Source organism: Chryseobacterium mulctrae (assembly GCF_006175945.1).
Taxonomy (GTDB): Bacteria; Bacteroidota; Bacteroidia; order Flavobacteriales; family Weeksellaceae; genus Chryseobacterium; species Chryseobacterium mulctrae.
This window is the reverse complement of sequence record NZ_VAJL01000001.1, coordinates 115,343-576,715: the sequence shown is the minus strand read 5'-3', so window position 1 is coordinate 576,715 and position 461,373 is coordinate 115,343. Positions and strand designations below refer to the sequence as shown.

Here is a 461,373-nt window from a genome sequence, read left to right as displayed (position 1 = left end):
GAAAAAATACGATTTCGAAACTGAAGAATTACATGAAAGAAAATAATTTTTCTTTTAAAAATAATTAGAACAAATGGTTTGTCATTCTGATGAAGGAAGAATCTCATGATTAAATTGAGATTCTGTATTTGATTATATTTCATACAGAATGAAAAACTTAAACGATACAATCAACCCTAAATTTTAAAACAATGAATAACAATATTTTCCCATGTCTTTGGTATGATGGTGATGCAAAAGAATCAGCTGACTTTTACTGTAAAATATTCGATGGAAAAATTACAGCAGATACGCCGATGGTTTTAAATATCGAACTTTTCGGACAAAAATTAATGCTTTTAAATGGAGGTCCACATTTTGAAAAAAATGCTTCCGTTTCGTTGATGGTGATGTGCGAAACTGAGGAAGAGGTTCAGAAATATTGGGATCAATTAGAAGACGGAGGGATTGTTTTGATGGCATTAGATTCTTATCCTTGGAGTAAAAAATACGGCTGGATTAGAGATAAATTTGGCGTAACATGGCAATTGTATTTAGGTGAAAAGAAAAGCGAGCAAAGAATTATTCCGACTTTAATGTTTATCCATCAAAATAACGGAAAAGCAATGGAAGCTATGAAATTGTATACAGAAGTTTTTCCTAATTCAAAAATAGAAGGCGTTCTGAAATATGGTGACGGAGTAGGAGATGAAAACCATGAAGTTCCAGAAAATGTACAGCACGCGCATTTCGAAATTAATGGTTATTCTTTATTCTGTATGGATAATTCTTACGATCACAAATTTGATTTTAATGAGGGAATTTCAATGGTTATTATGACAGAAAATCAGGAAGAAACAGATCATCTTTGGAATTCGTTAACTGCAGATGGAGGAAGAGAAAGTATGTGTGGCTGGCTGAAAGATAAATTTGGAATGAGTTGGCAAATTGTACCGAAAAGATTAATCGAACTGATGAATGATTCTGATCAGCTGAAAGCTCAAAAAGTAGTACAGGCAATGATGAAAATGCAGAAAATTGTGATAAAAGATTTAGAAGAAGCTTATGTTTCTTAGTTGGGTGATGGATGCTCGATGTTAGAAGTTATTTTGAGTCGTTAAAAACTTCCGGCTTCCAACATCAAACTTCCAGCTTTCGTTATTCGGCTTGCTGTTTGATGATATTCATAAAAAGATTTGCTTATGAAGACACAGAACAAGTCAAAATCACTTTCCAAAGTACCTAAAGATGGTTTGTATCCTGAGATTATCAGACAAAATTATTTGGGAAGTAAAAAACTACTTAATAAAAAAGCAATTATCTCAGGTGGCGACAGCGGAATAGGACAAGCTGTAGCAGTGCATTTTGCAAGAGAAGGAGCCGATGTTGCTGTCATTTATAAAGAAAGTGTAAAAGATGCTAAAGAAACCAAGAAACTGGTTGAAAAAGAAGGACAGAAATGTATTCTTCTAAAAGGGGATATTTCTAAAAAAACATTTAGAAAAAATACTTTAGAAAAGATTGCTAAAGAATGGAAAACCATTGATATTTTGGTTAATAATGCCGGAATTCAGTTCCCCAAAAGCGATGTTGAAAAAATTTCAGATGATCAGATTAATGAAACATTCAATGTCAATATCATTTCTATGATTTCATTTACAAGAGATTGTTTGAAATTAATGAATAAAGGCGGGCGAATAATTTGTACCACTTCGGTAACTGCTTATCGTGGCAGCGATCATCTCATAGATTATTCGTCAACAAAAGGCGCAATTGCAACATTCGTTCGTTCTCTGGCGACAAATCTTGCCGAGCAGAAAATTTTGGTTAACGGTATTGCTCCAGGTCCGATCTGGACTCCTTTAGTGAAAGAAACTTTTGAAGATATTGCTTCTTTCGGAAAAGATACACCTTTAAAAAGAGCCGGCCAACCTTCGGAAGTCGCACCTGCTTATGTTTTTCTGGCTTCGGAAGATTCCAGTTTTATTACGGGTGAAATCATTCACATCAATGGCGGAGATTTTGTCGGTGGATAAATAATTTTACCTAAACCTAAACCTAAACCTATACATTAAATTATGGAAATTTTAAAATTTGAAATAAAAATCAACGCAAGTCCCGAAAAAGTATGGACCGTTCTTTGGGACGATATGCATTACAGACAATGGACTTCAGCGTTTACAAAAGGTTCTTTTTATGTAGGAACTTGGGATGAAGGCAGCATCATTAAATTTTTTGATCCTAATAACAATGGAATGTACAGCCGGGTTTTAAAAAATGATCCCAATAAAGAGATGGTCTTTTTGCATTTGGGTGAAATATATGACGGTATAGAAACTCCACAAGATTGGGGTGATGCCACAGAATCTTATGTTTTGGAAGAAACTGAAGAGGAGACAATATTAAAAGCAACCATCAAATCTTCACCAGAATTTAAAGATTTTTTTGAAGAAAAATTTCCTGCAGCACTTCAGAATGTGAAGAATCTGGCTGAAAATCAGCTTTGATTTATTAGAAAGATACCATTTTACCAAAATTACATACAAAAATCATTATTATGGAAAATTTATCGTACGACATTATTATTAATGCTCCAAAACAAAAAATATGGGACGTTTTGTGGACTCCCGAAACGTACAGTGAATGGACAAAATTTTTTAATCCTAAATCAATTTCATTGATGAAATCGGATTGGAAAGTTGGCGGAAAAACCTACTTCACCAATTCAGATGGTGAGGGAATGGTTTCTACGATCGACAGTCTCGAAAAACCTGATCAGATTGTTTTCAAACATTTGGGAATGGTTGATAAAGACGGAAACGAAGATACTCAAAGCAAAGAAGTGATGGAGTGGAACGGTTCTTTCGAAAAATATTTCCTGATTTCGCTTGATAATGGAACAGTAAAACTTCAGGCAGAAGTTCAGGCTGAAAGCGAATGGAAAGACCACATGAATGAAGGTTTTACAAAAGGTTTACAGATTGTAAAGGATCTTGCAGAATCCAATTAATAAGATTTGAATAATTTATATCAAGAGGTTTTTACACGAAACCTCTTTTTTTATTTACCTTTAAACAAATATTCTCAATCATGTGTGTAAATCTGTGAGATTTGTGGGAATTTAGTATGAATTAGTTTTTAATCAAGCAACATGAAATTATTAACAATACTTTTTGTAACCTTTGCATTAGCTTTAATCGGCACAAAAATTTTCCAGGGAAATTGGAATCTTGTATTTTCAGGAAACCTCGGAATGGCAGTTTTTATGCTATTCACAGGCTTTGCTCATTTTAAATTCCAGAAAGGAATGGCTTTAATGATTCCTGAGTTTATTCCGGCAAAAATGTTTTGGGTATATTTTACAGGCTTAATCGAAATTGCCGCAGCAATTGGCTTAATGATTCCTTCAATTCGTGAGATTACTTCAATCTTGTTAATTATCTTTTTTGTGTTAATATTTATAGCAAATATCGATTCGTCAAGAAAAAAAGTCAATATTTTTAAAGCAAATTATTCAGGTCCCGGAATGGCTTATTTGTATAAAGAAAGAATTCCCATGCAGATTATTTTAATAGCTTGGACTTGGTTTTTTGGAATTTATCTGAACTGAAAATGAGTTTTAAATCGGTTAAAATAACTTTGATGTAAACAAAATTTAAAACCAACATCACAATTTTTCTCTCTCACCGAAAATCCTTATTTTTGCATATCTAAAAAGTAAAAGTAAAGAAATGAATTCCTACAAAAATCCATTGGAAGAGCGCTACTCCAGTGAAGAAATGTTATTTAACTTTTCTCATAACAACAAATTCCAGAATTGGAGAAAGCTTTGGATCGCCCTTGCTGAAATCGAAAAAGACCTTGGACTTGACATTACAGACGAGCAAATCGCTGAGTTAAAAGCCAATGCAGAAAACATCGATTATGAAGTAGCTGCAGCTTACGAGAAAAAATTCCGTCATGATGTAATGGCTCATGTTCACGCGTATGGTGACGTTGCGCCTTCTGCAAAAGGAATTATTCACTTGGGGGCAACTTCGGCGTTTGTAGGAGATAATACAGATTTAATTCAAATCCGTGACGGACTTTTAATTTTAAAGAAAAAGTTGGTTAACGTAATGAAAAATCTTTCTGATTTTGCTATTCAGTATAAAGATTTACCGACTTTAGGATTTACACACTTCCAACCGGCTCAGTTAACAACTGTTGGAAAAAGAGCAACACTTTGGTTACAAAGTTTGGTTCTAGACATCGAAGAGCTTGATTTCTTCCTAGAAACACTACGTTTTAGAGGGGTTAAAGGAACAACTGGAACTGCAGCAAGTTTCCTAGAGCTTTTCAACGGTGATTATTCTAAAGTAAAACATTTAGATAAAGAATTATCAAAAAGATTCGGTTTCGAAAAAGTTTTCGGAGTTTCAGGTCAGACTTACGATAGAAAAATCGATGCTAAAGTAGTGGCTTTATTAGGGAATATTGCTCAATCTGCACATAAATTCACCAACGATCTACGTCTTCTTCAAAATTTGAAAGAAATTGAAGAACCATTCGAGAAAAACCAAATCGGTTCATCTGCAATGGCTTACAAGCGTAATCCAATGAGAAGCGAAAGAATCGGAGCGTTGGCAAAATACGTTATGTCTTTAACGACAAGTTCTGCAATGGTGGCTTCAACACAATGGTTTGAAAGAACTTTAGATGATTCCGCAAACAAGAGATTAACAATTCCTCAGGCATTTTTGGCGGTTGATGCGATTCTATTGATTTGGAATAACATCATGAACGGAATCGTTGTTTATCCAAACAGAATCAATAAGCATATTATGGAAGAACTTCCTTTCATGGCGACAGAATACATCATCATGGAAGAAGTGAAAGCTGGTGGAGATCGTCAGGAAATCCACGAAGTGATTAGAGTTCATTCGATGGAAGCGTCTAAGAAAGTAAAAGAAGAAGGTAAAGAAAACGACCTTATTGAAAGAATCTTAAATGACGATTCATTAAAGCTAGACAAATCAAAATTAAAAGAAGTTCTTGATCCTAAAAATTTCATTGGTTTTGCACCAATTCAGACGGAAGAATTCATTACCAATGAAGTTCAGCCGATAATTGACGCAAACAAAGATCTGATAGGATTAGAAGCTGACCTTAAAGTATAAATGATATGCAGTCTTTTCGGCTGCATATTTTTTTGAATGGTTACTAAATTGAAAAACAAATTTTCATATAAGCTGTTTATAATAATTTACTCAGTAACTTTTATAATAGTTTTCGGAGAACTTTTGTACGCCTTAATCTCAGATGAAAATTCAGATTTTAAAAATGTTTTTTTTGAAAGCTTGGGCTTTATCATTGCACCGATTGTTTTTTTAGTACCATTAATACGATTCAGTAATGAGCTTGTTGTTTATATAATTTCAATATTATTAACTACATTTTTATATACTTCAATAATATATATAATTTTTAGTTTTTTGAAAGAAATCAAATCAAATAGCTCTACTATAAATAAGTCTAATAATATTTAAATATCTGACATCTAATGTCTAATAACAAAAGAATTTTCGTAGAAAAAAGAGGTATTTTCGATGTAGAAAGTCCAAAAATTTTTGATGAAGTAAAAGCGGTTGTTCCGTCTATCCAAAGCGTAAAAGTGTATAACGTATACGATATTTTTGGATTAAACGATGGTGAATTCGAAAAAGTGGTAAACAGCACTTTCGTAGATCCGGTTACTGATATTTTAATCGAAGAAAATCCTGCACAGGGAACTCATTTCGCATTAGAATTTTTACCGGGACAATACGATCAGCGTGCTGATTCTGCACAACAGTGTATTGCTTTATTGACTGAAAATGAAAAGTCTAAAGTAAGAAGCGGTAAACTTATCGAGTTCGAAGGAGTTTCTGAATCTGATTTGGTGAAAATCAAAGACCTTTTAATCAATAAAGTAGAATCTCAGGAGAAAGATCTATCAACTTTAAATATTCCTGCGGAAGAAACGCCGTCAAAAGTAATTGTTCACGAAGGTTTTATCAATTTTGATGATGCTCAGCTTGAAGAATTCTTTAACAATCACGGTTTTGCTTTAGGATTGGATGATTTGAAATTCATTCAGGAATATTTTAAAACAGAACAGAGAAATCCTACAGAAACGGAACTTAAAGTTTTAGACACATATTGGAGCGACCACTGTCGTCACACAACGTTTGAGACGGAATTGTCAAATATTGAGTTCGAAGGACAGTTTAAACATACATTGGAAACTATTTTCAATGATTATATCGACAAAAGAAAATTCTTAGGACGCGAATTGAAACCAATCTCTTTAATGGACTTGGCGACTGTTTGCGGAAGATATTTTAGCAAAACCGGAAAGCTTGATAACTTGGTGGTTTCAGACGAGATCAACGCTTGTACCATTCAAATCGAAGCTGAATACGATGGTAAAAAAGAACCTTGGTATTTATTATTCAAAAACGAAACACACAATCACCCAACAGAAATCGAACCTTTCGGAGGTGCTTCAACGTGTTTAGGTGGCGCAATCAGAGACCCTTTATCTGGACGTTCTTTTGTTTTCCAGGCAATGAGATTGACGGGTGCAGCTGATGTGTTGGAATCTGTTGATAAAACTTTACCAGGAAAATTACCTCAAAAAACTATTACAAAACAGGCTGCAAACGGATATTCTTCTTACGGTAACCAAATCGGTTTGGCAACTACAATGGTTTCTGAAATCTACGATGAAGGCTACAAAGCAAAAAGAATGGAAGTTGGTTTCGTTGCCGGAGCAGTCCCTGTGGATTGGGTAAGACGTGAAAAGCCTGAAGCTGGTGATTCTATCATCATTTTAGGTGGTGCAACGGGTCGTGACGGAGTTGGTGGAGCAAGCGGAAGTTCAAAAGAACAGGACGAAACTTCTATCCACACGATGAGTTCTGAAGTTCAGAAAGGAAATGCGGTTGAAGAACGTAAAATCCAGAGATTATTCAGAAATCCAGAAGTGACGAGATTGATTAAAAAATCAAATGATTTCGGAGCGGGTGGAGTTTCTGTAGCAATCGGTGAAATCGCTGATTCTTTGGAAGTTAACTTGGGTGTTTTACCATTAAAATACGAAGGTTTGAACGGAACCGAGCTTGCTATTTCTGAATCTCAGGAAAGAATGGCGGTTGTGGTTGAACCAAAAGATAAAGAGCAGTTCATCAAATTCTGTGAAGCTGAAAACATTGTGGCTGTTGAAGTTGCAAAAGTGACAGATTCAGGAAGAATGCAGATGTTCTGGAAAGGTGATAAGATTGTTGACCTATCAAGAGAGTTTTTGGATACAAACGGTTGTTCTAAAAGCCAAGAAGTTAAGATTACACATCTTAATGAATTGAAAGAAGAAGCACAGACTTTTAATGAAGAGAATTTCTTAAAAATATTAAGCGATAAAAATGTTGCTTCTCAAAAAGGTTTGTTGGAAATGTTCGATTCATCGATTGGTGCGACTACGGTTGCAATGCCTTTAGGTGGAAAATATCAGCAGACTTTGATGGAAGGAAGTGTTCAGACGTTACCAATTTTAGGAGCGAAAGACATCGAAACGGTTTCTTTGGCGAGTTGGGGATTTGATGCTGAAATTTCAAAGCAAAACTCATTGTTAGGGGCTTCTTATGCGGTCGTAGAAAGTGTTGCGAAAATCGTTGCGATGGGTGGCGGTTATAAAAATATCAGATTTAGTTTCCAGGAATATTTTGAAAAATTAGGACAAAATCCAGAAAAATGGGGGAAACCTTTGGCTTCACTTTTAGGAGCTTATGATGCTCAAATCAATTTCGGTTTAGCTGCGATTGGAGGTAAAGATTCAATGAGTGGAACATATCAGGATTTGAATGTTCCGCCAACGTTGATTTCTTTCGCTTGTGCTAATGGAGAAAAGAAAAATATCATCTCTCCGGAATTTAAACAGGCAGGAAATAAACTGTATTTCTTCAATCATATTCCACAGGAAAACGGACTTCCAAACTATGATAAATTGAAAGATGTTTACGAACTTATTTTCGAAAATATCAAGGCTGGAAAAGTGGTTTCTGTGAAGACAATCAAAGAAGGCGGAGTTGCAGTTGCTTTAGCAAAAATGAGTTTCGGAAACAGATTGGGAGCTGAGATAAATGTTGCTGATGAGAACGTTTTATTAGCTAAAAATATTGGAAGTTTAATCATCGAAGCAACAGAGGGATTAAGCTGTGTTGAACTTCAATTAATAGGTGAAGTTAAAAATTCAAATATTTTGAAAATCAGTAATTTGAGTTTTGAAATCGAAAAATTACTTGAAGCAAATACGAAAACTTTTGAAAACCTTTTCTCAACGGTTGAAAAAGAAAAAATCGTGGTTGAATTAGATTCAAAACTAAACTCAATCAACCCAAGAAATATTATCATTAAAAAACACGGAATCGCTCAACCAAGAGTTTTTGCACCGGTTTTCCCGGGGACAAATTGCGAGTACGATACACTAAATGCATTCCAAAAAGAAGGTGCAGTTGTAAGTAGTTTACCTTTAATAAATATCAATCATCAGTTGCTTGACGAAAGCATCGATGCGTGGGTGGAAGAAATTAAACAGTCACAAATTTTAGCATTCTCCGGAGGGTTTTCTGCGGGTGATGAACCGGACGGTTCTGCTAAGTTTATCGTGAATGTTTTGAAGAACGGAAAGATGAAAAATGCCGTTCACGAATTGCTTGACAGAGACGGAATGATCATCGGAATTTGCAACGGTTTCCAAGCATTGGTTAAGTCAGGATTGTTGCCTTATGGAAGAATAAAAGATTTGGATGAGAATTCTCCGACGTTAGCTCATAATGCGATCAGAAGACACATTTCTCAAATGGTCAATGTGAAAGTATTAAATGATGAATCGCCTTGGTTAAAAGGAATGAAAGATCAGGTTTTCACCATTCCAATTTCTCACGGTGAAGGTCGTTTTATGGCTTCGGAAGAAGAAATTCAGAAATTGTATGAGAACGGACAAATTGCTACTCAATATTTAGATTTAGATGGAAACATCGCTCACGGAATGCCGTTCAATCCAAATAACTCATTATTCGGAATTGAAGGGATCACAAGTCCGTGTGGTAAAATCTACGGTAGAATGGGGCATCCTGAACGTTTCGCAGAAGGATTAATGAAAAACATTCCAACAGCGAATTATCACAATATCTTTAAAAACGGAGTGGAATACTTTAAATAGATTATTGAGGCTCATTAAAGGCTAAAATATTTTTAAATAAATAACAAAAAAATGACTGTCATTAATGGCAGTCATTTTTTATTTGAAAACTTTCGATGTTTTTTAAATAAAATCGAAAAAAAATAAAATAAATTGCAACATTCACGATGTGATTGCGTCTATTAGATAGAAACGATAAACGACTAATAATTTTTGAAAACAAAAACAGTAAATATCAGTGACAGGGAATTGTTGGAGCTATGCGGTTCCGGAAACAATTCCGGATATTCTCTGCTTTATCAGCGCTATTCTAAGGCTGCTTTCAATTCAATATTTCGTATTGTAAATGATAGGGAAGATGCAGAAGACATTCTTCAGGAAGTTTTTGTAAAAGTATTTTCGGAGATAAGATCTTTAAAAAATACAGACAGTTTCGGAGGGTGGGTTAAGCGAATTGCAATCAATCATTCACTTAATTTCCTTAGAAAAAAGAAAGTCTATTTTTCTGAAATTGAAGACGATAAAATGTTGGATGATAAAGATGATGAACTGGAAGAGAAACTGGCTTTAGAATTCCGTATAGAAGAGCTTCAGAATGCTATTGCAGAGCTTCCGGTGCAAATCAGAACCATTGTGAATCTTCTTCTGTTTGAAGACATGCCACAGGAAGAAATAGCAAAAAGTTTAAATATTCCGGCAGGTACGGTAAGAAGCTATTATCACCGTGCTAAAAAGAAAATTTTTGAAAAACTAACTCAAAAAAGTCAAAATGAAAGATTCGCTTAAAAAATATATTCAAGACCACCGTGAGGAGTTTGATACGCTCGAAGTTCCGGAAGATACGTTTGATAAAATAATGTTAAGATTAAATGAGACAGCAGTTTCCGAAGAAAAAATCGTTCCCTTATTTTCGTGGAAAAAGTGGAGTGCCGCTGCTTCTGTAGCTATAATTTTTAGTGTTGGACTTTATGCTTTTTGGAATCAAAACGAAGGTGAAAGAACAAGGATCGCAGTTCATGAAAAACTTAAGGAAAATGGAAGTAAAGTTGATGTTTTAAATCAAAAAAATGATTTGGAAACTGTAAAAATAGAAACTGTAATACAACAAAATACAGGCAAAGCTTTCACAAAAAATAATGCAAATCATTCACAGAAAATAGTAGAAACTAAAAGTCTTGCTCAGAATGATGATCTTGAGAGTGAAAATAATTTTGACGAGCTGAAAGCTTTAGAATTGATAAATGATCAACATTCAGCAAGTTCAAGGCTACGAGGAATAGATCTGCTGAAGAATTTTTCAGCTTCTGATGAAAAAATTATCAATATTTTATCTGAAAAAGCACTTTCGGATGAAAATACAAATGTAAGATTGGCTGCTGTTGAAGCTTTATCTGTACATATTGAAAATACAGAGGTTAGTAAAAATATTCGACAGATCTTTCTCAATCAAGATGATCCTATCGTGCAAAAAGAACTTATTGCGATTTTAACTGAGAAAGATCCATCCCAACTTAACAGAGAAGTTAATGCAAAGTTGAAGGAACTTACTCTGGATCCTACAACGGCCGTATTCGTAAAAGACGAAGCATATGCGGTTTTAATGAGATATTAAAAGCTTTTATATATAAACAAGTAAATTATTTAACAAATTAAACATTATGAAATCGCCATTATTAGAAATTATAAACACGTGTGATGGTACAGCGATAACATATGACAATTAAAAAAAACAATAAAAATCTACATATGATAAAGATATATTTAATCTTATTTGCTTTGATGACACTTTCTGTGCATGCGCAAAATGATGCTGAGCAACCCAACGCTACACAAGAAAGTTCTAAAACGTATAAGATCAAAAAAAGTAAAGGCAAACTACTCCTTAATTTAGGTCAAGTAACTGTGGAAGGTTACAAGGGGAGCGAGATCATTTTTTCGGTGAAAGGCGAAGATCAGGATGAAGATAAACGTGCCGAAGGGCTGCAAATCGTTAATTCTTTAGGACTTGTAGATAATACAGGACTTGGAATTAATGTCAATGAAAAAGACGGCATATTGGAGGTTAATTCTTTGAAAAAAATGTCTTTTCCGGACGTGAAAATTTTAGTTCCTGAAAACGTTATTATTTCATTTAAACACCAGTCGCAATATGGAGGAGATATCGTTTTCAAAAATATTCAGAATGAAATTGAAATTGCGACCACTTATAACAATATCAAGCTGGAAAATATTACGGGTCCGGCAACGGTAAAATCTATTTACGGAAAAGTAGAAGCGGTTTTTAATCAAAATACAAAAGGACCTTTGTCGATTATTTCCGTATATGGTCTTGCTGATGTTACGCTTCCTAAATCGGTAAAAGCTGATTTGAAAACAACAACTTCTTATGGTGAGATCTACATGTCTCCGGATTTTAAAATTGATGTTGAGAAGAAAGATGGCTTGGTACGTCATGGCGATGAGCTGATTGGAAAAGTGAACGGCGGCGGTACTAATATTGAAGTTCGTTCCGATTACAGTAAAGTTTATTTAAGAGCGAAATGAGAACGTTACTAACTCTTGCAGTGAGTTTGGTTTTCGGTCTTACTGCAGCACAAACAACGATTAATAAAAGTTTTTCTACAGATAAAAATCAAAAAATATCGTTGAAGTTTGATTATCCCGAATTAATCAAGATTAGCACTTGGGATAAGCCTGAGGTTCAAATCTTGGGAACGGTTAATATTAATGAGAATGAAAGTAATGAAGCTTTTCAGATAAAAGAATCTAAAGAAGGAAATTCTCTGATTATTGAAGGTAAAATAGCTGAAATGAAAAGTATTCCTCGTCGGATAAAGGTTGAAAAAGATAATAAAAAACTGATTTTTAAAACCCTTGAAGAGTATCAAAAGTATTGTAAAGAAAACAATGTAACGTTTAATTCGATGAACAATGGCGTTGATGTGGATATCAAATTAGAAATAAAAGTTCCGAAAGCTTTAATGACTCAGATAGAATCTCAATATGGTTTGGTTGAAGTGAAAGATTTTGGCGGAACAATCAATGTGAATGCGATATATGGTGGAATTGATGCTACGGTTTTGGATAAAAATGTTGGAAAACTTTCTGCGGAAACCCATTTTGGACAAATTTATTCAAATTTAGATACCAAATTCACAGGAAAAGATTCGGATGATTTTCGTACTTTAGTTACGGCAACATTTGGAAACGGACCACAATATAATCTGGAATCCAAATACGGAAATATTTATCTAAGAAAATAATATTGGTAGTATTCAATGAAAAACGAAATTCATCATAAGAAAATGACTGTCATTAATGGCGGTCATTTTTCAGATTTAGAAGGCTTTTACGAAGAAATTTCTCAACTTTTTATGAAAGATGAAGATTGGAAAGTCGGAACTCTGGATGGTTTTGATGATATTCTGTACGGAGTTGAAACAGATATTGTTTGGAAGGATTCCCAAAAATCAAAAGAAGATTTAGGTTTTGATCTAACTAAAGAATTTTATGAAAATAAAATCAAACAAGGGAAACCTTTCAATGTACAATTGATTCAACAAAAATTGGATGAACTGATTGCCGGAAAAGGACAGACTTTATTTGAAATTTTAATTGAGATCATAGAATCGCATCAAAAAATAGAATTGATTTTAGATTGATTTTTAAACACAAATTACACGAATGTTTTTCGCAAATAACACAAGATATCTGTGAAATCTGAGTAATCTGTGGTGGTATTTTACATTAGATTTGTCATTCAGAGCGAAACAAAGTGGAGCGTGGAATCGAAGATATTTTATAAAAATATTTGCTGAGGTTGCTTCGTCGCTCTGCTCCTCGCAATGACGGTTTAGTTAAAGATATATTTCCAGTAAACTGAAATCCCCACAATTACCGAAAGTATCGCCATCAAAGTAACGGCTCCCGCAGAAACATCTTTTATAAAGCCAATTCTTTTATCAAATTCAGGTTGAATGATATCGCAAATTTTCTCGATTGCTGTATTGAAAATTTCAGCTGCTAAAACTCCAAAACAAACGATAAGGATGAGAATTGTATCAAAACTTGATAGTTTTAGATAAAAAATCAGAAAAATATTGATGAAAAAGGCGAAAACTTCAAGCTGAAAATTTCTTTCAGATCTAAGCATAAAGAAAATACCTCGAAAAGCATTCAGAAAACTTTTATAAATAGGAGGTTTGCGCATAGTTTTTGATTTTTAACAAAGATAAATTTATTTTGATGGTTGTTAATAACTCTCAGGATTATTCTTTTCTATCTGTTTTCTATTTATTATATTTGTAGAAACTTATTTTTAAATCTATGAAATTTATTATTTCAAGTGGTGAACTGCAGAAGGCTTTGCAAACTGTAAGTGGCGTAATATCAAGTTCTCAGTCGAGACCGATTTTAGAAAACTATCTTTTTGAACTAAACGAAAACAACGTTACCATTACTGCATCTGATGGCGAAACGACACTCATTACTTCTTTGGAGGTAAAGTCTGACGATTCTGGTAAGTTTGCGGTTCCAGCTAAGATTTTTCAAGATTTTATTAAAACCTATGGCGAACAGCCTCTTACTTTGGTAGTGAAAGACAATGCTGAAGGTACAGGAAGTTTGCTTGAAATTTTGGATGAAAAAGATAATTTTGCTGTGGCTTTAGATAATGCAGACGATTATCCTGAAATTCCTGAATTTGATGCTTCTCAAAGTGTCACAATGCCTGCAGGAGTTTTGTCTGAAGCTTTAACCAACACCCTTTTTGCAACAAGCAACGATTCTCTTCGTCCGGTAATGACAGGAGTTTTGTTCCAGTTTGGAGAAAACGAAACCAATTTTGTTTCTACAGATTCTCACAGATTGGTGGTGTACAAAAGAACAGATTTGATGAATGCCGAGCCAATGGAATTCATCATGCCTAAAAAGCCTTTGAATATTTTCAAAAATATTTTAGCAAGCTCAAACGAAGACATTAAAATCGACTTCAACGAGAATATGGCTAAATTTACTTTTGGTAAACATATTTGGATCTGTAGATTAATCGACGGAAAATATCCTAACTATACAGCGGTAATTCCTAAAGAGAACCCGAATGTTTTGACGATCAACAGAAACCTTTTATTAGGTGCAATTAAGAGAGCGTCGATCATGTCTAATAAATCAACCAATCAGGTAAGATTTAAATTATCTGCTAATATTCTTCACCTTCACGCAGAAGATACAGAATATGCAAACAAAGCAGATATGCAGATTCCTTGCGATTATAACGGTGAAGATATCAACATCGGTTTCAGTTCTAAGTTTTTAACAGAAATGTTGGGTATTTTAGGAGCGGACGATATTACAATGAAAATGTCTCAGCCAAACAGACCGGGAATCATTGAACCGCTTGATGGTCTTGAAGAAAACGAAAATATCTTAATGCTTTCAATGCCGGTAATCGGATTGTAAGATTAAAAAAAAATATAAGTGAAAAGGATCTCAATTTTTGAGATCCTTTTTTATTTAATGTAAAAAAAATATTAAAGCAGAGTAAGTTTTCGTTTTTTTGATGAAGTTTTATAGTGCATAAAATGTTGTATAACAGTCAACTCTATAAGTTTCTATTTTTAAGCTATATTCATCTATATTTTTGGATTCATTGATTATTTTATAAACCCGCCCATTATCTTTATCTAAAATATAAGAAGGTCTAATTCCTTTTTCTCTGTCTTCCAATATTTGTTTGTATAATTTGCTTGTTCTTTCAAGACAATCATTTCCTTCTTCGTCTTTATATTTCAATTTTCTAGGTGTAAATAATACAAAATCTTCGAAGATTTGAGGTTTCTTCTCCAGCATGTCCTCTGTATTTAAAATACTTGTAATTAATTGAATGAAAATTTGTTGTTTCTCCTTTGCGTTAAGATTTAGCTTAATGGCGGAATTTTTGAGTTCATTTTCAAAAGTTGTGTTGGTATTTGGGAATAGACTTTTTTCGGTTTCATTTCTAAAATCCCAAAAATCATAATACATATTTGAAAAAAAGGGAATTGCATAAAAACTATTTCCTTTTTGAAATACTAAAACGTCATCATAATTTATTTTGTCTGCATTTCGGTATAAGGAAATTGCTAAAGAATCAAATTCAAGTCTTTTTATTTTCTCTAATTTTTTGTCTATAAATGGAAACCTTTTAAGAACATTATTTATGCTTTTTTGCTCACTGTCAAAAGCTGTTTTAGGCTTTTCTTCTTTACATGAACAAGCAAAAATTAGAAATAAAATTAATATTATTCTGATTGATAATTTCATAATATAGTTTTAGAAAATAATTAAACAAAGTTCTTTGTTTTTGTGATTGTTAATGAAATTGTAACTAAGCTTTGTTTAATTGAATTAAAGCGAAATTATGAAATTTGCAGATACTTTCATTACTTAATATTGGATTGCACACTAAGAGCTCTATTGTAATGTTAAATTATTTTTTTTTTCCAGTTTCTCAAGCAAACTCCTTTTCACGAGAGTAAAAGTATAATCCTTCGCTTCTGCAAACGAGATCTCGTATTTTCTATCAATATTCCTCAACTCTTCAGGGAATTGAGATAAAAGATGGTCGTAATATTCATCAAGGAAATCTTTTGAAGGCATTTTGTAATTTATTTTTAACTGAAAACGTCTGATAATGGCGGTGTCAATAATTTCAGCGTGATTGGTAGCACACAATAAAAGCGCATTTTCGGGATAATAATCGATCAGCTGAATTAAGGTGTTGACCAATCGTCTCATTTCACCAACATCTTTATCATCACTTCCACGGGCTTTTCCGATTTGATCGAGTTCGTCGAGAAAAAGAACCGATCTTTCTCTTGCAGCTTTGTCGAAAATCATTTTTATGTTTTGGGAAGTTTCCCCGATTCTTGATGAAACAATATTGCTCAGATTTAAAATAATAATACTTTTTCCTAAAGCATTGGCAATTGCTTTTGCAGTCATTGTTTTTCCGCAACCTGAACTTCCTTCCAGAAGGATTTTATTATTGACGGGAAGCCCATATTCCTGAAGTTCTTTGATGTAAGTATGTTCTTTGATGAGCTGTACAAATTGTTCCTTATTTTGAGGCTCAAGATAAACTTCATCCAGCGTTACAGCTTCTTTATCCTGAATAATGAGATTGTACAGATTCATATTTCTTGAACATTTATATTAATCTGCAAAGATAATTGATTTAAAATTTTGAATCCTATTTAAATGAGTCTGAAAAACAATTTCTTCTTTTTATTTTTCAAATTCTTGCAAATTAAATTCATCTATTGTAAAGCATTTTAAATCTGCTCAATCCGTAAAATCTGCGAGAGAAAATTGTAATTTTTACTGAGCTTCAGATCTTAAAATAGATTCAAACTTCTCAATATAATTTTCATCAGCAAAATCTATAAAAAACTGATTCTGCCAGTTTTGAGTCTTTGTTGCCTGTTTATTTTGTGGAATATCCCAGTTCGGATAGACCCTGAAACCTCGTTTTCCGTCTTTTAAATTTGTACTGAGAATTTGATTTTTAATTAAAACATCTTTCGTAAAAAGGAAAAACCCGAAATTCTCAGATGTTTCAGTTAGAATTAAATACAAATCGGAAGTGTCTTCAGAAGTAAAAGGTTCTGTTTCTTTAGAAATAGGATTTCTTTTCCATAAAGTGACGAACTGACCAACTTTTGTGGGTGTTACTTTAGCTTTTCTGAATTTAATTTGAAAGGAATTGAGCTGAAAGTTGCATCCAAAATATTCTTTGGATTCCTGCTCTTGATGTAGATTGGAAATGACTAAACCGGGATTTGAAAAAAGTAATGTTTGAAGTTTCTCGAGTAGGGTAGTCATTGTTTTATGTTTTCGGCTCTTTTACTCCGGTTGAGTAAAAGAGCGGCAGTTTAGAACTGCAAACATAAAAAAATATTAATTGAAATTTGTTAAATAAAAGAACGTGTTTATTAAAAACTAGTTTCTTTCTTTTCTAGCTGTTACAAAATAAGAAGTAACAATAACTGCACATGTAGCGATACCAATATAAGCGATCATAATTTTTGAATTTTTAAATTATTTATTTATTATTGCGAATTTTATAATTGCAATATTACAACTTTCAAATGAAGTGTCAAATTGAATTGCTATGATGTATATCAGTGTTTAACGAGTGTGTAGGTGTGTTTTTGGATGAATTTAGTATTAATGAATTGATTGCTTTAGGTGTAAAATGTTTTTATTTTTAATTATTTAATTCATAAAAAATTAAGAATATGTTAATGTTTCTTTATTTGTTGTTTTCAGGTTGACAATACCAAGTAAATGAAATGCAAAGCATATTAAATGTTCGAAACATCAACAACTGACATCTTTGCATTAGAATTTTTATGTCATTTTGTTCTCGGTTTTCCAAAAGGATTGTAAGAAAGTCCTACATTGAAATAAAAAGAAGGCTTCGCATTTGATTTAAAAATATAATCTTTCTCAGATCCTTTCTTTTTAAAACTCTTGAACTTGGCGTTGTGAAATCCCTTTGGGTGAAGTCTACAGATCTGATTTTTTTTGCTGCTTATTCCGGAGGTTCACTGAATTTGGAGGTCTAAATTTTCAAAAAGAGTTTAATCTACAATGTTCTATTTTTTCTTTCCTAAAAATCGGATGACCGAACCTGTACCATTGTGAAAAATCCCTTCATTAAGTTCTATTTTTGTTTCCTCCAATTCAATAATTTCATATTCCGGAAAATCAGATTTCATTTCATCAATTGAGAATAGAGACTCAATATCTTTCGGGCCTCCAACTTTTTCGTTTTTTAACACAAGATCTAAATGCTTCTTGCTGAATGCTTCAAAAATAATATAACCTCCTTTACACAAATAGGTATCTAACATTTTATGGATTGAAGATTTAATACCCGCAGGAAAATGAGCATAAATTAAAGCAATGACATCAAACTGTTCTTTCTGGAAGTTCAAATTTTCCAATTCACCAACCTGATAATCAATTTCTACACTGTTGTTTTCTGCAAGTTGCAGCGCTTTATTTTTCCCTTCAGCACTGATGTCAAATGCAGAAACATTCCATCCTAGTTGAGCAGCAAAAACGGCATTTCGTCCTTCACCTTCTGCAGGAAAAAGAACAGAGCCTGTTTCCAGTTTTTGCAGTTGATCTTTTAAATAATTGTTGGGTTGTGTTCCGTAAGCAAATTCATCATTGCTATATCTTTCGTTCCATCTTTCAAGCCATTTGTTGTCGGTCATTTCATGTAATTAAGGTTTTATAAATTTAGAATATTTTTTGCTCTTAAAAACATGATTTTTAATACAATTTCTGATCGTTTTTGCAGAAGAAACTTGTACGTTTTCCTTTTCCTGTGTCTTTTTTAATTACCTCTTCACCACATTTTGGGCAGTTTTTCTGATGATAAATCTGAAAATGTTTACTCAAAACATTCGCTTTTTTCCATTTTTTGAAATCGAAACTATAATTTCTTGCTTCTGAAATGATTTCCTTTAATTTTTTCGGAGGTAAATTTCCAATCAGACTTTCCGGATGAATTCCAACTCTGAATAAAGCTTCATTCTTAATAATATTTCCAACTCCTGAAAAAATATCCTGATTCATCAACGCATCACAAATCATCATTTTAGGATTTTCTTTTAAAACTTTTTCAGTTTTTTCCGTACTCCATTTGTCGCTCATCACATCAGCTTCCCAATCTATTTTCTTAAGAAAACTTTCATCTACAGTTTTTACCGAACACGTATAAAAATACATTCCGCCATCTTTGAAAGTCAGTCCTAATCGGAGCGTATCGATATCTTTTCTTTTGTATAAACTGTAAGAACCAAACATCAATAAATGGATCTTGAAAATAATTGTATCAAAGATCAAATAAGTTTGTTTTCCAAAAGTTTTTATTTCACGCAGAATTTCTCCTTTTACTTCGGGAGTTTCAGGAATTTCGCTTCCATCAGCTTCAATTACCTTTTCACCTACAAATTTTTGTAGATCTTCTTTCATAAGAACAATTGTGGGACCTTCAGGCATAAGTTGGTTTTTAAAGAAAAACTCAAATATTATTCCTTTAAAAGTAAAATTTGAATTAATTTTGAAAAATGATGAATTTGAACCAAATTTTTACCAGTCAGCGTACCGGTAACAATCCAAATACTACTGCTTCAAGAACAGATTTTCAGAGAGATTTTGATAGAATTATCTTTTCTTCGGCTTTCAGAAGATTACAAAATAAAACGCAGGTTTTTCCACTTCCGGGAAGTGTTTTTGTGCATAATCGATTAACGCATTCATTAGAAGTTTCTTCTGTCGGAAGAAGTTTGGGAAGCGTGATCGGAGAGTTTATAGCTGAAAATTTTAAAAGTGATCTTACAGAAGAATCAAAGAATTTTTACAACCATAATTTAGGAAATGTAATTGCTGCAGCCTGTCTTTGTCATGATGTTGGAAATCCTGCTTTCGGACATTCAGGGGAAGATGCAATTGCCAGTTATTTTGACCGAAATGAAAATGATCTGAAACCTAAATTCAACAAAAAAGAATGGGCTGATCTGGTAAATTTTGAAGGAAATGCCAATGCAATTCGGGTTTTAGCACAACAGCAAAACGGAAAAGATGCAGGAGGAACTCAATTAACATTTGCAACTTTAGCAAGTATTGCAAAATATCCCTGTGAAGCCATTGCCAAGAAAAAAGGCATTATCCACAGAAAAAAATTCGGATTTTTTCAAAATGAAAAAGATATTTTCCTTGAAATTGCAAAAGGAACAAATTTAATCTCAGAAAGCGAAGAACCCTATATTTTCAAAAGGCATCCTTTTGTATGGTTGGTAGAAGCTGCCGATGATATTTGCTACAATATCATCGATATGGAAGATGCACACAGATTGGGTATCGTTTCAACGGCCGATTGTACAAACTTGTTTTTTGAGCTGGTAAAATCAGAAACTGATGATGTAGACCGAGTAAAAAGAAAGCTCGATTCTATAGGAAATGACAACGAAAAGATTTCCTATTTAAGAGCAAAGGTTATTAATGCTTTGATTAATAAATCGATTTCGATGTACAAGCAAAACTTTGATAAAATTCTTGAAGGAAACCTTGACAAAGCCTTGCTTGATATTTATAAAAGTGAAAATAAAGCTTTGCAGGATATCGAAAGCTTTTCAGTCGAAAAAATTTACAATCATAAAGCTGTCGTAGAAATTGAAAATGCAGGGTACAACGTAATGTACGAATTGCTTGATCATTTTATTCCGTCAATTTTAAAGTCTGAAGATAAAATTAAATCTTACGACACTAAAGCTTTAAAATTAATTCCAAAACAGTTTATTTACGAAGAAGGAAGCGATTACCAGAAAGTTCTTGGTGTGATTGATTTTGTTTCGGGAATGACTGATAATTATGCAACTGATCTTTATCGAAAAATAAAAGGAATCGATATCGGTATGACGATGTAGCAGCTTGTTTGATTGGTATGTAACTTTTTCGTATCTTCTCGACATATCAATTAAAATAAAACAAATATGGTGTATGTAGGTATTTTGGTCTTTTTTGGACTTGTCACATTATTCGCTTCTTTCTTTACAGTAAAGCAGGAATCTGCGGCTGTTGTAGAAAGATTAGGAAAATTTTTGAAAGTGAGCCACGCTGGTTTACATTTGAAAATTCCGTTTCTGGATCAGATTTCAAAGCGTCTGAACCTTAGAATTCAACAATTGGATGTTATTATTGATACTAAAACGTTAGATAATGTTTTTATCAAAATGAAAGTTTCTGTACAATATCAGGTCATTAGAGAAAATGTAAAAGATGCATATTATCGTTTAGAAAATCCTGAAAATCAGATTACATCTTACGTTTTTGACGTAGTTCGTGCAGAAGTTCCAAAAACGAAATTAGACGATGTTTTCGTAAGAAAAGATGATATTGCAATTGCTGTAAAAAGTGAATTACAGGAAGCGATGCAAAGTTATGGTTATGATATTATCAAAGCTTTGGTAACCGATATCGATCCGGATGAGCAGGTAAAACACGCGATGAACAGAATCAACGCTGCAGAACGTGAAAAAACCGCCGCAGAATACGAATCTGAAGCACAAAGAATCAGAATTGTTGCCGTAGCAAAAGCTGAAGCAGAATCTAAAAAACTTCAGGGACAAGGTATTGCAGACCAAAGAAGAGAAATCGCAAAAGGTCTGGAAGAATCTGTAAAAATGCTGAATGCAGCCAATATCAATGCACAGGAAGCTTCTGCATTAATCGTTGTTACTCAGCATTACGATACTTTACAGTCGATTGGTGCGAATAATAGAAGTAATTTAGTTTTACTGCCTAATTCTCCTACAGCTGCAAGTTCTATGCTGAATGATTTGGTCGTCTCTATGGCGGCAACCCAAAAAATGGAAGAATATTCTAAAGCTCAATTGCCCAATCCTCCTCAAAATAGAGGACATCAGGAATAAAATAGTTTAAAAAAATAAAAATCCCTTTCAAATTATTTTTGAAAGAGATTTTTTGTTATTTCTTGGTTTTAGAAACCTGCTTTATTAAAGTATATTTAATTGAAGAAGCATCCATTGGTGGATTTTCAATTTTCTCTGTTTTTACTTTTAAAACATATTCATATCCAGGTTCGTAAGTGAAACCTTCAATGTTGGTGTAGAAATTTTGCCAGCTATCAGATGCTTTTTCTTTTACCTGAAGACATTTCATAGGAGCTACTCCTGTGCAATCTGCTGTTTCGGGACCTACAATAAATGTTTTTTCATTGTCTGCAGTTGAGTTGGGCATCGGCTTACATTGTGATAAAACAAATAAAGACGATACTAGTAATGTTCCTTTTAGGAAGAGTTTCGCATTTTTCATAACTTCATATAATTTGGGGGTTGGTTTACAAGTTTTGTGCCAAAGAAAATTCAAGCCTGTTTTCCATTAAATTTCTGTTTCCCTATTAAAAGCTCAAAGAACAGCTTAAAATCAGACATTAAAGACCAAAGCGGATATTTGAAAGTGGCAGGTTTGTTTCTTTCAATAAAAGCGTGACTGAGCCAGGCAAAACCATATCCGAATATCGGAATATACCATAAGAACCTTTCTTTACCAGTATATATTACAAAACCGATGACGAGAAATACAAATAAAATTCCAAGAAAATGAAAAATTCTGGTTCCTAATTTTTTATGTTCCCCGAGGTAAAACTCATAGAACTCATCGTATGTTTTGATTCTTTCAGACATGGCATTATAGTTTAAAGTTCCTAAAGAACCTTAGCAATAATTTCGCCAATTATTTATTGCAATATAATGCTTGCTTTTGTATAGATGAATTATTCAATTTTTTTAAATCAAATGCCTTTATCTTTCATTGCGATAATTAAACATAAAGTTATACAAATGGTTGATTAGTATTGTTTTAAGTTAATGTATACAAAGTCGTTTCACTTATTTTCGAAAAACAAGGATTGAATTATCATGTCAATAGTTTAAAGTTCCAATCATAAAAGTTTTTGATGCATTCAAAGCTTGTGATGTTTGCGTTAATTCTTTTACGACTCCTTTGTTTTTGATGTAATTAGAATGAATAAAATACGTGTCTTTGTTTTCTCTTGTAATAAATCCTGTGTGAAAATCTAAGCCGACAATATATATCTGATTTTTATTTTTACTTAAAATATACTTATCTAAATCTTGTCTTTTACTGAAATATTTAATGTCTTTGCAAAGCTTTTTTATCATCACTGACGAAGCCTGTTGCGCTAAATAAGTTCTGTTAATATCAAAGCCAAAATCAGTCAGCGTGTTGGTTACAAAATATCCGCAAGCAATTGTTTCTTTCTTTGGCTCCCTCGATGTTCCGTTAAATGACCATGGAGTAGAAGCCCAATAATTTGGAACATCATAGTTGATAAATTGAAACAGATAATTCTTCTTTTCTTCTTTAGATTTTTTGTTGATTGAAATTAAAAACTCTTTGTAAGGAATTTTATTTTCTCCCGAATTTTCACTAATTGAATGATTATCAGATTCAACTTTAGTTTTGTTGCATCCGATAATGACTAAAAATAGTAAACAGAAAAGATATTTCATCAATCAATTACGCTTCTTTTCTCAGCTTACTGTTTTTATATCCGTAGCAGAAATAAATAATCAAACCAATGGCAAACCATATTCCGAAATAAAACCAGTTTTCATGGCTCATTCCGGTAAGAAGATATAAGCAAGAGCTTAAACCAATCAATGGAATTAGAGATAGATTTTTTATAAATGTCAAGACACAAAGCCCAAGATTGATTAAGATAAAAAAGAAAATAGAAGCTTTAAATTCACCTTCTTTAGGATCAGACCATTCCATTAAATGATCAAAAAAATCAGGCTGGAAATAATGGAATCCTACCAATGAACCAATGAAAATAACAGGGAAAATAATTTTTCCGTTAATATAAGGAAGGTGAAAACGTCCTTTAAGTTTTTCTTTTGGCGGAAGCATCAAAACTCCTGCACAAACCAATACAAATGCGAAAATAGTTCCGATACTTGTAAAATCTAAGATGAAACTTTTGTCGGTAAAAATAATTGGAACCCCCACTACAATACCTGTAACGATCGTTGCAAACGAAGGTGTCTTATATTTTGGGTGCACATCCTGAAACTTTTTCGGCATCAATCCGTCACGGCTCATTGCGTACCAGATTCTCGGCTGTCCCATCTGGAAAACCAATAAAACAGTAGTAATTGCCACAATCGCTACGAAAGAAACTGTTAATTCCATCCATGCAACATTGGCATTCGTTTTTTCAAATATAAATGATAGTGGATCTCCGATGCCATCAAATTTTCTGTAATCTACCATTCCGGTTAAGACTAAAGTCAGAGCAATATAAATTACAGTGCAAAGAACCAAGGAAATAATCATCCCTTTTGGTAAGGTTTTTTGTGGGTCTTTTGTTTCTTCAGAAAGTACGCTCAATGCGTCAAATCCTATGTAAGCAAAGAAAACTCCTGAAACGGCACTCATTACTCCGGCAAAACCATTTGGCATAAAAGAAGGAGTTCCTTCTATACTTACAGGTGTCCAGTTTTCAGTATTGATGTAAGAAAAACCAACCAAAATAACCAAAACGATTACAGCAAGTTTTAATATAACTAAAGAATTGTTGAAGTTCTTACTTTCTTTCACTCCGCGGTAACATAACCATGTAATCAACCCGTTAATAACCAATGCAGGAATATCGACGATGAATTTTAAACTTCCCAATAAAGGAGCATTTACCCATGCGTTAATCAGTTCTTTATTTTCAGAACCGTTTGTAAAAGCTTTTTTAGCTTCGGTATAACTGCAAGTCAGATAATCAGGAATGTGCATTCCAAGACGTTCTAGAAAACTGGTGAAATAATCTGACCAGGAAAAGGCAACATAAATATTTCCGAAAGAATATTCCATAATCAAAGCCCAACCGATCACCCATGCAATCAATTCACCAAAACTGGCGTAAGCATAGGTATAAGCAGAACCCGCAGTTGGAATTCTACTTGCAAATTCAGCGTAGCATAAAGCAGTAAAACCACAGGCAAAACCACAAATTAAATAAAGAAGAATCACACCGGGACCGCCTCTGAAAACAGCTTCGCCCAAACTACTGAAACTTCCTGCTCCAATAATAGCTGCAATACCAAAAAAAACAATGTCCCAAGTTCCTAGAACTCTTAAAAGATTAGTGGATGTGTCTGTCTCTGAATAGGTTTTCCTTCTGAAAAGTTGATTCATTCAATGTTTATATAAAGTTGAAAAAAACAAATGTAATTATTTCTGTGAAATAATTAAGATTTTCTTAATGTTTCTTATGTAAAAGTTAATAAGTGCTAAAAAAGAATTGAGATACTAACAATGTGCAAAAAGACTTGTTTATACAATATCTTTTCGATATTTTCGTTGATGGATTGTGGATAACTCTTATCTGAAAATTAAAATATTTGGTCTTGTTTTTGAAGGCTTATCCAATTTAAAATTTGATATTAATGAAATCAAAAAAAATACTTTTAGCGGCTGCTGTTTTCTATTTCGGAGTTTCCGAAGCGCAACAGTCTCAATATTTTACCCAAAAGGAAAACTACAGGTTTAACTTAGCTCAGAATCTTTATCAGACAAAAATATACAACGCTTCTCAATACGAATATGCACGCCAGTATTTCTATAATCAGAATCTGGAGCAGTCGAAAAAAGAAGCTGCGCAGTTTTTTGATAACGTCATTGGAGTTATTCTTCAGAAAAATCATGCGGAAGACGGTTTGACGGCTTTCATGAAAGAATACCCGAATTCTGCCTATTTTGCACAGGCAAATTTACCTTTGGCGGATTATTATTTAGCTAAAAAAGATTTTAAAGAGGCTTTAAAAACTTTAAAGAAAGTTAATCAATATCAATTAACCAAAGAAGAAAATACACAGTATATTCTGAAATTGGGGTATGCTAAATTTATGATGGGCGATTCTAAAGGTGCGATTGATGCATTGGAAGAAGCTCACAAAACAGCTGATGAATCTCAGAAAGGCGATATCGCTTATATGTTGGGACATTTGTATTATTCTAAAAGACAGAATGATCAGGCATTTCAGTATTTTGATTCGGTAAAAGATCAACCTAAATATTCAAAATTGGTGCGTCCGTATTATGTACAGATGTATTATAATGATAAAGATTATGATAAAGCAATTTCGGAAGGAAATGCTTTGTTGAATGAAGATATTTCAGCTTCTTATAAAGCGGAAGTTCACAAAATCATTGGTGAATCTTATTTCATGAAAAATGATTACAATTCTGCGTATCCACATTTGAAAGATTATTTAAATGTTCAGCAAAACCCTTCTGAAAACGATTTGTATGAAATGGGATTTGTTGCAGCGCAGCTTAAAAAATATGACGAAGCGGTTTCTTATTACAATCAGTTGTTAAACAGCAATTCGGCTCTGGCTCAGAATGCTTATTATCAATTAGGAAATTCTTATTTGGCGGTTGAGAAAAAGCAGGAAGCGCTTTCTGCATTCCGTTCGTCTTATCAGATGGATTATGATGCAAGTGTAAAAAAACTGGCGCACGAACAATATGCAAAACTGAGTTACGATATTGGTAACCCTTTTGAAAGCCCTACAACGGTTATTCAGAATTATATTACCATTAATAATACCGATGCGAAAACTGCAGAAATGAGATCACTTTTGGTGAAATCTTATCTGTATTCCGGGAACTTTAAAGAAACGTTGAATGCGATTGACAAATTGCCAAACTCAACTCCTGAAACCGATAAAGTAGATCAGGAAGTTTCTTATCTTTTGGGAACGGAAGAATTCAATAAAGGGAATTTCGACGAAGCCGAAAAATATTTTCTTAGAAGTTTAGAATTCGATTTAAATAAAGAATTCCACAGCAGAGCTTTGTATTGGTTGGGTCAGGTTTATTATCAGAAAGGAAATTATCCTTCTGCCATCGTTCGTTACGAAAAATTAACCAACGAAACTTTCCCTGAAAAACAACAGCTTTCTTACGATTTGGGTTATGCTTATTTTAAATCTAAAAAATTCGATCAGGCGGAACAATATTTTACGCAATATTTAAAAAATCCGAAACCTGAATTTAAAAATGATGCAGAACTTCGTTTAGCAGATATTAATTACGCCAACAACGATTTAGATCGTGCGATTGCGATTTATGATAAAAACGAAGACGCAACAGACTATACTTTTTACCAAAAAGCTTTGGCTTTAGGATTTAAAGACGACAATGTTGCTAAAATCACGAACCTAAAATCTTTAATTTCAAAATATCCTGCTTCAGAATATATTGATGATGCACAATATGAAATTGGAGTAGCTTATGCCGCTCAGAATGATTTTGCCAATTCAAATGATTTCTTCGGAAAAGTAATTAAATCTTCTTCAGATAAAGATCTGATAGCGAATGCATCAATTTACAGAGCGCAGAATTATATTGACCAAAACCAAAATGATAAAGCGTTATCTGAATTAAAATCTTTGGGTGAACAATATAAAAATACAGCTTACGCACAGAAAATTGTTCAGGCTGCGAAACCGATTTTTACTAAAAATGGGGATGTTTCAGGTTATGCTGATTTCGCAAGAAATATAGGCGTAAATATCGATGCATCTGAAATTGATGAAATCAACTTATCGACTGGAAAACAGTATTTCACAAAGAAAGATTATAAAAATGCAATCTCTTATTACGAGAAATATTTAACTCAAAATCCCACAGGAGAAGGTCTTTATCAGGCTAAATACGAGTTGGGTGAAAGTTATTATCAGACCAATAATCCAACGAAATCATTATTGGTTCTTCAGGAAGTTGCAAATGTTCAGAACGATTATCAGGATGATGCAGCAACTCGAGTTTCTCAAATTTATCTTGCTCAAGGAAATTCTGCTGAAGCTAAAAAGTATTTAGAAAATATTAAAAATTCATCCAATGTCAACGTTAAAAATTATGCTAATGTTGAGTTGATGAAAATGTATGCTGAAGAAAAGAATTTCTCGGAAGCTGAAAAATTAGCCAACGCTGTAATTGCCAACAATAAAAACTCTGCTGCAGTTATTGAAACAGCAAAAGTAATTAAGGCAAGAAGCTTAATGAATTCAGGAAAAGATAAAGACGCACAAACGGCTTATACAGCTCTTGAAAAATCTTCAAACACGGAAGTTGCAGCTGAAGCTTTCTATGCAAAAGCATTTTATCAAAACAAAGCGAAAGCTTATAAATCTTCCAATGAAACGATCTTTAAAATTGCTAATAATTACGCATCAGAAGATTATTGGGGAGCAAAAGCACTGGTATTAATGGCGAAAAACTATATAGGTCTGAAAGATAATTATCAGGCGAGTTATACTTGCGACCAGATCATCTCAAACTATGCAGATTTCCCTGAAATTGTTGCAGAAGCGAAGGAAGTTAAAAAGCAGATTAAAAAATAAAATGTACTGTCGTATTCATGTAAAATGTATTCATGTGATTTAATCATTAGTACTTTTTACTTTATACATTAATACAATATATATGAACAAGAAAATTCAAATACTATCTATATTATTTCTGGGAATCTCGTCTGTGGCGTTTTCTCAGATCAGAGAAGAAAAACTGATTCTTAACAAGAAAAGAGAACCGGAAGTAAAGAAAATTGAGAAGAAGAAAACTTCTGTAGCAATAGAGAAAAATTATCCGCCTGAAGAGAAGTCGGCAAATCCTGTAAAATATACGATTACTGATGTTCCGGCGGTTTCAGATTTTAAAACTTCTACCATTCAGGGTGAAGATGTTACTCCTAAATTTGACGGAACGGCTCAAAACAACTATTTCCAACTTGGAATGGGGAATTATGGGAAGATTTTAGCCGATGCTAATATTTCTACAACAGTTGAAAATAAGCTGGAAGTTGGGGCAGATGTTCATGTTTTATCCACAAACGGACTGAAAAAAGTCTATCCTTGGGATTCTAAACAAAGTTCTGCCACATTGGGAGCTTTTTTAAATTCTTATGGTGAAAAAGGAAAAATCAATGTGAACGCAGAATATGGCTTAAATAACTATAATTATTATGGAATTTATGCTGTAAATCCTTCTGCAGATGTAGATTTACAACAAAAAGTAAATCAGTTTAAGGTAAATGGTTACTATGATTTTTATTCTAATGAAATTCTGAATGATGTAAGAGTAAAATCTTCATTTTTGAGCGATCATTTTGATGCAAAAGAAAATCAGGCTTCCATTTTAGCCAACTTTTCAAAGCATGCTGTAAAGCTGTCAGAAAACGGAATTGTAATGAATGCTGACTTAGGATTAGGCTTGGAAACGGTAAAGACAGATTTTGCTTTATTAAACAAAAATTCTTCAACGTTTTTCAATGCAGATATTGCTCCAAAAGTAACCTTTGCTAAAGGTGAATCTTATTTAATGTTAGGTTCTTCATTTAACTTTTTAAATGCAAGAAATTCTAATTTGATTTTAGCAGAAGAACTTAAAAATAATAAAACATATTGGTTTCCACAGGCTGAATTTCAGGTGGCAGCTTCTAAAGAATTTAAATTCTATGGCGGAGTTGACGGTGGTTTAAAACTAAATACGTACGCTGAATTATTACAGGAAAATCCGTTTTTGGTTTCAGATCAAATGTTGAGACCTACAGAAACACAGTATCATTTTTATGCAGGTTTGAGAGGTGACATTGACGAAACTTTTAAATATGATGTTTCTGCAGGATTCGGGAAAATGAAAAATATTATGTTCTTCGGAGCAAATGATCTTTTCACTAATGAGTTTACTTTAGACAGACCCGGTTACGATTTTACCAATACTTTTTCTACAATTTATGATGACGGAAATGTGAGCGACATTAAAGGTAGCTTGCAATATTTCCCGTTAGAAAACCTGATTGTAGATGCTGATGTAAGATTTTTAAAGTACGATTTAAAAAATTACGAAAATATCTATAATGTACCTTTAGTTACAGGAAGCATCGGTGCAAAATATACAATGTTTGAGAAAAAATTGTCTTTAGGTTTCAAAGGAATTTTTGCAACAGATAGAACGACAAACTCGTATATGCTTGAAGGAGTGGGAAGTCCGTCGATGATTTTCCAGTCAACTCAAGATACCAATGATAAAGTTGGTGGCTATGCTGATCTAAACTTATCTGCAGAGTACAAAATTCACAAAAATTTCAGTATTTTCGCACTCGGAAACAATCTTCTAAGCTCAAAATACCAAACGTACAAAGGCTATAAAGTTCTTGGTGCGCAGGTTGTAGGAGGAGTGAAGATAACATTCTAAAATAATAATTGGTAAATGATAATTGATGAATGATTACAATATCACTTATAAATTATCATTTATCAATGATATAAAAACCGGCTTCGTAGTTCAACTGGATAGAATATCGGATTTCGGCTCCGAGGGTTGGGGGTTCGAACCCCTCCGAAGTCACTTGGCGGGAAAAATCACTTTTAGGAGTGATTTTTCCTTTTTTTTTCCTTTGTAATTGATTGTTAATAAGCAAGATAGAAGATAGAGCAGAATTGATCTGGGGTGTTCGAAAAGTTGTTTCGTAAAATTCGAGTTTTTCGGCAAAAATCGAACACATTACCGTTTTTTTAGTCTCAGAATCCCCTGTAGTATAGAGTTGCGAGAGATTCGGTAATACTTTTAGCACTTGATCAAGTTTTGTTCTAATATCGGTATTTTTACCAGTCAGCTTTTGATTCTGTAGTTCCATTTCTAATGCATCAATTTTCTTTTTACTTTCATTTTTTATCAATTGATAATCTTCAAAATCCAATTTGTCTTCTAAATATTTTTCTCTGGCACTATTTAGACGATTGTTTAAGTTGATAATTTTTGAAGAGATTTCTTTTCTCTTCACGTCAAGACCTTGATGAATATTTTTAAAATTGATTAAAAGTATTTCCTTAATAAGTTGACTAAATCCAATATGACACTCATATTTTTTTAACTCTTTTATAAATGCGTCATTAACCATTTCAGAGCCATATCTGTATCCACATCTGGATTTGCAGTGATAATAATAGTAGACATTCTTTTTACCTTTCGATCCGCTACCGCTAATATGACCTCCGCATTTTGGACATTTTAAAAAACCTCTTAATGGAAAATGATTATGAGCAATTATTTTTCCTTGTGGTCTTTCTTCCCAAGTTTTTCCACTTATTACTTTCTGTACTTTATTAAACAATGATTCCGAAATCAAACTTTCATGGGTAGCCTCAACAAGACAGGCTTCTTCGTCTTTATAAGCTTTAATAAATATTTTACCACAGTACATAGGATTTTTGATTGCCCGGTAGAATGATGTACTGCTAATGTTTGCACCCTCCATAGCATTCATCTTCAGCCTTATTTGATTGATGGCGTATTTGCCTTTAGCAATCTCATTAAATGCCCAGAGCATATTTGAAGCTTCCGGCTCTTTAAGACCAACATATTTTCTACCATCTTCGGTGCACTTATTAACATAACCATACGATGCTGTTCCCATGAGCCTGCCTTCTTTCTGAGCTCTTCTCATTCCATAAAAAGTATTCAAGGCTCTGCGATCATTTTCAACTTCCGGAGCTGCCAAATAGATTGCCAGCATCATCTTATTTTCAGGAATAGACATATCAAGAGGCTGCTCAATTGCTTGAGGGGAAATGTTGTTACCTAGCAGCAATTTAATCATCTGATAAGCGTCACCAGCGTTTCTGCTAAAGCGATCCCACTTTGTAAATAGAACTAAATTGGATTTTAGACTTCTTTTTTTAATATGATTGATATATTTTGTCCACTCCGGTCTATTGAAGTTTTTTGCAGAGTGGTCTTCAAAGATCACCTGACCGATCGTGATCTGGTTTTGATTACAATATCTTTCTAATCTTTCATGCTGATCCCTCTGTGAATAACCTTTGTCAGCTTGTTCATCTGTAGAAACTCTAATATATAAATCTGCTATTAGCATAGTGGTAGGTTTGATGTTAACATTGTGGCTATCAGGCTAATGTAGTAAAATTTATTTTAAAATATAGTTTTTAATTATAAGATCTGCCAACTGATGTGCAAAATCCATTATACTCCTGACTTCGTCATCTGTTGGATTTAACCCAGATTCCGTGAGAATCTTTTTAGATCTTTCGAAAGAAACTTTTTTTAAAGTATTCTGCGAAAAGTCTATAATTCTATCCTGCGATTCATTTTTCCGATCGCTTTTTTGTGAAGAAATCTTTTTCATAAGCACTCATCATATTTAATTTCTTGTCGTTGATTTAAATTAAATTATGATTGGCAATTATGAGGGAAGTAAGTTCGACGTATGTTCGTATTATTTGTCTTTTAATGTCTTTTTATTTTGAATCAGTTGCTGCACCAATGTTCATAAAAGCAAAAATTCTGTCGGTTATTTTAGTGAAAAATAATAGTTAACTATGTACATTTTTTTAAAACTAAATCATTTTTTTATGTAACATAAGCCATTTTATTAAGAGTGCATTTGAGGAAGAACTAAACTTTATGTTTAAAACTTTTCTTTCATCGTCCTCTATAAAATCTTCCATCTCTGAAGTGGGAGATATAGGTCATCAACATCATTCAATTAAAAAATTTGAATGATCAATGGTCAGTTCAATTTCCTCAAATATCTTTAAATTTGTTATAAATTTTTAATAATGGACAGTCTTCTTTTTTCCTCTGAATTCAGTTCTTCTCCTGATTTAAAGGATAAACTTTACCAGAATGGTATACTGAAAACCTATCACGAAGGCGATATCATTCTGGATGAAAATGCTTCTATACGTTCGATTCCGATTGTGATGAAAGGATTGTTAAAAGTCATCAGGACGGAAGAAGACGGCAGAGAGATTTTACTCTATTATATCAAAGCTGGTGAAAGCTGCATTATGTCGTTTTTGGGAGGTATGCACAATGAGAAAAGCATTGTAAAAGCCGAAGTGGAAGAGGATTCCGAAATCCTTTTTTTACCAATAGATAAGGTCACACTATTCATCAAAGAATATCCTGAATGGCTGGATTATATTTTCAGGCTTTATCACAAACGTTTTGAAGAATTGCTCGATATTATCAATGCAATCGCCTTCAAAAAAGTAGATGAAAGACTACTCAATCTGCTCCATAAAAAATATGAAATTTCCCGATCTAAAACCATTATCATTACCCACGAACAGCTTGCCAATGAGCTAGGAACGGCTAGAGTAGTGGTGTCAAGACTTCTGAAACAGCTGGAGGATTCCGGAAAATTGATGTTAGGAAGAAACAAAATTATCCTTTCAGATTCTATTTAAATTCCCTTGTGTAACAAAAGTAGCGGTGCAGCTTCAGAGATATTTCCATTTTTGCCTTATAAAGTTAAAGAATGGAAATTTACGGTTATATCGCATCGGTTTTTATAGGAGTTTCTTTAGGGTTAATAGGTGGTGGTGGAAGTATTCTTACCTTACCTGTCCTTGTTTATCTCTTTGGTGTAGATGCTTTTCTGGCAACAGAATATTCGCTTTTCATTGTCGGTGTAAGCAGTATGGTTGGCTCGGCTTCTTATTTCAAAAAAGGATTGGTCAATTTTAAAACGGCTTTTGTCTTTGGTCTTCCCTCCATCGTTTCTATTTTTCTGACCCGTAAATACCTTTTGCCATTGATTCCTGATGATATTTTCAGTCTTGGAAACCTCATAGTCACCAAGAATCTATTTCTGCTGTTGATTTTTGCAGGCCTAATGATCATTGCCTCTTATAAAATGATTCAAAAACAAGTTGAAATTACAACTGAAATCAATCATTCAGAAAACCACAAAACGCTTTTGGCCGCAGGAGAAGGTTCAATAGTCGGAGTTTTCACCGGTTTAGTTGGCGCAGGCGGCGGATTCATGATCATTCCGGCACTGGTCAACCTTCTGAAAATACCTATGAAAGTTGCGATAGGAACTTCTTTAGTGATCATTTCTTTTAATTCTCTGATCGGATTTTTTTCAACATTCAATGCAATGAAAATTCAATGGAATTTATTGGGAACCATCTCTGCCATTGCGATTGGAGGAATTCTCATCGGTACCCAATTATCAAAGAAGATTGACGGTAAAAAACTAAAGCCTGCTTTCGGATGGTTCATTTTGGTAATGGGGATTTACATCATCATCAAAGAACTTTTCCTTTAAAAATTCTTGTGTAACAAAAGTAGCTGTACAACAAAATTCAAACCCGGAAATTTATATCAAATTAAAATTTAAAAACAATATTAAAATGCAAATAGAACAGATCTATACAGGATGTCTCGCTCAGGGAGCTTATTACATTGTTTCAAACGGTGAAGCAGTGATCATTGATCCTTTAAGAGAAACCCAGCCATACATCGACAGATTGGAAAAAGACAATGTAAAACTCAAATACATTTTTGAAACGCATTTTCACGCAGATTTTGTGAGTGGCCACGTTGATCTGAGTAAGAAGACAAATGCACCAATCATATACGGACCAACTGCAAAGCCCGAGTTTGAAGCCATCATTGCTGAGGACGGGCAGATCTTTGAAATCGGGAAAATCAAAATCAAAGTTCTGCATACTCCGGGACACACAATGGAAAGCTCTTCTTTTTTATTAATTGATGAAAACGGAGAGGAAAAAGCACTTTTCAGTGGAGACACTTTGTTTCTTGGCGATGTAGGTCGCCCGGATCTGGCTCAGAAAGCGGCGAATATGACCCAGGAAGAATTGGCAGGACTTCTTTACGAAAGTTTATACAAAAAAATTCTGCCTCTGGACGATGAAATCATCGTTTATCCTGCGCACGGAGCGGGTTCTGCCTGCGGAAAAAATATGCAGAAAGAAACCGTTGATACGTTGGGTAATCAAAAGAAAACCAATTATGCGCTCAATCAAAAAGACAAAGAAAGCTTTATAAAAGCTGTTACAGACGGACTTCTTCCACCGCCTGCCTATTTTGGGATGAATGTAGCGATGAATAAAAAAGGCTACGACAGTTTTGATGAGGTTTTGTCTAAAGGTCTCCACGCTCTCTCTCCTGAAGAATTTGAGGAAATGGCAGAACATTCAGGAGCTTTGATTCTGGATGTAAGGAATAATGAAGATTTTGCAAAAGGTTTTGTTCCCCAATCAATTAATATTGGATTAGACGGAGATTTTGCACCTTGGGTCGGCGCTTTGATCGTAGATGTGAAGCAACCGATTCTTCTCATTACCAATGATAATGAAGAGCAGGAAACGGTCACAAGATTGAGCAGGGTAGGTTTTGATAATGTTATAGGTTTTCTGAAAGGTGGTTTTGCAGCCTGGAAAAACAGCGGAAAAGAAATTGACAAAGTTCATCGAATTTCTGCTACAGATTTTGAAAAGGAAATTGAAAATAAAGAGGTGAAAATTATTGATGTACGAAAAGAAAGTGAGTACGAAGCAGAACACGTCGATGAAGCCTATAACAAACCATTGGCTTACATCAATGAGTGGGTTAACCATCTTGAACCGACCGAACATTTTTATCTTCACTGTGCAGGCGGGTACCGAAGTATGATGGCGGCAAGTATCCTTCAGGCAAGAGGTTACAGAAATTTTACCGAAATTGAAGGTGGATTTAAAGCCATCGCACAAACTGATGTTCCCAAAAGCGATTTTGTATGTCAAAGTAAAGTTTTGAAGTAATTTTGAATTAAATAAGTAAATTAATGTTAGATATTATAAAAGAACCCTGGCCGTGGTATATTGCAGGTCCGCTAATTGGTCTTACTGTTCCAGCTTTGCTGATTTTAGGCAATAAATCTTTCGGAATCAGTTCATCATTGCGACATATTTGCGCAGCCTGTATTCCGGCAAACGTGAGTTTTTTCAAATACGACTGGAAAAAAGAATCCTGGAATTTGTTTTTTGTACTAGGAATTTTCTTCGGAGGAATGATCGCTGCTCATTTGCTGATGATTCCCGGAGAAATTACAGTCAATCCAAACCTTAAAGCAGAATTGGCAACCTATGGGATCACAGATTATAGCAATCTTGTCCCGACACAACTGATGAATTTTGAAAGTTTATTGACGTTAAAAGGATTCATTCTGATGGTTGTCGGTGGATTTTTGGTTGGCTTCGGAACGCGATATGCAGGAGGCTGCACCAGCGGACACGCGATAATGGGGCTTTCCAATCTGCAATGGCCGTCTTTAGTAGCAACGATTTGCTTTATGGTCGGCGGTTTTTTAATGGCCAATGTCATTCTTCCAATTATTTTATCTCTATAATATTATCAACTATGAAAAAAGAAACAGATATACGTCACCAGGACACCATTTGTACCAACGAAAGCCATCTTCAACACAAATGGTACCACGATTTGAAATATTTAATAGTTGGTGTTTTATTCGGGATCGTGTTTGTAAAAGCTGAGATCATCAGCTGGTTCAGAATCCAGGAAATGTTCCGTTTGCAGTCATTTCATATGTACGGCGTGATTGGAAGCGCAGTTGTGACTGGGATGATTTCCGTTTGGATCATCAAAAAATTCAAAATGAAAACCATTTATGGAGAAAAAATCTCCATCGCTCCTAAAACTTTTAACAAAGGACAAATTTACGGAGGTTTGATCTTCGGGTTTGGCTGGGCAATTACAGGAGCTTGTCCCGGACCTTTATTCGCACAGATTGGAACAGGATCTTTTGCGGTTATTATTACGTTGGTGAGTGCTGTTCTCGGAACTTGGGTCTATGGATATTTTAGAAATAATCTGCCCCATTGATTATGAGACCGTCACTCCAAAATAGTGTCCTACGACTGCAGTGATTCCCATGGCGACAGTTCCCCAGAAACATATCCTTAAAACAGCCACTCCTATTTTGGAACCTCCGGTCTTTGCAGAGATTGCTCCCAACACCATCAGAAAAACAATAGAAAATCCATACTGGAAATACACCATTTCTTTGATAGGTGCTAACATTGAAACTGCAAAAGGTAATAAAGCGCCCAAGGCAAATGAACCAAACGAAGCAAAAGCAGCCTGGAAAGGTTTGGCCTGAGTGATCTCATTTATTCCCAGCTCATCGTGTGCGTGAGCAGCCAAAGCATCGTGCTCTGAAAGTTCCGTTGCTACCCGTAAGGCAGTGTCTTTGCTGACGCCTCGTCTTTCATAGATCTTTGCCAATTCCTTCAGTTCAACTTCCGGCATTTCTTCGAGTTCTCTCTTTTCACGAAGCAGATCAGCCTTTTCAGTATCCTCCTGTGAACTGACCGAAACATATTCTCCGGCAGCCATAGACATAGCCCCGGCGATCATTCCTGCCAGTGCTGCAAGTACGATAGTGTGACGGTCCGGCTGTGCTGCAGCAACGCCGATCACGATACTTGTAGTGGACAACAATCCGTCATTGGCACCTAAAACCGAGGCACGGAGCCAACCCATTCTGTTGACATAATGTTTTTCTAATAGATGATGCATATCAAAAGTTTAAGACCAATCCTGCTCCAAGACTTTTAGGTTCTAGTACGGGATAGATCATTGTTATGGTATTGGATTCTTTTTTATTGAACAGCTTGTTTACGGTAGGAAAAAGCCAATAGGCCAGCTCAGTACTTAAAATACCAAATCCGGCTCCTGCGACCACATCGCCTACCCAGTGCTTATTATTGAGGGTTCTGTATACTCCCGTAAAAATGGCAATGGGGTAGCCTGAAATGGCGAGCCAGATGTTCTCATCCTGATATTCCCTGAACAGAAAATGTGCCGAAGAAAAAGCGGTCGTGGTATGTCCTGAAGGAAAAGAAAGATGATTGGTGCCATCCGGACGTTCCTCTTTTACCAGATGCTTTAAAGGCAAAACAATCGCAGCAGAAATCAGTTGTGAGGTTCCGTATATAATGGTCCGCTCCTTTAAATTATGCTTTCCTTTTATGCCTGTAAGATTATATCCGTAGACCATTGCTGCAGGCAAATATTGAGTATAGTTGTCCAGTTTGATGTGTTTAGGTTGATGTTCTCCGATCTCATACTTTGTGGAACTGTTCAGATTTTTGAGCGCATCAGAACTTAAACTGACCACTCCGAAGCCAATAAACACAGTCGGAATAATGAGTTTTTTGTAGCTTGGATGATATACTTTATCACCATAAGTCTCTATATCTTGTTTTTTCAGTTCGGCTGAATCAGATTTAACCTGTCCAAAACAAATATTGGAACAGGTTAAAACAATGATTGTTACTATTTTCATGGCTAGTTACTTAAACCTTAAATTTAAGGAAATAATATCTGATTTCATCCCTATTGATTTGGTATAATGTCCGTACCTTATCTCCAGCATATTGAGTCTTTCTATCCCGAACAGTCCATTTTTAGGATTGATGCGTATGCCCGCCCCGTAAAAGTTGCTGCTGAATTTTGAAAGGTCATAATTGCTGGTATAGAAATCATCAAACGCCGTGTGCTGCTGATAAGGTGAAAAATATTTGGCACCCGTCTGAGAATAATACCTGTAAAAAGGACTCACCGAAACAAAAGGTGATATCTTCACAGGCGTTTCCAGACTGATCGTATTGGATCTCAATCCCCAGTCATCGGTATAATAGCGGTAATAGGCTCTCAGGATCACCTTATCTCCGAAGAAATAATTTGCTCTAAGTCCCAAAGGAAGTTTGAATCTCTTATCCGGCAAAGCCTCCTGATGCACAGATCCATCCGTAAAATAAACCCTGTGGAAAGGTAAACTGAGATAACCTGTCTGCTGAACGGCATCTGTCATCAATTCCAATTGAAAATTCTTATTGATGATCTGAGAATAAGATAAGGAAAGCGCATAGGTATTTCTCCCGCTGGTTCCATAACCTTCGTGTTCTCCTCCGCCTGTAATTCCAGTCCGAAGTTCGATCGGAGCAATAAGCTTTACCTGATCCATAAAAGCCTGAAACTTGGCCGTGAATTCTCCCATTCTGTTGGGTGTTTTCTGTGAAAATCCAATATTGGCTCCGATAGACTGGTAATCAAACTCTCCCGAATAGGAAACGCCGGCCATTATCGTGCTCCCTTTGGCTTCGTTTTCACGGCTCCATCCCAAAGAAGGATAAATCCTTGTATCTGCGTGTGAAGCCGATGAGTTGGCCTTGAGATCGATCATATCTGATGAGGCTGACGTATAATGGTCTATCCCGACATCCAAAGTATATTTGTTCTTTCTTAGTTTCTTGTCATAATTCACAAGGACAACGTCTATGGAATTAGAAATATCGTTGAGTTTTTCTGATCCTACACCGCCCGTTACCGCAGAATTATTTCCGTCTTGTTTATAATAACTCGATACAAGATTGATCTCATCCAGACTTAATTTTTTGGAGGCTTCAGTATTGGTGTTTTCCTGTGCCTGAGCATTGAAGAATCCAAAAAGGGCGATAATGCTTATAATTACTTTTTTCATTTTAATTCATTTTAGGTTTTAGTAATTATTATGTTAATTACATCCGCATCCACCACCCACTTTACCGGCGTTAGCTCCTGAAGAGCCTTCGCGATAAGACTGGAAACTGAGTTCTGTCTTTTCAATTGTCCGGTTGCCAAGAACCATCTCAGCATCGTTGAGCTTGCTTTTTTCGTATTCTTTTACTGTTGTGCAGGAATGAACTGATGAAAGGGCAAAGAATATAAAAATGCCCATCATTATTTTTATTACACTATTTTTCATTAGGATTTTTTTACTTGTTTAATGTCAAAGATTCTCAAAGACATTATTTGAAATTGATGTTTTTTGATGAATGAATATTGTTTTGATCATCGATAATAATACACTCTAAGTGGTTGATCTGATCCACGAGACCAATTGCAGCCTCTATTCCCATAATCGTTACTGGCGTTGCCATGGCATCCGCAATCTCGGCGTTCGGACAGATCATCGTCACACTTTTGATTCCCGAAACCGGCATTCCCGTTTTGGGATTGATGGTATGGGAATATTTTTTACCGTCTATCGTTACGAATTTCTCGTAATTGCCGGAAGTTGCTACGGAAGTATTGGTGATGTTCATATAAGAAAACGGAAGCGCAGCATTGTCGGGATCTGCAATACCGATCGTCCACGGTTTTCCGTCTGCCTGTAATCCCCAAGTCGTAAGGTCTCCGGAAGCATTAACGACTCCGGAAGCAACCTCTCTTTGTTGGAGAATTCTTTTCGCCATTTCGGCAGCGTAACCTTTGCCAATACCGCCGAAACCGATCCGCATTCCTTTTTCTTTTAAAAAAACCGTTTGGCTTTCCCCATCTAAAAGAATATTTTTGTAATTGACGAGTTTCAGATGCTCTTTTACCAATTCGGGATCAGGAAGCTGCTTCATTTCACGGTCAAAATTCCAGAAGGTTTTATCGATTCCGCCATAAGAAATATCAAAATATCCATCTGTAATATGGCTGATCCTTAAGCTTCTTTCAATCAGCTGAAAAACTTCTGCATCTACTTTTACAGGTTGGATACCGGCATTTTTGTTGATAAGACTGGTCTGGCTGTCATCGCTGTAAGTCGTGAGCAATTTCTCGATCCTCTGGATTTCTGAAATTGCAGCTTCGATATGGTCAAAAGCAATTGCTTCACTGTCATCCACAACAGTGATCTCGAAGATATTTCCCATTAGTTTTTGGGATTTTCGAAACTCTTTCAGCATCATTTACTTCTTTTGATAAAAACTTTTTATTTCATTGCTAAAAGAAACTGCACTTTCCGACGGAAGACCTTCCCAGGTTTTCAGAATTTTTCCTTCAGAATTGAGCAAAAGGGTGAACGGAAAAAGACCTTTAGAATTGTATCGCTCGGCCAGAGAAGCATTTTCTTTTTTAATCTCTGCGGAAGGTTGATTTTTTTTACTTCTTGGAAAATCTGCATTGACATACTCCAAAATATGATCGGTTGTCAGCTGTTTGAATGTCTCGGTTTCAATAATATTCTTATGCAGCTTGATACACGGAATACACCAGTCTGAGCCGGAAAAGTTAAGAAGAATCAATTCGTTTTGTTCAGAAGCTGTTTTCTTTGCTTTTTCAAAACGTGTTTGTGCAATTGCTAGTACAGAGAATAGCGCCAAAAAGATGGCTGTAAATATTGTTTTCATAATGTGTATAAATTAGATTGTAGAACCAATTGTGTCTGAATGATGTTAAATTCATTCAGATCCAATATTTTGTAAAGTATTTTAAGACAGTCTTGGCGGCTGCCAGATAGAGTGCAAATAACCTTTAAAGAAAAAATCATTATCTGATGATGCTATTTTTTCACGTGTAATATTTCCAAAAAAAATATTTCTTTCTTCAAGTTTAAAGACCTGATTTATTGTAAAAATAAGATTTAGTGGGGTAGAATGTATTACAAACGGCAGTTTTCTGTCTGTTTTGTAATCTGCATCTTTTACCGGATTATCATAGTGGGTTTTAAGAAAAGCTTCAAATGTCATTTCTGAATTCAGCTTTTTGTGTTCCATAAAATGCTCGACAAGAATCGGAACTTTCAACAGCTGATAAAGTTCAGTTGTTGAAAATAGAAACAGTGCGAGTAAAACTACGGAAACCCATTTTTTCATATATCAAAATTATGTAATGTTTCGTTAAGAATGATTTTAAATAGTATGTAATCAGTTATTTCACTTCCTTTTTTATTTCATTGATCCACTTTTCTATTTCAGCCTGATCAGAAGCAGATAATTTTGCATCCTGATGAATAACCGTGTAAGAGGCAAGCGGCATTTCGCCTTCTTTGACGGTTTCTACGATCTCATCGAGTTTCTCAAGCTTTTTTTCACGGCTGTAAGAATTGAATTCATCAAAGTTCAAATGTCTTTTACCCGAATTGACGTGATCTGCCAACCACCATTTCACAGGCTGCAACTTGCTGTAAGAAGGATAAATAGTATTGTTGGAATGGCAGTCATAACAACTGGTTTTCAAAATAGATTTTACTTTTGGAGGTACATTATAATAATTTTCGATAGCATTGGCAGATTGATCTTCGCTGATATTTTTCTGGACATCAATAAACTGAATACCGATAAACAGCAACAACAGTACAGTTAAAATATTTTTTAAATTTAAAATTGACTTATTCATAATTTTTTATTTTTTTTTGGATTAATATTTATTTGAGTGGAATTATTCCTCTTCACTTGCCGTATTTTTTAGCTTCATCAAAAGCGTGTACGCATTCTTGGTAACGATTTTTCTGTTCTTAAAATCTTCAAAATTTTTGATTTGAATGAAACCGTTTTCAGCTTCTCCCAGCGTTACCGGAATCATTTTATAAGTTTGTTTTTTCCCCTCAACAAAAACATAATCTTTACCTTCAAAATTGACAATGCTTTCCTCTGGTAGCGCGTTGGAAAAGGATGTTTCAGTCTCGATCTCAGCGTTCATATACATCCCTGGAGTCAGATTGTGATCGTACTGCTCAAAATGGCAATGCACATCTGCCGTTCCGTCTGCATTGATATCTTTGCTGATCAGGATAATTTCGCCACCGTATTTTTTATCCGGCTGCGTATTGGTATTGGCGGTAAATCTTTGTCCTATTTTCAGCATTTGGAGGTCTTTTTCATACACTTTTAGGTTCAGGTGAATGTCATTGGGATTGATGAGTTCAAACAAAACATCAGAAGGATTCACAAATTTTCCGATATTCACATTCACTTTGCTCACAAAACCGTTGATCGTGCTGTAAACCGGAACACTTTTTCTGATATTTCCCGAAGTGAGACTGCCCGCGTTGATGTTCACGAGCTGAAGCTGCTCTGCCAAAGTATTCATCATAATTCTCTGGCTGTTCATCTCAGACTGCGCCATCTGCGTCACTTTATCACTACTTGCCTGGCTTTGGTTCAGTTTTTTTTGTCTATTATAGTCCAGTTCTGCGAAATGAAGTTTCGATTTTGCCATCAAATAATCCTGCTGAAGCTGTATAAACTGAGGATTTTCTATCACGGCGATCACCTGTCCTTTGCTTACTTTCATTCCCGGAAGCAGGTTGGTGTTTTTCAGGTAACCGCCCAACGGAACGCTTACGGAAACCAGATTCTGTGGCGGAACATCTATTTTTCCATTGATTCTGAGCACTGTAGAAATATTCTTCACAGAAAGCGACATTGTTTCGATAGTCGTATTTTTAAGCTGAGCATCGGTCAATGTAACCGTAGTTTCATCTTTAGGAGCTGTTGGCTTTGCAATAGTTTTTTCTTTTTGATTACACTGAACCGCAAAAAAGAGGACAAGCATTAATAAAACCGAATATTTATTTTGAATTGATTTTGACATAATTTATTGATTTAAAGTGATATATTCCAGCTCAACATTGCTTTCATTGAGATTCCACACGGCATCTGTATAATTATTTTTGATGCTGATCGCCTGATTGCCAAGCATTACAAATTCCAAGTAATTAATTTCTCCGTTGATGAACTGTTTTTGAGCGGTTTCCAGAATCGTATCGGCATTTTTCAGTTCATATTTCTCGTACTGAAAAACTATCTCCAGGTTTTTTTGCTGAATTTCTGATAGTTTTTTATACTGATTTTTTAATGTAAACTCCCCATTCTGAAAGTCATTTTCGCTGACAGATTCTGCAATTTTGAAAGCTTGAATCCTTGCTTTCTGTCCGCCAGAAAATATAGGAACCGAAACGCCAACCTGAACCGAATGAAACTGTGGTGAAGCATTGTACACTTTGTCATCTGCACCCATTCCACGGAAACTGTTAAGATTATAAGCTAATTGTAAACCGGGCAGTAATTTAGATTTTTCCAAAGCCGTTTGTTGTGCTGCAATGTTTTTTTGCTGTTCTAATATTTTTAATGAAGGATTACCGGAAACATCATTTTGAAGATGAGAAAGAGAAAAAATACGTTCTCCATCAGGAATTAATTCTGTTTCTGAATTAACAAGCCATTGCAATTGCAGCTGCAAAGTTCTGAGTTCCTGTTTTACCTGTTTGATCTGGATTTCAATAGCTGATTTTTGATTGGCAGCAGTTGCTTTTTCCAGAATATTGCTTTCACCGCTTTTTAATCTTAAAGTCGCCTTATCCAGAAATTGAGAATAAAAATCTAACGATTCATTCAGAAGTTTTTCCTTTTCCTGCCAATACAGAATATTGTAGAATGTAAGGGTTACTCCTTTTTTCAGCTGATATTCTTTCATTGAAATACTGAGTTGGCTTTTTTTCCATTCTTCAGTATATAAATTTTTCTGTCTTTTGTAAACCGTGGGAAATGCAATGTTTTGGGAAATCACGAATTTCATATCACGATACGCGCTGTTAATCTGTCCGTAATCCGCAGAAATTCCTGTCTGAGGAATGTCTGAAGAAGATTTGATCAGTGCTTTGGCATATTCTGATTTTAATTTTTCACTTTTCAGGCCTCTGTTATTTTTCAAAGCTATATCAACAGCTTCATTTAAAGTGACTTTGGTTTGAGATTTCATAACACTTCCTGTCAATACAAAAAAGATGATAAGAACGGGTGTTATTCTATTTTTGCGATTATTTTTCATTTTAAATCCTTTTTCAATAGTTACATAAAGCAGCGGAAGCACAAAAAGTGTGAGTAATGTGGCAATTAAAAGTCCGCCGATGACAACGGTTGCCAATGGTCTTTGGACTTCAGCTCCTGCACCGTTACTGAGTGCCATTGGAATAAATCCTAATGAAGCCACAAAAGCAGTCATCAACACAGGTCTTAATCTGGCTTCTCCACCGTCTACCACAATTCTGACAATATTTTGGATTCCACCTTTATACAGTCTGTTGAATTCTGAAATCAATACGATTCCATTAAGGACAGCCACACCGAAAAGCGCAATAAATCCTACACCAGCACTGATGCTGAAAGGCATTCCTCTTGCAGCCAGTAAGAATACACCTCCAATAATAGAAAGCGGAATCGCAGTATAAATTAAAAGACTTTCTTTCACCGAATTAAACGCGAGAAATAACAGCACAAAAATCAAAACCAAAGCAATTGGCACTGCAATCATCAGTCTGTTTTTTGCATTTTTAAGGTTTTCAAAAGAACCTCCGTATGTGACGTAATATCCTGTAGGAAGCTTCAATTGTTGGTCAACTTTAGCCTGAAGTTCTTCTACAATCCCCTGAACATCGCGGTTTTTGATATTAAAACCTACCACAATTCTGCGTTGTCCGTTCTCACGCTGGATTTGGTTCGGACCATCTTTAATCTCAACATTGGCAAGCTGAGAAAGCGGAATCTGATTACCAGACGGCGTGGGAATTAATAAATTCCTGACATCATCCAGATTCTTTCGGTCATTACTGTTTAATCTGACGACCATATCAAAACGTTTTTCGCCCTCGAAAACCAGACCTGTGCTTTGCCCTGCAAAAGCGGTATTGATCACTCTGTTGATGTCTCCGATAGACAAATGATATTGTGCAATCACCGGTCTGTTGTATTGGATAATCACCTGCGGAAGACCAGAAACAGGCTCGATATATAGATTTTGAGTTCCCTTTACGGTATTGATTATTTTACCAAGCTGATTGGCATTTTTCGCCAATATTTCCAGATCTTCTCCGAATATTTTCAAAACAACATCCTGTCTTGCGCCGGTCATCAATTCATTAAAACGCATCTGCACAGGATACTGAAAACCAACGGTAATTCCGGGAACATCTTCCAACGCTTTGCTCATTTTGTCTGAAAGCTCCGGAAAGGTTTTGGCGGAAGTCCATTCGCTTTTATCTTTCAGGATTACCATCATATCCGAAGCATCCATCGGCATCGGGTCGGTGGGAACTTCTCCGCTTCCTATTTTGGTAACTACTTTCTGAACTTCCGGAAAGCGGGTTTTCAGAATATGAGCTGCTTTCTGCGTACTTTCAATTGTGGTTTTGAGGTTGCTTCCGGGCAAAACTCTGGTATCAACAGCAAAATCTCCTTCTTCCAGGGATGGTATAAATTCGCCTCCCATTCTGCTTAGAACCACTACTGAAAGGACAAAAAGTACAATCACAATACTGAAAATGGTTTTCGGTATTCTTAAAACTTTTAGTAATGTTTTTCGGTAAAGATTTTCAGCCTTCGCCATTAACCGGTCTGAAAAGTTCATTTTGTGGCTTATTTTTTTGCTTAAAATAATAGAACTCATCATCGGAATGTAAGTCAGCGAAAGCAGAAACGCACCCAATAAAGCGAAGGCAACAGTTTGTGCCATTGGTTTAAACATTTTACCTTCAATCCCTTGCAGTGTTAAAATAGGCAGATACACAATGAGGATGATGATTTGCCCGAAAACCGCACTGTTCATCATCTTTCCAGCAGAATCTATGACAATAGTGTCCATTTCCTGTTTTGAAACTGATAGCGCCTTCCGGAATTTTGAATTGTGGGTAAACTGATGCATTACAGATTCTACAATAATCACGGCACCATCTATAATCAGCCCAAAATCCAGCGCACCAAGGCTCATCAGATTTCCGCTGACGCCGAAGAGATTCATCATACAAACCGCAAAAAGCATTGCCAATGGAATAACAGAAGCGACCAATAGACCTGCACGGAAATTCCCTAAAAATAAAACCAGTACAAAAACGACAATCAATGCGCCTTCCATCAGGTTTTTTTCAACAGTACCAATGGCGTTGTTCACCATTTTGGTTCGGTCTAAGAATGGCTCAATCACAACTCCTTCCGGCAAGGTTTTTTGAATCTGTGCGATTTTGGCTTTTACATTTTTGATCACCTCGCTGCTGTTTTCACCTTTCAGCATCATCACGATCGCACCGGAAACTTCGCCATTGTCATTATAAGTCATTGCCCCAAATCTTGTCGCATAACCGTAACGCACCTCTGCAATATCTCTTATAAACAGAGGAACATCATTGTTTTTGTTGGCGATCGCAATGTTTTTGATATCATACAGATTTCCGACCAATCCTTCGCTTCGTATGTATAGGACAGTAGGTCCTTTTTCTATATAAGAACCGCCTGTATTCTGGTTATTGGTTTTCAACGCATCGAAAACATCGGTAATGGTGATTCCGTAAGCATTGAGTTTATCCGGATTGACGGAAATTTCATATTGTTTCAGTTTACCACCAAAACTGCTGACTTCTGCAACGCCTTTTACACCAAGCAATTGTCTTCTGACAATCCAATCCTGAAGCGTTCTGAGTTCCGTAATATCGTATTTGCTTTCGTATCCTTTTTTCGGACGGACAACGTATTGATAGATTTCACCAAGTCCCGTAGAAATAGGTCCTAAAGAAGGTGTTCCGACGTCTTGCGGAATTTGATTTTGAACTTGTTGCAGTCTCTCTGCAACTTGTTGTCTTGCCCAATAAATATCAACATTGTCATCAAAAACAATGGTCACTAATGAAAGCCCGAACCTTGAAAAACTCCGGATCTCTTTCATCCCCGAAATATTACTGTTGGCTTGTTCTATTGGGAAAGTGACCAATCTTTCGATATCTGTCGCCCCAAATGATGGAGCAGTTGTGATCACCTGAACCTGATTATTGGTTATGTCAGGCACTGCATCTATTGGTAGTTGCGTGACCTGATAAGCACCTACGCCTATCAACCCGAATACCAATAATGCTATAATGAGTTTATTCTTTACAGAAAACTCAATGATTTTTGTTAGCATAAATAATTCTGTTAAATCTTAATTTTAAATAGATAGTTTTTGCTCCCTATTCCTGTCAATGATGTTCTACAAAATCGCTGTGCTTACCAGTAAGTACAGACCTGATTTTTCTTTTGTTGATGAATAATAGAAGCAGGGGAGAGCTCAACACAAGACGTGTTGTAACATAAAAATAAAAAGGCTGATTAACAGTTTTTTGGCGGCTGCCAGATAGAATTTACCGCGTCTTTATGATAGAAAACCGGGCTGTAAGAAAAAGTTACCTTCGGGTGATCACAGGGTATTTGCTTTTTTATTTCTACACTGAAATCAGGATTCACCGTAAAAACGAGAGCGAGTGGAAAAGAGTGATCTGCAAAAGGCAATTTTTGGTCTGTCTTATAATCCGAATCTTTAACAGGATGGTCGTAATGTATTTTCAGAAATTCAGTAAAGGTCATTTCCGGATTGAGCCCTTTATGCTCAATATAATGCTCTACAAGAATAGGCAGCTTCAATAACTGATTAAGCTCAGTTGTTGAAACCAGATATAAGGAAAGCAATAATATGGAAACCCACTTTTTCACAGATCAAAATTATGCAATGTTTCGTTAAGAATGATTTTAAATTAATGATAAGCACTTCATCTTTATAAATAGTAAAATGCTACCACATAGATTAAATTCTAATCAGACTGAATTTTTTAAATTTTCGTTGATAAACTGAGGAGGAGATCAAGAGTGACAGATCTATTCTGCTGTCACATTTACTTTTACAGTCACAGCATCGCCGGTTTTGATTCCCAAAAATCCAGGGCGTTACATTCCAAATTCTGAAAGTTTAATGGTCTCCGTGCCCTCAATCGTGTACGAACTTCCTTTTTTTACAATTGAGACGGGGAAGGAAACATTTTTAGAAGTTCCTGCTATGGTCAACTTTCCTGTAGCATTGCTTTTTCCAACCTTTAGAGAAGTTGCCGTAAAAGTTACATTTGGTGCTTTATCAGGTTTCAATGCTGCATAGGCTTTCTTTTCCATTGTTTTTCCTTTTTCTGCCTTGAGGCTTTTTACAGGAACCGTTAAAGTAACGTTGTTGATCACATTGCCTGCTGCAGTCCCGGAGAAGGTGGCTGTGGAACCTGTCATTTCCCAATCGTGCATCGGAGATGTTCCGGTGATTGTTACATCGACAGATTTCTGAATTAACTTTTGAGCGTTTGAGAATTGAGGTAATAAAATGGCACCGTATAATAAACCGATGCTGATCAATTGTTTTGTTGTTTTCATTTTTTTAAAATTTTAATTTTTTGGGATTCTTTATTGATAAGAATAAATTTTTGTAATAAAAAAGGATAGAGCTTCAATGCATCTATCCCTTACTCTCAACCTTTTGAAAATATATCAAATACTTTCTGATGGTTTAATTGGAAAAATGATTGATTTATAAGACGTGGATGACATCGCAAATAGAATGAATTACTACGAGCCAAAGGTGGTCATTTGTTAAATGACTGATGTTGTATTCTGATCATGAAAGTTTGCATCCTTCACAGATTAACATTTCATCGACTTACAGCAGACTAATGCCAATTAGCAGTCATTCGCAATCATCCATCCTTATTGGATCGGGAGAAGTAGGTAATTGATCCCATCGAATGTCAATAAGACACAGTGAAAAAAAGTATCCATATTTTTTGCAGAATGGAACAATTCTAAATTTCGTCTTATTCACTTTTAGTGTTGGGTGGTAGTAGTTTAATTGATGTACCTTACCCTTCACTTATTTCCGGATCAAGCCGTTTTTTAAAGGATCATTTTTAAAATTTGAATGATCGATTTGGAGACTATTGATGATTATTTTTTGAAACGAAGGTTAGATTAAGAAGCGATGACATCCGCCGATCCCAGTTTTAATATTACTCACTACAATATATTACACTTAGTTATGAAAAAATTATTCAATGGCAGATTTTCAACACTCTTTGGTGTTTTAAGTTTATATGTTTTTTTATCATTTGTGGTAAGGATCATATTGCTGATCTGGTCTGTAAATGATTTGGATCTCAACATTAGGCATATCCTGAGGGCTTTTTTCACAGGATTTGTCTTCGATCTTACAATGGGTTCGTTATTTTTGGCTTTGTATACCGTTTATCTATTGCTGATTCCAAGAAAATGGATCGGATCATTATTCGATAAGTGCTTTACCTATTTCTATTTAAGTTTACTATTATTCATTATTTACTTCAGTCTTTTGGCAGAAATTCCCTTTTGGGAAGAGTTCGGCGTGAGATTTAATTTTATTGCCATCGACTATCTGATCTACACCTATGAAGTCTTTGAAAACATCGATCAGTCTTATCCTTTACCTTTGATTGGAGCTGTTTTGATAGGATTGATTATCCTGACATTTTTTTTATTCAAAAAACTTGACATTTTCAAAAATACTTTTTCCGTTAAAAATCCCATACGACACCGTTTGATTTATGCAGTTCCGGTTTTGACGATTGCTGTGGTTTTAGGATTGGTGATGAAAAATAAACAGGCAGATTTCACTGACAATCTTGTGGTGAATGAGCTTGGAAAAAACGGGGCTTTTTCTTTTGTTTCTGCGTATCAGTCAAACGAACTGGATTATGAAATATTTTACCCGACACTTCCGGAAAAAGAAGCTTATTCGGTTTTGAAACAAGATCTTTTACAGGATAATCAAAAATATTTTACTGAAACAAATGATGGTATTTCAAGGGTAACACAAGGGAATAATGAGCATAGACCGAATATTATTTTAATCACCATAGAAAGTTTCAGTGGGGAATTTCTAAAAGCATTCGGCAATAAGGATAATATCACCCCTAATTACGACAGGCTTGCCGATCAGAGTATCTTTTTCACAAACCTTTATGCGACAGGCACAAGGACTGTCCGGGGAATGGAGGCTTTAATGCTTTCCGTGCCGCCAACTCCAGGAAACAGCATTGTAAGAAGACCGGATAATCAGGAGTTATTTTCCGTTTCCGCGATTGTGAAAGCAAAGAACTATCAGCCTTATTTTATTTATGGCGGGGATGGTTATTTTGATAATATGAATACTTTTTTCGGAGGTCAGGGCTTTGATATTGTCGACAGAGACAGAGGAAATCCTTTGCCAGACAACATTAAAACCGACAGATTTCAAATTAAAGACAACGAGGTCACTTTTGAAAATGCCTGGGGCATCTGTGACGAAGATCTTTATAAACAATCGATAAAATACGCCGACAAAAGCACTAAAGCAAATCAGCCGTTTTTTCAGTTTGTTATGACGACTTCCAACCATAAGCCTTTTACTTTTCCCAAAGGTAAAATCGATCTTCCGCAAGGTGACCGAAATGCTGCTGTAAAATATACAGATTATGCTTTAGGGAAATTTTTGGCTGATGCAAAAACAAAATCGTGGTTCAAGAATACAGTCTTTGTGATCGTTGCTGATCATTGTGCCAATAGTGCAGGGAGATGGGAAATCAACATTGCCAATCATCATATTCCTGCCATCATCTATAATCTTCCTCTGCAAAAAACTGAAAAGATCAATCGTCTGACATCACAGATCGATCTGATGCCGACATTATTCGGATATCTCGGCTGGTCTTACACGACATCTCTGTACGGAAAAGATATCAATCAAACCAAAGTGGGGGACGAACGTGCATTCCTGGGAAATTACAGGACATTAGGGATGTTGAAGGGCACTATATTCACTCAAATAGATGACAGAAGAAGAGTAGAACAGTTCATCGTTTCCGGGGCCAGCCAGTCCCTATCTGAAGTAAAATCAAAGAATGATACACTCATTTCACGGACTATTTCCTATTATCAAACCGCCAGTGAGAGATTCAAAAATGGAAAAATGAAAGAAAAATAGATTCTGTAAAAAGAATGAAATTCTAAATTTCTTCAAACTGGGATCTCAACTTTGAAGAAAAAATGATGAAAGTACTTAACAAGTAGCATCGGTAACCATCCTTTTTGGCTGATGAAAATTGTGGCAACTACTTTAGGGAAAACTTTGGGCGATTTTATTTCCATGACACTCAACCTCGGTTACACCGTGGGAATTGCGATTACGGTGTTACTTTTTCTAATCAGCATTTCCGTTCAGTTGAATGTAAAAAGGTATATTCCTTTTATTTACTGGATTGTTATCATTGCTACGACAACATTGGGAACTGAGATCTCGGATTATATAGACAGAACATTGAAGGCAGGTTATCTGTTGGGCAGCTTGATTTTGGGAGGCGGTCTAATAATGACCCTTCTTTTATGGTATAAAAAGTATAAAAATCTCGAAGTATATCCTGTTTTCGAAATCAATAAAGAAATCTATTATTGGGTTGCTATTCTTTTCTCCAACAGTTTGGGAACAGCTTTTGGAGATTTTATCAGTGATAATTTAGGTTTTAGTTATTGGGTCGGGGCTGTTATCACAGGAGCTGTCGTACTTATGGTAGTCCTTCTTCACTATTTCGCAAAGATCAACCGTATTGTATTATTTTGGATTGCATTTATTTTTACAAGACCATTCGGAGCAACTTTCGGTGATTTTCTGACAAAATCCATATCTAAGGGTGGTTTAAACCTCGGTACCTTTAATGCAAGCTTGGTATCTTTAATTCTGATGGTAATAATGATCATTATTTCACATCGAAATCAAAATAAAAATTAAAGTTTTAAATACAGAATTTAATATTTGCTAAACGTCGAAATGAAATCTCTTTGAAATTTGATGAAGTTGATTTTATTGTATCGATAGGGGAGTGAGTGTATAAACTATTATATTTGCCATTCAATTTAATTTTTATCATTACGTTATGAAAGAACTTATCGAAAAGATCAATGCAGAGTTTGAAGCATTTTCAAATGAAGCCAGCCAGCAATCTGAAAAAGGAAACAAGGCAGCGGGAACAAGAGCAAGGAAATCAGCTTTAGAGTTAAGCAAACTGTTCAAGGATTTCAGAAAAGTTTCTGTTGAAGAATCAAAGAAATAAATTCTGTTAAAGTTTAAACCCTGCATTTAGTGCAGGGTTTATTATTTAGAGTGTCTTCAAATTCTATCGTTTCAAAAGTACTGATTTTTGTCAACGCAAAACTAAAACAGTTAAGAACCTGACTCTATCAATTAAAAATGGCAAGATACATTTATATAAATGTTTTCATAGTTGGATCATAAACCAAAGTTCACAAACAAACTGAATCTTGATCTCGCTTCAATATCTCCACTTGCCAGATTGGTATAAGCGGGCAACATCAATTCGCTTCCCAAACTGAATTTCTTGTAGGACGCCTCAAATCCCAGCTTCCCGTATAGTGCACTTCCGGCCGTTCGAGGCATAACCTCTCCAAATTGTTTGTTCCAGTCATAGACCTCACCCTGTAGCCCCAGTTTTCCTGAAATATTGCTGTTTTCATTTTTCCAGATCCTGTGGAATCCTGTGACCACATAATTCCACTGGTTTCCGAACTGATAATGCTTCTTGTTCTCTGTTTTAAGGGTATAATCTGTATTGACCAGTAACGCAAACAGGCTTTTCTGATATTTGTAGCTTAAAGCCATCTGATAATCCCAACTTCCTGTTCCCAGCTGAAAACTTGGATTGACGCCTGTGATCCCTTTTTCATCAAATTTACCTAATGGGATCTTTACACCGATCCCACCATTGAGCTGATGGAAAGTGTTTTTTGATTTCATCAGTTCATAGATTCCCATTAAGCTGGCATCACCGATGCCACTTACTTTGATATCACCTTGAAGGGTTTTCTTCTCGTGGAAATTAAATGGGAGGCTCGCATATACGCTCAATTTATTGGTAACCGGAATTTTCCCCCAGATCTGGATCGTATTAAAATACTGGTCCTGGGTCAGATCATTCGTGAAAAGGTTTTCTTTCGCTTTATAATGCTGTGCAAAATATTTGATGCCGATGAACTGAGGATTCAATAAAGATTCAAAACCTGAAGATCCGTTTCCGGCAGCACATCCGCAAGCGTCACAGAAGAATTCCTGAGTTTTTAAAGAGGTGTAAGCCTGAGATTCATATCTTGGAATGTAAAGACTGTCTTTTTCAGCCGCTAAAATGGAAATATTAATAACTGAAAATATAATTAAAATGAATTTCTTCATTATTCTGCAAATTTTTTATTGGTTATAAAATTCTGGTCGCTCAAGGTTTTAAGGAAAGCGCTGATATTTTGTTTTTCCAAGCTGGTCATTGAGATTCCGACGTGCCCGTTTTGTTTTAAAAGTGGATCAAGATTCGGCTGGTCTTCGACATTGTCCGAATAGAAATTAAGAACCGCTTCCAACGTGTAAAAACGTCCGTCGTGCATATAGGGTGCTGTATGTTCTACATTTCTGAGACTCGGAACCCTGAATTTCATATTGTCGTTCCAGTCCAGTGTCACACGGTACCTTCCCCGGTCATCGTACTGAGCGTTGTAATACATTCCTGTATTCCTGTAACTTTCGTCTGTAAAGAGTTCTCCGCTGTGGCAACTTGAGCATTTATTCTGAAAAAGTGCCATTCCCTGAGATTCCTCGCTGGTGAAACTGGCTGTTCCTTTTTTGTGACGGTCATATTTGGAATCTGCGGAGATCATCGTTCTCATAAACTGAGAGATTGCTTTCAGCACACGTTCCCCGGTAATATTGTCGTCACCGTAAGCTGCCTTGAACATCTTTTTGTAGTTGGCATCTGCATTCAGTTTTCCTACCACTTCCGGTAAAGAGCTATCCATCTCGAAATCTGTCGTAATTGGAACGAGCGACCTCTCGTCCAGATTATGGCTTACTCCGTCCCAAGAAAAATTTTTGAGAAAAACCATATTCTGAATGGCCGGTGCATTTATGATCCCCAGTTTATCATCGATCCCGTGGCTCACAGGATGTCCGTGATGGGTGAAAGCATATTCCTGGATGTGGCAGAATCCACAGGATATAGTATTGTTTCGGGATAGTTTCCCTTCATAGAATAATTTCTTTCCTAAAGCAACGCCGTTTACAGTAATTGGATTTCCGGTGATGTCAAAGGTCATTTCAGGAAAACCGCTGGGTTTTTCCAGATCATACGCTTCGTCTTTATCAATGGGAATTCCTTCGTATTCATCTGAACAGGAATTTAGAATTGCCAATAGCAAAAAAAGAAAAATCAAAAGAGAGCCTGTTTGCTCTCTTTTGGATTGATAACAATGTTTAATCATTGTGAACGTGGTCTACTTTAAACATTTTTGTCAGGTTGTTGGTTACATTAACCAAATGCTGGTTAGAACCCATCGCCATATTATTGGTATTATCTAAAGTCAATGCTGTCTGTCCGCTTAAATATTGATTTAAGTCAGCAAGGATATGGATCGAAGGCGTAATGTCCTTGCTTACTCTTGCAGTGGTCGGAAGATCCAAGGTCACCTCCCTGTAAAGGTCAGCAGTCCCATTGGCCGTTGTATCACCCATATTTCCACAGTGGTTCATAAATTCCGTATCAGCTTTTAAAGATCCGTATTTACCTTCCAACTTCGTAAAGATATAGCCTGCAGCTCAAGACCACGCCATACCAGCTGTCTTGGCTTTTTGCCAGAAAATTCCCTGTCCGTCCTGTCCGATCAGATAAGCGTTTTGACTGATGCCCAATCCAATTCTGATTTTTTTGTAATTGTTCTTTGGAATTTCGGTAAGGTTGATGTAGTTGATCCCTGCAAGTGCCTCGGCCTGATCGATGATAAATGCCAATTTGTCAGGATTGTTGTAGTTGTATTTGAACTCACCGCCGTTCTCATCGATCAATACGATGTTGCTGATCACGTATTTAAGTGTAGAAAACTGGTGTTTTTGTCCGTTTGAAGAGGTCTGTGTCGTCTGATTAATAACAATGCCACCCAGATTGTTGAACCCATTTTCGAACTTTACCTGTAGTTTTCCAGGCGTTGAGTCCTGAACTTCGTCATCATCATTGTTTCTACAAGATGAAACAGTCAGTAAGGTCATTACAAAAAAGGCCATTGATAAGAATTTGTAAATTTTCTTTGTTTTATAGATTAAGATTTTAAATTATTTATTGTGATAAAGAGGGGAGCGGTGCATCGGACTTTTTGGAAACACATGATGTGACCGTCCATCCTCAGTTTTTTAGGAAAAGATATGGCTTGACAAAAAGATCTTGGAAAAAGGCTGTTACTAATCTGGAAAAACAAGTTGCATTTTTCCTGTAAAAGCTTCAGACAAAATAAAAGACAGTTTGATATAATAATTTTCTGTCATAACATTACAAGAACTATCTCTTCTCCAGAAACAGGTAAGATCTTTCCCATAGAAATATCATTTCCTTTGTTTAAAAAGAAAACGCTATTTTAAATATTTTTCCGGATTTTGTTTGAACCTGTCTTTGCAATGCGAGCTGCAGAATCCGTAGATCCTTTTCCTGTAAAGCGCCGTATCGGAAATCTGATCCTCGCTTTTCATTTTGCATACCGGATCATAAGTATTGATAACCTTTACTTTTCGGAGATCCGCTTTTTTTGAGATTTGCTTCTGGTCTCTACCAGTCTGCTGTGCATACACAAGACTTGCAAACATCACAAAAAAGGATGCTGCTGTTGATTTTAATTTCATTGCTTGATGACTAATTAATAGGTTTTATCTTCTTAAGAGGAAGTATCAATTAAGCCAGGGGCGGATGAAATATGTTTGTATAAAGTATGGAGTTGTAAAAATCGGTACAGAACGTACTGATAGAATGAGAATGAGCGAAACTAATGTCTGAGACAAAAAATTTAAATTCTTCTGTCGTCAGGAAGACATCGATTGTCGGAGCAGTAATCTTTTGAGAGTTTTGGGTCGACTGTTCCTGATTGGATCTTGCAAGTTGTTTGGAAACATAACATTTACCATTACACATTATTTCCGGCTTTGCTTTAATTAACCAACGGCAATATCGGTCGTATTGCAATCGTGAAAATAATAAATATGGAAATAAGATATTTCAAAATCTAATCTTCGCAAATATACAATTTGAAAATTAGTAATGAACTGATATTAATCACTTGAAGTAAATGGGTATAAAGGATCAGTTCATCTTGGTTCTCGGCAATCCTATCTCGAATTCCTGCGGATAAGGTTTACGGGAGGTCATACTCACGTCTTCCCTAAGGCTCCTTTCAATTGCCTGAGATTTTTCCTCATCCATGGAATATCGGGGGTCGGCAATGATCGGCATCTTTGCCATCTTGGTAATGGTGACCGTAGGAAAATGGTAATCGACCTCAACCGTTCCGAGCAACAAATAAATTCCCCCTTCTTTGAAAGGAAATTTTCTAAGACTATCCGGAAAATGAGCTGTGTCAAAATACTGACCATCAGCATCGATCCAGGTCCCGAAGTACATGTCGTCTTTCTTGCCGGGATGATCTTTCTTTTTGATAGGCACATGCTTTCTTGATATCAGATACGCCAGCATCTTGACTTGTCTTTTATGATATTTTAAAAGATCCTTTACTAAAACGTGACCCCTGTATCTTGTTTTCAGCAGATCAAATATAGAAAAGGAGACGGGAAAGCCCAATATCTCAATTTCATCAAAAGCATCTTCAAACCGGTCTCTCTGAATAACCGGTAACATATAATCCTTTTGAGGCTCGTCAAATAAAGAAATAATTTTAGTTCTGTACTGACCTTTAGAGAACAGGAATCTGGCCTCGATCAGCAGTTCATGTTTTTGTTTTCCTGTGAATCTGAAAGCTCCGATGAAAATAAGAGTCTGTAATGTTTCGATGCCTATAGAAACTCTTTTCACAAAATCTTCAAGCGACTTATAGTCTCGATTGTTTTTTCTTTCTTCAGGAATGAACTGCTTGACCGTAGCCTCTAATTTTTCGATGTGCATCAGGCCTAGGTATACTTCTGTTCCATAGACCGTCGTCTGGAATTCACTGAGGTTGACACAAGGATTATGAATGGTCGCTCCTGCCATTTTAGCTTCGTGCACATAAACTTCCGTTCTATAAAATCCACCGCCGTTGTTGATGGCAGAAACCATAAATTCAATAGGGTAGTAGGCTTTCAGATAAAGACTCTGATAACTTTCCACCGCATAGGAAGCCGAGTGGGCTTTACAGAATGAGTATCCTGCAAAGGATTCGATCTGGCGATACACTTCTTGGGACAATTTTTCAGGATGACCCTTTTTCTTGCACGATTCAAAAAAATCATCTTTTAATTTTTGCAGGGCGGATAATGAACGGCCCTTGCCGCTCATGGCTCTTCTTAGTACATCCCCATTTTCCGCAGAAACACCCCCAAAATGAAGTGCGATTTTTATCACGTCCTCCTGATACACCATAATACCATAGGTTTCACCCAATTCTTTTTCAAAGACCTCGTGAAAATATTCAAATTGATCAGGATGGTTATGCCGGAATATATATTCCCGCATCATACCACTCTGTGCTACACCGGGTCGGATGATAGATGAGGCGGCTACCAGGACTTTATAATTATCACATTTCAGTCTTCTCAATAAACCCCGCATCGCTGGGGATTCTATGTAAAAGCATCCGATGGTCTTTCCAATGCTCAGGAATTCATTGCACTTGGTCTCACCTTTGGAAATCCTTGTATCTTCAATGTCAACAATAATCCCTCTTTTTTCTTCGATCAGTTTGACCGTATCTTTGATGGTTCCCAATCCTCTCTGAGACAGAATGTCAAACTTTTCCAGTCCGATATCTTCAGCCGTATGCATATCGAACTGCACGATAGGGAATTCCTTTGGAGGAAACTCCAAAGCAGAGTAATTGGTGATCGGATCCTCGGATATAAGGATGCCGCAGGAATGCATGCTTCTCTGATTGGGAAAGCCGACCAATAGTTTTTCATATTTATAAATTTCCTGAACGATGGAATTCTGATCGTGCTGGTCTTTTGGTTTTTTGGAAAGTAAATCCAGTTCTTCTTTGGGCAGCCCGAAAACTTTCCCCAATTCCCTGAATCTCGATCTGCTTTTAAATTCAACATTGGTCCCGCAAAAGGCTACATGGTTTTTTCCATATTTTTTAAAGATATATTCCAAAATAGTATCCCTATTCTTCCAACTCCAATCCAGATCAAAGTCCGGAGGTGTCTTCCTGTTAAGATTTAAAAACCTTTCAAAATAAAGGTCAAGTTCCAATGGGCATATGTCCGTGATCCCGATGCAGTAGCTCACAATGGAATTGGCACCGCTGCCACGACCAACATGCATAAAGTCCATCCGGTTGCTGTACTGGACAATATCCCAGGTGATCAAAAAATAGCCACAGAAATTAAGTTGATCGATCACTGCCAGTTCTTTATCCACTCTTGCCTTTGCCTGTACGTTATCATCAGGATATCTTTTGTCTAGGCCCTCATAAGCCAGTTTTTTCAATAATTTAAAATCATTTTCCTTATTTTCGGTATAATATTTTTTGTTTTTGGGTGTTTTAAAGTCAAAGTCAAAACTGCATTCATCAACAATATATTTTGTGTTTTCAATGATCTCCGGATATTGGGAATACTTCTCTAACAGTCCTCTTTTACCGATAAAGTTCTCATTGCTTTTACAATAATCATCCTCTGTGAGTTTAGTGAATAAAGTGTTGCCTGCTATTGCCCTCAGAACCTTATGCAATTCATATTCTTCATCCGTCTTAAAGGTTACCGGATGGAGGATAACCATTTTATGGGTTAAAGCTTTCAATTCAGGATCGAACAACCGATTGAGCTCATCCTGCCTGATCCCGATAAATTCATGTTCCAGCAGTTTTTCAGGAATATTTGTTAAGGGATAGATTACAAAACTATCTTTCAGTTCTGGATTAGCTTTAGCGATCTCGATTCCTTCATAATTGTAATTGGTTAAAAGCCTGTTGACCTCTGCGATGCCTTTTGGGTTTTTGGCAAGACAGATGTAGTATTGTTCATTTTCAACCCTGATATCCATCCCGACAATCGGTTTGATTCCTTTTTCCTGACAAAGTTTGTAAAACTGATAGATACCGGTCACGGTATTGATATCCGTCAATGCCAACACTTTTAGTTGATAATCAACAGCCAGCTGAACCAGGTCTTCAACAGAGATGGTTCCATAACGTAAACTGTGATAAGTATGGCAATTAAGAAACATAAATAAAAATTTATTTTAAAAACCCCGATGCCCTTCCTACACTTGAGCTTCCAAACCTGTTCTTGATATGATCCATTGTCTGATACAGGGAGATCATTTCTTCCGTGTCTTCGAAAAGATCCATTTGATGAAGCCCATGCACCAGCCCGGTAAATCTGACACCGATCAATCGGATCCTCATTCTTCTGGTATAGACCTTCTTGAACAATTCAAGGACATATCTGAGAAGGGTATGGTCCGCAGAAGTATAGGGTATCCTGCATTGTTTGGTCTCCGTATCGAAATTGGAATATCTGATCTTCACGGAAACGGTTGAGGTCAGCCACTTTTCCTGCCTCAGCTGATAAGCCAGTTTTTCCACCATACCCGATAGAATGCTTCTGATCTTCAGTATATCGATCGTATCCTGAGCAAATGTATCCTCCGTGGAGATCGACTTTCTTTCAGAGTAGGGGATTACAGGGGTTTCATCGATGCCATGGGCTTTCTTCCAAAGTACCATTCCATTCTTTCCGACCAGTTCTTGTAGTACGTCAATGGGCATTTCAGAAAGGGTCTTTATGGTCTTGACACCCAGTCGTGAAAACAGGTTGAATGTTTCAGGTCCGACCATCGGAATCTTTTTGATGGACAGCGGATTTAAAAAATTTTGGATATTGGCCTCTTTCACTTCAAATCTTCCGGTGGGTTTGGATTCTCCGGTTCCGATCTTGGAGACCGTCTTATTCGTAGATAAAGCAAAACTGATCGGCAAACCGGTATTTTTTGTTACGGCGTCGACGATCTCATTGGTCCACTGAAAGCAGCCGAAGAACTTGTCCATTCCTGAAAGGTCAAGATAAAATTCATCGATACTGGCCTTCTCCAACACCGGTACTTTTTCCTGAATGACCTCTGTCACCAGATGCGACATATTTGAATAGTGTTCCATATCGCCCTTGATCACTTTTGCTTTAGGACATAACCTCAAAGCCATCTTAATGGGCATTGCCGAACGAACCCCGAAATACCTTGCTTCGTAGGAGCAGGATGCCACCACACCACGATCCCCACCTCCGATGATCACAGGCTGTTTCTCCAATACAGAGTTTTTCAGCCGCTCACAGGAGACAAAAAAGGTGTCAAGGTCCATATGTGCAATTGCTCTTTCCATTTGACAAAATTAGATACATTATGTATCTTTTTTATTATATTTGCAGATACAAATTGTATCAATGTCAATATTTTCAGAAAACATCAGGCTTCTAAGGCATAAGAAAAATTTATCTCAACAGAGCTTTGCAGAAAGTCTAGGGATGAGTAGAGTGCGGTATTCAAAATACGAGGACGGGCGTTCAGAGGCACCTTACGAGATCCTGATCCGGATCTCCAAATTCTTCAATGTGAGCATCGATCTGCTGCTGACTTTGGATATCAGCAAATACCCGGTGGACAATATGATGAAGCTACCGGAGAACAGGGTGGTATTGCCGATCACCGTAGATTCTGAGGGGGAGAATTTTATCGAGATTGTACCACAGAAAGCATCGATGGGTTATCTGAAAGGTTTCAGCGATGCAGATTATATTGATAAGCTTTCCCGAATGAAACTTCCCTTTTTGAAGAATGGAAAATACAGGGCTTTTCTGGCGGATGGTGATTCGATGCCTCCTTTTGCAGACGGCTCCTATATTATAGGCGAATACATAGAACAATTGACCGACCTGAAACCCGGCAAGGAATATATTTTCGTCACTTCAGAAGGCATCACTTACAAGACATTGGTCAAGCAGACGAAAAAGTCGGTTGTCGTCTCGGCCGATAATACATTTTATGAGCCTTACGAGATCCCTCTTGAAAATGTTTTTGAGGTATGGAAATATGTGCGTGGGATCCTTCCGGAAAATTATAAACCTGGAAAGACCAACGAGACCTACATCAATACCGTGTTGCAGGAACTTAAAACCAGTATCAAAGAACTGGATGACAAAGTCTCTTCCATTAAATAATTTTTATCAATCAATATTCCGATGCAGCTAAGTTTATTTGACACAGAAGAATTTTACGAATTTCCAAAAGATCTTTTGGAATACAAAGAAAATTTCCTGAGCACTGAAGAGGCAGATCGGTTAAAAGATCATCTGCTTCAAACAGCACCATGGGAACAGCGTACTCAGAAGATGTATGATAAGACCGTCATAACACCACGACTGACCGCCTGGTATGGTGATGACAAAAAATCTTACCAATCGGCTGATAATAATACATCAGATACCAATCCCTGGACTTCGGAGTTGCTGGCATTAAAAGAAAGAATTGAAAAAGAATTCGGTTATAGGTTCAATGGGGTTCTATTAAATCTCTATCGGGACAACAATGATTCAGTAGCCTGGCACAGGGATAAGGAAAGCAGGTATGGAAAGCGTCCTGTTATTGCGTCCATTAGCCTTGGGCAGACCAGAAACTTTGATTTCAGAAAAAAAGACCATCATCAGAGCAAATACAGCCTACCACTCCCAAACGGTTCACTGCTCATTATGAAGGGTGACCTTCAGGAAAACTGGGAACACCGGATCGCTAAATCTACAATACCCATGAAGGAACGAATTAATTTGACCTTCCGATTGATCAATGAACTATAATATCAAAAAAAAATAAAATACTAGTTATGTCTATTTCTTACTACGATTTTAAAAATCTGCCCATGCGATCTCAATACGAATTGGCCTTGGCCGAAGGAAGGGTCATCAGTGAAACCTCTAAGGATGGACTAAAGTTTGTATTGTATGAACTGTAAAGTTTTTCAGTTGAGATCGTACATAAGACCATCAATAACAAGATAGAAGGTCTTAGCGTCTTTCAAAATAAAGGAACTCTGTGACACATAAAATAATTTTTATTTGTCTTCGTCTCAAAAAAGTGTGATTTGGATCACATTAAAATAGTGACTTAGATCCTGTGTTCAAAACACAGATAAATTCCAACTTTGTAGTAATACATTAAATAGATATAAATGAGCAAAAAAGTTTTATTCGTGCTTACGAGTCACGATGAATTAGGAAATACAGGTCAGAAGACCGGATTCTGGACTGAGGAATTAGCAGCGCCATATTATGCATTGTCTGATAAAGGGGTTGAAATTACATTGGCCTCTCCAAAAGGGGGTCAACCACCAATTGATCCGAAAAGTGAAGACCCTTCATCTCAAACGGATGCAACACGTAGAATGGATAATGATGAGGTTTTAAAGGAAAAATTAAAAAACACCCACAAATTATCCGAAGTCAAAAGTGAAGACTTTGATGCGGTATTCTATCCTGGTGGTCACGGTCCTTTATGGGATCTGGCTGAAGACAAGGTTTCACAAGACCTTATAGTTGATTTTTATACCAACGGTAAGCCTGTAGCATTTGTATGCCACGCTCCCGGGGTTTTGAAGGATGTGAAAATAGATGGTGAGTATCTGGTAAAGGATAAAAATGTTACCGGATTCACCAATACCGAAGAAGAGGCAGTACAGTTAACGGATGTTGTTCCGTTTCTGGTTGAAGATATGCTGAAACAGAATGGCGGATCATATAGTAAAATTGAAGATTGGGCTCCTTACGCTGTGGTTGACGGAAGACTGATCACAGGACAAAATCCTGCATCTTCAGAAAAGGTGGCTGAGGAACTTTTGAAGCTGATTTAGTTTTTTTCAAAGGATCAGACCTTGATGTTCGACTGTAAAATAATTTCATTCTTTTTAGGAAACATTAAGATAATCAGGTCTTTTTTAAAATACAATTAACACCAATGAAGATTTTAAAATGTATTTAGTTTACATAATTTTGCAAAGGAAATACTTGTAAAAAGGTTTTCATGGTTATTAGTTTTTATCCCCATATTATTTGGGGATTTTTTTATTTCTAAAGCAACTAAAATGTTGTAATAGTTGAAGCCAAAAGTTAGAAAGCGACATACGTTCTATATTCTTTTAAAGTATAGGTAATTGTTGCATTCAATTTAAAAGCTCACCTTTTCAGGATATGTAAACACGGCTATTTTATTTAAGTTCAATTAGCAATACCTTTGCTTATCAAGCTTTTTTAAAACGACAGTCAATCACATGGACGATCAAGATGTCACATATCCGGTCTATTCACCAGCCTCAGTCATTGGGATCTTCAGCAATGCCCTGAAGCTCAATGCCACGGTCAATCTGATCTATCTTAAAGGCAGATATGCTTTTGGTGGCGGTAAATCATATGGAAACTATTATTATGACCTTCTGTTCTCAGAAGGTGATCACACTTCGATAGGGATTCGTATTTCTTCATTACTCAGGAGTAAAATCACGAATAATGAGATCTACACACTCAGGGGGTTCATTGAGAAAAACATTAAAAATTCTTCGATAGAGCTTCGTTTTGTGGTTGATGAGATCATTCAGCAGGAAGAAAAATCCATCTCCGAAGAAGAGCTGGAAAGGTATGGGCTGATCCAGAAAAAACTGGAGACAGGATCAAAAGACCTTGAGACCTTGATCAGGGATAAGATGCTCAAAGATGAAAAGGTCAGGGTCGCTAACATTTATGGAAATAATGCGATTGTCCAGAAGGATTTTTTCGAAGGACTGGATGTTTCAAGAAAGTATTTTGATATTTCAGATCACAGCTGTAATATCACTTCCTCCACCGCGATCATTTCCAAACTGAAAGAAATTTCAGCTTTGGATTATGACATTGTTGCCTTGGTCAGGGGAGGAGGTGACCGACAGAGTATGGAAACCTTCAATGACCTGAACTTATCCGAATTATTCATCACAATGAAACCGGTTACTGTGACGGCCATCGGCCATACGGTAGATGAGACCTTATTGGATAAGCTGGCTGACAAGCGTTTTCATTTGCCCCACGATTATGGTGCTGGATTGCATGCCATTGCTGAAAAATTATCCCATGAACGATCCAATTCAAGGGCTCTTCTCATAGATGAGGTCAAAAAAGATGTCACCAAGCAGTTTTCGGAACAGGTAGAAACTTTAGAAAAACAGCTGAAGAAGAAAAATGACGAGTTCACTGAAGCCCAAAAAACATACAAAGAACAGAGTGAGGCACATAATAAGACCTTTTCAGATCAGCTTAAGGTGAGGAATGAAGAGTTTCAGAAACTTCAGTCTACTTCAACTAAACAGTTGGAAGATCTTCAGAAGAATTTCCAGGAGCAGCAGAAACAGCGCCAGGCTGAAATGGAGAGCTACAAAAGGGAAATCGCTGTTCTGCACGAAAAGAACATCCAGTCTGCCATCAATGAAAGTACAGCTTCTTTAAAGGTTAATCTGGAAACTCTTAAGCAGGAAAATGTCAGGCTTAATCAGGAAGTCCAAAGTAGTAAAACCGATCATACGAAGATTATCATTGCATTTCTAGTGGCTTTGGTTATAGGATTTATTCTTGCAAAATTTATATAGCATAAAAGAGCAGGTTTTAACCTGTTCTGCGGATTAATATATGAGACTCTATTTAATACGTCTCATTGGGAAGTAACGCCGTTCTTCCTTTCCATTCCTAAGTCCTGAAATCTCAGCCTTCAAAGAGTCTTCACTAATCTTTTTGTAAGAGATGACCTGTGGGAAATCGTGCATTTTATTTTCAAACACCAAATGGGTTTCAGAAAATCTCTTTCCCTCGAAACGGATTGGAGTACCTTCATTCTGATCCTTAACAGCCGGAATATAAAAAAGTTTGCCTTGCTCGTGAACCAATCGTATGCTCTCAAATAAGATAGTATCCTTATTCTTGATCACATAACTTTTACCGACAAGTTCATTTCCATCGCCTTTTTTCCAGGTTTCATAAATATTACCTTTCGAAGTTTTATGTTCCCAGGTTCCGACCAGCCATTCTATTTTTTTGATATTGCTTGGATTTTTTACGGTACAGGTACAAAGCGTTAGCAGTGCAGCAACCATAGAAAAAAATATTCTTTTTGTCATCGTTTTTGTTTTATTGATGGCGTTTACTACAATTCTCTTTGCCTTGTCATCAGATCACGATGCGAAGTTGCAATATCCCCTGTAAACAAAATTGTAAAAACGCGACACGATCAATCTCCGATAAAAAAAGAGGTCATTTTCAGATTCTTTCCGTAGAATTCTTTTGGGGTAATGCCAACAAGTTCTTTGAAATCTTTGATGAAGTGAGCCTGATCATAATAATTATTCTCATGGGCCAGAGCCGTAAGGTTAGCAGATTCCTTCGTCAACAGCATCTTAAGTGCAGACTGCAGACGAATGGTCTTCGACAGTTGTTTTGGGCTTAAACCTACGGCCAAATAAAATTTACGCTCCAATTGCCTGCGGTTGATGTGGATCTGGCTGGAAAGTTCATTAATGGAAAGTTGTCCGTTACCCGTTAAAATGGTCTCAACAGTCGATCTCACAATATGATCTATAGTTTCTAAGCGTCTCAGACTGTTCAGTAAAAATATTTCGACCAAATTGATCCTTTCCTGCACCGAATTCGTATTTAATATTTTCTCCTCCAGATCTTTCCCATTCTGTCCGAAGAGTTTTTCCAATGAAATGGCTGTGTTTTCCATTTCCTTGATGGATAGGAAAGCAAAAGGTAAAAAACCATAGGGATGAAAGCGGACAGAGAAAATACCCGTCCTTTCGGTAGGTTCTATTTCAAGTGGTCTTGTCAGCTGACCGATGACAAAGCATCTGGGTTGGATCATACTTTTTCCTCTGCCGATGTACTGCTTATAAAGATCACCATAATGAAAGATCATCTCCATACATCCATCTGGAACAACGGATTGCTTTTCCCGTTGTTCATCTACTGAACTTTCCAGTGTCCAATAGCATTTGACAAGTACCTCCAATTCCTGATCAGGCTCAAATGTCTGGTAATTCATTGGTTTTTAATTTTCAATAAAAATAAAAAAAATCATCTAAACAAGATTTAAAGATATCGAATAAAAGCCCCATAACCATTATATTTGCCGTCCAATTAATTTTAAATTATCACAGTATGAAAGAACTAATCGAAAAGATCAACGCAGAATTTGAAGCATTTTCTGCTGAAGCAAATCAGCAATCTGAAAAAGGGAACAAGGCTGCCGGGACAAGAGCAAGAAAATCTGCGCTTGAACTCAGCAAATTATTTAAAGACTTCAGAAAAGTTTCTGTTGAGGAATCAAAGAAATAAGAATGTTACGATACTGATCCCTGCAAATTTTGCGGGGATCTTTTATTGAACCTTATTTTTAGGAATTTCAAGACGTTAACAAATTTATTGTTGTAAACTAAATCATTCCATTAACCAGAACACATAGATGTACAAATTCTAATGAGATACTACAATTTATTAAGATGCTGTTCCGCACAATCATGTAGAATTTTATCAATCTCGATATCAATCTCATTTGAAATATCACTCGTCCTACTGAATCCAATTCTGCCTGTCCCGCTTTGTCCAAATGTGATTATATAGGAATCATTCAGATCAATATTTTGTTCAGAAAGAAAGTCTTTATACTTCTCATTGAGTTCCGCAATTCTAATTTCAACACATTCTGTAAATTTCTCAGCAGCACTTCCAAAAAGCTGTTCTGTCAATCCCATCTTATTTTTATTTTATAGTAAATATCGATCTTTTACCAAAAATATTCATTTCAAAAACTTAAAATCTTTTCGGTACTACGAAAAGGTAGTGATTTTATGTGATGTGCAATTTCCAACTTTACCCCAATAAAAAGTTGATCAACTGTTCAAATCATTATTAACATCAAAAAATCACCGTTATGAATACCGAAAGAACAGAATTTATCGCATGGATGGAAAGAATCATGGAGCGATTTGACATCCTTAAAGAACAAGTTTCATCCAGCCAATCCCGGTTTATAGAGATCGACGGCGAGGTGCTTCTTGACAATCAGGACGTATTGCAACTCTTAAAGATCAGTTCAAGATCACTGCAACGCTACCGCACCGATAAGAAACTGCCATACTATACCATCAGTGGTAAGCTTTATTACAAACTGTCGGACGTCCATCAGCTCATCAGAGAATGTCTAAGTGCATAATGAAGTAAGACAGAAGCTGCCAAAGAAGTAGACAAAGGTCCAAATCAAAACAGTCACCACTAACCCCTCTATCTTCATCGCACAAAATATCTGCTATGGAAAAGAAGGTACAGAATGCAACCAATGAAACGAATAAAATCAAGCCAGTGTCCGATACATTGCTTGTCCTGAACATCAACACCAATGCTGTCGAGATGGTCAAAGGCATAGACGAGGAAGGAAACCTTCAAAAGATCCCTCCTGATGAGAAAAAGGACAATGACCAGTTGATCAGGGTCGACAAGCACGGTGATCTCTTCTCCAACTTCTTTTCCAATTTCTACCGGCAGCTTAAAAACCCTTCGCATTTCAATTTCTTCAAGGTCTCGGAATACGATGCGGTCAACATAGCAAAAGACCTACAGCAGTATGTGGATCAGGCATCGCCTGAAGAAAAGGAAAAGCTTAAGGAATATGAAATTTTACCAAAGAATACTAACCCATTAAAAAATCAGAATACAATGGAAAACAACACAGACAATCAGGAATACCGTTTTCAGCCGGAACAGATCGACTGGAAGACGATGGAGAAATTCGGGCTGAACCAGGAAAAGCTTGAAAAGATGAATGCTATGGATCCTCTGCTCAGAGGTTTCAAGACCAATAATTTAATTCCTATTACCATCAATCTGGGAACAGCGGTCAGCAAGATGGATGTCCGTCTATCACTCCAGACCGCAGACAACGGAGAGGTTGCCGTGAATCTGCACGGCATTCGCAAAGAGCCTAACTACAATCTTAAGTTCCTCGGTCACGAGTTCACCGACGAAGACAAGAAAAACCTGAAAGAAAGCGGAAACATGGGCAGGGTCGTCGATCTTGTCAACCCCAAGACCGATGAGATCATCTCATCAGTCATCAGCCGTGACCGACTGACCAATGAATTGGTTGCGTACAGGGCAGAGTATATGAAGATCCCGGATGAGATCAAGGGCATCAAGCTGGATGATCACCAGAAGCAGACCTTACTCGAAGGTAAGCCGCTTTATCTGGAAGGAATGACCTCCAAAAAAGGAGAACTGTTTGATGCTACTGTACAGTTCAACGCTGACAAACGCTATGTTGAATTTATATTCAACAACAACCAAAACCAGCAGCAAGGACAACGACAGAACCCATCCAATCAGCAAGCTCAAAACAAAGATGGGGAAGCACCAAGAGTTTTCCGAGGAAAAGAACTGGATGATGCGCAATACGACAAATTCAAAGCAGGGCAGACGGTCTATGTTGATGGATTGGTGGACGGCAAAGGAAAAGCATACCAAGGCTATATCACTTTCAATCAAGACACCTCGAAAACCGAGTTTTCCTTTATCAACCCCAATAAGCTCAAAGAAAAAGCCCAGCCTTCAGAAGACCATAAGACCCAAAAGGCGGTCAATTCCGATGGCAAGACGAATGAGGCCACCAAGAACATCAAAGAACCGTTGGAGTCTAAACAGCAGCAGCCTGCCAATAAAAAGCAGGAAGCCCAGCAGAAGAAACCGGTCAGATCCAAAGGACGCAAGATGTAATGAATCACTGACAATTACAATCACAAATACAATTTTAATCACAATAAATCCAATCCTATGAAAGCCATCATCGCAGAAAAGCCAAGTGTTGCACGAGAGATCGCACAATTGTTAAATGCCAACGAAAGAAAAGACGGTTACCTGGAAGGTAACGCGTACTGCGTGACCTGGGCATTAGGACATCTGGTGTCTTTGGGAATGCCGGAAGATCATGGTATAAGAGGTTTTGACAAAGCCTCTTTGCCTATCTTTCCCGATCCATTCCTAGTGGTCCCAAGAACCATAAAGAAGCAGAACCAAAAAGGCTATCAGCCTGATCCTTCTGCACTCAAACAATTAAAGATCATACAAAATGTCATCAAACGATGCGACAGTATCATCGTTGCTACCGATGCAGGAAGGGAAGGTGAGTTGATCTTCCGATACATCTACCACTACCTCCAATGTAACAAACCGTTTGAAAGATTGTGGATCAGTTCTCTTACTGAAAAGGCCATCCAGGACGGCTTCAAAAAACTCCAGTCAGGCTCAGCCTTCGACGGTTTGTACGATGCTGCAAAGGCCAGAAGCGAAGCCGACTGGCTGGTCGGGATCAATGCCACTCAGGCATTGAGCATTGCTGCTAACCAGGATGTATATTCCTTAGGCAGGGTACAGACCCCGACACTGGCTTTGATCTGCAAAAGATTTGAAGACCATCAAAATTTCAAACAGAGGAAATACTTCCAGATCCAGTTAAAGCACCGAAAAGAATACCTGGATTTCACCAGCCAATCCACCGAACAGTGGGAAGACAAGAAGCAGACAGAACAGATCCTAAGATCCATAGAGCGAGAGGGCAGGGCTACTGTTGAGGATGTCACTGTCAATACTGTAAAAGAACAATCGCCCTTACTTTATGACCTGACCGAACTTCAAAAGGAAGCCAACCGAAAATTAGGTCTGTCGGCCGATGAGGTCTTGCAGACCGCACAGTCACTTTACGAAAAGAGATTCATCACGTATCCACGAACCGGAAGCAAATACATTCCTGAAGACCTCTGGGCGGAAATCCCAGAGCTGGTAAGAATCTTAAACACAACCGATCAATTCAAACCCGCCATTTCAACCCTCAAATTCGGCAACTTCAACAAGCGAATGGTGAATGATCTCAAGGTGACCGACCATCACGGACTGTTGTTCACTACAAAAATACCATCCGCAATCACCGCAACAGAGAAGGCCATCTACGATATGATCGCCTACCGTTTAATGGAATCCCTTTCAGAGCATTGCTCCAAGCAGGTCAGTCATATCACGATCAAAGTTCATCACTATGACTTCAGCATCAAAGGATCAAAAATACTGACCAAAGGCTGGCGAGCCATCAAAGGGGTTCTTTCAGACCACAACAATAATGTCGAAGAAATGCTCATAGATCTCCCAGAACTGAAGATCGGGGACGAACTCAAAATTTCACAAACTGATCTGAAAGAAAAAACGACCCAACCGCCCAAACTGTACAGTGAGGCAGATTTGTTGTCAGCGATGGAAAATGCAGGAAGATCGATCAAAGATAAAGAACAACAGAAAGCCATTTCAAATATCGGGATCGGTACACCCGCAACCAGAGCCTCCATCATTGAAACTCTGCTCAGCAGAAACTACATCATCCGAAAAAGCAAGGCTCTAGTACCCACCGAAAAAGGACTAAAGGTTTACGGTCTAGTCAAAAACCAAAAGATAGCCAATGTGCAAATGACCGCAGAGTGGGAGATGGCATTGGACAAGATCGAGAAAGGCGAGCTCAATTCAAAACAATTCATCACCGACATCAAAGACTACACAAGAGAGATCACCAAAGAACTATTGTCACTATCCATCCTGCAAGAAAATATCCCCCAGCTCAAATGCCCAAAATGCCAGCAGCACAACCTCATCATCAAAGATAAAATTGTAAAATGTCCTGATGAACAATGCAACTGGATACAGTTCCGGAATGTTTGCGGCGTGCAGCTCAGCTTACAGCAGATCATTTCGCTCATCAACAACAGAAAAACCCCGCTTATCAAAAATATGAAGGCCAAGAACGGCAAAAAGTTCAGCGCCTATCTAGTTTTGAAAGATGACCACAAAACCATATTTGAATTCCCAGACCAATGAATTTATCCTTAAAATTAGTATCTTAGAAATAAAAAACTATGAAAGTGTTTTTATGTTATAAACATTCATCAGTAGAGATCAAATGGGATCTCCCATTCCTTCCCCGTATCGGAGAATATATTTCAATTACTGAACTTTTATCGGAGAAAGAATCCAAAAAGCTGGGAGCCAAAAATGATTATCTAAAAATCATTAACATCTCTTGGTTTCTGAATAAAAATAGCAGAAAGTCTTCTGTAGAAATTCTGCTTGAGTAATTCTTAAATATGGCTAATTATGACTTTAAATCCAATCGATTAATTATTTACTTATCACTTTATTGAAGATTTTTCTGTCTTGCAGCTTCAATTTTATCAATTAATTTATTAAGTTCATTATATGTTTCTGTGTAAGACGTGATAATTACTGCGTTAACTATAGCTACCTCTCTGTTTTTTTCAACATCTTCGTACTCGATTATCGTCTGTCTGCTTGGATAGTAAAGCATTAATTCTCCGTGTGTATATTTATTTCTATCCATAATAAAATTATAAAATGTTTTTGTAAGCGATTTAATATCGTATTCATCAGAAATATCTTTTATCCAATCTATTTTATTTGATTGTAGAATGTCACTAAATAGGTTTCGATGTCCCATAAAATCTAGTTTTTTGTACCTTTCCTCATATTTGTCAAAAATACCTTTAAGTTCTGCAATGTTTTTTAATTGTAGATGAAGTGCTTTTAATTTTGAAAATAAATTTTCAGCAAGCTGAGAACACGATCCCATTTGTATCTTAACTTGACTAATAGCAGCAACACTTTCTTTTCCAAAGAGTGCCTGTCCATCGATTGGCAGCTTAAAACGTCCATCTTCGCTTTTCTCCGACATTAAAATTAGTACGGCATGATTAACAGGCATTTCAATACCTAATTTGTTTTCAGTATACATTTGATGAGAGATTTTTGCCGTCATATCTTCTTTTTCAAATTTAATTACATGAGGACTTAGTAATGATAGAACTTTCATTTTTTAATTTTAAGATTATTGAATAGTTTTTATTGTTCTTGAAATCTTATTTCAAAATTTTTATATATAGCTTTAAATTTTTTATTAGATAATATGTCTTCACCTATTTCAAAAGCAAATAAGTTACCGAGGTCTTTTATTCGACGCTGGCTGTTGCTAAGCGTATCGGTTACAAATAGGATCTTATAATATTCTTTAGCTATCTGTGCCTTCTCTATTTCTTTTCTCGTTATTTCAAAACTTTCAAAACTGTCAGATTTCCCCTTCACTTCAACATAAAACTTATTTCCATCGTCATCCAAATATTCTATATCGTATCCCAATCCATCCTGACCTTCAGGATTATAACCATGATGCGTCTTATAGATCTTACTTGCAAATTTGGAAACCCAATTAACTGTTTTATATAAACTTTTTAGTTTATCATACACCACCATTTCAGCAACTAAGCCTATGGTTATTTTAATTTGGTCGTTTATACTTCCATCAAAACGATTTCCAGATGTGTTACCGTTTTTTCCAGCGTTGATTTGATTATCAATTTCTGAGGTCGAAATTGATTCAATGTGCAAACCGTCTGGATTACAGAAACTTTTTAAATAATCTTCTAATTCCGAGTCATTTTTTGACTCATCATTCTCATTTACTCTCAACCAATCTTTAAAAAGGCTAATAAGTTTTTGTGTCTTAGTAAAATATAATAAGCTTCTTTTGCTGTTGTCTGAAAGAAATAAGTCTAAATTTTTTGTGTTTAATCCTGTAGATATTATCTCATTTTCTAAAATGATAAAATTATTTTTATATATAAACGCAGAATCGAAGGTGGAACTGTAGTTTTTTAAATTATCTACTGTAATTTCAATATAAGAAAATTTGTTTTTTATAAACTCAATAAAATATACTTCGACATCTAAACTTAATATATTTAAAGAAATACAAAAGTCGCTTATATCCTTATATGAATCCAGTAGGTTTTGGTATTTTTCCTGATCATCATCGCTCTTAACAAGCAAATATGTATACAAAATTTCATTAAACGAATTTTCAAATTTATTTTTAATACCTATTAATCTTTTTGAATAAAATTCTCTAAAGTCAATCTTTGGAAATAAAAATTTGTTAAGATCTACCAATTTGATTTTTAATTGTATTAGCAATTTGGTCAGTAATTCAATATTTAAGGGATTGCTTGTAAAACTAAAGTTGAAATTATTATTAAAACTTATTATATTTTTTTCATCAACACCCAGTATATTACTAATCTCAGATACGTCGATTTCTTGACAAATAAAAATACCCTCCCTATTCTCTCTACCGGTTGCAGAAAGAATTGCGTCCCAAAATTTTTGAATTTTAGTGAATTCGATAGTATTCAGCTTGTCTCTTATTTCGGAAATTCTCTCAGGTAGTATATCATAGTCCTTTAAATAATCCATTTTATCAAGTGCGTTAAGATATCGAAGTAAATCAGAACTATATTTGCGGGTATCTCTTCCTAACATATTCAAAAAGACTTCAGTGATTGCTTCAGCCATCTGCTTGTTGGTATTTATATCGCTAGATTTTGAGAGATAAATACTATAATCCTTTTCCGTATCAACATAATGGTTGACAATTATTACCACAGGCTCAGAATCAGCAACCGAAACCTTAACTGAGACTAAACTTTTTTCAAATACTTTTATTGATTTAACCTCTTCGATATAATCATTCATTAAAGTATCTAGTGTGCATTCTAAAATTGCTATTGCCTCTGGTAAATATTTGAAATAGTTAACTAATAGAGCAGAATTGATATCGTCACCATTTATTAATTCTTTTTGAATTGAATTTGAAAATCTCTTTCCAATTTTTGCTGCAATTTTTCCAAACGTATTCCTATCCCTATTTGTAAATTGTGGTTGTATTTTCTTCTTTATTGTAGAGGGAAGAATTTCGTAATTTGGTTTATTGTCAAGGTAGTATATCCTTGACGCTCTTTCCCATAAGCTTTCTTTCGTGATCTCATCTACACCTAAAAAATATTGATTTTTAAGGCTCTTTATTTCGTCGAACTGATTATTGATATAATAAAAATCAACTATTTTTCCAAGAATTCTATTATAGAAATCTGTAAATTCCTTTTCTTGTGGGGTCTCTCTTTCATATTTAATATAAATATAGTGTAATAAATCATTAAAATTTTGAAGATCATCCGCATCAAGATGGATCAATCCTAAAGCCTGTATAAAGTTCTTTTTTACATCGAAACTTATAGGTAAAAGTTTTAAGTATTTAGAAATTACCTGATTATGAGGCTGTGTAAAATCTAAATATTTAATTCCAATCAACTCATTGATGGAATATGGGATGTCTTCACCTTGAAAATATATCCAGGCATCAGTACTCAGGGATTCAGTAAATGAGGTGATTGGAAGGATTTTATCTTTAGATGCATTTCTGTAATAACTGTTCCCATTATGATACTGTAAACTTGGGAATAATTCATTTTTTATAAATTCTTCGTATAACGTCCAGTTTTCTATGACAGAATTACTAAACCAATGATTATATTTGATAGGAATGTCCAGAACCCTGTCGTTTTTTGTATAAAATGGTCTGCTGGTCAATCCGCATTGATCTTCGATTTTTTTATCGCGTAATTCACTTGTTGCGACAGTCAAATTTTTTTCAGAAATATAAACAGCAGGAATATCCCAGATGCCAAATATTTTTGAAAAATCATTTACTTCAATATTTTCGGACTCATCACCAAGCCACTGAAAAATACTCAAGTCTGCGAAGTTTCCCGAAGGATACAGTTCCCGAAGCTTTTCATTATCAAAATAAATGGGATTATATATTGGAGAAAGCCATTTTCTGCTTCCTTGAATTGGAAATAAAATCTTTTCCCTAACATCTAATTGAGATTTTACATCAAAAGGATATAAGTTGTAAAGAGTGTTTAATATATCTGATTTAGGAACATTTGATGTGTCAAAAAGCTTTAAAATTCTCCTTATTAGTTCGTAGGTATTAAATTCCGTGATACCAGTTCTACTTCGCCCTTCTCTAAAATCTTTTATCTTGATGCTTTTATGTATAAAATGTATGTGTTTTTTTATGCTTGCTGGTAACTCAATTCTATTTCTTCCGCCACCATAAAATACATCTTCATTACTTGATACTAATCTCCAGCTATCTGTCAACAAAACATTTTTACCAGTTAAATCTAATTCAGAATGTTCACCCACATAATTATAAAGATTTTGAAAAAATTTGATTTTCCGCTCCTTAGCTTGTTTTCTGCATTCATTTTCAATTTTCTCTTCAATATCTTTATAACTCAAATATGGTACGTCAAATTCTGTTCTAAGCCAGCTAATCGTATCTTCATCGTCACTAAAAATGAGTTGCTTTCCAGCAAATTTTCGATCAGGAAAAAGACCTTTGTCGAAGCCATCTGTAACCATTACCTCAGATGGTAAATAGTACTTTTTCGCAATGCTGTCATAGATGAATTTTTGATTTTTTAATCCGTCTACAACTGTATTATATAATAAATCGATTTTTGCATCTTTATTTCTTTTAAAACACAATATTTTATTAGTATTACTCCTACTATTTTTTAAGCTACTAAGCATTTCACTTACTATGAAATTACCTATTTCTGTCAGAAGAAAATTATTTACAGCAGAATCTCTAAGCGAAGTTCTTTCCGGATTTACAATAAAGTAGCTGTGTATTATAAATCTAAAACCAGAGCTGATCTCTAATGGGTAAAATAGGAATAATTTAGCGTCCCTAACAATGGTGATTTGTCCCAAACGATTAACTTCTAAAACTATATTAATATCAAGTCCTGATCTTTTACCGAAAACATCTTTTTCTTTACCATCTAAGGTTTCTAAAACATCTTCGGGAATATAAATTGGCTTTGAAGGGGTAAAATATTTATATTTAAAATTTAAAGAATCATTAGTCTGAATCTCAATCAGATTTTTCGAGGGATTTTTTTGTATTGAATAACTTATGTCTCTACTATTAGACAGAAATTTTAGATATTTTATATGACCTAAAAGTATCAGCTGTTGTGGCTGTATCTCAACAAATGCGTCAGCGATATCAGTCTCAGTAATATTTTCTTTCAAAGGAAGGTGAATTCTTGTGACAATACCTTGAGATTTTTCTTGATTAGATACCTTTTCGGAATCATAATGTGGGAAGTAGAATAGAGGCGTTTTATTTAGGGTTAGTTTTTTGTCGGTATATCTATTAAGTGTTGTTATCTTGTCAAAATAAACTGTACCATGATGCGTTATGATTCTTGGCTTCTCCGTAACTTCCTGAATGGACTTGAAACCAATTCCTTTAAAACCAATATAATCCTGGCTTTCTTTGGTGCTTTGTCCTATTGTTGTAATTCCCTCGATTCCTTTAGCGCTAAATTCAGCACCAGTGTTTGATATCGACAAGATATTATTGGCTAATTCTATCAATATCTCCCCATCTTGATCAATCTCTTTGTTGGCATCTCTGACGTTTTGTATTAGTTCAAAAAAATAGCGTCCTTCATATGCTTGTTGTAAATACTTTTCTGCTTCTGCTATTGCTCCTAAGCCTCTTAGAGGTGTTCGTTCGCTATCATTATATAGTTCCTCAACAATATTTTTTAAATCCATTTAGTTTTGTTATTATCAGTTTTTTAGAGAAATTACTCTATTTAGAACATTAACTTTAATCATTTAAATTTTAAGGCACTGAATATTTGTTTAAAATCCTCATCATAAAAATTTATTTTAAAAGAAGTTCGTTCATTTTTATTATTTTTATCTAACATAAATTGGGTTGCTTCAATGTATTTAGATTCGATCCCTTCAATTTTTCTGTTGTAAAATTGATCACCGAATACTTTATTTTCACAATTAAATATTAACAAATTGGTGATTTTCATGTAGCACAACTCTGGGTTTTCTTCAATGAAGAATTCATCAAAATAATCTTTAACTTTGACTTCATCAATCTTTTCATAACCCATCATTAAAATATTTCCTTGTTGATATGGAAAAATACTAATAAACATTTCGGTATATCGATCTAATTTTCTTCCTAATTCTGCTTCAGCTTTGTCAGTTTCTTCTGTAGTATCATACGTAAAGAATGTAGAAACACATAAAGCAATTCGTGGAATATCCCTTTTTTTAAAAACGAAATGTTCAGTATTTTGCTCTAAATCCAGTATTATTTTTTGTTCTATTCTTTTCAGATCCGAAATGGCCAATTTTCCATCTTCAATATCTCTTATTAAATCCTCTTTGTCAAATAAATCAGAATTCGTATCTAAAATTAACTCACGAGTTTCTACAAACAGCATTTTCTTATAAATCTCATCGTATAAAACTCTGAGTGTGAATAGAAGCATTGTTCTGTATTTCGTAAAATCAATGTCAGTCGTTTCTATTTCTTTAAAAAGTTCAGTATCATGATGATTACAAAAACAATTAAACGCAAATGCCTTTTTTAAGCCAAGTCTTTTAAATTCTAATTCATCTTTTTGATGATTATTACGAAAAGTCCACAGATGGCTATCAGTAGATATTTTGTCTAAAATACCTTTTCGTTGAAGAATGTGCGAATTAATTGATTTCTCATTGCAACCTGGATAAAAGCATTTTTTAATTTTCTTCTTAGCAGCAGTCCTAGAATTTACGATGATTCTTAATTTCTGAAAATTTAGTTTTGCGTTCATATATAAGCAAAAAAAAGCATTAAACAGGTTGTTCAATTTCAATTTCTTCATCAGCAAACCAGCCTAAATTTGATATTTTGGACTTTAAAGTTTCTGGCTCATTGGTGTATGCAACAATAGCCAGACTTTTTTTGGCTCTACTACATGCAACATAGAAAAGTCTTGAAGTTTTCTCTATGCCTGTCTCTTTCCCTGCAGATACATTATCATTGTCATTTTTTGTTAAAGCCTTTATTCCAAATAGTTTATCATAGCTAAATGTATTACCTCTTGCCTCAACATCATCAATTATGACCATAACCCTTTCGAATTCCAAACCTTTAACTCCTTGATGAGTACCAAATGGGGAGTTCTCTGAGATATAGTCCTGATATTTCACAATTTCGGCAAAACTAGCTTTCAATGCAGAATCCCATGCGAGTAAAAGTTTATCATCATCTTCGTCTGAACCATTGTTACTTAAAGAAGAACGTTCTAAGGCTAATTTTAACTCTGGTGGAATATTGAAAATTTTTGTATTGTGTACCTCTTCAAGAATTTCAATTAAACTTGGAATTTTATTGTTTTCCCATAGGTTTAGGAGTTTATCAATGTTTGTTTTTGATTGTTGCATCACTTTAAGTTGATCGCTTTCACTAATGATATTTTTTCTATCAAATAATGGAGAGTATTCTTTTACAATATTTGCAACTTCAAATTTATTGTTCGATGTCTGTGCTACGGAAAGAGGCAGAATTATATTTGTGAAAAAGTTAACCGAGGAGGAACTTCCTTCAAGAATGCTTGTTTTCAATTTATCTACATTATATAAAGGATTAAAAAAATTTTCAAACCCCATTCGCGTAGCAGCCATATGATGTTCTAACGTAAGTGTTTTCACAGAGATATCTGATTTATTTTTAACCACGTTTTTATCTGTCCATTTAATGTCGTCCGTTAAAAGCGACATTTTTTCTTTAATAGATTGCTCGTTTTTTAATTTGTCAGCATCTCTGGATACTATAAAAAATCTAACTAAACCACCAGTATTTTCGATTCTTGCTAATTGCGTTTGACCATCAATTTCTTTTCTAATTTCGTTGTTTAGCTTAATAATTCTTAATTCGGAACGATGATTCATTGATTTCGTAGGCTTTAACCAATCTTCAGGCAAATCTTTGCCTAACTTCTCTTTACCATCACTATAAATTCGTTGCATTGTATCGCCAAATAAACCTAATGAGAATTTTGTCTTATTTTTTACTTGAAGTGAAAATAAGGCTTCTATTAGATCTTTTTTTGTATCCTGACTTTCATCAATTAAAACTATTGGAAACTTATTAATCAATATTTGTTTAAATAAATCTTTTGATGCTATAAAATAAGATGCTATAGCAATTACTTCACTATGATTTAAGGAAGCTCTCGTTACATTATCTCCATTTGGATTATAGACAAATTTTGCAATAGTGTTTAATGAGTCCAGCCTTTTTGTTTTAGATTCTTTCTTCCTTTGGTTGGAAACGGCTGTTTTATTATTGGGATCTCTAGCTTTCGAAAGCTTTTCGTCTAATTCTACTATAGAATCATTTAGATCTACCCTTAACCAATTCTTTATATCAGTAGTGAAATTTTTAATTAATTCCCAACAAAAACTATGTATTGTGCTGACTGCGAAAATTGAATCAAAATCCGATCTGTGATTAATTTCGTCAGCAGCTGCATTGGTATACGTTATGACTGCAATTTTTTTATTTCTCAATCTAAAATCATTGCCATATTTTTCTTTGAATTTTTGCAATACATTCACTAAAGTTCCCGTTTTTCCAGAACCTGCACCTGCGAAAAGAAAAAAGCTTTTAAGATTTAAAGGATTGAGACATTCAAAAATTTCATCATCGATGTGCTTATCAATATCATTGTTTTCTGCGGTCATAATGCTTCTGTTTCAGATTTTACGATATGATTTTGAGGATGTAAAATATTACTTAACCAATTTAATCCTTCCTCAATGTACGTAGGAGTCTTCAGACATTTTGGATCCTCAAAATATAATACATCAAGCGCAAATTCAGCCTTTTTTGCTCCTTCACTATTGATTGCTAAATATGCTTGTTCTGCGGAAACATTTACGTTACTTTCGTTAGCTGCTTGAACCATTTTTTTTAATAATCCCGCTGTAGCGGATATTGTTTTGAATGTTTCAATATTTTCCAAAACTAATGCATCTTCAAATGTGTAGGGATAAACTTTAGCTCCGGATAAATCAAGCTCTGTTTGGTAAGCTATTCTTATTGGATTATGAGTTAAGAGCTTATTCTCAAAAGGTAATTCTAATAATTTGTCTATTTCTTCTAGTTTCGGATTCCAATTTTTTAAAGTATCATTATTTGTAATTTGGCTCACTCCCTTTTTAGGCTGACATTTTTTGTACTTATCCTTAGGTGGATTTTGGGATATATCAGAATATATTTCTTGAGAATCTAAATCAGTAATGATTAATGTAGTAATACCTAATTTTTCTATTAGTGGTTTTAATCGGTGAGCGTGGCTGCCACCAATTTCTAAAATAGTTATATAACAGCTATCAAGTATTGAGTGATGATTTTTAATAAAATGAGGAATCAATATTCTTTCTGCCGGTCCTTCCACTAGTATTGCCGCATCTGCAAAAAATAAATCATTGTGCGTTGTATTGAGATATCTTATAACAAATTTTTCAGTTTCTTTCTCAGCAGGTTTCGTTGAGTCAAAAACAGATTTTAAACTAATTACCTCAGAAATAGGAATTACTAATGTATTTCTTTTAAAATACCTTAAGCTTTCAAATTTCTGATGAGCGATATAGCTAGAGTGGGTACTGATCACCAATTGAGTAGTAAAGTCAGGCTTAACTCCTAACTCATCATGTTTTCTTAATATATCATAAGCTTTCTTAATAAAAACCTGTTGTACCTGAGCATGAAGATGCGCCTCAGGTTCTTCAACTAGGACTAAGTGTATAGGCTCGATTATATCGTCATTTTCAGTAGTTTTCTTTCCTGTCTTCATCCAATTTTCGCGATAAGTAATTAATTTGAAAACTATTGAAATTAAATTTTGATATCCTAATCCATTATACTTTTCTGGTAAGGTTAATCCTTTATCAATTTGATATCTAACTGCAGAATCGTGCGTTAAACCATCTTCCTCTTTAATAAGAGATGATAATGTTATGGTAGGATTGCCAAATCCAGGATAATTTAATTCTTGCAACTCATCTAATGATTTTTTAAATCGAGTATGTAAATTATTATCAAATACAGTCTGTGCTTTACTCAACGACTCTAATGCATCTAAATCATCTATAGTGGGATCGACAGATGGATTTAAATGCTTTTCATAGTAAGAACGCAACTGAGAAGATAAATTTTTAGTATTTTGCGATTCCGGAGCATCAGAGTTCGGGTCACTAAAACCCCGTTGAGCATTTATTGTATCTACTTTAATAAGACCTTTTAGTGGATTGCCTTCCAGTGCAGGATTACTTTCTGTAATCGTTTGATCTTCGTCAAATTTTTCAGGATCGAGAATATAAGTTTTAATTTCGAAATAAGTATTCAGCTTCTTTTCACAGAATTGCCAAAAATCTGTTGGCCAAAGATTTACAGATTTACCAGAGTCACTATTTAGTTTAATAACCTTTTGTCTGACAATTGTGTATTCCTCAATTAAAGCTTCTATTTTTTTAGGTTGTAGTATTAGCCTAATTCCCAAAAGACCACCAACCCAATCAAGAGTTGGAATTAGATGGCTTACATATCGTAGTTCTGAAATGTTAACATCAATCCATAGATCTAATGATGGTAAATATGGCTCTAATAACCTTAGGCTTTTATCCTCTTCAGCTAGATCGACTTTAGTTACCCAAACTTCTGCAATTTTATTTAGTTCATTCCAATTTGTTATAGTAAAATCTTGCGTTTTAAATTCTTTTTTTTCTAAGAAACTTATTAAGGCATCCATAGCGGTTGTCTTGCCACTATTGTTAGCCCCAACAAATATCGTTTCTTTATCGGAAAACTCTATTTTGCAATTGTGAAGCTTTCTAAAATTTTTAATTTTAACAAAGTCAATTCTCATGGGGTTAGTTTTTGATTATTTGAATGTTTTGCAATATTTAGTCTATTTTGTTTGCTTATAGAAGTTGCAAATGTGAATATACTAATTTGGTGAAATAGATATTTACGGTTTTCCATAAACAACAAAAATAAAAATGATTAAAGAATATTAACTCAGTATTTTTACTGAACTCTGTATTCAATATTTAGTCTAAGTTGTAGAGGAGATAACTTAAATAATATATATATACCTGTTGTGCATTTAGGAATTAAACAATAAAAGATTGTTCATTTGGTTCAAAAACCGTATATTTATTTGACTACCAATCATTTAAATACATGAACAATCTTATTCAAAACTACAAAATTATTTTAGAAGAATTGATAAATACTTGCAGTCATATTAAGACTAAACCTCAGATCAGAGTTCCAAAACTTTCTGATTTAGAACTTGTAGCTTTAAATATTACAGCAGAATATATGTCGATAAACTCTGAATTACAACTGTTTAGATACATTTCAAAAACAGAATTAGAACAAAAAATAGAAAGAAGCGTTTATAACAGAAGAAAGCGAAAATTGTTTTTCTACTTAGAAGAAATACGCAGAGTTTTGAGTGCAAAGTTTTCTGATTTTACAAACGTTTTTATTGTTGATTCAACACCATTGGAGATATGTAAAATAAGTAGGGCAAATCGCAGTGGAATTTGTTCCACAGAAAATATTCGTCCGGAATTTGGATATTGTGCTGCACAAAAAACACGATATTTCGGCTATAAATTACATGCTGTCTGCGACAAAAACGGTGTTTTTCATTCCTTCGATTTTTCTCCGGCAAACGTTCATGACATAAATTATCTGAAGGATATAAAAGAAAACTTCAAAAACTGTTTACTGATAGGCGACAGAGGATATATTAGCGAAAAATTAAGGGTTGATCTGTTCAATTACTCAAACATTAAACTTTCTGTTCCAATGAGAAAAAATCAACATGAATTTGTATCGTTTTCGAAAGTAAAATCTAAAATTAGAAAACGGATTGAAACAGCTATATCACAACTGAGCGGACAATTTTTACTACACATCAATTTAGCAAAAACTTTTGAAGGGTTGGCAACCAGAATTACCTCTAAAATCACTTCTTTTACAATGATACAATATCTTAATTTCTTTATATTTAAAAGAAGTTTAAACAAAATAAAAATTAATTTATCCTAAATGCACAACAGGTTATATATATGTAGATTGATAATCTTTTGAAGTTATTTAGGTTATATTGCAAATTTAATGGTATGTCACTAAATAATGATTTAAAAATCATTAGCTATTTCTTCTTCATATTCTATTTGATAGCTGAGGTCTTCCGCAGCATTTTTTAGTCCTGAACATATTAAATTAATTTCATCTCTTAACGAGATGAAAATTTCTAAACTTTTAAAAATGTTAGATTTTGAAATTGATTTTGCTTTATTTTCTATGGCTTCTATTCTTGAAAATTTTTTGTTCTTCCAAGTAGACTTATAATTTTCTTCAAGTATTTTTCTTTTTCTTTTTTTGTCACTAACATCTTTGATTTCATCTAAATCCCTAAGTTTTTCTGCGTATAGAGTTTTGAAATAATAATGGTAAATATATTCGTTAAATCCCCATTCTTTTGCGGAAGGGAAGTAGTCGCAGTATTCATTTTTTAAAAACTCGTAGTCTTCACGAGCAACAGTCATCCTATCTAGAATAAATTTCCCTAATATTAATTATATTTTAAAAACTTTTCTCCCCGTCCTAACGAATTTATCATAGGTTTCAATAACCTTGCTTTTACCAATTTGTAAAATTTCAACTGAGGCTATATATTTATCCGGATGCTTTTCTCTCCATTCTCGTGGTACCGATTGAAAACTGTTTCCTTCTGGAAATGTGTGTGTAGAAAGATCTCTAGTAAAACTTTCTACATTAAAAACTAATAACCTTTTGATTTCTTCTAATTCAGAATTGAAAAATTCGAAATTTGGATTTTCTGCAATTTTCTCTCTGAAATCAAAAAATGCAAATGCATATTTCTGTTCAAATCCGTGATCAAAGCTTTGTCCACGTAACCATTCAATCTCGTCATCGGCAGAAAGCAGTTCATAGCGGATCATATTGAACAAAACAATATCTAAACTTCTATTTTCATGTGTGTAAGTTAAATTAGAAGGATTGTAGCCTAAATTCTTAATAGATATAACATCGAAAGAACTGACTTGAATTTCAGGCTTCTTTCTTAATTTTCTAATTATTAAAATAATAACAATTAGAATTGCACACGCAAGAATTATTTTCCATAACTCAAATTTACTATCCCGAAAAGATTTGAATGTTTGTAAAAAAGTTTCATTATTTAATTTTGAAAAAATGTAATTATAGCCAATAACTATGATTCCTATTATTCCCGCAGAGATAACTTTACTTAAGACAGGATCCTTCCAAATTTGAATTAATCTTTGCTTCATTGTAATTTGGTAAAAATTATAATTTGAAAGTTAAAGTTGTATCTAAACATACCTTCGAAGGGTATTAACAATTAATGTTTTTTTATGAGATATTAAGTTTATCAAAAAGAACCTTATTTCTCTCCTTTGCATTTTTAATCACTTTTTTAAAAGGAATAACTTCAATATAAGCCTTGTATTTTAATTCGTCTGATGTATAAAATCTAAAATAACCAATGCCATCAGGCATTTTCGTAAACATTTCTTCTCGAAGAATATATTCTAAGGAGGTAGTGATATCAGCAACAATATAACAGTAAAAAGGCGAGCTTTTATTAGCTTCAATGTTTCGACCATCGCTTTTGATTTTATTATCAATTATTTCATTGATATATTTTCTCACCTGCCTTACTGGGTCTTTTTTTGGATCTCCCAATACATAGTCATTTCTGTAAGGTTTTTTAAACTCTACTATTGTGAATGATTCATAAGGGAATTTATCCTCAGAAAAGAGGGTAGCCTTATCAAATATTTCTTCCTGTCTAATTATCAAATCAACACGGTCAGCGGAATTAGATTCAATATCTTTGATCTGATTAAAGGTTTTATCAGAAGCCAAAAGATTATTGAATGTTAATCTCTCATCTAATAACCAAAGATTTTGTTTTTCATGAACTACAGTTCCTTTTTCTTCCTTTATAGGAAAAAATAAACTGTGAAGTATGTCTTCGTTATAAAATTTTTGGTCAGAATCCCACTTAATAAGCTTGTCTAACATATCAATTACAGAACGTCTATGAATAACATATCTTGCTAAATCCGTTTTCCCAACTTCATTAAATTCTGACCAAAATCTATCATATAACTTTTTATAATCTTCCAAAGCTGTGATGTCTTTTTTTTCATCCAAAAGCTTTATACCTTCCATTTTTACTTCTAGCTTCCATTCACTTTCAATTTCATACAGTTTGACATCAAGTTCCATAGGTGTCAACCCAGCAGGAATCTTTTCAACTTTCTCTCTGTTAAATTCTATAACACTTGCATAGTTTGGAAATTCACTTTGGATAATAGGAATATATTGTTCAACTTTTTCCTTCCGCATTTTACTTAAGAATTCACTAAGTAACTCTTCGACTTTAATTAAAGTTCCTCTTCTTATTTTAGCAAGAGTTATCTCGTCATCGTCATTATCTCCATTCGCATCGTCTTCATCAGAAAAATGAAAATTGGTTCTTTCTTCGTTAACGTTTTGATCTAACAATTTACTAAGTACAAAAACTTGATAGTGGTAAGCTGACGTAGAGTCATCATCTTTGATTATATGTCGTAGATCTTCAATATACTTGGACAAACCTTCATCTTTTACAGTTCTTTCGTGAGCGCAGTATAAAATTTTATGACTTTGCGAATTAAATGATTTAGTTACGTATACTTTGAATTCGTATTCACCAATTGTAAATGTATCATCTAAAATTTCTGATTCAAATTCTGTTTTGAAAAGGTTTAAAAGATTTTTCTCTTCACCATTTTGGTTTCTAACGATAATTTCAGGAACAATTTTTTCTATAAAGTATAGTTGAAAATGTGTTATTATTTGTCTGGCAATATCTAAAAGATCTTTAGGCGCTTTCTTTTGATATTCTGATTCAAAATTCTCGAGAAGTACTTTTGTACCTGTAGATGATTTTGTAGATTCTATATTTTTATATTTATCAAAGCCTTCTTTTATATTTTTTCTATATTCAAAATTTCGCACATAGTAACTACCTTGCTCTGCATAAGTGCTTTCCACAACCATTTTAGAAAATAACTTCAGACATACTAATCTACCAATACCTTTACCTCCTATTTTAGCCTTTTTTTCAGAATCAAATTCTGTAAAAGAAATAAAATTTTCGTTGTTCAAACCGATTCCATCATCAATTATTTCTATTGATTTAACTGGGTATTTATCAATATATTCTAATTCTTTTAAAGCTGAATCACCCCCGTTTCGAATCAGATTTATAATAATTTTACCTTTAAAATTCTTCTCTAATTCCTTCCTTTCAAAAATAGCATGAATACTATTGCTTATGATCTCAAATAGTGGTAATAGGGATTTGGTTTTTGGGATATACAACTTATTTACTCTGCTACGTAGATTTGTTACATTTGATACAAGAAGAGAATTAATATTTTCAGTAATCATATTATTCAGTTTTTAGCAAGATAATAATTTGATTGCTTTCATAAAAAGAATTATTATAAAAATGTTTTTAAAAATTTCAACTTAACTTATCTGCACACATTACTCATCATAAGTTGATATTTATTTAATAATTCCATCCATAGAAAATATAAATCTTGAAACTTTTTATTTAAAAAATAAATTATTATTTTTGAATACTAAAATTAGCAAGACAGTGTCGTATGGAGGTTACAGAAAAAATAAATGTTTTTAATTCGGATTCTTTGGATTTATATGATGACTGGTTGAAACCAACGGTTATTATTTCTGATGGTCCATATGGTATTGGTGGTTTTCCTGGAGATCCAAATACGGCAGATGTATTAAGAGAATGGTATAAACCCCACATCAAAAAGTGGTCAAAAAACTCTACACCAAATACAACTTTGTGGTTTTGGAATACTGAATTAGGCTGGGCTAACGTTCATCCAGAACTGGTTGCAAATGATTGGGTATTTGTTAATTGTCATATATGGGATAAGGGAAAGGAGCATATTGCTGGAAATGTCAATACAAAAACAATAAGACATTTCCCTGTGGTAACAGAAGTTTGTGTTCAATACGTAAAAAAAGCAACTTTCGATGTCAATTCCAAAAAAATGACACTACAAGAATGGTTAAGATATGAATGGCAGAGAAGTGGACTTCCATTATCAAAAACTAATGAAGCTTGTGGAGTGGTCAATGCTGCTTCCAGAAAATATTTTACAAATTGTCATCTATGGTATTTTCCACCAGCTGATGCATTTGAAAAATTTAGCGAATATGCTAATGAACATGGAAAAGATGAGGGTAAACCATATTTTTCAATGGACGGAGAAAAAGTCATATCCAAAAAAGAGTGGGAAGGAATGAGGGCTAAATTCAAATGTGAGTTTGGTATTAACAATGTTTGGCGTGAACCTCCTCTTAAAGGAAAAGAACGGTTAAAGAATGGATCAAAATCAGTGCATTTAAATCAGAAACCATTAAAGTTTATGGCGAGAATAATAGAATCCTCTTCTGATATTGGTGACGTTATTTGGGAACCTTTTGGAGGCCTTTTTTCAGGTATGATTGCCACTAATAATTTAGAACGAATAGGTTTCGCTGCTGAAATATCTGAAGATGTTTTTGATATTGGAATAAAGAGAATAGAAAGTCAAATTTCAGTTCTACAAAATGTCATCTAACAAATCTGTAATGTTTGTAGTTTTATCATCAAGAATTTTAGACCATTCTCTTATGGTATGGCCATGAATACTTGTTTTAAGAATTTTAGCCTTAAATTCTTCTAATTCTACATGTTTGATTCTATCTATTTTAGCAAAATTGGTATCCAGTCGGTATGGGAAAGTACCTAACAATTGTTTAATTTTTTGTTGATATTCTAAGGAATGAAAATATTTACCCTTTTCATAATCCCAGCTATCGACAATCAATTGTGCTTCTTTTAAAAGTTCTTTTAAACCTTGAAATTTATATCCATTAACATTTGTTTGTTGCAAATTTACTGTCCTGCTTGTTGTATCTTCGGGTTCAAAAACTAAATAATCTGGTGGGTTATGATAGTGCTTGTCTCTTGCCAAAGCTAAGCTTTGAGCAGTTCCTATCCAAACGCCTAAAATTTTAGGTTTTCCATAAATAATAAATTCTGGAAGCCAGGCAACCAATGCTACATTGGTTTGGTTATGCTCAAAAAAATTGATGGAATCTTTAAACCGCGCTGTTATTTCCGTAGCAAGTGGAAACCATGTCTTAATTTCTATTCCAGGAATAGGGTAAACATCCCCTTTAAAAATAGTGTCTGGAAATCCTGGATCTTGTCTAATCCATTCTCCTTGATTGTTCCAATCCAGTTTATTTAATTCTGAACATACATAGAATTCAATCATATTTCCCACAAGTGGAGAGAGTTTGGAAACTACTTTAGCTAAATGATTAGCATATTCTAAATTATCAGGCTTAGCAACTTCGAGTACTGGAATACTTCTATTTTCTAATGATATCAGATGATTACTTGCTATTTGTAAAATTTCATTATAATCCATTAAATAATTCACTAATTTTTACTTCTAACGCGTTAGTTATTTTTTCAATATTTAGAAGTGTTATATTCTTTTCGCCTCTTTCAATCATACCAATATAAGTTCGATGTACATTGGCTTTAAATGCTAATTCTTCTTGAGAATATCCTTTTTCCAAGCGGTATTCTCTCACTTTATCACCAAAATAATTTAAAATTTCTTTCGACATGAATTGCTAACTATAATATGCTAATATAGATTTGTTATTATTTACTTGCAACATACTATAGTTAGCATGGCAAAATTTGTATTTTCTATTATTAATCATCACATTATCCATATTCCTTTAGTAAATCAATCCAAGACTCAGTAATTCTGAAAAGAATATAAAACAAGAAGAAACAGAATTGCAACAGAAAAAGAAACATTTAAATGAAACAGAAGAATTTCTCCAACAATGCTCTGACCCTTACTAAAAGGAAATTGAAAAGTAAAATAAAAATCCTAACTGAAAAGAGTTAGGATTTTCTTCTATTATGATTTTTAAATTCTTTTTGTAATTCTTTAATTTCAATTTGAAGTTTTTCATATTCAATGTCAGTCAACTTAGTAAATAAAATCAATATGTCAATTTTGAAAAAATTACAAAATTTGACGATACTTTCTATTGTTGGATTAGTTTCTGCTCTTTCAATTCTACCAACTTGATTACTTGAAAGATTAATCTCATTGCCAAGTTGTAATTGCGAAAGTTTACCTTTCAATCTATGAAATTGAAATATTTTTCCAAGTTGAAATTTTAATTCCTCTACTTCCCATATATACATTTAGTAAATTTTAGGATTTCTTTAATTTTTCATAAACACATATATGTGTTGTATTTAATTTTTTATTATATTTGTAAAATAAGTTACTGAATTGTAACTTTGCGATACTTCAAAGAATATTAGAAGCTATTGCTTAGAATCTTGTATTAGAAAACTGGTAATTTTAGAATGCACAAGACGATAAGCAGAAAGCTCACGACCTAGGCGTGGGCTCTCTTATCTTGTGCAAAGGTATACCAGTACCCCTAATACGGATAATGTAGAGTTCCACGCCGTCTTTTGTCAATGCTGTTCGCCTTACCTCTACATTAAAATCTAAGCCCGCTTCCTAAAATACAGTATCAGACTACACGATACAATAGGAGGGTACAACCTATTGCGGCTTTAAATAGCTCACACGGGACACAGATTTCATTCATATTAAATTCTTTCCGGTGCCTTGCGGTCACTGCTTACAGAACCTCACCAGTCCTTTTTCATACCAAAGGGCACTAGGAAAGTTTTATCCATCGATGAATCCATCACATTAATTACAAAAAATAAAAAAACAAAAAAGCCCCTTCCCATACAGTTTGACGACATAGGGAAAGAGCAAGTCAGTAATTAATTTAACGATTAAAAACCTTTTACAAATCTATGAAAAATTCCTATTACAAGATAGGAGGTATTTTCTTTGGCCTTATGCTGACCGCAGTCAGCACCAACATAAAAGCCCAAACACGCACCATTTCCGGTACCGTTACCGCATCCAATAAACCCCTTTCAAGAGTGATCATCTCCCAAGAAGGAAGTGATCAGGTAACGACCACCAGCGAAAACGGAACCTACCTATTGGAGGTGACGGCAGAAAATCCCATCCTATTGTTCAGACATCCTGATTATGCTGAAGAACGAATCACAGCCACCAATCAGACCGTCGTCAATATCAGCTTAGAACAAAAAGTAAAGGGAATCGAAGAAGTTATTCTCAACGCTGGCTACTACAAGGTCAAAGACAAAGAAAGAACCGGTAGCATCGCCAAAGTTTCAGCAAAAGACATAGAAAATCAACCCGTGACCAATGTACTTGCCAGTGCGCAGGGTAGAATGGCAGGAGTAAGCATTACCCAAAACTCAGGAACTCCCGGAGCAGGTTTTGATATTCAGATTCGTGGGCGAAACAGTCTCCGCACCCGTTTGAATTCGGATACCGACGGAAACCAACCCCTGTATATAGTGGATGGTGTTCCTATCGGAGGGAGCGTTACTTCAAGATACGGAGCCGGAATTTTACCGAATGCCGATATCAATCCTTTAAATGCAATCAGCCCCAACGATATTGAAAGTTTTGAAATTCTCAAGGATGCCGATGCCACTGCCATCTACGGTTCGCGGGGAGCAAATGGAGTAGTACTCATTACCACCAAAAGAGGAAAGAGAGGAAATGTTAAACTTTCCCTGAATTCTTCTTATGCTCTGAGTCAGACTTTATCTAACCTTAAGATGATGAACACAGAACAGTATATTGCCATGAGAAAACAAGCTTTTGCCAATGACAATATTTCTTTGTATCCTGTCAATGCCTACGATGTGAACGGTGTTTGGGACAGCAACCGTTACACGGACTGGAGAAAAGAACTGATCGGGAATTTTGCCACTTTGTCCAACACACAGCTTTCATTAAGCGGAGGAAGTGAAACCACCAGTTTTCTGGTAAGTCTGGGACATATGGAACAGACCATGGTATTCGGGCAGGATTTCAGGTATAGAACGAATACGATTTCCGGAAATATCAGCCACCGCTCTCAGGACAGGAAATTCAGTTTTAACTCATCCAGTTTATTTTCATCATTAGATAATAATCTGATCAATTCTGATATCACAAGGAATGCGTACAGTCTTTCTCCTAATGCACCCGCTTTATATGATGCTAACGGAAATCTGAATTGGGAAAATAATACGTTTACCAATCCTGTTGCCGCTTATGAGAATTCATATTCCAACGATAATCTTCAGTTCATGAATAATATGAGTGCAGAATATGAAGCATTTGAGAATTTCAGAATTAAGGTTAACGGAGGATTTAACTATAATACCCTTGAAGAATGGTCTTTACGCCCAAGTACAGCTTTTAATCCTTCCACCGGAGCAACTTCACTTAATTCACAGTCTTCCAAAAGTAATATGAACCGTTTTTCTATGGTCGTCGAACCACAGATCACCTGGCTGTTTAAAAAAGGAAAACATCAGCTGGATATTTTGGTGGGAGGAACTTATCAGAGAGATACCAACGGATCAGGTGCTATTCAGGGAACCGGTTATGAAAGCAATGCCTTTATTAATAATATCGGAGCGGCACAGACCAAGGTCATTCTGGATCATATCACCACAGAATACCGATATGCAGCATTTTTCGGAAGGGTTAATTATCAGTTTGATAAAAAATATATTGTCAACATTACCGGTAGACGGGATGGAAGCAGCAGATTCGGAAGCAATAACAAGTTTGCCAATTTCGGTGCGGTAGGAGCAGCATGGCTGTTTTCGGAAGAGAATTTCCTGAAAGATAGTTCATGGTTGAGTTTCGGAAAACTGCGAGGAAGTTTTGGTTCCTCAGGTAGTGATAATATCGGAGATTATCAGTATCTGAATACATTCGCAACATCAACGCTGATTTATAATGGGACATCAGGACTCAGCCCAACCAAATTATTCAATCCTGATTTCAGTTGGGAAAGAACAGTGAAAATGGAGGCGGCTCTTGAACTGGGATTGTTCAAAAACAGACTGAACATGACGGCAGCATATTACAGAAACCGCTCCGGAAATCAGTTGGTAGGCTACCAGCTTCCAGCAGTAACAGGGTTCAGTTCGGTTTTAGCGAACTTGGATGCAGTTATTAAGAATACAGGCTTTGAATTTGAATTGAGAGCAGATGTTCTGAAATCTGAAAACTTCTCATGGAACAGTTCTTTTAATATAACATTTCCTCAGAACAAACTGATTTCATTTCCGGGTCTTGAAGGTTCTACCTATGCGAACAACTATATTGTTGGAGAACCCATTTCAATCATTAAACTGTATCAGTTAACGGGCGTAAATCCCGCTACCGGATTATACAGCTTTACGGATTTCAACGGTGACGGAAGAATCTCATCACCGGACGACCGCCAGATTGTGGAAAATATAGGGCAACGGTTTTTTGGAGGATTAAGCAATGAGCTGAGATACAAAAACTGGAACTTATCTTTCCTTTTACAGTTTGTAAAACAACAGAGCCGAAATTACAACTCAATTATAACCTCACCGGGCATTATGACCAATCTTCCGGTGGAAGCGCTCAATGTCTGGTCTCCTCAAAATCCAAACGGACTTTATATGCCGTACCGATCTGTGAATTCATCTTCTAACAGTCTTTTTCAGACCAGTACAGCCAGTGTGTCTGACGGATCGTTTATACGCTTGAAAAATGTTCAGATCAATTATACCATTCCGATGCGCTCATCAGTATTTCGGGAAGCTAAAGTCTACTTTCAGGGACAGAATCTTCTGACATGGACGAAATATTTCGGAATTGATCCTGAATTTACATCTGTAGGTTTCTTACCCCCTTTACGGACTTACTCATTGGGAGTACAGCTGACCCTTTAATTAAATGATTTTGATTTTGAATTATTAAAACAAAAAGAAAATGGCAACAAATATTAATAAAATAACAGCAATAGCAGTGCTTTGTATTCTGACTACACTGATATCGTGCGAAAAAATGCTGGAAGTAGATCTTCCGGAAAATCAGATGCTGTCTGAAACAGTGTTTCAGGATGCCCAAACTGCTAATTCGGTACTTTCGGGTTTATACGCCGGACTTTGGGAAGCTTCGCCGATTGCAGGAGATCAGAGTGGCAGAATACTGAGTCTTTACACCGATGATTTGACGTACTACGCAGTCAACGCTACCAACGGGCTTCCCGAGATTTCCAATAATACTTTGATAGACACCAATCAATTTGTAAGTTCAGTATGGTCTGCAGCCTATCAGAAAATATATGTCAGCAATTCAATAATTGAAGGACTGAATAGCTCAAGTTCTATATCAGCTGCTGAAAAAAACAGAATGACAGGGGAAGCTTTGACCATTCGTTCTTTGCTCTTTTTTTATCTGCAGCAAATCTATGGTGATATCCCGTATCCAGTTACAACTAATTATCAGATCAATCAATCCATTACCAAGACAAATTCTGAGGAGGTTTTACAGCGCATTGAATCAGATCTTACAGAGGCAGTAGAACTATTACCGGATCAATACCGTTCTGCAGAAAGGATTTTTATTAACAAAAAAACGGCTCAACTGATGCTGGCAAAAGTTCAGATGCAAAGATCAAAATATGCTGAAGCTGAAAGTACTTTAAAAGCCGTCATTCAAAGTCCTCTGTACCAATTTCAGAATGATATTACAAAAGTTTTTCTAAAATCAGGAACGCATATTATCTGGCAACTTAAACCAAAGAACAGTGGTGATCCTGTCAGAGAAGCTACCCTCTATTATTTCGCCAATGTAGCACCTTATTCTATGTCCCTGTCTCCGGCTCTTGTCAGTTCATTCCAGACCGGTGATCTCCGTAAACAGCATTGGATGGCGGCTGTTACCGTAGCAGGAACGACCTGGTACCGTGCAGAAAAATATAAAGCAAGATCTGCTAATACAATGGAAAACTCTATCGTTTTCCGACTGGAAGAGGCTTATCTTCTTTTAGCTGAATCTTTGGCTAAACAAAATAAGACTGCGGAAGCGCTTCCTTACATCAATCCTATAAGACAGAGGGCAGCTGAACCCCTTTTGGCAAGTTCAGTTTCACAGAACACTCTTTTGGATGAAATTCTGAAAGAAAATAGAAAAGAGTTTTTTACGGAAATGGGTCACCGCTTTATAGATCTGAAAAGAGCAGGGCAGTTGAATACCTTACAAACGACTAAGACAAATTGGAAGGATTTTCATAAAGTTTGGCCTCTGCCGCAGAAGGAACTGTTAATGAACCCCAATATGAACCCTCAAAATTCAGGATACTAATGAAAACCGTTTGTCTTTTATTATGGCTTTGCTCAGGTATCCTGATTAAAGCACAGAAAACTGATGCCGAAATGGATCAATGGATGTCTCGTTTTTCAACAGCAATAGGTGGCTTGCAGGTAACGGATGATCAACGGTTTGCCTTAGTAACGAAATATTACAGGAAGAATTCAGATACAATTTTGATTTTTGATACAAAATCAGAGAACATAATTTTAGATACTTTGCTAAAAAAAAATAAAGTTGCATTCCTGAATAACAATCTCGCATTTGCCGTAGGTAATGGTACAGCAGAACTGATCGATCTGCCGTCAAAAAAGAGAAAGAAGTTTGATCAAATAATTAGTGGAGAAATTCTGTCAGTGTCAAAACAGGTGGTTCTCCTTGATCATGCTAAGAATATCAATATCTATGACTATAAAGGGAAACTTCTGCATTCTTCAAAAGGAGTGCAGGATTTTATTTCGGATGGGGACGGCAGAGTATATCTGGTTTATAAAAATGGTAGCACCTCTGAAATTGCTGTATGGAATGGTAAAACTGTAAAAACGATACATACAACGAGCAATGGTATTAAATCAATAAAGTACCTGCCATCAAAAAATTTCATTTCATTGACAGAAGAATATCAGAAAGCAGATGATTTAGAATTAAGTGTTTTTTTAATCAGAACATCAGATAATTATTTATATAAGAATAAGGAAATCAGTTCTAGTGGATTTGAATCCGTTAAAATATCTGAGATTCATGATTCCGATACTTTCCTGATTGATTTTCAGCATATCCAGCAACCACAGAAAGATAAAATGGTAGAGGTATGGTATAGTGGAGATAAACGCCTGCGGGACAAAAAAGACGGAACAAAGCATCATCGGTACCTACACTGGAACATTTCAAAAGATGAGATCATAGAAATACCGACAGGTCATTTTTCTGATTTTATCGGGATGAATGATGCCCACTATCTTTGGGCATATCATACAGACGAAGAATTCAATTATACTGGCTATCGCAGTTTTAATGTATTCAGATATGATACTTATACCGATAAGGCTGAACGTATCTTTGAAAATGTCGAAGAATTGGTCATGAGTGAGAATCGCAGATTTACACTTGCGTACCGTATTGATAAAAAAATGTGGATCTTATATGACCATTTTCTCAACAAGATAAAAGATATTGTGACTACCGAAAAGCTTACCAATCCAGTAATGATGTCTGATCAGACAGCCTTATTTGAATGTGCAGATGGTTTGTTCAGATATGATCTGATAAAAGGTAGCTCAAAAAAAATTATTGTTGCAAACAATTCAAAAGTGACCTTTCATAACTTACTCGGAAACCTGATCCATCATATAAGTAATTTTAAATTTGTCGAAAGAAGTGCCGATGCAAAGAAACCTCTAGTATTAAATGTAAAAAGAACAGATTATAATGATAACGGCTATTTTACATTTTTGAACGGAGAGATACGAAATCTAATTCCTTATACTCCCAACAAAATAAAAGACTTTAAATACGACAAAAAGAAAAACATAATATTTACTGTAGAGGAAAATTTTAATGTAGCCGCCAGTTTGTATTTAACTGAAAAAGGTGATGCCGAAAAGAAATTATTATACCATTCAAATTTGCATGATCAGAAATCAAAGTTTATGAAACAGGATATTCTGTCCTATAAAAACAGTGTGGGGACCGCTTTAAAAGGAGTTCTTACCTATCCTGTAGATTTTGATTCCTCGAAAAAATATCCCGTGGTGGTTCAGGTCTACAGTTTACTTTCCGGCAGTGCAGACAAGTACCTTTACCCTGACTGGGGTAATACTGGCTTTAACAAACGTACGCTTATAGAGAATGGTTATTTTGTTTTCCAACCGGATATACTATTCGATAAGAGAGGAACAGGTCTTTCCGCTTTGGATTGCGTGAACAGCGGTTTGGATGTAATTGTAAATCATCCGAATATTGATGCATCTCGGTTGGGATTGATTGGTCATTCTTTAGGAGGATACGAAACCAATTTCATCTCTACTCATTCCAAACGCTTTGCAGCATACGTTACAGGTGGATCATTAGGTGATATTCCTCACTTTTATTTTTCGTTCAGCGATCTTTTTAATGTTGCCAATTATATGCGGTTTGAAAACGGTCAGTTTGAGATGGGAGAACCATACTCTGATAATAAAGACGTGTATTTTCGTAATAATCCAATCAATTATGTGGAAAATGTGAGTGCACCGGTCTTGATATGGGCAGGAAAAAAAGATACTAATACTCCTTTGGATCAGCCTATGAGTTTCTTTATGGGATTGCTGCGAAATGATAAGAAGGCTGTGGCTTTACTGTATGACAAGCAGGAGCACTCTTTAAAGGATGATTCTGAGGAAATCAAAGACCTTAATAATAAGGTAATGGATTGGTGGAATTATTTTTTAAAAAAAGAGGAAAATATTGACTGGATTAATCAGGAAATGAAAAGGGACGCTCAATAGCGTCCCTCATCTTTCTATAATGGAATTTGAAAAAGTTCGCTTCCACACATGGTTCCTGAGCCTTCATCATGAAGATCGGTAGTGCCGTCAACTTCCCATTTACAGACAATACCATTATTAACATCACTACACTGTTGCTCAGCATTTTGACATTGGAACTGTCCTCCTCCTACGCTCACAATTCTGTAAGCAGGTACTAAAGCTTTGTTACTCTTTTTTGCTACGTTGGTAGCAAGTGCTGACCCTGTGCCCACTAATACTAGGACAACAGGAAAAAGAAATTTTTTCATAATAAAGAAATTTGATTGTGCCTACTCTTGGATACGGTTTTCGGCTACCCCGTTTTTAAAATATTTTGTCAAAGAATTTGTCAAACGGTACTGAATGAGCTGATTTCCTGCAATGACGTACAAGTGCTTATCGGTAACTATAAAATCTGACATCTCAGAATCTTTGTAATGATCAATGTAAATACTTCCGATATATTCCTGCTTATTGATATTGTAAACATCAATTGTTCTGCTTTCCTTCCATCTTTTGACGGGTTCATGCTGGCCTCTTAAGTAGGCAGGATTAAATAAAAGTCCGTTGAAAATTTTTGCATTCCCATTGACAAGCAATGCTGGTTTAGACATTTTAAATCTTCCGTCGGATAGGGAAGTTACCTTGATCTGGGCAATAGTTGTTGTATCAATAGTTGATAACCTCCGTTGAAGTTTCATTGTTGAATCCATCACAATAAACTGATTACGGTAAGCATGAATGTAAGTTACTTTTGATGATTTAGGATCTGAAGACAGATTACCGTCCGAATCAAATACCCCATCAGATTGTTTTTCCAGAAGTTGCGGAAATAACTGGACTTTATTTTTTCCATTTTTTCCATTTTTTTCAATCGTTAATAAACCAAGTGTAAGATTTTTAGTTGTTGATGACAGTGCTCTAATGGCCATTCTATTACTGTTGATAATTTCTATCTGACTGAAAAAAGCATCCTTGTAACTGATGACCTCCGTTTCAGGACGGCTTAACTGCCCTCTAGATATTACAGGCACTGTACCGTCGTAGATAAAATAATTGTTACCATAGACTTTAACCTCAATCTTTCTATATGGATATTTTTTAAGATGCAGATCCATTTTTAAATTGGGTCGTTTTTGAAGCAATGAGTCGACAGTCAGTAGATTTTGTGGCATGGTCCTGTTTCCAAGATATACCTTTTGATTATCAGATCCTGCAAAATAGTACGTGTTGTTTTCGAGAGCAATACTTTTTGTTTTTAGAACAGGATGCATTAAAAACCTTCGTGTAAAATTATTTTCCTGCTTAATCACATAGTCTGATCTTAAAAATAAAAAAAGAATAATGATCGCACTTAGAATATTGGAAATGACGAGTGATAGAATAACAGTTTTGCGTGGATATTCGTTCTTTGAATATAAAAAGACAGCTACAATTCCCAGCACTACACTTGTGATATTGAAAATCAAATGTTCTGTCCATCCCATCTTCTCCAGGATCCCTCCGCATGAACATGGTACGAAATCACTATAATTTAAAATTAAATAGATGTAGACCGTAAACGCTGTCATCATTGCAGTTGATGAATATAATCCCAAGAGAAATGTTTTTGGAAAAATCAGCATCAGTACGATGAGCAGTTCTGCAATAATTACTGCATATGATACAAATCCTGCATAAGCACTTAACAAAGGTGATTGCCCAATCTGAACCTGAAAGTTTTCAAAATCCAGTATTTTGCTGATTGCAGCATAGCAAAAAAGCAGTATAAAAAAGTAGGTGATCACTTTAACAATTATAGAATATGTCTTTCTCATGGTAAATACTTGTAAATTTTAACAGGCTATAATTAATTTCCATTTGATCTTCCTTCCACAATAGTCCGGCATTCTCTCACCTTTAAATAAAGTGACTGTCGTTCTGAAATTCCCCATACTTTCCCAGATGCCGCTTTCCGGACATGGTAAGCCTGTGACAACTGATATGGAGGTATGGGGAATCATAGGTCATAAGGTGTGATTACTTTTTTGGGACAGACCGCCAATTATCGCCATCTCTTACCGGCGGATCGGGATCTACAATTTCTCCTGACGATCTGGTCGAATCTCCACGCATCATGAACTCTGGTTGTGTGTCATTTGATCGACTATGATCTGCACTGACATCTTCATCTCGATCGGTACAGTTTTGCAATAAAACTGACGCTATCGCTATACTAAAAATTGGGATAAGCTTTTTCATTTTAATTTTTTTAATTGGGTTATCCCGGCCGGATTAAGATAGAATTCTAAGCCAAAGGTATCGGTCAAAAAGCCTCAAAAAAAGTGTTGTTCGGCGTGATTTTAAAATTAATACGTCACAATTTTAAAATTGATCCCATTGATTTTAGTGACTATGTAGTTGTTTATCAATAAAATAAAGCCTCCTATGCTTTTTGATAGTATGAAATCTATGTGATCTCATAATTTCACTAAAAAAAATGTCTAAATTTGATATGGTGAGTTTCTAAAATAAGTGATATGGAAAGGGTTGCATACTTTCTTGTATTCATTTCTGTTTTTTCACAGCTCCTGTTTTCACAGGGTCATCAGACAACATTCAGTGAGATAAGAAGTTCATATGAGAAAAAAGACATTGACGACAGCAGTGCCATGCCTCAGGTACGACGATACATCCAGAAAGCAAAATCAGAGTCCAGTTTTAATAAGCTAATTCAAGGATACCGCGACGGACGTCAGTTTGACTATGCCCATAAAATGCAGTACGCGGACAGTGCAATATTGGCAAGTCGTCAGTACGGAACGAGTGATGATCTGAGCAGGGATCATCTCAGCAAGGGCATTATCTACTATTTCTATCAAAAAAATTACAGGCAGGCACTTAATCAATATGTTCTTGCCTACAACTATTCTAAAGGTTCCGATGACCAATACCAAAAATATAAAGTGGTCTATCATCTCGGTATCGTCAAAGGTCATTTGGGGTATTATGAAGATGCGTTGTCCCATTTTGAGAAATGCATACGATTTTACGGTCAGCATATCACCGAAGATCTTCACAACAATGAGACCTATAATTACAAAAAGGCCTATTTCAACAGTCTTCACCAGCTGACGGTCATCAACCGCTATCTTAAGAATTTTAAAAAAAGCGACAGTTTGAGCTTATTAGGGGATAAGCTTACCCGTAATAACAAAGACTTTGTTCTGGAGAACAGTTATTTTCTGAAGTGCATAGCTATATCAAAATACAACGACGGAGCGTATACGTCAGCAAGCGCTTATCTTAAAAGGTCGTTGCCTGCCATTGTTAAGCGAAATGATTTCGCATGGGCCTCTGTGGTCTATTTTTATTTGGGCAGAATTGATATTGCACAAAGGAAACCTGAGCAGGGTATAATGTATTTCTACAAGGTCGATTCGATCTTTAACAAACAAGGATTTGTCATTCCCGAAGTTTCACCCAGCTATAATTTTCTGATCGGTTTCTACAGGTCGAAAAAAAATATTAAAAGACAACTGTATTACACCAATCAGTTGCTTAAAGCCGACAGTCTGATCAGCAATGACTATCCTTATCTGTCATCGAAGCTTCACAGGGATTATGACCGGAGCAGTTTACTTGATGAGAAGCAACGCCTTGAGAAAGCCAGCAGAAAGAAAATAATGATAGGACAGATTTTAATTGCATCCGGATCAATGCTACTCGGATTTTTTATCTACCGTTACTACAGGGAACGCAAGATCAGAAAGCAGTATGAGCTACTGCAGAAAAAATTAGAAAACCAGCCCAACGTCATTGCTGACGTTGATGGCGAGATGTCCCCAAAAGGTCCTTCGAGAAAGACCAGCCTTACTGCAGCAATGACCGAAGAAATCAGGCAGAAACTTAATAAATTCGAGAAAGAGCTGATGTTCACCAAGAAAGGCCTGACCGAAAAAAGTGTTGCTGTCAAATTGGGAACAAATTCACATTACCTCTCGGTGTACATCAACGAAAACAAGGGAATGAACTTCAACAAATATATGGCCGAGCTGCGGATCAACCATATCACGCACCTTCTGAATACCGATACGAAATATCTTAATTACAGCATCACAGCATTGGCAGAAGAATGCGGTATTGCAGCAAGGCAAAATTTTTCCAGCCTATTCTTCGAGATCAATGGAATCCGACCTACAGACTACATCAAGAATCGAAAAAAGGACCTTGGGATCAGTTGATTGTCGCATGAATACACGAATTTTTGTAAATTTCTGAAAAAAGGACATGGTAACAAAAGCAATTTTTAGAAAGATCACAAAATTACATGACGATTTAGAGCTGAAGATCAATGAAGTATATGACGACGATGACGATATTGTGAAAGTCGCAGAGAAATCCTTACTGCTGATCGATGAATCCATCAGAAAGTTAAAAGAAATGATCTCAGCGCACGATTTTGAGAATATCGCTGAAGAGGTTTACTTTTTCAAGAAACTAAAACCACAATTTATCTCAAAGTTTATCTATTTATCTGCAATTTTAGAACTGGAATCCCATAAACCGAATGCAGGGAACAAGGCAATGAAAAAATACTACGAGGCAGAACAGGAAAAACTCAAAAGTTTTTACATGGAACATGCGGAATTTTATGGCTATCATCGAAGAGAGGCTACCTATCTCGACCATAAAGTCTTTATCAGAAATTCATACGACCTGAAAATGAAATTATCGTCAGGCTTCTACAATTTTGACAGCAGCTTTACCACTTCTCACGATCATCTGGTAGCCAGATTCATTGCCAGCCAACAAATGGACAAATACCTCAAAAAGCAGCTCGAGAAATTAAGTAATAATGACAACACTAAAACCTTGTCACCCCTGGTATGGTCTGCCTCCAAGGTTGGTTTGATCGAACTCATCTATGCTCTTTATCAGATGCGTTGTTTCAACGGAGGCAACATCGAGCTCAGTGAGGTCATTAAATTTGCAGAAAAATCCTTGGACACAGATTTAGGCAACTTCCACAAAACGATATTTGAGATCCGAAACCGAAAACAAGGTCCAACGAAGTTTTTGCATCTGGTCTGTGAACATCTCGATCAGCACTTCAAGAATTCAGAAGGAGAATAATTCTCCTGCGAAAACCTCGAATGGTTTAAAATTTCCATTTAAGGTTTGCTTTAGTTTTTATTAATGAGGTGCTGCAGATCGGGGTCATTTGAAATCCGTTCCATTTCATTACCGATGATCATCACGATATCTGCTTTGACACTTTTATAGTTTGATGTAATTTCTGCCTGCATGCTGTCTTTTCCCTGCTCGTCGACAAATGAGCGGATCTGAGGTATGGGTTGGTAATTCTTTTCCAGTTCAGAAAGTTTAACGGTGTCAACGACGATTTCTGAATGGAATATTTTCTGTTCGATCCTTTCATCGAAATTATCTGAGACGGCACCGACAAAAAATCCCTGTGTCAAAGTCGAGATCTTAGAGGCCGGGATCAGGCTGTCCAATTGTGTTGAAATGGATGTTGAAGTATCATTTCTATTGATGGAGATGCTTTGCCTTTTCTGCAAAACCTTGCCAAATCTCTCTGACAGGGCTTTTGCAGTTTCTCCAACCACCTGTCCGCTGAAAATATTCCCAACGGTGTTTTGGATCACTTTGCTTTCCTTATCGCCGTAATCCCTGGTCAACTGTGAAAAATCCTGAAATCCCAGACAAACAGAAACCTTGTTGCTTCTGGCGGTTGCGATCAGATTATCCAATCCTCTGAAATAAATCGTAGGGAGCTCATCAATTATGACCGAGCTTTTTAGCTGTCCTTTCTTATTGATCAGTTTGACAATCCTTGAGTTGTAAAGTCCCAGAGCTGCTGAATATATATTCTGCCGGTCAGGATTATTTCCTACACACAAAATCTTCGGTTCCTTCGGATTATTGATATCCAACGCAAAGTCATCCCCTGTCATTACCCAATAGAGTTGCGGAGAGATCATCCGCGACAAAGGGATTTTTGCCGAAGCGATCTGCCCCTGCAACTGATCCTGTGCACCGCCCTGCCAGGCATCCATAAAAGGGGAGAGGTAGTTCTCCAATTCGGAGTAAGAAGTGAGAATCGTAAAGACATCCTCGTATTTTTTGTTCAGCAATTCAATGGCGTGTGGAAACGTACAGTATATCCCACCTTTGTAGATTTTCAGAAACCAAATGATCGCAGCTAAAAGGATAATAGGGCTTTCCACGAAAAAGTCGCCCTGCTTTTGTATCCAGCTTCTGTTGAGATTCAGCATAATGGTATAGGCTGCTTCATAAGCATCAGAAATATCCGTCATAAAGTTCGGGTTTAGGGGATTGCAACGATGGCTTTTTCTAGGATCGTCAAAGTTGATGATATAGAATTTAGGTTTTACCGAATATCCCTCTGAATGATTTAACAGATGGTTGTAAGCAATGGTAGAAAGGTCATCGAACTTAAAATCATAGATATACATGGAAAATCCTTTTTCAATATGCTGTTTTATATAGTTGTTGACTACAGCGAATGATTTTCCCGATCCAGGCGTACCCAGAACAATGGTAGCGCGAAAAGGATTCACTACATTGATCCAACCAGGATGCCATTTCCCTTGATAATAAAACTTAGTTGGTAGATTGACAGAGTATTCGTTATAAAGAAGTTTTATTTCCTGTTGGAAGCTTTCATTTTCGCTGTTGAATACATCATCCATTAGATGATGTTTCAGAAGTCTGCTCATCCACACACCAGCCATCATCAAGAAAATATAACCCGAACCAGTTGACAGCATATATAAGGGAACCACAAAGTCCGATGACAGTTTTAAAAGGGGTATGCTAAAAAAGAATAATAATACACCCAAACCCAAAGCAACATATATTTTGTTCCAGGTGATCTTTTCATTTTTCACCCCTTTGGTGCCAAGGCAACTCAGGCTCAACAAAAGCACTGCAAAAAGTTTTGAATACAGTGGTTTGCTAAATAATCCTGCTGCCCGATCAAAGTTTTGAAGGATCTTATTGACAAGATTTAAAGTCCAGCCGCGTTCTTCAAAAAAGCCATAGCAATACCAATACAAATGCATCACAACCAAAATAACACTGACCGTTCTCATAAATGCCATTATTTTGGCAAGTCCTCTTAAATCATCTTCTCCCTGCATAACTGTAAAGTTTAATTTTAGACAATCAATGTATTGTGCCTTGATCAGGTACCGGAAATGTGGCAGCCTGTGGCATTGTATGCATACATTTGGCGTTGAGTAACAGGTAATGTTATTTCAAATTTCTATCTTTAAAAATTGTTATAAAATAAAGGCTGATCAATGATAAACGGTATTTCTTCACATATTTTAGAAAAGTGGCTTCGCGCCTGGACCTTGTCACGTCAATTGCCACTACCAACAAAATTTAAATCAGGTTTTAAAGTTGATGTCGGTTATGAGAAGCAAAAGACGCGGTATATATTTGCAGAGCTTAATGACGATTTTATACAACTTACAAAAACTATAAAAGAAACCTGGGTGTTCCTCAAAGTCTGCGCTGCTCCTGAGGATCTTATAAATGTAATCTCTGATCAATGGGTGATTCAACCACAAGGGTACATGATGAACTGTTCTTCACCAATGAATATTCAAAAAATTACCCTGCCTGCTAACTACAAGGCTGATGTTAAAAATTATAATTCAACTACCCTAATAAAAGTGCTGACGAAAGAAGGGGAATTGGCATCGATAGGTCGTATTACAATAGTAGAGGATTTAGCTATATACGATAGAATTTCTACTGAAGAAAATCACAAGCGAAAAGGTCTGGCAACGTATTTGATTGCGGAGCTTGAGAAAATTGCGGTATCACAAAATGTTCATGAAAATTTTTTGGTAGCAACAGAGCAAGGCAGATCACTTTACCAATCGTTAGGGTGGAAAGTTTGTAGTCTATATACATCAATTGTCATCCCATCTTAGAAATACTCATATTATTTGCTCAACGTGATCTGTTTTTCTTTCTTTTTTTCTTCAATTGGTTTGCAAAATCCTGTTCTTCATAATCTTCGCCTTGTGTTTCTGGAAGTAAACCACCTAATGCTTCAAATATGCTATCTCCGTGTTTTTCAGTATGTAAGAAGTCAAATAAATGATGCGTTTCTTCAGCAGGCAAATTCTCCTTATTGTTGGACTGTGAAGCTTTTGGTGACTGGTCATCTTTTGTAAGGTCGGCTTTGATGTTATCGTTCCAATAATCATTAAAGGTGTTAGCAGAAAACTCTTTGCCTAAGCGTGACCCGTTCCAAACGCTTTTAGAATGATGATCGATAAAAGTTATTCCATAGATCCTGCCGTTGTCATTTTTACGGACAACAGTATCAATTCCCTCTTTTTTCAATTTCTTTTTAAATGCTTGCTCATCTTTCGAAGAATGATGTGCTTCAATAATCGATCTTTTCAAATTTTGTTTGAGCGGTTGATTATTGCTTTTGTTTTTACAAGCAGTGAAGTGTTTTTCGAGAGCATCGATTCCTGCATTTTTCCCGAACAAAGATGCTTTAAAAGGATTTCCTGCTTTTTTTCCTTGGTCATCTAAAGGAAAATAAAGCAATCCTCTTTTTAATTGGCCTTGTAATTCTCCCTCCACTTTCTCCACAGTAATATTAAATAGTGAAAGCAGCGCATTAAATTCCCCTAACGATTGAAATTGGTAGTAGGAGGATAGGTGTCGTATTACCGATGCAATCTGGCTTTTGATATCTCCAGATTTAAAATTAATCGGTCGAAAGATCTTTTGATTTTCCTGAGACTGTTTCTCAACTGCGGATATCAGACCGAATTTTTTTTCCAGTTCCCGGCAGACTTTCATCGAACGGATCTTTTCAAATTGATCGGATATCTTTTTTCCATCTTCATCAACGCAAACTGAAACAATATGGATGTGGCTGCGGTCGATATCGGTATGCTTGAACACGATGAAAGGCTGATCGCCATAACCCATTTCATTCATATACTGCTCAGCTATTTCTCGAAATTTTTCATCAGAGACCTTGTCTTTAGGATCAGGATTAAGGGAAATATGCAGCGTATGTTTTTCGGTATTTCGGTTTGCCAGTAGGTAAGGTTCAAATGATCTCGCTAATTGAGCAACAGAATACTTCCCGTCAGCTGTTTCAATCATTTTATTGGTCATCAGAATTTCTCCCTTATCCTGTTCAATTTTTGAATTATTATACGACAATGTGCCAAAAAGATTACTGCTTCTTCCAATTTTTGCGATCATCTTATTCTAGATTTTTCAAATGTTTTTGATCAAATTCTTCTATCAACTGCATCACTTTTTTGAAAATCTCCACCATTTCTATAGTTTGTTTCTCCAATTTATAAAGAAGAGCGGCTGCTTTTTTCTCTGAAAAATTAGTGTATAACAGTTTAACCATCTGATTATAATTGACTCCAACAGCCCGAAATTGACTGTGAAACGAGGTCAATCGCATATAGAAATCAGTTGTTCCTTTGTCGACTTTCACGGTCTTGATCGTCTTTTCAAAAATGCACGAAGTGATAAAATGCGCTTTTACGTTCATTCCTGACTGGTCAAAAAGTTCAAGAAAGCGGGAATGTTCCACCTCATTAAATGAGATCGTATATCGAATCTTGGCGGGATCTGCCTTCGGATGGCGTCCTGTCTTTTTCTTTGGTTTACCATTATGTTCACTCATCATTTATCCAATTAAATTTAAAAAACATCGACTTCGGAGATTGTTTCTGCTCCCTGCAAGGGCAAGTTGTTTTGCGCATCCGAAAACGTTTCGAGATGCTCAAAACACAACTTGCCCCTTTCGGGTGAAAGGCTAGACCCACAATACAATAGATTTAATCCAGTAGTACAGACTCTTCTTCTGTTTAAAGGTTGATAGCTTTAAACCAGTCAACTAAGCTTTGACAAAGTAAACGACAATACTTCACAGACTCTCTGAAGTTCATAAGGCCAAACAAATCCATTGCGAGTCAAAGACAACCACTTAGAAGCTGAGTGCAGCCGGATGTTATTTATTTGTACCAGAATGTCGGCAGGACTGATGTATGGCAAAATCGTTTGAGTTCTTGAAGGCAGGCATACCAACTTTCCAGACGTTAGTCAGGATATCCGGAAAGCAATAGCACAAGATAAAGATCAGTCAGGCATTCCAACCTGACGGAAGTACAGGATCCTTTCAAGAAAGACCCACTGACTGATTGAATTCTGATCCTACAGTTGGAAGTCAGATATGCTTTCAATTGCCTAAGATTGCAGGAAAGCCGGATATGATTTGAGCCAGCCAGCTATCACTCTAGAAGTATCGTTAACTAATGTTAACTATAAAATCAAAAAAAATGGAAACAAAAAAACAACCAGTCATTATCGCCTTTTCCACTCAAAAGGGAGGAGTGGGAAAAAGTACCTTCACGGCACTGTTGGCAAGTATCCTTCATTACCGATTAGGATATCAAGTCGCTGTGTTCGACTGTGACTTCCCACAGTACAGTTTAATACAGATGAGGGAGAGGGACCTTAAAACAGTGATGCAGAATGAGATACTAAAAAAAATGGCTCATAAGCAATTTACAACCATCAATAAAAAAGCCTATCCTGTTTTCCAGAGCAAGACCGATACGGTTTTGCAAGAGTTTGAAGCGTATGTTGATAATTCCGAAGTTGTGCCGGATATCGTTTTTCTGGATCTACCCGGAACAGTCAATACGGCTGGCATTTTGAGTACACTCGCCAATGTCCACTATATCTTTTCACCCATAACCGCGGATAGGGTTGTCCTTGAAAGTACCCTTAGTTTTACTGATGTCCTGACCAATATCCTGATGAAGAAAAAGCACACTGAGATCAAAAGCATACAGCTGTTCTGGAATCAGGTCGATGGTAGGGAGAAAACACCGCTGTATGAAAATTACAATAATGTGATCAAAGATCTGGGACTTCAATTGATGGAAACATCGATCACAGACAGTAAGAGATTTCGCAAAGAAGGGGAGACGGTCGCCAAAACCGTTTTCCGTTCGACATTACTGCCAGCAGATCCTAAGTTGATGATATTATGCAGGCTAGACCAATTTATGGAGGAGTTTTTAAGAATTGTAAAATTGTGAAAAGATGGACAGTGATAAAAAGAACAATGAAGACAACAATATCGATGAACAATATCTGATGTCCATCATGGCGGGCAACACAAAGAATGAATCGCAGAGCCAGGAACTTGATTCCTTAAAGGAGAAGCCGGCGACGAAGCAAAAAATAAAAAGCAAAAAAAGTCTTGAAATCACCTACGCTGAGCAGTTTCTCACGCATCACACGATGACCAAGCGTGGTGATAAAAGTATTTATATTCGACCTGAATATCATGAAAGACTTTCACGGATCATCCAGATCATTGCCGAAGATCAGATCCCTTTATATGCTTATCTCGATAATATTTTGGCGTACCATTTTGAAACGTTTGAAAAAGAGATCACTGATGATTTCAACAACAAATACCGTCCAATCTTTTAATCTATCATCTTATGGAACAATTAATCATCATAGGGCTATTATTAGTTATCATCCTACTACTTTGTGATAGGAAATTTACAAATCAGCATCCAAAGGAAAAAAGTGCCGAAGCTCACCTAACTGTGCCCTCTATTATGGGAAAAACAAAGATAGAAGAAAGAAAGTTACAGCCATCTGATGCTGATCAAGGACAAGGCGAATCTAGTGTCATTAATGTAAATAATTTTGATTCAGAAACCAAGGAGGAGGTATTTGAAAATACGGCTTCAAAGAAAGAACTTGACGAGATACTAGTCAAAAATAATGATTGGGAATACGAGGAAGAAGACTGGCAGTACCAGGATGATTCTAAAATAGAAAGCGGGTTTGCTACAGGGGTTACCTTTCAGGAATTGAGTACTGCGGGACAGTTGCTTCAGCAAGAGGTGCTGGAGACTGACTTAGAAAAGCAAGCGGTCAACATCATTCAAAAAATTCAGGAAACCGAGCTTTTTGATCTTTTAGAAAATTCATTGGGTGATGCATCAAAGCGAATTGCCGCTTTGCTTAGCCAGAGTATTTCGAATAAAGTTGAGGACATTTCTGTCAAGAAGCGTCAAGATAATGCAGAGGGTTTCGACATTGGGGAGTTTGTTTAGGCAAATTCCCCTTATGTCTTTAAAAGCTCAGTTAAATTAGTCGTACCATAGTATTTTTTCTTAAGCCATAGACTTACTTTCACAAACAGTGTAAGTGCCAGGACTTCAACCAATGGACCAACGAAACAAAAAACATCTCACTGCTATTTTATCTGTACTAAAATATCTTTAGAAAAACTTAAGAGTACGCTAAGAAAATTCAAATACTACTTTTATAATCTTTGTTCAAAAGTATATTATGATTAGTTCAACACATTTACATGCTATGGTCATCCATTTTCCCATTGCATTACTTCTTATTGGCTTTTTTAGTGATTTAATTGGTATTATATTTAAGAAAATATTTTTTAAGCATACTGCCTTTTACTTATTAATTTTGGGTACATTTGGTACAATAATTTCTTATTTTTCGGGTGATTCTGCAGGTGAAGGTATGGAAAGTGGCATATTAGGCAAAGCAATTGAAATGCACGCAGAAGCAGCACTTTTAACATTATGGCTTGCTATTACCACAGCTATTTTATATACTGCTGTTGATGTATTCAGATTTACTAACAAATGGATAAAACTCATCCGTTTTCTAGTATTTGCCATTTTAATTGGATCTGTTTGTCGTACCGCTTATTTAGGAGGACAGCTAGTTTACAATCACGGTGCAGGCGTAGAACTGGCATTACCTAATTTTAATGAAAATGAGAGCAATTCTAATCCAGAATAATTATTTAAAATTATGAGAATTTTACTAGTGGAAGATGAACCTTCAATCTCTGGCTTTTTAAAAGAAGGACTAGAAGAAGAAGGTTTTGCAGTAGATGTTGCTGATAACGGAAGAGTGGGTTTAGAATTAGCCCTAGATTTGGTAAATGAATATGATATTCTATTGCTAGATTGGATGCTTCCTGGTATAAGTGGAATAGAAATTTGTAGGAATGTTAGAAAAGTAAACAAGCGAGTGCCCATTATTTTTTTGACCGCAAAGGATACTGTAGATGATACTGTTTTTGGTTTAGAAACAGGTGCTAATGATTATTTGAAAAAGCCTTTTGCTTTTGAAGAATTACTTGCAAGAATAAGGGTATTGATGCGAAATAGTACAGGTGAACAATCCCAATTTACATTTCGAGATATTGCGATGGATATTGATGCACATCAAGTAACTAAAGACGGAAAAGAAGTTATACTCACCCAAAAAGAATTTGGGTTATTAGAATTATTGCTGCGTAACAAGGGAAAAGTATGCCGCCGCTCCAGGATTATGGAAAAAATATGGGACATTCATTTTGATAAAGACACTGCAGTTATCGATGTTTTCATCAATGGATTACGAAAAAAATTGGATACTGATGGTAAAGAATCTATCATTCAAACTATTAGAGGGGTTGGATATAGAATTAATGACAACGAATGAGGTTAAGTTTCAAAAAAAGAATAGCGACTTATAATTTGATCGCAATTGCTGTCTTGACCGCGATTGCTTTTGTCGTTATTTATGGTGTAGTATATTATACTTCTTACAAGCATTTAGATGAGGATATTATTATAGAAAAAAACGAAATTTTTGCTAATTTAGATTGGGACGATGACCAAATCATCATGAATAAAATGCCAGAATGGGAAGAAGCAGAACACAGTCAAATCGAAGTAAACCCTACATTTATACAAATAGTGGATTTGAAAGGGAACACTATTTTCAAATCTATCAATTTACAAGACAGTCACTTTCTTTTTAATCCAAAAAATAAATCAACGGTCTTTTATAACGAAACAATTAATAATCAAAAAATAAGACAAGGTCAATTTCCTGTATTTAATAATAATCATAAAATAATAGGACAATTAACAATTGGCGTTTCGCAGCAGGAATCCTACAATGTTTTACATAACTTATTGATAGTTTTAATTTTAACGTATTGTGCTATTCTATCCATTTTATATTTCATTATGTCTTTTGTGGCTTCAAAAGCTATTGCACCCATACATCAATTGATTGATTCAGCTTCACAAATTGCTTATACCAATATTAATTCCCGATTGCCATTACCCGAAAATCAAGATGAAATACACCAATTAGCAACTACCATAAATCAACTTTTGAACAGGTTAGAAAATAGTTTTTACCAGCAAAAACAATTTACATCAGATGCTTCTCACGAGATGCAAACCCCTTTGGCTGCAATAAAAGGAATTATAGAAGTACTTCTAAGAAAGCCACGAACTGCCGAACACTATGAAGTAAAAATGCAAGAAGTACTGCATCAAACCAATAGGTTATCACAATTACACAATCAATTGTTGCAACTTGCCCGTTTAGAATCCAGCGTTCTTATTGCGAATAAAGAACCTGTAATTCTACATACAGCCATTGGAAAAAGCATCGAAAATAACGAATCACTCCTCACAAAAAATAGCATACATATCCATAATAATCTTCCGCAAGAAGCTATCGTTTCTGCAGATATTCTTTTATTGGAAATGATTCTTGATAACCTCATTTCTAATGCCATAAAATACAACAAAACAGATGGGAATATTTACATTTCCTATAATTCTTCTGATCAAATTTTGTGCGTAGAAGATGATGGTATTGGAATAGAAGCGGATAAATTACCCTTACTATTCAATAGATTTTATAGAGTTGATGACTCCAGAAATTCTCAAATACCTGGAAACGGAATAGGTCTTTCCATTGTAAAAAGATTGTGTGAAGTACAAAACATCATACTTACCGTAAACAGCGTCAAAGATCAGGGCACCTCATTCTGTTTACAATTTATTTCCTAAAAAACTTTAGTTGATTTTAAGAATTCACTTAGAAAAGTAAAAGATAGCCAGTGTTACCTTTGCTTTATAAATAATCTTAAAATCAATTAAATTATGAAAGCGCAAACAATCACCCTTGCATTACTTCTTGTAACATTAAGTTTTTTTTCTTGTAAAAAAAATGAAAAATTAGAGTCAGAAGCATCTAGTACAAAAGTAGATACCACTAAACATTTCCAAAATACAAGAGCTGCAACTTCTGAAAAAGAAGGGAACGAAACTTACGAAAAAAAAGAAACCGGCGAAGTCAGCGAAAGAAAAGAAAATAGTGAAGCAGGTGAAAAAAATGAAGCTAACGAAAAAAATGAGAACAAGTAAACTGATCAATGATAAAAAAATATGAAAACTATTATTTTTAAAACTCAAAAAGGTAGATCTATTATTATAAATAATAAATTTGCTATCCTAGCAAGTCTTGTTCTAGTTGCCTCTCTTTTTTTGAATTCTTGTAAAAAATCAAATGAGAATAGCAACGAAATGAAACCTCCAGCTGAAGCAGGTACCACAAATAAAGAATCCTCAGAGCAAAAAGCAATTTCTGTAGAACGGGCAAAGGTAAAAACAGTCGCCAATATGCAAGAAGCATTTAATGGTGAATCAAATGCAACCGCTCGATATGCTGCTTTTTCTAAAAAAGCGGAAGAAGAAGGATTTAAAGAAATTGCATTACTATTCAAAGCAGCATCTTTGGCTGAAAAAATACACGCTAACAATCACAAAGCGGTATTAGAAGAGATGGGAGTTGTAGTAAAAACACCAACTATTGACGTAAAGGTACAATCTACCAAAGAAAACTTAGAATTTGCCATAAAAGGAGAAGCTTATGAAGCAGCGACGATGTACCCCACATTTCTTAAAGAAGCAAATGCAGCGGGAAATCAATTGGCTTTAATGAGCTTGAATTATGCTTATAAAACCGAGAAAAAACATAAAGAACTTTATGTACTTGCATTGGCTGCACTAAACGGCAATAAAACAAACACTTTGGCTTCTACTTATTTTGTTTGCCCTACTTGTGGTAATACGTATGAAACAACAGCACCAAAACGCTGCGGAATTTCTATGACAAGTGGCGAGAAATTTATTAAAATCAATTCACTTTAAAACGTAGAAATAATGGATCAAGCACACATACATTTGCTCATTACTCATCTGCCTATATTTGGTTCGCTTTTGGGAACTTTAGTTTTAGGATATGGTATCTGGAAAAAAAGCAATACAACGAAAACGGCAGCACATTATATCTTTATTATTTCTGCTTTAGGGGCTGTCATTGCCTACATAACAGGAGAAGGTGCAGAAGAAACGGTAGAAAATATACGGGGTGTTTCAGAAAATATAATAGAACAGCACGCTGATTTTGCAGCGTATGCACTTACAGCATTTATCTCTGTAGGAGTTGCATCGCTCATTACAATATATCTTGAATTTATTAAAAATTCGTTGGCAAAATCATTAACATTGGTAACTCTTTTTTTAGCAATAATCAGTTTTGCTTTAGTGGCTCGAACTGGCTATCTTGGAGGTCAAATAAGACATACCGAAATTTCATCAAGCACCACTATTCAAAACGGTAATGAAAAGAACAATGAACAAGGTGAAAAACAAGATGATGACTAAAAATACATTATTTATCGCAAGGAAATCTATTTAAATATCAGAGCGATTCAAAAAGAATCGTTCTTTTTTTATTAAAATTGATCAACATTATCTCCACTCTTTATTTTGTAATTATATTTACTAATCACAACAATCCGAAAAACTCAAAAAATGATAACAATCGACAACTATTTAGATAATCATTACATTCACCGAAGCAATTGGCTGCGAGCAGCTGTTTTGGGAGCAAATGACGGAATAATCTCCATTTCCAGCCTTGCAATAGGTGTTGCAGCAGCAAGTTCCACAAGAGAGCCAATCCTTTTAGCCACAATTGCCGGTTTAGTTGCAGGAGCTTTGTCTATGGCAGCAGGAGAATACGTTTCGGTAAGTTCACAAACCGACACAGAAAAAGCTGATATTGAAAGAGAAATTATAGAGCTAAAAGAAATGCCCGAACAAGAATTGCAAATATTGGCTCAAATTTATGAAAAGCGAGGTCTTAAAAAAGAAACCGCATTGCAAGTAGCAATAGAACTTACAGAAAAAGATGCATTAGCAGCACACATTAGAGATGAATTGGGCATTAATGAAATCAGCCAGGCAAATCCTATTCAGGCTGCGTTAGCATCGGGTGCAGCTTTTACAGTGGGCGGTGTTTTGCCGCTTTTGATCATACTTTTTGCTCCTGTAAAGGGAATGGAATATTGGCTTTATGGTTCTACCATAATTTTCCTTGTTATTTTAGGGACAATGGCAGCAAAAACAGGTGGTTCTAATATTCCAAAAGCTATTTTAAGAATTACCATTTGGGGAACTATTGCAATGGTTTTATCAGCTTTAGTGGGTTATATCTTTGGTGTTAAAGTATAATTAAAAATTAATAGTCAAGTTTAATTAACAAGATTAAAGAATGATAAAAACTGAAAAGCAAGGTTTATTGCAATTGCTGAAAATTTCATCTCCGTTTATTGTAATCACTACAATTTATACAATATTGGTACTTGGACTTGAAGAATATTTTGGTGATCATATTTATAAAATATCAGGACAAATCGGTTCTGTATTTGGACTTGCGGTTGCATTTTTCTTGGGTTTTAGAATGAATTCTGCCTACGACAGATGGTGGGAAGCAAGAAAAATATTTGGTGAACTTACAAACAATACAAGAAGTTTTGTAACAAAAATATATGCTTACTATGGAAATAAAGAGAATTTCAAGGGATCTGGGGAATCAGATGTAAAAATAGAAGCTCAAAAATTAATAGAGTTGAGTATTTTATACATTCGCCAGCTTAAAAATGAAATGCATAACAACTTTAAGCCAAAATTTAATGAAGAAGAAACACAACTATTAAAACGCTTTAAAGTAAATAGCAGCAATAAAATTTCAAATGAAATTTTATTAGCACTCGCAGAAAGCTTTGAAACAGATTTTGCATCAAAAGCTAATTTTGAAAAAAATGACTTAATGCAGCATATTAATCGTTTCTACGACATTCAAGGTAAAGCAGAAAGAATAAAGAATACTCCTTTTTTAATGATTTACAGTGCTTTTACAAAAATTATTGTGAGTTTCTACGTCATTCTTATTCCATTATTTATTGGCGATATTGATTTGGGCGGAGAAGAAAGCCGTTTTGAGTTATTAGCAATTCCAATTATGGTTATCATTAGTTCTTCTTTTTTAACCATCAATAAATTGGCAAATTTATTCGGAGAACCATTTTCTGAAAATAAAACATCTGTAACAATTAATGAAATCTGTATTACGATTGAACAAAATTGTAACGAAGTAAAAAATAAACTTTTATAAATTATTTCAATTAAGTTTATTTTAGATTAAAAACGGAATTAAATGTCCGTTTTCAGTCAGAATACTCAAAATCAGCACTCTTTTGTCATTCCGTAGGAGTCTAAACGGTTTTATTTCAGTGTGTTTAAATTCTTTCAGAATGACAAAAATAATACTTAGACTAAATTCTTATTGATTTTGGACATTCAAAAAACGGATATCTATAGTAAGAGGCAGTCTACGAAAAAGTAAAATTTCGTACGTTAATGATAAGATCTATTAATATTTGCAATTTAAATAGATTGACTAAATGATTAAAACTTTTCTTAACAATCTAAACTTCTCTTTTTTTAAGCTTATTACGATCTTCTCAGACATAGTCTAAGGTAAATTGAATATGCTTACCATCTTAATGGAGAAAGATGCTTAAGTAATTCTTATAAAGCTCTTGCCGAGGCATTATTAGCTTCCCCCTTATTAAGTTCCGAAGTAACTCTCCATCTAAGTTCCGTACTCATTCTCCAGTCGAGCATAAGATTCTTTCAATTTTATCCAATTCCCATAATGCTACAACAAGTCCGTTTTTGCCTTGGATAACTTCCAATCTTTTTGGCAATCAGTGAAGCTGTAACAGTTTCATTTTTTATAGAAGCTGCAAACCTTCATATTTAGGCCTAGTTTTCAATAATCTTTTTGCTTTTGATTGTTCCTCCTATATGTTCTGATAACGCAAAATACCCCGTAGATACTAAAATAATAAATAGCTTCTTATCATTCAAATCTCTGATTTTTTGGGCAAATTTGAACCCCACTAACTACATCCAAAGCAAGTACCTGATCGGTAAACTCCGAAGTATCAGTATAATATTCTTCTACTGTAAATGAGAGTTATGATAGAGAAGCCCATCTAAAAACATAGGTTGCATCTCTTACTGCTACGTTGATAGCCCTTGTATTAAATCAGTGAAAGAACAAAAGCAGGCTTGGACGAAGCACGGAAAAGAGGTAAGAAAATAGGTGGCAGGAAAGCATTAAGTAAGGAAGCAGCAAAAAGCTATTATTGCAGAAAGTTATTATATGAGGGGGATAAAAAGCTTCAACGAAATTGCCACTGACTTGAAGATTTCGAAAATGACATTGTATAAGTATTCTAGAGAATGAAATGTAGAAAGTACAGCTTACAATTGGAAGTAATTTATTTGATCTATAAAAAACGAATTATTTAATAGATTATAGCCTAAGCGAGTTATATTTTCCGTTTCGTCGACTGACCCCTGACTTGATCGTTTTTACTGGATAAAGTTAAAAAACTTTTAAAGTAATTTTCCTAAAAGTGTTGAAACTTATTAAAAGTTAACACTCTAATCGATGATTTCATTCTTTAAAATTCCCCACAAATTTGCAAGTAATTATAAACGATTGCCGGAAAGTTTAGCGCTGTTCAACTGCCAAAAGATTCCCTAAAGCGCCACACAGTTAAAATAATTCCTAAGCTCAGTCATCTTTGTCCCATAGTTCCGCAAAGTGCGGCACACCATCACAACTTAAAATGTTTGTAAAATGGAAAAACAAGGAAAAAAACTACTGCTATTAGGTTTAATCCTGATGGCACTACAAGGTGCCTTTGCCCAAGGCAACGGTACCGCAGGAATCAACGAGGCGACCCAGATGGTTACCTCCTATTTTGAACCGGCTACCCAGCTGATCTATGCGATCGGAGCAGTCGTTGGGCTGATAGGTGGGGTCAAGGTCTACAACAAGTTCAGCAGTGGTGACCCCGACACCAGCAAGACCGCTGCCAGCTGGTTCGGCGCGTGTATATTTCTGATCGTGGCGGCAACGATCCTTCGTTCATTCTTCCTTTAAAATGATGATTATGAATACCTATCATATCAACAAAGGCATCGGAAGGACGGTAGAGTTCAAAGGGCTAAAAGCCCAATACCTGTTTATTTTTGCAGGAGGATCATTGGGGATACTCGTATGCGTGATGGTCATGTACATGGCTGGCGTCAATACCTATCTCTGCCTTACGATTGGCGGAGCAAGTAGTGCCATACTAATCTGGCAGACCTTCTCGCTGAATGGAAAATACGGCGAGCACGGCTTGATGAAATTAGGCGCTAAAAAAAAGCATCCCAAATACATCATCAGTCGAAAATGCATCTATCGCTACCTGAAAATTAATCGTCAAAAAGCTACAGCATGAGAAATACCTCCAAAGTCGCAACGCTGGAGAGTAAATTTCCACTGCTTGCGATAGAAAACGACTGTATTATTTCCAAAGATGCAGATGTCACGGTTTGTTTTAAGGTCAGGCTACCTGAATTGTTTACGGTAGCATCGGCAGAATATGAAGCGATCCATTCAGCCTGGTTCAAGGCCATCAAGACCCTGCCAGATTTTACGGTTGTGCATAAGCAAGATTGGTTTATCAAAGAAAACTATAGCCCGGATCTGTCCAGAGAAAACCAGAGCTTTCTTTCAAAATCTTTTGAAAGACATTTCAATGAGAGACCATTCTTAAACCACTATTGCTATCTGTTCATTACGAAAACCAGTAAGGAGAGAATGCGGATGCAGAGCAACTTTTCCTCGCTGTGCAAAGGCAAACTGATCCCAAAGGAGATCAAAGACAAAGAGGTAATCAGTCGCTTTATGGAAGCTGTCGACCAGTTTGAAAGGATCATGAATGACAGCGGTTATATTCATCTGGAAAGAATGACCGAAGATGAGATCTCAGGAACCGAAAGCCAGTCAGGAATATTGGAGCAGTACCTGACCCTGTCGAGAGAAACCAATCCTTCTTTGCAGGATATCAAACTCGGATCAGAAGAAATGCGCATCGGCAACAACCGGATCAGTATGCATACTTTATCCGATACCGATGACCTGCCCGGGATGGTCTCATCACATAGTCGATATGAAAAGTTAAGTACCGACAGGAGTGGCTGCCTATTGTCTTTCGCATCTCCGGTAGGACTTTTATTAAGCTGCAATCACATTTATAACCAATATCTGTTCATTGACAACAGCGATGAAAACCTGAACAAATTCGAAAAGTCTGCCAGAAACATGCATTCATTGGCAAGATACAGCAGGGCGAATCAGATCAACAAGGAATGGATAGATAAATACCTCAATGAAGCTCATTCATATGGTCTCCAATCCATCCGGGCACATTTCAACGTGATGTCTTGGTCTGATAATCCTTCAGAATTGAAACAACTGAAAAATGACACCGGAAGTGCATTGGCACTGATGGAATGCAAGCCCCGTCACAATACGACAGACACGGCAACCTTGTACTGGGCAGGTATTCCCGGAAACGCTGGTGATTTCCCAAGCGAAGAAAGCTTTTACACGTTCATTGAACCATCCTTGTGCTTTTTCACCGAAGAAACCAATTATCAGGATTCACCCTCAGCGTTCGGGATCAAGATGGCTGACCGTCTGACAGGAAAGCCTATTCATCTGGATATATCAGACCTACCCATGAAGCAGGGCATTATTACCAACCGGAACAAGTTTATTTTGGGACCTTCAGGAAGCGGTAAATCCTTTTTCACCAACCATATGGTCAGACAGTATTATGAACAAGGAGCTCACGTATTACTGGTCGATACCGGAAATTCTTACCAAGGCTTGTGCGAGCTGATCAAGGGCAAGACAAAAGGGGAGGACGGCGTATATTTTACCTATACAGAAGACAATCCGATTGCTTTCAATCCATTCTATACCGATGACGGCGTTTTTGATATTGAAAAAAGAGAAAGCATCAAAACCTTGATCCTCACACTATGGAAAAGGGATGATGAACCACCCACCCGTTCAGAAGAGGTTGCTTTGTCCAATGCTGTTAGCGGATACATTGAACAGATCAGGAGCAAAAATTCCCATCCCTCATTCAATGGATTCTACGAGTATGTGAAAGATGACTACCAGAAAGTTCTGGAACAAAAGAAGGTCAGGGAAAAGGACTTTGATATCGCCAACTTTCTCAACGTGTTGGAGCCTTATTACAAAGGCGGTGAATACGATTACCTGTTGAATTCAGAAAAACAACTTGATCTCTTGTCCAAGCGATTCATCGTTTTTGAGATCGATGCGATCAAAGACCACAAGATCCTGTTCCCGATCGTGACCATCATCATTATGGAGGTCTTCATCAACAAGATGCGAAGGCTCAAGGGGATCAGAAAACTCATCCTCATTGAAGAAGCCTGGAAAGCGATTGCCAAAGAAGGGATGGCGGAGTACATCAAATACCTTTTCAAAACGGTCAGGAAATTTTTCGGAGAAGCCATTGTGGTGACCCAGGAAGTGGATGACATCATCCAGTCACCGATCGTCAAGGAGAGTATTATCAATAATTCAGACTGCAAGATCCTATTGGATCAGCGCAAGTATATGAACAAGTTCGATGATATCCAGGCAATGTTGGGATTGACTGACAAAGAAAAATCTCAGGTACTCTCTATCAATATGAACAACGATCCGACAAGACTCTACAAAGAAGTCTGGATCGGACTGGGCGGAACCCATTCTGCCGTCTATGCCACCGAAGTCTCTACCGAGGAATATCTGGCTTATACTACTGAAGAAACTGAAAAAATGGAAGTCATGAATCTGGCCTCTGAACTTGATGGCAATGTTGAACATGCCATCAAGAGGATCTCTCTCAGGAGGATCAAATCGAACAAAGACAAATAATTCAAACCTATAAAATTTTAAAACAATGAAAAATCTAATTATTAAAACAGCAATGGTAGCCATTCTTGCTACAACTACATTCTCCAAAGCACAATTCGTCGTGACCGATCCGGCTAATCTGGCATCAGGCATTCTGAATTCTGCCAATGAGATCGTGCAGACCTCATCAACGGTTTCCAATGTCGTTAAAAATTTCAACGAAGTAAAGAAGGTCTATGAACAGGGAAAGGAATATTATGACAAACTGAAAGCCATCAATAATCTGGTCAAAGATGCCCGAAAGGTTCAGCAGACCGTGCTGATGGTCGGCGACGTATCAGAAATATACGTTACCAATTTCAGCAAGATGCTCAACGATCCCAACTTCAATGCGCAGGAGCTGACGGCCATTGCAAACGGCTATTCGGCGTTGCTTACGGAAAGTACAGAACTGCTGAAAGAACTGAAGGAGATCATCACAGCCAATGGGCTTTCGCTCAATGATAAAGAAAGAATGGATGTGATCGACCGTGTATATAAGGAGGTCAAAGAGTACCATAATCTGGTGCGATACTATACCAACAAGAATATTTCTGTCAGCTATCTGAGAGCCAAAAAGCAGAACAATACAAAAAGGGTTCTAGATCTTTATGGTACTTCAAATCAAAAATACTGGTAAGATGGAACCTACTAATCTACACGAAGTACTTCGTTCGGTCTATGATGAGATGATGCCATTGTGTGCCGATATGGCTGCGGTAGCAAAAGGGGTTGCCGGATTGGGCGCACTGTTCTATGTAGCCATCAAGGTATGGCAATCGCTCAGCCGCGCTGAACCGATCAACCTGTTTCCGATGCTGAGACCCTTTGCCATCGGCATCTGTATTATGTTCTTCTCGACATTGGTGCTTGGCAGTATCAATGGCGTTTTAAGTCCGATCGTTCAGGGTAGCCATTCAATGCTCGAAGATCAAGTCCTGGATCTTAATGAACTGCAACAGCAAAAAGATCTTCTGGAACGGGAAGCGATGCTTAGAAATCCCGAAATGGCCTATCTGATCTCGGATGAAGAATTTGACAAGAAGCTTGATGAGCTCGGATGGTCTCCGTCCGATCTGGTGACGATGTCCGGAATGTATATTGAAAGGGAGATGTTTGACATCAAGAAGCAGATCCGGGATGGATTCCGGGAGTTTCTGGAAATTCTCTTCCAATCTGCTGCCTTAGTGATTGATACGATTAGAACTTTCTTTCTCATCGTTCTTTCCATATTGGGACCGATCGCATTTGCCATCTCCGTGTGGGATGGTTTTCAGACCACACTGACCCAATGGCTGACGAGATACATCAGTGTCTATCTGTGGCTGCCGGTTGCTGATATTTTCAGTGCCATACTCGCCAAGATCCAAATACTCATCATTGAAAAAGATATTGAAATGCTGGCAGACCCGAACTTCATTCCTGATACTTCCAATACCGTATACATCATCTATATGGTCATCGGGATCGTCGGATACTTTACAGTGCCAACGGTTACAGGATGGATCATTCAGGCAGGAGGTGCCGGAAACTTTATGCGAAACGTCAACCAGACCGCCGCGAAATCAGGAAATATTGCAGGAGCTGCAGCAGGCTCGGCAACAGGAAATATTTCAGGCAGACTATTAAAATAAAAATACGATCCAATGGAATTTAAAACTTTAAGAAATATAGAAAGCAGCTTCAAGCAGATCCGTTTATTCACCTTTGTTTTTGCGGTGCTTTGTTTTGCTGTAGTGGGCATTGTCGTTTTCAAGTCCTATCAATTTGCAGAAGAACAGCGTCAGAAGATCTATGTATTGGATAACGGCAAGTCGCTGATGGTAGCACTCTCGCAGGATATGTCGATCAACAGGCCTGTAGAAGCCAGGGAACATGTTAGGCGTTTTCACGAATTGTTCTTTACGGTGGCACCTGATAAGAATGCGATCGAAAGCAATGTTAAAAGAGCTTTCAATCTGGCAGACCAGTCTGCATTCGATTATTATAAAGACCTTCAGGAGAAGGGCTATTATAATAGGATCATCTCAGGGAACATCCAGCAGAGAGTCGAGGTTGACAGTGTGGTGGCTGATTTTAACAATTATCCATATTCGGTCAAGACGTATGCAAGACAGTTCATTATCAGGTCCAGTAATCTGACGATACGAAGTCTGATCACCAACTGTTCATTAGTGAACTCCGTGCGGTCAGACAGCAATCCCCAGGGATTTACCATTGAAAAATTCAACGTCCTTGAAAATAAAGATGTTGAAACCGTTGAACGTTAAAGATCAGAACAATGAAAAAAATTAGAGATAAAATAGAGCAGCATATTTTGCTTGCAGACAGAAAATGGAAAGAGCTCCCGGCGAAACGCCAGAGAGTTTTCACCAAGCTGTTTTTTGCAGGTTATGCTGTTCTTACAGTACTGGTGCTTATCAGTATAGGTATGTCAACCGGAAATAAAACCAATACGATGTCGATCAGTCATATTACGACCATTTCAGATCATACAGCTGTGAAAAGATCGGCACAGGATCACAAAGTGGATTCAACCATTAAAAAATAGAGCGATGAGAGATTCAAATAAAATCACGATCACTGAAAGTGATTCACCCCACTTGGAACCGGAATCACAAGGCCTTCAAAATTTACGATGGGAGAGAATAAAGAAACCGCTGATCTATTTTTTGATGGCGGCGGTATGTGCAGGCTGTTTCTACCTCATCTTCAAGCCCACGGACAATAAAATTGTTGATGAATCAGGTTTTAATGCGGGAATACCACAGGCAAAGGACGATCAGCTGCAATCTGACAAACAGAAGGCTTATGAGCAGCAGCTGCTGGAACAAAAAAATGAAGAGAAAAGAAATGCGATGACCACCTTATCTGATTACTGGACTGACCAAAACAACCTAAACCAAAATTCTGATCAGACGGCATTGACAGCTCATCCGAATAGTTTGTCGCCATCTAATCCGAGTGCAGTTAACAGCTATCGCAATGCGCAGCAGACATTAGGTTCCTTCTACAGCAGGGATGATCAGGAAGTGAATAATCTTAGGAAAGAAATATCCAGATTAAAGAATGAAGCTGTGCAGAACAATGCTGTTCCTGCAGGTCTTGGGGTCAATGACCAATTGGAGCTGATGGAAAGATCCTACCAAATGGCTGCGAAATACCTTCCCCAAAGTAATAAGCAGGAAGATCCTGTATCAAGAGAAGAGGATGGGAAGCAGCCTTCTGGAAGTAAAGTACAGCTCACATCAGTAAAATCAGCTCACTTAAATATTGTCTCTTCATTATACAGAGAGCCATCAGACAGCGCCTTTCTGGCTGGTCTGAATGATAATAGATTGTTCGGAACTCAGACTGAAACCAATGATTCAAAACAATCAAAGAATGCGATCAAAGGTCTTGTACAAGAGTCAATGACGATGACCAATGAAAGTACATTATCGATCAGACTTTCTGAAAATATGATTCTAGGACATACAGAAATTCCCGCCGGAATATTGCTCAAAGCCACAGGTAAATTTCAGGGTGGGAGACTGCAATTGAAAATTTCGTCGATAGAATATCGGGGCAGCATTTATCCTGTAGAGATCAATGTTCATGACAATGATGGTCAGCTCGGCTTATATGTTCCTTATTCACCGGAGCAAAATGCTGTGACCGACATTGTGGGCAGTATGGGGCAAACTTCTGGTACCAATATTATGATGACGCAGTCGGCAGGTCAGCAGATCGCGGCGGATTTAAGCAGAGGAGTGGTGCAGGGGTTGTCAGGATATTTCCAGAAACGGGTCAGACAACAAAAAGTAAAGGTAAAAGCGGGCCATCAGGTTTTGCTTGTGCCAAAAAAATAACCAATTAAAAAACAATAAAATGAATAAAATAAAAAGCCATTATCTATTGATGATCGTGTTTCTGTTCTTTTCAGGCAGATCACTGGCTCAGGATTCCGTTGCTTCCTATCTTTCACTGGAGGAAGCTAAGTTGGAACCTTTCAAAATGCAGGTCACCTACAATAAAACCTCGCATCTGCTTTTTCCTTCTCCAATCCGATATGTCGACTTGGGGAGTGATCTGCTAATTGCGAACAAAGCAGAACCTATCGGAAATGTTCTTCGGATCAAATCGGCAGTCAGGGACTTCGAAGAAGAAACCAATTTTTCGGTGATCACCGAAGACGGAAAGTTCTACAGCTTCGATGTTTTTTACAGTTCATATCCTGATGCACTCAGCTATGACCTTTTAAAGATGCGGAGAAGCAATGAGCACCAGTATATTGCGGATGTCCTGTTTGAAGATCTCAGGGGAAGTTCGTCCTCTCTGACGGAATTGATTATGGAAAACCTTTATAAAAAAAATAACAGAACCATCAAACACATCGCTTCCAGAAGTTATGGGATCCAGTTTTCAGTCCGGGCACTGCACGTCAATGACAGCAAATTCTTTTTCACCTTAGAGGTTAAAAACAGCAGCAATGTGGCGTATGACATTGATCTGGTCAATTTCAAAATTATCGATAAGAAGAATTTGAAAAGAACGGTCGTTCAGGATAAACTCTTAGAGCCGGTTCGGATCCATTTTCCGGTGATGACCGCAATTCATCATTCTGACATTTTAGGAATTTACTTGTTAGATCAATTTACCCTTTTAAAGGATCAGGTCTTGGAAATTGAAATTCTGGAAAAGAATGGCGGAAGGCATCAGAAGGTTCAGCTTGAAAATACCGATTTGATCCATGCCAGGCTGATCAGCAGTTTAAACGTAAAAATAAAATAAGATGAATAGAATATTTTTAACAACCGCATTACTACTTACAATAAATATTCAATCATTTGCTCAGCAAATGATCCCTAATCAAAAAGGATTCGAAATTTCATATTCAGTATTTCCACAATCTCCTGAAAAGCAAAATTACGTTTTAGGTGCAGGTGTTATTTCTTATACCAAAAACGGTTATTACCTCTTCGGATTGGCCGAATACAGCAGAAAGTATTACGAGTATGCCCATTACGATATCCCGATTGATACTTTCCTTTTCAATGGGGGTTACAGTCTCTATGTGTGGGGAGATCTGATGCGGAATGTCAACATCAATCTGGGTTTAGGAGGGCTTGTAGGTTATGAGCAGATCAATAGGGGAACTGAAATGATCTATGATGGCTCTATTATTAATGCAACCGAGAATTTCATCTATGGTGCAAATGGAAAACTGTCTATCGAAAGTTATCTGACAGACCACTGTGTTTTTTTGGTCAATGGGCAGCTGCGCTATTTGCAGAACAGTCAGCTCGGTGAGTTTCACGCTTTGTTTGGTTTTGGAATACGGTACAATTTTTAAAAAAGCTTGTAAAATGAAAAATGTAATCAACAAAAAGATCTTGCAACTATATAAGTATTCAATGGCAATTTTCTTAATTAGTTTTGTTTTTAATTCCTGTCAGGACAACGATCTGGAAATTCAACAGGACTTTCCTTTTGAAGTCCAAATAATGCCTGTTCCTGGTAAAATAGCTGAGAATGAAACGGTAGAAATTCGCATTTCACTATTGACTTCTTCGAACTTTAATGGAACAATGTACAGTGTTAGGTATTTTCAATATGAAGGAGCTGGTCAACTTCAATATTACAGCGACCCACCATATCTACCGAATGACGAGTATCCATTGAAGCAAAAACAATTCAGACTTTACTATACATCTAAAGCTTCCGAATCCCATCAGTTCAGTATTTGGATCAAAGATAGTTTTGGAAATGAAAGAAGGGTAGATTATGAATTTGACAATGAATCTTAAAATTTTTCATTGACTTCCAGCGGCTTGGTTTTACACCAGGCCGTTTTTTGATGAGGAGACTAACTTAATATTAAAATTCTAGTGTCAATTAATTGCTCTTTTTCAAGAGATCAATTAATAATTATGGGTTGCTATCAATTAATTTCTCCAGTTCTTCACGGTGATCCTCACCCCATTGAGCAGTAGATTTAATTGTTGGAATTAATGATTTACCCAATTCGGTCAGTTCATATTCAACTTTTAGAGGACGTTCGTTATAGTTTATTTTAGTTAAGATTCCGTGATCCATCAACTGTTTTAATTGTGTATCTAATACGCGTCTGGATGCTTTCGGCATCTTACGCTGCAGTTGACCAGGACGCTTTATACCAGAATAGACACACCATATCAGACTGATCTTCCATTTTCCATTCATGATCTCCATAAAAAGGTGCAGTCCGCAATCCAGTGAAACCGGTATTTTTTTCTTGTACATTATCTATTAATATGATTCAAATGTAGGTAATAAAAAAATATTTCTGATATAGGTAAATTCAGCCGTACTTGTGTGTTATATCTGCTGCATTTAATTTTGTACAGTAATAATTAACAATATGAAATATAATTTATTTGGAACAAAAACGGGATTGTATGCAAGCGAAATTATCTTGGGCGCTGCCAGTTTTGGAACAAGAAGCGGGTATGGAACCGAGCCAGAAAATGCTAAAGAAATATTAACTGCATATGCAGATGCTGGAGGTAATTTTATAGACACATCCGATGCTTATCAATTGGGTCAATCAGAAGAGATCATAGGAGAATTTATAAAGGATCAACGCAGCAACTTTATTATTTGTACAAAATATACGCGAAGCAGTGAGGCCAATGCTTCTATCAGTAACTTTGGCAATCATCGCAAGGCAATGAGACACGGGATAGAATCCAGTCTCAAAAGATTGAAAACCGATTATATTGATATTTATATGCCACATTACGATGATGGCATCACACCGATTGATGAAATCACAAGAGGTCTGGAAGATCTTGTAAGCAGTGGGAAAGTTTTATATACAGGACTGACAAATTTTCCAGCCTGGAAAGCTTCTGCGATTGCATCTTCTATAAAATTATCCGCCATACAAATTGAATATAATTTGCTACAACGCACTGCAGATAGAGAGTTTATTGCGATGGCAAAACATTTTGGTCTCGGCACAATGATGTACTCTCCCTTAGCAGGAGGACAGCTTACAGGTAAATACAGAAAAGGAGAGACAGGCAGAATAAATCGCAATTCGAATGAAGATTATCAGGAAAATGAAACTGTAGAAAAAATTATTAACGAACTTTTTGTAATTGCAGCAGAACTGGAAGTTACACCAGGACAAGTGGCTTTAGCATGGGTATCATCAAAGGGTGGTTTCCCTTTGATCGGAGCTCGTAGTATTGATCATTTTAATGATGCTTTAAAGTCAACCACTATAAAATTGTCTGATGATCATATACAAAAATTGAATAGGCTAGGTGCAATTTCTTTAGGCTATCCTCACGACCTTCTTAAGAATGTTAGAGGATTTTAATCTTCACGTAAAATCATTGTCTTGGAGTGTTGACGAAGCTTTTATGATCAGGTATTATATCACTTAGCAAATGTTTCGTCAAATTTTTTAGTACCAGGAAAATGTGTTAACAGTTACTAAATAGATTGATCATTTAATAAAACATTAAATCTACACAGGCTCACAACTTTTATGAAGCAGGGAGGTTTTGTGAGGCATAACATAAGAGTTGTATCCCTACTTTTTGCGAAAAGACGTTTCCGACCACCGGAAGGAATTGTCTTTTCGCCCAATTTTGAAAATACACGACAATATTTGAAATGTCGTGTATTTTGTTTAATAATATACCTGTTGTGCATTTAGGATAAATTAATTTTTATTTTGTTTAAACTTCTTTTAAATATAAAGAAATTAAGATATTGTATCATTGTAAAAGAAGTGATTTTAGAGGTAATTCTGGTTGCCAACCCTTCAAAAGTTTTTGCTAAATTGATGTGTAGTAAAAATTGTCCGCTCAGTTGTGATATAGCTGTTTCAATCCGTTTTCTAATTTTAGATTTTACTTTCGAAAACGATACAAATTCATGTTGATTTTTTCTCATTGGAACAGAAAGTTTAATGTTTGAGTAATTGAACAGATCAACCCTTAATTTTTCGCTAATATATCCTCTGTCGCCTATCAGTAAACAGTTTTTGAAGTTTTCTTTTATATCCTTCAGATAATTTATGTCATGAACGTTTGCCGGAGAAAAATCGAAGGAATGAAAAACACCGTTTTTGTCGCAGACAGCATGTAATTTATAGCCGAAATATCGTGTTTTTTGTGCAGCACAATATCCAAATTCCGGACGAATATTTTCTGTGGAACAAATTCCACTGCGATTTGCCCTACTTATTTTACATATCTCCAATGGTGTTGAATCAACAATAAAAACGTTTGTAAAATCAGAAAACTTTGCACTCAAAACTCTGCGTATTTCTTCTAAGTAGAAAAACAATTTTCGCTTTCTTCTGTTATAAACGCTTCTTTCTATTTTTTGTTCTAATTCTGTTTTTGAAATGTATCTAAACAGTTGTAATTCAGAGTTTATCGACATATATTCTGCTGTAATATTTAAAGCTACAAGTTCTAAATCAGAAAGTTTTGGAACTCTGATCTGAGGTTTAGTCTTAATATGACTGCAAGTATTTATCAATTCTTCTAAAATAATTTTGTAGTTTTGAATAAGATTGTTCATGTATTTAAATGATTGGTAGTCAAATAAATATACGGTTTTTGAACCAAATGAACAATCTTTTATTGTTTAATTCCTAAATGCACAACAGGTTAATAATATGAATTCATTTATAAATGACCTTCGTCGGCAAATGATAAATGATCAGTTGATGTCAGAATGAAATGATCCAGTAATTTAAGGTTTAAAAATTCAGATGCACTTTTGATACTCTGCGTAATTTTCAGATCTTCGACAGAAGGTTTCAAATTTCCGGAAGGATGATTATGTGCCAGTATAACAACGGAGGCATTACAAAGGAGTGCCGCCTGCATGATGATACGAACATCGACAACCGTAGAAGAAATTCCCGATTCAGAAATTTTTCTTATCCCTAAAACTTTGTGAGCCTGATTTAAATATAGAGCAAAAAATGATTCTCGGTAATCTATTTCATCGTGGTCAAAGTGCTGACGGAATACATTCACTGCGTCCCGCGAACTACTAACTACTTTTTCAGAATTTCCTTTTCTGGAATAACTTAATTTTATCTCGTTGACAATATTAAATTTCATAGGGGTTGCTCTTGTACGGCAGAGGCTTAAATTTCCCGTACTTAAATATTAAAATTTATAGTTAATTCATGATTAAAGTTTCTGCGCCAAAACGGGCAAAACTTTCGCATAGATCAAAAGCCTTTTGAGATTTCAATTGTGCAGTTCCACCCAAAACGATGGACTGTAGTTTGGCTTCATCATCTTTGTATGTTTTGACATTCTGATAATATCCTGTCACTGCGTTATATGCTCCGAACAACGTCCCTTTGGTTGTATCCATTTGCTGGCTTTCGCTGATCATTGCGTAGGCAAATGCATCATCAACTGTGTTTTTAAAAACTGTTGAAACGTCATCGAAATTTCCTTTCTGCAAATGGTTTAAAGTTTCTTTGTTGGGGCAGAGTGCCAACTGTATCAGTTTTTTCATTTCATCATCACCGACCGTTATTTTTGCCCAATGATTAAATGTGTTTTCCAATTCATTACTTAATTTATTGGCTAGTCCCATAACTTTGTGGGCATCTTCCAAGCGTTATTTTGCTCCTGCGGTATGTCTGATCCGCACCACATTGCTCATATTTTTTAGTGAAGCGTTTAAAGTATTTTGACAGACAATGCGAACAGGGGTAAATGCGGCGGTGATGCTTCCGCTCCCATCGTGGGAGGTGGTTAGGAAAATATATTTTTCTGTAATATCGTCACCGTTGCCAACACGGATATAATCGGGTAATTTAGCCGTGATAAAAATGCGTTCTCCATTTCCCAACGCTCCTGCAGTCTCGTATAAGATTCCATCTCCACCGCCTACAATAGCATCAAAAAATGAAAAGGCTTCACGGTTTTGTACGATATGGTAATCTTTTCCCACGACACCTAAAACGGTGTTGTTATCCGTTCGGATATTGGCAAAATAGTTCGGGACTTCCAATTCTGAATCGATCATTTCTATTCCGTTGGTACTTTCGATAATTCCTGCACCTTTTGTAAATAGGGGAGACTTTTCGACCTCGTAGTCAAGTCCTGCAAATTTGATGGCTTCTTCACTTGTCGGGTATTCCTCTACGACCTGCCCCAAGTTGTGCCATGCTTTTTCCTTTACGCTGAAAAATGAATATTTTCCTGTTCTGTTGTTGAAATTTAAATTATGTGCCATGATGTTAATATTTAATTGTTAGAGAATCTTGTTTGGTAGTTTTAAAATGGGAGATCATCATCCTTATCACTGTCGTTGGATTTGGAATTAGAAATTTCCTTCTTAGCTGTTTTATTCGGATCAGTATACTTGTTTTCAGTTCGCTTATTACTGCTGTGAACCTTGATCTGCGAGGTGTGGAAATTCAATCCTGCATGAGGTTCTCCGTCTTTTCCCAACCATGCAGAGGTGTAGGCTCTTCAGCTTAATTCAACCAAAGTGCCTTTAGTTAAAAAGTCAACTACTTTTGGAGAGATCCAATAGGCGCATTCGAAATACGTGGTCTGTTCGATCCGTTCGCCTTGCTTGTTGCGATAGTTGTCGTTTGTAGCAATTGAAAAATTAACTACCTTTTTTTCATTTGGCAAGTTGCGCACTTCCGCATCCCTTGTCAGTCTTTCGATAATGTTCATAACCGTAGGTTTTTAAGATTGTACATTTTAATTTATTTTCAATCTCTTCTCTGTCCTTTCTCTGAAAGCCCCTTGGGCTTCGCTGAATATTTTTCAAAAGAAAAACCGGAAAAAAGAAAGCAGATAATCTTATCGGGCAATGGGAAAAGCCAAAAGGAAACGGAATAATTGGAGGGTACCTTCAGGGAGGAAACCGTTTATGCCGTAGTCTTTTGGCTGGATACAGAAAGGGATGACCGATATACCTTAGCTGCCTTTTTACCGGTTTATTATGAGAAATATGACTTCTCTTTAAATTATTGTAGTACTACTTTACGTGATCGATAATATTTTTCAATTTGTATTTATAGGGTAAAAAAACTATATTTACATTATTCATTTAAATCTTGAGTTCCTATGCAGATCAGTGCTTTTAACGAATATTACGATAAGCTGACCACCGTTGAGAAGAAAAACAGTCCCAAAGAGTTATTTTACAAAGGGGACTTTTCGTTATTGGAAAATGGAAGAAGGGTAGCGGTTGTTGGTTCTAGGAAGGTTTCTGAATTGGGTGTACGAAGAGCGAGGAAGATCGCAAAGCTGTTGGTGCAAAATGATATCACTGTCGTTAGCGGTTTGGCTGAAGGTGTCGATTCGATCGCACACAGAACTGCCATTGAATTTGATGGTCGCACCATTGGAGTTATCGGAACACCTCTTGATAAATATTTCCCTGCTGAAAATAAAGACCTTCAGGATTTCATTGCTGAAAATCATCTACTGATTTCGCAGTTCCCAGAAAACTATCCTGTAACACCAAAAAGTTTCCCTATCAGAAACCGAACAATGGCATTGATAAGCGATGCTACGATTATTATTGAAGCTAGTGAGAAAAGCGGAACAAAACATCAGGGTTGGGAGGCATTAAGATTAGGAAGACAGTTGTTCATTATGGAAAATGTCGTTAACGATAAAATTTCATGGGCAGAAGAAATGCTAAGTTATGGTGCACAGGTACTGACCAATGATAACTTTGAATTTCTGATCGAAAGCATTCCCTATTTAACAACAAAGAAAGAGTATGTCTTTTGAGTTTCTTACTTTTCTGGCCTATTCTCCGAGAGGCAAGTCCGAGATAGAAATTTCTTCAAGAACAGTTGCCGGATCCTGTAAAAACGGAGATGTAAGCTTCAGTACGAGATTAAGCCAGAGAATAAAAGAAGCAGATCTATCAGATTTTTTTGCAAATTCAGCTTTAGTTCCGGTACCAAGAAGTACACCTTTAGTAGATGGAGCTGTTTTTCCGGCGAAGATCATCTGTGAGACGCTTGCCAGCAATGGAGTGGGTGAGAGTGTAGCTGATTGTCTGATGCGCAAGTATGCAATTCCCAAATCTAGTGGACAATTTCACGCAGACACCAGAAATACGGTGCAACAACATCAGGAAAGTCTACAAGTAACCCCGATATTGATTACAGAACCAACCATTATTGTGGTTGACGATATTCTGACATTAGGTAGAACATCCATGGCCTCGGCACTAGAACTTCAGAAAGTTTATCCTGATAAGGAGATTAAAATATTCTGTGCTATTCGAACCAGAAGTTGGAAAGATCTGGACACGATAATTGATGTCAGTAGAGGAATTATGCATCCTGCCGGTAACGGTGGCGTTCAGCTACCAGATTAACAACGAAATCATAAATTAATTTTTATCTTGAGTCTTAACAATTGATCAATCTATGAACTGATTTACCAAGTTAATACTGAGCGTAAACCCATTGTTTATTATTGAAAAATAGCCCGGATTTTAATATACATTATAGATTTAAATATGACTGATAAAGAATATTTGGACTCTACCTCAACGGTGGCTATCTATGCAGAAATACTTTTAGGAATTTTAAGATATGTATCTGTTAAAAATTTTTCTGATGAGGTTGAATATCAAAATAAATTAACAAAAGTGCTGAAATTTGAGAAGAATTATGATCCCGACTTATTCAGAGCTTGTATAGATTTACTAGAGGATTCACAATATGCGATCGAAGAAGTTTTTAAAAATGGATTAATTACTGAATCAAATTCCCACGGTGAACAGTATTTAAGACTTTACGGAGTATTGAATGCTTACTATCTTCAGTTAGGAGCTATTACTGATCTGGTAAGATTATTTAATCTTGATGGACAAAAGCAAATTAGAGCTGATCTGAAATCTGCAAAAATTATCGAACTTAGAAATAAACTAGGGTCACATACAACCAGCTATATACACGCTGGAGAAGGCGAAGAACCTGATTTTTATAGATTAGCAATGACAAGCATTGATAAATGGGGTAGTCATTTAAGTCTAATAGGAAGAAAAAGAGAAATTGAAGAAGTAAACCTTATTGCTATAATGGGACAGTTTACAAAACAAGTTGAAGCAGTTCTTGATAAAATTGTAGGCAAGGAGTTGGACCGAAGACAATTTAAGAAGGAACATTTTGAATGGCTGAAATTAAGATATGATTATCTTCAGGAAAGGATCAAATAAATCAATTTAATCTGACCTATAAGATTAAGTAGCGTAAGTTTTGTCAAATCTTCGATAAAAGTGTTCGATATTTCTATATTTTCATCATTTTAGGAGATAATTATTATAGGTTGTCTCTTTTTTTTGTTCTGATAAGAATCTGCTATTTAGACTTTTATTTTACAAATATTGATAGTTCGATTTTAAAATTTAAATCAATTACTTTCTAAGTTATTAGTAAATACTTAATCTGACATAAAAAAAATGCTAATTTCGTAAATATAAGGTTATGCATTAATAGACATGGCTGAGTAGTGTAGGACTCTTTCTTAAAGTCACCTCAATACACTATGAAGGGGTGAATTATGGATTTCCGTAATTAATTAGGTATTTGTTTCTGATATATTTGTGTAATGAAAAAACCCAAGTATAATTACACTAAATGTCTGCTATATCTGCTTTATTGTGTTATATATCCCACGTTATATATTCGCTACATTATATTATCAACGCTTGAAAATGATTTGTTTAAGGTTGATAGGGTGAAAAAGATTTATATGTATTAGATCTTCGTAGAGAGAATATTGCTTTGAGAGGGTTTCTGGAAGAGAGTGACATAAGGAATTAATTTATATCTTAGGGATCATATAAAATATACTAATACTATAACCGTGTACTTATCTAATTTAAAACTGTGGAATTTTAGAAAATTTGGTTCGCAAGGGGATATAAATCCTGAAATTCCAAATCTGGATTTAAATCTTACCAAGGGTTTAAATGTTATTATAGGTGAAAATGACAGTGGTAAAACGGCCATTATTGATGCCATAAAACTTGTACTTAAAACGCATAGTTATGACTATATACGAGTTGAGGATAAGGACTTTTATAATGGCACAAACCATTTTAGAATAGAATTGACTTTCGAAAGTTTAATACCCGAGGAAGCTAAAAATTTCACAGAGTGGCTGGGCTGGGTAGGCAGTGGAGAAGGTTCTACGCCCTTTTTAAGATTAAGCTATGATGTTACACTGCAAGATGGAAAAATATTGCCCGCCGATATAAGGGCTGGTGTTGATGATGATGGTTATCTGCTAACGGCAGAAGCAAGAGAATATCTAAAAACAACTTATTTAAAGCCATTGAGGGATGCAGAAAATGAATTGGTTGCCAAACGTAATTCAAGATTGTCACAAATTCTTTTAGGTGATGAAGCATTTAAAGGGAGAGAAAATACAAATGAGCTCGTACATATTTTTTCCAGTTTGAAGACAAACTTAGAAGATTATTTTAAGGGTGAGTTTGAAGTAAAAATTACAAATGGGTCGGGCGAAGAACAAATTAACAAGCCACAGGATGGAAAGCAAATAAAGGATAAGATAGACACCTATATTAAAGGCTTTTATGGTGATAATTTTGAAGCAGCGTTTAACGCTACCTCTAATGATATTAAAAGCATACTCGAAAAATTGACCTTATTTTTGAAAGATGAACTCAATCCAGGTTTGGGTACACTGAATCGATTATTTATGGCAGCGGAATTACTTCATTTGAACAAATCAAATTGGAGTGGCTTACGTTTAGGATTAGTAGAGGAATTGGAAGCACACCTCCATCCACAAGCCCAGATGCAAGTGATAGAAGCATTTCAAAAACAAGAGGCGATTCAATTAATTCTAACAACGCATAGTCCAAATTTGGCATCCAAACTAAAACTAGAAAATCTCATCATTTGTAACAATGGTAATGCCTTTCCGATGGGTGATACTTATACCAGATTAGGTGGAGACAACTACAAGTTTTTAGAAAAATTCCTTGATACAACAAAGGCAAATTTATTTTTCGCAAAGGGGGTTATTTTAGTAGAGGGTTGGGCGGAAGAAATTCTCTTACCAAGTATAGCAAAAGCAATTGGAATTAATTTGACAGAAAAGGGTGTTTCGATTGTAAACATTGGACATATAGGTTTTGAACACTATTCGAAAATTTATCTTCGTAATGTAGAACCATTTATGATAATTCCTGTGGCCGTAATTACTGATTCTGATGTAAACGAATATGAAAAAGTGGGAGATGATTACATCAAGAGGGATGCTGATACTTTTCAAGAGGAAACACAACAAAAAATATCAAGTATAATCGAACAAGCAGAACAAAATGTAAAATATTTTGTAGCTCCAAACTGGACATTAGAATATTCGTTATATAAATCTATAAGTTTAACAACAATGCTTCAAACAGCGGTTAAAGCAATTCATACTCGTACTGATTGGACAGATTTTGAAAAAGCCCTTGCAAAAAAATTGATAAATAAAGGTTTGAAAAAGACCGAAATTGCTTATCAGATTGCAAATGCTATTGATAAAGATTTGATTAAGCCCGAAAGCGAAATTCAAATTGGAGAAATTGATGCCATAAACTATGTTGTTAAAGCCATTGAGTATGCTGCAGGGAATTGATATAACCGACGATGATATTCAATATGCTGAAAGAGTACTTCTGCCGCATGGTAAAGTATTTGATGATGAGCGAAAGGCGTTTATCAGAAATCTTACTACCATTGATTTGCAAGCCGTTCCAGGTAGCGGAAAAACAACAGCACTTTTAGCGAAATTACTTATTATAGAACGAAAGCTTCCTTTTTCTGATGGCTCAGGAATTCTTGTAATATCTCATACAAACGCGGCCATAGATGAGATAAAAGAAAAAGTACAAAAACATTGTCCTAAACTTTTTTCTTATCCAAATTTTATTGGAACAATTCAAAGTTTTGTAGATACCTTTTTAGCAATACCAATGTTTGTTCAATGGAAAGGTAAAAAGCCTATCAGAATTGATTCTGAAATATTTTGGGAAAGCCTGTATAAAAAACTGCCCTATGGCAGCAGATCAGCATTAGAAAAAAGGCTTGGAAACAAATTCAAACAATTTATGGAGGAATTATCCATTGGCCCCAATTATAAACTCTTTCATTTCGATTCATTTGAGGAAATTAATATTCCTAAAATAGGTAGCCATACAAATACTTATAAGAATTTGTATACCGTCAAAAAGCGATTATTAAATAAAGGTATCTTAAACTATAATGATGCTTATACCTTTGCAAATATTTACTTAAATAATCACAATTCAATAAAAGGGCTATTACAAAAACGCTTTTCTTTCGTGTTTGTAGATGAAATGCAAGACATGGATACACACCAATATAATTTGTTAGAAAAAGTGTTCTATGATGGTGGAAATAGCATTTCAATAATTCAACGAATTGGAGATAAAAATCAAGCTATATATAATTCGGTTAAAGAAATTGATGTTTGGGAAGACAGGACTGACGTTTTACGATTAAACGGTAGCCAAAGACTTAGTAAACCAATTGCCGATGTCGTGAAAAGATTTGCCCTGTACAATGATGCTAACTTTAATATTGTTGGTATGAATGAGTGTGTTATAAAGCCTCATATCTTGAAATTTGAAAATGAAACAATTGGTAATCTTATACCTCAATTTGCACAAATAGTAAAGGCGTACAAAGAGCAGGGCAGTTTTACGAATCCTGAAAAGCCTGTTAAGGTTGTTTGTTGGAATACCGATTGGAAAGAGGATGATACAAGTCGACAAAATGATGCCAAGTTGAGATTAGAAGATTATCATAAAGGGTTTAGAAAAGAAAAGAGCAAGCCTAAACAAGATTATGATTGCTTGAAAAGCTACTTACTTTTTTATGATAAGAGTAGGCAGACTTTAGAACCTTTAAGAAAGAATATTTTGAATTCTTTTCTCAAAATTTTACGTTTGGAAAATATAAATACTTCAGATGGACGCCATTACACAAAGAAAAAACTAATTGACTTTATTAGAGTAAAAGATCGTCAAAAATATGAAGAGTTAAATCTAAATATTTATAACTGGTCAATTGGCATAATTAAAGGAAATGCAAATGATGTATTTGAAGGGATTAGAACATACATCCCAAATTTTTTTGCAATATTTTCTGAAGTTGCACTTTCAACAAGTATATCGTTTATCAATAATGATACTACCAGATTATTTGAAATTAATGTAGAGACATTAGAAATTTCGAATCATTACAAAGAAGATGGGCTTGAAATTGAAATTACAAGTGTTCATGCTGTAAAGGGGCAAACACATTGTGCCACTTTATATTTAGAGTCGTATTTTCAAGGGAACTATGAATCTGAAAGACTTATAAATCAATTCTTGGGGAATGTCTTTGATGATAAGAGAGTACATCATAAGAGCTCTACAAAAATGGCGTATGTTGGATTTTCACGACCAACAGATCTACTATGTATTGCTGTTCACAAAGATAGATTTGATAAATATCTCGCGGGTATTAATAAAGAAGAATGGGAGATAATAAATATACAAAATGACAGATAACAGTTATGATTAATTTTTTAAAAAAAGATAACAGGCTGATTTTGTGTTACACTCCTTAATACGCAGGTTCTGTAAATTGGCACGACTGCGCGATTTATGCAACGTTTACAAAACTCTTTGGTATCAATCTTTTTTAGATCCAAATTCACTATAGATCTTTTTTATACTGAATTAATTTTTTATCTTGAGACTTCTCAGAAAACAAACTATGTATACGATTGATAATGATAAAATAATAATGGAACTTACGGTTCAAATTAAAGATGCAAAAACAAAAAACGCTGTAGGAAGCGGAGTTTTAATTAATCAAAATACTTCAGATCACACGATTTATCTTTTGACTGCATCACATTGCCTTTTTGAAGATGGTGAAAGTTTTCAAGTAATGAGAAGCAGTTTTACGGCTGAAATATATAACCCCAAATTAAAGACCAATATAACATTGGATTTGGTTCCTGATGAAAAATTACTTTTTAAGGATATTGATAAAGATGTTGGTCTCATCGTCTTGAGTAAATCAATGTTTGACTTTGATATTCCTGCAGTTAAAATAATTAAAGAAAGACAATCATATACCGATTTCATAATTAAAGGTTTTCCCTTGGCAACTCAAGGTAAAGAAATTGCTACTATTTATCCTACCTGGAATCAGGCAGCGCCCACAAAGAAAATTTTTAATCTGCAGTTATTTGAAGATTACAGCAGTTACAATACAACAGGGTTTTCTGGAAGTGGTGTTTTTTTGAAAACACCTCAAGAAATTTATTTGATGGGTATTTTTACCAGATACAGATCTGAAGAAAAAGGGAAAATTATTTATTGCCAGCACATCGATTTGCTGGATGAATTATTGCAGAGGAATTTTCGACCTACCTTAACTTATTCATACATCGGGAATAATGGTATGACCTCTGATTTTTTCAAAAGGAATGTAGAAAAATCAATCAAAAACTTAGGGGAGAGATATAATGACAAATTAAATTTCAGACTTCCAATAGCACATCGTTTCAATGAGCTTTCAAAGGATAATCTGTTTAAAAAAAGACTTTTGAAGATTCTTGACAAATGGCTTACAGATAGAGCTATAGGGAGCACAGCAAAACTGAAGAAAATTAGTGCTGTTGAGGAAAGATTGGATAAACTAAGGATCGATCTTGTTAATTGGGAAAAGGATAATCCTTTTAATGTCCTTCATAAAATTGATTTAGATTGGTTTTTGGACGAATTAAGAATTTTTGATAAGCATCTTGATAATACCATTTCCGAACTTTTTCATGAAGCATATGAACTCAGTGTACATACTTCAGGACTTGATTCACGAGGCATCCGTGAAAACGACGAGGTTGTTTTCAATATACAGAAAGGAGAAAGAGGTTTAAGCGCTATCAACGTTAAACTGGCATAATCTGAGCAATATAGTAATTTATTGTTAGTTATATTACCGGCCTCCCGCATATTGCGAGAGGCTTTTATCTTTTTCATCAATACATCTTTTAGCATTCAATTAATAATCAAAAACATCATGCAGATCATCAATAATTTCGAAGAATATAAGTTACTGGAAGGAATCCTTGTAGGAAGTTCACCCTGGCACACCATCGATCAGAAGCAGATCGACCGATTTGCCAAAGCTACTCTGGACCACCAGTGGATACACGTTGACGAGGAAAGGGCAGCCAATGAAAGTCCTTACGGATCAACCATTGCCCACGGATATCTGACGCTTTCATTGATTCCTTATTTGTGGAAGCAAATAGCATCGGTGCAAAATGTCAGCCTTGAGGTCAACTATGGGATCGAAGACCTGAAATTCGGAGTAGCTGTCAGAGTAAATTCCAGAGTATCATTACAGGCAACGATCAGATCGGTCAAAGATCTGCGAGGAATGGTCAAAGTAGTTGTCGGTGCCAAACTTGTCGTTGAGAATGAATCAAGGCCTGCCTACACGGGTGATGTTGTATTTCTGTATCAATTCAAATAGATATTTTACATTATTAAGGAATTTAGATTGACCATTATTTTTATGAAACAAATTAAATATTTGCATTACTGGACGATTGTCGTACCGATTTTATCCTGGCTCTTCTATTTTGGTAGTTTCTTCTTTTCGTCAGGCTATTATTCGGTACTGCTTACGGCCCTGCTGCGGGGAAGCGTGATCACTGCCGTCTACCATTCTGAAGTATTGGCCCACCGGTTGGGAGAGCCTTTCGGAACGCTGCTTCTCGCCTTTGCGATCACTGTCATAGAGGTGGGATTGATCAGTTCCATTATGCTCGGTGCCAAAGGTCTCGAAACCATTACCCTGGCAAGGGATACGGTGCTTGCGGCTGTAATGCTCATACTCAATGGCATTATCGGGATTTGCATCGTCATAGGATCACTGCGATACAGGGAGCAGGCATTTACCTTAAAAGGTGTGAGCACGGCTTTAATTACATTGACTGCGGTGGTAGTGTTTGTCTTGATCCTGCCCAATTACACCGTGAGTCACGGCGGTGGAGAATATACCTCATTTCAGCTGCTGTTTATTGCAGTAATCTGTCTCTTTTTATATCTGGGATTTACCATGGTACAGACGATCAGGCATCGGAGTTTTTTCCGGTCTCCACAGAAAGAAGATACTGTTCAGAAAAATGATGCTCAAATTAAAGTTAGCAACAAAAGAAGCTACATTAGTGTTTTAATGCTTATTGTAAGCTTGGGAATAGTTGTGATGATGGCCAAGCTGCTTTCGAAAGATGTCGAATATATTGTGACGGCAGTCGGCGCTCCGAAATCTGTGGTCGGAATTATTATCGCAGGAATTGTTTTACTGCCAGAAGCAATTGCGGCCGTAAGAGCAGCCGGAAATGATGAGATACAGACTTCTCTTATCTGGCATTCGGCTCTGCTCTGGCCAGTATCGGACTTAGCATTCCTGCCATCGCGATTATCTCGGTCATCAGCGATATCAGGATGACCTTGGGTATTGATATTAAGTCGACAGTATTGCTGGGCCTTTCCCTCTTTATCATTACGGTTTCCCTGGCTACAGGAAAAACCAACATCATGCAGGGTGCTGTACTGGTCGGAATCTTTCTGATTTACCTTTTCACATCGATTGTCCCCTAAAAGCTAAAATCCTGTAAACTTGACACCAATGAGACGAATTCTCATCCTTCGGGTATAAACTTTCCTGAAAAGTTCCAGAATATATTTAAGCAACGTATGATCAGCTGAGGTATAAGGTACTTTACATTGTTTGGTTTCCGTATCAAAATTAGCATATCTTATTCTTACAGAAACGGTTGAGGTCAACCATTTCTCATGTCTCAGCTGGTAGCATAGCTGTTCCACCATTCCGGAAAGTATGCTTCTGATATTCTGAACGTGGATAAGGTATGGTACAGGAGCAGTAATTAGCCCTTCCAGCAAAATTAATGATGGAACTTTTGAAATTGTTATTTTCAAGCCAATCCCGGCAAAAGTACTTTTGCACTTAACACTTTCTTCGTTTCTTGGAAATTTGGAAAATTCACTGTATGTTGATATAATTAAAACTACTGAAGCAGTGATAAAAACTGATTCACCTCAATATTTTCAGACTGACGGACAGATTTTGGACAGAACCAGTGAAGTTAGTATAAGCATTATAAAAAAGGCTGTCACTATCATTGTTCCATAAAAAAAGGTTGCTCGAAAAAGCAACCTTTTTTTATACAAAGCAGATAGCCATTATTTATTATCGTCAACCTCTTCAAATTCAACATCAGTAGCTTCTTCTACATCATTTGAATTATTAGCCTGTATTCCATTACTATTGGCCGAACTTCCGCCCGAAGCAGCTTGTTGAGCCTGATATATTTCTTGTGAAGCCCTTTGCCACGTTTTGTTTAACTCATCCATTGCTGCTTCAACGGCTGGAACATCCTGTTTGCCGTACGCTTCTTTTAAACGGCCCAATGCCCCTTCAATTGCGCTTTTGTTTCCGGCAGAAATTTTATCGCCATATTCTTTGAGCTGCTTCTCGGTCTGGAAAATAAGAGAGTCAGCCTGATTTAGTTTATCAACTTTTTCTCTGGCCTGCTTATCAGATTCGGCATTTGCCTCTGCCTCCTGTTTCATCCTTTTAATTTCTTCTTCGGTTAATCCGGATGAAGCTTCAATTCTGATTTTTTGTTCTTTACCGGAAGTTTTATCCTTAGCACTTACGTTTAATATTCCATTGGCATCAATATCGAATGTTACTTCAATTTGAGGAATTCCTCTGGGTGCAGGCGCTATTCCATCTAAATGGAAACGGCCAATTGTTTTGTTATCTTTTGCCATGGGCCGTTCCCCTTGCAAAACATGAACTTCTACTGACGGCTGATTATCAGCTGCTGTTGAAAATATTTCAGATTTTTTGGCCGGAATTGTAGTATTGGCTTCAATCAATTTGGTAAACACTCCTCCCATAGTTTCAATTCCAAAAGAAAGTGGGGTTACATCAAGCAACAACACATCGTTAACTTCACCAGTCAGTACACCTCCCTGAATTGCTGCGCCAAGGGCTACCACTTCATCAGGATTTACACCTTTTGATGGTTTTTTACCAAAGAATTTCTCAACCTCTTCCTGTATTTTTGGAATTCGGGTTGACCCCACCGACTAAAATCACTTCATCTATATCAGAAGTTGAGAGCCCTGCATCTTTTAGGGCAGCTTTCACGTGTTTCATAGCCCTTTTTATTAACTCGTCAGCAAGTTGTTCAAATTTTGCTCGCGTTAATTTCTTAACAAGATGCTTTGGTACACCATCAACCGGCATAATGTACGGTAAATTAATATCTGTTTCCGAAGAACTGGAAAGCTCTATCTTCGCTTTTTCAGCTGCCTCTTTTAATCGTTGAAGCGCCATTGGATCTTTTTTCAAATCCATGCCTTCATCTTTCTGAAACTCTTCAGCCAGCCAATTGATAATCACATCATCAAAATTATCTCCTCCCGAATGCACATCCCCGTTGGTTGATTTTACCTCAAATACACCATCGCCAAGTTCAAGAATGGAATATCAAATGTACCTCCACCAAGGTCGTACACAGCAACTTTCACATCTTTGTTTTTCTTATCAAGGCCATAGGCCAGTGCAGCAGCAGTAGGCTCATTGATAATTCTTTTTACCTCAAGCCCTGCTGTTTGTCCAGCTTCCTTTGTTGCCTGACGTTCAGCATCGTTAAAATAGGCCGGTACAGTAATTACTGCTTCTTTAACTTCCGGTCCCAGATAATCTTCGGCGGTTGATTTCATTTTTTGCAAAATAATAGCCGATATTTCCTGTGGGGTATATTTCTTCTTGCCAATTTTAATTCTTACGGTTTCATTATCACCTGAAACCACTTCGTAAGAAATGTTTTTTAATTCTTCCCCCACATCGCCATATTTTTTACCCATAAAACGCTTTATTGAGCTTATGGTGTTTTGGGGGTTGGTTACAGCCTGACGTTTGGCAGGGTCGCCTACTTTTCTTTCTCCATTCTCCATGAAAGCCACAATAGATGGGGTGGTTCTTTTACCCTCACTGTTTTGAATTACAACAGGTTCATTACCCTCCATAACAGCTACACAGGAGTTGGTTGTTCCTAAGTCAATACCTATAATTTTTCCCATATCTTGTAATATTTTATTTGTTAATACCCAGTTTTATCACTTAATTTATAATGAACTTAAGTGCTACAGCAACAATGATATCATTATGACATTTTTATTTGGTAGAAAAATGCCATATTGACGGTTTAGGGGCTGACAATATCAATTATCCGAAAAATCCATAAGTTCATTTGTTTTAAGAATAAGTTTTTCAAAGGATTGAACATCCATATCTTGCTTTACCTTATTATCTAAAATATCGTTTCTTATTTCAACCGAAACCATTGACATTTCATCTAACAAATCATCCAGGTCTTTTTCAGAAATCTTTTCATTTTTCGCCAGCTTAACAAACCGGATAACAAACTTATTGAACGCAACCAAAACATTTTCACCAGCAATAAAAATCATTCGTTGGCTTAAAAGCCTTAATTCTATTATATCCTCGTGGGTAATCTTTTCTTTACGCACAATATCTTCCAATTGCCTTATAAGTTCCTGGTAAATGGTCGTTTTTAAAGTTAAATAACGAATACGTACCTCTTTGTTAAGCTCATTTTCGGTTTGTTTCCCCAGCAACGACCAGGTTGTTAGGGCAGTTATTGTGAAACCTATAATGGCTGCAAATATCTCGTATGTAAAAGGTTCTGTCTTTTCACTATTTAAAACCATACGCAAAATCAAATACCCAAAAAAGAGTATAAGAGCTATTATTATCAGTTTTTTAAATGTGTTCATTTAATTTGGTTGTTTTTTTTCCGCATTAATACCCTTGACGGTTTTTTGAAAGAAAGTATTATTTGGTACGTTAAAGATTCCATCATCATCTTCTAATTCAGTAAACATCAGATTTATATTTACTACTGTCGCTTGTACTTCAGGGTCATACAGCTTTATTTTCGAACCTATTTTGAAAGGGTTGATTATAAAAATAAATATTCCTGAAATAATATTGCTTAAAATACTCCATACAGCAAACAACCCAATAGCTACAACAGAGAGAAAACCACCAAGATATACCCAAATATTATTTAGGTTTACCCCCCCCCAAATGATAAACGTTAAAAAAATCAAAGCAATCCAAAAAGCTATAGCAATCGTTTTTCTTACCAGAAATAGACGATGTGGTTCATATGAATAAATTGCAGAAAGCTTAATAAGTCGTTTTTTACTTAACGCTTTCAGAAGGAATACAACTATTACCAAAATAATGGTTAATCCCATCTTTATGAAATTTGAGTATATGGAATTGAAAAAGTCTGGGTTTAAATGGAATCCATTTACATCAGATAATTTATTTATGAGATAATTTAGGGAGCTTATAAATGAAATTTTGTATTATCTCTATCCAAACAGAAGTTATCATCATGGTAGCAGTTATTACAGCTAAGGTCATTTGATAACTATAATCGCCTATTACCCCCAGGGAAACAGCCGTACTAACAAGAACAAAACTAAATTCGCCAATCTGAGATAACAAAGCTCCGGCATATATACTATCATGCCACGTACTGCCCATTCCTTTAAATATCATGGCATTTATTAAACTATTAATAACCATAACTGCAAGGGTGATTAACGATATAACACCAATGTTTTGGTATGCGAAGTGTAGGTTAAGTTGCAAACCAACTGCTAAAAAGAAAAAGGCTAAAAAGAAAACACGAAAAGGGACCAGGGCATGGTCTAACCATTGGGTGGACTTATCCTGTCCGACCAATATACCTGCCAAAAGCGCCCCCAAAGCAGCCGATAACCCAAACCAATGACTTACCTGTGCCATTCCAAAACACAAAACAAAACCCAAAAATACTTGCAAGTCGTGGTCTCGTATCAAATCATGCCTGAATGGAATTTTTATTAGTTTTTTGCGAATGGCGACATGCATAAAAATCAATATGGCCAGACCGCCAAATACTGTTCTTGCTAACTCAATGGTCTCCAATTTACCTTTGGCCATAAAGTTTAAGGTAAGCATCATTGGTACGATGAGTATATCTTGCATGATTAATACTCCGGATGTTAACAGCCCTATTTTACTTTTAATTTGCCCAGTGTTTGATAAATATTGAAAAATAATGGCAGAACTACTTAAACTGATGACAAAACTCAAAAGTATAATTACCTGCCAGGACCAATTTAAAATTTGACCTGTTATAACCATGAAAGCAAAACTGAGTAGCAATTGCGATAATGTACCCAGTAACGGTTTTTTAAAACTTTTAGAAAAGTCGGGCAGGTTAATTTCTGCTCCGATAAAAAACATGAGTAATATTACACCAAGTTCTCCAATTTCGTTAATCGTTGATGAATTTGAAATAACCCCGAACACCTCAGACCCCAGAATGATTCCCGCTATGATATAGGCAATAAAATAAGGTTGTTTCGCTCTTTTTAATAAAAGTGCTAAAAATAATATCGTAAGCGATACTATAAACAGTCCGTTTAACAATCCATGATTCATCTCAAATAAAAGTTAAAGTTACCAAAGTTTTGTTTTTGCACCATTTTCTGATGTTTTTTTTAATTTAAAACCCAAAAAGAAATAAGTCATTGCCGATAGAAACGCATTAATTCCAAGCAACCAACCCGAAGCCAACAATACATCTTCAGGTTGGGTTATAAACATCCAGAGGATGATAGCGCCCAATATAACTGAGAATAATCCGCTAAATATCATCCACAATTCTCCTTTGATTTCTTTGCGAAGCCGAAAGGCTGTTATTATTTCTGATATGCCAACGAATATTGACCAAAAACTAATGCTGGCCCATAAAAAGCTGGCAATTGCAACAGTGGCAATAAGTGGAGAAACAATAACAGCAATACCTGCCAGTATACTTATAATAGCGCTAAAAATAAGCCATCCCCACCGCTTTCCCTTCCTGATTTTCCGAACCGATGCAATAATGCCAAAAATACCATCAGCTAAGGCAAATGCACCAAAAACAATTGCCAGGGCAAGTATGGCTGTAACGGGCATAATAAAAGCCAACACAGAGAATATTAGCGCAAGGAAGCCTTTAATGATGAAAGCCCACCAGTTTGAGGAAATACTTTTTATTCCCTTTTGTTCGTCTTGAAATTCATTACTAATTGTTGTCATTTTTATTGTTTTTTAGTTTAAAAGTTTGAAACTATTTATTCCCTCGAATATATTTTTAATTAGACATCTGCTTTTTAAACACTTATAATCGTCAAAATTGACTTTAGCACTTCTATTTCCGTGGAACCCTCTTGTTTATTGCCTTTGGCGAGCTCGCAAGCTCGGTTCATGTCCTTGTTGTGGACGGCAGTGCATAAGGGTTTCATTAAGAAATAAATCAGACCATTTTTTTTAACAACTCCCATTGAAAACGGCCAACTAAAGGATTGTCTGGGTTGCCATTAATCATGGTTAGGAAATACGCCGTTTTAGACATTTGCCAGTCAATCTTTAAGGTATGCGAATCGCTGTTAGAAACGTACCTTTTGCGGAAGTGCTGCGCAAGCGGAAACCCTAAATTCCTGCAAATAGCCATTGCCCGTTTAATAGCCATCCCCAACTCCTTATCTGATTCGAAAAATTGTTCCATGGATGCAGCATTGAAGTGCATTTCCAATTGTTCTATGGCTTCAATAAAAGCCCCAATATGCAATGGCACATTTTGGTTGTACAGAACTATTGTTTCTATCTTTTTCATACATTTTTATTTTTTAGTTTTGATACAATACTGAATGAGATATAATCAATGATATTTTCGACAGCTTCAATTTGCATATGCATCGATTTAGCAATCTCATTAGCAGTCATTTCATGTAGCCAGAACAGTTCAAAAGCCCGTTTAGCATTTTCATCAACATTAGCCAAAACCTCGTTTACAACGGGTTCTATTTCAATATCGGCAGGGAGTTCAATTAGCGCATCGTTGTTGAGAATCTCATTGCCTAATTTTGTGTTCTTGTAAGAAATATCATCCAAATCTTCCTGCATGATAAGTTCTCCGTCTGCATCAGCGGTAAATTTTTCTTCCATGCTTAAAAGTTCTTCTTCAGCCAGCTTATCGAACGAAATATGTGCGTTTTTTGTGTAATGCTTTTCCATAAAACTTTCCAAAGTTTCGCGGGCAATTTGAAAACTCCATGGGGAGAACTCTTTGTCATTTTTAGGCCGTTCTTCAAATCTTTCATAAAGAGCAAGGTATATCTCATCCACCAAATCATCAATTGTAAACCCGCTGGGAACTTTTGTTTTGCTATACGAAAGATACCTGGCTACAAACCCGCGGATAGCAGGCAAAAGTTGTTTTATAAGGAAGTTAAAGTGTTCTTTATCCTCTTCGTTTCTTAGCTTATTAAGTTGGGATAAATGCTTGCTTGCTATGTTAAGTCTTGTTTTTTTTTGTGAAGCTATAAATTGCCTTAAAAACCTGGATTTAAGCCGGGTCATTATCTGTTCAGCTAAGATCGCCGGTTCAGTGCCTTCAGCTTCTGCAAAAACCTGGTTAGCTCCTTGTTTTAAATAAAAAGTTGCTTTTATCCCCTTATTGGTTTCTGTTAAATAAGCATCCAGTTTATTGGAATTAAGAAGAACATCCATGCGGTCAAAAAATTTATTATGATTTTTTATGACCTCTCTAAACTGACTTGCCAAGTTGCTATCTGTCAATAAATGTTTGTTATGAATTGTTGTTTTCATCTTATTTCATTTTAAGGCACCGGTTTTTTTTGAAATATAAGCGGCATAACGTAGTGCTTTATATGTGCAATCAGAAAAATCGGTAGGCACAATTATTGTTTTCATTTTAATTGGCTATGAATTTTGATTCTTATATAATTAAACTTTTTTCATATTTAATTTGGTCATTTTCAATCAACGATTTGTTTTCTGAACACTGTCTCTCAATTTCATAACCAGTTCTTTTTGTTCCGGGGTCAATTTATCCGGTAGCTTCACCTGAATTTTAACATATAAGTCACCATACGAAGATTTACCATATACAGGCATACCCTTTCCTTTAAGCCTGAACTGTTTGTCGTTTTGAGTACCTTCAGGAATTTTCATGTTTATTCTGCCTGACAGGGTTTGGATTTCCATTTCGCCACCAAGTAGTGCTGTAAACAAATCCACAGGCATGTTCATATGCAAGTCGTTTCCTTTGCGCTCATAAACCGGGTGAGGGGACACGTTGATGGTGATGTACAGGTTGCCTCCCTTTCCTCCCCGGGCTTTCTCTCCTTTTCCTTTTGCGCGGAGTTTTAATCCGGAGTAAGCTCCAGGTTTTATTTTCAGCTTAATCTTTTCACCCCCCAGGTCAATAATGCGTTCGGTACCTGTGTAGGCTTCTTGTAAAGAAATAGTTATTTCTCCTGCCAGGTCGTTACCGGGTATATCTGCACCGAACCCGGAAAACCCGCCGGTTCCAGAGAATCCTTTCCCCTGTCTGGTTCCTCTTCCAAAGAGAGACTCAAAAAAGTCGGAAAAACCACTGCTACCATCTCCAAAAAACTCAGAAGGGTCGCCTTCAAACTCATGATAATATTGCCCCCCGGGTGCACCCTGTGAATATCTTGCTCTTCCACCAGCGGTTGATGGGTCATAGCCAGCATCCCGGTATTGCTTCCAATTGGAGCCCAGTTGGTCGTATAGTTTTCTTTTTTCCGGGTCACTCAATACTTCATTAGCCTCACCAATTTCCTTAAATTTTTCTTCTGCTTCCTTGTTCCCGGGATTTTTGTCCGGATGGTATTTTACCGCCAGTTTGCGATATGCCTTCTTTATTTCATCCTGAGAGGCTTTCTTATCAACACCCAGTATTTTATAGTAATCTTTGTATTCCATATTCTTAAATAGCTATTATTCATCACTATGTCCAAGCAAAGCAAAGAAATAATAGAGTAAAGTAGCAAGCAAAGACAAAGCAGCAATTATATTAGTTTAAGCTGCCGAACGCAATGCTTTTTCAGCCTTTGAGTGTGAATAATAATCGGTTATTCCGGTACGTTGAATCCATGCTAATGCCCTGCTGCTTGCATCAAATTCAACTGGTAGTTTAATAAATGCAAAAAGGGTAAAAAATCCATAACATGCAACAATTATTAAAGGTGCCGTTTGCATGGAGAATAAACTTCCGAGTAAAAACAAGCCGAAAAACATTCCAATAAAAATCATATTTAAAATAGTTGCGCTGATATTTTGTAAAGGCACAAGCGCTGAACGCAGGCCTAACCAAGCATAGGCATTAGCATGTTGCGCGGCATGGCCTGCTTCGTGAGCGCCAACGGCAGCTGCCGCTACATTTGTACCATAATAAACATCTTGGCTAAGATTTACAGTTTTGGTTTGCGGATTGTACTGGTCGGTTAAAGTTCCTTGAACCGGCGTAATATTAACATCATAACAACCATGGTCGTAGAGCATTTTTCGGGCAACTTCGGCTCCGATCATGCCGTTGGCAGTAGGAATTGCTGTATATTCCCTGAATTTGGATTTTAGTCTGCTTCCCGCAATCAAAATTAAAATAAAAAATATCCCGAATATCAACCAAAGCATCATAATGTTAAAGATTTTAAGATTAAACAACTACTTTTTTCTACACAATCTGCAATTATGAAAATGTAACATTTCTATACGCTTCTTTTCACTATATTTTAATACAATTTTGTACCTTTCAGATGGTTCTTTTTACCTGATGTCATGAAACGGACATTTCTAGGCAATTTCGTCTTTTAAGGGGCAGCCGAATATTAAACCCAAAATACTATATTTGTCAATATCATCCATTTTCTCAAGAATTACAGTTATTTGATGTTTATAATCTGTAACCCTATTTACTCAGGAATACCGATTTATAGTGAAATAATGTTATTCATTCTTTTCTTTCTCAGGAAATTGTTCCATGGAAAACTTGTTTTTGATAGAGTCCATTTCCCAAAATAGTCTTTCCATTTGTTGCATATTATTCATAAAACGTTCGTGAAAAAAGTCGTTTTTGTAAAAATCATACTTCAACAAGCTGTCTTCGAAAAACAAATCATTGAAATATGGCGTTGTTGAGAAAGAATAATTGTCTTCAAACATATTCCGGAAATTATTAAAAATACTGTCGGCAGCAATTTCATCTCCTTCAATATTTGAATAGTAATAGGTATAAGTAGAACCATAACGGATTAAATTTCCATTCTCATCGTACTCTTTATTTACCTTAATATCTTCTTTAGGTTGGTTACCCAATATTAAAGTAGTATCAGACTCATTATTATTCTTTTCCTTTTTTTATTTCCTGTCCATTGCATGACGAAAAGGTTATTTAAAAAGCAATGAACAAGGCTATGTAATTTGCTTTCATGTTTGCACTTTTTTTGAATTATTAATCAACATTTTTAAACTTTCGAAATATTATTCCGGCTTTTATTGCCTAAAGGGGTTGTATGTTATTTAATATTTTACAGCCCCGGTTAATTTAATCTAAAAGTTAAGAATAAAAATTGTTATGAAGCTATTCTTTTCTTAAAATCAGCAAGTTTTGTTTTAAATTTCTCAAACAATGCCTGAGAATCACCATCATCTTTCACTGATTTTTTCAATTCTTTAATGGTTTTGTTTATTTCTTCATATTCACGGTCGCGTTCGCCATAACCAAGCTCTTCGGCCATAATTAACTGGTATTCTGCATTGTCAAGAAGTTCGAGTACCTCTTTCTTTTTGTCTTCATTGGAAGCATCATCGGTTATGGCCTGAGCGATAAGCGCCTGTGCCCTCAGTATAGGCAAAGGAATGCGTTCTTCGCTTATAACTAATGTGTTAAGAGCTGTGTATAGAACTACTTTGGCTTCATCAGTTTTCCCTTTGTCAATTAAAGCCGCTGCTGATTTCATGGCTTCGGGAAAAGTTGCTAAAGGTAATTCAACTTTAGTAACCTGCAATTCACTGGCCAGTTTTGCTAACTCATGGCGCAACACCTGGAAATAGTCCTCTTTTAAGGCCTTTCTTGCTGCTCTTTTTATATGCCTGATTGTTTCAAGGTCGGCCACCAGGTCAACGGTTTTAACCGATACGTCAATAGGTACCAGTGCCAAATCGGGTTTACGGGCCAGTAAAATATTTAACTTGCCGGTTGATTTTTCAAGCGCTACCAGAGCTCCTTTGGTATCCTTTGCTTCGAGGGCGTCAAGCGCCACGTAAACTTGTCCGAGAGCTTCTGAGGCTTCTGCCACTATTTGGTCACTCAATGATTCAACAGCATCAATTGCCTGCTCCTGAACCTTACCTGCAAGTGAATCGGCATTCATACCCAATTCAATCGGTTTTTCCATTCGGATTTCTTCCGTTTGCGCGACACTTTCTTCTTCGCTTTTGTTTTGGCTTTTATCTCCGCAACTTGTTAGTAAAACTATTGCCAGAAAACTATAAAGAATTTTATTTAATATTTTCATGATTATTTAATTCTGTGGTTACTATTTAATTTCTATTGCCTTTTTGTTTTCTTCTTTACCCTTTATTTTACCAACTTTTATTTTCAATACCCCGTTTTTCATAGAAGCATCTATATATTCAGGGTCGGCATTCTCGGGTAATTGAAACATTCGTTGGAACGAGGCATAACCATATTCACGGCGCATCCAGTTGCCTTCGTTTTCTTCTTTTTCGTATTGTTTTTCAGAAGAAACAACTAAGCAATTGTCCTTAACTTCAAGTTTAATGTCTTTTTTATCCATTCCCGGCACGGCTAAAGAAACCTCAAAGGTGTTGCCTTTATCGTTTATGTTCACTGCGGGTACGCTGGCGATTTCTTCCGAACCCGAAGCCTGGTCGTCAATTTTTTTACCAAAAAATTTCTCAATAACATTTGGAAATTTTGGTTTAATGTTTTTTGTCCATTTAATTAAGTCCATATCAGCTAATTTTTTAAAGTTTTACAATTAAATTCAATATCAGGTCATCGCAAAAATTGCGATGACCTGTTATAATAAATTACGAAATTTCAATGCTTTTTGGCGGTTTAGGCTTAGCTTCTTCCTTTTTTGGAATAGTAACGGTTAAAATACCATCGTTGTAAGAAGCGCTGACTTTATCAGCATCGGCGCTATTGGGCAGGGTAAAGGAACGGGTGAAAGCCTGGTAGGCAAATTCTCTCCTGGTGTATTTTTCACCTTCGCCCTCTTTTTGTTCTTCCTGCTTTTGCGAAGAAATTGTAAGCAGGCTGTTATCAACATTAATTTTAAAATCGCCTTTTTTCATACCCGGCGCAGCCATTTCAACTACAAACCCATTTTCGTCTTCCTTAATGTTTACTTTAGGAAGTGTGGTGTTGGTAGCCGAAAAGTTTTGGTTTCTCCAATCGGCCAATTCGGTGCCAAAGAAATCATCAAAAAGATTTCCGAATAGTGGATAATTTGTTTTTACTAGTGCCATAATTTTTAATTTTTAAGGTTAAAAACGAATAATTGAAAATAATTCTAGTCAAAGTTATGTATTTTAGAAATGCTTTTCCTTGATTCAAATCAAGACACTGAAAAAATTTGTTCAATCGTTCATATTTGATATTTTAAATAATTTGTCTTTTCTTAAAAGTTCAATCATTCCGTTTATAGATTTAATAAGTCCGGATTCCTGAAACCTGGTTAAATACCTGCTAAGCGTTTCAGGGCTAATGTTTATTATTTTAGCCAAATCTTTTTTAGGTAAACGAATCAGGCTGTCATCATGCACAGGGCTATTTTCAGATGCCTGTTCGAGATCTAATAATAAAGTAGCCAACCGTGAATCAATTTTCTTTGAATGCAGGTTCACAATTTTTTTTTCACTGCTCCTTATCTCATTACACAACATTTGAATAATTGACCTGGTAAAATCATAGTTCTCATGTATAAGTGTGAGGAATACATTTCGGGGAAAAAAGTATAGCTCGCAATATTCTAATGCCTGGGCATTGTCAGGGTATGGTGTATCTTTTACTAAAGATACATAACCAATAAATTCGTTATGCCCAAGCATCCGCAATATAACCTCATCACCTTCATTGCCACCCCTAAATATTTTAACCCACCCATATTTCATAAAATACACACCTTTAGGCTTATTACCTTTTCTGTATATAAATTCTCTTTTTTTAAAAGTCCTTATCTCAAAGGAGCTATTTATTTCATTGCTGAAACGGTTGCGAAGCTCTGCAAAAAGTTTGTTCGATATGTTTCTTTTTTCACTCATTTTTGTTTCCTTGTTTACAACACTTTCATTGAACAGACTATTACAGAGGCGAAATTTCAAGAAAGCATTAAAATTGATAGATGCAATTTACGTATTATTATTGGCAATAATTTAAGTGTTTTCCCGCAGTAATTCTTCCAATAATAAATCAAGGTTTACCGATGCAAAAGACGATGCATAGTCACTCATGGCATAGGGGATGATGAGTTCATTGTTGTGGACGATTGCCCCGCATGTGTAAACTACATTTGGGACATAACCGGAACGTTCATTTTCGTCGGGTAATAAAGTGGTTCTTTAAATCTTCCTATAACTTTTGTAGGATCTTTCAAATTGGAATTGCAACTTAAAATAGGAGACTTTTTTATGCTGCCAATCTTTCTTTATCCAGCAGCATCTCTTCGATCTGCTTGGGGGTTTTACACCCCAGTGCAGAATGTGTTCTTTTGGTATTATAAAATCCCTCAATATATCCAAAAACCTCTAATTTAGCCGCCTGCTGATCCATGAATTTCCTCTGATAAACCATTTCCGCCTTTAACGTCTTGAAAAAGCTCTCAGCCACTGCATTGTCCCAACAATTCGCCTTCCTGCTAATGCTTTGAAGTATCTTGTTTTCTACAATTACCTCGCTGAATTCATCGCAGGCATATTGGATCCCTCTATCCGAATGGAAAATAAGCCCACCTTTGACACCCCGGTTTACAATACCCATTTTGATGGCTTCTACAGAAGTGTTTTTAGCAGTCATATCGGTACTCAAAGACCATCCGATGACTTTTCTGTCCTCAAGATCGATGACTGTTGTTAGATAGAGCCAACCTTTGCCAGTATGGATGTAAGTGATGTCTCCAACCCATTTTTGCGAGAGGGAATCCGCTGAAAAATCTCTTTGGAGGAGATTTTCAGCTATCCCATAACTATGGCTATACCAATACGGTAGCCCGTGAAGTTGCCAGCTCTGGTGTTACGGTTAATGCGATCTGTCCTGGAATCGTAGGGACAGGTATGTGGAGAGGTGAAGACGGAAGGGCAAACAGAACCAAACTGGAAGGCGAAACTGAAGAGCAATCTTGGGAAAGAAACAAAAAGTTTTACATACCTCAAGGCGTAGAGCAAACACCTGAAGACATTGCCGATGGTGTACTATATCTTGCAGGTGCCAAACATTTAACAGGACAGGCACTTGCTGTTGACGGTGGTACAACCTTATAGATTTCAATAACTTAAACAGGCAATAGGAATATTCAACGATATCCCTATTGTTTTTGGTCATCAAAAAATGAGAATAGCCATAATAAGTGAATTATTATGCATAATTTAATAAAAATTACAGTTAATTATACATTTTTAGCAGTTACCTGAGCAATCTATTGTCCAATCATCCGCATCATTTTCATGTACTGCAATTTTACTGATGATCTCGTCTGCTTCGGTGTCCGTGTAGGTCCCGTAACCATTCACAAATACACCTTTAGCCCCATCACTCTTATTGTGCATAGCGTAAAGGATGGCTTCATCATCCGGATCGTTCTGCCCGGTAAAACGGTAGATCTTATCAATGACCAGATCATTGATGTTGATGCAATGTTTGTCCGGCGTATAGGATGCGGAAACCTCCAATAGGTTGAAGTCTTCGGTATAGCCCCGCTGTCTGAGGATCTCCATAACTTCCGATAAAGTTTTCTCTGTTGTGATCATATCTGTTCGTTTTAAATTATTTGCGTTTTTTCAGCTATTCTTTTGACCGTTTTTAACGGCAGCAATTCTTTTACCTGTGCCAACCCCTTATCAACGATAAGTGCACAGTGTTCGCTTTCCACATCTTCCAAGGGTAGATAGATGATCCCAATTTTATTATCAGTTGCCATATTCTGCCTGCTTTAATTTACAATACAAAATTGGCTATAATTAGTTTTAACAAACAGTGTGGTCATAAAGTATTTAGTAACAAATTCGGGATTTCTTAATTAGTTTAACCATTTTATAAAATGGTTAAACTATACAAATATAATTAACTAGATAATACATCTGTTCACAGTTCAATCGGTTAAACTTTTTTTACCACAAACTAGACGGTGAGTATACAGTACTGGGCGGACAAGTAATTTGATGAAAAATGGTGAAGAAAATAGAACAAATCCATTATTATTTGCAGTATATCTTCAACAAAAAAATAGCTGTAAAAACTATTCCACACATTATTGCGAATGAAGCTCCGAGCCAACAGATGGTTAGCCTATAGATGTCTCAAACTTATTTGGGAATTGGTACAGTAATGGTATTAAGAGGGGATTTCTTAAATAACAAAATGAGTTATACTAACAAATATTCGCATGCGTTCGAAGTCGTTAGCAGCATCCTGAATTTGGAGTGCATGAATTGGATTGATTTGCTGTTAATTTGTAAAGGTTTTTGTTTTGTTTTTCAGAAGGAATTCCGCAAGTATCCTGAGCCAAGCAAGCAGTCGCTTTATTTTTCAGTACAAATGTATTTCCATTGAAATCCAAATCGTATTTACCAATAGTATCGCTTTGATATTCCACTTCTATCTCCGCATCTTCAATTCCTAATTTATTTTCTGAAAGTTTAATTATACTTAATAGTTTTCCTGGTTTCAACCTGTGCTCATAATCATTGGCATTCCACAATTGAAAGTTGACTACTTTTTCCTTACGGATTACTCCGCCACAATCAATAAAATTTTTGATTATTTGTATTTAAAGGTAACTAAACTTCAAAATTGATACATTAGCATTATTAGTAATTATTGTTCGATAATTTGATTTTACAAAAGGCTTTAAAAAAAAGTATCTGCTAGTATTTGTTTTTTAATATTTATTAAGTGATGATACTTGAGCAAGTTTATTCAAATCTTCTATAAATGTGTTCGAAAAATGAACCTCCGGGGTCACAAATTGTTTTTTTCAATGCCAAAGCATACCAGATAACTACAAAGTATCTGGTATTTTTATTTAGTGAAATAGTAGATTCTAATGTGTTTGTTTTAGTCAAAAATTTGACAATTTAAAAACTCACGGATTTCTTATCCAGCCTGAAAAAGAATGCAAACATCCGGTTATTATTTTCAACAGAGATGGGAATCGAGAATTTGGAGCAATAAGTATTGATATGATGACTCAATTTTTATCAAAAATATTCATCAGATAAATTGATTAACTTTTAAAACTTAGATGAAAATCAAACAAAATCAACGATTCGAAAAATGGTAATTTTTTTAAAACCAATTATAGGAAATAAAGATTATTACCTGTAAGCTTTAAAGAGTATAGGTTGCGTTTTACTTTGGTGAAAACTAAACTCATGATAAAAATAAAAAGAGCCTCTAGATGTAGAGGCTCTTATATGATAGAGACAATTAATCTCCTGTATTTACAGTCACTTTCATTCCTGCTCCTCCAGATTTGTCATCTTCATCCAGATTCACTTTTGCGGGTTGAGATTTGAAATCGTGGACGTTATTTTTAGTATTACGATCGATAAGCTTGGCGTAAGGATCAATTCCTGCTTCCAAAGGTTCTTCGTTTATAAAGAACGTGAAAGTTTTTTCGGGCTTGTCCATTTTTACTTTTTTGAAAATAAGTTCTTTTCCTTCCGGAAATTGTTTAGATTTTGCACCTAAAACAGCAATATCAATGTAATCAGCAACAGGAACTTTTTTAGATTTTCCTTTTCCGTCAACTCGGTATTTGGCACTTCCTACGGTAAGTTTAACTTCATATTTGGCTCCAATTTTTTTGTAGGAAAGTTTTTTCACGTAGTTTTCATACAATATAATGTTTTCAAACATATCTTTTACCAAATACTGCAGACTGTCTGGTGTTTCTTTTTTCAGGAGATTTACAAATTCTACAGAATTGGTGTATGGTGGTTCCTGAAATTTAGTTTGATTTAAATATTTTTTCAAAATAGAATTCAGCTTTGCCTCTCCCAAATAATCTTTGAGTGCATACATCACAACACTTCCTTTATTATAATGAATGTAGTTTTGATTTTCAACTAACATCAAAGGCATTTCGCTTTTGCTTTCCTGGCTTCTTCCTTTTAGATATTTATCAAGCTCATAACTCAGAAATTTTCTCATAGCTTGAGCGCCGTATTCGTGCTCCATCACCATCAAAGCAGAATATTGTGAAAATGTTTCAGACATCATCGCACTTCCCTGAACATTTCCACCGGCTACCTGATGTCCCCACCATTGATGCGCCACTTCGTGAGCCGTTACATAGAAAGGAAGGTCTATTTTTTCAGGTTTATTAGGCTCAACTTTCGTCAGGAATCCAATTTCTTCAGAGTATGGAATCGTGTTAGGAAAAGATTGTGCAAATGAAGCATAACGTGGAAACTCAATAATTCGGACTTGCTTGTGCTGATAAGGCCCAAAGTTTTTGGTATAATAGCTTAAACTGTTTTGAATAGATGAAATCATTCTACCAACATTATATTCGTGACCTTTTTGATAATAAATTTCAATGTTTACATTATTCCATTTTGATTTTTTCACCTGATAATCTGCGGAAAGGAATGCATAGAAATTGAGAATAGGAGAATCCATTTTATACGTAAAATATCTTCTGCCATTTGCTTTCCATTCTTTTTGAAGATAGCCCGGTGCAATCGCAATCTGATTCTCATCTGTAGAGATCTGCGTTTTAAATCTTATCCAATCGGCATCATTTGAAATGAAATTATTCATTCTCGCTTTTTGGTCATTCACTTTTGCCAATCTCGGTTTTGGTTTCAAACCATATTTTTTGCGGGCATCATTTTCAGAAAGTTCTGTATCTGAATCATATCCTAATCCTGGCAAATTATGAGAATTGAAGAATGAGCCATTTCCAACCACATCAGTTTCTGTCTCGGAGTTGGCAAAACCTTTCGGTTGAAATTTATATTGAAAATTAAAAGCAACAGAATCTCCCGGCTGAAGTGGCTTATTGAGCTTTACAAGTTTTAAACCAACTTTTTCATCATTAAAAATTTCTTTTCCAGAAGCTGATAATTGTATTTTCTGGTAAGAATAATGCCCATCGAGGTTGTTAGGATATTTAATAATAATACTGTCAATGGGTTTCTGCTGTTTATTTTTTAAGTAATAAATTCCAACTACACTCCAGCCAGATGTTTTAGGATAAATATCAATATTCAAATCTGAAGAAACAATTCTCGGCTGGCTGATTTTTTCTAAATATTTATATTTTTTTTCATAATCAACACGCATTTTTTCTATTTCAACTTCGGTGTAGGTTTTGTTCAGAATATGGGTATTGTAATAAATATATCCACCAAGCCCAACAGTTAAAAACAGGAATATAAACAGTAAAGCTTTATGTTTTAATTTGAATGATGCTTTTGAAAGAAGATATTTTTTAGATAATCCTTTTTCCTTACCTCTTGGGAAAGCGATAAGTGCAATGAATAATAAGAACAACATCATCAAAATCCAGTAAGATTTCACAATAAAATAGCTGTAAAGTACTTGCCCAAAACCATTTAAAGCGGAATAGGGAAGTTGCGAACCATTAGAGTTGAAGCTGTACAGAATGCCATCAATTTCGAGATAATTATACAAAATCGGAAGAAAGACAACAGGGAAAATGGCTAAGAAAAACCCAAAATATTTGTTGTTAACAATTAATTGAACAAACAAACTGAAACCTATTAAAACCAAATAATAAGGTAGGTTGTATAAATTAAATTTCAAATAGATTAATGGTTCTACATCATAAAACCCTTTGTAAAACTGAATTCCAATACAGATTAAATTTGAAAAAATCTGCATAATGACAACCATCCAAACCATTCCCAAAAATTTGGAAAACATCAGGTTGAAATTGGAAACTGTACTTACGCCAATCAACTCATCGATTTTATTTTCACGTTCTCTCCAAACGATATTTCCTGAGAACAAAACAATCAACAAAAGCAGGAAAAAAGAAAGACCTTCTTCAGCCAATTCTGCCAACAGAAACGTAACAGGAATGGCTTCTGCATCATACATCGATTTCATAAAATTGGAAAGCACAATTAACATTACACCGAAGATGAAGCTGATAATTCCAAAAAATGGCGTGTAAACAATCCTTTTCACTTCGAAAAAAGAAAGGTAGAACAGCTCTTTCAGTTTGGCAATCCATCCAAAATCTTTTTGAACAGTAAGAATTTCCTGCAATGATTTCCCAGAATTGGAATAAATGACTTCTGCTGAGTTTGATTTCTTCTTTTTGAAAAGAGAAAAAGGCTGTAGAAACTGGTTAAAATCAAATTTAAAATAAGTAAATCCTACACATAAACACGCAATGCCCAACCAAAGTAAGCGATTCCAAAGCAAAATACCCGAGAATGGAACTGCATTTTCATTTTGTTCGAAAGGCGTCCAATATTCGGTGGTCTGTCTCAATGCAAAACTTCCGAACGGATCGATAAGTGATGCCAAATTTTTATTTTGAATATCCGATAAAATACTGTCGCTTAAAATCGAAAGTAAAAGCAAAATAATGCAGAAAAGATAAGAAGACAAAGTACTTCTTGTAAAGGTGGTCAATGCGAAAAAAACAGAACCGATAATCAAAGTATTAACGACTGTGAAAATCAAAAAAGGCAATAGATAATTGAAGATATCAATCGGGCCTAACTGCGGAGTACCGAGTCCGTACAAAGTTCCAAAGAAGTAGCCGATGAGCGTTCCTGAAAAAACATAAACCGATATCAGAAAATTAGCTAAAAATCTTCCAAAAAAATAACCTGACTTTGTAATGGGAGTCGTGTACAACAAGCCGTGAAAATTATAGGCATAATCTTTCTGAATGGCAGTTGCCATTATACTGATCATCATAACACCATTGATGAGAACCATAATGTTCCCGCTCATCCCAACAATCAGTTTTGCAATTGCAAGAGAAGAATTTTTGATAAGAATGGAATCTGAAGTAGAAGTATCAAATGCACCGGTAGTCCCCAATCCTACAAGAACACCCAATGTGAGAAAAACTAAAAAATAAATCTGTGTACTCCATTTTTTGAAACCGTTTCTGAGCTCAAATGAGAATAATTCTTTAAACATTAGCCGTCATTTTTTTGGTGATACTTGAGAAATATACGTCTTCCAAATTAGATTCAACTGGAATGAAACCTGCATCTGGCTGATTTTCTGCATAAACACGAATCTCAACTTTCCCTTCAGAAATGTGGGTTGAAATAACCTGATATTCTTCTTTCGCAGCCTCAACTTCTGATTTCTCTACAAGTTTTTTCCAGATTTTCCCTTGAAAATCTTCAAATACCAAAGATCGGCTTCTAAAAACCAAAATTAAATAATGTATAAACATCTGTTTAAAGACTTAAAATAAGTCTTTAGAGGCTTTGTTGTCTTATTTAAACAGAGACAATTTTAATAACCATGAAACTTGTCTGACTATAAAAAAAACTTTTAACATAAAAACTTTTAACCAAAAATGAAACGTAGCAAAGAATTAGTAGAGAAGAGAAAAAATTTTGTAATTGATTATGTAAAACGCAATCAAAATAAGCAGATGAAAGTGATTGTAACCGAATTGACAGAAATGCTGTTTTTATCTGAAAGAACAATATATAACATTATCCTGGAGAGTTAGTTTGTAAATAATATTACAAAATTCAGTCTTATATATTCTAAAAAGAGAAAATGATTTAAAGTCATTCTGTAGGCTTTAATAACTAACCCATCAACCATGAATTAAAAGAGTTGCCACAACTTCTTTCTCAAATGTAAACTTGTAGATAAAAGTATAAGGAAAAAAACGGTTTTAGTTTTTTAGTTCTATTGTTTTTAGGCGAAATAAGAGACTGAAAAGAAACCGTTTTGACCTTGTATTTCTAGAGAAATCAACTTTCAAAATATTAAAAAAAACAACCAACCATTTAATCAACTTTAGAAACCATGAAAAAGAAAGAAAAGAAAAAGAATAAAAAAAATAAAGAAAGTAAGGAAAAATTGAAAAAACCTAAAAGAGACATCAATGATCTTATCGACGAATTAGCCTATGTAAATGAAAAAGGAAATATCCGAAAAAGCAAAAGATTTTTAGATGATATGTACATACTTGATGAGGAATAGTTTAACATCTGAGATTCGTAAAAAAACAAAATTTTTAATAAATAATATATAAGAAAAAATGAATCTGGATAGTATACAAGCTCTGTTAATCGGAACTGCAATTGCATTTTCAGGAGGATTGCTAAGAGTATTAATCTCTATACAAAATAAAGAAAAAAAACAGCCATGGGAACACTTTATCACATTGTTGATTGTGGTAATTGTCGGTTTTACTATGAGTTATTTAATGAACAGAGCAGAGCTACACGACAAATGGTACTCTACGGGAGTATTGTTTGTTCTTGGCTATGGCTATGATAAGTTTCTAAAAATGATCACTACAAATCTGCCCAACTGGATTGACACAGCAGTGAATCTTTTTATCGAAAATCGATACGGTGTAAAAACAGATAGACACTTTGAGGAGGAGGAAGAAAAAAAGGATGAAATTATTTAAAAGAGAAATCAAATAATAAAAATAAACTCATATAATACCTGCATCATTTAGATAGAAAAGATTCTTAAAAAAAGCTTACTGCAACTACAGAATCTATCATTCAGAAATCAGGTAATTCTCATGAAAAAGAGTGAATTTTGAAATTAAGAATTTGAAAAATTGAATACTTAGAAAAGTACGAAAATAATACTGGAGGTGACTCAGCATACCCGTTTCTCATCCCAAAGCTGAGAGCTTAAATTCTTAAAAATTCACCATACACGGTCTGATTCCTCAGATCAACAGGTATATAAAGCGCAATCACATCAATTGCGTTTTATATGCCTTCTAACTCAATATGAAATTAAAAAACTAAGTCAATGAAAACAGCAAAACCTGTAGAAAAAGACAATAAAGTCCAACAAAGCCAGATTAAAAATCAACGGCAAAAAGAGCCATCGGTTATACCTTTATCTGAGGTAGAAGTAGGAGGTATACAAACCCAAAAATCTGACGAATTGAAAGCTAAGTCCGGATCAGGAAGCCTCAATGGTAATATTGTACCCGTTCACAGTTCGCAAACTATTTACGATCAGGGTTCAGAAATAACCTATGAAAAACTTCAGGAAAGTTTGGCACAAACCGGTGATGTCAATCATCCCGATACCAAAGAAACTGAAAAAGATTATATGACAACCCTGAATATTGATCAGGTACGTGATTATAACGATCTTAAATCGGGAACTTATTTACCAAAGACGGTACAAGAACAAGCTGCAAATCATCAAGAGATCAAAAAAGACAAGGAAGTTAAGCCGAAACAAAAAGCAAAATCAGTGAGCAAGAGCAAAACCGATACTTCTTTGGCTGACTTGTCAAGTTCTCCGGCTACGCAATTAGTTAGTGATTTTAATGCGGTACAAAATAGCAGTACTGCACTTTTAAATAGCCAAACCGAGAAAGCAAAAGGAGGACTTCCAAAAGTGAATGCAAAAATAGGGAGTGCTTTTTCCGGATCTAAAGGAAAAAGTAAAGCTGGCAAAGATAAAACCGTAGCAAAATCAAGCAAAAAAACTGTTAAATCTACAGCTCAAAAACCTAAGTCAAAAGAAGTCTCTTTCCCGCAAAGCGAGCCATTGAAAAAAGTAAGCTATTCTTTTAATTCAGCAGGTGCTAAAAACGGAACTTTTGAAAGACAGGCTCATGATCAGCTTAGAGGAATTCAGCTGAATACTTCTGCAATTCCTACAAAAATGCAGCAAAGTGCAAATTTAGATCTTAGTGGAGAAGCAGATACAGAACATTTGTCAATTGAGCAAAATGATGCTGCACAAGATATGGGTATCAAAAAAAATCAGGCTGCAAAAGACATTCATAAAGATTATGGTGAAAACAGCATTATCAAAAAACCAAACGATGAGACCCTTAAATCCTCTCGCAAAATAACTTCCAAAGCTGTTAAAAAACAACCTTTTGATGCTTTGAAACTGGATGGTATTGATGAAGCTAGTATCAATGCTCAATTCGAACCTATTATTCAATCAAAAATAGGAGCCGAAACGGAGAAATATCAAACGGCAGAATTAGAGCATAATCAAAAAGTAATTGAACAGGAAAAATCTTCTGAAAATCAAATAAATGAAGAAAAAAACAAGTCACAGGAAAAACAGCTGAAATCTGTAAAAGATGCTCAGGCAGATGTTAACCAATCAAGAACTGAATGGCAAAATGAACTCAATAAAACAGAATCTGATTTTGCGAAAAAATCTAGTAACCAGGCTAAAACAACTCTCGGAAATATAAAAACGGAGAAAAACAGAGGTGAAACAGCAGCTCAGGGTCATATTGATTACGCTAATAAAGAAGCGCTTAAGAAAAAAGAAGTCGCAGATAAAGATGCTAAAGCAAAAAAGGCTGAAGAGGATAAAAAGAGCGGAGGCTTCTTTGGTTGGGTTGCCGATAAAGCTACAGCATTTATTAACGCCCTAAAAGATGCACTGAATTTTATTTTTACCAAACTCAGAGAAGCGGTAAAAGTTCTTTTTGAAGCAGCCAAAAAATTAGTTTTAGCAGCATTAGAAATAGCAAGAAAAGCAATTGTAGGCTTTATCAAAGGTTTTGCTTCATTGTTAAAAGGTTTCTTAGACTTTGCTTTGGCGGCGTTCCCTGGTATCAGAGACCGACTAAAAGCCAAAATAGACAAATACGTTGCGGTTGCCGAAAAATTCGTAAACGAAACATTTGAAGTCTTCAAAAAAGCAGTTGTTGCTATTATTGATTTCTTGGCAGAAGCAGTAGATACACTTATTGGCGCACTGCAGGATTTTTACAACCTGATTCTTGATGCGGTTAATTTTATTGTAGCCGGAATTATAAAAATAATGGAAGGTTTATACAACTTGACAAGTTCGGCTATGGTAATGCCGGATAACTTTATGGGACAAATTTCTGAAGAGTTTTTGGGAATGGATGTAACAAAACCGTTACCATTTGAAAAAACAGCAATGACTAAGGCTGCAAGCTCAGGTTCAGATTCAGAATATGATGATTTGTTAGGTAGAAATTCTTATAACGAAAGTGATTTCCATGTTGATCCTGTAACGAATGATATGGAATTGAGCCCAGAACTTCTTTCTCAATTACAAGACAGTAATGGTGAAATTAATTTCGGAGCCAATAACAATACGCTTGATATGTTTAAACAATCTGCTGCCGGATCACAAGAAATGGAAGGTGATGCAACCGCAGCCGAAAAACAAGACATTCCAGCCGATCCATACGCTCAAGCTGATTGGTTTATTGATTATCAAAACAAACAATCACCGCCTAGTACAGATACAGGAAGTGCTTCTGGTAAACAGGCTGCAACAGAAAGCTCAATGCCTGAAGAAATGAAATTGGTAGGTCCTTGGACTCCTTTGGTTCGTATGTATTACCTAAAAGAGCAGATGTGGTCAGGAATTAAGAAAAACTGGGAAGAAAACAAATGGAAGTATATTGGTATCGGAGCTGCAATTGTTCTCGGAATAACCGCATTGGCGATTCTTACAGCAGGAGCTATTTTTGCATTGATTCCGCCTGCACTCGAAATCTTTGCTGCTATAATGATGGCACAAGCTGTTGCAAAAGCGAGTGGTTTCTTCAAAACATTTATGACTGATGGTTGGCTAGGAAAGACAGCTACCGCAGGAAAAGCTTTAGCAAGAGCAATCGGGATTATTTTAGTTGAATTAATTTTCATACTTTTATTCGATTCTGCCGCATTGTTTAAAGTATTAAAAACAGCAGCTAAAGGTGGCGTGAAAGGAGTGGTTAATTTAGCCAAAGCGGGAGCGAAAAGCACTCTGAAAGCCGGCAAAAATGCTCTTGTTGCTACCGGAAAAGGATTTGTAAAACAGGCTGGTAAAGCGAAGTTCTTTGTCCAGGGAATAGGTAAAGGAATAGCTAAAGGCGCTAAAAATTTAGACGAGTTAGGTGAAAAATTAGCGAAACGTTTTAAATTCAAAGGATTTAAAATTGTTGTAAAAGGATTTAAATTTTATCTTTACGGAAGTGTTAATCCTTGGGTTTTACTGGCGAGTGGAAAGTTGGAATTTGTAGATGATCCAAAATTAGGAAAAGTTGGTGATAAGGTAAAAGTTGGTACAGAGGAAGCGTTTATTGTTGGAAGCCATAGTTCTAAAGGAGCTAAGAGTGCTAAAGAAGCCGTAGAAAAAGGAGGGGTTAGTAAGTTTGTGGATGAGCTGGTTGAAATTTCTGATGATGTTGATGCACTAAAAGCTAAATTTGACGAACTGAATGTGGCTCCAAATGCAAACAATATAATTAATAAGGGAAGTAAGGACCCCGCTTGGTTCGGTAATCCAAACATTTCTCAAGCAGCCAAAGATGCTGCTAAAAACAGATCTCAGCTTAGAAAGAATCTGAAAACCGTTGCTGGTGAAGAGGCACATCATGCTCTTTCTATTTCAAACATAGGTAGAAGTAAAGTTTATCAAGATGCTATAGATGCAGGATTTGAAGTTAATACTATTGTAAATGGTATAAATCTTAAAAAGTATAGTAAATCATTAGGGTTAACTGATGGGGTACACGCAAGTCATCCTTTTTATGATGATGCAGTTTATAACTTATTAGAAAAATTTCGTTTACAATTTGCACATTTACCAAACTATAATAAATCAATGGCAAAAAGCTTTACGGAAGAATTATCTACGAGAATGTTAAAAGAGTTAGATGTATTATCTAAGCAAAAAGGAATAAAAGTAGACGATTTATTTAGGCAAGGAGAAAACATGGGTAATTTAAATTCGAAAGTTATATACGACGAGGTATTAGAAAGTTTTTTAAAAAATATTAAATAAATGAGAAAGATAGTTTATTATACAATGAAGTTATCGACGGAAAGCGAAATTGTAGGAACATGGCCACAATTGGATGTCCCAAAGAATTACTTTAAGGTTGCTAACAATTTTGAAATATTACAATTCAGAGAGTTTCCTTCCGTCGAACCAAATCTTGATAATTTTATTTTTAAAAGAGCGGCAAAGCTAACTGATATATTAAGTTCTTATTTACCTGCTACTTCTATAGGTATTTTTGTAAATCAAAAATTTAAAGACTTAATAGCAAATTTTTATGTAAAGAATTTCCGGTTTTACAATTGTTCAATAATTACAGCCGACAAAGATTTTACTAAGAAATTGGCTGAAAATCCTTATTTTTTTCTTCATCTAATATATGTCAATGAGATAGTTGACTTTAGTCTATCGGTATTTAAAGATTTAAAAACGAGTGAAATAATTACTGGTAATAATGAAAATCAGCTACCTATGTTTTCAAGCCCCAAAAAATTAGTATTAAAAGAAACTCCCGATTTATTTCGTTCTCCTTTTGATGTTGATCTTTTAGTTTCACAATCGCTTAAAAAAGCCATAGAAGAAGCTAATATTTCCGGCGTATGGTTTGAGGAATTTACAGGGAATGAATTTTATACAGAAGAATAAAGTATCAATCAAAAAAATGAATTAAACCGAAACTTTTAGGGTTTCGGTTTTTTATTTAAAGGTTAACGAATTAAAACTTTTTGAGATAAATTTATCTATTTGCCAACTTGCAGTAAATCTATGGCAAAAAATTGATATTTTGTAACAAAAATCGTTCTAAAATAGAAGGTAATATTGCAAAAAAAAAATTAAATAAAAAAAAATGGACGAAAAATGATTTGAGACAGAAGAATTCTTCAGTGCCTCATTGGTAGAAGAAATTATGAAAGAATTTGTATGGACGGTTCCCCCGCTGCGCAAAGTCTCCTGACTTTGAGCAATATCAAGCCTAAACAAACTTTCTTAAATTTATCCCGTTTCTGAGAGTCTCCCTACTTTGAGCAAAAAAACAATACTAAATGAAAGAAGGCTATATAAAAAATTCACGAGCAAAAATATTTTAGATGCAGTACAAACAGAACCTGAAAGTAGAAGAGAGTGGATGCTTGATTTATTTAAAAAAGCTACAGAAACCCATAGTAGAAATAAGAACTATCAGTTTTGGAAATATGGAAATCATGCAGAAGAAATATACCCACATTGCCATACAAATCCTTTCGTGTGGCTTTTCATTTTCACCTTCTCAAAAAAATTATCTATATAAAACATAATTGATGAGTCATAAATATAAGTTCCACAATTCTAAAAGATTATATTTAATAAGTTTTGCTATTGTAAACTGTATTCAATAAAACTCATTATCTTTATACATGATATCAAGGATTTAAATACACCTTATTAAATTTAAAAACCATGAAAAAAACACTATTCATTTGTTCACTTTTGTTCAGTCTTTCCATTGTAAATGCGCAAACTATAGAATCGGGAAGTCGCAGTACTACAGGTTATATCAAAAGTGGTGGTACGATTGAAAACAGCAGCCATTCTACTGTTGGTTACATTAAAAATGACGGCACAATTGAAAATAAAAGCCGAAGTACGATCGGTTATATCAAAGGCGATGGTATCATCGAAAACAAAAGCCGTTCTACGGTAGGTTACGTTAAAAAAGATGGAACAGTAGAAAACAGCAGTCGCTCAACAATAGGTTATATCAAAGATGATGGAACGGTAGAAAACAGCAGTCACAGTACGATTGGCTATGCAAGAGGAATTAAAAAAGAATGGGCAGCGGTGACTTTTTTCTTCTTTAAATTAGATTAAAAATAATATTATCCCATTTGAGGATATCTATTAAAAAAATTAAGGCTCGGATTTTATAATCTGAGCCTTAATTTTTTATAAACATGAATGACTAAATATAATATTCTAATTTGAGATAGATATCTTCATTTCTATAAGTTTTCTAAGGTACTGCAACTACTAATTTTACAGGGTGAAAAACTTGCGCAAAAATAAAAAAAACATGAATTTTTCAGTGTTGGAATTTGTGTGGGTAATTGTTTGATTATTAAATAAATAGGAGTTACTGCAACTACAGGATAGCGAGGGCGAAAAACTTTCATAAGAATAGAAAAAAGATGAATTTTGAACTTTAAATCATAAAGAAAATTAGCTCCGGAAAACAAGCATATTAAAAACATAAATCATAAAAAAACTTAAAATGTCATGGGAGAAAAAAATAAATTCACGCAAAGAGAGGAGCTGAAAACCTATTTTGAAACAGGTAAATATCCCACACAAACTCAATTTAGCAGATTCATCGATAATTATGTGCACTTAAATGAATTTAATTTCGGATTGGATGTAAAAGCGTCGGGAAATAGTAAGAAAAAATTCTATCATTTCTATATATCTGAAGATATCGAAAAATCAGGCAGAGGACATATAAACATCGAAGATCTAGAAGAAAAAGAACCAAAACAAATAGATAAATATGTACATGTTTTAAGTAGAAATGTTGTTTATAAATGTTTAAACGTAAAATTATTAACTGAATTAGATCTAGATAAATATCAACCTAAGATTATCATAAAACGTTACAAACAACAAAAAACACTTAAAAGCGGTTATGAAAAAAGCGCAGGATTCTATCAGGAGCTTCCTTTGGATGCAGAATCTTGGGGCAGACAATCTGAATATCCTGTAACGTCTAATGAAATGGTTATAGACCTTAATCCTATTAATTATTTCAAACCAAATGCAGATTACAAAGAGTTTTCTCCATCAGGAACATTTACCAGATCTGGTTCGTTTAAATATTCATCACATCATAGAAAACCATTTTCTCTTATTCAGATGCTTTTAGAAATTGATGTTAATGGAACAAAATTGAGATCGCAACCCGTTGATATAAAAATTATTCTGGGACGAGACGAGAATGATTCAATCAATTATATCATTAATTCATAAAAAAATATAATCTCAATCGCATAAGATTTTCAAAACAAATGTTTTGGCATTTTAGGTAAGAGTCTGGAATGTGAAATACTTTTCAAGTGAAGTTTATTTTTATTCACAAATCAAAGAAGAGTAAATTTTGTTTATCAAAAATAAAAACAAAAAACCAATGAAAAATGAGATGTTACAAAAGTTATTTTTATTAATAGGTGGGCAACTTTTCGGTTGAGGTTTATTGAAGAAAACCACAAATAATGTGGAAACATCAATAAAAATACCTCAATTAAGTAAGATGCTCTATAAAGGGAAGCCTTTTGCTCTTGAAATATTGGAATTTTCTGATGCACGATCACCAGAATTTCATCCAGGAGGCAGAATAATGGATTTGGTTTTAAGATCTGTTATTTTCTTTCAAGAGTAAAGAATGATTTCGTGAAAACGGAAGATTTATTCTTTAAAAAGTAGGAATTCCAGTAAGTGAAAGACTTTCTAAAAAGACTGCTTCGGCAGTTTAGGTAAGACTTTCTAATATGAATTGCATTTACTTTTAGTGGCTAATTAGTAAATGTTTTTAAAAATTAAAAAGGTCAAAATAGGATTAATCAACAAATTAAAAGAGCTAAGATAAAGAATTTATTTAAAGAGATGAAGAAGAGTAAATTTTGAATTTTAAAAAATTAAAAAGACTAAAAAACCAATGAAACCAGAACAAATACAAAAATTATTTATTCATTTAGAAGAGGTTATTACATGGCGTATCAACAATGCTTCAGAAGATTTTAATACCGGAGCTCCCGAATTTAAAGCTAACGACCATGAAGGCTTTCAATTAGGAGATTATATTTCAGCGAAAGCGCTTACACACCAGGAAGTTGTGATTCTTTTAATGGCTTTATTACCACGATTAGATCCGTCATTGCTGAAACGCATATTTTTAGAATTTCCAAATAGTACGCTGTTTGATTATTGTTCGAGCAGTGATAATGGCAGACTTTTTAATCCTACCATTCAGGCTGTTCAATATATTTTGGGGGGAGAAAATATTTCAGAACGATTGAAAGTGCTGGATTATTTCAGTCCAAAATCGGTTTTAATTAAAGAAGAACTTATTGCATTTTCAAGTTCAGCTCATGAGCATGCACCAATGAATAGCCAGTTAAGTGTTCATCAGGAAGCTTTTAATACTTTAATATTCGGAGTAGAATTATTGCCAAAAATGAGCAACGATTTCCCGGCAGAATTATTACACACCGATAGATCATGGAATGATTTAATACTTCCTCAAATCACGTTAAACGAACTTCAAACTATTGAAGACTGGTACAACAGCAGCCAAATCTTGATGGAAGATTGGAACATGCAGAAAAAACTCAAACCGGGTTTCAGAGTGTTATTTTACGGAGAACCGGGAACCGGAAAAACTCTTGCAGCGAGCCTTTTAGGAAAATATACGGAGCGTCCTGTTTTCAGGGTTGATGTTTCTATGTTGGTCTCAAAATATATCGGAGAAACTGAAAAACAATTGGCTAAATTATTCGATAAAGCAGAAAATAAAAACTGGATACTGTTTTTTGATGAAGCAGATGCTATTTTCGGAAAACGAACTTCTGTAAAAGATGCTCATGATAAATATGCGAACCAGGAGGTTTCTTATTTGTTACAGCGAATAGAAACGTTTTCAGGGCTTATTATTTTGGCATCCAACTTTAAAAATAATATGGATAAAGCTTTTACGCGACGTTTTCATAGCTGTATTAAATTTAATAATCCAAAACATGAAGAGCGTTTGCGTATCTGGCAACAAAATTTACCACAACAGTTACAGCTTGAAGAGATCAATTTGAACCAAATTGCTAAACGGTACGAACTTACCGGTTCTAATATTATGAACATCATACAAGATGTGAGTTTAAAAACGATCGCATCCAAAGCTCCTGATTACAAAGTAAGCGTAGAGATGCTTTTAGAAAGTATCAAAAAAGAATACGTTAAAGAAGATAAAATATTTACGTAAAATAAGCTGGAAGCTGGAAGATCGAGGTTGGATGGTTTTAGTCTATAATTTGCAGAGATTTTAATAAATTGAATGAAGTCATTATTCTTAAAAAAATAAAAAGCAGGGAAAATTTGTTTTTTATAAACACAATAAGTCCTCTCTTCTAGCTTCCTGATCTAATAATTTCAAAAAAATAAAGCTTATGAAAGCAAAAATTCTGCTGCTGATTTTATTCAGTGGCCTCATATTGTGTTGCCGAAGTAAACATAAAATGACAACGACTTATCAAACAAACAAAAAAGAAACGGAACAAGTAAAAGTAGATTCTGTTAATGTAAAAAATATACAATCCGCTCAAAATACCTCTGTTGATGCATTGTTAAAAGAAAAGAAAAACGAAACATCCGGGGAAATATTGATTACAGGAAAATCTGATCTATCCAATCCTTTTGTTTTTCATAATGTAGTTGGAAAAGACACCATTCAAAGCATTTCGATCATTGGAAATGCAGAATACTCGATCAACAATCATTATACAAAGGTTGACAATAAAAAATCGGAGGTCAGAAAAGAAAAATTTACCAATATTATTCAGGATTTGGCTCATAATACTGTTTCAAAGGAAAAAACAAAAGAAGCTGATTCTGCAGTTTTTGAAGAAACAAAAACAATAAAAGCGAATGGTCCTCAAGCCGGAACCTGGATTGTCATTACAATCGTTATCTTTTTTTTAATCTTCATCTTTTTCATCTATAAATATTTTAAAAAATGACAGCATTCGAACTATCAAAAAAATACAAATCGTTGTTGGATAAAAAAGGAATTAATACTCCGATTAGACTTGCTCACTTTTTTGCTCAATTAGATCATGAATCTAACTTGATTCCTAAAAGAGAAAGTCTTTATTACACAACTATTGAAAATGCAAGAGCAACATTTAAAACGCCATTCAAAGGAAAGACAGATGTATTTGTGAATTCATATCTGAAGAATTCCATTAAGATGGCAAATTATGTTTATGCTAACCGAATGGGAAATGGTAATGAAGCAAGCGGTGATGGATATAAAAATAGAGGTGGAGGATATATGCAACATACTGGGGCAGATGAAATGAAAACCTTAAAAGCCAGAACAGGAATAGATTTCGTTTCAAATCCAGATTTACTAAAAGAAGAGGCAAACGCAATGATAGCTGCGATCGATTTTTGGAATCGTAGAGGTTTAAGTAATTTTGCTGACAAAGATGATCTAGATGGAATAAGTGACCTTATAAATATTGGTAGACTTACAGTAACTTATGGAGATGGTAATGGATTTAAGAAACGTAAAGAAAAATTGAATTATTACAAAACTGTTTTTGCATATAAGTAAATGAATTAAAAGCTAATTACTCTTTATTTCAATAATGTATTTTTGAAAAAAAAAATGATCAGCAAGGGGTAAAAACGCTTCAAAAAACAAAAATTAGCAATAGCCATGTAACACACATGGCTATTGTTGAGTTCTGCTAAGTCAGAATTTACAGGAAAACCGTTTTTTAATTTATTTTCAATACGGGATTCGAATAAACTGGCTGAAAACAGGGATGTTGTACAATGATATTTTTTTCACATCTTTGTCTTTTGTATGGATAGAATCCAAAAGAGCAAAACAATGAAGAAAACCATTTTAATTTTTCTATCCTTCGCAGTGATCACTTCCTGTAAAGATAAGGCACAGGACGCACCAAAAAAATCATTACAGCATCAGAAGGAAGTTCAATCCGATAACAAACCAGCAGATCAGGAACTGAATCCGACTGAAGAAACCACTGAACATGTTAAAATTCTTTTACCTAAAGAATACCGCGGTCTGGGAAAGGAAAATGAAGTAAATGAACTCACTAATAATTGGCTGGATTTGTACCAGAAAAACGGGAAATATTATGTAGGTAAAGCTGATTATGCCATTACAAGAGGATATTCCGAATGTTCAGGAGATTCTACCAGGATTATTAATTCTAAAAACAATACCATTGTACTGATTGGGAATTCACGATTGACAATGGGTGAAGTAAAAACTGTTAAGATTGAGAAAAATAAAATCTGGCCAAAAGAAAAATTAAAATTTCACTTTGGAAATGAAGAGTACACATTGCGTGCGGAAGGAAAAGTACTTTCATCCGAAAAAGTACACACGGATGAAGGGGAGGAACTCTATCAGAATGTAAAAGATTATAAGCTTTACCTGTCAGCCAATGATGCTCCGGAAAACTTATTTTTAGAAGAAGAATCCTTTAATGATACTTTTGTAGAACTTCTTTTCATAGGAGATATTGACCGGGATGGAAAACCTGACTTTATTTTTGGTGCCAACAGAGATTATGAAGAAGACCGGGTGATCTTATACCTTTCTTCTCAGGCAAAAAAAGGAAAGCTCATTAAAAAAGCAGCTGAAATTGCCATTCAGTTTGATTGCTAAAACCACGATTATATCTCAATTTCATAGGATTTGAGACCTCATTTTTTAAAATAAGATCTGTAATGCGCGTGCATACTTTTCCCTGTTGCACTTATTATTTCGAAACTATAATAACACAAATTAGCTGAAAGCAGGGATTTTCTGCGATTGCGATTTTGCAGATCTTTGTTTCAGTCATTTCAGTACAAAAAACACAATGATGCAAATTATGATCAAAGCTGTTCTGTATGGCTTTTGTATCTGCTTAAATCTTTAAACACATGAAAAAATTATTTACGTCAGCGGTTTTCGCCCTGATCATAAGCATCCACGTAAATGCACAGGAAAAAATTTATTTTGATGAGAACTGGGAAAAAACCACTCAGGCTAAAATGGAATTTTACCGTGAAACGGAAAACAAAGGCAAGCTTACTTTAATCAGAGACTTTTATAAAAACGGAACCCTTCAGATGGAAGGTCTTGTTTCGGATGCTACGCCGGGCAGTGAGGTGTATGAAGGTAAAATTACCTGGTACAATGCAGAAGGTAAAGTCTTGAGTACAGGAACCTACTCCGCGGGGAAGCAAATTGGACCCGCTAAAACTTTTGATGAGCAGGGAAGACCTCTGGAAGATGTGGTGTATAGAGCGGACGGTACTTTTACAGGCAAAATACACACCTATAAAAATCCGGATGAAATGTCTTATCATAATAGTATAACAACGTATGAAACTCCTGAAAGCTTCAAATCGGTGGTGTATGATGAAGATATCAAAGGAATTCGCTATGAGATCGTAAGTGATGGTAATGAACTGTATGAGACTAAATATTATGGCGAAAAAGGAAAATATATCGGCACGAATCGCTCCGGCGATTCCAGCGATAAGATGACCGTAGAGTATTATCAGGATCCGATGAAGGTCTCCAAAATAGAAAAGCAAAATAAAGACGGAAAGGTCACAGAAAGCACCATCTATACTCCGGAAGGAGGAATTTTGCAGGAAGAAAAGAAAAATAAAAAAGGCGGCTATCAGAAAACATATGACAAAACAGGTAAGCAGATTGGCAGTCTTACCTACGTCTATAATAAAGAAATAGACTATTACATGCCGCAGGACGGGGAAGAGTATCAGTTTAATTATGAGTTTTCCGCATTCACGGCTGTGAATGTTTATCAAAACGGTTCAGCGGTCCTGAATAAATATTTCGATGAAAATGGGAAATTATCTTCCGAGCAGGTGTTAAAAGATGAGCTGACCCAGGAGATCAGATACTATTATCCGGACGGAAAATCCAAAGGAACCGTGACGTATAAAGATGATATGCCTTATAACGGTACGCTGTACGAAGGATTGATTGAACAGCATTATAAAGACGGCGTTTTAGTATATTCTAAGTCGTTAAGACTGGACGAAACATTAAAAACGGAAACAAAAATCAATGCAGATCAAACGGTATACAATTCTACTATTTATGATGAGAAGGGAGCTGTTGCGTATACCTACACCCATCCGGTAGAGCAGCAGGGTGATGGTTTCACTGCACAGATCATACAGTATGCTAAAGGAAAACCCGCCAATAAAGCGGTTGTAAAAGACGGCTTCCTTGAAAGCGGAAAACTTAAATGCAAATCCGAATCCGGGGTAAAAGAACTGGAGCGAAGTGGAAAATGGGTTATCGTAAAAATGTATGATACGGAAGGAAAGCTGATTCAGGATTCTAAAATACTTGCAGAAACGCAGGAGCCGGATGCTTACAATGCAGTCAATAGACAGATTACAGAAGCTGATCTTCAGTACGAATTTTATGAATCGATATAAATATCTTATTGATAACTAATTGTAAAAAACAGAGTTATCCATAAATTCTGTAATTTTTGAAGTCATGTCCGAACTCTTCTCACCATGATAAATAAGAAATCTTTAATCTTATCTCTTTTAAGGGTATTGAAAGAATATGATTATACTTGGTGGATTGGGTGTTCGGTCATTGGACAGTGTAGCAGGATGACCATTTTAATTCAGTTGATATTATTGGTCTGATGTTATTCTAGAAAGTCTCAAGTTATAGCTACAAGAAGAAGCTATAAGAAAAGAAAGTTAACAAGGATAAATCCATAATTTCGGTTTGTAATATAAATTCATTTTTATTTAGAGAATTCCTAAAAGTAAAGTAATAAAAAACTTTAGCTTATATAAACTATTTTTCTATTTTTGCTAAGTGAAACTTTTAAGATTTATATTGACAATTTATTTCATTGCACTGCTGATTATGCCGTGCAGTGATGTCAAAGCTAAATCTGTAAAAGATAATCATACCCAAATTTCACTCAATACTGAGAATTCTCATTCTCATAATATAGATGATGGCTGTTCTCCTTTCTGCTTTTGCAGCTGTTGCCAGATTACAGTAACTGCATTTAAAATGGAACCTTTTTTAGACGTTCCTTTACAGGTAAAAGCCTATTTTTCAAAGAAAATTCTTTTTCATAGAAACAACATTGCCTATCAGGTTTATGACCATATTTGGCAACCTCCCAAAATTTAATTTTTAACGATCAGATGAAAGAATTCTTTCATCAAAACCTTTAGGAAAACTTTGTAATATGATTGCAGGGTATTCTTAGTCATTTTTGCATTTCAGGAATGCATCAATTATTTGATGCAAGAAAGAGATTGCAGATCAATAAAAATTAAATAAAATTCTATGTTAGATAAAATCATAAAATTTAGCATCAAAAACAAGATTGTCGTTGGGATAATGACTTTGTTGTTGATAATTTGGGGCGTGTGGAGCGCAACCAGATTACCGATTGATGCTGTACCCGATATTACCAATAATCAGGTGCAAATAATCACGGTTTGTCCTACGCTTGCAGGTCAGGAAGTAGAGCAGCTGGTTACTTTACCCATTGAACAAAGCATTGCCAACATTCCGGATATCGAGGAAACGAGAAGTATTTCCAGATTTGGATTATCTGTAATAACCGTTGTTTTCAAAGAAGATGTTGATGTGTATTTTGCGCGACAACTTATCAGTGAAAAATTAAAAGAAGCTGCAGAAGAAATTCCAAAAGGCATCGAAACTCCTGAATTGGCTCCTGTAAGTACCGGTTTGGGTGAGGTTTACCAATATATTCTGCATCCTAAAAAGGGAAGTGAAAACAAATATTCTTCTCAAGAACTGCGAACAATGCAGGACTGGATTGTAAGAAGACAGCTTAATGGCACACCGGGAATTGCAGAAGTCAATAGTTTTGGCGGTGAGTTGAAGCAATATGAAGTAGCTATTGACCCTAACCGACTGAAAGCGATGGGCGTAAGTGTGACTGATATTTTCACTTCATTAGAGAAAAACAATCAGAATACAGGAGGAGCTTATATCGATAAAAAACCGAATGCCTATTTCATCCGTGGAATTGGGGTTGTAACTTCTTTGGAAGATATAAAAAACATTGCGGTAAAGAACAACACAGGGAGTGTTCCGATTTTTATAAAAGATGTTGCCGATGTAAGATTGGGAAGCGCAGTACGTTATGGAGCAATGACGTTCGACGGAAAAGTTGACGCAGTAGGCGGTATTGTAATGATGCTTAAAGGAGCCAACAGTAATGAAGTGGTGAATTTGGTAAAAGAAAAAATTCCGACAATTCAAAAATCTTTACCCAAAGATGTCGTTATCGAACCATTTTTAGACAGAACAGATTTGGTGGGAAGAGCCATCAATACTGTCGAAAAAAACCTGATAGAAGGTGCATTGATTGTCATTTTTGTTCTTGTGCTATTTCTTGGAAATTTCAGAGCCGGATTAATCGTTGCTTCTGCAATTCCATTAGCATTGCTTTTTGCATTGGTAATGATGAATGTTTTTGGCGTAAGTGCAAACCTGATGAGCCTTGGAGCTATCGACTTTGGGCTGATTGTAGACGGTGCAGTCATCATTGTAGAAGCTACCCTTCATCATTTAGGACTCAGAAAATCGACTCAGAAATTAACGCAAGCTGAAATGGATGAAGAAGTTTTTCTTTCTGCTTCAAAAATCAGAAACAGCGCAGCGTTTGGTGAAATCATTATTCTCATCGTTTATATTCCTATCTTAACTTTGGTTGGAGTAGAAGGTAAAATGTTTACACCGATGGCTAAAACAGTAGGTTTTGCAATTTTAGGAGCTTTGATTTTATCATTGACTTACATCCCGATGATGAGTGCCTTATTTTTATCTAAAAAACCTTCCACAAAAGACAATTTTTCAGATAAGATGATGCGCAGGTTGCAGAATATTTATCAGCCTTTATTACAGAAAGCACTTCGTTTAAAATATGTTTTAGTTTCGGCTACAGTCGCATTATTTGCGGTCAGTATTTTGATATTCAGCAGAATGGGAGGTGAGTTTATCCCACAATTGCAGGAAGGAGATTTTGCATTTCACTGTATTTTGCCACAGGGAAGTTCGCTTACGCAAAGTGTAGAAACATCGATGCAGGCATCAAGAATTATAAAGCAGTTTGATGAAGTGAAAATGGTTGTAGGAAAAACAGGTTCCGCCGAAGTTCCTACCGACCCGATGCCGCCGGAAGCAACGGATATGATTATTGTTTTGAAACCACAAAAAGAATGGAAAACAAAAAAATCTTATGATGAATTGGCAGACGAAATCTCTGAAAAACTGGAAAATATTCCCGGTGTTTTCTTTGAGAAAAATCAACCGATACAAATGCGTTTCAATGAATTGATGACCGGAATTCGTCAGGATGTTGCGGTGAAAATTTTTGGTGAAAACCTAGATTCTCTTGCGATTTATGCGAATAAGGTCAATAATGTAATTCAATCGGTGGATGGTGTCACACAACCACAGATTGAACGCGTTAGTGGACTTCCACAAATCAACGTAGAATACGACAGAACAAGAATGGCGAACTACGGATTGAATATTGAAGACGTGAATAACACATTAAGTACGGCTTTTGCTGGTAAAAGCGCAGGTCTGGTTTTTGAAAATGAAAGACGTTTTGATTTAGTTGTTCGTTTAGACAGCCTTCACAGAACCAATATTGATGATGTGAATAATCTGATGATTTCCACCAATTCAGGAAATCAGATTCCGCTTTCGCAGGTTGCTAATATCAGTTACAAACTCGGTCCTGCGCAGATAAGTCGTGAAGAAGGAAAACGTAGAATTGTAATCGGTTTTAATGTGAAAAACCGAGATGTGGAAAGTGTGGTGAAAGATATTCAGGCAAAACTGGATGATAAAGTAAAGCTTCCTTCGGGGTATTACTTTACTTATGGCGGACAATTCGAAAATTTGCAGGCTGCAAGTAAACGATTAATGATTGCTGTTCCGGTTTCTCTTTTATTAATTTTTATGCTGCTTTATTTTACATTTAAATCTTTAAAGCAAGCCGCCCTGATTTTTACAGCGATTCCGATGAGTGCGATTGGTGGCGTTTTCGCATTGATTATTCGGGATATGCCGTTCAGTATCAGTGCAGGAATTGGTTTTATTGCTTTGTTTGGAGTTGCTGTTTTAAACGGAATTGTTTTGATTGGAACTTTCAATCAATTAGAAAAAGATGGCGAAACCGATATTATGAAGCGTGTTTTTGAAGGAACTAAAACAAGGCTTCGTCCGGTTTTGATGACGGCAGCAGTTGCGTCTTTAGGATTTCTTCCGATGGCGATTTCCACAGGAGCAGGAGCAGAAGTTCAGAAACCTTTAGCAACCGTTGTGATTGGCGGATTGATAACGGCAACTTTCCTTACTTTATTCGTTTTACCAATGCTTTACATTATTTTCAGTACAAAATTCAAAATAAAGAATATCAAAATAAAGCCTTTAACGACGGTTATTATTTTAGGTTTTTTATTATTTGGACAAACAATGACCGCTCAAACGACAAAAACTCTGTCAGTAGAAGAGGCAACAGAAATAGCGCTGAATAATAACTATTCAATAAAATCTAAAGACTTAGATGTTAAAGTTTCTGAAAGCCTGAAACCAACGGCAAATGAACTTCCGAAAATGAGCTTCAATGCACAATTGGGGCAATACAACAGTCCGAAATTTGACCAGTCGTTTTCCATTTCGCAAAGTATTCCTTTTCCTACTTTATTTAAAGCGAGAAAAGAACTCATTGCACAGGAAATAAAAGGAAAACAAATCAATAAAGAAATTACGGTTAATGAATTGGCGAAACAAGTAAGAACGTATTTTTATCAAATTGAATATCTGCATTATAATCAAAATAAACTGTTGAAACTGGATAGTCTTTATCAGGATTTTATCAGGATTGCAACCGTAAGATTTAATGCAGGTGACATCAAAAAAATAGAAATAAGTACAGCTGAAACCCAGAAAGGGGAAATCAATTTATTATTAAATCAGAATAAAATCTATCTTAATAATGCCTACAAAAACCTGAAAACCCTTCTGAATACAGATGATGATATTCAGATTTCTTTCAATAAAAATTATGAACCTTTGAAAGCAGAATATGTTCTGGACAGCACAGCTATTGCCAATCATCCGACTGTAAAAGCTTTTTATCAGGAAATGGAAATTGCCGATAAGAATAAAAATGTTGAAAAGTCACAAGGTTTGCCTGAATTTACTTTAGGCTATACCAATCAGTCGATTATAGGTTTTCATACGTTGAATGGTCAGGAAAAATATTATGATGCAGGAAACCGCTTCAGTGTTGCAAGTATCGGAGTTGCAATTCCGTTGACTTTTGGAGCGACCAAAGCACGAATTCAGTCTTTGGAATATCAAAAACAAATAGCAGAATCGAATGCCAAACAACAGCAAAAACAATTGACCGCTCAGTTGGAAAATGCATTAAACCAATATCAGCAAGACATTCAGCAATATCAATATTACGTTGACCAGGCTTTACCCAATGCCGAAAAAATCGTTAAGGCAGGAAAACTTGGTTATAAAACCGGAGAAATCTCTTATGTTGAATATTTATTTGCTTTGCAAACCGCCACTAATATTCAGCTGAAATATCTGGAGTCTATACAACAGGTCAATCAGTCTGTAATCATCATTAATTCTTTAATCAACAAATAAAATGAAACGAAATATCATCTATATCATCCTTACTTTTATTTTCCTCGTAAGCTGCGGAAAAAAAGAAACAACTGCAGAACCTGAAGGAGAAATTAAGACGGAACAAACCGAAGAACACGGCGAAGAAGCTCCTCAAACGATTGCAAGTCTTACCGATGAGCAAATAAAAAGCGTGGGTGTTACTTTAGGGAAAATTGAATTAAAAGAATTGACTTCCAAGATTAAAGCAAATGGAACATTACGGGTTCCAAACAATAATAAGGCGACCATCACTTCGATGTATGGCGGAATTATAAAGACTTTGAATGTTCAGATTGGGGATTTTGTAAAAAAAGGGCAGGTCATCGCATCGATAAGTAATCCTGAATATATCCAGCTGCAAGAACAGTATCTCACGGTAAAAAGCAGAATTGCGTTTGCTGAACAGGAATACAGAAGACAAAAAGAACTGTTTGATAATGATGCCGGTGCAAAGAAAAACCTGCAAAGTTCTGATGCTGAGCTGAAAACTTTAAGAACTCAAAAATCATCTTTACAAAGACAGCTTCAGATTATGGGAATCAACCCTGCAAATGTGAATAATGGTAATTTACGTTCAGGTTTGGTCATCACATCACCAATTAGCGGAACGGTGAGTAATATTTCTGCGCAGATAGGAAGTTACGTTGATATCTCATCACCTGTTGCTGATGTGATTGATAATGGTTCTCTGCATCTCGATTTACAGGTTTTTGAAAAAGATTTACCAAAAATGAAAGTCGGGCAAATTGTTCATTTCAAACTGACTAATAATCCGGAAACAGAGTACGATGCAAAAATATTCAGCATCGGTTCATCTTTTGAAAACGAAAGCAAAACCATTTCTGTACACTGTTCTGTCACAGGAAACAAAGCCGGATTAATCGACGGAATGAATATCACCGGAATTGTAAGTCTTGATAAAAGTACGACACCGGCAGTTCCTAATGAAGCCATTGTAGAAGCAGACAGCAAATATTATATTTTTATTAAAACAAATAAAAAACCTGAAGAACACGCTGAAGAAAAAGGTGAACACGCACACGAAAAGAAAGCAAACCAAAAAGAATCTAAAACAGTCAATTTCGAAAAAATAGAAGTTGTAAAAGGTTCTTCCGATATGGGATATACGGCAATTACTACCGTTAACGAAATTCCTGCAGATGCATCTGTGGTTACAAAAGGTGCCTTTTTTGTGAATGCTAAATTATCAAATTCTGGCGATCACGGACATTGATTTTTGTTCAAAAATTTAATTTAAATAAAACACCGTCTGCAAATTCCACAGACGGTGTTTTTAATTATGATTCTTGAACCTATATTTCATTCATCAATTCCTGAAATTTTTCAGCAAATGATCCGATATGAAAACCATCCATCAATCCGTGATGGGCATGAATAGAGACAGACATCAATTTTTTACCATTATTTTCGGTTACTTTACCAAATGAGATTTTTGGACAACTGTCGGGAAATGTAAAACTTCTTGCATGGGAAAGTGAAGTGAAATCAAACCACGGCACCGCAGAAAAATGAATGATATTTTCTCCCGAACCTGCAGGAATCAAGCCTTTAGATTGCTGTACTCTTGCAATTTCTTCTTTTGCATTTTGGTTAAATAATTCTTCATTTTTATCATAATCCATATAAGAAAAACCAAAGGTTTCATCGGGTCTGTTGATGGTTGCAGAAGCATTGATCTGATCAAACAGATACACTTCTTTATCAATAATTCTATAACGGAAGTTTTCTATTGCATTTGCTGCTTTTAAAGACCTGTACAGATAATAAAGAAAAAAAGAGTTTCCTTTTGCCTTCGCTTGTTGATACGCTAAAGTACAGTCAATCGTAATGGTTACTCCAAAAAAAGGTTCTTCAAATTTTGAAAAAAATAAAAAATGTTCCTTTCTTTTCCAGTCCTCTTGCTTAATAAGCTGTTTCATATTTTATTAAATTTTATATTAAAAATTGATGAGAATCACTAATTTTATTTCTCAGCAGTATTGTGTATTTTTCTGCCGCAAATTTCAACCTATATAAAAAATCCCGAAAGGACATTTGTCCCGAATAAACATATGTTACGCACAAACCAGACTTTTTTAGATTTTATTACAAAACTTTACGAGAAACAGGAGCGAAAAGAAGATGTGATCTTGAAACAGTTTGCAAAAGGAGAAAGACTTTTGATGCAGAATGACAAATCATCCAAAGTGATGCTGATGAAAGAGGGGATCGTAAAATGCTATTTCAGTGAAGAAAACGATAAAGAATTTATTCTTGAGTTTTTAGGAAAAGGCGAAATTCTTGGTGAGATAGAATGTATTAGAAATATTCCCTGTTTATGCAATATCGAGGCAATGACCGATGTTTCGGTGTATGCGTTGTCGGTTCCTTATTTTCGCGAACTTTTAAAAAATAATTTAGAACTCAATGCTTTGCTTGTCGATGCTTTTGCAGAACGCATTGTGAATACTTCAAAGCGGGCTTCTTTTCAGCAATTATATACAGTTGAACACAGTTTGCGGAAACTTTTTGAGCTTCAGTCAAAACAGGATATTCAGCTTTCCAAAGAAGATTTAGCAGCATATTTAGGGATTTCTGTTAGAAGTTTAAATAGAAGTTTGAAAAATTTAGCTGATTGATGTAAATTTTTTTACTTTCAAAATTGCTTAAACTTTTTAAAATCTGCGTGATTAGCTTAATCAGCGAGAAAATTATTTTTTTAAATCATAATATTGGTTTCCTGTATATCAAATTTCTTTCAAATTCTCCACATGAAAGAGCAGGATGCTGTAAAGTCTCGGAATGTATATTTTTATGAAAATGAAATGAAAGAATAATTTTCTTTCTAATTATTTGTAATATGTCATTATTCAAATGCCTTTGTACTCTTTGCTGAGTGAAACGCCTTTGCGAACTTTAAAAGCAGTTAGTTGTAAAAAAATCTTTGCGAACTTTGCGTTAAATAAAGTATTGGGATAATCTACAGATAATCAATTTGAAAATTATTTTACTGATTTTTGTGTTTTTTAAACAGCTATTCACAAGAATCAAATCATACAGCAATATAAATACATTATGAAATTTCCAAATACATCCAAATTGATTGGGTCTCTCTTGATTCTCGCTTTATGCTCAACCGGACTAAAAAGTCAGGACAAATTCCCCGACGGAACTGTAATTCCGAAATGGTTTAAAGAAAACAAGTCTACTGACATCAATAAATTAGGAAAGAAATACATCATCACAGATTTTGGAGTGAAGAATGACAGTACAATTCTTCAGACAAAACAGGTTCAAAATATTATCGATGAAGCTTCAAAAAACGGAGGAGTAATTATCATACCGAAAGGAACATTTCTCATCAGTTCACTTTTCTTTAAACAAGGAACGCATTTACATTTGGAAAACGGAGCAAAATTAAAAGGAAGCGATGATATCAATGATTTTCCGGTGGTGACAACGAGAATGGAAGGGCAAACTGTAAAATATTTTCCAGCTTTAATCAACGCAGACGGATTGGATGGTTTTACCATTTCAGGAAAAGGAACTTTGGATGGAAACGGACTTCGATACTGGAAATCATTCTGGAAAAGACGCGAATGGAATCCTAAATGCACCAATATGGATGAAATGAGACCAAGAATTATCTACGTTTCCAATTCAAAAAATGTTCAGGTTGAAGGAATTACCATTAAAAACTCACCATTTTGGAGCACCCATTATTATAAATCACATTTTGTTAAATTATTAAATCTAACAATTCTTGCTCCGAAAGAACCTGTAAAAGCACCCAGTACAGATGCGGTTGATATTGATGCGTGCACGAATTTCTTGATTAAAAATTGCTATATGTCAGTCAACGATGATGCGATTGCATTAAAAGGAGGAAAAGGTCCGAAAGCCGATAAAGACCCTAATAATGGAGAAAACAGAAATATTCTTATTGAAGACAATACTTTTGGCTTCTGTCATTCTGTTTTGACTTGCGGAAGCGAATCGATTCACAATTACAACGTGATTCTTCGTAATTCTAAAGTGAAAAATGCTTCAAGGTTATTACACTTAAAAATGCGTCCCGACACGCCTCAACATTACGAATATCTGACGGTTGACAACATTAAAGGAAATGTAAAAACCTTTATTTATGTAAAAGGCTGGAACCAGTTTTTTGATTTGAAAGGCGAAGAAAGACCGAGAAAAGGATTGGCTAATAATATTACCATCAAAAACATCGATTTAAGTTGCGAAACAGCATTCTCAATTGAAAAATCAGATTTGTTTGATTTGAAAGATTTTACTTTTGAAAATTTCAAAATCAAAGCCTTAAAACCTGAAATGCAAAACCTGAATAATATTCAAAACTTAAAACAAAAAAATATTAAGGTGGAGCAAGTTGCTTCTCTTACGCAATCTTACGATAAAAAAGACGATTCCGATATTGCTGCAAAATGAGTTGTTTTTCCAAAATATTCGTTCTTTTATGTTTATGCTCTCAATTATTGCATTCTCAATCTAAGGAAATTCAATTCCTGAGCGGGAAAGATTCTGAGCATACCAAAGAATGGGATTTTTGGATAAACGGTGGACGAAAATCAGGAAGCTGGGATAAAATTCAGGTTCCTTCTCAATGGGAACAGCAAGGTTTTGGTTCATACAATTACGGACGAGATTATGTAACCTACGGCAAAAATTTTAAATTCAATGATGAAATAGGTTTGTACAAACACCAATTTTCGATTCCAAATTCCTGGAAAGGAAAAACCATCAACATTGTTTTCGAAGGCTCAATGACCGATACCGAAGTGAAGATCAACGGGAAATCAGCCGGAGCTATTCATCAAGGCGCATTTTATGAATTTAAATATGATATTTCCGATAAATTAAATTTCGGCAAAGAAAATATTTTGGAAGTCAAAGTTTCCAAAATGTCCGCTGATAAATCGGTCAACAACGCGGAACGTCTTGCTGATTATTGGGTTTTAGGCGGGATTTTCAGACCTGTTTATTTAGAAGCCACTTCAAAAGAACATATTTCCTGGACAGCGATTGATGCAAAAGCAGACGGAACTTTTCGTTCAAATATTCATTTAAAAGGAATCAATTCTGCGAACAATTTACAAGTTAAATTATTTGATGTTAAAAATAATTTGGTTGCAGAATCTCAGGTTCAAATAAAAAAAGGAGACACTTTAAAACAAATTCAATTTTCCATTAAAAATCCAAAATTGTGGACGGCTGAAACACCGAATTTATACAAAGCAAAATTCACTTTAAATAAAAACAGAAAAACAATCTTTCAGTCCGAAGAAAAATTCGGTTTCAGAACCATAGAAGTCCGAAAAGGCGACGGAATTTTTATCAACGGAACGAAGATTAAAATGAAAGGCATCAACCGTCACGTTTGGTGGCCTGAAACGGGTAGAGCAGTCAATGAAAATATCGATTTAATGGATGTTCAGCTCATCAAAGAAATGAATATGAATGCCGTTCGTTGCGCTCATTATCCGCCGAACAAATCGTTTTTAAAAATTTGCGATTCTCTCGGTCTATATGTTTTGGATGAATTAGCAGGTTGGCAAAAAAAATACAGCACAGAAGTTGGAAAAAAGCTGGTGAAAGAAATGGTTATAAGAGACGCAAACCATCCTTCCATTATTTTCTGGAGCAACGGAAATGAAGGTGGACATAATTTTGATTTGGATACCGAATTTGCAAAATATGACTTGTCAAACCGTCCTGTAATTCACGCGCATCACAAACCTGGAAACGCTTTCAACGGAATCGACTGCAACCATTACGAAGATTATTACAGCACACAAAAAATTCTTGAAGGTGAAAATATTTATATGCCGACTGAGTTTTTGCACGCTCAAGACGACGGCGGTGGCGGAACTTCTTTAGCCGATTATTGGGAACTTCACTGGAATTCAAAAAAAGGAGCGGGTGGTTTTCTTTGGGCTTTTGCGGATGAAGGTTTGGTACGAACCGATTTTAACAATCAGATTGATGTGAACGCCATCAACGCTCCCGACGGAGTTGTGGGACCTCATCGTGAAAAAGAGGGAAGTTTTTATGCGATTCGAGAAATTTACAGTCCGGTGAAAATTGATTTGAAAACACTTCCGAATGATTTTAATGGAATTATTCCTATCGAAAACCGTTACCATTTTACGAATTTAAATGAATGTCAGTTTGAGTGGAAATTAGTTAAGTTTAAAACACCATTTTCTTTAGAATCAGGATTTGATTTGGTTAAAATTGGAAAAGCAGAATCTCCGAATATTAAACCAACAGCAAAAGGAAATATTAAACTAAATCTTCCTCAAAACTGGAAAGAAAGTGAAGGTTTATTATTAACTGCAATAGACAAATTTGGAAAAGAAATTTATACCTGGACTTGGAAAATTACCTCTAATGATGAAATTTCAAAACAGCTTTCAAAATTTTTAATCAAAGAATTTCCTGTTTCGATTATAGAAAATGATTCATTATTTATTTTAAAATCAGACGAAAAGGAATTTGCCATCGGAAAAAAAGATGGACTTTTAAAATCAGTAATTGTGGATAAAAAAGGCAAAAAAATGACCTTTAAAAATGGTCCTTTTTTCGTCAATGAAACAATGGAATTATCATCCATGAAATCTTTTGCAGAAGGACAAAATCAACTGATTGAAGTCAATTATAAAAACGGGAATAAAATCATTTGGAAACTGAATCATAACAGAATTTTAGAATTAAACTATGAATATTCTTTGTCTGGAGATTATCAATTTGCAGGGATAAGTTTTGACTATCCTGAAAATTATGTAATCAATGCAAAATGGCTCGGAAAAGGACCTTATCACGTTTGGAAAAACAGAACTCAGGGACAAACTTTTAATGTTTGGCAAAACTTAAAAAACTCAACAAGAACCGGACAATCTCCGTGGATTTATCCTGAATTCAAAGGATATTTTGATGAGGTTTCTTGGTTGCAATTAGATACAGCAGAAGGAAAAATAACAATCGGAACAAAAGAAGAAAAAATGTTCGTCAGACTTTTTGATTTTTATGGAATTTACGGAGCGGAAGATTATCCGAAACTGCCAAGCGGAAATATCTCATTTTTAGATGCAATCCCTCCTTTAGGAACTGTTTTGGCGTTTAATATTAACGATAAAACCGAAACTTTAGGGCCTGAAAGTGAATTGAATCACTTGAATGGAAAGTTTAAAAGAACATTGTATTTCTATTTTGGATTACCTGATTTGGGCGATGAAAATAAGCAGTTTACAATGCCAAAAGAAAATATTTTAACGGATTAATAATGAAAAACGGTTTCTCTTTTTTAATAGTATTTATCTGTTCATTATATTTTGGGCAGCAAACCACTTTCAAATTTGATTTTGGCGGAAACAGAGTGGAAAAAGGTTTCATTCCAATTAATCCAACTTCAAAATTTGACAAGAAAATAGGTTATGGTTTTATGGATATTTCCGGTTTAAAATCTGTTGACAACGGCGGAAATACTTTGACGGGAGATTTTATCACGAGCGACAAACCTTTCTATTTTTCTGTGGCAATTCCTGAAGGAAATTATGATATCAAACTAAATCTTGGCGATACTAGAGGAAGTTCTGAAACCACAGTCCGTATAGAAAACCGCCGATTGATGTTGAATGATGTGAGAACAAAACAAGGCGAAGTTGTAGAAAAACAAATTACAGTTCACGTAAAAGATAGCATCATACGAAATCAAAATGGAACTCAAATCGGAATTGTAAAATTAAAACCGAGAGAAAGAAAATATCTGCATTGGGACAATCTGTTGACGATTGAATTTAATGATAAAGCACCGAAAGTTTGCTCAGTTATCATTCAACCCAACAAAACGGCGAAAACTATTTATTTAACTGGCGATTCAACGGTTGTGGATGCGCAGTACGAACCTTGGGCGTCGTGGGGACAGATGTTGCCGTATTTTTTTGTTCCAAATGAAGTCGTGATTGCCAATTATGCTGAAAGCGGTGAGACTTTAAAAGCCTTTGAAGACCGCCATCGAATCAATAAAATCTGGAATAAAATAAAGAAAGGCGATTATCTTTTCATCCAGTTTGGGCACAACGACCAAAAAGCGGGCAACAGCACGAAATCCGGTTACAGAAAACGACTGAATGAATGGATTTTGAAGGCCAAAGAATTGGGCGCAATTCCGGTTTTGGTGACTTCAATGAACCGCAGAGCTTTTGACGAAAATAATAAAATTATTAATACACTGGATGATTTTCCGGAGGCGATGCGGGAAATTGCGAAGGAAGAAAAGATTGATTTAATTGATTTGAATGCATTAAGCAAAACCTTGTTCGAAGTGATGGGACCGGAAGAAGCAAAGAAAGCATTCGTGCATTATCCTGCAAATTCTTATCCTAACCAACCGACGGCTTTGGCTGATGATACACATTTTAACACGTATGGAGCTTACGAATTGGCAAAATGTGTTGTGAAATCTATCGTCGACCAAAATTTACCTTTAAAGAAATATATTTCAGAAAATTATAAAAGTTTTAACCCAAATAAACCCGATGATGTCGAAAAATTCCATTGGCCGGAATCTGTTTTTATGGAATCTTTAAAGCCTGATGGAAATTAAATAGTAAGTGTGATTCAAAAAAAGGAATTTGTTTGCCCCCGACTCTAAAGGAAGCAAAATTTCTTTAAAAGATGGATCAGATATGGGAGACAGTTCGGGGGAAATAATTTATATGAATGCGTAAAGTCCTGAAAGGACGTTGTCAAACAGCATTGGGTGAAGCCCAATGATAAGATGAATAAGAATGTGAGCAAGCCCTGAAAGGGCGACATCGTGATTCAGCCATAGAAGAAAATCTTTGATTTTCAAAACTAATGTGTTCTTCTAAAAAACCGAATCACTCACTTAAAATAACTAATGTGTCCAAAATCTTTTGTGACTTTTGTGGTTAATTTAAGTACGGCTAAATTAAAATGTTAAGTAATGAAAATTAAAAATATTGTCAGTATAAGTCTTCTCTGTTTTGCCATCGGAAATCTCTCCGCACAGAATCCGTGGCCAACAGTTACCGAGACCGCAAAACCTTGGACCCGTTGGTGGTGGATGGGAAGCGCTGTTGACGAAAATGGATTAGACAAACAACTGACCACTTTAAATAAAGCTGGTTTCGGAGGCGTTGAAATTGTTCCGATTTACGGTGCAAAAGGTTTCGAAAACACTTACATCAATTACCTTTCTCCGGAATGGATGAAAATGTTGCAATTCACGACCACCAAAGCAAAAAGCCTGAATATGGGCGTCGATATGTCGGTCGGAACAGGTTGGCCAATTGGCGGACCGCAAGTCAGTGAAAATGATGCGGCGACCAAAATGATTGTTCAGACTTACGAGATTCAACCGAATGAAAAATTCTCAGAAAAAATTGTTCTGAAAGACGAAAAGCAGAAGAATTTAAAAACCTTAAAATTAGATATTGTAACCGCTTATAATGAAAAAAATGAAGCTTTCGTTTTAACCGATAAAATCAATGCTGACGGAACTTTAAACTGGAAACCGACATCAGGAAAGTGGACAATCTACGCCGTTTTTATTGGTAAAACTTTACAGAAGGTAAAACGCGCCGCGCCGGGTGGCGAAGGGTATACATTAGACCATTTTTCGCCCAATGCGACAAAAGATTATCTTAAAACTTTCGATAAAGCTTTTGGAAATTCAAATTATGGAATTCGTTCTTTTTTCAACGACAGTTATGAAGTTTACAACGCCGACTGGACGCCTGATTTTAAATCGGAATTTCAAAAAAGACGGGGTTATGATTTAAGTCCGTACATCAAATATTTGGTGGGCAATGAGGAAAACGAAATCGCAGCAAGAATAAAATCTGATTACAGGGAAACTTTGAGCGACTTGATTTTAAATCGTTTCACCAAAGATTTTACAAATTGGGCACATTCCAAAAACTCCATAAATACCAATCAGGCACACGGTTCCCCAGGGAATCTGCTGGATTTATACGCAGCGGTCGATATTCCTGAATCTGAAACATTTGGAAGTACGCCGTTTGATATTTTAGGTTTGAAAAGAGACAGCGCGGACATTCAAAAATCGGATGTTCCCGATATTAATATGTTGAAGTTTTCTTCTTCGGCAGCCAATGTAATGGGCAAAAAACTGATTTCGAATGAGACTTTTACCTGGCTGACGGAGCATTTTAAAACCTCGTGGTCACAGGCAAAACCTGAAGTGGAGCAGGTTTTTTTATCAGGAATCAATCACGTTTTTTATCACGGAACAACTTACACGCCGGCAGATATAAAGTTTCCAGGATGGCTGTTTTATGCATCGACCAATTTTGTGCCTGAGAACAGTTTGTGGCCACAGTTGAGTGGACTCAATTCTTATGTTGCACGCACGCAAAGTGTGTTGCAAAGCGGAAAATCAGATAATGAACTGTTGATTTACTGGCCGGTTTACGACCAGTGGGCTAGTCCGAAAGGGAAAGATTTTGCTTTTAAAATTCACAATATTGAAAAGTGGTTACAACCCACTGAGTTTTATAAAAACCTTGATAAATTGGGCAAATCCGGCTATTCTCTAGATATGGTTTCCGACAAAATGATTAGTGAGGCGAAGCTGGATAACCAAAATATTCAGGTTTCAAAGGAAGGCGGTTCGTACAAAGTTTTAATCATTCCTCAATTGGATTATTTGCCAGAATCTACCTTAAAAAATATTTTAAATTTAGCTCAAAACGGTGCATCTATCATATTTCAGAATGAACCGAAAAATATTCCGGGATATTTTGAAGCAGAAAAAAGAAAAACTGAATTAAATTCTTTGTGGAAATCAATTCCTTTTCAGCAAAATGGAAATTTTAAATCAGCAACATTCGGAAAAGGAAAAATTATCTTGACTTCCTATGTGGAAAAAGGTTTAGAATTTTTAAAAATCGAAAGAGAAAAACTAACAGATACAGGATTGAAGTTCGTCAGAAGAAAGTTCGATGGTGGAAAATATTATTACATTGTCAATCACACATCAAAGGAAATCAATCAAGACATTTCACTGAATTTTGTTGGAAAACAAGTTGCTTTGATGAACCCTGAAAATGGTGATTTTGGAATCGCTGAAACTGAGAACAATTCGGTGAAAGTTCAGCTAAAATCAGGAGAATCTTTAATTATAAAAGCTTCAGAAATTCCGGATAATTCAATTTCAAAATGGAAATATACTGAGAAAACGGATGCGCCTATTGTTTTAAATCAAGCTTGGCAACTAAGTTTCAAAGAAGGTGGACCTGAACTTCCGAAGTCAAGATCAATTGAAAAACTTCAACCATGGACAAATTTTATAGAAGATGATCAAACGCAAAGCTTTTCGGGAACTGGAGTTTACACTACGACTTTCAATTTGAAGAAAAATAAAGCTGACGATTATCTTTTAAAGTTTGATAAACTCTACGAAAGTGCAACAGTGATTGTCAATGGAAACGATGCCGGAATTGTCTGGAGCAATCCTTTTGAAATCAACATTGGAAAATATCTGAAAAAAGGGAAAAATACCATTCAAATTGAAGTATCTAATCTGATGGCGAACCGAATTCGATTTATGGATCAAAATAAAATTCAATGGAGAAATTATCACGAAATTAATTTTGTGAATATTGATTATAAAGCTTTTGATGCATCGAATTGGAAAGTTCAGCCTTCCGGTTTGGATGGTGACATTCAATTAATTCCAATTCATTATTCAAAATAAAAATTAATTATGACTGAAAATATCATAAGATCATTCGTTGTAGGAACTTTGCTGACCGTCGGTTTTGCCAATGCTCAACAGAAACCGAAAGTTGTTTTAGATAACTTTTTCAACAATGAGAAAAGAGAAAACAAAGAAACAAAAGTCTTAGAGTCTTGGCATTACACGTGGAATAATACCACCAACGGAGGGTTTTCTCTGTTAGGAGAAATCTTCCAAAAACAAGGCGCAGAAATCAGCACTTTGACGACCGCTCCATCAAAAAATGACTTAAAAAATGCCAATGTCTACATCATCGTTGATGCGGATATAGACAAAGAAGCTTATGGTGGAAAAGCCAATCTAGTCGATGCCAAATCAATTAAAAACCTCGTGAAATGGGTTGAAAAAGGAGGTGTTCTGGTTTTATTGAGCAATGACAAAGGAAATTCCGAGTTTGAAAATTTCAATAAACTGGCTAATAAATTCGGAATTCATTTCAATGAAGACAGTTACAACCGAGTTCAGAAAAGAGAATTTGAGCAAGGAAAAGTGATGGTTCCGAAAGGAAACGAAATTTTCTCCGAACAGAAATTATATATGAAGGAAGTGGCGACAGTTTCCGTGAAAAGTCCGGCGAAAGAATTGCTGTCTGCAGAAGGCAAAAATATCGCAGCCATCGCAAAGATTGGCAAAGGAATCGTTTTCGCATTGGGCGACCCGTGGTGCTACAACGAATATATCGACGGCAAAAAACTACCCGCAGATTTCACGAATTATCAGGGGACTGAAGAATGGGTAAAGTGGTTACTAAAACAGGCTTCTACGAAATAATTGAATTTGCGCAATCGGTTGAACTAAGATCATTAAATTGATTTGGACAGCTTTTTCCGCCCTCCGTTCCCGCTTTTTTGCTCGTCGTACCTCCTCGCAAAAAGAGCTCCACTCAGGTCGGGCTGCGAGAGATTCAATGCAAAAATCCTTGTCAAGGTTCAAAACCTTGACAAGGATTGAGATCAAGAATGATTAAAATCAATAGAAACGGATATGTCATCCTGAGCTTGTCGAAGGAAGCCCGTTTAAAAAATGAAGTTTCAAATTCGGCTTTAGTCAAAATATAAAAATAATTAGATATTGATATAGAATTATGAAAATCAAATATATCTTCATTACATCCACCCTTTTTCTTTCGCAAACAATTTTTGCTCAAAGACAAATGGAATATCTGAAAAGAGGAATTGTTGCAATGCCTTCAGAATCTGGCGTTTTTGTAAGTTGGCGTTTGTTGGGAACAGAAGCTCAGAATACGCACTTTGATTTGTACCGAACGGAAAATAATTCAACCATAAAATTGAATTCAAAACCGTTGCTTAACGAAACCAATTTTTTAGATAAAACTGCAGACAAAGCAAAGAATTACACTTATTTTGTTAAATCTAATACCAAAAATCAGGAGGTTGATCAGGATTTTGCGAAATATTCAGCAAATCAAAAGCCTTATTTTTCAATTCCATTAAAAACTCCGGAAGGGTATACTCCGAATGATGCATCAGTTGCTGATTTGGATGGTGACGGAGAATATGAGATTATTCTTCATCAAACCGGAAGATCGAAAGATAACAGTCAGAAAGGGATGACTGATGAGCCAATTATTCAGGCTTATAAAATGAATGGAACATTTTTGTGGGAAATTAATTTAGGTAAAAATATCAGAGAAGGAGCGCATTACACACAGTTTTTAGTTTATGATTTAGACCAGGACGGAAAAGCGGAAGTAGTAATGAAAACCGCTGACGGAAGCAAAGACGGAAAAGGAAAATTCATTGGTGACCCAACCAAAAATTACGTCAACGAAAATGGAATGATTCTTTCCGGACCGGAGTATCTGACGGTTTTTAACGGAGAAACTGGCGAAGAAATTCATACGGTAAATTATGAAGTTCCAAGATTTGCAGGCAGTTTAAATCCAACCAATAAAGAAATGACTGAGACTTGGGGTGATGCAAAAGGGAATCGTATTGACCGATTTTTAGGAGCAGTCGCTTATCTCGACGGAAAAACGCCGAGTGTAATTATGTCGAGAGGCTATTATACAAGAACTGCAATTGCAGTTTGGGATTTTAAAGATAAAAAATTGAGCCTTCGCTGGCTTTTTGATACCGAAAGTTCGGAAGAAAATAAAAAATATCGTGGACAGGGAAATCATAATTTGAGCATTGCAGATGTAGATAATGACGGAAAAGATGAAATTATTTTTGGTGCAATGACGGTGGATGACAATGGAAAAGTTTTAAACAGCACAGGTTATGGTCACGGTGACGCTTTACACGTTGGAGATTTAGATCCATCAAATCCCGGACTGGAAATTTTTGATATTCAGGAAAGATTTGATGATGCAGGAGCCCATTTCAGAGACGGAAAAACAGGAAATGTTTTATGGAAATTACCTTCTACAGTTTATAGTAAAGCAGGTAAATTTCAGGGACCGGGAAGAGGTTTGTCTTTAAATATTGATCCTCGTTATGAAGGTTCAGAATCTTGGGCAGCCGGTGCCGGTTTGAAAGGCGTTTACAATACAAAAGGAAAAAAAAGCAGCGAAAAAAATCCTCCTGCCAATATGGGAATTTATTGGGACGGAGATTTTTTAAGCGAAATTTTAGATGGAACAGTTGTTTCAAAATGGGACTGGAAAAAAGAAAAATCGAATCTAATTTTTGACGCTAAAAATTTTCAGTGTGAATCGAATAACGGAACTAAAAAGAACCCTTCTTTAGTTGCCGATCTTTTTGGAGACTGGCGTGAAGAAGTAATGTACAGAACAGCTGATAACAAGGAATTGAGAATTTTTTCTACAACAATTCCTACCAAGCACAGATTATATACTTTGATGCATAACCCGCAATACCGATTAAGTATTGTTTGGCAAAATGTAGGCTACAATCAGCCACCGCATACCGATTATTATCTGGATGAATCGTTGAAAGAAATTCCAAAACCAAATATTTATACAATAATTCCAAAACAATAATCAATTATGAAAATTAAAATCATTATTCCGTTTATCTTATTGGTTGTCTTTGTTGGGGTTTCCTTTAAAAAGATTCAGGACAAACCTGTTCTTTATATTATTGGAGATTCTACGGTACAAAACGGTTCTGGAAAAGGCTCTGATTTGCTTTGGGGATGGGGAAGTTTTATGAATCTTTTTTTGGATACGAACAAAATTGAAATTCAAAATCACGCAAAAGGAGGGAGAAGCAGCAGAACATTTTTGACGGACGGTCGTTGGGATTCTATTATGAAAACGATAAAAAAAGGAGATTATGTTTTAATGCAATTTGGTCATAATGATGGCGGTGAATTAGCCGATACATTACGAGCAAGAGGAACTATCAAAGGGATTGGTGAAGAATCTAAAGATATTTACAATTCGATTCGTAAAGTAAATGAAACAGTTTACACTTACGGTTATTATATTAGGAAATATGCGAATGAAACGAAAGCTAAAGGAGCGATTCCTATTATCGTTTCTCCTGTTCCGAGAAATAAATTTGATAAAAACGGAAAGATAGAAAAAGATCAGTACGGAATTTGGGCTCAAGAAGTTGCAAAACAGACCGGAGCTTATTTTTTAGATTTAAATACAATGGTCATTGCAAAATATGAAGAAATGGGCTCTGAAAAAGTAAAAGTTTTCTTTCCAAAAGATCATACTCATACCAATGAAGCAGGAGCAATTCTCAATGCAGAATTGGTGACAAAAGGAATTAAAGACTTAAAGGGTTGTCAACTTAAAAAATATATAAAATAAAAATATTATGAAAAAACTATTAACAGCAAGCTTTTTTGTACTGATTTTGGGAGGTGTGACTTCCTGTTCGGTTCAGAAACAGAGCACTGCAAGCAAAGTAGAGCTTCCGAATAAAAAAGACGTTTTGGAAGTTTCAAGAAGAGCCAATCAATATTTCATGAACAAATGGCCCGATACAGGAAAAGATATCGTTGGTAAAAAAGTGTGGCCAAGTAATCTTTGGACAAGAGCTGTTTATTATGAAGGGCTCATTGCTTTGTATAAAGTTGATCCTAAAAAAGAATATTATGATTACGCAATGTCGTGGGCAAATAATCATAAATGGGATTTGATGCGTGGAACTTATACCAGAAATGCCGATCATCAGGCTTGCGGACAAACCTACATAGATTTGTATGAAATCGACGGTAAAAAGCATCCTGAAAGAATTAAAAATGTAAAAGCTTCGATGGACAGTATGATTGCTACACCAAAAGTTGATGATTGGTGGTGGATTGATGCGCTCCAAATGAGCATGCCGATTTTCACGAAACTGGGGAGAATCACAGGAGAGCAAAAATATTTTGATAAAAACTACGAAATGTATGCTTACACAAAATATAAACACGGCGGAAATGGTCTGTATAATCAGGTCGATAAAATCTGGTGGAGAGACAAAAGTTTTGTTCCGCCTTACAAAGAACCGAATGGGGAAGATTGTTATTGGAGCAGAGGAAACGGTTGGGTAGTGGCTGCTTTGGCTAAAACCCTTGAAGATACGCCGAAATCTGATCCTCATTATCAGGAATATTTGCAGGATTATAAAGATTTGTTGGCTGCTTTGCTCCCAATTCAGCGTGAAGATGGTTTTTGGAATGTAAGTTTGCACGATCCAACGAATTTTGGAGGAAAAGAAATGACGGGAACCGCTTTATTCGTTTACGGAATGGCGTATGGAATTAATAATGGATTGATTGACAGAGATACTTATCTGCCAGTTTTGACTAAAGCCTGGAATGCAATTGTGAAAGATTCAGTGCAGCCAAACGGATTTTTAGGTTGGGTACAGGGAACTGGAAAAGAACCAAAAGACGGGCAACCACTTTCTGTAAGTAAAGAACCGGATTTTGAAGACTACGGTTTAGGGTGTTTATTGCTTGCCGGAAGCGAGGTTTATAAGTTGAAATAAATTTAATTTTTTTAGTAAAATTGAAAGGCTTAATGATGAAAATCGTTAAGCCTTTTTTGTTGATTTAAAAATGAAAACCATATTTAAATTATTAAAAAGCAAGAATAATGAAGAATTGATGCATATTTTTGGTTAACAGTTTTTAAATATAATCTGATTGAAACGCTTGTAACTGTCATTAAAACAATCAGTTGAAGAATTTATGTTTCAAATGATAAAAAATCTTATTTTTTCAAAAGTTTAAGCATGACACTACAAGATGCGCAATCGATTACATCTTGTTAATTTTCAAACTCAACCAATACGATAAATTATGAATGCATTATTAGGAGTTATTTTCCATTTTTTAGGAGGTTTTTCTTCAGGTAGTTTTTATCTGCCTTACAAGAAAGTGAAGGGATGGCAATGGGAAACTTTTTGGTTGATTGGAGGTGTATTTTCTTGGATTATTGTTCCGCCTTTGGCTGCATTTCTTACGATTCCTAATTTCTGGGAAATTATTCAGAATGAGAGTTCATCAATTTTAGCGTTGACGTTTTTATTCGGTGCTTTGTGGGGAATTGGTGGTTTTATGTATGGTTTGGGAGTTCGTTATTTAGGAGTTGCTTTGGGAAGCAGTATTATGTTGGGACTTACCATGGTTATCGGATCTCTTTTACCTTCTATTTATTATGAATTTAATCCACAAGAAGAAAAAGATAATATTGGTTTAATGCTTTCAAGCGATTGGGGAAGAATGGTTCTTTTAGGACTTTTGATTTGTGTATTCGGAATTGTCATCAGTGGAAAAGCGGGTGTGATGAAAGACAAAGAGCTTCAATCTGATTCTATTGATCCGCATGGAATGGAAGTAAAAACAGAATATAAATTTGGGTTAGGATTAATCGTTGCCATTATTTCCGGTGTTTTAAGCGCATGTTTCAATTTCGGTTTGGAAGCAGGAAAACCAATGGCAAACGTTGCTAATGAAGCCTGGAAAATAGCAAATCCTTCACAGGGAGAATTTCTTTTTCAGAATAATGTAACCTATGTTGTGGTTCTTTGGGGCGGAATGGCTTCTAATCTTATTGGTTGCCTTTATCTGTCATTTAAAAATAAATCATATTCAGATTACACAAAAAAGAATGTTCCTGTTATAAAAAATATCATTTTCTGCGCATTGGCGGGAACGATGTGGTTTTTACAGTTTTTCTTCTACGGAATGGGAGAAAGTAAAATGGGGAATGGCCCAAGTTCATGGATCTTGCACATGGCATTTATTATTTTAATAGCCAATTTATGGGGGTGATCATCAAAGAATGGAAAGGAGTTTCCAAAAAAACAATTTCTACGATTGTTTTCGGAATGTTCGTCATGTTTATTTCAATTTTAATTGTAGGATATGGAAATTCTTTGCGATAAAAATGTATTGCATCTACAAATTTTATTTTTATCATATTCATATAGTTAAGAGTTAGAAGCTCAATAAGGCACTGATCTTTTCAGTGTCTTTTTTATACTAATCATTTAATATTTTTTTGATGACAATCATGATAATATTGTTTTATAATTCTAAAATTTATCAAAGTTTATATAATCGAATTACTAATTATTTCAAATTTTAAATCTGATTTTTGTAAATATTTAAGAGAAATTATGATTTTTATAATGCAGGATATTGCAGGATGCCAGAACTTCAGCAACTGTGTACTTTGGTAACATGATAATTAATGTAAATAAAAGTTAATATATATGTCTTTAATAATTAAACAGAAGAATTTTAAGCCACTCATCGCACCGCTGTTTTTGCTTGCGTCTGGCTTTATGTTCGGACAAAAGGCAGTAAGTGATTCTGCCAAAACAGATACTAAAGATATCGAAGAGGTGGTAGTGATCGGATACGGAAAAGTAAAAAAGTCTGACCTTACCGGATCTGTATCTTCAGTGTCTGCGAAAGATTTAGCTGCTACACCGGCAATGAATGCTTTACAGGCATTACAAGGAAGAGCTGCGGGATTAAATATTGTAACGGCGGGTGGTGCTCCTGGAGCTACTGCCAATGTAACTGTTCGTGGTGGTGCTTCTATTACTCAGGGTACAGAGCCGTTGTATATTGTAGATGGTTTTCAATTGGATAACGCATTAAATATTATCAATCCGAATGATATTGAAAGTATTGATGTATTAAAAGGTGCTTCTGCAATCGCAATCTATGGAGCTCGTGGATCCAACGGTATTATTGTTATTAAAACAAAAAGCGGAAAAAAAGGAAGAACTACCATTCAGTATAACTCTTTTATGGCATTTGATATGCTTTCGAAGAAATTAGATATGGTTTCCAATCCTGAGCAATATGTGAAATATCAATATGAAATGGCACAACTTCAGGGAAAAACAACGCAGTGGAGTAATGTTTTTGATAACAGCTTAGGGATAGATTCGCCAGGATTTTATACAGGTGCTTTTAGCAGAATCAGCAATCGATACGGATCTGAAAATGGTTTAGACTGGCAAGAAAAAATGCTTGGTGGAACTGGTTTGACTCAGAATCATAACGTAAGTGTTTCTGCAGGCACAGATAAAACACAGGCATTCATCAGTTACAATTACAATAAGCAGGACGGTTTATTACAAAATTTCAGCGAAACACGAAACTCATTGCGTGCCAACATCAATTCAGAATTGTATAAAGGGATACGTTTAGATTTCAGTTCAATGTTTACTTCCAATTCTACAAACGGTGGTGGAGCATATTCAGGAATGAAAAAAATACTTCTGCAACCGATTACTGGAGGAACATTGTTTACACAAGATCAGTTGTTTAATACACAGACTTTTGCTGATTACTCAAGTTTAGATTCTTCATTTGATACAGAAAACCCGTATATAGAAACTGCAGCATCCACTCAAAACAGAAGAGCGCGAACATTTTTAGCAAATGTAGGTCTTGAATTTGATTTGCTGAAAGATTTTACATTCAGAACAGCAGGGTCATATAACTGGACGAATAGTAAATCTACTGCATTCTCAGATAAAAACTCTCGTGCATTTCTTACAGATCCTGTTAACACAGGAATCAACGGAAGTATTGCAAATTCTGAAGCATATAGATATCAAATCACCAATACATTAACTTACAATAAAACTTTAGGAGAAAAACATAAACTGACTGGTTTAATTGGTAATGAAATTATTTATCAGGAAAACGAAAGCAACAGCATGAGACTGACAAAATTCCCGACTATTTTAAATTATGGCTTGGATGACATCACAAATGCTACAGTGGCAGATAAAGATGCGGATAGATCTAGTAATGCTTTGATTTCATATTTTGCACGTGTAAATTATAATTATGATAATCGTTATTTATTAACGGGTACTATTCGTAGAGACGGTTCTTCAAAATTTGGTCCGGATAAGCAGTGGGGAGTATTTCCATCTGTAGCTGCAGCATGGAGAGTTTCAGAAGAAAGTTTTTGGAAAAACTCTAAAGTTGACAGTTATATCAATGACCTGAAGTTCAGATATGAATATGGTATTGTAGGAAACAATAGTATACCAAATAATGTATTCAGAACCAATGTGATAGGGACTGATTATCCTATGAATAATACTATAGGTAACTTAGCCTTAATGACAAGCAGTGTCTTGGGTAACCGTATTGTACAATGGGAAGAAATGAGATCTACTAACGTAGGGGTTGATCTTGCTTTGTTTAATAACAGAATTAAATTAACTTCTGAATGGTACAACAACAACGTTAGCGGAATGCTATTGGAAACTGTACTTCCTGCCTCTACAGGATATAAAAGTAAGTTTGTGAATGTTGGTTCTATGAAAAATACCGGTATGGAATTTACTTTAAACTCCATCAACTTAAAATCTGAAAACTTCAGATGGTCTACAGATGCTAATATAGGTTTCAATAAATCTAAAGTATTGTCTCTAGATGAAGGGAGAACCTTCAGAAACTTTAGTGTAGGAAGCAACAGAGCAGGTATGGTAACCTATTATGCTACGGTTGGAGAAGAATTAGGAGATATGTATGGATATGTTTATCAGGGTATTTATACAACTGATGACTTTACTCAGGCTGGAAACGGAACATTAACTTTAAAACCGGGAGTTGTAAAACCAGCTTCGGGAACTCCAAAACCGGGTGATATTAAATTTGCTGCAGATAATGAAGCAGGAGATCAGTTTACAAGAAAACTGGTAAAAATTGGAAATGGTACACCTGATTTTATTGGAGGTATTAGCAATAACTTTTCTTACAAAGGTTTCGATCTTGCGGTATTCTTGAAATTCAGCGTGGGTGGTGATGTTTATAATGCGACTAAGCACAGTATGAGTCCGTATGCAATGTTCCAAAATGTACCTTCAGAATTCGGAGATAACTATTATCATGTGATCGATCCTAATACAGGACAGGCTGCAACAAGCTTAGTAAGATTAAAAGAGCTTAATCCTAATGAAGATTCAAGTCTTTGGAGTTTGGGTACTACTAATTCTAGCTACATCACTTATCCTTCATCGTATTATGTAGAAGACGGTTCTTATTTAAGAGTTTCTATGGTAACATTAGGTTACTCTTTTTCTAAAGAATTTTTAAATCATATTAAGTTAACCAATGCACGTATCTATGCAACAGTGAATAACTTAGCAACCATTACGGGATATTCAGGATTTGACCCTGAAGTTTCTGCGGCAAGTGGTGTTACCGTTACACCTGGCTATGACAACTCTTCATTCCCAAGATCTAGAAGTTATGTTTTGGGTATCAATCTTACTTTTTAATATTTAAATGTTTCAGTCATGAAAAATATATTTACTAATCGCGATCTTTTAAAAAATCTAATAATAGTTCCAACTATTTTGATTGCTGGTTTAAGCATCAATTCGTGCAGCGATGATTTTTTAAATCAACCTGCATATAATTCATCAGATACAGAATCTGTATTTACCAATATAGAAACTGCGGACGCTTTTGTTCAAGGCTTATATAGAGGGATTGTTCCTACAGAAATGTTTTATCAATTGGGAGCTGGTGACACGGTTACCCATTCTGCGGAAGACGGATCAACCAATAATTCTAAATACAATATCTGTAATTTTCAGTACGATTCAAAAACACCGAATACCGTTACAGGAATCTATTCTGCAATGTATGCGGTGATCGAAAGAACGAATATCGCCATCGACAGATTACCAGATATGCCTGCAAGCCAAAAGCGTGATGCTTTATTGGCAGAAGCAAAGGCTATTCGTGCATTTTGCTACTACAACTTAATCAGAGTTTATGGTGATGTTCCTGCAATTTGGATTCCTTTAGAAGAAGCAGATCCTAATGATCCGAGTACGCTTTATCCTAAACGTGCTTCTCGTGACGTCATTTATGATAAAGTTATTGCAGATATACAAGAATCTATAAATAATATGCCGGCTTCAAACGGAACACCCGAAAGATTAAACAAGCAATCAACCAATGCGCTTTTAGCAAAAATAGCTTTATATGCAGCAGGATATTCTCTTCGTTGGGAGCTGAATACAAGTTCTCCGGGGATCATGTCTCGTCGTCCTGATAATGCGAGAGTTCAGCAATTGTATCAGATTGCAGATGCAGCAGCACTTTCTGTAATCAATGCAGGTACAAATAGTCTGGTACAGGCTCAAGGAGGAAAAAGCGGTTTCGAAGCTTTGTGGTTTAATTTCGACAGAAGAAATTTTTCAGCCGTAAATCAGGAAATGCTTTGGCATATTGCTTCCTATGGTCCAAATACCAATTCAGCATTTGGGGTGTATGCACATCCGGGTTCACGAGGAGGTACTTATGGTTCTCGTAAAGCGTTACAGTTCATACTTCCAAGTTATTATCTTTCTTTTAATGCTGCAGATAAACGTAGAGATGTTGCGACTACTTCTTACAGTATTTATTTCTTAAATTCAGGTAACGCAAGTGATACTTGGGTAGACGTAGGAACAACCTATTCTTGTATTATGCCGGGGAAATTCAGAATTTCTTGGTGTGTCGAGCCACAAGCTGCAGACGCTCGTAATTTGAATATTCCTATTATCAGATATGCAGATGTTTTATTGATGTATGCAGAAACACAAAATTATTTAAATTCAGGACCTACAGCTGCAGGAATCGCGGCGCTACAACAGGTAAGAAACCGTGCGGGAATTGGTTCGCTTCCAATTCCAAGTGGTCAGCAAGCATTTGAATCAGCACTAGTTCAGGAGCGTAAATGGGAATTTTCAGACGAATTTATGCTTCGTACGGATTTGATCAGAATGAACCGTATTGCAAGCGAAATTGATGCGACAAGAACAGCAATGAAAAACTTGTCAAACCGCACAGGTCAGTTTGCTTCTACACCAGTTTACCGTCTTTACAAATTTCATAAAAATGCTCAGGTTTATGGAGATCCATTCTTGGCAGTGACTTATATTGATTTAACTGATCCTGCACAGATTGCGCAAGTTCAAGCAGTTCCTACTAGCTCGGCTGGTTATGCGGCGTATCAAACGACTTTGAAAGCTATAGCATTAGCAAACGGACAAACTTCAACAGCTGATGACAAATGGTATCCTGCCAATATGTTCCAGGCTTATACAAGTACATTTAATGGTAACGCTAGAAAAGCTGTAGGATTTACAGCAGGATTTAATGCACTTCAGATAGGAAATATTATCTACACAAAACCAACAGGTTCAGCAGAAAATGGAGGAACCTATCCAAACTGGATTGAAGGTGGTGGAGACGGTCTTTTCTACGGATTTGTACCTAATAAAACAGAATTACTTCCGTTTGCGGCAGCTTCTGCAGGACATCCGTTGATTGATAATCCAAACCTTACTCAGCTTCCTGGGTATTAATTAAAAAACTATTCACCAATCAAAATATTAATTTATTTAACCTTAATGAAATGACTGTACGGCTGAATCGAAACGTGATAAATATCAGTGTTAATTTATCTTTAAATAATCGATTCAGCAGTATAGTACGGGATGCTGTAAAAAATACTACAGTCTAAATTTGGGTTAAAATTCAGAAAACAAAAAGAAAACAAATGGAAAACGTAAAAACATTCAAATACGTAGATTATTTATGGGATGAAAGCAAAGCCGCATCTTTGGGAGACGATCAGGTTGCTTTATTTTTATACCGTTCAAACATATTAGGAGCAGATCTTAGAATTACCAATTATGGCGGAGGTAACACAAGTTGCAAAACCATTGAAAAAGATCCGCTAACCAATGAAGAAGTTGAGGTAATGTGGGTAAAAGGTTCAGGTGGAGACATCGGAACGTTGACGAGAAAAGGAATTGCCGGATTATATACAGAAAGACTACGTAATCTTAAAAATGTTTACGGAGGTTTGGCAGACGAAGACAGAATGGTAGGCTTATTCGATCACTGTATTTTCGATTTGGATAGCAAAGCGCCTTCTATTGATACACCACTTCACGGTTTACTTCCATTTAAACATATCGATCACCTTCACCCGGATGCATTAATTGCAGTTGCAGCAGCAAAGGACAGCGAAAAAATTACCAAAGAAATTTGGGGCGACACAATGGGATGGGTTCCTTGGCAAAGACCTGGTTTCGATTTAGGTTTACAGCTTGAAAAATGTTTAGCTGATAATCCTGGAATCAGAGGAATCGTTTTAGGAAGCCACGGATTATTCACTTGGGGCGATACTTCTTACGAATGTTACATCAATAGTTTGGAAGTAATTGAAACAGCTTCTGAATATATTGCCAAAAAAATAGAAGAAAACGGACAGGTTTTCGGCGGACAAAAAGTAGAGTCGCTTCCAGCTGACGAACGAAAAAACAAAGCTGCTCAATTGATGCCTTTGTTGAGAGGTTTGGCTTCTTCAGAAAACAGAATGGTAGGTCATTTTACCGACAGCGATGTTGTTTTAGAATACATCAACAGTAATGATTTAGAAAGATTGGCTCCGCTTGGAACTTCTTGCCCGGATCACTTTTTAAGAACAAAGATTCAACCTTTGGTGTTGACTTTAGATAAAAATGAAGATTTAAGCGATTCTAAAGCTATTTTAGATAAATTAAATCCACTTTTCGAACAGTACAGACAAGAATACAAAGAATATTACGAAACATGTAAGCATCCAAACAGCCCTGCAATGCGTGATCCAAATCCTGTGATCATCATTTATCCGGGAGTGGGAATGTTCAGTTTCTCAAAAGATAAGCAGACAACACGTGTTGCGAATGAGTTTTATGTGAATGCAATCAACGTAATGCGTGGTGCAGAAGCAATTTCAGAATATACTTCTTTACCAAGACAGGAAGCTTTCGATATCGAATATTGGTTATTGGAAGAAGCTAAACTTCAAAGAATGCCTAAAGAAAAACCTCTTTCAAGAAAAGTGGCAATAGTAACCGGAGCAGGAGGCGGAATCGGACAGGCAATTGCTGATAAAATGGTTGCTGAAGGCGCAGTTGTTGTTTTCACAGACCTTAATCAGGAAGCGGTGGATTCTGTAACATCAAAATACAGCAAAGACCAAGCGGTTGCCGTTCCTTGTGATGTGACAAGCGAAGAAGCAATTGCAAATGCTTTCAAAGAAGCCGTTTTAGCATTCGGTGGAGTAGATATCATTGTTCATTCTGCAGGTTTGGCGATTTCTAAATCTTTAGAAGACACGACTACAAAAGACTGGGATTTGCTGGAAAATGTTTTGGTAAAAGGTCAGTTTATGATGGCTAAAAGCGGTGCTGAAATTTTGAAAAAACAAAATCTTGGTGGCGACATCGTGAATATTGCAAGCAAAAACGGTTTAGTTGCCGGACCAAACAACGTAGCTTACGGAACCGCAAAAGCAGCGCAACAACATATGACAAGATTATTGGCTGCAGAATTGGCAACTGATAAAATCAGAGTAAATGTTGTAAATCCAGACGGAGTTATCGTTGGAAGCAAAATTTGGGAAGGTTCTTGGGCAGAAGGTCGTGCAAAAGCAAACGGAATTTCTGTAGAAGAATTGCCAGCATTTTACGCAAAAAGAAATCTGTTAAACGAAATTATTCTTCCTGAAGACATTGCCAATGGAGTTTTCGCTTGTGTAGCGATTTTAGATAAAACCACAGGAAATATCATCAATGTAGATGGTGGAATGGCAAATGCTTTCCCAAGATAAATTTAAAATTCAACCACAAAAGGCACAAAAGATAAATAGAGTTATTATTCAGATTTTGAGAAGATCAAAAAAGTTTTTGTAACATTATTTTAAAGGTAAACAACCTGCTTTTTTGAACTTTAAATTTCAATAATTTTAGCTTTAAAAAATAAAAGAAAGCTTTTTGTGACTTTTGTGGTTAAAAATAAAAATCAAACTATGATTATAGGAAAAGATATCATTGAACAATACAATAAAAACGAAGTTGAAAATTTTAATTCAGACTACGCTTATTTATCAGATAAATTAGCAAGATCAGGAGCAAATGTTTCAGATATTGTCAATAAAATTGCCGATCTTCAGGTAGCAATTCCAAGTTGGGCTTTAGGTGCAGGTGGAACCCGTTTCGGAAGATTTTCTTACGGTGGCGAACCATCTTCTTTAGAACAAAAGTTAGATGATGTAGGGTTGATTCACGCTTTAACGCATTCTGCAGGCGCTATTTCTCTTCATATTCCTTGGGATATTCCGACTGATGTGAAAGCGATCAAAGAAAAAGCAACATCTCACGGGTTGATCTTCGATGCAATGAATTCAAACACATTTCAAGATCAGCCGGGAGCAAAGCAATCGTATAAATTTGGTTCTTTAAATGCTGCGAATGAAGACGCAAGAGCTTACGCAGTTGAACACAACAAAGAAGTCATCAGAATTGGAAAAGAATTAGATTCAAAAAGTTTAACTGTTTGGTTGGCAGATGGATCAAGTTTTCCGGGACAGTTGAATTTCCAGACCGCTTTGGCTAAAACTGAACAAAGTTTAAAAGAGATATATTCAGATTTACCGGAAGACTGGAAATTGTTCATCGAATACAAACCATACGAACCGAATTTCTATTCAACAACCATCCAGGATTGGGGAACTTCTTTTATGCTGGCAAACGCTTGCGGAGACAGAGCGTATACTTTGGTAGATCTTGGTCATCATTTACCAAACTCAAACATTGAGCAAATCGTTGCAACCTTGATGTATAAAGGGAAATTAGGAGGTTTCCATTTCAACGACAGCAAATATGGAGACGACGATTTAACGGTTGGATCGATTAAACCTTATGCTTTATTTTTGATTTTCAACGAATTGGTGTATGGAATGGAAAATAATCCAAACAATCCTTACCCGGCTTGGATGATCGATGCAAGTCATAACATCAAAGATCCTTTAGAAGATTTATTACAATCTTTAGAAGCTATCTTGATCGCTTATGCACAGGCACTTTTAGTAGATCAAAAAGCGTTAAAAGAAGCACAGCAAAATAACGATGTTGTTTTGGCTCAGGATATTTTGCAGAACGCATACAGAACTGATGTTCGTCCGTTATTAAGAGCAGCGAGATTACAGACAGGGGCGGCTTTAGACCCAATCGCAACATACAGAAACCTTAAAGTAAGAGAGCAATTGATTTCCGAAAGAGGTTTAAATGTAAAAGCAACAGGATTATAAAACCTGTTTTAAATTTGATAATTTCAACTTTCAAGTGCAATTGAAAGTTTAATTATATGTATCCTTATATAGTTTCGTTAAGGGAAAAGTGTTTAGATTATTAAGTTTTTCTTATTGTCTAAACACTCCTTAATGATTTGTTTTTTGTAATTAAAATAAACAACTTAGTGCGATTAGTGAAAATATTTGCGCTACTTGTGTTTAAATAAATAATTCATCGATAAGAATGTCCAAGAAAAAGGTAACCATCGTATTTGATATTGGAAAGACCAATAAAAAATTCTTTTTATTTGATAAAAATTATAAAGAAGTCGTTCGGGAATATACAGAATTACCGCTTACGACAGACGAAGACGGTTATCCCACAGAAGATCTTCCGGCATTGCAAAACTGGATAAAAGATAATTTTAATGCCATTCTTGATGATGAAAATTTTGAAGTAAAGGCCATCAATTTTTCTACTTACGGAGCGAGTTTTGTGCATTTGGATCAGAAAGGAAATGTTTTGACGCCTTTGTACAACTACACCAAACCAATGGATCAGGATATTCTTGATTTATTCTACGAAAAACATGGTGGAAAATTAAAAATTGCCCGTGAAACAGCATCTCCTCAAGCAGGAATGTTGAACTCTGGTTTGCAGTTGTTTTGGTTAAAGTATAAACATCCGGAAGTTTTCAAAAAGATCCGTTACAGCTTACATTTACCGCAATATTTATCGTATTTGTTTACCGGGATTTGCGTTTCGGAATTTACGTCGATCGGCTGTCATACCAATCTTTGGGATTACGACAAAGCAGATTATCACGATTGGGTTTACGAAGAAGAAATTGATGCTTTATTGCCTCCAATCGTCCCAACTTCTGCGAGTATCAATACGTCTTACAGAAATAAAAAAATTAAGATCGGTGTCGGTATTCACGACAGTTCTTCAGCGTTATTACCTTATATTTTAAGCAAAAAAGAACCGTTTTTACTGCTTTCAACAGGAACCTGGAGTATTTCTCTAAATCCTTTTAATGATGAAAGTTTAACTGATGAAGATATAGAAAATAATTGTCTGAATTATATGCGAATCGATGGAAAACGTGTTAAAGCATCGCGTTTTTTCATGGGGAATGAATATAAAATTCAGGTTGAAAAACTCTGCGATTATTACGGAAAAGAATATGGTTTCCACAGAGAAGTAAAATTTGACCAGGATCTGTACCTTCGTTTAATGAAACATAAAGCGGTTTATTTCCGTTTTGAAGGGATTATTTTAAAAAGAAAAATGATTACTGCAACAGATCTTAATTCATTCGAAACTTTCGAAGAAGCATATCATCAGTTAATGATTGAATTGATGGATTTACAGATTCATACCATTAAAAATGCCATTGGAAATTCAGATATAAAAAATATTTACATTGATGGCGGATTTACAGACAATGAAGTCTTTATGAAACTGATGTCGCATCATTTTCAGCATTACAATGTGATGTCTACGCATTCTCCTTTAGGTTCTGCATTGGGGGCTTCAATGGTGATTTCCAATAAAAAGATAGACGAAACTTTTCTACAACAGCATTATCAAATGAAAGTGCTTCAGCCATTAATCTTAAATTTGTAAAATATTTAGTTGTTGGTTGATAGTTGCCAGTTGATGGCAAAACCTCAAAACCAATAACTATCAACCAATAACAAACAAACAATTATGTCGTTTCCATTTGATACCAATTACGCTTCTCTCGAATTACTGATTGAAAAAGCGAAAAAAAGAATGCCCCGTTTCGCTTTCGAATATTTGGATGGCGGATGTAACGAAAACATCAACCGAGACAGAAATACAAGCGAGCTAAGAGAAGTTTTGCTTCGTCCGCAATATCTGAACAATAATTATACGGAAGCTAATATGGAAACTGAATTGTTCGGAAAGACTTATTCTGCACCTTTCGGAATTTCTCCTGTTGGTTTACAAGGATTAATGTGGCCCAATGCTCCAGAAATTTTAGCGAAAGCAGCTTTTAAACATAATATTCCTTTTATTTTAAGTACGGTAACAACAAGCAGTATCGAAAGAATTGCAGAATTGACAGAAGGAAAAGCTTGGTATCAATTGTATCATCCTAGAGAAGAATGGTTACGTGATGATATTCTAGACCGTTGTGAAGCTTCTGGTTATGATGTATTGTGTGTATTATCTGATGTGCCGACTTTTGGATACAGAGCAAAGGAAATCAGAAACGGTTTGGCAATGCCGCCGCAACTGAATTTCAGAAATGTTTCCCAGGCTTTAGCAAGGCCAGAATGGTGCTTGGAAATTTTGAAACATGGTGTTCCAAGTTTTAAAACGATGGAAAAATACATGGACAAAAATATGGGTGTAAAACAGCTCGGACAGTTCATGAATTCTACATTTTCCGGAAGGTTAAATTCAGACAGAATCAAAGCAATTCGTGATAAATGGAAAGGAAAATTGGTCATTAAAGGTGTCGCTTCTGATGAAGACGCTGCAGAAGCAGTTCGGTTAGGTTTCGACGGAATGATCATCTCTAATCACGGCGGAAGACAGCTGGATGCAGGAGAATCTACGATCGCCGTTGTGAAAGAGATCAGCGAAAAATATAAAGGCCAGATCAAGATCATGATGGATAGTGGTGTGAGAACTGGTCCTGATGTTGCCCGAGCTTTAAGCTGTGGGGCAGAGTTTACCTTTATGGGGCGTACTTTTATGTACGCAGTCGGTGCTTTAGGCGAAAAAGGTGGCGACCATATTATTGAAATGCTTAAAATGCAATTCAGACAGGTAATGGAGCAGGTTTGCTGTGATAAGCCGGAAGATTTACAGAAATTTAGAGTAAAGTAGTTTTTAAGCTGGAAGCAGGAGGTGGGATGCTGGAAGTTTTACAATCCAGTAAAAAACGAAACAGAATAGAACGAGCTTTAGTCCTTTTTTTGTTGCATATTAATGGACTTTGACTAAAGTTTAATATAGTGTTCAGAAACAAGCACTTATCTGCTTTGTGATATTTACATTTCTTGTTTGAGTCTGTTTATTAAGTTGGATGGGCTTACTTGGTTTAGCTGAATAGATTCACAACCGTTAAAAGTTGCGAAATGTTTTATAGATTCCATAAAACCTTTTGCCCACGATTCAATATCGAAATTTTGATTTTCTATGTAAAGATGAATGATCTCCAATTGTTTTTCTTTTCTATGAGCTTTGCAATCTACTCTGCCTATCAACTGGTTGCCAAATAAGATGGGTAAACAGAAATAACCATATTGTCTTTTCTCTTTTGGAGTATAGCATTCTATCCGATAATTGAAGTTGAAAAAATGCTTAATGCGTTCACGATGAATAATAGAATTATCAAACGGGGATAAAATTCTACTATTTAAATCACTTTTTTTGATCTCCTTTTCGATTAAGTCTTTTTGGATAAAAATAGTGGGACAATCTTGAATTTCTACTTTTTGTATGATTCCTTGTTCAAGCATTGAATGCAAAATTTCATTTACATTTTTTCTTATTGTTTCTCCTGTTTTAAGATGTGTAATTTGTTTGAAGGTTGTAAATCCGTAAGCTCGCAGATATGTTTTTACTAAATAATCAGCAAATTCAAAAGGACTGGGCATAGTCAAATCAATATCTTTAGGCAAAACTCTTTCGGGAATGTCATACGTTTTTTGCATTCCTTTACGCTCCGAGACCATTAGATCTCCTTGTAAAAAAAGTCGTTCCAAAGCAATTTTTGTAGGTTTCCAATTCCACCAACTGCCCGGTTTCTTAGATTCATTTTCAAAATCTCTTGCTTTTTTCGGCCCTTCTGTACGAATGGTATCTAGCACATATTGCATCACTTTAGGTTCCGCATTGTAATAATGTTTTTCATTTTGTTTTACGTCCAACATTTGTGGCAAAGAGAAACGAAAATCGCGCATCGGAAGGTATGAAGCAGCGTGAAACCAATATTCAAAAACTTTACGTTCTTTTACAAGTTCATCTAAATGTTCCGTTTTATAATCTGGAATTCTTGTCCAAAGCGTGTGATGATGCGCACGTTCAACGATAGATAAAGTGTCTATTTGCAAGTAGCCAAGATGTTCCAACGCATTTAGCGCCGCTTTTTTTCCTTTTCCGAATGGCGATGCGTGTAGTAAGCCTTGACTTTCTAATGTTACTTTTTGTAGGTCTTCTAATGTCAATTTCTCCTAGTATTTTTATTTAGAACTGAAATATAAGTTTCTAATTCTGCTTTGCCTCCATCATAATATTTTTGTCGGTGAATACTATAATTTTAAATTATTTATTTCTTCTTCTCCGATTTCACAGCCTGTCTCGCCAGCAATTTCCAGTCTTTTTTAACTTTTGTCCAAACCAGTAAAATATCCAAAGTCACATCTCCCGGAGCTTTTCCAAGATCAGCAGTTGTAGCATAAAAATGATGACGAACAATTGCTGTATTGCCAACGATACTGACGTTTTGATCAGTAATATCAATGGTTAAAAAATCTGATTTTTTACTGACCAATTTTTCAACAAACTCTTTGGCATCATCGATATGACCTCCTGAATGTCCGTAAGTCAATTCCGGTACAATCAATGATTCCAACGCTGATTTTTCACCACTTATCATAGCCAGTCTGAGTTTTTCTGCTGCATCTGTTACGGCTTGAGTATCATCTTTTTTCTGCCCGAAAACAGCAATTGCCATCAGAAAACTCATGGCAAAAATTAATTTCTTAATCATTATTATAAAATTTTTTTTGAAAAATTTAAAATTATTTTAATAACCATTTGTATTTTAGGTAATTAAAATGTAATTTCTATCAACTATCAACTATCAACTATCAACTATCAACTATCAACTATCAACTATCAACTATCAACTATCAACTATCAACCATTACAAAGAATCCCTTTCAATATATTTAAATACATTATTCACTTGTTCTTTTTTATTTTTTAGAACCATATAGGCTGCAGATTCTGCCATTGCTTTAAAGTCTGTTGTGATTACGGTAATTCCAAGCAACTCTTTCAAAGGGGTTTCGTTGTAGGAAATAATTCCGATGTCTTTTCCTAATTCAAGATTTTTTTGTCTGATTTGTTTTACCAAATTCACCAGATCACGCTCTCTGATGGTGATAAATATATCTTTATCCTGAAGTTCCATGTCGGGATAAATTTCATCCAAAATTTCATAATCCAGTTTAAAATCTTCACAAAACTTCTCAAAACCACGTACAATACGGAAAGGATAGGGATGAATCGATTTATTCGGATAAACCAAAATAATTTTCTCGTATTTTTTTATTTTCTCTAAACCTTCCTTTAAAGCGTTGTAAATATCATGCTCGAAATCCTGAAAAATAGAACCATATTCTCCTGAAATATTAGGTTTCGTATTATCAAGCATCAACAATTTATTCTTTGGGATTTTTTCAATCATTTCGATTGCGCCTTGCGTAGAACTGGTGTGTTTCGACTGCTCATCACGAAAATGGGGCATAATTACATAATAATCAAATCCACCGAGATTTTTTTGTAAAGCATTGATGAAAAGCGTTTCGTCACAATGATAAATATACATCTCAACATTGCCTTTGGTACCGATTGCATTGACGAAATAATTATAGATCATCATTTTATAAGTACTCGGTTTGTTGATCAGAAAGAAAATATTAATAATATCATTTTTATTGATACGCGAAATGTAATATCCTTTACCTTTTACCGACTCAATAATTTGCCTTTTACGAAGCTCTTTGTAGGCTTTTTCTACAGTATCTCTCGACAGAAAACAAGATTCACTAAGCTCATTGATAGAAGGTATTTTTTCTCCAATTTTGATTTGTCCGCCATCAATTCCGTTCAGAATAGAGTCTACAATCTGCTTGTATTTGGGAACTCTTGAGTTTTCATTAATGTTAATTTCTAGTGTTTCAGACATGATTTTCAGGTAGGAGATGGTACTTCAGTTAAAAAATATTCAGTCAAAGTGTTGATCAAATATGGAAGACAATTTACAAAAATTTACATTAACCGTTTTATTAATGAATTTAATATAGATTACAGCTTTAATTCATTGAATTATAAATATTTGTTTCTTTAATTTATGCTGTTTTCAATTGATGTGAAATTACCATTTTAGTTGGTCAGCGATAAAATTTCATTAAATATTTAATGTAAGTAAGGAAAAGAAATCTGCTCCGGAGGAGCAGTATCTGTGTAGAAAAGATTTTCAGAATAAATAGGGCAGTCCGTAGGACTGCTATCAAAAAAATCCTCAAAAAAATCGAATCAAATCTCTCAAACCCAAAAACGCTCAAACCCTCAGACACAAAAAAAGCCTGCCCTTTTCAGAACAGACTCCAATTAATATGAATGTGAAATTTTTTAAGGCATCTTTTTAAATCCTTCTGCTTTTATTTTCCATGTTCCGTCTTTCGGAAACCCTGGAAATTGCCCTGTAGAATTATCCCAACCTTCCAACATCATTGCAACAGTTGTTAAAACTCCACCATTTCCGGGAAGGTAAATTCTTAATCTTCCATCCTGAAAATTATGACCATTTTTCAAATACGTATTGGTTTGAATATCCATAAATAAAGCATCCAATGCTTTGTTTGGAAGACCAAGTCTTGCTGCATTCATCGCGGTCATCGGGAAATCCCAACCCCAAGTATGTCCCCAGTTCCATCTTTCCCAAACGATATCCAACGTATTTTTCATTATTTTTTTATCCAACTTCGGAGATTCGGGAACCATTCCTAAAGCACCCAAAACCGCAGGGTGATCGGTCATCCATTTTGGAAACGTGAAAGAATCCTTTGCTGATTCTGTAGATAAATAAACGCCATCCTGAACTGGAAGTGGAGCCAATTTATTGATTACATCATCCCATTTTTTATCTCTTGATTCGCCTAATCTTTCTTTCCACTGTTGAGCAACTTTTAAAGCCCAATCCCAATAAGCCACTTCATAAGTTGGGTTGTAGGTATCTTTTGCAGGGAAAACTTCCTGTGCAGGAATCACGCCTTTACCCAAATTATAACGGTTTTTTTCTTTGTCAAAAGTCGCATAATCGGCCATAAATTCGGCTGTTTCGAATACCAGTTTTTTATACTTTTCCAACACTTTTTTGTCGTGATTATGACGGTACAAAAGTTCGGTCATATATATAATGTGTGGCTGTTCCCAAATCAAAAATGCAGCAACAGAAGACGGACTTTCATTCCCTTCATTATCCGACATTTTAATCCAACGAACGCCTTTGTAGCCTTGTCTTTCAGCTAATTTTTTTGCTTTTTCAAACGATATGAAATAATAATCCAATTGTTTTTCTAAAATCTCCGGTCTTCCCCACAAAGCATAATGAACACCGTGCCACCAATGCATTTCTGTATGTGGTTTTCCGTACCAACTATTGAAGGTTAAACCTGTTTCCTGTGGTGGATCACTTCCTCCACATTGTACTTTGGTTAAATATTCAGATAATACAACTCTGCGTTCCAGTTCGTTTGCTCTAGGGTCTGTACTTCCTTCAAAATCAACGGCAGCACCGCTTTCCCAAAAGTTTTTCCAACCTGAAATGCTTTCTTTTTCAGCATCACTAAATAAACTTTTTGAAGCCTTTTGATTTTTAGCTGAAAACTCAACAGTTAATTCAACCGTTTTGCTTTTAGATGAAGGCTCGTAAACAAAATAATGTTTGCCAGCTTCGCTTAATTTACCATCAGTGAAATACAATTGAGTAAAATAATCTGCAGTTTGTAATTGGTGTTCAATCAACCCCTGAGTTGAGTTGGATGAAATGATTTTTGTTGAATGTTTATCTGCGTTTCCATAAAAAGCTGCTTCATCCAAAAACTGTCCGCTCGGATAAGGATATTTTGCGAAAACCTTTAATCTCTTTTGGCTTATTAAATCAGACTCAATTTTAACCCCGATTTTATCTGAATTCTGGAAAGAAGCCGTCCAAACCTTTACAGGAGTTCCTTCTAATGAAAATTCACTTGTGATAATTCCTGTCCACAAATCGATTTTCTGATTAATATTTTGAATATCTGAAACTTGTGCTTTCTGATCATTCTTTTTAATCAGTTCAATCCCGATATTTCCCAATTGTAAACGATGTTGATTTACACGGAAATAATCAACCGCTTTTTTGTTACGTTCAGGCTCTTTGATTTGAACGCTGTACAAAGCTTTTCGGCCATCATTATTGAAATCGTATGGCTTTAAAGTTTCCTTGAATTTATAATTTTCAGTATTCGGAAAACTGTTCCAGCCCCATTCAGACTGTGTTCCCAAAGAAACTCCGTTTTTGTAATATTCAGGAAACGATTGCATTCCCGTAATGTCAACCGTGTACGCAAATTTTCCGTTTCCAACCGTTAAAGTTGATAAAGTATCTGCTTTTGTATTGACAACATTATGTCGCTGAACAACTTTTTTACGGTCGATTTTCTGAGCATTTAAGGATGAAAACCCTATGCAGAAAAGACTTAAATATATTGCAATTTTTTTATTCATTATATAGATTTATTTAATTCAAATTTTATTTTTTTAGCCACGAATACACGAATTAATAATACATTTTTATTAAAATATTCGTGAATTCGTGGCATTAAACTTATCTCAAAACAGTCATACTCATCATTCCAATCACTACATCATTGCTCACTGCGGTTAATTTTATCGATTTTAATTCTTTATTCGGATCAATAGGCAAATCTAAAATAGTTGCAGCTCCTCCATCAACTTGACGGTCTGTAAATCCTTTAATGCTTGAATATTTACTCAAAGTTCCACCTTTGTATAATTCTCCTGTTTTCAGTTTTACCCGATAAGGAATTTTATCATCAGGAATTTCAAAAGCAAAATTATCATCAAACAAATCCTGCTCGATCGGCCACCAGTTCGTTGGGTTTTTTAGCTCTAATTCTGATGTCGAACCATCAACGTATTGAACTGCAATTTTTCCGTTCACAATCTGCGACTGCATCGGATTCGTAGAACCCGCCATCAGGAAATAGATTTTCTTTCCTTTTCCACTTAAAGGAATTTCAATAGATTCTGGAAAGTTGTCCCACTGACTCGCAAAAGCTATATTTTTATCTGTTTTATCAATTAAAAATGGAATTCCAAAAAAATCAACTTTGCCATTTTTTCTTTTTTTCATTAATCCACTGTCATCAATTTGAGCTGTAATTAAGGGATAACACCAGTTTCCAATTCCCTGCCACGGAAGCTGTAAAGTAGGAACTTCTAATCTTGGCGAAAGATATTTCTGGTTGAAAATTTCAGTTACTTTTTCATTGTATTTTGAGGCTAATGAAATATTGTTGAACTGCCCTTGATTTTCAATGTCCCAATCTGTGATTTCAATATTTTGTTTAATTCCATTATAATCAAGCTCGATAGAATTTGTTCCTTTACTTAAATAATTTTCAGGAATTTCAATCGATGTATTTTGGTTTTTCTGAATACTAAAAGTTTTGTTTAAACCATTAACAACCAATTTTCCATTAACTGGATTGGATGATTTAGATTGAATCTGCAGTTTTTTATTTGCCCATTTTGTTTCCAAAGGAAAGTGAATGTCAACATTTACAGGTTGCCACCAAGTGATTCCGTTTTCTTGGACTTGCACGAAAAAAGTTCCTTTTCTTTCTTCTTGTACTAAACTAAATTGATTCTTAACCACCCCGTCTTCTCCCTTTGGTCGAATCCACCCCTCCAGAGGAGGGGAATTTTTAATCAGTCCTTGTGGGTCGTAAACTTGTTTTATTTTCTTTTTTGAATCAAAATTTAATTGAAGGTTTTCAGAAATATAATTAGTGAAATTAGTTTGTTCGTTTTTAATTTCTTCTCCGGAATAATTGATTTCAATTTTAAAATCTTTTCCTTTCGGAGTTTCAAACTGAATAATCGGTTGTAAAATAGAATTGGGTTTAATTTTCCAATCCACATTTTTACCATTTACTTTTACCGATTTGATGTTGGAATAATTCACAGGAATCTGCATTTCCAACGAAACAGGATTTTGATACTTTGAGTTGAAAAAATATTCCGTTTTCTTTGAATTTCTTTTAAACTGATAATCCCAATCCGGAAGTTTTAATTCTGCGGAATTCCAGTCTTTCGGAAAGCCTGGTTTTATGGAAATTTTATTTTCCAATAAATTTGGATAAACTCCAAAAAGACCTTCCGCCAAAGTTCTTGAAGCCACACCAATCGGGTCTGCAAAATCTCTGTACAATTCTCCACGAAATGCATCGTAATGAGAAAGCTGCTCAAAATTCCCCGGACTGATGCCGTAATACATCGATTCAACCAGATTTCCTTTCCAAAGTTGGTACGCATCTTCATTTCTTCCGGCTTGCCAATACGCCAAAGCGGTCTGTAAATTTTCCGCCAAAGCAACATTGTTGATCGACCAGTCGTAAGGTTGCCAATTTGTAGTTGCTAGCGTAAAATAGTCTTTATTATCCGCACCTTTTACCGTAATCGGAATTTTCGGTGTATGATTATTAATGTATTGTAAGTTCTGATAATCCTCAAATTCATTTAAAATAAACGCATCCGAAACGTGATAAATCGACCAGATTCCCGGTTTGTCGTGAACGATTTGATTGCCTAAAGCATCTTTATATTCAGAAAAATATCCTTTATTTTTAATCCAAAGTTCATTTTTCATTGCCTTTAAAATCGCATCAGCTTCCTGTTCGTAAGGTTGCGGATTTTCACCAACAATTTTTGCAAGTTTAGCCATTTCACGGTTGGCTCTGTAATTATACGCCGAAGTGTGCGTCACTTTTCCACCCGAATATTGAAGCGCATCACTCGCCCAAATCGCAGCATACGCATCGTATAAATCGCCACGTTTGAAATTTCTTTTTTCCCAATCCATATGGCGAACCATCGTCGGCCACATTTTTTTTAGAAATTCTTTGTCTCCTGTGTAATTGAAATGCGAAAACATCTGGTCAAAAAACACCAGATTCATATCGTAATGATGCGGTTTTGAATTGTCGTTCGGGTTTCTGGAAATATATCCGCTTGAAAAAACGGAAGTTCCCATTTTTTCCGCACTTCTTGCCAAATGTAGTAAAGTATCCATTTCTACAGGTGCAGAATTGGGTTTTAAAACCTGTGAATTGGCGTAACTTTCAAAATGTTCTTTCGCTCGGTCGTGCCAACTCAACGCATCAGCTGTGTAAGCTCCTCTCCAAGCATTCAGTCGCATTCTCCAAGCAACGGCACCGTGAAGGAAAGTCGGACTTTCCCAAATTCCGTCTGCGGCAACGGCTAAATTAGCTCCGAAATTATTTAAATCTGCATCCGGAGTTTTGAACTGAATTCTGTTGGTTAAATTTAAACGAGCTTTTTCAGCTTCATTAAATATATTTTTCAACTCTTCATCCGAAAAGCTTTTAGCTGATTTTCCTTTCGAAACCTGTATATAAATCGGTTGTTTTTGCGAAGAATAAGTAGCGTAAATAATCGGTGATTTATCTATTTTATTTTGAGTAAAAGCGGAAAGGTTTTCTAATGTTTTTGCGTCAGTCATCTGCAAAAAAGGAACATTCGAAAAGTTCCCATTTACCATTTGAGCTTCTTTTTTCTTATTTAAATAATTCAACTGAAACTGATTCTTTAATGCCTGAAACTGATTGTTCAGACAATATTCAGGCAACAGATAAAATCCGGATTCAGGATCTGCACCGATGTCGCCGTTCCTGCTGAAAGTTGTTCCGCTTGCTCCGCCATAAATTGCATAGATTTTTGTGGAAGAATTTACATTTGCAGTTTCCATTTTTAAAACCAAACCTTCTTCTTTAGCCTGAGCTAAAACCGATAATTTCAAAGTTCCGTTTCCAAGAATCGGGTCTTTAATTTCATACAACATCGAACCCGGACGATAACGGGTTTCAATCTTTTCTGCGTTAATTAATTTCTTAATTGAATTTTCTTTCTGAATAACGAATTGAAGATTTCCGCCCATTCCGGGAAGATAGAGTGCAAATTCCGGCAAATCTCCCGCTTCAACTCTCGAAGCACGGTTGTCTCCGTACAAAGCTCGGTTGAAACGGTATTTTCCATTGACTAATAAAAAATCGCCTTTGTCTTCTTTATAATGCAGTTCACGCTCTTTATTCTGCCAATGTTTTGACTGAGCAAAAGAATGTAAAAATGCTGATAAAACAATCAGTCCGGCGAAAATGGTTTTTCTGCGCATTTTATGGTTTTAGCTCGGTTAAAGGTTGTCCGTTAACGGTTACATTTTTCAATGTCACGTTTTTCATATAATCAACTTTGTAAGGAATCTGAACGCCAACCATTTTAGCATTGATCATTGTGAAATCTGTTACAGGAGAAGATTCGTAAGCATCAGAAAATACGGCGTATTTCCCGCCTTTATCAACAGTTAAATTTTCAACCCAGATATTTCTGATGGTAGGAATATGATTTCCCGGTTTTTCATAATGCATATTGAAACGAACAGCTGCTTCTTTGTAAGCACCCACTTTTGTATTGTAGAAAAATACGTTTTCGATGATTCCGCCACGGCTTGAGCTGGTTTTAATTCTTAAAGCGCGATCAAGATTTTTGCTGTCCATTACATTTCCGATAGCATAAATATTTTTTGCGCCACCTGCAATTTCACTTCCGATAACGACACCGCCGTGACCGTCTTTCATTTCGCAGTTTTCGATGATGTGATTTTCAGCAGGTCTTCCGATATCTCTTCCATCTTCGTCTCTTCCTGATTTGATGGCAATACAATCGTCTCCTGTGTCGAAATAAGAATCTTTGATCCATACATTTTTACAGGCTTCAGGGTCAAAACCGTCATTGTTTGGGCCATGACTGATCACTTTTACTCTTTCAATTAAAACATTTTCACACAAAACAGGATTCAGATTCCACATTGGAGAGTTTTTTACCAAAACATCCGCCATATAGAAGTTTTTAGACTTGTAAGGCTGAACAAAGTTTGGTCTTAAATAATAACCGTCCCCGAAAATCCTTTCTCTTGCAGGTTTTCTCTGAGCCATATATTCGTGAAGTTTTGCACGGGCAGGATTTTGTCTTCCCGGACGAGATTCGTTGTAGCCATATTTTGTGGCACCGCACCAAAACCACCAATTATCCAAATCTGAATTTCCATCTAAAGTTCCTTTTCCGGTAACCGCAATATTTTCTTCTTCGTAAGCGTAAATTAAAGATGAATAATTCATACATTCCATACCTTCCCAACGCGTGAAAACGATAGGGTAGTCGTTACTGTCCTGACTGAATAAAATCGTAGAACCGTCACTTAAATGCAAATTGACATTAGATTCTAAATAAATTGCACCTGTTAGGAAAATTCCGTTTGGAACTATAACTCTTCCGCCACCTTCTGCACTACATTTCTCAATTGCTTTTTTGAAAGCCTCTGTATTTTTTATTTTTCCATCGCCAATTGCTCCGAAATCGGTAATCACGTAATCAACTTTTCTGAATTCCGGTTTTTTGATCTGCTTTTTTAAAGCTTTGATTTCTTTTAAAGGCTGTTTTGCAGAAGTCCAAGGTTTATACTGAGCTGATGTTTGAACCGATAATAGGAGTACAAAAAGGAATAAAACATATTTTTTCATAATTCTAGAGCATTGTAAGTTTTTAAGAAGGCTGGTTTTTTAATTGTTTTTCTTTTCTAATCGCAATCTAAAATAATTGAATCTAAAAATTGTCCTGCACTGTCCGTGTCTTTAATTTTTTTTAATCATTTTAGTATGTAAACGATTGCATATTGTCAATATTACAAATTATTTAAACATAAATAAGACAAATATTTATTTAATAACGCCTTAGAATAAAATAAACAGAGACATTTAATTTCTTTTCGAAAAGCAAAAAATTGAAAATGAAAAAAGCAAAAATTTCTAAAATTTAGAAACAAAAAAAGAGAAATATTATGCTTATTTCTCTTTTATATTTTAAAAATATTGTAAAGTTTAAAGTTGATTTACTTTTAAAACTTATAAACAAATGCGTTAATATTCATTCCTGCACCCACCGATGCAAATAAAACGATGTCATCTTTTTTGATGGTATGTGAAGGCAACTCGTTATTTAAAATCATAGTTAATAGTGAAGGTATTGTTGCAACACTACTGTTTCCGAGCTTACTGATTACCATCGGCATAATATCTGCTGGAGGAGGAGTGTCGTATAACTGATAAAATCGGTTGACAATTGCCTCATCCATCTTTTCGTTTGCCTGATGAATAATTATTTTATCTAGCTGATCTATTGAATAACCACTTTGATCGAGACATTTCTTCATTGCTTCCGGAACATTAATGAGGGCAAATTCGTAGATTTTTCTGCCATCCATTTTGATGTATCGAGTATCCTGACAATTATCGTTGTTGTAAGATTTACCGAAATTCAGAAAATCTTTCTCTTTTAGTGTGAAAGAAGCTGATACATGAGATTTTATTCCAGAATCGTCATCATCTTCATTGGCTTCCAAAATTACCGCTCCTGCTCCGTCTGCATAGATCATGCTGTCTCTGTCATGAGGATCTGTAACACGAGAAAGTGTTTCTGCTCCAATAACTAGACATCTTTTAGCTATACCAGATTTGATAAATGCATTAGCCTGAATGACTCCTTCAATCCACCCCGGACATCCAAACAATAAATCGTAACCAACACAGAAATTATTTTTGATCTGCAATAAATGTTTTACTCTAGAAGCAAGACTAGGTACAGCATCTGACTGTATGGTACCAGATTTTATATCGCCAAAATTATGAGCGAAAATAATATAATCTAAAGTTTCAGGATCGATTTTTGAGTTTTCTATTGCATTCTTAGCCGCAATAAATCCTAAATCAGAAGTTACCTGATCATTGCTTGCATATCTTCTTTCCTCAATACCCGTAATTTTTTTTAATTTACTGGTAATTACGGAATTTTCTTCCTTTAAATTTTCGCCCTGTTCATTAAGGAAAATATGCTTATCGAAAAACAGATTGGTAATGGTTTCTGATGGTATGTAGTTTCCTACACCTATTATTTTACTTTTCATATTGCGGGAATCTCATTGTTGAGATTCAATAAAATATTATGAATAATTAATATTTTTATACTAAAGGTAGTTTTTTTGTGGCGAAAGATACTATAAAAAATAATTTATTACAATGATTTAACATTCGATACATACAAAAAGACGAAGCTAAATAAAGTGATGCAGAGCGATAGTTAACCTTATAAAGCTCATAAACAACTGGATGAAAATAAACTAAGCATTTTAAAAAGACTTTCAGCCTTTAAAATTGATTTTGATTTTTTTTATTTTTAAATATTTAATTTTAAGTAAATTTTATTTTTTTAATATTTATGCAGCTTATTTTCTGCAAAATCTTAAAAAAAGTTTTTTCTATTTTATTAAAATGAAAAATTTAAAGAGAGGATTGGAAGAGTAAAAATGTTAATTACTGAAAGTTTTTTTATTTATTTTTTTCTCTCTTACTTTAATAACGAAGTCAGGAACAACCACAATTTCTCCAGCTTTTATATTAATATCAAAGCTTTTTGTTTCGCAATATGTATTGGCGGGAAGCGTAGATTCATCAATGATAATTGTATAGTTACCTGTTGGTAAAAATGAGTTGAATTTTCCTTCGTCGTCACTTCCGATTCTTTGGATAACATTGTTTTGCTTAATGATTTGAAATGCCACTGAAGATGCTCTGTGCTCGAAATCAACTGCTACTCTTGAGTTATAATCAAAAGATATTTTACCCTGAAGTGTTCCGTTCTGATGAAGCGGAATATTTAAAGGAAACAAATAAGAATCTACATTAAAATCATACTCATCATAATACCAACCTTGCTGAGTAAACTGTTTCAGTCTGTATTTTCCGAAAGGTACATTTTTGTAAGTTGCTGTTCCGTCTGCTGTAGTTTTAAGAGCTACATTATTGATGTTGACAATATAATCGTTTGCGGTTTTCTCTCCTAAATCAAAAATGTTGTTGTTGTTTTCATCATAAAAAGCAAGCACCTGAATTTTCCCTTTTTTGTCGGGACTTAATACAGCATTTCTTAAGTTTAAAGTTAAACCAAGTTCAAATGTCAGAATATTATTAGCCAAAACTCCTACCGAATAATTGTACCATGAAGAGTTCAGAAATATACCGAAATTTTTACTGTTATACTTTGCATTTACAAATGCAGAAGGCGATTTTCCATAGATAATATCATCTACATAAGATAATCCTGTACTCAGGTTGAATTTGTCTTTGATGAAGCTATTGTTATAGAAAAGCGAAACTGTAAGTCTTTTATAATCATTGTCTTCTGATGCTAAATGAGAGAATGCATATTCAGACAAGTAATAACTTCCGGATTGGTAAATCGCATTGATATTGAAGTTTTTAAAACTGTAATTTCCATTCAGTTTCATTTGGAATTTCTGATCGTCAGAAAGCGGATATTTTACAATTCCTGTTTCAAATGCAAACACTGCAGATTGTCTTGTTTTGTAATCTGACCATGAAATTTGTTCTACAATTCTATGTGCTGTAAGATCGCGCAATTCACTATCTTCCCAAGCTCCAAAGAAATTGTTGTAGCTGTTTGAGTTTTCATTCTGAAACTGATAAAAAAGCCCAAAACTAAAGTTTTTTACTCTCGGAAATTTAGTTCCCAACTCAATTCTTGTGTTTTCAGAAACCTGTGGTCGGTCCAAAAAGTAATATTTTGGCGAAAAATTAGAGAATATAGCGTTACCGAAAAAGTTGTAATTTTTGTAATTCTTTGAAATATTCTGCTGCAACTGTATACTTCCACGTCTATTTCCAGGGTAATATCCTGAACTGAAAAAGTAGTTTCCGCTAAGATTATAATCTTTAATAGCTCCAATATAATTAGATTCAGCAGAAAAGGAAGGTTTTGTAAGATCCTGAGTTTCGTAAGAACTTAAACCTGCATTTACCTTTGCATTCATGCTCCATACTTTATCAAAAGCATAATTGGCTTCTGTTCCCAAAATACTGTGCTTACTTTTTTCAAAAGGATCGTAACGGTAAATATATGCTGCCGAAATATTTCTTGAACTGTTGTCGGCGTTAAGTGTTCCTTTGGTAAAGAAACCGTAACCGTTTTTTAAAAAGCTGTTTTTTTCAATAAGATTAAAGTTCTGATCAATAAACCCGACCTCCAATTTTTTGTCTTTTCCGAAAGTATGGCTGTATTCTACACCTCTTCCTACCAAAGTCATTTCTAAAAGCTTATTAACGCTTCCAATGGTATATTGATCCTTACCTTGTTGAAGAACAATATTCGTATTGGTTACCAAAGGTTGTGGCTGACTTTCGAGAAGCGCAATATTTCCTCTCATAAAAAGAAACCCAGTAGGCAAATTGAAACCACCAGAACCAATTAGCTGATACATGTCGATATTATCTCCAACCTTTCTGTAAGAAGCTGTAATCTGATTTTTTGTTTCTTCGGCAAAATTATTGAACTGCGGATCCTGATATTTCTGAACACTGGAAATATTCTGCACAAAAACAGTAGCTGAATTAAATATTTCTTTGTCAGGATTTCTAAAACCAGACACACTTATTGAAAAATTTGATAATCTGGATAATCCTTTTGAAGGCTGATAAGTAAATGTGAAAGTAGAATCTTTTTTTACATTGATTACAGCTTGCTGTTCCAAAAACTGATTTCCATTTTCAGGATCAGGAATTTTGCAGACTAGGGTAATATCCTGAGAAATATTTCCCGAGTTGCTTACTCTCACTTTAACCGATATCGGTTCTTGGCTGGAAGATCTGTAAATAGGAGCGTTTAAGACTGTTAAACTGAGGTTATTATTAATCTCAATAACATGTTCTTTTATCCTTTCTGCAATCAAAATTCCAAGCTGATCGAGTAATCGGACTTTTATAGGTGAAGATCCTGCTTTAGCATCAGATTCTATAATAACTCTTACAGGTAAATATTTTTTTTCGTTGGGTTTAAGTTCTATTATTGGCTCTTCACCAGAGATAATTTTAAATCCTTTCGGACATACAAATTGCAGTTTTCCGCTGAAATTATTAGAATTTAAATTTTGAATAACTACAACAAGATTTAAAAGTTTGGAACGTGATGGCGAACTTCCTTGTTCTATTTCCATCGTCACATTCGATTCAGGTTTTTGTGCATTTAAATAAATGCTACTGAATAAAACGATAAAAAGGGTGAACAAAAATCTTCTGCTTAAAAAAGGCATCTTCTAAATTTTATTGAGGAGTAATTTCGTACTGTAGCGTAGTAGAATACTCAGTAGGCTTAGCGTTAATTAATTGCTCATCTTGTGGCAATGTAAAATATTTGATGTCGTAATTGTAGATTGTAGTTTGAGATACATTTCCTTTGGCAAGAGTCTGGCTTGCTGTACTTAATGTTATCGGAAAAACAGTTTGATTACTCTGACCTAAAGGTTGCAAACTAAGATGTATTGCACCCACAGGAATAGAATAATTACCAATATTGGATAACAAATGACTTTGTAGTGAACGCACTTTTATCTGAAAGTTGGTATTTGTGCTGATTTGCAAACCACTAGGATAAACAACATTCGTTCCGTTGTTGTAATCCTGCATACTATTAAATTCAAGTAATCCGTTTGCAGCATTCATGTTTACTTTTAAAGACATTTCCTGGGTTACAGGCGGCGTTCCCGTCAAATTAGCAATATGAAATTCAAAAGTATGGCTTAATTTTCCAATCACATTGTTGTATTGATCGTAAGCTGTAAATTCTACGGGAGCTGCAAACCTTGTCCATGCCGGATAAGTTCCCAAATACGCGCCTCCCATGATGGTAATTCCGTATTTAAGCTGAAGATTATAATAGCCGTTTGGCGTTGCGGGCATATTGTACATTGGCGCATTTGATTGTGGAACCAAAAAAACTTCTGCATTTTCTTGTAAAAATACATTGGGTGGCACTCCGATTTGCGCTAATGATGGAGTAGGATTAGGATAAGCCTGCCCTGTTGAAGAAATAGGCTGAAAGGATATCTTATTTCCAGGAATAGTATATTGTCCGTCTGTAGAAGTTATGGGTTGCTTAAGTTTTGCAGAAAGTTTCCAATAAGGCATGTTTAAATTACCATTGGCTGCAAATGTTACGGTATAAGCATCAGGATTATTATTTCCATTATAAGAATTTACCTGCACGTAGCTGTTTGTCCATGAAGTAAATGAAACCTGTGCATTAACTATTATGGATATTGTGATGAATAGAGCGACTAATACCTTACTCATAATTAAAATTTAGTTCTCCCATTTCTAATGTCTCGTTATCTCCATAGTCAATCATAACCGACACGTTATATGAGCCTTTATCTTTTAAATCCTCTACAGGAATGCTTATTTTTCTAATGTTTCTGGGTAATGTATAAAAAACAATAGGCTCTATGGCAATTTTTTTACCAGTACTTGTATTAATGATATCTGTGATGATTTTTCCATCTGTCCAAATATCTGATTGATTTTCAAAGGTGATATTCAAAAGCTTTTTCGAGCTGTCAAATTTCAAATCCTTAATTTCAATCTTTCTTTTTACTACTTCTGGTGTTCTATGGAATATTTTTATTCCAGAACGAATACTTACTTTAATTTTTACTCCTTTTTTGTCTACATCATCTACAGGATTCATTTGGCTAACAAATAATACAGCAGTATGCGCAGAAAGTTTATCCTGATTTATTGTAGGTGAAGTAAGGGTTACTTCCAGTTCTTTTCTTTCTCCGGGAGCCAGGCTGAAGTAATTATCGTTTTTCTTAATATTGATCCAGCTTGCACAAGAGTTTTTCAATGTACCGGCTGCATACATATTATTTTCACCTTTTTCATCATAATCCCAATCTCCCAAACTTACTGCAAGGTCTAACGTATTTTCTGCACTCACATTGGTAACCGTTATTTTTTGCGTGCTACTAGATCCTGCTGCAGACTCAAAATATACTCTCGGTGGAGAAACCGAAATACCTGTCTGTGCACTGATTTGTATGATCAGAAATAAGAAAAGTAAGGTGATTTTATTCATTGATAGTGTTTTTAATTACATGAAAAGTGTCACAAATAAATTGTGACACTATAATATGCTATAGTTATAGTTTGTTATTTACTAACAATCGTATAAATTAATTTAGCTGTATAAACAGTAGGATCTTGATTTGCAATATAATTGTTTATGTAAGTATCTTGTCCAGCTCCTCTATATTCAATGCTGATCTTTTTGTTAGCTCCACCAGTTGTAGAAGTTACCAAAGTACTTTCGGTTCCAGCTAACGCTACGTTTTGCGAGTATTGAGCTCCATCAACAGCACTTGAACCAGCTGTAGCTGTTATTTTAATAGTATTTGATTGGATGTTTTTTCCTCCACTCTGCATTGTAGGGTTGTCAGTTTTTACTTTTACTTCAAAACCTCCTGTACTGTAGATGTTTAAGTGATCTGTATTGGGTGATGATACACCATTTAGATAGTCATCTGTTGTTTTGTACTCTAAGTTTACATCTTCTTGAGATTTGTTTACTACTAGCGTTTGAATTGGTTTTAATTTCACCTTTAATGTTACATTTTGAGCGCTAGCTGTTGCGAAAGCAAATAGTCCTGCTGCCGCGAATAAAAATTGTTTCATATTATCAATCAGTTTTAATTTAAGATAAGTTATTATCTATTCTTTTCGGGTGCAAAGATATGTATCATCTAGAGATTGGGATTTGCAAAAACATGTTTATTTTTTGCAAATTTTTACATAAATGATCAATAATACTAAGTTTTATATAATATAAAGCATTATTAATGAGAATATTCAATTTGAAGAGCTGTTTAAATTGCTTTAAAATGACTTATTATACATTTTGCTTGGAAAAAAATAAGGTAACTGGGTTCATTGATTTTATTCAATAAATCCAGTTACCATTGAAAACTGATGATGAAAAGTTTATTAATATGATGAATGTATCGGTTGAAAAGAATAGATTATAATACTAATAAAAACTTTGTGATTTGGTGTTCTTTCTTATTTTCTGATATAGATAATTTTTATTGTCTTTAATTATTACTGCAAATCTAGTCAGTATATATGCGTAATGCAATTTACTGTGGGTTTGATTTAATAATTTTTACGTGAAAATTTATAAATTTTCACGTAAAAATTATTTGTAAATATTTGATTTTAAATATTTACAATTTTTACATTAAGAATTATATGCAAATAAAAAATGCTCTATAAAATAGAGCAAAAATGAAGTTTAAAAATAAATTTATTGGAAATTACAGATGTTTTAGCGAATCATTTCTCTCATATCAGATGGCTTTTTTCCGCTGTGTTTTTTTATGAAATTAGTGAAATTGCCTTCATCTTTAAATCCTAAATCAAATGCAATTTCTGATAGAGTTTTATTTGAAAATTTAATTGCTTTCTCACATTCGAATCTTACTTTTTCAATAATCATCTGTTTGGCAGATTTACCATAAACAAATTCTGTCATTTCGGTTAGCTTCCTACTAGAAACTCTTAGTTCGTCCGCGTAGTGAGAAACCTTTTTTTCAGTTTTATAGTCTCTTTGAAGAATTACAGTAAATCGGTTAACTAAACTTATAGATTCTATGTGCTCTTTTGGCTCATTTTTATGATCAATATGCAAATGGGCATCAAGAATTAAACTTTCTATAGCGTTATGTGCAGCAGCAAAATAGATATTTACTTTGTCAATAACAGAAAATCTTTTAAGTCTTTCTATCAAAATAACTTTGTTGTACTCATTATTACCAAAATAGGGTGCTATAAAAATGTGCGATTTGCTGTTAAAAAAAATATTTGAATTTAAATATATACTGTCTTTCGATGTTTTGTCGAAAAACTCTTTAGAAAAAATAATAGCATAAATTTCTTTACCTAGTGCATTACCAAATTCTACCTTCTTTTGAGGTCCAATGAAAACAGAATTTCCAGCAGGTATATTATAGGGTTTGTTTTCAATAGTAATATTGAGATCTTCGGTAACCAAATAAATTGCAAAATATTCTAAAGTATTAAATTTTCTTGAAAAATTATTGCGTTCTATTATGTCAGAAACAAGATTAATGCTGAAGCCGTTTTTTTTTAATTCATCGGATACCTGATACATTGGTTTTCTTGTATTTTGAAAATGGTTATATTCTTCAAAAATAGGCATTAATTGGCGATAATTGTTGCTTTATTTTAAGATTTTGTTGTAATTTTTCAAGAAATTCCGAAAAGAAGTTTGATTATGTTATTTTGGTTTTGTTGAAAACCTGATTTACCTAAATTTAACCATATACACGACTATTCCGAATCCATTAATTTCTTTGTTGGTTCTTTTCTTTTTTGTTTAAAATATGATGTGATTATGTGAAATGGTGAATAATTAAAAAAGAAAAATGGGGAGATGAACGATTTTTTAGTTAAAATTGATTTTTTAGCTGAAATACTATCTTAAACGATAGAATGACCTATTAAATTCATAATCAATGTATTTTTAATAAATCATCATATATTTTTTTGTTTTTGATAATATATTTTAGATTCTATATGTCAAAAAATGCCTCTACAATTAGGCTGGAATGGTCTTAAACCATATATTTGCACCCTAAATTTTTATAGACATGAAAGAACTTATCGAAAAAATCAACGCAGAATTTGAAGCGTTCACAACTGAAGCTAACCAACAAGTTGAAAAAGGAAACAAAGCAGCTGGAACTAGAGCTCGTAAATCAGCTCTTGAACTAAGCAAATTGTTCAAAGACTTCAGAAAAGTTTCTGTTGAAGAATCAAAAAAATAAAAAATAAGCCGGCTGATTCAGTCGGCTTATTTTTTTTAGGTTAAAATTAAATATTCTTACTTACTTTTGGTTTCGTATTCATTATCGCCTGATAAGATGATGTAAATGCTGAAAGACTTTTGTATCCCACTTTATAAGCAATTTCGCTTAATGTAAACTGATTGGAGTTAATCAATTCTATACTTTTCAAAATTTTAATCAGTTGTGCATATTTCTTAATACTTATTCCGGTTTCCTGTTTGAAAATACGCTGAAGACTTCTTACAGAAAGATTTGCAGTTTCTGCTAATTCTTCGATGCTATAATCGTTTTGGAAATTTAAATTAATAAATTGGCAGACTTCAAGCAATCTCAAATCCGAAGGTAACGGAATTTGTAACGCCGTATTTTCTTTGCAAAAATTTGGAAGGCTAATCAATAATGCATTCATAAAAGCTTCCTGTTCATGGTTTTCAGCTGTTTCTTTATTCCATTTTTTAGCATAAAAAATCATTTCTTTTAAAATGGGAGGTGCAGGGAAAACATGTGTTGTCTTATAAAATTGGTTTTCCGGGATATTTTTAAATAAACTTACCATCAATTTTACAGTTTCTGCTTCTGAAGTTATTTTATGTTTTTGCAATGACGGAATCCAGATGACATGATTTTGCGGAACAAGATAAACTTTATTGTCAATGTGAAAATATTGGTAACCTTCTTTCACAAAAGTAAGTTGTGCTCGCTGATGAAGATGCTCGTCATCGTCATGTTGCCAATTTTCTTCGTACCAAATGTAAGCTTCTTTCTCAATGGAATCATCCAGAAATCCGTTTTCATTTTCAATAAGACTACATTTTGACTTGGCGTTTTGCATAAAGTTTTTGGCAAAATTAATAAAAATGACAGCACTAAATTTGTATTATCATAAATAATTTACATGAAAACACTCAATAGATTTTTAGCAGTTTTTATTTTAACAATAATTTCAAATGCAATGATGGCTCAAAATAACAAAGCAAAAGTATTAGTGCTGATTCATTCTGACAATGGCGGAACTTACGAATTGGCAAAGCAAATCTCTAAAGGAATTGAAGCTAATGGAAATGTTCAGAGCATAATTAAACAGGTAAAATCATCCACTTATACAAGTTTAAAAGATATTCCGGTTGCTTCTGTGGAGGAATTAAGTTCATACGACGGAATTGCTTTTGGTTCACCCGTTTATTTTGGAAATATCAGTACAGGAATGAGTGACTTTCTTTCTAAAACAGTGAATTTGTGGACCAATCACGCATTGGAAGGAATGCCTGCAACAGTTTTTATGTCAGCTGGAAGTGGAGCAGGGAATGAATTGGCAGTTCAGGCTTTTTGGAACAGTCTTTCCGTTCACGGGATGGTTTTAGTGTCAAACGGCATTCGAGGTGTTGAGAAAATTGATAAAAATATTCCTCAAGGAAATACTGTTTTGGGGGTAACAAGTCTTGCATCTATTAAAAATGTGGAGAGACCAAGCTCCGGTGAAAAGGAGATCGCTTTTGAACAAGGGAAAAACTTTGCAAAAGTTGTATTTGCCTTGAAAGGAACTTTTAACAAAAATTCTGAAATTAAAATTTCACAAAACAAAAGCATAGAAAAGGTTTTAGCCGAGAAAAATATTGTTCTTCCCAATGTTCCGAAACCTGCCGGAAATTATCAGCCTTTTGTAAGATCAGGAAATCTGGTTTTCATCAATCAGGTTGCTCTGAAAGACGGAAAAATTTTATTTCCAGGAAAATTGGGGGTGTCTGTAGATGAAAATCAGGTAAAAGAAGCGACTAAACAGACGATGCTGAATGTTTTAGCAGTTTTAAAAGATGCAGTAAACGGAGATTTAGACAAGGTAAAAAAAGTGGTGCAGCTTACCGGAATTTTCAACACGAAAGATGATTATACAAAGCACGCTGATTTGATGAATGTTGCTTCAGATCTTGCGGTAGACGTTTTTGGTGATAAAGGAAAACACGCAAGAGCTACATTTGGTGCTTCTTCTGTTCCAGTAAATTCTTCTGTAGAAATTCAGGCGATTTTTGAAGTAGATTAGTTTTAAAATATCGTTAAAGAAATTTAAATATTCACAAATAATATTAAATATATCAAACCTTATTGAAATGTATTCTCATTTGAATATATATTTGTTCCGCTAATAAACCATAGCGGAACTTTTTATGAAACATATTTCCTTTTTATTTGTTTTATTATCGGCATTTTTCTCTGCACAAAAATTACAGGTTGTAGATGCCGAAAACGGAAAACCCATTGCCAATGCAAGAATTGTTTTGTCAGATCAATTGGTTTATACGAATGAAGATGGTTTTGCTTCTGTTACTAATGATTCTAAAGATTTTGAAATATCGGCTTCGGGTTTTAAGAAAGAGAAATTTAAAAATTTCAACTCAGTCATTAAACTTCAACCCGTTTTTAAAGATATTGAAGAAGTTAAGATTACAAGTATAGATATCAAAAAGTTTTTTACAGATATTTTTAAAAATTATCAGAAAACATATTACGATGATCCTTCCGTTTATGATGTAGTCATGAAGCAGAAGTTTTTTGATAATAAAAAACTACACTTTATGGCTATCTCTGAAGCCAAACTCTGGAGCAAAACAAACTGGTATAACTTTAAAGATGGATATAATAAAAGATATGATGACATTATCCAATTACAGTTAAACAACGTTAAGTATTTTAAAAAAAACTCTGCAGACAGTGTATTTTATGCAAAAACAAATGAAGTAAATCATGATTATATCGGAAGTTATTTTTTTAATCATGAAGTAGATAGAGTATTGCAGTTTATGCGAACCAATAAAGCTAAATTCTCTGGAACTTTGGTTGGTGAAGAAGATGATGAGCAGTTGATCAATTTTAAAGTTACAACATCATATGGTGTAAAATTGGAAGGAAGTTTAAGATACAATAAGATTGATAAAGTAATTACTTCTTATCAAATAACTTACAATCAGGAAGATTTGGTCGCAGAAAAAAAGATTTCTACTGACGGCCGAGAATACACCGTAAAAGGCGGAATAGCGATTTACACTTACGAATTTTATAAAAAAGATGGAGTGTATGTTCCTGCGGTTACAAGAGTGGAAAGCGATCAATTTACTTATTTCTACAAAGATGAAACTCATGTGAAAAGAGCAATTCGGGAAGTTGTTTACAACACATTCGCAAGATCAGACAAAAAAGGTTTAGATCCAAAAGTAGATTTTAACAAAAGTATTTGGCTTAATGTTCCTGTAAAAGATGACAAAGAATCTACTGTTTTGCTTTCTGAAGAAGAACAGGAATTTATCAATAAGAAATAATTTACCATGAAAAATATACTTTTAACAACAGTTTTACTAGCTGGTTTTGCTGGAAAGGCGCAGACTCACCGTTTTATTTATGATGTAGAATACAAAAAAGATTCTACAGAAAATGTTACCACTAAAGAAAATTATCATCTCGATATTGAATCTAAAATGATTAAATATTATCCGCGTGATTTCTTTGTTGGAGATTCTTTGGTAACTAGAAATTTACCAATTACTGACGGTTCAAAATTTAATACATCTCATATTATTACTCATAAATCCAGTACGGCAGACTATGATTATTATGATGTTTTGGAAAATGTTGTTTTAAAACTTTCTTCCAAAAACACTCAAAACTGGAAACTTACTAATGAAAAAAAGAAAGTAAAAGATTTGAATATGCAAAAAGCGACTACAAACTGGGGTGGAAGAAATTGGACGGCGTGGTTTACCACAGATATTCCTTTTCAGGAAGGACCTTACAAATTTCACGGACTTCCCGGTTTAATTACAGAATTGTATGATGACAAAAATAATTACAAATTTGAATTGGTAAAAACCCAGAAGATTGCTAATCCAAAAGGAAATATGTACATCGATTATATGTTGGGAAGCAGTGTTGCTGTAGATGATACAAAGTACAAAGATTCTAAGTTGAAATATTACGATTCTCCCGTTAATTATTTAAGAAATGCAACACAACAAACCCATTCGAATGAAGAATTTTTTCTAAATGATGGAACTAAAGTCGGGCAAAATAATTCCCGTGAAATCAATGAAAGATTAAAGGAAAAAATCAGAAAATATAATAATCCGATAGAGTTGGATAAAGCGATAAAATATTCATTATAAAAGTAAAAAGTAAAAAGTAAAAAGTAAAAAGTAAAAAGTTTGCCTTAAATTCTAATAAAGTAATTTATAATTTTAGATCTGTGCAAATCTGTGTAGTCTGTGGGAGAAAGTAAAATTCATTTTCCCCTGATCATACATGTTTGCATAGATTTTTTATTTTTAATAGAAGGTTTTAAGAATTTTAATTTTCGCTAAATAACTTTATCTTTATGCCAATCAATAAAAGTATGAAGATAAACACCTTTTTTGCAGTTCCTGCAGTAGTTTTGGCGAGTCAGTTTGTCAATGCACAATCAACCACACAGAAATTAAATCCCATTGTTGAAAATTTTGTCAACGAAACCAATAATCATTCTCAATTAGAAGATATGGCGTTCGAATTATTAGACGGTATCGGTCCGCGTTTGGTGGGAACTCCGGAAATGCTAAAATCTAATGAATGGACTGCCAATAAATTAAAATCTTGGGGAATTGATGCCAATTTACAGCAATTCGGAACCTGGAAAGGTTGGCAAAGAGGAACTACACATGTCGATATGGTTTATCCACGTGTAAAATCTCTTTCTGCAACACAATTAGCTTGGAGTCCTTCAACGAAAAAAGCAGTTGAGGCAGAAGTGATAGTTCTTCCTAAAGTTTCTTCTAAAGCAGAATTCGATCAATGGCTTCCTTCTGCAAAAGGAAAAATAGTTTTGATGGCTCAATATCAGAAAATCGGTCGTTCAGATGAGCAGATCAAAGAATTTGCAACTCCTGAATTGTACGAAAAACTGAAAGCTGAAAAAGAGCAGGCTTCAAAAGACTTCCGTGATTATGTGAAGAATATCGGTTATGATAACAATACACTTCCTGAAGCTTTAGAAAAAGCAGGTGCAGCCGGAATTGCAATTTCAAACTGGACAGGAATTATGGGAGCAAACCGTATTTTCGGAGCGAAAACTTCAAAAATCCCAATGTTTGATATCGACGTAGAAGACTATGGAATGCTGTACAGAATGGCTGAAAAAGGAAGCAAACCGAGAATTAAAATTGACGCTCAATCAAAAATTCTTCCTGATACGAAGATATTTAATACCGTTGGAATGATTAAAGGTTCAGAAAAACCTAATGAATATGTAATTCTTTCTGCGCATTTAGATTCTTGGGACGGCGCTCAAGGAGCTACAGATAACGGAACAGGTGTTTTAACGATGCTTGAAACGATGAGAATCCTTAAAAAATATTATCCCAATCCTAAAAGAACCATCGTTGTCGGACTTTGGGGAAGTGAAGAGCAAGGTTTAAATGGTTCAAGAGGTTTTGTTGCCGATAATCCTGAAATTATTAAAGGAACTCAGGCAGTTTTTAACCAAGATAACGGAACGGGAAGAGTGATTAATATTGCAGGTCAAGGTTTTGTAAAGTCGTATGATTATATCGGGAAATGGCTGAATGCAGTTCCAAAAAATGTGAGAGATCACATCAAAACAGATTTCCCGGGAATGCCGGGTGGAGGAGGATCGGATCACGCTTCATTTGTTGCAGCAGGAGTTCCAGGATTTTCTTTAAGCTCGCTAAACTGGGGCTATTTTGGTTACACATGGCACACTACGAAAGATACTTATGATAAAATTGTTTTTGATGAAGTGAAAAATAATGTGATTCTTACTGCAACTTTAGCGTATATGGCATCTGAAGATCCTGAATTTACAAGCAGAGAGCGCAGAACAATGCCTGAAAATGATAAAGGAGAAGTCGCAAAATGGCCGGAATTAAAAGAGCCAAGAAGAGATTCTAAAGATTACAAATAATTAAAACTATCATTTAAGTAATAACTTATTTCTGAAGAAAAAAAATGGGTTGAGATCATATCTTAACCCGTTTTTATTTATTTAAAAATGAAAAAAATTTTATTTTACACGAACGAAAACCTGATCATCAAAATCCGGATACGTTCTTATGAGTGTATCTTGGTTTTTAAAACCAATAAAATTTTTATTTAAAGTTGTATTCTCATATAGAAATTCTTTAAAAGGAAATATATTGTATTCTTCAGATTCTACAAATTTATAATTGAACTGTTTATTACTAATTTCACGTTCTCGCTGAGCTTTTTGAGGTTCAAAAATTGTAACAGTATATCTGTCTTCAATTATTTTATTTTCATGTGTTTTCTGTTTTATCTCTAATTGTATGTTAAATGAATCATTGGTTTTCCAAGAACCGATGAAATCTTTACCGTTATTTGTTTTAGATTTTGGTTTACAGCTTATAATAAGTGCAAAAAATAGGAAATATAGATATTTCATTAATTTAGTATTTTATAATTGAGCAGTTTTCTGATTTCTAAAAGTTGACGTTCTTTTACAATATAAGTTTTACATAATTTATTATTCATGTGCATACTGAAATGCATAGTAGTTTTAGAGGCTTCATAATTGCTATTTGGACCTGAAACTACATCTTCAAATACAGGAAAGAAATTAGCAAACGATAATATATTTCTAAGCATGGATTTTAAAATTTTCGGATAATTCCCAAAATCATCAATAACTTTTAATTTAAATAACTTCTTTCCCAATGTTGTTCCGAATATAGATTCAGATATAGTTCCATAAATAAGAACGCATGCAATTGAAAAGAATAAAGAGACAATAATAATCTTGTTAAAACCATAATGAAATATCAGGAAGAATGGAATCAAATCGATAACTTTTGCATATAAACGTTCTCTTTCATTTCCTTTGTGTGTCGGATTATATGGAAAATCATATTCAAATTCATTGTAAATACGGTTACCATCAGAATCGAAATTTCGGGTTGCTCTTCGTATTATTTTTCTTTCTTTAAGTTCTGATATTCTTTTCATCTATAATTAAAATTAAATGTTTTTCATAAATTATCAATAGAGTTTGAATTAAAAATAATTATTATATTAATTCTGTTTAAATTTTTATAAAATACTATTTTGTTGGAAAACACAAAGGCGCAAGATTTTTATCTTTTTTATTTTTTAAGGTGCAAAACACTTCATAAAAAATTTAAAAATAAAACAGTTAAATTTTATCGTAGATAAAATCCTTGCGCCCTAAAACAGTTTATACTATAAATTGCGCCTTTGCGATTACCAACTTTTAAAGTTATCACAAGCTTATTTATTATTTTAAAACTAATAAAGCAAGAACATCATGCTCTTGCTTTACTATTTATCTCCACCATCAAAGTAAATAAGGTTTAAATACAAAATTCCAGATCTGAAAATTTTGAAACGGAAGGTTTATATTCTGGAATATTCAATGCTCCAAAACCATATTCACAAAAAATAAATGATAAAAGGTTTGCTTTTGCAGAATCATAATCTGTCTGTGTGTCGCCTATGTAAAATGAATTTTCATGGCTTAAATGATTTCTTTCCATGATCAGTTTTATGTTTTCGGCTTTCGGCTTTTTTGTGCGTCCATGAGATTCAATGTCTGTAAACAGATCATTAAATTGATAGTATTCTAAAAATGCTTCAATATATCCATCCTGACAATTGCTTACAATGAATAGATCGTGTGTTTTTTTCAAATTCGTTAGAGTTTCTGCCACTCCTTCATAAAGAATACCGCCGTGAGTACGCAAAACCTTATTTTCCTTCTGTACAATTTCCACAAGAATCTCCTGCACCTGTTGATCTGAAATTCCGGGAATGATATCTTTTAAAATATCATCAAATAGAAGTCCCATATATTGATCCATATCTTCAGGTTTCAATTCTGTTTGCAAGAGTTGACGTTGGGTTAAAACCTCATTCCAGATTTTGATGATTGTCGCTCTGGGATCCCAAAGCGTTCCGTCTAAATCGAAAATTAAATTTTTTTTATTCAAAATATATTGTTATTTAGATTGATCTATAATTGAAGAGCTTTTGCAAAGGATAATTTATAAAACCATGCTGAGCTGAATTCTCTTCCTCGCTTCATCCACTTCGGTAACTCTTACCTGAACGTGTTGATGTAATTTCACCACCTCATTAACATCAGAAACGAAACCGTCTTTCAATTGAGAAATATGAACTAAGCCGCTCTCTTTAATTCCTAAATCTACAAAACATCCGAAAGCGGTAATATTGTTGACAATTCCGGGAAGAATCATTCCAGTTTTTAAGTCGGTAATCTTTTTTACATTAGGATCAAATTCAAAAACTTTTGCCGCTTTTCTAGGATCTAATCCTGGTTTTTCAAGTTCTTTCAAAATATCTTTTATTCCTAAAATCCCGATGTCTTCCGTTATATATTTTTCAGGTTCAATTAAATTGATTTTCTCTTTATTGGCAACTAATTCATTGGTTTTAATGCCTAAATCTTTTGCCATTTTTTCGATAATTCCATATGCTTCGGGATGGACTGCCGAATTATCTAAAGGATTTTCTCCATTGGTAATCCTGATGAAAGCTGCAGCCTGTTGAAATGCTTTTTCGCCTAAACGCGGAACTTTTTTCAGTTGTTTTCTGTTTTCAAAAGCACCGTTTTCAGCACGGTAATTCACAATATTTTCCGCCATCTTTTTTCCAATTCCGGAAACATAGCTTAAAAGTGATTTGCTTGCGGTATTCAAATTAATTCCGATGGAGTTTACGCATTTCATTACCGTAGAATCCAGTTCGTTTTTCAATTGTGTTTGGTCTACATCGTGTTGATATTGACCAACACCAATTGATTTAGCATCAATTTTTACCAATTCAGCCAACGGATCAGAAAGTCTTCTTCCGATAGAAACTGCACCACGAACGGTTACATCAAAACTCGGAAATTCATCTCTTGCAATTTTACTTGCAGAATAAACAGATGCTCCTGCTTCCGAAACTACAAAAACCTGTAATGGTTTATCAAAACCAATTTTTTTAATGAAAAATTCAGTTTCACGGCTTGCAGTTCCGTTTCCGATAGAAATTGCCTGAATATTATAAGCATTTACCATCGAACGTATTTTTTTCATCGCCATTCCGCTTTCGTTTTGCGGAGCATGCGGATAAATGGTTTCGTTGTGGAGTAGATCTCCTTTTTCATCCAAACAAACCACCTTACAACCACTTTTAAAGCCCGGATCAATCGCTAAAATTCTTTTTTCTCCTAAAGGCGGAGCTAATAAAAGCTGACTTAAGTTTTCAGAAAATATTTCGATGGCTTTTTTATCGGCTTTTTCTTTTGCTTCCTGAAGAGTTTCGTTGGAAATTGCTGGTTCTAAAAGTCTTTTATAAGAATCTTTGATGGCTAAAGCGATTTGCTCTGAACTTTCATTTTTAGATTTAATAATCGCATTTTCAATAAAATCAACAGCTTCTTCTTTATCGATTTCGATATTTATTTTTACAAAACCTTCAGCTTCAGCTCTGAGCATTGCCAAAATTCTGTGAGAAGGAGTTCGGTTAAGGCTTTCTTCCCATTCAAAATATTGTGAAAATTTTTGAGCCGCTTCATCATCTTTTTTTGCTTTCACTACTTTTGAAGTAACGACAGCTTTGCGCTGAAAAAGACGACGAAGATTTTTTCGAACATACATATTTTCATTAATCCATTCTGCCATGATATCTCTTGCGCCTTGCAAAGCTTCTTCTTCAGACGAAACCTGATCATTCAGATATTTTGAAGCCAAAAACTGAATATCCTGAGCTTTTTGGCTCATAATAATTTTAGCTAAAGGCTCAAGACCTTTTTCTTTGGCAGTATCGGCTTTGGTTTTTCTGCGTTTTTTGAAAGGTAAATACAAATCTTCCAGCTCCTGAAGATCAAAACTTTCTTCAATTTTTGTCTTTAATTCTGGAGATAAAGCATCTTGCTCTTCTATGGATTTTAAAATACTTTCTTTACGTTTTACTAGGTCTTCAAACTGTTTGTTGAGTTTTGAGATTTGCTCAATTTCTGTTTCATCTAAATTTCCTGTAGCATCTTTTCGATAACGAGAAATAAATGGAATGGTGCAGTCTTCAGATAATAGTTTTAAAGTAGCATTAATGCTTTTGTCGGATAGGTTGAGTGTTTTATGTATAAATTCTGTTGCGTTCATTCTGCATTTTTAGAATGGCTAAAATACTGACTTTTTTAGAGGAATAAAATATGCGCAAATGGTAATTTAAATTATGTAAGATTAATTTATCAAATATTTTTAACGAATTTAGAATAAAAACCTGTTTAAACTTTTTAGAAAAAGAGTTTCCAGAAAATTAGCAATTTAGAGTTGCAAAAAAAAGAACTAAAATCTGGAACTCATAAGCAAAGATAAACTGGAAAAATGGATTTTACCTCATTTAAGCAAAGGCAAGCGAGGATTTTCCACGAGATTTTATTTAGGAAAAATCTTTAAACTTATTATTAAACGATTAAAAACGGGCTGTCAATGGCGGGAATTAAGCCTTAAAGAATACTTTTCAAAAGAAACAATAAGCTGGCAACTCGTCTATTATTATTTCAGTAAATGGAGTAAAGATGGTTCTTTCAAACGAATTTGGATTTCTCTTCTCCAGAATAATAAAAGGAAATTAGATCTTTCCAGTGTCCAATTGGATGGAAGCCATACCCGAAGTAAAACAGGAGGACAATCGGTAGGCTATCAGGGAAGAAAATCATCTAAGACCAGTAATTGTATTTTTATCTGTGATAATCAGGGACAAATGCTTTCAATGGGAAAGCCAATAAGCGGTGAACATTGTGTTATATCTCAAAGATACTCAAAAATGAAAGCAATTCACAACAATGTAAACGTATGCGGAACCACTCCAACGGTTGTGTTATATCTCAAAGATACTCAAAAATGAAAGCAATTCACAACATATTAGACGATAAGGTTGAGTTCGAAATCGTTGTGTTATATCTCAAATATACTTAAAAATTAAGGCAACAACTTTTCATAGTAAACAGGCGTATATTTTTCAGCATCAAATCCCATAATCATAAATCGGATTTTTTTTGCAGTATCATTATTATAAAAATCAACTTTTGCGGGAGTAGTCGGATCTATTTCCACATTGGGATTCCAGTAGAGTACGGGTCTGTAATCGCTAGTTATTTTAGATAATTCAGAATTTCCATAATCAGAATCGGGATATCCTTCAGATTCATTATAACCTTCCATCACAAAAAAGTTGAGGTTAACCATTTCTGAAAGTGTATTTGCTTTGGCTACAGGTTTCATATCTCCTCTTTTTGTATAAATCAGTACACTGCCACTACCACCGCCACTCATACCAATTGCACCGTCTTTAATAATTTTTACCATAGCGATATTATCTGCCGACAAGCCGGTAAGAGTACTTGCATCAGTTAGCATTTCATCCAGATAAACATTTGCTTTTGCTTGACGGATGTAAGGGGTTGGAGTTCCATTTTCGTAATTAATTGTTAATCCGGCAGCGCGACCTTGTAGCCATTGTAATATATTTTGTGAACCCGCAGCAGATTGGTTCTCATTGACAAAATCAAAAACAATCTCACTCATGCTTCTGTAAAGCGGACTACTCAGTTTGTTGTTAAGTTCGTCTTTGAGGTTTTTCTTTTTCGTTTTTAGTTTTACTTCCTCAATGGTGATTATCTTTTCATCATACTCTTTTTTTGCTTTTTGAGCTGCGATTATTTTATTAATTTCTGGGGGTTGCGATGAATTTGATGCTCTGTCTACTAGTTGATATCCTTCAATTGTCGGTAATTCTTTTTTTAATGGGATAAAAGTATTGGCAGGATGCACATACACATTGGTTCTGCTCTTTAAAGCGGCATTAGCTCCATTAACCTGATAAGTAATTTTAATAGGTTTTTCAAAAATCATATTATCAAAAAGAAATTCTCCGTTACTATCTGTTTCAACCTGAAAAACCTGATTTCCGGATTTGTCTCCCTCAACAAACATGATGAGGCTTTGCTGAGGGGCAGGTTTAGTGTTTACCGTTAATTTTCCTTTATAGGAAATATATTTTGAGGCATTATTAATGATTTCCGGATGTTTTCCAGAAATAATTTCTTTCCAGTCAAACATTTTCCATTGTTCCGAAATGAGAAGAGCATCCAATGCATCGGTGTTTCTTTTTTCACTAAAATATTGGGCAGGACGATCGATTTTAGACTTAACAACACTTGAAAGCCATAATGAGCTTAAAAGATTTTCGTTTAGCAAAGATTTTTTATCTTCAGGATCAAATACTGCGATAGAATAACTCGGAACATCTTTAATAGCTTTCACATTAAAAGAATTAAACCCTCTTTTTTCCGTACTTAAAGTTTCAGATTTTACTTCCGGAAAAGAAATATTTAAGTTTTGTGGCATCACAAAACACATTCTGCTCACCAATACATTTTCTTTATCATCAAATACAGTAAGCTGTAAAACACCGTTGATTAGTTGATTGGTGGGTATTGCCTGGAATGAATCTTTTAACTGATTAACTTTCGCTTTGTAAACCAACTGATCACCCATATTGGCTATAACAGTGTAATAAGGGATGTTTTCTCCGGTATTTTTTATTTTGTATCTGATATTTTCTTTTTCACTGCTCACTTGCAGGCTTACTCCTTTTTCGGAAGCTATAGGAAGGGCTACAGATTTTTGTAAACCATTATTGTCTGTAATCACCGCCTCGTAAATTTTATCTTTCTCAGGAGTTAATGAGAAAACTCCAACATTTTCGTCTAAACCTTTAAAAGTTGTGATTTTCTTTTCAGGATGGTTCTTTTCAATGATATATCCTTCCCATTGAGAGGGAGGTATTCCGATATTATGAAGACGTATAGCTATTTTAGACTGATTTCCAACAATAAAAGAATTTCCTTCCGGATGCACTGTCGCAGACCACGAAGAAGACTTATCTGTAACCAGTTTTTTAGGTGAAGAAGGGTTATAGATAGGAATTTGCTTAATGTATTGGAAATCCTCACTCAGATTGCTCATCATTGGAGTATAGGCTCTGACGAAATAAATATCTTCACTCAAGCTTTCAGGAATCTGAAAACTTCCCTGAACTACTCCGTTAAAAATAGGAAATCTCTTTCTCAGAATCTGTTTTTTATTTTTATCATAGAGCTCAATAAAAAAGTTGGTTGAAAGATCTGATATGGTGAAGTTTCTGAAAACCATTGCATTAAACCACAGCGTTTCTCCCGAAAGATACAAATCTTTATCTGTAAGGATATAAAGATTTTCCTGTGAAAGATTTTCGTTAATATATTGAAGAGCCTTGTCGGCAGATTGTTGTGAGTGAATGTGGCTGAAAGATGCCAAAAGAAAACAGAATGTAATTATTCTTTTCATATTCTATACTACATTAAGAGTATACAAATAAAGTGAAAACTGTTTGTATGATAAAATATTTAATATATTTTATGATTTAATAATTTATTAGAGATGTTTTCAAGCAATTTTATAATTGATAAGATTATTTATACGGAATATTTTAGGTCATTTATTTTGATTTAATCCCTCCTTTTCAGCTATTCTAAACGTATTTAATCTCTTAATTTGCTGTAAAGTAGTTTGTTGTTAACTGATGAATTGTTAATTAAAATTGCTTGTAAAATGGAATTCGCTCATTATGAATTTGTTAATAAATAAATATTGATAGTGGTTAATTCATTAAAAATCACTAATTTCGCACCCGTAAAAATCATTCATGCAAAACATTAGAAATATTGCGATTATCGCACACGTTGACCACGGTAAGACTACTTTGGTTGATAAGATTATTCATGCTACAAACATTTTCAGAGAAAATCAGGAAAGTGGAGAATTAATAATGGATAACAACGATCTTGAAAGAGAAAGAGGAATTACCATTTTATCAAAAAATATTTCTGTTACTTATAAAGATACAAAAATTAACGTTATCGATACTCCTGGTCACGCCGATTTTGGTGGAGAAGTAGAAAGAGTATTGAAAATGGCAGACGGTGTTATCTTGTTGGTAGATGCGTTCGAAGGACCAATGCCTCAAACAAGATTCGTATTGCAGAAAGCTCTAGAATTAGGTCTTAGACCTTTAGTTGTTATCAACAAAGTTGACAAACCAAACTGTCGTCCGGATGAGGTTCACGATCAGGTATTTGATCTATTCTTCAATCTTGAAGCTACTGAAGAGCAGTTGGATTTCCCAACATTCTATGGTTCATCTAAACAAGGATGGTTCAACACTTCATTAGAGCAAACTGACAATATTTTCCCATTACTAGACGGTATTTTGCAATATGTTCCTGAGCCTAAAGTAGAGGAGGGTAACTTGCAGATGCAGATCGTTTCTCTAGATTTCTCTTCTTTCTTAGGAAGAATTGCAATCGGAAAAGTAATCAGAGGAGAAATTAAAGAATCTCAATGGATTGGTCTTGCTCAGGCAGACGGAAAAGTTGTAAAAGGAAAAGTAAAAGAATTATACGTTTTCGAAGGTTTAGGAAAGAAAAAAGTAACTGAAGTAAAAGCTGGAGATATCTGTGCTGTAGTAGGTTTCGACGCTTTCCAGATTGGAGATTCTTTCGTAGATCTTGAAAACCCTGAACCATTGCCAAGAACTGCAATTGATGAGCCTACATTGAACATGACGTTCTCAATCAACAATTCACCTTTCTTCGGTAAAGATGGTAAATATGTAACTTCTAATCACTTAAAAGAAAGATTAACTAAAGAATTAGAGAAAAACCTTGCATTAAGAGTTCAACAGACTGATGATGCAAACACTTTCTTGGTATTCGGTAGAGGTATTCTTCACTTATCAGTTTTAATTGAAACAATGAGAAGAGAAGGTTACGAAATGACAATTGGTCAGCCACAGGTTATCTTGAGAGAAGGTGAAAATGGTGAGAAGTTGGAGCCTTACGAATCTTTGGTAGTAGACGTTCCTGAAGAATTTGCTTCAAGAGTAATCGACTTAGCTACTCAGAGAAAAGGTGACCTTCACATTATGGAAACTAAAGGTGAAATGCAACACATGGAATTCGAAATTCCTTCAAGAGGTTTGATCGGATTGCGTTCTCAAATGTTGACAGCTACTGCAGGTGAAGCTATTATGGCACACCGTTTCACAGAATACAAGCCTTTCAAAGGTGCTATTCCTGGAAGAAGTAATGGTGTGTTGATTTCTAAAACTCAAGGTCCTGCAACTGAATATTCTATTGCTAAATTACAGGATAGAGGTAAATTCTATGTTGATCCGGGTGAGGAGATTTATGCAGGTATGGTTATCGGTGAGCAAAACAAGCCGGGTGACTTAGTTGTAAACATCGTTGAAGCAAAACAATTGAACAACATGCGTGCTTCTGGAAAAGATAAAGATACTGGTGTTGCACCAAAAATCTTATTCTCTCTTGAAGAATGTATGGAATATATCCAAGCTGATGAAGCAATCGAGGTAACTCCTAACTTCATCCGTATGAGAAAGAAAATCCTTTCTGAAGAAGAAAGAAAAAGAATGGAAAGAGGAGCGAAAGCATAATCCTAAATTCTCAAATATATTTAAAGCCTCGATTTTCGGGGCTTTTTTATTTTATTAATAAAATCATATTAAAGAGTTTTTTATTCTTTTCTGTTTTAACTAAATTATACAGTCTGAGATTTCTCAAATTATCTTTATATCATTAGTTTTGTGTTTTTAACAATTCAGAAATCCTTTCTTGGAATCATATATGAAAATCTCTAAAATAAAATTAGTCTGCATATTAGGTATGTTTGCTTCTTTCAGTACTTCATGTGCTGTAAGAGAAAATACTCCGAAAGTAAAAAATAAAGTATCGAATAATACGATTAAAACTCCAAATCCTAAATTAGTTCCGCCCATCGCAGCGATTCCTGTTAATGAAGAGTTTAGAGTGAATCTTCCTGCAATAAAAAGAGAATTCCGTGGCGTATGGATTGCAAGTGTAGCCAATATTAACTGGCCTTCAAGAAATAATCTTTCTGTAGATCAACAAAAGGCTGAAGCCACCAATATGTTGAATATGCTTCAGGAAAATAATTTTAATGCAGTTATTTTTCAGGCACGTCCGTCTGCAGATGCCTTATATACAAGTGAATTGGAGCCATGGTCTTATTTTTTGACTGGAAAAACAGGAGAACCTCCATATCCAAATTATGACCCGTTACAATTTTGGATTGAAGAAGCTCATAAAAGAGGAATGGAACTTCATGTTTGGCTGAATCCTTACAGAGCACATCATTCGAATGGGGGAGCGGTTTCCAACCAATCGATGGTGAATAAACTTTCAGATATTACCATTAAACTGAAAAACGGAATGTATTGGTTTGATCCTGCTAATCCTAAAACTCAGGGACATGTTTCTAATGTTGTGAAAGATTTGGTGAAAAGATATGATTTGGATGCGATACATTTTGATGATTATTTTTATCCATACGCAACCTACAACAGAGGGATTGATTTTCCGGATCATGAAAGCTGGAGAGTTTATCAAAGTTCTGGAGGTACACTTTCCAGACCAGACTGGAGAAGAGATCAGGTGAATCAATTTGTAGAAAGAATTTACAAAGAAATTCACGCTGAGAAAAATTACGTAAAATTTGGAATTAGTCCGTTTGGAATCTGGAAACCAGGTTATCCGGAAGGAATTGTTGGTTCTTCGCAATATGATGAACTGTTTGCTGATGCTAAATTATGGTTGAATAAAGGTTGGGTAGATTATTTTTCTCCACAATTGTATTGGCCCATCGATTCAAAAGGACAAGCTTTTGCTTCTCTGTTAAATTGGTGGAAATCTGAAAATACCATGAACCGTCATCTTTGGCCGGGTTTAAATACCGTTGAAATAAAAGTTTCCGACAGACCGGGCGAAATTAAAAATCAGGTGGAATTGTCAAGACAGATTTTGAAAGATGATGCAGGAGAAGTACATTGGAGTATTGCTGGTTTAACGAAAAGTTCAAACATGCTTCCTACTTTAAAAAACGGACCTTATAAAGAAAAAGCTTTAATACCAAAAAGCCCTTGGATAAAAGCAGTTCCTTTAGAAAAACCAACTTTATTCATCAATGATAATGGAAGTTCTATCCAGACAAGCTGGAGCTCTAAAAATATAGGAAATGTTTTTCAATGGGTTCTTTTTACTCAATACAATGGAGTTTGGGAAACCGAAATTCTTACATTAGAGAATCTTTCAAAAGAAATTCCTAAGTTTAAAGACGGCAAAAATTTGAATGCCATTGCAATAAAAGCAATTGACCGTTTAGGAAACGAGAGTGATTATATGGCGAAGAAAATAACGAGATAATAAATATTTTTTTTATTAAAAACTAATCAAAAAAATTAGTCGCCTAAATAAAAAATGTGAGACGTATAACTTAAACAAATTAGACGTCTAATTTCCATAATTAAGACGTCTAATTTTTATAAAAATATAATCATAAAAAAAACGACGCAGAATTTGCGTCGTTTCATTTATCTAAATATTGAAAATTTATCCAATCTCAATTCCGTTCTCAACATTGCTGTCGTCCGGAGTTACAAAAGATAATTTTCCATCTGGTTTTGTTGTTAATAACAACATTCCCTGAGATTCAATTCCTCTGATTTTTCTTGGAGCAAGATTTAATAAGATCATCACTTGTTTTCCGATCACTTCTTCAGCGGTAAAGCTTTCTGCAATCCCTGAAACTACAGTTCTTACATCAACTCCTGTATCAACAGTTAGTTTTAATAATTTATCAGCTTTTTCTACTTTTTCAGCTTCAATAATCGTTGCTGTTCTCAAGTCGATTTTTGTAAAATCATCAAACTGTATTTCCTCTTTCATTGGGTTGGCGTTAGGATTTGTTTTTTTATTGCTTTGTTTTGTATTTTCTAATTTCTGAATCTGAGCTTCAATAACGTCGTCTTCAATTTTTGAGAAAAGAAGAGATGCTTCGTTGATTTGATGACCCGTTTCAATTAAAACAGTTTTTGTTTCAACAGTATTCCAGTCTGATTTTTGAACGTTAAACATATTCAATAATTTCTCAGAACTGAAAGGCATAAACGGTTCACACAATTGCGCTAAAGCAACTGCAATCTGAGCTCCAACAAATAATGAATGCGCCGCTTTTTCAGGATTATCTTTAATCGTTTTCCAAGGTTCTTCAGCCTGAAGATATTGGTTTCCGAAACGAGCTAAATTCATTAAAGCCGTTAAAGAATTTCTGAATTCGTAATTTTCAAGGAATCCTGAAATTTCTTTTGCTGATTTATTGATTTCCGCTAATTCAAGAGCATTTACATCACCTAGAGGAACGATTCCATCATAATATTTATGAATTAAAACCGCAACTCTGTTGATGAAGTTTCCAAAAATTCCAACCAATTCAGAATTGTTTTTAGTCTGGAAATCTTTCCATGTAAAGTTATTATCTTTCGTTTCCGGAGCTGAAGAAAGTAATGCATAACGCAAAACATCCTGCTGTCCAGGGAAATCTTCAACATATTCGTGTGCCCAAACCGCCCAGTTTCTTGAAGTTGAAATTTTATCGTTTTCAAGATTTAAAAATTCAAAGGCAGGAACATTTTTCGGCATTTTGTAATCTCCGTGAGCTTTCATCATCGCAGGGAAAATAATACAGTGGAACACGATATTATCCTTTCCAATAAAATGTACTAAATCAGATTCTTCACTTTGCCAGTAATCTTTCCAGTCTTTTCCATTTTTTGCAGCCCATTCTTTGGTGAAAGAAATGTAACCGATCGGTGCATCAAACCAAACATACAATACTTTTCCGTCTGCTCCGGGAAGTGGAACAGGAACACCCCAGTTCAAATCTCTGGTCATTGCACGAGGTTTTAAACCATCATTTAACCAAGATTTTACCTGTCCGTAAACATTCGGTTTCCAATCGTCTTTATGACCTTCGATAATCCATTCGTTTAGGAAATCTTCATATTCATTTAATGGTAAATACCAGTTTTTTGTTTCTTTTAAAATAGGAACATTTCCGCTCAACATTGATTTTGGATTGATCAATTCTGATGGCGAAAGGGTAGAACCACATTTCTCACACTGATCTCCGTAAGCGTTTTCGTTTCCGCAGTTCGGACAAGTTCCAACGATATATCGGTCAGCCAAAAATTCATTAGCCTGCTCATCGAAATATTGCTCAGACATTTCTTCCGAAAATTTCCCTTTTTCATAAAGAACTTTAAAGAAATCCTGGCTTGTTTCACGGTGATTAGCCGAAGTTGTTCTAGAATATTCATCAAACGAAATTCCCAAATCTGAAAAAGATTTTTTGATGATCTCGTGATATTTATCGACAATATCTTGTGGGGTAACGCCTTCTTTTTTAGCTCTTATGGTGATAGGAATTCCATGTTCATCGCTTCCGCAAATAAAAGCAACATCTTTTCCTGATCTTCTCTGAAATCTAGCATAAACATCTGCAGGAATGTAAACTCCAGCCAAATGCCCAATATGAACCGGTCCGTTTGCATATGGCAAAGCCGCCGTAATCATCTTTCTGTTTGACATTTATAGTATAGTTTTAAGTCTGCAAAGATAAAGATAATCTGCCAAAATTCCCCGATTTAGACGCTATAATATCATGTGTAAATTTTATAGCTAAATAATCTTTATCTGAATTATTGGTAATTGTTGGTTCTAATTTTTTATTTTTAAAGTTTATAAATATTCAATAAAATGAAAATTACAGTTGCTGCGGTTTTATTATCGATGATGTTTGCAGGTGCACAGGCACAATCTCTGAAATCTCCGGACGGAAAATTTGAAATGAATTTTCAGCTCAAAAACGGAGTTCCCTTTTACAATTTAAAATACAACGGATCTACGGTTGTTGAAGATTCAAAATTAGGTTTAAGGCTTTTTAAAGATACTTCGATAAGTTTCGCTTCTGAAATAACTAAAGCGGAAGATGCAAAATTTGATTTGAATAATGACTTTGTTAAAACTTCCGAAAAAAGAGATTCAAAAAACGAAACATGGCAACCCGTTTTAGGTGAAAAGAAAAATTACATCAATCATTATAATGAATTGGCGATTACGCTGAATCAAAATTCTACAGACAGAAGTATTGTCGTAAAGTTTAGACTGTTCAATGACGGCTTAGGTTTTAGATACGAATTTCCACAGCAGAAAAATCTGAATTATTTTATCATCAAAGAAGAAGATACAGAATTTGATTTTCCAACCGACATGAAAGCTTGGTGGATGGTTGCCGATTACGATTCTCAGGAATACAGATATCAGGAAACAAATATTTCAGAAATTCCTACAAGATGGGATAAAGCTTTTGATTCTAATGCTTCACAGAAATTAATTAAAAATGCAGTTCAATCGCCTTTGATGTTAAAAAAGAACGGAAAAGAACCATTGTATATCAATATTGCAGAAGCGGCAGTTCTAAATTATGCAGCTTCACATCTTGAGGTTGATGCTCAGAATTTTAAATTTAAAACGCATCTTACAGCGGATCGACAAGGTGCAAAAGGTTACATTCAGACTCCTTCTGTAACGCCTTGGAGAACTATTATCGTGTCTCCAAAAGCGGAAGAGTTAATGGACTCAAAAATGTTATTTAATCTGAATGAACCTACAAAATACACCGACACTTCTTATATAAAACCTACAAAATATATGGGAGTTTGGTGGGAAATGATTATCGGAAAAGCGCAGTGGGCGTATTCTACAGCAGATAATGTGCATCTTGGAGTAACAGATTTTTCTAAATTAACACCCAACGGAAAACACGCAGCAAATACTACAAGAGTTAAAGAATATATTGATTTTGCCGCTGCAAACGGTTTCGACGGTTTGTTGATCGAAGGCTGGAATATCGGTTGGGAAGACTGGTTCGGTCATTCCAAGGAATATGTTTTTGATTTTTTGACCCCTTATCCGGATTTTGATATTAAAATACTGAATGAATACGCACATTCAAAAGGAATTAAACTAATTATGCATCACGAAACTTCTGGTTCGGCAACGAATTACGAAAGATGGGCAGATAAGGCTTTTCAGTTAATGAATAAATACGGTTATACTTCTGTGAAAACGGGTTATGTAGGCGATATTATTCCGAGAGGAGAGCATCATTATTCGCAATGGACGATCAATCATTATTACAGAATTGTAGAAAAAGCGAATGATTATAAAATCATGGTCAATTCTCACGAATCGGTTCGTCCGGGTGGAGAAAGCCGTACTTATCCAAATTATATTTCAGCAGAAGCAGCTCGTGGAACAGAATATGAAGCTTTCGCAGGAAATAATCCTGATCACCAAACAATTCTTCCGTTTACAAGATGGATGGGTGGTTCGATGGATTATACGCCAGGAATTTTTCAAACTAAATTAGATTATTATTTTCCGGGAGATAAACGTTTTGTGAAAACTACTTTAGCAAAACAATTGGCGCTCTATGTTACGATGTATATGCCACTTCAAATGGCTGCAGATTTGCCTGAAAACTATGCAAAACACATGGATGCCTTTCAGTTTATCAAAGATGTTGCAGCAGATTGGGATGATACGAAAATTCTTTCAGCAGAACCGGGAGATCATGTGATCACAGCGAGAAAAGCAAAAGGCACAGAAAACTGGTTTGTAGGCGGAATTACCGATGAAAATAAGCGAGAATATACCGTAGATTTTTCATTTTTAGATAAAGGAAAAAAATACGAAGCAACCATTTATGAAGATGGAAAAGATGCTGATTATATCGATAATCCTCAAAGTTATAACATCTACAAAAAGCAGATTACGAGTAAATCTAAAATAAATTTTAAAATGGCTCGAAGCGGTGGTTTTGCTGTTTCCATAAAGCCTGTAAAATAAATAATTTGTAATTTTAGAATCCTTAAAGCTAAAAACTTTAAGGATTTTTATTTTAAATGATATTGAATGAAGCTGATGACTAAAATTTTCACCAAGCAAAATACTTTTCTTTTTTTATTGGTTGCGATGGTTTTAATGGCGAAACTGATTCCCTTTAAAGGATCTTACAACCAGTTTTTTAATCTTTCAGGATTTATCGATTGGGGAATTGCCGGGATTTTTCTTTTATATGGTTTAAAATTAAATCTGAAAGAAGTAGTAAAAGATGTTTCCAATTGGAAATTACATTTACTGATTCAGTCAGGCACTTTTATTATTTTTCCTTTACTGGTCTTAATTTTTTATCCATTTGTAAAAGATTCTCAATATTATAATATTTGGCTTTCCGTATTTTTTCTTGCAAGTTTACCGTCAACCGTTTCTTCATCGGTTGTGATGGTTTCTATTGCAAAAGGAAACGTAACTTCAGCGATTTTTAATGCTTCCATTTCAGGAGTTATCGGGATTGTGATGACTCCGCTTTTGATGAGTTTTTTCCTGACTTCGAATGGAGAAGGTGGAAATCAAATCGAGATTATCGAACAGTTATTACTAAAAGTTTTACTTCCGATTATTTTAGGGATTTTGCTGAATCCTTTTTTCAAAAAGTGGGTGACAAAATATTCAAGTATCATCGCAGAATTTGACCGACTGATTATTTTATTGATCGTGTATGAAAGCTTTTCGAGTGCATTTATTGAAAGTATTTTTGCTTCAGTTCCTTCAGTGGTGTTTGTAATTTTGGCGTTGAGTGTGGTTTTTCTGTTCTTTTCAGTCTATGAGATCCTTAAATTTTTGGCTAAAAAAATGAATTTTAAACCTAAAGAAATTATCACTGCTACTTTTTGCGGATCAAAAAAATCTTTGGTTCACGGAAGTTTGTTCCTGCTTGTTTTAGGAATTCCGGATGAGCAAAAAGTTTTATTTTTACTTCCTATAATGGTTTATCACAGTTTTCAATTGTTCTACGTAAGTTGGTTGGCAAACAGAATTGCAAAACGAATGGAAATTACAGCATCTTAAATTTAATGATATTTAAAAATGATAAAATTGATCTTCAAAACGATTGTGTTATCAGCTTTTGTTTCTTTTACAATGTTGAAATCTCAATCAGTAAAGGAAATTTTAAAGCAAAATGGTTCTTTCAGAAAAGACACAATATTTTCTGTTAAAAGTGATTCAAAGGAAACTTATTTACCGGTTACGATTATTAAAGGAAAAGAAAATGGTCCGGTTTTCACTATTGTTGCAGGAATTCATGGCTACGAATATCCACCAATTATTGCTGTTCAGGAATTATTAAAAGAAATAAAACCTGAAAATATAAAAGGAAGTTTAATTATTATTCCGATCGCAAATGTTGAATCTTTTCAAAAAAGGACTCCTTTTGTAAATCCTTTAGACCAGAAAAATTTAAATACCGCTTTTCCGGGCTTAGAAAAAGGAAGTTCAACCGAGCAGATCGCACACTTGATCACGAAAGAAATTATTCCGAATTCAACATTTTTTTTAGATATTCATGGTGGTGATGCTAATGAAGATTTACTGTCTTTTGTCTGCTATTACGACAGAAAAGATACAGCTGAAAACACTAAAAAAACTCACGATTTATCTGTAAAATCAGGAATTCAATATGTTGTTTCTTATCCTTACACTTTAACTCCGACCGAACCTGCGAAATATGCTTTCAAAGAAGCTACACAACAGGGAATTATAGCTTTGAGTATTGAAGCCGGAAAACTGGGAACTGTACAGAAAGACAATGTACATTTGATTAAAACTGCGGTTTACAACATGCTTGAAAATTCGGGAAATTATGTGACTGGAAAATCAAAAACGGTCAATCAAAAGCAAACTGTTCTTTTAAACCAGCAAGATTATATAAGAGTGCCGGAAGATGGAATTTTTTATAGTGAACTGAAAAGTGGAGATAAAGTAAAAAAGAATCAAATTTTAGGCTATATTACAGACAAATTTGGAAATAAAAAACACGATATCGTTTCACAAACCACCGGAATTATTTTGTACAAAGTAGGAACTCCGCCGGTAAATAAAGGTGAAACTCTTTTTTGTATCGGATATTTTAGGAAATGACATATTTTTAACCGCAAAAGCGACAAAAGATTTTATAACGGAATAAGCTGATCAAAAGTTAGCAAAACAATAATAAATGAAAATTTTACATTTTGAATACTTTTGGTTTTCTCTTTTTTCAATTATTTCTTTTGATTCTTTTGCGGTAAAAAAAGTATTAAATTTTTTATCATGGACTAAACCGTATATAATGAATAAAATATAAATCTATTATAATGAAAAAAACAAAACTTTTCTTTGCTTTAGCAATCTTTCTATTTGCTTTTTCAAGCTTTTCAGCACAATCTAAAGATGCTAAATTTGAAAAAGAAAAAAAAGAAATCTCAAAAATGCTTGATGATTTCAATGTTGCTGCAGCCAACGCAGAATTTGAAAAATACTTCAGTTTTTTTGCTGATGAATCTACATTTATCGGAACCGACGCAACAGAAATCTGGAATAAGCAAGAATTTAAAACTTGGGCAAAACCGCATTTCGACAAGAAAAAAACATGGAATTTTACTTCCGTGAAAAGAAATATCTATTTCAGTAAAGATGGAAATTTCGCTTGGTTTGACGAATTATTGGATACTCAAATGAAAATCTGCCGTGGCTCAGGAGTTTTAGAAAAAATAAACGGAGCCTGGAAAGTAAAACAATATGTACTTTCAATGACAGTTCCAAATGACGTTGTCGATAAAGTGGTTGCCGAAAAATCTGCAATGGAAGATGATATTTTAACGGAACTGAAAAACAATAAAAAATAAATTATTTAACGATATAAAATCAATAATTTCATCAATAGGAGCGGACTTTAGTCCGCTTTTTATGTTTTTAAGAAAATGGCTTTAGCCAAAGCTTATGATAAATGTGTAGCAGTAAAATTCACTTCGAAGAAAATTGACGATTCACGATTTGTAATTCACATAAAATCCTTTCTTATCCTACGTCAACAATTCCGGAAACTGCAAGCTGTACATTTGTATCATAATTAAAAGCAATTATAATAATTAGATAACAAATAAATAATAAAAATATGAAAACAGTTTATCACAAAGCAGATTCAAGAGGTCACGCAAACCATGGTTGGTTAAATTCTTATCACACATTCAGCTTTGCAGGTTACCAAAATCCTGAAAGAACCCATTTCGGAGTTTTAAGAGTGTTGAATGACGACACCGTTTCTCAGGGAATGGGTTTCGGAACACATCCACACAAAGACATGGAAATTATTTCTATTCCTTTGGAAGGAGATTTGGAACATAAAGATTCTATGGGAACAACTGCAGTAATCAAAAAAGGAGAAATTCAGGTAATGAGCGCAGGAACGGGAGTTCAACACAGCGAATATAACAAAAATAAAGACGAAGCCGTAAAATTCTTACAAATCTGGGTTTTCCCCAGAGAAGTTGGCGTTGAGCCAAGATACGATCAGATAAGTATTGCAGACGGAGAAAAAAACAACGGATTCCAACAGATTTTATCACCGAATAGAAACGATGCCGGAGTTTGGATCCATCAGGATGCATGGTTCAATTTGGCTAAATTTACCAAAGGAAACGGTAAAAACTATATGCTCAATAAAAAAGGAAATGGCGTTTACGCTTTTGTTTTAAAAGGAAGTGCAAAAGTAGGCGATAGAGTTTTAGGTGAAAGAGACGGTTTAGGAATCTGGGATACCCAAAGTTTCAACATCGAAGCAACAGAAGACACTGAAATCCTTTTAATGGAAGTTCCTATGGAATTACCCTCTTATTTAAAATAATTAAAATATTTTTGCCGAATAAAAATTCCCCTCCTTTGGAGGGGTGGCGAAAATTCGAAAGAATTTTTGACGGGGTGGTTTAAATTTAAATACTACTTCAATAATAAATTAAAACTTAGACAAATTTAAATATACAATGAAAATCTTAGCAGTAGCAGGAAGTAATTCCGAAACATCAATCAATAAATTATTAGTTTCTTACGCAGCTTCATTAATCGAAAATGCAGAAGTGGAAATCGTAGATATGAATGATTTTGAAATGCCGATCTACAAACATCAGCGTGAAGTAGAAAGCGGAGTTCCTCAGGAAGCAAAAAACTTTGCAGAAAAAATTGATGCTGCAGATATTCTTTTAGTTTCTTTGTCGGAGCACAACGGAACATATTCCACTGCATTTAAAAATGTTTTCGATTGGACTTCAAGAATTAAAGACAGAGCGGTTTGGAACGAAAAACCAATGTTGTTAATGGCTACAGCTCCTGGTGGAAGAGGTGGTTTGGGAGTTTTGGAAGCTGCAGAAAAGCGCTTTCCGTTACATGGAGGGAATATTATTGATACTTTCACGCTTCCATTCTTTAATGATAACTTCGATAAAGAAAATAAAAAAGTTTCTAACATCGATAAAAACAGTGAGTTACAAGAGAAATTAAATAAGATTTCTGCTGTTGAAATAATCTTAGAAAAATAGCATTTGAAAATTAATATAAAATTAATATCTTTGCAAAAAGAAAAAGTAATGAAAATTCAGACCACTTTTAAAGAATGTTTCTCCGAAAAAGGGAAAATTGTGGACTCTGAAATTCTGAAATAAAATAACGGCCGATAATCTACCAAGATTGTCGGCTTTTTTGTTTTCTAAATTTGAATAAAAAGTAAAAATAAAATGTACCAATTTATCAATGTAACAGTTTACCAATTTTAAACCATTGTTACATTATTACATTGATACATTGCTAAATTATTAAACATGAGCAACACGTACAAATCTGCAGGAGTAGACAAAGAAGAAGGTTACAAAACCGTTGACAAGATCAAAAAAGCGGTGGGTGAAACTCACAATTCTAATGTTTTGAATCATTTGGGAAGTTTTGGAGCTTTCTACGAGATTGGAGGTTACAAAAATCCTGTGTTGGTTTCTGGAACAGATGGAGTGGGAACGAAGCTTAAAGTGGCTTTAGACTCAAAAAAATACGATTCTATCGGGGTTGACTGTTTCGCAATGTGTGCCAATGATATTCTTTGTCACGGTGCAAAACCATTGTTCTTCCTTGATTATTTAGCTTGCGGAAAATTAGATTCCGAAATTGCTGCAGAGATCGTTTTAGGAATGGTAGAAGCGTGTAAAGACAACAACTGTGCGCTTATCGGTGGTGAAACTGCTGAAATGCCGGGAATGTACAAACCGGGAGACTACGATGTTGCAGGATTTTGTGTAGGAATTGTTGAAAAAGACCAGATTATTGACGGTTCAAAAATCAAAACGGGAGATAAAATCATTGCTTTGCCAAGTTCAGGTTTCCATTCAAACGGATTTTCTTTGGTAAGAAAAGTTTTCCCTGATTTTAATGAAGAATTTGAAGGGAAACCTTTGTACGAAACACTTTTGGTTCCTACAAAACTATATTATAAAGATATTCATAAAGTAATCGAAGAAGTAAAAGTTGCAGGTATCGCTCACATTACAGGCGGTGGTTTGTACGAAAATATCCCAAGAATTATTGGTGATGGTTTGTGTGCTTCTATTGATGCTTCAAAAATTCAGATTCCAAGCGTTATGTTGGAACTGGAAAAAAGAGGTGGTGTAGCTCGCGAAGAAATGTTCGGAACTTTCAATATGGGAGTTGGGATGATTATCGTTGTTGATGCAGACCATGCAGAAAAAGTTTTACACCTTCTTGATGACGCTTACGAAATTGGAGAAATTACTGCAGGAAGCGAAAAGATAAATCTATCATTTTAATGTATCAATATAACAACGTAACAATTTACCAATTTGAAGACATTGTTACATTGTTAAACTGATACATTGTTACATTAATTTATGAAAAACTTAGTTATACTCGTTTCAGGTTCAGGAACCAATCTTCAGCGAATTATCGACACTATTGATAGCGGAGAAATCCAAAATGCAAAAGTATCTTTGGTAGTTGCCGACAGAGAATGTTTTGGATTGGAAAGAGCAAAAAATCATAATATAGAAAACGTTCTGATTCCAAGAGGAAAAAACTTCAGCAGCGAATTGAGTAAAATCATTCCCGAAAATACAGATCTTATTGTATTAGCTGGTTTTTTATCAATTTTAAAACCTGAGTTTTGTGAAAACTGGGGTGGTAAGATAATCAATATTCATCCTGCTTTGCTTCCAAAATTTGGAGGAAAAGGAATGTGGGGACATCATGTTCACAATGCGGTGATTGAAGCTAAAGAAAAAGAAAGCGGAGCAACCGTACATTTTGTAACTCCAGGAATTGACGAAGGAGAAGCGATTCTTCAAAAATCATTCGAAGTTACAGAAAACGACACTCCAGAAACTGTTGCAGAAAAAGTTCACAAAATTGAATATGAAATTTTTCCAATAGCGATAAATAAAGTATTGAATAATGTACCAATCTAGTAATCTAACAATTTACCAATTAAAAGAATTGTTAGATTGGTAAACTGATACATTGTTATATTAAATATAAAAGACACACTTAGATTGATAAAAAAATATTTCGAAAAAGTAAAGAATCTAAGTAAAAGTAAGATCGGAGGTGAAAGAACCGGTCTACAGTTTGAAATAACTGTAAAAAGTAAAAATTGAAAAGTCCCGAAAAAGGACAATTTAACCAAGTGTAGGACAAAATCCTATGCTAAAAATGAAAGTAAAAATGAGTGAAAATCGCAGTCTTGCGGTTTTCGCTTGCAAAAATGAAAAATCTATGAGCAAGAGAGTTTTGATCAGTGTTTCTGACAAAAGCGGATTAACAGAATTCGCACAGTTTTTGGAATCCCAAAATTATGAATTGATTTCTACAGGCGGGACATTCAAACATTTGAAAGAGGCTGGTTTAAATCCAATTCAGATTGATGAAGTAACCGATTTTCCTGAAATGTTGGATGGAAGAGTGAAAACTTTACACCCAAAAGTTCACGGTGGTTTATTGGCGGTTCGTTCAAACGAAGAACACATGAAAACCGTTCAGGAGCACGGAATTGGCTTGATCGACATGGTAATCGTAAATCTTTACCCTTTCTTTGAGAATGTAAATAAAGACATTGCTCTTCACGAAAAAGTAGAATTTATCGACATCGGAGGTCCTTCAATGCTTCGTTCTGCAGCTAAAAACTTTGATTCTGTAACGGTACTTACTGACGTTGAAGATTACGCAAAAGTAAGAATCGAAATGGAACAAAACGGTGACACTTACATCGAAACTCGTAAAAAATTAGCAGGAAAAGTATTCAATTTGACTTCAGCTTATGATGCAGCAATTTCAAGAATGCTTTTAGATGAAGAATATCCAACTTATTTAAGTGCTTCTTACAAAAAAGTTGCTGACCTTAGATATGGTGAAAATCCTCATCAAACTGCTGCTTATTATGCTTCTACTTTCGAAAATGGAGCAATGAAAGATTTCGAACAATTGGGAGGTAAAGAATTGTCTTTCAATAATCTTCGTGATATGGATCTTTGCTGGAAAGTAGTTACAGAATTTAAAGAAGAAATGGCTTGTTGTGCTGTAAAGCATTCTACACCTTGTGGAGTTGCTATCGGAACTTCGGCTTTAGAAACTTATGCAAAAACTTTCGAATGTGATCCTGTTTCTATCTTTGGCGGAATTGTTGCAATGAACTACAAAATCGACGCAGCAACAGCTGAAGAATTAAACAAAACATTCCTTGAGATTGTAATGGCTCCGGATTTTGATGAAGAAGCTTTGGAAGTTTTAAGAAAAAAGAAAAATTTAAGAATTATAAAAATCGTAAACCCTGTTTCTGACAAACAAACTTGGGTGAAGGTTGATGGTGGAATTTTAGTTCAGGACAACGACAGTATTTTCTCTGATGATATTAAAGTAGTTACTGAAACCCAGCCTACAGAAGAGCAGAAGAAAGCATTATTATTCTCTCAGAGAGTGGTAAAATATGTGAAATCTAACGCGATTGTAGTTTCTAACGGAATTCAGGCTTTCGGAATCGGAAGCGGACAAGTTAACAGAATCTGGGCAACTCAACAAGCAATTGAAAGAGCAAAAGAAAAATTCTCAGGAGACTTAGTTTTAGCTTCTGATGCGTTTTTCCCTTTCCGTGATGTGGTAGATTTCTGCGCTCAGGAAGGTATTACGGCAATTATTCAGCCGGGGGGAAGTGTAAAAGACCAAGACAGCATCGAAGCGGCAAATGAGCACAAGATTCCGATGATGTTTACTGGAATTAGACATTTTTTCCATTAATTAAAATAGAATTAAAAAATAATTTGAGATTGTATTTATAGCATTCAAAATTATATATTTGTAAAATAGACTAGATAATAAATAAAGTATGAGAATATTAATCATAGGTGAAGGTGGAAGAGAATCTGCTTTGGCAGCAAAACTTCAGAAGGATTCTAGAGTGAGTCATATGTTTTTCGCCAACGGAAATGCAACTACTGGTGCGATAGGAAAAAATGTTCATTTATCAGAGATTAAAGAACTTAGAGATTTTGCAATTAAGGAAAAAGTAGATCTTACGATTGTAGGACCAGAAGCTCCTTTAGTAGCTGGTTTGAAGGATGAATTTAAGAAGCATGGTCTTAAAGTTTTCGGTCCGAATCAGAAAGTAGCAAGTCTTGAAGGAAGTAAGGCTTTCTCTAAGAAATTTATGCAGACCTATGATATCAAAACTGCAAAAGCGGTAGTGTTTGATTCTTATCCTGAAGCTAAAGAATATGTTCAGAATCAGGAATATCCTTTAGTGGTAAAAGCAAGTGGTCTTGCTGGTGGAAAAGGAGTTGTAATCTGCGAAACTTTGGAAGAAGCAGAAGCTACGATTCACGATTTTATGATCAGAAGAATCTATGGCGATGCAGGAATTCGTTTGGTTATCGAAGAATATTTAGTCGGTTTTGAAGCGTCAATTATTGCATTCTCAAATGGTGAAAAAATATATCCATGTATTGCTGCTAAAGATTACAAAAAAGTAGGAAACGGTGATACTGGTCCAAATACAGGAGGAATGGGTTCTGTGGCTCCAAGCCCTGAATTCACTGAAGTACATTATGTTGATTTCGAAAATAATATTTTGAATCCTACTGTAAAAGGTCTTAAAGCTGAAGGTTTCACTTTCAAAGGAATGATTTTCTTTGGATTAATGATTACTAAAAACGGAACTTACTTATTAGAGTACAACATGAGATTCGGTGATCCGGAAACTCAGGTTTTGATGGCATTAATGGAAAATAATCTGTTGGATGTTATCAACGACTGTATGGAAGGTAAAGAAATTGAACTTAAATTTAAAGACGAAAAAGCAGTTTGTCTTGTAATGTGTTCAGGAGGTTATCCTAGAAATATCGAAACCGGCTTTGAAATCACTGGTGAAGAAAAAGTAAGACACAGTCAGCTTTTATATGCAGGAGCAATCAAAAAAGGAGATAAAGTAGTTTCTAACGGTGGTAGAGTTTTAAATATCGTTGCAACAGGCGCTACTTACGAAGATGCCCGCAAAAAAGTTTACGAAGACGCAAGTCATGTACATTTCGATTATGGCTTCTACAGAGAAGACATCGGAAAGTTTTAATAAAATCATGAAAAAAGATTTGGAGCTATTCCAAGTCTTTTTTTGTAAAGCAATTTATATTGAGAAGTTAGAAATTAGAGCTTAGAAATTAGTTTTATTTTACAGTTTAGCCTAAACTTTTCATCATTTATCAATCATCATTTATCAATTATAAAAATGAACAACGGTATTATCATATTAGATTTCGGATCTCAGTACAACCAGCTTATCGGAAGAAGAATCCGTGAGATGGGGGTTTATTCCGAAATTTTACCTTTCAATACACCATTAGAAACAATTTTAGAAAAACAACCGAGAGGAATTATCCTTTCTGGAGGTCCAAGTTCTGTAAATGCAGAAAATGCACACTTAGTTGAAAAAGAATTGTACGAACAAGGAATTCCTGTTTTGGGAATTTGCTACGGAATGCAGTTAACAGCACATCTTTTAGGCGGAAAAGTACATAAAGGTGTAAAAGGTGAGTACGGAAAAGCACATTTGGAAATTGTAAAAGAATCTTCTTTATTGAAAGGGGTTACCAACGATTCTATTGTTTGGATGAGCCACTTTGACGAAGTGGGAGAATTACCTGCAGGTTTTGAATTAAATGCAAAATCTGGCGTAATTGCTTCAATTTCTAATGAAGATAAAAAAATCTATTGTGTACAGTTTCACCCGGAAGTTTCTCACACAGAAGAAGGTGGAAAAATGTTAGAAAACTTTGTTTTCTCAATCTGTAATGCAGAGAAAAACTGGAAACTGACCAATTATATCGACAAAACAGTTGCAGAAATTAAAGAAAGAGTAGGAGATCAGAAAGTAATTCTTGGTCTTTCAGGTGGAGTAGATTCTTCTGTTGCTGCAGTGTTAATTCACAAAGCGATTGGTGATCAATTGACTTGTATCTTCGTGGATACAGGATTATTGAGAAAAGATGAAGATGTAAAAGTAATGCAGAATTACGGAGAGCATTTCCATATGAATATTAAGCTTGTTGATGCTAAAGAAAGATTTTTATCTAAATTAGCTGGAGTTGATGATCCTGAAGCTAAAAGAAAAATTATCGGGAACGAGTTTATTCACGTTTTCGACGAAGAATCTCATAAAATTGAAGGGGCTAAATTCTTAGCTCAGGGAACAATTTATCCTGACGTAATTGAAAGTCAGTCTGTAAATGGTCCTTCTGCAGTAATCAAATCTCATCACAATGTTGGTGGACTTCCGGAAGATATGGAGTTTGAATTATTGGAGCCTTTAAGAGAATTATTCAAAGACGAAGTAAGAAAAGTAGGTGAAGAATTGGGTATTCCTCATCATTTGGTACACAGACATCCTTTCCCTGGTCCTGGTTTAGGAATCAGAATTTTAGGTGCTGTAGATGCTGAAAAAGTGAAAATCCTTCAGGAAGCGGATGATATTTTCATCGAAGAATTGTACAAAAACGATTTGTATGAGAAAGTTTCTCAGGCTTTTGTGGTGCTTCTTCCTGTAAAATCTGTAGGAGTAATGGGTGACGAAAGAACTTACGAATACACTGCGGTTGTTCGTTCTGCAAACACAATCGACTTTATGACGGCAACGTGGAGCAGACTTCCTTATGAGTTTTTAGATACTGTTTCTAGCAGAATTATCAACGAAGTAAGAGGGATCAACAGAGTAGCTTACGATATTTCAAGCAAACCGCCTGCAACAATCGAGTGGGAATAATTTTGACTTGAATTTTTAAAAAGAAAATCCTGCCTTTTTTGGCGGGATTTTCTTTTTAAAGCATTTGAATTTTATTTGTAGCTTTTCCTGCTTTCCGCTGTATCTTTTTGGTTGCGGTCTTCACTTCGCTCCGCCTTCAACCAAAAAGGATGTCGCTACAATCAGGGCTAGATTTGTAGTCGTTGACTTAAATTTTTGAAAAAATCACAAACATTTGTTATTCTGTAGGAATCTAACTTAATTATTTTTCGATTGATAAAGTTCCTCTAAAAACTTTACAGCTTCCTTTCCTAACTCACTTTTTTCCAAGCAAGAACGATGAAATCCTGAATCATTAAAAATATAAAATTTATTATTTTTTAATAAAGGAGGAAATAACAAAATATCTTCTCCTTCGTTTAAAGTTTGATTACAAATAGTGCATTCACTTTGATTTAAAAAAATTATTGCCATTTCTAAATAATTTTTTGATTAATGGTTTGAGATAAAGATTTGCTAAAAATACTATTTTAAAAATAATGCAAATTTTGAATAGTATCAATTTGAGATAATATTTTCTACATTTGTCTTATGAAAATAGCATACCTCGGTCCACAAGCCAGTTTCACACAATTAGCAGCGTCTCAGATTTTCCCGAATGAAGAATTAGTTCCTCAGTCGAGTATTTTGGATTGTTTTAACGCAGTGAAAAATAATGAAGTAGATAAAGCCGTAGTTCCATTAGAAAACTCTATTGAAGGAACAGTTTCGATGACCCTCGATTATCTCTATGATTTTGAGGTTTTTATTGAAACCGAATTGGTGATGCCAATTGCGCATCATTTGATGATTCATCCCAATAACGAAACTTTTGAGAAAGTGATTTCTCATCCTCAAGCTTTGGCGCAGACTTTTCATTTCAGATACGAAAATTTTAAAGATATTCCTTCACAGGATTTCAGTTCTACAGCAGCTTCAGCAAAGCTGGTTTCTGAAAACCCTCAGGAAAAATGGGCAGCAGTTGCCAACCGATATTCTGCAAAACTGTATGGCTTAAAAATTATTCATGAAAATATTCAGGATTTTGAGCAGAATCACACCAAGTTTATTGTGATCTCAAAAACAAAATCTGCTTTAGATATTCCTTTACCCAGAACTTCAGAAAAAACGTCTTTAATCATTACGCTTCCCGAAGATCATGCAGGAGGTCTTCATCAGGTGCTTTCAGTTTTTGCTTGGCGAAAAATGAATCTCTCTAAAATCGAAAGCAGAACACTGAAAACAGGTTTGGGAAATTATTTTTTCTTCATCAATGTAGCAAGTGAATGGCACAATGTTCTGTCTCAAAATGCAATCGATGAGATTATTTCATTAGGTTCTAATGTGAAATTTTTAGGACATTATAATGAATATGTTTTTGAAGAATAGATTTTTTAAATCCTTAATTTGAATGTTATTTAAGCTTACAACTTAATATTTAGGTGAAATAAATTTGTCTGTTAGAGAGATTAATTCATATAATTTTAAACTATTTTCTTTGAATTAAGATTTTTTTTGAATCTGAATAAATGAAAATAATGAATTGCAGAAATTTAGGTAAACAATAATTGCCAAAATTTCTGTAATTTACATTTCCAAAATTTTCACAGATGATAGATAAATTAAAATCTAAAAACAGTATTAATGATGAATTTAAATATGTTGCCAAACTTATAAGCCGTGCGACATTTAGCTTCCTCAAAATCAATCTTATCGGGCAAATTTCTATTGCTATTTTATGCGTCATTACAATCATTTTAATTATTGCTCAAACTTTTAATAATGGGGGTGGACCGGTTCATACCAATGGGCAAGCTGCCATTTTAGTATTGTTTGCAGCAAGACCAATTTCTTTCGGATTAACTGTTCTGACTGCTTTTGGAGCTCCATTTTTGCTTTTCACATTAGGAAATAAATATGTGATAGCTCGCACAATCAACAGATTGATTGCTGATAAAGGCGAACAAATACTTTTCCCGATGATTGACAGGATTTTAAATAAAGTAAAAGCCAATCAGCCTCAATTATTTCAAAAGGGAACAGATAAAGCCAAACTTCAGTTAAAAATTTTACAGGAAATAAGAGATTCTAAAGAAAATAAATGGTTCAAAAAAATCATCATTTACGGTTTCAAAAAAGTTGAACTTGACGAAATAGATTTTAAAGATGAGAATGTAAGCTTTACTGAGATTTTAAAAGGTAAAATTATCGATAAGCTTAAAGATATTTCAGAGCCAAGCCGACTGTTTTTCTATCTTATTTTGGGATGGCAGACTTTGATCTTGTTGTTGACGGTTTTTAAGGTGATTTAGGTTATTATTTAATATTTTTAGGTGCTAGATTAATTGAGTTAAGCTTTTTATCATTTAAATTAAAATAAGTGATATTATTAGAATTATCAGTTTGATTATAGAATATTTTATCTCCTATATTTCTTATAGTTCTATAATGGTATCCTGTAGAGGGTAATATTTGTGTTTCTTCTTTTTTATCAAGATTAAGCAAAACTAATTGATAGGATGATGAACAAAGAATTTTATTTTGTGATAAAATAACAGGGTTTCCATACATTGTAGAATTTCTCAATGTGTCATTTTCTATTGAAATTTTTTTCAAATTTTGTAAAGTAATTTTAGTTTTTTTATCTACAGTAAATAATCCGCTTTCTTCTTTAGCTCCTTGCATAGAAACTATTAAATTATCTTTATTTATCTCTCCAATTTCTGTCATTGAGTATGAATGTATATTAGATAATTTTTCTGTTTGAAAAGATTTTAAATCTAACTGATAAATATCAAAATTATGAAATGATTTTCTAGCAATGGGTGAATAAGAATCAAATTCTGAAGCCTGAATATAATAAATTTTATTTTCAAATTTAGACGGAAAATAATCTACTATAAATCCAGGAGTGACAGTAATTTTCTTAATAATTTTTTTTGTAGGAATATCATAAATCCAAAATTCTGGTTTGTTTATATGGTTTATGAAAACTACTTTTCCTGCTCCATAAATAAATCTCGGATTTGAAAATTTCCCTGATTTATTTAATAAAGGTAATGATTCATCTGTAGAAATATCCATTAAATAAATATTATTTAATGAGTCTACTTTGTAGTCATAAACAATTTTATTTTCATCTACAGAAATATCAAAACGGCCTAATTTTCTTTCAATATTATTTTTACCACATGAAATTATTAAAAATAAGAATACAATATATTTCATTTAGTTTTTTAAAAAGGTTGCTAAGAAACAAAAGTAATTTTTTTAGTTTATGTTGAGAAGATTTTTATAATATTTCTAATAGGAATAATTTTTGAACGTAATTTGCAATTCAATTTATTCTCACTACAATATGTTTGACAAGCAACAGCGAAAACTCAAAAGATCGGCAAAACTGATTTCTGTTTTAAGCAAATACGGATTCAAAGATATGATCGCAAGAATGGGCAAAAAACCGGAAGGGGATTTTGCACAATCTGATGAAATTATATCTAAAGGAACAGTTTACGAAAGAATTCGTCTCGCTTTGGAAGAGCTGGGTCCCACATTTGTGAAACTTGGGCAAACTTTTAGCAATCGTGAAGACCTGCTTCCACCGGAACTGATTCAGGAGCTTCAAAAACTTCAGGACAGGGTAGAAGTAGTGGAAATGAATGTAGAGGAAATTCTTGAAAATGAATTTAATATTATTCCCAAAGAACATTTCTCGGAAATTATTGCAAAACCTTTGGCAACCGCTTCTATTGCTCAGGTTTACAAAGCGACTTTAACTTCTGGTGAAGAAGTAATCTTAAAAATAAAAAAACCGGACGTTTTATCGGTTATTGAAGATGATTTATTATTGATAAAAGATTTGGTAAAACTGATTTCAACCTACTCTGAAATAGGTTCTAAACTCAATCTGAAACAGGCAATTTCCACTTTTGAAAAATCTTTGCTTGAAGAAGTTTCTTTGGTGAATGAAAGAAATAATATCCAACAGTTCGCTCTGAATTTTAAAGGTAATAAAGAAACTTACGTTCCTAAAGTCTACGATGAATTTTCTAACAATAATGTATTGTGTATGGAATTTATCGACGGAATAAAGGTGACCGATAAAGATGAATTACTAAAACATAATATTGATCCGGTTGTTGTTTCTGAAGTCGGTTTAAGGCTTTTTGTTTCGCAGATTTTAGATTACGGATTTTTCCACGCCGATCCTCATGCAGGAAATATTCTGGTGAAAAAAGATGGAAAAGTTGTTTTCATTGACTTCGGTGCCGTTGGGAAAATTCAGCCGAATGATAAAGAGATTTTGGAAAGTTTAATTGTTGCTTTTGTAGCTAAAAATTCTCATAAAATTGTTCGCCATCTGAAAAAAATGGCAGTGAGTTATGAAATTCCGGATGAAAGAAGATTTGAAAATGATGTTGAAGAAGTATTGAATTTCGTTCATAGTACTTCTTTAAAAGATATTGATCCGAATATTATTATCAATAAAATGAAAGATGTTCTGAAAGATAACAGGTTGTACATGCCCGATTATTTTTATCTTTTATTTAAAGGAATTGGTTTGATAGAAGGTGTGGGAAGAACGATTAATCCTGATCTGGATATTGTAAAAAGCCTTCATCCGTACACAAAAAAAATATTCACCAAGAAAATCAGCCCTAAAAAACTCCTGAAAACAGGAATGGAAAAGGTAATGACTTTCACCGATAATGTAGATGAAATTCCTAAAGAACTGCGATCTGTACTACAAAAATTAGATGATAATAGTTTTACGATTTCAAGTGAAATAAAAAATATTGACAAAACGAATCAATTAATAAAATCAAGCATTATCAATCTTATTTTAGCGATGGTTTTGGGTGCAAATATTATTGCAACAGCCATTGTTTTTGTTTCAGAATCGGGACCGAGAATTGGAGAGATGTCTTTGGTGGCAGTTTTAGGATTTTGTTTTTCAGTGTTACTTGTTATCATCCTTTTGCTTAGAATTACGAGAAAATAAAGTTGATATTTTTAGGAAATAAAAACTCGATATAAACAAATACTTTTAAATTAAATGAAAACATTCATCTTATTCGTTTTTATATTTTGTAGTTTATCACTTTCTGCTCAAGAAAAAGAAGGGGTTTTAGGCGATTTTGACGGAAATGGAACAAAAGAATATGCTTACACAAAGATAAATGATTGTAATGACGACTGTGACGGAAAGTATGAGACAATTATTTATTTTAGTGATAAAAAAATCAAACCATTTATAATTGCTCCATCGAGAAATGGAACTTTATACAATCTAAAAGATTTAAATAACGACGGAAAAGACGATATCGGTTTTTATCCTGATTGGTGCACGAGTTGTTGGCACCCATTTTATGTTTATACCTATAATAAAAATGGTTGGGAACCTTTGGTGTCTCCGATTTCTACACATTGCTCGCAGTGGGAAGATGAGAAGTTTCCGATTAAAAAAGATCCGAAAAAGAAAGGATATGTAATCATTACAACAAGTGTCTGGAAAGATGATGACATCAAAATTATTAGTAAAAGCGTTAAAATGAATTAATTTATTTGCTGAGATTTATACAGATTTAGATGTTTTGTAAACGTAATCACTAATCTAAAAACAGAACATTAATCTCACTTCTTTCAGCATAGATTTACAACCAAATTAATTACCTATCTTTGCAAAATGGAAAAACTCACTTTTGCAGACTTTGACCTTCCGGTTAAAGTTCTTGATGTTTTAGCAGATTTAAATTTATTTGAGCCCACTCCAATTCAGGAAAAAAGTATCGGTCCGATTCTTTCGGGAAGAGATGTGATGGGAATTGCACAAACGGGAACAGGAAAAACGTTAGCTTATTTATTACCGGTTTTAAAAACATGGAAATACAATAAAAACGGAAATCCTACCGTGGTTGTTTTGGTTCCTACAAGAGAATTGGTTGTTCAGGTAACAGAAATTGTAGAAAAACTGACAGAGAATCTTACTGCAAGAGTAATCGGAATTTATGGTGGGAAAAATATCAACACACAGAAGCTATTGTTCAATGATGGTTGTGATATTTTGGTAGGAACTCCCGGTAGAATCATGGATTTAGCGATTGATAACGCAATTTCATTAAAAGAAGTTCAAAAATTGATCATTGATGAATTTGATGAAATGCTGAATTTAGGTTTCAGACCACAGTTAACACATATCTTTGAAATGATGCGTGAGAAAAGACAGAATATTCTTTTTTCAGCAACGATGACTGAAGCCGTTGATGATATGTTGGATGAATATTTTGCTGGTCCGATCGAGATTTCTTTGGCAAAATCTGGAACTCCGCTTGAAAAAATCGAGCAGACTGCTTATAAAGTTGAAAACTTCAATACGAAGATCAATTTATTAGAACATTTGTTGAAAAGCAATGAAGATATGTCTAAAGTATTGATTTTTGCGAACAATAAAAAGCATGCAGATTTACTTTTCACCCAAATTAATGAGCTTTTCCCGGAAGATTTTGATGTAATTCACTCCAATAAATCTCAGAACTACAGACTAAAAGCGATGAAGCGCTTTGAAAATGAAGAAATTAGAGGTTTGATTACGACTGACGTTATGGCGAGAGGTCTTGACATTTCAGATATTACCCATGTTGTAAATTTTGAAACTCCAGAAGTTCCTGAACAGTATATTCACAGAATTGGTAGAACGGGTAGAGCAGATAAAGATGGTAAGGCGATCACTTTCGTAACGAAAAAAGAGGATGATTGGGCTTTAGATATCGAGTTGTTGATGGATAAAGAATTGGCATACATCGACTTCCCTGAAGAGGTGAAAATCAACCCTAAGAAAATTGCATCTGAAGAAGATCAGATTGTGATGAAAAATCCGGCTCATGCAAAACTTTTTGACGGTGGAGGAGCTTTCCATGAGAAAAAAGACAAGAATAAAAAAGAAAACTGGGGTGGACCTTCCAAAAGAAAAACGCCCAAGAAATTCGGAGCAAACAGAGCACAACAGAAAGCAATTTATAAGTCTAAGAGAAAAAAATAAAAAAAATGCGTCTCAAGCGAGGCGCATTTTTTATTTAATGTTGATATTGTTTTCTGTAGAATTTGATTTTTAAACCAAATAAATTTTATTGTTGCTTTTTAAATACAATCACTGAGGTATCATTTACGCCATCATCATTGCAATCTTCAATATGATCAACCGTCATCATTTCAGTAGTACTGAGCGAATGAACAACTGCAGATTCTACCACGGAATCTGAGTAGGTAAAAGTCAGCATTTTTGAATTTTCACTATATTGATACGTTCCGATATCGAATCCATCAGCAATACATTCAATATTATTTTTAGTGTAATATTTTATGCTGAAACTTTGATTTTACCCGAATTCGAAAGTGTTTAGAGCTTCGCAACCTGTAACAGGAGTTGACTGTAGAATGGCATTATTAGAACCTGAAATCATCATTGTTTTACTCATTTTCCAAGTTCCCACAATGCGTTTTATAGCGGTTTGATCATTTTCGTTATCATCATTCCATAGGAGGAAAATAGAAGTAGTGTGGCAAATGCCAATAAAATGTTGTTTTTATCGATGTTTGTGTTTTAATTATTACAAAACTATATTTTTTAAAACACTGACAATGAAATAATTGAAAAAAAAGCGACTTCAACTGAAATCGCTTTTATTTTTCGAATAATCGAATGTATTTAATATATAATCTTATTTAATATAAGGATTCATCACGTTGGTCCAAAGTCTGTAACCTTCTGGCGTAATATGAAGCATGTCTTCTATAAAAAGATCTTTTCTGATGTTTCCGTTAGCATCATTCATCACTTTTGTAATGTCTATGAAATCAGCATTTTTTTCTTTTTTCATAAACTTCGCAATTTTTTTGTTGGCTTCTTTCATTTGAGGCCACAGATTTTCGCGACTCGGAGAATATTTTATTGAAATATAATCAACCTGAATGTTCGGGAATTTCTCACGTATTTTTTTGTAGAATGTTTTGTATCGGTCAACTACAACATCGGCTTTTAATTGCGCATCATCTGCAAAATCATTTTCTCCGCAATAAATAATGATCTGTTTAGGTTGATAAGGGCTCAATAAATCTTCAGAAAAATAGTTTAAATCGGTCAATCTTGATCCTCCGAAACCCCTGTTGATAATAGTTTTACCTGGAAAATAATCTGAAACATCCTGCCATTTTGTGAATGATGAGCTCCCTACTAAAAGAATAGAATTTTTTGGCGGTGCGTTTTCCTGATCTAATTTTTTGAAATTCTGAATGTCCTGCCAGAACATTGGTTGTTTTTCCTGAGCGAAAATCAGGGCGAAAGTCAGTAGCAATACTACCGATAAAATCTTCTTCATTGTTTCTAAATTTTAACGAAAGTAAATATAAAAAAAACTCCCGTAAAAAACGGGAGTCTATATCTTGTATTATTGTTTTTATCTTTTATAAGTAATGTAACTGGTGTCTATGATCATATCACCATTTACGTCAACATTTCCAAAGAGCTGTACAAGTCTAAGTTCTGTGTTGCTTAGAATATCAACTCTGTATGCTCTTTCGCTGTCATTATTATATTTTATAACCAATAATTTATCCTCATTAGAGTATGTGTAAGTTCCTTCTGTTTTTTGACTGGTACAGTTTGCACCTACTCCTGAAAAACCAGTATAAGAAGCGTAATAATCAGTTCTGAACTCTGTGATACTTTTAGTGTCACAACCTGTAGGAGTGAATGTATTTAATACAGTGGTATTGTCTTTTCCTGATATTACTTCAGTTTTTACAGTTTTCCATTCGCCTTTCAGCATATCCATTTCATAACCCTGAACGTCATCATCTTCACAAGATGTTAATGCTAATGCAGAAAAGGCAAATAAGAGTAAGTGTTTTTTCATTTTCACAAATTTAAGAATATGCTAAAATATAAATAAATTTGTAATATATATAATGAAATTAATGTTTTTTAAACAAATGTTTGTAGAAAATATAATCCAGGTAGCAGGTTTTAGGATTTAGGTTTTAGGTTTTAAATTTTTTTTTGAAGTATCATAATTTCTTATTTCACTGAAAATATATCAGCTTATTTTTTACTAAATCCTAAACCCTAACATCTATTCCCTAATTTTAATAACTCATCTCAACGATTTTGAAAGCATCCTGAGGAGTAAGGTTTTTATTTTCACCCAAACCTAACCAATTTCTTTCAGTAAAAGCTTTTTCAACTCTTTCTGCAGTTCCGGCAAAATCTTGCGTGTAATCTGATAATTTAGTCTGAATTTGAAGACTGTGGAAAAACTCTTCCAGTTTCACAACCGCTTGTTCAGCTTTTTCTTCGGTACTTCCTTCAGTAATTCCCCAAACTCGCTCTGCGTATTGTGCCAGTTTTCCTTTTTTAGCATCAAAATTATAACGGTAATGTGAAGGTGCAACTACAGCTAAAGTTCTTGCATGATCAATTCCATAATAAGCGGTTAGTTCGTGCCCCATTGCGTGAACTGCCCAATCGGTAATCACTCCTTTTTGGATTAAACCGTTTAGAGCCATCGTACAACACCACATAAAATTTCCTGCAGCATTATAATCAAACTCATCAGACATCACTTTTGGAGCGGCATTCTGAAGACTTATCAAAATACTTTCGGCAATTCTTTCCTGAAGATCAGCAGAAGACGGAGCCGTCATATATTGTTCTAAAACGTGTGTATAAGCATCTGCAATTCCGTTTGCAATCTGATTTTTAGGAATCGATCTGATTACTTCCGGATCTAAAACTGAAAATTGCGGAAACAATCCTGGTCCGCCTGAAGATAATTTTTCGTTGGTTTCTCTTCTTGAAATTACATATCCTGAATTCATTTCAGATCCTGTTGCAGGCAACGTAAGAATGGTACCGAAGGGCATTCCTTCACCTTCAAAAGTACGAACCGGTTTTTTAAGAATTTCCCAAGGCTCACCTTCGTAATTAGCAGCTGCAGAAAGAAATTTAACGCCGTCAATCACCGATCCGCCACCAACAGCAAGAAGATAATTGATTTTGTTTTCTTTGATGAAATTTAAAGCATTCACCAGAACTTCATATTCCGGATTGGCAGGAACGCCGCCAAATTCATGTAAATCATGATCTTTTAAAGCTTCTTTTACCTGATCGTAAACACCGTTTTTCTTGATGCTTCCGCCACCGTAAATAATTAAGATTTTGGCATCTTTAGGAATTTCATTTGAAATTTTTGCAATTTCACCTTTTCCGAAAAGTATTTTTGTGGGATTTTTAAACTCGAAATTAAGCATTGTTCTAAATTATTTACATCAAATGTAAGAATAGAAACACGAAATCTGAGTTAAGAAAGTTTTAAAATTTGTATGATTATATTTTATGTAAACTATTAGAATCTGTTTACAATTAGGCAAAAAAAACTTTGCTCGCAGATTATGCTAATTGAGCAGATCAATTCAGCAAATTTTTATCTGCTAAATTTGCTGAATCAGCGAGAGTAAAAAAATTGAAAGACAACAATAATATCGTTGAAATTACTTTTTCTGCTTGAGTTGACGGTTTGAATCTATTACTGATAGATGAATTACACTTAGAAATTACAAATACTTAGATTTTCTTGATTTTATTTCAGTATTGATCTGACCAATACTGATAAAACAAGGCATTAATGTCAATGAGCTACCGATTGCAACGGCAATTAAAGCAAAATTTTTGGATGTTATCGCAAAATAAAAAAGAGTACAACACGCAATAATCATTACAATTCCTAATCCTATTGTAGCACTTAAAATCGTTTTTTTCTTTGATTCTAATTCTTCTATACTCAGTTCAGATAATTTATTTGCTTTCATAATTTGGGGATTAATACAAATCTGTACTTTCTATATCAATTCTAGAAGAGATGTAATGATCTTTTTAAAAGAAACTATAAAGAGTGAAAAAACTCAATAGTAAAAACATTTCTTGATTGCAAGAAGAAATTTAAGATTTGAACTTCACGAAATTACAAAAAAATATGAGAAAATTTAATTTGAATTCACTTTAAATTGAAAAAAAAAGTGACGTAAATTGCTTGTTTATAAATTTTTATATTTCTTTTTTTTATCTTTTAGTTGTGTTTTTTTTATAAATGTATGTTGAAAACTACTCCAAAGTAATTTTATAGTATCCCTTTTCGTCTGTTACATCAATTGCGATTCCGGTAAATGTCAGCTTATTGATTTGGTAACCATCGCAACCTCCCTTAAATTCTGAAGATTGTATTGAAAAATCAAAAACTTTTAAATTAGAATAAAAAGTATAGTTTTTCGTCCCATTATACGCACCTACGTTTTCTAAAATGACTTTATTATCATCAGTTTTAGTGAGTTGTAAACTAACATGATTTTCATCCTGAATCGAATAATTACTAAGTGTTCCGTTGGTAATCAAATTTTCATCATCAGAATTTACGAATTCAAAGACAATAGGTTGTGGAGCATTATAGCACTCTTCACCACAAGCTGTGAAAACAAAAGCCATTAAAAGAAATAGAAATATATTTTTCATTTGATTTGGTAATTGATGCGAAAGTAAAATTAATGATTAAACTGAAGTATTCAAAATTATTTATAATCTGGAATTATTGTGACGAGATCTGAATATTTTTAAAACCTGTGCAAATTGATAATTGCTAATGTCAAAATCATCAATCTTAATTTCAATTTTCTCATTATTATGGAAGAAATATAGATAATTAATTTCAGGCTTGTAATCATGTTTAGACTCTCGGCTAACTAAATGTTTTGATGTAATTTTTTCAAGATGAATTTCATTCCAAACATATATTGGTTGGTCTTTTATCTGAATTCCTTTTCTGTTTATAGAAATCATTACTTTAGATATTTTCTTAATTTCTAAAACTATTTTTACGATGAAATAACCTGTAAATCCTATTAATAAAATCAATACAAATATTGAAGCGAAATTTGGTTTAATGATAATTGATAAAAGAAAAAGAATTCCGACCATCACAAAAATACTGTATGTAGAAATTGCTATAATTCTGCCAGAACGTGAATATTTAATAACTATTTCATCTGAAACGGTATCTTCCTCATATCCAATTTTATCATGCTTATGAATATTGTATTCTTTATGAATAAAAACACCATTGATAAATGCGCCAATAAAAAATATAATGGAAATAATAAAATTATACTGAAGAAGATAAACTCCTATTGTAAAAGCTAAAATACCAAGTATGGCGTAAAAAATAATTCCGAATTTCATGTTTATTTTATTAATCTATTTCATATTGATTGTTCAACTTTGCATTCAATTTATCCTGAAAAGGAATTGCAATTTCATCATCAGTAAAAATATTGTAAGATGAAAGAATATCATTAGCACACCATCTGATTTTCCAATTATTGTCTTTGGTCATTTTTTGCATTTTTTGAATAATAATATTTCCTTTAGAAAAATCTTCTTCATCAAGCCAAGAATCTATGAAGGTAAGTGCTTTTAGCCTAATTTTATCATCATTATCACTCAATTCTTGGTAGAGATAATCTATTACTTTTCGCGAAGCAGATGATGGTTCAGAATCATAAAGGATTTCATCAAGAATTTTAAAAATTCTTTTCGAATCATTACTTTTTTTAGCAATTTCAAAAAGTCTGATAAATTCATTGGCAAGAAATTCTTTCCACATATCGGTATCTTCAGAAAGAGCGTAATAAATAGAATCAAGGTTTGTTTCTTCAAATTTTGTGAAGCTTTCGCAATATGCTTTTAACTCACTGGGATGTTTTTTGGCTTGAAACCTTATGTCTTCAAGGTTTTTCTGAAGTTCTTTTTCAGATAAAGAAAATAAATCGTTAAATTTTAAAATGTTTTCAAAAATGGAAATGTCGGTTTTTATTTCTTGATTTTCCGGGTTTCTAAAATCTGATTTCTGAAATTTAGATCTGAAAAATTTTAAACATTTTTCAATTTTATAATCTTGCTGGTCAAGATCATCAATCTGAAATTCAACTTTCTGATTTTTATAATTCAAAGTAAGATATTGTACATCTACTTCATATTTTGAATGTTCTCTATGCTCTTGTTTTTTGATTAATCTTTCGTTTTTAATATTACTCCAAAGCATTTTTTCAGAATTTAAGATAATACATTGATTATTAATTATTAAAATATCTTTCTGTGAAACTTTTTTCAATAATTTCAATATTTTAAAAAGATAAGCGACAATAAAATAAGACGCAATCACAATCATTACATATTCAAATCCTTTATAATTTTGATAATCAGTTCCTGCAAGACTTATAAAATATATTCCAACAATAATAAAAATCAGATAGCCTAAAAAAGTAATAGCTAACGATAGGTTTGAATAATTAATAACCATTTCTGTAGAAAAATCAGATTTTTCAATTTGAAAATCTTTTTCCTTTTGATACAAATATTCTGTGTAAGCGCACAAAGCACATATTATAGAACCTATAGCAAAAGAAAGACTAAATAAAAATTCTTTTTCAAAAAAATAAACAGAGAGTACTGCAGAAATTACTGTTAGAAAGGAGAATAACAACGTTCCATATTTTTGTTTAATCATGTTTTTTTAAGTTTTTAGCGAAGATACATTTTAAACATAATTTTGAAAGAGTCAAATAAAAATATTCATAAAATTTCATATTATTTTAAACCGATTTACTCGCAAATAAATTTAAAATCTATTACATTTGTTATATGATACACGAACAGCGCGCAGAAAAATTCAGGCAGATTGTGGAAAATAAGTTCCAAATCTACAATTCATTATTTATGAGCCTGCCTTATGATAAAATGACCAATATCGGGATGTTGCTTCCGTTTCTTTGTGAAGAAAGTAAAAACGGTTATAATGAAGGGAAAACTCCTGTAGAAATAGTTGAAGAATTTTTTAAAAATCATACCGATTTAGAAACTGAAGAACAAAAACTCGAACTGCTTTTTAAAATTATACAATATATTGAAAGACAAGTAGTTTTGTTTGATAGTATTGAAGATGCTGCATTTCCCGGATTGCACTCTGAAAGCGACAACGGCACGGTTACCAATCTTTATGAAAGATCTTTTCACGATCATAAATTGGAGAAAGTACGTGAAAAACTGAAAGATTTCACGGTTAAAGTTGTTTTTACAGCGCACCCGACTCAGTTTTATCCGAGTTCTGTACAACGTATCATTCATGATTTAAGAAAGGCGATTACAGATGATTCTATTACGAATATTGATACACTTTTGCAGCAACTAGGGAAAACACCTTTTGTGAATAAAGAAAAGCCAACTCCGATTGATGAAGCGTTGAGTATCATTCATTATTTGCGATATGTTTATTATGATACGATTGGAGAATTATTTACGAAAATCAGAAAAACTTTTGATAACGGACATTTTAATTTGCATGAAGATATTATTCAGCTAGGTTTTTGGCCAGGAGGTGACCGTGACGGAAATCCTTTTGTGACGGCTCCTGTTACAAAAAGAGTTTCGGAAGAGCTTCGTACCGCAATTCTGAAATCTTATTACGGGAATTTGAAAGATGTGAGAAGAAGATTGAGCTTCAGAGGGGTATCTGAAATTTTAACGCAGTTGAGTAATGAACTTTACACTGCGATTTTTAGAAATGAAAAAATTACTACGGAAGATATTTTAAAAAGACTGAATGATGTAGAACAAATCTTAATCAACGAACACAATTCTCTGTTTTTAGATTTTCTTCAGAATTTCAGAGACCGTGTGAAAATTTTCGGAACTCACTTTGCAACTTTAGACATTCGTCAGGATAGCAGAATTCACCAAAAAGTAATTGATGATGTCTATGCAAAACTATTCGGAAATTTAGAAGCTGATCATGTTGAAAAATTCAATAAACTGATTGAAGTTTCAGAAAAAATTGAGACGGAATCCTTTGATGAAATTGTTTCAGATACACTCATAAATGTTGCTCAAATCAAAGAAATCCAAGAGTTAAACGGGCTCCGTGGAATGAACCGATATATTATTTCAAATTCTGATGCTGTGAAAGATGTGATGAATGTGTATGCATTTTTCAAAATCTCAGGTTATAAAGATGAAGAAATTGATATGGATATTGTTCCGCTTTTCGAAACAATGGAAGGTCTTGCCAATGCTGAAAATGTGATGAATGAATTGTACCAAAATCCGGTTTATCAGAAACATTTGAAAAGAAGAGGAAATCAACAAACGATTATGCTTGGTTTTTCAGATGGTACAAAAGATGGGGGTTATCTGAAAGCAAACTGGGAAATTTATAAAGCAAAAGAAGTTCTTACCAAGCTTTCAGAAGAAAACGGAATTAAAGTAATTTTCTTCGACGGAAGAGGCGGACCTCCTGCAAGAGGTGGCGGGAAAACCCATGATTTCTACGCATCGCAAGGAAAGACAATTGCCAATAATAAAATTGAATTAACAATTCAGGGACAAACCATTACCAGTATTTTTGGAAATAAAGAACAGGCGAAATATAACTTTGAACAGCTTTTAACAGCCGGAGTTGAGAATGATGTTTTTAAAAACTCTAAAAAAGATTTAACCGAAAAAGAAAGAGCCTTAATTATCGAATTGGCGGATATCAGTTATCAAAAATATTCAGATTTAAAGGCACATCCGATGTTCGTTCCGTATTTGCAGGAAATGAGTACGTTGGAATATTACGGGAAAACCAATATTGGAAGCCGTCCTTCAAAACGTGGTGGCGATAGCGAGCTGAAATTTGAAGATTTAAGAGCAATTCCTTTTGTGGGATCTTGGTCGCAATTGAAGCAGAATGTTCCCGGATTTTTCGGGTTTGGTTTTGCGATGCAACAAATGAAAGAGCAGGGTAGGTTTGAGGAAGTAATCGATTTGTATAAAGGTTCAGACTTCTTTAAAACTTTAGTTTTAAACTCGATGATGAGTATGAACAAATCTTATTTCCCGTTAACGTATTACATTAAAAACAACCCGAAATTTGGTGAATTCTGGAATGTTTTATTTTCTGAATACAATCTTTCAAAGGATATTATGCTTGAATTGACAGGGTTTAAACAACTTCAGCAAGAAGATCCGTTGTCAAGAAAGTCGGTGAAAATAAGAGAAAGAATTGTGCTTCCTTTGTTGAGCATTCAGCAATATGCTTTAATGAAAATTCAGAAAGGCGAAGGCAATAAAGAAGCTTACGAAAAACTGGTAACACGTTCTTTGTTTGGGAATATTAATGCAAGTAGAAATTCAGCGTAAAGAATTTTTTGAAATAAATTAAAAGAGACTGCCATAAAGGCAGTCTCTTTTTTTATAGACCTAATTTGTCATTAGGATTTGCCTGTTCACTGGCCTGATTCACCAAATTGATGCTTGTCGGCGTAACCAAAGGGATGTTGTCTGCATCGAGACGTTTTTTTATCTTTTCTAAAGCCTCACTTTTGATGTGAAGCATATTAGAACCAACCGCAATCCAGAATTTAGCCTGAAGATTGAAAATCCCTTGTTTTAAGCTTGTGAAATTTACCTCAGCAGTTTCAAGCTTATCGATGTTTTCTAAATTTTTGATAACATCTAAAATCCCTTGCTGTGCTTTGCTGACATCTTCATCGGCAGGAATTTCAAAATCTAAAATAATTCTTCTCTGCGGTGATGCTGTAATATTGTAAAACGGTGCATTAAAAATGACCTGATTCGGAATATATGCTTTTTTTCCGTCATCGGTAATCATTTTTGTCGTTAGAAAACCTATTTCCTGCACAGTTCCCGAATGATTTCCTATCGTGATATAATCTCCCACTTTGAAAGCTTTATCAATCCCGATCAGCATTCCTGAGAAAATACTTGATACCAAATCTTTCAGAGCAACACCGGCAATTACACCGGCAACACCTAAACTACCGATAAACTTCCATAAAAAGCCACTAAATCCCATGATTTCAAGAGCAATAAATGATCCCATCATCATGATGATAAATCTGAAAATTCCGATAATTGTCACTACAGATCCTTCCTTTTTACTATTAGGAAAAACCTTGTGCATGATTTTTACGGCAAGCTTACTAAGATATTTACTGGTGAAAAGAAAAAATAAAAAAACTAAAATACCCACTACAAGCTTCGGCGTGAGCTTGGCAAATGCGATATACCAATTCTCTAAAACTTTATACACTGTATCTACGTAGCTTAAGCCATAATCCATAATAATCTTTTAAATTTTAAAATATTTTTTAAGCAAAAATTTTGCCAGTTATAAAAAGTCTATTAAATTTGTAGACTAATAAAACAAAATATTATGTCAATCAAACTAGGAGATACCGCACCCAACTTTAAGGCAGATTCATCATTAGGAAATATTGATTTTTACGAATACTTAGGAAATTCTTGGGGGATTTTATTTTCTCACCCTGCAGATTTTACTCCGGTTTGTACGACAGAATTAGGTTTTACTTCAAAACTGCAGTCAGATTTTGAGAAAAAAAATACAAAGGTTATCGCATTAAGCGTAGATGGAGTAGAAGATCACAAGAAGTGGGTTAATGATATTAACGAAACTCAAAATACAGAAGTGAGGTTTCCGATAATTGCAGATAAAGACAGAAAAGTTTCTGAACAATATGATTTTATACATCCGAACGCTTCTGCAACTGCAACAGTTCGTTCATTATTAATTATTGATCCTGATAAGAAAGTGAGATTGATTATTACGTATCCTGCTTCTACAGGAAGAAATTTTAATGAAATCAACAGAGTTTTAGATTCTCTTCAGCTCGTAGATTCTCATAAAATAGCAACGCCTGTCAACTGGAATGATGGTGACGATGTGATTATTCCACCGTCTATTTCTACAGAAGATGCTCGAAATATTTTTCCTAAAGGTGTTACCGAAATAAAACCTTATTTACGATACACACCGCAACCCAATAAATAGGCTTAAATTTTTTATTTATTATATATAGTTTAGTTTTAATTTGAAGAAAGCGGCTTGGAATTTCTCCCAAGCCGCTTTCGTTTATTATGATAAAACTGTGTTTTATTATCTTACGTCGTTAGCAATGCTTTTAGCTTTTGAAGTTGGTAAATAAATACTGAAACCAACATTAAATGTAATGTTTGAGTTTAAACCTTCATTACCAAATCCTGCTTGTCCTTGATATTTTACCAATCCTTCAAGTCCAATATTTGGAGTGATGAAATATGAGTAACCAGGACCAACTCCGAAATCTAAACCAGTTGTCGAGTTACCACTTTCAACAGAAGATCCACCAATACCTACGTTACCTTCAAAAAACCATCTACCGTGATTCAATAAATTGTCAACTCCTTTTTCTCCTGGCGAAAGGAAATAACGACCTAAAGCTCCAACTCCATAATCAAATCTTGTAGGGCTTCCGTTTGTTACTTTAGAAATTCCTAAATTTACGTAACCACCGACAGCAACATTGTCTTCTACAAAGTATGCTCCTTTAGGTTGTAATGCAATGCTGTAACCTCCACCAGTGTTTAGTCCAAAGTTACTTGAAAGCAAACTACTTCCTACCATCCAGTTACCTTTTTGAATTTGTGCATTTGCGGTAGTAGCTAAACCTGCGATAGCTAATATTCCTGTAAAAATTAACTTTTTCATATTTATAATTTTAATATTAATGTTTATTATTTTGTTAAAAGTTAAAATTCAATTAATGTGCCAAAATGCTTATTGTGAAAAGGATTTAAATATTTTCAAGAGTTTTGTTAACTAAAAATTAACTTTTTTTTGTTGTTATAAATTAAGAATATTGTAATTGAATTTGCGAAATATTTTAACATAATAAGAAAACAAAAGTGATTCATAATGCTTTTACTAATGAAGTAATAAAAAAATATTAGTAAGACTTTCTTTTAGATTATAAAATAATAAAGTGGAAGTTACAATATTGTAACTTCCACTTTATATAATGATTGATCAATTATTTAAAGCTTATAAGTAAGCGTAAAATAAAAGTTTCTTGGTGTAATAGGATTTACAGAATAATTTTCGTGTACATTGTAATTCTCTACATCAAACAAGTTTCCAACTTTAGCCTGAATCATGAATTTTTTCCATTCATAACCTGCAGATAAAGCCACTGTTGTATAATCTTTTATTTCAAAAACTCTGCTTACTCCATTTCTGGCTGCTAAACTGTTTGCTCCTGTTTTTGTATCATTCCATCCAGCCAATCTATTACCGATATAGTATACACTTGCTCCAACTCTAAGTCCGGGAACTAATTTTGTAAACTTATAGAAAACAGAAGCATTAGCTGTAGTTGCAGGTGTTCTTACCAATCTTTGATCTTCCACATATCCAAACATTTCAGGAGTATCCAAATAAACCGAATTGTTGTAAGAAATACCTCCGATAATTGATAAGTTTTCAGTAGGATTTCCTGTAATGTCAAGCTCAACACCACGGCTTCTCATTTGTCCTGCAAAATCTTTTGTTAAACCTGTAGGATCAACAGCATTTCCATTATTATCTAAAGCATTTTGATAGTAATTTTTGTATAAGATTTGATATACAGTTAAATTCACAGCTAAAGCATTATTCCAAAGATTCTTTTTTACTCCAACTTCATACTGATCAATGTTCGTAGGTGTTAATGCTTCTCCATTTCTTTCTTTTCCTACGTTTGCAACAAAAGAATTGGTATAAGTTGCAAAAGCTGAAAGATTATCATTTGGCATGTAAACAAAACCTACTTTTGGAGATATTGCTTGGTCTGAAGATGCTGAATTATCTACTAATCCTTTAGTTGTTGTAGAATTAAGATTTACCAAACCGCCAGTAACAGTCTTGTACTTAGTATTAATAGTTGGCATGTTTTCAATATAAGACCAACGTAATCCTGCAATCACCTTAAATTCTTTCGAAAGACTTACAAAATCCTGAGCATAAATTCCAATTCTTCTCGTATTAATACGGTTTTTTTCCAGCGTTTGAGATTCTGGCATCGTTCCGCTTGCCCAAGATGAAGGATCGTCAAGATATAGACGACCTGTAGTTCCATTTGTACCATAAATATAGCTTGTACCGTAAGCTGCTCTATTTAAAGGATTATAATAACTATAAGAATCAGCAACACCGTAATCAGCATCTGTACCGATTAAAACTTTATGATTGATTTTTCCGGTATTAAATTCTCCATTTAAGTTTATCTGTGCAGAAGTATAGTTTTGTTCATTATACGTTCTGTTCAACGGTCTGTTCCAAGAAAGGCGGTTCGGACTTGCTGTTGCATAACCCCACTGAACTCTTTCTGTAGAAAAATAATCCTTAGTATAATTTTGATAAGAAGCCGTAGAGTTTAACGACCAATTATCATTAAACTTATGATTAAAAGTAACATTGGTAGAAACCTGTTCTACATTTTGATATTGCCAATCTGTTCCTAAAAATGCACTTCTATCTAATCCTGTATTCAAAGAATAGCTCTTGTCTTTATTTTCAATAGCACCAATTCCAAAATCCGGAGTGAAATCATTTTTAAGATAATCAGCTTCAACGATTAATTGAGATTTAGGGCTCAGATTAAATAAAAATGAAGGGTTGAAATAGTATTTCTCCGACTGTACCACATCTCTAAAACTTTCAGCATATTCATAAGCTCCGTTTACTCTGAATGCAATATTTTTTGTTAAAGGACCATAAATATCAACCGTTGGTTTGTAAGAATTCCAGCTACCTGCGTTCAAACCAACACTTCCACCAAAATCAAACCTAGGCTTTTTTGTAATCATGTTGATAACACCTCCTGCAGCCGTATTTCCGTAAAGCATTGCATTGGCTCCTTTTAAAACCTCAATTCTCTCTAATCCGCTTACTTCAGGGAAAACACCACTATTAACTCTTGATCCGTTTTTAAAAATATTGTCATTACCAAGAGCGAAACCACGTCCACCGAAACTATCCTGAGAATTTCCTCTTGAAGAGGTAATGTACATTCCGTTTACATTTTGCAAAACATCACTAAGTTGTTTTGCCTGTTGCTGCTCAATAATATCATGAGTAACGATTGCAATGGGTTGTGGAGTTTCCATCACGGTAAGATTCGATTTTGTAGACATCGGGGTTGCCTTGTTAGGGTTTCCTGTCTTACGGATATTCACATCTTCGATGGTTCCGATTCTAATCGTATCAGCTTCTGCATTTTTTAGTTGAGCACTAACTGTAACAGAAATAACCAGTAAGCCTAAAGAGATAATTTGTTTTTTCATTTAGATTATTTAGAGAGGTTTTAAATAATGCGCAAATGTAACATTGTTGTTTAGAATAATTAAAAATTATTTTCTGATATTTATCATATCATTTTATGAGTTAATTTTTCCAATTCTGATGTTTCTAAATTTAAATATCTTTGTTAAAAAATAAATCTATGCAATTGGTAAAAGTAGGTCTTTGCGCATTTGGAATGAGCGGTAAAGTTTTTCACGCTCCATTTTTAAAAGAACATCCTGGTTTTTTTATGTCTTCTGTTGTTGAAAGATCAAAGGATGATTCTAAAGAAAAATACCCCGATGCAGAAATTTACCGTTCGATAGAAGAGATGCTGAAAAATGCAGATATTGAAGTAGTTGTTGTGAATACTCCGGTTCAGACTCATTTTGAATATGTGAAAATGGCTCTGGAAGCTGGAAAAAATGTAATTGTAGAAAAACCGTTTACTGTTACGGTTTCAGAAGCAGAAGAACTGGTGAATTTGGCTGAAAATAAAAATCTTTTCTTAAGTGTTTACCAAAACAGAAGATTCGACCGTGATTATCTTCAGGTACAAAAAGTTTTGGCAGAAGGAAAATTAGGAAATGTAAGAGAAACTGAAATTCGTTTCGACAGATTCAGAACCGAGCCAAGCGGAAAAGAACATAAAGAAAACCCTGAACAAAACGGTTCAGGATCAATGCACGATTTAGGTTCGCATTTAGTTGATCAGGCGGTCCAGCTTTTTGGCTTTCCTGAAAAACTTTTTGCTGATGTTTTTTCAATGAAAGGGGAGAGTTTTGCCAACGATTATTTTGAAATTCTTTTGTATTATAAAAATGATTTACGAGTGAGATTAAAATCTTCTGTTTTTACCAAGGAAGACCATTATGCCTATAAAATTCATGGTGATAAAGGAAGTTTCTTGCAAGAGCGTACAGATAATCAGGAAAATGAATTGGTAGCAGGCGCGGTTCCAACTTATGGAAAAGAATGGATGCAGCCTTTAAAAGAAGCTGATGGAATTCTTAATTATTTTAATGAAAATTCCGAAACTGAAAGAGTTTTAACTTCAAGTGAATTCGGAAATTACATGAATTATTATCAACAAATCTACGAACACATTGTTTTTGGATATGCTTTACCATCTCTTGGAAATGAAGTCATACAAAATATGAAAATTATTGAAGCCGCTCTTGAAAGTTCTAAAAAAGAAAAAGTTGTTGAATTATAATAGATTTTTGTAACAAATATAGCCAGTAACACACCTATCTATAAAATAAATTATGCAAAAAAGAAGTTCAAGTTTTACCGTCATCGGTTTGCTTTTTGTAGGAATTGCAATGACTTTAGTTCAGGATAATATATATCTAAAATATGGGTTTCTTATTGTAGGAACCGCATTTCTTTTTTACAGTATTTTTACATTGATCAGAAAAAAGTAATTTTAGATATCATAAAAAAATAGCTGTTCGATTACTGAACAGCTATTTTTTAGTTTATTTAGTCCTGAAGCTCAAGCCATCTCATCTCATGGTTTTCCAGCTTTTCAGCAAGGCTTTCCAATTCTGCAGAAAGTTTTGATATTTTTTCGTAATCAGTTTCATTATTCAGTTGTTCCAGAATTGTGGCTCTTTTTCCTTCAAATTCCGGAATTTCTTTTTCAATGGTTTCCAGCTCACGTTGTTCTTTGAAAGAAAGCTTCTTTTTTGGAGCTTGAGCTTTCGGAACATCTGCAACAACTGGTTTTTCAACTACCTTTTCAGCTACAGTTTTTGCTTTTTTATCTTCATTTTTCTGGCTTCCGTCTTCCAGTTTTTTATTTTCTCGGTATTCTGAAAAGTTTCCGATGAAATCTTTAATTTTTCCTTCACCTTCAAAAGCTAAAATATGATCAACAATACGATCCATAAAATATCTGTCGTGAGAAACGATGATTAAACTGCCTTGGAAATTTAAAAGGAAGTTTTCCAAAACCGTCAAAGTAGGAAGGTCAAGATCATTGGTAGGCTCATCAAAAATCAAAAAGTTTGGGTTTTGATATAAAATATACATCAAATGCAGTCTTCTTTTTTCACCACCCGAAAGTTTAGAAATTGGTGAATACTGCGTTTGATCATCAAATAAGAATAATCTCAAAAACTGCGATGCGGTAATCGTTCTTCCATTTGCCAAAGGGAAGTTTTCAGAAATTTCTTTAATGAAATCAATTACTCTTTCTTCTTCTTTATATTGAAGTCCTTTTTGAGAAAAATATCCGAACTTGATGGTTTCTCCGGTTTCAATTTCTCCCGAATCTTTTGGTTCAAAACCTTGAATAATGTTAAGTAAAGTAGATTTTCCGGCACCGTTTTTTCCTACAATCCCTACTTTTTCTCCTCTTTGGAAAGAATAACTGAAATCTTTCAGCAACAATTTATCACCATAACTTTTAGAAATATCTTTAAGTTCAAGGATTTTGTTACCCAATCTTTTCATTTCAAAATCAAGCTCCAATTTTTCTTTACGGGTATCTGTTTTTGCTACTTTTTCAGTTTCGTAAAAATCATCTTGTCTAGATTTTGATTTGGTAGTTCTTGCTTTAGGTTGTCTTCGCATCCATTCCAATTCCTTTCTGTAAAGGTTTTGCGCTTTGTCAATCGTAGAATTCATATTATCCTCACGAATCATTTTGTTTTCAAGATAAGTCGCATACGAACCATTATGGAAGTACATATTCTGATCTTCCATTTCCCAGATAATCCCACAAACCGCATCAAGGAAATAACGGTCGTGAGTAACAAGAATTAAAGTGATTTTTGCTTTATTTAAATAATTTTCAAGCCATTCTACCATTTCCACATCAAGGTGGTTGGTTGGCTCATCCATAATTAAAAGAGTGTGACGGTGTTCTGCTCTGGTTTCTGTTAAAAGTTTTGCCAAAGCAACACGCTTAATCTGTCCACCCGAAAGCATTCCCATTTTGGCTGTTAAATCTGTAATTTTCAACTGAGAAAGAATCTGGCTCATTTCATTTTCCAAATCCCATGCTTTGTGAATCTCCATTTCTGCAAGTGCTGTTTCCATCTCATCCGGATTTCCTGAAAGCAAAGCATGATGATATTTTTTTAAAGCTAAAATAGGAGCAGAATCTAAAGTCATCATAAACTCGTCGATAGTAAGATCAGACTCAAAATCGATTTCCTGATCAAACAAAACTACCTGAATATCTTTATTAATAACTACAGAACCGCTGTCTGCAATCTCTTTTCCCATCAAAATTTTCAGAAGGGTAGATTTTCCGCTGCCGTTTTTGGCAACTATGGCAATTTTGTCACCTTCATTAACGTGAAATGAGACATTTTTAAACAAAGTTTTGATGCCATATGATTTGGTAAGATTTTCGACTGAAACGTAATTCATTATAGAGTGAAAGTTTTATTTGAAATTTCGATTGAGGCGCAAAAATACGAAAATTAAACCTTAAAAATATGATTGCAAAATTACGTTCGATTCCTAAAAAAAGATAATGGGATTATTTCATTTTAGCAGCGAGATTTTTACTTGCTTTTACTTTTATCAATTATGGTTATAGTAAACTTGTAGATGGTCAGTTTGGAGTTTCTTCCAGTGATTTGCTGGTTCCGTTGAAAGATCTGCCTTTGTTTAAAGTAATGTGGTTTTTATTTGATCACGAACCTTTAAAAACAACTGTAGGAATTCTTCAGATCATCGCAGGAATTTTACTGCTGTTTGAATCTACAGCGATTTTAGGAGTTATCTTCTTCATTCCCATTGCTGCCAATATTGTTTTAATGGATATCAGTTTTATGGATGAAGGAATGGGGCAGTCTTTTGCAAGGCGTTTTGCATATTACTTTCTTTTATGTTTTCTAATTCTATGGAATGATAAAGACAGAATAAAAATCATTTGGAATGCAATAATAAAAAAGTTTTCGATGAAAAGAAAATTCCCGATATTTCTTTATCTGTTATTACCATTATTTGTAATAATTCTAGAGATTTTCCCGGGTATTCCTTACGCTCTTTATTATTATATGACCAATCCTGAAAGAATTTCTGAAAGCTTCAAACTTATTCAAAGTCTTTTTCAATAGACCGGATATTTTTTTTACTACGTTTTTTGTAATCATTTTTAATGTAGATTTGAGAAACTAAACTATAAACCTGTTTAAACTTTTTAGAAAAAGAGTTTCCAGAAAATTAGCAATTTAGAGTTGCAAAAAAAAGAACTAAAATCTGGAACTCATAAGCAAAGATAAACTGGAAAAATGGATTTTACCTCATTTAAGCAAAGGCAAACGAGGGTTTTCCACGAGATTTGATTTAGGAAAAATCTTTAAACTCATTATAAAACGATTGAAAACAGGCTGCCAATGGCGGGAATTAAGCCTCAAAGAATATTTTTCAAAAGAAACAATAAGCTGGCAATTAGTCTATTATTATTTCAATAAATGGTGTAAGGACGGCTCTTTCAAAAGAATTTGGATTTCTCTTCTTCAAAATAATAAAAGGAAATTAGATCTTTCCAGTGTCCAATTGGATGGAAGCCATACCCGAAGTAAAACAGGAGGAGAATCGGTAGGTTATCAGGGAAGAAAATCATCTAAGACCAGTAATTGTATTTTTCTCTGTGATAATCAGGGACAAATGCTTTCAATGGGAAAGCCAATAAGCGGTGAACATCATGATCTTTATAATATTGAAGATACTTTGGAAGAGATTTTCGGTCTTCTGGATGCTGCTGATATAGAGTGTAAGGGATTATTTCTTAATGCCGACTCTGGTTTTGACAGTAAAAAACTTAGAGATATGCTGTATAAAAAAGAAATTATTGGAAATATCAAAGGGAATCCTCGTAACAGGGATACAAAGAATGAAAAATATTTTGATAATGAGTTGTATAAAAGAAGATTCAAAATAGAAAAAGCAAATGCATGGCTTGATAGCTTCAAAGCTTTATTAGTAAGATTTGAGACTTTGAATATTACTTGGACAAATCTACATTATCTCGCTTTCTCTATTTTGTTTCTCAGAAAAATAAAAGTTTAAACAGGTTTTATATCTAAAAACTATGATACAAATTAACTTTCTGGCAATACTTCTTGCCTCATTGATTCCTTTGGTGATGGGATTTATTTGGTATAATCCTAAACTTTTAGGGAAAGCATGGATGAGAGAATGTGGATTAACAGAAGAGAAAATGAAAGGCGCAAATATGGGCGTCGTCTTTATTTTGTCGATTATTTTATCTTTTTTAATCGGAATGTTTCTTCAGTTTGTAACGATTCATCAGTTTGGAGCTTTAGGAATGATTGGCGGTGACGAAACTTTGGCGAAACCTTCTTACGCTGCTTTTATGAATGATTACGGTAAAGCATATCGCTCATTTGGTCACGGTGCATTACATTCTTTTATGACGGGAATTTTCTTTGTTTTTCCTTTAATTGCCATCAATGCAATGTTTGAAAGAAAATCTTGGAAATATGTTTTCATCAACACCGGATTCTGGACGATCACTATTACTTTAATGGGCGGAATTATTTGTGGATGGTACGCAATGGACGGATTTAACTGGGTGACTCAAAAATAATTTTAAATATAAATTTTAAGGCTGCATTTGTGGCCTTTTTTATGCCTTATACTTTTAAAATTTTTAATTCAACTACTGAGCTTCCAATTAATTGGAATATCATCATCGGACAGCAAAATATTATGTTGTCTGAAGAATACTTTAGTGTTTTGGAAGAATCAAAACCGATGAACATGAAATATTGTTTTGTCGGTTTCTTTTCTGATGAAGAATTAATTGGTGGTGCATTATTTCAATACTTAAGTTTTATTGAACATAAAAGTTTTCAGAAAGACGAAATTTTGTGTAGTTTAAGAAATTTTTTGACCAAACAGTTGAGTAAAGATGTGATGATTTTAGGTAATAATATGTTGACCGGGCAAAACGGTTTTTATTTCGACACTTCAAAAATTCCAACTGAAAAAGCGATTCTTTTGTTGAATGAAGTTTCACAAAATATTCAAGCAATATTAGGAAAAACATCATTGATTATTTATAAAGATTATCAGAAATCATTTTTGAAAAACTTTGAAGAGGAAAAATTTAAATCATTTTACAGGTTTTCAGTACAGCCGAACATGATTTTAAATATAAAACCGGAATGGAATTGTTTTGAAGATTATAGCAATGATTTATCTAAAAAATATCGTGCAAGACTGAAATCAGCAAAGAAAAAGATTGATGGAATTCAAAAATTAGAATTAGATATTCAGTCGATTAAAAAGCATCAGAATGAAATGAATATTCTGTATCAAAATGTTGCAGAAAACGCTCCCTTCAATACCTTTTTTCTCACAAAAGATCATTTTGAAAGTATGAAGCAAAATCTGGAGGAGAATTTCAAGGTCTTCGGATATTTTTTTAATGAAAAACTGATTGGCTTTTATACTTTAATTCTTAATAACAACGATATTGATACCTATTTTTTAGGCTATGATAAAGAGATTCAGAAAGAAAAACATATTTATCTGAATATGCTTTTTGATATGACCGAATTTGGAATTTCAAATCAGTTCAAGCGTATTGTTTTTGGCAGAACTGCACTCGAAATAAAATCTACAATTGGTGCCGAACCTGTAGAGATTTTTGGTTTAATAAAACATAACAACAAAGCCATCAATCCTTTTATGGAAAAGATTTTCACATCATTAAATCCAAAAGTAGAGTGGATTCAGAGAAAGCCTTTTAAATAAATTAAGAATTCCGTTCACTTTAACGTGATTATTTATATTATTTTTAACTAAACAAAGCTCAAATTTAATAGGATTTTATGAGTGATTGATAGGCGGATTTGAGATTTTTGCTTCAAAATTATTATCATGAAAAAGCCCAACTTTACATTACTTCTTTTTACCGCAGGTTTTTATTATTCACAAACCATTTCGGGAACTGTAATTTCTAAAAATGAAAATCAACCGGTTTCTTATGCCAAAATTGGTGTAGACAAAGAAAATATTGGGGTCATTACCGATGAAAACGGAAATTTTACAATCGATCTTTCTAAAGCAAATACTTCCAACAAAATTAAAGTCGAAGTTGCAGGATACGAACCTTTTACTGAAACTGTTGCCAATTTTGTGAAGCAAGATCAACAGAAGATTTATCTGAAAGAAAAAGTAAAAAACATTCAGGAGGTTGTTTTAAAAACTAAAAAATTAGTCGATAAAAATTGGGGAGTGAATACGAAGACTAAAAGTGTGATGTATTCGGTAAATCCGGAATTTAAAAAAGAAGATTTTTTAGGCGAAACAGCATTGGAATTTAAAGCGAGTAAAAAATCTAAAATCAAAAACATTAATCTTAATATTGCAAGTATTACAGCAGACCGACCTGTAATTATGCGGTATACGATTTATAATGAAAAGAATGGTTTGCCGAACGAAAGTATTTTGGATGAAGAAATCACGGTTGAATTAACAAAAGATAAAATTGTTGACGGAACTTTTACTTTGGATGTGAATGACAAAAATATTTGGGTTCAGGGAAAATTTTTTGTGGGAATTCAGTTTTTGAAAGAGTTTGAAGGTCGACTAAATATCAGTGCTGCGCTTTTCAGAACAGGATATATAAGAAAATTTTATGATGAATGGAAGAAAATGACCATTGCTGCTCCGGCCATAAATATTGATGTAAAAGTGGATAAAAATGCAAAAGATGAAAATAAGCACGAAGAATTGAGTGAGGAAAGTATTGCTTCTTTTTTTCCGGATGTAAGTACTTATCAGATCGCTTCTGAAGAAAGTGTGTACGGAAAAAATCTGGAAGTTGGAAAGATATTGAATCTTAAGAATGCAGATCTTTATTATGAAGTGTATGGTGAAGGTGAACCTCTTTTTTTACTTCACGGAAATTCGGGAAGTATAAAAGATTTTTATCAGCAGATTCCTGTGCTTTCAAAACAATATAAAGTGATTGTGATGGATACAAGAGCGCAAGGAAAAAGCATTGATAAAACTAAAAATGATCTAGATTATAAGATTTTTGCAGATGATGTAAAAGCTTTGGCTGATCATTTGGGATTACAAAAGATCAATATTGCAGGGTGGAGTGATGGCGGAAATACAGGATTAGAATTTGCTTTAATATATCCAAAGAATTTAAATCGATTGATTACAATTGGCGCAAATGCTTTTCCGGATGGTGTTGATCAGGAATTACTCAATAATTTTAATATTAAATATAAAGTGTTACAGCTTCAAAATAATCCTGAAAAACTGAATGAAAGAAGACTCCTGAAACTGATGTTGAAAGAACCGAATATCAGTGAAAAACAATTAAATAAAATTCAGAATAAAGTGTTGGTGATTGCTGGTGAAAAAGATGTCATCAAACAAAGCCATACCGAATTTTTGGCGAAACAAATGCCTAACTCAGAACTGAAAATCTATAAAGATACCACTCACATGATTCCTTTTGAAAATGCAGATCAGCTCAATCAGGATATTTTAGAATTTTTGAAACAATAATCTGATTATTGTTTCAAAAACTTTTCATAATATATTTTATCCTTAGTCTGGATTTTTAAATAATATGTTCCTTTTGCAAAATCTTCTACTTTGATGGATTTTTGAGCAGATTTTAAAATCATTCTTCCCAGATTATCGTAAACTTCGGTTGAAATAATTTGTGCTTCGGTTGCAATATTCAGGATGTTTTTTACTGGGTTTGGGAAGATTACTATCGTATTCTTTTTAACGAGTTCTGAAGTATTTAATGTAGAGTTATAAAAACTTCCAAAATTAAGAATTCCGTATCCCATTTGATCGTTGTGTGCAGGAAATAATGAAGCATTCTGTCTTAAGTTTGTTCTCATCAAATCTCTATTCATTCCCGGAAAAGCCTGAATTAAACAGGCAACTCCACCCGCTGCGATGGGCGTTGCAATGGATGTTCCCGAAACTGAGATGATCGTATTATTGTCTACTGTTGCAGATGAAGTTCCTCTTGTACTTGCATCTGGTTTTATCATTCCTAAAGAATTGGGACCGTAAGACGAAAATGCAGAAGCATTTCCTGCTGAATCTACCGAACCAATGCTGAAAACTTTAACATTGTCTGCCGGAGTTGTGATGTAATGCCAAGGAACTTCACCAGAATTTCCGGCTGCAATTAAAACAAAAATCCCTTTGTTTACAGCAATTTCGCTGGCTCTTCCAATGAAAGATTTTGTACCGTTCATGTCGTTGTAAGTGTAGCTGTATTTTGGGTCATCAAAATTATTGTATCCTAAAGAAGTTGTGATAATATCTACACCTTTTCTGTCGGCTTCTTCTGCAGCTTCAATCCAATATAATTCTTCTTCAGGAACTTCAACTGCTGAATTTTCACTACGGTAAAGATAAAAATCTGCATCGGGAGCAGAACCCACAAAAGTATCAGCAATATAACCGCCAATTGCTCCTAAAACCACTGTTCCGTGGCCATTTAGCGAAGGATTATAGATGTCCGTACCTTTTGAAACAAAATCATAACCGCCTTTTATTTTATTATTGGTCCATAATCTGGAAAATGCCGAACCTGTATTTACGGTCGGAAATCCTGTATCAATTACAGCGATTGTCACTCCAGTTCCGGTAAATCCGGCAAGATGGAGTGGTCTTAAATTGATTTGGTCGATTTGTTCTGAGCCTGAACCGTAATCAAAAACAGTCTGGTTTTTCTGAGTTGATTCAAAATCTGACCATTTATTGGTATTTTGAGTTTTTAAAACTAAAGAAGAATTTTTAGCAAAACTTTCTACTGATTGTACAAAAGGTTGTGTTTTAATTAAATTAACCTGCGCCTGATTGGCATTTACGGCAACACCATTCAGCCATTTTGAATAATCGGTGATCGTAAATCCTAAATTTTGTAGATTTTGAATATAAGATTGCTCGATGGGAGCGTCCTGATCATTTAATGCGATTCCCAATGCAGTACGTCTGTTGAGCGATTTTTGACTCAACTCAGAAAGTGGATTGGCATAAAATGCAGCTTTATTGGGTTTACCGGTAAAATAAACAAAAACAAGTTCAGTTTGTGCAAAAGAAGTGGAGTAACCTGCTAAAAAACAAAACAGTAAAAGTTTTTTCATCTAATAATTTTTTATAAAGATAAAACAAAATCAATAAAATTTTTGATAGCACTTTAAAATCCTTATTTTTACGAAAATATTCGTTTAAGAAATTGCTTTATTAGGAAAAATAAAATCTAAAACCTAAAAGCAATTTTACAAAACTTAAAAAATAAAATTTATATGAAAAAGATACAGATGGTTGACTTGCAGAGTCAGTATTACAAAATAAAAAATGATGTAGACAATGCGGTTTTAAATGTAATGGATTCTGCTGCTTTTATTAACGGACCGGAAGTGAAATCTTTCCAAAACGAAATGGAAACTTATTTAGATGTAAAACATGTAATTCCTTGCGCCAACGGTACTGATGCCTTGCAGATTGCTTTGATGGGTTTAGATTTACAGGAAGGAGACGAGGTAATCACCGCTGATTTTACTTTTGCAGCTACCGTTGAAGTTATTCATTTATTAAAACTAAAATCTGTATTGGTAGATGTAGATTACGATACTTTTACTATCTCAACAGAGGCGATAAAAAAAGCAATTACTCCTAAAACAAAGGCAATTATTCCGGTTCATATTTTCGGACAATGTGCGAATATGGAGGAGATTTTAAAAATTGCTGAAGAACATAATTTATTTTTGATTGAAGACAATGCACAGGCAATCGGTTCTCAATATACTTTTTCTAGTGGAGAAGTGAGACATGCAGGAACGATGTCTACTGTTGGAACAACTTCTTTTTTTCCATCTAAAAATTTAGGTTGTTACGGCGATGGTGGAGCAATTTTCACGAATAATGATGAGCTTGCTCACCGTTTAAGAGGAATTGTAAACCATGGAATGTATGAAAGATATTACCATGACGAAGTAGGGGTAAACTCAAGATTAGACAGTATCCAGGCTGCAATTTTAAGAAAAAAACTTCCGAATCTTGATTCTTACAACGATGCAAGAAGAAAAGCTGCTGATTATTATGACGAAGCTTTTGCCGGGAATGAAAATATCCTGACTCCGAAAAGATCTGAAAATTCAACTCATGTTTTTCATCAATATACTTTGAGAATTTTGAACGGAAAACGTAATGAATTACAAAAGTTCCTTACTGAAAAAGAAATTCCGGCGATGATTTATTACCCTGTTGCATTAAGAAAACAGAAAGCGTATTATCAGGAAAGCAATGATGCTGATTTTGTGAATACAGACAAGCTTTTGGATCAGGTAATTTCCCTTCCGATGCACACAGAATTGGATGAAGAGCAGTTGAAGTATATTACTGATGCTGTTTTGGAGTTTATGGGATAAATGAAAAAGAGAGTTTTTAAATATAAATTTGTTTATTGGATAATCCTTTCATTAAACATTATTTTATTCATTTCTTTTTCGATAGGTTTAATTAATAGAATTGAAACTGATAATTTTGATAATTCGATAGATGTATTTTCATTTGTTGCTATTATTATGATATGTATTTTGTCATTCACTTCTCTTATAATGTTTATAATAAAAAATAAAAATTCAATTATAACTTTTTCAGCAGTGTTGTTTTTAATACTTCTGATTATATCTTTTTTTCTCTTTTATTCAATATTCATTGTTAAAGATTTCGGTGAAAATTCTACAGATTTTTATACAGTACCTTTGGTGTATGGGATTATTTTAGGTATTTTATTTATTACGAATTACTTTAAGTTTAGAAAAGATATTAACGAACTTGAAATAGAGGAAATTGGACAAAACCAAAATTAAAAAACATAAATAAAAAATGGCAATATTAGTCACAGGCGGACTTGGATATATTGGTTCTCATACGGTTGTAGAACTAATCAATAATAACTTTGAAGTAATCATTGTTGATGATTTATCCAATTCGGAAAAATTTATTTTACATAATATTGAGGAAATTACAGGGAAGCGACCTATATTTTATCCTTTTGATCTGAAAAGAAAAGAACTTCTTAATCAGGTTTTTGATGCCCATGAAATTGAGGGTTGTATCAATTTTGCAGCTTTTAAAGCAGTTGGCGAAAGCCAGGAAAAACCAATTGATTATTACGAAAATAATTTGTTTTCTCTGATTAATATTCTTCAGGAATTTAAAACCAGAAAAATTTCGAACTTTATTTTCAGTTCATCTTGTACGGTTTACGGGCAGGCTGATGAAATGCCAATCGATGAAAATACTCCACTGAAAATGCCTGAAAGTGTTTATGGGAAGACAAAGCAAATGGGAGAAGAAATCTTAAAAGATTTTGCTAAATCTTATAAAAGTAAAATTGGCTTGTTAAGATATTTTAATCCAATTGGAGCGCATCCTTCAGCTTTGCTTGGGGAATTACCGATTGGAGTTCCCAATAATTTGGTTCCTTATGTGATGCAGACTGCAGCTGGAATTCGGGAAAAATTAAGTATTTGGGGAAATGATTATCCTACAGAAGACGGAACGCCAATTCGTGACTATATTTATGTTGTAGATCTAGCTAAAGCGCATGTTGCAGCTTTGAAAAGTTTGATAAGCAAAAATTCTGAAGAAACTGTAATTGATGTTTATAATCTGGGAACAGGAAAAGGGTCATCAGTTTTGGAAGTTGTACAGGCTTTTGAATCTGCAAATGAAGTTGCTGTACCTTATCAAATTTGCGATAGGAGAGAAGGTGATATTACAATCGCTTATGCCAATGCTGATAAAGCAGAAAGAGAACTCAACTGGAAGTCTGAAACTTCTTTGGAAGAAGCCTTGAAAACTGTTTGGGAATGGCAGAAATATTTAGAATCAAGAAAAAATTAATTTTAACTAAAATTACACACGAAAAATATGAAAACGGAAAGAATAGGAATTACATTTTCCTCGTTTGATCTTTTGCATGCAGGTCACATCAAAATGTTGGAAGAAGCTAAAACAGTCTGTGATTATCTTATTGTAGGTCTACAGATTGATCCGTCACATGACCGTCCTACAAAGAATAAACCTACACAAACAATTGTTGAGAGATATATTCAGTTGAAAGCAGTGAATGCAGTTGATGAAATCATTCCTTATTACACTGAGCAGGATTTAGAAGATATTTTAAAATCTTTTGTAATTGATGTAAGGATTATCGGAGACGATTATCTAGACCGTGATTTTACTGGAAAAAAATATTGTGAAGAAAAAGGCATTGAGATTTTTTATAATAAGAGAGATCACCGCTTTTCTTCAAGTGATTTAAGGAAAAGAATCTACGAAGCAGAAATGGCAAAATCTAAATAAATAAAAATCCCGAAAAATTAATTTTCGGGATTTTTTATAATTGATTGTAAATAATATTACATTGGTCCGCCTTGTTGGTCATCACCTGTAGCATTAGAATTTACATCTTTCTTTCTCTTCGGCTGCTCAATCTTTTCACCTTGCTTAAATCTGTAGGTTAAAGATACTGCAAACTGTCTTGGCTGCCATTGCATGTAAGATTCTCTGGTAAAGTTTTCACCATAAGTTGTAGATCTCATAGCTCTGGTGTTGAAAATATCTTGTACATTGAATGACAATGTTCCATTCCCTTTCCAAATCGTTTTAGAAGCTCCTAAATTTAAAGCATACATGTCTTTTCTATCCTGATAAGCAGTTTTCTGTCCACCTCTGTAGAAACCTTGCAACTGGAAACTGAATGTCTTGTCAATTTTGAATGTAGAAGTCAATCTAGCTCTTGTAGAGAAACCGCTACCCTTAAAATCTGCTGTTGCTACAATTGGGTTTCTATTATTATCCAATGTGTTATAAAGTATGCTACCTTTTGTTTTGTATCCGAATAAATCAACATTACCTAAAAACTTCAACCAACTTGTTGCATCCCAGTTAAAGTTTATATCTAAACCAAAACGGTCATCAGATCCTAAATTGATAGGTTTTGTATGGAAAACAATTCTTTCTATTTTTTCTTCGTCGGATAAATCTGGGAAATCAGGATTGTCAATTAATACTTTTTCATTATAAACCAGCATTTTTGTATCATCTGTCTGATGTCTATAATAAATAGTTGGATTGATCGTAAATTTCTTTTTAGAAATACTATAACCAAACTCGTAAGAATCAACATAAGACGGATTTAAATTGATATTTCCATCGAAGATATTTTGATTATCGTTATAGTTAGGATTAGGTATTAAAAAGAAAGATCTCGGTCTGTCTATTCTTCTTGTATAATTTAATAAGAACTGACTGTCTTTTGCTAATTCATAACTCAAATAAACACTTGGGAAAAGATTATTATAACTTTTTCTGGTTCTAATATCCTCATCTGCAGGATTTAGATTAGAGTAGTCAATATCAACATTAGAATATTCATTTCTTACACCTACCTGATAACTTAATTTACCAATTTTACTTTTAAATTGTAAATATCCTGCATTAAACATTTCTTTATACCTTGCTTCGTACGTATATGTTCCCAAGAAATTCAAAGTAGGAATTTTCACAGTACTTTCTCTTACATCGTTATCATAATCATTTTGATTAATATCAATTCTGTATCCAGCTTCGATTTTAGAATTTTCACCAATTGGTAGCTCATAATCTGCTTTACCGATTAATGTTTTGTTCTTCGTCGTTTGATTAATAATGTTTTGAAGTTCAAAGTTGCCATTATTTGTTTCATCAATATCGGTATCATTATATGATCTGTTGCTTTGTAAACTCAATGATAAAGAGATGTTTTGACCCTTATCATCAAATTTATGATCCAATCCTATATCTCCTTGAAATGCGAGATTATTATTAACACTGTTAGTCAATCTATTTCTGAAAGTATCGGGAGCGCTAAAAAGTTGGTTATTGTAAGTAACGTTACCAGAATTTTCGCTATCAAATGTTCTTACAGTTCCCGATAAGTTAAAAGAAGTTTTATCAGAAAAATCATAAACAATTCCTGCCGAAGCATTGTAGTTTTTATTTTGACTTTCACTAATATTCTCCTGGTTACTTTGAAGAGTACTTCCTATTTTGGTTACATTAGTAAAGTAATTGTCTGTTCTATTTGTATTTTTAGATTCACGGTAACCACCGCCACCGTTTAGAAACCAGGTAAGATTCCCTTTTCTCCAGCTTAAATTCGTATTTAAATTGGTTTGCGGTAAATATCCTAAAGTTCCGGTAACGCTACCGTTGAAACCTGTCTTTTTTGATTTCTTTAAAATAATATTTAAAATACCTGCAGTTCCGCTGGCTTCAAATTTTGAAGAAGGATTGGTAATTACTTCAATTCTTTCAATCTGATCGGCAGGAATACTTTGCAATGCATTGGCTCCGTCATCAATCCCAAGAAGGGCAGAAGGCTTTCCGTTAATTAAAAAACGAACGTTTGAGCTACCTCTCATCGAAACCGTTCCGTCTGTATCTACAGAAACTGATGGTACATTTGATAAAACATCCTGAAGATTACCTCCTTTACTTACAATATCTTGTGATGGATCGTATGTTCTTTTATCCAGCTCAACTTTATAAGGTTTTGCAGTTGCTGTAATCACAACTCCCTGAATATCCTGAGTTTTTAAATTGGTACTTGTTGCTTCAGGTTCTATAGAAAGCGCACCAATACTTCCAGCTGTAGTAATTTGCTTATTAATAATGCTTTTCTTGTAATCGATTGCTTCTACTGTGATATCGTAGTTACCCGGAGTAAGGTCTAGTTTATAGTTTCCTTTTTCGTCTGTGAGAGTAGCGTCACTCAACAGTTTACTTGCTTTATTACTGAAAGTTACAGAAGCATAAGCAACAGGTTGGTTGCTTTTATCAACCACAGTTCCTGAAACTCCCACTTTATCCTGAGCAAAAGCAAAAGCTGCTGCAGATAAAACAAAAGTAAGCCCTAAGGTTTTTTTTGTGAAAATACTGATTATTTCCGTCTGATTCATAAGGTATTCTTTAGATAAAATTGTAATAAGAAGGTTTTAATTTTATTAATTTATTAAAGACTTTAAAAGTACAATTTTACGATTCGTTTATTATTTTTAATAGATATGTCGCCTTTGAGAGCTAAATGTTAATTATTAATTTGTTAAAATAAAGTTAAATATGTTTATTATTTAATATTTTTCGAGTTCAGCCAATCCTGATACGCTTTTGCATTGATAACATGTTGCTCTGCACTTGCCGTAAATTTGTGAAACCCGAATCTTTCAGGATCTGCACACATGAAAATATAATCGTGTTTTTCAGGGCTTAAAACTGCATCCACAGAATTTTTATCTACCACACAAATCGGTCCCGGAGGAATTCCTGCATTAGCATAAGTATTGTAAGGCGATGGAGTAGAAAGGTGCTTATAAAAAACTCTTTTAATAGATTCTTTAAAGTTGGTCTGTTTGTTTATTGCGTAAATAACCGTTGGGTCAGATTGCAGTTTCATTCCTTTTTTATATCTGTTTAAATATAAACCGGCAATGGTTTTCATTTCGTCAGGTTTTCCGCCCGATTCTTTGTAAACAATAGATGCCAAAGCATAGATTTGATCTCTTGTTAAACCAGATTCTTGTTCTTTAGCCTTTCTTTCAGAAGTCCAGAATTCGTAGTACTGATTTTCAAATTTGTTGAAAAATTCTTTTGGAGTAACCGTCCAGAAAAAATTATATGTATCGATGAAGAAATATTTTTTTAGATCTTCAGCATTTTTATATCCTTTTTCAGAAGCTATTTTATCAAGATCGCTGACAAATTTTAATGAATCTAGCTCTGTTTTTTTGCTCACTTTTCCTACCATCTGATAAATATCTCCGAAATCACCAATTCTGAATGAATTTTCAGTCTGATTTCCGGCTTTTATCATATTTACCAATTTTGTATTGCTGGCTCCTTTTGCAAAATGATAACGACCTGGCTTGAAATATTCGTCCATGTTTTTATCTTTTGCAACCTCAACAAATGATTCTTTATTGTCAACATACGGACTAATAGAATCTAAGATCTGATTAAATTTCGCACCATGTGGTATCAAAACATATCCGTCTTTTGAGACATTGTTACCGTAATATTTACTGTAGAATTTTAAACCAAAAAATCCTGCTACTGCAAGAATAAGGAGTACGATAATGAGAATAGCTTTTTTCATTATGATTAAATAGATTAAAAGTTTTTATGTTTTTTCTAAAGAAGATCTACTTTTCCTTCGAAAACTTGTTTTGCAGGACCTTCAAGCCAAATTTGACGGAATGTGTCTCCATCTTTTTCAGCATAAACTTTAAGGTCACCACCCAACGTTTTAACTTTTATGGAGGTTAGATTGCTTTTTTTAAGAAAAGTTAAAGCAGAAGCTGTAACTCCCGTTCCACAACTGTAAGTTTCGTCCTCAACGCCTCGTTCATAGGTTCTTACAAAGATCTCATCATTAGAAATATTTTCAACAAAATTGACATTGATACCTTTTTCTTTATAATTTTCCGAATTTCGGATGCTGTTTCCTTCTGCAAAAACGTTGAAATTGGCAATGTCTTCTACATATTTAATATAATGAGGCGAACCTGTATCTAAAACAGAATCTTCACCGTCATTTGTGATTGACGTAACATCACTCATTTTTAGTTTTACAATGTTTCCGTTGATCTCGGCTTCGTGAGGTCCGTCAATAGCGGTAAAAGTTGTCGTATTATTTTTAAAGATCGAAAGAAAGTGAGCAAAAGCTACCGAACAACGCGCTCCGTTTCCGCAGAAGCTTTTGGAACCATCAGAATTGTAGTAATCAACTTCAAAATCTACACCTTCTGCCGTGTTTATCTTGATCAATCCGTCTGCGCCAATTCCAAAGCGACGGTCGCAAAGTTTTTGAATATTTGTAACCGAAAGGTTATCCCACTCTCCTGAGCGATTATCTATCATTACAAAGTCGTTTCCTGTTCCCTGATATTTATAAAATTTCATAGTTTTTTTGTCTAAAATCAACCTGCAAAATTAATATAATTAAAACAAAAAACGAACAGCGATTGCTGTCCGTTTCATTATTTAGAATGATTATCTTCTTGATCCGCTTCTTTGAGGATTGTTATCAGAATTATTATTGTTCTGAGGCGTTGTCTGCGTATTGTTTCTGTAATTTCCGCTACTGTTTTGTGAAGGTTGCGGCTGATTTCTTACGCCACTGTTTCCCTGGCTTTGATTACGGAAACCTGAGTTACCTTGATTTCTCACTCCATTATTGGAATTATTTCTTGGTGGATTATTATTATACGTTCTCTGATTGTTGTTGTATCGGTAAGAATTATTTCCGTTACCAACTCCATTATTAGGTCTCTGAGTTCCTGTGACGTTTCCTACAGCTCCTGAATTACGTTGTATGTAGACTTTATTTCTGTTATTTCCGTAATAATAAGGTACTCCGTTGTCATAATAATATCTCATATCGTTTCTATAATAATATCCGTCGTTACCATAATAACCACCGGAACCATAATATCCTGAAGGAGCATAATAATATCCGTTATCATAATATGGATCTCCGTAAGCACCGTAATTATCACTGTAAACGGCACATGATGTTAAACTGAAGCCGAGTAGAAGACCCGCTGTTATTTTTAATATATTTTTCATAATTGTACTGTATTTTTTTCTTTAAAACTTTTTTTCCAGCTGACATATCCTAAGATTGCCATTATCGTAAATACCAAATATTGAACCGAAGTTATTCCGTATCCTTTATAAATATACATCGGGATAGAAATAAGATCCCCCAAAATCCAGAAAAACCAACTCTCAATGCGTCTTTTCGCCATCAACCACATTCCGACCAAAAATACAGAAGTTGTAAAAACATCCAGCCAATTTGCCCAATCGAGATGATATAAACCAAACTCTATATTTTCCAGAGAAAAATGATTATCGATGTAAGGTTTGTAGTAATAAATAATCATTACTAAAAAAATACTCAGGATGAAAAGTATTGCTGCCATCATCCATTCTTTCTTTTTTGCCCACGAAACTTCTACGTGAATTTGGTCTTCAGAATTTTTATTCCACAAAATCCATCCATAAACACTCATCACAGAATAATAAACATTAATCATACAATCTCCCAGTAAACCTGCGATAAAAAGAAGGTAAACATAGATGATGGTAGAAACAATTCCTGTAGGATAAACCCAAATGTTCTTTTTAATCGAAAAAAATACACTCATAATTCCTAGAACAGTGGCAAAACCTTCAAGGAAAATTTGCAGATTAGTGTATGTTTCGTAGGGTTTTATGAAGAGATCATAGATATTCATGGCTTCAAAAATAAGCAAAAAACATTGCATTTTAAAATACATTAAAATAGGTGAAAATCAGTTTTGTATAGTCTGGAATTAAAATAAATTGACGAAAGTTTGTCAATAAATGTTAAGGTCTCCAAATTTTTTATATTTTCGTAAATCTTTAAAACAAAGAAAACAATATGTCAAATATTTGGAAAACAAAACCATTAGGAGCCTATGAGGCCGATATGAAAAAGAGTGAGCTTAAGAGGGTTCTTGGGAAATGGAGCCTTACAGCCATTGGTATCGGTGCGATTATCGGAGGTGGAATTTTTGTACTTACAGGTACCGGAGCTTACTATCATGCGGGTCCTGCTTTAGCTTTATCATTCGTTGTTGCAGGGATTGCCTGTATATTTGCGGCACTCTGTTATGCAGAGTTTGCAGCGTTATTGCCTGTTGAAGGTTCTGCTTATGCTTATGCATACGGAACAGTAGGGGAAGTTTTTGCCTGGCTTATCGGTTGGGGATTGGTATTGGAGTACGCAATGGGTTCTATGACGGTGGCGGTTTCCTGGTCCGGATATTTTAATAAATTTTTGAAAATCATCAATGTAGAATTACCTTATTATCTCACGAATGATTTTGCGACGGCAAAGCAATATGCAGTAGCTCATGGCTTAACAGAACCTAGTTTTGCGTTTAATTTACCAGCATTTATTATTGTTTTGATCGTTACTGCGATCTTGGTAAAAGGAACTAAAGAAGCTGCGGGTGCAAACAATATGATTGTAATTTTAAAAACTTCTGTTGTAGTTTTTGTAATCGTTGTTGGAGCTTTATTTATTAATATGGATAATCTTACACCATTTATTCCGGACGAAAAAATGATTCTTCAGTCTGATGGAAAAATGGGACCAGCGTATGGTTTTAACGGTATTATTGCCGGTGCAGCCGCTGTATTTTTTGCTTATATTGGTTTTGATGCAGTTTCTACTCAGGCTGCGGAAGCTAAAAACCCTAGAAAAGATATTCCTTTTGCAATTATTACTTCATTATTGGTTTGTACCGCGTTATATATTTTGATGTCACTTGTATTAACCGGAATGATGAATTATAAAGATTTCGGATCTATTCCTGATGCTCTAACTGCTCCGGTTGCGATTGCTTTTGAAAAAGCGACAGGAATGGATTGGGCTGTAATTTTAATTACTGTTGCTGCAACTATCGGATTGATTTCTGTATTGTTGGTAATGATGTTGGGACAGTCTAGAATTTTCTTGGGAATGGCAAAAGACGGTCTTCTTCCGGGAATGTTCAAAGAAATTCACCCTGTAAGAAAAACTCCTTATAAAAATACGATTCTTTTAGGTTTAATTGTAGCTACTGTTGCGGCACTTACACCAATCAGTACTTTGGTACATATGTGTAGTTTCGGGACTTTATTTGCATTTACAATGGTTTGTTTTGCAGTGTGGTTATTAAGAGTTAGAAAACCGGAATTAAAAAGAGGTTTCAAAACACCAATGCTTCCTGTAGTAGCATCTTTAGGAATTTTAATTAATATTTATCTAATCATTAATCTTGAAGCAACCGCAATTTACATGGCAATTGGCTGGTTGGCTTTAGGACTTTTAATTTACTTCCTGTATGGTAAACGAAACAGTGTACTGAACAAAGGTGGCTATGATGAATTTATCGAAAAATAAGTTTTAAATATATATTTTACAATCCGCAGTTTAATCTTCTGCGGATTTTTTATTTTTGTTATTATGAAAAAGATCTTCACTTTGTTATTTTCTACGGTTGGTTTATTGATGTTTTCTCAAAAAATCGAAAGTTTTGAAACTATTTTAAATGATAAAATAAGCATCAGAGCAATCGAATTGTATGATAATAAAGTCTGGTACAGCGGAACGGAATCTAAATTCGGTTTTGTTGATTTAAAAAACAGTAAAACTCAAAAACAGATTAAACTGTCTGAAAAGAAGTTGCAGTTTAGAACATTAGCACAAAATAAAGATGCTTTTTATGCCATTAATATTGAAAGTCCGGCTCATTTTTTTAGAATAGATAAAAAAGATCTTTCGGTTGTAAATATTTATACAGATACTTTGAAAACGGCATTTTACGATGCATTCATTTTTGTAAATGATGAGCATGGAGTTACATTCAGTGATCCCGCAAAAGATTTGAATCTGAAATTATCTTTTATCATGCCAAAATTAAATTCTGTTTTAGATTTTAATACACTCACCAAAAGAGAAGGCTTTAATACCATAAAATTAAATGAAGGTGAAGCAGCTTTTGCAGCAAGTAATACTAATATTGCTCATCAGGGAACTAATATCTGGATCGCAACTGGAGGGAAAAGCTCAAGAATTATTAAGATAGATTATACTACCTTAAAATCAAACGTCTATAAAACACCTTTCGTTCAAGGAGAATCGGCTCAGGGAATGTATTCTATTGATTTTGTCAATCAGAATTTTGGAATCGCTGTTGGTGGTGATTACACAAAACAGGAAGCCACTGTCAATAATATTGCAACGACAAATGATGGCGGAAAAACCTGGCAAATTCAGGCATCAGGAAAAAATGCAGGATATACAACCTGTGTAAAAATAAAACCTAATTCGAAAGGTAAAGAAATGATTTCGGTAGGCGATCAACACATCAGTTATTCTTCAAACTTTGGAAAAACATGGAAGAAAATTTCCGACGAAAAAGGATTTTATGTTTGCAAATGGGTTGATGGAAATACGATTGTTTTTGCTGGGAAAGACAAGATTTCATTGATGAAATTAAAATTTTAAATGCTTTAGATAGAGCATATCTTTTCGATTACAGCAGATTTAAAATTTCTTAAAATTACCTTTGATCAAAATTTTCTAATGAAAAATTTAAAAATATTTCTTTTTTTATTAATTCCAACCTTTTTTTATACTCAAAAAATAAGAGTTTTCGTTTTGGCGGGTCAGTCAAATATGAACGGGTTTGGATATAATAAAGATCTTCCAAATGATTTAAAAACCATTAAAGATGTTTATATTTTCCAGGGAAATTCTGTTCCTGACGGAGAAAAAAATGGCGGAGTGGGAAAGTGGGATGTTTTGAAAGCCGGAAACGGAACAGGTTTTAAAACTGATGGAAAAACCAATACACTTTCAGATCGATTTGGTTTGGAAATGACTTTTGCCAAAAGAATGAAAGAACTTTTTCCGAATGATAAAATTGCGTTGATCAAATATGCGAGAGAAGGTACTTCAATAGACAGTCTTGCGACAGGAAGTTTCGGCTGTTGGGATTCAGATTATCACGGAAAAAACGGACTGAATCAATATGATTATTTTCTGAAAACCGTAAAAAATGCTTTAAGCGAAAAAGATATTGACGGGAACGGAAAAGCAGACGAATTACAAATGTCCGGAATTCTTTGGATGCAAGGTGAAGGAGATGCAAGCTACAACGAAGAAATTGCCAATAATTATTACGCTCATCTGAAAACTTTGATGAATCAGATGCGGGCTGCTTTACGCACCGATGATTTACCGGTTGTAATTGGAAAAATTTCAGATTCGGGTAAAAATGAAAAAGGAAAAGTCTGGCCAATAGGAGAGTTGGTACAGTATGCTCAGGAGAAATTTGTTCGCGATGATAAAAACGCTGCGATTGTTCGTTCTACCCAAAAATACAATTACGGAAACGACCCATGGCATTATGACAGTGCGGGTTACATCGATTTAGGAAAGAATTTTGCGGAAGAGGTATTTAGACTCATTATAAATTTCGAAAAGAAAGACTAATATAATTCATGATCTCTAATTCAGAAGTATTGGTTAATTTTGCAGAATGAAATTCACCAATTTCATTAGTTTAGAAAAAATATAAAGTATCAAATGAATTCGTTAATCGATAAATATAATATTCCAGGTCCGCGTTATACATCTTATCCCACTGTTCCTTATTGGGACGAATCTACTTTTTCTCCGGAAAAATGGAAATCAAGTGTGATAAAATCTTTCAATGAAAGCAATTCGGCAGAGGGAATTTCAATATACATTCATCTTCCTTTCTGTGAAGCATTGTGTACTTTTTGCGCTTGTCACAAACGTATTACAAAGCAACACAGTGTAGAAGTTCCTTATCTTGAAAGTGTTTTAAAAGAATGGATGCTTTATCTTCAATTATTTAATGAAAAGCCGAAGCTAAAAGAACTGCATTTAGGAGGTGGGACGCCAACGTTTTTTTCTCCGCAAAATCTAAAAACCTTATTGCAGGGAATTTTTGACACCGTTGAAATTGCAGAACATCCTGAATTTTCTTTTGAAGGTCACCCAAATAATACAACAAGAGAGCATCTTCAGACTTTGTTTGATTTAGGATTTAGAAGAGCCAGTTTTGGGGTGCAGGATTATGATTTGAAAGTTCAGAAAGCCATCAACAGAATTCAGCCTTTCGAAAATGTAAAAAATGTTACAGAATGGGCCAGAGAAATTGGGTATACAAGTATTTCTCACGATTTGGTTTATGGTTTACCACATTCTAACTGGGAAAGTATGGCACTTACCATTCATAAAACTTTAGAGCTAAAACCTGATCGTCTTGCTTATTATTCTTACGCTCATGTTCCATGGATAAAAGGAGTGGGGCAAAGAGGTTTTGATGAAAATGATTTGCCAAGCGGTGAAGAGAAACGCAGACTGTATGAAGATGGCAAAAAATTATTGGAAGAATTAGGATATAAAGAAGTAGGGATGGATCATTTTTCTCTTGAAGAAGATGAACTGTATAAATCTATGATCTCAGGAGACATTCATCGTAATTTTATGGGATATTCTTCGAGTAAAACTCAGTTGATGATAGGTTTGGGGATGAGTTCTATCTCAGATTCTTGGTATGCTTTTGCTCAAAATGTAAAAACCGTTGAAGAATACCAAAAAATTGTGGAAAAAGGTGAAATTCCTGTCGTGAAAGGACATGTTTTGAATGAAGAAGATCTATCGATCAGAAGACATATTCTAAATTTAATGTGCCAGTTGGAAACTACTTTTGAAAATAAAGACGCCATTCCGGAGCTTGAAAACGCTTTTGATATGCTTCAGGAAATGGAACGTGATGAATTGGTTGAAATTAACAACAATCAAATAAAAATAACGGAAAAAGGAAGAGCTTTCACAAGAAATGTAGCGATGGTTTTTGATCTCAGAATGTTGAGAAATAAACCCGAAACCAGAATTTTTTCAATGACAATATAACAAAAAAGCGATTCAGAAATGAATCGCTTTTTTATTGATATCTAAAGTATATTTTTAGAATTAATTCTTGAGTTCTGGAAGAGTAATTGAGCAAAATTTTTTATCACGCAAAGATTTTAATTTTTCAGCTTATTATTTTAAGGAGCAAAGAATGGCGACAAGTCGCTGATGAAGCTTGAATAAACGAGAGCTTTATAAAAATCAACTTATTGATTCATCTTTGCTCCTTAAAAATAAGATTTGTGAAAATCAATCTTTGCGTTAAATATAAATTTTTACAATAGTAATTTATGCTTGTTGTTTAATTCGAATTGAGTTTATTTAATAATTATTTTCTGACTGTAAGATTTAAAATCTCCCGATTTAATATTGATGTAGTAAACTCCTGCAGGAATTCCTGAGATATTGATGCTGTTTTCAGAATCGAATTTTGTTTCGTCCAAAACTTTTCTTCCTTCGGTACTGAAAATTTCAGCAATATTGTTGTTACCCTTTAATCCATCCACAAAAATTCTTTCTGATGCAGGATTTGGGTAAACTCTTATTTGGCTGAATGTAGCGTCCTGAACTCCTAAAGTTGTTGTCTTAATTTTGTAAATTTTACCATTATTTACAGCAGCTACGTAAAGTTCTTTAAGGTTGTCTTGTCCAAAGGTTGAAAAATTATTTCCGGTAAAAGGTGTCGTCCAAGAAATTGAATTGTTGGGATCCATTGTACCGATTTGCGAAGAACAGTAATCTGCAAAAAAGTATTTTCCCTGTAAAGAAGGATTCTGTGTTCCACGATAAACATAACCTCCGGTAATGGAACATTTATTTCCGGAATGATCATAAACAGCAACCGGGAAAGTCATCGTTGAAGAAGCTGCACAACCTGTTGTGTTATAATCATTATTTCCTTCATAACATCTCCATCCATAATTGATTCCAGCCTGCGTTATCGGCATTCGGTTGATTTCTTCAAACAATCCTTGTCCTACATCAGCAATCATTACGTTTCCGCTGGTTAAGTCAAAAGAATACTTCCACGCATTTCTTAAACCGTAAGACCAAATTTCATCTGAGCCATCAACGCCAATAAAAGGATTTCCGGTAGGAATATTGTAGGCTCCTGCAGAATTAATATCAATTCTAAGCATTTTTCCTAATAATGAATTTTTGTTTTGAGCATTATTGTTGGGATCACCGCTACTTCCGCCGTCGCCCGTTACAACCCACAAATTTCCGTCAGGAGCAAAATGGATGCTTCCACCATTATGATTGGCAAAAGGTTTGGGAATATTTAAAATAATTTTTTCTGAATTGGGATCAGCTGTATTCGGATTTGCCGTATTCACAGAATATCTTGCTACGATAATATTTCCGGCTGTATTGTTATAATACACGAAAAAATATCCGTTAGTTAAATATTGCGGATGAAAAGCCAAACCTAAAAGCCCTCTTTCTCCATTGAATGTAATTTTGCTGCTTATATTAAGAAAGTCTGCAGCATTCACAGTTCCGTTAGGTTGTATGATCTTAATGATTCCATTCTGTTGTACTACGAAAAGACGGCTGTCGTTTGTGTTGGTAATCTCTACGGGACTTGTAAGCCCGGTTGCAAATTCTTCCAGAACAAAACTTTGAGATTGTACTGTTAAGGAAGAGAATAATGCTATTGAAAGTAATAGTCTTCTCATAATATTTTGAAATTTAAGGTGTTGTAAAGTTCAAATGAAAATTTCGTACCAATACTTATTTTTAATATTTAATAAAATTAGCCATAAAATATCATTAAAATAAGATTGCCGATATATCTGAAAATAAACCATTTCTGTTGCCAAAAGTTCATAAAATATCAATAAAATCATTATATTTGCCGACTTAATTTAACGTAGTTATAACAAAATGCAAGGAAAAGGACTTATTACAATTGTTGCTATTGTACTAGGGTTAATTTGCTTAAATGAGCTATTACCAACCTGGTACGCCGGCAAAATTGAATCGCAAATCGAAGCTGCGAACGGAAACGAGAAAGAAATCCAGAGATTAAAGGATGAAACTTTAAATCTTGGATTTACAGAACTTTCTTATGCTAAGGCAAAAGACAAAGAAATGAAGCTAGGTCTTGACCTGAAAGGGGGGATCAACGTTCTTTTGGAAATCAATCAGAGAGATTTGGTGAATGATTTAACTAATTATTCTACCAATCCTATTCTTATTGAGGCTCTTAACAGAACAGATGAAGCTCAGAAAAACTCTACTAAATCTTATATCGACAATTTCTTTGTTGAGTTTGATGCCGTAAACAAAGCAAAAGGCGCAAACCTTAAACTTGCAGATCCTGAAATCTTCGGAAACACTAATCTTTCTGAGATTAAATTCAACACCACTGATGAGCAGGTAAAAAGCATCGTTAAGAAAAGAATTGATCTTTCTGTAGGTACAGCTTTTGAAGTAATCAGAACCAGAATTGATAAATTGGGAGCTATCCAGCCAAACGTACAGAGAGTTCCGGGAACGGCAAGAATCTCTGTAGAAATGCCGGGTATGAAAGATATCGATAAGGTGAAGAAAATGCTTCAGACTTCTGCAAAACTTCAGTTTTGGGAAGTACAGCAGTTTGCTGAGGTTGCACCATATTTCCAGACTTTAAGTGCTACAGTTGCTGCAAAAGGTGACTCTATGGGAGTTGCTAAAAATACTAATTTCCTAAACTTAATGCAAGGAGGGAAATCTGGAAGCATGAGCTCTGTAGGAAGTGTGAAACTGACAGATACTGCAAAAGTAAACAAGATCTTAAACAGTAAAATTGCGCAGTCTTTACGTCCTGCAAATATTAAATATACCCAGTTTATGTGGGGTTACAAGCCAGAATCTACAGATGAAAAAAGCTTGGTTCTATATGCTGTAAGAGGTAATATCAACCAAAAAGCTCCGGTAGACGGTGCTGTAGAGACTGCAAACATCGGTTACGATGAATTGAGCAGAGTAGTGGTAGATATGCAAATGGATTCTAAAGGTGCTAAAGATTGGAAAACGCTTACTGAGAAAAACGTAGGAAAACCAGTTGCTGTAACTTTAGATAACAGAGTATATACTGCGCCAAATGTACAGGGTGCAATTCCTAACGGTAGAACTCAAATCTCTGGTAACTTCTCTCAGGAAGAAGCTAAAGAATTGGTAGACGTTTTAGGAGCGGGTAAATTACCTGCAGGTGCAAAAGTAGTACAGGCTACACAAGTAGGTCCGTCTTTAGGACAGGAGTCTATTGATGCGGGAGTGATGTCATTCTCTATCGCATTCTTAATTATTATTGCATACATCATTTTCTACTACGGTTTAGCTGGAGTTTATGCGGTAATTGCAATGATCATCAACTTATTCTACATTTTCGGGATTATGGATTCCGGAGACTTTACTTTAACGCTTCCTGGTATTGCGGGTATTGTACTTTCAATGGCGATGGCGGTAGATACCAACGTAATTATTTACGAAAGAACGAAAGAAGAATTATTTGCAGGTAAAAATATTCTTGAAGCTTACAAAGATGGTTTCAAACATGCATTGAATGCAATTATTGATGGTCACCTAACGATGATCCTTACAGCGGTAGTATTGTTCTTCTTCGGAACAGGTCCTATCAAAGGATTTGCATTGACGTTATTGATTGGTGCTGTAATGACATTGTTTACATCAATCTTACTTTCAAGAGTAATGATCTTCCACAGATTAAATAAAGGTAAAAGTCTTTCAGTTTGGACTCCTCCAACGAAAAACTTATTCAGAAATACTTGGATCGATTTCATTGGAAAAAGAAAATATTCATATATTCTTTCTGCAATTTTAACGGTAATCTCTTTAGGATCAATTTTCGTTAACGGATTTAAATTTGGTATCGATTTTACGGGTGGTAGAAACTACGTTGTAAGATTTGATAAAGAAGTAAATGCAGAAGATGTTGAAAATGGTTTAGTTAAAGTTTTCACAACTCAGGATGGTAAAAACTCTTCTGTAGAAGCTAAAACTTTCGGAAACAACAATCAGCTGAAGATCTCTACAGATTACCTTATCAATGACGAATCATTGAAAGCTGACCAGACTATTGAGCAAAAATTATTTGAAGGTTTAAAACCAAATCTTCCTGCAAACATGACTTTAGAAGAATTTAAATCTGCAGACACAGATCACGCAGGAATTATCTCTTCTGAAAAAGTAGGACCTTCTGTTGCTGATGATATCCAGACACACGGTACTCTTGCGGTTGTTGCTGCTTTGGCAGGTATTTTCATCTATATTTTGGTGAGATTTAGAAAATGGCAGTTTTCATTGGGTGCTGTTGCGGCACTATTACATGATGCGATCATTATCTTAGGTGCGTTCTCTTTATTCCATTCGGTAATGCCTTTCAACATGGAGGTTAACCAGGATTTCATTGCAGCAATTCTTACAGTATTGGGTTACTCAATCAACGATACCGTAATTATCTTCGATAGAATTAGAGAATACTTGAGAGAGAAGAAAGCGCTTACTTTATCAGGATTGTTTGATGATGCTATTTCTAGTACTTTAGGTAGAACGTTCAACACAACATTTACCACTTTACTTGTAATTCTTGCCATCTTCATCTTTGGTGGAGACAACTTGAGAGGATTTATGTTTGCATTGTTAATCGGTATTGGATTTGGAGCTTATTCATCCATCTTCATTGCATCGGCAATTGCTTACGACTTCCTTAAAACAGGAAAAGAAGAAGACGTACACGGTAAATCTTCATCAGATAAAGAATTACTTGCTACAAAGTAATATCAACTACATTAAATATATTAAAGAGCCTTTCACACGAAAGGCTCTTTTTTTATGACTTCTAAATTTGATTAATGATTGTCCGCTTTTTGTCATATTAAAAAAATCTTTGTGTGCTTATCTAAGTGAAATCGAAGATTAGACGAAGTCAAACGCCTTTGCGAGCTTAAAAACAGCGAATTGTTTAAAGAAATCTTTGCGCTCTTTGTGTTAAAATTTTTATTATGATGGAAAACGGATATGCATAATTTGATTTTAATTAAAACTAAAACAGTTATTCCATCAACCAAAAACCATCAACTATCAACCAACAACAATTCATTAATTTAACACGAATATTTTTCCCGATTTCCTTATTTTTGCACAACAATGGAAAATTCAAAAAAGAAAGCAGCAATGAGTTTTATATTTATCACGTTGCTGATAGATATAACGGGATGGGGAATCATCATTCCTGTAGTTCCGCAACTGATCAAAGAACTGATTCACGCAGACATCAGTGAAGCTGCAAAATATGGAGGCTGGCTCGGTTTTGCTTATGCTTTCGTTCAGTTTGTTTTTTCTCCGGTTGTAGGAAATCTTAGTGACAAATTTGGGCGAAGACCTATTATTTTGATCTCACTTTTTGGTTTTGCCATTGATTATATTTTGCTTGCATTGGCTCCAACCATTTTATGGCTGTTTGTAGGAAGAATTATTGCGGGAATTACCGGAGCGAGTGTTACTACAGCAAGTGCATACATTGCCGATATTTCTACAGATAAAGACAGAGCCAAAAACTTCGGTTTAATTGGTGCTGCATTTGGCTTAGGTTTTATTATAGGTCCGGTTTTAGGAGGTGTTTTAGGTCATTATGGAGCAAGAGTTCCGTTTTATGCTGCAGCAGGCTTATGTCTTTTAAATTTCCTTTATGGTTATTTCATCCTTCCTGAAAGTTTAGATAAAGATAAAAGACGCGAGTTTAGCTGGAAACGTGCAAATCCTGTTGGTTCATTCAAGTTTTTAGGAAAACATCCTGAAATTTCAGGTTTAATCTTTGCTTTAATTTTAATTTATATTGCAGGTCATGCAGTACAAAGTAACTGGAGCTTCTTTACGATGTACGAATTTGACTGGACAGAAAGAATGGTCGGTATTTCTTTAGGTGTCGTTGGTCTTTTGGTCGGTTTGGTTCAGGGAGTTTTAATCCGATGGACAACTCCAAAGTTGGGTGAACAAAAAAGTATTTATTACGGATTAATATTATACGCGATAGGATTGCTGCTGTTCTCATTCGCATCCGAAGGTTGGATGATGTTTGTATTTTTAATTCCTTATTGTTTGGGTGGAATTTGCGGTCCTGCTTTGCAGTCTGTGATCACAAAATCGGTTCCTTCAAACGAACAGGGAGAATTGCAGGGAGCTTTAACCAGTTTAATGAGTGCAACATCCATTATAGGTCCACCTGTAATGACCAATTTATTTTACTTTTTCACCCATGATGAAGCGCCGTTTAAGTTTTCCGGAGCACCTTTCTTTTTAGCATTTATATTGATGTCTGTAAGCGTTGTGATTACTTATTATGCTTTTCAGAAAAATAAATCTTAAAATTTATTTAAAATTAAACATATCATATTTTATATATATAATCTTTTGTAATTTAGCACCATGGAATTAAGCATTGGAGAAATGGCACTTATTGCCATTGCAATTGTAGTTTTATTTGGTCCGGATAAACTACCCCAAATTGCTCGCGACCTTGGAGCGGGAGTGAGAAAAATGCGTGGCGCAGTAGAAGACATCAAAACTGAGATCATGAAAGAAACAGATAATCCTGTTTCTGAAATAAAGCGTGAGATCGAGAAAGTGAAAGATGCTGCAAAAGACTTTAATCCGATGAAGAACATCGAAGAAAATATTTTAAAGGAACAGCCTTCTGCAACCGAATTACCAAAAGTAAAACCCGCAGATGATGAAACTTACGAAGGACCGGTAAGCCGTTAAAATATGGAAGAAATTATTCAGGAAGATAAAAATCTATTCCTTTATCTTAATAATTTAGGCGATACTCCGTTTGACCAGTTTTGGATGATGATTTCTGCAACCTGGATCTGGGTTCCGTTGTATGTGATTCTCTGTTATCTTCTGTACAAAAATTTCAAATTAAAATCTCTGCTGTATATACTCCTTTTCATTGCGATTGGAGTGACAGTTTCAGATCAGGTTTCAGGGATTTTTAAATATGGTGTTGCAAGATTAAGACCTTGTCATGACCCTTCACTTCAAAACGTTATGCGTATTGTAAAATGTGGCGGGCAATATGGTTTTTACTCTGCACATGCTTCAAATACTTTCTTTTTAGCAAGCTATTTAAGTTTTTTATTGAAAGATAAACTTAAATGGTTTCCTTATGCTATATTTGTCTGGGCTGCAGTAGTAGCGTACAGCCGTATATATTTAGGAGTACATTTCCCGGTAGATATTTTGGTAGGGGCGTTTGTTGGAACTTTATTGGGAGGGCTTTTTGCTATGCTCGCAAAAAAAGTAATCAATAAACAAACTATAAACCCATGAAAAAACATTTACTCGTTCTTAGCGTAGTACTTACATCTCTTAACTTTCTGTCTGCTCAGGATAAAGGAATAGCTGAAGAATGTTTTAAAAAAGCCGATTATCAATGTGCCGAAGAGCAATATTCAAAATTGGTGCTTTCGGAACATATTCAGAAATATCAGTCAGATTATTACGTTAGTTTAGGAACTTCACAAAGAAGATTAGGCAAAACGACTTTGGCTTTTAAATCTTATGAATCTGCTTTAAAATCAAATCCTAAATCTATTGCTGTTTATGAAAATCTGGCTTCTTTACATAATCAAAAAGGAAATCGTACCAAAGCTTTAGAATACGCCAATACAGGAGTAAAACTTGAGCCTGAAAATGCTGAAATTTATTTAATTCGATCTAAGATTTACAATAATTTAGGTAAAAAAGATTTGGCGATGGCAGATCTAAAACAGATTCTCACTTTTGCTCCCGACAACATTTTGGCAAGAACAGCATTAGCCAATCTTAAAAAAAATAGCGGAGATCTTGAAGGTGCTCTTAAAGATTACAACTTAATGCTCACTGAGAAACCTGAGTCTTTGCTTTACAATGGAAGAGCAGATGTCTATCTGAAAATGAAAAAATCAAAAGAAGCTTTAGCAGACATCAATAAAGCCATTTCTATTGATCCTAAATTTTCGCAGTCTTATGTCACAAAAGCAACGATTTTGTTTGAATCTGCAAAAGATAAAGAAGCGTGTTCCAATTTAGATAAAGCTGCTACATTGGGTCACGAAAAAGCTTTATTGACAGAGTTTGCAGGAAAATGTATGAAAAAATAGACTTATTTTTTTAAAGAAATATATCTTTTCGTTTCTTAGGTGAATGAAATCGAAGATTCGACGCAGTCAAACGCCTTTGCGAACTTAAAAACGTTTATAATTAAATAAAATCTTTGCGAGCTTTGCGTTAAAAAATTAAGCTCCAATTAAATTAAAAAATTCATGTTAAATATTGTTCTCGTAGAACCAGAGATCCCTAATAATACCGGTAATATCGGAAGACTATGTGTAGGAACCGAAAGCAGATTACACTTAATACATCCTTTCGGATTTTTGATTGATGATAAAAACCTGAAACGTTCCGGTTTAGATTATTGGGTGCATCTTGATGTAACAGAATATGCAAATGTCGACGAATGGATGAAAAATATCCCTAATTTGTCTCGTGTTTTTCTAATGAGTTCACATGCTGAAAAATCTTATTTGGAAATCGATTTTCAGGATGGAGATTGGTTGGTTTTCGGAAAAGAGAGTAAAGGTTTGAGTAAAGATGTTTTAGACCGTTTTGAAAATCATTTGACTATTCCTATGTCTAAACTGATTCGAAGTTTTAATATCGCAAATTCGGTTGCGTTCGTTGTAGGAGAGGCGAAAAGACAGATTGGTTTACAAAAATAATTATTTTTTATTCCCACAGATTTCACGTTTTGTTTCACTTACGATCTGTGAAAATCTATGAAATCTGCGGGAGTAATTATTTTAAAATAAAATATATTTTAACAGTAGCTCAAATACTATAAAAATATATTCTTCTGATGCTACCTATTATCTAATTCCTGCTATCTATCAATCTTTTAATCGTTGTGATAAGGTTTCCCCTGTAAAATCTGATCAGCTCTGTAAAGCTGTTCTACAATAAATAACCGTATCATCTGATGCGTAAATGTCATTTTAGATAATGACATTTTTTCGTTGGCTCTGCTGTAAATTTCATCCGAAAAACCGTAGGCTCCACCAATCAAGATATGAACTTTTTTTACTGAAGAATTCATCCACGAATCTATTTTCTGAGAAAATTCACGGCTTGTAAACTGTTTTCCTTTTTCATCAAGAATAATAACCAGATCATTTTTATCGATTTGATTTAAAAATAATTTGGCTTCTTCTTTTTTGAGAAGTTCGGAAGAAAGATTTTTGGCATTTTTCACATCCGGAATTTCGATGATCTCAAAATTCCAGTGTTTTGGAAGGCGGGTAAGATAATAACCGATTAAAGATGTAATTTCTTTGTCATCTGTTTTCCCAATACAAACTAAACTGATTCGCATTTCTTATATTTGCTAAGCGCAAATATACTTTATGGCTTTAAAAATTCCTAAATTTATCGTGAAATTTCAAGAATTTCTAGACGACATCCATCTTCCGGTACTCGGAATATCACTTTGGCAGATGTTTCAAATCTATATTTCAGGAATTTTTAAAGGTAATATAGGTCGAAAGGCAGCAAGTATTTCCTGGAGTTTTACCTTAAGTTTATTTCCTTTTTTGCTTTTCTTACTTTCGGTAATTCCGTATATGCCGCATTATGATAAGCTTCAGTTCTATATTTTTGAAGTTTTAATGCATAATATTTTCCCATCCAATATCGAAGGTGATGTAAGAAATTATATTGAAGATAATATTATCCCAAACATGAAGGGAATCAGTAATTTAACAATTCTTGTAGCACTTGTTTTTGCAACAAATGGTACTTTTTCTTTAATTAACGGATTCAATGAAAACTCAGAGGAAAAACTGACCGATGTAAAAGAATTTATTCTTTCTTTTTTTATTACGATTGGTTTCGTAAGTATCATATTTTTAGCGCTTTTCGGGGTGTATTATGTGGAAGTTGTACTCAAACTGTTTACACCGTCTTATGATGTTTCCTGGCTCGTAAGAAATCTTTCTAAAATAATTGGTTTTGTATCATTTCCGCTCTTTTATTTTATCCTTTTAGCGATGTTTTATTGGTTGGGAACGGTGAAGATTATCAGATTCAGACAGGCGATTCCGGGAGCAATTCTTACGACTGTTCTGTTTGTGGTAACCACATATTTCTTTGCGTTATATGTGAAAAATATTGCCCGTTATAACGTACTTTACGGTTCCATCGGAAGTATGATTTTGTTGATGGTTTGGGTGAATGTAAATGTTTATCTTTTGCTTTTTGGGAACGAACTGAACATGGCATTGAGAAAATTAAGAATTGAAAAATTACTTTCAGACGAAATAAAAAGAGAGGCGAAAAATTATCATTCTCACAATTCTGAACCCAACCTGGAAAGTGATGATGAACACAGAAGACCTTATGAGAAAAAAGAAAATTAAAATGAAGCGTATTTCAGGTGTATTAATGATAATGTCTCTTTTGACTTTACAATCGTGTGAAGATGTTGTCGATCAGATTTATGAAAATAAACAAGAACAGAATGCTGTTTCACCATACCGAGGAACTTACACAGGAACTTATACCGGAGATGTGAGTGGAAATCTGATCATTAATGTTAGTGAAAAAGGTACAGTAGAAATTACAAGAAAAACGCTGAATTCGAGCGAAAGCTATCTTACAGGTTTTATCAATGCATCTTTCAATACTACCAACAGAGCGCCATCGGGTTTTATGTTGATTGGTAATCTTAATTCGAAGATGGGGACTTGGGAAATGGGCAGTCTTAAAGGAAACTGGACCGTTAAGAAGAACTGATCTTTCTGTGTTTTTTTACTCTCTTTTTCTTTGCACTGAAATTTAAAATCAAATATCCGGAAACTGCTGCGATAAATGAAGCAATCAGAATAGCAAATTTAGCTTCATCCTGAAAAGATATTTCATGTTTAAAAGAAAGCAAGGCAATGAATATTGACATTGTAAATCCTATTCCCGCTAAAAGACCGACACCGATCATCTGATTCCATGAAGAGCGTTGTGGAAGTGAACTGATTTTTAGTTTTATGGCAATCAGTGAGAAAAGATTAATTCCTATCAGTTTACCTAAAACAAGTCCGCCAATTATTCCCAATCCTAAACTGTTGAATAATCCGTCGACCATACTGCTGTTAAAGGCAATATTGGTGTTTGTTAATGCGAAAATCGGCATGATAATAAAGCTCACCGGAAAATGCAGCGAATGTTCAAGTTTTTCTAAAGGTGATATTTTTGTTTTAGAAACATTAGTTGGAATCGTAAAAGCCAATAAAACTCCTGCAATCGTTGCGTGAATTCCTGAATGATGCAGGAAATACCATAAAAATATTCCCGGAACAATATAGAAAACCAGCTTTGTAACCTTCAGATAATTTAAAAGAAATAAAACCGCAACAATGCCGAAAGAAAGCAAAAGATAGATCCAGTGAATTTGTTCGGTATAAAAAATCGCAATCACCAAAATAGCACCCAAGTCATCGACAATTGCCAAAGCTGCCAGAAAAATCTTTAGCGAAGCCGGAACTTTTTTTCCCAACATTGAAATAATAGCCAAAGAAAAAGCAATATCAGTCGCCATCGGAATTCCCCATCCGTTGCCGTAATCTGTTCCGAAGTTGAAGGCAGTATAAATAACCGCAGGAACTAGCATTCCGCCGATTGCTGCGAAAATTGGCAGCGAAGCGTTTTTAAAAGACGAAAGCTCGCCTTCTACCAATTCTCTTTTAATTTCCAATCCCACTAAGAGAAAGAAAACTGCCATCAAACCATCGTTTATCCAAATACTTATAGGATATTTTAAATGTAAATCTTCAGAACCTAATTGAAAATCTAAAAATTGCTGAAAACCAGTTCCTAAGGATGAGTTTGCAATAATTAATGCAAAAACCACACATAAAATGAGTAAAACTCCGGATGATTGATTGCTTTGAAAAAAATTTTTAAAATACTGGGTCAGCATCATTTTTTTTATTTTTAAATACGTCTGATTCTTGAAATTCCGTCGATTGCCTTTAATTTTTTGAATGTTTCTTCAAGCTGACCTTTATGTTTTACTTCTAAGTTGATATTTCCTGTGAAAATTCCGTTGTTAGATTCAATCGACATACTTTTCATATCCATTCCCATTGCACCACTGATTACGGTGGTGATGTCGTTAATCATTCCCATTCTGTCGAGACCTTCAATCTCAATTTTAATACGGTTTTTGAAGCTTTCTTCATTCACCCATTTTGCAGGAATGACGCGGTAATCATATTGTGCACGAAGATTAATCGCATTCGGACAATTATCGCTGTGAACTTTAATTCCGTCTGAAATGGTAATGAAACCAAAGATTTTGTCTCCGGGAATTACCGTACAACATTTTGCATAACTGTAATTGAGCTTTTCTTCATCTTTCCCAAAAACAATCATATCGAGATTGATTTCTTTCGGCTCTTCGTAATGCTGGTTTTTATTGGTATTTCTCTTAAATCTCGAAAGTAGATTATTGAAAACGTTTTTACTTTCAATATATTTTCTTAAACTGCTTGCATCCAGTTCGTTAGTTTGGAATTTTAAGAAAAGCTCCTGAGAAGACTTAAGGTTGAAAAACTTCTGAAGTTTATTGATTTCCTCGTCATTAAAATTAATTTTTGCATGACGAAGTTTTCTCTGTAAAATTTCTTTTCCTTCTTCTACGAATGAGTTTTTCTCAGAATTAAGATAACTTTTAATTTTTGATTTTGCCTTTGAAGTCACTACAAAATCAAGCCAGTCAAACTTGGGTTTTTGATTTTGAGATGAAAGAATGTCTACCTGATCACCGTTTTGAAGAACGTATGAAATAGGAACCAATTTCCCGTTGATTTTCGCTCCTAAACATTTCATTCCTAAATCTGAATGCACAGAAAAAGCAAAATCTAAAGCCGTTGCATTGGTCGGAAGAATTTTAATTTCACCTTTTGGCGTAAATACAAAAACTTCTTTAGAATATAAGTTGAGTTTAATATTATCTAAAAGTTCAGAAGTCGTAAGATTCTGCTGTTGTTCGAGTACATCACGTATTTCGGTAACCCATTTTTCAAAATTTCGGTCATCATTGCTTTGTTTGTAACCTTCTTTGTATTTGTAATGAGCAGCAACCCCTTTTTCAGCAATATCATCCATTCTTTCAGAACGAATCTGTACTTCAATCCACTTTCGATCAGGACCAAGAACAGTTAAATGTAAACTTTCATAGCCTGTAGAACGGGGTTGCGTAATCCAGTCACGCATTCTTGATGGATTACTGTGATAAACATCTGTAACGATAGAATATATTTTCCAAGCAAGGAACTTTTCATTCTTTGCATCAGATTTATAAATAATCCGGATTGCATAATTATCAAAAACCTCTTCAAAAGAAACGCCCTGTTTAAGCATTTTTCTGTAAATAGAAGAGATGGCTTTTGCGCGACCTTTTATACTTACATTTAAACCTTCATCCTTTAATCTTTCTGAAACTTCTTTGGTAAACTCATCGATGTAGCGGATTCGGCTTTCTTTTGCCAATTCCAGTTTTTCGGTGATTTCATTATAAACTTCGGGATTATTATATTTTAAAGATAAATCTTCGAGCTCAGACTTGATATTGTACAATCCCAATCTGTGAGCCATCGGTGCATAAATGTAAACCGTTTCAGAAGCAATTTTTTTCTGTTTATCGGGCGCCATGCTTTGCAACGTTCGCATATTGTGAAGTCGGTCTGCAATTTTAATAAGAATCACACGGAAATCTTCAGAAAGCGTCAATAGCAATTTTCTGTAGTTTTCAGACTGTACAGAAATATTCTGATGATTCATGATAGAAATCTTCGTCAATCCGTTGACAACACCGGCTATTCTTTCTCCAAAAATCTTTTTCAGATCTTCGTAAGTGTACTCAGAATCTTCTATAACATCGTGTAAAAGCGCACAGGCAATTGATGAAGCTCCTAAACCAATTTCTGTCGCAACAATTTTAGCAACAGCAATAGGATGATAAATGTAGGGTTCACCAGATTTTCTTCTTTGATCTTTGTGAGCATCAAGAGCAATATCAAAAGCCTTTCGGATGAGTTTATTATTTTCTTCATCCAAAGTTCTGTATGTGTTAGAAATCAGGTCTTTATACCTCGCAGAGATTTCTTTATTTTCTTGTTCCAAATCGTAACTCATCTGTGTAAAAGGCTTTATTTAAACGAAAATACGAAAAATATTATGATTGGTCGATTTATAAAACTAAAAATCCGCAGAAATAAATTCCGCGGATTCGGTTATAAGTTTTTAGTTTTTAATGCTAAGCTTTCACTTCAGAATTTATTCCGTCGTGCTGTACTTTTATTCTTACATCCGGACTGCTGTGAATTTCAGCTTTGCTCCGTGCCTCAATCAAACTTTTTAACTTAACGTAAGAAGCCTGGTCGATGCTCATATTTTCAAATAAATAGGTTTTATGTACATGGTTTTCATCAAAGATATGCCTCACTTTTTCGGTTAAATCTCTGTTTTTTATTTCTACACTCGCCAAGTATTGGGAGTTATGATGATCGTCACTAAGGTACACAATGTACTCGGAATCTAAAAATCCTAGGCCTTCAATTTCCTTCTCGAGTTTTTTGTAATCACTGTGCGGTCCAAATAATCCTGCTAAGATGCTTGACATAGTAATATTGTTTTGTATTTGTTATCTAAAGATAGAAATATTTTCAATATGTTTGTTAAAAATTTAATAAAATTTATAATATTTTATTTTATCTATAAAAATTTAATAAAAATTAAGATTTTGTCTATTTTAGAACAAACTGTTTTTATAAAACTTTAAGCACAAAAAAACTCTGTTATAAATACAGAGTTTCGTTTAGTATAGAAAATTTTTCAATTTAAATTCTTTCATTCTTAATCTCCTCCACAATTTCAGGATTCAATAGAGTAGAAGTATCTCCAAAATTACTGAAATCTCCTTCCGCAATTTTTCTTAAAATTCTACGCATAATTTTTCCGGAACGTGTTTTTGGAAGCCCTGAAACAAACTGAATTTTATCTAATTTTGCAATCGGACCGATCTGATCGGAAATTAATTGATTAATTTCTTTAACCAAATTTTCCTGCTTTCTGTCGGAACCGGAATCTTTTAAAATTACAAAACCGTATAAAGCGCTTCCTTTGATATCGTGAGGGAAACCTACGATTGCAGATTCTGCTACAGCCGGATGTTCATTGATGCTGTCTTCAATTGGTGCAGTTCCTAAATTATGACCAGAAACAATCACCACATCATCTACACGACCTGTGATTCTGTAGTAACCAACCTCATCTCTCAAGGCACCGTCTCCCGTAAAATATTTTCCTGGAAATGCCGAAAAATAAGTTTCCTTATATCTTTGGTGATCACCCCAAATTGTTCTCGCAATTCCCGGCCACGGAAAACGGATGCAAAGGTTTCCTGTAACTTGGTTTCCTGTAATTTCGTTGCGTTTATCATCCATTAAAACAGGTTGAATTCCCGGTAATGGAAGTGTTGCGTATGTAGGTTTTGTAGGTGTTACAAATGGAATAGGAGAGATCATGATTCCACCAGTTTCTGTTTGCCACCAAGTATCTACAATCGGGCATTTTTTTCTTCCGACATGATCGTTAAACCAATGCCAAGCTTCGTCATTAATAGGTTCTCCAACAGATCCTATTACTCGTAATGAACTTAAATCATGCTTGTCAACCCACTCTGTGCTTTCTTTTGCTAAAGAACGAATAGCAGTTGGAGCAGTGTAAAATTGGGTTACTTTATGTTTTTCAATGACATCCCAAAATCTGTCCGGTTCAGGATAAGTCGGAACTCCTTCGAAAATTACGGTTGTTGCACCGTTTAATAATGGCCCGTAAAGAATGTAAGAGTGTCCTGTAATCCAGCCAATATCTGCAGTACACCAATAAATATCATTTTCCTGATAATTGAAAACATTTTTGAAAGTATATGCTGAATACACCATATAACCTGCAGAAGTGTGAAGCATTCCTTTTGGTTTTCCTGTAGAACCGGAAGTGTATAAAATAAATAAAGGATCTTCTGCATCCATAATTACGGTAACGAAATCTGCGGAAGCTTTTTCATATAAATCATCCATCCAGAAATCTCTGCCTTCCTTCATTTTTATTTCGTTGTGGGTTCTTTTTACGACTAAAGTTTTTTCCACAATCGGGCATTTTTCTAAAGCTTCATCAATAATCGATTTTAAATCTAAAACTTTGCTTCCTCTGTAACTTCCGTCTGAAGTAATCAACATTTTTGCGCCACAATCATTTACTCTTGAGACCACGGCCGAAGCTGAAAACCCTGCAAAAATTACAGAATGAACCGCTCCTAATTTTGCACACGCCAACATAGTAACTGCCAATTCAGGGATCATGGGAAGATAAATACAGACTCTGTCGCCTTTTTCAATTCCCATTTCGCGAAGAACATTGGCTGTTTTGTTGACTCTTGTATATAATTCGTTGTAAGAAATGTGTTGTGCTTCTTCTTCTTTCGGATCATTCGGTTCCCAAATGATGGCAGTTTTTTCTCCTCTTACCGATAAATGTCTGTCGAGGCAGTTTTTGGTGATATTTAATTTAGCATCTTTAAACCAAGTGATTTTCGCTTCATTCATATCATATTTTACCACCTTGCTCCATCTTTGATACCATACAAAATTCTGATCAGCAACTTTATCCCAGAATTTTTTAGGGTTTTTGATTGATTTTTTGTACTCTTCAAAGTAGTGCGGTAAATCTTCTATCACGTAATTTCTCATACTTTTATTTTTTTAGAAATTATTTATTTTTAAATTATTTTTTGTTTTTGTAAGTCTTGAATTTTTCTTGAATCTCATCAATAATTTTTTCATCATCAATCGTCGAAGGAATCTGAAATTCTTTATTATCAATAATGGTTCTGATGAGTTTTCTTAAAGTTTTTCCGGATCTTGTTTTTGGAAGCCTTTTTACGACCATCACGCTTTTTAAAAAAGCAACAGCACCTATCTTTTCTCTTACTTTCAGAATAATTTCTTTTTCTACATTTTCTTCCGAAATTTCAGAACCGTTTTTCAAAACAACGGTTGCAAAAGGAGCTTGTCCACGCAGATCATCATCAATTCCTACAACGGCACATTCGGCAACATCGGGATGAGACGAAACAATTTCTTCCATTTCGGAAGTTGAAAGTCGGTGTCCTGCAACGTTAATCACATCGTCAACTCTTCCTGTGATGAAAATATAACCGTCTTCATCTTTTATGGCGCCATCTCCTGAGAAATAATAACCTTTATATTGAGATAAATAGCTTTTTTCAAAACGTTCATAATCATTCCAAACCCCTAAAAGAGCACCTGGAGGAAGTGGAAGTTTGATGACTAAATATCCTTCTTTGTGCTCGTCTAATTCGTAACCATTTTCATCAAAAATTTTAATATCATATCCTGGAATCGGGTTTCCTGCAGCCGCTCTTTTAATTTTATAATCATCATTAAAAGTCATTAAACCCAACATTGGTGAACCAGATTCTGTTTGCCACCAATGGTCAATGGCGGGAACTCCGATGTGTTCTGCAAACCAGTCTAAGGTTGCAACGTCACACCTTTCACCTGCCAAAAACTGTTTTTTGAAATGGCTTAAATCATATTTTTTAATCAATTCGCCATTCGGGTCTTCTTTTTTAATCGCTCTAATTGCAGTTGGAGCCGTAAACATTGCCGAAACTTTATGCTCAGAAATGATTCTCCAAAAAGTTCCTGCATCGGGAGTCATAATCGGTTTTCCTTCAAAAATAATCGTTGTATTTCGGTTGATTAAAGGAGCGTAAACCGTGTAACTGTGACCAACTGCCCAACCAAAATCGGATGCTGCCCAAAAAGTTTCGCCTTGCTCAATTCCATAAATATATTTCATGGAAAATTTCAACGCAGTAGCATAACCTCCCGTATCTCTGGTGATTCCCTTGGGTTTTCCGGTAGTTCCGGAAGTGTATAATAAATACAAAGGATGATTGGATTCTACAGAAACACAATCTGCAGGTTCTGATGTTGAAACCAATTCTTCGTAATCAATAATTCCTTCGAACATTTCGTCCTTATTATCAGTCAGCTTTCTATTGAAGACAATTATATTATCTACCTTATCCTGCGCCAATTCAATCGCTTTTTCTACTAAAGGTAGATAAGGAATTCTTTTGGCGATTTCAACTCCTGCGGTTGCAGTAATTAAAGCTTTTGGTTTGCAATCATCAATTCTTACAACCAATTCGTGTGGCGCAAAACCTCCGAAAACAACATTGTGAATCACACCGATTCTCGCACAAGCCAACATTGCAAAAAGCGTCTGCGGAATCATTGGCATATAAATTACAGCCGTGTCGCCTTTTTTTAAACCTAAAGAAACCAAACCGCCTGCTAATTTTGATATTTCTTCTTTAGCCTGATTGAAAGTATATTTTTTCTTTTGATTGGTAACGGGAGAATCATAAATAATCGCAATTTCTTCTCCAAAGCCGTCTTCAATATGTTTGTCGATGCACAAATAAGACATATTGAGTTTTCCGTCTTTAAACCATTGTGTGTAGTTGTTTTTATCTTTCGAAATAATCGTTTCGGGAAATTCAAACCACGAAATTTCCTGAGCTTGTTCTTTCCAGAATTGCTCCTTATTTTCTATGCTTTGTTTAAATAAATTATCTGTGTTCATATTTTCTGTGTTTGTTTTTTAAAAACTAATTACACTAGTTTTTTTCACGAATGACACAAAAGGATTTGTGTTATTTGTGTAATCCACTTGTGATATTTATGTTTGAATTATCCTAAAAGTTCCTCAATCTGCTGAATTAATTTTTTAATCGAATAAGGTTTTGTCACATATGCATCAGCTCCCTTTCCCAAGCCTTTTTCTATGTCTTTCGGATTATTCTTAGCGCTTAAGAAAAGAACTTTTGTATTGTTTAAAGCTTCATTTTTTTTAATTTCTTCCAAAGTGCTGTAACCGTCAAGTTTCGGCATCATGATATCTAATAAAATGACGTCCGGAACAAGAGTTTTTAGAAATTCTAAAACCTCAGCTCCGTCTCTTGCAATGTATACTTCGTACCCTATTTTCCGGAAACTGTATTCTAGAGACATTAATATTTTATGTTCGTCATCTGCGATTAATATTTTTTTCATTTTTGTACATCGTTAAGGTTCAACTTCATTACTTTTTATATTTTTCGGGTTAAGGTAACGGTAAAAGTCACCCCTAATCCACTGTTTTCTGCTTTTATAGTTCCGTTGTGGGCTTCTACAATTCTTTTTGAAATGGCAAGACCGAGACCGCTTCCTGTTGGCTTTATAATGTTTTGATTTTTAGACTGGTAAAATTTATCAAAAATAACTTCCAGATCTTCTTCCGGAATGTTTTTTCCGGTGTTGAATATTTTTATAATTAAAAGATTCTCTTTTTCTGAAAATTTAGTCTGAATTGTACCTTGTTCTTCAGTGAATTTCAAAGCATTTCCAAGTATATTTTGAAAAAGTTGAATCATTCTCGCTTCATCAAATTCAAACAGATAATTATGAAGTAGATCGACTTCGCTTACATGAATGAATTTCTGTTGAATTAAATGTAAAATAGGGTTTAAAGCTTTTTTGTAAGTTTCAATAATGTTGTTTTCCTGAATATTTAAAGCAATTTCTCCATGCTGAAGTTTATCCAAATAAAGAATATCGTTGATGATCTCACTTAAACGGTCAGATTCTGTGATGATATTGTTTAAAAATTCCCTTTTAATATCTAAAGGAATATCGTCATCATCTGCTAAAATTTCTCCGGCTGAACGGATGGCTGTAATCGGAGTTCTTAATTCGTGTGCGACAGAATCAAGGAAATCATCTTTCTGGCGGTCTTTTACAATTAGATTTTCATTGGCTGCGCTCAGGTCGTTTGAAAGTTGTTTCAGTTCTTCAGATTTTTCTGTAAGTTTCTTGTTTAACGTTATGTTTTCTTTGGATTCTTCTAAAATATTTAAAACTTCTTTCAAAGATATTTTGTCTTCTTTGGTTACTCCTTCAATTAGAATTTTGGCAGAAGCTGTCCCAATCCTTCCTGCTAAAAGGTTTTCAGAGAATTTTATAAATCTTGAATCTGCAGTTTCGGTTTGCGAATCGATATTGTACTTGATGTTGAAAATCCGCATTGCCTGTTCGGTTTTCTTTTTACCTAAAAAACGCTCCAAAATATTTTTGATGTCAGAAACATAAGCGGTTCCTCTCCAGATAAATGCATTCTCATGATTTTGAATATACTTATCGATGTCAACATATAATTCGGCAAAATTTCGCTCACGGTAATTTCCTTTCATGCTTACAGAAAGAATGGTAAACAAACCTGTATTCACTAAGATAGACCAAAAGAAAATTTCAGGAATTCTTCCTAAATACGGAATACTGAAGAAGTTGAAAACGTCATACATATCGCGTAAAGCTCCTTTAATTTCTGAGTTGTATGAAAAATAATATTGGGGTACAATCAATCCGAAGTAGCAAATAATTAGTCCTGCAAAAAGCCCGATGATTGCACCTTTGTAGCTTCCTCTTCGCCAAAATATAGCGCCGAAAAATGCAGGAGCCAATTGCGCAATAATGACAAACGAAATTAACCCAACTGAATCTAATGAAGTTTTTAAAATGAAATATTTATAAAAAGCAAACGCTACGATAATCAATCCGAAAATTGAAAATTTACGTACGTTGGTAATGTTTCTGGTATTTTGAGTTTCATTTTCAGCTTTAAATTTTCCTAATAAACCGTAAGGAATGATCAGGTTGTTGGAAAGCATGATCGACAAAGTGATTGCTGAAATAATAATCATTGAAATGCACGAACTCAAACCTCCTAAAAATACCAAAACTGTAATCAAAGTATTATCAAAATGTTGGGGAATGAGAATGGAGTAGAACTCCGGATTTACGTTTTGACCTTGAAAGATCACTCTTCCACCCCATGCGATCGGAAAGATGAAAATGGTAAACATTAAAAGATATAACGGAAAAAACCAAATTGCGGTTTTAATATGTTTTTCCTGTCTGTTTTCGACAATTGCGGTGTGAAACTGTCTAGGTAAAATACAAATTGCTGTTCCGGAAATTAAGCAGAGAACCATCCAGTTCATGGCGCCTTCAATTCCGTTAAATGTATTTTTTGCTTTAAAATCTGAAAATTTACTCGCCTTTTGATATAAATCTGAAAACCCGTCAAAAGCATAGTAAATGACAAATAATCCTAAAATAATAATGAAAAATAATTTAAGAAAGCTTTCTAATGCGATTGCGGAGATAATTCCTAAACGTTTTTCGGAAGCGTCTACATATTTCGTTCCGTAATAAGATGAAAATACAGCGATTAAAACAACTACAAAAGTTCCGCTGTCGGTAAAAATATTTTTAGAAACACTGGTCTCTGTCACTAAGTGAAATGTTTCAGATATTGCTTTTATCTGTAATCCGATGTAAGGAATGATCGCAAAAAGGCAAACCAAAGTAATGATTGCGCTGAAGCTTCTGCTGTTTCCGTATCGCAAAGAAATGAAATCTGCAAGACTACTTATTTTATTAACTCTTGAGATTCTTACAATTCTTGTATTAATGTAAATCCAAGCCGGAATGACCATGATGGGACCGATGTAAATGGGTAAATAATTGAGACCGCTTGTCGCTGCTACGCCGATACTTCCATAATACGTCCATGCAGTGCAGTACACCGCAAGAGACAATGCATAGATGTAAGGGTTGTTAATCCAAAGCTTGCTCTTCTTCTTCTCTGCCAAATGAGCAACTAAGAACAAAAGTGCGAGGTAAATTAAAACAACGATAAATAATGCGAAACTACTCATCATATTTTTTTACGATTACAAAAGAAATAATGATGGAGATCATCCAGACTGCGAATAGGTAAACAAGGATCATCGGGTAACCGAAAATTTCCCTTTCACTGTTAAAAAGCAATGAAACAGGAATGCTGAAAGCAATAAGTAAACCTACGCTCAGAATAATCAGTTTTTGTTCGTGTCGCTTTTTCATGAATATTGAATAATCAATGATAAAAGATAATTGATGAACAAAATCATTCATCAATTATCATCTATCGTTTATAGTTTAAACTTTATCGTCAGAGTATTCTCCTGTTAAAGAATAATATCCGAAGATTGCCATTCCGCCTGTTACGATCGGTACCAATACAAAAAGTATAATGATTCCGAATACAAGGTCCTCCTGTTTTCCTGAAGTGAGTTTAGGTACGCCCATCACTGTTATTCCGAAGTAGGCAACAACTAAGGCGGCTAAAATCCAGACAATGCCTAATATTTTTTTTAATCCGTTCATTTTAGTAGATTTAAAATTAATAAATTTTTAAGTGATTATCCCTATTAATCGTGGATATTGTTGTTCTTATTTTTAAGGTAGATCAATCCGATGACCAAACAGACTGCGGCAACTCCAATCGGATACCAAAGTCCTTCAAGATACCAGGTTGGATGTCCTGCATCTTTTCCGGAAGTTACGAGATAAGTGGCAACTGCAGGAAGTAGTCCTCCAAAAACCCCATTACCAATATGATACGGTAAAGACATCGAGGTGTAACGGATCCTCACAGGGAACATTTCAACTAAGAATGCTGCAATCGGGCCGTAAACCATCGTTACGAAAATCACCTGAATAAATACAAGGAATACCAAATACCATCTTGTGTCGTCGTTCAAAGTAATAGCTGTGGAAACTTTCGGCTCTTCAGCTTTTCCGTCTTTCATTACCGGACCTGTTGCAGACCAGTGAATGATACTGTCTTTTTTAATTAAAGTTCCGTCGGTGAAAGTAGTTTCTTTATGGAAAGTAACTAAGCTGTCTGTTGCGATTTCTTTATGAATTGCTGCAACTCTGGTTTCTTTAATGCCGTCACTCGCCACCGTTTTTGCTTCAATGTTTACACTTTTGTACATAGCATCATAAATCGGTCTGTAGGCTAAAATAGCAACCAACATTCCGGTCATCATAATTGCTTTTCTTCCAATTTTATCTGAAAGCCAGCCGAAGAATACGAAGAAAGGAGTTCCCATCAATAAAGCTGTTGCCATTAAATAGTCTACCTGCATTGAGTTGATATTCATTACTTTTTGGAGGAAACTCATGGCGTAAAATTGTCCTGTATACCAAATTACACCTTGTCCCATCGCTGCTCCGAATAATGCCAATAAGACAAACTTGAAGTTGAATTTATTACCGAAACTTTCTTTTAAAGGATTTTTAGAAGTTTTTCCTTCACTTTTAGCCTTTGCAAAAAGCGGAGACTCCTTCATGTTTTTTCTGATGAAATAAGAAACTCCCACCATTAAAATTGAGATCCAAAATGGAACTCTCCATCCCCAGGAATCAAAATCTTCAGCAGAAAGTGTATTTTTTGTAATTAAAATAACAATTAAAGAAATGAAAAGCCCTGCAGTTGCGGTAGTTTGAATCCATGAAGTCCAGTAACCTCTTCGGTGTGGCTGTGAATATTCCGCAACATAAGTTGCTGCTCCACCGTATTCACCTCCCAAAGCTAAACCTTGTAAAAGTCTTAAAATTAAAACTAAAACTGGCGCCAAATATCCTATAGTTTCATATCCAGGAATACATCCAATCAGAAAGGTGGAGAATCCCATGATTAATAAAGTCACGAGAAAAGTATATTTCCTTCCGATAATATCTCCCAATCTTCCGAAGAATAAAGCTCCGAAAGGTCTTACTACAAATCCTGCTGCAAAAGTTGCCAGTGTAGATAAAAATGCTGCGGTAGGATTGTCTGCGGGGAAAAATTTTGTCGCTAAAACGACGGCTAAACTTCCGAAAATATAGAAATCATACCATTCTATCAAGGTTCCGAGAGATGATGCAGTGATGACACTCCAGATGGTGCGGTTTTTCTGCTTATCTGTCATATTTTCGTAAGCATCGTGGTGTTGTTCGCTCATATCACTAGATTTTTTTGTTTAAATTATTATAATGGAAATTAATTTTTATAGATAGATCTGAAGTTGTACAATAAATTCTCCTTTGGATTTCGGACTCTCAGTTGGGCTTGTGTAAACCGGTCTTGTAGAGTATTGTGTGGTAATTTTCGCATGATGACCGTCTAAAAACCAGTTGGCTCCCACATCAAACTGTGAAGATGGTTTGTCGAATGCTTCAAAATCTTTGTAAGTATAGGCTGCAAAAGGCTGAATTCTGACTTTCGGTTTTTCTGCCTGATTGGGAAGTAACAAACCCGCTTGAGCATAAACTACATTTCCTGTACCGATCATCGGCTGTAAATTTCCAGGACCTGCCAAAGCTCTTTGTCCGACAAAATTCGGGTCGTTCGCTGCAATATTCATGGTTCCTAAATTTCTAACGTAATTGGGTCCGAAATTATAGTTGAAATATCCTGCATAAGCCGAAACTGCCATTTTATTTTTTGCTTCACCTAAAGGAATGTCGGCAAAAGCATCTGCCGAAAGTAGCGTGATGTCGTGTTTTTCAATATTTGAGTTGACTGAAGTTCTTGTTCCCTCGGCTTGATGATAAAAACCAGCACCAACGTTGAAAACTTTTTTTGTCCCTAAGTAAGAACCTACTTTGAAAGGAAGAAGATTAGATTCTGTATCTAAAAATTGGTATTCAAAATAACCCGCTTTAGACCAATTGGGGTTTCCGTTGTTGTCAACTGCAACTTCATTTCCTGGAATTAAAGTATTTGAAGGAGTTAAATCTGTTGCGAATGGCTTGTTTAAACTCATTCGGTATTCAAACTTTCCATATTTACCTTTTGCGAAAACTCCCATTTGTCTTGCAAACTGGTCGGAATTATCAATTAAAGGCCAGCTGAAAATAGGAGAATCTACCGTAAGAAAGTTTAATGTTGAAGCCATTGTCATACGGGAAAGTCCCATGTAATAATGAAGTCCGCCTCCTAAAGTTAAGCTGAATTTCCCTGCTTCACCCGGCATAATTACGGCATATTCATTCCAGGCATCATGAAAGAAAAGTTGTGTTTTTTTGCCGTTTCCATAACCTCCTGTTCCGGTTGTTCCGGTTGCGCCACCGTTAATGAAAGTTTGATTATTCATTCCGAAATGCAATAAGATCATATAACGCTTGGTTACTTGTGCGTAAGCCAAAATACGGGCTCTTCGGTTTCCTAAATTCCAGGTATTGTCGGTAGGTTCACCTCCAACCATACTTCCGGGATTCATTTCTGTGTTCCTGATCCAGAACTGATCCCATAAAATAAATCTAACATATTTATCTCCTTCAAGATTTAAATTTATTTTTAAACCATTTCCATAATCAGGAGAGCCTTGACCGTATACAGAACAGCTAATTAAAGCTAATCCAATAAAACTTAATATTTTCTTCATAAATTATTAATTTTTTGGCTGTTATTTTGTGAAAGCCAAATTGTAATTAATAATTTAGTTATAAAAATTTAATATATATTTATGCTGTGTATATAGTTATGAATTATAAATGATGGATTATGAGTTCGAAAGTTCTTTTTTATTTTAAATTAAATTATTGATAATCATTGAATTAAGTTTTATAAAAAACTTATAACTTATAATTCATAACTCATCATTCAGAAAATTATTTCTTAAAACGCTCCCATTTGATCAACATATATTTATCTGCAAATTGGGTAATAATTAAACCGGAATCTTTAATGTTTTCTTCTTTGGCAATATATTCAATCAGCTCATTTTGTTTTAAAATTTTATAAACAGGATGAAAGCCTGAATGAGGAGGTCTTGTGATATTGTATTTCTTGATCCATGAACTGATTGTTACATGAGAAACGCCAATAATTCGCTCTATTTCACGGAAGCTCAATCCTTCAAGATATAGTTGCAAAGCTTTTGTTACGTAATAATCATCAATCTGTTTACCAAGTTTTTTTACCGTAAAATAATAGTTGCAGTCCTTACAATGAAACCTTTGTTTCTCATTGATAATTCCGCTTTTTACAATATTTGTACTCTTGCATTTCGGACAGTTATTTTCCATAACTATATTTTTTTAGCAAATATATAATAATTTAGCAAAATGTTAATTTACTGTAAAGATAAAATTACCTGTATATTAATTTAATTCGATAAAATTATCTTTTTAATTTGGTTTTTAAAGTTATTATGTTTTAAATTTGCCAAAAAATTCAGATAAATAAATGGAAATAGAAATTTCCTCGTCCATGCATCTAATGTATGTGAGTGAAATACAGCAGGAAATGTATGATTCTGCACAGCGAAGAGGGACGGGTATTGCAAAACGTTCTATAGAATATTTAAGTAAAAAGATTTCAGAAGGCAATGCTGTTGTAGCCACTGAAAATGGAGAGTGGGTGGGTTTCTGTTATATTGAAACCTGGTCGCATGGTCAGTTTGTGGCTAACTCTGGATTAATTGTTTCTCCAAAATTCAGGCATGGAGGTATTGCAACCTTGATCAAAGATAGAGTGTTTGCTTTGTCAAGAGAGAAATTTCCGAATGCGAAAATATTTGGCTTGACAACAGGTCTTGCTGTGATGAAAATTAACAGTGATTTAGGGTACAAACCTGTAATTTATTCTGAATTGACACAAGATGAGGAATTTTGGAACGGTTGCAAGAACTGTGTGAATTATGAAATTTTAATGAAAAAGGAACGTAAGAACTGTCTTTGTACAGCAATGCTTTTCGTTCCCGATAATAATAAAGTAAATGAGGTTGTAAATGATCAACCCGAAAATCAATATCAAAATGAGCAAGAAAGTAATCTTAGCGTTTAGCGGAGGTTTAGATACCTCTTACTGTGCCAAATATCTGAGTGAAACACTTGGATATGAGGTATATGCAGTGACTGTAAATACCGGAGGTTTTTCTAAAGAAGAAGAAAAAGAACTGGAAAAAAAAGCCTTCAATCTTGGGGTGAAAGAATACAGGTGCGTAGATGCTCAGGAAGATTATTACAATTCTTGTGTAAAGTATTTGATTTTCGGTAATGTGTTGAAAAACAATACCTATCCTTTGTCTGTAAGTGCAGAACGTACGATTCAGGCTCAGAAAATTGCAAAGTTTGCGATTGAAGTTGGAGCTGATGCGATTGCTCACGGAAGCACAGGTGCGGGAAATGACCAAGTTCGTTTCGATTTGATCTTCCAGGTAATGTGTCCGAATGTAGAAATTATTACGCCAATTCGTGATATGGCTTTATCCCGTGAAGAAGAAATTGAGTTTTTGAAAAACCACGGTTATGAAATGGAATTCCAAAAAGCACAATATTCTGTAAATAAAGGACTTTGGGGAACATCAGTTGGCGGAAAAGAAACCTTGACTTCAAGAAACTATTTGCCGGAAGAAGCTTTTCCATCTCAAATTAAAGAAACTCAGCCTTCAGAATTGGAAATCGAGTTTAAAAATGGTGAAGTTGTAGCAGTTAATGGAGAAAATTTTGAACATTCGGTTTATGCAATTCAAAAGATTGAAAAATTAGCTTCTGTTTACGGAATCGGTCGTGATATCCACGTTGGAGACACGATTGTCGGAATTAAAGGAAGAGTAGGGTTTGAAGCAGCTGCGGCGTCTGTGATCATCAAAGCGCATCATTTATTGGAGAAACATACGCTTTCAAAATATCAGCAGATGATGAAATCTCAATTGTCTGATTGGTACGGAAACTGGCTTCACGAAGCACTTTTCTTAGATCCTGTGATGAGAAATATCGAGTCTTTCTTAGATGATTCTCAGAAAACAGTTAGCGGAAAAGTATTTGTAACGCTTCATCCCTATAGATTTATCTTAAATGGAATTGAATCTAAGTATGATCTAATGTCTGATAAATTCGGAAGCTATGGCGAAGCAAATAGAGCATGGACGGGCGAAGATGTGAAAGGCTACACGAAAATCGTAAGCAATTCTTTAAATATATATCATCAGATTAATCAAAATATAAATTAATTCAACGGGAAGTCCCGAAGGGACGACTTAAATCAGGGTAGGATGAAAATCCTATCAAAAATAATTATTGAAAAAAATGATTAATCAAAAAGAAATAAAAACAGCAGGAATCATCGGAGCCAACGGTTACACAGGAAGCGAACTGGTTCGTCTGTTGGCTTTTCATCCCAATGTGTCTTTGAGTTTTTTATATAGTCGTTCAAATTCGGGGACAAGAATTTCAGATCTGTACCCGGATTTAGCGACGGTTTGTGAAATGGTTTTAACAGATCAGCCTGAAGAGGTAGATATTTTATTTTTATGTCTTCCTCACAAAGAAAGTCAGAATTGGCTAGCTCAAAATGGGGTAAAAGATGAAACGTTGGTCATCGATTTAGGAAATGATTTTCGTTTAGAGGGAGATTTCGCAAACAGAAATTTTATCTACGGATTACCTGAAATCAACAAAAAACAACTCTTAGGAGCGAAAAGTATTGCCAATCCTGGATGTTTTGCAACGGCAATTCAATTGGCTTTGCTTCCATTAGCTCAAAAAGGTTTGTTGAATGAAGTGCACTCAACGGGAATTACAGGTTCTACAGGAGCGGGTCAGTCTTTGCAGCCGACGACCCATTTTACCTGGAGGAATGATAATATTTCGGCTTATAAAACTCTGACACATCAACATGTAGATGAGATCTTACAGCAGTTAGTTTCTTTTAATAAAAATGAGATCAGTCTGAATTTTGTTCCATGGAGAGGGGATTTTGCAAGAGGGATTTTTACGAGTTCCACGGTAAAAACAGATTTAGAACTTTCAGATATCAATCAATTGTTTAAGGATTTTTATGCAGATGAACCTTTTGTAAAGGTAAGTGAAAAAGCAATTGATTTAAAACAGGTTGTCAATACCAATCGCTGTATGATTCATATAGAAAAGAGTGGAAATGTTGCGGTTATTCACTCAGCGATTGACAATTTGTTGAAAGGAGCTTCCGGACAGGCGGTTCAAAACGTGAATATTGCAATGGGTTGGGAAGAAAATTCAGGACTGAATTTAAAACCAATTGCGTTTTAGATATGAATTAAAATGTGAATTGTCAATAAGTCAATAGTGAATTTTAAAAGCTTGCATCAAAACCGTCCTAGGAAAATGGAGCGTTAAGAAAATTGAAATTTAATCCGTTAAGAAATTCCCACTGTTTGAGCACGAGGCAAGCTTTCAATCGAAGAACAAATCTTCAATTCGTGCGAGTTTTGGGGATTTTAGGATTTAATTTAAATTTTTAGCGGAAGTTTCCAGTCTTGAACTTTTGTTTTTTTTGTTTCAAGACAAAAGAAAATATAATAAAATGAAGTTGTAAAACCAGCAACTATCAACCAACAACAATCAACTAGAAAATGAATTTATTCAATGTATATCCATTATTCAACATAAATCCGGTAAAAGCTCAGGGATCATTTCTTTGGGACGATAAAGGAGAAAAATACCTTGATTTTTACGGAGGTCACGCGGTAATTTCTATCGGGCACAACCATCCGCATTATCAAACTCAATTAAAAAACCAGTTAGATAAAATATCTTTCTATTCAAATTCGGTTCAGAATGAATTGCAAACTGAACTAGCTGATAAATTAGGAAAACTTTCGGGTTTGGAAGATTATAATTTATTTCTGTGTAATTCAGGAGCTGAAGCGAACGAAAATGCTTTAAAACTGGCTTCTTTCCATAACGGAAAAAGCAAAGTATTGTATTTTTCACGTTCATTTCATGGAAGAACTTCAGCAGCGGTTTCTGTGACTGATAATCCTAAAATTGTCGCTCCAGTAAACTATGACGAAAGATTTATTAAGTCTGAATGGAATAATATAGAACAGCTTGAAGCCGTTTTTGAAAATCAAGGAAGTGAAATCTCATCTGTAATTATTGAAGGAATTCAAGGCGTTGGAGGAATTATGATTCCAACGGTTGAATTTTTAACGAAAATCAAAGAACTGTGCGAAAAATACGATGCGGCTTTGATTTTAGATGAAGTTCAGTCAGGTTATGGAAGAAGCGGATATTTCTTTGCTCATCAGGAATTTGGAATTGAAGCAGATCTCATCACAACAGCAAAAGGAATGGGGAATGGTTTCCCAATCGGTGCCGTATTGATTCATCCTAAATTTAAAGCAAGCAATGGCTTATTGGGAACAACTTTTGGCGGGAATCATTTAGCTTGTGTTGCTGCGATTGCTGTACTAGATGTGATGAAAGATGAAAATCTCATCGAAAATGCTCAGGAAATGGGCGAATATATTGAAAATGAAATTAAAGATTTTCCACATATTAAAACCATCCGAAGGAAAGGCTTGATGATTGGGATTGAACTCGACAGGGATTGCTCGGAAGTGAGGAATAGCCTGTTGTACAATCATCATATTTTCACAGGAAACTCTAATGATAAGGCTGTGTTGAGGATTCTTCCGGCGCTTAACATTAAAAAAGAAGAAACTGATCTTTTTATTAATGCTTTAAAAGAAGTATTGGAGAATATTTAAACTGTGAAAATTATGCGTTCTGTCATTCTGAATGGAACGAAGTGGAGTGAAGAATCTTTAAATATATAGTTGAAATTCTTCCTTCGTCAGAATGACAAGCAAAACCTTCAATTGCTGAGTGAAACGCCTTTGCGAACGAAAATGTTTTCAAGTTTAATTAAAAAAAACTTCGCGAACCTAGCGTTAAAAACTCAGATAACATGTAAGATAAAAAATCTTTAAAATCAATTCAAAATGAAATGGATATTCCGTTTGTCCATTGAAAAAATAAAAATTTCCAAATGAAAAAATTCACCTCTGTAAGTGATGTTAAAAACTTACAAGACATTATAAAAAAAGCTTTACAAATTAAAGAAAACCCTCTTTCGGAAACCGAAAAGGGAAAAGGAAAAACCATCGGACTCGTATTTTTAAATTCAAGTTTGAGAACCCGTTTAAGCAGTCAGATTGCAGCGCAAAATTTAGGCTTAAATGTATTAACGTTAAACGCAGCTCAAGAGGCCTGGAATCTGGAATTTGCGGACGGTGCTGTAATGAACGGAGATACGGTTGAACATATCAAAGATGCTATCGAAGTATTAAATCAATATTGTGACATCATTGCAGTGCGTTGTTTTGCAGGAATGAAAAGCAAGGAAGATGATGTTAACGAAAGTATTTTAAGCCAGTTCGAGCAACATGCAAAAGTTCCGGTTATCTCTTTGGAATCTGCAACTCGTCACCCTTTGCAAAGTTTGGCAGATTGTATCACGATTACAGAAAACTGGAAAAAAGAACATAAGCCGAAAGTGGTGTTGACCTGGGCTCCTCACATTAAACCTATTGCTCATGCGGTTGGAAATTCTTTTGCAGAATGGATGCAGGAAATGGATGTTGAGTTGGTAATTGCGAATCCGGAAGGGTATGATTTGGATAAAAATTTCACAAAAGATGTAAAAGTGATTCATAATCAGGATGAAGCGTTGAAAGATGCAGATTTTATTTATATAAAAAACTGGTCGTCTTTTGATGATTATGCAACAATGCCTGAAGTGAAAGAAAACTGGATGTTGACGAATGAAAAACTGGAAAACACCAATCAGGCAAAAGTAATGCACTGTCTTCCGGTTCGTCGAAATGTAGAATTGAGTGATGAGGTGATGGACGGTAAAAACTCTATCATTTATCAACAGGCAAAAAACCGAATTTTCTCAGCTCAGGCTGTTTTCTCTGAAATTTTGGATGAAGTGAATTCTTAACAACTAGACCTCATAGGTTTTAAAATCTATGAGGTTTACAATCGCAAACCTTGTCAAGGTTTTAAACCTTGACAAGGTTCTCAAAAAAGGTTTGTAATGAAAGAAAAATTATACATTATAAAAATCGGCGGTGCTTTAATTGATGATGAGGAATTATTGAACGAATTTCTGGAGCAGTTTTCTAATATTCAGGAAAAGAAAATTCTGGTTCATGGAGGGGGGAAATTAGCGACCACGTTGGCTGATAAACTAGGCGTTGAACAAAAAATGATTAACGGACGAAGAATCACAGATAAAGATACATTGGATATTGTAGCAATGGTATATGCGGGAGGAATCAACAAAAATATTGTGGCGAAACTTCAGCATAAAAAATGCAAAGCAATGGGGTTTTCGGGGGCTGATGCCAACTTAATTAAGGCTAAAAAAAGAGAACACGCCGAAATAGATTTCGGGTTTGTAGGAGATATTACTGAAAAAAGCGTCAACAGAAAGTTGATTTCAAAGTTATTGAAGCTTGAATTGGTTCCTGTATTCTCAGCGATTACTCATGATAAAAAAGGACATCTTTTTAATACAAATGCAGACACGATTGCTTCGGTGATTGCTCAGGCTTTATCAATAAAATATGATGTTGAATTGTTGTATTGTTTCGATAAAGAAGGCGTTTTGGAAGATGTAAACAATCCAGAATCTGTTATAAAAAATATTTCCGAAGGAGAGTTTTCAATCTTAAAAGAGGAAGGGAAACTTCATAAAGGAATTCTTCCAAAGTTAGAAAACGCTTTGGGAGCTGTGAAAAATAAAGTCAATAAGGTATTCTTAATTAAAGAAACCGAACTAAAAAACCATATAGAAAATCATCATGCAGGAACTGAAATCTGTTTATAATAAAGAAGAATTACTGAATAACGCAGTAGATTTGTTGAAAAAACTGATTGAGATTCCGTCATTCAGCAAGGATGAATTTAATACGTCGATGGAGATTGAAAATTTTTTCAAAAAACATCAGATTCCAACAAAACGTTTTAAAAATAATATCTGGGCGGTGAACAAAAATTTTGATGTTTTCAAGCCGTCAATTTTGTTGAATACCCATCATGACACGGTAAAACCAAATAAAGCTTACACTTTAGATCCGTTTCTTGCCATTGAGAAGGATGGAAAGTTATTCGGATTGGGAAGTAATGATGCGGGGGCTTCTCTGGTTTCGATGGCGCAGGTTTTTTTGCATTTTTTTGATAAAGAAGATTTAAAATATAATTTAGTTATTGCTTTGACGGCAGAGGAGGAGATTTCAGGGTTTGATGGGATTGAAGCTTTATTTCCGCAGCTCCCGAATGTGGAGCTTGCCATTGTAGGGGAACCAACGCAGATGAATCTGGCGATTGCGGAAAAAGGACTTTTGGTCATTGATGGAGAAATGAAAGGAACTCCTTCTCACGCCGCTCATCCGAATGATGATAATTCGATTGTAAAATGCATGGAAGATTTGCAGCAAATTTTAAGCTTTAAATTTCCAAAAGTTTCGGATTATTTGGGAGAGGTTAAGGTGACACTTTCGGGAATTCATGCCGGAGTTCAGCATAATGTCGTTCCAGAATCGTGTGCTTTTACTTTGGATGTGAGAGTTACGGATGAATATTCTAATAAAGAAGCGTTTGAAATCATTCAATCGCAGATGAAATCGACTTTAACGGCAAGGTCTTTCAGATTAAATTCATCAAAAATCGAAATGGAACATCCATTCGTACAGGCTGGTTTGGAAATTGGTAGGACAACTTATGGCTCTCCAACTTCATCCGATCAAGCAATCATTCCTTGTACATCGGTAAAAATCGGTCCTGGTGACAGTAGGCGCTCGCACACTGCGGATGAATTTATTTTCATCGAAGAAATTGCGGAAGGAATTGAGATTTACATCCAAATTTTAGAAAAAGTTTTATAGGCGGGAAGCTGGATGATGGAAGTTTCCTAAACGCAAAAATATTGACTTAGGAAACGGAGGCGTTAAGAAAATTGAAATTTAATCCGTTAAAAAATTCCCACTGTTTGAAGCGCGACACTAATTTTAAATTGAGGAACAAATGTTGAATTCGCGCAAGTTTTGGGGATTTTAGGATTTAATTTTAATTTTTAGTCGGAGTTTCCAGTCTTGAATTTTTGTTTCTTTTGTTTCAAGACAAAAGAAAATTTTAAATAAAAAAAGAATTTTATGAAAAAAATATGGCAAAAAGACAACAATGCCACTAATATATTAGTTAACAAATTTACAGTTGGGAAAGACCTGGACTTTGATGAGCGTTTGGCAAAATACGATGTTCAAGGTTCGATGGCGCATTGTACAATGTTGGCAGAAGTCGGAATTATTTCGAATGAAGAATCAAAGCAGATGTTATCTGTTTTGGGAGAGATTTTAGAAGATATCGAAAATGGAACTTTTGAAATCGATAAAACTGCGGAAGACATTCACTCGCAAGTTGAATCTATCTTAATTGAAAAATTAGGAGATACAGGAAAGAAAATTCACACAGCACGTTCGAGAAATGATCAGGTTTTATTAGATATTAAATTGTATTTGGTTGATGAGATCCGTGAAATCACAGCTTTGACCGATGAATTTTTTCAAATCTTAATTAAACTGGCAGAACAGCATAAAAATGTTTTGCTTCCGGGTTATACGCATTTACAGATTGCGATGCCATCATCGTTTGGATTATGGTTTGGAGCTTATGCAGAAGCGTTGTTAGATGATGTCGAAATGTTATTTTCGGTTAAAAATATCATTAATAAAAATCCACTGGGTTCCGCTGCAGGATATGGTTCGTCTTTCCCGATTGACCGTGAGAGTACGACCTATAATTTAGGTTTTCAGTCGATGAACTATAATTCAGTTTATGCTCAAATGACGCGTGGGAAATCAGAGAAAATGCTGGCGATGGCAATGGCAACTTTGGCAGGAACTTTAGGTAAATTTTCTTATGATGTTTGTCTGTATTTAAGTCAGAATTTTGATTTTATAAGCTTTCCTAAAGAATTTACAACGGGAAGCAGCATTATGCCTCACAAGAAAAATCCTGATATTTTTGAGTTGGTTCGTGCCCGTTGCAACAGAATTCAGTCGTTACCGAATGAGTTTATTTTGTTGACGAACAATCTTCCATCAGGCTATCACCGAGATATGCAGCTGACGAAAGAAATTCTTTTCCCAGCAATTGATTCTTTAAAAGAATGTTTGGAAATTTTAAGTTATACATTACCAAATATTCAGGTGAAAGATGGAATTCTTGAAGACGAAAAGTATAAATATCTTTTCAGTGTAGAGAAAATTAATGAAGAAGTAAAAAACGGAAGTTCATTCCGTGATGCTTATGTAAAAGTAGGGCAGGAGATTGAAAATAATGAGTTTGATTTTGAAATAGGAAAGCTAAATCATACCCATCAGGGAAGTATTGGGAATCTTTGTCTGGATAAAATAGAATATCAGTTTAATAAACTAAAAAACAAATTGTTAGGTTAATGGTTTTAAGCTAAAACTATTCTTAAATGCTTCGATTCCGCTTAGCACGACACCGCTGGAAAATGACTTTAGTATTAGAAATGTCATGCTGAGCGAAGTCGAAGCATTTTCAAATGATTAAATATTTTTTAACCTAAATCAATCTTAAATTTAGTAGATTTTTTAACCTCGTGAAGTACGATAGAACTATGATATTGTCCGATATTAGGAATATTTGAAATTACATTTACCGTGAAATTATTGTAAGAATTGATGTCTTTAGCGATAATTTTCAGCATATAATCATATTCGCCTGAAAGGCTGATTATTTCCTGAACTTCATCGTGCTGCATAATGTTTTTCTCAAATGTTTCAAGCACTTTTTTAGATTGTTCTTTCAAACGAACATTGCAATAAACAACAATATTTAAACCCAGTTTTTCACGGTTCAAAAGTCCTACATACTTTTCGATGATTCCCTGTTTTTCCAGCTGTTTGATACGTTCATAAGTCGGAGTAAAGGTAAGACCAATCTTTTCTGAAATTTCTTTCACAGAATAGGTAGAGTCTTCCTGAATGATGCTGAGAATCATTTTGTCTTTTAAATCCATAAAAATGAGGTTGAGTTTTAACAAAAGTAGTATTTAAAAATGAAAATAAAGAGAGATTAAGATTTTTTAATTTTATAGGAATTTTGATTTTGTTAGTTCGCCAAAATGTTATATCTTTGCACCTAATGAATAACACAGTATTTATATCATTAGAATTACCGGGCGTAGACGCCCTTTACGATATTTATTTATTTTAAGCGAAGATATTTTCTTCGCTTTTTTTTTGTAAAAAATTAAGATATTATGTTTACGATTACAGAACTAAGTACCGAGAGAATCAACAGTATAGTAACAGAAGCACTGGCTTTTGCTAATGGAAAAACTGCTAAAATTGAAGGAGAAGTTTTTTGCTCAAATCTTTTCTTTGAAGACAGTACACGAACGAAAACAAGTTTTGATATTGCCGAAAGAAAATTAGGATTACAGGTGGTTCCTTTTGATGCGGCAAACAGTTCTGTTAATAAAGGTGAAAGTCTTTATGATACGGTAAAAACGATTGAAAGTCTTGGTGTAAATCTGGTTGTAATCAGAGATAAGAAAGACAGATATTTTGATGAATTAAAAAATATTACAATTCCCGTTATCAACGGAGGAGACGGAACAGGAAATCATCCTTCTCAATGTATGTTAGACTTGATGACAATCTATCAGGAATTTGGAAAATTTGAAGGTTTAAAAATAGGAATTGTAGGAGATGTAAAACACAGCCGAGTTGCTAATTCAAATGCAGAAGCATTAAGAAGATTAGGTGCCAAAGTTTATTTCTCAGGACCAGAACAATGGTTTGATGAAGGAGCTTTAATTAACGGGACTTATTTATCTGTTGATGAATTGATTAAAGAAGTTGATGTTTTGATGTTATTGAGGATTCAACACGAAAGACACGATGCGAAAATGAGCTTCTCTGCTTCAGAATACCACAGAAAATATGGTTTGACGAAAGAAAGAGAAAAAGCGATGAAAAAAGAAGCGATTATCATGCATCCAGCTCCAATCAACAGAGGAGTAGAAATTGATACAGACTTGGTAGAATGCGAACGCTCAAGAATTTTCAAACAAATGCAAAACGGCGTTTTCGCGAGAATGGCAATTTTAAAAGAAGCCTTAGAAAAAGAAGGATACACTTTTAAATAAGAGATTCGGGATACGAGTTTCGAGAAAAATAAACGCCCACAAACTCCCCTCCTTTGGAGGGGTGGCGAAAATTCAAAGAATTTTTGACGGGGTGGTTTAAAAAGTAAAATAGAAAAAATAAGAAGTAAAATAACAGAATGAAGAAGTCTAACTTCTAATTTCTAAAATCTAATATCTAATTTAAAAATGAAGAAAAAATTAATACTGGAGTCCGGTGAAGTGTTTCATGGAGAAGGTTTCGGAGCAGAATTGGAAACTGCAGGAGAAGTGGTTTTCAATACCGGAATGACAGGGTACCAAGAACTTATTTCTGACCCATCTTACTGCGGTCAGATTGTTTGTATGACCTATCCGCTTATCGGAAACTATGGGATTAATAGAGATGATTATGAGAGTATAGAGCCGGCTATCAAAGGTCTTATCGTAAAAGAACTTTGTGATTTGCCGTCGAATTTCCGTACTCAGATTACTTTAGATGAATTATTTAAAAAGAAAAAACTTTCAGGAATTTCAGGAATCGATACAAGAAGACTGACAAGAATTCTTCGTAACCACGGAGTTGTGAAAGGAAAAATCGTAAACGCTGATGCAGACGAAAGCACAGTAGTTGCAGAGCTAAAAGGAACGACTTTTCCAACCAATCAGGTGGAGCAGGTTTCTACAAAAACACCTTATGCAAACCCGGGAAGAGGACTTAAAGTAGTACTTGTGGATTTTGGTTCTAAATTAGGAATTATCAGAGAGTTGTCTCAAAGAAATTGCGACATCACAGTGGTTTCACATGATACAACTGCAGAGGAAATTTTATTGATGAATCCAGATGGAATTATGCTATCAAACGGTCCTGGAGACCCGGAAGATAATCAAGGAGCTTTAGAAATGATCCGTGGATTATTAGGAAAAGTTCCAATCTTCGGAATCTGTTTAGGACACCAATTGATCGGTTTGGCTTGTGGAGCAAAAACTTTCAAGTTAAAATTCGGACACAGAGGAGGAAATCACCCGGTTTTAGATTTAGAGAAAAACAAAGTGGCAATTACTTCCCAAAATCACGGTTATGCAGTAGACCAGGAAAGTCTTAAAGAAACAGATTTAATTGAAACGCACATCGCATTGAACGACAGAACAAACGAAGGTCTGAAACACAAAATTCACCCTTGCTTCTCAGTTCAGTATCACCCGGAAGCAAGTCCAGGTCCTGAAGATGCAAACTACTTGTTTGATGATTTCATCACGTTGATGGAGGATTTTAAGAATAAGTAAAAACATTAAGTTTGTCATTCAGAACGAAGCGAAGTGTAGTGAAGAATCTAGGATAATAAAAGATTCCTCGATTCCTCGGAATGACAATGTGTAAATTAAATCTAAATAAAAAACAGTGCTAAAAGTCTAACATCTAACTTCTAGCATCTAACATCTAACTTAGAAATGGCAAAACGTACAGATATAAAAACAATTTTAGTAATCGGTTCAGGACCTATCATCATTGGTCAGGCTGCAGAATTTGATTACGCAGGAACGCAGGCTTGTCTGTCTTTGAGAGAAGAAGGCTACAAGGTAATTTTGATTAACTCAAATCCTGCAACGATTATGACGGATGTTGAAATCGCGGATAAGGTATATATCGAGCCGATTTCACTTCAGTTTGTAAGTCACATCATCAGAAAAGAGCGTCCGGATGCACTTTTACCGACTCTTGGTGGACAAACAGGTTTGAATATGGCGGTAGAATTGGAAAAATCAGGAATTCTTGAGGAATGTAAAGTTGAAGTTCTTGGAACTACGCTTTCGGCCATCAACAGAGCGGAAGACAGAGATTTGTTCCGTGAATTGATGAGAGAATTGAACGAACCGGTTCCTGAATCTGATATCGTAAATACGGTGGAAGGAGCAATTAATTTTGCTAATGAAATTGGATATCCGGTAATTGTTCGTCCTGCTTTCACGATGGGTGGAACAGGTGGTGGAATTGCTGCGACTGAAGCAGAATTGAAAGAAATTGCAGAATTAGGATTGAAATACAGTCCTGTTACACAATGTCTTATTGAAAAATCAATTGCAGGTTTCAAAGAAATTGAATACGAAGTAATGCGTGACGCAAACGACAATGCGATTGTAGTTTGTAACATGGAAAATATCGACCCGGTTGGAGTTCATACAGGTGATTCAATCGTTGTGGCGCCTTCTCAGACACTCTCAGACAGAGAATATCAGTTGTTGAGAAATGCTTCATTAAAAATTATCAGAGCATTAGGAATTGAAGGTGGATGTAACGTACAGTTGGCTTTAGACCCACATTCATTCGAATATTATATCATTGAGGTGAATCCAAGAGTTTCTCGTTCATCAGCTTTAGCATCAAAAGCAACAGGTTATCCGATTGCGAAAATTGCTGCGAAAATTGCGGTAGGATTAACTTTAGATGAAATTATGAATCCGGTTACAGGAAAAACTTACGCTTGTTTCGAGCCGGCTTTGGATTATGTAGTAACTAAATTCCCAAGATTCCCATTCGATAAATTCGAAACAGCGGACAGAAGATTGTCAACGCAGATGAAAGCGACGGGTGAAGTAATGGCCATCGGAAGAAATTTCGAAGAGTCTTTACAAAAAGCAATCCGTTCTTTGGAAACAGGAATTAAACATATTGGTTTAAAAACTAAACAGGCTGCAGCTTTAACGGCAGAAGAAATCGAAAGAAGAATCAGAGTGTGTGATGACGAAAGATTGTTCATCATCGGAGATGCTTTAAGAAGAGGATATGATTGGGAACAAATCGTAGAATGGAGCAAAATAGATAAATTTTTCATCTGGAAAATCAAGAAATTGATTGATTTCGAAAAAGTGATCGCTGAAAATAAATTCAATAAAGACATTTTATTAGAAGCTAAAAAACTAGGTTTTGCCGATGTAAATATCGCAGTTCTTTGGGATGTAAAAGAGCGTGAAATCTTCAATTTCAGAAAAGAAAACGGAATAATGCCGGTATTTAAAATGGTAGATACTTGTGCTGCAGAATTCGAATCTGAAACGCCATATTTCTACGGAACGTATGAAGAAGAAAACGAAAGTGTTGCTTCAGACAAAGAAAAAATAATCGTTTTAGGTTCAGGTCCGATCAGAATCGGACAGGGAGTTGAGTTCGATTACGCTACGGTTCACTCAGTTTGGGCAATCAAAGAGATGGGTTACGAAGCGATTATCATCAACAATAATCCAGAAACGGTTTCTACAGACTTCTCTATTTCAGATAAATTATACTTCGAACCTTTAACGGAAGAAGATGTAATGAACATCATCGAGCTTGAAAAACCAAAAGGAGTTGTCGTACAGTTCGGAGGACAGACAGCAATCAACCTTGCAGATAAATTAGCTTCTCATGGAGTGCAGATTTTAGGAACTTCTCTGGAAGATTTGGATAGAGCAGAAAACAGAGACAAATTTGAAAAAGCCCTTCAGGAAATGGGGATTCCTCAGCCTCTAGGAAAAACTTCAACATCAAAAGAAGAAGCGATAAAAATTGCCAACGAAATCGGTTATCCGGTTTTGGTTCGTCCAAGTTACGTTTTGGGAGGTAGAGCAATGGAAATTGTTTATACAGAAGCAGAATTGGCTCATTATATGGAATTTGCGGTAGACGCAAGTCCAGAACATCCGGTTTTGGTAGACAGATATATGGTAGGAAAAGAAATTGAAGTTGATGCGATCTGCGACGGTGAAACGGTGATCATTCCTGGAATTATGGAACACATCGAAAGAGCAGGAGTTCACTCCGGAGACTCGATTGCAGTGTATCCTCCACAAAATATTTCACAAAGCGAAGTTGATACTTTGGTAGATTATACACAGAGATTAGCTAAAGGACTGAAAGTAATTGGTTTAATGAATATTCAGTACGTTCTTTTCGAAGGAAATGTATATGTAATTGAAGTGAATCCACGTTCATCTAGAACGGTTCCTTTCTTATCTAAAATTACGGAAGTTCCGATGGCAAATCTTGCTACAAAAGCAATTTTAGGTCAAAAACTGACTGATTTAGGTTACAAAAACGGATTGGTTCCGAATAAAGAAGGTGTTTTCGTAAAAGTTCCTGTATTCTCTTTCTCAAAATTAACTAAAGTTGATATCTCTTTAGGTCCAGAAATGAAGTCTACAGGAGAGGTTATGGGGAAAGACACGACTTTAGAAAAAGCGCTTTACAAAGGATTGGTTGCAGCAGGAAGAAAAGTTCCGATGCATGGTTCAATCTTATTCACGGTGGCTGATAAACACAAGCAGGAAGCGGCAGATTTAGCTGCAAGATTCCATGAAGTTGGTTTCAGAATCTGGGCAACTGAAGGAACGGCTAAATTCTTCGGAGAACAAGGGATTCCTTGCAAAATTGGTTACAAAATAGGAGAGGAAAGCGTCAACTTAATCGATTTGATTCAAAAAGGAAAAGTACAATACGTTGTCAACACTATGACGAAAGGAAAACAGTCTGAAAGAGACGGTTTCCAAATCAGAAGAATGAGTGTGGAAAACGGTGTTCCTTGTTTAACATCGATGGATACAGTTGAAGCAATATTGAAAGTTATCGAAAGTATGAGTTTCAAAATGGAAACGATGTAATTTTTAAATAAAATTTGAACGAAACTTTTCGTCAAACCTAACAGGTTTTTAAAACCTGTTAGGTTTTTTTGTTTAAGAAAAATTAAATAATTTGTTGATTCATTGAAAATTGGTTACTTTAGAAAAATTATAACTTAGCTTAAAGCATTGCTTTAAGCTAAGTGTTGGCGGAAATTTTATCTAAACAGCAAAAAAAAATGAAAAACAATTCAAATTTTATTTTTAAATTATCAATAGCTTTTATATTGATTCTCTCAAGTTCATTTTTGTACGGACAGCAAATTATCAATAACAATCAAACAGAAACAATAAAATTACCACTAAAAAAAATTGTAAGATATTTTAATGATTTTAATTATCATTATCTAAGCGATTATACGTTGAATGAAACGAAAATAGATTCTACAACTCAAAATAATAATATTATCACAATTTATTTTACAGAAAACAAAAACTATAAATCTACTATAATCCTAACGAATTTGGATAAATATCAGAAAACACTTAAACAGAAAACTTTTGAAACTAACATATTAATGCTATTCAAAGGAGAATATAATGCAGAGACTCTTAAACATCCAATAAAACCAATTATTAACGAGTCTTTTTCTAAGAACGGAAAACTTAAATGGAAAATTAAAATTAAAAAAGCAGACGAAAATTTAACAAAATTGACATTTATTTTTGACTCATTTGACAAAAAACACAAACAAAAATTTATCACAAATTTTTCCAAAGGAATTGATGACTATTTTAATTATACAATTCAACAGATATTTATAACAGAGAATTTTAAACGTGATGTATTAAATTATTTAGCAAATAGTTCCAAATCTGATGCTACAGATACTGTTCCTACCAAAGGTAATTGAAAAAACTTCTGCCAATAGCTAAGTTTTCGTTGCGTGCGAAGCACGAACAATGAAAACCCTGTTGAACGGAAGCTTCGGGAGCTTTTTTCAGCATTATGGGTTTACCGACGAAGGATTTTAAAGATATACAGGAGACTTTCAGAAAGGTCTCTTTTTTTGTGGGTGAATTTGATGGTTTTTCTTGGTTTTATCGTGTTTTCCTTCACTTTTAGGCATAAATACCCTTACCCAAAATGCTAGATTTTTGGCTTTTCAAAGTTTTGGCTCATCTCCAAAAACCAAAGGGGCGGACCGCGCAAATCGAACGTTGCAATCGTTACCAAATTCCCAACTTTGCAGCAACTACATTTCGGCTGAAAAGTTTTGGGTGGAAATTTTCCTTTGGGCTGAATGCCTAAATTCTGTTGCAGATTTTTTAGCTTCATTCGTTTCCATGTGCTGCTGAGAAAACCGTAATGGCGGATTTTCACAAATCTTTTCGGCAAAATATGCATCGCAAAACGGCGGATAAACTCCTCATGGCTCAAAACCATCTGCTTTTTGATGCCTTTTTGGCGGTAATCTTTGTACTCCAACGTTACATTTTCCGCATCAACTTTCCTGATTCTCTGGTTGCTGATCGCGATTTTGTGCGTATATCTTCCCAAATATTCCACCACAGATTTCGGGCTGCCAAAGGGTTTTTTAGCGAAAACTACCCAAGGTTTTTCCCAAAGTTTTTGTCTGAGTTTTTCATAAGTTTCTGCTTCATTTTTTCGGTTTTCAAATTGATTTTCATCATTTTCCGTCTGATTTTTATTACATTTTAATGATAACCGAACCTTCAGCTTCTCACAAAATTTAGCCCTGAAAACTTTGCTCAAAGCCTTTACAGGAAACAAAAAATTACCGTCGCTTCTGATGTTTTTCCAAACTCCGTTTTCATCCACGCCGCCACCCGGAACGATGCAGTGCAAATGCGGATGCAGACTCAGATTCTGTCCCCAAGTATGCAAAATAGCGATCATTCCCATTTTTAAACCTCGATTTTCACCAAAGGTTTGCAGCGTTTCCCAAGCCGATTCAAATAAAATATCATACAACATTTTCGGAGCATGAAGTGCGGTTTTGTTCAGCACTTCCGGAACGGTAAAAACCACGTGAAAATAAGGCACTGGAAGCAGTTCGGTTTCCCGGTTTTCAATCCATTTTTCGCGGTTTTTGCCCTGACATTTCGGGCAGTGCCGGTTTCGGCAGGAGTTGTAGCTGATGCTGATATTTCCGCATTCGTCACAAGCGTCAATATGACCGCCCAAAGCCGATGTACGGCACTTTTTTAACGCAAATAAAGTTCTTAATTGCCAGGAATTTAATCCTAAATTTTCTAGTTTTGAACCTAAAATATTCAACACATCTGCGACTTCGTATCGAGGTTGAGATTCAGGTTGAGCAGACTGTATTTTTGAGATTTCTAAACGTTGATTTTCATTAAATTTAAAGCTTGAATTTTGGCTTTTAACAAATTCAAAACCAACTACTTCGCTCTGCATTCCTCAAACAAAGTATCCAGTGGAGAGAAGAGTTTTTGGGTAGAAAGTTGGGCGATTTGAAGGTAAACGAGGGTCGTTTCGATGTTTTCGTGGCCGAGGAGATTTTTGATGCTCACAATGTTCATCCCATCCTCCAAAAGATGCGTCGCAAAACTGTGCCGAAGCGTATGAACACTCACTTCTTTCAATATTTTTGCCGTTTTTGAAGCCTGTTTCACCGCCCATTGTACGCCACGTTGCGAATATCTTGAATCGAATTCTCCACCTGCACGATTTGCTCGAGGTTCTCCAAAGAGAAAATCTTCCGGTTTTTCCGCTTCAATATATTTTTTCAAACCCCGAATCAAATGTTCCGACAAAGGCAAATAGCGGTCTTTTTTGCCTTTTCCCTGAACCACTTTCAGCTGTTTTCGGTAAAAATCCAAATCGCATAAACGGAGATTTCTGACCTCCAGACAGCGCAATCCGCAACCGTAAAGCAACCCGATTAAGATTTTATGTTTTAAAAGTTTACAGCATGACAACATCTGCCAAACCTCCTGTTTACTGAGCACAACAGGCAGTTTTTTCTCTTTTTTAATTTCCGGAAGACTTAGATAATCGTAGCTCAAACCTTCCGATTTCAACAGAAACCGAAGTCCGTAAACCGTGTGTTTAAAATACGATTGCGAGGGTGATCTTGATTTTTTCTGAAGGTAAAAAAGGTAATCGTGGATCTGCTCAGGATCCAATTCTGTCGGGATTTTCCCGAAATGCAGCGACACCGCCGCGACGTGTCTGGAGTAATTATTGAACGTGCTCTGACTGCGTCCCAACACCGAAACCGTACGTTCAAAACGGCTTAAAAGTTCTGTAAAACCAGGCACTTCGCGCTTTGCCTGATTGATGATTTTGTTTTCTCTGAGCTCGTCTAAACTCTTTTTTTTGTAGCCATTCTATTGATTTTTTAATTAACTTTACAAAGTAACTGATTTATGCGATTGGGAAAGCTACCGAAGGTTTAGTTCAACATCGGCTTGGTAATATGACGTTTTTCGGCTAAATTCAACGGCAATTCTTTGATTGAAAAGAGCATTTATACTTAGATTTCCGCCACATCACAAAGCTCTGAAACGTTTTGCGATATGCTAAAACAACAGATAAAAAATAACATTGCAAAAAAATGAATAACCTATCCATAAAATACATACTTTTTCTATTGTTTTTAATGAGTCTTCTATCTTCTTCGTACGCACAGACTGAAAAAAAAACATTTTATACAACTGGTCAAATTAAGGAAGTCGCTCAATATGACAAGAATGGAAAATTAACAGGAGAGGCAAAAGCTTATCACCCAAATGGAAAATTGGAACGGATTGGTCAATATCAAAACGGAAAACAAATTGGAGAATGGAAACAATATTTTAAAAACGGAAAATTATCAATTATTGGATTATTTGAGGATGGAAAGCAAAAAGATTATTGGACTTATTATTGGCCTAATGGACAATTAAGAGGAAAAGTAAACTTTAAAAAAGGCAGACAGACAGGGGAATGGAAAGAATATCACGAAAATGGAATATTAGCAGGAATTGGAAACTATGAAAACGGAGAAAAAATAGGTGAATGGAAAGCTTATTATGAAAATGAACAGTTGACAAGCATAGGAAACTATGTGAATGGGGAACAGGTAGGAGAATGGAAATATTATGATAAAGAAGGTAAGTTATTAGAAACGGAAAAACACTAAAAAAGTACAATCGTAAAACAAAGGCTTAAAAATAGCGGGACGAAATTTCAAAACCCAAAGTTTGCCATTTGATTGAATTTCTGTGCTAAAAATCTACCATTGCAATGCCTCGGAACGTTGTACGATATGCCTAATCAATATTCTGCATAAATTGCTGACAAAAAAAGATGAAAAACTTATAATAATCATTTCTATTTTGAATTTGCAATCCTGTAAAAACAAATATAATTTAGAAAATACTTTTTGGAAACATTGTGGAGATTACCCAATATCAGATGTGATTGTTATTGGGAAAGAACGCACTGTATATGTAAGAAACGACAGTATATATTTTAACAAAAACGATTCATTATTTGGGCTTATCGACACCATAAAATACTACTATGGAGAAAGAAGATTATTTGTTCGAGATTTGAAGGGTAATGTGGGAAGATTTTGTGAAAAATGAATGCATCGGAAATAAAAAACTATTCCAACTTTTAATTTTTTGCGATGGACAAAAAAAAACTACAATCAAAATGGAAATAAATAAAATTGTATTTAGATTTTGTGGAAGCAATTTGTTGATTAGCATCATATTATTTGTTATTTATAGAATTGTGATTTCTCAAACAAAGTTGATTGATGGAAGTTCATTTGAAAAATGGATGCAGATTTTAGAACTTATATTAAATTTAGGATTTTCATTGGTATACCTTGTTGCTATGCTTATCTCTTCTTTTGCAGTTCTTCTAAATTTGATAAAAAAAATCAGAATCAATTTCTATCTGTCACTCTTTACATTTTTGGGATTACCAGCATTTTGTGTTATTTTTATCGTAATCACACTATTAATAGATATTTACGCCAATGATTTAACCGTTCTTACAACACTTGCAATTTTTTCAATAATTTATTTATTCCTGACGACAATACAATTTTTATGGTTCAGAAAAAGAATCAACAAAGTAGAGTTGAACAAATAAAGAACTTAAAAAACAATTTTTTTGAATCAGGATTGCTGAAGTATAAAATTCAACAGTATTTTCAATTGGACTTTTGTATTTCGTTTTCCTGGCTAACGCAGTAAATATATTGATCATATCACAAATTCAGAAAAAAAATATTATAAACCAACAACTACCTAACACAACATAATATGGACAAACCAGAAATCACCAGAGAAAACGTTGTTGAAGCAGAAAACAAACTTTTTTCGGCTCAACTTGTAAGCAATGTGGAAATACTTGACCAATTATTACACGATGATTTGCTTGCAGTTGCACCGATGGGAGAAATTATAACGAAAGAAATGGATTTGAACTCGCATAAAGCGAAAACAATGATTATTGAAAAAGTTTCAATAGAAATTAACGACATTAGAATAATGGGCGAGACTGCACTTTCTATCGTTACAATGACAGCGAAAGGGAAAATGATGGGAGCACCATTCGAAGGAAAGTTTAGATATTTTAGAGTTTGGAAACACTTTGATGACGAATTGAAAATTATCGGAGCAAGTTTTATGCAATTACCTGATTAAACAAAAACATTATCTGTAATTAAATCATGAAAATTAAAACCTAAATTTTATTTAGGATATCAAAAAAACACACATCAATGGAATATCAAGCTATCGCAGAAAAATATACCAATTTTAAAGTATCAAAAGACGGAAACCCAGTCGGACAATTGAATTATAAAAGCTGGTTTAAATTCAATGCTGAAATAGAAATTTTAAACTCAAAATATCAGGTTGAGCCGAAGGGTTTTTGGGGAACAACTGTTGAAGTTCTTGATGGGAAAAAAGTTCTTCTCAAATTTACAATGAATTGGGACGGAAATATCGTAATGAATACCTATTTCAATGATATCGAGAAAAAATATACGCTTAGTCACAAAGGTTTTTTCAAAGAATCTTTTGTGTTAAGCGATGTAAAAGGAACTGAACTTCTGATGATGAAACCTCATATTCAATGGCGAAGTTTGAATTATGAATATCAAATAAATACTTCTGAGATTTTAGAAACATTTGAGGAAAAAAATATTCTTCTGCTTATATCTTTACACTGCGCCAATTATTATATGTCGATGATGGCGGGAATGGGTTAATTTATTTTATAATAAGGTTCATTAAAATATTTACTCGGTTTTACATAAACCATCTTTCTGTCCTTATCAAAAATCCAGTTGAATCTGCGCATCACATCGGCCGCAAAATAATTGGCGTGTTGAGTTTTGAGGTCTCCTATGAAAAATCCGGCTGTAAGATTTTTTAAAACAATATTTCCAAGCTTTAGAAAAGGTAAAACTCCCTGTTTGGTTGTAATGATTTGTCCGGCAGAATTTTTCATTGACTTTTCGCCTGTAATTTTCAGCTTTTCATTCAGATTATTGGCTTCTGCAAACTCGTTACTGTATAGCAAACCTCCCGAATAACCGGACTGAAGAAGGAAATAAGCTTCCTGTTGCTTATCTTCGATCACATTGTCTGCAACGATAAAAAATTGCTCATTTTTTACATAAAGATTCATCGGTTGATAATCCTTTAGATCCGGCTCTTTATCATAAGAAACAAACTGACTGTTGTCGTAATCGATTTTAAAATATTGGTCTTTAAAAATCCCGGTTCCTATTTTTCCATCGGCTTCGTGACCGGTCAATTCATTATCAAAAAATCTGATGTTTCCGTATTTTTTATTGCCGATTTTTACCGTATTTCCGTCACTTATTTCATCTTTAAACGTGATATGGTCTGCTTTTCTGATTCTGTCTGGCGAAATTGAAGCATCTTCCATCGCAATCTGAAACATCAGATGAAGCGAATCTTTATCATTAACCAAAGTTTTTACAATAATATTATTGTGTTTCGTTAATCTGAATGGAATCTTTTCCTGAGCTTTGAAAGGGTTTAAACTCAATAAAACAATGGCTAAACAACTAAACTTCTTAAACATTTTTCGATTCTTAAAATATCCCCAAATATAGAATAATTTTTTCTCACCATTTAGATATAACTTGTCTTAAAAATAATTATCTTCGGTTAAATTAAATAAACCAAATGACGAAACATCAGCAAAGAGTCGCCGAAGTCTACCATTTTTTTGATAATAAAGACACCGTTTTAGGGTTCAGAAAGCTGTTAGATTGCGCTATTGACACTCAGGATATGTCGATTTATAAAGAAGCGATTGAATTAACCGACTGGAAAGAAACTCACAATCACGCCATCGACGAATTAATCGAAAAATCAAAAACTCTCCTCGCCAAAATTGAAAAAGTGCCGGTAAAAGAACATATTTCTGAACAGTCTGTTTTGAAAGCAAAAGATATTGTAAAATCTTACGGCAGCAACCGTTTTTCGCTCGGTCCGGTTTCTGTGGAAATCAATAAAGGACAGGTTTATGGTTTGGTAGGAGAGAACGGAAACGGGAAAACAACTTTGCTGAGAATTTTGGCGAATGAAATTTCATTTAACGATGGAAGTTTAAAGTATTCTTTCAACGAAAAATCAAAAAATGAGTATGATTTGAGAACGAAGTTGGTTTACATTCCGCAACGAACCGAAAAATGGTACGGAAGCCTGAAAGATAATCTGAAATTTGTGCTTTCAAATCATGGTGTTTCGCCTGAAGAAAACGAAACCAGAACCTTGATGATGATTGCCCGTCTCGGATTGTGGAATTACAAACATCTGAAATGGAGTGAGCTTTCATCCGGTTACAAAATGCGTTTTGAATTAGCGAGAATTCTTTTAAGAAAACCTGAAATTCTTTTATTGGATGAGCCTTTAGCAAACCTTGATGTTTTGGCGCAACAGGTCATTTTGGAAGATTTAAAATCGATTGCCAACTCGGTGAATCATCCGATTGCTTTAATTTTAAGTTCGCAGCAATTGTACGAAGTCGAAAAGATTTCAGATAAAGTAATCTTTCTGAAAAACGGAAAATACAAAAATAATTCTGAGGTAAATGATGATGACGAAAACCAATTAATTATAGAAATTGATACTAATGAAAGTCGCGATAAACTTCTCGAAGTTTTTAAGGATTTCAATATGGAAAAACTGAACTTCAATGGTGGAGTTTATGTTGCTTATTTCTCATCAGAAACTCAGTTTTATGAAGTGATTTCTGCTTTAGGAAATGCAAAAGCAGAAATTATTTACATCAGAAATATCTCGTCTTCTACGAGAAGGTTTTTCGTTAATTAATCTTTTTTAATTCAAATTAAAATGCAAAAACTCAATAAATTCAACCAATATTTGCTCGAAAGATATCCTACAGTCTGGAATACTAAAATTGTCTGGATGCTTTTGGCGGCTCTCGTTTTTCATATCGTCTTTTTTATCATCGGTTATGTTTCGCATATCGATCCTGTTTCGCTTCAGAAATATTCTGTAAAAGATGATTATTTCAGAAATGGTGTTATTTTCGTTCATCTTATTATTTCTATTTTACTGATTGTAGGATGGCTTCTGATGATGCTTAAAAACAATGCATTCAAGAATTTTTATCCGACTTCTAAAGGAAAACTGTTTGGTCAGTTTGTACAATATTTTATCATTATTTTTTCGTGTACTACGTTTTATTTCTCGTACATGACGGGTTTCAGAATGTTTATCAATAATAAATATCCTGATCAGGAAATGGCAAAAAACATTGATATTATCAACCGAACTGCGCCTTTTCTTTCTCAAAATATAGAGTCATATACTTTAGAAAACAGATTGTTTCCAAAACCTTTTTATGACCTGTATTGTGAAAATAATATTGAAAAAATAGACCGGAACAAAAAGTTTTTTGTGTATTACAACAGAGTTTATCAGTACTACACTCTTTATTCAAAAAAATCTTATCAAAAAGATAAGCGAGAAAATTTCATTGCTCCCAATCCGGAATATTCGAACAAGATACAGCCCGCTTATTCAGACGAGGAAGAAAAATTTAAAACCTTTTATTACAAAAAAGAGGTTGTAGATCTTTCATCACAGATTCAAACGACCCAGCCAAGTTTCTACAATTTTTCCCAAGTTTTTTATGATTATGATTTTAAAGGTTTTAATGATGGAGTAAAAGTTGCAGAAACGAATTACTATGATAAAAACTCGCCTAATAATATTCTTAAAAATAAAAAAGCAATCATTAATCAGAAGACCACAGCGCTTTTAAATTCTAAAAACCCGGCAGAGCTTGAGAAACTTTTTGAAGATTTTCTTTCTATTTCTAAAACGTATAGAATTAAGAATAACTTAAATGCTAAAAAATGGGTTTCTATGATTTACTCAAAAGATAATCCCAATTTTGAAATCCGTTATTTTATCAAAGATTATGAAGGGAAAACAAGAACTGATGAAAATGCGTATTATGAAGAAACAGTTGCCGTAGATTCTGTTGCTGCAACTACTGATTATCCTAGTGAAAATGATATCAGAGACAGTATAAAAATAAGAGAATTTAATCCTGAAATCAATCAACAGCTCGCTCCGGATAAATATGTGAAAAACAACATGACGGAATATTATTATCTGTCTGAAAACATGACCGATTTATTGACAAGTGTAGATTCTGTGAAGAAAGACGATTTCATTTCAGAAAACATTCATATTTATATCTGGATTGCATTTTTCCTTTCTACTTTTATTTTCAGTTTTCGAATTACCGGACTTCGTTCGTTGCTTTTCAGCGTAATCAGTGCCGGAGTTTTAACTTTAACTGTTACTTTGATTACGGTATTTTACGGACTTACCTTCAGAGGTCAGGAACAGTTTTTTGTTTCATATTTTATTTTGTTTATCGGTTTAATTATTCTGTTAATTCCGTTATTGAAAATGGATATGGTAAGTAAAATAGTGTCATCTGTTTTGGTTAATATCTCGATGAATGGCTTTGTTTTGTTTGTTCTTTTAATTTTTGCAATTATTAGAATCCATCAAAATGCAACTTGTCAAAAAGTAGTAACGAAAATGCAGGACTCTTATCCTTATCAAAACTGCTCAAATATTTTTGAAGATTTAGGCTTTATGCTAAGTTATATCATCTTGGTAATAGGTTTTGTATTTATGTATTTTTATACCGCTATTTTGCAAAAATGGAAAGCAATGCCGGAATAATTTTTTCTAATATTTTAAAACCTCATATTTTTATGGGGTTTTTGTTTCATTAAAACTTAAGAAAATGAATATTATTCAGACGTTACTCGACGCCAATTTATTTCAAAAAAAGAAAGTAATCGACAGACATTCTTTTCTGACTTTGGAAGGCGATATCGACAGCAATATTTATTATGTTGAAAAAGGAAGCTTACGCATTTTTATCAGAGATGAAGATCAGGAAAGAACAATTCGTTTTGGATATAAAGAAAATATTATTGTCTGCCTCGATTCTTTTTTGTCTGAAAAACCAACCGATTTTTGTATTCAAGCGATTAAGAAAAGCGAAATTAAAGTCGCCTCCAAAAAAGATTTTTATGAATTTATAAAATCTTCTGACGATAATCTGAAATTATGGACTGTGATTTTGGAAGATTTAGTTTTACAACAAATTGAAAGAGAAAAGGATTTGTTAATCAATTCTCCAAGAGAACGTTATGAAAGGGTTTTAAAAAGAAGTCCAAAACTTTTTCAGGAAATTCCCAATAAACATATTGCCAATTATTTAAGAATGAGCCCCGAAACTTTATCAAGACTCAAAAAATCTTGACTGTAATCAAGATTTATCATTTGAGAAAACTGGAAATTTGCAATAAAAATTGACATGAAAATTCCGACCCTTCAACTGATCGATGAATTGAAAAAAATTACTGAAGAAAATATACAGTTTGCCGAAAATCTTTTGAATCAATCAGATGAAAAACTCAATTTCAGACTTTCAGAAAATAGCTGGAGCATTCTGGAATGTCTTGAACATTTAAATCGATACGGAAATTTTTATATTCCTGAGATCAGGAAAAAAATAAAAAACTCAGATACAAAATCAACAGAGATTTTCAGTTCGGGAATTTTAGGAAATTATTTTGCTAAATCGATGCTTCCAAAGGAAAAACTGAATACAATGAAGACTTTCAAATCGATGAATCCTATTCACAGCAAACTTGATAAAAGCGTTTTAAATGAATTTATTACTCAGCAAAAGCAAATGATTCATCTTTTAAATGAAGCTAAAAATATAGATTTAAATAAAGTAAAAACCAGCATCAGTATTTCAAATTTAATTAAACTAAAACTGGGTGATACTTTTCGTTTTGTAGTCTATCATAATCTAAGACACATCAATCAAGCAAAAAGAAATCTTTAACTAATTTTAGTGAGCTTGGCTAAGTGAAACGCCTTTGCGAACTTAAAAACAATTAGTAGTTAAAAAAATCTTTGCGACCTTTGCATTAAAATAAAAATAGAATCATTGTTCTTCATCAATTTAATTTAACAAAATTTATCAATTTCAAAAAGTGATTTATGAACTCGATTTTGTAATTTTAGACAAAATTTTAAAAGTGAAAAAATTATTATTTGCAGTTTGCATATCAGCTTCAGCTTTAAGCTTCGCACAAGATTATTCAGTACCTGCAGCAAGTCCGCGTCAGAAAGTAGAACAGCAGTTTTCAATGTCAAAAATCTCTGTAGATTACGGTAGACCGGGAGTGAAAGGAAGAAAGATCTTCGGAGAATTGGTTCCTTACGGACAGGTTTGGAGAGCGGGTGCAAACTCTTCTACAAAAATTACATTCGGACAGTCTGTTAATTTTGGTGGAAAAACTGTTCCAGCAGGAACTTACGGTTTGTTCATCGTACCAACAGAAAAAGAATGGAAAGTTATTTTAAATAAAGATTTCCAACAATGGGGAGCTTACACATATGATCCAAAACAGGATGTTGTAGACGTAACGGTTCCGGTTAATAAATTAGCAGATAAACAAGAATGGTTTGAGATTACTTTAAACCCGACTGATGAAAATTCAGGAAATCTTGTGATCAAATGGGATATGGCTCAAGCTGAAGTAGCTCTAAAGCCTGCAAAACCTGAAGCAGTAACTAAAATTGCTGAGAAATTAAGAGAAATCAAAAAAATAGAATCTGACGCTGCAAAAGCAAAAGGCTAAGATTCAAATTTATAAAAGATGAATTTTTCTATTCAACCTGTTTTAGAAAACGAAGAATATCAATTAATCCCCTTACAACAAGGGGATTTTGAGTTGTTGTACGAAGTGGCTTCAGATCCTAAAGTTTGGGAACAGCATCCTAATAAAGACCGCTACAAAAGAGAAGTTTTTGAAAACTTTTTTAAAGGAGCTATGGAAAGTCAGGGCGCTTTTAAAATTATTGAGAAATCTACGGGAGATATTTTAGGAAGTACTCGGTTTTATGATTTTGATGAAACTGAAAACAGTATTTTCATCGGCTATACTTTTTATGGAACAAATTCCTGGGGAAAAGGGATCAATCCACAGATTAAAAAAGTGATGTTGGATTATGTTTTTCAATTTGTAGACAAAGTACATTTCCATATCGGAAAAGAAAATTTCCGTTCTCAGATTGCTTTAGAAAGATTGGGCGGACAAAAAATTGCCGAAGAAGAAGTCGCTTATTTCGGAGAACCGACCAGAACCAATTTTGTTTACGAAATAGCAAAAGAAAACCATTTTAAAGTTGATTAATTTTAGGAATTAAAATCTGCTCAATCAGCTAAATCTGCGAGAGAATAATTAAATAAAAATATAATCATGAAAAAATATAAAATTCAGAAATCCCCATTTGTAGTTCCTACAACAGACGGAAAATTAATTGAAGAACATTGGGGAAATTCAACCAAGAATTCAAATATCTCTATTGCACACATGGTTGTTCCGACAAATTGGAGTGAACCTCATCAAACTCCTGAATTTGATGAATTTACCATCATTATTTCAGGTAAAAAGCAATTTGAAATTGACGGAGAAGAGGTGATTTTAGAAAAAGGACAAAGTATTTTAATTGAAAAAGGAGCAAGGATCCGTTACAGCAATCCGTTTTCAGAACATTGCGAATATATTGCGATTTGTCTTCCGGCATTTTCGATGGATTTGGTGAATAGAGAAGAAGAAATAATTTAAATATGGCGTTACAAATTTGCCCAAAGTGTAAAGAAAACTCTTTTACATGGTTTATCAACGGAAAGACTAATTTAATAAGTTGGAGTTGTTTTAATTGCGATTACGAAGCAAAAGAAGACGAAAGTGATGAATGTGTCTGTGAAAATTGTGAAGAGAAAACAAAAAAGAAATTGAAAGATAAAGAATCAGAATACTGGTGGTGTTCTAATTGTAATACGATCAGTGATCTATAAACAGAAACAACCTCAGTAAATGAGGTTGTTTTTTAATTTATTGGAGTTCAATTATTTCAAAATTTCTTTCAAAAATAGGAGCGTATGATTCCAGGCTCTTTTTGCCATCACAGGATTATAATCGGCTGATTTTGGGTCAGTGAAAGTATGTTTTGAATTCGCATACGTAATGATTTGCCAATCTGCTTTGCCGTCATTCATTTCTTTAACCAGATTATTGTAATCTTCCGGTGTTACACTTTTGTCTTCTGCAGGATTTTCTACTAAGATTTTAGTTGAGATAGCTTCATTCGGTCTCGATTGGTCTTTTCCAATACTTCCGTGAATGGAAACAACGCCTACAACGGGTAATTTTCCTCTCGCAGATTCCAAAGCTCCGGTTCCACCAAAACAATAACCGATTACCGCAATTTTATCTGAAACCGCTCCGTTTTTCTTTAATTGCTCTAAAGCCAAGGAAATTCTTTTCTGATAAGCTGCATAATCTTTCTTGTAAAATCCGGCAGTTTTTGCAGCGGAAGCATTGTCAGTCGGAATATTTCCTTCTCCGTAAATATCCGCAATAAATGCGATGTAGCCTTGTTTTTCTAAATCTGCGGCTGCAGTTTTTGCTTCGTCATCAATTCCTTTCCAGGCTGGAAGAATCAAAACTCCGGGAAGTTTTTTTCCGGCATGGGAGGTTACCAAACCATTCAGCTTTTGCGAACCATCCTGATAAGACACTGTTTTTAAATTCTGACTGAAAATAGTTCCTGAAGTCATAAGAAATGCTGATAATAATATTGAACGTATCATATTTTGTAATTTAATTTTTTTGAAGCTTTTTCCTGCTTTTCGTTGCAATCTTTTTTTTCAAAAAAGGATTTTCACTACAATCAGGGCTAGGTATTTGTCAGATTTACAATTTTTTCAGATAATTAATACGCAGTTTGCCGTCCTGACAGAATCTCTAAAATACAATTAAAAAATGATAATTATAAAAACTCTTTAATCGTTTAGATTCTTTCAGAATGACAAAATGAGTGGTTTCTTCGTGAAAAACAAAAATCCTCATCTAAATTAATGAAAATAACTTTGAATGAAGATTAACAGAATGTTATAAAGTTTTAATTAATCGAATTTTACGCCTAAATTATTCAGCTCAGTTTTCAAATCTGTTTCCGGTAGAATATGAATGGTCTTGAAACCCAAAGTTTTTGCCATCTCAATATTTTTGAAATTATCATCAATAAAAACCGATTCATTGGCTTTCAACTGGTATCTTTCCAATAAAACATTCCAGATTTTAGGGTCAGGTTTGATTAATTTTTCTGTTCCAGAAACCACAATTTTTCCATCAAATAATTGAAAGAAATCATAGTTTTCTAAAGCATAAGGAAAGGTTTCTTCAGACCAATTGGTTAATCCGTATAATTGATAGGAAGTATTTCCCAGTTTTCTCAGAATTTCTACATTTTGAGGAATGTCACTTTTCAGCATTACCGTCCAGTTATCATAATAAGCTCTGAGTTCTTTTTCCCATTCCGGAAATTTTTTGATCTGAACTTCGGTTCCTTCTGCTAAATTTCTTCCTCTGTCTTGCTCGATATTCCATTCATCCTGAGCAATATTTTCAAGGAAATATTCCATTTTTTCATCATCATTAAAATAGGTTTTGAAAAAATATCTTGGATTCCAATCCATCAAAACACCTCCAAAATCGAATACTATATTTTTAATTTCCATGCTGATATTTAAATTTATCATACAAAAATCACAAAACTTTTTTACTTAAACACCCTAAAACAGATAAGTTTAGAAAAGTTTAACATTCAGAAATAATTGATTATTAAATTGAAATTATTCAGGCTTATAAAACTGGTATTGTTCGTTTTCGTAATAGGCATTAATGTGCTGCAATCCGTTCGTTAAAATAATTTCAGAAGCACCGATAACAGAATTGTATCTTGCAGTCTGCTCAAATGTTTTTTCGGTCAATTTGATTTGTGGCGCTTTACATTCAATTAAAATTTTTGGCTGCGCTTTTTCTGTTATCAAAAGGTCAATACGCTTCGTTAAACCATTCAGAACAATCTTTTTTTCTGTAATTAAAGCAGAAGTAGAGTAGGATTTTACGGTAAGATAATAGTGAACCCAATGCTGACGAACCCACTCTTCGGGAGTGAGCAAAAGGTAAGTTTTACGAACCAAGTCATAAATAAAAAACTTATCTTTGTCTTTCTTGAATTTAAAATCAAAAGTTTCCTGAAAGTTCAGTTTTGGAAGTTCCATTTATATGATGAAAGAATTAGATTTAATCCTCAAAAATATTAAAAATAAAGAAGTTTTACCGATTTATTTTTTCCACGGAGAAGAACCTTACTTTATTGATGTTGCGGTAAAAGCCCTTGAACACGACTTTCTGGAGGAAGACGAAAAAGCTTTTAACCAAACAGTCACTTACGGAAAAGATACAACCTATCAGGAAATTCTTTCTTTGGCTCGACAGTTTCCGATGATGGGAGATAAGCAAGTAATTATCGTAAAAGAAGCGCAGGATTTGAAATTTAATGATGAAGAAAGCAAAGCTTTAGATGCGTATGCAGAAAATCCGGTTCCATCGACAGTTTTGGTTTTTGCCCATAAACATAAGAAGCTGGACAGCCGAAAAAAGGTTACCAAAACTTTAACAAAGCTAAATGCTCTTTTTCTGAGCGAATCTTTAAAAGACCATACGCTTCCCAAATGGATCGCTGATGAGTGTCTCAGATTAAAGATAAAAACAGCCCCGAATATTTCTAATCTTTTGGCAGAATATCTTGGAAACGACCTTTCCAGAATCTCAAATGAGTTAGGAAAACTTAAAATTATTTTAAAAGAAGGTCAACTTTTAGATGGCACCATCGTTGAAAACCATATCGGAATAAGCAAAGAGTTCAATGTTTTTGAGCTTCAGAAAGCTTTAGGAGCGAAAAACGCCAATGCTGCGTTCAGAATTGCCTATTTTATGGGGAAAAACCCTAAGAATAATCCTTTTGTAATGCTTCTTTCCAGTTTGTACAATTATTTTTCTAATGTAATTATTTACAATACGATGATTGGGCAACCTCAGCAAGTAATCGCTTCACAAATGGGTATTAATCCTTATTTTATTAAAGATTATGCAGAAGCAGCGAGATTATATCCGCTAAAACATTCTACCCGTGTCATTTCTATTTTAAGAGAATTTGACATGAAAGGAAAAGGTTTGGGGGCCGTAAATATGGATGATGCAGAACTAATTAAAGAATTGGTTTACAAAATCATCAATGTAGATAAAATTAAGATGAAAGTATAATTTTTGTTGCTGGTTGAGAGTTCTTATTTGCTGGTAGTAAAATCTATCAACCAAAGAATAGCAACTATTAACAATTGAATATTCACATATTAAACATTGACAAGTATCATTAAATTTACTTTAATAAAACATTAAAAATTCCGAAATTAGCATCCTTGAAATTGATAAATAAATTATGGAAGAAAATATTTTAGATTGTGTGATCGTTGGATCTGGACCTTCTGGTTTTACAGCGGCAATTTATGCAGCAAGAGCAGACTTAAAACCTGAATTATACACAGGTTTGGAACCAGGTGGACAATTAACTACAACAACAGAAGTTGATAATTTCCCGGGATATCCTGCGGGAATTACCGGTCCTGAAATGATGATGGATTTGCAGAAACAAGCTGAAAGATTCGACACCAAAGTACATTACGAAATGATTACCAAAGCTGAATTTTCAAAAGAAGTTGGCGGTATTCATAAATTGTATGCAGGAAATAAAGAAATTTTGGCTAAATCTGTGATTATTTCTACAGGAGCTACTGCAAAATATTTGGGTCTTGATGATGAAAAAAAATACAATGGAGGAGGAGTTTCTGCATGTGCAACGTGTGACGGATTTTTCTACAGAGGAAAAGACGTTGTGGTTGTAGGAGCAGGAGATACCGCAGCCGAAGAGGCTACTTATCTTGCAAAGTTGGTGAATAAAGTAACCATGTTGGTAAGAAAAGGTGAGTTCAGAGCGTCAAAAGCGATGATCCACAGAGTAGAAAATACCCCTAATATCGAAGTGAAATTTCACCATGAATTGATTGGTATTGAAGGTGAAAACAACCTTGTGGAAAGAGCGGTTGTGATTAATAACCAGACTCAGGAAAAATCTACAGTAGATGTTCACGGAATTTTCATTGCCATCGGACACAAGCCAAATACAGATATTTTTGCTGGTCAAATCGATTTGGATGAGAATGGATATATTGCTACTGAAAAAGGCTCTACAAGAACAAATCTTCCGGGAGTTTTTGCTGCAGGAGATGTTCAGGATCATATCTACAGACAAGCGATTACAGCTGCAGGAAGCGGTTGTATGGCAGCCATGGATGCAGAAAAATATCTTGCTGAATTACATTAATTATTAAAAATTAATTTATAAATCTGAAAACGTACTTCTTTGAGGTACGTTTTTTTGTTTTCAATCTGTGTTTTTCTTTGTGTTAATCGATGTTTGAGAAAATAATTGCTCTGATTTTTAGTTGATTATTAATTTTTGTTAAAATTTGTAGTAAAAATATTTTGACATCATTGAAAAACGTTCTATATTTGCACCACTGAAAACAACGATACAATCGGAGTTTAAGGAGAGATGGCAGAGTGGTCGATTGCGATAGTCTTGAAAACTATTGACTGTAACAGGTCCGGGGGTTCGAATCCCTCTCTCTCCGCAAAAAACCCTATAAACATAATGTTTATAGGGTTTTTCATTTTTAGGTGCTAACATAGGTGCTAATTCTGATTACTTGTATTATAATACATAATTATATTTTATTAGAGTGCTTTTTATTTTCTATCAATATTTAAAAAGACATTTTCTATTTTTACAAGAAGAAATGAATAAGCTATTTAGTTTAATCAATCTTAAAAGAGCACTAGCAAACGTAAAACTTTGGTTGGGTATTTATTTTTTGTGTAGTATTGCAAACATTAAATATATAGATATCTAGAATGTTGATATGCACTAAAAGTAGCAGGTGTGAACAATTTAGCTATTATTGTATAGCAAAAATTCTGACAAGTTTGAATGACAATGAAAGAACAGGAATTACTATATCATTTTCCATTTAGAATCGACAAAGAACAAAATTTTAGACACTTTGCAAACGATTTTACCCATAACAGCTTTGTCAAACGGTTTGTTACCAATTATGACGGAACAAATGTTAACGAATTCATTAAAAACAAAACATCCCTTACTATTGAACAAATACACGAGTTTGAATATCTATATTCAAACTTTACACATTGGAGTGATTGGTATAAGAATGGGCGAAATATTTTTTCATTTTCCAAAGAACTTTTACTTTTATTGGACAAAACTGATGTTAGTGATGTAAAGCCAGACCTTTTCAAACTTCCTTATGACATCTTCTATCTTTCTTTAAAACCACTTAATCTCAAACTATCAAAAAATAGTGATGCAGTTATTGAAGGTGTTTATATTGACCACAATATTTGGAATATAATGGGAGAACACCCAGAAGGTTATTGTGATTTAAGTTTCTATTTTGCTGGTGAATTTAAAGAATCATTCCTAAAATACATATCAACCGTAAAAAGTAGTACGCAACCCTTTACGAATTCTGACGAAGTAGATGAAGCTCCTCTAGGTACATTTTGGAATATTTACTTGTGGTTTGAGAAAGAAGAGAAACGAGAAACAGTGAGGGAAGCTTTGGATTATTTCATAAGTGATCTTAAAAATGAAATATTTATAACCAATAAAACGCCTGAACAAATAACGGACTTTGACTTAGAGTTTTATTCTGACACAATTGAGCTGTTAGAAAAGACTATTAATTTGGTTATTTGTACGTCTTCAAACTAACTTGGACATTTTGGAATAAATCCTTAAGGAGTATTTAGGGTTATAAATTTATAAATTTCTGTTGAAAATACAACTGTCTTCTTTTTCGGATTGAATCCGATTTTATTTGTCTTCTTTTTTCCAAAATTTGCTCAGATCTTCCGAAGTACACATCTGCTGGAGGAAGGTTTTTCAAAGATTCGTGATATCGCTTGTTATTGTAGTTTTCTACGAATTTTTCTAAAGCTTCCACAAGTTCTTCAGGATGATAGAAGTGATTGAGTTTTACCACATTTTTCATCGTTCTGTGGTATCGTTCTATTTTCCCTTGGGTTTGCGGATGCATCGGCTTTCCGTGAACCTGCTTCATCTTCAAATCGTCTTTCAGGTAGGTTCTGAGTTCGTTTGATATGTAGCAGGAACCATTGTCTGAGAGTAATTTCGGTTTGGCTTTAGACTTTAATTTTGCTTTTTCAATCGCTGTATTTACTGTTCTTTTCACATCTTCAGCCTTCATCGAATCACAGAGTTCCCAGTGGATGATATACCTGCTGTAGTCGTCTAAAACAGTGCTCAGATAGTACCAACCCCAACCAATCACTTTAAAATAAGTGAAATCTGTTTGCCACATTTGATGCACAAATTCTGTCTTATCCTTAAATTCATTTGCTGCTGAAAGTAAAAAATGATTCGGTGCAGGGATTAAATCCCGTTGCTTCAAAATCCTGTAAACACTGGATTCTGAGATGAAAATACCTTGTTCATCGGTAATTTTGTGCGCCAGTTCTCTTGAGGAAAGTTCTGTATGTTCCAAAGCGATTTCTACTACCAAATCTTTTTGTTCTTCCGGAATGCTATTCCATTGTCTTTTAGATGTTCTTTTGGACGTTTCCAAGCCATCGTAGCCGTTTTCAAGGTATTTCTGATACCACTTATAGAAAGTACTTCTTGCAATCCCAAAGCTTTCCAAGGTTCGTTTTACACCAATTTCACTCGTAGTAACTTCTTGAATAATTTCGTATTTCTCACTTGCTGATAATCTCATAAACTTTCTGTATTTATGGGTCAATCCAGCATGTCTAAGCTTTTTTTTACAATGTCATAGCGCAGAACCAAATCGGCAACCATTTCCTTCAGTCGGGCATTCTCTTTCTTCAAATCCGACACTTCATCACTCGTGGCTTCTCTAATGACATCGCCGTTGAGTCGTTTTTTACCGGCTTCCATAAATTCTTTGTTCCAGGAATAAAACTGAGATTGGGCAATATTATGCTGTCGGCATAGTTCCGCTACAGAAGTTTCTGCACGAAGCCCTTCCATTACGATTAAAATTTTCTGCTCGGCTGTAAAGATCCTCCTTGTATTTTTACGGATGTCTTTTATGAATTTTTCGGAACTTTTCTTTTTAGGTGTTTCCATAATTAAATGTAATTCTTTTTTTGAAAACACTCCTTAACTTTTATACTATATAGTGTCTACTTTTTGCTGACGATTTACACAAAAACAAATATAAAGGAAAACGTTTGTGGGTATCTGAATGTGATATCAGTAAATTTTTTGACACAGTGAATCATAATATAGTTAAGGAAAAATTTAGAGATGTCATAAAAATACATAACAAAACCAATGAAGTAAAAATTGATAACCGGGCAATTTTAATATTCAACAAGTACTTACAATGTTATGATTTTCAAAAATTTGTATATGCCCTTAATGATGATAAGAATTATTGGATTGAAAGAAAGAGAGAGGGTGGAAGTTTTGAATGGGTAAAAGATGACTTACTTAAATTAAATTGTTATAAAAATATTAAGAGAAATCGCATTGGAATTCCACAGGGTGGTGCATTATCAGGTCTGATTGCAAACATTGTTCTGCATAGTATTGATATGGAAATGAAAGCTGATGAAGATGAAAAGCTATGTTATGTAAGGTTCTGTGATGATATGCTTTTAATTCATCCTAATAGAAAAATTTGTAATGAAAAAACTGATATTTATTTTAATGGCTTGGAAAAGCTAAAGTTAATTTCTCATCCTCCTAAACCTGTTAACGAAATAAATAAAAATTTTTTTTGGAATGATTCAAAAAGTAAATCGCCCTACAAATGGTCAAAATTTTCAAACAATTCTTTTGATCGAATTGGTTTTGTTGGTTACGAAATATGTTATAACGGGACTTTAAGGGTAAGAAAGAGTTCACTAATTAAAGAAAAACGTAAAATAAGAGATTTAACAGAACACACACTATCAATATTAAAAAATGGGAAAAGAAAATCAGACGATATGATTTTAGAGTCTGTTTCAAACAAACTCATAGGAATGTCCGTTGGAAGAGTGACTATGAAAAACCATAAATTCTCTGATAATGAAATGTGTTGGGTAAATGGATTTACATTACTGCGCAATAATCACAATTTACGAACACAGCTAAGGAGATTGGACTACTATAGGTCAAAACATTTATCTAGATTTAAAAAGAAACTTGCAAAGATTCCGGAAGCAAAACCAAGAACATCTGACGAATCAAGAAAAATCGGAAAACATTTTTTTATCAAAATAGGTGGAATATCCTATGCTGACTCAGAAGCTATCAGACTTGAACTTCAAAATACTAAAATCTTAAATACTAAATTTGTTTTATCTAAATACAGAAAAGAGCTGTTAATAAAAAATTCTAATCTTTTGGTTCTTTCAGGAAGATATATCTCATATTTACCACAGATTTATAATTTATTAATTGAAAATGAAAAAGAAGATCGATATGTACCCTACTATGGTAAGCCATTTAGTTACTTTTATCACGTTATAGATAAGAAACGTTCTGATTCATAAAGCGTTATTTTTTTACTAATAAGTGATAATAAACAATAAATCTATAAATAATTGATTTTTAAGTTTTTTCAACTTGTCAAATACTCTTCAAATATTAGAACCTATTTTTTAGTTTGCTTCTCAACTTCAGAAATTAAATCATAATTAAAGAATAATTTTCTCTTTTTTACGGAGTTAATGATTTGTTTCTGATATTTATCAATTAGATATGTTTCTATTTCTAGCCTCCCGAAATTAACTTCGATAAAAGTAATATGTAATTCTTCATCAAAATATTTGTCCAGCAATACTTCTATTTCGGAATCATATTTTTCACTTGATTTAATTCCTCCAAATTTTAATTTACCAATCTTCTTTCTGAAAGTATGATTCACAGTTCTAGTTATATCAGACATTCTCTTACATAAATTACCTGTCTCTCCAATATATATTATTTTATCATTTCCTTCAAAGATTGCATATATGCCAGGAACATTTTTAAAATATTGTTTCCTCCAAATTAATGTTCTTTCAAACTTTATCTTAGGAGATTCAAATAATAATTTTTCTGCAAGAATTAAATTTTTATATAACTCATTATCTTCAAGATTAAAAATCATAATTTTAGCTATATTTTTTATTTATTATTAATCATTCGAAAATTTGAAAGAGAAGAAAAAATTTAATTTCTCAGTAGGATTGTCGAGGAAAACTATCATTTTGACAAACTGATGTTGTAGGTATGACCTTATTCTACATTAGGCAATTTTGTCCTTAAACGCATTTGCATTTCATCTTTTCTTCGAGTACTTTTTATTTTCGCTAGAACTTCCATAGCGTTAGTTAAACTTGTTTCATAATATCCTTTATTGCCGTTTTCTTTTTCGAGATCACATAACATTAAATATGTGTCAAATTTCAAAATCCTGTTGTCGTCATTTTCAGGTAAATCAAGTGATAATGCTTCGTCATAATATTTTCGCCCTAAATCCTCTTTCTCATTGGTAAAAAGAAAAGTCCCAAAGCCTCTTAAATTCATAAGTTTAATTGGTTTGGAAATTGATTTTTCAATGGTTTTCTTCCAAAACAACTCAGATTTTTCTTGGTCACCGATTGTTGAATATGCACTTGCTAAAATGTTACAGTCGATTTCTGTTGCGAGCTTATCATATCTTTGTACAAGATAGTCAGCGTGTGCAATTAAAATTCGTCTTTGAGAATTATAATTACGTCTAAGTAAAATATTAGATTCGGAATTGAAATCGATATCTTTTGTAGCTCTAAGCTTTGTAGTTTCGATACCAATTTTAGAAATGCCTTCTAGGGTGTCGGTTAATGTTTTGCGGATAGTCCTTTTGGTCTCCTTGTTTTTTTGAATTAATGTAATAATCAAAGAAGCAATGGAAATCGTCAAAGCACAACCGCTTAAAGAAACTATAATGTAATCTTTTGTTTCCATATAAAGTTTTTAAAAATAATCTTATATTATTTTTGGTTAGTGTATTAAATGTAAAGAAAAAGCGGAAAGTTACTGTTATAGTTTATATTTTTTTCAAACCTACATACCAAATCTTTAAATCTGAATAAATACAACTAACTATTTCTCAAAAGTCTTAAAATATCATCCAATGCAGAACAGGGAATGTTATTCTTCAGACAGTTTTTATGCTATTTCCCAATAGATATCCTAAAATAAAATATATAACTCTTTATTTCATCAATAACAGTTCATTTCAAGATTTGACAATTGCTTACTTTCTGAATTATAACAGTAATTATTAAAGGTGTAAACTCTAATTTTATAACTTCTCCGCTATTCATTGGTTATTTTTTGCTTTAAGATTTTTGAGTATCATAAACTAGCAAACCTTCATCAAACCAAACATCTTCGTATCCATTATTATCAAATAAAAAACGATTACCGGCAGGAAGTGTCAAATATTTTAAAAGTTCAGGATAGTATTCTTCTAAATGAAAGATATGCATCGGCTTAAAAAAATCATCTGCATCTGAATATTCTCCAGCCCAAATATACCATCCTGAAGAATCTCCTTCAGGAAAATGTCTTAGTCCATTTATGGGCATCACACCACTTTTTATATTATCGGAAATCCCTACTTTTAATTCTTCAGATGTAGCAAAAAAATCTTGCGAATATTTTTCGCAAATATCTTTTTGCTCCTTGACATATTTATTGTCCATTTGTTCTTTGATTTATTATTTTTTTCATTTCTTTTGAGTATTTACTCATTGCGGCTCCTTGTTGAGATGAACAAGTTTGACATTGAGGTTGAATAGCGTTCATTGACCTCATATTAGTCTGATTAATCGTACCAGTTTGATAATGTTCTTGGACTAAAGGTTTTATATGGTCTGCGACATTTTTTTGTCCAGTAGCTCCACAAGTCACGCAAGGCTCACCTTGAACCGCCGCTCTTTGTGCTGCTGTAGTGGCGTTGTTAGGTCTTTTGTACAAAGTGTTTGTAACAGGTTCAGTAATTTTATTCGCACCACTTGATTCTGCGCCCAATAAAGGAGAAACACTTCCCGCCATTTCAAGAGCTTTTCCAACAGGCGTTGTTGCGCTTGGAGGATTCAAATTCATATTTGGGTCTGGACTAAATGTCGCAATTTTCCAAACATCATATAGCCCATTAATTGCAGCAGCAGCTCCCGTCAAACTTGCAGAGATAGCATCTCTGGTAAAATTAGACAATTGAAGCATTGAAGTAGTTGTACCTGCAGGTATAGATTGTGCTTGCCCATTAAATCCTAAGTAAACAGCACCTGCACTACCTCCCTGTCCTTGTATCGTAGCATTACTGAGTACAGACCCATCATCTTTATAGTCGGAGAATCCTTGTTGTTGATAATTGTCGGTTGTTAAACTTGCACTCCAACTCCAAGTATTGTCTTTTAATCCCCATCCTAAACCTTCTCTACCATCTGGATCAATAACATTTACTGGATCATTAAAAGCATAATTATATGGTGTCCAACTAGAAAACTCTTCGCTCAAAGGGTCAGGAGAAAACCAGCGTCCTGCGGTATCAAGATAAGGCTGTGCGTCAGGATCGCTCAAATCTATTTCTCTAAATTCAGTAATCTCTCTAGTTTTCCTGTTAAATTTTACAGAGCCAATACTTACAATACTATCAATATCGTGAGCTTCTAAATATTTTCCTTTGCTTAAAGTGGCAATCTTTGGATAAAAGCCATATTTCTTAAAAGGATTGGACGCTTCAATATTCTTTCTTCTTCGCTCGGCTTCTTGTGATGTTAAAGAATCCCTTGTTTTTAAGACTTCATCCATATATGGACGTAACCTTTCCTCTTTGGTTAATTTAACGGGATTTACATATTGTTTCTCAATTTTTAAATTGGTTTTGTTCTTTTGCTGAGCAAAGGTAAATCCCATCAGCAATAAACAAATAAAGTAAAATAGTTTTTTCATTTGTGGTTATTTAAAATTATTCATTAGTTTTTTATTCTCATATTTATTTCTCTCCATTTTCAGAGATACAAGCCAATCCAGATACATTCCTTCCGGCATTTGTCTATAACCTAAATCATAGATGTGACCGTATTCTTTCTGCATCAGCTCATAGAGTTCTTTTGCTTTTGGATTTTGTTGAACCAATTTTATATTCTCAGCTTTGTCTGTTTTCAGATTCTCCCGCTCCATTAATTTTTCAAACTGTATTTTGTGGAACTCTGCTTTGAGAATGAGAGCTTTTGCAAAATTAGGATATATCTCTAATGCTCGGTTAAGAGCCTTTAAAACAAATTCTCCATCATTGTTTGGAAAACTACGGTTGTAAGCCTGAGCCAGATCAAAAAGGCACAAAGCAAGACTTTCTTTATTATCTAGGGCTTTCATAAAAACACCGTTTCTAATAGCATCCAAATGAATATAACCTGAAGCCATCAGCCACCCGTCTTCAGGAAAGATACCGCTGGTCAATTCCGTATTGAACCATCCAATTGATTTAATGTTGTGCTTGATATAGACGTGGTTGGGAGCTAATGCTAAATTAGCTTCTACACCAAGTTCTTCAGCCAAAATCTTATAGAGATATGGCATCGAATTACAGTTTCCTTTTTTTGTCGCTAATAACTTCGAAACAAAAAGATTTGGAAGATCGGAATGCCCAAACACATCAGCAAAATCATAGCTAAAAGGTTTATACTGGATTACCGTATCTCTTACAGCAACAGGCAAGGACTGGCATATAATCGAATATAATGCAGCGTATTTATTTACTTTTTCTTTATCAGATCCTTTGTAGTTCAGTTCTCTGCTCTTTACTATACTTTCGGCAAAACTTTTTAGAAATCGTAATTCCTTATTGATACGTATTGTGTCAAGTTTTCCTTGGTAATATGCTTCTTCTACACTAAACACCGCATCTTTAAAGCTGTATTTTTGACGGTCTTCCAGCATATTGTCGATAGTTTTATAAGCTTCGTTATAAAACTGGTTATTTTGAGCTTTTGCAGATACTGTTCCCAAAAGTAGAAACAACAGTATCTGATAGATTTTTTTTTGAAGTATTTCTTTCATAGATATTAAATAATCATTTATGTTTTTAGATAAAAAAGTCTGCGTTTTTCTTCCTCTTCTCTTTTTTTCTCCTGTGTCTTTCGTTTTTCCTCCTGAGATTTTTTTAAATTTTCCTCTTTTATCTTTTTTTGTCGTTCAGCATTCATTTGCTTTATTCTTTCAGCAATAGCCTCGCTCTCTTGTCTGTTAGCTTCCCGCCCCATATTGTTGAGCCACTCGGAGTAAGCACCGTCAGGCATAAACTTAAAGCCCAATTGATCAATTTTATCAAATTGTGATTTTGTCTCTTTCAAAAGTTCTGCTGCTTTAGGAAAGTATCGGATATTTTGAAGTTCTTCTGGATTCTCAACATTTTTGATTCCTATTGTTTCGGCAACGTATTCAAATCTCGCCTGCTGATACATAGATTTGAGCAGGTTAGCATACATATTATTTGGATAAAATTCTAAAGCTTTATCCAGCGTTTTTCCTACGAATTCATCCATTCCGTATTTATGGATGTAACCGTTTGCCAGATCTGCATACAATTGAGAGATCAGCTCTTTTTTTGTAAGGCTGTTCATATAGACATTGCTCTGCAAAGCTTCAGAACCAATGTAACCTGATTCCAAAATCATTGAATTGGTAGTGAAAATTCCGTTAGTAAGTTCGACATTCTGCCATTGGTTTTCATCATCCATAAAACGAATGTAGGTATGATTCGGAGCCATCGCCAAGGAAGCGTCTGCATTCATTGCTTCGGCAACCATCAGATACAGTAAAGGCATAGAATGACATTGACCGGTTCCAGTTTTTAAAAGTTTAGAAGCAAACATTTTACTCCAATCCTTTTTTCCCATATAATCATTAAAGTCATATTTGAAAGATTTTGAAAAATGCTTGAATAGTGCGATGTTTTTCATCGTATTATCACCAGTATCTAACTTCTCGGACTTCATTTTTTGCAATAATTGATTGGCGGTTTTGCTGACACCAGATTTGAATTGTGTAAAATTTAGTTTATTATCATAGTAGGCATTTTCAACAATGAAATTGGCTTTTGTCAGGGAATAATTTTCGGAATCAATTGCTGACAGCTTGCTATATGCATCATAATAAGCGTTGGTTCCTGATTTTGAAGAAAGCGAAGGGAGATTATATCCGGAAGATTCCAAAACATTGATTCTTCCAAAATACTCTTTTTTTTCCTTCTCTATCTTTTCTTCCTCCACCTCTTTAAAATCACGTTGCTGCATTTCCCAATTCTGTTTGTCAATAGCAGAAGATTGAGAATTTATATAATTCCGAGGCACAGCAGGAATATTATTTTTACTTGAAGTCAGCGTGATATTTTCAGAATAATTCTGAAAAGTATTTTGTACGGGGCTTGGAATTGTCGGCAGATTGGGAATCTGCGAAAATCCTATCGAATTAATACATAGAAAAAGAACTGAGAAATAAACTTTTCGCATTGCATCTGTAGTTTGTGTTTTTGACAGTATAAGAATAAAAAAATTTTGTGAAATATATTATAGGTATTTTTCCCCTTTTTGATTCTTGTGTTTTTACGGATGTTTTCATAATTAGTTTTTTTAGTTGGTGATTTTTGAAATAAAGAAGAGCGTGAATTGACATCACCCTTCGTTCAGGTTACTCGAATAACCCACTAAAGAAATGACGCAAAACACGCCCTGGAAGGGCGCATCTTACAATCATATTTTCTTTAGTATTTATATTTCGAGTATTTGAACGAAGAAAATGAACTGCTTAACGCTATATTTTAATATGTAATTTATACTTTACCTTATAGTTATTCTATTTTTGATTGATTACAAATATATTAAGAAAATTTTATTAAAAAAATAGTAAAAAAAATTAGACACCTAAAGTGAAAAGGCTAACCTTAATTTAGTAATGACATAAATTATTATTTCCAAAATTTGTTGGCTATTGTTGTCCTCTGTTGGAATGTGGGAAAATCTGCGGTTGTGGTGAGGCTGATTTTTCCATATTCCAATAGAGTGGTTTATGAAAAGTTTTACTATTCGGACTTTCTCGCCTCAAACCCATCTTTAAACCTTAAAAAATCTTCTGCTTTTTTAGGATTATTCTTGATCCACAATTGCATTACTTTAGTATTTTCAGACAATATTTTAATCTCATTTTCATCATAGATTTTTTTTCCTTCATCAGCAATTTCTTTTAAAATATCTTGACGTAGTTCACTTTTGGCTTTGATGCTTTCTTTGTACCAATTGGTTGAGAAATTGATGGAAATGATCAACACCAAAACTGAAAAAATTGCAACTCCAATTCCGCTCCAAGTAAATTTCTCCATCCTTTTTGCTGGTTTTTGAAAACTTTCCAAAAAATCGCTGGTTTTTTTCGAAATAACTGCTCCTATTATGGTGGCAATATCTTTTAAATACTGATTTCTTGAAAGCTGTTCTTTTTCATAAAAAGCCAATACGTCATTAGGAATTTCTTTTATGACTTCAAGGTCTAATTGCATTTGACCAATTGCCAATACCAGATCTTCAATATCCGCTTTCACTTCTGCATTAGATTCCTTATTCTCCAAATTCGAGGCAATGTTATTTTCATTAGATTTTACCACGTTTTCCAAAAGCTCCATTCCACTACTTTTAGATTCTTCGTTCTGTTTTTTATTTTCCATATTTTTGATTTTTGAATAGTTAATATTTATCTTGATTTCCGCTTCTTTTTCCAAAGTTCATCATCGCTTTGAGCAACATAATTCGGCTTCAGGAGTTCTTCTAAAAGTTCACCTGCAATTTCTGCTACACTTTCTTTTGATGGTGATTGTGGTTGTATGTTTTGAATGCTTATTTCTCTATTTTCAGACATTGATTTTGTCAGATTTTGAAAATTAGGATCGATCTTGGAAAGAGAAAAACCATTGTATTGATTAAAAATCAATCCGTTTTTCTGCTTGTTATTTCCCAATTGTTCAGTTTTACCTATCCAAACATCTTGAATTTCATTTTTTTGATTGGGTTTGAACTCTTCTTTATATTGAATTTTAACAGAGAATCCTTTCTGATGCAGACTGGCTCGGAACTCTTTCCAATTCTCAGTCGATTTTTCGACTTCCCGAACCGCATTTTTCACCTCAAACAAAGATTTTATTTCAGAAATTTTCAATCGGTTTGAAATTTCAGACAATTTGTAACCCGCTTTATAAACTCTTTCGGTTTGATGGTTTTTGTCCTTTTCCATAACAATCCGCATTCCCGAAATCCCGTCTTTCACATTAGAAGACAATTGAATGTCAAAACCTTTTTCTTTCATTTTAAAAAGGAGTTCATCAAAATTATTGCTGGTTTTCAAAGCTTCTGATAAATTCTTCAGCATTTCTTTCTTTTTCTGAACACCTATTTCCACATCGGTCAACAATCCTTTTTCTTTACAAACTTTCCGAACAGCTTCTCCGAATCTTCTTCCGACATCGTGGGATTTTACCGTGCATTTCCCAGAAATATCAATCCTGTTAACGATAAAATGAATGTGTTTTTGTTTCGTACTGTTATGAATATCCAATCGGAATTGATTGTTTCCTGTCACTCCGATTTTTTCCAAAGCTTCGGTGGCAACTTCTAAAAATTCTTCATCCGTCAATTTTCTGCCGATCTCGTCCGGTTGAGAAATATAACCTGTCAAAGCCCATTTTTTCACATTCAGATTTCGGTCGGCTACAGTTTTCATTTCTAAATACTGACCTTCCGGATTTGAACTTAAAAGACAATTTGACGAAATCATTTCGGCTGTTCCTTTGTCATTTCCGTTGTATTCCAAAGCGATTTTTGAGATGGTTCTTGTGGTTGCTGAATTATTCATTTTTTTGAGTTTTAGAATACAGATATTGATGAATTAATTCGATTAGATTTTCAATTCTCAATAAAATTTCTTTCTTATTTTCAAAAACATTCCATTCCCGATTTCGCAAAAGATTCGTTATTTTTTTGAAATGATTACCAAATTGAAGCAGGGTTTCATCGGTTTTAAATTCATTGATCTTCAGTTCTTTTTCGAACAGAATATTTCGGATATAGGTTGATAATTTTAATGGATATTTTTTCTGTTTTTGAATGAGAGTTTCATATTCAGAATTGGTCATTCTGATCGAAATAACCTTATCCAGCTTTTTATTTTGTTTAGTCTTCAAACCACCTTTTCTGCCCAAATCCTGGAAATATTTTTTTCTCTTTTCCTGAGCAATCTTTGCTTCATTCTCTTTGGTGGCTTGGTTTATAAATTCTTTTAAAAAGTCTTTTTCCATTGTGTTAATTTTTAGCGCATTTAAAAAACATTTCTGACGATAGGAAGAAATCAAAAATCCCAATTTTGCAATCAGCGGATACGCTTATTGTAAACTTTGGGTACTTTTTGCACTAACATACCACCATATTTTACCTGTGTTTATTTTACTCACCTTCTCCTAAGTTTCACTTTTCGTGCATTGGATGGATTTTTTTGAACAAGCCAATCATTTAAGTCTTTGAAATCCGAATACAAAACCCGACAATCTTCTGCGTTTTTGTTTTCATTTTTAATCATTTCAACGGCACGATTTCCTGCTTCATCATTATCAAAATAAAGCTCAATATTTTCATAATTTTCGAGTGAATTTTTAATCTTAGAAATCATCGAGACGGAATTCAAAATAAGATAATTCGAAGACTTATTGTCCAACAATTTTTCTACATTTTTAAAAGAAAAAAAATCAAAAAACCCTTCAAAAATTTTCAAATCTCCCGAACCATTTTTTATTGTAGAAATGTCTTTTTTACCCAAACAGATCTTTGAATATTTATTGCGAATTTCATAACCGCCAGAATCGTTTTTAAATCCAATTCCGAAATTTTTTTTTTCATTCATTCGATAATGAATCTCTTTTAAAAATTCGATTTGGCTATCTACTTTTCTTTCATTCAAATATTCCAGAAGTGCAGGATGCTGAACGTTTTTAATTTCAATGATCTCATAATTTGCAGGAAGATTTTCTACTTTCCGATCTGAGATATTTTGCTGTTGAAAGGAAGAAAAATTCTGACTTTCTGCCCATACTAAAACTTCATTGACCGAAGCGTTCAGATATTTCTTCATAAAGTCGGTATTCGTTCCACCGATTCCTTCTGAAAATAAATACCAATAGTTTAGGCTTTTATTAATTTTAAAAGAGGCTTGGGATTCGTTGGCAAAGGGGTTGAGATACCAAGCTTCTTTTTCATTTTGTTTCGTTGGAAGGTGTCCGAGAGAAAGTAGGACTTCTTCCAGCGGTATGCTGTTGAATTGTTTGCAGTTCATTGTGTAATTTTTAATGTTTTTTAGTAATAAATAGTAGGTGTTCTGTCGGTTCAAGCGGACGGGTTTGGTTTTGACTAATTTTTGATGAATTGATGAGAGAACTTTGTAATTAATTGAATTGTAATAATTTAAATTCTCATCAAATTCTCATCATCTCATCAAACTTGAGATTTTCTTCTCATCACTCTCTCATCAAAAATCAAGGGTTTAAAATTTGATGAGGCTTTTGATGAGAGATAACAGATTGATTTTCTTTTCATTATCTGTTAATTCATCATTTCATCAAATTTTTGGAGAATAAAATTCTTTTCTATTGTAAAGTACCGCCCTATTTTGTTCTGTTGGAAAAAACTTAAGCCATAATCTAGGTCGTATTTGATATAGGCTAATGAATTGTTTTGAGGCTCAAGCTTCCAGATTTCTTTGAGTAATTTCCTGACATCATTGATTGTCCAATAACTGTTTTTGAACATTTTACCCAGCATATTGAAAATATCCTGTGGAACACAATTGATTTTGTTATCTTCTGTGTTCTCAAAAAACTCATATAAAAGTTCAATGATCTTGGATTCGAGCTTATTGTTGTTTTTCCATAGCAGTCTCTGAAGCGCTTTGGTTCTGATCTCAGACTCCGTGAACCACATTCTGGTCAACTTATGGCTGTGGAAAGGTCTTTCAATCAGATAGCGCAGGAAATAAGGAATCTCCTTATTGAGATTGTGTAGAAATTCAGTGTTCTCGCTTTTGATTGATCTAACTTTGATAATCCAGAATCGGATCTCATTTTCATCAATCTGAATGAAGTTATCTTCATTATTGGAACAGAGGATGAATTTGCCGAAGAATTCTACTTCTTCCCTGTCTTTTCCTTTAGCCTCTTTCTTGTCTTTATCAGTCGTGGAAAGGTATTTAAGACGTTCCGTGATTTCTTTTTTGTCAAAAAACACTTCGTCAATAGCTACAATCAGCATTGAAGTCCAATCCGAATTGAACTGACTGCTGAAGGAATCTCCTTTGATGTAAGTCATATTGAGTCCAAAGATTGATTTCAGCCATTTGATGAAAGTAGATTTTCCGGTAGATCTTTCTTTGCTAACTAAGCAAAGGATTGGAAGCATCTGAATTGGATATTGGAGTAGGATCTTAATATAATCCAAGCCTAATTCCAACTGTTCGCCAAAAATATGTTCCATAAAATTCAATGAAAATGGAATCTTTTCTTGAAGTTTATCGATTTCTACATTCTCTTCTATAGGCTGATATGGAATTTCGTTATAAACATTGTAGAATCCTTGAATGATCTGCTGGTAGTCCAGATGTGAAGGGATACAACAGAAGCCATCATACTTAGGAACTTTTGAAACATATACTTTTCCGTAGTCGCTGATAATCGTTTCACGATTCCATCGAACCAGAATCGAAATCTTGTCTCCGGAAATTAATGGTTTTTCAATCGTTTTATAATACGTTGTTCCTACTCTTAGATAAGGAATTTTTTCGCTCATTTTTTAAAGGGATTGATTCCGTAATAGAATTACGGAAAGGTTGAACAATAATGATTCGGATAAACAAATGAGTTCGTTTATCTTTTGTACTTGAGCGATTTAACATCGCTCAAAGCATTCATCAGATCCAAATGGCTGATTCTGTAGAATCGTCCGATTTGTTCAGCTTTGATGTTGCCTTTTAAAATGTGTGAGCGAACGGTCTGATAATCGAGTTTAAGAATTTCTGAACATTCTTTGATGGAGTACAGTTTCTTTTTCAACTCGATTTCAGGTTCTTTTTTGAGAGAATAGAGTATCTCTTTTACTTCCCCTAATTCATCAAGAATGGTTTGGAATGGATTGGTTGTCTGCATAATCTGTGATGTTATTTGCAGACAAAATTGTATGATTGGAATAAATAATTATGCAACTCCACTCAATTGCGCGAAGTTTAATACTTGACATTAAGCAGTTTAGATAATTATTGATGTATATCTTTTTCAAAATCAATAGAATAGAATCTACTTTTAGTAGTGGATGATTTTTATTCTTTTTTGTGTTTATTCAGATAGCTAAACAGAGAAGAAGTATCATTATTATTTTGAGTTAAATCTCAGTTTAGTTTTTTCAATCAATTCTTCATAACACAACTTACAAATTTTCATTTGGTACGTTATTTCGTGTCCATTATAGATTCTCTTAACTTTCTCATTATTCCAATCATAAACATAAATTTCTTCAATTACTTTATGAGGTTCTGATTTTTCACCACTATCTAATCGATATATCACCTCGCCATTAATTCTTTCAACAATAAAGAAAGGAATATCATTTTCTAAGAATATGGTCGTTTTTTTATTCCATTTTCTAGACCCATTGCTAATCTCATCATACTCAATTTTGATAATTTTCTTTCCTTTTTTGAAAATCTTGTATTTTTTTTCATCAGCATTATCTCCATTACTAAAGTCAATTCCTCTTATTAGAGAAAGGCTATCAATTATCAATGTTTTTGAATTTTTAATTTTCAGATATTGTTTGTTAATATCCACATCTTTTTTTTGTGAATAAATACTGGAACAACTGATGAACCAGAATAGTATTGATATATTTAGTTTTTTGGTCATAAAGTATTTGCTAATGGAAAAAGTACTGTCGAAGTGTGTGATAAATAAGAACTGGAAGTTCAATTTCAATCAAGCTAAGCAGTTATATTTCGTGTGACTAAATCACAAAAATTTTAAACCCGAATTTTACCAATACCTGCTTATATAAAGGTTTTTTTACAGTTTTATATATGTGAATGAACAACCTTCATCACAAATAATTTCGTATTTGGAAGTTACAGGATTTAGATAAATTTTATTGGGGTTAATTTCATCAAAAAACATTAAATAAAATCGTTCTTTTTTGGCAATATTTATTTTTAATTTATTTCCATTGATTTTATACGTTCCTTTATCTCCATTTTCATTTTGAAGCTTACTTTTACTTTCGAATATTAATGTTTCGCCATTTTTAATTTCATTCGTAAAAATTTTAGCACTTCCATTTTTGCCACTTTCAGCAACTAATTTCCATTTTCCAATTAATGTTTTATTTAAATTGTTTTGTGAATAAGAATTTATAGAAATTATGAAAGCGAGTAGAAATAATATTTTCATTTTTTAAATTTAGTTATTTAAATAATTTGTTCATTTTCAATTCAATAAAGCGGTTTTTTTACAAACTTGTAGCTAACACCCAAATATACATAGTCTGTCGATTTTAAAATATTTATTCAATCACCTGCTCAAAGTCTAATACTTGATATTATACAGTGTAGATAATTCTTAATAAACAATTTCTTAGTTTCTATTTACATTTATAGGAAGAACAATTTTAACGTCTATTGGCTTTCCTTCCTTTTTGGCGGGTGTCCATTTTGGTGAAAGGTTCAACACACGTCTAATTTCTTTTTCTGAAAAATTCCCTGTGGTCTTTACATTTAGAATATTAATATTTCCTTGTGTGTCAATTAAAAACTCGATAACAGCATTACCCGAAACTTCATCAAAGTTGAAATAATTATCTTTAATAAATGGTATAAAATTAGAGTTTCCGTCTTTAAAGACGGGCTTTTCATCAACTAATAGATTGTCTAAATTAAAGTTATTATGTATTGCTTCTTTCTTGGGTTTTATGGTTTGAGTGTTTAAGTATAGAAAGTCAGGGTTATTTTTCAATTCAATAAGTTTGAAATAAGTCCAATTTGTATAATCAAAAATCTTGTCGTTCAATTTATCTGTAATGGATTCAAAAAAAGCATTAAAGAAAATTTCTCTTTCGAGATATGTTTCACTAATTCCATCTAATGTAACACGATTAATATCGTAAATTTTGTCAAGATTAAATTCCCCACTCATTAGTCTAAAATTCCAATCCAAATTATATTCTTTTCTGATTATAGGATTATCACCAAAGGATAATTTTGTAAAATCTGTTGAATAAGTGTCAGGTCGATAAACACTAAGCAATATGTTGTTCAATGTTCTTTTTTCCAACATTATAAGAATATTGTCATTAAAAGTAGCATCATATTTATCGTTATCATTTTTCACTTCCCAAATCCCTATGAATCTTCCTTTTGTATCAAACTCGCCCTTTAAACCGCTCCAATTAACTTCTCCTACTAATATATCGTCTTGAAATTCCAAAGAATAACTCTCAGAAATTCCATTCTCAAGAAATTTGAATATCCAGATTCCATTTTTTAAGTCATTGGTATAATTTCCATAGAACTCAATTTTATAACCGTCATTTTCAAAATGATATTTCCAAGTTCCAACTTTCAAATTTTGAGTATGTTGACCAATTTCTGATTGATTCTTGGCTTTAAAATATTCAAATTTACCTTCCAGTATTATATTATTCTCCTTCCCTTTGTAAAAATTATACTTTGCAGTTCCTTCTTTATAATTTCCTTCAAAGGTTTTTAAGTCCTGAGAAAATAGGGTAACTGAAAATGTTAAAAATAGGATTGTAATAATTTGTTTCATATTTTTCGAAGTGCATTACACAATTAAGGAGACCATTTCGGCACTTGGTGATGGCAGGGCAATTAAAGTATAAATCTTCACTTTTTGGTAAAAGTTCAATCGAAGAACTGCCGTTGAACTTTGCAGTTTTACCCACTATTGCAAAACCGCTCTGGCAATTACTCTTTAATCTATTTTTTTATCTATTCATAAAAGTATGATAAAATTCTCCGTCATCAAGATTTTGAATTTTATTTAATAGCAAAATCAAATTATCCTGAATTTTTGGTTCTATTTGATTTTCTATAATCATTTTTTTTGTTTGTTCAAATTTAGCGCTTCTAAATTTAACATCAATTACTGATTGGAATGCCTTAGTTCTAACTTGGTCTCCAATCAGAAACATTAATTCATTTTCCCAATCTTCTTGAGTTTTTTCAGAAAACTGACCACTATATCTTTCAAAAGTCATAGAAAAATTTCCGTTCCAATCTCCCCAATCTGGTGATTCATCCATATTACCAACAAAAAAATCAAGTTCGTTTATTTCATCTACAATAACTGTTTCGGTATTTAAATTATATTTTTTGATAAGGTCAATGCTTTTAGCTACCTCATTCCCAAATATGTTCAACTCATAAATATCATTTTCTAAATCAAAATATTGGTGGTTGCTGAATTTTAGAACAATCAAATTATCGTCAATTTTTTTTGACATCAGTTAATATTGGATATTTATTTACGATTTTAAGATTTTCCATTTTGCAGTTCGTTTTATAATTGCACTAACTATCAAATATACATAATAGTACGATTGGAATGGCTAATGATGAAATTTTACCCGACTACGAAAATTTAATACCTTATATTAAATAGCTTAGATAATTTTTGATAAATATCTTCTTCAAAATCATTGGGTTTAACAGTGATAGCTCTTGAAAATGTTCCCTTGTCAAACTTGGTATTATATTCGTTTTCCATCGCCTCAATAATAGTGGTGTCTTGAAAATCCGGATTAATAATATGATTGTCCTTTAAGAATCGGTGGATTCTGATGAAAGAAGATTTCTGATCTACGATTAGGTTGTGATTTTCATCGATGAACTTTTTGTCTTTCAAAAAATCAATGAAAATTTTAGAACTGTTTTCACCTATCATAATATCCGACAGGCGAATTTCTCTTTTTGTTTTACTTTCTAAAGCAAAATATAGAAAAAGGGTAGTTTCAGCACCACTTAGAAAATTCCCCTGTAACTTCATTAGGTTACTTGAAGTTATTAAGCAGGTGGATTCTTTTCGATATTCATCTAAACAATAATTGATTTTCTCCTCAAAATTGTGATTTCTTGATATATCGATGTCTTTGAAGTGAGAGCTGAAAAAATTCTCCAACTTTTCATACTGTATCAAAAACTCGTTTTTCATTTTCTCAGTAAGAATAATTTTGCTGGCTTTCTTTTTGGCTTTGTCGATTCTTTTTGACAACATCTTTTGAATGTTTTCTCCCCTGATCCGATAATAGACCATCATAGGATAGCTTACAAATTCTTCCCAAAAGTTCCAACGTCCGTATAATTTCTTCTGATCCATAATTTCATTGATTATTAATAAAAACCAACTTCTCGCAGAACCAGTTTCTAATTACCTTTCCATTTTTAAATTTTGAAGTCCTAATTGCGTACCTGCAAAATTATCTTTGTGTAGAGATTTTTGTATTATAACGCCCTTTCAAAATAATAAATTTATGTGTATTGAAGCTAAATTGTTAAAACTAAATTTTTATATATTCAAAATTAATATATAAATTTATAAAACATATCACATAATATATGAGCTATCCAAAAGAAGTTTTAAAAGAAGCTTTAGAAAATTTTTTAGTCGAAAGATTAAAAGAGTATGATTTTAATTTCAATGCAAAAAGTTTAAAATTTGTAAGAGAATTTGATGAAATAAAAAATGAGATATATTTTCCTGCCGCCAAATTTAATTATGCAAATGAAATTATTCAATTTGATTGTTATTTTGACATTGAAAGCTCTAAATTTAAAAGGTGGCACAAAAAGAATTTTCCTGATTTAAGTGTATCATATTACTTAAATCCAGAGAACCATTACAGCAAAAAATTTAATAGGGAGTTATACGCTGCGTATTATGATTTTAAAAAATATGATCATCAAAAGATAATGGATGTAATTTTTGAGAATTTCGTCAAGTGCAAAAATCCATATTTTCTTGATAATAATACTTGGGAAAAGATTGCAAAAAATAGTGTTGCCGAAGATAAAATCAACGCATTAATTATGTGCGGAAAATATAATGAAGCTTTCGAATTATGTTCGGATAAGATAGAAAAATATCAAAAATATATGGAATCCGATGATTACAAAAATGAATCAAATCCAAATCTAATAGAACATTATCAATATCATTTAAATCGATTAGCAGCAAAAGGAGATTACTTAAAAGAATATATCAAGATTGATTTGTAAAATAAGATTTAGGGATTCCTAATTGATTATTTCAATTCCTTAATTTCTTTATAGAATATATCTTTCTTATACTCAAAATAGCTTACTTAAAAACTTCGTTCATATAATTAACTTTATCGTCTTCACTTGGTCTGTAATACGCATTGAAGACCTCTAAACTAGTATGTCCTGTGTAGCTCATAATTACTTTGTCAGGAACTCTCTTATTTTTCATTATAGTGATAAAGCTTCTTCTTGCAGTATGTGAGGAAATTCTTTCCCAAAACTCAGACTTTACGTCTACTAATTCATCACCATATTTCATAGTTTTCTTTATCTCATCAGTAAATTTCAGCTCTTTAAAGACCTCCTTAATAAATTCATTCATCTTTTGATTCGTAATAGTTGGTAAATCATAATCATACTTTTCAAGAATTGATTTAGAAATAGTATTAATTGGAATTGAAAGATTCTTAGTTTTACTTTTTAAATCAATAACCCTAATAAAGTCCCCTTGAATATCCTGTTTTGAAATACGATTGTAATTTCCAAAGCGCATTCCAGTTACACATCCAAAAACAAACAAATCTCTAACTCTTTCAAGTCTTTTATTTGTACTGAAATCATATTGATAAATTTGTTCCACCTGCTCGTAGTTTAGAGCTATCTCGTCTGTTCGGAATTTGGGAGGTTTCTTGAAATTGATAAAACCATTGTTGTAGGTGTATTTCTTACTCAAAGTCCAATAAAAAAAAGTTTTTAATAATCCCACGTTTCTATGGACAGTATTAGCGGAATGGTCTTTTTCTTCGATACAATATTTGAGAAATTTATTATAGATCTTTTCATCAAAATTACCTAAACTTAATTTTAATTTGTATTCCTCTTGGAAATTCTCTAACAATTTTTTGTTATAATCATATCTGCTTTTAGTTGATTTAGATATTCCCTTTCCAGAATAATCATTTTCTTTTTCCTGAACAAATTCATCATATATCCTGAAAAAATCGTCTTTTCTTTTGATCTTTTTAAATTCTTCGTCAAATCGCTGTCTTATAATATCAATCGTTATCTCTTCGCCAATGTTTTTGTAACGATTGACAATCTCGGTGAAAAAACCGATGTATCTGTCAAGTTGTTTTTTTATACTTCTATGGCTCTCGGCTCTTTTTGTTCTTCCGTTTAGATCGTTGGGTTGCCGGTTATCGAAATCCCATTCTTCAGGTTTAATTTTTTCTCCAGTAGAATAGATAAAATTCTTATTTTCATTTCCAAAATAAGAACGGAAGTAAATTAGTGTTTCCTTTTCGCCGTTGGGTTCTTTAAGTTTGAAGGTAGAATTCATAAGGTGCTAAATTAGGTGCTAATACTTTCATAATTGAACATAAAAACAACTTGTTTTTATTAATACAAATATATTTAAAATATTGATAAATAGAATACTTATACAAAATTAGATATGTTAATTTTAACAAGGTTCGTTTCCCTCTCTCTCCGCTGGTAGAGATACTAAAATAAGCTAAAACGCTGTAAACATCAATGTTTACAGCGTTTTTTGTTTATGCTCTAGTATCATAAAAAATCAAAATGGGTCACGATTTATATGACCTATTCCGTGACCCATCCTGAAAATTTGAAAATAGGTCACGAAAAACTCAGGGAAACCCGACCAATAGGCAGTCTAACGATTGTACATCTTGCAGAAAGTGGTAACAAAAAGTAAATTATTAACAATTAAAGTTACCACACTATGAACAAAACATTCAACCTATTATTCTTTATAAAAAAGAATAAAATCAGAACAAACGGAACCGCTCCAATCTACTTGCGAATCACGATAGATGGCAAGGCAGCGGATATTGCCGCTAAAAGGTACATCGACCCACAGAAATGGGATGGTAAAGCACACAAGGCACTAGGTAATACCCAAGAAGCCAAAACACTGAACCTCTATCTTAAAACTTTGGAACAGCGAGTTTACGATTCTCATTACCTGATGCTGAAAGAAGAAGACTTTGTAACATCAGAGAGTTTAAAATCTAAACTGCTTGGAACCGATATTTCCACAAGAATGCTCATTCCTATTTTTCAGGATCACAATGATAAAGTAGAAGCCTTGGTTGGTCAGGATTTTGCGCCTGGAACATTGGAGCGTTATAAAACATCGTTAAAGCATACGCAGGAATTTCTAATCTGGAAATATAAAACTTCTGATATTGACATTACAAAGATCGACCACGCTTTTATTATGGATTATGACTTCTGGCTTCGCAGTGTGCGTAAATGCGCAAACAATACCGCGGTAAAGTATATCAAGAATTTCAAAAAGATCATTCGATTATGTATAGCGAATGGCTGGCTCACCAAAGATCCCTTTTTAGGCTACAAAGCAAAGCTTAAGGTAGTAGAACGTCCATATCTTACCAAGGAAGAAATTCAGACGATTTATGAAAAGGAATTTGCGTCAGACAGATTGATTCAGGTGCGGGATATTTTTCTTTTTAGTTGCTATACAGGTTTAGCGTATGTTGATGTAAAGAAATTGACGAAATCTAACGTCAATATTGGAATAGATGGTGATCAATGGATATTCACACATCGTCAGAAAACCGATACTTCTACCAGGGTTCCGTTACTGCCTTTGGCCCAAGAACTGATCTTGAAGTATGAAGACCATCCGGAATGTGTAAATTCAAATGTCTTGTTTCCCGTCCTTAGTAATCAAAAAATGAATTCCTATCTCAAAGAAATTGTGAACGTCTGTGGAATAAATAAAGAGCTGACTTTCCACATCGCAAGACATACATTCGCTACTACTGTTACATTGTCCAATGGCGTTCCGATTGAAAGTGTAAGTAAAATGCTGGGACATACTAATATAAAAACTACACAGCATTATGCGAAGATTTTGGATAAGAAAGTGAGTGATGATATGTTGGCTTTAAGAAGCAAACTTGACAATAAATAAAAGCTATTATACTATTTTTTAGCTTCTTGTAGGAGATTCTTTTCTAAGCCTGAAGGATTGTTTTTTCGAAATAAACTTCAGGCAAAATAATTTTAATTTCTTGTAATGTATCTTCTTTTAACCAATATACTATGAAGTTCACTTTTATGCTTTTTAATTCATATAATTTTGCTTTCATCTGCTCTATTCTCTGTCGAAATTGTTTAGAAAACCTTAAAATAGGTTGATGACGAGAATTAACACATTCATTTCCATTGAAGATTAATATATCTCCACATTGAAGCTCTGAAACCAGATGCTGTTTGTTTATAAAATAATCCAGCCATACATCCTTATAGGTTAGATGCATAGCTAATTCGTTCGGCTGGAAATATAATTCATTATCCTCAATACGCGTTAAATTATCTACAAAAAAATTATCAAGAAATTTAGAATTTGTATGAATATTTAAGTTGCGTTTTGCTCTGGTAATACCGACATATAACTGTCGTTTAACTTCATCTGTTGAAAGATTAAAGTTCTCAAGTAGTAAAAAAACATTATCAAACTCTTTACCCTTAGCCTTATGGATAGTTGATACAAAAATGGTTTCTCCATTTTCATTAAAAAAATCTTCTAGTTTGGATTCTCTTACAAATACTTCCAAATCAGATTTGTATTTTCTTTTAGTGTTTGTGGCTTCAAACTCTTTGATAATATTGCCACAAATTTCTAGCTTATCACTGCTTTGAAATTTATTCTTCAGTTCTTTTTTTGCTATTTCCCATACCTCATCACTAATAATGAATGTATCACTGTCTAAGTTTAATTTACTTAAGAAGAATCTAACTTCTAAAAGGTTATACAAACTGAAACCGTCATTAGTTTGGATTAGTTTTGCTGGCATTTTATTTTTTAAAAGTAGACCCGTAATCTGCAAAGCCTCTTCATTTGTCTTTGTCAGCACACATGTAGTGCCTGAGAGATTCATATTAATTATATCTGAAACAGTAGGTGTGGTCAGATTTCCACTTTCGTATTTTACAATTTTTATTTCTCCATTGTCAATTTGCGTAGATAAAATTGGTGTAATCTTTAATCGATGCGAAATCTGCTTAACAAATTCATTAGCAAATACAACAAGATTACTTTTACTCCTGTAATTTTCTATTAACTCATATTTAACAGCATTATTGGACAAAATAAACTGCTCTAAATACTTTGAGCTTGCACCTCTGAATTCATAGATATTCTGATCATCATCTCCTACAGCAATAACCCTCATTTCCTCATTTTGTTCCATCAATATATTGATAAGCCTATGTTCATCCTCATCCATGTCTTGAGCTTCATCAATTACTAGTACTGTTTTGGTAATTCTGCTCGCTTCAACTTCACCATTTTTTATTTTCTCAATTGTTTTTTTCAAAATTGTATCAGATTTCTCTAGGTTTCCGACTTTACCTAATAAATCAAAACAATAGGAATGAAATGTTTTCATTTCAACATAATTGGCTGCATTTCCAATAAGCTTTATCAATCGTTTTTTAAATTCGGTAGCAGCTGCTCTGGAAAAAGTTATCATAAGTAGCTGCTCTTGCTTAATATCCTCCATTAGAAGAAGGGATGCAAGTTTATGTACAAGCACTCGTGTTTTCCCACTACCTGGTCCAGCCGCTACAACTGTAAATTCCAGTGATATTGACCACCCAATTTCAATTCAAAGTGACCAGGTAATTTCGGTTTAAATTGACCACCCTTAAATTTGATAAAAACTCTTGTTTTTCATGTGTCAATTAGTATTCAAATATAATAAATAATTACTCCCTGTTAACTCCTCTCTTTTTTCTCATAGATTCCCCCTGGAGTTCCAGGCGGTGAGACTGATGTATAAGTCTGTCCAGAATAGCATCGGCAATGGTCTTTTCACCAATAATGTCATACCAGCCCTGCACCGGGATCTGCGATGTTACAATGATGGATCCGTTGTTGTGACGGTCTTCTATGATCTCCAGAAGGGTTATCCTGTTGGCACTGTCCAAAGCCTGAAGACCAAAATCATCAAGGATGATCACATCCTGTCTTTGTATTTTTGCAAGTTCGCGCAGGTATGACCCGTCTGCTTTTGCCATTTTTAGTTTGGCAAACAGCTTGGAAGTATTAAAATAATTGACCTTGAAGCCTTCGATACAGGCCTGATAGCCCAATGCGGTTCCCAGGTAACTTTTACCCACGCCTGTACTTCCTGTGATCAGGATGTTTTCATTTTTTTCTACGAACTCACATCCTGCAAGACGCATTACCAGATTACGGTCGAGATTGCGGGTGTCATCGAAGTTGATACTTTCAATACTGGACCTGTAATGGAACTTTGCATTTTTGATGCTTCGCTCTATGCGCCTGTTGTGCCTCTCATCCCATTCGGCATCGATGAGCATCGATATAAACTGGTCGAGGGTATAATGGTCTGTCCTTCCGCTTTCAATAGCGGTCTTAAAGGCATTGTGCATGCCGTAAAGCTTCATTTGCTTCATTTTGCTCACTGTCGGTTCGTTCATAACTGTTGATATTTAATGATAATATTGTTTTCCTCTGATGTTGCCGTGATCAGGCAGTTCCTGCTCCTTTTCTTCTTTTTCCGGATCGATCATCTGATCCAGATTGTTCTCCAATATCTTCTGTACGGTCTTAAAGCTGTAGATCTTAAAATCCAATGCCCGTTTACAAGCATTTATCAATCGCTCTCTTCCTACTTTCTTTTCGAAGTTCAGGATTCCCAGGCAGCTTTTGTAAGCTTGCTCGGGATGATTCCGACTGTCGATAATTTGGAGGATATATTCTCCCACTGCAGTATCAATACTGTTTGCCCAATCGATAAAGCGGGCAGCACTCCATCCGGCCACGAACTGGTGGGTGCTGGCTAAATGTTCTGTAATGGTCGTGTAGACATAAGGCTTGTAATTGCGTCTGTGCATCGCGATCCTGTTGTATTTATAGTAGATCTCCACAGTGGAAGATGTGTATAGGATCTTGATCTTTTTCTTGATATACTGGTACGGAACACTGTAGTAGTTCTTATCCCGGCTCAACTGTACGTGCCCGTTCTGCATCACTGTTGCAAAGGATTGGTACCTGATCTCAAAACGACGCTCAGGCAGTGGGCGCAGCTGCTGCTTCTCGTCCTCCAGGAACAGCTCGTAGCGGGAGTAAGGGCGTCCTGTGAGCTTGCGTTTGTTATGAGAGTCCAACAGATCCCAGATCTCACTATTTAGTTCATCCAGGCCGCAGGATCCCTGTTGAAGGTTGGCGTAGATCCTTCTGTACAGGATCTTTACCGCTCCCTCTACCAAGGATTTATCCCTCGGTTTGTAAGCCCTGGCAGGCAAGATGGTCGTTTCATAATGTTCGGCCAGATCGGCCAGGGTCTCATTGATGGTGGGTTCAAAACGGCTGCTTTTGATCACTGCGGATTTTAAATTATCAGGAACGATCGCTGCCGGTGTGCCTTCAAAAAAGCGGATGGCATTTTCTACAGAACGTACAAAATCTTCCTTCTGCTGGCTCATAGAGGCTTCAGCATACGTGTACTGGCTTGCTCCCAGAATAGCTACAAAAAACTGAACTTCTTTAAGCTCCCCGCTTTCCTTATCAATAATGGAGAGTGTTTTCCCTGCATAATCGACATACATCTTATCACCGGATTTGTGATTCATATGCATCACCGGGTTCACACGCTTGCCCCATATCTTGTAATGATGCCGGAACTGTGAACTCTGAAAACCATCAGGATGCAGTGCAAGATATTGCTCCCACATATGATGGATAGTGATTCCTACCTTTTTGAGCTCACGTTCCATCTTTGGGAAAAAATCGTACAGGGACTGTAGTTTGGGGCTAATGGACTCCGCGGTGGTATTGGAAAACAAAAGTTCCAGCTCGGCATCTGTCTTGGCATTGATCGCATCAAGGTTTAAGCCCAGAATCTCATACAATGAGATGTATTTTTTAACGGTATTTCTGGAAAGGGATAAATAGCTGCTTATAAATAACTTGCTCTTTCCAGTGCTGTAGAATTTTATGACTTTTCTAATTTTACTCATGTCTGTTATTTTATTTGCCATAATCCGCTTTTTTTAACGAATGTATGACGCTAACATCATGAAAAAATCAAGTCGTTTTTATCTCAAATATAACCCAGATAACAGGTGGTCATTTTGGACCGGAAAGTGGTGGTCACTTTGCTCCGAAATCAGTGGTCAATTTACTCCGAAATTAGGTGGTCAATTTGACCGTCTTTTCCAATAAGATTAACAATACAATTAGTTTTCAAATGTATAAAAGCCCAAATTAAAAATTTTGTGGAAAACCGTAAATCATAGGGATTTTTAAAACAAAGTTCTAGTTTCTATTTCCTTAAAAACTAAATATTTTTATAAATTAACTACTCTTAAATATAAATTTCTGTTACTTTATTAATAAATGAATATGATTAATAAGTTTTTCTATTATGTAGTCTTTTAGAGTTGTTTAACATTAGCAGTTTTGCACATTACTGATTTTTAATTCGTTTAATAACTTCATTTTTATCAAAATCAGGAGGTAAAGGTTTAAATGTTTTGTCAGTTTTAGTTAAGCTATATTTTTTGCGTTGGAATTCTCTAAGTTTATCTATTTCTATAGTTCCTATAACAGTTACATTATTTTCACCACCTTTTAATTTTACAATGTCAATATTGTAAGATTTAGCTGGTTGACTAATTCTCGTATCACCAAAATGACTAGAATTAACTTGTACAACATAACAATGTATGTCTCTTGTAAGAGATTCAACTAAGTTTGAAAAATAATTTGTGTCTTGATTGTATTCGATTGCAAAAAGTAGATCAATTTTACTACGTAACAAACTTCGATGTGCAATATTTGCAAGTTCGAAACAATAAAATACAGAAAAATATATATTCTTCCATTTAAATATATGATACCTATTTGTAGATGGTTTTGGAATTAAGTAGTGATTTCCTATTATCAACTCTTCTTCAACCGGAGCATAGTGGTTTTTTAATCGAAAAACAATCGTAGCATCCTTCTTTCCATCAATTTCAAAAGGTAATATAGTAGCTATAAAATTAAAAGAGTAATTATTTACAGTTATATGCTCTAATCCTGATATTACTAAAGTTTGATTTTTTTCTGCATATCTAACAAGACTTGAAAAAATTTCTACAGGAATAAAAAATTCGGGAAAAGCCACAATGTCAGCTTTGTTTTTTCTAGTTTCTTTAAGAAATCGTACAAGATTTTGATATCGTAAGTTAGAAATATTTGGTGTATTTCTTAAACCTGCCACAATATTTTTCTCATCAACGAATGTGTTTGCTACTCCTATTTTAGGTTTCAATTTTTCTTCGGTAGAGTTAATGTGTATTTCTTGTATTATTTCATCACCGTGACCATCTTTTTTTGGAAATTTGTAAAATTTATCTTTAAGATAATCGATATTATCATCAAATTTATCAGACGATATATGATTTTGATTTGCCTTTCTATACCTCTCGAAAACTTGATCTAGAAAATGTTTGTTTTCAAAATAATCAGCAATATCAAAGTATCCGTTTTTATTTTTCATAGCTTTTTTCTTTTAAATCAGTAAATAACTGTGATATTGTGCACTCCCAAAATTTAATTGGACGTGGTGAATTTGATAACAAATTTTCGTCAATAGTATATTTTTCTACATTAAAATTTAAACTTAATAGATTAATTGTTGTCGTATAACTTTCTTTAGTATAATTTAATAAGGGTATAGAAACGTAGTGATGTCTTAGCATATTTGTTTTTCGATATCTCATTGTCCAAAATGAATCTGGACGTGTTATTTCGTTAAAGAAAAAACCAATATATTCACTTTCTAATTTGTTACTTCTGTATTCAAAGTTTTTAAGAACTTTTTTATTTTGTTTTAAGAAATTTGGATTTAGTGATAAAACTAATTCATGTGAAATATCTAAAAACTTAATTAAAGTATTTATAATATATTGATTTTTGATTTTAGTATTTTTAAAATTATCTTTTAGTAAATCAATTTTTTTTATTTCTTCTATACATCTAAAATAAAAATCTACGTATTCAATAGGTTTGTTGTTAACTAATAAATATGTGAAAATTTTTTCCCATAATCGATAAAACTCAATTATATTTTCTCCATTAAAAAGTTTCAAAAATTTCTTAATTTCGTCATCAGAAACACTTTTTTTATGTTTAATTGCTCCAAGAATTTTATTAGTTAAATAGACAGTTAAGCCATACCTGTTTTCTTTATAATCTTTTAATGTTCTTACTTTACCTTCAGAATCAGTGTAATTTAAATAAAATGCATTTTTATCAAAATCCCCTAAGTCTTCATTGTCATCAGGAAGATCTCTAAATTCACTTGACTTAAAATCTAATTCTTGTTTTAATTTATCAATTACTAGGTCAGATTCTTTGTAATCAAAATAATACATGGATGTTTTTTGTGATTGACAAACTAAATTATCATATTGATCGATTTTGATAATATTTTTACCATCTCCACCAGGCATAATTTTGAATAGTGGATAAAGTGTTTGTAATAGATATTTATCAACTCGTGATAATTCAAAAATCTTGTTCTTATTATCAATTTCATTTAAGATCTTAACTTTGTATTCATCAAAATCAAAAGAATATTTTTCATAGATACCTTTTGGATAATCTTCTATATTTGGTTCAGAAAGGACAATTAATATATCATCAACGTATCTACCATAATATGCTGGTTTAAACTTATTAGTTACAATTTTATCAAAATCATTTAGATAATGATTTGCAATTACATATGATGATAATAATCCTATAGGTAATAGTGATTTATTTTCCAATTCAGAAGAGAAGTCATGTGGGAATTTATGTTTTTTAGCAATTAAATCAGAATAAATAACATGTATTTTTCTTAAAATATAATTTATACAATTTAGCTTCTCATTAGTTACATCAAAGTATGTGTTTAGATCTACACGGCAAGAATGGAAGTAATCTTTAATATCTAAATTAATAAATAAAGCATTCTTTTCATCTTTTAGCAGATTTTGAGCAACAATTATCGATTCATCTCTCCATTTTTGATATTGGGTAAAATATGGTTTAAATAGAGATGAGTTTTTAACTACATCAGTTTTTTCTTTATTTAAGATTAATCGATTACCCTTACATTCTTTTAATAACTCTGTATCAAACCTAAATCCAAACTCATTTATCCAAATAATTGATATGATATGTAGTTCAATCGGAATATTAATAAATGCGGTAATCTTTTCTAATTTATACGAATCTGATTGTTTTTTATTAGTAATAAAATTTTCATCTTGTTTAGAATTATATATTTTTTTTGGGAAATAATTAACAGTTATGGAATTAAAAAGATGTTTGAAGTAATCACTTTTGTCATTAAAATTATTTAATTCATTAAGTAATTTTGTGAATTTAATATCTAAATTCTCTTCTATACTTTTGTCTTCATGTGTGAAAATATCAAATATGCTTTTTGTTTCATCCGCTGTGTATAGTTTAGAAACTTCCCAATTAAGATTAAAATTGGATTTTACTGTGTCAGTTTCGAATTCTACAAGTTTTTCTCTTAGGAATAATTCAGTATTGTCATAATATACATATGTTTTTAATTTGTTGTATGCTAACTTAATTTTATCTATGTTTAAATTCATTTTAGTAATTAATTATTAGGATTTTAAATTTTTAAACAACTTCTATATCAAATATATAAAGAACTTTAATTCAAATTACGGATTCCAGTGAACACAACAATAAAAACACGACAATTACGGTTCAGTATTTTAATTTAATTCAGCAACAAATTATAAATATTACTCATAATAAATCTCTACCATATTCATGATTTTTCATTCCTAATCTAGCTATACTTTATGATGACTAATTTTTTAACTATAGGCATAGTGCTGGAAGAGTTTATAGTTTTTTAATTTCATCTAAAGTAGATTTTAAGAGAGATGGTGCTTTCTTATTAATCAGGTCTATATAAGAAATTTTTGATGCATTAAAAGTATCTATTGCAATACAGTATTCCTCTGAAATTTGATAATTGTCTGAATAATGTTTATTTAAGAATGTGTATAACACTTCACAAAAAATACCGAAATTAGCTTTTGTAAAACCATTTAATTGTGGTACTAATAATAATAATGCTCCAACAAATTCTTTCCCATTTTCTTCAAAATGAAATACTAAGTCAGGATTAATATAAATTGGAAAGTTCATTATAGTAATTATTTTCACAGATTTATGGATAGTCTCAAATTTAGTTATATTAGTTGGTCTTAAATTTAAGATATCAAATTCTTTAAAACTTTTCAATATATCCAAGTTTCTTTGATACATTACTTTATCCCTCTTACTGTCTGTATTTTTTTGTCTATCTAATATATCTTTAATTTTCTCATCATAATATTCATCTACACCATTTTTAAAAGTATTATAAATAGAACTGTTACTAATACTCCAATAATTTCCTCCACCATTTTTATCATCATCTTTTTTTTCCTTTACTTTCCTCGTTTTCAGTTTTAATGCGAAATTCCGTTTTGATTTATCAGAGCTTTTTGTTCTAAATTCAACTAATTCCTTAATTCTGATTTTTTCCATGATTATTTTGGCGTTTTGAGATTTTATTTTAATATTTTCTTATGAAATTACAGCTAAAATTCAAACATAATTCTTTTTTTATTTATACAATTACGGTTTTCCGTAAATAACAAAAATAAAAAGCTAATCAAAACTATTATTCAGTATTTTTACTGAATTCTCATCACTATATATAAATTTCTTCAACTCTTAAAAAACAAAAAATCCCAACTCTCGTCAGGATTAATCTGAAAGATTTATACTATTCTATTTTTCAAATTCGTTAGATTAAGATCTGCAAACATACAATAGAGATTAATTATTTAATATAAATATTCTTTCGTCCCACCTTATTTTCTATCTTAACTATACCATCAATAACAAAGTTGCGCATTACTCCAGCAATTTCAGTAGATGAAACTTGTGTAGCATCAATTAACTTAAAATTAATCAGCTCTGCTTTAATTTCTGCTACGGTTTTACCGGTGTTGAGAAAACTAGATTGTACAATACATTTTCGAATTTTACCAGTTAAATTTGCTTTTGCTTTCCTATCGTCTGGAAGGGCTTTATGAGGTACTAATTTAATCTTAAAATCATCTAAAGTTTCTAATGGATAATGGACAGCCTTAGCATATTCTACATAATAATCAATATTTGTAGTAATCCCTTTCTCAATGCTAAGAACAGTATTGTCTGTTATATCCGTCATAAAAGCAATATCATTAATAGAGAAATTAAGTTCAATTCTTCTCTGCTTTAGTTTTTTGCCAATCTGTCCTCTATATTCAGGAGAAACTAATCTTGCTTTTTTATCAGATTTATTCAATTTATATGTATTTTTATATTTAATTAATTATTATTTGCATATATCAGTTATAATATTTACATTTGTCATACAACATACATAAAGTATAAGCGACCAATATTAACTTGAGTCTTGTTATCGAAAACGGCTAATTTTTAGATGACGCAAGACCAGTAGGGTTGTCGCAACCTCATATTTTGTAACTTTGCATTTTATGGGGTGGGCACCCTATCGGAAACTTCGTCATAGGTTCTTAGCCGTACCGCGATAAAAGTGGAAGATAGGGTTCCACCCTTTCCTTCATAGACTCGTTCCATACAATCGAAACTAAATATTATGAGAACGACATTTTCAACCATTCTTCTTATTTGCCCACCGGAGTAGTCCGCTAGCAAAACAGGAAAAATTATAGCTATATGCCAGATTTGCCTATAAAATGCTTGGTTGGCATCACTTACTTATTATTGACACATTCCGAAATTCCTTTAATTGTAAAAGGAAAGCCAGACTACGCTTTAAACTCACACCTTAAAAGTACTCGCTTTCTTTTAATTTTCCAAATTATTTTTCAGCACGAAGGGAATTTATTACTGAAAACAAAAAAGTAAACGGTCTGTATAATTCAGACGGTTATGGTTGTTTTTATATTTCAATAAAATGTTTTCACTTTTAAAAATGACACTTACAATAGGTGCACAATCTATTGCGGCTTCACAGCTTACACGAGACGTTAATTTTCATTCATATTAATTTTTGACCTTGATGGGTGGGGAGTTTTCTGCACTGGTAAAACTTCCTCCCGAAAGGTCTTTTAAACAATTAAAGTACAAAACAGACAGTAAAAATTAATCAAACACAAAGACCTAAAAAGCCCTTTCTGCACAATAGTATCTTGGAATTTACACAGTGCAGGAAAGAGCAAAGTTTAACAAATTAAACCTTAACAAAAGTATGAAAAATATCTTTTGCAGGGGGCTTTTGTCCCTTATTTTTACACTTGTGGCAACCACCACGTCTCTTGCCCAGAACAGGTCTCTTAAAATTGGAGATCCCATTCCTGAAAGTTTTTGGGCAACACCTTTACAGGTTGTTAATCATCCTCAGAAAACGATTGATCTTTCAGAGGATAAGAATAAATTAATCCTAATAGATTTTTGGAGTACATGGTGCAGTGCCTGCCTGATCAATCTTCCTAAAATTGAATCATTGCAACAAAAGTTCGGAAATAAAATCAAAATACTTCCGGTAAGCAGCCAGGATAAAGCCGCTTTGGAAAAATTCTTCTCTTCTCCAAATGGGAAGAGGCATAATAATATGCTGTCTACCTACGATGACAAGAAACTTCACGACCTGTTTCCACATGCAGGTGTTCCGTTTATCATATGGATCAAGGACGGAAAAGTATTCAATTCGACTGATGCAGGACAGCTTACTGAACAAACCATCAATGAAGTGCTAAGCGGTGATAAATCATCCCTTCAGACCATTATCCAAATGGACAGGGCAAGGCCATTGATGCTATCCGAAGACTATGAGCGTCAGAGAAATGTTCAACTCCTCAATTATTCATTTTTTGCTAAAGGACAAATTCCTGACATTGGTGCAGGGGGAACATATCGCAAAACAGCATCAGGAAAAATCCACGGTAGACAATTTACCAATGTTCCCTTATGGAGTATATATTATCCTATAGGATATGAGCTTATCAAACAGCAAGATAAAATGTCTTTCACAGGAAAAAGGATAATTATCAACGTTAATCAACCAGAACAACTAATGCCGATAGAAAAATCAGACGGCTCAAATGATGGAACCAATCTCTATAACTACGAGTTCATTATCCCAGAACAGAAATCTGATTATCTCTACAATTATATGCTGGAAGATCTCAATCGTTATTCAGGTTATACTGTAACTTTTGAGAAAAGACCTGTAAAATGTTTTGTTCTAGTGAGAACAAGCACAAAAGACAAGCTGGCAACCAAAGGAGGTGAAAAGCGTTCCACCTTTCCACAAACCCCATCCATCCTTAAAAATGTACCGCTTAAAAATATGGTCAATATGCTTAACGGTGAAATTCCCATCAGGGAATTGTTTATCGATGAGACAGGATACAAGGGCAATGTTGATTTGGAAGTTTCGGGAGTCAAAGATATTGCCACCTTAAAAAAAGAGCTTCGGAAATACGACCTTGACCTGATACCTCAAGAGCGTCAGGTTTTGATGATGGTCATCAAAGACTAGCGGAAATAAACATTCCACCGCTTGAAAAATCATTGAATTTACATTAACACAAAACTATATCAGACTATGAAGAAATTATTAGTGCTTCCCGTCCTATGCTATTGCGTGCCTATAATGGCACAGCAGATGTTTACAGGAAGCGTTATCGACGAAAAAACCCGATTACCTGTAAGAGGAGCAACAATCACCATACAGAACTCAAAAACCGTAACTACTACGGACAGATATGGAAACTTCAGTCTTAGTACCAATTACAAAAAAATCAATCTTGTTATTATCGGTAAAGGCTATGAAGAGCAGGTCATTTTTTTGGAGCTTCCTTTGAAAGAACCATTAAAAATTAATCTATCCGAAAAGATAGCCCAAATAGATGAGGTAGTACTCACGACAGGTTATCAGAAAATCCCTAAAGAACGTTCCACAGGTTCTTTTTCATCGGTGAGTAATGCAGCCCTGAATACACAGGTTTCCACCAATATTCTTGACCGTTTAGCTGCGACAGCCAACGGAATTGTTATTAATAAAGGTACTTCCCAAGGAGGCTCACAAATTATGGTCAGAGGTCTAAGTACCATTCAGGGACCTAAATCGCCTTTGATTGTAGTAGACAATTTTCCTTATGACGGGGACATCAGCAATATTGATCCCAACATTGTTGAAAGCATTACCGTTCTTAAAGATGCCGCCGCATCGAGTATCTGGGGAGCAAGGGCGGCTAACGGTGTGATTGTCATTACAACCAAAACAGCAAAGTACAACCAGCCTGTGACCGTCAATTTCAATACTTATTTAATGACGAGTCCAAAGCCTGATTTCAATTATCTGAAAACAATGTCAAGTGCAGACTACATCGATGTCGAACAGGAAATGTTCAAGAAGAATTTCTACAATACAGATATTAATTCCACAAGTCATCCTGTATTATCTCCTGTGGTTGACCTTTTGAATAAAGAAAAGAAAGGACTGCTTTCATCCGAATATGTAAGAAACGAAATAGAACGCCTAAAGACGATTGACTCCCGTGACCAATACAAAAAGTATATGTATCAGCCTTTGGAGAACAGACAGTATTCGCTAAGTATGGCAGGCGGAGCTCCTCAATTTTCTTGGACATCATCTTTGGGATATGATGACAATACGGGAAATCTTGGTGAAAAATACGAGCGTGTGAACCTTCGTTTTCACAATACCTGGCAACCACTGAAGAACCTTACTTTGAACACAGGAATCTTTTTCACTCATTCAGCGACCCAAAGCGGACGCAGTGCTTTTGGAAGCATTATTATGAAAACCAACGCTGTTCCCTATATGGAAATGGCAGATGCATTCGGAAATCCGTTGGCAGTTTCAAAATCTTATGAGCAGGGTTATAAATCAGCATTAGGAAACGGAAAATTACTGGACTGGAATTATTATCCGCTTACCGATTGGGAGCACAATACTGCTAAAAGCAGAAGTTCGGAAATCATTCTCAACGCAGGATTGAATTACAAACTGTTGAAAGGATTGGATGTTGATATAAAATATCAGTATCAAAGAACTACTGGACTTTCCAATACCCTTTATGATGAAGGAAGTTACTTTGTAAGAGATTATGTAAACAGGTTCACGGTCATTAATTCCAATGGCAGTCTGACCTACAATGTACCCAAAGGAGCAATAATAGATAAGACCAACTCGCAATTGTTAATTAACAACTTCAGAGGACAGCTCAACTTTAACAGAAGTTTTGGTAACCATCAGGTTTCAGCTATTTTGGGAAGTGAGGTAAGAGATTCCAATTCACAGTCGAGCAATAACCGTTATTATGGCTACGACTCGAATAACCTTTCCTTTGGAACGGTCGACCTCAGCAAGAGATTCCCGATCATTGCAGGAGGTACAGCTTTTATCGATAATCTGAATTCTTTGAGGGAATCAACCAATCGTTTTGTTTCGGTCTATGCCAATGCAGCCTACACATTTGATAACCGATATACCATATCGGGAAGTGCCCGTCGTGATGCCAGCAACTTGTTCGGGCTGAAGACCAATGACCAATGGAATCCTTTCTGGTCGGCAGGTCTATCTTGGAATGTAGGCAATGAAAAGTTCTATTCTGTGAGCTGGCTTCCTGATCTGAAATTGAGAGGTTCTTATGGTTTCAATGGGAATATCAATCCTGCAATGGTGGCTGTAACAACAATGGCATTGCTCGGTGTTTCAACATACACGCAGGAGCAGATGGCGAGATTTGACAATTACTACAATCCCCAGCTTCGTTGGGAAACGGTCAGAATGATCAATGCAGGATTGGATTTTGCAACCAAAAACAACCGAATTTCAGGTTCAGTGGAGTATTTCCAGAAAAAAGGAGAAAATCTTTTCGGACAGGTTCCACTGGATTACACCATTGGACTAAGCAGTCTTGTATGGAATGTTGCAGGAATAGAAGGAAAAGGTGTTGATGTGGAACTCAAGACCATCAATATCAACAAATCATTCAGATGGCTTACAACACTTAATTTCAGTACCTACAAAGATAAAGTGACGAAGTATTATCCGAGCAGTACTATGGCAAGGAACTTCGTACTTGCTTCTGTTCCTATATCAGGAATTGAAGGCTTACCTGTGTATTCGATGTTCGGTTATCAATGGGCAGGACTTGACCCTCAGACAGGTGACCCAAGAGGTTATCTGAATGGAGAGGTCAGTAAGGATTACGCTAATATAATGGGTGGCGATGTCAAAGACCTAAAGTATTTCGGTTCAGCAGTACCAACTGTTTACGGTTCTTTCACGAACACGTTTGCTTACAAGCAACTAAGCCTTGATGTTGGAATTACTTATAAGCTGGGTTATTATTTCAGAAAACCGTCCATTAACTACACCAGTTTATTCAGGGAATGGAATGGTCACAGCGATTACGAGCAGAGATGGCAGAAACCAGGTGATGAAGCCTTTACCAATGTTCCTTCCAATCTCTATCAGACGAATTCCAACAGGGATGCATTCTATGCAGGTTCGGCTGCCCTGATTGAAAAAGGCGACCATATCCGTCTGCAGTACATCAATCTTGGATATGAGATCAGTAAAAAGCAATGGCGTGGTTTACCGCTTAAAAGTCTTCAGATGTATGCCAATGTGAGTAATCTCGGAATACTTTGGCAAGAGAGTAAAAGCGGAATCGACCCTGATTTCAATTTGGGAAACAATGTCTTAAAACCTCCTATGACCTTCACCTTAGGATTAAAAGCTAAATTTTAAAATTGATAGAAATGAGAAAAACTAAAATATTTTTAATATCATTATCATTAATTCTGATCTCGTTTGGATGCAGTGATTTTTTAGATGAAAAGTCCGACCTGAAACTGGCGACTCTGGACAGATTGGAAGACAACCAGATGCTTCTCAATAATTATGGTTTCCTCAATGTCGACTTTGCTTCGAGTGGAGAAACAAGTTCGGATGATTATTATCTTACAGATGCGGATTACAATGGTTTGAGCTTTGAGGCGACCAAACGTTTTCATACGTGGATGCCTGATAATGTGGCGAATCCCATTTCATCAGGAAATGATTGGTCTACCTGTTACAGAAGCATCTATATTTGTAATGCCGTTCTGTTCAATATGCAGGATAAAAACTTTACAGGAGAACAGGCAGATAACATCAGAGGTCAGGCATTGGCATTACGTGCTTTCCGATATCTGGATGCTGCTCAGATCTGGTGTAAGGTTTATAATCCTCAAACTGCAGGAACAGATTTGGGGCTTCCGCTAAGACTTGACCCCGATATGAATATTCCATCAGTGCGTTCAACAGTCAAGCAGACCTATGAGCAAATCATCAGTGATCTGCAGACTGCAATACCGTTACTCTTGCCTAAGCAGATTTCAGGGATGCGTATATCAAGAGCCGCTGTGTACGGTTTATTGGCTCGTACCTATCTATTCATGGGAGATTATAATAATGCGCTTTACAATACTCAGCAAGCATTGAGCATCAATAATGAGCTGATGGATTTTAATACTCTGAATTCCAATGCTGATTTTCCTATTGAGGAAATGAATAAAGAAATTCTTTTGTGGACAGCTATAACCTATGAGTCCCACTTAATGCCTGCCAAGATTCCCGACCACATTTACCAGATGTATAATAACAATGATTTGCGCAAAACTGTATTTTTCAGAAAAAATACAGCTAATGAAGTTCTATTCAAAGGCTACTATAATAATGTCAATGGACCGATTGTCAGTGTGGCAACCGATGAACTTTATTTGATGGTAGCTGAGTGTAATGTAAGACTGAATAAAATCCAAGAAGGTATGGGTTATCTCAATAATTTGCTTTCCAAAAGATGGAAAACAGGAACTTATGTTCCGATAACAGCAAGTTCACAGTTAGATGCTCTGACTATTATTTTGAAGGAAAGAAGAAAAGAACTTCTCATTCGTGGACTAAGATGGTCAGACCTAAAAAGATACAATCGTGATGGTGCAAATATTACACTTACCAGAACGGTTAACGGGCAAACCTACACTTTACCTCCCAATGATCCACGATATGCAATAGCTATTCCCGAAGATATTATTTCGCTTACGGGAATGCCACAGAATCCAAGATAAAAATAATAGGGTTGGCAAATTATTGTCAACCCTACTTTTTAATACTGATTGAAAGGACTGTTATTGTCGTTTTTCAAGAGGATGAATATCAAGGATTTCACTATTAGTTAATCCCCCAATCACATCAATTAAATCTTGTCCATCAGGAACTGTGATTGTACATGGTTTATTCCCTGTAGTAACACATCCTGAACCTACTCCTTCTGTCCAATTGGATACTTGGGAGAAAGCTCCAGTTGCGACACTACTACTGTTATAAAAATATTGCATTGGTTCTGCCTTTTTTTCTGCGATTTTAAAAGACATTAGAGCACCTGTAAACATAACAGCTGCAATAGCTACCGCATTCATTTTCAAAAATTGATTGAATTTCATTTTATTGGTCTTTTTATATGGAAAAGACGGTCAAATTGACCACCTAATTTCGGAGTAAATTGACCACTGATTTCGGAGCAAAGTGACCACCACTTTCCGGTCCAAAATGACCACCTGTTATCTGGGTTATATTTGAGATAAAAACGACTTGATTTTTTCATGATGTTAGCGTCATACATTCGTTAAAAAAAGCGGATTATGGCAAATAAAATAACAGACATGAGTAAAATTAGAAAAGTCATAAAATTCTACAGCACTGGAAAGAGCAAGTTATTTATAAGCAGCTATTTATCCCTTTCCAGAAATACCGTTAAAAAATACATCTCATTGTATGAGATTCTGGGCTTAAACCTTGATGCGATCAATGCCAAGACAGATGCCGAGCTGGAACTTTTGTTTTCCAATACCACCGCGGAGTCCATTAGCCCCAAACTACAGTCCCTGTACGATTTTTTCCCAAAGATGGAACGTGAGCTCAAAAAGGTAGGAATCACTATCCATCATATGTGGGAGCAATATCTTGCACTGCATCCTGATGGTTTTCAGAGTTCACAGTTCCGGCATCATTACAAGATATGGGGCAAGCGTGTGAACCCGGTGATGCATATGAATCACAAATCCGGTGATAAGATGTATGTCGATTATGCAGGGAAAACACTCTCCATTATTGATAAGGAAAGCGGGGAGCTTAAAGAAGTTCAGTTTTTTGTAGCTATTCTGGGAGCAAGCCAGTACACGTATGCTGAAGCCTCTATGAGCCAGCAGAAGGAAGATTTTGTACGTTCTGTAGAAAATGCCATCCGCTTTTTTGAAGGCACACCGGCAGCGATCGTTCCTGATAATTTAAAATCCGCAGTGATCAAAAGCAGCCGTTTTGAACCCACCATCAATGAGACCCTGGCCGATCTGGCCGAACATTATGAAACGACCATCTTGCCTGCCAGGGCTTACAAACCGAGGGATAAATCCTTGGTAGAGGGAGCGGTAAAGATCCTGTACAGAAGGATCTACGCCAACCTTCAACAGGGATCCTGCGGCCTGGATGAACTAAATAGTGAGATCTGGGATCTGTTGGACTCTCATAACAAACGCAAGCTCACAGGACGCCCTTACTCCCGCTACGAGCTGTTCCTGGAGGACGAGAAGCAGCAGCTGCGCCCACTGCCTGAGCGTCGTTTTGAGATCAGGTACCAATCCTTTGCAACAGTGATGCAGAACGGGCACGTACAGTTGAGCCGGGATAAGAACTACTACAGTGTTCCGTACCAGTATATCAAGAAAAAGATCAAGATCCTATACACATCTTCCACTGTGGAGATCTACTATAAATACAACAGGATCGCGATGCACAGACGCAATTACAAGCCTTATGTCTACACGACCATTACAGAACATTTAGCCAGCACCCACCAGTTCGTGGCCGGATGGAGTGCTGCCCGCTTTATCGATTGGGCAAACAGTATTGATACTGCAGTGGGAGAATATATCCTCCAAATTATCGACAGTCGGAATCATCCCGAGCAAGCTTACAAAAGCTGCCTGGGAATCCTGAACTTCGAAAAGAAAGTAGGAAGAGAGCGATTGATAAATGCTTGTAAACGGGCATTGGATTTTAAGATCTACAGCTTTAAGACCGTACAGAAGATATTGGAGAACAATCTGGATCAGATGATCGATCCGGAAAAAGAAGAAAAGGAGCAGGAACTGCCTGATCACGGCAACATCAGAGGAAAACAATATTATCATTAAATATCAACAGTTATGAACGAACCGACAGTGAGCAAAATGAAGCAAATGAAGCTTTACGGCATGCACAATGCCTTTAAGACCGCTATTGAAAGCGGAAGGACAGACCATTATACCCTCGACCAGTTTATATCGATGCTCATCGATGCCGAATGGGATGAGAGGCACAACAGGCGCATAGAGCGAAGCATCAAAAATGCAAAGTTCCATTACAGGTCCAGTATTGAAAGTATCAACTTCGATGACACCCGCAATCTCGACCGTAATCTGGTAATGCGTCTTGCAGGATGTGAGTTCGTAGAAAAAAATGAAAACATCCTGATCACAGGAAGTACAGGCGTGGGTAAAAGTTACCTGGGAACCGCATTGGGCTATCAGGCCTGTATCGAAGGCTTCAAGGTCAATTATTTTAATACTTCCAAGCTGTTTGCCAAACTAAAAATGGCAAAAGCAGACGGGTCATACCTGCGCGAACTTGCAAAAATACAAAGACAGGATGTGATCATCCTTGATGATTTTGGTCTTCAGGCTTTGGACAGTGCCAACAGGATAACCCTTCTGGAGATCATAGAAGACCGTCACAACAACGGATCCATCATTGTAACATCGCAGATCCCGGTGCAGGGCTGGTATGACATTATTGGTGAAAAGACCATTGCCGATGCTATTCTGGACAGACTTATACATCAGTCTCACCGCCTGGAACTCCAGGGGGAATCTATGAGAAAAAAGAGAGGAGTTAACAGGGAGTAATTATTTATTATATTTGAATACTAATTGACACATGAAAAACAAGAGTTTTTATCAAATTTAAGGGTGGTCAATTTAAACCGAAATTACCTGGTCACTTTGAATTGAAATTGGGTGGTCAATATCACTGGAATTTACAACCAAGCTTCTTTTTCATTTTGTTTCGTTGGAAGGTGTCCGAGATTTTGGAGGACTTCTTCCAACGATATGCTGTTGAATTGTTTGCAGTTCATTGTTGTAATTTTTACTGTTTTTTGGTGATAAATAGTAGGTGTTCTGTCAGTTCAAGCGGTTTGGTTTGGTTCTGACTAATTTTTGATGAATTGATGAGAAAACATTGTATTTAGCTGAATGATAATATTTTACACTCTCATCAATCTCTCATCATCTCATCAAACTTGAAGTATTATTCTCATCAGTCTCTCATCAAAAATCAAGGGTTTAAAATTTGATGAGGCTTTTGATGAGCTGTAACTAATTGATTTTATTTTCATTATCTATTAATTCATCATTTCATCAAATTTTTGAAGAATAAAATTCCTTTCTACTGTAAAATACCGCCCTGTTTTATTTTGTTGGAAAAAACTTAAACCATAATCTAGGTCGTATTTGATATAGGCTAATGAATTTTTTTCAGGCTCGAGTTTCCAGATTTCTTTGAGTAATTTCCTGACATCATTGATTGTCCAATAACTGTTTTTGAACATTTTTTACCCAGCATATTGAAAATATCCTGAGGAATACAATGGATTTTGCTGTCTTCATTACTTTCGAAAAACTCATATAAAAGTTCGATGATCTTGGATTCCAGTTTATTGCTGTTCTTCCAAACCAATCTTTGAAGAGCCTTCGTTCTGATCTGTGAATCTGTGAACCACATCCTTGTCTCCTTATGACTGTGGAAGGGTCTTTGAATTAGGTAACGAAGGAAATAGGGAATCTCCTTGTAGAGATTGTGCAGAAATTCAGTGTTCTCGCTTTTGATTGATCTTACTTTGATTATCCAGAATCGGATCTCATTTTCATCGATTTGAATGAAATTGTCTTCATTATTTGAACAGAGAATAAATTTTCCAAAGAATTCTACTTCTTCACGGTCTTTTCCCTTGGCTTCTTTTTTGTCTTTGTCAGTCGTGGAAAGATATTTTAAACGTTCCGTAATTTCCTTTTTTTCGAAGAATACTTCATCAATGGCTACAATCAACATCGATGTCCAATCCGAATTGAACTGACTGCTGAAGGAATCTCCTTTTATATAGGTCATATTAAGTCCGAAGATAGATTTAAGCCATTTAATGAATGTGGATTTTCCGGTAGATCTTTCTTTGCTGACCAAGCAAAGGATCGGTAGCATTTGTATGGGATATTGCAACAAAATTTTGATATAGTCTAAGCCCAGCTCCAACTGTTCTCCAAAAATATGTTCCATAAACTTCAAGGAAAATGGAATTTTTTCTAGAAGTGAATCGATTTCTAAATTCTCTTCAATAGGCTGGTAAGGGATTTCATTGTAGACATTGTAGAATCCTTGAATGATCTGCTGGTATTGCAGATGGGAAGGAATGCAACAGAAGCCATCATACTTGGGAACTTTTGAAACGTATACTTTTCCATAGTCGCTGATAATCGTTTCACGATTCCAGCGGACTAATATCGAGATCTTATCTCCGGAAATTAATGGTTTTTCAATCTTTTTATAGTACGTTGTTCCTACTCTTATATAAGGAATTTTTTCGCTCATTTTTAAAGGATTTTATACCGTACAGGAAATACGGAAAGGTTAAACAATAGTGATTCGGATAAACAAATGGGTTCGTTATCTTTTATACTTTAGCGATTTGACATCGTTTAAAGCATTCATCAGATCCAAATGGCTAATTCGATAGAATCGTCCGATTTGTTCCGCTTTAATGTTCCCTTTTAAAATGTGTGAGCGAACCGTCTGATAATCGAGTTTAAGAATTTCTGAACACTCTTTGATAGAGTATAGCTTCTTTTTCAATTCGATTTCAGGTTCTTTTTTGAGAGAATAGAGTATCTCTTTTACTTCCCCTAATTCATCAAGAATGGTTTGGAATGGATTGGTTGTCTGCATAACGATATTGTTTTATTTGCAGACAAAATTGTATGATTAGGATAACTAATCATACAATTCTACTCAATTGCGTAAAGTTTAATAGCTGATATTAAATAGTTTAGATAATTCCTGATAGATAATCTCTTCAAAATCATTGGGTTTCACAAGGACTGCTCTTGAAAATGTTCCTTTATCAAAATTGGTATTATATTCATTTTCCATTGCCTCAATAATCGTGGAATCTTGATAATCGGGATTAATAATATGATTGTCCTTCAAAAAGCGGTGTATTCTGATGAAAGAAGATTTCTGATCTACGAGTAAATTGTGATTTTCATCGATGAATTTTTTGACTTTCAAGAAAGCAATGAAAATTTTAGAACTGTTTTCACCGATCATAATATCGGAAAGCCGAATCTCTCTTTTTGTTTTGCTGTCTAAAGCAAAATATAGAAGAAGGGTAGCTTCAGCACCGTTGAGAAAATTCCCCTGCAACTTCATCATATTACTTGAACTTATTAGGTTGTTAGATTCTTTTTTGTATTGGTCTAAACAGTATTGGATCTTCTCTTCAAAATTATGATTTCTGGATGCGTCAATGTCTTTGAAATGAAAACTGAAAAAATTATCCAACTTTTCGTACCGAATCAAAAACTCATTTTTTATTTTTTCAGTAAGAACAATTTTGCCAGCTTTCTGTTTGGCTTTGTCAATTCTTTTTGCCAACATCTTTTGAATTTTTTCTCCCCTGATTCGATAATAAATCATCATAGGATAACCTACAAATTCTTCCCAAAAATTCCATCGTCCGTATAATTTCTTCTGATCCATAAACTAAATTAATAATTATTTAAAAACTTCGTTCATATAATTGACTTTATCGTCTTCACTTGGTCTGTAATAGGCATTGAAGACCTCTAAACTCGTATGACCTGTGTAACTCATAATCACTTTGTCCGGTACTTTGTTGTTCTTCATTATCGTAATAAAGCTTCTTCGGGCAGTATGTGAAGATATTCTTTCCCAGAACTCAGTTTTCTTTTCGACAAGTTCATCCCCGTACTTCATCGTCTTTTTGATATCCTCGGTGAATTCCATTTTCTTGAAAACTTCTTTAATAAATTCATTCATCTTTTGATTGGAAATATTTGGAAGTTCATAGTCGTATTTTTCTAAAATTGCTCTGGAAATACTGTTTAAAGGAATTGCCAAGTTTTTGGTTTTGCTTTTCAAATCAATCACTCGAATAAAGTCTCCCTGAATGTCTTCTTTGGAAATAGAGCTGTAGTTTCCAAAGCGCATTCCGGTTACACAACCAAATACAAACAGATCTCTGACCCTTTCAAGTCTTTTATTGGTGCTGAAATCATATTGATGGATTTTTTCTACCTGCTCGTAGTTGAGAGCTATCTCGTCTGTTCGGAATTTGGGAGGTTTCTTGAAATTGATAAAACCATTGTTGTAAGTATATTTTTTGCTCAAAGTCCAATAAAAGAACGTTTTTAACAATCCCACGTTTCTATGGACAGTATTGGCAGAATGGTCTTTTTCTTCGATACAGTATTTGAGAAACTTATTATAGATCTTTTCATCGAAATTCCCTAAGCTTAATTTTATTTTATATTCCTCTTGGAAATTCTCTAATAACTTTTTGTTATATTCATATCTGTTTTTTGTTGACTTAGATATTCCTTTTCCTGAATAATCATTTTCTTTTTCCTGAACAAATTCATCGTAGATTCTGAAAAAATCATCCTTTCTTTTGATCTTTTTAAACTCTTCATCAAATCGTTGTCTTATAATATCAATCGTTATCTCTTCTCCAATGTTCTTGTAACGATTGACAATTTCGGTGAAATAACCGATGTATCTATCGAGTTGTTTTTTTATACTTCTGTGGCTCTCTGCTCTTTTTGTTCTTCCGTTTAGGTCGTTGGGTTGTCGATTCTCGAAGTCCCATTCTTCAGGTTTTATTTTTTCACCTGTAGAATAGATAAAATTCTTATTTTCATTTCCAAAATAAGAACGGAAATAAATTAGTGTTTCCTTTTCGCCGTTGGGTTCTTTAAGTTTGAAGGTAGAATTCATAAGGTGCTAAATTAGGTGCTAATACTTTCATAATTAAACATAAAAACAACTTGTTTTCATTGATACAAATATACTTAAAATATTGATAAATAGAATACTTATATAAAGTTAGATATGTTAATTTTAACAAGGTTCATTTCCCTCACTCTCCGCTGGTTGAGAAACTAAAAATAAGTTAAAACGCTGTAAAAATCAATGTTTGCAGCGTTTTTTGTTTTACGCTAGAGTCAAAAAAAATCAAAACAGGTCACGATTTATATGACCCTTTTCGTGACCCATCCTGAAAATTTGAAAATAGGTCACGAAAAACTCAGGGAAACCCGACCAATAGGCAGTCTAACGATTGTACATCTTGCAGAAAGTGGTAACAAAAAGTAAATTATTAACAATTAAAGTTACCACACTATGAAATATCATTGCATTGAAGGGTGGTGAATCGATAAAAAGTGGAACACCAAAATAGGTTATTATTGAGTCTGTAATAAAGGAGTTGTTTGATGTCAAGATAAAATTTTCACACTATCAGAATGAAGACACCGTATGTATATCTTAAGATCTGTTTTCTTCACAATAGGATATAAGTGGTAAGACTGTAAATACAAATTTAAAAGATGCAACTATGATCACAATCTCAAAATAGATTTCTTGTTTTTTTGTTGAATAATGTTCGTATGGCATGCTTCTTTCACGTGGGCAAGTATTTGATGATAATGTATTAAATGGTCCTTGTTTGCTATTTAAAGGTGAAATTATGAATTTAAAAAAATGAATTAGTAATAAGATACCACATTATTATGTAACTTAGTTTTTTGAATCCTGCATTCTTCTATTAATATTCAATTGATTCTTTAATATCTATCATTAAAACTTGCAAATTAATAAAGATCATTATTTATCATTTCTGCTGAGAAATGGCTTTTTACTGATGCAAATACAGAATAACAACATTCACTCTAAAATATTTTTAGTTTTCTTATAAAAATTCTTTTCACGAGTTCTTTGATATCCCTCAAAAACAACGAGGATGAAATTTATAAATTTATAAAAATTAAATCCTTTTTTTAATAATATAATTGCAAAATTAAATTATTTTATCTTATTATTGTAAAATAATAAGGTTCTGGTTATTTGTATCTGAAATTTAATGTTGGTTTATTTTTCGTTTATAGCTAATAAAGACACTCAATTTTGTCATTAATATTTTAGGTGCACTACCTTTTAAGAAGTTCGATTTTCACTCTTAAATTCTATACATCCATATTTTTCTTTCAAAAATTTATTATCGTTTTGATTTTTAAATCAGGGCAATAGGATAATTTATCCTAAAAAATAAAATACAATAATTTTTTTAATACATAATACAATGCAACAAGGAACGGTAAAATTCTTTAACGATACCAAAGGATTTGGTTTTATTACTCCATCTACAGGTGGTCAAGACATTTTTGTACACACTTCGGGTTTAATAGATAACATTCGTGAAAATGATGTGGTAACATTCGATTTACAAAATGGAAATAAAGGTGTTAATGCAGTTAATGTTAAGATAGCGTAGCTTCACTTAATAAAATACAGTATAATATTAAGAACAGATAATTTATTTATCTGTTCTTTTTTATTATTCTAGCTCATTAGAAAACTTATAGATAGCTTTTAAGTTTTGATCAATCTGAACTTTTCATTATTTTGTATTACTAAAAACCTGTGTTTGTAAATACGAATAGTATAGTTTTAATCGTAAGATTGCTTGTTGATTATAAATTCCATAATATTGTTTTAAACTAAATCTTTATGTTAACAGACATTATTGCAAATAATCTTAGTATTCTTTTTTGTGGAATTAACCCTGGTTTAAAATCAGCGTTGGACGAACATCATTTTTCCGGAAAAAGCAACCGTTTTTGGAAAGTTCTTCATTTGGCAGGTTTTACGCCCTATCAAATAGAAGCTATAAATGATACAGATATTTTAATTTTCGGATACGGTCTTACCACTGCTGTAGAAAGACCAACAGTACGCGCAGACGAACTTTCAAAAGAGGAATTTGAACTTTCATTTGAAATATTTCAAGAAAAAATAGCACATTATAATCCAAGATATATTGCGTTTTTAGGAAAACCGGCTTATGCTGTGTTTTCAGGGAAAAAAAATATAACTTGGGGAAAACAATCTGAAAAAATTCAAAATGCCACAGTATGGATATTACCCAATCCGAGCGGTTTGAATCAGGGATTTAATATTGAAAATCTCACAAGCTATTATACTGAGCTTTACAATGAAATAAACAAAGTTTGATGTGAAATAATTTTTAATATGGAAAAAATATAGCTAGAAAACGAATTACTATAAATATTGTTTTCCCAATATTGCAGTTCAATTTTCATTTCTGTAAAGAGGTCGGGAATGGATTTGAACCATTGTAAAGGATATTGCTATCCCGTATCTAACCACTCGATCACCCGACCATTAGGCAAACTGATGCAGTCCGCCGTCTTTTTTATCTCCACCAATAGTAGTAATTGTGATTGTTGTCGTATTCAAAACCGCAACGCGGATATAATTTATTACCTATTTCGTTTGTTTTTTCGGTTTCAAGCATCAGTCCGCAAGCTCCTGTCTCATCACACCATTTTTTTGCCCTGTCTATCAAGGCTACCGAAAGACCTTTGCCTCTGTAGTCAGGATGAACAAACAAATCACTCAATAGCCACTGCTTTTCCAATTTGATGTAATTATAGAGTTTGTACAATTGTACAAAGCCGACTGCTTTGTTTTCCACATAAACAATGAAAATATTAGATTGCTCATTGTCTAACCGTTCTTGAATAAATTTTTTACATTTTCCATAATCATCCTGCTGACGGTAAAATACCCGATATTGGTTAAATAATTCTGCTGTTGTATTCAAATCTTTTAAACCTACTTTTTTAATGTTGTAATTCATTACTTTAAATATTTATAATTAGATAACAAATTTAGAATTCAATTGGACTATATTTGTAGCCCAATTTATATATAAAGGATAGTCCAGAATGTTGCCATACGAACACATCATTATTATAGATAAAAAAAGCAAAGTTCCTATATACAGACAAATTGCTATATCAATTATCAATGCAATTAGAAATGGCACATTGAAAGCAGAAATGCGCTTGCCAAGTAGTCGTGAATTAGCTAAAATACTGGGTGTACATCGCAAGACCATCATTAAAGGCTACGAGGAGCTGGACGCACAAGATTGGATTATGATTATTCCAAGAAAATATGTTGCTGTATCAGAGCATATTCCATTACTGAAACCGAAAAAATGGGGAGAACCTAATGTTTTGAGACCTTACGAAAGTAATTTGAATATACCTTTTAGGGTCATAGAAGAAAATACGATTGATAAAAAGGATATTTCCTATCCTGAAATCATTATTGATGACGGACATCCTGATGTAAGATTATCGCCAATAGATGATTTGTTGAAAACATACCGTGCGCTTACTTCAAAAAAGTATGCTATTAAAAATGCAAACATAGGAACAGCGCAAGGAACGTTGAAACTGCGGCAAGAGCTGGTCAAATATCTTTCATTAACAAGGGGGCTAAATATTTCTGAAGATAATATTTTAATTACTCACGGGGCACAAATGAGTATTTATTTGGCTGCTCAATTACTTTTAAGGCGTTCATCCAATATCATTGTAGGTAAGCCTAATTACCCAATTGCCAATAAAACTTTTGAAGAAGCCAAAGCAAATATTATCGAAATAACTGTAGATGACAAAGGGATTGATACAGATGTCATTGAAAAGACTTGTAAGCGGAAAAAAATTGATGCCGTATATGTAATTCCGCATCATCATTACCCCACAACTGTAACATTAAGCGTGGAAAGAAGGATGAAATTACTGGAACTTTCCAAGCAATTTTCGTTTGTTATTATAGAAGATGATTATGACTATGATTATCATTATACTTCTTCGCCTTATCTACCTTTAGCAAGCAGTAACCATAATGGAAACGTGATTTATATTGGTTCTTTTTCCAAGTTATTAGATCCTGCTTTGCGTATTGGTTTTATGGTAGCTCCGAAAAATTTCATTGATCAATGCACTGCGTTCAGAAAAATAATAGATGTGGGTGGCGATGGATATATGCAGAATGCTTTGGCATCTATTATCAAAGAGGGTGAGCTAAAGCGACATCTTAAAAAAGCGAAAAAATGTTATCATGAGCGTAGGGATTTTTTAGATGCATTGCTGAAAGAAAAATTAGGTCAATATATTTCTTATAATTTACCCACGGGAGGAATGGCCGTTTGGATTAAACTTAATGATGGATTTTCTGTTGAACAACTACAATTAAATGAGTCTTTGCAGATAGTAAGGTTTGATTATGAATTAAATTCTTTTCGATTTGGATTTGCATCAATGAACGAACAGGAATTACAATCTGCTGTAAATGCAATAGAAAAGATGATAGTAAAAGTTTGATTTTTTGTTAAATAGCATATATAATCGTTAATTAAAGAAGATTCTATTTAATTTAATATTTAATATGTTGTAGCTATTTAATATTTTAAACCATAAGTACACATTTAGCTGGAAAAAAGAAAATCAACCATAACAAACATCAATCTAGAAAAGTATTATTTGGATCATAGTATTGAAAAAGCTATTACAGATTACATCAGAAAAAATATATTTACAAAAACATTGAAAATATTACAAAAGTAAAATAACCTGTTGGGTAGATTAAGAATAAGTTTATATTTTAGTGGATTACAAATTCTACCTATGAAGTTAATTGCCCCAAAAGGTTTAAACGCTGGTGATAAAATAGCCTCTATTTCTATGTCATGGGGTGCTGCTGGTGAATTACCCTACCGATATCAGAAAGGAAAAGAACGCTTAAATAAGATTTTCGATCTTGATGTTGTAGAGACTAAGCATGCATTACAATCTGCACAATGGATCTATGATAATCCGGAAGCCAGAGCTTATGATTTGATGGAGGCATTTTCAGATACTTCTATTAAGGGAATTATTTCAAACATTGGTGGAGATGACAGTGTTCGGATATTGAAATATATTGATCTGGCTGTCATTAAAGAAAACCCTAAGATATTTCTTGGGTTTTCTGATAGCACGATAACACACTTTATCTGTCTTAAAGCGGGTTTAAGTTCTTTTTACGGCACCTCTCTTTTGGTGGGATTTGCAGAAAATCATGCCATGCATACTTATCAGATTAACGATATTAAAAGAACCTTGTTTTCCGCAAAAGAGATTAAACAAATTGATCCAAACAACGAAGGCTGGACTACCGAATTCCTTGATTGGTTTGATATTTCTTTACAAGATATAAAACGAAGCTTGACACCTACGACAGGATGGAATTTTTTAAGGGGACGTTCAATCGTTGTAAATCGTCAGCAAAAAGTAGACACTATATAGTATAAAAGTTAAGGAGTGTTTTCAAAAAAAGAATTACATTTAATTATGGAAACACCTAAAAAGAAAAGTTCCGAAAAATTCATAAAAGACATCCGTAAAAATACAAGGAGGATCTTTACAGCCGAGCAGAAAATTTTAATCGTAATGGAAGGGCTTCGTGCAGAAACTTCTGTAGCGGAACTATGCCGACAGCATAATATTGCCCAATCTCAGTTTTATTCCTGGAACAAAGAATTTATGGAAGCCGGTAAAAAACGACTCAACGGCGATGTCATTAGAGAAGCCACGAGTGATGAAGTGTCGGATTTGAAGAAAGAGAATGCCCGACTGAAGGAAATGGTTGCCGATTTGGTTCTGCGCTATGACATTGTAAAAAAAAGCTTAGACATGCTGGATTGACCCATAAATACAGAAAGTTTATGAGATTATCAGCAAGTGAGAAATACGAAATTATTCAAGAAGTTACTACGAGTGAAATTGGTGTAAAACGAACCTTGGAAAGCTTTGGGATTGCAAGAAGTACTTTCTATAAGTGGTATCAGAAATACCTTGAAAACGGCTACGATGGCTTGGAAACGTCCAAAAGAACATCTAAAAGACAATGGAATAGCATTCCGGAAGAACAAAAAGATTTGGTAGTAGAAATCGCTTTGGAACATACAGAACTTTCCTCAAGAGAACTGGCGCACAAAATTACCGATGAACAAGGTATTTTCATCTCAGAATCCAGTGTTTACAGGATTTTGAAGCAACGGGATTTAATCCCTGCACCGAATCATTTTTTACTTTCAGCAGCAAATGAATTTAAGGATAAGACAGAATTTGTGCATCAAATGTGGCAAACAGATTTCACTTATTTTAAAGTGATTGGTTGGGGTTGGTACTATCTGAGCACTGTTTTAGACGACTACAGCAGGTATATCATCCACTGGGAACTCTGTGATTCGATGAAGGCTGAAGATGTGAAAAGAACAGTAAATACAGCGATTGAAAAAGCAAAATTAAAGTCTAAAGCCAAACCGAAATTACTCTCAGACAATGGTTCCTGCTACATATCAAACGAACTCAGAACCTACCTGAAAGACGATTTGAAGATGAAGCAGGTTCACGGAAAGCCGATGCATCCGCAAACCCAAGGGAAAATAGAACGATACCACAGAACGATGAAAAATGTGGTAAAACTCAATCACTTCTATCATCCTGAAGAACTTGTGGAAGCTTTAGAAAAATTCGTAGAAAACTACAATAACAAGCGATATCACGAATCTTTGAAAAACCTTCCTCCAGCAGATGTGTACTTCGGAAGATCTGAGCAAATTTTGGAAAAAAGAAGACAAATAAAATCGGATTCAATCCGAAAAAGAAGACAGTTGTATTTTCAACAGAAATTTATAAATTTATAACCCTAAATACTCCTTAAGGATTTATTCCAAAATGTCCAAGTTAGTTTGAAGACGTACAGTTCAATCGTACAAGGACGTTTAATCGGAGGCTGTATGGAAGTGCTGGAAATGCTCAAAGGAATTGATTACTGGCCTGATTTGGAAGTATGGCAAGATAGCATACTGTTTTTTGAAACCTCAGAAGATATGCCCAAACCAGAATATATTCGATGGTGGTTAAGAAGCTATGCTGCTTTAGGAATACTTCAAATTGCAAAAGGTATTATTTTTGGTAGGCCTTATGACAATCGATATACTGAACAGTACGAAATTGAATTGTTGAAAGTGCTGGATGAAGAAGACTTATCAGATTTACCTGTTATTACCCGAATGGATTTCGGTCATACTTGCCCAACCTTTACAATTCCTTATGGAAGACTGGCGGAAATCAACTGTATTGACAAAACGTTTTCAATATTGGAAAGTGGTGTCAGTTAAAAGAACTATTATAAGTATTTTTATAGTTTAAAAAACAAAATATGCAAATACGCAGATTGACAGAACAGGACATTCCCGACTTATTGAATGCTATTAACGATGCTTTTGCCGACTATATTGTACCCTTTCAACTGAATACGCTAAAATGGCATCGGAGAACATACTTCTGGAATGGTCGGTAGGAGTTTTTAAAGAAGACCTATTAATTGCTTTTATTATGCACGGCGTGCGGTCAGTAGATAACAAAACGACAGTATACAACGCTGGAACAGGGGTTTTACCCGAATACCGTGGACAAGGTCTTGTAGGAAAAATGTACGACTATATACAACCGTTTTTTGAAGATAACCAAGTAAAGCAACTGGTTTTGGAAGTAATTGAAAGTAACCAATCTGCCATTCGTGCTTATGAGAAAAATGGATTCACAATCCAGCGCAAATTATTATGCTTTGATGGTAAACTACAAACAACAGCTCTTTCAAATATAGCATATGTTGAACCTTTACATGAGCTTTTATGGGAAACTTTTCAATCTTTCTGGGACATTTCGCCCAGTTGGCAGAGTGATGCTCCAAGTATGGATGAGGCGCACCCTGTTGCATTGGGGGCTTTTATAGGTTCAGAATTAATCGGATATATCCTTTTTGGTCCCATTAACAAAAGGATCTATCAGATGGCAGTAGCTCTACAGTACCGTCGAAAAGGCATTGGGACACAACTGCTTGCAGAAGTACAGCAGCGACTGTCCAACGAAAAAGTACAACTCAACAATATGGACGAAGCTGCTGAAAACCTGAAAATATTTTTAGAAAAACAGGGGCTAACTAACAATATTAATCAATTTGAAATGATAAAAAATTTATAATGATTTTATACCGACAATTGCAGTGAGAATATTCACTAAAATAACTTTAATAAGAAGGTTAAGTGAGCATTATTTGAAAAGCCATTAAAAAAATAGCTCATTATAGTGCTACAATGGACATATAAAATGCTTAGATACAATTATCTAAGCATTTTATATGTCATCTTTTGGCATTAAAAATATTAACTCAGTTTTGTATGTTTTGATTTACATCCTAAATTCTTTATGGAAGTGCCGGTGCCGGTACGCTTCCAGTGCCAGAAATACCATTCATATCAAAAGTAATTGGCTGATTTACTGTAGTAAGCATGTCTTTTCGATAAACACTTACACTCAGTCTTATCTCTGGATTTTGATGAAATACCCTGTTATTATTAGGTACAAATCTTATACGCCATGTTCCATTTTGTTCGAAAGATCGAGCAGAATACTGTGGAATGTATTGACTTGTTGTAGCACTTGAAGTAATTTTGATATTGGAATCATTATTTACTCCTCGAATGATGAAGCCTCCTATTACCAGATAATATTTACTTACAGGAATTTTAGTGTCAAAATTTGCAATTCCACCAGGGGTAATGTTGGTAATATGATATATGGTACTATTAATAGCGCTGTAATCTGATGTAGCCGGTACATACCTTTTAAGAGCTTTATCACTGTTATCTCTTACAATTAAATACGAATTGGTAGATGGCCCAGTATACGTTCCTGGATTTTCAAAATATAAATCTCCGCTTAATTTTGTGTTTCCTGTTACATCCAGAGTTTGTGTGGGATTATTATTTCCTATTCCTACACCTTGTGCTTTATAGATTGCTATACTACTACACAGTACAGCTAAAAATAATATTTTTTTCATAACTTTTATATTCCTGTAGGAGCCGAAGGAGCGGTTCCTGAGTTATTTCCATTTAAATTATATGTTATCTCACCCAAATTTTTGAAGAATCTCTTAGAATATAAGATAACATCAAATCTATAAGTATATTTGTCGGTTGTATTTCGAGTATTTAATGTAGGGTAACCTATTTTTACATGCCATGTTGTTCCAGATTGGAAAGCATCAAAAACAAAATACCCTTTATTACTATTGCTTGTGTAGATACCATTATTTCCTGCACTGGGAATTGCTTCAAAATTTGCGATCGTAATAAAATACTTGTCAGTTGGGATATTAAGATTCAGGTCTTTAATATCATCTCTATATACTTTGTTTATTTCATAAGGTTGTATAGTGATAGGAGTGTAGAGTGTTTCGAGAGCCACAATCTTTCCGTTAACAGGTGCAGATTGTGGATCAGTACCTACAATAGTAAAACCTGAGGGATTGTTGACGTAATTTATAGTATCTATTGTGACAGATGTACCGATAGCTGCAGATCCCACAATTTCTAATTTTTCCTTAGGAGAGGTAGTTCCTATCCCAATCTGAGCATTTATTTGTGCAACAAAAGAAAAAACACCTATTAATATTAACTTTTTCATCATAATTTTTTATTGAAGGATTGGATTAGCATCAACTCCGGAAGATGTCGAATTTACATTAAAAGGCCCACGTTCAGAAAAAATCTTTACATAGGTTTTTGGATAGATAGCACAAACGAAAGTCCATGTTCCGTTATCATCTGAAGCGATTTCAGAATAGTCTGCATATAGTATCCATTCGTTATTAATACTCTTTACTCCGTAAGAAGGTATTGCTATATTATCACCTTTTACATCTCTGTCAAAATAAGCAGAAAGTACCATTACAGAATAATCTTGCGAATTGATTTTGGTATTAAAGCTTTCAACCCAATCGAGGTCTACATTAGAGAGTTTATAGGTGACAATACTTGCAAGACCTGCTGAGGATGACTGTGTTGGATCAATTTTCCTTACTCGGTTATCTACAGTACTTTGATTAAGCATTAGGTAACGATCTTTTTCGGTGGAAGTGATTGCGGGAAGGGTTCCGGTTATAATCTTAGATGATTTAAATGAACCGTTTACATCCAATTTAACTCGAGGGGTTATAGTATTAATCCCTACCTTATCTTGTTGTGCAAACAAAATAACATTCCCCAACAATGTGCAGGAGAAAATAAATAGCTTTTTCATTCGTTTTCAGTTTTAGCAATACTAGGAATATTGCTCTAGGAATAGCAAAGGTAAATGTTTTTTAGAAACAAATCTAGCTCTAATGATATTTATCAGTGTTAAATTTTTAACAAGATTGTTAAAAATTTAAGAATATTTTTTTGAAAGACTATTTTTTTTCTTGATGATTGTTTATTTAATTAGACTGGTATGCTTTTGAATTATAGCCTAATAGAAATTAAAGTTGATTTAACATAACATTATGACGAATAATCTTTCAAGAGCTGTCTGTAACTTGTAAGTATAGCAGATTTTGAAATAAAACCAATAAACTTATTTTCATCGTCAATCACAGGAAGATGCCATTTGTCGGTATCATCAAACATCTGAATAATATTTACAAGTTGATCGTTTAAATGAACAACTCCTTCAGGAACTTTAACCAATTTAGAAATATTCAGTTCTTGGTTTTCATTAAATAAATAAGGACGAATATCATCTAAGCTAAGAATTCCTTTAAGTTTATTCTCGTCATCTACAACGGCAAAATTATTCTTTCTTCCATTGCTGATGAGGTTATAAAGCTCTTGTAAAGATGAATTTTCATTAATGATCTGAGAATTAAAATCGATAAAATCTTTAGTTTGCAATGAAGACAAAAGATTGTTATCATGCTTATGCGTAAATATTTTCCCTTGATCTGCCAGATTTTTTAATTCAGGAGAAATAGGAGCAAACCATTTAGCAATAAGATAAGACATCACCGCAACGATCATCAGTGGAATAAACAGATCGTACCCAAAACTAGATTCAGCAATCAGGAAAATAGCCGTAAGAGGAGCGTACAATACACCGCTCATTGCACCCGCCATTCCTACCAAAATAAGATTGGTGACCGGAACATTAGAAAATCCTAAGGTTTGACAGATAAAAGCAAATAAAAATCCTACAGAACCTCCGGCAAACAGGGAAGGAGCAAAGTTTCCACCATTTCCACCACTAAAAATAGTAAATGAAGTTGCAAAAGCTTTTAAAAGACAAACTAAAACAAGAAATACAATAACCGTCCATTCTTTTATTTCAAAATATCTGAAAAGACTGTTGTCGATAACAGAGTTGATATTACCATTTGTAAAATCTTTTACCGTATCGTAACCTTCACCAAACAACGGTGGGAAAAGTACACAAAATAAAGAAAGTACAGCACCTCCAAACATTGCTTTTCTAAGGCGTGAAAGTTGTAAACCGTGGATGAAATGTTCTACTTTTTGAGAGACAACAACAAAATATCTTGCATAAAGACCTGTTAGAAGCCCAAGAATTAAATAATAAGGAACATTATAATAATTAAATGGTTCACGGGTATAAAATCTGAATAAAATATCTTCCTGAAGTAATATTCTCGATAATAAACTTCCGCAAACTGCTGCAACAACAAGAGGAATAAAATCAGTAAATACAACTCCGGTAAGAAGAATTTCGAATGCAAACATAATTCCTGCAATCGGAGCATTGAATGCTGAAGCAATTCCGGCAGTGGCACCTGCAGCCAAAAGAAGTGTTCTTTCTTTGTAACTTAATCTGTAGGTTCTTGCATAATTAGAACCAATTGCAGCACCAGTAACCGCAATAGGGCTTTCGATTCCGGCAGAACCACCAAGACCAACGGTAACCGCACTTTGTATAACCTGTGAATACATTTTCACATTAGACACAATACTAGAGTTTTGTGCAATTTCGTATAAAATAGCTCCAATTCCTTTTTTGTCTTGTCCTTTAAATAAAGCAATAACAATAGCTGCCGTTAAGACAATTCCAAGAAACGGAAAAACAATATAGAAGATAATCTGATATTCAAAATGCACCTCATGCGTAATGAAATGATGAATATTGTGTACAAATGTTTTTAGAATAACTCCTGCCAAACCCGCGGTACATCCTACCAGAATACCTGAAAGGATGAGAAACTGATTTCTGCTTAGATGTTTTTTTAGCCAATGAAGAATAATCTCATAGCTGCGCGCTTTTTTGAGACCATATTGCTGAAAATCTCGTCTAAACTTAAGAAAACTTACGAATTTTTTTTTGTTGTGGAAATTCACCTTGAAATAAAAATGAAGTAATTATTAATATACTTACTTGCAAAGGTATTAAAATGAATCGACAACTCTTAAGTGATATAAGTCGGATGTCTCTAACTCGTTTTCAAACCAGCAGAAAGCTTTATAATTTTACTCTGTTTTATACATTTTAATTCCATCTGCATTGGCGTTTAGCAACATCCCATTTCTAATGATATAGTTTTCCCATGCGCCGTTTCCGTTATTCTGATCAAAGTTTAAGGTTTTGATTGTTTTTCCTTTGTTATCGACGAGAACATATTTCATTTCTTTTGTTTTAGCATCTTCAATAATCATCCATGAAGACTCACCCTGAGTATAGGTGTCAAAATGCATTTCGCTCCAACCTAATTTTTCATAAGGAATAGATGTAGAAGTGATGGCATTGGTTGCCAAATCGAGGTAATAATATTTTAAATAAGTTCGTTTATCCCCATATTCTCCCGGAAAAGTACAGACCACCATTAAAATGTTTTTATTGATATAGCTGTCAAGAAAATATTCTGTTTTAGGTGATTTTAAAGAAATCTCTGAATACTTTCCATTTTTGTATGCCATAATATTTGGCTGATTGGGATGGATGTAATTTCCGAATAAAAATAGATTAGATTTATCAACTACAATTTTCTTTGGTGTCGCCAAATATTGTGTGCTTGTATGCCTTACAAACTTTTTTGTATCTAAATTAAAATTGATAATTTCATTCTTAAAATCAGCGGAGTAGGTAGTGCCGTTAGAAATTCTGTAACCGAAAATCAGATTAGAGCCATTGATGACGATATTTGAAGGACTGTTGAAAGTTCGTCCAAAATTTACCTTGTTTTCTATTGTACCATCTAGATTAATGGTGAACAATTTCATAAAAACATCTTCATCTGCTCTTTCTGCTTTTCCCTGAACGACCAAAGCATAAATTTTGTCTTTATGTCTTTTTACAGCAAAAATTTTATTGGTATGTTCATCGCTTATTTTCAGTGTCCATTTAGGTTTTAGATTGGTGTCATAATGTATCAGATAAGCGTCACACGCATTTCCGTCATTGATTACGGTCTTAAAACTGAATCCGGCACAGTAAATATCCTCATCAACCCAATCTACATCTTCCACATATTCTATCATGTCAAAAGTCGCTTTGGTCACCAATTGCTGACCAAAAGCGATAGAGGTAAAAGACATCACAGCAAAGAATAAAGCTCTTATTTTCATATCAATACTATTTAAGATTATTTCTACAAAAATAATGCGTTAAGACATACATCAAAGCTTTAACTTAATAATATCTCTCAATTTTTTTAAATGCTGTTTAAATGATTATTTTTTTGGAGTCAAAGAAAAATTATCCACATAAACTGCTTGATGCACACCATTTAAGACAACTTTTACTCCTAGGTTTGAATCTTTCTTTAAAGTAACATCAAAAGTTTTTTTAGTTCCTGTAATTTTTGAAGATTTAGCAATTGAAACATAAGATTTAGGATCAGAGGCATTGTTTATTGAGAACAATTCCATTGTAGTTTCTCCACCGTTGTCAGACGCATCAAGAGTCAATGTATATTTTCCAGCTTTAATTTTTGGAGTTACCAGATACATATTTTCTCTTGGGCTGTTCATCGAATAGAACACGATCTTTTTGTCACTTGCATAAAGCATTGCTTTTCCTGGCTGAGCTGTCCAACATTTGTTCATTTCTTTCCAGGTATCAAAATTTTCTGTTATTGAAGATACAGTTTTGCACTGTGCATTTACTGTTAAAGATCCTGCGATAGCTATCAACCCTGCAAATACGATTTTTCTCATAAGTTATTTATATATTTTGAAGTAAAAATACTTAAAAAAGCTTGTATCGTGAAGTCCTTATTTAATGATTTACGTTAGCTTTTTTATATTAAATCTGTCTAAATTTTTATAAAATATTATTTTGTTGGAAACGCAAAGGCGCAATTTTTTATCTTTTTTAGTTTTTAAGACGCAAAACACTTCGCTTCGCTCAGTGTGACTAAAAATTTTATAAAGAGTTTAAAAATAAAACAGTTAAAATTTTATCGTAGATAAAATCCTTGCGCCTTAAAACATTTTAGACTTTAAATTTGCGCCTTTGCGATTACCAACTATTAAAGTTTAAGCAAGTTTATTTTTTTGCAGAAAATTTTATTGAAAAAAGAGAAATATTTGATTTGATGAAACATTTTGATTGTTCAGAAAATCCTTTTATTAAATTGAAATATAATCCTCCATATACAAAACCGCATTTCCGCCTAGTTCAACTCTCTCGTTGAGAAGTCTGCAATTTAATTTTCCGCTTCTGCTTGAGCACTGAAATGCTGTCAATTCAGTTTTCTCTAATGTTTTTGCCCAAAACGGAGTGAGTGTTGTATGGGCAGAACCACAAACCGGATCTTCGTTTACCCCAACTCCGGGAGCAAAAAATCTCGATACAAAATCACTGTTTGTACCTTTTGCTGTCACTATAAGTCCTCTTGCATCTAATTTTGAAATGACGTCTAAATTGGGGTGTATTGAAATAATATCTTCTTCATTGTCAAACACCAACATAAAATCTGTTTTTCCTTTGAAAGCTGCTTTTGGTGTTTTATTGGTCGCATTCAATAGATCTTCCGTGATCTCTGTTTCAGAATAATGATCAGCAGGAAAATTAAGTAAAAACTGATTTTCTTTAATTTCTACACTTAACTTTCCACTTTGAACCGTCTGAAAATTGATGAGCTTTCCTTTAAATCCTTCTAAATGATGCAAAACATAAGCACTTGCTAAAGTTGCGTGTCCACATAAAGCAACTTTAACGGTTGGTGTAAACCATCTGATTTCAAAACCATCTTCTTTGGGAACATAAAATGCAGTTTCGGCAAGATTGTTTTCTGCTGCGATTTTCTGTAAAGTTTCTTCTGGTAACCATTCTTCGAGAGGACAAATTGCCGCAGGATTTCCTTTAAATACTTCATCGGTAAACGCATCAACCTGATATATTTTTAATTTCATTGTTTTTGATTTTAAGTCAAAGTTCAGAAATAAATATGATGGATCACAGATACAGAAATGTATAATTTGATGGATACAGTTTAGAGTGCGTTTTTAACAATTGTTCCTAATCTTTTCAGGTCATTTTCAAGACTTTCGTCCCATTTTAAAGCAAAATTCAGTCTCATACAATTATTAAACTGATCGTGCTGCGTAAACATTCGGCCGGGTGCAAAACTTATATTTTGTTTTACAGCAACATCGTAGAGTTCTGCTGTATCAATTCTATTGTCTAATTCGAGCCAAAGCACAAATCCGCCTTGTGGCTGAGAAATTTTAGTGTTTTCAGGGAAATATTCTTCAACAGCTCTTTGATATTTCAGACAGTTCGTATGAAGTTTTTGTCTGAATCCTCTTAAGTGATGATCATACCTTCCGTTTTCCAAAAAATCAGCGATTACTTCCTGATAGAGAGGAGGTGTAGAAATCGTCTGAATAAGTTTTTGTCTCAAAATTTTCTCTTTATATTTTCCCGGAGCTACCCAGCCCACTCTGTAACCAGGCGCTAAGGTTTTGGAAACAGAACCGCACCACATGACGATTCCTGCTTCATCAAAGGCTTTGCAGGGTTTTGGTCTGCTTGTACCAAAGTAAAGATTACCATACAAATCATCTTCTATTAACGGAATATTGTGGTACGTAAGCAATTGTACCATTTCTTTTTTTGTTTCTTCAGGCATTAAAGAACCTAAAGGATTGCTGAAATTACTGATAAAACAACATGCATTAATCTTGTGAATGACTTTTTTTAAAGCTTCAATATCAACTCCTGTAACGGGATGAGTGGGCAATTCGATCACATTAAGACCCATTGCTTTGGCAATCTGAATAATTCCAAAATAAACAGGGCTTTCAATAGCAAGTGTATCGCCTCTTTTGGTAACTGCCATCAGACAATTAAAGATAGCATTCATAGCACCTGAAGTCGTTATTAGATCGTCTTCAGTAATTTTTCCTTCTAAAACGAGAGACCATTTTGCAATATTTCTTCTTAGATTCAGGCTTCCTTCCAAAGGTTCGTAAGCAGTTCCGCTACCTTCTAAGTTTCTTATTGTTTTAATGACTCCCTTATTTAATTTTGCAATAGGCAGGAAACTGGGATCTGGAACTCCCAAAGAAAATTGTCGTATATCTTTATAATGGAGCGTATCAAATACTTTACTGATGAGATCTTCGGGATCAGATTCATTCTGGCAAGTTTCAGGTTTGCTTATTGATGGAAGAGCGCATTTTCTCTGTGATGTTTTGCTGACGTAGTATCCCGACTTCGGTCTCGATTCAATAAGAGATTTGCTTTCTAATTCTAAAAAAGCCAGTTTTACGGTATTGAGACTTACATCATATATTTTCTGAACAGAACGTATGGATGGCAATTTATCTCCAATTCTTAAAGTTTCAGACAGAATTTGATCTTCTAAAATTTTTGCAATTTTTACATAAAGGATTTCCTTCGTCATTATCGTATGTTCTGTTTTGAGTAAATTTATTAAAATTATGGTTCTAAATCTCAAATAATAATTTGTAGAAATTTAGAAAATTGTAATGTCAATCATTAAATTTGATTATCTAGACCAGTTCAGCCAATCTACCATTCTCGTGATTGAATTCTTCATTCCTTTACAGTCTAATTCTTTTTTAGATAAATACTTCTGCTTTGATTGATTTATAAATCTGTTTTTCAGATCTCCATAAGAATATTCAGGGTTGATGATTGCGTTGAAAATAATTTCATCAGAACTATTAACCGTAAAATATGAATACCCGATAATTAAATCACTTTCAACCAATTTATAAATAGGAAATCCAAATTCTTCAGTCAGTTTAGGTTGTTCAAAATTTGTATTTTCCTTCTCAATTCCTGTTTGTGAAAAATATAGATCTGTTATTTTAGTTAAATCGGAGAGATGTACAGGTTCAAATTTTAAAGCTGTTTCCTCTTTTATTGTTGTGGGCATATTGTTTTTATTATGTAAACAAATTTATTTACATCAATCCAATAATTACAGATACAGAAATGAGTTATTTAATGGATACAGTTTTATGTTTAAAATAATTTTTATTGTTTAAATTTATACTATTCATGAAGGTTTCCAAGTTGCTCGTGTTGAAAAATATCAGTTGCTATTTATAGAAATTTTTTTAAATATCTTTGTGAGAATTAAAGAAATCAAGCATTGTTGTTAAAGCATTTTCACTGTGCATTCTTTCTCCGTTTTCAAGTGATTCCTGTGCTATATTCGAGGCTCTTTTAAACATATTCTTTTCATACTCAGAAATAGCGTTTTCTATTGTGTTAAATTGAGAAGAAGTTAGAGTTTCGCTTAATTCTAAAGCATCAAGCATTGCCATATTTACACCTTCACCTGCAAATGGCGGCATTAAATGGGCTGCATCACCAATAATGCTAAGGTTTTTTACTGTTTTCCAGGTTTGGTCTAAAGGCATACAATTAATTGGGCGCGGAATAAAAGGAGTAGAAGTGTTTTCGAACAATTCATACCAAATAGGACTCCAATCTGGATATTCTTTTTGAAACCATTTTAACACTTCAGATCGATCAGAAAGATCTAAACCGGACGCAACTGCCCAATTTTCATCAGCTTTAAAACTAGCGTAAAAACCAATTTCACCATTTGCTTTTTGTCCCATTAAAATATTTTGTTCGTTCCCGAAAGCCATAATTTTTCCGCCACGAAGTATTTTCGAAATATTTGGAACTCTTTTTTCGGCATCATAAACATTTCCTTCAAGCATTGTAATACCCGAATAAAATTGTTTGATGTCAGTAAGATAAGGTCGTATTTTTGAGTTTGCTCCATCGGAACCGATTACAATATCTGCATATACGCTTTCCTTGTTTTTGAAATGCAGCAACCAGCCTTCATCTTGCTGCGTCATTGAAAGAAAATGACTCTCCCAAACAATGGTTTCAGGAGCTAAAGATTCCAGCAGGATTTTTCGTAAAATACCTCGGTCTATTTCCGGACGGAAATGTTCGTCTCCAAAATTTTCATCTTGTTTTTCTCCGTGATCGCTGAAGAATATTTCTGCTTTATGGTTTGTAATGGTCGATTGATCTGCACCCACCATAAAATTATTTTTAAAATCCTCTAGTAAACCTGCTTTTCGCAGTGCCGCTAAACCGGATTCATCATGTAAATCAAGAGGGGAGCCTTGTACTCGTGCGTTTTTATTTAAATCTCTTTCATACACTTTTACTTCAACGCCTTTTAACTGTAAAAGTTTTGCCAACGTCAATCCGTCCGGACCTCCTCCTACAATGGCTACTTTTTTATTTTGTAATAACATTATTTTTAAATTTTATAATGCAAAATTACTTTTGGCTGTAGACTAAAAATTGTAAAAATCGGTCATTTTCGTTTTTGTGTAGTTCTTTTGGTGAAACACCCGAGAGTTGTTTTATTTCTTTGATGAAATGCGATTGGTCTGTAAAATTAAGCTGCGGATAAAGTTCTCCATTTTTAATATGATCAAGTGACGCCTGAAAACGGAGGATTTTACAATATGCTTTTAAAGAAAGCCCAAATTGTTGATTAAAATAACGGTTGATTTGTCGTGGACTCCACAGTATTTTTTCAGAAAGCTCTTTGATCGGGATCTCGCCGTTTGATTCAAAAATCAACTGAAATAATCTGCGTTTTCTTTCATCTGTTTTTTCAGGTAATAAGTTTGAAATTTTTTGTGTGATCTTTTCGCAGAAACTATCAAAGTCATTTAAATCATCAGGATTAAAGCCCCAAAAGTCATTCTGCAGTATCTTTCCGGAATTTAAAATGTCAGCAATAGATTCTTTAAAAATATATTCAATCGCAAAAGGATGAAAGCTAACGGAAAAGAAATTTGAAATTTCAGGAGTAGTGTATTTTGGTTTGGTTTCTAAACCCAACAATGCAACGATAAGCGTTTGATCATTTGTTTTTGAAAATATAAGATCAACTTTCCCATTAGGAATAATTACAGCATTATGCTGATGCGAAATATTCTGCAATGAAGAAAAACAATAGACAAAATCTGCTAAAGATTGATCTGGCTCAACAAGTTTAAAATTTAGATTTTTTTCCATTACTTTCTTTGATATTGCTATTTTCCACTTCTAACTATTAGGATATTCTTTTTTTAAATTTTTATCTAAAATAAAAGGAACAAAAGGAAGCACAGATCCTACAAGATATATGATAATTCTTTTAATGCTCCATTTGTATTTTAGAGAAGCAGCAATGAGAATGACCATGTAAATAAGAAATAAAACCCCGTGAATCCAGCCAAAATATTTTACAGGCTCAGCAATATCAAGTATATATTTAATGGGCATTGCAATAAAAAGTAAAATTAAATAGGAGATACCTTCGATGATTGCAGTTTTACGGTATAGATTGATCATAAAATTAGAATGGTTTAGACTGTTGATTTTTCAATGTTTTTTTTTGAATGTCAATAATAAATCAAAAAACAGATAAAATTGATGCTCTTTTCTTATCGGGTATAAAAATGCAACAAATTATTCTATATTAAATCGAATTTTAGTGATTTTTTAATTAAATTTATACCACTATAAATCATGTGAACTGTCGTACGGGAAAATTCTAAACGGTAAAATAGTTTAAATAGAAAATTTTAAAAGTATGAGATTCAGGAAAATTCTGCTTACTTCTTTTCTGGTGATTTCCTCGCAAACATTTTGTCAGCAACTGACACTGAAACAATGTATAGAAAAAGGGAAACAAAATAATGTCATTATAAAACTGGCAGAGCAATCTCTGGAAACCCGGGAAAAGCTTCTGCAATCCAACAAAAACAACAGTCTTCCGAAAGTAGATTTTCTTGGTGGCTACAATTATATCGGTGAGCCTTTAAAAGTTAATCTGCAACAGGTAAAAGACGGAATTGTGGAAGGTTCGGCAAATCAAAGTGTGTATTCTGCCAATGCGGCATATCAACAGATTACGGGAAACCAGCTTTCACAACAGGTTCAGGATGTTATTTACCAGACTTCTAAAGATATTATCAGTGCGGTTTATCCCAACTATAATCCTGCAATTACAAAACAAAGTTATTTTTTAGCCGGAATTTTGGTGCGTCAACCTATTTATTTAGGTGGAAAATTAAATGCAACAAAAGAGCTTTCAAAACAGCAGGTAGAAAGCGGAAAAGCAAATCTGGAGTCTTCTCAAGATCTTACAGTTTATAATATTTCTTTAAATTACATTCAAGTGATGTATCTGAATTCGATGATCAAAAAGCAGGAGAAGATTGTAGAATCTCTTGAAAACAATGAAAAATATGCGCAAAGCCTTCTGAAAGCCGAGATTATTCCGCCTTATCTGAAGAACTGGTCAAATATTACAAAACTTCAGGGCGAAACCAATCTTAAAAATCTTAAACTCGAAAAAGAAAATGCGCTGTTAACGTTGAAAAACTTGATGGGAATTTCTCTTGATGAACCGTTGGAAATTAATGAAGAACTGAATGAGGATATTGACGTACCTAATTTTTCTTCGTCTGAAAATAATGCAGATTTAAAATTATTATTAAGCAAAAAGAAAGAAGCTGAAACTACTCACAATATTACAAAATCGCTTTCAAGACCCAATATTTTTGCCATTGGAAATTATCAGTTTTTCAGAAACGATTTACCGCTAATTACTCCGCCTTGGTTGGTTGGGATAGAAATGCAATGGACGCTTTTTGATCCTGAAAGAAAATCCAGAAATCTGGCTTCGCAATCTTTAATAAAAGAAGCTGATCTTTTGATCAATCAAAAACAAAAATCAGTGAATTTGGCAACCAAAATTTCTGAAAATAAATTAATAAGCTTTAAAGAGCAGAACGAAACATTCGATGCTGCAAGAAAACAGACGTATACCACGACTGAAATGGTAAGGAAAAGAATGGAAAACAGTTTGTCTTCTGTAAAAGATGTAAACGATGCTTTGCAACTTCAGTACGAAGCCGAAAAACTATATTATACGTCTTTAGTTGCCTATCAAACGGTGATTGCGACTTATTTTTACATTACCGGAAACGTCGAAAATATAACCAATTACATTCCTTAAACTGATAAAAAATGAAAAACTTTATAAAAAATTACTGGGCGGTTTTCATTCCAATTATTGTATTGGTTATTGCTCTGATTTACCTTTTTCAAAATAAATCTCCAGAAAAGAATAAAGAGAGCGTAATAGGAATGGTAGATGCCGAATTTGTAGATGTTTCTGCTTCGTTGCCCGGAAGAGTGATTGAATTATTGGTGAAAGAAGGAGACGAGGTAAACGAAGGACAGGTTGTAGCTCAAATGAAAACTTCTGAAATTGAAACGATTCAGGCGCAGGTTTCAGAAGCTGTAACAGTTGCTCAAAATCAGCTGGATAAAATCAATCGTGGAGTAGAACCTGAAGTTTTAAAATCTGCAGAAAATCTTCAACAGATCGCAAAACAGCAGATGGATCTGATGAATAAAACCTACACCCGTTTTCAGAATCTTTATTCGGAAGGTGTAATTTCCGGACAGGAAAGAGACGTTATTTATTTTAAATATAAAGCAGCGCAGAAAGAATTAGAAACAGCAAACCTTAATGTTCAGCTTCTACAACGCGGAAATAATCAGGAACTTAAAAATTCAGCTCAGGCAATTTTAAATCAGGCGAAAGGTGCCGATCAGCTTGCTCAGGAAATAAAAGATAATGCTTCTATAAAAGCGCCTGCTTCAGGAAAAATTTCTACAATGATTTCTAATAAAGGCGAAATGGTAAACGCCGGTTATCCGATGATGACAATTCAGAAAGACAATTCTTTTTTTGTGAAATTTAATATCCGCCAAAACCAAATGACCAAAATCGATAAAGGCAGTACCGTAAAAATGAAAATCCCAGGTTGTTTGCCGGAAGAAATAAAAGGAACTGTTGTAGAACTAGCTCCAGCTTTAGGCTATGCGGATTGGGTTCCTGAAAAGCAGAATGGTGAATTTGAACTGAGAACATTCCAGATTAAGGTAAAACCTCAAAATATCAATTCCATAAAAGGACTTCGTTCAGGAATGACTGCACAGCTTGTTTTTGATTAAAAAGCGTGATTTTAATTCTAAGAATATGAGAAAAAAATCTCTTTTTAACCGCAAAAGAATCAAAAGAAATGATTGAAAAAGAGATGTTCAAAAGTTTACAAAATGTAAAAAAATACTTTTATCATTTATTTGTTAGCTTTTGATAAACTTACATATTCTAATACCTTTTGTACCTTTTGTACCTTTTGCGGTTTAAAAAAATATCATGTATTAAATTTTTAATTCAGAAAAATTAAAACTATTGAAAACCATCAGCCAAATCATGATCCGGGAATGGAAACGAATTTTTTCGATTCCTAATTTCTACGTGATCCTGTTAGTCATTCCGCCGATAATTTTTCTTTTTTACGGATTTATTTATCAGAAACAATTTGCAAAAGAGCTTCCAATGGCGGTTTGGGATGAAGATCAATCTTCTGTTTCGCGAACGTTGATCGATATGATGGAACATAATGAGTATATTCACTTTACTCAAACGGTTTACAGCAATGCAGAAATTGAGAAATTAATGCGGGAAGGAAAGATTTTCGGAGCGGTACATTTTCCAAAAAATCTGGAGTCGGATGCCAAGAAAAATCATCAGTCGAATATCACGCTTTATACCAACGGTGCTTATCTGGTTCCTGCAAAAATGATTTACAAAGGTGCTGCTGGAGTAATTATTAAAGGTGGTCTTGCAGTTGTTCTTCAAAAAGCCGAAAAACAAGGAATGCCTGCTGAAAAAGCAAATACTTTGGTACAACCTATTAAACTCAATACAACAACATTATACAATCCGGATTTTAATTATCAGATGTATCTTACTCCGGGATTGATAACGGTTGGACTTCAAATGGCGCTGATCGTTGCAGCAGTTTTAATTTTAAATCTTGAATTTAAACGAAACACCATTGATGAACTTTTACAGATCTCTACTTCATCTTCGCAGATCGTGATCGGAAAAATGCTCGCTCATCTTTGTATTTCGTGGATTCTATTTTTATTGGTCGCTTACGTTGTTTTTCCTGTTTATGAATTGGGAAAACCACAAACCGATTTTAATTTTTTCCTGATTTATACTTTAATGTCTCTGGCGTGTATCGGAATTGGAATGATGCTTTCTGCAATTTCCAACAACCTTCTTTTTGTAACGGATGTTGCTTTGTTTTTTACTTCGCCTGCATTTGTTTTTAGCGGTTTTACATTTCCGAGATGGGCAATGCCTTGGTACGACCAGTTTTATGCAGACATCATGCCTTATACTCACTTTTTAGACGGATTTATTAAGCTTTATTTTATGGAGCTTCCATTGTCTTATGCTACTCCTGAAATTGTAAAATTGCTGGTTTTTATTGGAGTCACATTTCCTTTGAGCGTTGTATTTTTTCAGAAAAAAATAAATCAATATCTTAAAGAAAATCAGGCATGAAAGAGGTTTTAGAAATACTAAAAAGAGAAATTAGAAACGTTTCAAAAGATTCGAGTCTGTTTCTGATCTTGCTTTTGGCGCCGATTCTTTATGCATTTATGTATGGAAGTATTTACCTGAATAAAGGTGAAGAAAAAGTAAGATTGGCGTTGATTGATAACGATGGAACTGCGATTTCCAGAACATTGACACAACAATTAAACTCGACTACAATGATAGAAATTGTACCGAGTTCAAATATTTCTGAAGCTCAGAAAATGATGTTTCAGGGAGAAGTTCAGGGCTATTTTTATATTCAGTCAGGTTTTGAAAAGAATATTTTTTCGTTGAAACAGACGAATGTGAATTTAGTTTTGAATGCTTCAAGATTTTTACCCTCAAGCGATTTACTGAGTACCGCTACAAAAGTTTGTCTTACCGTTGGAGCAGGCGTAAGAAAAACATATTTTAATAAACAAGGAATGGGAGAGGACGAAGCGATGAAAATGACCAATCCTATTAATATGGATTATCGTCCGTTGTACAATTCAAGCATGACTTACGGTGCGTTTCTTTTGCCCGGTTTATTAGCCATTATTTTACAGCAAACTCTTTTGATTGGTGTTGCAGCAGCATTTACATCAGAAAGAGAAGAGAAGAAATTATTAAATCTTTATCAAATTTCAAAGCAGAGCATTTCTAAAATGATTTTTGGAAAAAGTCTGCTTTATTTTGTTGTATTTATGATTTTCGGTTTCTTTTTTTCAGTAGTCAATTTTTCAGTTTTTGATGTTGAGGTCAGAGGAAATTACTTCGACCTTGCTGTTGTTTCTGCATTATTTATTGCAACAATCATTGTTTTTGGAATGCTGATTGGCAGTTTCTTTAAAACTAAACTTTTTGCATTTCAGGTTTTGGTATTTTCGTCTTATCCTATTTTTTTAATTACGGGATATTCTATGCCATATCAAGCATTGCCAAGATTTGTTCAGATTTTGTCTGATATGTTGCCAACATCCCCGTTTCTCAAAACTTATATTTCAATTGTACAAGCAGGAGGTTCGCTTTCTGAAAATCTAAGTTCCGTAATTCATTTGATTGTTTTATGGATTGTTTTTGAACTTCTTTTAATTCTTAGAATAAAATATTTAGTGAAAATATAAAGGTTTTTATTTCTTTCTAAAAAATAAAGCCCGACTGTATTCATAATTCATTCTGGCAATATTTAAAACAGAAATTCCTTGCGGACATTCTACTTCACAGGCTTCGGTGTTAGAGCAGTGACCAAAATGTTCAGCATCCATTTGTTTTACCATATTTAAAACACGATTGCTTCGTTCTTCTTTTCCTTGTGGAAGCAATGCCATATGCGTAATTTTTGCTGAAGTAAATAAAGCCGCACTTGCATTTTTACAGGTTGCAACACAGGCTCCACAACCAATACAGGCAGCAGAATCAAAAGCTTCTTCGGCGGTTTGATGCGTAACAGCAATTGCCGTGGCATCGGGAGCTTGACCGGTATTAATGGAAACAAAACCACCGGAAGAAATAATTCTGTCGAAGGCAGAACGGTCAACTTTTAAATCTTTTTTTACCGGAAAAGCATCCGCTCGGAAAGGTTCTATTAAAACCGTTTCTCCATCTTTAAAAGAACGTAAATGAAGCTGACAGGTTGTGGTATTTTTTAAAGGTCCGTGAGCTAAACCATTAATCATCATTCCGCATTGTCCGCAGATTCCTTCTCGACAATCATGGTCGAATTCTACGGGTTCATCACCTTCAACGATTAGTTTTTCATTTAAGGTGTCCAACATTTCAAGGAAAGACATATGCGGATTCAGTTCTTTTAAATCATAATTTACCAGTTTTCCTTCGCTCTGATTATTTTTCTGTCTCCATATTTTTAAGTGTAAATCCATAATTTCTGTGTTTTTTGTAATCTTTAATTGGGATTAAGTTTTATATCAATGGCTTCTTTTCAATATCTTCACTTCAACCACTTGGCTCTTTTAACTTTCACCTTTTTACTTCAATATTATTTATAACTTCTTACAGTCGGCTGTATTTCTTCAAAAATCAAAGATTCTTTAATGAGTTCAGGTTCGTTGTTTTCACCTTTCCAGGCCCATGCCGAGATGAATTGAAATTCAGCATCATTTCTCAAGGCTTCTCCATCCGGAGTTTGGTATTCTTCACGAAAATGGGCACCACAAGATTCTTTTCGGGTTAATGCATCATAACACATCAGTTCACCAATTTCAAAATAATCAGCAACACGACCTGCTTTTTCGAGTTCGCTATTCATGGTGTCGCCTTGTCCTGAAACTTTTACGTCTTTATAAAACTCCTGTTTTAATTTTCGGATTTCTTCGATGGCGTATTTTAAACCTTCTTCATTTCTCGCTAAACCGCAGTAATCGTAAAGTAATTTACCTAATGTTTTATGGAAATAATCGACTGTTTTTGTTCCATTAATATTGATAAAACCTTCAATTTGTTGTTTAACTTGATTTTCTGCTTTATCAAATTCAGGATTATCAATTGAAATTTTTCCGGTATGAATTTCATTGGATAAATAATTGGCAATCGTGTAAGGCGCAATAAAATAGCCATCTACAGAAGCCTGAAGCAAAGAATTCGCACCCAGTCGATTGGCTCCGTGATCCGCAAAATTAGCTTCACCCAACGCAAATAATCCCGGAATAGTGGTCATTAATTCATAATCAACCCAAAGTCCGCCCATCGAAAAGTGTGCAGAAGGGGAAATCATCATCGGTTCTTCGTAAGCATTGTAACCTGTGATTTTAAGATACATATCGAATAAATTTCCATATTTCTCCTGAATTTTTTCTTTTCCCTGTTCTTTTATGGCTTTAGAAAAATCAAGATATACGGCATTTTTCAACGGTCCGATTCCGAAACCGGCATCAATTCTTTCTTTTGCAGCTCTTGATGAAATATCTCTTGGGGCTAAATTTCCAAAAGCAGGATATCTTCTTTCCAGATAGTAATCTCTTTCGCTTTCGGGAATGTCGTTGCCTTTTCTGGTTTCATTTTCTTTTAGAGGAACCCAGATTCTGCCGTCATTTCTTAACGATTCAGACATTAAAGTTAATTTCGACTGATAATCTCCTGATTGTGGCAATGAAGTAGGATGCACCTGAATCCAGCTTGGAGAAGCCATTAACGCACCTTTTTTATGAGCTCTCCATATAGCAGAACCGTTGCAACCCATCGCCAAAGTTGATAAATAATAAATTTTACCATAACCACCTGTTGCTAAAACAACAGCGTGGGCGGCGTGTCTTTCAATTTCTCCGGTGTCTAAATTTCTTACGATAATTCCTCTTGCTTTTCCGTCAATCATAACCAAATCCAGCATCTCATGTCTTGAAAATAACTGAACGCTTTTCTTTCCGACCTGTCGCATCAAAGCTTGGTAAGCTCCCAGAAGTAATTGTTGTCCGGTTTGCCCTCTTGCGTAAAATGTTCGGCTTACCTGAACGCCACCAAAAGAACGGTTGTTCAAATAACCACCATATTCTCTTCCAAACGGAACACCCTGCGCAACGGCTTGGTCGATAAGATTTAAAGAACATTCTGCCATTCGGTAAACATTGGCTTCACGGGCTCTGAAATCTCCACCTTTTAAGGTGTCTACGAACATTCTGTAAACACTATCGCCGTCATTTTTGTAATTTTTTGCAGCATTTACGCCACCTTGAGCCGCAACAGAATGGGCTCTTCTTGGGCTGTCCTGAGAACAGAATGATTTTACATTATAACCCATTTCGCCTAATGATGCAGCAATAGAACTTCCCGCTAAACCTGTTCCGACAACGATAACGTCTAGTTTTTTTCGGTTAGCCGGATTGACGAGCTTGGCTTTCTTTTTATAATTATCCCATTTTTGTTCTAAAGAACCTTCCGGTATTTTTGAATCTAAAATCATAGTTTCTCAATTTAATTGGCGGTGAAGAATACATAAATTGGCATCAAGGCAAACCCAACACTGATGATGACTGAATAAGCAATTCCGATCGTTTTAAACCATCTTACAAACTTCGGATGATATAATCCTAAAGTTCTGACAGCGCTGTAAATTCCATGAATTAAATGATAACACAAAGCAATCATCGATAAAACATAAATGATAACGTACCACCATTCTTTAAAAACAGTTACAACCAAAATGTACAGGTCTTTATTTCCGTTTTCATCCAAAGGAGGGTTTCCGAATTTGTAAACATACCAGAAATTTTGAAAGTGAATAACCAGAAAAATTAATAATAACGTTCCCAGAATTCCCATATTTCGGGATGCCCATTTACTGGCTCTTCCTCGTCTGTCAGCTTGATAATTTCCGCCCGATTTTTTATTTTTTAAAGTAATGATTAATCCATCCACAGCATGAAGGATAATACTTGCATACAAAACATAGGAAACCATTTTGATGATAATATTTCCCGAAAGAAAATGTGAATAGGCATTAAACTGAAGATGCGCCTGTTCCTGTGGTAAAAACAGCTGAAGATTTCCCAAGAAGTGAATCAACAGAAAGAAGCTCAGGAAAAGTCCTGTAAGGCACATCAGCATTTTTCTTGATAAGGTTGACAGCATATTTTTTTGTTTTTGAATTTATTTAAACTTTTACAAAAAATTAGAAAGATATTTTGTTGGAAAACGCAAAGGCAAGTTTTTTTATCTTTTCAGTTTTTTAAGGCGCAAATCACTTCGACTTCGCTCAGTTTGACTAAAAAACTGCAGAAAGAATATAAAAATAAAAACCGTTAAATTTTATTGCAGATAAAATCCTTGCGTCTTAATAATAGAATATTTTATAAATTGCGCCTTTGCGATTCCCAACTATTAAAATTTAAACAAACTTTAATAGTATCCTAATATTTTCATCCAAAGTCCGCCGACGCCCATGTAGATAATAAACAGAACAACTCCGATTTCTAAACCTCTGAGCCACCAAGATTTTAAATCAACATATCCGCTTCCAAAAAACACAGGAGCCGGACCGTGACCGTAATGTGTCAACACACCATAAATAGAGCCCATGAAACCAAGCATCATCGCCAACAACATCGGAGGAATTCCTACCGCAACACCAACACTTAATAACGCAGCGTACATTGCAGCAACGTGAGCGGTTGCACTTGCAAAAATATAGTGACTGAAGAAATAGACGAGAATAATCACCGGAAAAGCAAGCGTCCAAGTCATATCACCGATTTTCATTTTAATTAAATCACTAAACCAGCCGATAAATCCTAATTCATTAAGTGAACTTGCCATCATGACTAAAACTGCAAACCACACAATCGTGTCCCAAGCTCCTTTTTCTGACTTTACATCTTCCCAAGTTAAAACTGAGGTTAATAAAAGTAATGTTAATCCTATAAAAGCGGTTGTGGTTGCATCAATAGAAAGCGAGCCACCAAAAATCCAGAGGGCTAATAAAATGAAGAACGCAAAAAGCATTAACCATTCGTTTTTAGAAATCGGGCCCATTTCTTTTAATTTTTGAGCTGCCATTTTCGGAGCATCACCAGTTTTCTTTAATTCAGGCGGGTATAATTTGTATAAAACCAAAGGAACGACAAAGAAAGCGACCAATCCCGGAACGAAACCTGCTGCAGCCCAAGACATCCAAGTAATATTGATTCCTAAATTGGCTGCGAATTTCTGACACATCGGGTTACTCGCAGTTCCCGTCAAAAACATGGAAGAAGCGATGAGATTCATGTAATAACTATTCAATGTCAAATAAGAACCTAATTTTCTGTGCGTTTCGGGCTTATCGGGAAGCGAATCAAAACTTATTGCCATCGATTTCATAATCGGATAAATAATTCCGCCACCTCTCGCAGTGTTACTAGGAATTGCAGGAGCCAGACAAACGTCTGCCAAACCCAATCCGTAAGCTAAACCCAAAGAACTTTTTCCGAAAACTCTGATGAACAAAAAAGCGATTCTGTTTCCTAAACCTGTTTTGATAAATCCTCTTGCGATAAAGAATGAAATCCCAATCAGCCAGATTACTTTGTCTCCAAAACCTGAAAGCGCTTTTGTGATTGATTTTCCGGCATCTCCCGGAGCGACAACCTGCGTCAAAGCAGTAAATCCGATGGCCATCATACACATCGTTCCCATTGGAGCGGCTTTAAGGATGATTCCTAAAATAGTGGCTGCAAAAATAGCGAACAGATGCCATGCATTTTCAGCAACACCTTCCGGAGCCGGAATAAACCAAATGATAAGCGCAACCGCAAATGTGATGGCGACCGCTTTAATGTTAATCTCTTTCATAATAGTTAGTTTTACGGATTAAAATCTACTTTGGACTTGAACTATGAATAAATTATTGTTGTATTGAGAGGTATTTTCTACCTGATGTTTGTATCGGTCGAACTGCATTCCGAGTTGAATTCTGGCGCCATAATTTTTAAGAAACTCCAAACCGAACATTGGGGTAACCGTTTGTCTAGGATTTGAATTTAACCTAAAATTGGTATCTAAATATTCGTAACGGCAAGATAATTCGAAAGCGCTTAAATTTTTGTGATTGATCTCGTATCGTAAATTGGGAAGAAAATAAGCTCCACGAATTAGATACTCATCGGGATTTGAAGGTCTTAATTCTGGCGTGACCGCAAAATATAAAGGATGATTGGTTGCCTGCTTTCCTTCCAGCTGCATATCGAGGCTCCATTTTGAATCGAAATTAATTAATGAGCTTAAATCGACACCTACAGCGTAAATTTTCTTGCCAAAAGCATCACCTACACCACCATTTAGACCAACATTAAAATTATATTTTTTAACCAAACCAAAAACCAATCTTGTGGAATATTGTTTGCCATCATTATTATCATTCACCTGATTTTTACCATTTCCATTCACTACAGAAACGGCATATTGAAAAGGAATATTTCCTAGCTCAACCTGACCTGTTGCAGACATTCCAATTTGAAAACTTGTCCAGCCCAATTTCCCAAATTCGGTGTATTGATTTGACCAGTCTAAAGATTTAATGATATCGATAGGATAGGTTTCTTCAATACCGAACCAAGGTCTGAATTGCCCTACAGTAAGTGCAAGTTTTGAATTGAAAGTATATTTTAAATAGGCATTTTCGAGAACTCTTGATTTTGGATCGTTTTTAAAGTCTGCAAGATTTGCCAACGCTACAACTTCAGTACGTTTACTAATCTGCGCCCTAACCTGAACCCTCATATATTTCACCATGAAATTATTATTGGTTCCCGAACCATCGGAATGATGCAGCCCATTAACATCAACATCTTTGCTTGTACCGACCAAATAGCGCGCCTGAAAGAGACCTTTAATTTGAAGTTGAGGATATTTTACAGGGTCTTCCGATTGTGTTTTTATGGAATCGGGGACTTGTGCCGTCAAACCCAAACTGAATGTTGTGAAAGATAAAAGCAGATGCTTTTTTACGGTTAAAAAAGTACTCATTTTCTTATAATGTTTCTTGGTGTGTTAGCTTTTTTTAACAATCCTAATTAGGATGAGTGTTAAATTACCTTAAAATTAAGAAAATAAATACTAATAATCACGCTGTTTGGATTAATAATGGTTTAAATTTCAACTTGTGCAAATTTACTCGGACTTTATTTGAATCAACCCTTATTTATAACAATCATTGAATAAAGTGATTATGTTGGAAAACGAATGAAAATTTCCTGTATAAATATTATAATTGATTACATAGTAATTGTCGGAAGTTTATTCAAATCATTAAATAAAGGATGTTTAAAACTATAAATTTAAAAGAGTTGGGGAGATTGTTTATAACCTTGTCTCAAGATATTTCACACCGAATGAGAGAATCAATGCAATAATCAGTAAAATAAATTTATAAGCCTAAAATCTTTTTTTAAGTATCAGAAATTCGGTATTTGAATTTGACTATCAAACTCATTAATAATTTCTGAAAGCTGTAAATGTAATTCTGATTTATCTATTTCTAAAGAAGCCGGCTTTGAGTTTTCAAATTCTTTTTTATTATTAAATCTAGGCCAAAAAATAGCTTCATAATAATAGTTCCATAATTTTTGTATAGAAGATTGGCTTTCAAACGTTAATAAAAAATTGTTTTTCTCGTCTTGTCTTGCATAATCTCCAAAAAGATTAATATAGTTGGTGAAAAGCTCTATAACATCTATTGAAAAATTATTTTGTTCGATTTGATCCAGAAGAAATTTTATATCATAAAAATTGTCTTCAGTTGAGTCGTTATTAATTTCCTCATTAAGCCAGGAAATTACTCTTTCATAATTTTCAATTTCCTTTTTTTTATTTATAATTTCAAGTTCAATATTTTCAATATTTTTTGATGAAAAAACTTTACCATTTTCAAAAGTTAATAACTTATCTGTGCTTTCTGCGTCGTTATCAGTAAACCAAACCAAATAAATTTCATCAACAAAATTTGGTGAAATATATTTAATGATCCAAGCTGTAAATTTTTCGTCTAACTTATTCTGAAGTATTGTTGTCATCGATTTTCAAGTAAATTTTTGGAACTGGCTTTCTGAAATTAAAATTAATTAAAAGAATTGCTTCTAAATTTTTATTTTCACCTAAATAAACAAATTTATTTAAGCTTCATTATTTTTTCTAAAAGAGGAGGGAGCTTCGTTTCAGGATTGATTTGATCGTTGTTCCAAAAACTCATTACACAGCTAACATTTTTATTTCTTACTTTTTCAGCGACATAATAAACGGTTAAGTTTTTTCCGCCCGACATTCCTGCCAAAGCAGAAGCAACTCCTGTAAAATCATAGATTACTTTTTTAGCTTTAGTCTGTACTCCTTCAAATTCTACATCGACGATTTCTTCCGAAGCTACTTTTCCACCTTTTTTAGATTTTGTAATGTTTAATTGATTTTCAATAGCTTCTTTAGCACTCTCTAAATTTCTATGAACAGACCAGTTCATTTCTCCTAAATAAGGACATTGAACGGTATTGAGAAAAGTCCAGTAACAGCTGTTTCCAAGTTCTATTTTTCTTCCGGCAAAATTGATTGAAGTGATTTTCATCGGAACAAAATTTTCTTCAGGAATTTTATTTTCGATGATTAAGTTGACCATTTTCTCTTCTGTTTCTTTATCTGTTTTTCCGTTTTTAATAAACCAAATTACAGAAACTGTTTTGTCTGGATTTTCAATAAAATAATAATTATTGGTTTGGAAATTATTGTCAGCTATTTTTTGCTGTTTAGAAATCAATAGATTGTTGAATTTGATTTGATTGTCTTTTGTTTTTACATCCGAATCTGTAATCTGATGTTTTCTGAAAACTTTTTTCAAACCTTTCTCGTCAAAAGTATTATTAAATTTTTCGCTGGTAATACTGTATCCATCAATATTGTACCATATTTTTCCGTTGTTGTTCAGCACAGAAAGTCTTTCAAGAACATTATTTTCCTGTGAAAAACAAACTGAAAAAATAAGCATGAAGAAAAGATTTAATGATTTCATTTTATTTGTTTAAAGTGAATGTATAAATAACAAGATTTTCCTTGGTGTATTTTTTCCAGTTCTGAGGATTTTTAGCATCATTTAATTCTACGTTTTCCGGAGGAAAAACATTGAAAGTAGGGAACATATGCTGCGGATTTTCATAATCTTTTTTAAAGCTCGTTCTGATTATTAGAATACTGTCATTCGGTTTTACCTGGAAATTATTTTTAACTTCATACCTTCCCATCGACATTGAATTTTTAAAAATTCCGGCTTCAAAAGAAATATTTTTTTCAGATGTGTTTTTTGCATAAAATGCTGTATCGGCATAATTTCCATTAATTGCTCCACAACTAATCAGCATAAAAACTAAAGAACAAGTGAATATGTATTTTTTCATTTTAAATGTTTTTTATGATTATGGTTGCTATTTTAATATCTTGCTTTTAGATCAATTTTCAAAACTAAAATGTTACTCTAATCTACAAAATTCCAATCAAAGGGAGATATTTATTTTTTATAAATTAATTCTTTAACTTTTCAATAGTCCGCAATGCTTTTTTTATAATGTAAGCTGTTTCTTTAGTTGGGCTTTCATCCTTCCATTTTTCGCAAATTGATTTTACAAACTCAGGCTGTGTTTTACTTGCGTCGTTTAGCCAGTTTCCAACACTGTCTTGCACGTATTTTGATTTGTCAGATTTCATAGGGTCTAAAATTACCAAACCCAGTTCAGGGTTTTGTTTCAGTTCTTCAATATGTTCGCACCAAACACCTCTCGATCGTGTTGCTTCGCTTGCAAACCGTCTTACGTTTTCGTCTTTGTGATTTGTCCAACCGGATAATATTGCAATACTTTTTAATAAGTCTTTTGCGATGCTTGATCTTACGGCTAATCAACAAATTTCTCTTACCCCAAAATGTTTATCAGCTGAAAATGGTTGAATTTTTTCAAGTTTTTGAGTGATATTTAATGCTTGATTTTTCCCGATCGTGTATGTTGCCCAACAACGAATTAAATCAGAGGTATGATTGGTGATAATTGCCAGTATTTCTGCGTCATTATTTTTCAAAGACTGCTCAAAAAGTCCTGTTCCAATTGCTTCGTTAATAGTATTTACCGTTTTCTTTTTTAGGTTTTCAATATCGTTTAATATTGGTTGTAAATATTGAGTTCTGTCAAATTGTTTCAATAAATTTTCCAGCAAAAGCCTTTGATCGACAGCTAGCCATTCAACTAAATTTGCCGTTTCAATTTCTCCACGATTTAGTTGGTCTAAAATTTCTTTAGGAATTTCTTTTGCAGATCGAGAACCTTTGCGTTTTACTTCTGTCATAATAATTGTCGTATTTCTTTAATTAAATCTTTTACGCTCATAAATGTATCAGATATATTTATATCCTTATATTATGATTAATTTTGCAAATCTCTGAAAGCTTTTTAATATCGGCAATACCGCATATTTTAAGCACATAGGGATAAAAAAGTCAATAATATGAAAACAGGGGAGAGAACAATGGAAAATAAAATTTGTCCATTAGAAATTGCTGTAAATTCGATCAGCGGAAAATGGAAAGTTCCTATCGTTTGGCAAATTAATGAAGGGAAAAAGCGCCCAAGCGAATTTTTAAAAGGAATTGGAAAAGTCGACAGACGTGTTTTAAACAAACAGCTCAGTGAAATGATTGAAGATGGAATTTTAAGTAAAAAAAGTTTCAATGAACTGCCACCAAGAGTAGAATATTCTTTAACCGAAATAGGCGAAAGATTGATCGAAATTCTGTGGCAGCTCAACGATTGGGGAAAATTATTAATCCCGGAAAAAGAATAATTTAAAGTAGATTAAATTAAATATTTCTTGAGACCTTCCATAATTCCTTGCCAAAGCATGCTGAAAAAGCTTCTTTCAGGTTCTCGTTTTTTATCAATAACAACATGCCCCGGTTCTCCTTTAGATTCATTTTTCACAAACCAATTGGCAATCGTATTTAAGAATTTCCTTTCTTTTCCTTTTTTATTCAGGAAGTTTACGTACATGTCATTGTATTTGAAATAAAACTTCCCAGCAATACCATCTTGAGATCCGTAATAATCGAATTTTAAATAGTCAATATTTCCATCCAAAGTAATATTTAAATACGGACGCACAAACAGATTGACATTATCGGCAGAAAGCTTCTGTACGTCTCCTTTAATGGTGAACTTATCGGCGAGATCTTTAACATCAAATTTCCAGTTGACCTTAGTTTCTGCTTTTCCGTAAAAATCAAAAGATGCATCAGTATTGATAACAGTAGGTCGCCCTTTTATTTTAGCATTATTTACATTCGTAATCAGTGCCTGGAAATTATTAAATGTCAGTTTCCCCGGAATGTTGCTTTTTTCGGCATCTTCTTCATATTCTAAATCTGAGTTTTTAATAGATATTTCTTTGATGAATAATGGAATTTTCACATCACGTAATTTCTTACTGAAAAGATATCTTACCGCAATATCATCAGGCGGAGCGAGATCATGATAAATATTGCAATGTAGACCATCAATGCTTATTTTGCTGAGATCAATACTGCTGTTTTTACCCAATTGTGTATTATGATCTTTGATGTTGATCTTTTTTACTTTAATGGTATACAGATCACTCTCTTTAGCAATTACTTTACTGAAGCCTGCCCTTGAATATTTTGGAAGATAATTGAATTCACTGATGTCCGTATTTTTTCCTGTACTTTTTATTTCTGCGACTTTCAGATAATAATATTTGCCTGCATCAAGACGAATATTCTTGGCATCAACATAATTTTTTTCTGTTTTGAAAGGAATATCTTTTTTGAAGAGTTCAGTATTGCTAAATATCTTATCCACTTTAAGATCGATTTTTCCAACGGCAAGTTTTTCTACATTTTGTTTCTTTTGAGAAACTTTCCCGTTATTGATTCGGATAAAACCAATATGAGCAGTAAAAGGTGGAGGAGTAGTAGCTTTTTGATTTTTTTTCTTATTTTTTGTTGCCGATGTAATCTGTACTGATGGATTATTTACTTCTATTCCATCAAGTTTTATATCGAGTTTCTGACCGATATATCTGCTTTTGTTATTTAAAATTTTAATCTGATCTGTGCTTACGGAAAATACATCTTTTGTACTGCTTTTTCCCAATGCTAAAACCTGAAAACCGTCAATAGTAATATTGGCATTGCGAGAAGCAATACTTTTAATTTTCACAGCCTGCAACTGATCTGCCTTAAAGTAAATATTCTCAGCTTCGATATCATGTTTCGTAAAGCGGAAAGGGATTTTTTCCTTAACGGTATTCTTGTCGAAGACGATATCACTCATCTTAAAATTAAAATTTTCAACTGAAGCCGTTTTTTCTTTATCAGCCTGAAAAACATTGATTTTCCCTTTTTGAAAAGTAATATTTTTTAAACCAATCTTCAAGTCGATTTCTTTAGAATTATTACTCTTATCTAAAGTGTTTTTTCCGGTAGAATATACTTTCAGGTCAGGTTGGGTAAAGGTAATATCAGAAACGATCAACGAATCCTGACTGATGTTAAAGTCTTTTGCAGACAAATTTTGTGTTGAAAAATCAAAAACATTTTTAGAATTATATTGTGTTACAGCCTGTATCGGTTTTAAATGAAATTGAACAAGTTGCAGTGTTTTATTGGCGGCGTCAATTTTCTTTGCATTAATTTCATAAAATTCATTAACGCCAATCTGTACATTTTCTGCATCAATTTTAAATTCTGAAAATGCAATCGGTATTTTATTTCTGTTGGCACTTTGTTTAATATCTTTTAGATTTACATTGATGCGTTGTCCTTTAAAAACCGTTTTGCCAAGACCGTTTTCAACATCCGCATTTACGTTATGCAATGCAATATTGTTGATATGAAGATCAATTTTTTTATTGCTCGGCTTTTGGTCTTTCTTCAAAGCGGCAAGCTTTATTTTAATATCAGAATCAGTAAGTGTAAATTGATCTGCGTGATATGTCTTGCTGAAAACAGCTTTCCAAATACTTACATCTGTTATATTAAGATTTTTTATCTTTCCATTGATTTGGGTAATGTGTTGATCTTTAAGGTTTTTTGTGGTGATTTCGAGATTGTTGACAGTAAGATTACCTTTCAGTAAACTTAAATTAAAATCTTTAAGCACCACTTTGTATGGTGTTTTTTCATTGATGAGGTCTGGAAGTTTTTTTTGCAGATAAAAATCTAATGCAAATGGAAATATGGCTAATAATGTCACAAATCCAATGAAAGTCCAAAGAATTACTCTTCTTCTTGGTGTTCTCTTTTTTAAAAGTTTTTTTTCCATCATTTTGTAAATGTGTTATAATCAACAATAAACAAAACATGTTCCAAATAATAGAATTTTTTATTTCTACATAATCCTGTTGAAAATTTATTTTGTACAATTAAAAATAGTTAGTTTCAGCGGGAAATAATGTTTTTGTGTTTTCAAAATATTTTAAGGCACATATCTTGATTATTGTCATTAAAATAATATTATCATGAACATTAAAAGAATTTTCGGAACTATTCTTACAGTATTAGGAATTGTTGGTTTAATTTATACAGGGTATGAATTAATTAATAAAAGTACCGCTTACACAACACTTGCCGTTGCCGGTGTTATTGGACTCATCTTCTTTTTCTCCGGGATAAGTCTTGTGAAAAATACGAAAGACGAGAGCTAATTTTACATTACTGATTTTTACAGCTTTATTGCACATGAAAAAATGTAAAAAACAAATAATTTAGTTTTCACAGACGATTATGGCATGCTATCTGTTATACAATCCATAGCAAAATTAACGTATGGAACAGATTTTTATCAAGGTGGCTTTTTGCCAAAAATGTAGCGGATATCATGCTTCAACCTACGCCGACTCGTCTCAGAAAAATAATCAGGAAATTGTAGATCACTATTTTTATCATGGTGAGCCTTATTTTACTTTCAACCAGTCCAGTTTTAATAAAGCTGAACAACTTGAATACACTGAAGTAAAAATTCTTCAGCTAAAAGAGCATCAGAAAAATGATCTTCAATATTGTGGATGCAAGAAAAAAGCGAAAAAATTACCAGCCGTAATCAAAAGCATAACTTTCTCGGAATCTCCCACCCAAATGCCTAAATACGAAGAAGTTTCAGAAACTGAAATTTACTTCAGAGATGTTTACCGTTTGTCTTACAATTTTCATTAAAAATCGTAATGATAAATAAATTTCGTCACATAAAATAAAAGGAACTGAATAAATTATTCGGTTCCTTTTATTTTATGTTTTAATAGCAAATAATGCTTTTAATTGAACAAATTTATGTTTGAAAAGAGTAGTTTAAGATTTCTAATTCTCAGAATTTGAATTAAAAACTCACTTTTTGTGCTTGAAAAATTATGTATCTTCGCTGCTGATTTCTGAATAATTTCAAATAAATTTTCTTTTATTTTTTTTTAACAAAACAAAATAGTTTATCGGTTGTAGTCGTATTTAATAACAAAATTATTTTAAAGTAAATAATAATAAATCAGAAGGTTTTGAAGATTAATTTTAAACATGCACTTACCCAAAGATCCGTTTTTATTGCGGCTTTATCTGCTTGTTTTATTGCGGCGGTGGCTTTTGCTGTTCTTAGTCTTCTTATCACTCAAGACAGCCGAAAAAATAATGAAGATTTTGCCAGAAAAACTTTTTTGAGGAAATATGAAACGGTAGAAAAAGAATTTAGAAACATCGAAGATTATCAGTATTTGCTGCGTGCTTTGATTCAGAAAGATGGTCTGAAAAATTATAAAGATTATTCTTCGGTTTTAAATAGTTTAAATAAAAGACGAAAGCTCGTTCCGTACAGTTGGTATTATTACTATAACGGTGTTTCAGGAGAATCTGGCAATAAAGATCTTTTATCGGATGTTCTCAAAAAAGATGAAAAGGTAGAAAAGTATACCAAAATAAAAAATAATGGACCCGGTAATTTTAATAATTACATCATTAGTCATAACGACAGTATTTATTGGTTAAGCTACGATTCTTTGATACAGGCAAATAAAGATATGCTGTATTACGGTTCTGCAGTAAGTCTTGATAATCTTCATCAGTATTTTGCAACGATAGATCAGTCTCCGAATACGTATACTCATGTTTTTTCAAAAGAGGGAATTTGTATCACGCATCCTGATAAAAAGTTTTTAGGAAAAAATATTTTTGATTTCACAGATATTCAGCCACAAGATACCTTAACCAGCAAAACCGAATTAAGATATACCGAAAGGAATACCATTTCAGAATATCTTGATGTAGAAGTTATCCGATTTATAAAGCCTTTAAAGACTGATAATTTTGAAGGATATGCAGCAGTTAATTATGTGAGTTTTCTGATCGATGAAAGTGTAAATCAAACAAAAAGATACACTGTTTATATTTTTCTGGCGGCTTTACTTCTTATTGTGACGGTATTTATTTTGTTTTACAGAGCGACCAATATGGCGTTTCAGGAGAAAGAAAAAATACAGTCTGAAAAAAACCTGCTTCTTGTTGAGAATGAAAAAATGCACAGGGAAGAAGCGTTAAACCAGCTTCAGCAGCTTAAAAATAATATCAATCCGCATTTTCTTTTCAATTCACTGAATTCTCTTTACATGTTGATTGGTCTTAATAGAGAAAATGCACAGAAGTTTACAATGAATCTTTCAAAGATTTACCGATATCTTATTGTACCACCGAAAGAAAATCTGGTTCCTGTGGCGCAGGAAATAAGTTTTATTAAACAATATATGGATCTTCTGAAAAGCAGGTTCGACGAAGAAATTAGTTTTGAATTGATTATCAATCACGAAGAAAGTTTAGAAAAACGAATTCCTTATTTATCGCTACAGCTTGTTGCAGAGAATGCTATAAAACATAATATTGCAACCATAGATAATCCTTTAGCCATTATTATTACCGTTGAAAAAGGTGGAGTTATTGTGAAAAATACTTGGCAACCTAAGACGGAAGAAGTACAAAGCGAAAAATTCGGATTAGATTATTTAAATAAGATTTATGGGTATTTTAAGAATAATAATCTTGATATATCTATTAAAGATGGATATTTTATCTGCTTCTTACCAGTAATGGATTAAAAGTTTAAAAATCCATTCACTCCCATAATTCACCCTTTCACTCCCTATTAATATAGATGTAGTTTTGTAGGTTATATTTTTGCCTACTGAAAACCTAGAGGGCATGAAATGTACTATTTTAATGAAGAATTACAGGCTTGCGCTGTATCTGGGGCTTAGTTTAGCCTCTCCGGCAGCTTTTGCACAGAAAAAAGATACTGTAAAAACCGACAAAGAGAAATCTGCTAAAACAGATACTTCCTCAAAAAAAACCAAAAAAATTGATGAACTGATCAAAAAAGGGACTTATAAAAAGGGACTTTTTAATACGATCCAGGTAAAAACAGATATTTATTTTGAAATTCCTGACAGTTTAATCGGACGCCAGTTTTTGGTTGTGAATAAACTATCGCAAGTTCCGATGCAAGTGAATGAAGCAGGATTAAACAAGGGAATGAATTATGAAAATAAGGTAATTTCTTTTCACCGTGATCGTGTTGCCAAAAAAATATGGGTTAAAACGGTGGTTCCGCAAGTGTCATCTCCCAAAAATGATGTAATCACAAGATCTGTAAAAGATAATTTTTCAGAATCTGTTATTGAAGTTTTTGATATTGAAGCACAAAATGCTGACTCTACTTCGGTGGCGATCAAAGTAAATAAAGTTTTTGACGGAAACCAAAAAAGTTTTAATGATGTTTTGGCGAATGTTGGTCTTGGAGGATCGGTAAAATCAAACCTTTCTTATATTGAAAATGTAAAAACATTCCCTAAAAATCTTGTGGTTAAATCTCAACTGACCACTTCGGTGAATGAAGGAGGGGTAGATCTGCCTGTGACATTGGGTGTGACGAGCAATATTGTATTGCTTTCTAAAGTGCCGATGAATTCCAGAACCGATGATCCTAGAGTTGGTTTTTTCAGTGAAAGACATTGGGCTTTTAATGACCGTCAACAGAGAATGGATGAAAAACGTTTTATTACAAGATGGCGTTTGGAACCTAAAGATGAAGACAAAGAAAAGTATCTGAGAGGAGAATTGGTAGAGCCTAAAAAGCCTATCGTTTATTATATTGATCCCGCGACACCCATTCAATGGCGTGAAAAAATTATAGCAGGAGTTTATGATTGGCAGGTTGCTTTCGAAAAGGCAGGTTTTAAAAATGCCGTTATCGCAAAAATGCCGGATGAAAATGATACCGATTTTGATATTGATGATGTAAGATATTCGGTGATTACCTATGCAGCTTCACCAAAATCTAATGCGATGGGACCTTCGGTTGTCGATCCCAGAAGTGGTGAGATCATTGAATCTGATATTATCTGGTGGCATAATGTAATGACCTCCCTTCAGGAATGGATGAGAATTCAGACCGGGCCAATTGACCCAAAAGCAAGAGGAAATGTGTTTAGTGATGAGCATATGGGTGAAGCAATTCGTTTTGTTTCTTCTCATGAAGTAGGTCATACATTTGGTTTGAAACATAATATGGGTTCTTCATTTGCTTTCCCTGTAGAATCTTTACGTTCAAAAGAGTTTACAGATAGAATGGGAGGTACAGCGCCTTCGATTATGGATTATGCACGTTACAATTATGTAGCGCAACCGGAAGATGGGGTTACCTCAATCACTCCAAAAATCGGTATGTATGATAAATATGCTATTGAATGGGGTTACCGTTGGTATCCTGATGCGGTTTCTGAGAAAAATGCGTTGAGAAATTTAATAGAAAAGCACCAAGATGATCCAACTTATTTTTATGGTGAACAGCAAAGTTATTTAGAAACTATTGATCCTCGTTCACAATCAGAAGATTTAGGTGATGATGCGATGAAGGCCAGTGAATATGGAATGAAAAATTTAAAGATCGTTATCGATAATCTTTTAAAATGGACTTATGAAGACGGAAAAAGCTATACCGATGCAGGAAAACTGTATTTAGGAGCTATCGGACAATGGGATTTGTATTCGGGTCATGTAATGGCAAATGTAGGAGGAGTTTATTTAGATAATACTGTTTTTGGAAGCAAGAAAAAAGCTTATGAAGCAGTTCCTGCCGAAACGCAGAAGAGAGCGGTTGATTATTTAATTAAAAACTCGATAAATCTTCCGAAATGGTTGTTCTTCAATCCTATTACTGAGAAAACGTATCCTGTTAAAAACTCTCCAATGGGACCATTTGAGCAGACTCCTTACAATTTAGCAAGAGGAATGCAGTATGGTAATCTCTATTCATTATTTATGGATGACCGTTTGTTGAGAATGCTGGAAAATGAATTGAAACATGAAGTTGCTGGTTCTAAAGAAGAAATTTATACTGTTGAGAATTTATTTGATCAGGTAAGAGGTTCAATTTTCAATAAAAAAGGAAGCTTGACAATCCTTGAAAAAATGACGCAGAAAAACTATGTGGATGCCTTGATCGTTTCAGTGAACAAATTATTTGAAAAAACTGCTGTGAAAGCAATTAAAACAGATAAAACGTTGAATATTCCGATGATCTGTAATTTCCAGGAAGAAGCTCAAAGTCTTAGGAATATCAATTATTCATCTATGAAAAGAGTGTCTGAAGTTACTACTTACAAAAGAGCAGAGCTTCAGAAAGTGTTGAATTTATTGAATAAAAGTAAAAACAAAGGAGATGATGCCTCTAAGGCTCATTATGCTGACTTAATCATCCGTATTAAAGAGGCTTTAAACAAGTAATCAGTTATGAAAAAAGCATTTATACTTTTACCTCTTTTGGCGGCTCAGATTGCATTAGCCCAGGAAAAGAAAACCATTACCGGAAAAATTGATGACGGAGATACTTCAAAAGTAATCGCAGGAGCATCTATAAAAATTGAAACACAGTCTGTTTCTACAAAAACGAATCAGACCGGAATTATTGAAAGTGTTTCTATCGGTACCATCACAGATAAGAACGGAAATTTTACTTTAGAAATCCCTGCAGATACAAAATCTGTAACGGTAAGTTATCTTGGATATGAACCTAAAATAATTCAGATTTACGAAGGGCAAACTAGTTATAATATTACTTTGATTCCTGTTGTAAGTGACGATATTCCAGAAAAAAATAATATTCAGGAAGTAATTATCACCGGATATCAGAAAATTGAAAAACGTAAGCAAACTTCCGCCGTAACTACAGTGAAGATGAACGATATTCAGCAAGCTGGTGTTGCCAGTGTAGATCAATTATTGGCAGGACAAATTGCTGGAGTTGCCGTTACACCGGAAACAGGAGCTCCCGGAAGTCCGGCAAAAATCAGAATTCGTGGTACAGCTTCGCTTTCGGGGCCTCAAGATCCACTTTGGGTAATTGATGGTCTTCCGTTGGAAGGAAATGATGTGCCTAATTTTAGTGATAAAGATAATATCGATCAGCTTCAGAATTTTTCTATTGCAGGATTAAATCCTAATGATATTGAAGATATTACCATTCTAAAAGATGCTGCTGCTACAGCTATTTATGGAGCA

At 34.4% G+C, this 461,373-nt stretch carries 389 protein-coding genes, 2 tRNA genes and 13 pseudogenes (2 of these 404 only partly in view); 213 read left to right on the top strand and 191 right to left on the bottom strand.

From position 1 onward, the window contains the following. From FDY99_RS02480 to FDY99_RS02420, 13 genes are all read left to right on the top strand, one after another. Positions 1–68: the end of a DNA-directed RNA polymerase subunit alpha C-terminal domain-containing protein gene (locus FDY99_RS02480; RefSeq protein ID WP_074228041.1), read on the top strand. The gene continues 190 nt to the left of window position 1, outside the view; 68 of the gene's 258 nt are visible here — the last part of the coding sequence; the start codon falls outside the window, past its left edge; the stop codon is at positions 66–68. 123 nt (positions 69–191) lie between these two features. Then, entirely contained in the window at positions 192–1,055 is an 864-nt protein-coding gene (locus FDY99_RS02475; protein ID WP_139418915.1) for a VOC family protein, read from the top strand. Positions 1,056–1,181: 126 nt separating this feature from the next. Next, complete coding sequence (locus tag FDY99_RS02470) at positions 1,182–2,015, top strand: SDR family oxidoreductase (protein WP_139418914.1); 834 nt, start codon at positions 1,182–1,184, stop codon at positions 2,013–2,015. 42 nt (positions 2,016–2,057) lie between these two features. Next, a complete protein-coding gene (locus FDY99_RS02465) occupies positions 2,058–2,486 on the top strand; it encodes an SRPBCC domain-containing protein (protein ID WP_139418913.1) in 429 nt (142 codons plus the stop codon). A gap of 50 nt (positions 2,487–2,536) precedes the next feature. Next, positions 2,537–2,989, top strand: a complete 453-nt coding sequence (locus tag FDY99_RS02460) for an SRPBCC family protein (protein WP_102979875.1) — start codon at positions 2,537–2,539, stop codon at positions 2,987–2,989. A gap of 141 nt (positions 2,990–3,130) precedes the next feature. Then, positions 3,131–3,589, top strand: coding sequence for a DoxX family protein (locus FDY99_RS02455; protein ID WP_139418912.1), 459 nt, complete (start codon positions 3,131–3,133; stop codon positions 3,587–3,589). 121 nt (positions 3,590–3,710) lie between these two features. After that, positions 3,711–5,138 carry an adenylosuccinate lyase gene (gene purB, locus FDY99_RS02450; RefSeq protein ID WP_139418911.1) on the top strand — a complete coding sequence of 476 codons (1,428 nt, stop codon included), beginning with the start codon at positions 3,711–3,713 and terminating at the stop codon, positions 5,136–5,138. Positions 5,139–5,521: 383 nt separating this feature from the next. After that, positions 5,522–9,220: a phosphoribosylformylglycinamidine synthase gene (locus FDY99_RS02445; RefSeq protein ID WP_139418910.1), complete on the top strand. Its 3,699-nt coding sequence runs from the start codon at positions 5,522–5,524 to the stop codon at positions 9,218–9,220. A 192-nt stretch (positions 9,221–9,412) separates the two neighbouring features. Further along, a complete protein-coding gene (locus FDY99_RS02440) occupies positions 9,413–9,985 on the top strand; it encodes an RNA polymerase sigma factor (RefSeq protein ID WP_139418909.1) in 573 nt (190 codons plus the stop codon). After that, positions 9,969–10,811, top strand: coding sequence for a HEAT repeat domain-containing protein (locus tag FDY99_RS02435; protein ID WP_139418908.1), 843 nt, complete (start codon positions 9,969–9,971; stop codon positions 10,809–10,811). The genes FDY99_RS02440 and FDY99_RS02435 overlap by 17 nt, the downstream gene beginning before the upstream one ends. 134 nt (positions 10,812–10,945) lie before the next feature. After that, positions 10,946–11,743 (top strand): DUF4097 family beta strand repeat-containing protein, encoded by a 798-nt coding sequence (locus tag FDY99_RS02430; protein ID WP_139418907.1) that lies wholly within the window; start codon positions 10,946–10,948, stop codon positions 11,741–11,743. After that, positions 11,740–12,462 (top strand): DUF4097 family beta strand repeat-containing protein, encoded by a 723-nt coding sequence (locus tag FDY99_RS02425; protein ID WP_139418906.1) that lies wholly within the window; start codon positions 11,740–11,742, stop codon positions 12,460–12,462. The genes FDY99_RS02430 and FDY99_RS02425 overlap by 4 nt, the downstream gene beginning before the upstream one ends. 15 nt (positions 12,463–12,477) lie before the next feature. Further along, a complete protein-coding gene (locus FDY99_RS02420; protein WP_139418905.1) occupies positions 12,478–12,861 on the top strand; it encodes a ribonuclease inhibitor in 384 nt (127 codons plus the stop codon). A 191-nt stretch (positions 12,862–13,052) separates the two neighbouring features. On the opposite strand, the gene FDY99_RS02415 is transcribed toward FDY99_RS02420, so the two are convergent. Continuing rightward, a complete protein-coding gene (locus FDY99_RS02415; RefSeq protein WP_139418904.1) occupies positions 13,053–13,409 on the bottom strand; it encodes a diacylglycerol kinase family protein in 357 nt (118 codons plus the stop codon). 116 nt (positions 13,410–13,525) lie between these two features. Between FDY99_RS02415 and dnaN the strand changes: the two genes are divergently transcribed. Then, complete coding sequence (gene dnaN, locus FDY99_RS02410) at positions 13,526–14,656, top strand: DNA polymerase III subunit beta (RefSeq protein ID WP_102979865.1); 1,131 nt, start codon at positions 13,526–13,528, stop codon at positions 14,654–14,656. A gap of 108 nt (positions 14,657–14,764) precedes the next feature. Here dnaN and FDY99_RS02405 read toward each other — a convergent pair whose 3' ends face one another. The 5 genes from FDY99_RS02405 to FDY99_RS02385 all read right to left on the bottom strand — a co-directional run bounded on the left by FDY99_RS02405 (position 14,765) and on the right by FDY99_RS02385 (position 19,252). Next, positions 14,765–15,499, bottom strand: a complete 735-nt coding sequence (locus FDY99_RS02405) for a hypothetical protein (RefSeq protein ID WP_139418903.1) — start codon at positions 15,497–15,499, stop codon at positions 14,765–14,767. Positions 15,500–15,649: 150 nt separating this feature from the next. Then, positions 15,650–16,372, bottom strand: coding sequence for an AAA family ATPase (locus tag FDY99_RS02400; protein WP_139418902.1), 723 nt, complete (start codon positions 16,370–16,372; stop codon positions 15,650–15,652). Positions 16,373–16,555: 183 nt separating this feature from the next. Continuing rightward, positions 16,556–17,059 carry a MepB family protein gene (locus FDY99_RS02395; protein WP_139418901.1) on the bottom strand — a complete coding sequence of 168 codons (504 nt, stop codon included), beginning with the start codon at positions 17,057–17,059 and terminating at the stop codon, positions 16,556–16,558. Between the two features lie 776 nt (positions 17,060–17,835). Then, entirely contained in the window at positions 17,836–18,462 is a 627-nt protein-coding gene (locus tag FDY99_RS02390; protein WP_139418900.1) for a class I SAM-dependent methyltransferase, read from the bottom strand. Between the two features lie 58 nt (positions 18,463–18,520). After that, positions 18,521–19,252, bottom strand: a complete 732-nt coding sequence (locus FDY99_RS02385; protein WP_139418899.1) for an endonuclease — start codon at positions 19,250–19,252, stop codon at positions 18,521–18,523. 71 nt (positions 19,253–19,323) lie between these two features. On the opposite strand from FDY99_RS02385, the gene FDY99_RS02380 reads away from it, so the two are divergent. Together FDY99_RS02380 and FDY99_RS02375 are read left to right on the top strand one after the other, a co-directional pair. Beyond that, positions 19,324–20,679, top strand: coding sequence for a deoxyguanosinetriphosphate triphosphohydrolase (locus tag FDY99_RS02380; RefSeq protein WP_139423751.1), 1,356 nt, complete (start codon positions 19,324–19,326; stop codon positions 20,677–20,679). Between the two features lie 66 nt (positions 20,680–20,745). After that, a complete protein-coding gene (locus tag FDY99_RS02375; RefSeq protein WP_074228071.1) occupies positions 20,746–21,684 on the top strand; it encodes an SPFH domain-containing protein in 939 nt (312 codons plus the stop codon). A gap of 55 nt (positions 21,685–21,739) precedes the next feature. Here FDY99_RS02375 and FDY99_RS02370 read toward each other — a convergent pair whose 3' ends face one another. The 4 genes from FDY99_RS02370 to FDY99_RS02355 form a co-directional block, all read right to left on the bottom strand. After that, positions 21,740–22,087: a DUF4377 domain-containing protein gene (locus tag FDY99_RS02370; protein ID WP_074230170.1), complete on the bottom strand. Its 348-nt coding sequence runs from the start codon at positions 22,085–22,087 to the stop codon at positions 21,740–21,742. Positions 22,088–22,137: 50 nt separating this feature from the next. Then, on the bottom strand, positions 22,138–22,458 hold the full coding sequence (locus FDY99_RS02365; RefSeq protein ID WP_139418898.1) for a DUF962 domain-containing protein: 321 nt from the start codon (positions 22,456–22,458) through the stop codon (positions 22,138–22,140). A gap of 237 nt (positions 22,459–22,695) precedes the next feature. Beyond that, on the bottom strand, positions 22,696–23,307 hold the full coding sequence (locus FDY99_RS02360) for a hypothetical protein (RefSeq protein ID WP_139418897.1): 612 nt from the start codon (positions 23,305–23,307) through the stop codon (positions 22,696–22,698). A gap of 7 nt (positions 23,308–23,314) precedes the next feature. Further along, positions 23,315–24,985: an APC family permease gene (locus tag FDY99_RS02355; protein ID WP_102979850.1), complete on the bottom strand. Its 1,671-nt coding sequence runs from the start codon at positions 24,983–24,985 to the stop codon at positions 23,315–23,317. Positions 24,986–25,236: 251 nt separating this feature from the next. Between FDY99_RS02355 and FDY99_RS02350 the strand changes: the two genes are divergently transcribed. From FDY99_RS02350 to FDY99_RS02340, 3 genes are all read left to right on the top strand, one after another. After that, the gene (locus tag FDY99_RS02350; protein WP_139418896.1) at positions 25,237–28,200 is read left to right on the top strand and encodes a tetratricopeptide repeat protein; all 2,964 of its coding nucleotides are present in this window, start codon (positions 25,237–25,239) and stop codon (positions 28,198–28,200) included. An 82-nt stretch (positions 28,201–28,282) separates the two neighbouring features. Next, positions 28,283–30,052, top strand: coding sequence for a TonB-dependent receptor (locus FDY99_RS02345; protein WP_139418895.1), 1,770 nt, complete (start codon positions 28,283–28,285; stop codon positions 30,050–30,052). Positions 30,053–30,131: 79 nt separating this feature from the next. Beyond that, positions 30,132–30,205, top strand: a tRNA-Arg gene (locus FDY99_RS02340). 580 nt (positions 30,206–30,785) lie between these two features. On the opposite strand, the pseudogene FDY99_RS23280 reads toward FDY99_RS02340, so the two are convergent. Continuing rightward, positions 30,786–31,733: pseudogene (locus FDY99_RS23280) on the bottom strand (recombinase family protein); the annotation flags it as partial. 51 nt (positions 31,734–31,784) lie between these two features. After that, on the bottom strand, positions 31,785–32,003 hold the full coding sequence (locus tag FDY99_RS02330; protein ID WP_034978520.1) for a hypothetical protein: 219 nt from the start codon (positions 32,001–32,003) through the stop codon (positions 31,785–31,787). A 433-nt stretch (positions 32,004–32,436) separates the two neighbouring features. On the opposite strand from FDY99_RS02330, the gene FDY99_RS02325 reads away from it, so the two are divergent. The 5 genes from FDY99_RS02325 (at position 32,437) to FDY99_RS02305 (ending at position 36,514) form a co-directional block, all read left to right on the top strand. Continuing rightward, a complete protein-coding gene (locus FDY99_RS02325; RefSeq protein ID WP_034978522.1) occupies positions 32,437–33,069 on the top strand; it encodes a Crp/Fnr family transcriptional regulator in 633 nt (210 codons plus the stop codon). A 71-nt stretch (positions 33,070–33,140) separates the two neighbouring features. Beyond that, positions 33,141–33,935 (top strand): sulfite exporter TauE/SafE family protein, encoded by a 795-nt coding sequence (locus FDY99_RS02320; protein WP_123856298.1) that lies wholly within the window; start codon positions 33,141–33,143, stop codon positions 33,933–33,935. An 85-nt stretch (positions 33,936–34,020) separates the two neighbouring features. After that, positions 34,021–35,433, top strand: a complete 1,413-nt coding sequence (locus FDY99_RS02315) for an MBL fold metallo-hydrolase (RefSeq protein WP_034978527.1) — start codon at positions 34,021–34,023, stop codon at positions 35,431–35,433. Between the two features lie 23 nt (positions 35,434–35,456). Beyond that, positions 35,457–36,020, top strand: a complete 564-nt coding sequence (locus FDY99_RS02310) for a YeeE/YedE family protein (protein ID WP_034978529.1) — start codon at positions 35,457–35,459, stop codon at positions 36,018–36,020. 11 nt (positions 36,021–36,031) lie between these two features. Further along, positions 36,032–36,514, top strand: a complete 483-nt coding sequence (locus tag FDY99_RS02305; protein ID WP_139418894.1) for a DUF6691 family protein — start codon at positions 36,032–36,034, stop codon at positions 36,512–36,514. Here FDY99_RS02305 and FDY99_RS02300 read toward each other — a convergent pair whose 3' ends face one another. The 12 genes from FDY99_RS02300 to FDY99_RS02245 all read right to left on the bottom strand — a co-directional run bounded on the left by FDY99_RS02300 (position 36,515) and on the right by FDY99_RS02245 (position 48,657). Further along, positions 36,515–37,210: a VIT1/CCC1 transporter family protein gene (locus FDY99_RS02300; RefSeq protein WP_034978533.1), complete on the bottom strand. Its 696-nt coding sequence runs from the start codon at positions 37,208–37,210 to the stop codon at positions 36,515–36,517. It lies immediately after the preceding gene. Between the two features lies 1 nt (position 37,211). Next, entirely contained in the window at positions 37,212–37,979 is a 768-nt protein-coding gene (locus tag FDY99_RS02295; RefSeq protein ID WP_034978534.1) for a phosphatase PAP2 family protein, read from the bottom strand. Between the two features lie 6 nt (positions 37,980–37,985). Further along, the gene (locus tag FDY99_RS02290; RefSeq protein WP_139418893.1) at positions 37,986–39,176 is read right to left on the bottom strand and encodes a DUF3570 domain-containing protein; all 1,191 of its coding nucleotides are present in this window, start codon (positions 39,174–39,176) and stop codon (positions 37,986–37,988) included. A gap of 33 nt (positions 39,177–39,209) precedes the next feature. Next, a complete protein-coding gene (locus FDY99_RS02285; RefSeq protein ID WP_034978538.1) occupies positions 39,210–39,440 on the bottom strand; it encodes a DUF4266 domain-containing protein in 231 nt (76 codons plus the stop codon). Positions 39,441–39,483: 43 nt separating this feature from the next. Then, entirely contained in the window at positions 39,484–40,410 is a 927-nt protein-coding gene (locus FDY99_RS02280; protein ID WP_139423750.1) for an FAD:protein FMN transferase, read from the bottom strand. Between the two features lie 3 nt (positions 40,411–40,413). Next, a complete protein-coding gene (locus FDY99_RS02275; RefSeq protein ID WP_034978539.1) occupies positions 40,414–40,854 on the bottom strand; it encodes a thioredoxin family protein in 441 nt (146 codons plus the stop codon). 81 nt (positions 40,855–40,935) lie between these two features. Then, on the bottom strand, positions 40,936–41,319 hold the full coding sequence (locus FDY99_RS02270) for a hypothetical protein (protein WP_130867358.1): 384 nt from the start codon (positions 41,317–41,319) through the stop codon (positions 40,936–40,938). Between the two features lie 55 nt (positions 41,320–41,374). Further along, positions 41,375–41,842 carry a heme-binding domain-containing protein gene (locus FDY99_RS02265; protein ID WP_130867357.1) on the bottom strand — a complete coding sequence of 156 codons (468 nt, stop codon included), beginning with the start codon at positions 41,840–41,842 and terminating at the stop codon, positions 41,375–41,377. 42 nt (positions 41,843–41,884) lie between these two features. Continuing rightward, positions 41,885–43,042 carry an efflux RND transporter periplasmic adaptor subunit gene (locus FDY99_RS02260; protein ID WP_449384935.1) on the bottom strand — a complete coding sequence of 386 codons (1,158 nt, stop codon included), beginning with the start codon at positions 43,040–43,042 and terminating at the stop codon, positions 41,885–41,887. Then, the gene (locus FDY99_RS02255) at positions 43,043–47,392 is read right to left on the bottom strand and encodes a CusA/CzcA family heavy metal efflux RND transporter (protein WP_139418891.1); all 4,350 of its coding nucleotides are present in this window, start codon (positions 47,390–47,392) and stop codon (positions 43,043–43,045) included. It abuts the gene before it with no gap. A gap of 185 nt (positions 47,393–47,577) precedes the next feature. Further along, a complete protein-coding gene (locus FDY99_RS02250; RefSeq protein ID WP_123856293.1) occupies positions 47,578–47,958 on the bottom strand; it encodes a hypothetical protein in 381 nt (126 codons plus the stop codon). Between the two features lie 231 nt (positions 47,959–48,189). Beyond that, a complete protein-coding gene (locus FDY99_RS02245; protein WP_123856292.1) occupies positions 48,190–48,657 on the bottom strand; it encodes a YceI family protein in 468 nt (155 codons plus the stop codon). Positions 48,658–49,315: 658 nt separating this feature from the next. Here FDY99_RS02245 and FDY99_RS02240 point away from each other — a divergent pair. From FDY99_RS02240 to FDY99_RS02230, 3 genes are all read left to right on the top strand, one after another. Then, positions 49,316–51,274: an LTA synthase family protein gene (locus tag FDY99_RS02240; RefSeq protein WP_123856291.1), complete on the top strand. Its 1,959-nt coding sequence runs from the start codon at positions 49,316–49,318 to the stop codon at positions 51,272–51,274. A 111-nt stretch (positions 51,275–51,385) separates the two neighbouring features. Next, the gene (locus FDY99_RS02235; RefSeq protein ID WP_123856290.1) at positions 51,386–52,075 is read left to right on the top strand and encodes a COG4705 family protein; all 690 of its coding nucleotides are present in this window, start codon (positions 51,386–51,388) and stop codon (positions 52,073–52,075) included. A 145-nt stretch (positions 52,076–52,220) separates the two neighbouring features. Next, the gene (locus FDY99_RS02230; RefSeq protein ID WP_123856289.1) at positions 52,221–52,397 is read left to right on the top strand and encodes a histone H1; all 177 of its coding nucleotides are present in this window, start codon (positions 52,221–52,223) and stop codon (positions 52,395–52,397) included. Between the two features lie 176 nt (positions 52,398–52,573). Here the strand turns inward: FDY99_RS02230 and FDY99_RS02225 are convergent, their stop codons facing one another. The 7 genes and pseudogenes from FDY99_RS02225 to dinB form a co-directional block, all read right to left on the bottom strand. Further along, the gene (locus FDY99_RS02225; protein ID WP_123856288.1) at positions 52,574–53,530 is read right to left on the bottom strand and encodes a transporter; all 957 of its coding nucleotides are present in this window, start codon (positions 53,528–53,530) and stop codon (positions 52,574–52,576) included. Continuing rightward, positions 53,530–54,606, bottom strand: a complete 1,077-nt coding sequence (locus FDY99_RS02220) for a cytochrome-c peroxidase (RefSeq protein WP_123856287.1) — start codon at positions 54,604–54,606, stop codon at positions 53,530–53,532. Before FDY99_RS02220 ends, FDY99_RS02225 begins: the two co-directional genes overlap by 1 nt. After that, a pseudogene (locus FDY99_RS23615) lies at positions 54,599–55,387 on the bottom strand (MbnP family protein). The gene FDY99_RS02220 and the pseudogene FDY99_RS23615 overlap by 8 nt, the downstream one beginning before the upstream one ends. Before the next feature lie 357 nt (positions 55,388–55,744). Next, positions 55,745–56,011 carry a YHS domain-containing protein gene (locus FDY99_RS02210; protein ID WP_228445489.1) on the bottom strand — a complete coding sequence of 89 codons (267 nt, stop codon included), beginning with the start codon at positions 56,009–56,011 and terminating at the stop codon, positions 55,745–55,747. A 49-nt stretch (positions 56,012–56,060) separates the two neighbouring features. After that, on the bottom strand, positions 56,061–56,297 hold the full coding sequence (locus FDY99_RS02205; protein WP_139418890.1) for a hypothetical protein: 237 nt from the start codon (positions 56,295–56,297) through the stop codon (positions 56,061–56,063). 168 nt (positions 56,298–56,465) lie between these two features. Beyond that, on the bottom strand, positions 56,466–59,540 hold the full coding sequence (locus FDY99_RS02200; RefSeq protein WP_123856285.1) for a DNA polymerase III subunit alpha: 3,075 nt from the start codon (positions 59,538–59,540) through the stop codon (positions 56,466–56,468). Positions 59,541–59,550: 10 nt separating this feature from the next. Next, positions 59,551–60,693, bottom strand: a complete 1,143-nt coding sequence (dinB, locus tag FDY99_RS02195; protein ID WP_102980713.1) for a DNA polymerase IV — start codon at positions 60,691–60,693, stop codon at positions 59,551–59,553. Positions 60,694–60,754: 61 nt separating this feature from the next. Between dinB and FDY99_RS23265 the strand changes: the two are divergent. The 5 genes and pseudogenes from FDY99_RS23265 to FDY99_RS02175 all read left to right on the top strand — a co-directional run. After that, positions 60,755–60,937 (top strand): annotated as a pseudogene (locus FDY99_RS23265) (helix-turn-helix domain-containing protein); the annotation flags it as partial. A gap of 39 nt (positions 60,938–60,976) precedes the next feature. After that, positions 60,977–61,528 (top strand): S24 family peptidase, encoded by a 552-nt coding sequence (locus FDY99_RS02190; protein ID WP_228448920.1) that lies wholly within the window; start codon positions 60,977–60,979, stop codon positions 61,526–61,528. Between the two features lie 21 nt (positions 61,529–61,549). Further along, positions 61,550–62,161: an alpha-ketoglutarate-dependent dioxygenase AlkB family protein gene (locus tag FDY99_RS02185; protein WP_123856283.1), complete on the top strand. Its 612-nt coding sequence runs from the start codon at positions 61,550–61,552 to the stop codon at positions 62,159–62,161. 371 nt (positions 62,162–62,532) lie between these two features. Continuing rightward, positions 62,533–63,210, top strand: coding sequence for a type 1 glutamine amidotransferase domain-containing protein (locus tag FDY99_RS02180; protein WP_139418889.1), 678 nt, complete (start codon positions 62,533–62,535; stop codon positions 63,208–63,210). Positions 63,211–63,627: 417 nt separating this feature from the next. Then, positions 63,628–64,971, top strand: a complete 1,344-nt coding sequence (locus FDY99_RS02175; protein WP_130867350.1) for an exodeoxyribonuclease VII large subunit — start codon at positions 63,628–63,630, stop codon at positions 64,969–64,971. Positions 64,972–65,019: 48 nt separating this feature from the next. Here the strand turns inward: FDY99_RS02175 and FDY99_RS02170 are convergent, their stop codons facing one another. Next, positions 65,020–65,496: a DUF6265 family protein gene (locus FDY99_RS02170; RefSeq protein WP_130867349.1), complete on the bottom strand. Its 477-nt coding sequence runs from the start codon at positions 65,494–65,496 to the stop codon at positions 65,020–65,022. 110 nt (positions 65,497–65,606) lie between these two features. Next, entirely contained in the window at positions 65,607–66,419 is an 813-nt protein-coding gene (locus FDY99_RS02165) for a helix-turn-helix transcriptional regulator (protein ID WP_130867348.1), read from the bottom strand. A gap of 116 nt (positions 66,420–66,535) precedes the next feature. Here FDY99_RS02165 and FDY99_RS02160 point away from each other — a divergent pair, with 116 nt between their 5' ends. Next, positions 66,536–66,712: a histone H1 gene (locus tag FDY99_RS02160; protein WP_055983569.1), complete on the top strand. Its 177-nt coding sequence runs from the start codon at positions 66,536–66,538 to the stop codon at positions 66,710–66,712. Positions 66,713–66,861: 149 nt separating this feature from the next. On the opposite strand, the gene FDY99_RS02155 is transcribed toward FDY99_RS02160, so the two are convergent. Continuing rightward, positions 66,862–67,128: a hypothetical protein gene (locus tag FDY99_RS02155; RefSeq protein WP_130867347.1), complete on the bottom strand. Its 267-nt coding sequence runs from the start codon at positions 67,126–67,128 to the stop codon at positions 66,862–66,864. Between the two features lie 179 nt (positions 67,129–67,307). On the opposite strand from FDY99_RS02155, the gene FDY99_RS02150 reads away from it, so the two are divergent. The 4 genes from FDY99_RS02150 (at position 67,308) to FDY99_RS02135 (ending at position 71,541) form a co-directional block, all read left to right on the top strand. Then, the gene (locus tag FDY99_RS02150) at positions 67,308–67,589 is read left to right on the top strand and encodes a helix-turn-helix domain-containing protein (RefSeq protein ID WP_130867346.1); all 282 of its coding nucleotides are present in this window, start codon (positions 67,308–67,310) and stop codon (positions 67,587–67,589) included. Between the two features lie 95 nt (positions 67,590–67,684). Beyond that, positions 67,685–69,142, top strand: coding sequence for a DUF3945 domain-containing protein (locus FDY99_RS02145; protein WP_139418888.1), 1,458 nt, complete (start codon positions 67,685–67,687; stop codon positions 69,140–69,142). A 57-nt stretch (positions 69,143–69,199) separates the two neighbouring features. After that, positions 69,200–71,284: a type IA DNA topoisomerase gene (locus FDY99_RS02140; protein WP_139418887.1), complete on the top strand. Its 2,085-nt coding sequence runs from the start codon at positions 69,200–69,202 to the stop codon at positions 71,282–71,284. Between the two features lie 38 nt (positions 71,285–71,322). Next, positions 71,323–71,541: a hypothetical protein gene (locus FDY99_RS02135; protein ID WP_139418886.1), complete on the top strand. Its 219-nt coding sequence runs from the start codon at positions 71,323–71,325 to the stop codon at positions 71,539–71,541. Positions 71,542–71,600: 59 nt separating this feature from the next. Here FDY99_RS02135 and FDY99_RS02130 read toward each other — a convergent pair whose 3' ends face one another. The 5 genes from FDY99_RS02130 to FDY99_RS02110 are packed head-to-tail and all read right to left on the bottom strand — an operon-like array spanning position 71,601 to position 82,122. Further along, positions 71,601–72,293, bottom strand: coding sequence for a hypothetical protein (locus tag FDY99_RS02130; RefSeq protein ID WP_139418885.1), 693 nt, complete (start codon positions 72,291–72,293; stop codon positions 71,601–71,603). A gap of 29 nt (positions 72,294–72,322) precedes the next feature. Beyond that, positions 72,323–76,954, bottom strand: a complete 4,632-nt coding sequence (locus FDY99_RS02125; protein WP_139418884.1) for a DUF3883 domain-containing protein — start codon at positions 76,952–76,954, stop codon at positions 72,323–72,325. 59 nt (positions 76,955–77,013) lie between these two features. After that, positions 77,014–78,021, bottom strand: coding sequence for a hypothetical protein (locus FDY99_RS02120; protein WP_139418883.1), 1,008 nt, complete (start codon positions 78,019–78,021; stop codon positions 77,014–77,016). A gap of 19 nt (positions 78,022–78,040) precedes the next feature. Further along, the gene (locus tag FDY99_RS02115) at positions 78,041–79,936 is read right to left on the bottom strand and encodes a UvrD-helicase domain-containing protein (protein WP_139418882.1); all 1,896 of its coding nucleotides are present in this window, start codon (positions 79,934–79,936) and stop codon (positions 78,041–78,043) included. Further along, positions 79,933–82,122, bottom strand: a complete 2,190-nt coding sequence (locus FDY99_RS02110) for an ATP-dependent nuclease (protein ID WP_139418881.1) — start codon at positions 82,120–82,122, stop codon at positions 79,933–79,935. Before FDY99_RS02110 ends, FDY99_RS02115 begins: the two co-directional genes overlap by 4 nt. A 317-nt stretch (positions 82,123–82,439) precedes the next feature. Between FDY99_RS02110 and FDY99_RS02105 the strand changes: the two genes are divergently transcribed. Further along, positions 82,440–83,318, top strand: a complete 879-nt coding sequence (locus tag FDY99_RS02105) for an IS982 family transposase (protein WP_063969482.1) — start codon at positions 82,440–82,442, stop codon at positions 83,316–83,318. A 92-nt stretch (positions 83,319–83,410) separates the two neighbouring features. Here FDY99_RS02105 and FDY99_RS02100 read toward each other — a convergent pair whose 3' ends face one another. From FDY99_RS02100 to FDY99_RS02090, 3 genes are all read right to left on the bottom strand, one after another. Continuing rightward, positions 83,411–83,821, bottom strand: a complete 411-nt coding sequence (locus FDY99_RS02100) for a hypothetical protein (protein ID WP_139418880.1) — start codon at positions 83,819–83,821, stop codon at positions 83,411–83,413. Between the two features lie 30 nt (positions 83,822–83,851). Beyond that, positions 83,852–84,589 carry a hypothetical protein gene (locus FDY99_RS02095; RefSeq protein ID WP_139418879.1) on the bottom strand — a complete coding sequence of 246 codons (738 nt, stop codon included), beginning with the start codon at positions 84,587–84,589 and terminating at the stop codon, positions 83,852–83,854. Between the two features lie 82 nt (positions 84,590–84,671). Next, positions 84,672–86,762 (bottom strand): ATP-binding protein, encoded by a 2,091-nt coding sequence (locus tag FDY99_RS02090; RefSeq protein WP_139418878.1) that lies wholly within the window; start codon positions 86,760–86,762, stop codon positions 84,672–84,674. 221 nt (positions 86,763–86,983) lie between these two features. Between FDY99_RS02090 and FDY99_RS02085 the strand changes: the two genes are divergently transcribed. Then, complete coding sequence (locus FDY99_RS02085; protein WP_139418877.1) at positions 86,984–87,973, top strand: DNA methyltransferase; 990 nt, start codon at positions 86,984–86,986, stop codon at positions 87,971–87,973. On the opposite strand, the gene FDY99_RS02080 is transcribed toward FDY99_RS02085, so the two are convergent. The 3 genes from FDY99_RS02080 to FDY99_RS02070 all read right to left on the bottom strand — a co-directional run bounded on the left by FDY99_RS02080 (position 87,956) and on the right by FDY99_RS02070 (position 89,634). Further along, positions 87,956–88,831: a hypothetical protein gene (locus tag FDY99_RS02080; protein ID WP_139418876.1), complete on the bottom strand. Its 876-nt coding sequence runs from the start codon at positions 88,829–88,831 to the stop codon at positions 87,956–87,958. The genes FDY99_RS02085 and FDY99_RS02080 overlap by 18 nt on opposite strands. Beyond that, positions 88,821–89,036, bottom strand: a complete 216-nt coding sequence (locus tag FDY99_RS02075) for a helix-turn-helix domain-containing protein (RefSeq protein ID WP_139418875.1) — start codon at positions 89,034–89,036, stop codon at positions 88,821–88,823. Before FDY99_RS02075 ends, FDY99_RS02080 begins: the two co-directional genes overlap by 11 nt. 289 nt (positions 89,037–89,325) lie before the next feature. After that, positions 89,326–89,634 (bottom strand): helix-turn-helix domain-containing protein, encoded by a 309-nt coding sequence (locus FDY99_RS02070; RefSeq protein WP_139418874.1) that lies wholly within the window; start codon positions 89,632–89,634, stop codon positions 89,326–89,328. 636 nt (positions 89,635–90,270) lie between these two features. Between FDY99_RS02070 and FDY99_RS02065 the strand changes: the two genes are divergently transcribed. From FDY99_RS02065 to FDY99_RS02055, 3 genes are read left to right on the top strand one after another with little or no spacing between them, the layout of a single operon-like run. Then, on the top strand, positions 90,271–93,264 hold the full coding sequence (locus FDY99_RS02065) for a SusC/RagA family TonB-linked outer membrane protein (RefSeq protein WP_139418873.1): 2,994 nt from the start codon (positions 90,271–90,273) through the stop codon (positions 93,262–93,264). A gap of 40 nt (positions 93,265–93,304) precedes the next feature. After that, positions 93,305–94,681 carry a RagB/SusD family nutrient uptake outer membrane protein gene (locus tag FDY99_RS02060; RefSeq protein WP_123856265.1) on the top strand — a complete coding sequence of 459 codons (1,377 nt, stop codon included), beginning with the start codon at positions 93,305–93,307 and terminating at the stop codon, positions 94,679–94,681. Beyond that, the gene (locus FDY99_RS02055) at positions 94,681–97,173 is read left to right on the top strand and encodes an alpha/beta hydrolase family protein (RefSeq protein ID WP_139418872.1); all 2,493 of its coding nucleotides are present in this window, start codon (positions 94,681–94,683) and stop codon (positions 97,171–97,173) included. Before FDY99_RS02060 ends, FDY99_RS02055 begins: the two co-directional genes overlap by 1 nt. Before the next feature lie 14 nt (positions 97,174–97,187). On the opposite strand, the gene FDY99_RS02050 is transcribed toward FDY99_RS02055, so the two are convergent. Beyond that, on the bottom strand, positions 97,188–97,463 hold the full coding sequence (locus tag FDY99_RS02050; protein WP_139418871.1) for a DUF6520 family protein: 276 nt from the start codon (positions 97,461–97,463) through the stop codon (positions 97,188–97,190). Between the two features lie 21 nt (positions 97,464–97,484). Beyond that, positions 97,485–99,011: a MauE/DoxX family redox-associated membrane protein gene (locus tag FDY99_RS02045; RefSeq protein WP_139418870.1), complete on the bottom strand. Its 1,527-nt coding sequence runs from the start codon at positions 99,009–99,011 to the stop codon at positions 97,485–97,487. 702 nt (positions 99,012–99,713) lie between these two features. Here FDY99_RS02045 and FDY99_RS02035 point away from each other — a divergent pair. Together FDY99_RS02035 and FDY99_RS02030 are read left to right on the top strand one after the other, a co-directional pair. Then, positions 99,714–101,417, top strand: a complete 1,704-nt coding sequence (locus FDY99_RS02035; RefSeq protein ID WP_139418869.1) for a helix-turn-helix domain-containing protein — start codon at positions 99,714–99,716, stop codon at positions 101,415–101,417. 46 nt (positions 101,418–101,463) lie between these two features. Then, positions 101,464–102,309, top strand: coding sequence for an RteC domain-containing protein (locus FDY99_RS02030; RefSeq protein WP_123856260.1), 846 nt, complete (start codon positions 101,464–101,466; stop codon positions 102,307–102,309). A gap of 50 nt (positions 102,310–102,359) precedes the next feature. On the opposite strand, the gene mobC is transcribed toward FDY99_RS02030, so the two are convergent. After that, the gene (gene mobC / locus FDY99_RS02025) at positions 102,360–104,360 is read right to left on the bottom strand and encodes a conjugal transfer protein MobC (protein ID WP_123856259.1); all 2,001 of its coding nucleotides are present in this window, start codon (positions 104,358–104,360) and stop codon (positions 102,360–102,362) included. 162 nt (positions 104,361–104,522) lie between these two features. Here mobC and FDY99_RS02020 point away from each other — a divergent pair, with 162 nt between their 5' ends. Further along, entirely contained in the window at positions 104,523–105,164 is a 642-nt protein-coding gene (locus FDY99_RS02020; RefSeq protein ID WP_073334096.1) for a GNAT family N-acetyltransferase, read from the top strand. Positions 105,165–105,183: 19 nt separating this feature from the next. Here FDY99_RS02020 and mobB read toward each other — a convergent pair whose 3' ends face one another. Beyond that, positions 105,184–106,467, bottom strand: a complete 1,284-nt coding sequence (gene mobB, locus FDY99_RS02015; protein ID WP_139418868.1) for a conjugal transfer protein MobB — start codon at positions 106,465–106,467, stop codon at positions 105,184–105,186. Position 106,468: 1 nt separating this feature from the next. Beyond that, positions 106,469–106,906, bottom strand: a complete 438-nt coding sequence (gene mobA / locus FDY99_RS02010) for a conjugal transfer protein MobA (protein ID WP_102980721.1) — start codon at positions 106,904–106,906, stop codon at positions 106,469–106,471. 655 nt (positions 106,907–107,561) lie between these two features. On the opposite strand from mobA, the gene FDY99_RS02005 reads away from it, so the two are divergent. The 22 genes from FDY99_RS02005 to FDY99_RS01900 all read left to right on the top strand — a co-directional run bounded on the left by FDY99_RS02005 (position 107,562) and on the right by FDY99_RS01900 (position 126,101). Beyond that, positions 107,562–108,329, top strand: a complete 768-nt coding sequence (locus tag FDY99_RS02005) for a ParA family protein (RefSeq protein ID WP_102980720.1) — start codon at positions 107,562–107,564, stop codon at positions 108,327–108,329. A 4-nt stretch (positions 108,330–108,333) separates the two neighbouring features. Continuing rightward, the gene (locus tag FDY99_RS02000) at positions 108,334–108,729 is read left to right on the top strand and encodes a DUF3408 domain-containing protein (protein ID WP_102980680.1); all 396 of its coding nucleotides are present in this window, start codon (positions 108,334–108,336) and stop codon (positions 108,727–108,729) included. A gap of 11 nt (positions 108,730–108,740) precedes the next feature. Further along, entirely contained in the window at positions 108,741–109,367 is a 627-nt protein-coding gene (locus tag FDY99_RS01995) for a hypothetical protein (RefSeq protein WP_139418867.1), read from the top strand. Positions 109,368–109,605: 238 nt separating this feature from the next. Beyond that, positions 109,606–110,085: a DUF2231 domain-containing protein gene (locus FDY99_RS01990; RefSeq protein WP_102980678.1), complete on the top strand. Its 480-nt coding sequence runs from the start codon at positions 109,606–109,608 to the stop codon at positions 110,083–110,085. 12 nt (positions 110,086–110,097) lie between these two features. Beyond that, on the top strand, positions 110,098–110,775 hold the full coding sequence (locus FDY99_RS01985; protein ID WP_102980677.1) for a response regulator transcription factor: 678 nt from the start codon (positions 110,098–110,100) through the stop codon (positions 110,773–110,775). A 35-nt stretch (positions 110,776–110,810) separates the two neighbouring features. Further along, positions 110,811–112,148, top strand: a complete 1,338-nt coding sequence (locus FDY99_RS01980; RefSeq protein ID WP_162304130.1) for a sensor histidine kinase — start codon at positions 110,811–110,813, stop codon at positions 112,146–112,148. Between the two features lie 93 nt (positions 112,149–112,241). Beyond that, complete coding sequence (locus FDY99_RS01975) at positions 112,242–112,505, top strand: hypothetical protein (RefSeq protein ID WP_123856258.1); 264 nt, start codon at positions 112,242–112,244, stop codon at positions 112,503–112,505. A 21-nt stretch (positions 112,506–112,526) separates the two neighbouring features. Further along, a complete protein-coding gene (locus FDY99_RS01970) occupies positions 112,527–113,291 on the top strand; it encodes a rubrerythrin family protein (protein ID WP_139418865.1) in 765 nt (254 codons plus the stop codon). Positions 113,292–113,303: 12 nt separating this feature from the next. Beyond that, complete coding sequence (locus FDY99_RS01965) at positions 113,304–113,807, top strand: hypothetical protein (protein WP_102980673.1); 504 nt, start codon at positions 113,304–113,306, stop codon at positions 113,805–113,807. Between the two features lie 150 nt (positions 113,808–113,957). Continuing rightward, positions 113,958–114,659 (top strand): VIT1/CCC1 transporter family protein, encoded by a 702-nt coding sequence (locus tag FDY99_RS01960; protein ID WP_102980672.1) that lies wholly within the window; start codon positions 113,958–113,960, stop codon positions 114,657–114,659. Positions 114,660–114,699: 40 nt separating this feature from the next. Further along, complete coding sequence (locus FDY99_RS01955; RefSeq protein ID WP_102980671.1) at positions 114,700–115,602, top strand: bestrophin family protein; 903 nt, start codon at positions 114,700–114,702, stop codon at positions 115,600–115,602. A gap of 1,539 nt (positions 115,603–117,141) precedes the next feature. Next, positions 117,142–117,447 carry a DUF4134 domain-containing protein gene (locus FDY99_RS01950; protein ID WP_139418864.1) on the top strand — a complete coding sequence of 102 codons (306 nt, stop codon included), beginning with the start codon at positions 117,142–117,144 and terminating at the stop codon, positions 117,445–117,447. Between the two features lie 10 nt (positions 117,448–117,457). Next, on the top strand, positions 117,458–117,790 hold the full coding sequence (locus FDY99_RS01945) for a DUF4133 domain-containing protein (protein WP_139418863.1): 333 nt from the start codon (positions 117,458–117,460) through the stop codon (positions 117,788–117,790). After that, positions 117,787–120,294 (top strand): TraG family conjugative transposon ATPase, encoded by a 2,508-nt coding sequence (locus tag FDY99_RS01940; RefSeq protein WP_139418862.1) that lies wholly within the window; start codon positions 117,787–117,789, stop codon positions 120,292–120,294. Before FDY99_RS01945 ends, FDY99_RS01940 begins: the two co-directional genes overlap by 4 nt. Before the next feature lie 25 nt (positions 120,295–120,319). Then, positions 120,320–120,952, top strand: coding sequence for a DUF4141 domain-containing protein (locus FDY99_RS01935; RefSeq protein WP_139418861.1), 633 nt, complete (start codon positions 120,320–120,322; stop codon positions 120,950–120,952). A gap of 1 nt (position 120,953) precedes the next feature. Continuing rightward, the gene (traJ, locus tag FDY99_RS01930; protein WP_139418860.1) at positions 120,954–121,946 is read left to right on the top strand and encodes a conjugative transposon protein TraJ; all 993 of its coding nucleotides are present in this window, start codon (positions 120,954–120,956) and stop codon (positions 121,944–121,946) included. A gap of 12 nt (positions 121,947–121,958) precedes the next feature. Further along, positions 121,959–122,582 (top strand): conjugative transposon protein TraK, encoded by a 624-nt coding sequence (traK, locus tag FDY99_RS01925; RefSeq protein WP_139418859.1) that lies wholly within the window; start codon positions 121,959–121,961, stop codon positions 122,580–122,582. An 11-nt stretch (positions 122,583–122,593) separates the two neighbouring features. Then, entirely contained in the window at positions 122,594–122,863 is a 270-nt protein-coding gene (locus FDY99_RS01920; protein WP_139418858.1) for a hypothetical protein, read from the top strand. 4 nt (positions 122,864–122,867) lie between these two features. Further along, complete coding sequence (gene traM / locus FDY99_RS01915) at positions 122,868–124,163, top strand: conjugative transposon protein TraM (RefSeq protein WP_139418857.1); 1,296 nt, start codon at positions 122,868–122,870, stop codon at positions 124,161–124,163. A gap of 19 nt (positions 124,164–124,182) precedes the next feature. Beyond that, positions 124,183–125,085 carry a conjugative transposon protein TraN gene (gene traN / locus FDY99_RS01910; RefSeq protein WP_139418856.1) on the top strand — a complete coding sequence of 301 codons (903 nt, stop codon included), beginning with the start codon at positions 124,183–124,185 and terminating at the stop codon, positions 125,083–125,085. A gap of 1 nt (position 125,086) precedes the next feature. Beyond that, on the top strand, positions 125,087–125,647 hold the full coding sequence (locus tag FDY99_RS01905; RefSeq protein WP_139418855.1) for a conjugal transfer protein TraO: 561 nt from the start codon (positions 125,087–125,089) through the stop codon (positions 125,645–125,647). A gap of 13 nt (positions 125,648–125,660) precedes the next feature. Continuing rightward, positions 125,661–126,101 carry a TraQ conjugal transfer family protein gene (locus FDY99_RS01900; RefSeq protein WP_139418854.1) on the top strand — a complete coding sequence of 147 codons (441 nt, stop codon included), beginning with the start codon at positions 125,661–125,663 and terminating at the stop codon, positions 126,099–126,101. Positions 126,102–126,222: 121 nt separating this feature from the next. On the opposite strand, the gene FDY99_RS01895 is transcribed toward FDY99_RS01900, so the two are convergent. Next, entirely contained in the window at positions 126,223–126,576 is a 354-nt protein-coding gene (locus FDY99_RS01895) for a winged helix-turn-helix transcriptional regulator (protein WP_072408769.1), read from the bottom strand. Between the two features lie 118 nt (positions 126,577–126,694). Here FDY99_RS01895 and FDY99_RS01890 point away from each other — a divergent pair, with 118 nt between their 5' ends. Beyond that, the gene (locus tag FDY99_RS01890) at positions 126,695–127,660 is read left to right on the top strand and encodes an aldo/keto reductase (protein WP_139418853.1); all 966 of its coding nucleotides are present in this window, start codon (positions 126,695–126,697) and stop codon (positions 127,658–127,660) included. Between the two features lie 338 nt (positions 127,661–127,998). On the opposite strand, the gene FDY99_RS01885 is transcribed toward FDY99_RS01890, so the two are convergent. The 4 genes and pseudogenes from FDY99_RS01885 to FDY99_RS01870 form a co-directional block, all read right to left on the bottom strand. Continuing rightward, positions 127,999–128,877 carry an IS982 family transposase gene (locus tag FDY99_RS01885; RefSeq protein ID WP_063969482.1) on the bottom strand — a complete coding sequence of 293 codons (879 nt, stop codon included), beginning with the start codon at positions 128,875–128,877 and terminating at the stop codon, positions 127,999–128,001. 107 nt (positions 128,878–128,984) lie between these two features. Next, on the bottom strand, positions 128,985–129,428 hold the full coding sequence (locus FDY99_RS01880; protein ID WP_139418852.1) for a JAB domain-containing protein: 444 nt from the start codon (positions 129,426–129,428) through the stop codon (positions 128,985–128,987). Positions 129,429–129,489: 61 nt separating this feature from the next. Then, a pseudogene (locus tag FDY99_RS01875) lies at positions 129,490–130,563 on the bottom strand (DUF932 domain-containing protein). Between the two features lie 41 nt (positions 130,564–130,604). Further along, positions 130,605–131,015 (bottom strand): annotated as a pseudogene (locus FDY99_RS01870) (single-stranded DNA-binding protein). Between the two features lie 396 nt (positions 131,016–131,411). Here FDY99_RS01870 and FDY99_RS01865 point away from each other — a divergent pair. From FDY99_RS01865 to FDY99_RS23665, 9 genes are all read left to right on the top strand, one after another. Beyond that, a complete protein-coding gene (locus tag FDY99_RS01865; RefSeq protein WP_139418851.1) occupies positions 131,412–132,086 on the top strand; it encodes a DNA-processing protein DprA in 675 nt (224 codons plus the stop codon). After that, positions 132,076–132,684 carry a phosphoribosyltransferase gene (locus tag FDY99_RS01860; RefSeq protein ID WP_139418850.1) on the top strand — a complete coding sequence of 203 codons (609 nt, stop codon included), beginning with the start codon at positions 132,076–132,078 and terminating at the stop codon, positions 132,682–132,684. The genes FDY99_RS01865 and FDY99_RS01860 overlap by 11 nt, the downstream gene beginning before the upstream one ends. Before the next feature lie 144 nt (positions 132,685–132,828). Further along, a complete protein-coding gene (locus FDY99_RS01855) occupies positions 132,829–133,530 on the top strand; it encodes a hypothetical protein (protein ID WP_139418849.1) in 702 nt (233 codons plus the stop codon). A 650-nt stretch (positions 133,531–134,180) separates the two neighbouring features. After that, the gene (locus FDY99_RS01850; protein ID WP_139418848.1) at positions 134,181–135,968 is read left to right on the top strand and encodes an ATP-dependent nuclease; all 1,788 of its coding nucleotides are present in this window, start codon (positions 134,181–134,183) and stop codon (positions 135,966–135,968) included. Continuing rightward, the gene (locus tag FDY99_RS01845) at positions 135,952–137,910 is read left to right on the top strand and encodes a UvrD-helicase domain-containing protein (RefSeq protein WP_139418847.1); all 1,959 of its coding nucleotides are present in this window, start codon (positions 135,952–135,954) and stop codon (positions 137,908–137,910) included. The genes FDY99_RS01850 and FDY99_RS01845 overlap by 17 nt, the downstream gene beginning before the upstream one ends. 208 nt (positions 137,911–138,118) lie before the next feature. Beyond that, positions 138,119–139,315, top strand: coding sequence for a hypothetical protein (locus FDY99_RS01840; RefSeq protein WP_139418846.1), 1,197 nt, complete (start codon positions 138,119–138,121; stop codon positions 139,313–139,315). Positions 139,316–139,432: 117 nt separating this feature from the next. After that, on the top strand, positions 139,433–139,891 hold the full coding sequence (locus FDY99_RS01835) for a MaoC family dehydratase (RefSeq protein ID WP_139418845.1): 459 nt from the start codon (positions 139,433–139,435) through the stop codon (positions 139,889–139,891). 42 nt (positions 139,892–139,933) lie between these two features. Beyond that, positions 139,934–140,872, top strand: a complete 939-nt coding sequence (locus tag FDY99_RS01830) for a calcium:proton antiporter (RefSeq protein ID WP_139418844.1) — start codon at positions 139,934–139,936, stop codon at positions 140,870–140,872. Then, complete coding sequence (locus tag FDY99_RS23665) at positions 140,788–141,024, top strand: hypothetical protein (protein WP_394344548.1); 237 nt, start codon at positions 140,788–140,790, stop codon at positions 141,022–141,024. Before FDY99_RS01830 ends, FDY99_RS23665 begins: the two co-directional genes overlap by 85 nt. Before the next feature lie 9 nt (positions 141,025–141,033). On the opposite strand, the pseudogene FDY99_RS23135 reads toward FDY99_RS23665, so the two are convergent. The 16 genes and pseudogenes from FDY99_RS23135 to FDY99_RS01745 form a co-directional block, all read right to left on the bottom strand. Beyond that, positions 141,034–141,267, bottom strand: a pseudogene (locus FDY99_RS23135) (DinB/UmuC family translesion DNA polymerase); the annotation flags it as partial. A gap of 360 nt (positions 141,268–141,627) precedes the next feature. Continuing rightward, a pseudogene (dnaK, locus tag FDY99_RS01820) lies at positions 141,628–143,541 on the bottom strand (molecular chaperone DnaK). A 141-nt stretch (positions 143,542–143,682) separates the two neighbouring features. Next, positions 143,683–144,258: a hypothetical protein gene (locus tag FDY99_RS01815; protein ID WP_139418843.1), complete on the bottom strand. Its 576-nt coding sequence runs from the start codon at positions 144,256–144,258 to the stop codon at positions 143,683–143,685. Next, complete coding sequence (locus tag FDY99_RS01810) at positions 144,259–144,744, bottom strand: mechanosensitive ion channel family protein (RefSeq protein WP_139418842.1); 486 nt, start codon at positions 144,742–144,744, stop codon at positions 144,259–144,261. A 70-nt stretch (positions 144,745–144,814) separates the two neighbouring features. After that, entirely contained in the window at positions 144,815–145,984 is a 1,170-nt protein-coding gene (locus FDY99_RS01805) for a cation:proton antiporter (protein WP_139418841.1), read from the bottom strand. Between the two features lie 18 nt (positions 145,985–146,002). Further along, positions 146,003–146,626 (bottom strand): HdeD family acid-resistance protein, encoded by a 624-nt coding sequence (locus FDY99_RS01800; protein WP_228448721.1) that lies wholly within the window; start codon positions 146,624–146,626, stop codon positions 146,003–146,005. 217 nt (positions 146,627–146,843) lie between these two features. Beyond that, entirely contained in the window at positions 146,844–147,203 is a 360-nt protein-coding gene (locus FDY99_RS01795) for a hypothetical protein (protein ID WP_139418839.1), read from the bottom strand. Continuing rightward, the gene (locus FDY99_RS01790; protein WP_139418838.1) at positions 147,200–148,198 is read right to left on the bottom strand and encodes a sigma-70 family RNA polymerase sigma factor; all 999 of its coding nucleotides are present in this window, start codon (positions 148,196–148,198) and stop codon (positions 147,200–147,202) included. Before FDY99_RS01790 ends, FDY99_RS01795 begins: the two co-directional genes overlap by 4 nt. Before the next feature lie 174 nt (positions 148,199–148,372). Next, positions 148,373–149,341: a DnaJ C-terminal domain-containing protein gene (locus tag FDY99_RS23610; protein ID WP_139418837.1), complete on the bottom strand. Its 969-nt coding sequence runs from the start codon at positions 149,339–149,341 to the stop codon at positions 148,373–148,375. 96 nt (positions 149,342–149,437) lie between these two features. After that, complete coding sequence (locus FDY99_RS01780; RefSeq protein ID WP_228448720.1) at positions 149,438–150,055, bottom strand: zinc metallopeptidase; 618 nt, start codon at positions 150,053–150,055, stop codon at positions 149,438–149,440. A gap of 309 nt (positions 150,056–150,364) precedes the next feature. Continuing rightward, entirely contained in the window at positions 150,365–150,733 is a 369-nt protein-coding gene (locus FDY99_RS01775; protein ID WP_139418836.1) for a hypothetical protein, read from the bottom strand. A 257-nt stretch (positions 150,734–150,990) separates the two neighbouring features. Beyond that, a complete protein-coding gene (locus FDY99_RS01770) occupies positions 150,991–151,935 on the bottom strand; it encodes a YfdX family protein (protein WP_139418835.1) in 945 nt (314 codons plus the stop codon). A 21-nt stretch (positions 151,936–151,956) separates the two neighbouring features. Further along, positions 151,957–152,394, bottom strand: coding sequence for an Hsp20/alpha crystallin family protein (locus tag FDY99_RS01765; protein ID WP_139418834.1), 438 nt, complete (start codon positions 152,392–152,394; stop codon positions 151,957–151,959). Between the two features lie 79 nt (positions 152,395–152,473). Beyond that, positions 152,474–152,914, bottom strand: coding sequence for an Hsp20/alpha crystallin family protein (locus tag FDY99_RS01760; RefSeq protein ID WP_139418833.1), 441 nt, complete (start codon positions 152,912–152,914; stop codon positions 152,474–152,476). A gap of 111 nt (positions 152,915–153,025) precedes the next feature. Beyond that, a complete protein-coding gene (locus FDY99_RS01755; protein ID WP_139418832.1) occupies positions 153,026–153,709 on the bottom strand; it encodes a Crp/Fnr family transcriptional regulator in 684 nt (227 codons plus the stop codon). A gap of 364 nt (positions 153,710–154,073) precedes the next feature. After that, positions 154,074–154,622 carry an IS3 family transposase gene (locus FDY99_RS01745; protein ID WP_084173839.1) on the bottom strand — a complete coding sequence of 183 codons (549 nt, stop codon included), beginning with the start codon at positions 154,620–154,622 and terminating at the stop codon, positions 154,074–154,076. Between FDY99_RS01745 and FDY99_RS01740 the strand changes: the two genes are divergently transcribed. After that, positions 154,568–154,924, top strand: coding sequence for an SDR family oxidoreductase (locus FDY99_RS01740; RefSeq protein ID WP_084173838.1), 357 nt, complete (start codon positions 154,568–154,570; stop codon positions 154,922–154,924). The genes FDY99_RS01745 and FDY99_RS01740 overlap by 55 nt on opposite strands. A 135-nt stretch (positions 154,925–155,059) precedes the next feature. Here the strand turns inward: FDY99_RS01740 and FDY99_RS01735 are convergent, their stop codons facing one another. The 5 genes and pseudogenes from FDY99_RS01735 to FDY99_RS01720 form a co-directional block, all read right to left on the bottom strand. After that, the gene (locus FDY99_RS01735) at positions 155,060–155,410 is read right to left on the bottom strand and encodes a hypothetical protein (RefSeq protein ID WP_076781566.1); all 351 of its coding nucleotides are present in this window, start codon (positions 155,408–155,410) and stop codon (positions 155,060–155,062) included. Positions 155,411–155,421: 11 nt separating this feature from the next. After that, positions 155,422–155,580, bottom strand: a complete 159-nt coding sequence (locus FDY99_RS22895) for a hypothetical protein (RefSeq protein WP_159435801.1) — start codon at positions 155,578–155,580, stop codon at positions 155,422–155,424. A 480-nt stretch (positions 155,581–156,060) separates the two neighbouring features. Next, positions 156,061–156,426: pseudogene (locus FDY99_RS01730) on the bottom strand (DUF6428 family protein); the annotation flags it as partial. Between the two features lie 662 nt (positions 156,427–157,088). Beyond that, positions 157,089–160,793: an ABC transporter permease/M1 family aminopeptidase gene (locus FDY99_RS01725; RefSeq protein ID WP_139418831.1), complete on the bottom strand. Its 3,705-nt coding sequence runs from the start codon at positions 160,791–160,793 to the stop codon at positions 157,089–157,091. Then, positions 160,786–161,058 (bottom strand): hypothetical protein, encoded by a 273-nt coding sequence (locus tag FDY99_RS01720; protein ID WP_139418830.1) that lies wholly within the window; start codon positions 161,056–161,058, stop codon positions 160,786–160,788. Before FDY99_RS01720 ends, FDY99_RS01725 begins: the two co-directional genes overlap by 8 nt. A gap of 126 nt (positions 161,059–161,184) precedes the next feature. Here FDY99_RS01720 and FDY99_RS22890 point away from each other — a divergent pair, with 126 nt between their 5' ends. The 16 genes from FDY99_RS22890 to FDY99_RS01650 all read left to right on the top strand — a co-directional run bounded on the left by FDY99_RS22890 (position 161,185) and on the right by FDY99_RS01650 (position 182,347). Then, positions 161,185–161,343, top strand: a complete 159-nt coding sequence (locus FDY99_RS22890; RefSeq protein WP_159437588.1) for a hypothetical protein — start codon at positions 161,185–161,187, stop codon at positions 161,341–161,343. A 305-nt stretch (positions 161,344–161,648) separates the two neighbouring features. Next, positions 161,649–161,825 carry a hypothetical protein gene (locus tag FDY99_RS22885; RefSeq protein WP_162304129.1) on the top strand — a complete coding sequence of 59 codons (177 nt, stop codon included), beginning with the start codon at positions 161,649–161,651 and terminating at the stop codon, positions 161,823–161,825. A gap of 58 nt (positions 161,826–161,883) precedes the next feature. Beyond that, the gene (locus FDY99_RS01715; protein ID WP_139418829.1) at positions 161,884–162,261 is read left to right on the top strand and encodes a hypothetical protein; all 378 of its coding nucleotides are present in this window, start codon (positions 161,884–161,886) and stop codon (positions 162,259–162,261) included. Positions 162,262–162,620: 359 nt separating this feature from the next. Then, entirely contained in the window at positions 162,621–166,604 is a 3,984-nt protein-coding gene (locus tag FDY99_RS01710; RefSeq protein ID WP_139418828.1) for a hypothetical protein, read from the top strand. Further along, positions 166,605–167,246, top strand: a complete 642-nt coding sequence (locus FDY99_RS01705) for an imm11 family protein (RefSeq protein WP_139418827.1) — start codon at positions 166,605–166,607, stop codon at positions 167,244–167,246. A gap of 443 nt (positions 167,247–167,689) precedes the next feature. Beyond that, positions 167,690–167,896, top strand: a complete 207-nt coding sequence (locus tag FDY99_RS23605; RefSeq protein WP_162304128.1) for a hypothetical protein — start codon at positions 167,690–167,692, stop codon at positions 167,894–167,896. Between the two features lie 142 nt (positions 167,897–168,038). Then, complete coding sequence (locus FDY99_RS01695; RefSeq protein ID WP_139418826.1) at positions 168,039–168,449, top strand: 5-fold beta-flower protein; 411 nt, start codon at positions 168,039–168,041, stop codon at positions 168,447–168,449. 405 nt (positions 168,450–168,854) lie between these two features. Then, complete coding sequence (locus tag FDY99_RS01690) at positions 168,855–169,598, top strand: hypothetical protein (protein ID WP_139418825.1); 744 nt, start codon at positions 168,855–168,857, stop codon at positions 169,596–169,598. Positions 169,599–170,283: 685 nt separating this feature from the next. Then, the gene (locus tag FDY99_RS01685) at positions 170,284–171,600 is read left to right on the top strand and encodes an ATP-binding protein (protein WP_139418824.1); all 1,317 of its coding nucleotides are present in this window, start codon (positions 170,284–170,286) and stop codon (positions 171,598–171,600) included. Between the two features lie 253 nt (positions 171,601–171,853). Beyond that, positions 171,854–172,354 (top strand): hypothetical protein, encoded by a 501-nt coding sequence (locus FDY99_RS01680; protein WP_228448719.1) that lies wholly within the window; start codon positions 171,854–171,856, stop codon positions 172,352–172,354. After that, positions 172,351–172,953: a glycoside hydrolase family 19 protein gene (locus tag FDY99_RS01675; protein WP_139418822.1), complete on the top strand. Its 603-nt coding sequence runs from the start codon at positions 172,351–172,353 to the stop codon at positions 172,951–172,953. Before FDY99_RS01680 ends, FDY99_RS01675 begins: the two co-directional genes overlap by 4 nt. Before the next feature lie 282 nt (positions 172,954–173,235). Continuing rightward, positions 173,236–174,042, top strand: a complete 807-nt coding sequence (locus tag FDY99_RS01670) for a hypothetical protein (RefSeq protein WP_139418821.1) — start codon at positions 173,236–173,238, stop codon at positions 174,040–174,042. A 260-nt stretch (positions 174,043–174,302) separates the two neighbouring features. Continuing rightward, positions 174,303–175,841 (top strand): membrane-binding protein, encoded by a 1,539-nt coding sequence (locus tag FDY99_RS01665; protein ID WP_139418820.1) that lies wholly within the window; start codon positions 174,303–174,305, stop codon positions 175,839–175,841. Positions 175,842–176,241: 400 nt separating this feature from the next. Next, positions 176,242–176,568 (top strand): DUF6660 family protein, encoded by a 327-nt coding sequence (locus tag FDY99_RS01660; protein WP_139418819.1) that lies wholly within the window; start codon positions 176,242–176,244, stop codon positions 176,566–176,568. Between the two features lie 159 nt (positions 176,569–176,727). Then, positions 176,728–181,092, top strand: a complete 4,365-nt coding sequence (locus FDY99_RS01655; RefSeq protein ID WP_139418818.1) for a CusA/CzcA family heavy metal efflux RND transporter — start codon at positions 176,728–176,730, stop codon at positions 181,090–181,092. A gap of 1 nt (position 181,093) precedes the next feature. After that, positions 181,094–182,347, top strand: coding sequence for an efflux RND transporter periplasmic adaptor subunit (locus FDY99_RS01650; protein WP_139418817.1), 1,254 nt, complete (start codon positions 181,094–181,096; stop codon positions 182,345–182,347). Between the two features lie 79 nt (positions 182,348–182,426). Here FDY99_RS01650 and FDY99_RS01645 read toward each other — a convergent pair whose 3' ends face one another. After that, complete coding sequence (locus tag FDY99_RS01645; RefSeq protein ID WP_139418816.1) at positions 182,427–183,053, bottom strand: chloramphenicol acetyltransferase; 627 nt, start codon at positions 183,051–183,053, stop codon at positions 182,427–182,429. A gap of 132 nt (positions 183,054–183,185) precedes the next feature. Here FDY99_RS01645 and FDY99_RS01640 point away from each other — a divergent pair, with 132 nt between their 5' ends. The 17 genes from FDY99_RS01640 (at position 183,186) to FDY99_RS01565 (ending at position 211,320) form a co-directional block, all read left to right on the top strand. After that, complete coding sequence (locus FDY99_RS01640; RefSeq protein ID WP_139418815.1) at positions 183,186–183,752, top strand: Crp/Fnr family transcriptional regulator; 567 nt, start codon at positions 183,186–183,188, stop codon at positions 183,750–183,752. Between the two features lie 436 nt (positions 183,753–184,188). Then, positions 184,189–185,565, top strand: coding sequence for a rhamnogalacturonidase (locus FDY99_RS01635; RefSeq protein ID WP_139418814.1), 1,377 nt, complete (start codon positions 184,189–184,191; stop codon positions 185,563–185,565). After that, positions 185,562–188,417 carry a glycoside hydrolase family 2 protein gene (locus FDY99_RS01630; RefSeq protein WP_139418813.1) on the top strand — a complete coding sequence of 952 codons (2,856 nt, stop codon included), beginning with the start codon at positions 185,562–185,564 and terminating at the stop codon, positions 188,415–188,417. The genes FDY99_RS01635 and FDY99_RS01630 overlap by 4 nt, the downstream gene beginning before the upstream one ends. Positions 188,418–188,419: 2 nt before the next feature. Continuing rightward, positions 188,420–189,742, top strand: a complete 1,323-nt coding sequence (locus tag FDY99_RS01625; RefSeq protein WP_139418812.1) for a rhamnogalacturonan acetylesterase — start codon at positions 188,420–188,422, stop codon at positions 189,740–189,742. Positions 189,743–190,105: 363 nt separating this feature from the next. Then, positions 190,106–192,880: a glycosyl hydrolase gene (locus tag FDY99_RS01620; RefSeq protein ID WP_139418811.1), complete on the top strand. Its 2,775-nt coding sequence runs from the start codon at positions 190,106–190,108 to the stop codon at positions 192,878–192,880. A gap of 9 nt (positions 192,881–192,889) precedes the next feature. Further along, positions 192,890–193,693: a DUF4350 domain-containing protein gene (locus FDY99_RS01615; RefSeq protein WP_139418810.1), complete on the top strand. Its 804-nt coding sequence runs from the start codon at positions 192,890–192,892 to the stop codon at positions 193,691–193,693. A 313-nt stretch (positions 193,694–194,006) separates the two neighbouring features. Beyond that, positions 194,007–195,887 (top strand): rhamnogalacturonan lyase, encoded by a 1,881-nt coding sequence (locus FDY99_RS01610; protein WP_139418809.1) that lies wholly within the window; start codon positions 194,007–194,009, stop codon positions 195,885–195,887. 6 nt (positions 195,888–195,893) lie between these two features. Continuing rightward, the gene (locus tag FDY99_RS01605; protein ID WP_139418808.1) at positions 195,894–196,670 is read left to right on the top strand and encodes a rhamnogalacturonan acetylesterase; all 777 of its coding nucleotides are present in this window, start codon (positions 195,894–195,896) and stop codon (positions 196,668–196,670) included. A 7-nt stretch (positions 196,671–196,677) separates the two neighbouring features. Beyond that, the gene (locus FDY99_RS01600; RefSeq protein WP_139418807.1) at positions 196,678–197,838 is read left to right on the top strand and encodes a glycoside hydrolase family 88/105 protein; all 1,161 of its coding nucleotides are present in this window, start codon (positions 196,678–196,680) and stop codon (positions 197,836–197,838) included. A 313-nt stretch (positions 197,839–198,151) separates the two neighbouring features. After that, positions 198,152–199,126, top strand: coding sequence for an L-rhamnose/proton symporter RhaT (locus FDY99_RS01595; protein WP_317129806.1), 975 nt, complete (start codon positions 198,152–198,154; stop codon positions 199,124–199,126). Further along, a complete protein-coding gene (locus tag FDY99_RS23600) occupies positions 199,117–199,239 on the top strand; it encodes a hypothetical protein (protein ID WP_317129805.1) in 123 nt (40 codons plus the stop codon). The genes FDY99_RS01595 and FDY99_RS23600 overlap by 10 nt, the downstream gene beginning before the upstream one ends. 330 nt (positions 199,240–199,569) lie before the next feature. Further along, positions 199,570–202,614: a SusC/RagA family TonB-linked outer membrane protein gene (locus FDY99_RS01590; RefSeq protein WP_139418806.1), complete on the top strand. Its 3,045-nt coding sequence runs from the start codon at positions 199,570–199,572 to the stop codon at positions 202,612–202,614. An 18-nt stretch (positions 202,615–202,632) separates the two neighbouring features. Continuing rightward, the gene (locus tag FDY99_RS01585; protein ID WP_139418805.1) at positions 202,633–204,696 is read left to right on the top strand and encodes a RagB/SusD family nutrient uptake outer membrane protein; all 2,064 of its coding nucleotides are present in this window, start codon (positions 202,633–202,635) and stop codon (positions 204,694–204,696) included. Positions 204,697–204,890: 194 nt separating this feature from the next. Next, positions 204,891–206,993 carry a bifunctional aldolase/short-chain dehydrogenase gene (locus tag FDY99_RS01580; protein WP_139418804.1) on the top strand — a complete coding sequence of 701 codons (2,103 nt, stop codon included), beginning with the start codon at positions 204,891–204,893 and terminating at the stop codon, positions 206,991–206,993. 198 nt (positions 206,994–207,191) lie between these two features. Then, positions 207,192–208,472 (top strand): TIM barrel protein, encoded by a 1,281-nt coding sequence (locus FDY99_RS01575; RefSeq protein ID WP_139418803.1) that lies wholly within the window; start codon positions 207,192–207,194, stop codon positions 208,470–208,472. Between the two features lie 226 nt (positions 208,473–208,698). Next, a complete protein-coding gene (locus tag FDY99_RS01570; RefSeq protein ID WP_139418802.1) occupies positions 208,699–210,084 on the top strand; it encodes an FGGY-family carbohydrate kinase in 1,386 nt (461 codons plus the stop codon). 84 nt (positions 210,085–210,168) lie between these two features. Beyond that, entirely contained in the window at positions 210,169–211,320 is a 1,152-nt protein-coding gene (locus FDY99_RS01565) for an alpha-hydroxy acid oxidase (RefSeq protein ID WP_102981058.1), read from the top strand. 164 nt (positions 211,321–211,484) lie between these two features. Here the strand turns inward: FDY99_RS01565 and FDY99_RS01560 are convergent, their stop codons facing one another. The 12 genes from FDY99_RS01560 to FDY99_RS01500 all read right to left on the bottom strand — a co-directional run bounded on the left by FDY99_RS01560 (position 211,485) and on the right by FDY99_RS01500 (position 230,661). Continuing rightward, positions 211,485–212,663 carry a winged helix-turn-helix domain-containing protein gene (locus FDY99_RS01560; protein WP_139418801.1) on the bottom strand — a complete coding sequence of 393 codons (1,179 nt, stop codon included), beginning with the start codon at positions 212,661–212,663 and terminating at the stop codon, positions 211,485–211,487. Positions 212,664–212,764: 101 nt separating this feature from the next. Further along, entirely contained in the window at positions 212,765–213,208 is a 444-nt protein-coding gene (locus tag FDY99_RS01555; RefSeq protein WP_139418800.1) for a nuclear transport factor 2 family protein, read from the bottom strand. 156 nt (positions 213,209–213,364) lie between these two features. Next, on the bottom strand, positions 213,365–214,411 hold the full coding sequence (locus FDY99_RS01545) for a GntR family transcriptional regulator (protein ID WP_074228114.1): 1,047 nt from the start codon (positions 214,409–214,411) through the stop codon (positions 213,365–213,367). Between the two features lie 446 nt (positions 214,412–214,857). Next, positions 214,858–216,996 carry a hypothetical protein gene (locus tag FDY99_RS01540; RefSeq protein WP_139418799.1) on the bottom strand — a complete coding sequence of 713 codons (2,139 nt, stop codon included), beginning with the start codon at positions 216,994–216,996 and terminating at the stop codon, positions 214,858–214,860. A gap of 100 nt (positions 216,997–217,096) precedes the next feature. Continuing rightward, positions 217,097–220,705, bottom strand: a complete 3,609-nt coding sequence (locus FDY99_RS01535; RefSeq protein ID WP_139418798.1) for a DUF4450 domain-containing protein — start codon at positions 220,703–220,705, stop codon at positions 217,097–217,099. A 1-nt stretch (position 220,706) separates the two neighbouring features. Then, positions 220,707–222,110, bottom strand: coding sequence for a glycoside hydrolase family 28 protein (locus tag FDY99_RS01530; protein WP_139418797.1), 1,404 nt, complete (start codon positions 222,108–222,110; stop codon positions 220,707–220,709). 374 nt (positions 222,111–222,484) lie between these two features. After that, positions 222,485–223,549 carry a 3-oxoacyl-ACP synthase III family protein gene (locus tag FDY99_RS01525; protein WP_139418796.1) on the bottom strand — a complete coding sequence of 355 codons (1,065 nt, stop codon included), beginning with the start codon at positions 223,547–223,549 and terminating at the stop codon, positions 222,485–222,487. Positions 223,550–223,951: 402 nt separating this feature from the next. Then, on the bottom strand, positions 223,952–226,747 hold the full coding sequence (locus FDY99_RS01520) for a COG1470 family protein (RefSeq protein ID WP_139418795.1): 2,796 nt from the start codon (positions 226,745–226,747) through the stop codon (positions 223,952–223,954). Between the two features lie 10 nt (positions 226,748–226,757). Beyond that, positions 226,758–227,786 carry a hypothetical protein gene (locus tag FDY99_RS01515; protein WP_139418794.1) on the bottom strand — a complete coding sequence of 343 codons (1,029 nt, stop codon included), beginning with the start codon at positions 227,784–227,786 and terminating at the stop codon, positions 226,758–226,760. Further along, positions 227,779–228,570, bottom strand: a complete 792-nt coding sequence (locus tag FDY99_RS01510) for a fimbrial biogenesis chaperone (protein ID WP_139418793.1) — start codon at positions 228,568–228,570, stop codon at positions 227,779–227,781. The genes FDY99_RS01515 and FDY99_RS01510 overlap by 8 nt, the downstream gene beginning before the upstream one ends. A gap of 74 nt (positions 228,571–228,644) precedes the next feature. Further along, positions 228,645–229,166, bottom strand: coding sequence for a hypothetical protein (locus tag FDY99_RS01505; RefSeq protein ID WP_139418792.1), 522 nt, complete (start codon positions 229,164–229,166; stop codon positions 228,645–228,647). A 649-nt stretch (positions 229,167–229,815) separates the two neighbouring features. Then, positions 229,816–230,661 carry a helix-turn-helix domain-containing protein gene (locus FDY99_RS01500; protein WP_162304127.1) on the bottom strand — a complete coding sequence of 282 codons (846 nt, stop codon included), beginning with the start codon at positions 230,659–230,661 and terminating at the stop codon, positions 229,816–229,818. Between the two features lie 499 nt (positions 230,662–231,160). On the opposite strand from FDY99_RS01500, the gene FDY99_RS01495 reads away from it, so the two are divergent. Next, the gene (locus FDY99_RS01495; RefSeq protein ID WP_055981058.1) at positions 231,161–231,337 is read left to right on the top strand and encodes a histone H1; all 177 of its coding nucleotides are present in this window, start codon (positions 231,161–231,163) and stop codon (positions 231,335–231,337) included. 46 nt (positions 231,338–231,383) lie between these two features. Here FDY99_RS01495 and FDY99_RS01490 read toward each other — a convergent pair whose 3' ends face one another. Beyond that, positions 231,384–232,190, bottom strand: coding sequence for an AraC family transcriptional regulator (locus FDY99_RS01490; RefSeq protein ID WP_139418790.1), 807 nt, complete (start codon positions 232,188–232,190; stop codon positions 231,384–231,386). 63 nt (positions 232,191–232,253) lie between these two features. Here FDY99_RS01490 and FDY99_RS01485 point away from each other — a divergent pair, with 63 nt between their 5' ends. From FDY99_RS01485 to FDY99_RS01470, 4 genes are all read left to right on the top strand, one after another. Continuing rightward, positions 232,254–233,396, top strand: coding sequence for an Atu1372/SO_1960 family protein (locus FDY99_RS01485; protein WP_139418789.1), 1,143 nt, complete (start codon positions 232,254–232,256; stop codon positions 233,394–233,396). Between the two features lie 124 nt (positions 233,397–233,520). Continuing rightward, on the top strand, positions 233,521–234,669 hold the full coding sequence (locus FDY99_RS01480; protein WP_139418788.1) for a carboxypeptidase-like regulatory domain-containing protein: 1,149 nt from the start codon (positions 233,521–233,523) through the stop codon (positions 234,667–234,669). A 6-nt stretch (positions 234,670–234,675) separates the two neighbouring features. Beyond that, the gene (locus FDY99_RS01475) at positions 234,676–235,509 is read left to right on the top strand and encodes a GLPGLI family protein (RefSeq protein WP_139418787.1); all 834 of its coding nucleotides are present in this window, start codon (positions 234,676–234,678) and stop codon (positions 235,507–235,509) included. 227 nt (positions 235,510–235,736) lie between these two features. Then, positions 235,737–237,299: a M20/M25/M40 family metallo-hydrolase gene (locus tag FDY99_RS01470; protein ID WP_139418786.1), complete on the top strand. Its 1,563-nt coding sequence runs from the start codon at positions 235,737–235,739 to the stop codon at positions 237,297–237,299. A 99-nt stretch (positions 237,300–237,398) separates the two neighbouring features. Here FDY99_RS01470 and FDY99_RS01465 read toward each other — a convergent pair whose 3' ends face one another. The 4 genes from FDY99_RS01465 to FDY99_RS01450 all read right to left on the bottom strand — a co-directional run bounded on the left by FDY99_RS01465 (position 237,399) and on the right by FDY99_RS01450 (position 241,536). Further along, complete coding sequence (locus FDY99_RS01465) at positions 237,399–237,797, bottom strand: hypothetical protein (protein ID WP_139418785.1); 399 nt, start codon at positions 237,795–237,797, stop codon at positions 237,399–237,401. Continuing rightward, a complete protein-coding gene (locus FDY99_RS01460) occupies positions 237,797–238,357 on the bottom strand; it encodes an RDD family protein (RefSeq protein WP_139418784.1) in 561 nt (186 codons plus the stop codon). The genes FDY99_RS01465 and FDY99_RS01460 overlap by 1 nt, the downstream gene beginning before the upstream one ends. A gap of 365 nt (positions 238,358–238,722) precedes the next feature. Next, positions 238,723–239,358 carry an HAD family hydrolase gene (locus FDY99_RS01455; RefSeq protein WP_162304126.1) on the bottom strand — a complete coding sequence of 212 codons (636 nt, stop codon included), beginning with the start codon at positions 239,356–239,358 and terminating at the stop codon, positions 238,723–238,725. Between the two features lie 54 nt (positions 239,359–239,412). After that, a complete protein-coding gene (locus FDY99_RS01450; RefSeq protein ID WP_139418782.1) occupies positions 239,413–241,536 on the bottom strand; it encodes a Tex family protein in 2,124 nt (707 codons plus the stop codon). 193 nt (positions 241,537–241,729) lie between these two features. On the opposite strand from FDY99_RS01450, the pseudogene FDY99_RS23245 reads away from it, so the two are divergent. Together FDY99_RS23245 and FDY99_RS23240 are read left to right on the top strand one after the other, a co-directional pair. Beyond that, positions 241,730–241,918 (top strand): annotated as a pseudogene (locus FDY99_RS23245) (IS5/IS1182 family transposase); the annotation flags it as partial. Positions 241,919–242,029: 111 nt separating this feature from the next. Then, positions 242,030–242,284: a hypothetical protein gene (locus FDY99_RS23240; protein WP_228448717.1), complete on the top strand. Its 255-nt coding sequence runs from the start codon at positions 242,030–242,032 to the stop codon at positions 242,282–242,284. 74 nt (positions 242,285–242,358) lie between these two features. Here the strand turns inward: FDY99_RS23240 and FDY99_RS01440 are convergent, their stop codons facing one another. Continuing rightward, a complete protein-coding gene (locus tag FDY99_RS01440; RefSeq protein ID WP_139418781.1) occupies positions 242,359–244,767 on the bottom strand; it encodes a hypothetical protein in 2,409 nt (802 codons plus the stop codon). Positions 244,768–245,125: 358 nt separating this feature from the next. On the opposite strand from FDY99_RS01440, the gene typA reads away from it, so the two are divergent. Together typA and FDY99_RS01430 are read left to right on the top strand one after the other, a co-directional pair. Further along, positions 245,126–246,934 carry a translational GTPase TypA gene (gene typA / locus FDY99_RS01435; RefSeq protein WP_139418780.1) on the top strand — a complete coding sequence of 603 codons (1,809 nt, stop codon included), beginning with the start codon at positions 245,126–245,128 and terminating at the stop codon, positions 246,932–246,934. A 190-nt stretch (positions 246,935–247,124) separates the two neighbouring features. Beyond that, a complete protein-coding gene (locus FDY99_RS01430; protein ID WP_139418779.1) occupies positions 247,125–248,720 on the top strand; it encodes a glycoside hydrolase family 10 protein in 1,596 nt (531 codons plus the stop codon). 186 nt (positions 248,721–248,906) lie between these two features. Here the strand turns inward: FDY99_RS01430 and metG are convergent, their stop codons facing one another. Continuing rightward, a complete protein-coding gene (metG, locus tag FDY99_RS01425) occupies positions 248,907–250,943 on the bottom strand; it encodes a methionine--tRNA ligase (protein ID WP_139418778.1) in 2,037 nt (678 codons plus the stop codon). Between the two features lie 168 nt (positions 250,944–251,111). Between metG and FDY99_RS01420 the strand changes: the two genes are divergently transcribed. The 11 genes from FDY99_RS01420 to guaA all read left to right on the top strand — a co-directional run bounded on the left by FDY99_RS01420 (position 251,112) and on the right by guaA (position 264,591). Further along, entirely contained in the window at positions 251,112–253,265 is a 2,154-nt protein-coding gene (locus FDY99_RS01420) for a glycoside hydrolase family 97 protein (protein ID WP_139418777.1), read from the top strand. 66 nt (positions 253,266–253,331) lie between these two features. Continuing rightward, complete coding sequence (locus FDY99_RS01415; protein WP_139418776.1) at positions 253,332–254,327, top strand: bile acid:sodium symporter; 996 nt, start codon at positions 253,332–253,334, stop codon at positions 254,325–254,327. A gap of 18 nt (positions 254,328–254,345) precedes the next feature. Continuing rightward, positions 254,346–255,398 (top strand): succinylglutamate desuccinylase/aspartoacylase family protein, encoded by a 1,053-nt coding sequence (locus tag FDY99_RS01410; RefSeq protein WP_139418775.1) that lies wholly within the window; start codon positions 254,346–254,348, stop codon positions 255,396–255,398. Between the two features lie 215 nt (positions 255,399–255,613). Continuing rightward, entirely contained in the window at positions 255,614–256,144 is a 531-nt protein-coding gene (locus FDY99_RS01405) for a nuclear transport factor 2 family protein (RefSeq protein ID WP_139418774.1), read from the top strand. A gap of 269 nt (positions 256,145–256,413) precedes the next feature. After that, positions 256,414–257,142, top strand: coding sequence for a pirin family protein (locus tag FDY99_RS01400; protein ID WP_139418773.1), 729 nt, complete (start codon positions 256,414–256,416; stop codon positions 257,140–257,142). Positions 257,143–257,278: 136 nt separating this feature from the next. Next, positions 257,279–257,830, top strand: a complete 552-nt coding sequence (locus FDY99_RS01395; protein WP_074228149.1) for an NADPH-dependent FMN reductase — start codon at positions 257,279–257,281, stop codon at positions 257,828–257,830. A gap of 279 nt (positions 257,831–258,109) precedes the next feature. Continuing rightward, positions 258,110–259,102 (top strand): phosphoribosylformylglycinamidine cyclo-ligase, encoded by a 993-nt coding sequence (gene purM, locus FDY99_RS01390; protein ID WP_139418772.1) that lies wholly within the window; start codon positions 258,110–258,112, stop codon positions 259,100–259,102. A gap of 81 nt (positions 259,103–259,183) precedes the next feature. After that, on the top strand, positions 259,184–259,756 hold the full coding sequence (purN, locus tag FDY99_RS01385) for a phosphoribosylglycinamide formyltransferase (protein WP_139418771.1): 573 nt from the start codon (positions 259,184–259,186) through the stop codon (positions 259,754–259,756). Between the two features lie 307 nt (positions 259,757–260,063). After that, entirely contained in the window at positions 260,064–261,578 is a 1,515-nt protein-coding gene (gene purH / locus FDY99_RS01380) for a bifunctional phosphoribosylaminoimidazolecarboxamide formyltransferase/IMP cyclohydrolase (RefSeq protein ID WP_139423747.1), read from the top strand. Between the two features lie 88 nt (positions 261,579–261,666). Then, positions 261,667–262,905 (top strand): phosphoribosylamine--glycine ligase, encoded by a 1,239-nt coding sequence (gene purD, locus FDY99_RS01375; RefSeq protein WP_074228152.1) that lies wholly within the window; start codon positions 261,667–261,669, stop codon positions 262,903–262,905. Between the two features lie 156 nt (positions 262,906–263,061). Then, positions 263,062–264,591: a glutamine-hydrolyzing GMP synthase gene (gene guaA, locus FDY99_RS01370; protein WP_074228153.1), complete on the top strand. Its 1,530-nt coding sequence runs from the start codon at positions 263,062–263,064 to the stop codon at positions 264,589–264,591. 237 nt (positions 264,592–264,828) lie between these two features. Here the strand turns inward: guaA and FDY99_RS01365 are convergent, their stop codons facing one another. After that, on the bottom strand, positions 264,829–265,044 hold the full coding sequence (locus FDY99_RS01365) for a hypothetical protein (RefSeq protein ID WP_139418770.1): 216 nt from the start codon (positions 265,042–265,044) through the stop codon (positions 264,829–264,831). A gap of 117 nt (positions 265,045–265,161) precedes the next feature. Between FDY99_RS01365 and pheA the strand changes: the two genes are divergently transcribed. Together pheA and FDY99_RS01355 are read left to right on the top strand one after the other, a co-directional pair. Then, positions 265,162–265,998 carry a prephenate dehydratase gene (gene pheA, locus FDY99_RS01360; RefSeq protein ID WP_074228156.1) on the top strand — a complete coding sequence of 279 codons (837 nt, stop codon included), beginning with the start codon at positions 265,162–265,164 and terminating at the stop codon, positions 265,996–265,998. Positions 265,999–266,219: 221 nt separating this feature from the next. Then, positions 266,220–266,921 carry a hypothetical protein gene (locus FDY99_RS01355; protein WP_139418769.1) on the top strand — a complete coding sequence of 234 codons (702 nt, stop codon included), beginning with the start codon at positions 266,220–266,222 and terminating at the stop codon, positions 266,919–266,921. 4 nt (positions 266,922–266,925) lie between these two features. Here FDY99_RS01355 and FDY99_RS01350 read toward each other — a convergent pair whose 3' ends face one another. Further along, positions 266,926–267,837, bottom strand: coding sequence for a hypothetical protein (locus FDY99_RS01350; protein ID WP_139418768.1), 912 nt, complete (start codon positions 267,835–267,837; stop codon positions 266,926–266,928). Positions 267,838–267,967: 130 nt separating this feature from the next. Between FDY99_RS01350 and FDY99_RS01345 the strand changes: the two genes are divergently transcribed. The 3 genes from FDY99_RS01345 (at position 267,968) to FDY99_RS01335 (ending at position 271,648) form a co-directional block, all read left to right on the top strand. Continuing rightward, positions 267,968–269,611, top strand: a complete 1,644-nt coding sequence (locus tag FDY99_RS01345; protein WP_139418767.1) for an ABC1 kinase family protein — start codon at positions 267,968–267,970, stop codon at positions 269,609–269,611. Between the two features lie 54 nt (positions 269,612–269,665). Then, positions 269,666–270,169, top strand: coding sequence for a hypothetical protein (locus tag FDY99_RS01340; protein ID WP_139418766.1), 504 nt, complete (start codon positions 269,666–269,668; stop codon positions 270,167–270,169). Between the two features lie 126 nt (positions 270,170–270,295). After that, positions 270,296–271,648, top strand: coding sequence for a DEAD/DEAH box helicase (locus tag FDY99_RS01335; protein WP_139418765.1), 1,353 nt, complete (start codon positions 270,296–270,298; stop codon positions 271,646–271,648). Positions 271,649–271,733: 85 nt separating this feature from the next. Here the strand turns inward: FDY99_RS01335 and FDY99_RS22880 are convergent, their stop codons facing one another. The 8 genes from FDY99_RS22880 to FDY99_RS01300 form a co-directional block, all read right to left on the bottom strand. Continuing rightward, positions 271,734–271,886 (bottom strand): hypothetical protein, encoded by a 153-nt coding sequence (locus FDY99_RS22880; protein WP_162304125.1) that lies wholly within the window; start codon positions 271,884–271,886, stop codon positions 271,734–271,736. 441 nt (positions 271,887–272,327) lie between these two features. Then, positions 272,328–272,984, bottom strand: coding sequence for a GDSL-type esterase/lipase family protein (locus FDY99_RS01330; protein WP_139418764.1), 657 nt, complete (start codon positions 272,982–272,984; stop codon positions 272,328–272,330). Positions 272,985–273,062: 78 nt separating this feature from the next. Then, complete coding sequence (locus tag FDY99_RS01325) at positions 273,063–273,521, bottom strand: lipocalin-like domain-containing protein (protein WP_139418763.1); 459 nt, start codon at positions 273,519–273,521, stop codon at positions 273,063–273,065. 229 nt (positions 273,522–273,750) lie between these two features. Further along, the gene (locus FDY99_RS01320) at positions 273,751–274,914 is read right to left on the bottom strand and encodes an iron-containing alcohol dehydrogenase (protein ID WP_139418762.1); all 1,164 of its coding nucleotides are present in this window, start codon (positions 274,912–274,914) and stop codon (positions 273,751–273,753) included. A gap of 303 nt (positions 274,915–275,217) precedes the next feature. After that, complete coding sequence (locus FDY99_RS01315) at positions 275,218–275,472, bottom strand: hypothetical protein (RefSeq protein ID WP_139418761.1); 255 nt, start codon at positions 275,470–275,472, stop codon at positions 275,218–275,220. Between the two features lie 292 nt (positions 275,473–275,764). Further along, positions 275,765–276,169: a hypothetical protein gene (locus FDY99_RS01310; protein ID WP_139418760.1), complete on the bottom strand. Its 405-nt coding sequence runs from the start codon at positions 276,167–276,169 to the stop codon at positions 275,765–275,767. A 60-nt stretch (positions 276,170–276,229) separates the two neighbouring features. Then, positions 276,230–276,892, bottom strand: coding sequence for a hypothetical protein (locus tag FDY99_RS01305; protein ID WP_139418759.1), 663 nt, complete (start codon positions 276,890–276,892; stop codon positions 276,230–276,232). Positions 276,893–276,902: 10 nt separating this feature from the next. Continuing rightward, positions 276,903–278,219, bottom strand: coding sequence for a hypothetical protein (locus tag FDY99_RS01300; RefSeq protein WP_139418758.1), 1,317 nt, complete (start codon positions 278,217–278,219; stop codon positions 276,903–276,905). A gap of 134 nt (positions 278,220–278,353) precedes the next feature. Here FDY99_RS01300 and FDY99_RS01295 point away from each other — a divergent pair, with 134 nt between their 5' ends. Next, the gene (locus tag FDY99_RS01295) at positions 278,354–280,888 is read left to right on the top strand and encodes a phosphoenolpyruvate carboxylase (RefSeq protein WP_139418757.1); all 2,535 of its coding nucleotides are present in this window, start codon (positions 278,354–278,356) and stop codon (positions 280,886–280,888) included. A gap of 52 nt (positions 280,889–280,940) precedes the next feature. Here FDY99_RS01295 and FDY99_RS01290 read toward each other — a convergent pair whose 3' ends face one another. Then, positions 280,941–281,831: a mechanosensitive ion channel family protein gene (locus FDY99_RS01290; RefSeq protein WP_139418756.1), complete on the bottom strand. Its 891-nt coding sequence runs from the start codon at positions 281,829–281,831 to the stop codon at positions 280,941–280,943. 93 nt (positions 281,832–281,924) lie between these two features. Between FDY99_RS01290 and FDY99_RS01285 the strand changes: the two genes are divergently transcribed. Beyond that, positions 281,925–282,560, top strand: a complete 636-nt coding sequence (locus FDY99_RS01285; protein WP_139418755.1) for a peroxiredoxin — start codon at positions 281,925–281,927, stop codon at positions 282,558–282,560. 105 nt (positions 282,561–282,665) lie between these two features. On the opposite strand, the gene FDY99_RS01280 is transcribed toward FDY99_RS01285, so the two are convergent. Together FDY99_RS01280 and FDY99_RS01275 are read right to left on the bottom strand one after the other, a co-directional pair. Continuing rightward, positions 282,666–283,256 (bottom strand): hypothetical protein, encoded by a 591-nt coding sequence (locus tag FDY99_RS01280; RefSeq protein WP_074228172.1) that lies wholly within the window; start codon positions 283,254–283,256, stop codon positions 282,666–282,668. A gap of 326 nt (positions 283,257–283,582) precedes the next feature. Further along, entirely contained in the window at positions 283,583–285,868 is a 2,286-nt protein-coding gene (locus tag FDY99_RS01275) for a TonB-dependent siderophore receptor (RefSeq protein ID WP_139418754.1), read from the bottom strand. Between the two features lie 158 nt (positions 285,869–286,026). Between FDY99_RS01275 and FDY99_RS01270 the strand changes: the two genes are divergently transcribed. Next, the gene (locus tag FDY99_RS01270) at positions 286,027–287,082 is read left to right on the top strand and encodes a Gfo/Idh/MocA family oxidoreductase (protein ID WP_139418753.1); all 1,056 of its coding nucleotides are present in this window, start codon (positions 286,027–286,029) and stop codon (positions 287,080–287,082) included. A 52-nt stretch (positions 287,083–287,134) separates the two neighbouring features. Then, positions 287,135–287,293, top strand: a complete 159-nt coding sequence (locus FDY99_RS22875; protein ID WP_157969169.1) for a hypothetical protein — start codon at positions 287,135–287,137, stop codon at positions 287,291–287,293. 58 nt (positions 287,294–287,351) lie between these two features. Here FDY99_RS22875 and FDY99_RS01265 read toward each other — a convergent pair whose 3' ends face one another. Further along, positions 287,352–289,250: an ABC-F family ATP-binding cassette domain-containing protein gene (locus FDY99_RS01265; RefSeq protein WP_139418752.1), complete on the bottom strand. Its 1,899-nt coding sequence runs from the start codon at positions 289,248–289,250 to the stop codon at positions 287,352–287,354. Positions 289,251–289,501: 251 nt separating this feature from the next. On the opposite strand from FDY99_RS01265, the gene FDY99_RS01260 reads away from it, so the two are divergent. From FDY99_RS01260 to FDY99_RS01240, 5 genes are all read left to right on the top strand, one after another. After that, positions 289,502–289,945 (top strand): hypothetical protein, encoded by a 444-nt coding sequence (locus FDY99_RS01260; RefSeq protein ID WP_139418751.1) that lies wholly within the window; start codon positions 289,502–289,504, stop codon positions 289,943–289,945. 142 nt (positions 289,946–290,087) lie between these two features. Next, a complete protein-coding gene (locus FDY99_RS01255) occupies positions 290,088–290,900 on the top strand; it encodes a transposase (protein WP_317129849.1) in 813 nt (270 codons plus the stop codon). A gap of 22 nt (positions 290,901–290,922) precedes the next feature. After that, positions 290,923–291,441 carry a DUF1761 domain-containing protein gene (locus tag FDY99_RS01250; protein WP_317129804.1) on the top strand — a complete coding sequence of 173 codons (519 nt, stop codon included), beginning with the start codon at positions 290,923–290,925 and terminating at the stop codon, positions 291,439–291,441. A gap of 41 nt (positions 291,442–291,482) precedes the next feature. Next, positions 291,483–292,613, top strand: a complete 1,131-nt coding sequence (locus tag FDY99_RS01245) for a peptidogalycan biosysnthesis protein (protein ID WP_139418750.1) — start codon at positions 291,483–291,485, stop codon at positions 292,611–292,613. Between the two features lie 126 nt (positions 292,614–292,739). Beyond that, positions 292,740–294,386 (top strand): alpha/beta fold hydrolase, encoded by a 1,647-nt coding sequence (locus FDY99_RS01240; protein ID WP_139418749.1) that lies wholly within the window; start codon positions 292,740–292,742, stop codon positions 294,384–294,386. A gap of 5 nt (positions 294,387–294,391) precedes the next feature. On the opposite strand, the gene FDY99_RS01235 is transcribed toward FDY99_RS01240, so the two are convergent. Beyond that, a complete protein-coding gene (locus FDY99_RS01235) occupies positions 294,392–295,993 on the bottom strand; it encodes a S8 family serine peptidase (protein WP_139418748.1) in 1,602 nt (533 codons plus the stop codon). Positions 295,994–296,155: 162 nt separating this feature from the next. On the opposite strand from FDY99_RS01235, the gene FDY99_RS01230 reads away from it, so the two are divergent. Genes FDY99_RS01230 through FDY99_RS01220 form a run of 4 tightly spaced genes read left to right on the top strand, consistent with a single transcriptional unit; the run spans position 296,156 to position 299,225 of the window. After that, positions 296,156–297,280 (top strand): DegT/DnrJ/EryC1/StrS family aminotransferase, encoded by a 1,125-nt coding sequence (locus FDY99_RS01230; RefSeq protein ID WP_139418747.1) that lies wholly within the window; start codon positions 296,156–296,158, stop codon positions 297,278–297,280. Continuing rightward, entirely contained in the window at positions 297,281–297,724 is a 444-nt protein-coding gene (locus FDY99_RS23235) for a hypothetical protein (protein ID WP_228448716.1), read from the top strand. A gap of 16 nt (positions 297,725–297,740) precedes the next feature. Further along, positions 297,741–298,763: a UDP-glucose 4-epimerase GalE gene (gene galE, locus FDY99_RS01225; RefSeq protein ID WP_139418746.1), complete on the top strand. Its 1,023-nt coding sequence runs from the start codon at positions 297,741–297,743 to the stop codon at positions 298,761–298,763. A 27-nt stretch (positions 298,764–298,790) separates the two neighbouring features. Further along, complete coding sequence (locus FDY99_RS01220; RefSeq protein ID WP_139418745.1) at positions 298,791–299,225, top strand: adenylyltransferase/cytidyltransferase family protein; 435 nt, start codon at positions 298,791–298,793, stop codon at positions 299,223–299,225. 56 nt (positions 299,226–299,281) lie between these two features. Here FDY99_RS01220 and FDY99_RS01215 read toward each other — a convergent pair whose 3' ends face one another. From FDY99_RS01215 to pnuC, 5 genes are all read right to left on the bottom strand, one after another. Further along, positions 299,282–301,864 (bottom strand): TonB-dependent receptor domain-containing protein, encoded by a 2,583-nt coding sequence (locus FDY99_RS01215; protein WP_139418744.1) that lies wholly within the window; start codon positions 301,862–301,864, stop codon positions 299,282–299,284. A gap of 167 nt (positions 301,865–302,031) precedes the next feature. Beyond that, positions 302,032–303,057, bottom strand: a complete 1,026-nt coding sequence (gene mltG, locus FDY99_RS01210; RefSeq protein ID WP_139418743.1) for an endolytic transglycosylase MltG — start codon at positions 303,055–303,057, stop codon at positions 302,032–302,034. A 35-nt stretch (positions 303,058–303,092) separates the two neighbouring features. Further along, positions 303,093–303,863: a diaminopimelate epimerase gene (gene dapF, locus FDY99_RS01205; RefSeq protein WP_139418742.1), complete on the bottom strand. Its 771-nt coding sequence runs from the start codon at positions 303,861–303,863 to the stop codon at positions 303,093–303,095. Positions 303,864–303,953: 90 nt separating this feature from the next. Continuing rightward, entirely contained in the window at positions 303,954–304,529 is a 576-nt protein-coding gene (locus FDY99_RS01200) for a hypothetical protein (protein WP_139418741.1), read from the bottom strand. Continuing rightward, positions 304,526–305,203, bottom strand: coding sequence for a nicotinamide riboside transporter PnuC (gene pnuC / locus FDY99_RS01195; RefSeq protein ID WP_074230180.1), 678 nt, complete (start codon positions 305,201–305,203; stop codon positions 304,526–304,528). The genes FDY99_RS01200 and pnuC overlap by 4 nt, the downstream gene beginning before the upstream one ends. Before the next feature lie 167 nt (positions 305,204–305,370). On the opposite strand from pnuC, the gene FDY99_RS01190 reads away from it, so the two are divergent. The 4 genes from FDY99_RS01190 (at position 305,371) to hemN (ending at position 310,428) form a co-directional block, all read left to right on the top strand. After that, on the top strand, positions 305,371–306,879 hold the full coding sequence (locus FDY99_RS01190) for an APC family permease (RefSeq protein ID WP_139418740.1): 1,509 nt from the start codon (positions 305,371–305,373) through the stop codon (positions 306,877–306,879). A gap of 63 nt (positions 306,880–306,942) precedes the next feature. Next, on the top strand, positions 306,943–307,986 hold the full coding sequence (locus FDY99_RS01185) for a WD40/YVTN/BNR-like repeat-containing protein (RefSeq protein WP_139418739.1): 1,044 nt from the start codon (positions 306,943–306,945) through the stop codon (positions 307,984–307,986). Between the two features lie 78 nt (positions 307,987–308,064). Then, complete coding sequence (locus FDY99_RS01180) at positions 308,065–308,976, top strand: sialate O-acetylesterase (protein WP_139418738.1); 912 nt, start codon at positions 308,065–308,067, stop codon at positions 308,974–308,976. 93 nt (positions 308,977–309,069) lie between these two features. Further along, positions 309,070–310,428 carry an oxygen-independent coproporphyrinogen III oxidase gene (gene hemN / locus FDY99_RS01175; protein ID WP_139418737.1) on the top strand — a complete coding sequence of 453 codons (1,359 nt, stop codon included), beginning with the start codon at positions 309,070–309,072 and terminating at the stop codon, positions 310,426–310,428. Between the two features lie 317 nt (positions 310,429–310,745). On the opposite strand, the gene FDY99_RS01170 is transcribed toward hemN, so the two are convergent. Next, a complete protein-coding gene (locus FDY99_RS01170) occupies positions 310,746–312,107 on the bottom strand; it encodes a PQQ-dependent sugar dehydrogenase (RefSeq protein ID WP_139418736.1) in 1,362 nt (453 codons plus the stop codon). Between the two features lie 208 nt (positions 312,108–312,315). On the opposite strand from FDY99_RS01170, the gene secD reads away from it, so the two are divergent. The 6 genes from secD to FDY99_RS01140 all read left to right on the top strand — a co-directional run bounded on the left by secD (position 312,316) and on the right by FDY99_RS01140 (position 319,196). Next, entirely contained in the window at positions 312,316–315,213 is a 2,898-nt protein-coding gene (secD, locus tag FDY99_RS01165) for a protein translocase subunit SecD (protein ID WP_139418735.1), read from the top strand. Between the two features lie 369 nt (positions 315,214–315,582). Further along, the gene (locus FDY99_RS01160) at positions 315,583–316,800 is read left to right on the top strand and encodes a TCR/Tet family MFS transporter (RefSeq protein WP_139418734.1); all 1,218 of its coding nucleotides are present in this window, start codon (positions 315,583–315,585) and stop codon (positions 316,798–316,800) included. A 60-nt stretch (positions 316,801–316,860) separates the two neighbouring features. Beyond that, positions 316,861–317,196 (top strand): Sec-independent protein translocase subunit TatA/TatB, encoded by a 336-nt coding sequence (locus FDY99_RS01155; protein WP_074228196.1) that lies wholly within the window; start codon positions 316,861–316,863, stop codon positions 317,194–317,196. Positions 317,197–317,199: 3 nt separating this feature from the next. After that, positions 317,200–317,766, top strand: a complete 567-nt coding sequence (locus FDY99_RS01150; RefSeq protein WP_074228197.1) for a phosphatase PAP2 family protein — start codon at positions 317,200–317,202, stop codon at positions 317,764–317,766. After that, the gene (locus FDY99_RS01145) at positions 317,763–318,578 is read left to right on the top strand and encodes a tetratricopeptide repeat protein (RefSeq protein WP_139418733.1); all 816 of its coding nucleotides are present in this window, start codon (positions 317,763–317,765) and stop codon (positions 318,576–318,578) included. Before FDY99_RS01150 ends, FDY99_RS01145 begins: the two co-directional genes overlap by 4 nt. A gap of 162 nt (positions 318,579–318,740) precedes the next feature. Further along, positions 318,741–319,196, top strand: coding sequence for a tRNA (cytidine(34)-2'-O)-methyltransferase (locus tag FDY99_RS01140; RefSeq protein WP_139418732.1), 456 nt, complete (start codon positions 318,741–318,743; stop codon positions 319,194–319,196). Positions 319,197–319,372: 176 nt separating this feature from the next. Here the strand turns inward: FDY99_RS01140 and FDY99_RS01135 are convergent, their stop codons facing one another. Then, positions 319,373–319,846, bottom strand: a complete 474-nt coding sequence (locus FDY99_RS01135) for a 23S rRNA (pseudouridine(1915)-N(3))-methyltransferase RlmH (RefSeq protein WP_139418731.1) — start codon at positions 319,844–319,846, stop codon at positions 319,373–319,375. A 31-nt stretch (positions 319,847–319,877) separates the two neighbouring features. Here FDY99_RS01135 and FDY99_RS01130 point away from each other — a divergent pair, with 31 nt between their 5' ends. Both FDY99_RS01130 and FDY99_RS01125 read left to right on the top strand, forming a co-directional pair. Further along, positions 319,878–320,888, top strand: coding sequence for a YihY/virulence factor BrkB family protein (locus FDY99_RS01130; RefSeq protein WP_139418730.1), 1,011 nt, complete (start codon positions 319,878–319,880; stop codon positions 320,886–320,888). Between the two features lies 1 nt (position 320,889). Beyond that, positions 320,890–321,264, top strand: coding sequence for a hypothetical protein (locus FDY99_RS01125; protein WP_139418729.1), 375 nt, complete (start codon positions 320,890–320,892; stop codon positions 321,262–321,264). On the opposite strand, the gene nhaA is transcribed toward FDY99_RS01125, so the two are convergent. The 12 genes from nhaA to FDY99_RS01065 all read right to left on the bottom strand — a co-directional run bounded on the left by nhaA (position 321,251) and on the right by FDY99_RS01065 (position 336,560). Next, on the bottom strand, positions 321,251–322,444 hold the full coding sequence (gene nhaA / locus FDY99_RS01120; protein WP_139418728.1) for a Na+/H+ antiporter NhaA: 1,194 nt from the start codon (positions 322,442–322,444) through the stop codon (positions 321,251–321,253). The two genes, FDY99_RS01125 and nhaA, sit on opposite strands and share 14 nt — an antisense overlap. Positions 322,445–322,455: 11 nt before the next feature. Continuing rightward, positions 322,456–324,660: a RelA/SpoT family protein gene (locus FDY99_RS01115; protein WP_139418727.1), complete on the bottom strand. Its 2,205-nt coding sequence runs from the start codon at positions 324,658–324,660 to the stop codon at positions 322,456–322,458. Between the two features lie 121 nt (positions 324,661–324,781). Beyond that, entirely contained in the window at positions 324,782–325,147 is a 366-nt protein-coding gene (locus tag FDY99_RS01110; protein WP_074228205.1) for a hypothetical protein, read from the bottom strand. Between the two features lie 217 nt (positions 325,148–325,364). Beyond that, positions 325,365–327,275 (bottom strand): acetate--CoA ligase, encoded by a 1,911-nt coding sequence (gene acs / locus FDY99_RS01105; protein WP_139418726.1) that lies wholly within the window; start codon positions 327,273–327,275, stop codon positions 325,365–325,367. A gap of 34 nt (positions 327,276–327,309) precedes the next feature. After that, the gene (locus FDY99_RS01100; protein WP_139418725.1) at positions 327,310–329,202 is read right to left on the bottom strand and encodes an AMP-binding protein; all 1,893 of its coding nucleotides are present in this window, start codon (positions 329,200–329,202) and stop codon (positions 327,310–327,312) included. A gap of 107 nt (positions 329,203–329,309) precedes the next feature. Continuing rightward, complete coding sequence (locus FDY99_RS01095) at positions 329,310–329,672, bottom strand: response regulator transcription factor (protein WP_139418724.1); 363 nt, start codon at positions 329,670–329,672, stop codon at positions 329,310–329,312. 35 nt (positions 329,673–329,707) lie between these two features. Next, positions 329,708–332,377: an ATP-binding protein gene (locus FDY99_RS01090; RefSeq protein WP_139423745.1), complete on the bottom strand. Its 2,670-nt coding sequence runs from the start codon at positions 332,375–332,377 to the stop codon at positions 329,708–329,710. Beyond that, on the bottom strand, positions 332,370–332,564 hold the full coding sequence (locus tag FDY99_RS01085) for a hypothetical protein (RefSeq protein ID WP_074230182.1): 195 nt from the start codon (positions 332,562–332,564) through the stop codon (positions 332,370–332,372). The genes FDY99_RS01090 and FDY99_RS01085 overlap by 8 nt, the downstream gene beginning before the upstream one ends. Positions 332,565–332,639: 75 nt before the next feature. Further along, on the bottom strand, positions 332,640–332,867 hold the full coding sequence (locus tag FDY99_RS01080) for a DUF6814 family protein (protein ID WP_066679784.1): 228 nt from the start codon (positions 332,865–332,867) through the stop codon (positions 332,640–332,642). Positions 332,868–332,911: 44 nt separating this feature from the next. Further along, positions 332,912–334,492 carry an MFS transporter gene (locus tag FDY99_RS01075; protein ID WP_139418723.1) on the bottom strand — a complete coding sequence of 527 codons (1,581 nt, stop codon included), beginning with the start codon at positions 334,490–334,492 and terminating at the stop codon, positions 332,912–332,914. A 45-nt stretch (positions 334,493–334,537) separates the two neighbouring features. Continuing rightward, the gene (locus FDY99_RS01070) at positions 334,538–335,917 is read right to left on the bottom strand and encodes a porin (RefSeq protein WP_139418722.1); all 1,380 of its coding nucleotides are present in this window, start codon (positions 335,915–335,917) and stop codon (positions 334,538–334,540) included. Positions 335,918–336,143: 226 nt separating this feature from the next. After that, the gene (locus tag FDY99_RS01065) at positions 336,144–336,560 is read right to left on the bottom strand and encodes an IS1/IS1595 family N-terminal zinc-binding domain-containing protein (RefSeq protein ID WP_102981257.1); all 417 of its coding nucleotides are present in this window, start codon (positions 336,558–336,560) and stop codon (positions 336,144–336,146) included. Positions 336,561–336,720: 160 nt separating this feature from the next. On the opposite strand from FDY99_RS01065, the gene FDY99_RS01060 reads away from it, so the two are divergent. From FDY99_RS01060 to argH, 8 genes are all read left to right on the top strand, one after another. Then, positions 336,721–337,320 carry a GNAT family N-acetyltransferase gene (locus tag FDY99_RS01060; RefSeq protein WP_139418721.1) on the top strand — a complete coding sequence of 200 codons (600 nt, stop codon included), beginning with the start codon at positions 336,721–336,723 and terminating at the stop codon, positions 337,318–337,320. Next, positions 337,292–338,488, top strand: a complete 1,197-nt coding sequence (argG, locus tag FDY99_RS01055) for an argininosuccinate synthase (protein WP_139418720.1) — start codon at positions 337,292–337,294, stop codon at positions 338,486–338,488. Before FDY99_RS01060 ends, argG begins: the two co-directional genes overlap by 29 nt. A 76-nt stretch (positions 338,489–338,564) precedes the next feature. Next, complete coding sequence (gene argC / locus FDY99_RS01050) at positions 338,565–339,545, top strand: N-acetyl-gamma-glutamyl-phosphate reductase (RefSeq protein ID WP_139418719.1); 981 nt, start codon at positions 338,565–338,567, stop codon at positions 339,543–339,545. A gap of 323 nt (positions 339,546–339,868) precedes the next feature. Further along, positions 339,869–341,008: an aspartate aminotransferase family protein gene (locus tag FDY99_RS01045; RefSeq protein ID WP_139418718.1), complete on the top strand. Its 1,140-nt coding sequence runs from the start codon at positions 339,869–339,871 to the stop codon at positions 341,006–341,008. 281 nt (positions 341,009–341,289) lie between these two features. Beyond that, positions 341,290–342,246 carry an N-acetylornithine carbamoyltransferase gene (locus FDY99_RS01040; RefSeq protein WP_139418717.1) on the top strand — a complete coding sequence of 319 codons (957 nt, stop codon included), beginning with the start codon at positions 341,290–341,292 and terminating at the stop codon, positions 342,244–342,246. A 96-nt stretch (positions 342,247–342,342) separates the two neighbouring features. Further along, positions 342,343–343,137, top strand: coding sequence for an acetylglutamate kinase (argB, locus tag FDY99_RS01035; protein WP_139418716.1), 795 nt, complete (start codon positions 342,343–342,345; stop codon positions 343,135–343,137). Next, positions 343,112–344,194 carry a M20 family metallo-hydrolase gene (locus FDY99_RS01030; protein ID WP_139418715.1) on the top strand — a complete coding sequence of 361 codons (1,083 nt, stop codon included), beginning with the start codon at positions 343,112–343,114 and terminating at the stop codon, positions 344,192–344,194. Before argB ends, FDY99_RS01030 begins: the two co-directional genes overlap by 26 nt. A gap of 267 nt (positions 344,195–344,461) precedes the next feature. After that, positions 344,462–345,766: an argininosuccinate lyase gene (argH, locus tag FDY99_RS01025; RefSeq protein WP_139418714.1), complete on the top strand. Its 1,305-nt coding sequence runs from the start codon at positions 344,462–344,464 to the stop codon at positions 345,764–345,766. Between the two features lie 128 nt (positions 345,767–345,894). On the opposite strand, the gene FDY99_RS01020 is transcribed toward argH, so the two are convergent. Next, entirely contained in the window at positions 345,895–346,356 is a 462-nt protein-coding gene (locus FDY99_RS01020; protein WP_074228221.1) for an Lrp/AsnC family transcriptional regulator, read from the bottom strand. Positions 346,357–346,599: 243 nt separating this feature from the next. On the opposite strand from FDY99_RS01020, the gene FDY99_RS01015 reads away from it, so the two are divergent. The 4 genes from FDY99_RS01015 to FDY99_RS01000 all read left to right on the top strand — a co-directional run bounded on the left by FDY99_RS01015 (position 346,600) and on the right by FDY99_RS01000 (position 352,973). Continuing rightward, positions 346,600–347,490, top strand: a complete 891-nt coding sequence (locus FDY99_RS01015; protein ID WP_139418713.1) for an aspartate carbamoyltransferase catalytic subunit — start codon at positions 346,600–346,602, stop codon at positions 347,488–347,490. A 186-nt stretch (positions 347,491–347,676) separates the two neighbouring features. Then, positions 347,677–348,753, top strand: a complete 1,077-nt coding sequence (locus FDY99_RS01010) for a carbamoyl phosphate synthase small subunit (RefSeq protein WP_139418712.1) — start codon at positions 347,677–347,679, stop codon at positions 348,751–348,753. Between the two features lie 165 nt (positions 348,754–348,918). Beyond that, the gene (gene carB, locus FDY99_RS01005; protein ID WP_139418711.1) at positions 348,919–352,101 is read left to right on the top strand and encodes a carbamoyl-phosphate synthase large subunit; all 3,183 of its coding nucleotides are present in this window, start codon (positions 348,919–348,921) and stop codon (positions 352,099–352,101) included. Between the two features lie 197 nt (positions 352,102–352,298). Then, positions 352,299–352,973, top strand: coding sequence for a hypothetical protein (locus FDY99_RS01000; protein ID WP_139418710.1), 675 nt, complete (start codon positions 352,299–352,301; stop codon positions 352,971–352,973). A 236-nt stretch (positions 352,974–353,209) separates the two neighbouring features. Here the strand turns inward: FDY99_RS01000 and FDY99_RS00995 are convergent, their stop codons facing one another. Then, complete coding sequence (locus FDY99_RS00995; RefSeq protein WP_228423886.1) at positions 353,210–354,502, bottom strand: IS91 family transposase; 1,293 nt, start codon at positions 354,500–354,502, stop codon at positions 353,210–353,212. Then, the gene (locus FDY99_RS00990) at positions 354,487–355,368 is read right to left on the bottom strand and encodes a tyrosine-type recombinase/integrase (protein WP_228448715.1); all 882 of its coding nucleotides are present in this window, start codon (positions 355,366–355,368) and stop codon (positions 354,487–354,489) included. Before FDY99_RS00990 ends, FDY99_RS00995 begins: the two co-directional genes overlap by 16 nt. Before the next feature lie 296 nt (positions 355,369–355,664). On the opposite strand from FDY99_RS00990, the gene FDY99_RS00985 reads away from it, so the two are divergent. The 4 genes from FDY99_RS00985 to FDY99_RS00970 all read left to right on the top strand — a co-directional run bounded on the left by FDY99_RS00985 (position 355,665) and on the right by FDY99_RS00970 (position 358,322). Continuing rightward, positions 355,665–356,231, top strand: a complete 567-nt coding sequence (locus FDY99_RS00985) for a toxin-antitoxin system YwqK family antitoxin (protein WP_139418708.1) — start codon at positions 355,665–355,667, stop codon at positions 356,229–356,231. 422 nt (positions 356,232–356,653) lie between these two features. Next, positions 356,654–357,196 carry a hypothetical protein gene (locus FDY99_RS00980; protein ID WP_139418707.1) on the top strand — a complete coding sequence of 181 codons (543 nt, stop codon included), beginning with the start codon at positions 356,654–356,656 and terminating at the stop codon, positions 357,194–357,196. Positions 357,197–357,369: 173 nt separating this feature from the next. Next, positions 357,370–357,753: a nuclear transport factor 2 family protein gene (locus tag FDY99_RS00975; RefSeq protein WP_139418706.1), complete on the top strand. Its 384-nt coding sequence runs from the start codon at positions 357,370–357,372 to the stop codon at positions 357,751–357,753. Between the two features lie 77 nt (positions 357,754–357,830). Further along, entirely contained in the window at positions 357,831–358,322 is a 492-nt protein-coding gene (locus FDY99_RS00970) for a hypothetical protein (protein WP_139418705.1), read from the top strand. Here FDY99_RS00970 and FDY99_RS00965 read toward each other — a convergent pair. Continuing rightward, on the bottom strand, positions 358,319–359,167 hold the full coding sequence (locus FDY99_RS00965) for a hypothetical protein (RefSeq protein WP_139418704.1): 849 nt from the start codon (positions 359,165–359,167) through the stop codon (positions 358,319–358,321). The genes FDY99_RS00970 and FDY99_RS00965 overlap by 4 nt on opposite strands. A gap of 104 nt (positions 359,168–359,271) precedes the next feature. On the opposite strand from FDY99_RS00965, the gene FDY99_RS00960 reads away from it, so the two are divergent. The 7 genes from FDY99_RS00960 (at position 359,272) to FDY99_RS00930 (ending at position 365,297) form a co-directional block, all read left to right on the top strand. Next, a complete protein-coding gene (locus tag FDY99_RS00960) occupies positions 359,272–360,423 on the top strand; it encodes an ABC transporter ATP-binding protein (protein ID WP_139418703.1) in 1,152 nt (383 codons plus the stop codon). Between the two features lie 21 nt (positions 360,424–360,444). Beyond that, complete coding sequence (locus tag FDY99_RS00955; protein WP_139418702.1) at positions 360,445–362,322, top strand: hypothetical protein; 1,878 nt, start codon at positions 360,445–360,447, stop codon at positions 362,320–362,322. A gap of 64 nt (positions 362,323–362,386) precedes the next feature. Continuing rightward, positions 362,387–362,911, top strand: a complete 525-nt coding sequence (locus tag FDY99_RS00950; protein ID WP_139418701.1) for a Crp/Fnr family transcriptional regulator — start codon at positions 362,387–362,389, stop codon at positions 362,909–362,911. A gap of 54 nt (positions 362,912–362,965) precedes the next feature. Next, complete coding sequence (locus FDY99_RS00945) at positions 362,966–363,505, top strand: DinB family protein (protein WP_139418700.1); 540 nt, start codon at positions 362,966–362,968, stop codon at positions 363,503–363,505. 196 nt (positions 363,506–363,701) lie between these two features. Next, positions 363,702–364,307: a DUF2911 domain-containing protein gene (locus FDY99_RS00940; RefSeq protein ID WP_139418699.1), complete on the top strand. Its 606-nt coding sequence runs from the start codon at positions 363,702–363,704 to the stop codon at positions 364,305–364,307. 18 nt (positions 364,308–364,325) lie between these two features. Next, the gene (locus tag FDY99_RS00935; RefSeq protein WP_139418698.1) at positions 364,326–364,862 is read left to right on the top strand and encodes a GNAT family N-acetyltransferase; all 537 of its coding nucleotides are present in this window, start codon (positions 364,326–364,328) and stop codon (positions 364,860–364,862) included. A 66-nt stretch (positions 364,863–364,928) separates the two neighbouring features. After that, complete coding sequence (locus FDY99_RS00930; RefSeq protein ID WP_139418697.1) at positions 364,929–365,297, top strand: cupin domain-containing protein; 369 nt, start codon at positions 364,929–364,931, stop codon at positions 365,295–365,297. Positions 365,298–365,581: 284 nt separating this feature from the next. On the opposite strand, the gene FDY99_RS00925 is transcribed toward FDY99_RS00930, so the two are convergent. From FDY99_RS00925 to FDY99_RS00915, 3 genes are all read right to left on the bottom strand, one after another. Next, complete coding sequence (locus FDY99_RS00925; RefSeq protein ID WP_139418696.1) at positions 365,582–366,325, bottom strand: dienelactone hydrolase family protein; 744 nt, start codon at positions 366,323–366,325, stop codon at positions 365,582–365,584. A gap of 315 nt (positions 366,326–366,640) precedes the next feature. After that, complete coding sequence (locus tag FDY99_RS00920) at positions 366,641–367,255, bottom strand: HAD family hydrolase (protein ID WP_139418695.1); 615 nt, start codon at positions 367,253–367,255, stop codon at positions 366,641–366,643. A 114-nt stretch (positions 367,256–367,369) separates the two neighbouring features. Then, on the bottom strand, positions 367,370–367,801 hold the full coding sequence (locus tag FDY99_RS00915) for a type I restriction enzyme HsdR N-terminal domain-containing protein (RefSeq protein WP_066682126.1): 432 nt from the start codon (positions 367,799–367,801) through the stop codon (positions 367,370–367,372). Between the two features lie 7 nt (positions 367,802–367,808). Between FDY99_RS00915 and holA the strand changes: the two genes are divergently transcribed. The 4 genes from holA to FDY99_RS00895 all read left to right on the top strand — a co-directional run bounded on the left by holA (position 367,809) and on the right by FDY99_RS00895 (position 371,433). After that, positions 367,809–368,846 (top strand): DNA polymerase III subunit delta, encoded by a 1,038-nt coding sequence (holA, locus tag FDY99_RS00910; protein ID WP_139423744.1) that lies wholly within the window; start codon positions 367,809–367,811, stop codon positions 368,844–368,846. Between the two features lie 175 nt (positions 368,847–369,021). Next, complete coding sequence (trxB, locus tag FDY99_RS00905) at positions 369,022–369,963, top strand: thioredoxin-disulfide reductase (RefSeq protein WP_139418694.1); 942 nt, start codon at positions 369,022–369,024, stop codon at positions 369,961–369,963. Positions 369,964–370,188: 225 nt separating this feature from the next. Then, a tRNA-Ser gene (locus tag FDY99_RS00900) sits at positions 370,189–370,273 on the top strand. Between the two features lie 362 nt (positions 370,274–370,635). Continuing rightward, the gene (locus tag FDY99_RS00895) at positions 370,636–371,433 is read left to right on the top strand and encodes a hypothetical protein (RefSeq protein ID WP_139418693.1); all 798 of its coding nucleotides are present in this window, start codon (positions 370,636–370,638) and stop codon (positions 371,431–371,433) included. A gap of 40 nt (positions 371,434–371,473) precedes the next feature. On the opposite strand, the gene FDY99_RS00890 is transcribed toward FDY99_RS00895, so the two are convergent. Next, positions 371,474–372,831 (bottom strand): IS3 family transposase gene (locus tag FDY99_RS00890; protein WP_394344535.1). Its coding sequence is split into 2 segments (ribosomal slippage): positions 371,474–372,493 and positions 372,496–372,831, totalling 1,356 coding nucleotides; the frame shifts between segments, so codons are not numbered across the junction. An 89-nt stretch (positions 372,832–372,920) separates the two neighbouring features. Here FDY99_RS00890 and FDY99_RS00885 point away from each other — a divergent pair. Then, positions 372,921–374,246: pseudogene (locus FDY99_RS00885) on the top strand (reverse transcriptase domain-containing protein); the annotation flags it as partial. A gap of 101 nt (positions 374,247–374,347) precedes the next feature. On the opposite strand, the gene FDY99_RS00880 reads toward FDY99_RS00885, so the two are convergent. From FDY99_RS00880 to FDY99_RS00800, 17 genes are all read right to left on the bottom strand, one after another. Then, a complete protein-coding gene (locus FDY99_RS00880) occupies positions 374,348–374,845 on the bottom strand; it encodes a GIY-YIG nuclease family protein (protein WP_139418691.1) in 498 nt (165 codons plus the stop codon). Positions 374,846–374,973: 128 nt separating this feature from the next. Next, the gene (locus FDY99_RS00875; protein ID WP_139418690.1) at positions 374,974–375,684 is read right to left on the bottom strand and encodes a hypothetical protein; all 711 of its coding nucleotides are present in this window, start codon (positions 375,682–375,684) and stop codon (positions 374,974–374,976) included. Positions 375,685–376,061: 377 nt separating this feature from the next. Further along, positions 376,062–376,427, bottom strand: a complete 366-nt coding sequence (locus tag FDY99_RS00870) for an immunity protein Imm33 domain-containing protein (protein ID WP_139418689.1) — start codon at positions 376,425–376,427, stop codon at positions 376,062–376,064. Beyond that, positions 376,417–377,679 carry a hypothetical protein gene (locus FDY99_RS23185; RefSeq protein WP_185148713.1) on the bottom strand — a complete coding sequence of 421 codons (1,263 nt, stop codon included), beginning with the start codon at positions 377,677–377,679 and terminating at the stop codon, positions 376,417–376,419. The genes FDY99_RS00870 and FDY99_RS23185 overlap by 11 nt, the downstream gene beginning before the upstream one ends. Positions 377,680–377,685: 6 nt before the next feature. Further along, positions 377,686–378,789, bottom strand: a complete 1,104-nt coding sequence (locus FDY99_RS00860) for a tetratricopeptide repeat protein (protein ID WP_139418688.1) — start codon at positions 378,787–378,789, stop codon at positions 377,686–377,688. Positions 378,790–378,806: 17 nt separating this feature from the next. Then, a complete protein-coding gene (locus tag FDY99_RS00855) occupies positions 378,807–380,240 on the bottom strand; it encodes a hypothetical protein (RefSeq protein WP_139418687.1) in 1,434 nt (477 codons plus the stop codon). Positions 380,241–380,809: 569 nt separating this feature from the next. Further along, positions 380,810–381,445, bottom strand: a complete 636-nt coding sequence (locus tag FDY99_RS00850) for a hypothetical protein (protein WP_139418686.1) — start codon at positions 381,443–381,445, stop codon at positions 380,810–380,812. 26 nt (positions 381,446–381,471) lie between these two features. Beyond that, positions 381,472–382,626, bottom strand: coding sequence for a relaxase/mobilization nuclease domain-containing protein (locus FDY99_RS00845; RefSeq protein WP_139418685.1), 1,155 nt, complete (start codon positions 382,624–382,626; stop codon positions 381,472–381,474). Then, a complete protein-coding gene (locus FDY99_RS00840; RefSeq protein ID WP_139418684.1) occupies positions 382,619–383,068 on the bottom strand; it encodes a plasmid mobilization protein in 450 nt (149 codons plus the stop codon). The genes FDY99_RS00845 and FDY99_RS00840 overlap by 8 nt, the downstream gene beginning before the upstream one ends. 149 nt (positions 383,069–383,217) lie before the next feature. Then, positions 383,218–384,096: a toprim domain-containing protein gene (locus tag FDY99_RS00835; RefSeq protein WP_115972237.1), complete on the bottom strand. Its 879-nt coding sequence runs from the start codon at positions 384,094–384,096 to the stop codon at positions 383,218–383,220. A gap of 266 nt (positions 384,097–384,362) precedes the next feature. Then, positions 384,363–385,601 carry a primase-helicase family protein gene (locus FDY99_RS00830; RefSeq protein WP_115972236.1) on the bottom strand — a complete coding sequence of 413 codons (1,239 nt, stop codon included), beginning with the start codon at positions 385,599–385,601 and terminating at the stop codon, positions 384,363–384,365. A gap of 77 nt (positions 385,602–385,678) precedes the next feature. Beyond that, positions 385,679–385,957, bottom strand: coding sequence for a helix-turn-helix domain-containing protein (locus FDY99_RS00825; protein WP_115972235.1), 279 nt, complete (start codon positions 385,955–385,957; stop codon positions 385,679–385,681). A gap of 222 nt (positions 385,958–386,179) precedes the next feature. After that, on the bottom strand, positions 386,180–386,710 hold the full coding sequence (locus tag FDY99_RS00820) for a hypothetical protein (RefSeq protein WP_115972234.1): 531 nt from the start codon (positions 386,708–386,710) through the stop codon (positions 386,180–386,182). Between the two features lie 156 nt (positions 386,711–386,866). Further along, positions 386,867–387,247 (bottom strand): hypothetical protein, encoded by a 381-nt coding sequence (locus tag FDY99_RS00815; protein WP_115972233.1) that lies wholly within the window; start codon positions 387,245–387,247, stop codon positions 386,867–386,869. 183 nt (positions 387,248–387,430) lie between these two features. Beyond that, positions 387,431–388,621 carry an energy transducer TonB gene (locus FDY99_RS00810; RefSeq protein ID WP_115972232.1) on the bottom strand — a complete coding sequence of 397 codons (1,191 nt, stop codon included), beginning with the start codon at positions 388,619–388,621 and terminating at the stop codon, positions 387,431–387,433. A gap of 178 nt (positions 388,622–388,799) precedes the next feature. Continuing rightward, the gene (locus FDY99_RS00805; protein WP_115972231.1) at positions 388,800–389,318 is read right to left on the bottom strand and encodes a hypothetical protein; all 519 of its coding nucleotides are present in this window, start codon (positions 389,316–389,318) and stop codon (positions 388,800–388,802) included. Between the two features lie 137 nt (positions 389,319–389,455). Then, positions 389,456–390,190 (bottom strand): hypothetical protein, encoded by a 735-nt coding sequence (locus FDY99_RS00800; protein WP_115972230.1) that lies wholly within the window; start codon positions 390,188–390,190, stop codon positions 389,456–389,458. A 239-nt stretch (positions 390,191–390,429) separates the two neighbouring features. Here FDY99_RS00800 and FDY99_RS00795 point away from each other — a divergent pair, with 239 nt between their 5' ends. Further along, on the top strand, positions 390,430–391,089 hold the full coding sequence (locus FDY99_RS00795; RefSeq protein WP_115972229.1) for a hypothetical protein: 660 nt from the start codon (positions 390,430–390,432) through the stop codon (positions 391,087–391,089). 82 nt (positions 391,090–391,171) lie between these two features. Here FDY99_RS00795 and FDY99_RS00790 read toward each other — a convergent pair whose 3' ends face one another. After that, positions 391,172–392,413: a tyrosine-type recombinase/integrase gene (locus FDY99_RS00790; protein WP_115972228.1), complete on the bottom strand. Its 1,242-nt coding sequence runs from the start codon at positions 392,411–392,413 to the stop codon at positions 391,172–391,174. A gap of 405 nt (positions 392,414–392,818) precedes the next feature. Here FDY99_RS00790 and FDY99_RS00785 point away from each other — a divergent pair, with 405 nt between their 5' ends. After that, on the top strand, positions 392,819–394,036 hold the full coding sequence (locus FDY99_RS00785) for a site-specific integrase (protein ID WP_139418683.1): 1,218 nt from the start codon (positions 392,819–392,821) through the stop codon (positions 394,034–394,036). A gap of 43 nt (positions 394,037–394,079) precedes the next feature. Here the strand turns inward: FDY99_RS00785 and FDY99_RS00780 are convergent, their stop codons facing one another. From FDY99_RS00780 to FDY99_RS00750, 7 genes are all read right to left on the bottom strand, one after another. Next, entirely contained in the window at positions 394,080–395,663 is a 1,584-nt protein-coding gene (locus FDY99_RS00780) for a 3'-5' exonuclease (protein ID WP_394344536.1), read from the bottom strand. A gap of 172 nt (positions 395,664–395,835) precedes the next feature. Then, positions 395,836–396,573: an IS21-like element helper ATPase IstB gene (istB, locus tag FDY99_RS00775; RefSeq protein WP_139418563.1), complete on the bottom strand. Its 738-nt coding sequence runs from the start codon at positions 396,571–396,573 to the stop codon at positions 395,836–395,838. 12 nt (positions 396,574–396,585) lie between these two features. After that, complete coding sequence (istA, locus tag FDY99_RS00770) at positions 396,586–398,136, bottom strand: IS21 family transposase (protein WP_139418575.1); 1,551 nt, start codon at positions 398,134–398,136, stop codon at positions 396,586–396,588. Between the two features lie 428 nt (positions 398,137–398,564). Continuing rightward, positions 398,565–399,641: a carbon-nitrogen hydrolase family protein gene (locus tag FDY99_RS00765; protein ID WP_139418574.1), complete on the bottom strand. Its 1,077-nt coding sequence runs from the start codon at positions 399,639–399,641 to the stop codon at positions 398,565–398,567. Then, on the bottom strand, positions 399,631–401,754 hold the full coding sequence (locus FDY99_RS00760; protein WP_139418682.1) for an RNA-directed DNA polymerase: 2,124 nt from the start codon (positions 401,752–401,754) through the stop codon (positions 399,631–399,633). The genes FDY99_RS00765 and FDY99_RS00760 overlap by 11 nt, the downstream gene beginning before the upstream one ends. 262 nt (positions 401,755–402,016) lie before the next feature. After that, positions 402,017–402,709 carry a hypothetical protein gene (locus FDY99_RS00755; protein WP_139418571.1) on the bottom strand — a complete coding sequence of 231 codons (693 nt, stop codon included), beginning with the start codon at positions 402,707–402,709 and terminating at the stop codon, positions 402,017–402,019. A 298-nt stretch (positions 402,710–403,007) separates the two neighbouring features. Continuing rightward, positions 403,008–403,517, bottom strand: coding sequence for a helix-turn-helix domain-containing protein (locus FDY99_RS00750; RefSeq protein WP_162304120.1), 510 nt, complete (start codon positions 403,515–403,517; stop codon positions 403,008–403,010). A gap of 930 nt (positions 403,518–404,447) precedes the next feature. Between FDY99_RS00750 and FDY99_RS00745 the strand changes: the two genes are divergently transcribed. The 3 genes from FDY99_RS00745 to FDY99_RS00735 all read left to right on the top strand — a co-directional run bounded on the left by FDY99_RS00745 (position 404,448) and on the right by FDY99_RS00735 (position 410,347). After that, positions 404,448–405,740 carry a TlpA family protein disulfide reductase gene (locus FDY99_RS00745; protein WP_139418681.1) on the top strand — a complete coding sequence of 431 codons (1,293 nt, stop codon included), beginning with the start codon at positions 404,448–404,450 and terminating at the stop codon, positions 405,738–405,740. Positions 405,741–405,806: 66 nt separating this feature from the next. Next, positions 405,807–408,986, top strand: a complete 3,180-nt coding sequence (locus tag FDY99_RS00740) for a SusC/RagA family TonB-linked outer membrane protein (RefSeq protein WP_139418568.1) — start codon at positions 405,807–405,809, stop codon at positions 408,984–408,986. An 11-nt stretch (positions 408,987–408,997) separates the two neighbouring features. Then, on the top strand, positions 408,998–410,347 hold the full coding sequence (locus tag FDY99_RS00735; protein ID WP_139418566.1) for a RagB/SusD family nutrient uptake outer membrane protein: 1,350 nt from the start codon (positions 408,998–409,000) through the stop codon (positions 410,345–410,347). A gap of 60 nt (positions 410,348–410,407) precedes the next feature. Here the strand turns inward: FDY99_RS00735 and FDY99_RS00730 are convergent, their stop codons facing one another. Beyond that, positions 410,408–410,722 (bottom strand): hypothetical protein, encoded by a 315-nt coding sequence (locus tag FDY99_RS00730; protein WP_139418565.1) that lies wholly within the window; start codon positions 410,720–410,722, stop codon positions 410,408–410,410. A gap of 198 nt (positions 410,723–410,920) precedes the next feature. On the opposite strand from FDY99_RS00730, the gene istA (FDY99_RS00725) reads away from it, so the two are divergent. Both istA (FDY99_RS00725) and istB (FDY99_RS00720) read left to right on the top strand, forming a co-directional pair. Beyond that, positions 410,921–412,471, top strand: a complete 1,551-nt coding sequence (gene istA / locus FDY99_RS00725) for an IS21 family transposase (protein WP_139418575.1) — start codon at positions 410,921–410,923, stop codon at positions 412,469–412,471. A gap of 12 nt (positions 412,472–412,483) precedes the next feature. Next, on the top strand, positions 412,484–413,221 hold the full coding sequence (istB, locus tag FDY99_RS00720; protein WP_139418563.1) for an IS21-like element helper ATPase IstB: 738 nt from the start codon (positions 412,484–412,486) through the stop codon (positions 413,219–413,221). Positions 413,222–413,837: 616 nt separating this feature from the next. Here istB (FDY99_RS00720) and FDY99_RS00715 read toward each other — a convergent pair. From FDY99_RS00715 to FDY99_RS00700, 4 genes are all read right to left on the bottom strand, one after another. Further along, positions 413,838–414,959: a primase-helicase family protein gene (locus tag FDY99_RS00715; protein ID WP_317129802.1), complete on the bottom strand. Its 1,122-nt coding sequence runs from the start codon at positions 414,957–414,959 to the stop codon at positions 413,838–413,840. Between the two features lie 75 nt (positions 414,960–415,034). Next, entirely contained in the window at positions 415,035–415,313 is a 279-nt protein-coding gene (locus FDY99_RS00710) for a helix-turn-helix domain-containing protein (protein WP_139418680.1), read from the bottom strand. Between the two features lie 78 nt (positions 415,314–415,391). Then, positions 415,392–416,126, bottom strand: coding sequence for a hypothetical protein (locus FDY99_RS00705; protein ID WP_139418679.1), 735 nt, complete (start codon positions 416,124–416,126; stop codon positions 415,392–415,394). Between the two features lie 15 nt (positions 416,127–416,141). Next, complete coding sequence (locus FDY99_RS00700; protein ID WP_139418678.1) at positions 416,142–417,383, bottom strand: tyrosine-type recombinase/integrase; 1,242 nt, start codon at positions 417,381–417,383, stop codon at positions 416,142–416,144. 1,363 nt (positions 417,384–418,746) lie between these two features. On the opposite strand from FDY99_RS00700, the gene FDY99_RS00695 reads away from it, so the two are divergent. Continuing rightward, the gene (locus tag FDY99_RS00695) at positions 418,747–418,938 is read left to right on the top strand and encodes a cold-shock protein (RefSeq protein ID WP_139418677.1); all 192 of its coding nucleotides are present in this window, start codon (positions 418,747–418,749) and stop codon (positions 418,936–418,938) included. A gap of 236 nt (positions 418,939–419,174) precedes the next feature. Further along, positions 419,175–419,678 (top strand): G/U mismatch-specific DNA glycosylase, encoded by a 504-nt coding sequence (gene mug, locus FDY99_RS00690; RefSeq protein ID WP_139418676.1) that lies wholly within the window; start codon positions 419,175–419,177, stop codon positions 419,676–419,678. 202 nt (positions 419,679–419,880) lie between these two features. Here the strand turns inward: mug and FDY99_RS00685 are convergent, their stop codons facing one another. Then, positions 419,881–420,327, bottom strand: coding sequence for a GNAT family N-acetyltransferase (locus FDY99_RS00685; RefSeq protein ID WP_139418675.1), 447 nt, complete (start codon positions 420,325–420,327; stop codon positions 419,881–419,883). Between the two features lie 88 nt (positions 420,328–420,415). Here FDY99_RS00685 and pdxR point away from each other — a divergent pair, with 88 nt between their 5' ends. From pdxR to FDY99_RS00660, 5 genes and pseudogenes are all read left to right on the top strand, one after another. Beyond that, complete coding sequence (gene pdxR, locus FDY99_RS00680) at positions 420,416–421,864, top strand: MocR-like pyridoxine biosynthesis transcription factor PdxR (protein WP_139418674.1); 1,449 nt, start codon at positions 420,416–420,418, stop codon at positions 421,862–421,864. A gap of 303 nt (positions 421,865–422,167) precedes the next feature. After that, positions 422,168–422,794 (top strand): annotated as a pseudogene (locus FDY99_RS00675) (LD-carboxypeptidase); the annotation flags it as partial. A 78-nt stretch (positions 422,795–422,872) separates the two neighbouring features. Beyond that, positions 422,873–424,230, top strand: a protein-coding gene (locus tag FDY99_RS00670; RefSeq protein ID WP_394344535.1) for an IS3 family transposase whose coding sequence is annotated in 2 segments (ribosomal slippage) — positions 422,873–423,208 and positions 423,211–424,230 — 1,356 coding nt in all. Because the reading frame shifts where the segments join, the coding sequence is not laid out codon by codon here. Positions 424,231–424,275: 45 nt separating this feature from the next. After that, positions 424,276–424,707: a S66 peptidase family protein gene (locus tag FDY99_RS00665; protein ID WP_228448714.1), complete on the top strand. Its 432-nt coding sequence runs from the start codon at positions 424,276–424,278 to the stop codon at positions 424,705–424,707. Positions 424,708–424,852: 145 nt separating this feature from the next. Further along, on the top strand, positions 424,853–425,572 hold the full coding sequence (locus FDY99_RS00660) for a GNAT family N-acetyltransferase (RefSeq protein ID WP_139418672.1): 720 nt from the start codon (positions 424,853–424,855) through the stop codon (positions 425,570–425,572). Between the two features lie 223 nt (positions 425,573–425,795). On the opposite strand, the gene FDY99_RS00655 is transcribed toward FDY99_RS00660, so the two are convergent. The 12 genes from FDY99_RS00655 to FDY99_RS00600 all read right to left on the bottom strand — a co-directional run bounded on the left by FDY99_RS00655 (position 425,796) and on the right by FDY99_RS00600 (position 437,212). Beyond that, a complete protein-coding gene (locus tag FDY99_RS00655; protein WP_139418671.1) occupies positions 425,796–426,434 on the bottom strand; it encodes a hypothetical protein in 639 nt (212 codons plus the stop codon). Between the two features lie 5 nt (positions 426,435–426,439). Next, positions 426,440–427,060 carry a hypothetical protein gene (locus tag FDY99_RS00650; RefSeq protein WP_139418670.1) on the bottom strand — a complete coding sequence of 207 codons (621 nt, stop codon included), beginning with the start codon at positions 427,058–427,060 and terminating at the stop codon, positions 426,440–426,442. A 9-nt stretch (positions 427,061–427,069) separates the two neighbouring features. After that, a complete protein-coding gene (locus FDY99_RS00645; RefSeq protein WP_139418669.1) occupies positions 427,070–427,675 on the bottom strand; it encodes a hypothetical protein in 606 nt (201 codons plus the stop codon). A gap of 239 nt (positions 427,676–427,914) precedes the next feature. Then, positions 427,915–429,756 (bottom strand): chloride channel protein, encoded by a 1,842-nt coding sequence (locus tag FDY99_RS00640; RefSeq protein WP_139418668.1) that lies wholly within the window; start codon positions 429,754–429,756, stop codon positions 427,915–427,917. A 129-nt stretch (positions 429,757–429,885) separates the two neighbouring features. Beyond that, entirely contained in the window at positions 429,886–430,980 is a 1,095-nt protein-coding gene (locus FDY99_RS00635; RefSeq protein ID WP_139418667.1) for a hypothetical protein, read from the bottom strand. 105 nt (positions 430,981–431,085) lie between these two features. After that, on the bottom strand, positions 431,086–431,571 hold the full coding sequence (locus tag FDY99_RS00630) for a hypothetical protein (protein WP_139418666.1): 486 nt from the start codon (positions 431,569–431,571) through the stop codon (positions 431,086–431,088). 414 nt (positions 431,572–431,985) lie between these two features. Then, complete coding sequence (locus tag FDY99_RS00625; RefSeq protein ID WP_139418665.1) at positions 431,986–432,771, bottom strand: PhzF family phenazine biosynthesis protein; 786 nt, start codon at positions 432,769–432,771, stop codon at positions 431,986–431,988. Positions 432,772–432,851: 80 nt separating this feature from the next. Next, on the bottom strand, positions 432,852–434,267 hold the full coding sequence (locus FDY99_RS00620) for an aminotransferase-like domain-containing protein (RefSeq protein WP_139418664.1): 1,416 nt from the start codon (positions 434,265–434,267) through the stop codon (positions 432,852–432,854). Positions 434,268–434,372: 105 nt separating this feature from the next. After that, the gene (locus FDY99_RS00615) at positions 434,373–434,765 is read right to left on the bottom strand and encodes a hypothetical protein (protein WP_139418663.1); all 393 of its coding nucleotides are present in this window, start codon (positions 434,763–434,765) and stop codon (positions 434,373–434,375) included. Between the two features lie 184 nt (positions 434,766–434,949). Continuing rightward, a complete protein-coding gene (locus FDY99_RS00610) occupies positions 434,950–436,119 on the bottom strand; it encodes an FAD-dependent oxidoreductase (protein ID WP_139418662.1) in 1,170 nt (389 codons plus the stop codon). A gap of 25 nt (positions 436,120–436,144) precedes the next feature. Beyond that, positions 436,145–436,894, bottom strand: a complete 750-nt coding sequence (locus FDY99_RS00605) for a helix-turn-helix domain-containing protein (RefSeq protein WP_139418661.1) — start codon at positions 436,892–436,894, stop codon at positions 436,145–436,147. A gap of 30 nt (positions 436,895–436,924) precedes the next feature. Continuing rightward, a complete protein-coding gene (locus tag FDY99_RS00600) occupies positions 436,925–437,212 on the bottom strand; it encodes a DUF3817 domain-containing protein (RefSeq protein ID WP_139418660.1) in 288 nt (95 codons plus the stop codon). 241 nt (positions 437,213–437,453) lie between these two features. Between FDY99_RS00600 and FDY99_RS00595 the strand changes: the two genes are divergently transcribed. From FDY99_RS00595 to FDY99_RS00580, 4 genes are all read left to right on the top strand, one after another. After that, positions 437,454–438,884, top strand: a complete 1,431-nt coding sequence (locus FDY99_RS00595; RefSeq protein WP_139418659.1) for a TolC family protein — start codon at positions 437,454–437,456, stop codon at positions 438,882–438,884. An 11-nt stretch (positions 438,885–438,895) separates the two neighbouring features. Next, complete coding sequence (locus FDY99_RS00590) at positions 438,896–439,891, top strand: HlyD family secretion protein (RefSeq protein WP_139418658.1); 996 nt, start codon at positions 438,896–438,898, stop codon at positions 439,889–439,891. A gap of 241 nt (positions 439,892–440,132) precedes the next feature. Beyond that, a complete protein-coding gene (locus FDY99_RS00585; RefSeq protein WP_228448713.1) occupies positions 440,133–441,299 on the top strand; it encodes an ABC transporter permease in 1,167 nt (388 codons plus the stop codon). Further along, positions 441,296–442,441 carry an ABC transporter permease gene (locus FDY99_RS00580; protein WP_139418657.1) on the top strand — a complete coding sequence of 382 codons (1,146 nt, stop codon included), beginning with the start codon at positions 441,296–441,298 and terminating at the stop codon, positions 442,439–442,441. The genes FDY99_RS00585 and FDY99_RS00580 overlap by 4 nt, the downstream gene beginning before the upstream one ends. Positions 442,442–442,447: 6 nt before the next feature. On the opposite strand, the gene FDY99_RS00575 is transcribed toward FDY99_RS00580, so the two are convergent. From FDY99_RS00575 to FDY99_RS00535, 9 genes and pseudogenes are all read right to left on the bottom strand, one after another. Then, a complete protein-coding gene (locus FDY99_RS00575; protein WP_139418656.1) occupies positions 442,448–443,197 on the bottom strand; it encodes a succinate dehydrogenase/fumarate reductase iron-sulfur subunit in 750 nt (249 codons plus the stop codon). Positions 443,198–443,313: 116 nt separating this feature from the next. Beyond that, on the bottom strand, positions 443,314–445,230 hold the full coding sequence (locus FDY99_RS00570; protein WP_139418655.1) for a fumarate reductase/succinate dehydrogenase flavoprotein subunit: 1,917 nt from the start codon (positions 445,228–445,230) through the stop codon (positions 443,314–443,316). An 11-nt stretch (positions 445,231–445,241) separates the two neighbouring features. Next, positions 445,242–445,898 (bottom strand): succinate dehydrogenase cytochrome b subunit, encoded by a 657-nt coding sequence (locus FDY99_RS00565; protein WP_139418654.1) that lies wholly within the window; start codon positions 445,896–445,898, stop codon positions 445,242–445,244. A 267-nt stretch (positions 445,899–446,165) separates the two neighbouring features. Beyond that, positions 446,166–447,596, bottom strand: a complete 1,431-nt coding sequence (locus FDY99_RS00560; protein WP_139418653.1) for an anion permease — start codon at positions 447,594–447,596, stop codon at positions 446,166–446,168. A gap of 18 nt (positions 447,597–447,614) precedes the next feature. After that, the gene (locus FDY99_RS00555; RefSeq protein ID WP_139418652.1) at positions 447,615–448,769 is read right to left on the bottom strand and encodes a porin; all 1,155 of its coding nucleotides are present in this window, start codon (positions 448,767–448,769) and stop codon (positions 447,615–447,617) included. Positions 448,770–449,197: 428 nt separating this feature from the next. Further along, a complete protein-coding gene (locus FDY99_RS00550) occupies positions 449,198–449,815 on the bottom strand; it encodes a hypothetical protein (protein ID WP_139418651.1) in 618 nt (205 codons plus the stop codon). A gap of 95 nt (positions 449,816–449,910) precedes the next feature. Continuing rightward, the gene (locus tag FDY99_RS00545) at positions 449,911–450,774 is read right to left on the bottom strand and encodes a hypothetical protein (protein ID WP_228448712.1); all 864 of its coding nucleotides are present in this window, start codon (positions 450,772–450,774) and stop codon (positions 449,911–449,913) included. A 25-nt stretch (positions 450,775–450,799) separates the two neighbouring features. Continuing rightward, the gene (locus FDY99_RS00540) at positions 450,800–451,180 is read right to left on the bottom strand and encodes a hypothetical protein (RefSeq protein WP_139418649.1); all 381 of its coding nucleotides are present in this window, start codon (positions 451,178–451,180) and stop codon (positions 450,800–450,802) included. 124 nt (positions 451,181–451,304) lie between these two features. Next, positions 451,305–452,117: pseudogene (locus FDY99_RS00535) on the bottom strand (DNA alkylation repair protein). Between the two features lie 159 nt (positions 452,118–452,276). Between FDY99_RS00535 and FDY99_RS00530 the strand changes: the two are divergent. Further along, positions 452,277–452,612 (top strand): winged helix-turn-helix transcriptional regulator, encoded by a 336-nt coding sequence (locus FDY99_RS00530; RefSeq protein WP_139418648.1) that lies wholly within the window; start codon positions 452,277–452,279, stop codon positions 452,610–452,612. Positions 452,613–452,623: 11 nt separating this feature from the next. On the opposite strand, the gene FDY99_RS00525 is transcribed toward FDY99_RS00530, so the two are convergent. Then, positions 452,624–455,107, bottom strand: a complete 2,484-nt coding sequence (locus tag FDY99_RS00525; RefSeq protein WP_139418647.1) for an AsmA family protein — start codon at positions 455,105–455,107, stop codon at positions 452,624–452,626. 196 nt (positions 455,108–455,303) lie between these two features. Between FDY99_RS00525 and FDY99_RS00520 the strand changes: the two genes are divergently transcribed. From FDY99_RS00520 to FDY99_RS00500, 5 genes and pseudogenes are all read left to right on the top strand, one after another. Beyond that, complete coding sequence (locus tag FDY99_RS00520) at positions 455,304–455,489, top strand: hypothetical protein (RefSeq protein ID WP_074228403.1); 186 nt, start codon at positions 455,304–455,306, stop codon at positions 455,487–455,489. Positions 455,490–455,610: 121 nt separating this feature from the next. Beyond that, on the top strand, positions 455,611–455,997 hold the full coding sequence (locus tag FDY99_RS00515) for a hypothetical protein (protein WP_139418646.1): 387 nt from the start codon (positions 455,611–455,613) through the stop codon (positions 455,995–455,997). A gap of 332 nt (positions 455,998–456,329) precedes the next feature. Beyond that, positions 456,330–457,913, top strand: a complete 1,584-nt coding sequence (locus FDY99_RS00510; RefSeq protein ID WP_139418645.1) for a sensor histidine kinase — start codon at positions 456,330–456,332, stop codon at positions 457,911–457,913. 103 nt (positions 457,914–458,016) lie between these two features. Then, positions 458,017–460,599 carry a zinc-dependent metalloprotease gene (locus tag FDY99_RS00505; RefSeq protein ID WP_139418644.1) on the top strand — a complete coding sequence of 861 codons (2,583 nt, stop codon included), beginning with the start codon at positions 458,017–458,019 and terminating at the stop codon, positions 460,597–460,599. A gap of 6 nt (positions 460,600–460,605) precedes the next feature. Further along, positions 460,606–461,373, top strand: a pseudogene (locus FDY99_RS00500) (SusC/RagA family TonB-linked outer membrane protein) (it continues 2,574 nt past the right edge of the window).

Excerpts from the sequence above, each read along its gene's own strand:
- mltG (WP_139418743.1), bottom strand. The coding sequence starts at position 303,057 with ATGAAAAAAGCTATTCTCATTATCGTACTCCTTATTCTTGCAGTAGCA.
- FDY99_RS00870 (WP_139418689.1), bottom strand. The coding sequence starts at position 376,427 with ATGGACAATAAATATGTCAAGGAGCAAAAAGATATTTGCGAAAAATAT.
- FDY99_RS01830 (WP_139418844.1), top strand. The coding sequence starts at position 139,934 with ATGAAACAAATTAAATATTTGCATTACTGGACGATTGTCGTACCGATT.
- istB (WP_139418563.1), top strand. The coding sequence starts at position 412,484 with ATGAACGAACCGACAGTGAGCAAAATGAAGCAAATGAAGCTTTACGGC.
- FDY99_RS01725 (WP_139418831.1), bottom strand. The coding sequence starts at position 160,793 with ATGTTTAAAGAATTATTCTCATTTGAGCTCAGAAACGGTTTCAAAAAA.
- FDY99_RS01650 (WP_139418817.1), top strand. The coding sequence starts at position 181,094 with ATGAAACGAAATATCATCTATATCATCCTTACTTTTATTTTCCTCGTA.
- FDY99_RS01365 (WP_139418770.1), bottom strand. The coding sequence starts at position 265,044 with ATGGCAATAATTTTTTTAAATCAAAGTGAATGCACTATTTGTAATCAA.
- FDY99_RS00835 (WP_115972237.1), bottom strand. The coding sequence starts at position 384,096 with ATGAACTGCAAACAATTCAACAGCATACCGCTGGAAGAAGTCCTACTT.
- FDY99_RS01900 (WP_139418854.1), top strand. The coding sequence starts at position 125,661 with ATGAAAAATGTAATCAACAAAAAGATCTTGCAACTATATAAGTATTCA.
- FDY99_RS02415 (WP_139418904.1), bottom strand. The coding sequence starts at position 13,409 with ATGCGCAAACCTCCTATTTATAAAAGTTTTCTGAATGCTTTTCGAGGT.
- istA (WP_139418575.1), bottom strand. The coding sequence starts at position 398,136 with ATGGCAAATAAAATAACAGACATGAGTAAAATTAGAAAAGTCATAAAA.
- FDY99_RS02425 (WP_139418906.1), top strand. The coding sequence starts at position 11,740 with ATGAGAACGTTACTAACTCTTGCAGTGAGTTTGGTTTTCGGTCTTACT.
- FDY99_RS02030 (WP_123856260.1), top strand. The coding sequence starts at position 101,464 with ATGGTAACAAAAGCAATTTTTAGAAAGATCACAAAATTACATGACGAT.
- FDY99_RS02050 (WP_139418871.1), bottom strand. The coding sequence starts at position 97,463 with ATGAAAAAATTTCTTTTTCCTGTTGTCCTAGTATTAGTGGGCACAGGG.
- FDY99_RS01060 (WP_139418721.1), top strand. The coding sequence starts at position 336,721 with ATGGAAATAGAAATTTCCTCGTCCATGCATCTAATGTATGTGAGTGAA.
- FDY99_RS01760 (WP_139418833.1), bottom strand. The coding sequence starts at position 152,914 with ATGGCACTAGTAAAAACAAATTATCCACTATTCGGAAATCTTTTTGAT.
- FDY99_RS02365 (WP_139418898.1), bottom strand. The coding sequence starts at position 22,458 with ATGTCTGAAAGAATCAAAACATACGATGAGTTCTATGAGTTTTACCTC.
- FDY99_RS01270 (WP_139418753.1), top strand. The coding sequence starts at position 286,027 with ATGCAATTGGTAAAAGTAGGTCTTTGCGCATTTGGAATGAGCGGTAAA.
- purH (WP_139423747.1), top strand. The coding sequence starts at position 260,064 with ATGAGCAAGAGAGTTTTGATCAGTGTTTCTGACAAAAGCGGATTAACA.
- FDY99_RS02180 (WP_139418889.1), top strand. The coding sequence starts at position 62,533 with ATGAGCAAAAAAGTTTTATTCGTGCTTACGAGTCACGATGAATTAGGA.
- FDY99_RS00565 (WP_139418654.1), bottom strand. The coding sequence starts at position 445,898 with ATGCTGTCAACCTTATCAAGAAAAATGCTGATGTGCCTTACAGGACTT.
- FDY99_RS02245 (WP_123856292.1), bottom strand. The coding sequence starts at position 48,657 with ATGAAAACAACAAAACAATTGATCAGCATCGGTTTATTATACGGTGCC.
- FDY99_RS01150 (WP_074228197.1), top strand. The coding sequence starts at position 317,200 with ATGGAAGAAATTATTCAGGAAGATAAAAATCTATTCCTTTATCTTAAT.
- FDY99_RS01200 (WP_139418741.1), bottom strand. The coding sequence starts at position 304,529 with ATGAAAAATATATTAAAAATAACAGCGGGTCTTCTACTCGGCTTCAGT.
- FDY99_RS00915 (WP_066682126.1), bottom strand. The coding sequence starts at position 367,801 with ATGGAACTTCCAAAACTGAACTTTCAGGAAACTTTTGATTTTAAATTC.
- FDY99_RS00880 (WP_139418691.1), bottom strand. The coding sequence starts at position 374,845 with ATGATTTTTAATCTTGAAGATAATGAGTTATATAAAAATTTAATTCTT.
- FDY99_RS02155 (WP_130867347.1), bottom strand. The coding sequence starts at position 67,128 with ATGGGATTGACAGAACAGCTTTTTGGAAGTGCTGCTGAGAAATTTACA.
- argH (WP_139418714.1), top strand. The coding sequence starts at position 344,462 with ATGAAAAAAATATGGCAAAAAGACAACAATGCCACTAATATATTAGTT.
- FDY99_RS23235 (WP_228448716.1), top strand. The coding sequence starts at position 297,281 with ATGAAAAAGAGAGTTTTTAAATATAAATTTGTTTATTGGATAATCCTT.
- FDY99_RS00980 (WP_139418707.1), top strand. The coding sequence starts at position 356,654 with ATGTGGGAAGATTTTGTGAAAAATGAATGCATCGGAAATAAAAAACTA.
- FDY99_RS01465 (WP_139418785.1), bottom strand. The coding sequence starts at position 237,797 with ATGAAATATCTATATTTCCTATTTTTTGCACTTATTATAAGCTGTAAA.
- FDY99_RS01010 (WP_139418712.1), top strand. The coding sequence starts at position 347,677 with ATGAAGAAAAAATTAATACTGGAGTCCGGTGAAGTGTTTCATGGAGAA.
- FDY99_RS02085 (WP_139418877.1), top strand. The coding sequence starts at position 86,984 with ATGGAGGTTACAGAAAAAATAAATGTTTTTAATTCGGATTCTTTGGAT.
- FDY99_RS01635 (WP_139418814.1), top strand. The coding sequence starts at position 184,189 with ATGAAATTTCCAAATACATCCAAATTGATTGGGTCTCTCTTGATTCTC.
- FDY99_RS01475 (WP_139418787.1), top strand. The coding sequence starts at position 234,676 with ATGAAAAATATACTTTTAACAACAGTTTTACTAGCTGGTTTTGCTGGA.
- FDY99_RS01070 (WP_139418722.1), bottom strand. The coding sequence starts at position 335,917 with ATGAAGAAAATATTAAGTTTTATTGGATTAGCTTTAATTAGCTGTTCT.
- mobA (WP_102980721.1), bottom strand. The coding sequence starts at position 106,906 with ATGAGTGAACATAATGGTAAACCAAAGAAAAAGACAGGACGCCATCCG.
- FDY99_RS02470 (WP_139418914.1), top strand. The coding sequence starts at position 1,182 with ATGAAGACACAGAACAAGTCAAAATCACTTTCCAAAGTACCTAAAGAT.
- FDY99_RS00920 (WP_139418695.1), bottom strand. The coding sequence starts at position 367,255 with ATGGAAATTAAAAATATAGTATTCGATTTTGGAGGTGTTTTGATGGAT.
- FDY99_RS02200 (WP_123856285.1), bottom strand. The coding sequence starts at position 59,540 with ATGTTTCTTAATTGCCATACTTATCACAGTTTACGTTATGGAACCATC.
- pnuC (WP_074230180.1), bottom strand. The coding sequence starts at position 305,203 with ATGAATATCTATGATCTCTTCATAAAACCCTACGAAACATACACTAAT.
- FDY99_RS01045 (WP_139418718.1), top strand. The coding sequence starts at position 339,869 with ATGAATTTATTCAATGTATATCCATTATTCAACATAAATCCGGTAAAA.
- FDY99_RS01450 (WP_139418782.1), bottom strand. The coding sequence starts at position 241,536 with ATGAACGCAACAGAATTTATACATAAAACACTCAACCTATCCGACAAA.
- FDY99_RS02225 (WP_123856288.1), bottom strand. The coding sequence starts at position 53,530 with ATGAAGAAATTCATTTTAATTATATTTTCAGTTATTAATATTTCCATT.
- FDY99_RS00995 (WP_228423886.1), bottom strand. The coding sequence starts at position 354,502 with ATGCAGAGCGAAGTAGTTGGTTTTGAATTTGTTAAAAGCCAAAATTCA.
- FDY99_RS01020 (WP_074228221.1), bottom strand. The coding sequence starts at position 346,356 with ATGGATTTAAAAGACAAAATGATTCTCAGCATCATTCAGGAAGACTCT.
- FDY99_RS01260 (WP_139418751.1), top strand. The coding sequence starts at position 289,502 with ATGTGGTTTTTATTTGATCACGAACCTTTAAAAACAACTGTAGGAATT.
- FDY99_RS02395 (WP_139418901.1), bottom strand. The coding sequence starts at position 17,059 with ATGACTACCCTACTCGAGAAACTTCAAACATTACTTTTTTCAAATCCC.
- purM (WP_139418772.1), top strand. The coding sequence starts at position 258,110 with ATGAGCAACACGTACAAATCTGCAGGAGTAGACAAAGAAGAAGGTTAC.
- FDY99_RS01155 (WP_074228196.1), top strand. The coding sequence starts at position 316,861 with ATGGAATTAAGCATTGGAGAAATGGCACTTATTGCCATTGCAATTGTA.
- FDY99_RS02075 (WP_139418875.1), bottom strand. The coding sequence starts at position 89,036 with ATGTCGAAAGAAATTTTAAATTATTTTGGTGATAAAGTGAGAGAATAC.
- FDY99_RS01330 (WP_139418764.1), bottom strand. The coding sequence starts at position 272,984 with ATGAAGAAGATTTTATCGGTAGTATTGCTACTGACTTTCGCCCTGATT.
- FDY99_RS00810 (WP_115972232.1), bottom strand. The coding sequence starts at position 388,621 with ATGAAACAAATTATTACAATCCTATTTTTAACATTTTCAGTTACCCTA.
- FDY99_RS01015 (WP_139418713.1), top strand. The coding sequence starts at position 346,600 with ATGTTTACGATTACAGAACTAAGTACCGAGAGAATCAACAGTATAGTA.
- FDY99_RS23610 (WP_139418837.1), bottom strand. The coding sequence starts at position 149,341 with ATGGAATACAAAGATTACTATAAAATACTGGGTGTTGATAAGAAAGCC.
- FDY99_RS01090 (WP_139423745.1), bottom strand. The coding sequence starts at position 332,377 with ATGAGTAGTTTCGCATTATTTATCGTTGTTTTAATTTACCTCGCACTT.
- FDY99_RS01580 (WP_139418804.1), top strand. The coding sequence starts at position 204,891 with ATGGAAAACGTAAAAACATTCAAATACGTAGATTATTTATGGGATGAA.
- mug (WP_139418676.1), top strand. The coding sequence starts at position 419,175 with ATGTTAACAGACATTATTGCAAATAATCTTAGTATTCTTTTTTGTGGA.
- FDY99_RS01145 (WP_139418733.1), top strand. The coding sequence starts at position 317,763 with ATGAAAAAACATTTACTCGTTCTTAGCGTAGTACTTACATCTCTTAAC.
- FDY99_RS01770 (WP_139418835.1), bottom strand. The coding sequence starts at position 151,935 with ATGAAAATATTAAATAAAATTCTTTATAGTTTTCTGGCAATAGTTTTA.
- FDY99_RS02330 (WP_034978520.1), bottom strand. The coding sequence starts at position 32,003 with ATGAAAAAGATTTCTTCACAAAAAAGCGATCGGAAAAATGAATCGCAG.
- FDY99_RS01515 (WP_139418794.1), bottom strand. The coding sequence starts at position 227,786 with ATGAGTAAGGTATTAGTCGCTCTATTCATCACAATATCCATAATAGTT.
- FDY99_RS00965 (WP_139418704.1), bottom strand. The coding sequence starts at position 359,167 with ATGTTTAAGAAGTTTAGTTGTTTAGCCATTGTTTTATTGAGTTTAAAC.
- FDY99_RS01800 (WP_228448721.1), bottom strand. The coding sequence starts at position 146,626 with ATGACAACAATTAGTAATGAATTTCAAGACGAACAAAAGGGAATAAAA.
- FDY99_RS00805 (WP_115972231.1), bottom strand. The coding sequence starts at position 389,318 with ATGTCAAAAAAAATTGACGATAATTTGATTGTTCTAAAATTCAGCAAC.
- FDY99_RS02000 (WP_102980680.1), top strand. The coding sequence starts at position 108,334 with ATGGACAGTGATAAAAAGAACAATGAAGACAACAATATCGATGAACAA.
- FDY99_RS01815 (WP_139418843.1), bottom strand. The coding sequence starts at position 144,258 with ATGAACACATTTAAAAAACTGATAATAATAGCTCTTATACTCTTTTTT.
- FDY99_RS00550 (WP_139418651.1), bottom strand. The coding sequence starts at position 449,815 with ATGACAACAATACTTCAGAATAAGTTAGACGAAAAATTTACAGCTTGG.
- mobC (WP_123856259.1), bottom strand. The coding sequence starts at position 104,360 with ATGCAGGGAGAAGATGATTTAAGAGGACTTGCCAAAATAATGGCATTT.
- dapF (WP_139418742.1), bottom strand. The coding sequence starts at position 303,863 with ATGAAATTTTATAAATATCAGGGAACAGGAAACGACTTTGTAATGATA.
- trxB (WP_139418694.1), top strand. The coding sequence starts at position 369,022 with ATGGAAGAAAATATTTTAGATTGTGTGATCGTTGGATCTGGACCTTCT.
- FDY99_RS01600 (WP_139418807.1), top strand. The coding sequence starts at position 196,678 with ATGAAAAAACTATTAACAGCAAGCTTTTTTGTACTGATTTTGGGAGGT.
- typA (WP_139418780.1), top strand. The coding sequence starts at position 245,126 with ATGCAAAACATTAGAAATATTGCGATTATCGCACACGTTGACCACGGT.
- FDY99_RS01890 (WP_139418853.1), top strand. The coding sequence starts at position 126,695 with ATGAAATATAATTTATTTGGAACAAAAACGGGATTGTATGCAAGCGAA.
- FDY99_RS00830 (WP_115972236.1), bottom strand. The coding sequence starts at position 385,601 with ATGAGCGAAAAAATTCCTTATCTAAGAGTAGGAACAACGTATTATAAA.
- FDY99_RS01845 (WP_139418847.1), top strand. The coding sequence starts at position 135,952 with ATGCTGCAGGGAATTGATATAACCGACGATGATATTCAATATGCTGAA.
- FDY99_RS00650 (WP_139418670.1), bottom strand. The coding sequence starts at position 427,060 with ATGAAAAAGTTAATATTAATAGGTGTTTTTTCTTTTGTTGCACAAATA.
- FDY99_RS01470 (WP_139418786.1), top strand. The coding sequence starts at position 235,737 with ATGAAGATAAACACCTTTTTTGCAGTTCCTGCAGTAGTTTTGGCGAGT.
- FDY99_RS00580 (WP_139418657.1), top strand. The coding sequence starts at position 441,296 with ATGAAAGAGGTTTTAGAAATACTAAAAAGAGAAATTAGAAACGTTTCA.
- FDY99_RS01595 (WP_317129806.1), top strand. The coding sequence starts at position 198,152 with ATGAATGCATTATTAGGAGTTATTTTCCATTTTTTAGGAGGTTTTTCT.
- FDY99_RS00740 (WP_139418568.1), top strand. The coding sequence starts at position 405,807 with ATGAAGAAATTATTAGTGCTTCCCGTCCTATGCTATTGCGTGCCTATA.
- mobB (WP_139418868.1), bottom strand. The coding sequence starts at position 106,467 with ATGATCGCAAAAATTGGAAGAAGCAGTAATCTTTTTGGCACATTGTCG.
- FDY99_RS01945 (WP_139418863.1), top strand. The coding sequence starts at position 117,458 with ATGAATACCTATCATATCAACAAAGGCATCGGAAGGACGGTAGAGTTC.
- FDY99_RS01950 (WP_139418864.1), top strand. The coding sequence starts at position 117,142 with ATGGAAAAACAAGGAAAAAAACTACTGCTATTAGGTTTAATCCTGATG.
- FDY99_RS01315 (WP_139418761.1), bottom strand. The coding sequence starts at position 275,472 with ATGAAAGCAAATAAATTATCTGAACTGAGTATAGAAGAATTAGAATCA.
- FDY99_RS02105 (WP_063969482.1), top strand. The coding sequence starts at position 82,440 with ATGAACAATCTTATTCAAAACTACAAAATTATTTTAGAAGAATTGATA.
- FDY99_RS00730 (WP_139418565.1), bottom strand. The coding sequence starts at position 410,722 with ATGAAATTCAATCAATTTTTGAAAATGAATGCGGTAGCTATTGCAGCT.
- FDY99_RS01715 (WP_139418829.1), top strand. The coding sequence starts at position 161,884 with ATGAATCTGGATAGTATACAAGCTCTGTTAATCGGAACTGCAATTGCA.
- FDY99_RS01410 (WP_139418775.1), top strand. The coding sequence starts at position 254,346 with ATGATAAAATTGATCTTCAAAACGATTGTGTTATCAGCTTTTGTTTCT.
- FDY99_RS02350 (WP_139418896.1), top strand. The coding sequence starts at position 25,237 with ATGAAATCAAAAAAAATACTTTTAGCGGCTGCTGTTTTCTATTTCGGA.
- traM (WP_139418857.1), top strand. The coding sequence starts at position 122,868 with ATGAGAGATTCAAATAAAATCACGATCACTGAAAGTGATTCACCCCAC.
- FDY99_RS02390 (WP_139418900.1), bottom strand. The coding sequence starts at position 18,462 with ATGACCGACAACAAATGGCTTGAAAGATGGAACGAAAGATATAGCAAT.
- FDY99_RS01040 (WP_139418717.1), top strand. The coding sequence starts at position 341,290 with ATGAAAAAATTCACCTCTGTAAGTGATGTTAAAAACTTACAAGACATT.
- FDY99_RS01985 (WP_102980677.1), top strand. The coding sequence starts at position 110,098 with ATGAGAATTTTACTAGTGGAAGATGAACCTTCAATCTCTGGCTTTTTA.
- FDY99_RS00635 (WP_139418667.1), bottom strand. The coding sequence starts at position 430,980 with ATGAAAATAAGAGCTTTATTCTTTGCTGTGATGTCTTTTACCTCTATC.
- FDY99_RS01655 (WP_139418818.1), top strand. The coding sequence starts at position 176,728 with ATGTTAGATAAAATCATAAAATTTAGCATCAAAAACAAGATTGTCGTT.
- FDY99_RS00700 (WP_139418678.1), bottom strand. The coding sequence starts at position 417,383 with ATGAATTCTACCTTCAAACTTAAAGAACCCAACGGCGAAAAGGAAACA.
- FDY99_RS02100 (WP_139418880.1), bottom strand. The coding sequence starts at position 83,821 with ATGACTGTTGCTCGTGAAGACTACGAGTTTTTAAAAAATGAATACTGC.
- FDY99_RS22880 (WP_162304125.1), bottom strand. The coding sequence starts at position 271,886 with ATGCTGACTTTTACCTACTCAGATTCCGTGGTAGAATCTGCAGTTGTT.
- FDY99_RS01245 (WP_139418750.1), top strand. The coding sequence starts at position 291,483 with ATGCCTTATACTTTTAAAATTTTTAATTCAACTACTGAGCTTCCAATT.
- FDY99_RS02120 (WP_139418883.1), bottom strand. The coding sequence starts at position 78,021 with ATGAACGCAAAACTAAATTTTCAGAAATTAAGAATCATCGTAAATTCT.
- FDY99_RS01230 (WP_139418747.1), top strand. The coding sequence starts at position 296,156 with ATGAAAAAGATACAGATGGTTGACTTGCAGAGTCAGTATTACAAAATA.
- dinB (WP_102980713.1), bottom strand. The coding sequence starts at position 60,693 with ATGGAAAGAGCAATTGCACATATGGACCTTGACACCTTTTTTGTCTCC.
- FDY99_RS01620 (WP_139418811.1), top strand. The coding sequence starts at position 190,106 with ATGAAAATTAAAAATATTGTCAGTATAAGTCTTCTCTGTTTTGCCATC.
- FDY99_RS01350 (WP_139418768.1), bottom strand. The coding sequence starts at position 267,837 with ATGAAATATATTGTATTCTTATTTTTAATAATTTCATGTGGTAAAAAT.
- FDY99_RS00795 (WP_115972229.1), top strand. The coding sequence starts at position 390,430 with ATGAGCTATCCAAAAGAAGTTTTAAAAGAAGCTTTAGAAAATTTTTTA.
- FDY99_RS01960 (WP_102980672.1), top strand. The coding sequence starts at position 113,958 with ATGATAACAATCGACAACTATTTAGATAATCATTACATTCACCGAAGC.
- FDY99_RS02295 (WP_034978534.1), bottom strand. The coding sequence starts at position 37,979 with ATGAAAATAGTAACAATCATTGTTTTAACCTGTTCCAATATTTGTTTT.
- FDY99_RS01115 (WP_139418727.1), bottom strand. The coding sequence starts at position 324,660 with ATGAGTTACGATTTGGAACAAGAAAATAAAGAAATCTCTGCGAGGTAT.
- FDY99_RS02045 (WP_139418870.1), bottom strand. The coding sequence starts at position 99,011 with ATGAGAAAGACATATTCTATAATTGTTAAAGTGATCACCTACTTTTTT.
- FDY99_RS00925 (WP_139418696.1), bottom strand. The coding sequence starts at position 366,325 with ATGATACGTTCAATATTATTATCAGCATTTCTTATGACTTCAGGAACT.
- FDY99_RS02345 (WP_139418895.1), top strand. The coding sequence starts at position 28,283 with ATGAACAAGAAAATTCAAATACTATCTATATTATTTCTGGGAATCTCG.
- FDY99_RS02095 (WP_139418879.1), bottom strand. The coding sequence starts at position 84,589 with ATGAAGCAAAGATTAATTCAAATTTGGAAGGATCCTGTCTTAAGTAAA.
- purD (WP_074228152.1), top strand. The coding sequence starts at position 261,667 with ATGAGAATATTAATCATAGGTGAAGGTGGAAGAGAATCTGCTTTGGCA.
- FDY99_RS00955 (WP_139418702.1), top strand. The coding sequence starts at position 360,445 with ATGCAAAAACTCAATAAATTCAACCAATATTTGCTCGAAAGATATCCT.
- FDY99_RS01765 (WP_139418834.1), bottom strand. The coding sequence starts at position 152,394 with ATGGACTTAATTAAATGGACAAAAAACATTAAACCAAAATTTCCAAAT.
- FDY99_RS01265 (WP_139418752.1), bottom strand. The coding sequence starts at position 289,250 with ATGAATTACGTTTCAGTCGAAAATCTTACCAAATCATATGGCATCAAA.
- FDY99_RS01640 (WP_139418815.1), top strand. The coding sequence starts at position 183,186 with ATGTTACGCACAAACCAGACTTTTTTAGATTTTATTACAAAACTTTAC.
- FDY99_RS01630 (WP_139418813.1), top strand. The coding sequence starts at position 185,562 with ATGAGTTGTTTTTCCAAAATATTCGTTCTTTTATGTTTATGCTCTCAA.
- FDY99_RS00630 (WP_139418666.1), bottom strand. The coding sequence starts at position 431,571 with ATGAGAAAAATCGTATTTGCAGGGTTGATAGCTATCGCAGGATCTTTA.
- FDY99_RS01395 (WP_074228149.1), top strand. The coding sequence starts at position 257,279 with ATGAAAATCTTAGCAGTAGCAGGAAGTAATTCCGAAACATCAATCAAT.
- FDY99_RS02460 (WP_102979875.1), top strand. The coding sequence starts at position 2,537 with ATGGAAAATTTATCGTACGACATTATTATTAATGCTCCAAAACAAAAA.
- FDY99_RS02190 (WP_228448920.1), top strand. The coding sequence starts at position 60,977 with ATGATGAAGCTACCGGAGAACAGGGTGGTATTGCCGATCACCGTAGAT.
- FDY99_RS02325 (WP_034978522.1), top strand. The coding sequence starts at position 32,437 with ATGGACAGTCTTCTTTTTTCCTCTGAATTCAGTTCTTCTCCTGATTTA.
- FDY99_RS00620 (WP_139418664.1), bottom strand. The coding sequence starts at position 434,267 with ATGACGAAGGAAATCCTTTATGTAAAAATTGCAAAAATTTTAGAAGAT.
- FDY99_RS00600 (WP_139418660.1), bottom strand. The coding sequence starts at position 437,212 with ATGATCAATCTATACCGTAAAACTGCAATCATCGAAGGTATCTCCTAT.
- FDY99_RS02270 (WP_130867358.1), bottom strand. The coding sequence starts at position 41,319 with ATGAAAAAATGGGTTTCCGTAGTTTTACTCGCACTGTTTCTATTTTCA.
- FDY99_RS01795 (WP_139418839.1), bottom strand. The coding sequence starts at position 147,203 with ATGAAAAAGATAGAAACAATAGTTCTGTACAACCAAAATGTGCCATTG.
- FDY99_RS02385 (WP_139418899.1), bottom strand. The coding sequence starts at position 19,252 with ATGCCTGAAGGTCCCACAATTGTTCTTATGAAAGAAGATCTACAAAAA.
- argG (WP_139418720.1), top strand. The coding sequence starts at position 337,292 with ATGAGCAAGAAAGTAATCTTAGCGTTTAGCGGAGGTTTAGATACCTCT.
- FDY99_RS00575 (WP_139418656.1), bottom strand. The coding sequence starts at position 443,197 with ATGGATTTACACTTAAAAATATGGAGACAGAAAAATAATCAGAGCGAA.
- FDY99_RS01585 (WP_139418805.1), top strand. The coding sequence starts at position 202,633 with ATGAAAAATATATTTACTAATCGCGATCTTTTAAAAAATCTAATAATA.
- FDY99_RS01555 (WP_139418800.1), bottom strand. The coding sequence starts at position 213,208 with ATGATTAAGAAATTAATTTTTGCCATGAGTTTTCTGATGGCAATTGCT.
- FDY99_RS01955 (WP_102980671.1), top strand. The coding sequence starts at position 114,700 with ATGATAAAAACTGAAAAGCAAGGTTTATTGCAATTGCTGAAAATTTCA.
- FDY99_RS02170 (WP_130867349.1), bottom strand. The coding sequence starts at position 65,496 with ATGACAAAAAGAATATTTTTTTCTATGGTTGCTGCACTGCTAACGCTT.
- FDY99_RS01100 (WP_139418725.1), bottom strand. The coding sequence starts at position 329,202 with ATGAACACAGATAATTTATTTAAACAAAGCATAGAAAATAAGGAGCAA.
- FDY99_RS01335 (WP_139418765.1), top strand. The coding sequence starts at position 270,296 with ATGGAAAAACTCACTTTTGCAGACTTTGACCTTCCGGTTAAAGTTCTT.
- FDY99_RS02405 (WP_139418903.1), bottom strand. The coding sequence starts at position 15,499 with ATGAAATTATCAATCAGAATAATATTAATTTTATTTCTAATTTTTGCT.
- FDY99_RS00950 (WP_139418701.1), top strand. The coding sequence starts at position 362,387 with ATGAATATTATTCAGACGTTACTCGACGCCAATTTATTTCAAAAAAAG.
- FDY99_RS01610 (WP_139418809.1), top strand. The coding sequence starts at position 194,007 with ATGAAAATCAAATATATCTTCATTACATCCACCCTTTTTCTTTCGCAA.
- purN (WP_139418771.1), top strand. The coding sequence starts at position 259,184 with ATGAAAAACTTAGTTATACTCGTTTCAGGTTCAGGAACCAATCTTCAG.
- FDY99_RS02455 (WP_139418912.1), top strand. The coding sequence starts at position 3,131 with ATGAAATTATTAACAATACTTTTTGTAACCTTTGCATTAGCTTTAATC.
- FDY99_RS01125 (WP_139418729.1), top strand. The coding sequence starts at position 320,890 with ATGAAGCGTATTTCAGGTGTATTAATGATAATGTCTCTTTTGACTTTA.
- nhaA (WP_139418728.1), bottom strand. The coding sequence starts at position 322,444 with ATGATGCTGACCCAGTATTTTAAAAATTTTTTTCAAAGCAATCAATCA.
- FDY99_RS01490 (WP_139418790.1), bottom strand. The coding sequence starts at position 232,190 with ATGCAAAACGCCAAGTCAAAATGTAGTCTTATTGAAAATGAAAACGGA.
- FDY99_RS02135 (WP_139418886.1), top strand. The coding sequence starts at position 71,323 with ATGAAAGTGTTTTTATGTTATAAACATTCATCAGTAGAGATCAAATGG.
- FDY99_RS02355 (WP_102979850.1), bottom strand. The coding sequence starts at position 24,985 with ATGAATCAACTTTTCAGAAGGAAAACCTATTCAGAGACAGACACATCC.
- FDY99_RS02160 (WP_055983569.1), top strand. The coding sequence starts at position 66,536 with ATGAAAGAACTAATCGAAAAGATCAACGCAGAATTTGAAGCATTTTCT.
- FDY99_RS02165 (WP_130867348.1), bottom strand. The coding sequence starts at position 66,419 with ATGAATTACCAGACATTTGAGCCTGATCAGGAATTGGAGGTACTTGTC.
- argB (WP_139418716.1), top strand. The coding sequence starts at position 342,343 with ATGAAAGAAAAATTATACATTATAAAAATCGGCGGTGCTTTAATTGAT.
- FDY99_RS00840 (WP_139418684.1), bottom strand. The coding sequence starts at position 383,068 with ATGGAAAAAGACTTTTTAAAAGAATTTATAAACCAAGCCACCAAAGAG.
- guaA (WP_074228153.1), top strand. The coding sequence starts at position 263,062 with ATGAACAACGGTATTATCATATTAGATTTCGGATCTCAGTACAACCAG.
- FDY99_RS01625 (WP_139418812.1), top strand. The coding sequence starts at position 188,420 with ATGAAAAACGGTTTCTCTTTTTTAATAGTATTTATCTGTTCATTATAT.
- FDY99_RS01520 (WP_139418795.1), bottom strand. The coding sequence starts at position 226,747 with ATGCCTTTTTTAAGCAGAAGATTTTTGTTCACCCTTTTTATCGTTTTA.
- FDY99_RS00735 (WP_139418566.1), top strand. The coding sequence starts at position 408,998 with ATGAGAAAAACTAAAATATTTTTAATATCATTATCATTAATTCTGATC.
- FDY99_RS02380 (WP_139423751.1), top strand. The coding sequence starts at position 19,324 with ATGAATTTGAACCAAATTTTTACCAGTCAGCGTACCGGTAACAATCCA.
- FDY99_RS02185 (WP_123856283.1), top strand. The coding sequence starts at position 61,550 with ATGCAGCTAAGTTTATTTGACACAGAAGAATTTTACGAATTTCCAAAA.
- FDY99_RS00975 (WP_139418706.1), top strand. The coding sequence starts at position 357,370 with ATGGACAAACCAGAAATCACCAGAGAAAACGTTGTTGAAGCAGAAAAC.
- FDY99_RS01685 (WP_139418824.1), top strand. The coding sequence starts at position 170,284 with ATGAAACCAGAACAAATACAAAAATTATTTATTCATTTAGAAGAGGTT.
- FDY99_RS01710 (WP_139418828.1), top strand. The coding sequence starts at position 162,621 with ATGAAAACAGCAAAACCTGTAGAAAAAGACAATAAAGTCCAACAAAGC.
- FDY99_RS00695 (WP_139418677.1), top strand. The coding sequence starts at position 418,747 with ATGCAACAAGGAACGGTAAAATTCTTTAACGATACCAAAGGATTTGGT.
- FDY99_RS01565 (WP_102981058.1), top strand. The coding sequence starts at position 210,169 with ATGTCGTTTCCATTTGATACCAATTACGCTTCTCTCGAATTACTGATT.
- FDY99_RS01720 (WP_139418830.1), bottom strand. The coding sequence starts at position 161,058 with ATGTTTATACATTATTTAATTTTGGTTTTTAGAAGCCGATCTTTGGTA.
- FDY99_RS02175 (WP_130867350.1), top strand. The coding sequence starts at position 63,628 with ATGGACGATCAAGATGTCACATATCCGGTCTATTCACCAGCCTCAGTC.
- FDY99_RS01755 (WP_139418832.1), bottom strand. The coding sequence starts at position 153,709 with ATGAGTGAAAAAAGAAACATATCGAACAAACTTTTTGCAGAGCTTCGC.
- FDY99_RS02275 (WP_034978539.1), bottom strand. The coding sequence starts at position 40,854 with ATGAAAACAATATTTACAGCCATCTTTTTGGCGCTATTCTCTGTACTA.
- FDY99_RS00710 (WP_139418680.1), bottom strand. The coding sequence starts at position 415,313 with ATGCAGACAACCAATCCATTCCAAACCATTCTTGATGAATTAGGGGAA.
- FDY99_RS02290 (WP_139418893.1), bottom strand. The coding sequence starts at position 39,176 with ATGAAAAAAGTAATTATAAGCATTATCGCCCTTTTTGGATTCTTCAAT.
- FDY99_RS00515 (WP_139418646.1), top strand. The coding sequence starts at position 455,611 with ATGGAACAGATTTTTATCAAGGTGGCTTTTTGCCAAAAATGTAGCGGA.
- FDY99_RS00765 (WP_139418574.1), bottom strand. The coding sequence starts at position 399,641 with ATGAAAAATAAAAACGGATACTTTGATATTGCTGATTATTTTGAAAAC.
- FDY99_RS01480 (WP_139418788.1), top strand. The coding sequence starts at position 233,521 with ATGAAACATATTTCCTTTTTATTTGTTTTATTATCGGCATTTTTCTCT.
- FDY99_RS02210 (WP_228445489.1), bottom strand. The coding sequence starts at position 56,011 with ATGAAATTAAAATCAACAGCAGCATCCTTTTTTGTGATGTTTGCAAGT.
- FDY99_RS01735 (WP_076781566.1), bottom strand. The coding sequence starts at position 155,410 with ATGATCACAACAGAGAAAACTTTATCGGAAGTTATGGAGATCCTCAGA.
- FDY99_RS00785 (WP_139418683.1), top strand. The coding sequence starts at position 392,819 with ATGAACAAAACATTCAACCTATTATTCTTTATAAAAAAGAATAAAATC.
- FDY99_RS02360 (WP_139418897.1), bottom strand. The coding sequence starts at position 23,307 with ATGAAATATCTTTTCTGTTTACTATTTTTAGTCATTATCGGATGCAAC.
- purB (WP_139418911.1), top strand. The coding sequence starts at position 3,711 with ATGAATTCCTACAAAAATCCATTGGAAGAGCGCTACTCCAGTGAAGAA.
- acs (WP_139418726.1), bottom strand. The coding sequence starts at position 327,275 with ATGAGAAATTACGTGATAGAAGATTTACCGCACTACTTTGAAGAGTAC.
- FDY99_RS02375 (WP_074228071.1), top strand. The coding sequence starts at position 20,746 with ATGGTGTATGTAGGTATTTTGGTCTTTTTTGGACTTGTCACATTATTC.
- FDY99_RS00745 (WP_139418681.1), top strand. The coding sequence starts at position 404,448 with ATGAAAAATATCTTTTGCAGGGGGCTTTTGTCCCTTATTTTTACACTT.
- FDY99_RS01415 (WP_139418776.1), top strand. The coding sequence starts at position 253,332 with ATGAAGCTGATGACTAAAATTTTCACCAAGCAAAATACTTTTCTTTTT.
- FDY99_RS01990 (WP_102980678.1), top strand. The coding sequence starts at position 109,606 with ATGATTAGTTCAACACATTTACATGCTATGGTCATCCATTTTCCCATT.
- FDY99_RS02265 (WP_130867357.1), bottom strand. The coding sequence starts at position 41,842 with ATGAATAAGTCAATTTTAAATTTAAAAAATATTTTAACTGTACTGTTG.
- FDY99_RS02060 (WP_123856265.1), top strand. The coding sequence starts at position 93,305 with ATGGCAACAAATATTAATAAAATAACAGCAATAGCAGTGCTTTGTATT.
- FDY99_RS23185 (WP_185148713.1), bottom strand. The coding sequence starts at position 377,679 with ATGAAAAAACTATTTTACTTTATTTGTTTATTGCTGATGGGATTTACC.
- FDY99_RS01575 (WP_139418803.1), top strand. The coding sequence starts at position 207,192 with ATGATTATAGGAAAAGATATCATTGAACAATACAATAAAAACGAAGTT.
- FDY99_RS01065 (WP_102981257.1), bottom strand. The coding sequence starts at position 336,560 with ATGGAAAATAACTGTCCGAAATGCAAGAGTACAAATATTGTAAAAAGC.
- FDY99_RS01885 (WP_063969482.1), bottom strand. The coding sequence starts at position 128,877 with ATGAACAATCTTATTCAAAACTACAAAATTATTTTAGAAGAATTGATA.
- FDY99_RS00615 (WP_139418663.1), bottom strand. The coding sequence starts at position 434,765 with ATGCCCACAACAATAAAAGAGGAAACAGCTTTAAAATTTGAACCTGTA.
- FDY99_RS00625 (WP_139418665.1), bottom strand. The coding sequence starts at position 432,771 with ATGAAATTAAAAATATATCAGGTTGATGCGTTTACCGATGAAGTATTT.
- FDY99_RS01855 (WP_139418849.1), top strand. The coding sequence starts at position 132,829 with ATGACTGATAAAGAATATTTGGACTCTACCTCAACGGTGGCTATCTAT.
- traJ (WP_139418860.1), top strand. The coding sequence starts at position 120,954 with ATGGAACCTACTAATCTACACGAAGTACTTCGTTCGGTCTATGATGAG.
- FDY99_RS00790 (WP_115972228.1), bottom strand. The coding sequence starts at position 392,413 with ATGAATTCTACCTTCAAACTTAAAGAACCCAACGGCGAAAAGGAAACA.
- FDY99_RS01190 (WP_139418740.1), top strand. The coding sequence starts at position 305,371 with ATGTCAAATATTTGGAAAACAAAACCATTAGGAGCCTATGAGGCCGAT.
- FDY99_RS00685 (WP_139418675.1), bottom strand. The coding sequence starts at position 420,327 with ATGAATTACAACATTAAAAAAGTAGGTTTAAAAGATTTGAATACAACA.
- FDY99_RS01080 (WP_066679784.1), bottom strand. The coding sequence starts at position 332,867 with ATGAACGGATTAAAAAAAATATTAGGCATTGTCTGGATTTTAGCCGCC.
- FDY99_RS00875 (WP_139418690.1), bottom strand. The coding sequence starts at position 375,684 with ATGGAAACAAAAGATTACATTATAGTTTCTTTAAGCGGTTGTGCTTTG.
- FDY99_RS01130 (WP_139418730.1), top strand. The coding sequence starts at position 319,878 with ATGGCTTTAAAAATTCCTAAATTTATCGTGAAATTTCAAGAATTTCTA.
- FDY99_RS01170 (WP_139418736.1), bottom strand. The coding sequence starts at position 312,107 with ATGAGAAGACTATTACTTTCAATAGCATTATTCTCTTCCTTAACAGTA.
- FDY99_RS01590 (WP_139418806.1), top strand. The coding sequence starts at position 199,570 with ATGTCTTTAATAATTAAACAGAAGAATTTTAAGCCACTCATCGCACCG.
- FDY99_RS01510 (WP_139418793.1), bottom strand. The coding sequence starts at position 228,570 with ATGAATAAAATCACCTTACTTTTCTTATTTCTGATCATACAAATCAGT.
- secD (WP_139418735.1), top strand. The coding sequence starts at position 312,316 with ATGCAAGGAAAAGGACTTATTACAATTGTTGCTATTGTACTAGGGTTA.
- FDY99_RS02305 (WP_139418894.1), top strand. The coding sequence starts at position 36,032 with ATGAAAAAAGAAACAGATATACGTCACCAGGACACCATTTGTACCAAC.
- argC (WP_139418719.1), top strand. The coding sequence starts at position 338,565 with ATGATTAATCAAAAAGAAATAAAAACAGCAGGAATCATCGGAGCCAAC.
- FDY99_RS02430 (WP_139418907.1), top strand. The coding sequence starts at position 10,946 with ATGATAAAGATATATTTAATCTTATTTGCTTTGATGACACTTTCTGTG.
- FDY99_RS00645 (WP_139418669.1), bottom strand. The coding sequence starts at position 427,675 with ATGAAAAAGCTATTTATTTTCTCCTGCACATTGTTGGGGAATGTTATT.
- FDY99_RS00815 (WP_115972233.1), bottom strand. The coding sequence starts at position 387,247 with ATGAAAATATTATTTCTACTCGCTTTCATAATTTCTATAAATTCTTAT.
- FDY99_RS01110 (WP_074228205.1), bottom strand. The coding sequence starts at position 325,147 with ATGTCAAGCATCTTAGCAGGATTATTTGGACCGCACAGTGATTACAAA.
- FDY99_RS01695 (WP_139418826.1), top strand. The coding sequence starts at position 168,039 with ATGAAAAAAACACTATTCATTTGTTCACTTTTGTTCAGTCTTTCCATT.
- FDY99_RS02140 (WP_139418887.1), top strand. The coding sequence starts at position 69,200 with ATGAAAGCCATCATCGCAGAAAAGCCAAGTGTTGCACGAGAGATCGCA.
- traN (WP_139418856.1), top strand. The coding sequence starts at position 124,183 with ATGAATAAAATAAAAAGCCATTATCTATTGATGATCGTGTTTCTGTTC.
- FDY99_RS01290 (WP_139418756.1), bottom strand. The coding sequence starts at position 281,831 with ATGGATTATGGCTTAAGCTACGTAGATACAGTGTATAAAGTTTTAGAG.
- FDY99_RS00520 (WP_074228403.1), top strand. The coding sequence starts at position 455,304 with ATGAACATTAAAAGAATTTTCGGAACTATTCTTACAGTATTAGGAATT.
- FDY99_RS00850 (WP_139418686.1), bottom strand. The coding sequence starts at position 381,445 with ATGGAAAATAAAAAACAGAACGAAGAATCTAAAAGTAGTGGAATGGAG.
- FDY99_RS01805 (WP_139418841.1), bottom strand. The coding sequence starts at position 145,984 with ATGAATCATGGATTGTTAAACGGACTGTTTATAGTATCGCTTACGATA.
- FDY99_RS02090 (WP_139418878.1), bottom strand. The coding sequence starts at position 86,762 with ATGATTACTGAAAATATTAATTCTCTTCTTGTATCAAATGTAACAAAT.
- FDY99_RS00800 (WP_115972230.1), bottom strand. The coding sequence starts at position 390,190 with ATGGATCAGAAGAAATTATACGGACGTTGGAACTTTTGGGAAGAATTT.
- holA (WP_139423744.1), top strand. The coding sequence starts at position 367,809 with ATGAAAGAATTAGATTTAATCCTCAAAAATATTAAAAATAAAGAAGTT.
- FDY99_RS01540 (WP_139418799.1), bottom strand. The coding sequence starts at position 216,996 with ATGAATAAAAAAATTGCAATATATTTAAGTCTTTTCTGCATAGGGTTT.
- FDY99_RS02080 (WP_139418876.1), bottom strand. The coding sequence starts at position 88,831 with ATGGATTATAATGAAATTTTACAAATAGCAAGTAATCATCTGATATCA.
- FDY99_RS00590 (WP_139418658.1), top strand. The coding sequence starts at position 438,896 with ATGAAAAACTTTATAAAAAATTACTGGGCGGTTTTCATTCCAATTATT.
- FDY99_RS01030 (WP_139418715.1), top strand. The coding sequence starts at position 343,112 with ATGCAGGAACTGAAATCTGTTTATAATAAAGAAGAATTACTGAATAAC.
- FDY99_RS01545 (WP_074228114.1), bottom strand. The coding sequence starts at position 214,411 with ATGTCTGAAACACTAGAAATTAACATTAATGAAAACTCAAGAGTTCCC.
- istA (WP_139418575.1), top strand. The coding sequence starts at position 410,921 with ATGGCAAATAAAATAACAGACATGAGTAAAATTAGAAAAGTCATAAAA.
- FDY99_RS02235 (WP_123856290.1), top strand. The coding sequence starts at position 51,386 with ATGAAAATTGTGGCAACTACTTTAGGGAAAACTTTGGGCGATTTTATT.
- FDY99_RS01295 (WP_139418757.1), top strand. The coding sequence starts at position 278,354 with ATGATACACGAACAGCGCGCAGAAAAATTCAGGCAGATTGTGGAAAAT.
- FDY99_RS01880 (WP_139418852.1), bottom strand. The coding sequence starts at position 129,428 with ATGAAATTTAATATTGTCAACGAGATAAAATTAAGTTATTCCAGAAAA.
- FDY99_RS02255 (WP_139418891.1), bottom strand. The coding sequence starts at position 47,392 with ATGCTAACAAAAATCATTGAGTTTTCTGTAAAGAATAAACTCATTATA.
- FDY99_RS01430 (WP_139418779.1), top strand. The coding sequence starts at position 247,125 with ATGAAAATCTCTAAAATAAAATTAGTCTGCATATTAGGTATGTTTGCT.
- FDY99_RS00545 (WP_228448712.1), bottom strand. The coding sequence starts at position 450,774 with ATGCTTATTTTTTCAGTTTGTTTTTCACAGGAAAATAATGTTCTTGAA.
- FDY99_RS00505 (WP_139418644.1), top strand. The coding sequence starts at position 458,017 with ATGAAATGTACTATTTTAATGAAGAATTACAGGCTTGCGCTGTATCTG.
- FDY99_RS01085 (WP_074230182.1), bottom strand. The coding sequence starts at position 332,564 with ATGAAAAAGCGACACGAACAAAAACTGATTATTCTGAGCGTAGGTTTA.
- FDY99_RS02370 (WP_074230170.1), bottom strand. The coding sequence starts at position 22,087 with ATGAAAAATGCGAAACTCTTCCTAAAAGGAACATTACTAGTATCGTCT.
- FDY99_RS01240 (WP_139418749.1), top strand. The coding sequence starts at position 292,740 with ATGAAAAAGCCCAACTTTACATTACTTCTTTTTACCGCAGGTTTTTAT.
- FDY99_RS02110 (WP_139418881.1), bottom strand. The coding sequence starts at position 82,122 with ATGAGAATTGACTTTGTTAAAATTAAAAATTTTAGAAAGCTTCACAAT.
- FDY99_RS01075 (WP_139418723.1), bottom strand. The coding sequence starts at position 334,492 with ATGAGCGAACAACACCACGATGCTTACGAAAATATGACAGATAAGCAG.
- FDY99_RS01920 (WP_139418858.1), top strand. The coding sequence starts at position 122,594 with ATGAAAAAAATTAGAGATAAAATAGAGCAGCATATTTTGCTTGCAGAC.
- FDY99_RS01530 (WP_139418797.1), bottom strand. The coding sequence starts at position 222,110 with ATGAAAAAATATGTTTTATTCCTTTTTGTACTCCTATTATCGGTTCAA.
- dnaN (WP_102979865.1), top strand. The coding sequence starts at position 13,526 with ATGAAATTTATTATTTCAAGTGGTGAACTGCAGAAGGCTTTGCAAACT.
- FDY99_RS01420 (WP_139418777.1), top strand. The coding sequence starts at position 251,112 with ATGAAAATTACAGTTGCTGCGGTTTTATTATCGATGATGTTTGCAGGT.
- FDY99_RS00895 (WP_139418693.1), top strand. The coding sequence starts at position 370,636 with ATGAAAGAACAGGAATTACTATATCATTTTCCATTTAGAATCGACAAA.
- FDY99_RS01135 (WP_139418731.1), bottom strand. The coding sequence starts at position 319,846 with ATGCGAATCAGTTTAGTTTGTATTGGGAAAACAGATGACAAAGAAATT.
- FDY99_RS01790 (WP_139418838.1), bottom strand. The coding sequence starts at position 148,198 with ATGAAAACAACAATTCATAACAAACATTTATTGACAGATAGCAACTTG.
- FDY99_RS01665 (WP_139418820.1), top strand. The coding sequence starts at position 174,303 with ATGAAAAAATTATTTACGTCAGCGGTTTTCGCCCTGATCATAAGCATC.
- FDY99_RS00855 (WP_139418687.1), bottom strand. The coding sequence starts at position 380,240 with ATGCGAAAAGTTTATTTCTCAGTTCTTTTTCTATGTATTAATTCGATA.
- FDY99_RS02125 (WP_139418884.1), bottom strand. The coding sequence starts at position 76,954 with ATGGATTTAAAAAATATTGTTGAGGAACTATATAATGATAGCGAACGA.
- FDY99_RS01460 (WP_139418784.1), bottom strand. The coding sequence starts at position 238,357 with ATGAAAAGAATATCAGAACTTAAAGAAAGAAAAATAATACGAAGAGCA.
- FDY99_RS00570 (WP_139418655.1), bottom strand. The coding sequence starts at position 445,230 with ATGATTTTAGATTCAAAAATACCGGAAGGTTCTTTAGAACAAAAATGG.
- FDY99_RS01970 (WP_139418865.1), top strand. The coding sequence starts at position 112,527 with ATGAAAACTATTATTTTTAAAACTCAAAAAGGTAGATCTATTATTATA.
- FDY99_RS01965 (WP_102980673.1), top strand. The coding sequence starts at position 113,304 with ATGGATCAAGCACACATACATTTGCTCATTACTCATCTGCCTATATTT.
- FDY99_RS00540 (WP_139418649.1), bottom strand. The coding sequence starts at position 451,180 with ATGAAAAAATACATATTCACTTGTTCTTTAGTTTTTATGCTGATTAGT.
- FDY99_RS01485 (WP_139418789.1), top strand. The coding sequence starts at position 232,254 with ATGAAAACACTCAATAGATTTTTAGCAGTTTTTATTTTAACAATAATT.
- FDY99_RS00530 (WP_139418648.1), top strand. The coding sequence starts at position 452,277 with ATGAAAACAGGGGAGAGAACAATGGAAAATAAAATTTGTCCATTAGAA.
- FDY99_RS01355 (WP_139418769.1), top strand. The coding sequence starts at position 266,220 with ATGATAGATAAATTAAAATCTAAAAACAGTATTAATGATGAATTTAAA.
- FDY99_RS02145 (WP_139418888.1), top strand. The coding sequence starts at position 67,685 with ATGGAAAAGAAGGTACAGAATGCAACCAATGAAACGAATAAAATCAAG.
- FDY99_RS02020 (WP_073334096.1), top strand. The coding sequence starts at position 104,523 with ATGATAAACGGTATTTCTTCACATATTTTAGAAAAGTGGCTTCGCGCC.
- FDY99_RS01305 (WP_139418759.1), bottom strand. The coding sequence starts at position 276,892 with ATGAAATTCGGAATTATTTTTTACGCCATACTTGGTATTTTAGCTTTT.
- FDY99_RS02435 (WP_139418908.1), top strand. The coding sequence starts at position 9,969 with ATGAAAGATTCGCTTAAAAAATATATTCAAGACCACCGTGAGGAGTTT.
- FDY99_RS01345 (WP_139418767.1), top strand. The coding sequence starts at position 267,968 with ATGTTTGACAAGCAACAGCGAAAACTCAAAAGATCGGCAAAACTGATT.
- pdxR (WP_139418674.1), top strand. The coding sequence starts at position 420,416 with ATGTTGCCATACGAACACATCATTATTATAGATAAAAAAAGCAAAGTT.
- FDY99_RS01180 (WP_139418738.1), top strand. The coding sequence starts at position 308,065 with ATGAAAAATTTAAAAATATTTCTTTTTTTATTAATTCCAACCTTTTTT.
- FDY99_RS02285 (WP_034978538.1), bottom strand. The coding sequence starts at position 39,440 with ATGAAAAATAGTGTAATAAAAATAATGATGGGCATTTTTATATTCTTT.
- FDY99_RS00660 (WP_139418672.1), top strand. The coding sequence starts at position 424,853 with ATGGCATCGGAGAACATACTTCTGGAATGGTCGGTAGGAGTTTTTAAA.
- FDY99_RS01215 (WP_139418744.1), bottom strand. The coding sequence starts at position 301,864 with ATGAATCAGACGGAAATAATCAGTATTTTCACAAAAAAAACCTTAGGG.
- FDY99_RS00705 (WP_139418679.1), bottom strand. The coding sequence starts at position 416,126 with ATGGATCAGAAGAAATTATACGGACGATGGAATTTTTGGGAAGAATTT.
- FDY99_RS01605 (WP_139418808.1), top strand. The coding sequence starts at position 195,894 with ATGAAAATTAAAATCATTATTCCGTTTATCTTATTGGTTGTCTTTGTT.
- FDY99_RS00945 (WP_139418700.1), top strand. The coding sequence starts at position 362,966 with ATGAAAATTCCGACCCTTCAACTGATCGATGAATTGAAAAAAATTACT.
- FDY99_RS01935 (WP_139418861.1), top strand. The coding sequence starts at position 120,320 with ATGAAAAATCTAATTATTAAAACAGCAATGGTAGCCATTCTTGCTACA.
- FDY99_RS01840 (WP_139418846.1), top strand. The coding sequence starts at position 138,119 with ATGTATACGATTGATAATGATAAAATAATAATGGAACTTACGGTTCAA.
- FDY99_RS01275 (WP_139418754.1), bottom strand. The coding sequence starts at position 285,868 with ATGAAAAAACAAATTATCTCTTTAGGCTTACTGGTTATTTCTGTTACA.
- FDY99_RS01645 (WP_139418816.1), bottom strand. The coding sequence starts at position 183,053 with ATGAAACAGCTTATTAAGCAAGAGGACTGGAAAAGAAAGGAACATTTT.
- FDY99_RS01235 (WP_139418748.1), bottom strand. The coding sequence starts at position 295,993 with ATGAAAAAACTTTTACTGTTTTGTTTTTTAGCAGGTTACTCCACTTCT.
- FDY99_RS01940 (WP_139418862.1), top strand. The coding sequence starts at position 117,787 with ATGAGAAATACCTCCAAAGTCGCAACGCTGGAGAGTAAATTTCCACTG.
- FDY99_RS02230 (WP_123856289.1), top strand. The coding sequence starts at position 52,221 with ATGAAAGAACTTATCGAAAAGATCAATGCAGAGTTTGAAGCATTTTCA.
- FDY99_RS01160 (WP_139418734.1), top strand. The coding sequence starts at position 315,583 with ATGGAAAATTCAAAAAAGAAAGCAGCAATGAGTTTTATATTTATCACG.
- FDY99_RS01905 (WP_139418855.1), top strand. The coding sequence starts at position 125,087 with ATGAATAGAATATTTTTAACAACCGCATTACTACTTACAATAAATATT.
- FDY99_RS02150 (WP_130867346.1), top strand. The coding sequence starts at position 67,308 with ATGAATACCGAAAGAACAGAATTTATCGCATGGATGGAAAGAATCATG.
- FDY99_RS00560 (WP_139418653.1), bottom strand. The coding sequence starts at position 447,596 with ATGAAAGAGATTAACATTAAAGCGGTCGCCATCACATTTGCGGTTGCG.
- FDY99_RS01495 (WP_055981058.1), top strand. The coding sequence starts at position 231,161 with ATGAAAGAACTTATCGAAAAAATCAACGCAGAATTTGAAGCGTTCACA.
- FDY99_RS00760 (WP_139418682.1), bottom strand. The coding sequence starts at position 401,754 with ATGAATTTAAACATAGATAAAATTAAGTTAGCATACAACAAATTAAAA.
- FDY99_RS00555 (WP_139418652.1), bottom strand. The coding sequence starts at position 448,769 with ATGAGTACTTTTTTAACCGTAAAAAAGCATCTGCTTTTATCTTTCACA.
- FDY99_RS01000 (WP_139418710.1), top strand. The coding sequence starts at position 352,299 with ATGAAAAACAATTCAAATTTTATTTTTAAATTATCAATAGCTTTTATA.
- FDY99_RS01995 (WP_139418867.1), top strand. The coding sequence starts at position 108,741 with ATGGAACAATTAATCATCATAGGGCTATTATTAGTTATCATCCTACTA.
- FDY99_RS02055 (WP_139418872.1), top strand. The coding sequence starts at position 94,681 with ATGAAAACCGTTTGTCTTTTATTATGGCTTTGCTCAGGTATCCTGATT.
- pheA (WP_074228156.1), top strand. The coding sequence starts at position 265,162 with ATGAAAATAGCATACCTCGGTCCACAAGCCAGTTTCACACAATTAGCA.
- istB (WP_139418563.1), bottom strand. The coding sequence starts at position 396,573 with ATGAACGAACCGACAGTGAGCAAAATGAAGCAAATGAAGCTTTACGGC.
- FDY99_RS01570 (WP_139418802.1), top strand. The coding sequence starts at position 208,699 with ATGTCCAAGAAAAAGGTAACCATCGTATTTGATATTGGAAAGACCAAT.
- FDY99_RS23605 (WP_162304128.1), top strand. The coding sequence starts at position 167,690 with ATGCAGTACAAACAGAACCTGAAAGTAGAAGAGAGTGGATGCTTGATT.
- FDY99_RS01615 (WP_139418810.1), top strand. The coding sequence starts at position 192,890 with ATGACTGAAAATATCATAAGATCATTCGTTGTAGGAACTTTGCTGACC.
- FDY99_RS01140 (WP_139418732.1), top strand. The coding sequence starts at position 318,741 with ATGTTAAATATTGTTCTCGTAGAACCAGAGATCCCTAATAATACCGGT.
- FDY99_RS00610 (WP_139418662.1), bottom strand. The coding sequence starts at position 436,119 with ATGTTATTACAAAATAAAAAAGTAGCCATTGTAGGAGGAGGTCCGGAC.
- FDY99_RS01280 (WP_074228172.1), bottom strand. The coding sequence starts at position 283,256 with ATGAAAAAGTTAATTTTTACAGGAATATTAGCTATCGCAGGTTTAGCT.
- FDY99_RS00605 (WP_139418661.1), bottom strand. The coding sequence starts at position 436,894 with ATGGAAAAAAATCTAAATTTTAAACTTGTTGAGCCAGATCAATCTTTA.
- FDY99_RS01705 (WP_139418827.1), top strand. The coding sequence starts at position 166,605 with ATGAGAAAGATAGTTTATTATACAATGAAGTTATCGACGGAAAGCGAA.
- FDY99_RS02465 (WP_139418913.1), top strand. The coding sequence starts at position 2,058 with ATGGAAATTTTAAAATTTGAAATAAAAATCAACGCAAGTCCCGAAAAA.
- FDY99_RS01310 (WP_139418760.1), bottom strand. The coding sequence starts at position 276,169 with ATGAAAAATATATTTCTATTTCTTTTAATGGCTTTTGTTTTCACAGCT.
- FDY99_RS00595 (WP_139418659.1), top strand. The coding sequence starts at position 437,454 with ATGAGATTCAGGAAAATTCTGCTTACTTCTTTTCTGGTGATTTCCTCG.
- FDY99_RS02115 (WP_139418882.1), bottom strand. The coding sequence starts at position 79,936 with ATGACCGCAGAAAACAATGATATTGATAAGCACATCGATGATGAAATT.
- FDY99_RS01860 (WP_139418850.1), top strand. The coding sequence starts at position 132,076 with ATGTCTTTTGAGTTTCTTACTTTTCTGGCCTATTCTCCGAGAGGCAAG.
- FDY99_RS01975 (WP_123856258.1), top strand. The coding sequence starts at position 112,242 with ATGAAAGCGCAAACAATCACCCTTGCATTACTTCTTGTAACATTAAGT.
- hemN (WP_139418737.1), top strand. The coding sequence starts at position 309,070 with ATGAATTCGTTAATCGATAAATATAATATTCCAGGTCCGCGTTATACA.
- FDY99_RS01675 (WP_139418822.1), top strand. The coding sequence starts at position 172,351 with ATGACAGCATTCGAACTATCAAAAAAATACAAATCGTTGTTGGATAAA.
- FDY99_RS01340 (WP_139418766.1), top strand. The coding sequence starts at position 269,666 with ATGAAAACATTCATCTTATTCGTTTTTATATTTTGTAGTTTATCACTT.
- FDY99_RS02205 (WP_139418890.1), bottom strand. The coding sequence starts at position 56,297 with ATGTGTAATGGTAAATGTTATGTTTCCAAACAACTTGCAAGATCCAAT.
- FDY99_RS01250 (WP_317129804.1), top strand. The coding sequence starts at position 290,923 with ATGATACAAATTAACTTTCTGGCAATACTTCTTGCCTCATTGATTCCT.
- FDY99_RS00860 (WP_139418688.1), bottom strand. The coding sequence starts at position 378,789 with ATGAAAGAAATACTTCAAAAAAAAATCTATCAGATACTGTTGTTTCTA.
- FDY99_RS01500 (WP_162304127.1), bottom strand. The coding sequence starts at position 230,661 with ATGTATCAGGTATCCGATGAATTAAAAAAAAACGGCTTCAGCATTAAT.
- FDY99_RS00715 (WP_317129802.1), bottom strand. The coding sequence starts at position 414,959 with ATGAGCGAAAAAATTCCTTATATAAGAGTAGGAACAACGTACTATAAA.
- FDY99_RS00970 (WP_139418705.1), top strand. The coding sequence starts at position 357,831 with ATGGAATATCAAGCTATCGCAGAAAAATATACCAATTTTAAAGTATCA.
- FDY99_RS01320 (WP_139418762.1), bottom strand. The coding sequence starts at position 274,914 with ATGCTTAATTTCGAGTTTAAAAATCCCACAAAAATACTTTTCGGAAAA.
- FDY99_RS23600 (WP_317129805.1), top strand. The coding sequence starts at position 199,117 with ATGGGGGTGATCATCAAAGAATGGAAAGGAGTTTCCAAAAAAACAATT.
- metG (WP_139418778.1), bottom strand. The coding sequence starts at position 250,943 with ATGTCAAACAGAAAGATGATTACGGCGGCTTTGCCATATGCAAACGGA.
- FDY99_RS02300 (WP_034978533.1), bottom strand. The coding sequence starts at position 37,210 with ATGCATCATCTATTAGAAAAACATTATGTCAACAGAATGGGTTGGCTC.
- FDY99_RS01300 (WP_139418758.1), bottom strand. The coding sequence starts at position 278,219 with ATGATTAAACAAAAATATGGAACGTTGTTATTCTCCTTTCTAACAGTA.
- FDY99_RS02400 (WP_139418902.1), bottom strand. The coding sequence starts at position 16,372 with ATGAATCTGTACAATCTCATTATTCAGGATAAAGAAGCTGTAACGCTG.
- FDY99_RS01285 (WP_139418755.1), top strand. The coding sequence starts at position 281,925 with ATGTCAATCAAACTAGGAGATACCGCACCCAACTTTAAGGCAGATTCA.
- FDY99_RS01670 (WP_139418821.1), top strand. The coding sequence starts at position 173,236 with ATGAAGAAAACCATTTTAATTTTTCTATCCTTCGCAGTGATCACTTCC.
- FDY99_RS00825 (WP_115972235.1), bottom strand. The coding sequence starts at position 385,957 with ATGCAGACAACCAATCCATTCCAAACCATTCTTGATGAATTAGGGGAA.
- FDY99_RS01810 (WP_139418842.1), bottom strand. The coding sequence starts at position 144,744 with ATGGGATTAACCATTATTTTGGTAATAGTTGTATTCCTTCTGAAAGCG.
- FDY99_RS02065 (WP_139418873.1), top strand. The coding sequence starts at position 90,271 with ATGAAAAATTCCTATTACAAGATAGGAGGTATTTTCTTTGGCCTTATG.
- FDY99_RS02005 (WP_102980720.1), top strand. The coding sequence starts at position 107,562 with ATGGAAACAAAAAAACAACCAGTCATTATCGCCTTTTCCACTCAAAAG.
- FDY99_RS02310 (WP_034978529.1), top strand. The coding sequence starts at position 35,457 with ATGTTAGATATTATAAAAGAACCCTGGCCGTGGTATATTGCAGGTCCG.
- FDY99_RS22895 (WP_159435801.1), bottom strand. The coding sequence starts at position 155,580 with ATGGCAACTGATAATAAAATTGGGATCATCTATCTACCCTTGGAAGAT.
- FDY99_RS01535 (WP_139418798.1), bottom strand. The coding sequence starts at position 220,705 with ATGCGCAGAAAAACCATTTTCGCCGGACTGATTGTTTTATCAGCATTT.
- FDY99_RS02130 (WP_139418885.1), bottom strand. The coding sequence starts at position 72,293 with ATGAAAGTTCTATCATTACTAAGTCCTCATGTAATTAAATTTGAAAAA.
- FDY99_RS02035 (WP_139418869.1), top strand. The coding sequence starts at position 99,714 with ATGGAAAGGGTTGCATACTTTCTTGTATTCATTTCTGTTTTTTCACAG.
- FDY99_RS00935 (WP_139418698.1), top strand. The coding sequence starts at position 364,326 with ATGAATTTTTCTATTCAACCTGTTTTAGAAAACGAAGAATATCAATTA.
- FDY99_RS00985 (WP_139418708.1), top strand. The coding sequence starts at position 355,665 with ATGAATAACCTATCCATAAAATACATACTTTTTCTATTGTTTTTAATG.
- FDY99_RS01780 (WP_228448720.1), bottom strand. The coding sequence starts at position 150,055 with ATGATGCTTTGGTTGATATTCGGGATATTTTTTATTTTAATTTTGATT.
- FDY99_RS00755 (WP_139418571.1), bottom strand. The coding sequence starts at position 402,709 with ATGGAAAAAATCAGAATTAAGGAATTAGTTGAATTTAGAACAAAAAGC.
- FDY99_RS01400 (WP_139418773.1), top strand. The coding sequence starts at position 256,414 with ATGAAAACAGTTTATCACAAAGCAGATTCAAGAGGTCACGCAAACCAT.
- traK (WP_139418859.1), top strand. The coding sequence starts at position 121,959 with ATGGAATTTAAAACTTTAAGAAATATAGAAAGCAGCTTCAAGCAGATC.
- FDY99_RS02420 (WP_139418905.1), top strand. The coding sequence starts at position 12,478 with ATGAAAAACGAAATTCATCATAAGAAAATGACTGTCATTAATGGCGGT.
- FDY99_RS22875 (WP_157969169.1), top strand. The coding sequence starts at position 287,135 with ATGCAAAAAAGAAGTTCAAGTTTTACCGTCATCGGTTTGCTTTTTGTA.
- FDY99_RS02280 (WP_139423750.1), bottom strand. The coding sequence starts at position 40,410 with ATGCTGAAAGAGTTTCGAAAATCCCAAAAACTAATGGGAAATATCTTC.
- FDY99_RS01525 (WP_139418796.1), bottom strand. The coding sequence starts at position 223,549 with ATGAAAAGTAAAATAATAGGTGTAGGAAACTACATACCATCAGAAACC.
- FDY99_RS02240 (WP_123856291.1), top strand. The coding sequence starts at position 49,316 with ATGAAAAAATTATTCAATGGCAGATTTTCAACACTCTTTGGTGTTTTA.
- FDY99_RS02070 (WP_139418874.1), bottom strand. The coding sequence starts at position 89,634 with ATGTATATATGGGAAGTAGAGGAATTAAAATTTCAACTTGGAAAAATA.
- FDY99_RS02475 (WP_139418915.1), top strand. The coding sequence starts at position 192 with ATGAATAACAATATTTTCCCATGTCTTTGGTATGATGGTGATGCAAAA.
- FDY99_RS01865 (WP_139418851.1), top strand. The coding sequence starts at position 131,412 with ATGCAGATCAGTGCTTTTAACGAATATTACGATAAGCTGACCACCGTT.
- FDY99_RS01680 (WP_228448719.1), top strand. The coding sequence starts at position 171,854 with ATGACAACGACTTATCAAACAAACAAAAAAGAAACGGAACAAGTAAAA.
- FDY99_RS01325 (WP_139418763.1), bottom strand. The coding sequence starts at position 273,521 with ATGAAAAAACACTTACTCTTATTTGCCTTTTCTGCATTAGCATTAACA.
- FDY99_RS01405 (WP_139418774.1), top strand. The coding sequence starts at position 255,614 with ATGAAAAAAACAAAACTTTTCTTTGCTTTAGCAATCTTTCTATTTGCT.
- FDY99_RS00525 (WP_139418647.1), bottom strand. The coding sequence starts at position 455,107 with ATGGAAAAAAAACTTTTAAAAAAGAGAACACCAAGAAGAAGAGTAATT.
- FDY99_RS02315 (WP_034978527.1), top strand. The coding sequence starts at position 34,021 with ATGCAAATAGAACAGATCTATACAGGATGTCTCGCTCAGGGAGCTTAT.
- FDY99_RS00655 (WP_139418671.1), bottom strand. The coding sequence starts at position 426,434 with ATGAAAAAAATATTATTTTTAGCTGTACTGTGTAGTAGTATAGCAATC.
- FDY99_RS22890 (WP_159437588.1), top strand. The coding sequence starts at position 161,185 with ATGAAACGTAGCAAAGAATTAGTAGAGAAGAGAAAAAATTTTGTAATT.
- FDY99_RS01185 (WP_139418739.1), top strand. The coding sequence starts at position 306,943 with ATGAAAAAGATCTTCACTTTGTTATTTTCTACGGTTGGTTTATTGATG.
- carB (WP_139418711.1), top strand. The coding sequence starts at position 348,919 with ATGGCAAAACGTACAGATATAAAAACAATTTTAGTAATCGGTTCAGGA.
- FDY99_RS01095 (WP_139418724.1), bottom strand. The coding sequence starts at position 329,672 with ATGAAAAAAATATTAATCGCAGATGACGAACATAAAATATTAATGTCT.
- FDY99_RS01690 (WP_139418825.1), top strand. The coding sequence starts at position 168,855 with ATGGGAGAAAAAAATAAATTCACGCAAAGAGAGGAGCTGAAAACCTAT.
- galE (WP_139418746.1), top strand. The coding sequence starts at position 297,741 with ATGGCAATATTAGTCACAGGCGGACTTGGATATATTGGTTCTCATACG.
- FDY99_RS01835 (WP_139418845.1), top strand. The coding sequence starts at position 139,433 with ATGCAGATCATCAATAATTTCGAAGAATATAAGTTACTGGAAGGAATC.
- FDY99_RS02220 (WP_123856287.1), bottom strand. The coding sequence starts at position 54,606 with ATGATTAAACATTGTTATCAATCCAAAAGAGAGCAAACAGGCTCTCTT.
- FDY99_RS02445 (WP_139418910.1), top strand. The coding sequence starts at position 5,522 with ATGTCTAATAACAAAAGAATTTTCGTAGAAAAAAGAGGTATTTTCGAT.
- FDY99_RS01440 (WP_139418781.1), bottom strand. The coding sequence starts at position 244,767 with ATGAAAAGAATAATTACATTCTGTTTTCTTTTGGCATCTTTCAGCCAC.
- FDY99_RS22885 (WP_162304129.1), top strand. The coding sequence starts at position 161,649 with ATGAAAAAGAAAGAAAAGAAAAAGAATAAAAAAAATAAAGAAAGTAAG.
- FDY99_RS00960 (WP_139418703.1), top strand. The coding sequence starts at position 359,272 with ATGACGAAACATCAGCAAAGAGTCGCCGAAGTCTACCATTTTTTTGAT.
- FDY99_RS00930 (WP_139418697.1), top strand. The coding sequence starts at position 364,929 with ATGAAAAAATATAAAATTCAGAAATCCCCATTTGTAGTTCCTACAACA.
- FDY99_RS01220 (WP_139418745.1), top strand. The coding sequence starts at position 298,791 with ATGAAAACGGAAAGAATAGGAATTACATTTTCCTCGTTTGATCTTTTG.
- FDY99_RS00820 (WP_115972234.1), bottom strand. The coding sequence starts at position 386,710 with ATGACCAAAAAACTAAATATATCAATACTATTCTGGTTCATCAGTTGT.
- FDY99_RS02320 (WP_123856298.1), top strand. The coding sequence starts at position 33,141 with ATGGAAATTTACGGTTATATCGCATCGGTTTTTATAGGAGTTTCTTTA.
- FDY99_RS00845 (WP_139418685.1), bottom strand. The coding sequence starts at position 382,626 with ATGAATAATTCAGCAACCACAAGAACCATCTCAAAAATCGCTTTGGAA.
- FDY99_RS01505 (WP_139418792.1), bottom strand. The coding sequence starts at position 229,166 with ATGAAACAATTTTTATTCGCGGCAGCAGGACTATTTGCTTTCGCAACA.
- FDY99_RS01895 (WP_072408769.1), bottom strand. The coding sequence starts at position 126,576 with ATGTACAAGAAAAAAATACCGGTTTCACTGGATTGCGGACTGCACCTT.